The following is a 461373-nucleotide window of genomic DNA, read 5'->3' as shown; positions in this document are numbered from 1 at the left end:
CATGGGTGATTTCGGCGGAGAGTGCTTCGTCACTGAGCGCGTTGAGGTCATCGGCACGCGAAGCTGGCACCATCCAGACGACGGACGAGCAGGGCTTGCCATCAAGATCGGGCATTGGCACAAGGGTCAGCGGCCCGCCGGTGCGGTGAATTTCGGTTGAGATGTTATCGTGCGGTTGGTCGTGGGTGACGACAAAGACCATCGCACTTTGATCATAGGCCCAGCGTTTGTGCGTGATGCCCGCCATGTCACGGAGCGATGAGTTGCGACCGTCCGCAGCGATAACCAATTTGGCCTCGACCGTTTCACCGTCAGACAGTTCAACTACGCCTGCACGCGCGGTGCCGGTAAAGCCGGTGACGGTGGTGGCAAAGCGGAAATCGACGTTTTCAAGGGTGGCGAGCTTTGCCATCAGGGCAACGCGCGCGGCCTTGTTCGAGACGTTCCAGCCAAAGAAACCTTGGGTGGTTTCGGCCCCGTCAAAGTCGGCGGTTTCGCGCGGGGTGCGGGTTTCGCCGCCGGCATCGACAATGCGCATGACGCGAAGCTCCGCCCCGGTTGGTTTGATGGCATCCCAGACGCCGGCCTTTTTCAGGGTTTCGATGCCCGGCTCCAAAAAGGCGGTGGTGCGTAAATCGGATCCTTCGCCGATATCAGCCGGGGCCGGATCGACAATGATGATCGAATGTCCGTCGGCCGCCAGCCGTGCTGCCGCACTCATGCCAGCGATCCCGCCGCCTGCGATCAGAATATCGGTTTTGATCATTGTCGTTTTTCCTCGTCATTTGCCGTGCGTCGGCAAGCTGTCATTTGGGGCAATGTGCCCGTTTGGCCCGATGGACGCAATGGTTTACGTGGTGGAGGTTATACGCGGTGATTTGGGCAATTGGATTGATGCAGATCGTGTTTGGATCGTGTGCGGTGCGGGGGCATGAGCACGGGGATAAACACGGGGATGAACATCGGGCGCGGGCATCATGCCTGTGACGGGCAGTGGCTATGCGGATGCAGGGATTGCGTCATGGGGCCGCATCGGCCATTTTGGGATGGTTCGCCCCGCGATGCGCGTGTTTTTGCGCGCGCACCATCCGCGCCACCATAGGATATTTGTCATGCTCGCCTGGGTTTATCTGTTTATTGCGATTGGTCTTGAGGTGATCGGGACAGTGTCGCTTAAATTCTCCAACGGATTTACCGACTGGCGGTTTTCGGTTCTCACCCTTGGTGTCTATGGTTTGAGCTTCTGGGTGCTGTCGCTGACGCTCCGCGTTATTCCGATTGGCACGGCCTATGCGGTTTGGGCCGGGCTTGGCACCGCGGCGATTGCGGTGATTGGTTTGGTGTTTTTCAAGGAACCCATGACCGTGATGAAGGGTGTTTTCCTTCTGATGATTATTGGCGGGGTTGTTGGGCTTAAGGCGATCAGCAGCGAGAGTTAGGCCCCAGTTTAGCAATGGTTTTTGCATGACGTGCCATGTCGGCGGCAAAATCGGTATGGCGCGGTGACCAGCCAAGGTCGTGCATGGCCTTGGCACTGCTAAGTTGCTGATTATGGGCAAGGCCGCGGGCCCAGTTGCCAAAGCGTGCCATGGCGTCAGCCGTGCTGATGGTGTCAATCTGACAGTTTTCCGATCCGAAATGTGTGGCGATCAGCTCGGCGACCTCACGGGTTGAGACATCATTGATGGCCGATCCGATATAGCTTTCGCCGGGTTTGGCGTGTTCAAGGGCCAGACGGTAAAGGTCTGCGATATCATCGGCATGGACCATGGGTTGATAGATATCATCGCCACCGACAAGGGTGACGCGGTTGTCGGTTTGGGCGGTTTCGATGTCGCGCGCAAGAATTCCGCTTTGGCCCTTATCCCCGGTGTCGTAAACGCAGGACGGGTGAATGACGATGCCCGCAAGATTGGCGGCCGACAGAACCCGTTTGATGCCGGTTAACCCCCATAGAAATTCCGGCAAGGGGTCAAAGGGGGTGATTTCATCAACGGCGTTCGCGACGCCGGGTGAGGTCGGGAGTGCATTGGTTGGGGGATACATCCAGTTGCCGCCGGTATAGATAAACCGCACCGGACCGGAGTGATGTTGTTTTGGACGTGTAAGGGCCGGGATCAAGTGATCCAGAAGCGTTGCATCCATTTGCGCCATGGCATCGGAAAAATCACAGGCGGTGTGAATGGCCGCGTCGATATCGGGTAAATCCGCGCACCATTTTTGGGGCTGGGTGATGTCACCGGGGATTGGGGTTGCCCCGGCCTCGATCAGTTTGTTCTTGCTGACTTCGGACCGGGCGAGGGCGATGATCTGATGATCATGGGCGATCAGGTTTTTAACAATCGCCGATCCGATTAAGCCGGTGCCGCCGGTGATAAAAATGCGCATCGTTGTTTTTCCTTTTTGCGATGTGATGCGCGATTTATCAGACCTCAACCACGGTTGGGGTCAAGCGGGTTTTTGTCGGGGACAAAAAAAGCCGGGCAGGTGCCCGGCTTTGATGTGGAGGTGCTGATCAGGGTCAGTTGGCGACTTCGAAAATCCCGTCGATTTCGACGGCCACACCAAGTGGCAGGGACGCAACACCAACCGCAGAGCGGGCGTGTTTGCCAGCATCGCCAAAGATTTCGACCATGGTGTCGGACGCGCCGTTGACGACTTTGGGCTGATCGGTGAAGGCCGGATCGGAATTGACAAAGGCGTTGAGTTTGACAACGCGGGTGACTTTATCCAGATCACCAATCGCGGATTTGAGCTGTGCGACCAAGTTCAGCGCACAAAGACGCGCGGCTTTTTGGCCGTCTTCGACCTGATAGTCCTTGCCGAGTTTGCCAACGAATTTCAGCTCGCCATTTTCCATGGTGATCTGACCGGAAATATGGACAAGGTTGCCCGCAACAACATAGGGCACGTAATTGGCAACCGGGGCGGTGGCGGCGGGCAGGGTGATGCCAAGGTCGGCAAGATGGGCGTCAATTTTTCCAGCCATGAGGATTAATCCTTATTTACTGTGGGGACGAAGAATGTTGCGGCAAACTTAGCGATCTTGGCGTGTGAACAAAACAGTTTCTTTTGTCCGGTGCGGTGTTTGGCCGATGAGGGGGGGCTGAGCAGGGTTTTCAGATTGTTGAGAAATTTGAATTTGCCATCGATGCCAAAGCCCCCCACAACTGTATGCTGAATATTATGCGTTCCGAATGTCGGTTCTGGCAAAAACACTCACGTAAAAAAGGCGGCATTCATGTCATTTGGGGATCGGTTGAATAATTTGCATGGCGGGTGGTTGGCCCTGTTGGGGGTTTTGATTATTTCCCCGGATGCGATGTTGATCCGGCTGATCAAGGCCGACGACATCACCGCGACATTCTGGCGGCTGGCCTTTTTGACAACGGCGTTACTGTTGATCGCGCTTTGGCGGGGTGCGCGGCGCGGCGATAGTGTCGTTGCGTCGGTGTTGCCGGGCAAGTACGAGCTTTTGACCGGGATGTTTTATGGCGGCACTTGTGCGTTTTTCATCCTGTCGGTGCGCAATACCGATGCGGCCAATACATTGGTGATCATTTCGGCAACCCCGCTTCTGGCCGGGTTGATGGGGGTGTTTGTGTTTAAACGCGCCCAGCCGATGCGCACATGGGTGGCATCGGTGGTGGTGGTCGTCGCCCTGATTGCGATTGTCGGTGCCGGATTTGGCGGGGAGAATGCGCTTGGCGACCTTTTGGCGCTATGTGCGGCCTTCTGCATGGCGGGATTTTTCAATGTCCTCGGGGCACGTCCAGAAATTGATGCGGTCAAGGCGATGCTGTTTGGTGCGTGTATGTCAACCCTTGCCATGGTTCCCGGCGCACATCCGACCGAGGTCTATGGGCTTGACTGGGTGTGGCTTTTGATGCTGGGTTTTTGGGTGTTGCCGGTATCTTTCCTGTTTATTTCGGCAGGGGCGCGCAAAATTCCGGCCGCCGAGGTCGGGCTTATTATGCTCAATGAAGCGATCCTTGGATCGTTTCTGGTGTGGGTGGTGATCCATGAAGTGCCCAGCAGCACGACATTGATCTGTGGGGCCGTGGTGATTGTGACCCTTGTTGTTCATAGCATTCTGGGCATGCGGGCGGGCAGGAGGCTGCGTGCGACGCCTGCCCAATAGGGGCCATCACAGGCAATTCAAACAACAGAATTTATCGAAGTAATGCAAAAGGCGGTGTCAGATGTGACGCCGCCTTTTGGCTTTTTGGGCAGGTTGGTTTGGTGGGGCGGGTTCAGGTTGCTGTCAGGTTGGGGCGATAAAGATTTGCGGTCGGTTCGATGAGCCGATTGCCCCGGGTCCGCTCGTGCGATGTTTGTGACAGCATCAACGGCGTGCGCGGGGCATGTTGTCCGCCAGATTTTGCGAGTATCCATGTCCCGATCCAATGTGCCGTTCGGTTTACCTGTCAGGTCCTCATCCCAAGATAAACGGAATGTATCATCACGGTGGGCAGGTATTGATTACCGGTGGGTGATTGTTGCGATGGCGCTTTATTTTGCGCTGGGCCTGAACTGGAAAGTGCTGGGGCATTTTTACAGCATTCTGGGCGGGCTTGTTGATTATGATCCCGGCTTTGCGATCAGCGCGCCGTTTGTGTTGCTGTTGGGGTCGCTTATTCTTTTCACGCCGTTTTCGTTCAAATATCTGCTCAAGCCGTTTTTTGCACTTTTGTTGATCACGGGTGCACTTTCAAATTATGCCATGGTGAAATACGGCATCGTGTTTGACCGCAGCATGATTGAAAATATTGTTGAAACCAACACCACCGAGGCATTTTCATATCTGAATATGCAGTCGGTCCTGTGGTTTGTGTTAAGCGGTCTTGTGCCGGTTGTGATCCTGATTTTGATGCCGATCCGCTATCCGGCGACGATTGTGCGCGGGGTTGTGCAGCGGGTTACGATGATGCTGATCCCGTTTGTCTTTTTGGGTGGGCTTGCCGGGCTTTATTTCAAGGATTACGCATCGGTCGGGCGCAACAACAAGGTTCTGGGCAAGGAAGTTTCGCCGGTGAATTACTTTACCGGGGCCATTCAATATACCAAGCGGCGGTATATCTCGTCTTCGATGGCGTTTCGCACCGTGGGCGATGATGCCCATCAGGTTGTTAATGTCGCCAATGGCAAGCCGACACTGATGTTTCTGGTGATCGGGGAAACAGCCCGGGCGCAAAGTGTGCAGGCCAATGGGTATGGGCGGCCGACATCGACATTTACCGGCAAAATTCCCGGTGTTCTGGCCTTTCAAAATGTGCGGTCGTGCGGGACGGCAACGGCGGTATCGGTGCCCTGCATGTTTTCGACCATGGGGCATGACAATTACGATGGTGACGTCGCGCGCCATAGTGAAAGCCTGATGGATGTTCTGGCCAAGGCAGGGGTATCAGTGCTGTGGAAGGAAAATGACGAGGGATGCAAGGGGGTATGTGACCGTACCAACCATGTTGACATTAACCCCGATGATTTCCCGGACTATTGTGCCGGTGGCAGTTGCCGTGACGAGGTGATGCTTGAGGGGCTCGATCAGGAAGTTGCCCGTCTTTCGGGCGACCGGTTGGTGGCGTTTCATGTGATGGGCAGCCACGGGCCGACTTATTTCAAACGGTATCCGGATGAGCATCGATTCTTTACGCCCGATTGCCAGCGCAGCGATATCGAGAATTGCACGCAGGAAGAACTGATCAATACCTATGACAATACAATCCGCTATACCGATTTTGTGATTGCGAAACTGATCAAACGGTTGGCCGATTATCAGGATCGGTTCAATACCGTGTTGCTGTATGTGTCAGACCACGGGGAATCATTGGGGGAAAGTGGCATGTATCTGCATGGTGCACCCTATATGTTTGCCCCCGACGAGCAGACGCATGTGCCGATGTTTACATGGATGTCACCGGGATTTGCCGCGGCGCGCAATGTCCAACCCGATTGCCTTGATACAGCAGCCAAAACCGGCAGCTTTTCACATGACAATCTGTTTTCCACCGTGCTGGGTGTGATGGGGGTTCAAAGCAATGTCTATCAGCCAAAGCTTGATATCTTTGACGGTTGTGAAGACAGCATTTATCGCGCGGATCTGGACGCGGAGCTGCAAGCCGATGCTGGCCTCAAGGTGCAATAGCATCGATCCTTGACAGATGTGGGCGATCCCGGTTAGTTGAGTGTACTCAGTGAGTTTGCTCATTTAACCGGGGTGACCGATGAATTTACGAATCAAGCAGCGCGGAGAAACCCGCCAGAAAATTCTTGAGGCGGCGCGGAGCTGTTTTAACCAGCTCGGTTTTGACAAGGCCTCCACCCGCGCCATTGCCGCGCAGGCCGGGGTCGCCGAGGGCACTATTTTCAGCCATTTTCCGAGCAAGGAAGAACTGGTGGTCGCCAGCCTTGGCGAGCATTTGGCCGAGGCGATTGAACGGGGTCTTCATACGATGGAGCCCGATTGGTGCTTTGTTGACAAGCTGATGCATATTGCGTCGTACCGCTTTGCCCAGATTGCCTTTCAGCCGGGGCTTTGGCAGGTGATCTTGCAGCAGGTTGTGTTTACGCCGCGCAAAGGGGCGGTGCAGGACATGATGCAGGGAAGCGGGCTTTTGTGTGCGGTCACAGCCCTGATTGAGGATGCGCAACTTGACGGGGAACTTAACCCCGACATCCCGGTCAATGTGATTCGCAAGACGATCATGGCGCTGTTTTTATTCACCATTCATCAGCATATCAGCCTGCAAAGTTTTGATTGCGAAGACATGTGCGCGACCTTGCGTGAATTGCTGGAGGCACAGGTGGCGGGGCTTTGGATCTGTGAGCCGGTTCTTGCGGCGGAATAACACCAATAGCCGTTGTTATTCGCCGATCAGATGCAGCACGACGTTCCGCCGGTGCGTGGCGCGGCGATGCTCAAACAGGTAAATCCCCTGCCATGTGCCCAGCATGGCAAAGCCATCAGCGACCGGAATGGTCAGCGACACATCGGTCAGGCTTGATTTGATGTGGGCGGGCATGTCGTCGGGCCCTTCGCAGGTATGGCGATAGAGGCTTGGGTTTTCCTGCACCAGTTGGGCAAAAAACGTTTCAAGATCAAGACGCACATCCGGATCGGCGTTTTCCTGTATCGTCAGGCTGGCCGAGGTATGGCGGACAAACACCGTCACCTGACCCGTCCTGATGCCGGTTTGCCCGATCCAGGATTGAACCATATCGGTGATTTCAGTCAGGCCCTGACCATTGGTGCGAATTTCAAGGGTGGTTTGGTCTTGTGACAGCATGGCATCCCGTCCGGTTTGCGCTGCCGGACGGGACTTTGGTTTTGGCGTCCGGTCAGGCCGCGGCTTTGGCGTTGGCTTGATCGTAGAAGCGCAATGCCGTCATGGCAAGGTTGCCAAATTCATAGCTGTCATGGAGCAAATCGGCGGTGTAACCGTCCGTGGCAGCGCCAAGGGCGACGTAAAACGGCATCAGATGATCGTCTTCGGGGTGAGCCTTGATCGCATGCGGCGCCTGTGCACGGTAATCAAGCAGGGCATTGATATCGTGGGTTTTGACCTTATCAACCATCCAGTTGGTGAAGTCCTGTGCCCATGGCTCAATCGGGCCTTCGGCGTGATCAAGCGCGCGAAGATTATGGGTCATTGCGCCACTGCCGATCACAAGAACCCCCAAATCCCGAAGCCCGCGCAGTTTTTGGCCCAGTTCGTAATGATCCGCCGGGCTGCCGTGGGTGTGCATGGATAACTGAAACACTGGAATATCGGCCTCGGGCCGGGCAAGGATCATAGGCATCCACGCCCCGTGATCAAGACCGCGCGCATCATCGGTTTTGGCCCCGATCAGATCGGCGATTTCGCGGGCAAGTGCGGGCGCACCGGATACGTCATAGCGCAGATCATAAAGCGGCTGGGGAAAACCATAAAAGTCGTGAATGGTTTCCTGATGTTTGGCGGTCGAGATGGTGGGGACGTCGGTTTGCCAATGGGCAGAAACCATCAGGATGGCCCGCACTCCGTCAAAATGGTCCGCCAATTCAGCGGCAAAAAAATCAAATGCCGGGGTGTTTTGACGCGCGACCAGCATGGGGGAGCCATGCGAGATAAAGATCGGTGCGAAGCTTTGGGCGGTATTTGGGGAAAGGGATGCGTTGGTCATCGGGCACCTCGGTCTATGACATCATTTGATGTCAATATGATCCGAAGGGACGGCGATGACCAGATGCGGTTCGTCAACAGTCTGTTGCCGATGCTTGTGTGAAGGGGCGCTTTGTTAATATCGCGCGACGCACCGGCAACAGATGTTGAGAAATATTGGTTTAGCGTTTGCGGCCAAACAGCATCAGCAGCACGCCACCGACAACACCGGCAATCCCGGCAATCAGATACCAGATGGTTTCATCGGTATAGCGACCAACCAGTGTTTCGGAAATCTGATCAACAGCACTTTCCGAGGCATTATAACCCGTCACCAGAAGGGCAACGCCGATCACCAGAATGACAACGCCAAGAATACGACCCATGGACATGATGATTGCTCCTGTCTTTTCTGTGTTCTGTTTTTCTAAAAGAATGCTTTTGAACATATTGAACAGAAACGATAACGCGGCTTGATTAAGGTTGTTCCAAGGCAAAGGAAAAACATCTTGTCTGGTCAGGGCCGATTGCGGTCTGGCTGAAACGTCAGAACGGCATCGACATGGTGATTTCAACCGCGCTGCTGTCGGTGTCGTCATTGTCATTGGCGATAGACATCATGTGGCTCAGGGCAAGCTGGCTGGTGAATTGACCGGTATTAAAGCCAAAACCGGTGCGCATGCGCTGATTGCCGTATTCGTTGAGATTGCTGGTGAAAAACGGGGTGAGGATGCCCAGTTCACGCCCCTGATCATCTGAAAGCGCAAAGCCATAGGTGATGGTGCCGCCGATGGTGTATTCGGTGTAATCAGCACGCCCGGCAAGATAGTTGCCTTCAAGAGCGGCATTCAAACCGGTCATGGCATCAGACAACCGCACACCTGCGCCGATATTGAACGCGGTTTTGTCATTGTTGATTTCGTCGGTGAAATCATAGATCAGGCCGGTTTCAAGGAATGGCGTTACGATCAGGCTTTGGGTGGGCGTGAAATCATAGGCGGCTTCGATGGCCGGTTTGATCTGGCGGGTGTTGGACCGGTTGGTGGCATTGTTTGTGCCGTCACTTTCGGTATAGCCATCCACGGTTTTGCGTGCGGCCATGAAGGCCAGCGACGGAGTGAGGGATGCCGCCGACAGGGTTTCAATCGGGCGGACCCGATAAGAGGCGGTCATGGCGGCATACCACATGTCGGATTCTGTGGTGCCCGATACGGCATTGTTATCGCGTGTCACATCAATGTCGCCCATGCCATATCCGGCTTCGCCAGTGATGGTCAGATTGGCAATCGGGCGGTAAATGACATAGGGCGAGGCAGTCCAGCCGGTTTCGCGGTAGCTGCCAGTGTTAAAGGATGTGGTCAGGTCGGTATCATTATAACCCAGCGAGACGCCCGCAATCAGGGCATCGGCAAAACGATAATCCAGCCCGACATTATAGCCCCAGACATCACCGTCATAGCGGCTGTCAGTGGTGCCATTGACATAGTTGTTATCAACCGAGGTAAAGGAGCCATGACCCCACACGGTAAAGGGTGTCGTGGTGGCAAAGGCCGAGCGTCCATCAATGCCGCTGGCGCCGCCCACATCGCCTTGATCGGTCGGGCCAAGGCCCAGCATTTGCATGCCCTGACCGGTGGAACTGTCAAAGCTGCCCATCATCGCCATGCGACGCAGCGCATCATTGCGGTCGGTGATGCTGTTGCTGTTGCGATCATCGTCATCGGCGGTGGTGTCGATCAGGCTGGTACGATGGGGGCTGGCTTCGCGCGCTGAGGTGGTTAGGTCCGGCACATTGTTCGTATTGGAATTATTCGAGCTGCTGATCACGGATGAGACGCGCGCACTGATATTTTGTTGAATGACCGTGGTTTGGGACCGCGAGACTGCACCGATAACGGCGGGCGAAGTGCTGGCCGAAGATGTTGAATTCGCAGCAGGTGGCGATCCGGCAACGCAGCTTGCCGTTATGTTGTAGTTCGCACCGGGGCCATACATGATAAGCTTACCGTTTGTTGTATCGCCCGGAATCTGGATGGTAAGGGTGACAGTATCGCCGATGATGGTGCTGCCCGCCGTGGCGGCGCGGGAATTGGCGGCGTTTATGTTGTCCGTATAGGTATAGGTATAATTGTTTGGCGATGCGCCGCTTGCGTGTGTGAAGGTGACTTTGGCAACCTCCCAAGCGCCAAACGCTTGGTTGCTGGCCACTACGCCGTCGCTGGTGGCTGATACGTTCCAACCAGTACACCCCGCGCTCAGGGCGAAAGCGCTGTTGGCAAAGGGTAGGGATAGCCCGATCAGGGCCAGCGCATAGAGCCCTTTTTTAAAGAAAGATTTGCACGTGGTGACGGGAGAACGATCAGATCGCTCCTGTTTGAAGGTGCTTCTGTTCTTATACATTGTTCGCCATGCCCATATCCTTTTTGATCGGTGCCGACGGATCGATCCCGTTAAAAGAGCCTTAGAGGGCAGACGTGCGAAGAGCTATTCTTAAAGAGGGGGTTATGTCGATTTTTGACCATAAGTGGATAATGGTTGCCGGAAAGTGGATAGGGTGCGCGGTCGTTTGACCGCATCATCGTCATCCGGCCAGAGCGGCAATCACATCCGGGCTTTGAGTCAGGCTGCAATATTCCGAGGCCAGCACGGCAGCATATAGGTCAAACACGGTTTGGGCGTCGAACCGTTTGCCGTTGGCGTCGGTGACATCAATCGCGGTGGTGGCATCGAGTGGCAGGTGGCAGTCAAAGCCAAGGCAATGGGCGGCGCGGATCGATACATCCATCGAATTATGAATGACAACGCCGGTAAAGATCAGGCACGTAATGCCCCGGTTGCGCAGGTGCTGTTCAAGGTCGGTGCCGATAAAGGCGCAATTAACAGATTTGGTGATGATGTTTTCACCCGCCATCGGCAATGCTTCGTCCTTGAACGGTTGGCCGGGGCCGTTTGCATAGAATGTTGAGGCCGGATTGGCTTCTTGGTGGCGGACATGGATGACCGGCAGGTTCTTTGCCCGGAACGCTGCAAGCAGTTTTGCAATCACATCGGCGTAACCGGGATTGTTTTTGCTGTTCCATTTCGGATCGTCGATGGCCTTTTGCACATCAAGGACGATCAGGGCTGTGTCGTTTTCAAACACGGGCAGGGCCATAACGCATTCCTTTTTCGATATCCAAAACAAAACCGGCCGGGAAATTAATCCCGACCGGAGTTTTGTACGATACATCAAGATGATGTACCTTCAAGGTTTGGAACGTTCTCGACGTACACCCTTAAACGGCTTGTCGTCTTTCTTTACGTCCATGATACGACCGTTATCTTTGTCACGTTTTATCCATTTTCCATTTGGATGTTGGAATTGTGACCGGTCGCGTACTGCTCCGTTGCGGTGTCCGTCGCCGGACGGCGGGTTCGTAGCCATGATTTTTGGCTCCTCAAGTAGGTCGCCAAGGTTCCGCTCGACAAACGCAACAGAATCGGAGATGTTCGTGTTTCTGACGTACTAACACGCCAACTCGGTGTGTTGCCCTCACAAGTGCCTTGGCTGGTACTTCGTGAGTAAAGCCGAAGCAGTTTGCTTCGGCTTTTTTCGTATCAGGCAACCAAAGTTAGTCGGATGATGCGAAAACGTAAAAAGCCCCTCTCATTTGAGAGGGGCTTTTGTGTCGGCGTTACGAGCAACCGGTAGTCGCACCACAAGAGTTCGCATTTAAGGCAGGTGCCGTTGCGGACAAGTGTGAAGTTGCCGCAATCAGGGCAACCATCGCCCTCGTAGCCCTTCATGCGGGCTTCGCGGATCTGGTCCATTTTGGCATCAACCTTGGCCGAGACTTCTTCGCCCGCCGTCAGGATCGCGTTGGTTTGCGGTGCTGATGGTGTGGCGGTTGTGGTTGCGGCACTTGCGGTTGTTTCGTGGCTGTGGCTATGGCCGTCCGTGCCGGTCGATTTGACTTCGACAACGCGTTCTTCGGTCTGGGCACCGCCATCGACAACATAAAGGTTGCGACGCACGAAGCCGGAAGACGCGACTTTACGGATGGTTTCAATTGCCTGATCTTCGGATTTCCTGGCGGCTTCGCCAAGATCGCCTTCGGCCACACCTTCGCCAACCGCATCGGGAAGGATGTCGGACGGCTGAACATGGGCGAGGTCATTACGACCAAGATAGGAAATCGCCAGTTCACGGAACATGTAATCAAGGATCGAGGTTGACATCTTGATCGCATCGTTGCCCGACACCATGCCCGACGGCTCAAAGCGGGTGAAGGTGAAGGCTTCGACGTATTCCTCAAGCGGCACGCCATACTGAAGGCCGATGGAAACGGCAATGGCGAAGTTGTTCATCAACGAGCGGAAGGCGGCACCTTCCTTGTGCATGTCGATGAAGATTTCGCCAAGTTTGCCGTCTTCGTATTCACCGGTGCGCAGGTAAACCTTGTGACCGCCAACGGTGGCCTTCTGGGTGTAGCCTTTGCGGCGGCCCGGAAGGGAACGACGGTCGCCACGGATGACGCGTTCGATGATTTTTTCGACAATCTGCTGCGATGCTGCGGTCGCCTTGGTGGCGGTTGGCTGATCAGCGTAATCGTCTTCCTCGACCAGCGCAGAGCTCAGCGGCTGGCTGAGTTTCGAGCCATCACGATAAAGCGCGTTTGCTTTCACCCCAAGACGCCAGGACAGCATGTAAGCGTCTTTGCAATCCTGAATGTTGGCGCTGCTTGGCATGTTGATGGTTTTGGAAATCGCACCGGAGATGAACGGCTGGGCCGCGGCCATCATGCGGATGTGGCTTTCAGCCGACAGATAACGTTTGCCGATACGGCCACACGGATTTGCACAATCAAAGACCGACAGGTCTTCGTCACGCAGATGCGGGGCCTGTTCAAGCGTCATCGCACCACAGACATAGGTGTTGGCCAGTTCGATCTGTTTGCGATCAAAGCCAAGGGCGGCGAGCATGTCAAAGTCCATGCTGTTGATCTGTTTGGCATCGAGGCCGAGCTGATTGATGCAGAAGTCATCGCCAAAGGTGTATTTGTTAAACACGAATTTAACATCAAAGGCGTTTTTAAGCGCACCTTCAACCTTGGCAATGGCGTCGTCGTCAAAGCCCTTGGCCTTGAGGTCATCATGGGTGATGGACGGCGAACCAACCAAGGTGCCATGACCTACCGCGTATTTTTCAATGTCGCGGATCTGGTTTTCGGTATAGCCGAGTGTCGCCAAGGCGACCGGAACGGTGCGGTTGATGATTTTGAAGTACCCGCCACCGGCGAGTTTCTTGAATTTCACCAGTGCGAAGTCCGGCTCGATCCCGGTGGTGTCGCAATCCATGACCAGACCGATGGTGCCGGTTGGGGCAATAACGGTGGTCTGGGCGTTGCGGTAACCATGCTTTTCGCCAAGTTCCAGCGCCTTGTCCCATGCAGCACGTGCGGCAACCGGAAGATCGGCATAGGGGCTGTCGGCGGCGACCAACGGAACCGGATTGATGGCGAGGCCTTCGTATCCGTCCTGTTCGCCGTATGCGGCACGGCGATGGTTGCGCATGACGCGCAGCATTTCGTTGGCGTTGTCGCCATAACCCGGGAAGGCACCCTGTTCACCGGCCATTTCGGCCGAGGTGGCATAGGAAATACCACACATGATCGCGGTCAGGGACGCGCCAATCGCACGGCCTTCGTCGCTGTCATATGAAATGCCCATGCTCATCAGCAGGCCGCCAATGTTGGCATAGCCAAGGCCAAGGGTACGGTAGCGATAGGACAGTTCGGCAATACGATCTGACGGGAATTGTGCCATCAGAACCGAGATTTCCAGAACCACGGTCCACAGACGCACGGCATGTTCGTAAGCCTCGATATCAACGCCGCCATCATCTGAACGGAAGTTCATCAGGTTGAGCGATGCAAGGTTACAGGCGGTATCATCAAGGAACATGTATTCCGAGCACGGGTTGGACGCATTGATGCGACCCGAATTCGGGCAGGTGTGCCATTCGTTGATCGTGCTGTCGTACTGGATCCCCGGATCAGCGCAGGCCCATGCGGCTTCGCCGACTTTGTCCCACAATTCACGTGCGGGCAGGGTCTTGGCTACTTTGCCATCGGTACGACGGATCAGTTCCCAGTCGCCGTTATCAAGAACAGCCTGAAGGAATTCATTGGAAACACGGACAGAGTTGTTCGAGTTCTGACCCGATACGGTCAGGTAAGCCTCGGAGTCCCAATCGGTGTCATAGGTTTTGAAGCTGATCTCGGTGAAGCCCTGACGGGCGAATTCGATGATCTTGTTGATATAGGAATCCGGGATCATGACAGCGCGCGCAGACAGCACAGCTTCTTTGAGCTGCGGGTTTTGACGCGGGGCGAAACGATCATCGGAGTCCGCCGCACCATCCCAGTTGTTGCATGCGGCAAGAACGGCGGTGAGGTGTTTTTCGGCCAGTTTCGAACCGGCAACGAGGGCGGCGACTTTCTGTTCCTCGACGACTTTCCAGTCGATGTATTCTTCGATATCGGGGTGATCAATGTTGACCACGACCATTTTGGCCGCACGGCGTGTGGTGCCACCCGATTTGATCGCACCAGCAGCGCGGTCACCGATTTTAAGGAAGCTCATCAGGCCCGAAGAACGACCGCCGCCCGACAGGCTTTCACCGCCGCCACGCACGTTCGAGAAGTTCGAACCCGTACCTGAGCCAAATTTGAACAGACGTGCTTCACGAGTCCAGAGATCCATGATGCCGCCTTCGTTGACGAGGTCATCGGAAACAGACTGAATGAAGCAGGCGTGCGGTTGGGGATGTTCATAGGCACTGGCCGATTTGGTCAGTTCGCCGGTTTTGAAATCAACATAGGAGTGACCCTGTGCCGGGCCATCAATCCCATAAGCCCAATGCAGACCGGTGTTGAACCACTGCGGAGAGTTCGGTGCGCCCATCTGGTGGGAGAGCTGATAACGCATTTCATCAAAGAAAGCCTGCGCATCGTCTTCGGCGTCAAAGTAACCGCCTTTCCAGCCCCAATAGGTCCAGGTGCCCGCAAGGCGGTCAAAAACCTGGGTTGCGCTGGTTTCGCTGATGTAGCGTTTTTCCGTCGGCATTTTGTCGAGCTTGGCGACATCAGGTGCCTGACGCCACAGCCAGCTTGGAACGTCTTTTTCTTTAACCGGTTTGAGGGCAACCGGAACACCTGCCTTGCGGAAGTATTTCTGTGCCAGAACGTCACTTGCGACCTGTGACCAGGTCGCCGGAACGTCGATGTCTTTCATTTCAAAAACAACCGACCCGTCGGGGTTTTTGATAACGCAGGACGATTTGCGAAAATCGATGTCGGCGTATGGGCTAACGCCTTCCTGTGTGCACTTTCTGGTAATCCGCATGGTCTGCTCCGGTTTTGATCAGACATGAACGCGGCGCTACTCTGGACATGCGCCGGCATTGCCTGATTCTATATAGTTTGCTCAATGGCTAAACGCTGCCCCTTTGGTCCTTTTTTTTGACCTTATCGGGATCAACGGCAATTCTGTATTTGGTGGTGTGGTCCCCCCTTGGAACCATCCGGTCCGTGGGCGGAACTATAAAGCCATAATCTGGCCTCAGTCCACTAAACTTTGTGGTTGACATCAACTTTTATCACAACATGTTGTGGTTCAGTTGCTGTCTCGCTGATTTGATGCTCGGGGGATTCTCGTTAACAATCTCTGAATCAGGCCGGGAGGCCCGGAAAACTGCGCTTTTGGTGGCAGCTGCTTTGTAGGCCGGTCGAAAGACTCGGACTATATGTAGTGGCGAGACGAGATGATCCGCCACAAGCTGAAGCAAACTAACCCTGATTGCGGTGCATTTCCAGTGCGAAGCTGAAAACTTATTGGTTTGCAGTTCAACTTAGCCTGTTTGCAACAGATAACAGTTTGATATGTATATAAAAGTGTTTGTTTTGTTACTGTGAAAAATCTGGTCGTATCCCGAGTGATATGTCAGGGGATAGGCACGATATATTGTGGATAAGCAGGTGGACAAAGCCCCACACCATATGCAGATCAATGAGTCGTCGCCCCACAAGCAGTTGTGGGTTGTTTGCCGTCAACGCATAGTGACATTGGTTCTCGTGCTGATCGGCCCGGATTACGGGCGTTTTGCGGCGTCAAATCGGTTGAATAACGCGATATGAGGCGGCTTGGCCGTGAACCGATAAATGTCAGCGCGGGCGGATGGTGTTTCCGGTTTGGGTTGAGGTGCCGTTATGAGGCGGTGTGATGGGGGGGTGTTGCCTGCCTGAAACATTGACTTTGCCCGAACATCACGACATATAAGAGCCTTGTTGATCGCAGGGCACCCCCGCGTATGTGTCGTGCGCCGCGTTTGGCGGATAAACCAGATCTGGAGAGAGACCCAACATGGCCACCGTCGGTACCCGTATTTATACTGCGCTGTTTGGCAAGCGCGTTGGCGAAGACCGTTTCGGCAATATCTATTATACCGAAAAGAAAGCGGCCAAAGGCCGTCGCACCCGTCGCTGGGTGGTCTATAAAGGTATTGTCGAAGGGTCCAAGGTTCCGGCTGAATGGCATGCATGGCTGCATTACACTGTTGATGCGCCGCTGTCAGACAAGGCCGAGGATCGGTATGACTGGCAGAAAGAACATCTGCCGAACCTGACCGGGACCAAGCATGCCTATCGCCCGGCAGGCCATGAATATCAGGGTGGTCAGCGCGCCAAGGCAACCGGTGATTATCAGGCCTGGTCGCCGGAAGGCTGATCGGCCATAAACTGTTTTTTCAGGCGGGCGCGGGGAAACTCGCGCCCGTTTGTGTTTTATGAGCGTTTTGCGCGGTTGTAATTTGTGCGGACGCAAGACAATATACGTATCAAAGAGATACATAACGGATAGGGCCTATGAGCAATAGACTGGTCGAAAGCCTTGCGGGTGCTGCGGTAATTGCCGTTGCCGTCGGATTTGCAGCCTACTCCTATTCACGTGCCGGAATCGGGACGGTGGAAGGGTATGAAATCTCGGCCAACTTTAGCCGGATTGACGGTTTGAGTGTCGGCAATGATGTGCGTATTTCGGGGGTTAAGGTCGGGACGGTCACCGCGCAGGACCTTAACCCTGATAGCTTTATGGCGGTTGTTAAAATGTCGGTGCGCGCGGACTTGTCCCTGCCACTTGATAGTTCGGCAAAAATTGCGTCTGACGGGTTGTTGGGTGGCAAGTTCGTGGCCCTTGAACCGGGCGGGGACATTGACATGATCGAAGCCGGTGGTGAAATCGAATACACCCAAGGATCGGTCAACCTTGAAGACCTGATTGGTCAGGTGATTTATTCATCGACCAGCAGCGACAAATAACGTCGCCGTCGCAGGTGTTTCTGTCGCAAGGGTCGTAACGGAGCAGGCGGCCATTATTTTGCCGGTTTTTCCAGCAAGGTTGTGATTTGGATTTTTCAGGTAAGGAATTGCGGATTTGGGTCTATTGGCCCATCTGAGGATTTTATCTGAAGGGTTCACGTCAAAATCATCGGAGCGGTTGATGAAGAAGACCGACGCGTTGCAGCATTTTCCAACATGGCAGGCCCCGGATGGGTCGCCACTGTCGTGCGTGGAAAAGATCAAGGTTCTGAATGACAATTTCGGCGAGTTGCGCGAAATCATGCAGGATGCGCTTGAAGATGCGCTTTTGATGGGCTGTGACGAAGAACAGTTTCGCGCCGTGATGCGCGATCTGGTGGCCGAAATGCACAATCCTTATGGGTCCGACAGCGCGCCTGACACTGCCAACGGCAGGGATGCGCGCGATGCCAATGTTCAAAGTGACCAAAGCGATAAACAGGACTGAATGACACGATGAAACGATCTTTTGCGATTGCCGCTGTTTTTTCGACATGTGCACTGATCGGAGCCGCCACCATCACAGTTGCCACTGCGGCACTTGATTATCGCCCCGCCCCGGTTGCCCAGCTTCAGGGGCTTGATAAAATCACCGCGCGCATTTCGACATTTGATGTGCCGGTCGGGCAGATGGCAAAATTTGGCACCTTGCAGATTACGGTTGATGCCTGCTATCGCACGCCGCCCGAAGAGCTTCCTGAAAGTGCCGGATTCTTGAAAATCAGTGACGTGCATGAAGATGGCCGCGAAAGCCGCGACGAGCTGTTTTCCGGCTGGATGTTTGCATCCAGTCCGGGATTGTCGGGGCTTGAGCATCCGGTTTATGACGTCTGGCTGAAAGAATGTCTGAACCCGGAAGATGCGGCGAACCAAACCCCGCAAGCTCAACCGGCACCTGACGGCAATTAGTCGCCCCTAAAATTCCCCGCATTTTATGCGTTTGAACGACAGGACCCTTGATGCGGACAGTGCATCGGGGGTTTGTCATTTGGGCCGATTGTGTCGTGTTTGTGGACCGCCAGAGATGCCCAGCGGCGACACCATAGATGCACTAGACTGAAAACCATTGGGCATTTGTTGACAGAGGACGGAGTATTCCCGCCAAAACACATTTAGAAACAATGGGGTAGGTGTGTTTTCTGTCTGGAATTATGATCTGGAATAGCGTCACATGGTTACATATGACCGTTCGCAATCTGGCAGAAATAAGGCCGGGATATCTTTTATTGTTTCCAAAATAGAATAAGAATGTTGCCGCTGCACTGGCTTGAGGGCCACGCGCGAGGCTGTCACTGTGCACCCACTTAATTCGCGGTGCCGTTCAGGCGCGCCGTGTCATTCACATGAGGGAAGTGACAATGTTTAATTCGATTAAAAAGGCTGGTCTTGCACTGACCATCGCAGCGGGTCTTTCGGGGGCGGCTTTTTCTGCACAGGCTGCAGATACCTATAAAATGGATCCGACCCACACCAGCGTGATCTTTATCGTCAACCATCTTGGTTTTTCCAACTATCAGGGCCGTTTTGGCGGCGCATCGGGTGAACTGACACTTGATCGCGACGATCTTGCGGCATCTTCGGCTGTGATTACGCTTGATCTGACCAAGATCGACAGCGGTGTTGAGGCGCTTGACACCCATATGAAATCGGCTGATTTCTTTGACGTTGAAAACCACCCGACCGCGACCTTCACCAGCACCTCGGTTGAAGTGACTGGCGATAACACCGCGAAAATCACCGGCGACCTGAGCTTCCTTGGGCAGAGCAAGCCGCTTGTTCTTGATGTGACGTTGACCGGCGAAGGCGACCATCCAATGACCGGCGACCAGGTTCTTGGTTTTGCGGCCACCGGGACGGTAACGCGTACGGATTACGGCATGGAATATCTTGTTCCGGCCGTGTCTCCGGAAGTTAACCTTCAGATTTCGTCTGAGTTCCTTAAGCAGAAGTAATTTCAAGATGTTATGGATGGCAGTGCGGCCCTTAGGGTGTCGCCTGCCATCTTTTGTCTGATGGGTGTAAGGACGGTTGCCATGGCGATCAAAAGTCATAAAAACGGATTTGGTTTCGCGACCAAAAGCCTGCATTGGGTTATGGCGCTTTTGATTTTGAGCGTCTTTACCATTGGCTGGTATATGGATTTCCTGCCGCTTGGCATGGCGAAACTTGAATGGATGTCACGGCATAAGTCGTTGGGTGTGACGATCCTGACATTGACGATCTTGCGCATTGTCTGGCGGCTGTGTGAGCCGACACCCCAAGCCTTGAGCCCGCACAAACTTGAACGGGTGGCGGCCAAGCTTGGCCATCTGGGGCTTTATGGTGTGATGATTGCCATGCCGCTGAGTGGCTGGATGATGTCATCGGCGGCAAATTTCCCGGTCAGTGTGTTTGGACTGTTTACCTTGCCGAACCTTGTTGGTCCGGACAAGGAACTGTTTGAGACCTTGAGAACTGTGCATTGGGCGTTGTCATGGACGATTGTGGTTCTGGTCGGAACCCATATTGCCGCAGCCCTGAAACATCATTTTATTGACCGTGACGCGACCTTGCGGCGCATGCTGCCAGCGGGTGCAAAGAATACCGCGACGAAATCAGCGAAGGAACAGAGCAATGTCTGAGAACCTGAAAAATATTCTGAAAGCGGGCGTGTTTGCCAGCGTGATTGGTTTTGCCGGTGTCGCACAGGGTGCTGATGCATGGGTTGTTGCCGATGACAGCGAGATCGAATTTACCGGCACCCAGCTTGGTGCGGAATTCGAAGGCGAATTTAAGACCTTTGATGCGACCATCGTGTTTTCGCCAGATGACCTTGCCGGATCGTCGGTCAGTGTTCTGATTGATATTGCATCGGTCGATACCCAGAACGGAGATCGCGACAGCCAGATTGTTTCACCAGACTGGTTTGATGCCGGGCAATGGCCAACGGCCAAGTTTGTGACAAAGTCGTTTAGTGAAGTTGCCCCAGGCAAATATCAAGCGGTTGCTGATTTGACGATCCGTGATGTGACGCGTGAGGTGACCTTGCCGTTTGATCTTGAGATTACGGGGAACGAGGCCGAGGCCAAAGGCGTTGTTACGATCAAGCGGACTGATTTTGGCGTTGGTCAGGGCCAGTGGACCGATACCGCACAGGTCGGGGATGATGTCACGATTGAAATTGAAATCGAAGCCGACCGCAAATAATCAGAGCCGCCCGGAATTCGCGGGGGGGGGGGCTGACACAGAATAGAGTTCTGACCTTCGTGGGAATGACAGTTAGGGTTCAGAGTGTCAGAAGCGCTTTACCCGCAAAAGCAAAGCCGCCCCGGATTTACGCGGGGCGGCTTTTTGTATGGGATGGTCCCGACAAGACGGGACAGTGATTGCGCTGTTTTAGGTTCTTGCACTTTCGCGCAAATCGGCAAGGAAGGTTTCGACCGCCTCGTCAAGGGATCGGGCCTCATCGACCAGTTTTTCTGCCGACTGGGCCAACTGGTTGGTGCCTGACGATACGCGCCCGGCATTTTCATTGACCGTTTCAATCCGTTCGGACACTTCGCTGGTGCCGTCGGCGGCCTGTTGCACATTGCGCGAGATTTCGCCAATCGCGGCGTGCTGTTCTTCGACCGCAGCCGCAATCGCGGTTGAACTGTCGGCGACCTTGGCGATGGTTTCGGAAATCAGACGGATGGCCTCAACCGCTTCGCCGGTTTCATTTTGCACCGAGAGAATTTGCTGATTGATTTCCTCGGTCGCCTTGGCGGTCTGATTGGCAAGGTTTTTGACCTCAGATGCGACCACGGCAAAGCCCTTGCCTGCATCACCGGCACGGGCGGCCTCAATCGTGGCGTTGAGGGCCAGAAGGTTGGTCTGTTCGGCAATGTCGCCGATCAGTTTTGCCACATCGCCAATTTTCTGTGCCGCATCGGCAAGGCCGGTTACGGTTTGATTGGTGCGGGTTGCCTGTTCATTGGCCTGATTGGCAATATCGGCCGATTGGGCGATCTGATGGGCAATTTCGTCACTTGATGCGGTGAGTTCTTCGGTCGCGGCCGAGACGGTTTGAACATTGGTCGATGTCTGGGTCGTGGCCGAGGCGACCGCTGCTGACAGAGAACTGTTGGTGTTGCTGGCTTCCTGCATGTTTGCGGTTGCCTGCTTCATCTCGTTGATCGATGCAGAAATCGACCGGATCAGACCTTTGACACGCTGTTCAAGGCTGTTGGCCAATTCCAGCACACCAGAACGCCGTTTATCGTCAGCATCCGATTCAAGCTGTTTCTGGCGGCCTTGAAGATCACGGTTTTGCTTGGCCTGCTCGCGGAAGGCAACGACCGTTTTGGCCATGTCACCAACTTCATCGCCGCGTTCCTGACCTTCGATATGTCCGTCAAGATTGCCATCGGCAATTTGGGCCATGCGTTCAGACAGTTTGCGCAAGCCAGTTGTGATATCGCGGCCAATACCAACGCCGACCAAAGCAATGATCACGATAATCAAGGCGCTGATTGCGAGCGATTTTGTCGCGTTTTCCCAGAAGATCGTATCAACATCATCAATATAGATACCGGTACCAATTACAGCCCCCCACGGCAGAAGATGCGAGTAGGACAGTTTTTCGAATGTCACTTCTTTGGGTTCACCGGGTTTGGGCCAGTAATAGGACGAAAAGCCGCCGCCGGGTTTACTGCCGACCGTGATAAGATCGCGGATGAAGTAAGCCCCGTTGGGATCCTGTACGCCGCCCATGTCCTTGCCGACAAGACCGGCATTGGCCCCATGCATGACCATCACGTTGTCTTTGGACAGGGCAAAGAAATAGCCGATCCCACCATCATATTTTCCGCCAGAGACGACTTTATAAAAAGCATCAATCGCGGTTTGCTGATCCATTTCCTTTGAGGTGACCTTGGCCTGATATTCATCGGCCAGAGACACAACAAATTCGGTCGCCGCGCGGATTTTTTCCTTACGATCTTCGAGGAGGGAGCTGCGCAGGCTCATCATGTCAAAGGCCGTAATCGCAATAAGGCCAACCAGAGCAATAAGGGAAATCAGGGTGATCTTGCGACCGATTTTAATTTGTTGCAGCATTCGGACTTTTTCCTCGGCAGAGAGGCGGGGCAGTGGCGGTTCGCGGCCCAGCTCATGATGAAAGCCATACAGAGATTTTACTACGCATTGGTATAGAAGCTATACCAAAGAGGGATATTTAACGCAGGTGGCACCGTAGAATGCAACTTTCAATATGAGTTAGAGAAAATCGATGTGAATTTGATACAAAAAACGCCTGACATCAAAGTGATGCCAAGCGTTTTGGGCAATGCCGCGAGAAGACAGTTGGATGCCGGTTTATGTCCCGGTATCGAAAACCTGTCAGCCGAGATGTGTTTTCAGAAACTTTGACGCAAGCGTGATGCCTTCTTCGTCGATGCCATGTTGCAGGCCTGCGCGTTCATGCAGGGCAACATCAATGCCGTTCGCACTAAGCGTTTCCTTGGCAAGGCGGGATGCTTCGATCGGGACAACCGGATCGGCGGTGCCATGGACCAGCACCATCGGCGGACGCGACTTGATTTCGGCGGCAAAGGCATCTTCGCCCAGAAGTGCGCCGGAAAATCCGATTACACCGGCGATCTGATCTTGGCGACGCGGGGCAGATTGAAACGCCATCATTGTGCCTTGCGAGAAACCAAGCAGGGCAACGCGGTCTGCGCCCAAACCGTGGGTTTCCATCACATGGTCGATAAAGTCATCGACATAGGCGGCACTTTTGGCGGCACCCTGTGCCATGGCCTTAAGCGCGCCGGACATGGTTTCAGGCGCACGGCGCAGAAATTCCGGATCATATTCGGCAAGACTGAACCACTGGCGACCAAACGGCGACATTTCGCACGGGTAGGGCGCGTTTGGCGAATAAAATGTCGTATCGGGAAGCTTGCGGGCCAGATGCGGGGCCAGACCAATCAGGTCATTGCCATCTGCGCCATAGCCATGCAGCAGGATGACGACGCTTTTGGTGGTGCCCGATGCTGCTGGCAACGTCGGACCGGACAATAATGTTTCGGTGCTCATTATGACTTCCCTGAATATTCCTGTGCCCCTGCTTAGCAACCCATGGATTGGACGACCAGTGTTTTTTGCACCGCACGACAGGTAATCGATTTACCGTTGCGGTGCACGATGAAATATATCCCGTCAGCCTGTGGATAAAAGTGTGGATGGATTGGATTACGTAAGACCAATTTTGCAATTGTACGCCGTTTTGACCGGTTGACGTGTGGTTGTCCTATGCCGTGGTATAGTTTTTCAGGGGTGAAATGGACCGCAGTGCAATAAACCCAGAATGCAAATTTATCTTATATAAAACAAAGTATTACAGATATATTCAAGGGGTTAGCTATATTTGGTATTTCAAAAACTGTTCAAAATCCCCCCAAAATGAAATCGAAAATCCTCAACTGAGTAGGCATGAGGGAGACAGAAATTCAACGGTGTGGATTTTTTGAGGTATTCCACGTTTAAAACCTGTCTTTTGCCGCGCGCCGTTCTGTGCCACAAGAAATCGTCCGGTCCCGCCAGACCGCCCCACACGAAGAATAAAATTTAGAGGCCCAGGTTAAATGCAACGTGCTTTAAGCAAGGGGGATCGACGTGTTCTGACGTTGACCTTGCCGATTATCCTGTCCAATGCCACCGTCCCGTTGCTCGGTGCTGTCGATACTGCTGTCGTCGGTCATCTTGATAGCCCGCATTATATCGGGGCAGTTGCGGTTGGGGCGCTGATCTTTTCCTATGTGTTTTGGGGGTTCGGGTTCCTGCGCATGGCGACCACGGGCCTTGCCGCACAGGCCCATGGGCGGCGTGATGCCAATGGGGTGCGTGCGGTTTTTGCCCGTGCGGCCTTTATCGCGGTTGTGGCCGGTCTTGCGGTCATGGTGTTGCAATATCCGATCATTGAACTGGCCATGTCGCTGATCGCACCAAGTCCGGCGGTCGAGGCATCCGCACGCGATTACTTTGCCGTTCGGATCTGGGCATCGCCGGCGACCCTGATGCAATATTGCATGCTGGGCTGGTTGCTTGCGATGCGCGACAGCCGTGCTGTGTTTATCTTTCAGGTGGTCCTGAATTCGATCAACATTATCCTTGATATCCTGTTTGTTCAAGGATTTGGCTGGGATGTGCGCGGGGTGGCCGGGGCAACCGTGATTGCCGATTATTCAGGTGTCGTATTGGGATGGTTTTTGATGCAGCCGCATCTTAAGCGCCTTGGCGGGACATGGCGCGGCATTGGGATTCTGGATCGGGCACAGTTATCGAAACTGATGAAAATCAATGGTGATATTTTTGTCCGCACCCTTGCGCTGACATCGGCCTTTGCGCTGTTTACCAGTTTCAGCGCGCGGTTTGGCGAAGTGACATTGGCCGCGAACGCGGTATTGCAGAACTTTTTGATGTTCGGGTCGTTTGCACTCGATGGGTTTGCCCATGCGGCGGAAACGCTTGTTGGGCAGGCTTACGGTGCGGAACGGCGCAAACAGTTTCTGTGGGCGGTGCGCAAAACAACGATCTGGTCGATCATCTCGGCGGTTGTTATGGCGGCCCTGTTTGCCGCGGCGGGCCCGTGGATCATTGATGGGCTGACCAGCATTCCCGAAGTGCGGGCTGCCTCTTATGAGTATCTGGTCTGGGCGGTGATATTGCCGATTACCGGTGTGCTTGGATTTCAGTTTGACGGCGTGTTTTTAGGCGCCATGCAGACCAAGCAGTGGCGCAACATGATGTTGCTGTCGGTGGCGATTTATGGGCTGTTTGCCTGGTGGGCGGTTGAGACAGGCAGCAATCATATGCTGTGGGCGGCGTTTAACGCGTTCTTCCTGCTGCGCGGGGTGACTTTGGCGCTGCTGTTTCCGACCATCATCCCGGAACGTCGGAAAGCGGTTGGGTAGGGTGGTAACGTACCGCCGTATTGCTCTTGGTTTTGGGCGCGATGGCAGATGTGCTGCAATCAGTCGGTTTCGGCGACCGGAAGCTTTGTGCTGTTTTTGACTTCATGCAGGGTGAAGCTTGATTTCATGTTGGCGACACCGGGCAGCTTCATCATGACTTCGGACAGGAAGCGCTGATAGGACGCCGGGTCGGGCACGATGATGCGCATCATGTAATCCTGATTGCCGACCATGGCATAGCAATCAACAATTTCGTGGTGTTCCTGCACAGCGGTTTCAAACCGGCGTAGAGATGGTTCGTCATGCTGGGTCAAAGAGACCGTGACAAAGACGTTCACACCCAGATGTAAATGCGACGGATCGAGCAGGGCGACATATTTGCGAATGACGCCGCTTTCTTCGAGTTTGCGCAGGCGCCGCAGACATGGGGAGACGGACAGGCCAACCTTATCAGCCAGTTCGACCATCGAAATCCGCCCGTCTTCCTGAATTTCACGAAGAATTTTGCGATCAATTGCGTCGAATCCGTTGCGCGCCATGGCGTGCCACACTCCTTTGGTCGATAAAAGGCGGGGGTAAAAACCGCCCGCACATATCTGGTTTCAGGGGGTAAATCTTGCCAAAATTTAATCCGCCTGTACGTGTTTTCTGCTGCGCGATAAGCCATGACTTCGCGTTTCTGTCAATCGTTGCATGGTAACAGATGTTATTTTTCACCTTGTTAAACTGTGAATATAAGGTGGCGGCCCAACACAGTATGGCACTGCTTTGCGCTTGCACGGGGATGGGAATATCGCTATGTCCTTCAATTGCTTGGAAAGCTTTGCTTTGACGCCGTTTCCTCGCACCCGCAGCGGAACTTATCATTGCCGTAACGCGTTTTGACAGTGTAGTATAATCGTACCAATTTACTTATTTTGAATGCGGTTAATCTCCTGTCGGGGACTGGGAGAGGGTGGTTGATCCAGCCGCGTTATAGAAAGGCACACATGGTGGACGCTGCGCAAAACACACCGGGATATAACCTGGTCACGATTGGCGAGCATAAAATCAATATCCGTCCGGCGGTTCAGGGGGACCTGCCAAATGTTGTTGATCTTGATGATCGGACAACAGGTTTGCGCAAGCCCGAGTATTGGGACGATTTGTTTACCCGTTATGGCAATCGCAAGGATTCCCGATTTTTCCTGATTGCAGAAGAAAACGGTACGTTGCTTGGCTGTATTTTCGGTGAAGTGCGGTCGTGGGAGTTTAATTCGGTGCCATGTGGCTGGGTTGGCACGGTCAGTGTCGAACCGGATTTGCGCATGGGCGGGATCGGGACCATTCTGTATGATGAAATGTGCCGGTGCTTCCGCAAGGCCGGGGTGACCAAAGTGCGCACCATGATCCCGCGCGATGCCACCGATCTTATGTCGTTCTTCCGATCACAGGGCATGATGGCTGGCCCGTTTATCCAGCTTGAAACCGATATGGAAGAGGGGGCTTAAGCCATGATGTCTTTGCAAAAGGCAACCCTGTTTGCCCTGTATGCGGTTCTGGAACTGGCCGAGGATACCGACCGGCAGCTTTCGGCATCGGAAATCGCCGAGCGTTACAACATTTCCACCAACCATCTTGCCAAGGTCCTGCGTGATCTCGGTCGGGCGGGCTTGGTTGAATTGGTACGGGGTGCCGGGGGGGGATATCGTTTCTGTGGCAATGCCAAGCGCACGACCCTTTTGGATGTTGTGCAATTGTTTGAGGAGGTCGGTACCGGTCCGTCGAACAGCATTGTTCAGGAAACCAATGCCGGGGCGGCCTTGTCGCAGGTGATGGATGAGATCGAAGAAATCACCCATGCGACGTTGCTGTCGATTACGCTTGAAACCATGCTGAAACTCATGCGCAAGCGACGCCCGGAAAAACCATCATCCACCGGCTTGTTCCGCGCGGTTTAAACCCCGGACAGACACCAAAATTCAGACAAACAAAAAGGCCGTCGGAATGTTCTGACGGCCTTTTTCGTATTGAGGTAACCCGCGTGGTTTAGCTTTCGCTGCTTTCCGGTGCGGATTGGGTGCCTTCTGTGCTGTCCGGCGCAGCAGCCTTGGGGGCTGGTTTCTTGCGTGGACGGCGCGGGGCGCGTGGTTTCTTGGCTTCGGCTTTTGGCTTCTCTGAAGCGGCCTGATCCTGAGCAGGGGCGTCGGCCTGAGCCGGTTTTGCATCCTGTGCCGGGGTGTCATGTACCGGGGCGTCCGATGCGTTGGACGCAACGGGTGCTGTAGTCGCCGGTGTTGCCGAAGCTGAAGTTTCCTCGGTGCCAGTGTCGTCTGCCTTTTTCCGGGCAGGACGACGCGGGGTTTTTGCCCGGGTGGTTTTGGCCGCACGCGGTGATTTCGCCGCCGGTTTACGGGCCGCAGTTGTTTTTTGCGGTTCGTCGTCGATGTCGTTTTTGCCGCGTGCAAGGCTTGAGGCCGGAACCGGGGTCAGCAGGAAGGCCGGAACATGATCGCCAAGGCCGAGAACCGGTTTGTCATCGCGGTCATCACGATCACGACGGTTGTTGTTACGGTTCTGACGATCGTTGCGATCATTATTACGGTCGTTTCGATCATTGCGTTCGTAACGGTCGTTATTCGGTCTGGCATCCCGCGGTGCAGGTTTACGGGTTTCTGCTTCTTTGGCCTTGGCTGGTGCAGCAGGCTGCGCCTGTGCGGGGGCTGCTGCGGGCTGTGCGGGCTGCGTCTGTGGAGTTGGTGCATCAGACTTGGTGTCTGATTTGCCAGCATTCCCGGCAGATTGCGCATCAGACCGGTTGTCAGAGCGATTGTCCGAACGGTTATCAGGGCGCGCCGAGCGGCCCGGTCGGTTGTCGCGCGACGGTTTATCGTCGCGGCCAGCCGGTTTGCGGCTTTTCTTGTTCCGGCGTTTCTTGCCGGTAAAGTCCAGCTCAAGCGTTTCAATGCCTTCAATCCCGGTCAGTGGAATGTCCAGATTGATGGATTTGTTGATTGCTGCGACCAATTTGCCGTCTTCGGGCACGGCAAGGGTATATGCCTTGCCCGCACGTCCTGCGCGGCCGGTACGACCGGTCCGGTGAACGTAATCTTCGGCGTTGAATGGCACGTCAAAGTTAAATACGTGCGAGACATCGGCAACGTCAATGCCACGTGCGGCAACGTCGGAACAGACCAGAAGCGTGATTTCGCCGGTTTTGAATTTGGCGAGCGTTTCGGTCCGTTCACTTTGTGCCAGATCACCGTGCATGCGCCCGGCATTAAAGCCGTGCTTGGTCAGCGATTTGAACAGGATATCAACGTCTTTTTTGCGGTTACAGAACACAAAAGCGTTTCTGACGTCTTCCTGACGGATCAGGTGGCGCAGGGCTTCGCGCTTGTCCATGTCGTCAAGAACAAGAAGCTTGTGTTCCACCGTGGTCGCCATGGTCGAGGGCGGGGAGACGGTGATTTCCTTTGGATTGGACAGGAATTTGTCCGCAAGGCGTCGGATTTCCTTGGGCATGGTCGCCGAGAAGAAAAGCGTCTGACGCTGTTTTGGCAGCATGTTGACGATTTTTTCGATGTCGGGGATGAAGCCCATGTCGAGCATGCGGTCGGCTTCGTCGATCACGAGAAGTTTGCAATCAGACAGAAGCAGTTTGCCGCGTTCAAACGTATCGATCAGGCGTCCTGGCGTCGCGATGATGACATCTGCGCCTTTTTCCAGGATTTTGCCTTGTTCAGATGCGGATTCACCGCCGATGATCAGGGCCTTCGACAGAGACATGTATTTGCCATAGGTGTCGAAGTTTGCTGCAACCTGGGTCGCAAGTTCGCGGGTCGGTTCGAGAATGATCGACCGTGGCATCCGCATGCGTGCGCGCCCGTGATGCAGAATATCAAGCATCGGCAGGGTGAAGCCTGCTGTCTTACCCGTCCCGGTTTGTGCACAGCCCAGAATGTCACGTGCCATAAGCACCGACGGAATTGCTTGTGCCTGAATGGGGGTCGGGGTGTCGTAGCCGGCGTCTGCGACGGCTTTGAGGATATCTTCGCTCAGACCGAGATCGGCGAAATTCATATGGTTCGTTTTCCCGCAATGATATGCGTTGAAGTTAAGGAAGTGCTATAAAAGCTGTTTGGGTCGTAAAGCGAAGACCGAATTAAGTCAAGAAAAACGCCGCAAAAAACGTGTTGAAAACCGATTTCGGGACTGTCGAGAGGCTTGTTCGCAACAGTTTGGCAGCGTAACCTGACACAACAAAGAATGAACAGGGGAGAAATGCCGTGCTGATGGATGCCACGCGCGCAAGTTTGCTTATCATCGATGTGCAGGAGAAACTCTATCCTGCGTGTCAGGAGCCGGATCAAACGGTGGCAAATTGCTGCTTTCTTGTCAAATGTGCCAACCGGCTTGGCGTTCCCGTACTGGTGACAGAACAATATCCCAAGGGGTTGGGACATACAGCACCCGAAATCCTTGAGCTTGTCGCGCAAAACGGCGATGGGCCTGAGGGCGGGAATGTTATTTCCAAAGTCGCGTTTTCGGCTGTGCCAGCAGATGGTTTTATCGACAAGATCGAAGAAAACACCGGTCGCGATCAGGTGGTCGTGGTGGGGATGGAAACCCACGTATGCGTATTGCAAACCGTGATGGAATTGATTGAGCGCGGGCGTGAGGTTTATCTTGTCGCCGATGCGGTGACGTCACGTAGCATGCACGACAAGATTTTCGCGATTGAACGCATGCGCGATGCCGGGGCCAAGATCGTGACGCGCGAAAGTGTGATGTTTGAATGGCTGCGTGTGGCGGGAACCCCGGAATTCAAGGAACTGAGCGCACTGATTAAATGACCGCCGATACTTTACGTGCCGCAATAGAACTAGACGGGCACGGATCACCTGATCGCGTGCCCGTTGTGTTTTTATCGGGCATGCTGGCCGATCAACGGATGTGGCAACCGACCGTTGATGTGTTGGCCAATGCGTGCGGTGATGCCGGGCATTTGATTGAACCGGTATTTTGCGAACTGTTTGATCAAGACAGCGTGGGCGATATGGCAACGGCCGTCCTTGATCGCGCCCCGGATCGTTTTGCGCTTGTGGGCATGTCGATGGGGGGATATGTCGCGTTTGACATTCTGCGCCGCGCCCCTGAACGGGTCAGCCATCTTATGCTGGTCAATACCCGTGCGACTGAAGACCCGCCTAAAATCCGGCGGCGGCGTATGTTGCTGGCACATCTGGTGGCGGAAAATACCCCGTTTAAGGGGGTGAATGACGCCATGCTGGATGATTTGATCCATCCCGCTAACCGCAAGGATGTCGGTTTGGTCAGGCTTTTGACCGCGATGGCCGATGACTGCGGCCCGGATGTGTTTAAACGCCAAAGCAAGGCCGTGGCCGGGCGACCCGACAGCACGGCGGTTCTGGCCGGTATCAACATCCCGTGCAGTGTGATGGTTGGCGAGGCTGACCGTGTGATCAACCCCGAAAGCCATCGCGACATGGCCAATGCCATCACCGGGGCATCGTTTGCCGTTGTACCGGGGGCAGGGCATTATGTGCCACTTGAGGCGCCCGGGGTGTTTGCCAATGCCTTGATCGCGCTTTTGGCGCGTTAGCTGCTGTTGTTGGTATGATTAGGGGCAGTGATTAGCAGCCCGGAACCCGGCGCGAGCAATTGTCATCATCTTCATCGCGGATATGGCGTGGGAACAGCTGAAAACTAATTGTGCCAGCGCTATTGATCACTTGTTGTTCAAATTTGTCGCGGACCAAGCGCGCCCGTGTTTCCGAGATGATATCGTCACCGGCACAAAATCCGAACCGGACAATTACCCGATCAGAGGTACTATCGCTTTTGGCGGATTGCGGGTCTGTGCACAGCGTGCCACGCATGGTGGTCTGGGTCGGGTTTACCACGACCACAAGACGGTTTTCGGGCTTGATCGTTTGTGTATCGGCAATGCCCGCCGCATCGGTGACGAAATTCAGGCGCGGCGGGTAGCCGTGATTGGAGAGGGCATCTGCCCATGTCTGATTGTCCAGGGTGTCATTGGCATCAACAATATCAAGCATCATGATCTGGCTTGGAGCACCTGCGACCTTGAAGCTTTGGACTTCGCTGACGTTGTAATAAGGGGCCTCAACCAAAGCCGCCCCGCACCCGGTCAGTACCGATAACGCACCCAAAGCCGCGATAGAGGATAATTTGCGCAGTTTTCGTGTGGTCACTTGGGACCTCCTTCTTGGCAGTTTTGCGTATCGTACACGGCAATTGTGGGCAATTTGTTGCAAAATTGACGTGTCGCAGCGATGGAAAATGGGGCCTTAAAAGCGCCGGTTAGGGTGTGATCAGAAAACCGACCGGCCAATGGCGCGGATCAGCATTTCAAGCGCGCGTATGCCTGCTGCTGAATTGCCCCGTCCATCAAGGCGCGGCGACCAGACACAGACGGAAAATTCGCCCGGTACAATTCCGATAATTCCGCCGCCAACCCCGCTTTTGGCGGGGATGCCGACCGTAAAGGCGAAATCACCAACCCCGTCATACATACCACATGTCAGCATCAGGGCATTAATGCGTCTGGTTTCTTCAGGCGCAATGACCGTGAGGCCATCAATGCCCACACCCTTGTTGGCAAGGAAGAAAGACGCCCGCGCCATTTCGCGCGCGGTCATTGCGACCGAGCATTGTTTGAAATAAGCACGCACCACGTCTTCGACCGGGTTGTCGAGTTTGCCAAAACTTTTCATCAGATAGGCAATCGCGCGGTTACGATCACCGTGCTGATCTTCGGACAGATACACAGTGTTATCGACCCGGATATCGGGATTGCCACAGAGTTGACCGAGAAATTCCGCAACCGAGCGATCCGGATTGGCGTAACGCGATGTGATCAGGTCGGCGACCCGAATGGCCCCGGCATTGATGAACGGATTACGCGGAATGCCATTTTCCTGTTCAAGCAGGATCAGGGAGTTGAACGCCGACCCGGATGGTTCGCGGCGCACCGCCTGCCAGAGTTGGTCGCCATGGGCACGCTGTGCCAGCACAAGTGCGAACATTTTTGAAATGCTCTGGATTGAAAACGACTGGTCTGCCTGACCGATGGTAAATTCCTGTCCGTCGGTGCCACAAATCACCATGGCAAAGTGATCGTCAGGAACGTCCGACAGGGCGGGGATGTAATCAGCCTTGCGCGCGTCACCAAAGTCTTCTGTGGCAACATGGTCGGCAATCTGTTCGAGGATGGCGGCATAATCGTGCGACATTATGCGATCCTGTTTGGTTGCGAACGGGGAAAGCGGACAAAAAACCCGGCACACATGGCCGGGTTTTTCATGAACATAAATTTCTGATCAGACGTCGATGTCTTCGACGAAACGGGCGTGTTCCTGAATGAACTGGAAACGCAGTTCCGGTTTTTTGCCCATCAGACGATTGACAAGGTCCTTGGTCTGACCCTGTTCATCGGGAAGGGCCGCATCGGGCAGGGTTACGCGCAGAAGGGTGCGTTTTTTAGGTGCCATCGTGGTTTCACGAAGCTGCTGCGGAGGCATTTCACCCAGACCCTTAAATCGGGAAATCTCGACCTTGGCGGGGTTTTTAAACTCCCCATGCAGGATGACTTCCTTTTCGGCATCATCCATCGCATAGATCGATTTACCCCCCTGTGTCAGGCGATAGAGCGGTGGCATGGCAAGATACAGGTTGCCGTTTTCGATAAGGCCCGGCATTTCCTGATAGAAGAAGGTCATCAGAAGGGATGCGATATGCGCGCCATCGACGTCCGCATCGGTCATGATGATCACGCGCTCATAACGCAGGTCCGCCAAGCGGAAATCCTTCCCTGAACCGCAGCCAAAGGCTTCGATCATGTCCTTGATTTCCTGATTGGCCATCATCTTTTCGTAGGTCGCCGAGGCCACGTTCAGAATCTTACCACGCAGCGGCAAGACAGCCTGCGTTTCACGGTCACGGCCCTGCTTGGCGGAACCACCTGCCGAGTCACCCTCGACCAGGAAGATTTCAGTACCGGCCGCGATAGAACGCGAACAGTCAGAAAGTTTGCCCGGAAGACGCAGACGGCGGGTTGCCGACTGACGTTTGGTTTCCTTTTTTTCCTTGCGGCGCTGACGTTCTTCGGCGCGCAGGATGATGCTTTCAAGCAGACGCTTGGCGTTTTCGGTATCCCCGGTCAGCCAATGGTCGAAATGGTCACGTACCGCGGTTTCAACCAGTTTGGTCGCCCCCTGAGTGCCCAGTTTTTCCTTGGTCTGGCCCTGGAATTGCGGATCAGGCAGGAACACCGACAGCATCACACAGCCACCACCAAAGACGTCTTCGGCGGTAATCGCCGATGCCTTTTTCTGACCGACCATGTCGCCATAGGATTTGATTGCCTTGGTCAGCGCATAGCGGAAGCCAGCTTCGTGCGTGCCACCCAGCGGGGTCGGGACGGTATTACAATAGGAATGGAAATAGCCTTCGCCAGTTTCGGGCCAACCAATGGCCCATTCCACGCGCCCGGCACTGTCAGAAAACTTTGCCTCACCCGCAAACGGACGTTCGGTGACAAGGTCGCGCCCCTTTAGCGTCATCTCAAGATAATCGAGGATGCCGTTGGGGAATTTCAGGACTTCTTGTTGCGGGGTCGGGTCGTCGCTGGTCAGCAATGACGGATCAACCGACCAGCGGATTTCAACACCCTTGTAAAGATAGGCCTTGGAGCGGGCCATGCGGAAAATGGTCGCGGCTTTAAGCTTTAAGCGCGATCCAAAAATTTCCGGATCGGGACGGAAGATGACCGTGGTGCCGCGCCGGTTGCTAACCGCACCGCCGTCCTGCAACGGACCCAGCGGGGTGCCCTTGGAATATTCCTGAAACACCAGTTTGCGGTCACGCGCAACTTCAACCCGGAACATGTCGGTCAGGGCGTTCACCACAGACATACCAACACCGTGCAAACCGCCCGATGTTTCATAGGCCTTGCCCGAGAATTTACCGCCCGAGTGCAGGGTGGTCAGGATGACTTCAAGGGCGGATTTGTCAGGGAACTTCGGATGCGGGTCGGTTGGAATACCACGCCCGTTATCGCGGACGAGAACGGTGTTGTCCGTTCTCAGTTCCAGTTCGATCCAGTCGGCGTGTCCTGCGACGGCCTCATCCATGGAGTTGTCGAGAATCTCGGCCACCAGATGGTGCAAGGCAGCATCATCCGTGCCCCCGATATACATACCGGGGCGGCGTCGAACGGGTTCTAGCCCTTCGAGAACTTCGATGTCTTTGGCGGAATAGGCATTGTCTGTTGACTGGTTTAAGTCTTCAAATAGGTCGGTCATGTCCCCGGAACGCACTTCTTCTTTGTGTTAAAACAAGGCTCAGCAACGCATATCTGTTGATCGATATTCACGAGCCCAAACAAAAATTCCATGGTGGCGCTTTTGGTTGGACTCTAAGGTTGGATACCTCGGCGCTAAACGAGTACCATATGTCGGTAGATCGAACCCATAAAAATGTGTTTTTAAGTCCAATGCAAGCGGTGGTCTTGAGTGGGGACCAAAATTTAGGCGGCATGGCGCAGAAAACCGTGACCGGGAGGTCCAATAAAAAAATTGGTACGCAAGAGCAACGTACCCCTAACAGGAGTTAGCCTGATGGCGACAGAAAACGAGAACACACAAATGCCTGAACACACGATGCCGCGTGGCGATCTGTGTACCCGAACGCTTGCGATGCCCGCCGATACCAACCCCAGCGGGGATATTTTCGGTGGCTGGCTGATGTCGCAGATGGATATCGCCGGCGGTGTTCTGGCCAGTCAGATTGCCGAAGGCCGTATCGCCACGGTGGCCGTGGATGCCATGACTTTCCTGCGTCCGGTGTATGTTGGTGATGTTGTCTGTGTCTATGGTGATATCGAACGGATCGGAACAACATCGGTCGTGCTGCATCTCGAATCCTGGGTGTTGCGCCGCAATCAGCCGCCGCGCATCAAGGTAACAGAAGCCACCTTTACCTTTGTCGCCATTGATGCCGAAGGCCGCCCGCGGCCGGTGCGCAAGGATGAAGCCATCGCATAGGTATTTTAAGTGCTTACTTTAACTCGGAATTTGCAACATGGTTCTGGGGTTTTTCGATGAACGGTTTTAGTAGAAACTCACTCCTTCTTCTCGTGTGCGGCTTTCTTACTGGTGCAGTCTTTGCAGCTGTAGTTGCGACCGACATTCTGGACGCGACTGTGCGCGGGTTAAGTATGCCCAGCTCCATCGATAGTGGATGGGGAGCGCTGATAGGTTCGGTATTGTCAGGGCTGTTTGCTGTGAGTTTGTTCTGGATTCAGCGTCTAGTTGATATTCGAGATAGACGAAGAAGTGAGCTGCGAGAATGTCAGCAGCTGTCTGAAATCTGTTAGGCAAATCATCACTCGAACTTTGCGACACCAAGATAGTCGGCGTTATGATGAGTGGAAGAGAAAGTTTGCGGACAAATCTGCTGACCGATCTTTAAGATTGGATGCTATTGGGTTAATGCTAGCTCACACGAATTCGATGAAACTGGATATGCTCTTGGTTCGGGCCTTAGTCTCTGACTTTAAAGTTGGGGCAACTGTATCTCAAGATGTCATGTCAAACCTAAATGCATTAAGGCAAGGTGTATCAACCTTTGTAGCTACTCTTGAAGAGCATTATGCCCGGGTCAAGGGTTTACTAGATCGGCATGCTGAAGGTGGCGAAGTTTCTGATCGGGAGGTGCACGATTTGGTTGGGTTCACGAAGGGAACGCAACGAAACTTGGAAGCGATTTTTAGCATAGCGTTTTTTCTCAAGTAAGAAGTGAGACAAGAACCACCTGCTAAAAAGGTGAGAGGAAACGGTCGAGTTTACTACGCTTCAATAAATAACAGGAGCCCCGCCATGATGAATTCGAAAAGCATCGTCCTTTGGGCATTTTTCGGTTTGTGTGGTGGGGTTTTTGTTGACCCAGCGTCCAGTCATGCCGGGGAGGCCGATGTGGTTGGCGTTGAAGCCAGCAAAACGAGCGATGCGACATACCGGTTTTTCGTCACGGTGGCGCATGACGATACGGGATGGGATCATTATGCCGATGCGTGGCAGGTGATTGGGCCCGATGGTAAGGTGCTTGGCGAGCGTATTCTGGCTCACCCGCATGTCAATGAGCAGCCCTTTACCCGGTCGTTATCCGGTGTGGCGATCCCCAACGGCATAACATCGGTGATAGTGCGCGCACGTGATTTGGTGCATGGGTTTGGCGGGCAAGAGATTGCCATCAATCTGCCCGAACAGATCGGCGATGCTGCCACTGCACCGTAAGGGGCAACATCGGCTGAACGTGTGCTGCCCCTGTTTGGTAAATGCGGATTACCAGCTGGCCTTCGCCACGCGGATGAAGTTTTCACCCATGATTTTATCGACATCATCGGGCGAATAGCCGGTTGCGATCAGGGCATCGGCGAGGGCCGGGAGTTTGCGCGGATCGAACACCGCAGCCCCGCCTGCACCGGGGCCATAGCCGCTTTGGGCGGGCCAGTAATAGGAACGGTCAATACCGTCAGGGAAATCGTCACATCCAGCAACAGACGGCATGGTATCAAGGCCGATGCCGACATGATCGATGCCGACCAGTTTTACGGCATAGTCGATATGTTTGATCATATCGGGGACTTCGGGTGCATTGGGCGATTTGATAAACCGCTGAAACCCGCAGATGCCGATCAGCCCGCCGGTATCTGCACAGGCTTTGATCTGTTCATCATCAATGCAGCGTTCATGGCCGCCCAGCACCTTGGGATTGGCGTGGCTGAACACGACGGGTTTGGTTGAAACAGCCATGATATCGAGCGAGCTTTGACGCCCGGTGTGCGAACAATCCATGATCATGCCACTGGTATTGACCGATTTGACCATTTCGCGGCCAAGATCGGTCAGCGGCATATCGACATCATGGCAACCGCCCGCGACGGAATTGTTGCGGTTATAGGCAAAGTGGATTTGCTTGACGCCAAGCTTGGCAAAGACCGGCACCATGTCGGGCATGTCTTGCAGCATGACGGACCCTTCAAGGTCGAACCCTACACCCAGAAGGCCTTTGGATTTGGCGATGGCGAGGTCTTCGAACTTTTCGATCTGCATGTATTTGTCGGGATGGGCGGCGATTTTGGCGCGGAAGGCCGCAATCACGCGCAGGATATGGGCAACAGAGTTCATATCCATGCCAACATTGACGCAGACATAATCAATCTTGCCTGCGACATAGGTATCAAGCAGATTGATCGGTGTCTTTTCATCAAGCGGCAGGCAAGCATGCGCATCCCAGGTGAAGGCCGGGATATGCTTGCGCTGGTAATTGGTGAGGTTACTGTCGGAAGTGGCGAAGGGCGTTGCAAAGCTGTTGGCGGTGGCGTTTGTCATGGTATCTCCGTTCAGTCCCAATCAACAAAGGTGTCAACAACCGCACGATCATAGCCGCCAGCCGCCTTATAAAGTTGCTGGGAATAGGGGTGTTCGAGCGTGCCTTCGGCAAGTTGTTCGGCGGTGGCCCGTTCAACAATGCGGCCATGGTTCATGATGGCGATATCGTCACACATATGCGCCACCACGGCGAGATCGTGGCTGACCATGATATAGGTCAGGCCAAGGTCGCGGCGCAACCGGCCCAGAAGATTGAGCACTTCTGCCTGAATAGACACATCCAATGCCGATGTCGGTTCATCCAGCAGCAGGATTTTCGGTTCAAGAATAAGCGCACGCGCAATCGCCACACGCTGACGCTGTCCACCGGAAAGCTGATGGGGGTAGCGGAACCGAAACGCGTTATCGAGCCCGACCTGCGTAAGGGCCTCAACCACGCGGGCATCGGAATTGCCCAGACCGTGAATATTGACCGGTTCGGTCAGAATGCGGTCAATGGTGTGGCGCGGATGCAGGGAGCCGAACGGGTCCTGAAACACCATTTGTGCAAGGCGATAGAAATCCTTGTCGCGTTTGGGGCCAAGTTTCTTACCCTTGACTGTAATGGTGCCTTCCCAGTCATCGACAAGGCCGGTGACGGTGCGAAGGACGGTCGATTTACCCGACCCGGATTCGCCCACCAGACCAAATGATCCGTTTGCGGGGACGCTGATATCGACGTCTTTGAGCACGTGATTGTCATCGAACCAGGCGTTGAGTTTGCTGATTTCAATCATATTGGGGCAGGCTCCTTGAACCTCATCCATTCTGCGCAGTTGAATTTCTTTGTGGTTAGGAACAATACCGCCAGAAACCTGGGGTGGTTTTTTAGGTGTTGTGACGCGGCTACAAAGAAATTCAACCGCGCCCGAAGGGTTTGGCTAGAAGCATCCATCCAAAGTGGCTGATTGCTTGCAGAGGGCGCGAGCCTCTCCTGCGCAATCATCCCCACCGTCTGAACGCTTCTAGTCAAACAGAATTGTATGACGTTCATGGAACCTGCCCCATTTATCCCTCTGCCCAGCTTGCTTCGCGTTCAAGGGTCGGCAGATCGGAATGATCGCCATCCATTTTCGGCAAGCAGTTCAAAAGGCCCTTGGTATAGGGATGTTTGGCATTGTGCAGTTCGGATGCCCGCAATTCTTCGACAACATGGCCCTGATACATCACCAGAACCCGGTCGCAGAAGCTTGAGATCAGTTGCAAATCATGGCTGATGAAAATCAGTGCCATGCCACGGTCGCGCACCAGATCATCCAAAATTGCCATGACCTGAAGCTGTACCGTCACATCAAGGGCCGATGTCGGTTCATCGGCAATGATCAATTCCGGATCGGGGATCAGCATCATGGCAATCATCACGCGTTGTCCCATGCCGCCCGATGTTTCGTGCGGATAGGCATTAAACACCCGTTCCGGGTCACGGATTTTGACGGCTTCGAGCATTTCAAGGGCGCGAAGGCGGGCTTCCTTGGCGTTGACCTTATGGTGTTCGCGGTAGGCCTCGATAATCTGATCGCCAATGGTCATGACAGGATTAAGCGAGTATTTCGGGTCCTGCATGATCATGGAAATGCGCGCACCACGCACCTTGCGCCATTGCTTTGGCGTCAGATTGGCAAGATCGACATCGCGAAACTGCATTTTTTCAGCCGTTATGGCGCCGTTTGCCGCCGTCAGCCCAAGGATGGCGCGTCCGGTCTGGGATTTTCCCGACCCGGATTCGCCAACAATGCCAAGACGCTCACGACCAAGGTCAAACGACACACCGCGTACGGCATGGACTTTGCCCTTTGGCGTGTTGAACGTGACTTTAAGGTTTTTGACGGTCAGAAGGGTTTCGGAACTCATGATCAATCCCCTCCGCGTGGATCAAGAACATCGCGCAGGCCATCACCCAGAAGGTTGAAGCCCAAACTGACAATCAAAATCGCAACACCAGGTAAGGTGGCAACCCACCACTGTTCAAGCAGGAACTGACGCCCATCAGACACCATTGCCCCCCATTCAGGCATGGGCGGTTGTGCGCCAAGACCGAGGAAGCCAAGACCAGCCGCAATCAGGATCATGCCCGCCATATCAAGGGTGACACGCACGACGAGCGAGCTCATGCACATCGGTGTGATGTGACCAATGATTAGGGCAAAGTTCGAGGTGCCCTGAAGACGGGCCGCTTCGATATAGTCTTCTTTGCGCACTGTGATGGTTTCTGCGCGTGCAATACGGGCATAGGGCGGCCACGCGGTAATCGCGATGGCAAGAATCGCGTTTTCAATCCCCGGTCCGAGTGCGGAAACAAAGGCCAGTGCCAAAATCAGTTTCGGGAATGCCAGAAAAACGTCGGTGATGCGCATCAAGACCGCATCAATCCAGCCACCAAAGAAACCGGCAGCGGTGCCGACCAGAAGGCCAAGCGGGGCGGCAGTGATGGCGACCAGACCTACGATGAGCAAGGTATATTGCGCGCCGTAAATTACGCGTGAGAGTATGTCTCGGCCAAGCTGATCTGTGCCAAACCAGTGCTCTGCACCCGGCGGCAAAATGCGCTGGGTCAAATCTGCGGCAAGTGGATCGTAAGGGGCTAAAACAGGGGCAAATATGGTGACAAGGATTAGACCGATGACGATTGACAGACCAATCATAGCCAGCTTGTTCTCAGAGAACTTAAGCCAGCCGAGCCATACACGACCACATTTGGCCTGAAAACGTGACTGCGGGGCATCCACAGTAAGCCATTGTTTCAGCGTCAGTTTTACGGTGGAAGTTTGTGCGTTCATGGGTTATCTCCGGGCTCGTGGATCGAGAAGGCGATAGAGCACGTCAGACAACATGTTCACGCTGATAAAGACGGCCCCCACGACTACAGTTCCACCCAGAACCGCATTCATATCGGCATTGAGCAGTGAATTGGTGATGTACAGGCCAAGACCGGGCCAGGCAAAGATGATTTCGGTCAAAACCGACCCTTCGAGCAGGTTGGCATATGACAGGGCAATCACGGTGACCAGTGGGACCATGACGTTGCCCAGCGCATGGCGCCAGATGATGCGATGTTCGGAGATGCCTTTGACCCGTGCGGTCAGGATGTATTCCTGACTGAGCTGTTCAAGCATGAACGATCGGGTCATGCGGGCAATATAAGCCAGCGAGAAATAGGCAAGGATGGATGCGGGCAGAATAATGTGTGACACCGCATTCCAGAACAGGTCCATGTCACCTTCGATCAGGGTATCAACCAGCATCAGGCCCGTAGTGGGTTCGATAAAATCGACGTAAAATGCATCAAGGCGGCCGGGGCCTGCTACCCAGTCAAGCTTCATGTAAAAGACCAGAAGCCCCATTAAGCCAAGCCAAAAAATAGGGATTGAATGTCCTGCCAAACCGACTACTCGGACGACATGATCAGGCCATTTTCCTTTGTTGATGGCCGCAAAAACACCTGCCGGTATCCCCAGAATGACACCAATGATGGTTGCCAGTGTGGCAAGCTCAAGGGTGGCGGGGAAAACGCGCTTGATGTCGTCAAGGACCGGGTTCGACGTCAAAACAGACGTACCGAAATCGCCTTGAAGGATATTGGAAATATAAATAAAGAATTGCTGCCAAAGTGGCAGGTTAAGGCCCATTTCTTCGCGCACGCGGTCATAGACGGCTTGCGGAGCACGGTCGCCAACGGCGGCCAGAACCGGATCAATTGGCAGAACGCGGCCAATCAGGAATGTGACCAGAAGCAGACCAAAGAATGTAATGGCCAGCGAAAAAACAAGGCGCAGAAGGCTTCCTGCCTTGCCGGAAAAGAGACGGGCGCGTGTGCGCCCGTCCCGGTTTTTGCGTGTAACAGCGGACATTACGACCGTTGTCTCCTTAGTCTTTGGTGACAAAACGATAATAGTTGTTATCGAACGACGGACCGAGGACGAAGTTGTTCACATTCTTGCGCATGGACGCAATTTCAGTTTCCTGGAACATCACAACGAACGGACCGCTTTCGAGAACTTTTTTCTGAAGGTCAACATACATTGCTGCACGTTTCGCATCATCGCGTTCAAGGGTCGCGGCATCGGTTTCAGCCGTAAGGGGACCAGCGTCCCAAGCGTTACGCCATGCCAGCGGTTTGGCAACGGCATCGTCGGAGTTGTCCGGGTTCCATGCAAAGGTCGATGCATTGGTGTGCGGATCCTGATAATCCGGGCCCCAGCGACCGATATAGATATCGTGCTGACGTGCGCGGTATTTGGTCAGGGTCTGTTTGCCATCGCCCGGAATGATTTCCAGATTGATGCCCGCCTGCGCCCAGGTTGCCTGGATCGACTGTGCCATCGCCATGATTGCGGTGGTGTTACGGGTATCCATGGTGACACTGAAGCCATCGGGAAGGCCTGCTTCGGCCAACAGTTCCTTGGCTTTTTCGATGTTCAGGCTATAGGGATTTTCGTTATAGGCCCCAAGGAAACCTTCAGGCAGGAATGCCTGATGGATCTGGGAACGACCTGCGAGGATGGTTTCAGAAATACCCGTGTAATCGACAAGGTATTTCAGGGCTTCGCGGACCTTCGGATTGGACAGATATTCGTTTTTCTGTGACAGGCCAAGATACCAAAGTGCACCTTTACCCTTTGACATCAACTTGATGTCGTCGTCACCCTTGATCGACGCCAACTGATCGGCTTCGAGGTTACGGGCAATATCAATATCGCCTTTTTCCAGAAGGAGCTGCTGGGAAGCGGCTTCTTTGACGTTACGGATGATGACGCGCTTCATTTCAGGTGCGCCATCCCAGTAATCTTCGTTCGCCGTCAGGCTCAGGCTTTGACCAGCGGTCCATTTGTTCAGTTTGAACGGGCCGGAGCCGGCATAGTTGGTTTTCAGCCACTCATGACCAAGATCGCCGTCAACTTCGTGGGCAAGGACTTCTTCCTTATCGATCACTGCACCGACACCTGCGGTCAGGCAATACAGAACGAAGCTTGGCGCATAAGGTTTGTCGAGTTCCATGACCAGCGTCGACTCGTCCGTCGCACGGATTTTTTCTTTGACGTTGTCCGGGGTAAGGCCGAACTGACCAAGAATAAAGGCCGGGGACTGATCGAGCAGGATCACACGTTGCAGCGAGAAGGCGGCATCTTCGGCAGTCAGGTCGTTGCCCGACGCGAATTCAACGCCATCACGCATTTTAAAGGTGAAGGTTTTACCGTCTTCGGAAACGTCCCAGCTTTCAGCCAGAACGCCATAGATTTTTGACACGTCATCATTATCGAACCCGATCAGACGGTCATAGGTGTTACCGGCATATTCGGCACCGGAAAATTCGAAAATCTGTGCCGGATCGAGTGTGATGATGTCATCAATGGCGAAGGCCATGACCAACGCGTTTTTCGGCGTGTCGGCCTGTGCTGCCAATGGCGTCGTTATGAGCGCGGTCCCCATGACCAGCCCTGCAATAAATTTGCGCATGATGCGCCTCCCGTTTTGTTGTTGTGGGACAGCAGGCCTGAGCAATGCGTGTTTCAGACACCAGCATGAAACTGTATCTGAAAAATTCACATCACCTGAAAGTGGGGCGGCCTGCAAGATCGTTGTCTGTTGTCCGCGAAGCTGAGCATAAATTATACGATTAATCAATGACCAGACGGTCAGGATTGCCTAAATTCCACGCAATGGCGGTGTGAATTCAGATGTGTTCGCGTATCGGTTGTGAATTTTGGGCGTTTGGGCCCGTAAAGGACTGACGTAAAAAATGAGGGCCGCCGGGAAGGGGGATTCAGACACAAAAAAAGCCGCTTTTGAAAAGCGACTTTGCACACTCTTGAAAAAGAGTGGCGCGAGTGACGAGACTTGAACTCGCGGCCTCCGGCGTGACAGGCCGGCGCTCTAACCAACTGAGCTACACCCGCGCGGTGCGTGGCGCGGTTTATATAAATACCGCTGTCTGCTGGCAAGTGTTTTCTGGCCGAAATTTCAAAGAAAAACAATGCCGACACTTTTGGTGTGAACCGGCATATGAAATCGGCCAAAAACAAAAAAGCACCAGCGGTAAAAACCGAGGTGCTTTTTTGTTTCATTCCCATTGGGAGGGAATGGCGCGAGTGACGAGACTTGAACTCGCGGCCTCCGGCGTGACAGGCCGGCGCTCTAACCAACTGAGCTACACCCGCATGGTGTGTGGCGCGGTTTATATAAGCGGCAGTGCGCTGTGGCAAGGGCTTTTTTGCAAAAAAATGAACCTTGTAGGTCTTGTTCCGGGGTTTCGTGGAAATATTGCTTTGTTTCAATGTGTTATGGGTCAAACTTGCGTGGCGAATTTTGTATGTTTTTGACGGTCAAATTGCGTGGATTAAGGAAGCTATTGCAGGGGATGAAAGGCCATGATCGACCATATGTGATGTCGTCTTGAACGCGCGCAGGGGGATTTGGTGCGGAAGGTGATCAATGCTGCAAAGAACCGTCGTCAGGCATTGAAAAACAAAAAAGCACCAGCGGTAAAACCGTGGTGCTTTTTTGTTTCATTCCCATTGGGAGGGAATGGCGCGAGTGACGAGACTTGAACTCGCGGCCTCCGGCGTGACAGGCCGGCGCTCTAACCAACTGAGCTACACCCGCATGGTGTGTGGCGCGGTTTATATAAGTGGCTGTGCGCTGTGGCAAGGGCTTTTTGAGTGCGAAAAGTAATTTTCTTTACCGTCTCGCGCAAAAGTTTAACCCGGCCCGTGAAATGCGCCTTTGCCGTTTCTGGTGCGTCAGTCCAGACAATTATTTATAGCGTGCAGTAAGATGATTGATCGCGTGTCAGGGGGGGCAATATGGCTTTGTCCGCCGGATCGTTATTCGCGCGGCAGCTCATAGCGTTCGGCAAGTTTGGTCAGGGCGGCAACGGTGGCTTGTTCCACAGTTGTGCCAAACCCGGTGACGCGGCTTGCCAGAATGACATAGAGAGAATCAATATGAAGCTGCGACACAAGAAGCTGTTTTTCGTTTGCAGTTGTCCTGTCCGCGACGAAGCTTTCCATTGATTTTGCAATCTGGGTCATCAGGGGATACTGGAACGTGCCACCAAGGGCCTTTACCGAATAGGCAAGGTCACCGCAGGCCGCAACAGCCTCCGGGCGCCTGGATTTATCGCCCAGCGCGCCGATGACAATTTTGCGGCAATCCATAAGTTCCTTGCCGACGTCGCGCACAAAGGTTTCTGTGCTGCGCTGAACAACATTTTCGAGTTCTTCGAGCTGTTCGGGGGACAAATTAATGTCGAATCCCTTGACGAAATTTACAGCACGCCGCTTCAGGTCTGTCTGAGCCGGAATGATCTGCACGTTTTTCTTTTTCTTCGGTTCTTCTGGTGTCACGATTGCTCCGCTTCCCCAGTCATAATGTGTCATCCGTTACAGTTCCCTTCGGTCAGGGCCGTCGAATTGTACCTGTTGACGGCGCCGATCGGGACCAAAATACGTTCCGGTATTAATGAAACGTCGTGGTCGCGCGATGACCGAAACCAAGCGACTATACAGTGCCTTGGCATTGAAGGGTTTTGCAAGAAATTCTGTAATTCCAAGATCGCGTGCTGTCGTCACATACTTCATTTCGGAATGTGCGGTCAGCATGATCACGGGGATAAAGCGGTTTGGTGAGTTGGTCGAATTGCGCATGACATCGAGGAATTCCAGTCCGTCCATACCACGTAGCCGCCATTCGCAGACAACAATGTCAATCTGTTCGCGGCGTAGCACGTCAAAGGCGTCATTGGGCTTCTTAACCCGCTGAATATGACTGGCACCAAGATATGCGAGGGTATCATACACAACCTGTGCTGAAATCTTATCCCCGTCTACAATCAGAAAACTGATTTTACTAAAGTCGATTTTTGCGTTCATCCAGCCTTGCTTCCTGAGCATCATCACGAAATGCGTCGGTGTTCAGGGGAACAGCACCAAACCCCTAGTGTGCTGTTGGTCTTAAACCCTTATACCTTTGTCTGGTTTCCAGCAAGCGCAAACAGATCGGAAAACCGAGCTGAATTCTGACAAATACTGACGCGCAGACAGTTGAAGGTATTGAACAAATGACGTTTCAGTTTCTTGTGTTTTTTGCTCGTGCCCAAGAGAGCAGCCCATCATATTGGGCTGTCGTTCCCGGAGTAAAGGGGGAGGCTGTTTTATTTCAGGGGTTCGGTTGCGCCTTCTTCGTCAATGACCTGTACCGCAACCCCCGATTCCTCGAACATTTCGGTCGAAATTTTCATATCCTGTTCCCAACGTTCAAGAAAATCGTCGGTCAATTTGCTTTTGTCGACAAAAACTTCGGCGATGCCCGCCTGAATGATCGCACGTGCGCAGTCACAGCAGGGGAAATGCGTCACATACAGCGCACAGCCATCAAGCGATGTGCCGGTATAACTGGCATTGTAAATGGCGTTGCGTTCGGCATGTTCGGTATAGGCGTATTTTTCCGGGCGTTGATGGCGACGTTCGACTGTGTCATCGACACCGCGCGGAAAACCGTTATAGCCAACAGCCCGAATTTCCTTTTTGGGGCCGATGACAACCGCACCAACCTGCGTGCTGCGATCCTTTGACCAGTCTGCGATATGTGCCGCAAGACCAAGAAAGCGATGGTGCCATTTGCTCATGAAAAGGGGCCCTGTTGCCAAAGGTGTATCAGATTAATCAGCGTGTCACATTTACGCGGCGCTGCGCATGCTATCAGGTCTTTTAAGAAGGTGCTCCTTGTAATTGTCCAGTGAAAAATCACATTTTTGTAAAGGCATTTAGTGAAAAGTCCCTGTTCAAAGCGGGGCTTATTGACTATTAAGGGGATACCCCCAGAAAAGATCAGGACGCCTTGACGCCTCGCCGCAGATGCAGGCCGAAGCGGAAGGGCTCATGTGTAACCCAAGTAACAAGAGGTATTAGCCGATGCGCCGTCAACGTAAGGCGAAAATCATCGCAACCCTGGGGCCAGCGAGCTCTCATCCAGATATGCTGGAGAAGATCGTAAAGTCAGGTGTAGATGTTTTCCGGCTGAATTTTTCGCATGGTGAACATGCAGAACACCAAAAACGTTTCGAAGCTATCCGCGCTGTAGAATCCAAGCTCGGCCGTCCGATCGGGGTTTTGATGGACCTTCAGGGTCCTAAAATTCGCGTCGGGACCTTTGCCGATGAGCAGATCGAGCTTGCGGCTGGTGATACATTCAAATTCGACATGGACAAAAAGCCGGGCGACAAAAAACGCGTTTCCCTGCCGCATCCCGAGGTTTACGCAGCCCTGAAACCGGGCGCAAACCTTTTGCTCGATGATGGCAAGCTGCGCATGCGTGTTGAAAAATGCGACGATAAATCCGCAGAATGTACCGTGATCACCGGTGGGCCGCTGTCCAACCGTAAGGGCGTTAACCTGCCTGACGTCATGTTGCCGATGTCGCCGTTGACCGAAAAAGACCGTATCGATCTTGATTACGGTCTGGAAATGGGCGTTGATTTTGTGGCGCTGTCATTCGTTCAGCGTCCTGAAGATGTTGCCGAAGCCCGCAAAATCATTCAGGGCCGTGCGGCCATCGTTTCCAAACTGGAAAAGCCGCAGGCGATTGAGCACCTTGCCGAGATTGTTGATCTGTCGGACATCATCATGGTCGCCCGTGGCGACCTTGGTGTTGAATGCCCGCCAGAAGACGTGCCGATCTTGCAGAAACGCATCATCAAGGCTTGCCGCGAAGCCGGTAAGCCGGTGATTGTTGCGACCCAGATGCTTGACTCGATGGTGTCAAACCCGACCCCGACCCGTGCCGAAGCCTCCGACGTTGCCACTGCTATTTATGATGGTGCGGATGCGGTGATGCTGTCTGCGGAAAGTGCGGTGGGTAAATATCCGCTTGAGACCGTTTCGATCATGGACCGTATTATGGTCCGGGTCGAAGAGGACGAGCTTTATTATCGTCTGCGCGATGCCAATCGTCCTGACCCGGAACACAATTCCCCTGATGCCATCAGTGCTGCTGCCCGTCAGGTGGCCGGGACCATTGGTGCCAAGGCTGTTGTGACCTATACCACGTCGGGTTCGACGTCGCTTCGTGCCGCGCGTGAGCGCCCGGAAGTTCCAATTCTGGGCCTGACGCCGAAAATCCAGACAGCACGTCGGATGACGTTGTGCTGGGGTGTGCATGCTGTGTTTACCCGTGATGCGACGAACTTCGCAGAAATGGTTGGCATTGCATGTGAAGTTGCCCAGCGCGAAGAATTCGCCAAGGTCGGGGATTCGTTGGTGATCACCGCAGGTGTGCCGTTTGGGACACCCGGTGCAACCAACATCCTGCGCATTGCATGGGTTAGCTAACGGCATCTTTGACGTTTGTTTGCCGATTTACCAAAACGGGTGGCTTTCAGGGCCGCCCGTTTTCTTTGTCTGGCTTTTGGGCGACGAGGACGTGCTGTGGTCTAAAACAGGCCGGAAAGACTGGTCTGGCGTGGCGGGGCGTGTAGTTTTAGGTGGTTCTTCTATAGGCCTCTGTATTGTTAATGTTTTTTTGAGTCTTTCCGTCGATAGTTGATCGGTAATCAGGCATGTATCTGATGATATGTGATGGTTGCAAATGGGGAGCCGAGGATAGACGATCGGTCAGGTTGTGAAGCGCGCCAAGTTCTGTTTAAACTGCGCTGACACAATAATAAAATCAGGGTGTTGACGGTTGTTAACACCGACCTGCCGCAAGGCACGGGACCAGGGGAATTGCTGCGACAATGCTGAGTTGGATGTTCAATCGGCAAAAAAATACGGGTGACGCGGGGCTTGATGATAAAGCCACTGCGAAGCTTCGTGACCTTGCACAAACGGTCCGTACTGTTGCACCTGATGCCTTTGGTGCAGATCAGGCCAACGCACAGGCACGCCGGATTCCCCGAAAACAGTCCACCGACGATGTTCCCAATCTTTCGGCACTTGAACATGCTGCGCGCCTTTCATCGGAAATGGCCGACGCGGAAGACGATGAAGACAGCTCACCGGATTTTGACAGCGACGTTCGCATGGATGTTGCCCGGCGCCTGCGCCGCCATCTTGCCGATGTCAGCCCGTCCGAACGATTGACAATGGTTGATGAGTTCGTGGCGGCCATTGCCAATATGGGCGATTGTTATCGCCCGCAGGTCATTGCGCTGATTGATCAGGAACTTGGCCATACACCTTATATGACCCGTCAGGCCGCAACGCGCCTGCGTCAGGATATTCAGGCGATTGGCCGGGTATCGATTGGTGAATATATCGAACTTCTGAGCGATTCGGATTTCCTTGATATCATGCGCGGTCGCGGTGAGTTTGTTCAGACCGCTTCGGAACGGGCACGTTCCGAGCAGAAAGCCGCCGCAAAGGCGCGCCTGATTGAACAGAAAACCGAAAAAGAGAAGGGCGGTCTTTTGAACCGTCTGTTGTCGTCCGACGAAGCACCGCGCAATGTTGTGGCACTGGCCCCGCATTTCGCCGAGCGTCTTGAAAAGAAACCAGCCGCACCGGCAAACGACTTGTTGGGCGGACAAAACCGTATTTCACGGCAGGCACAACGCCGGATTGCGCATTTTATCATGGCGTCGCTGTTTGACACATTGGTTGAACAGGGGCGTATGCGGACAGAAGTTGCGCGCGCCATGCGCCAATCTGTGCGCCAGCGGATCGAAAAGGCCCGGTTTGAAAACCGCATGCCGGCCCACGACCCGGCCGATGGCATGATGGTCGATATTACCGATGGTCAGATGGAAGACCACAGCGAGGAAGTCGCGTCAAATACCCAGATGACAATTGACCAGTATGTTCTTGATGCGCTGTCGCGCAACGAGGATGCACTGGTTGTGCAGGCGCTTGGGCATTATGCCCAGCTGCCGGTTGTTGTCGTATCCAAAATTCTTGATTCTGGCAGTGCGCGCGCAATCACCGCGCTGGCGTGGCGGTCGGGCATGACGGCACCGTCTGCGGTTGTCTTGCAGCTTAGCAGCGGTATTCCGGAAGCCAGTATCGAAAGCCCGGCTGCGGGTGGGCGCTATGCCCTGGCGACGACGGATATGGATTGGTATATCGATTTCTTTAACGATATGAAGCCATCAGTATCCAAGCCGCGCGTCGAAAAAGAACCAGATGCGGCCGCGCGTGAAGCAAAGCCGCGTGAAAGCGTCGGACAAAGCCGCCGGACCCGCAAGGGAAGTGGCATTGAAGGATTGGTCTCTGATAGTCGGCCCAAGGGTCGTAAGGGAGACTGAATGCCATGAGCAACAATCACGGCATCTCCTATGATGGGCTGAAATACGCGCTTAACATCAAGGAAAGTTATCAAAGCAGAGAGCCGCTTACGGTGATGGGCGCTGCCAAGCAGTTGCGTTTGTTGATGCCTGAACACTTGCTGAGCAATGATCTGGCCTTGATGCAATATGATGATCCGATTGCACTGGCAGTGATTGCGACCCGTGATCCGGAAAGCCCGATGGCACTTGCTGCGGCCATTCGTATGGGGCCGCACGCAAAGTGCAAGGAGCTGATTACCGGCGTGTTTGAAGTGGTTTCTGACGCCACCAAACACGAACTGGTGGCCGATTGCGCCAAGCTTCTGACCAAGAACGCCTTTAGCCCGGAAGCATTTCATCTGGTGCGCACGCGCGCATCCAATCACGTTGTCGAAATTCGAGAATCCTATCGCCGGGCGATGGCAGAAAATCTGCGCGCGCTTTTGGATGGCAAGATGGTTGCGCGTGAATTTGTCGAAGAGTTTATTGAACTGGCATCGAACGGCAATCTGCGCATCGATATATATCGCCGTTTGGTGATGAAATTGATGCGATCCGATGCAGTGCGGCCAAGTGTCAAGTTCATGCTGCTTGAACGTCTTGATCAGTTCCCGCAGATGGTCAAGCTCCAGATTGTTAACGAGGTTAACTCCGCACCTGATACCCCGGAGTACCAAACGTTAAAGCAGGAACTGCGCTGGATTTACGAAGCCAAGCAAAAGCAGCCAGCGTCGCAAGCGCCGATAAATGCAGCGTCACGTCCGATCAAGGATATGGCGGCAGGCACGCAAATTGACTTTGGTGTTGCCGCAGGCCTTCACCGTCGCAACAGCATTATCAAACCCGCAGAACAGACCTTACAGCGCACGGTTAATCCACCGATGATGAGCAGCGGCGGGTTTAGTTCGCGCGAATTGTCGTCCTGGCTGAACTAGAGTCTGTTTTCCAGATAATAGCGTTTATCCAACCAGCCGGGATTCGGCGGCGTTGTTGTGTGGGCCTGCGTGAAGTCCAGCCTGTTTTTCCAGATATACCGTACAGATGACCCGCATCAAGGATGCGAAATTGGGAATGTCGCCGCGTTGGGTGAAGACTTCGTCGTGGATTTTACCCAAAAACTGTGGGGTGCTAAACCCTTCGCCTGCTGCGATTTCATCGAGAATTTGCCAGAAGCGCAATTCAAGGCGCAGGCTGGTGACAACACCATTCATCCGAATAGACCGGCTTACGCATTGGTACAGTTCGGGTTCGGTGCCGGAATATATTTGACACATATTGATGGCCTTTCCTGAAAGTGCTGTCGGATACATCGCACCGACAGCTTTTCTTTTTACAGGGCCATGGTCAGGCAAATGTCGCCCAAGCGCAATCAGCGATTGGGCGACACGCGATCACAATTTGATTTCGGTGCCCAGAACCACAAGGAAGGCTGCCATCCATTTAGGGTGGGCGGGCCATGCCGGGGCGGTCACAAGGTTTCCATCAACACAGGCGTCATCAATGGCGATATCGGCATAGGTGCCACCGGCCATTTTTACTTCGGGTGCACAGGCCGGGTAGGCCGATACACGGCGATCTTTCAGGATGTCAGCCGCGGCAAGAAGTTGCGCGCCATGACAAACAGCGGCAATTGGTTTGTTGGCATCGTTAAAATCACGGACAAGACGAATGACATCTTCGTTCAGGCGCAGATATTCCGGGGCACGTCCACCGGGGATCAGAACTGCGTCATAGTTTTCGGCACGCGCCGCAGAAAAATCTGCATTGAGTGCAAAGTTATGGCCGCGTTTTTCGCTGTAGGTCTGATCGCCTTCAAAATCATGGATGGCAGTGGCGACGGTATCGCCAGCCTTTTTATCCGGGCAGACCGTATCAACGTGATGGCCGACAGCCAGCAGGGTCTGGAACGGAACCATTGTTTCGTAATCCTCGGCATAGTCGCCAACGATCATCAGAATTTTCTTTGCAGACATTTTTTATCCTCCCGCAGGTTTTTGATCTGTGAACTATAGGCTTGTTTGATCGGGGGCGGGTAACAGCGGGATACTACGTTGCCCGGCATTGCCGATGTCGGGCCCCCATGTCTGGTGCCGGGCATAAAGATGGATATAAAAAAAAGAAGCCCGGTTGGGCCTCTTTTCAGTATTAAATTTTAAAGACAGGTCAGCTTTTGGAAGGTGTTGCTTTCGAAGCTGCTGTTTTGCGGGCCGTTGTCGATTTGGCCGCTGTTTTGGTTGCGGTTTTTGCCGTGCTGGCGCTTGAACGCGGTGCCGGTTTTTTCGCAGGAGCCTTCGCCGCAGGCTTGGCTGCGGTTTTTGCCCCACTGGCCGTTTCGGCCGTTTCCTTGATGTGCAAGTCGCGCTGCGGGAACGGAATAGAGAACCCGGCGGCCTCAAGTTCGGTTTTCGACCGGCGGCTAAGATCCCAGAAGGTCGGCCAGAATTCAGACGTTGCGACCCAGCCACGTGCCGTCAGATCAACCGAGCTTTCACCAAGGGTGGCGACGAAGCTCATCGGTTCGGGATCCTTGAGAACGCGTGCATCAGATGCGACAAGGTTTTTGAGGAAATCAAGGGCGGCATCGACGTCATCGTCATAAGAAATACCAACCTTGATGTCGAGGCGGCGGGTCGGGTTGCGTGAATAGTTTTTGATCGCACTATTCCAGATCTGCGAATTCGGGGCCGAGATAAAGACGCCGTCCGGCGTTTTTAGCAAGGTCGTAAACAGCGTGATTTCAACAACGGTTCCCGAAACAGAGCCAGCCTCGACAAACTCATCAACCTTAAGCGGGCGCAGCACAAGGATCATGACGCCAGCGGCGATATTTGATAGTGTCCCTTGCAGGGCCAGACCGATGGCCAGGCCGGCAGCACCGAGTACGGCGATGATGCTTGCGGTTTGCACGCCGAAGTTCGACAAAACGGCGATCAGGACAAAAATTAAAACCGTGTAGCGCGCGATGCTTGCGGCCAATGGTTTTAATGTTGAGTTGACAAATTTGGCGTTCTTGAGTGAGTGGCGGACAAGTGCCGCGGCACGTCCTGCGACCCACCAGCCCGCGATAAGAAGAATGATTGCGCCCAGAATATCCAGGCCGAATCCCAAAGCGAAGGATTTCAGCGCTTCTGTGATCGTTGCAACATCGGTTTCAAGCATATGAACCTCGTCCGCTCCGTGTCATGGTTGTATTGGTTGCTACTCATACGTCTGTATGAGATACTCAACAATACAGGTTTAGTGGCTGTTGAAAAGTAGCCAAGAACACCAAAATGTAACTATCGCTATGGAACAGATCGTGTTTTCGTGCGTTTTACGTCATAATATAACCATCTTTGGTGATATATTGCTAATCTAATAACAACCTAAACGACAGGGGTAAGACATGCAGTTTCGTTCTTCCGTTCTTTTCGCTCTCGGCGGTGTTGCAATGCTGAGCGCGTGTAGCAGTGTCGATAACTCAGGCACTGCGGTTGCCTACGGTGGTAACCCACTGACCTATGGTAACTCTGTTTCCAGCGCGATTTCTGGTCAAGAGCCGTCAACCAGCTTTGGTAAGGCGCTTAAGGCAGAATACATCGCCTATGCGCAGCGTGAAGCTGATGAATGGTATGACTTCTTCGATGCTGATTTCTTTGCCAAGAAAGCAGGCAAAGTTGCAGAAAACGAAACACTTCTTCCAGAAGATCCGGCCAACTGGCGTTTCTCTGATGAAGAGGTCGCCCAGAAACGTGCAGTTCGTGATGAGCTGATCGCGCTTTTGGACGACGGCAAACGTGAAGAAAAACCTGAGACCGCAGCAATCGCGCAGGCGCGCTTTGATTGCTGGATCGAAGAAAGTGAAGAAGGCTGGCAGAACGACCTGATCAGCCAGTGCTGGAAAGATTTCGAAGCAGCGATGGCTGAACTTCGTAAAGAAGAAATGGCAACTCCGGTTGCTGCAGTCGCGCCGAAAGAAAGCCGTCTGTTCACGATCTTCTTCGATTTTGACAGCGTTGCAATCACGCCGGTTTCCGAACGTGTTCTTGATGCCGCTGCTGAGCAGTGGGCACAGAGCATGGGCACCATCAATGTTGTTGGTCACGCCGATTCTTCCGGTGCAGCAGCCTACAACTTGAAACTGTCCGAGCGTCGTGCTTCGGCAGCACTGAGTGAGTTGACCGGTCGCGGCATTAAAGGTGACTCTGTTGACACCGATGCGGTTGGTGAGGGTGAACTCCTTATCCCGACTCCGGATGGTGTTCGTGAGCCGCGTAACCGTCGTGTGACGATCTCCGTCGACTAATCGACGACGTTTACCAAATCTTCGGCAACGAGGTGGCATAGTGCCACCTCGTTGTTTTTGTATGTGGTTTTGGAAAACAAAAACTTTTTGGCGTAATTGCAGTTGAAATTGGCGCTAATCTGCATAATGTCTGCTGTAGATTTATACCAAAGAGCTAAAGGCGGGGACGTATAATGGGGGCCTTGAAGTTGGTCTTTTCTCGACGTGCATGCTGTGCCGTGTTGGGCATGGCGATGATGGCGGTTGTTTCTCCGCGGGTTGCGCAATCTGCTGACGTTACGCCGGTTATGCCCTTTGAGAAATATTTTGCTGATCAGCGCGGTGACGGAAAGTTTCTGCGGTTTAACGCATTTTCTGGCGAAATTCCAGGCAAGCGCATCAAAGCATTGCTGCGATCGGGTCAGGTTATCGGTGATCGCATCTTGCTTTCAGAAGACGTCGCGGTCTATTTCCCCGATGGCTATATCGTTCAGTCACAAACCCGGTTCGGCAAATACATCCCCAAAGTAGGTCTTAAGGCGTCATCGGTTGTCAAACGCGACCATCTGATGGAAAACCCGCGCTATGCACTGGTCGGAAATTTTGATCAGATTCTTGGTAAAGAATGTGCGCGTAGCGAATACGCCAATGGTTTCGCGGCCCTTCGGATCAAGCGTGATGGTGTGATGTCACTGGTTCTTGAGACATCGGGCCTGTATGACCCGCTGGTCGACGAACAGACCACCACCTATACCGTTACAAGTGCTGTTCAGTCTGTGTTTATGGGCAATCAAGGTTTGATGCCTGAATTGCTGCTGAAATGCGGGCGCGGTTAATTCCGACCGACACCGGTAACATCAAAGATACAAGGCACCGGAATTCCCGGTGCCTTTTTGTTTGTCGATTTGCGATTTACGGCAATATGGCTTAGCTGACGTGCCAATCGGCAGTAAACAGGCGGGGTATTTCAATCGCCGGGCAGCGGTTCATGACCGTCACCAGTCCCGCATCAACTGCCTTATCGGCGGCAGGCACATTGATCACACCAAGTTGCATCCAGACCGATTTGGCCCCAATTGCGATGGCCTCGTCGATAACACCGGCCGCGTCATCACTGTTGCGGAAAATATCGACCATATCGACCGGTTCATTGATGTCTGAAAGCTGTGCCACAACCGTCTGCCCGTGAATTTGGTGTCCGGCCTGCCCGGGGTTAACGGGGATAACGTGATATCCGCGATCAAGAAGGAACTTTAAAACCCCGTTGGATGGGCGTTCCGGCTTTGGGCTCGCACCTACAAGGGCGATGGTTTTTGTGTTTGATAGCAGTGTTTTAACACCGCTATCATCCGGATTTGAAAATTCGGTCATCTCTCACATCCGCTGTTTGTTAAATGTATCACTGCTTTGAAGTTATATGATATTTTTCGCTTGGCAACTGGCAGGCATCAACAGGTGTTCGGGACGGTGACGTGATCATGGATCGCGGGGGCCTCGCGGAAAGTTGAAAGCGAGTTTAGGTGACGCGCGCTCTAAAAAGCGGTTGTGTGACATATCAGTTCATTTTGACGGACATCTATTGCATGTATCCTTGGCTTGATCCTTCGGGGCGCTTTTCGTTCTTTAAGCTTACAGTCTTTGTGGCCCTTCTTGTGCCGGGAGTTCTGCTGCTGTGGCCGGTCGTGCTTGAAGGTGGTGCGACCATTCCGGTCAAGGAAGCCATCCTTGAAAGCGGTGACTGGACGATCCGGATACTGTTGATATCCCTATTGATTACACCGCTTCGCCGGATCACACGGTTTTCAAAACTGGTGCAAGTACGCCGTCAGATCGGTGTTGCGGCATTTGTCTATGTGATGGTTCATCTGTTGCTTTATGCGATCAGTCAGAACCTTGATCTTGGCAAAATCGTAAGCGAGATTTTCTTACGGATTTATCTGACCATCGGGTTTGCTGCAGTTGTCGGGCTGTCGGTCCTTGCTGCGACATCGACAAAGGCTGCCATGCGCAAGCTTGGAGCGAACTGGTCGCGCCTGCACAAGGCAAGCTACGGGATCGCCATTTTGGGCGCACTGCATTTCTTTATGCAGTCAAAGATCGACGTCAGCGAAGCGACCCTGATGGCCGGGTTCTTTGTTGCGCTTATGCTTTATCGCTTTGCGCACTGGCGCGGGTGGTCCTTGCGCAGTTTTATGCCGCTTCTTGCCGTGTCCGTAGTGGCCGGATTGGCAACGGCGGGCATTGAATATGCGTGGTACGCGCTTGCAACCGGTGTTCCGGCAGATCGTGTGTTTGCCGCCAATCTTGAATGGATGTGGCCGATGCGCCCAGCCTGGACTGTTTTCCTGACCGGGCTTTTCATGATCGTTGTCTGCCAGTTTGGACGCGATGGTGCTGCGCGCACTGTGATCGCAAATGTGATGGCCAGTGTGCGGCTTAAACCGCAGCACTCGCGCGGCGGGTAAGGGCGGTTAGAAGACCAGCCCCGATCATCACCGCACCACCGGTGCGGGTCAGGCGGCGCATGGCAGCGGGATTGCGAAACCGTTCCCGTAAGGCCGATGCCATCACCGCCCAAATCGTTACATTTACCGCCGCCAGAATGACAAAGGTTGTTGTCATGATTATGAACTGCGGCAAGACCGGGCTGCTTGCGGTGACGAACTGCGGCACAAAGGCGATGAAGAAGACAATGCCCTTTGGGTTGAGTGCGGTCACGATATAGGCCTGTAAAAACATCCGTGATGGGCGGTTGCGCTTGGCGTCGGCGTTGTCTTCAAGCACGCCCGGCTTTTCGCGCCACATCTTTATCCCAAGATAAATCAGATATCCCGCGCCACACAGTTTCAGGACGGTAAAAGCATCGGCCGAGGTTGCAAGCAGCGCACCCGCACCGGCAAGCGATACGGTCATGGCGGTTAAGTCGCCCAGCGCCACACCGGGAACCGTTGCCCATGCCGTCTGGCGTCCTTTGCCCAAGGCATAACTTACCACAAGCATGATGGTCGGGCCGGGAATGGCCAGAACAATGGAGCAGGCCACAACATAGGCAAGCCAGATTTCGATGGGCATTTTAGGTCTCCGTCTGAGAGGGGGCAGCTAGAGTGCCTGAATAGATGATATTTGCAAGAATATCGAGTTGTTGCGAAAGAGTTTGCAATTCATTATTAACAACTGTAGTGATGTGAACATCTTCACTTATCAGGGGGTGGTTGGTGAAAGATGGATGAACTTCAGTATGGTTAGGGCGTATGGGCTATATTCTTTTCGAAGAATTACATCGGCAAGAAGAAGGGCGTTTACAGCGGTTCTTTATGCGTCGGTTACGCAATCAGGATGATGCCCTTGATGCAACGCAGGAAACTTTTGCCCGTATGCTGGGCATTGCACCGCGTTTGCGCATCGAAAATCCACAAGCATATTTGTTTCAGATTGCCAAGTCCGTTGCCTGCCGAAATGGTGCGCGGTTGCAGATTGATCGTCAAATGCTGTCGTCCGATCATGAGATCGACGAGATTGCCGAAGATGCCCCCTGTCAGGAGCGCATCGTTGCTGCCCGGCAGTATTTGAAAATCATGGCACGTGCGATCGAAGGATTGCCTGCGCGCTGCCAGGAAGTTTTCATCTTAAGCCGACTACACGGACTGGCAAATGGCGAGATCGCAAAGTCGCTCGGCATCAGCCGAAACATGGTCGAAAAGCACATCATGCGGGCGCTGATCACCTGCCGGGATGTGCGTATGCGCCTGTCAAACGACGTGTGGGGCAATGGGGCGAATACTGCTTTGGCAGTAGGGGGCTCATGAGTGCATGAGCATGAATGCGCAGAAAGCCAAAGCAGAAATTCCACAAGACCTAATCACGGCGGCGGCAAGGTGGGCCGCACGGTTGCAGTCAAGTGATGCGACGCCGGTTGACCTTGCGCAGTTTCAGGATTGGTTGGATCAGGACCCGCGGCATGTTCGGGCTTATGAAGAGTTCGATCAATTATGGACTGATTTGCAAGATGTACCACTGCCCGCTGGTAAGTTAAGTCGCATTCGTCGGACGCGGACATTGCGACGTGCTGCTGTTGTCGGGGTTGGCATGGTGGCGGTGATGGCGGTTGGAGCCGACCATTTCGGCATCTCGGATCGGATCAGAGCGGACCATTATACGGTCATGGGCGAGACAGAACAGGTCACGTTGCCCGATGGCACGCAGGTTTCGCTGAACAGTGATAGTGCTATCAGGGTCGCGTATTCGCCAAAACAACGTGAAGTGGTGTTGTTGCGCGGTGAGGTTTTCTTTGACGTTCAGCACAACCCAGATAGACCGTTCATTGTTGTCGATGATCAGTTCCGTGCTCGCGCGGTTGGTACGCGCTATGGCGTGCGTGAGCAGTCCGTTGCCGGTGCACCGGATGTGCAGGTCGAGGACGGTGTGGTTGAGGTCGCCACCCGCACCGAACGTGTGGTGCTCAATGCCGGAGAGGGAGGATTCTTGTCTGCTGACGGACAGTTTGCAGTACGCAAGATTGATCTCGGCAACACGACAGCCTGGCGGGATGGAAAGCTGGTCTTTTCCAATCAACCCTTATCGACGGTGTTGGCCACGCTTGAAAAATATCGGTTTGGCAAAATCGTTCTGCTGAACAAAGCAGTCGGTGCAAAAAGGGTCAGCGGTATCTTTGATCTGGATGATACGGATCAGGCGCTTCGGTCCTTGGCGAACGGGTTGCCGATCCGAATTACCCGGGCAACGGACCTGTTGACGATCATTGATGAAAAATAATTTGAAAAAAGTCATCCGCAGACGTCAGGACTTCTCAAATTCCCTGCTCTTACAGGATAGGCGCGACTGAAAAATCGGCGCGTTCCATAGAAATTATCCTGAAGTGGGGAAAAATGTATCGTTATAAGGTGGGAAATGCGGCCCGTTTTGGTTTGGTGGCATTGGCGATTGGGAGTGTTTCGGTATCGGCCTTGCTGGCGTCTGCGCCGATTAATGCGCTAAGGGCGCAAACGCAACAGTCTGAGGTGGTGGCGTTTTCGGTGCCATCGGGATCACTTGAAAACGCGCTTTTGACGTTTGGGCGCCAAGCCAACTTGCGCATTGTCTATCCAACAGTTCTGACCGACAACAAGACATCGGGGGCGTTGAACGGGACATTTTCCGTGGAACAAGGTCTGTCGCGGCTGCTTGCGCAAAGTGGTCTTTCGTATCGGTTTGCTCCGGATGGCTCCGTCAGTGTGTTTGATCCGACCAATGCCGCAAGCGACGGAACGCAAACCGGCCCTGTTGTCGTGGACGGATATGCCGAAGACGCAGACGGTTCGGTTGACGGGTATGTTGCCAAACGAACCTTTGCCGGATCAAAAACAGATACAGCGATTGAAAAAATTCCCCAGTCGATTTCAGTTGTTCCATCCGAACAGATTGAAGATCAGGCAGCACAGTCTGTGGCCGAAGCCCTGCGTTATACGCCGGGTGTGGTCACGGAATATCGCGGCACGTCGAACCAGCATGACGAAATGTATGTGCGCGGGTTTTCCTATGTGCCGAAATATCTTGATGGGTTGAATTACGGCGAAACATCCTTTGGTCAGATCGACCCCGATTTGCTGGAGCGCGTCGAGCTTCTGCGTGGCCCGTCATCCATCCTGTATGGGCAAGCCAATCCCGGCGGGGTGGTCAATATGGCGACCAAGAAAGCCGGTACGAATTCCCCCAACGAAGTTCAGTTTTCAGTCGGGAACAATAACCTTCTGTCAACGATGGGTGATATTTCGGGTGTCGTATCCCAAGACAATGGCATCACATATCGCCTTGTCGCCAAGGGCCTTACCGAGGAAGAAGAAGCAGGCGACATCGAGAAAAACCGCGTTGCCATCATGCCGTCGATCAACTGGACACCAAATACCGATACCAGCCTGACGGTTTCGGCGATCTATCAGAATGACCCGGATGCCGGGACGCGCGGCTTCCTGTCGGCCAGCGGGACGCTTTATCCGACAAGTATTGGCTATTATCCGCGTGATTTTTATGTTGGGGCGTATGACTGGGAAGAATCAACACGCACACAGGCGTCGGTCGGATATGAGTTTGAGCATCGCCTGAATGACACCGTTACGGTGCGTCAGAATACGCGCTACAACCATATCGAGGCCGATTACAAAAGCGTTATTCTTGATAACGCCAACGATGACCAGATTTTGCGCGCGGCGGTGCAATCGGGTGATGAGCTTGACCAGTTTGTCATCGACAATCAGGGACAATTTGATTTTGCCACCGGAGATCTGGAACACACGGTGCTGGTTGGGCTTGATTACAAATACGGGATCAAGAATTCAACGTTTGGCCGCAAAAGCCTTGGTTATGAAGACTGGAATAATCTGACCCGCTATACCGGGTTGTCACAACTTCCGGCGTCGTCAACGAACGAGGAAACAAAATCCTGGCAAACCGGGGTGTATGCGCAGGATCAGGTCCAGTTTGACAAACTTGATGTTACTTTTGGCCTGCGTCATGACTGGGCCGGAAGCAATACCGACGATTATTTGAACAGTACGACCGAAAGTCAGGACGACCACGCGCTTTCGGGGCGTATCGGTGCTGTTTACAGCTTTGACAATGGGATAGCGCCCTTTGCGAGTTACAGCACATCGTTTGAACCGAAAATTGGCACAGACCAGAATGGTGCTCCATATGATCCGGTGACGGGGCAGCAATATGAAGCTGGGGTGCGCTATGCACCGGGCGATGGTCGGTTCATGGTGACTGCGTCGGTTTATCAACTGACCCAGCAAAACATTGTTTCAACAGATCCTGCCGATAGCAGTCTGACCTATCAGACAGGTGAGATCCAAAGCCGCGGCTTTGAAATTGAGGGGCGTGCGGCTGTGACCGAAAACCTTTCGATGGTGGCATCCTATTCACGGATCAATGCCAAAACGATTGAGGATAAAGACCCGGCCAATGTCGGACTGAAAACCTCGAACACGCCACGGGATCAGGCTGCACTTTGGACCAAATATCAATTTGATACAGGTACCTTTGACGGTGTCTCACTTGGGGGTGGTGTTCGCTATACCGGTGTCAGTTATGATCGGAAAAATACCACCAAGGTTCCAGAATACATGCTGTTTGATGCGATGGTTGCCTATGATCTTGGCGTTGTTTCAAACACGCTTGACGGGGCGAGCATCCAGCTCAATGCGGTTAACCTTACTGATGAAACCTATGTTTCGTCCTGTACGGTTGGCGCGTGGGCTTGCTGGTATGGTCCGGGGCGTTCAATTGTCGCAACCCTGAAATACAAATGGTAATAACGCGATGAAAATGGCTGGTTTCGCAAAGCTGTCGGGACTTTTGATTGGAGTGTCGATAATGACGACTGTTGGAGAACCGAATTTGGCACAGGCTCAAACAAGCCCTCAGACAAAAGCACAAGCGGAGGCAGATGCTGGGCGATCAGGCGTCAACGGCACTTTGCGCGGCCAGCTTGACCATATGGGGCACAGCAAGATTGTCCCGCTTGGGCTTGGGGTCGGGGGCTATGTTGGCGGTCATGTTCAGACTGGCGCGGCCCCGGTTCGGCTGGAATTGCTCGATCAGGACGGAAAAACTGTGCGCCTTCTGGCAAAACAGGCATCCGGGCAAACGTGGATACAAGTACTGACGCCAACCGAGAATGCATCCTTGCGCATTACCGCCGAACAGGACGGTATCACCAATTATGATTTTGATTTTCGCTACCTTGTTGAAAAGAAAGACCAGCATCCGCCAGTAGCAGAATATTTAAGTCCGGCCATCACGGAGTTGGCTAAAGATATCGGCAAAGGGAAAGTACATGCGACCGATGCATTTTGGGCAAAGGTGACGCGTGACGGAACGCCGATGGTTGAGCCATCCCACGGGGATGAGGTGATCATGACCTTCCTTGCGCGCGGATTGGAACGCAACGGGCGCATTGTTGGTGCCCCCAGTAATGACCATGAATTTCTACAACGGCTTGGCGAGAGCGATGTCTGGTTCAAAAGCTTTGTTGTGCCCAGATCGACACGGCTTTCGTACAGAATTGCCCGTGATGTGCCTGAATTTGATGCCGATGCGCGGTCGCGCCGGATTGCCCTTTTGGCGACAGCACAGGTTGATCCGCTAAATAAATTCCCATGGCCGGCAGATGCACCAGATGTGTTTAATCAGGAATTTGTTGTTGAACTTCCCGATGCACCCGTTCAACCGGGCATGGCCGAACGTGATGTGCCCAAAGGGACGCTCGACAGTTTTGTCTTTGAAAGTGCAACACTTGGTAATCAACGCGATATTACACTGTACCGGCCATACGGATTTGATCCGGAAAACCCGAAAAACGTTTTGCTTGTGCTGTTTGACTCAGCAGAATATCGCGATGAGGTTCCTACCCCCAAAATCCTTGATAACCTGATTGCAGACGGGGTGTTGCCGCCAGTGTCGGTCGCCTTCATTGCCAATCCTGATAACGCAACCCGCGGGGTTGAATTGCCGGTAAATCAGGTTTTTGCCGATGTGCTTGCCACGGATGTGATGGCGCTTGTCGGTCGTCATCTTGGTGTGGATATCCCGGCCAGCCGAACGGTTCTGGCTGGGTCAAGTTATGGCGGGCTGGCATCGGTTACGGTGGCACTGCGTCACCCGGATGTCTTTGGTAATGTTGTTTCGATGTCCGGGTCGTTCTGGTGGCATCCCAAAGATACGCCCGATGATCAGAACGAATATGTCTCCCATCAGGCGGCATCAACCGATAGCCAGCCGGTCCGTCTGTTTTTAACTGCGGGACTATTTGAAACCGGCCGCATGGGTGTTGCCGGGATTTTGGAAAGCAACCGTCATTTGCGTGATGTGCTCATTGCCAAGGGGTATGACGTTACCTATCGGGAATATGCTGGCGGGCATGATTATCTGGTGTGGCGCGGTGCGCTTGCCGATGGGGTGATCGATTTGTTCGGGCAAAAGTAATCAGATACCAAATACACAGACGACCAAAGGTTGGTCCTGACCCTTGATGATTGAGGGCGGCAAAAGGGAAAAACTTTTGTCGCCCTTATTGTGATGGTTTGAATTTAATCGGTTATTCATGACGCCATGTCGGATGGCGTTTTTCAACAAAGGCGCCGATGCCTTCGCGCGCATCGTGTTTTTGCATGTTGCCGGTCATGACGCTCGATGCATAGGCATAGGCATCCGACAGCGGCATTTCGAGTTGCTTGTAGAACGCCTGCTTGCCAGTTTGAACTGTCATACCCGACCGTGCAGCAATGCCGCGCGCCAGTGTTGTGGTGGCATCGGTAAGATCGTCATCTGCGGCGACGTCTGATACCAACCCCATGGAAAAGGCGGTCTCGGCATTGATTGGATCGCCGGTCAGCAACATGCGCATGGCGTGTTTACGTGAAATGTTGCGGCTAAGGGCGACCATCGGGGTCGAGCAAAACAGCCCGATATTGACCCCCGGTGTGGCGAATTTTGCCGATGTGCCGGCAACCGCAAGGTCGCAACTGGCGACAAGCTGACATCCGGCCGCGGTCGCCATGCCGTGCACCTTGGCAATGACCGGTTGGGGCAGGGTGACGATCCGCATCATCAAATCACTGCATTGGGAAAACAGGGCGGCGTGTTTGTCGCAGTCCGAAATCCCGTTCATTTCCTTTAAGTCATGACCGGCACAAAAGACCGGTCCTTCGGCGGCCAGAATGACGCAGCGGATATCGCGATCTGTGGCGATGGCGTCGAAAATATCGTGCAAGGATTTCATCATCGCGCAGGAAAGCGCGTTTCTGCGTCCCGGGTTGGTCAGGGTTACGGTGGCAACACCGTCTTGATCGTGTCGGGTGGCAAGTGGCGTTTCGATGCGTTCATCAACCATTGGTGTACTCCCTATCAACCGCATTCAAGCGGTAATTCTTATTTTCTTATACATATTGTCGTAGTAGAATTGCACGTAACAGGAAAAAAAATAAAACCCTGCAGGACGCCATTTTGGGGTGGCTTGCTGCCATATCAGGCGAGTGGCTGTGGATGAGCAAAGATCAAATGCGTAAGCCGGGGCGGGCCCCAGGTCGTTTTGTGACGACCAAGACCATTATCGAAACCCGCAGGCCCAAAACGCCGGTGGCCGCAACACCGATCAAGCGTTTTGACCGGAAAGACGCAATGGAGCGCGATCTTGACCGGTATCGCGCCGATGCCCGCGCACGTTTGTTGCGCAACGGATTTGATGTGCCCGCGTACCTTATGCCCAAACCCCCAGTCAGCGAAGACGAAGAGGGGAATATCCCTGAAATTGACCCGGATGAAGTGCGCGACGTTCACAGCCACGTTATGACAGGCCCGAAGCCAGCCCCGTTGGCCAAGGTGAACAACGCACCGCTTGCACCGGCCAAAGCCGCCAGCAATGCATCAACCGCCAAACCATCGCGCCATGTTCATGTGCAGGGTGGTGTGGCGCAAAAGCTTCATCAGGCAGCCCCCGTAAACGGTAGTTCTGCTGGCGATGCGCAGGCGGGGGGCGAAAATGCCGCCTATCAGGATTATGTCGATAGTCTGGATGGTGGCCCGACCTTGCTTGATCACATGCGCGGCGATGATGCCCCGATCAAGGGACGCGTGGATGATCTTAAATCGGCCGAAGAAACAAAATCACGCATTGATCTGCCAGATAATTCGTCCAGTTGGGTGGCGCGTGATGGGGGTAAAAACACACCCGGCATGACCCGGTCAGGTGCAGGGAAATCCAAATCAGGGACACGGCGGTCCAAGCGGAAATCTGCTGGTGGCGTACCGATCAACTGGAACAAGGTCCTGCCAAAGATCGCGGCCTATATGGTTGCGGCTGTTGGTATTGGCTATGTTCTGGTTCTGACGCTTAATCAGTTCTCGGCGATTTTGGCTAAGTAAACACTGCCCATTGCCTGCCGTAATTACCATATACAGTCATAGAATATTAAACCGTTCCGCGCCGAAGCAAGATGTTTGGCATGGGCGGTTGACCCATTGGACAATCAATGTTGTCGATGGGCCGTAACATCAGTGGCAGACGTCAGGCATGTTTTGGGCATGGCCTGATGATCATCTGAAAAGCCTGCCATATAAAAAGACTACGTGCGATCTTGGGACATTATGGGGCGGGGATGTGTGAACATTCGTGATCCGGGCCGCCTAAACAATTTGGCCGGGATGAGGGGGCGAGTTAACCCTTGGTTCGGAGGCAGCGTGTGACGCTGTAAAGTCGCTATGACAAGTGATGTAAAAGGTCAGGAAGACCGCCGTCCGGTATATCTTCCCGAAAACCGCCATCATTGGGCATCCAATGATGAAGTCGATAAACCTGTGGTCGATGTTACGCGTGGACCGATCCGGGCCCGATTTCGGCGTAACCGGAACACCGGACCGTCGATGTCGGTGGGGGAATGGATGCGCGCCAACCTTCCAAAGATTGGGGCAACATCAATTGTTGCGATTGTCATTCTGTGTGTTGTTGCCACGATCTATACTGATATGGCCCGTATTGTGATGGATTAACGCAACGTCGAATGGGTGTTGTGCTTTGGTCGTAGGTTGGGCTATGCGTGCCTGTAAATATTGACGTTAACGTAAACGTTATGTCAGTCTTCCGGTTGATGATGAAAGATGCTGTATCAAACAAGACAGCACAGCAGGGAGACGACCCAATGACCCACACCCAAACCTTTCCGGCAGGTTCCGGTATCACGCCAGCCGATTTCGATGCCATCATGCGTGAAAAGGTGCCGTTTGTCGGGGACATGGGGGTGGTCACTGAACGGTTGACCGATGATAGCGCCACGTTGCGTTTGCCGTTTAACGAACGGTATTTACGACCGGGCAATGTCGTGACCGGCCCGGCGATTTTTGCGTTGGCCGATATTGCGCTTTATGCCGTGGCGTGGCTGGTCGTGCCCAAGGCCGATCTGGCAGTAACGACCGAGGCGACGGTGCATTTCCTGTCCGGGGCCAAGCCCGGCGATTTGATTGCCGAAGCCAAAATCCTTAAGGCGGGCAGGCGGCTTTTGATTGCGGAATGCCATATAAGGTCTGCTGTCGATGACAGCCTGTGTGCGCATGTGATTGGCACCTATGCGATGCCGCCGGCGTAAAAACCGGATAAAATAGTGTGGTAAAATAATACCTCGTTATTTAAGTTATTGATTTTAAACGAAATATTCCTGTTGTTTTCCTGTTGAATACTGGCATAATGCGCCGACTTTCAACGAGGGACCATTCCCTCCGTGGAACCCAGTTTTCGAGTATAGAAATAATGAAAACCTTCTCTGCGACACCGAGCGACATTGAGCGCAAATGGTTCGTGGTCGACGCCCAAGACGTCGTCCTTGGCCGCCTTGCTGCTGTTGTTGCCAATCGTCTTCGTGGTAAGCACAAAGCGATGTTTACTCCGCACATGGATTGTGGCGATCATATCGTCATCGTCAATGCTGAAAAAATCAAACTTACCGGCCGTAAACTTCAGAACAAGAAGTTCTATTGGCACACCGGTTATCCGGGCGGTATCAAAGAACGCACCATGGACAAGCTCCTGAACGGTGAGCATCCGGAACGCGTGATCATCAAAGCTGTTGAGCGTATGATGTCCCGTGGCCCGCTGCGCAGCCAGGTTCTTTCCAAGTTGCACGTCTATGCAGGCACCGAGCATCCGCATGACGCTCAGAAGCCGGAAGTCCTCGACGTTGCGGCTATGAACGAAAAGAATAAGCGGAGTGCTAAGTAATGGCCGAAACTAAAACTCTTGAAGATCTCAAGGATCTGGCACAGGGCGGCGAAACCGTTGCTGCAGCTGCAGAAGGCACCCTGCCGGAACCAAAGATCGACGCACAGGGCCGTTCCTATGCAACTGGCCGTCGTAAGAACGCAATTGCACGTGTCTGGATCAAACCGGGCTCAGGCAAAGTCACCGTCAATGGCCGCGAATTCGAAGATTACTTCGGTCGTCCGGTTCTGCGCATGGTGATCAACCAGCCGTTCACCGTCACCGATCGTAAAGATCAGTTTGACGTTGTTTGCACCGTTAACGGTGGTGGCCTTTCTGGTCAGGCCGGTGCAGTTCGTCACGGTATTTCACGTGCACTGACCTCCTTTGAGCCGGCACTGCGTCCGTCGCTTAAAGCTGGTGGGTTCCTTACCCGTGACTCACGTGCAGTCGAACGTAAAAAATACGGTCGTGCAAAAGCTCGTCGTAGCTTCCAGTTCTCGAAACGTTAATTCGTTTCCGGGCAGCACGCCCAACATTTTATTGGAAAAGCGTCACTTTCGAGTGGCGCTTTTTCTGTTTGTGGGTGTTCAGTCGGGCGTGATTTTGCCTGTCGGCAAAACCTATAAAAAAGCGGCGTCTTTACAGATGAAAGACGCCGCTTTTTTGTTTGATTTTGAGACACGAAACGGTGTCTGCTGCGTTACTGCCAGCGGTCAGAAAAATCGCGCGGGACCATCAGAATGTCGCGATCGACCTTGGTCACGTCAGTATGTCCGCAAAGCGCCATGGAAACTTCAAGTTCCTTATGAATAAGCTCAAGCGATTTGGTGACGCCTTCTTCGCCCATGGCCCCTAGGCCATAGATATATGCCCGGCCGATATAGGTGCCTTTTGCACCCAGGGCCAGGGCTTTCAGAACATCCTGGCCAGAGCGAATGCCACTATCGAGATGGACCTCAATCTTGTCGCCGACCGCATCCATGATGGCGGGCAATGCGCGAATGGAGGATAAGGCGCCATCCAACTGGCGTCCGCCATGGTTGGACACGATGATGGCATCAGCGCCGACATTGAGCGCCTCCAGCGCATCGCGTGGATCAATGATCCCCTTGATGATCAAAGGCCCATCCCACATTTTCCGGAATTCGCGAATGCGGTTCCAGTCAAGGGATTGGTCGAAAGAATTCGGCCGTCCAGGTGCTCAATGATGACGGATCGCCAACACCCTTGGCGTGTCCGACAATATTGCCAAAGAAACGTCGCTTGGTGCCAAGCATGCCCAGGCCCCACTGCACCTTTGTCATCATGTTCGCGACGGATTTCGCGGTCAGTTTGGGCGGGGCTGACAAACCGTTTTTCAAATCCTTGTGTCGCTGGCCCAGCATTTGAAGGTCCACCGTGATGACGGCTGCCGAGCACTGGGCTGCTTTCGCCCGGTCAAACAGGCGCTGCATGAAGTCGTCATCTTTGAGCGTGTAAACCTGCAGCCAGAATGGACTGGATGTATGTTCGGCGACATCTTCGATCGAGCAGATCGACATGGTCAACAAAGTGTAGGGTACACCGAACTTTTCAGCCGCACGGGCGGCCTTTATCTCGCCGTCGGCGCATTGCATTCCAGTCAGTCCGACAGGCGCAAGCGCGACAGGCATAGTGACATCCTGACCGATCATCTGGCTTTGGGTTGACCGTCCGGCCATATTCATTGCCACCCGCTGACGCAGGTGAATATCCTGAAAGTCAGTCGTGTTTTCACGGAATGTCTGCTCGGTCCAGCTTCCGGATTCTGCGTAATCATAGAACATGCGCGGCGTGCGCCGTTTATAGATACGTTTCAGGTCTTCGACGCAGGTAATCACTGGCATGAGGTCAACTCCGAATAAAATGCGCTCGGTAATGGTAATACCAGTTTCAGAGGTTATCGCAAACCGAATTGAAAATCAGCTTCTTGCTGACCGTTTCCACATGCTGGAAGCAGGCCGATGTTCTTGTTGGGAAAGAATTTTAAAAACAAGGATCGGAAATTCTGCAGGTTGTGATAAGAACAAAAGGTCAAAGAGATAATTTCTGAATTTAAGGTGTCATCCAATGGTGGGAAATATGCGACGAATTTTCAAAACATAACTTTTGAACCTCTGTTGGATTTCCCCGTTATTTGTGAAGGGCCGCTAATGGAGCGGTCTTTTTTTTGTGCCAATTTCAAAGGTTGGCAAAGACCTGAACCCCAAAGAAAGGGCCCCCCCCGATATGCAGTACAGAAAGCTGCACGACGCCGATTTTGATGCCGCAAACGCCTTCCTTGCCAACCATGCTGCGACCAGCATGGTTCTGCGCGGGAATTTGCGAACTGCGGGTATCGAACGACGTCGTCATCCGCTTTCTGGAACATACTTCGGGGAAGTTTCCAAAGCGGGACACGTCTCTGCGATCGTTGCGCAGTTTGGTAATGGCAATGTGTTTGTTCAGGCCGGGGATCAGGCACATATCCCGCACGCCTTGACCACGGCATTCCGTGCTGAAATCCCGCATCCGGTGGCGGGTATCTTTGGTGATGCCGATCAGGCCGCCGACATGATTGTTCAGCTTGGCCTTGGCGATGCGAATTTTGCGATTAATGCATCTGATGTGCTCTATACGCTTGATCTGGCTGATCTGATTGTCCCGGTAAATGTCCGGGCTGATGGGTTTCAGATGGTCGATGCGGAAAAACTGGATCGCAGCACTTTGTTGCGCTGGTTGCGCGCTTATGAGATTGAGGCGCTTGGCGCACAGGATACCCCGTTGCTTGACAGTAAGATCGCATCGCGACTGGTGCATGCGCTTGATGCGCGCACCATGTGGGGGCTGATTGTTGATGGAAAACCCGTCAGTCTTTCGGGGTTTAACGCGCAGCTGCCTGAAGTGGTGCAGGTTGGCCCGGTCTGGACGCCGGTCGAGCAGCGATCAAATGGCTATGCCCGTATTCTGGTCGCCAAAACTCTGTTGGCGGCGCGATCCAACGGGGTAAAGCACGCCATTCTGTCAACCGACAGTGAAGCGGCGGCAAAGGCTTATGAGGCGCTTGGATTTGCCAAAATCGGCCGCTATCGCCTGGCGTTGCTTGAGTGCCCTGTTAAAATTGACGGCCAGTTGGAGCCACAGCTCGCCGTTTGATCAAGGTTGGCTGTCACGCCCGTTTTGATATCGGTGCCAATATATTTCGCCCCTGCCAGCATGTGTTATGCTGGCAGGGGCGGTTTTGTTTAAAAATCGATGGTAAGGCTTTCTGATACCTTGCCGTGACCGCCAGCCATCAAGCCAAGGATTTTGCCGTTTTCAACGGTGAGTTCCACTGTAATAAGGCTTGGCGATGCCGGGGCCATAAAGCGGCCTTGCTCAATCACCAGAGTTTCTTTGTTGATGTTTAAATGGTCGTGCAGGACACAGGCGAGCGGTCCTGCGGCCATGCCGGTTGCTGACTCTTCCTCAATGCCATAGCGCGGGGCGAACATCCGGGTTGTGGCATCCTTGTCCGTTGCGTCCCTGTCGGTTGTGAAGACGTAATATCCGACAAGATCGAGTTTCTCACTGATGTCGGAAATAAGGTCAAAATCGGGTTTCAAGTTGCGAAGGGTTGCGCCGTCTTTCACACCTACGACGACAAAATTATTGCCGGTGTTGACAAGAACCGGGCTGACGTTTTGGGCGAGATCGTGTTCCTTAATCCCAAGTGATTTCAAAACGTCGGCAGCAGTGACGTCGTCGCCCACCCAATCACTTGGCATGCGGTAGCTGGGCGCGAGTTGTTCCATATAGGCCGCACCGTTTTTAATGACGATTTTGCGTGGACCATCAACGGTTTCCTTTGATGTTTCGCCCTCGGAAACGCCTCCCAGTTCGGCAAGGTAGGAAAAGGTCGCGATGGTCGCATGACCGCAATGGGCAATGCGGCGATTTGGCGTAAAGAAATCAAGCTTGAATGCCTGTGTCTGTGACGCGGAAACGAATGCCGTTTCAGACAGGCCAACCTTGGCTGCAATTCGCAGCATGTCCGCATCGCTCAGATTGTCGGCATCGAGTACGACCGCCGCCGGGTTGCCACCAACGTTGCCGGTGACAAAGGCGTTGACGACTTGGGCAGTGATTGTTTGTGTGTTTGCGTGAGTTTGTTTCATGTTATTATCCAGAATATCAGAGATAATTTATCCTTGTTGTCTATTTACGGTATGGTTTTGCGGCAGGGTACTCATAAATACATGAGATGAATTCATGAATATGGATCGAAAGCAAGCTATCGCAAAACTCATGCAAGCTGCGCCGATGCTGGCCGCCATTGGCGAGGAGATGAGTTTCACCAAGGCGGCTGCGCGACTGAACGTCAACCAGTCGGCGGTGAGCCATCGGGCAAGGTCGCTTGAGGAGGCGCTTGGTCATACGCTGTTTGATCGCACTACACGCAGTCTGCGGCTCACCGAGATTGGCGGGATCCTTTGTAGGGCGGCACGCGAAAGCGTTGCTGGGTGGGACCGGGCACTTGATAAGCTTGACCGTGTCCAGTCGACCAACCTGATTCATCTTTCCATGCCGTCGTCGCTGGCGATGAAATGGTTCATCCCGATATTGCCGAACGCCCGGGCAATGGGCCTCAATATTTCGGTTGATGTCAATGAGCAGGCCATTGAGTTTCAGGCAAATGAGGCCGACGCCGCGATCCGGTTTGGCCGGGGGCCGTATCCCGGTTTGCATTCATCCCATCTTGCGCAGTGCTGGTTGCAGCCTGTCGCAAGTCCAAAATATCTTGAACATACCCCTGCACCTGAAACGCTTTTAAGTCATCCAGATACAGTCTTTCTTGCCGACCGGCGCGGCGAAGTGGATGGCTCGGAATTTAGTTGGGATTACTATCTATCCAATTGCGGACTGGACCGCGAAAGAATCACGCCGGGCGGCCAATTTGATCGTGCCGATTTGATGCTTCAGGCGGCAATCGGCGGCATGGGAGTCGGGTTGGGAAGGACCCTTTTGATCGAGGGGGATGTTAAGGCGGGGCACCTTAAGGCAATCGGCCCGGCAGTCCGGATGCCGTCGGCATATTGGCTGGTTTGTTCGCCCAGTTTTGCGCAAACAAACCGGTTTGAAACGTTACATCAGTGGATCAAGACTGAAATTCGCTCCATCACGAGTCCGCACTTACCAATCGACTGACGGTTGAAGACGAACAAGTTACCTGCTGCGTTAGAGGCAACGGCTTGGCGTGGCCGGTAAGCCCGGTTAAGCTTGATGATACTTTTGCGCTGAAATTTACTGTTTGATTGAGGGCGTTCTGAAACACCATCTTTTACATTGGTCCCGTCGCGTTTCGTTTCTGCCAACATATGTTTTGGTGCTGGCGGGATCGTTTATGTTTGCGATCTGGCTTATGGGGGCCGGTACAGCGCAGGCGGATAATCTTGATCAGGTATTGTATCGGTTTGAAAACCGCGCCCTGACATTGGGGCGTTATGGGTCGGTATCGGGGTTTCAGCGCAAGCTGTTTGTCGAAGCCGCGCGGTGCAAGGAGGGTCCTGTTGCGGTCTATGGCAAGGCTGATGGTATTGTCGGGGCGAAAACCCGCCAAGCGATTGTTGATCTTCAACCTTGTTTGAATTCCGCGGTGCGGGCCGCTGTTGGCGCAGAGCAGTATGGTGCGATCACGGTCGGGCTTTGGCGGTTGTTGATGCCCGCCGACATATCACCGCCAGGGGCGATTGAGCGCGCCAATCAGCTGACCTTTGCGCTTGAGGGGACGGATTACGACGTCATCCAGTTTAACTTCTGTCAGTCGAAAAACCCGCGCAGCGGCAAGCGGTTCCTTGAAAGCGATCCATATTGTCATACAAATGATCCGCGCGCCTATTTGACCTGGGGACCGCGCGGGGCAACCGCCGGGGCAGGGGCGGAAATACAGCAGATTATCTTTGCCGCCGAACGGGCCAATCCGGGGTTGCTGCGATCCGTATTCGGGCCGCTGACCGAGGACATGCACCGGCTGGCACTGGGCAATAACGATGCGGCCTTTGATATCCTGTGTTCGATCTGGATTGATACTGCGCAACGTGAAGATTTCAAGCGCCGTTTCGCCGACTATGGCGCGCGGCCTGAAGTGCAGCGTGCCTATCGCCAAGTCTATGACGCGGCCAATGCCGATGGCGGCAAAATCGCCCGGTTTTTTAAGCTGTACGGGGCACTCCGCCCGATCATCAAGCGCGATCCAACTGAAATTGATCTGGCGTTTTTCATTGATCGGGCCACACATGGATCAGTACCGCCGGGCGATATCAGCCAGCTTGTTGATCGCATGACAAGCTTTGCCACCCGAACCCGCAACCTTCCCAGTCCGGGGGAACTTCGCAAACAGTTGGCCGCGTGGTTGCCAACTCATCATAAATACAATGACCGGCTGGCGCGCGATGCGATTTTCCTGATTGATGACCCGGACGTTATTTTATCAGACGCCCATCGCCGCATGTGGCAACAACGATCCGGCCTGAAAGCCAGCGATTTTGGCCTTTCCGATCAACGCCAAGTCGCGAGCTACCCGGTTGCTGCCCCGACGGGATACGAGAAAATCGAAAAGTTCTATACCGTGCTGCCCGAAGACAAACGCGCCTGTCCGTCAACGGTGCGGCGTGCACGTAAGCAATAATCTTTTGATGTATAGGAAATCGGAGGTGCCATGAGGAAAAGCTATGATGCAAGATATTTGCAGTTGTTTGAGGCTCTGGTCACCGGTTTTGCTATAAGTGAAATGCACGTTCGAGAGCTTTATTTAAATGTGAACCAACTGAAAGCGGAACCTGTTCGTTTACTAGCGGTTTTGGCTAATGCATGGTCTTTTGTTGACGATGTGTATCGTGTTCGCCAACTGATGCAATCCGTTCCGGGCTTGAGCCAGAAGAGTCCAGAAATGAGGAGATTTTTGCGACAAACAAAAGTTACAGAAGACTTTCGGCATTATATTCAACACCTGAGAGATGAGCTCATCAAGCCAGAGAGCGTAACTACGCCTGTTTGGGGGTCTTTGTCTTGGGTTGATCCTGAGGACAGCTCAAGCTGCCATACTGCTATTCTCGGAACTGCAAGTAAAAACACCCAACATTACAGCTGTGTGTATGATCGACTGGAAGGGGGGTGGGTTAGTAAAATTACTCTCAATATTAAAGGCATATCACTTAATATTGATCCTGTTGCTGAGCAAATGAATATCTCAAAAAAGTTTATTCTGAATTGGTTGATACAAAAATCTTCTCGAGAAATAAGCTTAAGAGTCGAATATCCGATATTAACAGCGCGGATTGATTCTTCGAATTAGCCAGTACCTGAATAAAAGTGCATTTTGCAAAATATCCTGTGCCTAAACGCTTGCATATCGGGGGCTTGTTTGCCAACATCCGCGCCTTATCAAGGCCCCGTGTATGTTCGGGGCACGCCTATAGGAGCAAGATTTGAAATGAGTGACGTTAAGGTCAAAGTCGGAATTCTCGGTGCCAGCGGATATACCGGGGCGGAATTGGTTCGTATTCTTGCGCACCATGAAGCTTCGGTCATCACATTGCTGACCGCAGACCGACGCGCCGGACGTCCGTTTGGGGAAGTTTTCCCCCATCTTGCCCATATCAATCTGCCGACCATGATCAAGATCGAAGATGCCGACTGGTCAACCGTGGACCTTATTTTCTGTGCGCTGCCCCATGGCACGACACAGGAAGTGATCGCCGGATTGCCCGACCACGTCAAAGTTGTCGATCTGTCAGCGGATTTCCGGTTGTTTGATCCGGCGACCTATCAGGAATGGTATGGCGCGGAACATGCCGCACAGGATTTGCAAAAGCAGGTTGTTTACGGCCTGACCGAACTGCACCGTGAAAAGATCAAAAAAGCCCGTGTTGTGGCCAATCCGGGCTGTTATCCAACCCCGGTGCAATTGGCATTAACCCCGCTTTTGGAAAGCAAGTTGGTGCATGCCGATGACATCATCATTGATGCCAAGTCCGGGGTGACGGGGGCGGGTCGTTCGCCCAAGGAAATGACCCTGTTTGCCGAAGTGACCGAAGGCATTCATGCCTATAGCACCGGCGGGCATCGTCATGCGCCCGAGATTGAGCAGGGGCTTGCATGGGCATCGGGAAACGACGTTGTCGTCAACTTTTCCCCGCATCTGATGCCAATGAGCCGCGGTATTTTGGAATCCATCTATGTCAAAATGACCGATGGTACGACCGCCGAGGACATTCAGGCCGCCCTTGCCAAACGCTATGCCGACGAGCCGTTTGTCCGCATCCTGCCATTTGGGGTGACGCCGCAAACCCGTCATGTGCGTGGGTCGAATTACGTTTTGATGGGCGTTGTTAAGGACCGTGTACCGGGCCGTGTGATCATTGTCGCGGTTGAGGATAACCTGGTCAAAGGGGCGTCTGGTCAGGCGGTGCAGAACATGAATGTGATGCTGGGCCTGCCCGAAACCATGGGGCTTGAGATCGAGCCGCTGTTCCCGTAAGGGGCGGGAAAAGGTTTCCTCATACAATTAAAAACAGGCGTGTCCAAACCGGGCGCGCCTGTTTTTTTTATGTTTTAGCCCATGGCGCGTTTGAGGATTTCAAACAGTTTGGGATCGTCGCATTGCGCAATATTAAACCGCATCAGATGATCGGCGGTTTGTGAAATGCTAAAAACATTGCCGGGTGCCAGCACCACACCATCGGCAAGGGCATTTCGTGCGAGCGTCGCGGCATTCATGCCATCGGGCAGTTTGCACCACAAAAAGATCCCCGCATCGGGTGTTGAGACCGGGGTGATCCCCAGCGACTGCAATCGGGACGTCACCCGTGTCATGGCCGTTGCTAGGCGGGTGCGCAAAGCATCCATATGCTTGCGATAGGTGCCGTCCTTTAAAATCGACAAAACCAGTTCCGGGGCAAGGTTGCCACTGGAAAATCCGGTAGCGATTTTAAGGTCGGTCAGCCCGTCGATCCAGTCAGGCGATGCTGCGATATAGCCACAGCGCACCGATGCCGACAGGGTTTTGGAAAAACTGCCAATATGAATAACCCGGTCCAACCCGCCAAGAGCTGTAAGACGCGGAGCGGGCGTGTTTTCAAAATCGGCAAAAATGTCGTCTTCAATCACAATCAGGTCGTGCTGTTCGACGGTTTTGAGAATGCGATGGGCAACCATGGGCGAAAGGGATGCGCCGGTTGGGTTGTGAAGCCCGGAATTGGTGATGTAAAGACGGGGTTTAGTGTCCTTGACGATACGGTCAAAGGCATCAACATCGGGGCCATTCGCGGTAAAGGGAACGCCGACGATATTGGCGCGATGGGCGCGCAAAAGTGCCTGAAAATTGAAATAGCACGGATCATCAATCAGGACAGTATCGCCCGGTTCGATCAGAAACCGGCAGAGCATATCAATTGCCTGTGTCCCAGACTCGGTCAAAAGGATCTGATCGGGGCTGGTATCAATGCCATATGTCGCCATGCGCCGTGACAGTAATTGGCGCAAGGGGGCAAGGCCGAGCGGCGTTCCATACTCGGTCAGGGTTTCGGTGCGGGTGCGCGACAATGTGCGCAACGCACGCCGGATCGATGTTTCGGGCATCCAGCTTGCCGGGAGCCAGCCACAGCCGGGCTTGAGCATGTCGGGCCGGGCATCAAGCGACTGGCGTGAGACCCAGAACGGATCAATGGCCCGATCCAGTTTGGGACCGATCCGGGTGATCGAGAGCGGGGCGGTATGGGCACAAACAAAAAATCCCGATCCGCGCCGTGACTGAATGACACCGTCGGCCACCAACCGGTCGTATGCTTCGACCACGGTGGAGTTTGACACCCCCATTTGATGGGCGCAGGCCCGGATCGACGGCAAACGATCCCCCGACAACAGATTACGCGCGCCAATTCGGCTGCGGATTGTGGCCATGACATGGGCGACAAGTGTGCTGCCATCTGTCGGTATTACTGCGCGATCGCCTGTCACTGTACGGCTCCTGTAATCAATACAGTTTGGTGTAATTGTATTTGATTGTGTCTGGTGATCGGGCGGCAGGCAAGCGAAAGATACGTCTTCGAATTATGTGGAGGCGACGATGGCGATTGCAGTGGAACGGACAACGGGTGGTTGGCTTAGCGGGTTGATCGGGATTCTGATTTTTAGTGGATCACTTCCGGCAACCCGAATTGCGGTGATGGATTTTGATCCGCTTTTCCTGACTGTGGCGCGCGCGACAATCGCCGGGATGATCGCACTTGTGATTTTGATGATGACCCGCACCACCCGGCCACAGAGGTCCGACTGGGGATCGCTTTTGGTGGTGGCATTCGGGGTGGTTGTCGGCTTTCCGTTGTTAACGGCATTGGCGCTTGAGCATATTACATCGGCGCGGTCGATTGTGTTTATCGGGTTGTTGCCGCTGGCGACGGCGATCTTTGGTTTGTTGCGCGGCGGGGAACGACCGCGCGCGGTGTTTTGGCTGTTTTCGGTTCTGGGCAGTGCGCTTGTGGCTGGGTTTGCCGCGATTGGCAGTGATGCCGGTGCGATGCGTGGTGATCTTTACATGCTGGGTGCGATTGTTGTCTGCGGGCTTGGCTATGCCGAGGGTGGGAAGCTATCGCGCCGTCTGGGCGGGTGGCAGGTGATCTGCTGGGCGCTGGTGATTTCGCTGGTTCCCATGGCGATCCTGTGTGCGGTTATGATGCCAGACAGTTTTACCGAGATCAGCATGCCCGCGTGGTTTGGCCTTGGCTATGTCTCGGTCTTTAGCATGCTGATCGGGTTTTTCTTTTGGTATCGTGGACTGGCCGTTGGTGGAATTGCTGCAGTCGGACAATTGCAATTGCTGCAACCGTTTTTCGGTTTGATGCTGGCAGCTCTTATTTTGGCGGAGCCGGTTGGCTGGGCGATGATTGTCGTAACGGTCGGGGTGGTGGCCTGTGTTGCCGGGGCAAAGCGATTTGCGCATTAAGGCGTTAGTTGTCAGAAGCATTTGGTCGCCAGGGCATGGGCGAAGCGTATATTTGCCTATTCACTTGATATCGGCGGTGTGATTGGAAATTCGTCAAGTTGAGGCAGGTCAACCGGGATGACATCCGGCCAATAGAGTTCGTGGATTTTCTGTATGAAGCCTTCCTTGTGCAGATCACGCATAGTTTTCACGATGCGGTCTTGCTGCGCGATCAGGGATGATTTGCGCGAAAGGGACATGTGGATGTCATTGTGAACATCTGATCTGAATGGGGCCTTGATGATGCTGTCTTGCATGTTGTTCTTGCGAATTTGGTAATCGGCGTTGGCATCCGACCCAACGATGGTGTCGATTCGGCCAACTTCGAGCATTCTAAGGATCAGAATTTCCGAACCGGCTTCGTATTTTTCAAGCGATGTGTCGCTATCGAACGGTTCGAAATAGCGCGAATCAACCACCGAACCAATGGCAAGCCGGCGCAAATCAGCATATTGCGTTATCGATGCCGGGCTTTGCTTGTTGACATAGAAGACCGGAGTTACCCGGCTATAGGGCGGATAAATATATTGGGCGAATTTCGCCCGTTCGTCGGAATAGGCAAAGCTTGTCAGGACGTCGATCTCGCCAAGTTCAAGCATCTTGAGGCATCGGCGCCAAGGGCAGGGTTGGGATTTCAGTTCCAGCCCGAGCCGGCGTGCGACTTCGTGCAGTAGCATCAGATCAATGCCCTGACGCCCGCCGTCTTCATCTTCTATTGCAAAAGGTTCCCATACCGAAAAGGCGGCAATTATTGTTCCTGTCGCATGTGATGCAGGTGCCTGATTGTCGTGGTCGGCCAGCGCAGGATGGGAAAACAGCAGGCACACGGCAATGGCGCACGCCCTGCGCAATGTTGTAATCACCGGTTTTCCAGTAATGTGGGATGATGCAGGTTTTGTTTTGACAATGTGCATGCGCTGGATTTTTCAGAGAAAAATTTTCAACTTCACATATTAGAATTTAAACTGGCATATCAAGGTATGTGACGGCAGGGTGGTTGTGATCTAAAGCCGGAACGTCATTGAGAACGAACAGCATTTTAAGAAAGGTCGTGTGACTATGCGTTTATCCTATCGCGGGGTGAAGCCCACCATCGACGAAACCGCCTTCATTGCACCCAATGCGACAATCATTGGTGATGTGGAGATCGGGGCTGAAACCGGTATCTGGTTTGGTTGCGTCATTCGAGGAGACGTGCATGAAATCCGCATTGGATCACGCACCAATATTCAGGACCTGACGATGGTTCATGTCGCCAAGGGAAAATTCGGGACATATATCGGCGATGATGTCACCATCGGACATGCCGCAATCATTCATGCCTGCACGCTTGAAGACAGAAGCTTTGTCGGTATGGGGGCAACCGTGATGGATGGCTGTGTTATTGAGCAGGGTGGGATGCTGGGCGCGAACGCATTGCTGGCGCCGGGAAAACGTATTCCTGCTGGTGAACTTTGGGCTGGTGTTCCTGCCCGTAAGGTGCGCGAACTGACCCAGGAAGAAATTGAGTTCTTTAAGGTGTCGGCTGATCGATATGCCGATCTTGCACAGGAATACCGGGTGTCTATTCCGCTCGACCTTGGGCAAGAGGGCTGAGATGATCGATCCGGCCAGAAAACAACGTCAAAACCGTCCGCGCATAACAAAGTAATACGTCTGCAAAAATGGGGTGTGATTGGCCGTTGTAGGGGAACATGAATGAGAACTGTCTGGCACATTGTGCTTGGCGCATGGTTGTTGGTTGGCGCACAGATCGGTGGTGTGGCGACCGCCCAGACCGCATATCCTGCGCAGGCTGATTCCTGTGGGCAGACGTTAACTGTGCGGGTGGCGGAAACCTATTTTCCATTCAGTGTGAAAAATGACAACGGCGATCCATCTGGTACTGATATCAAATTCATTCGCCAGATTTTATCATCGATGGGTTGTCGGTTCGAGTTTGTCTTCATGCCTTGGAAAAGGGCGCTTCACGGTATTGAAAATGGCGAACTTGATGTTCTGCCGTCTGCATCGATCACCCCGGAACGTGAAGAATTTGCACGGTTTTCGCATCCCTACCGGAACGAGGTTTCCGGAATGGTTATTCGCAAAGGTGATGTCGGGCGGTTTCCGCTACAAACGGTCGATGATATTTTTCTGTATAATATGAAGCTTGGATATGTTCGGGGGGCGTATCGCGGCGCGCTGTTTGCCGCATTTCTGGAAATGCCGGGCGCGGACAAGCAGTTGATTGAGGTCAGCAAAGCCGAACACGGACTTAATCTGCTGTTGAATGGACGTATTGATGGGGTGGTCGGCAGTCCTGCGATAACCCTTGCATATGCGGATCAAGTCGGGTTTGCCGATCAGATAATGGCCCATCCGTTTAAATTCGGCGTAGACCCAATTCATTTGATGTATTCGAAAAAAAGTGTCTCGAAAGAACTTGTTGGTCGCATCGATGTTGCACTTGATGCCGCCGTTAAAACGCAGGCCTATAAAGCGCTTTACGGGATTGATGCGGTGACGGAAATGTCGGGAAACTAGGGGCTGAACTCAATTGCCTCTGATCATGACTGTTCAGGTTTCGTGCGATTGTGGGTGTGATTGGCACGATGTGCTTGCCTGTCGGTTGGTCATACGGTAGCAAGACGGCAACCCTTCATAATAAACTTTACCGTGCGCCACCACGCCCGGTCACAGGAAACGGAACCGGGATATGACACGTTGGCAGGCAAACGCCGTAATTGTCTTTGTCGCCCTGATCTGGGGCACAACCTTTGTTGTTCAGCAAACCGGTATGGAAAACATCGGCCCGCAATATTTTACGGGTGTGCGGTTCCTGTTGGGGGCATTGGCGGTATTGCCGTTTGCGCTACGTGATCTGCGCAAAATCAAACGCAGTGGCGGGGCGCTTTCGCGTCTAGATATGTTTGGATTGGTGGCCACGGGCATCTCGATGTATCTGGCCAGCATCCTGCAGCAAATCGGTATTATTTCGACGACTGTGACCAATGCGGCATTCCTGACGGCGTTTTATGTGCCGATGGTGCCGGTTTTGGCCTTTTTCGTTTTTCGGGCGCGCCCGCACTGGTCGGTTTGGCCGGGGGGGATGATGTGCGTTCTGGGCACCTATATGCTGAGCGGGGGTAACCTTTCGGCATTGGGTTCGGGCGATTTCTGGGTGATGGGCAGTGCGGTGTTCTGGGCGACACAGGTCGTTTTGATCGGCGTGATGGTCAATCGTACCAACGCCCCGGCCTTGGTCGCAGCAACCCAGTTTTTCATTACCGGTATTCTGGGGATGGCGATGGGAGCCATGACCGAAACGTTCAGTTTTGCCGATATCTATAACGCCGGATTTGAAATTCTCTATGCCGGGATTATGTCGGCCGGGATTGCCTTTACCCTGCAGGCGGTGGCCCAGAATTATACTGAGGCTGCCGATGCTGCCATCATCATGAGTGCCGAGGCGGTATTTGCCGCCATTGCGGGCGCGTGGTTCCTTGGTGAACGCTTGGCACCGGCGGAATATGCCGGTTGCGGCGTTATTTTGGCTGCAATCGTTGGTGTGCAGCTGTTGCCAATGATGCGCCGCCGCCCGCGCGTTGCGGTATAAAAGAAATCTGCCTTGATGTCGGGCGCATGTACCTGATGCTATCTTGCCATGGAAAGATGTTGATGCACGCATTGACTTTTATCAAAGCAGGGGGCAAATCTGGGGTGTAAATGAGTATCATTTACGATGCCGATATGCGCCGTTTCGCCCTGTTTCGCAGAAATTAAAAGTGCCCGCCATGCGTGTTTTAAAATGCCGTCGTTTCAAACCTGTCCGTTCCGGTGCAGCCGTCATGGCCGTTGCCATGGTGATGGCTGCAGGAATGGCGGGTGGCGCGCAGGGTTCTGAAACCACGACGCAGCAAGACTTCTTGCGTAAGCTTGTTGGCGATGCACATGGTGTTTCGGCCAACCCGACTGTGCATGAAATTGCCGCAGCCACCGATAGCCTGCAAGACAGCCCGTTTGAAGACCGGGCGGCATTGGGCGAGGCGCTTTATTTCGATACCCGTCTTTCGGCCAACCGCACGCAAGCCTGTGCCACCTGTCATGATCCATCAACGGCGTTTCGCGATCCGCGCTTTGATGTGGCGGACGGCGCGTTTTCACAAGGTGATGACGGCAAAAGCCTTGGTGACCGGAATGCGCCAATGGCGGCCTATGCGAAGTTTTCGCCAACATTCCATGTCCGCGAAGATGGTGTCGCAGTCGGGGGGCAGTTCTGGGATGGGCGTGCGGCTGATTTGGCCGAGCAGGCCGGTGGGCCGCCGCTTAACCCGATTGAAATGGGCATGGCCGATAAGCAAACCCTGATCGCACGGTTACGTGATGATGAAGATTACTTTGCCGGGTTCAAGGCGCTGTTTGGCGATGATGTCTGGTCAGATGATGATGATGCCTATCGTGCAATGACGCAGGCCATTGCCGCATTTGAGGAAACCGATGAATTCGCCCCGTTCGACAGCAAATACGACCGGTTCCTGCGCGGTGAGTACAAAATGACGCCGCAGGAGGAACTTGGCCGGGTGTTGTTCTTCTCGCAGCAGTTTACCAACTGCAATACCTGCCACATGTTGAAAACCAGCCCAACGGCAGAGGGCGAAACCTTCACCAATTACGAATTCCACAACATCGGCGTGCCGCGCAATGTTGCCACGCGCGGCGCCAATGACAAGGATGTCGCCTTTACCGATAACGGGTTGCTGGATAACCCGGCGATTGAGGATGCGGGGTATCGTGGCAAATACAAAACCCCGTCATTGCGCAATGTGGCGGTGACGGGTCCCTATATGCATAACGGCGTGTTTTCCGATCTTTCTACCGTCGTGCGGTTCTACAACAAGTACAACAGCCGCGCGAAAGCCAACCAGACCAACCCCGAAACGGGTAAGCCGTGGGGCGATGCGGAAGTGGTCGATACGATTTCACTGACCGAGCTTGAGCAGGGCGATGCGCTTGATAGTAAACGCATCAATGCGATTGTCGCGTTTTTGAAAACGCTAACCGATGCACGCTATGAACCGCTTCTGGCAGATCAGGAAGAACAAGCTGCAAAGAACTGATTTTAATTGGTTTTAAGCGTCTCAATCACCGCACTTTGCGCCAGATCACCAAATCCGTCTGATGTCGCCTTTGTAAAGACATCCGATGCCGCCCGGCCAACGGGCAGGGACATTCCCATGTCGGTTGCCAGTTGCATGGCATAGCTTGCATCTTTGGCGCGAAGGCCCGTGGTGAAGTGGATGCCTTCGTGATGGTTGCCGCTGACCATGCCGGGAACCGTGATTTTGCCTGACATGCTGGCGTTTGCCCCTTTGGCGAATGTTTCCGCGACCAAATCACCATCCAGACCAGCCTTTTGTGCAACCGCGACCAGTTCGGCGGCCGCAGCGATATGCACCGCGCCAAGAAGGTTGTGCATCAGTTTATACACCGTGCCCGATCCAATCGGGCCGAAATGAACAATCTGTTTACCAACGGCATTCATGAACGGTCGGGCGCGATCAAGAACCGCATTATCCGCCCCGATCAGAAAGACGGTGTTGCCTGCCTGGATATCAGCGGGAACGCCGGTTACGGGCGCGTCGATATAGGCGCAGCCTGCTGCTGTGATCTTTGCGGAAAGTTCCATAACGAAGCCATGCGACAGGGTGGAACATTCAATCGCCAGTGTTTCGGGTTTCATGGCGGAAAGTGCACCATCAACGCCCAGCCAGACGGCCTCTGCACCGCTGTCATCGGCCATAAAGGAGATTACCATATCGGCGTTGCGCACCGCATCGGCCGGTGTGGCGCAGGCTTTGGCCCCCAAGGCAACAAGCGGTTCGGTTTTAGCCGTGCTTCGGTTCCAGACTTGAACAGCATAACCCTGCTTGAGGGAACGGATGATCATTGCCGATGCCATGCGGCCAGTTCCCAGAAATCCGATCGTTTGGGTCATGATGTGGTTTATCCTGTATTCTATATTATGCAATTTGCGCGGTATCTTGCGATTGGCGATGCCACAATTTGCCATGAATGTACCATGCCAAGCCCTTGAATAAAGGCGATTATGATGATGGAAGTCCAAAACAGGGAAATGACGTGACCGGTATCAGAACTTCTTTTTCGATGATTTTCGCGATGGCGGTAACGCTATGGCCATTTGCGGCATCTGCCGATTTTAGGAAAAGCGACTTAAAGGCAGATCCCAGCGGCCAGTTTTATTGCGACGAGACGATGGACTGGTGTTTTGGTCTCGCCCAGAAACCCAGTAATGCCGGCGAGGGGCACACACCGCTTCTTCTTGTCCTGCGCGACGGTAAAGAGGTGACGCGTCAGGAAATTATTCTGGGGAAAAGACGGCATGACGGCAATGGCGGTTGGCGCAAGACCGGCATTTGGCCGCACCGGTTTCATGATCCGCAACGCCGTGGTGCATTTCTTATGGGAATTGTGACGACCACGACGGTTGGATATTCAGGCGGTGGCGCATCTGTTGCGATGCTGTCACTCATTCGGGTGGACCCGATGCCAGGAAATAACCCGACAGGAACGCCGCCCCTACTTGGCATGGTTGCAACGGTGCCACTGGAAGCGTCCAAAATGATCCGGGCCTGCTTTAGCGAACAGGATGTGATCGACCGTCATCAGGTTTGCCATGATGAATATGATTTTGAAGCCAGCATTACGCCGGTATCGGAGGTTGGCGCGCAGGTTGGTGACGATGACGCGGGGCAAGGTAACATGCCGTCGCTTCAGTATGTTGCACGGGCAAGCCGGTTTCCGCCAAACGCTGATCTTGGCACGGACTCAAGTGTCCGACCGCCTTTGAGCAAGCAGGAAATGGTACGTGCGCCTGACCTTGCATGTAGTTTTGATGCGGTTTTCAGGTTTGATCGCAAGGCACAAATATATGAAACGGATCTTCCGATTGAAGGGTGTGAAACCTATTTGATCCCATGAAAAAGATGCGCTGTTATGAGCACAGCGCGTCTTTTTGTGTGCCTGAAAAGGTGTGGGCTTTAAGACAAGCGCACTTTGACGTAATCGCCCGGTGCAGGGCCAAGGACCTTGAGCTTGCCGTCGCCGGGTTTGCGCGCATCGACTTTGCCACCCGATCGACGACTGATCCAGTTTTGCCAGTCGGTCCACCATGATCCGTCGTGCTGGGTGGCTTTGGCGATCCAGTCGTCGGGATTTTCCGGGGTGCGGTTATAGGTCCAATAGCAATATTTCTTGGCCGCAGGTGGGTTCACCACGCCGGCAATATGGCCCGATGCCGACAGCACAAACTTGACCTGACCGGACATAAGCTGCGTTCCGGCATAGGTTGCCTGCCACGGGGCGATATGGTCCTCGCGGGTTGATAGGAAATAGACCGGGATTTTGATATCGCGCAGGTCAATCGGCTCGCCCAGAATTGAAATTCCGCCGGGTTCACGCAGCAAGTTTTTATTGTACATATTGCGCATATAAAAACTGTGCATGGCCTTTGGCATGCGGGTGGAATCGGAATTCCAATACAGCAGATCGAACGGGAAGGGGTCTTTGCCCAACATGTAGTTGTTGACGACAAACGACCAGATCAGGTCATTGGCACGCAACATGTTAAACGACATCGACATGTCCCGCCCATCAAGATAGCCCTCCTTGGACATCTTGTTTTCGAGACTTTTGATCTGTTCATCATCGACAAAGACCGACAGTTCACCCGATTTTTCAAAATCCATCAGGGTGGTAAAGAATGTCGCGGATTTAATCCGGTCATCCCCGGTTTTGGCCATATAGGCAAGCGTGGAGCTTAGCAGCGTCCCACCAAGACAATAGCCAATCGCGTTGACGTCGCTTTCACCTGTTGCTTTTTCAATCATGTCCAAAGCCGCAAGGACGCCGTCCTTGGCATAATCTTCAAAGCTTTTTTCGGCCAGTTCGCTGTCGGGGTTGACCCATGACAGGACAAACACGGTATGTCCCTGATCGACAGCCCATTTGATGAAGGAATTTTCCGGGCGCAGATCAAGAATGTAGTATTTGTTGATCCATGGCGGCACGATCATAAGCGGGCGTTTGGCGACCTTATCGGTGCTTGGCGTGTATTGTTGCAATTCCATCAAGGGCGTTCTGCCGACGACCGATCCTTCGCTGGTGGCGACGTTTTCGCCAATCTTGAATGCATCAAGGTCCGTCATGCGGATTTGCAGTTTGCCCTTGCCACGTTCAAGGTCGCCCAGAAGATTCTGCAGCCCCTTAAGCAAATTCTCGCCGCCACTTTCGATGGTGGTGCGCAGAACTTCCGGGTTGGTCATCAGGAAGTTGGTCGGTGAAATCGCATCGGCAAACTGGCGGGTATAAAACTCGACCTTCTGGGCTGTTTTGTCATCCAGACCGTCGACGTCATGGACAAGATTTTGCATCCATTGCGATGACAGAAGGTAGGACTGTTTGATGTAGTCAAAGACTTCATTATTTTCCCACGCTTCGTCACGGAATTGACGATCCCCGCGCAGCGGTGACGCCACAGGTTCGGATTCTTCGCCCATCATGCGCAGCGTTGTGTTATGCCACAGCATATAATATTGCTGCCACAAATCCATTTGCGCCTCGACCAATTTGGTCGGGTTTTGCATGATCTGGCTGGTTAATTCGACAAAGGCCGAGCCGATATTAAGGGGGTCAGGATCAGAAATTTCAGGGTCTTCAGCCTGTTTTGCGAGGAAGTCTGCGACAAGTCGTTGACTTCTTTCGGCAATTTCTGCCATTGCTTCTGACAGTTTTTCGGGGTCCGGGTGATTGAGTTCAGTTTCTTTGGCCTGTTGATCGCTCATGGGGCATTCCCTTATGATACCGCGATGGATAGGGCGTAACACAAAAACGTGGTAAGCATCTTTGCAATATCGCAAGACTTTTTACGTTTTATGTTCCGGCTATCCATTTGGCGCGCCGGGTTGAAACTCTGCTTGATCACAAGCTAATCATGGTCTTAGCCTAGCTTGCCGGTATGGGGTAGTACAAGAATTATAAGGTGACGTTTTGCAGGCTTATTCAACGCAGGCGTCATCAAACCAAAGTTTGGAGCAGCGAAAACAAATGGGCGTTCTGAAATCGACGACAGGGCAGTGGTCGTGGCAGGAGACTGCAAGGGGGAAGCTGCGGCTATTGCTGCAGACCGGTTCTGCGCTGGCGGTGGTCATGACACTGGGCGCCTGTTCTTCGGTTCCTGATGCGATCAATCCGGTGGAGTGGGGCAAATCCGTTGGTGATATGTTCGACGGCGAAGGCGATGAAACCGCCAAATCCGAAGAAGCCATTCCCGGTGAAGACGGCGAATATCCGAGCCTGTCAGATACGCCGGCCAAGCCCATTGTCACTGGCGATCAAGAGCGCGATGCCCTGATTGCGGGCCTTGCTGCGGATCGCACCAATGCGCAATATACCCAAGGGGGCCGTCGTCAGACGTCCGAGCCGGTCAATGCGTTGCAGTCTGCACCAGAAGTTTCTGCATCTGAACCCGTCATCCAGCCTGCCCCCACCACCCCGGTGAGCAGCAGTGCGATGGCGGATGCGACCAGTGCGACGACCACAAGTGCCACCGAAACAACCGCGGCTGCGACCAGTGGCGTTACATCGGCAAAATCCGGGTCGAAAATCGCCGATGAGTGGTCGGCAAAGTCACCAACCTCCGGCCCGATTCCAACCCCGGAAGCTGCACCTGATCGTCCGGCTGTTGTGGCGGGTGCCGCAGCAGGGGCTGCTGCAGGTGCCGCATCAACCGCCAGTGAGCGTGAGGCCGAGCAGTTGGCCGCCTATGAGGCAGCACAGGCCGCAGAGGCCGGTAATGCAGGCACACCAGAATCATCAAGTGCAGCGGCACCGTCGTCTGGTGATCCGGTGATGGATCAGTATCAGCGCCGCCTTGCCGAAGGTCAGGGCCAGTTTGCCAATGAACCGACCGCATCGTATGCACCGGTTGGTCAGGGTCAGGACTTTGACTATTCGATGTATTCTGACAATGGCGCGGTCACTGTCGATGAAAGCCAGTTTGGCGGTTCCGATCCGGTTTATGGTGGCGACACCATGACAATGGATATGTCGGAAACCAACGACATGCTGGCATCCCGCCTTGGCGTGCGGTCGATCAATCAGGCTGGTCCGTCTGTCAATGGTGTTCAGATTGCACAAATCCAGTTTGGCCATGGTTCATCAAACCTTGCCGGTACGGACGGCAATGTTTTGCAACAGGTTGCCACTACCTGGCAGCAGACTGGCGGCGCCATTCGTGTAATTGGCCATGCGTCAATGCGAACCGCGAACATGAGCCTTGAAGAGCATATGCAGGCAAACCGCCACGTTTCAGAAAAACGTGCGTCGGCAGTTGTGTCACGCCTGTTGTCACTTGGTGTTAATCCAGGCGCGATCTTTGTTGGGGCAGATGGCTCGGCTGATCCGCGGTATTACGAAGGTGTTCCTGCCGGTGAGGCGGGCAACCGTCGCGTGGAAATCTTCCTCGATTACTGATCGCGACTTTAAAATTATCACCTGAGCGAACAGCGGTTCGCAAGGTGGACGAAACGATTATCATCAGCGCGGAAGGGCATGCCTTTCCGCGCTGATGTTGTTTCAGGGGGCTTTACGCGCCCGGTTTTGAATTTAAGCACGGTTCAAGTGCATTAATTCGTTGAGTCATTATCCCAGAAAAGGTAAATCCTTCGAATTGTACGCTGTGAAGCACCTTTTTTTGGTGCCTCCACGCAATATTCGTAAATTCGAGGATGTGCTTTTCGCATAAAATTCGAAAATCGCCAATTTGATGAGGATGTAGGATAATGTCCCAAGACTTCCACCGCATAAAACGTCTCCCGCCCTATGTATTCGCAGAAGTAAATGCGATGAAGGCGGCGGCACGGCGCGCGGGTGAGGACATTATCGATTTCGGCATGGGCAATCCGGACCCGGCCACCCCACAGCATATTGTCGATAAACTGGTCGAAACGGTTCAGAACCCGCGCACCCATGGTTATTCCATGTCACGCGGCATTCCCGGCCTGCGCAAAGCGTTGTCGGCCTATTACGGGCGGCGGTTCGGGGTCGATATCGATCCGGAAACCGAAACAGTTGTCACACTGGGCTCCAAGGAAGGTTTGGCCAACCTGGCGGCTGCGATTACCAGCCCCGGGGATATTTTCCTTGTGCCCAACCCGTCCTATCCGATCCATGCGTTTGGTTTCATCATTGCCGGTGCGGCCTTGCGCCATATCCCGATCGGGCATGATGAACAGGGCACGTTCAATGCAGAAAGCTTTATGGAGCAGCTGCACCGGGCGGTGAAACATTCCGTGCCAAAACCAAGTGCGGTGGTGTTGAATTTCCCAGCCAATCCGACATCGCTTGTGGTGGATCTGGCGTTTTATCAGGAAGTCGTCGATTTCTGCCGTAAGCATGAAATCTATGTGCTGTCTGATATTGCCTATTCCGAGATTTATTTTGATGGCAATCCGCCGCCGTCCATCTTGCAGTGCAAGGGCGCCAAGGACATTGCCGTTGAATTTTATTCCCTGTCGAAAACCTATTCGATGGCGGGCTGGCGCATTGGCTTTGCCACGGGCAATAAAAAGCTGATTAATGCACTGACGCGGATTAAATCATATCTTGATTACGGTGCCTTTACCCCGGTTCAGGTTGCGGCGACCGCCGCGTTGAACGGCCCGCAAGATTGCGTTGAAGAATTCCGCAATCTGTACCGTGAACGGCGCGATATCTTTATCGAAGGCGCGCAAAGTGCTGGTTGGGAAATTCCAAGCCCGGCGGCCACCATGTTTGCCTGGGCCCCAATCCCCGAAGCATTTGCCGAGTTGGGATCGCTTGATTTTTCCAAGCTTCTTTTGCAGGAAGCGGGCGTTGCGGTCGCGCCGGGGCTTGGCTTTGGCGAGTATGGCGATGGGCATGTGCGCATTGCCTTGGTGGAAAATAAACACCGTATTCGACAGGCCAATCGGAACATCAAACAGTTCTTTGCCAAGTGCCCGGATGCAAATTCTGCACGTGAACTGTTGAAGAAATCTGTCTGATATCTCATAAAGCATTCTGTGTTTCGCCTGGGACATGTCCCGGGCGTTACTTTGTCAGGATGCAGCACGCATGAAATGATGCGGTTTGTGTCCCTGCGGATTAAACCACGGGCTTAGGAGTTATCGTGAAAGACGTCGTTAAAATCGGTGTGGCAGGCCTCGGTACGGTCGGTGCCGGAACCGTTAAACTGCTGAGTGAACATCGCGACATTCTGACCGACCGTTCGGGTCGCCAGATTGTTGTTACAGCGGTATCGGCGCGTGATCGAACTCGCGATCGTGGTTTTTCAACTGACGGCCTGACCTGGTATGAAGATGCCCGTGATTTGGCTGCCGACAAGGACGTTGACATTCTGGTCGAGCTGATCGGTGGATCAGACGGCATTGCCTATGACGTGTGCAAGGCCGCCCTTGAAAACGGCAAGCATGTTGTCACCGCCAATAAGGCGCTGATTGCGCTTAAGGGCGCGGAACTGGCCCAGATTGCCGATGCCAACAAAGTCACCATTGCCTATGAAGCAGCGGTTGCGGGGGGTATCCCGGTGGTCAAGGCGCTTCGCGAAGGTTTGGCAGGGAATGCCATTTCGCGTGTCACCGGCATCCTGAACGGAACCTGTAACTTCATCCTGACCACCATGCGTGAGCAGGGCCGCGATTTTGCCGACGTTCTGGCCGAGGCGCAAAAACTTGGCTATGCCGAGTTTGATCCGACCTTTGACGTTGATGGCATTGATGCCGCACATAAGCTGGCCATTCTTGCCAGTTTGGCATTCGGGGTTGAGGTTGATTTCGATGCGGTGGCGGTTGAAGGCATTCGCAGCGTATCGGCCCTTGATATTCAACTGGCCGAAGAACTCGGATACCGCATCAAGCTTCTGGGGATTGCCAAACAGACGCCAGAAGGCATTGAGCAGCGCGTATCGCCCGTGATGGTGGACCGTTCAACACAGATTTCCAAGGTCGAAGGCGTGTTTAATGCCGTTGCGCTTGAAGGCGATTATGTTGGCCCGGTTGTCCTGCAGGGACGCGGGGCGGGTGAGCGCCCGACCGCATCCGCTGTTGTTGCCGATATCGTCGATATCGCGGCGGGTCGTACTGCGCCGGTGTTTGGTGTTCCCGCTGAACGGCTTAAGAAAAACGTGCGTGCGTCGCTCGAAAAGCATGTCGGTGCCTATTACCTGCGTCTGATGGTCTGGGATCGTCCCGGGGTTATGGCAAAGGTGACCGCAACCCTTGCGCAGCACGGCGTTTCGATGGCCTCCATGATCCAGCATGGCCGGGCTGAAACCGAAGGTGGTGTCGTGCCCGTCGTGATTGTTGCGCATGAGACAACCGAAGCGGCCATGTCGGGGGCGGTCGAAGACATCGCAGCGTTTGAAAGCAATTCGCAGCCGCCGGTTCTGATGCGGATTGAAAGTTTCGCATCTTAATAAAACAAACAAGATATAAACGCCTCGCACCTGTCAAGATGCGGGGCGTTGTTGCAGCAGGCCGTTTGACTGGTATGATCACGCGGGTTCGCGTGGCTTGAGGCGACTGTCATAGAAAACCTGTAGAAAGACATATTTCGATCAAGGTTTCGCGCCACTGTAGGATTTTACAGTTAGCCCCCCGGTCAGTGGGGGAATGCGGAAAAGACAAGAACAATAAAGCAAGACAACAACGAGACAGGGCCCCCAGACCCTGCACCACGAAACAAGGAAGACAAAATGGATCGAAATCTCGCGCTTGAAACCGTCCGGGTTACCGAGGCCGCAGCACTGGCGTGCTCTGGCCTGATGGGACGTGGCGATGAAAAGGCTGCTGATCAGGCGGCTGTTGATGCGATGCGTAATGCGCTTAACAGCATGGACATCAGAGGCACGGTCGTCATCGGTGAAGGTGAACGCGACGAAGCCCCGATGCTGTTCATTGGCGAAGAAGTTGGTTCGGGCGAAGGTCCGGAAATCGACATCGCGCTTGATCCGCTTGAGGGCACGACCATCTGTGCGACCGGCGGTCCGAACTCTTTGGCGGTTGTTGCCATGGCGGAAAAGGGCGGCTTTTTGAACGCGCCGGATACCTATATGGAAAAAATCGCCGTTGGCGGTGGTTTGCCAGACGATGTTGTTGATCTTGATGCATCCCCGGCCGAAAACCTGAAAAACCTTGCAGCGGCCAAGGGCTGTGCGGTTGCTGATCTTGTGGTTTGTATTCTGGATCGTCCGCGCCATCAGGACATCATTGCCAAAACCCGCGAAGCAGGTGCACGCATTATGTTGATTGGCGACGGGGATGTAGCCGGTGTGATCGCGACCTCGCAGAAAACATCGGGCATTGATCTTTATGTGGGCACCGGCGGCGCGCCAGAAGGTGTTCTTGCCGCAGCAGCCCTTCGTTGTATCGGCGGTCAGTTCCAGGGCCGTCTTGTTTTCCGCAATGACGATGAAATCGCACGTGCGAAAAAATGGGGTATCGAAGACCTCAATCGCAAATACAAACTTGGCGAACTTGCCAAGGGCAACGTGATGTTTGCCGCCACGGGCGTTACCGATGGCGCGATGTTGCGCGGTGTGCGCCGTTTTGCCAATGGTGCGGAAACCGAAAGCATCGTGATGCGCAGCCAGTCAGGTACCGTGCGCTATGTCCGTGCGGTCCACGATTTCAGCCGGAAAATCTGGTACAAATAAGCGCCGTCTTTTCGGAATGGACAAAAGGGAGTGCGGTGCACTCCCTTTTGTCGTTATACCAGTATTCTAATCGCTTGCAGGGCAGGGCGGTCTGGGTTACATCCTGCGCCCCTTCAAAACATAAAAAACGCCGGAGCCCGCCAGATGTCGGAAATTATTGCGCTTGATTTTGGGACGACCAATTCCGTTTTGGCGGTGGCCGACAGTGCGGGAAATGTGCAATCGGCAAAGTTCGAAGTGGGTGCCAACAGTTTTGATACCTATCGCACCATCCTGTATTTCTGGGAAGAACAGGAGCTGACCGCGCCGGGCGCACCAACCCATATGCAAAGCCGGTCGGGCCCGTTTGCAATTGCCGAGTATCTGCGTGAAAGTCATGATTGCCGACTGATCCAGTCGATGAAGTCATACCTTGCATCCAAGGATTTTGACGGCACCGATATCTTTGGCACGACCTATTCGATCGAAGATTTGATCGCGACGTTCCTCACCCAGATCCATCATTTCGCGCAGCACAGCCTTGGCTGGTTGGGGCAGCGGGTGATTTCCGGGCGTCCGGTGGCCTTTGCCGGGAGTAACCCGGACAATGATTTTGCCGAAATGCGTCTGCGCAGTGCTTATGAACAGGCCGGGTTTGACGTTGAGGCCATGGTGTTTGAACCCTTGGCCGCGTCCTATTATTACGGGCGTGAACTTGAAAAGGCCGAAACCGTTCTCGTTGCCGACTTTGGCGGCGGGACGAGTGACTTTTCGCTGATCCGCTTTACACCCGGTCTTGGCATGCGTGGCGTGCAACCATTGGCCCATACCGGCCTTGGCGTTGCGGGCGACCGGTTTGATTATCGTATCATCCAAAAGGCGGTCTGGCCGCGCCTTGGTTTTGGCTCCGACTATAAATCCATGGGGGCGACGCTGCCGGTGCCGCGCCAGTATTACACGGCATTTTCACGCTGGCACGAACTTGCCATGATGAACCAGCCCAAAACCATCAATGAAATCAAAAGTCTGATCCGCTCGGCGACCAAGCCCGATGATATCGAGGATCTGGTGGCGATCATTGAAGAAGAAATGGGTTTCCATCTCTATCAGACGGTATCGAAGGCCAAGGCTGAGCTGTCTGACAACGACAGCGCCTTACTGCAATTTTCCCACGGTGGGGTGGAAATAGAAGAGCGCCTGACGCGGACTGATTTTGAGACTGCGATTGCGCCGGACATGGCCGAGATTGAGATCGCAGCCAAACACTGCCTTGATCAGGCAGGCTTAAAAGCCGGTGACGTGTCCAAGGTGTTTATGACCGGCGGCTCATCCTATGTCCCGGCAGTACGCAAAATCTTCGAAGACGGCTTTGGCAAGGATCGCATCGAAATCGGCCAGCCTTTCCTGTCGGTCGCCCATGGCTTGGCCCTGATTGCGGCGGATGAGGGGATTGTTTGATCAAAACCCTGCAAGTCGGCAGGCTATTTAAGAGCACGAAAAATTCCCGCCACACTGGATTTGCAAAAGCACGACTGCGGCGAAAAATAGGCCAACTGCCAAGCCGCTTAGAGCATAAAGCCAAATCGATACTGCATGGCGTTTAAACACCCATGGCAGAATACCGCCCATAAGACACAGGGCAGGGAAGGCCAGAAGGCTGTAAAACATCAGTTGGGTAATCGGATTATTTTCCGATCCTGGTGCATCAAACATCATTGGCGACATCATCACCATCGGCAGCGACAGAAGCGCGCCGAGGATGGAGATGATCGTCAAGGTGATCCGAAGGCCTTTTTTATGGGTCATTGCGCGTATCCGTTTAGTGTTTTGATTGTTTTCTTTGTTATTGTTGTCGCACCAGTTTGCATACCTTTTGGCTGTGTGCAATCCGTTGTGGTGTGGGTGATGTTTTCCACCATGCGCAATCGCCCTTTCTTTTCAGATGGTTCAACCACATCTATTTGCAAATGTAACGGACACGGTCGGCAACGGCATGCGAAGGTCCGCGTTTGAGATCAGGGAGAACGACCGATGAGTATGGAAAGTGACACGCATGTCGTTGAACGGCTAACCGGGCAAATTGTGCCCGCACTTCCCTTGCCGGCAACAAACGGGCCGTCGGTTGATTTGTCTGTCCTTTCCGGGCGCACGGTTGTCTATGCCTATCCACGTACTGCTGAGCCCGGAACGCCATCTCCCGCCGGGTGGGACCAAATTCCAGGGGCCAAGGGCTGCACGCCGCAATCCTGCTCGTTCCGCGATCACGCCAAAGAACTGGCTGGCGTTGGTGTCACCAACCTGTTTGGGCTTTCAAGCCAGAGCACGCAATACCAGCAAGAAGCGGGCGAGCGCCTTCATTTGCCGTTTGCGTTGTTGTCGGATGCCGATCATCGGTTCAAGGAAGCCATGGCGATGCCGGACTTTGAAGTCGAAGGTATGCGGCTGTTCAAGCGTCTGACGATGGTTCTGGACGATGGCAAAATTGCCAAGGTGTTCTATCCGGTTTCGGCGCCCGCACAAGATGCCGACAACGTTTTGAAATGGTGTCGGGACAATCCGTCGGCCTGATCTTTGACGCATGGGCGGTTATTATGGTTGTCGGATTTCACCATTGTTTGAGCCGAACTGTACGAGCCGAAAAATTATCCAGTTTAAGCTGACCCAAGATTGCGCTATTTCATGGGCATGACAGATCATGCGTTTGAAAAGACTTTTATGGGGATCGAACGATCCGCGACCGGAAAATGGTGGCGGGAGCGCGATCTGGATGAGCGGCTTGGCATTACCATTGCCCAGCGGTTCGGGGTGCCCGAAATTGTCGGGCGGGTGATGGCATCGCGCGGTATTGGCCTTGATGATGCTGAAAGTTTCCTGACCCCCACATTACGCGATTTGATGCCCGATCCATCCTCGTTAAAGGATATGGACAAGGCCGCATCGCGTATTGCCGATGCGATTGAAGCGGGTGAGAAACTGGCCGTCTTTGGCGATTATGATGTGGATGGTGCAACCAGTACCGCGCTTTTGAAACGGTTTTTCCGTGCCCTTGGTGCGGATGTGCCGGTCCATATTCCCGACCGTATGAAAGAAGGCTATGGCCCGAATGCCCCGGCCTTGCTCGAGCTGCAACGCAACGGTGCCAACCTGATCCTGACCGTTGATTGCGGGGTGACGGCCTATGCCCCGCTGCAAGAAGCCAAGGATGCCGGGATCGAGATTATTGTGGTCGATCACCACGCAGCAGAACCGGAATTGCCGCCTGCGGTCGCGGTGGTGAACCCCAATCGACTGGATGACGAAAGCGGTCTTGGTAATCTGTGTGCGGCAGGTGTGGCGTTTTTACTGTGTGTCGCGATTTTGCGCGAAGTGCGCAGTCGCGGCTGGCTCGAAAAAGCCGGACTGCGTGCGCCGGATTTGCGTAACTGGCTTGATCTGGTGGCGTTGGGCACGGTGTGTGATGTTGTGCCGCTGCGTGGGTTGAACCGTGCCTTTGTCACACAGGGGATCAAGGTCATGCGTCATCGATCCAATGTCGGCATGACGGCATTGGCCGATGTCGCCGGGGTCAATGAAACACCCAGTGCCTATCACCTTGGTTTTGTCCTTGGGCCGCGTGTGAACGCCGGTGGGCGCGTTGGCGAAAGTTTCCTCGGTACAACCCTTCTTTCAGGCGAAAACCCCGCAGAGGCGCAGGATATCGCCCGCAAGCTTGATGAATATAACCGTGAGCGCAAGGCGATTGAGGATATTGTCCTTGATCAAGCAATTAGCGCTGCCGAAGGAAAGTCAAAAGTCGGATCAATGGTTCTGGTCGGCGGCGAAGATTGGCATCCTGGCGTGATTGGCATTGTCGCAAGCAGGCTGAAGGACCGTTATCACGTGCCATCCCTGGTGATGGGGATGGTCGATGGGGTCTATAAGGGATCGGCGCGATCTGTGCGCGGCATTGACCTTGGGGCGGCGATCATTGCTGCACGCCAGTCGGGTCTTCTGATCAATGGTGGCGGGCACGGCATGGCGGCGGGCTTTACCCTTGATCCTGAAAAGCGCGATGCGTTTGAAGCATTCCTAGAAGAACGCTTCGCCAAGATCATTGCCGAAAATGATATTCGCCCGACCATCACGGTCGATGGTGCGCTTCATGCGGCAGGGGCGACGCTTGATCTGGTTGAGGCGCTTGAAAATCTGGGGCCGTTTGGGGCGGGAAATGCCGAACCCCGGTTTGTGTTTGTTGATTGCCGGGTGATCAAGGCTGACGTTGTCGGGGCTGATCATGTGCGCTGTATCCTGACCGGATCGAACGGCAAGGGGCGGCTTAAGGCCATTGCATTTCGGTGCCTTGATAACGATATGGGCCAGACTCTTATCAAGCATGGCGGGCGTCCGTTACATATCCTTGGGCATTTGCGGCGCGATAGCTGGCAGGGGCGCGAAGGTGTTCAGTTGATGATTGATGATGTGTCCCTTCCGGTGTGATGCTTTAACGCCCTGACAGGGCTGACTACTGGTCGGAGCCCGTGATCCAGACCAGTAATTGAGACCGGCAAACAGGTTATGGGCGTGTTTTTGGTGTTGTTGCCGCCGTACGGCGACGATGGCGAGAGATAATCGTTGATATGGCTTCCGACAAAATATAACCATAATCGGTAGAGTGTCGATTTTTTTCGGCTTTTTCAATAATGTCGTCGTATGTTGTTATGATGTCATGTGCGGTCTGAGCGGCATTGTCGATCCCCTCGGCGGCCAGAAAGCCGCTGATCACCGCCACGAGCATATCACGGTGGATGGTGTCGCGTGACGGAGATGATGAACCGGCGACACAGCTTTCGGGCAGTTCTGACAGTTTTGGGGTGCCCTTGCCGGTTGCAATCCAGTTCAGGCAAATCCCCTTGATCAATGCCATTCGCGAGACACCAACAAAGCGTGGTTCCGACTGTGCCTGACACCAGCGATTCAATTGTTCGGGAATAACGCCTGCGATTTCTGCCGCATCCTTTTTGCGATCAAACAGGCTTACAACATGACGGATGCGATCCCCCATTTCCGCGTCCAGAACTGGAAGAGGTGTTGAGGGGCTACGTTTCGTCATGCTGAACGCTGCATATCTGCGGAAAACAGAACGGGGAACCCGTTATGCGGGAATATTCGACTTGTCGAATTTTTTTAGTTGAATAACGAATTTTTTCGTTGTAAATCTTGCTCATGTTCAACTTTAACTGTTCGTGTGCCAATTGCTTTCAAGCATGCCATTCACTTTTTATGGGAATGGCTGGTTGGGCATGTGAATTTAGGAATAACGGAATATGATTATATCCGTATAACCTAAGGGTTTTGGGGCGTCTTTGGTTTTGAATGGGCTTTTGAAGACCCTGACAGGTTGATATTTATGGTTGTATTAGCAGTTTCCTCTCTGGATCAGTTTCCTTTCCATATATGAGTTTAGATATGAATGCGCTCACTGACAATCCAGATGTCTGGTGTTTCTGGTATGTAGAATGTTCGCCTGTTGGTTCTGTTCCGGGCCATTTTCTGGGTGAAATTCTTTATTCATGCAGTTTTCGGCCGGTTGCGGTGTCTGATGGATGACCGTGTGTCACCATGGCGCAGCCCTGTTGTCTGGCGATTATTTTGCCGGGGCTGGTTTTTCTGTTTACTGCCATTTTTGGTTTTGCTGCCATTGTCGGCATTGGCAACGCAGCAGGAACCTTCGGGGTTTGCTGCTGCTCGCAATGTGAAGGTCTATACCGAGGATTTCGCCCCGTTCAATTATATTACGCCCGATGGTCTGTCGGGGGCAGGGGCCGAAATTGTACGGGCGATGGCTGTTCTTGTTGGTCATCCGCTCCGCTTTGAGGTTCTCCCGTGGAAACGTGCGCTGCATATCGTCAAATCTGAACCTGATACGGCTCTGTTTTCAATGGTTCGAACACCCGAACGCGAAAACGAGTTCAAATGGGTCGGGCCGATTTTTATTACTCGGGGATGGTTATATCAAATGGCGAACCGCAACCTCGATGTTACCGGGCTTGCGGATGCCAGAACCGTGAAGTCGATCGGAGTACAGGCAGGTGGAGCGGCCGAACGCAGCCTGCGCGAGATGGGGTTTGATAACCTTGAATTGCTTTATGTCCCAGGAAATGCCTTGCGCATGCTGGCTGAAGGCCGCATCGATCTTTGGGAAGCATCGGACATCGTCATGAATTTTCAGCGCGAGATGCTGGGGCTTGAAAAGGCCGCAGTTGTTCCGACGGTCGAGCTGGGAGAATATGAGATGTATCTTGCCTTTTCAAAAAACACGCCCGATACGACGCTTGTACCATGGCGCAAGGCACTTGAAATCGTTCAGGGGAGTGGGATGGCAGCAGTGATTGCCCGAAAATATGGTTTGGGGGATCAATCTATGAGCATAACAGGCCGGTCGGCAGGTCGATAACAGGTATCTCGTGCATATTTGCCCTGTGCGGCAAAGACTTGCTGTAATCCCGAGATGGGATTATGCCAGACGCATCATGACACAGTACCCCACGACGCCATCCTCATCTTCTCCTCACGGTCTCAAAGCTTTTTTGACGGTTTTGATCCCGATCCTTCTGGCATTTTCACTCAGCCAGTTTTTCAGATCCGCTCAGGCGCTTCTCGCAGAACCGCTTCGCGCGGAGCTTATGGTTTCGCCCGAGCAGCTAGGCCTGATTTCGGGCAGTTTCCATTTTGCCTTTGCCCTGATGCAAATTCCGGTTGGTGTGATGCTGGACCGTTATGGCCCGCGGTTGACCAACGGTTGCCTGATGTTGGCGACGGTGGTTGGCGTTTTGATTTTTGCCAATGCACAAAGCGTTGTCGGATTGATGATCGGGCAGGCGGTGATTGGACTGGGATGCTCGGCGGCATTTATGTCTGCCCTAGTTCTGGCCGCACGTTGGGTGGCACCGGAAAAGTTTGCCGCAACATCGGGTTTGATTGTGTCGTTTAGTTTGCTCGGGGTTCTGGCATCGGCAACACCATTGGCCGCCCTGGTCGAAAGCCATGGCTGGCGCGTGGTTTATTACGGGTTGGCGGGGTTAAGTGTTTTTGCCGTGATCCTTGATTTTCTGTTGGTGCGCGATACGCCGCCGGGCCGAGCAAAGGCCGACCAGAAGGGCGAAACCGTTGTTGAGGCCCTGCGCGGGATGATTTCAGTCTGGAAAAATCGGCAGGTCTGGCTTTTGTGCGGGGTGGCGTTTTTCAGCTATCCGACGATCCTGACGGTGCGTGGGCTTTGGGGCGGCCCTTATTTGCATGATGTGTTTGACCTCGGGCCGGTCGGCGTTGGGAATATCCTGCTGATCATGACGGTGGGCATGATCCTTGGACCGCCGACCTATGGGCAGTTATCACGCAAGTGGGCGGGTAAGACGCATGGCTTGATTGTCTTTGCGGTGCTGGTCGGGGCGGTGACATGTCTGTTACAGGCGTTTGTGGGCCCTGTGGGGGTTGGTGTGGCCGCGTTGTTGCTTTTGCTGCATGGTTTCCTTGGCAGCAGCGCGACGCTTAACTACGCCGCCTCGCGTGAGGCTGTTGCGGAACATCAGATCGGTCGTGCGTTAACCACGATCAATCTCGCGACTTTTGCCGGGCTGTTTGTGCTGCAAGGCATCGCCGGGTTGATCATTGGCCAGTATGAAACCGGATCGCCCGATGGCTATCGCGCGATGTTTGTTTTCCTTGGAGTAGGGCTTGGCGTGGCGGGGATCAGTTTCTGGTTCGGTGCACGGCGCACAAAAGGATAATTTCGAAACGTTCATCCATCCGCCCGGGTTGTCGCAACATGCTTCAATCCTTATGTGGAAGGACGAAACGTGAAATAAACCGTGGGGTTAAACAATGAGGCTTGGTTTTTCCGGGATTTGGCCGGTTATGGCCCTATTTTGGGCGGGGGATTAAAAAAAACGTCACAGGGGCGAAAAAGCCGCTTGACCTTACCCGACCCAATCGCTAAAAACCGGCCTCGTTAACGCGCTGCGTCCCCTTCGTCTAGAGGCCTAGGACACTGCCCTTTCACGGCGGCAACAGGGGTTCGAATCCCCTAGGGGACGCCACTCGTTAACGTAGACTGTTTTTGGTGACCGTGTCCCCTTCGTCTAGAGGCCTAGGACACTGCCCTTTCACGGCGGCAACAGGGGTTCGAATCCCCTAGGGGACGCCACCGAAACACAGTCCACATAAAATCGCTTTGCGATCTGCGTCCCCTTCGTCTAGAGGCCTAGGACACTGCCCTTTCACGGCGGCAACAGGGGTTCGAATCCCCTAGGGGACGCCACTTTTCAGGTCGCAGGATCAATGTGTTACCACCAAATGCTCGTCCGATGGTTCGGCGGGCATTTTTTTTAGTTGTTTGTGCAGCTACGTGTGGAAAAGTGCACTCTCCATTCTGCGTTGACATTTGCCACTAAAATTTGATCTCCGGGAAGATAAGCAATCCTCTCCGATGTGCTTTTTGTGCAGTTCGAAAAGTCATACATTTCATAGTTATAGACAATTATCTCAACAGCACGCCCGAAGTACCTAATTCTCATGAGATCAGAAGCGCCAATTGCCATTGCCAAAATAGAACTGGTGGCGAGGAACGATATAAACCAGTTAATTTTTTTTGTACTCGAATTGTGATCCGTCTTTGGAGTTATATGTCCAATAAAGAGTAACTTTAGCATTTCTGCAATTATGCTAGAGCTTTGCAAAAGCTCATTGAGAAAAAAACGAAGCATCTGAATAATACCGAAAATACAGACCAGCAAGTATGCAGTTAAACTAAATGTGATTGGTGTTATAAAAAATGCGGATATTAGGACGGAGTAACGAAAAGCTGTGGGATCCGATTTCGTTACGTTTCCTACTACTTGGGATGCGTATGCATAGGTTATGGTCATGCTCACTGCGATTAATACAGCAAAAATGACGGATTTCAGATGTGATGATAGTTCTTCAACGAAGTATTTATAAGAAGCATATAAAAATGGGAGGGCGCATAAAATCACACTCATAATCAATACGCAAAATTGGAATACCGAGAGAACAGTGCTGGAAGAAATTTCTTTGATGTAGAAAAAAGAAATTACAGTTGTCGCGAGTGCGAAAATAACTCCTGTCATGAAGCACCTTTCCATCCAATTGCTTTTTGGGTTGGAATAAACAGGAATTCGGTTTATTAAGTTTTTCAAATTTCTCTCCTAAAACCTGAATTGTTGCTGGCGGACGACTTTCTTTTTGTGCAGGCGATATCGCCGCGTCAGGCTTTCACGTAGTTGTTCGGCGGTCGGGCGGGGGAGTTCGATGGTTTTGCGCAGGTAGGGCATTTCATCCTCTGTGGTGGCATTGTCCGTGGCGATGACCGCTGCCGTTTCGGCGAATAAATCTACTGGGTCAGCTTGGTCCGCGGCAAACAGGTCGGTAACGCCCACGCCGAGTAAACGGTACTTCGTACCGTCGATTTCCTTTTTCAGCAACGTTAGCGCGGTATCGAGAATGACGTCTTCGCGTAACGTCGGATAGGTCAGGCGCATGTTGCGGGTGCGGATTTTGAAATCCGATGATTTCAATTTTAACACCACGGTGTGGCCAGCAATTTCCTTACGCGCCAGATCACTGGCAACACGGGCGGTCAAGCGGGTGGCGATCGCGGTCAATTCATCAAGGCCTGCGACATCTTCGTTAAAGGTGGTTTCCGACGACAGGCTTTTGCGTTCGGTACTTTGTTCGACCCGACGATTGTCTTCTCCGCGTGAAAAGTAATAGAGCCGTTTGCCAATGCTGCCGTAACGGCCCTGCAGGGCATGGATATCGCGTTCCTGAAGCTGTCCGATGGTGGTGATGCCATCGTCATGGAGCTTGCGTTCCATCGCCGGTCCAACGCCCCACATCATGCGCACGGGCTTGTCGGCCAGGAAATTAACCGCCTTGGCCGCACCTATTATTGAAAAGCCAAAGGGCTTGTTGAGATCAGATGCGATCTTGGCGAGGAATTTGTTGTAGGAAAGCCCGGCGGAGACCGTGATGCCGATCTCTTGGCGGACGCTTGCCTGAAGTTCGACCAAGCATTCAGCAGGCGATTTGCCGTGCATGTCATGGGCGTTTGACAGGTCCAGAAAGGCCTCGTCAATCGACAGCGGTTCGATGTCCGGGGTCAGGGCGCGCATCATGTCGCGGACCCGGTATCCTTCGCGCTGATATTTCTTCATATCGGGGGGCAGAAACACCGCATCAGGGCACAGTTCACGGGCCTTGAAGGCCGGCATGGCAGACCGGACACCATATTTACGCGCCACATAACAACAGGTTGAGACAACCCCGCGATGGCCGCCACCAATGATCACGGGCTGATCAATTAATTCCGGGCGGTCGCGTTTTTCGATGGAGGCATAAAACGCATCGCAATCAAGGTGACCGATAAAAAGGTCCGGCAGTTCAGCGTGCGCAATGGCGCGTTTGGCACCGCAGGATGAGCAGGCAACATAGGAGCCCGCACCGCCCTTGGGTAGCGGTCGGTCAAGGGGCAGGCGCCATTTATGCTGGCAATCGGTGCAAAGCGCATAGAGCATGCTTGTTTGTACTTCTTTTGTTCCTTTGTTGCCAAGTCCGGAATTGGCCAAGCTGGTTTGAATTGTATGTTTGCTGACAGGTGTTGTCAGCAAGTCGGGCAAAGAAAAAGCCGGGGGTGTGCCCGGCTTTGGTCATTGGTCTTATGGGCACTCGCGCATTTGCTTGGCGACTGATGCTAGCTTGTTGGTTTGCGCTCGGTTGGTTTTGGTGCGGCCGGTTTTGCCGCTGCGGGCTTTTGTCCGGCCTTTGCGGCACGTTTTGCGCGGCGCTGACGGGCGATCATTTGATCAATGTAGCGTCCCTGAAATAGCGTAATGCCAAGCGACTGACCAAACTTGATGGCAGTCGGGCTGTCGCACCGGCACAGGATGACGCGTTCACGCCCGGAATTCTTCACCAGACTGTCCATCTCGCCGTACTTTTTGCGGATGACATTGTCGGTCATTTCTTCGCGCCATGCGACCTTGATGAAATCGGCCTTAAGCCGTTTGCGATCCACAAAGGACAGTGATTTCACGGTCAGGTTATCAATCAGGATGCGATAACCGCGTTCATGAAAATCATCACGCACTTTCAAATATGTTTCCAGATTGGAAAACAGATCCACCTGATTAAGTTCGATGATCACGTTGCCCGGCCATTTGCGCCGTACGGTTTCATCGAACTTGTCAAAATCCTTGGACGTCAGGGTGCCAAGGTTCAAGTTTAACGAGAATGAGCTGGCGTGTGTCTTGAATGTCCGCTTGCACAGGTAATTGAGCATGCGTTTATCAAGAACTTCGGTCATATGCTGAAACAGCCAGCGGTTTGACGCCAGATCAATCTTTGGCATCAAGGCATTGCGCAGATCGGTGATGGAAACAAAGAATTCGTCGAAAACCGGATGGAGTTCCTTGGACCCGCCATGGGCAAATACGCAGACGGGTTGCTGACGGATATGTTCCGAAAGGTCGGCCGAATGAATGGTTTCTTCAAGCTGGGCGAGGTTTTCCGCATCAATCGGCTGCAGGGTTTCATCCTTGTCGCGCTGCTGGGCTGCGCGCATGTTGATGTTTTGTTGCAGCTTTTTGGCGCGTTCATCAAGATGCTGACACAGCAGCAGGAATTCCTGAAACTCGGTATTCAGGTTGTACCAGGTGCAAAAGCCGGTTTCCTCGCTGTCGTCCTGTGACAGTGGATCATCGCGGAACAGATAGCGCAGCGTATCGACCGCGGGCTCCACATCGGCGATTGATTTGTCTTTCCACACGAAAATAAGATCGTTGTTGGTCAGAACAAAAATACGCCCGACATAGAGTTTCACATAGCTTTCAAAGGTATTGGTCGCAACGCGGATGTGATAATCGCGGCGATGAAACGGTTTCATCCGCGACATATGGATATGTACCGCGCGATGCCCGTATTTCCGGGTTTCCAGCCGTTGCACATAATCAAGCAACAGGTATTCCTGTAACGCCTGCTGACCATATTGCTGCGGTTCAATCACGAGCGACCCCTGAAAGAGAAACTAATAGTTTTATATCGTTATGGGCTCATTCCATACAATGGCGAGCAACGCCGGAGCAAATCATATTCTTCTGAAGTTCAGGTTAATACGCCGATCTGCCTGTCTCTTTTATATGAAGTATCTATTGCCAAGGGCAAGTCGGAGCTGAATGACAGTTACGGTTTTTTCTTTAACGAATTCTTGGCAAGCAGAGTGCAAAATCAATGTGATATGGGGTAATCGATACTAATTTTTTGCCAATTGTCAGGTGGGAATGCAGTATGATTTTACGAATTGTCTTTAGATTATAGGGGATTGGCGCCATGCAGGTATCCGCAAAGCGGACCGCAAACTGGCTGAAAATCAGCAAGGGGCTTGCTGTAATCGGCATGGTTTCATGGGTGTCGGCCTGTGCGCCGCTGCTAGATCAGGACTTCTGGGACGAAGCAACATCGTTTGCGGATGAAAATTATACCGCACTTGGTCTGCAGCAACTTGCCAGTGGCGATTATGCCTCGGCCGAGAAGTTGTTTGACGAGGCATTGCGCAAAAATCCGCAAGACGGTCACGCGATGCTGTGGCGGTCGGTTCTTTATCAAAACACCAATCGACCGGACCGTGCGAAGGATGGCTATGACACATTGGTCGCCATGAACCCGCCTGGAACCGTTTTGATGAGTACGGCAAGCGGCACGCAGCCGCGCCCGTTGCGCGATGCGGCGGAATTCAACCTGATGCGTTTGCAGCGCGGATTGCCCGGATCGCTTAGCATTAATGATCAAATTGTCACCGGGCCGTCGGGGCTGTCCAATGTGAACAGTGGCATGGATACACCGGCTGGCATGGGCAACAGCATGCCACAGGCAAAACCGGGCATGACCGCGACACGGACGGCGAACATTCCGGCAGGTGCGGCACTTTCGGCAGGCGATGAAGCCATTGCAAAACGGTTCGGGATTTTGCGCGATCTGCAATCGACCGGCCTGATCACACCCGAAGAATATTCCGCACGGCGCTCAGCAAACCTTGGTGCCTTGTTGCCAATGAGCCAGCAGGTGCCGTCAGCCTTTCTTGATAGCCCGCCACCAGACGGGTCGCAGGTCGAACAACGGTTGAACCAGTTGAACCGCGCCTTGCAAATCGGTGCGATCACAGTTCAGGAACACGTTGCAGAACGCACCGCCATTCTGGATGCGTTGTTGCCCGCCCAGCCACGCCAGCGTGCAACACCGGCACCCGCACCACAAGGCTTGATGGATGCGGCCCGCCAGATTGCCCGGATCGAAGACCTGTCGCAGATGAAGCTTGTGACAGCCGATGAATTCAAACGGGAACGCGACGCCATCGAGGCTGCGATTATCGAGCCAGCGCAGGCAAATGTTATGCGCGTTAATTCCGGTGAGCCGGTACGCCGTGTCGCCACAGGCGAAAGTCGTGCTGTTCAACCGGGCGATGCCGACGCCATGGCCGCAGATGCCGCACCGATGGCAAGTGGTGGGCGTTCAGCCCATCTTGCATCGTACCGCAATGAACAGCAGGCTGAGCGGGGCTGGCAAGTCCTTAAGGGGCGTTATGGTGAGTTGGCATCCTTGCAGCATGGTGTAACACGCGCCGAAATTTCCGGCAAAGGCACATATTATCGCCTGATGGCGACCGGGCTTAGTGACAGTGCGGCAAAATCGCTGTGCACGGACCTTAAACGTCGTGGTCAGTTCTGCGACGTTAAATAACGCTCTCACAGCAGGGGTTTGGGGCAAACGGCCTTAAGCCCAAGATATTGATATAACGCCGGTGGGTTGATCCTTCGTGATCTTGTATCCCGCCGGCGTTATTGTTTGTGCAAGGCTATCCGCAAGTTGTTCCCAAAACGGTGCAAAGTGATGATTTTTATCTTTAGCGATTTTGGCATTAACGGACCCTACAGCGGCAGCATGCGGTCAGTAGTGATGCGCATGGCACCCGCTGTGCCGGTGTGCGATTTGATGGTGGATGCGCCAGATCGTAATCCCAAGGCAGCGAGTTATCTGCTGGCAGCCCTTTGTTGCGAATTCACGCCCGGTGATGTGGTGCTGGCGGTGGTTGATCCCGGCGTTGGCAGTGCGCGAAAAGGGGTGATTGTGCAAAGTGATGGGGTGTCATTTGTCGGGCCGGACAACGGTCTGTTTGAAATCATCATGCGGCGCGGCAAAGACGTTTCCATGCGCACGATTGACTGGATGCCAGATGATCCGTCGGCCAGTTTTCACGGGCGGGATATTTTTGCGCCGGTTGCGGCGATGATTGCGACTAATACGTCGTTTGAAACGCGCCCAATGGCGGCCAAAGATCGAAATATAACGGCGCAAGGCTGGCCAGATGAGCTGGCGGAAGTGATCTATGTCGATGCATATGGCAACCTGATGACCGGACTACTGGCGCAAAAAATGTCAGATCAACTGGTGCTCAACAATCAGGTTATCTCGGGGGCGCGCACATTTTCAGACGTGAACTTGGGAGAAGGATTTCACTATCGCAACTCAATCGGCCTGTGTGAAATCGCGGTTAATTGCGGACGCGCCGATCAGCAGTTTGATGCCGTGATTGGAACGGCGGTTGCAAAACATCGCCTTGATGACAGCAATCTGTGATTGGTTTGTCTGGGAAAAGTGATATCTTTCAAGGGTATTTCATCATTGGTTCGCATCACGCGAACAGAAGTCAGCCGGGGTCCGTTAAATGACGATTGAGGTCAAATTTTGGGGGGTGCGTGGAAGCATTGCGTGCCCGTCACCGGACCATGTTGTGTATGGCGGCAACACCAGTTGCCTTGAAATGCGGATTGGCAATCAGGTTCTGATTTTTGATGCCGGGACCGGCATTCGCAACCTTGGCAAGGACATGATCCGTCGCAAGATCACCCACGCCACAATCTATTTGACCCATACCCATTGGGATCACATCAATGGTTTTCCGTTCTTTGTCCCTGCCTATAACCCGGATGCGTCGTTTAAGGTGATGGCAGGGCATTTGACCAATCAGGGTGGGGTGGAACGGGTGTTTTCCGCCCAGATGGCAGACCCGACATTCCCGGTGCCCTTGTTGACCATGCGATCCAAGCTGACGTTCGAGGATTTCAATGTTGGTGATGAATTGCATCCGGGTGAAGGCATTGTCGTGAAGACGGCACCTTTGCGCCACCCGAATGGGGCGACGGCTTACCGCGTTGAATATGAGGGTAATTCGGTGTGCTATGTCACCGATACCGAACATGATCCCGATACACCTGATCAGGCCATTTTAGACTTTATTCAAAATGCCGATCTGGTGATTTACGACAGCACATATACCGACGAAGAATTCCCCGCCAAGGTGGGTTGGGGGCATTCCACATGGCAGGAAGGTATTCGGTTGTGCCGGGCGGCTAATGCCAAACGATTGGCCCTGTTCCATCATGACCCGGATCATAATGATGCCGCCATGACTGTGATCGAACAAAAAGCCAGATCGACCTGGGCGGATGCCTTTGCCGCGCGTGATGAAATGGTTCTTCGGATCGAATAGGCGAATTTTCCCGGTTTCCTAACACGGTAACGTGTCGTCATGTAGTGACCTAACGTGATGAAACGTCAGGTCACTTTGGGGTGTTTGGTGTTTAGAAAACGCGGGAATATTTCGGGAAGATGCGAATTTCTATGCGGCGATTTGCCTCGCGGTTTTCCTCTATTGGGTTGCCGAAATCATCGCGGTTGGGTAGCTTTGGCTTGGTGTCACCATATGAAATCGCGCGCATGCGTTTTTGATCGGGGTCAACCCCAAGTGCGTGCAAAAATCGCACAACGGCAATGGCGCGACCTCCGGCCAACTCCCAATTTGACGGGAACCGCCGGGTGCTGATGGGGCTGTCATCGGTGTGGCCGGCGACTTCAACCTGAAAACCCAGATAGCGCGGCTGTTTTAGCAGGTCGCCTGTGTCTTTGAGGAACACGACTGCGTCGCGTGTCAGATTGGCCGATCCTGGCTGGAAAAACGCGCCACTGCCAAGCTCCATCAAGATGCCTTCATCGTCGGTGGACACATTGACATCACTGTCCATCGCCATATTGAAAACGACATCTTTCAGGTCGGTTTCAAGCACTTCGGTCGGTCGGATAACCTCACGTTTGCCGATTTGTTCGGCAATGCCGGCCTGCACTTTTTCAAAGATCGGGATTTCGACTTTGGAAAAGCTGACCAGCATGACGAAAAAGGCCATCAAAAGGGTAATGGCATCGGCATAGGTTGCCAGCCAGTCCTCGTTGACTTGTTCTTCCTCTGTGCGTTGCATGCCTTTTCTGCGGCGTGCCATGATGTCTTCCTTTTGTCAGTCGCTCATTTCTTGCAGATCAGTGCGCGTGACGGGCTGTTACTTTGACGACTTGTCGATGTTAAAGTGGATCGCAGGATCAAGGAATGAGTTCATTCTGTCCTGAATGGCGCGTGGGCCTTTGCGATCGGCCAGCATGATCAGGCCTTCGGCAATCAGGTAATTGCGAAACCGCATGATTTCTTCGCGCTGCTGAATTTTACTGGCGGCGGGCATAAAGAAAAACCGGGCGGCAACAATGCCATAGAGCGTTGTGATCAAGGCAATTGCTAAACCGGCACCCAATGACGTCGGATCATCAGCCATTTTATCAAGCATGATGACAAGACCGACCAGTGTGCCGATCATGCCAAAAGCCGGTGCAGCCGCCGCCATGCTTTTAAGGATTGAAACCGGGACCAGATTGCGGCTGAACGCATTTTCAATTGCGTTATGGAGCATATCGGCGGTTTCATCGCCGTCGTAGCCGGTAATGACCACTTCCATTGCCCAGCCAAGAAAAGGTTCGTCCTTGCCAACGCGCTCGGCTTCCTGCTCAAGCGCGTTGATGCCCTTTTTCTGCAGAAGATATCCCCATTTGACAACACGGCCGACTTCGCCGGTCAGTTGCCCACGGCCCATCTGCGGGGCACGAAAAATCTTGAAAATCAGTTTTAAGGCAAGCAGTACATAGCGTGCTTCATAGGCAATAAATGTCGCGGCGAGTGTGCCGCCGATAACCATCAATGCGCTCGAAAGGCTCACAAATACAAGGTAGTTATCGGTCGAAATAAAAATCGATCCGATAAACAGCCCAAGCCCGACCATGATGCCCAAAATTGTCGTAAACGACATGGTTGCTCTCATTCCCCCAGAAAGTACGCATCGGAATTCCCCAACCGATGACTTCGTTCTTTATAAACAGTCTAGATCTTTTACGCTAGCATAGCTGTCCCAATGGTTGCCATTCGGTAAAACTTGGGGCGAGATATTGCCTGATTTGAAGGATGCAGGTGTCTAAGGGGAGCAGGGGTTCCAGGGTATTGAGTATGCCGTCCGGTGATCATCCCTTCCTTTAAGGCACTCGATCAGGTATCGCGTGACGTTTAGATCAGTGGAGGCGCCCATCTGCTCGTAAATTGATACCTTTACTTTTGCCCGCCAATGGGGAAATACAAGGTTTCGCCAGCTTCAGGTTACATAATCAAGGTTCGTGAATGTTCTAAGACGCCCGAATGTCGCTAAGGAACTTGTCAACCTCGGTGCGCAGATCAACCGACAGTCCACCAAGTTCGTCGGCAACGGCCAACACAAGATGGGCAGCCTGATCGGTTTCCGATACAGTGCCACTAACACGTTCGATGTTGGAACTGACTTCCTGTGTGCCGATGGCCGCCTGTTCAACATTTTGCGCAATTTCGTCGGTTGCTTCGGACTGTTGCTGAACCGCATCCGAAATGGTGTTGGTCATATCGGTAATCCGCGTGATTACATCTGCGATATCGCTGATAGAAGTCACCGTTTTACCGGTTTCTTCCTGAATGGCGGCGATCTGTGCTGAAATGTCATCGGTCGCACGCGCAGTCTGATTGGCAAGGTTTTTGACCTCGGCCGCGACAACGGCAAATCCCTTGCCTGCTTCGCCAGCACGGGCGGCCTCAATGGTGGCATTGAGGGCAAGAAGGTTCGTCTGACCGGCAATGTCACTGATCAACTCGACAATTTCACCAATGCGGTTGGCAGCATCCGACAGACCCGCAACTGTGGCGGATGATTGTTCGGCTTCGCGCGATGCTTCCTGCGCAACGCGGCTGGATTGCTGAGCCTGTTGACCGATTTCGGAAATTGATGCGGATAAATGATCGGCGGCGTTCGAGACAGTGCGGACATTAACGGTGGCTTCTTCGGACGCGGCGGCGACGGTTGTTGCACTTTTGCTGGCAAGGTCAGCGGCCTGCACCAAACCACGCGCCGTTGTTTGCATTTCGCCTGCTGAATGCGATACCGCATCGATGATTTTGGCGATCAGACTATCAAAATTCTCAATATGGTGTTCGAGCTTGCCCATGCGTTCTTCGCGGCGTTGGAATGCGGCGTGTTGTTCGGCCTCCATCTTCTTTTTGGCAATGGCGTTGGTGCGAAAGACATCAACCGATTGCGCCATGCGTCCGATTTCATCGCGGCGAGTCAGGGCATTGATTTCAAAATCTGTATTGCCATTGGCAAGGGCTGTCATATCCGCACCCAAATTTGACAGCGGCCCGGTCACGATCCTTGGGAGCAAAACGCGCATACCGATGATGGTGGCAATCGCAATCGCGATCCCGCCGATCAAGATGCCGATCAGGATGCGGTTGGTTTTTGCCTGTTCCGGGGCTACAGACAGGCTGGACGACAGGACTGCGATCACATCGCCTTTTTGGGCGTCCATTGCACCATGGCAGCTAAAACAAACTTCGTGGTCCGCCCCCTTGGTCACACCCAGAACAATCGGCATGGATTTGCGATAGGTGCCATCATCGGTATAGCGACCGATGGTTTTGCCGGTTTGGATGGCTTCGATATCAATGGCGTCCCGTGGGGCTTTGATCGGCTTGTCACCAAATTCCTGCATGTAGGCGACCGTTGTTGGCCCCCACGCAGACCAAAGTTCGCCGGGGTAGTCTTGGTTGCGGCTGTCAAACCAGTTGTTGAAAACGTTAATACCAATATCATCAACATCATCTGGGCGGGCCGCCATAACATTGACGATCAGGGCATGAAGAGACGTCAGTTCATTCTGGCTAAGTTGATCAAGCTTGGCATCCATGGCGCGTTCTTCGACAATGGTCATCATCAAAAGCGCGATGACCACAGTTGTTGTCACACCGAACGCAGACGCCCACATGAAACGTTTGCGGATGCCCATGGCATTGAAGGCAGACAGAATGCGCATATTTCTTCCCCGGGTGGCAGTAACGGACAAACCACGCGGATGCCCCGCACGGATTTCCTGTGGTTCATGGATGAACCGAACATCGTCTGAACGCGGGCTGCGTGCTTTGATGTGCGTCAAGACAAGGTAAAGTCGTGTGGCGCGCGCAGGGTCATCGGCGCATTGATCTGGAAAGACCGGGCGCGGGGACTTGTCAGCCTTACGATCAACAGGCATAACCACGCCAAGAGATACATCCGAAAGACAGGACTGTTTGATGACGCTTTCATATAGCGATACGCGCAAAAAACTCGATCAAATCACCGCTGAAATGGTGGGTTTGATCCGTAAGTATGATCTTGATGCTGCCAGTCCGTTTGACGTGATTGCCGTGGCGCGCGCCAAGATTTCAGATGAGCGCGATTACATCCGTTTCCTTGAACTGTCTCTTGAAGGTCGGATTTACGGTGAATACGGCGAGGCCCTTCAAAAGCAGATTGATCAGGAAGCCAAGCAGGCAGAGGCCGCCAAAAAGCTGAACTGAAAGCCAAACCTGTCAGGCCTGCGTGAGCGCTGCTGAAACCAAACATATCGCGAAAATTTGAAGCGCCTGTTTTCCGTTTGAGAAGACAGGCGTTTTTGGTTTTGCAACTGCTGATACGTGACGGAAATATTATAGTTGTCATTGCCCGAAAAGCTGCGGCTTTTGCGATTAAGGCGGGGTGTCACAAAATATTCCCGATGTTGTCACCGTCCTGACGTTGAGAGACCGCCAAACACCGATTATATCGCTGCTCCAAGGACGCGGCATGAACGCCCCGTCATTGTTTCGCGAAATATCTCGTGAAACGGCACGAGCAACAGGATGGCTGACATGAAAAAGAGTTATGTCCAAACTCTGATGGAAGTCGAAAAAGTATTCGGTCAGATCAATGACCATGACTATCGCCTTTACCGCGCGGTATGGGGCAATCGGCAAGCCGCCGAAACCGGCCTTTCGCGTGGTATACGGGCTGAAATCAGCAAGAAACTTGCCAATGATTTTGTCACGCGACCCAAGGCATCTGTGCCGCGCACGGCAATTGCCCACGCAGCCTGATCACGCGGCAAACATAAACGACCGGATTCAGTAGCGGGCAGGGTGATCGACCTTGCCAAGGCAATCGGTTTGAGGCATCAAGTGATGCTTATGCAGGGTAAGCTGCGACCATGTTCGTCGTTTATCCCAAAAAGCGTTTTATGCCTGATTGCTAAGCGGAGTTTCCCATGTCGATTAAGTCGTTGATCCGTACCATTCCCGATTATCCGAAAAAGGGAATTATGTTCCGCGATATCACGACGCTGTTTTCCGATGCGGACGGATTGCGTGATGTGATCGACGGTTTCGCCGCCGAGTATCAGGATAAAAACATCGACGTGATTGCCGGGATCGAAGCCCGTGGCTTTGTCATTGGTCCGGCAGTTGCCGTTGCGCTTGGCATCGGGTTTGTCACGGTGCGTAAAAAGGGCAAGCTGCCCGCTGAAACCATCAGTGTTGAATATGATCTGGAATATGGTTCGGATGTGATTGAAATCCATAAGGATTCCATTAAACCCGGTCAGCGCGTTTTGATCATGGATGATCTGATTGCCACCGGTGGGACGGCTCTTGGTGCGATTGATCTGGTTGAAAAGGCCGGTGGCGACGTTGCCGGTTGCGCCTTTATCATTGATTTGCCCGACCTTGGCGGCGCGCAGAAAATCCGCGACCGAGGTGTCGATGAATTCCATCTGGTTGAATTTGAAGGCGATTAAAACAGGCCTCATTAGGCCGGTTTGTCGATTTTTCTGCCGTTTTGCCCCGTTTTCGAGTATAATGTTGTAGTTGAATAAAATTTAATGCGTTGCCGGTTACCGGCAGGGAATGGAAAATGGTTGTTGCTGTAAATACACCGCAGGCCGTTACGCAAGTCAGTCAGTACGGGCGACTGATGGCTGCGGGTGCGCGCGGTGTGGCAACAGTTGACCGCAACAGTCAGGTCGAAGAATCTTCCCAGCATTTCGGATATAACCCCGACGATGACGGCATTTTGTTCAATGCCTATGTCGATGGTAAACACAAACGCCAATCGGGGCAGGGGCATTCTAGCGAGCAAAAAGACCAACGCACAGAACAACGCGGCATGTCGGCCGCGCGCCGTTCCAGTGACAAGGACGGCGCGATTGAACCGCAGGGCGACATTGATTTCGCAAGCCTGCTTGATCCCAGCATTCCGTTCGATCTGTCGTCAAACAGCGGCACGTCTTTTTACGCCGTGGTGAATGCGGTGGTACATGGTGCGGGCTATCGTGGGACGCATCTTGATACGTCTGTCTGATCGCTGTTTGGCAGAACAATCTTCATTCAAAATTTTGAAAAATGGGCTGGTGGGTGCTTGTTGGTGTCTGCCATAGGCCGTATGATTACCTGTTGTTAATTCTTAGTTAGACCATCGGGCGCAGCATGAAGAACAAGCCGGTTCTCAATACGGTTTTTGAAGCAGCATTCAGACTTATCGATCATGCGCTGAATGATAACGAATATCTGCAGCCGCAAAAGCTGCACCGGCTTCTGTATCTGGCGCAAGCCTATTACGGGGCAAATTACCACGGCAACATGTTGATGCCCGCCATCTTTGTCGCCGAGGAATTCGGTCCGGTCGAGCCAAACCTGTATGCCGTGATGGAAGAATGCCGCCCCGATGTGCGGCTTAAACCGGTTGATCCGAAAACATCGCATTTCATCGAAAGCATCTGGGCACAATTTGGCCACCACACGGTCGAACATCTCAGCATGACCGTGTGTAACCATCCGCCCTATACCAAGGCCTACAAGGCGGGTACAGGGACGATCATCCCCTATCAGGAACTGGTCGATTTCTATGCGTCGGTGCGCAAATCTGCAACCACACCAGAAGCCAAGGAAGTCGTGCGCCCACGTGTCATGCAGTCGCACAAGGGCAAACCGGTCGCGACAACGGACTGGTTGCCGCGCCGCCTGAAATAGTCGGTGAGATGGTCCTAAAACCTACGGGACGAGGGGAAGTCGATCTTGTGCGTTACTGACCCATTTTAAGGTCATCGCACGGATTGCCGCGCACGATATCATTGGTGAACCACATGAAATCAATCGCATTAGATGCGCCAAACCGCAGTGCGTAATCTTCAATATTGCTGGGATCGTCACTTGGATCATCCGCCTCGATCATACTGACAACTGCGACATCCTGATCGGTCAGGTTCGTATCAAACCGGCTTAGATGCCATGGGGCGGCGATGCCACGGCGGACATGCATCGCACCGGCAATCAGATAGGCACCATCTGTGGTGTCACTGTTTGCGGCATCATACATCGCACGCGCAAGCGATGCATCGCGGGCAAATTGCACGGTTGAAAAGGCAGGTAGCATTGATTTTGGCAACGTGTTGCAATGCCCCTCGGCGATTTCCTGATCAAGCAGAACCTGAATGTCTGCGGGAATATCAGGAAGCGAAAGATCCTTTGCCAAATCATCTGGCAGGGCCGAAACACCATCGGCAATCATCGAGCGTAAAATATCATCTGGCAGGTTGCCCGCCACCACTGCCAGATCATTGTTGCGTGCGGCTTGTGCAATCGGGGCGTAATCCTGCCAGGATGGCCAGCCGCGATCTTCCCAAGTCATGGCCAGACCGAGATCCGCCACAGTCAAATCGTGCCAGTTTTGGTCAAGCGAATCCTGCTGATCGCGGGTGAACATTTCCCAAACGACCGCACGATGGCGATTGCCCGATTTGCTCAGCGCATCAATCAGTTCAGCCTGATGGTGGTGATGGATCGGATTGTCGTGCTTTTCCCCGATCAGGACATATTTGGCGTCGCCAATGCGCCGGACCAGTTCGCCGAGCATGATGTATTCCCCGGCCTGAACATCAAAAATCAACCCCGGTGCAGGCGGAAGGGGACTGACATCTGTAATCACGATGTTAGCGCTAACATCGTTTGTTTTGGCCGGATTATTCGCAAGGGCTTCATCGGCTTTTGCTGGCGGACTAAGCAAGATTGCGGTGGTTACAATTCCAGTGACAACGCCCAATCGGCGTGCGGCAATTGGGCCGCATAAGGATATCAACTTGTATGCTGGTGTTGTCAGTCGCAATGGCGTCACAGGCACATCCCCGATGATGGAACAATAAGGCTTATTTGCTTAAGGTCAGAGCTGTTTCGATGTCGTTAACAAGGTCATCGCCGTTTTCGATGCCAACCGACAACCGCAACAGATCATCAGGTACGGGGCTTGTCGGGCCTTCGACCGATGCGCGGTGTTCAATCAGGCTTTCAACCCCGCCAAGCGATGTGGCGCGTTTAAACAGTTTGCACTGGTTGTGGAATTCAACTGCTCGTTTGCCGCCGCCCTTTACTCGGATCGACAACATGCCACCAAAGCCACCAGTCATCTGCTTTTTCGCGATGTCATGGCCGATGTGGCTTTCAAGGCCGGGATACTGGATCTGTTCGATTTCCGGATGGTTTTCAAAATGTTTGGCAATCGCCATGGCATTGGCAGAGGCCCGTTCGACCCGGATCGACAAGGTGCGCATACCACGCAGCAACAACCACGTTTCAAACACACCCAAAACCGCGCCGCCCGATGCGTGTTGCTTACACACACGTTGCCAGAACTCGCTGTCCTTGGCGGTGGTCAGGCTGCCGGCCAAAACGTCGCTGTGGCCGTTCAGATATTTGGTTGCTGAATGCATGACGATATCCGCACCAAAATCAATCGGGCGGGTCAAAAGCGGGGTGGCCACCGTGTTATCAACCACGACCTGTGCACCCGCCGCATGGGCGGCATCGGCCACGGCGGCAATGTCGGTGATTTGCCAATCGGGATTGGCCGGGGTTTCAAGCCAGACCACTTTGGTTTTTCCAGACTGGATATGTTTTACCCATTCGGCGGTGTCACCATTATCAACAAAATCAAATGTCAGTCCGGCGCGCACACCACTGTCGAGCATAAAGCTGCGCAGCGCCCAATACATGACCTTGGGGGCAACAACATGATCACCGGGATTAAGTGCGTGCAATACTGCAACGGCGGCCGCCATGCCCGATGCAAACAGGCGGGTTTCAGTGCCGCCTTCAAGTGCGTTTAAAACCGCACTTGTTTGATCATATGTCGGGTTATCGGCACGGGTATAGCACCGCCCGTCATGGTAACTCAGGTCCGTATTCCGTTCGAAGGTGGTCGACGGATACAGCGGTGGGGTGACAGATTTAGTGGCGTCATCGACCCAGCCCAAAGCCTGTGCGGTGATGGTTGCCGGGGATTGTTTCTTTGTCTGATCAGACATGATGGCACCTGATTTTGTTGAGATTTGTTGGCGCGCAACATAACTTGGTTCGCGCCACACACCAAACCGAAAACCACATGAAACCTGATTAAGGGCCCACATGACCCATTACCCTGAAATTAACCTGCCCAAAGAATGCGACGTCGTTGTCATTGGTGGCGGTATTCACGGCGCATCGTGCGCGTATTACCTGACCAAGGCCGGGATGAAGGTTGTTCTTTTGGAAAAGGACACGATTGCATCACACCAGTCCGGGCGGGCATGGGGTTTTGTCCGTCAACAGGGGCGCGATCCCGTCGAATTGCCGTTGATGATGGAATGTAACCGCATCTGGCAGGGGCTGGAAAAGGAACTCGACGCCGATCTGGAATGGCGGCAAGGCGGGGTTCTTTTTGTCGCGCGGGATGGTTCTGAAATGGCTGATTACGAACAATGGATAGAAGATACCAAGGGGTTTGGCATCGAAACCCAGGTTCTTGATGCCAAAGGGGTTGAGAAACTGACACCGGGCATCACAACACCGGGGGTCGGCGGGATTTACACCCCATCCGACGGGCAGGCCGAACCGAAAAAGGCCGCCCCGGCGATTGCTAAACGGGCATCTGAGCTGGGGGCGGTGATTGCGCAAGGATGTGGTGCGCTTTCAATTGAAACGGAGGGCGATGCAGTAAGCTCTGTCGTGTCCGAGCGCGGCGAGATCAAATGCAAATACGTCATTTGTGCCGCCGGGGCCGCATCGCATAAATTCGTCGCCAAACTAGGTCGCCGTTTGCCCCAGCAAACCACGCGCGGCACGGTTATCCGCACCACACCGGTCCCGGGTATTTCTGCCGCCGGAACCTTGGCGGCTGGCCTTGCCTTTCGCCAGCGCATAGACGGGTCAATGAACATCGCCGATGAGTTTATGACCGATATTGATCTGACTTTGGGCCGGTTTAAATTCGCGCGCGATTTTGCGCCGGGGCTGTTTGATAACTGGGCAACCTTCAAGTTCCACCTCAATAAGCGGTTCTTTGACGATCTGGTCGATCGCATGCCGGGATCGGACGCCTCGAAACAACCAACCATCGGACGGCGCACCAATCAGGCTGAACCATATAAAGTGCGGGTCAGCAACGCGATGGCCAACCTGCAAAAGGTTTTCCCGCAGATCAAACAGGTCGGCATCGTTGACACATGGGCCGGTGATATTGATGTTACCCCGGACGCCGTGCCGGTGATTGATCAGTTCGACAATCCTAAGCATTTCTTTGTCGCAACCGGCTTTTCCGGGCATGGATTTGCCATGGGGCCGGTGGTGGGCAAAGTACTGGCCGACTGGATCACCACCGGGCAACCATCGATCACACTGGCCGGGATGGAACTTTCACGGTTTGAAGACGGATCGGTCCGGCGGCCACGTTCGCGGGTTTGAGAATTGAGCTTTGGAATAAGACAACCTGCAACCTGATCAATTATGTCCGCCCAAGATACTTCGGCTAAGACCGGCATCGCCTTTTGGTGTTGCCGGTCTTTTCACAGACGGTTGCTGCTTTCGTCATTCAGGTGCAGGTCGCTCCGTGGTCCTGCCCGATGAAGCATGAATGAGGCAGGCAATGGCACTTGATCCCGATCTTCAAAACAGTATTCAGGCTGCATTGCAAAATGTTGACGATGTCAGCAAGACCATTCTGGCGCGTCGGGACTTAAGTGACGTAAAGCCAGGCGATGATGTGGTGACGACCGCTATGGTCTTGGAAAAGGAACTGAATGCGGTCCTTGTGGCAAAGAGCATGACGTCACCTATGGCGGGTAGCATTGAAAAATCCATCGCTGCGATTTCGCCGGGACTGGGACAGCTTCATATCAGTGAAGCGAAAATGAGTGCCAAGACAGGACAGCTCAATACATCGAAAAAAGTCTCAACAGAGGTCAGTACGGCATTCTCTGTTCTGTTGAAGAAAACCCTGACAAGCCTGAATACGGTGGATGCACTTATCAAGCTCCAGTCTCTATCTCCATCCAAGAGTGCTGCTGGGGACTATCGCAAGGCAATCATGGTGGAGCTTGGAACGCTTAAGCAGTCGCAGACGAAAGTCACCCTAAAGTCGCTTACGAGGGCAGGTTAATGGCAAAAGTTTTGATCATCGGGGCTGGTGTTGCCGGATTAAGTGCAGGTATCCAATTAAAGGAAACAGGGCATGATGTGACAATCTATGAAGCAGCCCCGATCCTTGGAGGGCGGACATATAGCACAATGGTTGGCGGTAATGCCTTTGATTGGGGTGCAGAGGCGATTGAGGCAACAACCGATGCTGCCGCGTGGCTCTTTGCCCACGTCGATCCTGATATAGGCCAACAGCCGGTTGATGCGGACTTCAATGCCGGAACTTTTATTCTGCCATTTGACGAAAATGATGCGGTTACGCCATTGCCTGATGATGCAGTAGAACCAACAGCACAAACCACAACAGTTGAAAACAATATTGATGCCGTCAGTAATAATTTCAACGGTACGCAAAACGACGATTATTTTGGGAATGTGGACATGCGATTGGGGCAAGTTACGCCTGATGACGTAACGTTCCGTCAGCAACAATTTGCTAATTGGCAGGTCATTTCCGATGCGGTTGAGGTTAACCCGCCATGGGGATCTATTCACAACCACATCCGATCAGTGCAGCAAAATGCCAATGCCGAAGGCGGCGATTATGCGATTGATCAGACACTTGGATACCGGGTTGTAAAATGGGCGACGGCCGCAGGGATTGCGCAGAATGTTGTCTTAAACGTTAAGGTCAATAGGATCGAAAACACCGACGACAACAAGGTAAAGGTCGCCGCCCTGAACAAAGACCCGGAACTTTATGACGCGGTGCTTGTCACGGTTCCAACTGACAGGGTGAAGTCCGGCGCAGAACAGGCAGGGCAAAACGACCTTGTTATTGCCGATTTATCTCTTCAGAACGTAGCCCCATTCCGCGCCAATCCGCTTGGCTGTTACCTTAAAATGGCAATGACCGGCTTGGCCAATGTTGCGCATCCGGCACCGGGCAAGAAAGTCACGGTTACGTTTGAAACTGGGTATAGCAATTTTATCATCACCCAGAATGGGACGGGCACACAGGTCTATATGCACGCATTTGGCGATACTGCGCGCGTGATGTCAGCCAATCATCAACTTGCCGCAAACGTTTTGCTTGGTGCGGTTAATCGGCTGAACAATGGCGACGATGATCACTATAATCCACCTGGCGCGGTCACAGCCTATGTCCTTGACTGGTGCGATGATGCTCTTATCGGTGGGGCCTATTCGACCACAGCCCCAAGGGCATGGCAAAGTCGCCAAGACCTGCAGAATTTCGAACATGGGCGGATCTATTACGCGGGTGAGGCGGCATCAACGCGTTGGTATGGGCAAGTTGCCGGTGCGATGGAAACTGGTAACTTGGTGGCAACCCGTATCCACACCGCACTTGGCTGATAAAACTGATTAAAGACTTTTGGACAGACGCAGGATAATCGCTCCGCCCAGCGTCATCATGGTGGAGGAAACTTTCACAAGATTGAGTTTCTCGCCCATGAAAAACACGCCGATAAAAAGGGCAAAGACAATCCCGGTTTCGCGTAAGGCGACCACCAGCGGGATTGGTGCTTGCGTAAAGGCCCACATCACCGTGGCGTAGGCGACAAAGGATGCCGTGCCGCCAACAAAGAAGATCCTTTTGCCGCGTTTGGCGATATCAACAAGGATGCGCGGCCGCATAACCGTGGCGATTAGGCCAAAGATCAAAACGTCACCGACGGTCTGATAAGCATAATAGTCAAGTGCACTTCCGGCCAGCCTTGCCCCGGTGCCATCGACCAGCGAATAACTGCTGATAAAGCAGCCCGTTACAATGGCGGCAAGGGCGGCGTTGCGGTTGCGCATGCCATCGGCCTGACGCACGATGCACATGCTTAAAATCCCCAAGCCGATGACAACAATCGCCAGCCATTCACTGACCTGAAGCGTCACACCGAGCACAAGAACCGATACGGCAGCCACGATCAGGGGTGAGGATCCGCGTGCAATCGGATACACCTGACTAAGATCGCCAAGGCGATAGGCCAGGATCAAAAACAGCTGATAGCCGATATGAAGTCCGATCGAGCCAATAAGATAGGGCCAGCTTTCGCGTGCGGGAACGTCCACAAAGGGAAACAGGATCAGAACAATTGGAATATGACCCAGCACAATCGCGGTCATGTTCATCAGTTTGTCCGGGCCACCCTTGACCAATGCATTCCAGACGGCATGCATCAGGGCAGCACCCATAACGGCAAGAAAGACGGTCAAGCTCATGGCAAAGCAACCAGTGTTACGGTTTTGTGACGCATCACTGATGCTTAGCACGGGGACGGAATAACCACTAAACCGATCTGATGGGGGCTGCTATGCCGGGGACGCTGTGGGCTCGACCTTTTGCGATGTTGTCTGTGGGGCGGCGGATTTACCGTCAAAGAACCGGGTGGCACCAATCGGCGGGGCAATAAAGTCACCATGCCCAATGCCCGCATCCGTGCAGGCAGATGCCAGTCGCATGGGCGGTTCGTCAACCGGTTCGGCGGTTAAAACAAACGTGCCCCAATGAATGGCCAACGCCTGCTTAACGCCCATCACTTGCATGATCGAAACGGCTTCTTCGGGGTTGCAGTGCGCATTGCGCATGAAATCACGCGGGTCATAGGCCCCGATTGGGATCAGGCCAAAATCAATACCGCCATATTGTGCACCCAACTCGGTAAAAAGCGCCTCGTTCCAGCCGGTATCACCGACGAAATAAAACCGGTACCCATCGGCAAATTCAAGAATGTAACCACCCCACAGCATTTCCTTGCGGTCCTTGGTCGTGCGGCTCGACCAATGGTTGGACGGAACATGGGTGATGGTCACACCGGGATGGGAAAGCTGATCATCCCAATCAAGTTCATCATAGCGATCAGACGTAACTCCAGCCTTTTCCAGCAAGATGCCGTTTTTAAGCGGCAAGACATAGCGCGGTGTGTTGCCAAGTTTGGCCAAACTATCAAGATCGAAATGGTCGTAGTGATTGTGCGACAGCAACACCAGATCAAGCTTTGGCAACTGATCGATGGTCAGGCCCGGCTGGCTATAACGTTTCGGTCCGACTCGCTTGAACGGCGATGCGCGGTCCGAAAAAACCGGATCGGTCAGGATATTCAACCCGCCATATTGCACCAGAACCGTGGCATGGCCGATCCATGTGACCTGCAAACGCGTCGGATCAGGATTTTGGACGGCGTCATGATTAGGGGGCTCGACCGGGGTTTTGCCGTGCTGATGTTTGGCTTTGGGCCATTCGTCACCACCAAAATAGCGCCGTTTCAAAAACCGCCAGAACGACCGTTTGACCGGATCGGGCAGCGGGTGCCGGTTTTCAAATCCGGTTTCGGTGTGGTGTGCTGGCTTGGTTTTGCTTTGCACTTGGTTGTCCTGACTGTGAGTTGATCCGGCTTGCGGTAGATGTCGCACTTTATGGGGTGACCATAAGGTAACCGTCTGCTGATGCGATGCAAGGTTTCAACGCTTGGCGTCGATGATGCACACATAAAGAAAGGCCGGAACGGGGAAATGTTCCGACCTTTCGGGGTGCCTTCGCATTCACCGGGACAAACAATGCGAAAGCAGGGGGGACTGTTTGGTTAGGCGATCATCACTCAATAACAGTGGCATAGGTTTCAAGGGCCGGGGCATCGGTAATCAGGCCCTGTTTGACCATGTAATCGGCAAAGCGGGCATAGCGCGCTTTATCAAGGGCGGCCGGGCGCAGCGCAAAGCGCGGCAGGGTATCGGCCCATGCCTTGATATTCAGCTCATCATCAAGGTTGGGATAGGCGGCAACAAAGGCATCCCAACTGTCATCGGGATGGTTGATCAGGTACTGAACGCCTTCTTCCAGGGCCGCCAACATCCGGGCAAAGCGCGGATCATCGGTTTTATCATTGCGCACGGTCAGGATCAGCTCGTCATAGGGCGGCACACCTTCTTCCTCGACAAAGAATGCCTTGCCCGGCTTGCCTTCAATTTCCATCTGGTTCAGTTCGAAATTGCGATAGCCGCCAATGATCGCATCGACCTGCCCGGAATAAAGCGACGGCGACAGCGAGAAGTTCACATTGATCAACTCAACATCATCAATCGAAACCCCGTGATTGCCCAACATGGTGCCGAGCAACGCATCCTCAAACCCGGCCAGTGAATAGCCGATTTTCTTGCCCTTTAGATCGGCGATTTCCTTGATCGGGCCGTCTTTCAGAACAATCAGGCTGTTAAGCGGGGTCGCGACCAGCGTCCCGATCCGGGTTAGCGGCAATCCTTGGGCGGCCTGCACATGAAGCTGTGGCTGATAATTCACTGCAACATCGCCCTGACCAGCAGCAACAAGGCGCGGCGGAGCGGATGGATCAGATGGTTCGATCAATTCAACATCAAGATCATGCTTGGCAAAGAAGCCCTTTTCCTTGGCGACAATCAGTGGCGCATGGTCGGGGTTGACGAACCAGTCCAGAAGGATGGTCAGTTTGTCCGCCGCAAAGGCCGGGCTGGATGTGCCCAGAACGGCGGCACTTAATGTTGCGGCAATGGTGGCTGCTTTGATCATGGATTTCAGGCGTGACATGGATGAACCTCTGTTGTGATGGGCCATTACGTATTTGTATGAGTTTTGCTGTCGCGGCCATTTTCAGTCGCGACGGATGGGGTTTATCGAACCGGCGTCAGGCTGTCGGGTTGCCAGGGCAGGGCGGCACGCAACACGCGATCCACAATGAAATATTGCGTGATCGAAAAGGCGCACAGGATCAAAAGACAGGCGAAAACCATATCAATCTGAACCCGCGCATTGGCGTGTAGCATCAAATATCCCAGCCCGTGACTTGATCCCACCCATTCGCCAATCACCGCCCCAATTGGGGCTACGGCGGTGGCAACCCGGAAACCCGATGCAAATGCGGGCAGGGCGGCAGGCAAACGAATATGGGTCAAAAGACGCCATCGGCTGGCCCCCATGGTGCGCGCCAGATCAAGCCAGCCGGGTTCGGTGCGGGCCAAGCCATCAAAAAACGCGACGGTGACCGGGAAGAAAATAATAAGCGCTGCCATGGCGATTTTGGAGGCCAAACCAAATCCCAGCCAAAGAACCAAAAGCGGGGCCAAGGCAAAGAACGGAATGGCTTGGGACACCAGCAAAATCGGCATCAACCAGAACCGGACGGGTGTAAACAGCGCCATCGGAATGGCCGCCAGCGCGCCAAGGGTCGCCCCGGCAAACAGGCCAATCACGGTTTCGGCAATGGTATATCGCGCGTGATCAAACAACACCGCATAGCGCGTGATCAGGGTGTTCCAGACATCAACCGGGGTCGGCAGCATATATTTCGGTGCCCCGGTCAGGGTCACGGTCAGTTGCCATGTCGCAATCAGCGCAACAATAATGATGATCGGGCGGGCGATTTTCAAAAGCCGCCGTTCAGACAGTGGGGTGCGCTTTGCCGGGGTGCTCATTGGGCATTCTCCGACACTGCTGCAGCGGTTTCATTGGCGCCCAGTTGGCGCAGCAATTGGGCCTGCTGGCGCAAGATATCGGCATCGGTGATGTCGCGCGGGCTATGGCCTGCCGGGGTGATGGCATCTTGCAGGCGGGCTGGGCTGCCGCGCAGAACATGGACAAAGTCGCCAAGGCGAAGCGCTTCTAACGGATCATGGGTGACTAGAAGGACGGTTTTACCGCGCAATACCCGTGCGGCGAGCTCTTGCAATCGTAACCGGTTAACCGGATCAAGGGCGGAAAACGGCTCGTCCATTAGAACAACCGGACGGTCTTCCATCAGGGTGCGGGCAAGGGCGGCGCGCTGTTTCATCCCGCCCGATAATTCGGCGGGGCGCAGATGAGCGGCATTGCTGAGCCCGACCTCGGCAATCAGGCGGTCGGCCTTGTCATGGTCGGGGCGTTGCCCGCGAAGGGATGCGCCAAGTTCGACATTTTCGCGCACCGTCCGCCATGGCAACAGCAAGTCCTGCTGCGCCATATAGGCAATGCGACCCTTAAGCGGAACGCCGTCCGAACAGGTGATGTTACCGCTAACATCGCCTTCGACCAGATCGGCGAGAAAGCGCAAAAGCGTGCTTTTGCCCACACCACTTGGCCCGAGCAAGCAGGTGAAACTGCCTGCAGGCAAACCAAGATCAAGGTCATGGAAAATATCAACGCCGCCAAATGCCACGCGGGCAGAACGCAGGTCAATATCGAACTGGGTTGGATTGGGTGCCGCAGTGGGCTTGGGTGTCGTGTCGGTCATACGATCCTTCCTACGCCGGTCTTAACCGGTTCAGGTTCAAAGGGTCGTTTGGCAACACCAAACCTCTCAGCCGATTTACGATCGGCCCCCCCGGAGATGACGGGACTATGCGCAGACATTTTACCCGCGTCAAGTTTTGTAACAATTGATCGCAATGGCTCCAAGCATGTCACGGCGTGAAACTTCGGTTTTCCCCCGTGTTTGGGGTGTCGATGCATTGGTCTGATGATTTGAAAAGGTGACCGGGGTCACAGCCTGTGATTGTTATTTCAGACGGGTTGTCTATTTTTGTTTGGGTGTGGTTGGAAAGGCGCTTGGAACACAAAAATGCAGCATCAGGGATTTACCCTTCAGCCCGGCATTGCCGATAAACATCGCGAGGCGGCCTGTGCCCTATTCTGGGAAGCGTTCCGTCAAAAGCTAGCCCGTGTGATGAACCCCGAAGACAAGGCATTGGCGTTTTTAAAACAAGTGATGGCGTCGAGCCATGCCATCAGTGCGATTGGTCAGGATGGCCATTTATTGGGTGTTGCCGGGTTTAAAACCACGGCAGGCGCCTTCGTCGGGGGTGGATTGTCCGATATTTGTTCTGTGTATGGTGCGTGGGGTGGATTGTGGCGCGGGCTGTTGCTTGATCTGCTTGAACGCGATCTGGCGGCAGATACGCTTTTGATGGATGGTATTTTTGTCGATCCGATTGCGCGTGGGCAGGGGGTTGGAACGGCACTTTTGGCCGCGGTGGCCGACACGGCGCGGGAACGCGGGCTATCACAGGTTCGTCTTGATGTGATTGATATCAATCCGCGTGCACGTGCGCTTTATGAACGATGCGGTTTTCGCGCAACCGGGACACAGGATATCGGGCCGTTGCGGTATCTGTTTGGTTTCAGGGCTGCAACCACCATGCATCGGGATGTCAAATAGCGGACGTTTGATAAACAGTCCTTGTGCAGAGCGATATGTGCAGGCAATGCTAGGGGCTTCTGACACTGCCTGGCTGACTGAACCCACCGTGACGCTTCCTGAAAACTTACCTGATTACCGTACACCGGATACATCGCCGCGCATGATCGCGGCTGAGATTTATCGAGGGTCGAGCTATGGGCCAAAACATCCATTGGCGATCCCGCGTGTATCGTTGGTTGTTGACATGGTGCATGCGCTGGGCTGGGTCGATGACAACAGCTATGTCACCGGGCCGGTGGCGACACCTGCGCAACTCACTCGGTTTCATGATCCTGATTATGTGCGTGCGGTGATGCAGGCCGAACGTGATCAGATTCTCCCCGAAGACATGATGGTTAAATTCGGATTGGGCAAAAACGGCAACCCGATCTACCCGGAAATTTTCCGGCGTCCGGCGACTGCGGCCGGATCATCGATCCTTGCCGCCCAAATGATCGCGAAAGGGGGCATTGTCCATCATCTTGCCGGGGGGACGCATCATGGATTACGCGACCGGGCATCGGGGTTTTGTTACTTCAATGATCCGGTTCTGGGGATTTATGCTTTGCTCGATTCGGGGCTGGATCGTGTGTTGTATGTCGATATTGATGCCCATCATGGCGACGGGGTGCAGATTGCCTTTGCCGAAGACGACCGGGTTCTCACGGTTTCCATGCATCAGGAAGACCTGTGGCCGAAGACCGGGGCGATTGATGACATCGCCGGGGGCATGGCGCGTAACCTTCCGATGCCTGCGGGGATGAACGATGATGAGATGCGCTATGTCCTACATGAATATTTGATTCCTCTTGCATTAAGTTTTGTACCACAAGCCATTGTTTTACAATGTGGGTGTGATACATTAGCAGAAGATCCATTGTCAAAGCAGCTGTTGGGCAATCAGTCGATCTGGGAAGTCGTTGGCACGATGACCAAATTGGCGCCACGGAGCCTTGTCCTTGGCGGCGGAGGATATAGTCCGTATGGGGTGGCGCGCTGTTGGTCCGGGGTGTGGGCAACCATTAACGGGATCGAAATACCTGCTGTGCTACCCATCACAGTGGAAAATATCCTGCGTGTCATAAAATGGACGCATAGCCGTGGAAGACAGCCCGACGAAACGATGTTTACGACACTTTGCGATCCGTGGCGGGGTGGCACGATCCGGGAGGACACCCGTGAGCGTGTTAGAAGACTAAGAGGGTATGGGGTATGAAGTCGCTTTTTCAGATGGCCTTGGTTGTGTGCTTTATCAGTGCCGCAGTTGTTGCGGGACTGAATGCAAAGGCAACCGGGTTTGAACGATCCCGCATTTTGGTGGATGGCGAAGTTTTCAATGTGGAAATGGCCATCACACCTGATGAGCGATCGCGTGGATTGATGTATCGTACCGAAATGGCCAATGACGCGGGCATGTTGTTTGATTTTGGCCGGGCGGCGGATATTTCGATGTGGATGAAAAACACTTTCATCTCGCTCGATATGCTGTTCATTGATGCCAAGGGCACGATTGTCGGTATTGAAAAACGCACCGTGCCACAGTCGGAAGCCATCATTCTGGGTCCAAAGCCGGTGCGCTTTGTGCTGGAGCTTAATGGTGGGGCATCCGACCGGATGGGATTTGAAGTGGGCGAAAAGGTCGAGGGCCTGCCGCGCTAAAGACCGGATTTCGGACGAAATATATCAATCAGCAATAGCAAGCCCGCAGAGGATATCTGCGGGCTTTGGTTTTTTGTACGTTTTTACGATAAAAACGATAATACGGGCTTGCCCACATCAAAGTGTGGTGCTAAACCCTCCCTCGTTCGGGGAGTAGCGCAGCCTGGTAGCGTACCTGCTTTGGGAGCAGGGGGTCGCGAGTTCGAATCTCGCCTTCCCGACCACTTTTCCCCTTTTGTTGTTTTATGAAGTTCCAATGGGATTTCCAATTGGCAGCAAAAGGTGTAAAAGATGGGGTGATAGCAGGGGGTACAGAGCCCCGTTTAACTGCCATCTCCATCTTATCCTGACGGTCAAGACGAGGGTCCCGATGAAGGTCCGTGTTTACAAACCTGCCAAGAACGCCATGCAGTCCGGTCAGGCTGCGACCAAGCACTGGGTTATGGAATTTGAACCGGGTGCGAAAAAAGTCGCGGATCAACTGATGGGATGGATCGGTTCCACCGATACCCGCGGACAGGTCAGAATGTATTTCGAAACGCTTGAAGAAGCGCAGGCCTTCGCCGCCAAGCACAAGCTGATCGCTGATGTCGAACAGCCCAAGCGCCGTAAAATCCAGATCAAAGCCTATGCCGATAACTTCGCGTTTAAACGCGTCGTCTGATTACGGGCGGACTTCTGGGTAACGGAACGTCAAAGACCATTCACCGGGGCGGATTTCCGCCCCGTTTCGTCTGACAGGGGACGTTAAACCCTGAAACGAATGACGGGCAGGCGCCCAATGCCGTGCCCTCAAATACCATCCGGGGCAACAACCACCCCACACCGCGGTCCCTTAGCTCAACTGGATAGAGCAACAGACTTCTAATCTGTAGGTTGCAGGTTCAAGTCCTGCAGGGATCGCCATTTTTCGCTTTTTAGTTATTGTTCCTGCGCCAAAATCGGGTGTCGAAAGAGAAGCTACTAAAGACTAGATTGCGCCATAAGCGTACATTCAGTCATCCTTAAGTAGTGAAGATAAATTTGGAAAACTTTTTTGAGGAGGGGGAGGTGCGTAAACGTTTACGTTTGGCGATGTGTTTGTCTTTTATTGGTGCGATTTTGGGGGTGGTGGCCATTTGTGCGGAAGTTTGGAGTTTAATTTCTTCTGGCAATAAAAACTTTGTTGAAATGGAAGCTTTGGAGGTCGAGGTTGCAAGTACTTTGAAAAAAATCGGGCCAGAAATTGAGAAAATACTTCAGGATACGAAAAGTGTTTCTCAGGCTCGGGAGATTTCAGCTATAAGACACAAAATTGAGATATTGGAAATGGTTACTCCGTATTTCAAGTTAAAGGGAGATGCCAAATTTACTCAGAATGAAGGAAAGATGGTCGTAAGTGATGGTTTGTTTTATGTATCAAACACTGGCAGTTATCCCCTCAGGTTGATGCGCATGGAGTATGAGTACCGCTGTAACGATAAGACTGTTGCTAGTTTGGTTAGTCCAGCTCAAGGACCTGTTTCTGCTGGGGACAGATTTGATCTCCCATCTCCAAATTACACCTTTGAAGAACCTTGCTCAAAATATACGATAACTGGGGTTGCGACAGTCAGGTCAAGTTTATTGAACGAGCGCGTGGTTACCGATAATTATCCCGACCTTGTAGAAAGTTACAAATCATTGATGGAGCGTTGGTATAGGTATTCAGTTATGTTTCCATCGTAACCATTTATCTTATCGCGCAGCCAAATACCGCCCCGGACGGTGGTTTATTGCGATGATCAGGTTCAGCACAACCGCCCCAAGGATCGATAGCAGGACTTTATCAAACGGCAGCGTCAGGAAGGCGATAATCAGGATGATCATGTCGATGGCAAGCTGCACGTAACCGGCCCGAATGCCAAAATGTTCCTGCAGATAAAGCGCGAGGATATTGATCCCGCCAAGGCCCGCCCGATGGCGAAACAGCATCAGAAGGCCAATCCCCATCAGCGCACCGCCTGCAGCCGCTGCATAGATTGGGTTGAGCATGGTGAAATCGACCATCATCGGGGTCAGTTTGGAAAAGATCGATACCAACCCGACCGCGACAAAGGTTTTAAGCGTAAATGCCTTCCCCATGCGTTTATAGGCCAGCCAGTAAAACGGCAGGTTGATGACAAAGAAGATCACCCCGAAGCTAAACCCGGTGGCATGTTCGATTAAAAGGGCCGCGCCGGCGGTACTGCCGGTGACCAGAACGCTTTCGCTATAGAGTGTGACGCCAAGCGAGACCACCATGGTGCCGAGCAGAAGGGCCAAGACGTCCTCATACAGGCGATGGGAAATATCGTCCTTTTTTGGGGTGTCGGAGTTGGTGGTGTGTGCGGTGGGTTTGGTCATGATCTGCGAACTGTCTTTTGTCTGATGAATGGTGATCAGGATACGATGTTCGCAGGTGCGAAACAAGCAGCCGTCGATGGTGCCGTATTCTTCGCCGGTTTCTGATCGGACGTCGCATGTAAACGCAAAAGACCGGCCCAGATCAGGCCGGTCTTGGTAATTTTATGTGTTGGGGGATATATGGTTAGGACGCGTCATCCCATTTAGGCGCAAAGTCTGGATCAATCAGGCGGCCGTCGGGTTTGGCCAGCTCATCGATTTTTGTCATTTCTTCGTCGGTCAGCTCGAAATCAAAGATGTCGAAATTGGCCGCCGCATTTTTGGGCGATCCTGATTTCGGGATTGCCATGACGCCATCCTGTTGCATCAACCAGCGCAATGTGACCTGTACGGCCGACTTGCCGTGTTTGTCGCCGATGTCGGTAAGAACGTCGTCCTTGAGCACAGCACCGCGTGCAATCGGGCAATAGGCCGTCATCAGCATGTCATGCGAATGCGCGTTTTCAAGCACCTTCGTCTGATCGATATAGGGATGATATTCGACCTGATTGACCGTCAGCGGGACGTTGGTCAGGTTGATCGCCTTATCCACCAGCACGGTCGGGAAGTTTGAAATCCCGATCAGGCGCGTCATGCCAAGGTTTTTAACCTCGTTCAAGGCGGGGATGGTTTCGCTAAGAGACACGTCTTCGTTTGGCCAGTGCAGCAGCAACAGGTCAACGTGATCAAGGTCAAGTTTGCGTAAAGACTCAACGACCGAGGTTTGCAAATCGCCGCTTTGGAAGGCGTCAGGCCAGACTTTGGTCGTTAAGAAATAATCGTCGCGCGCAAGGCCTGAGGCCTTAAGACCCTCACCAACACCTTGTTCGTTATGATACATCTGGGCGGTATCAAAATGGCGATAGCCAATTTTGGCGGCTTCGGCGACCATCTTTGCGGCCGCAGCATTATCAAGCTCGTACGTCCCAAATCCGAGGGCCGGAATCTTGTTACCCTGCCAGTTCCGGTAAATCATGTGTGTACCCCCTTGGTTTGATTGTTGTGTTTGTGGGTGCTGTCATTTGTCCTTGAGGTGACAAATATCCCGATATGCGCCTGATTTAGTCCATAACTAGATCATCGCAACCTGTACGATTGGATTAAACGGGCTGTTCTTTCGGGCAAAGACGGCAAGGGGATGGGCTTGTGCCAAAAAAAGAAAGTTCACAAAAAAAAGGGCGACCAACGCACGGCCGCCTGAAGTTCTGAACTTAGGCTCAGGACCTATTAATTTGATTGGAATGGCAGACGTTATATTTGTGAAATCCAAGGAAAAGCCCGCCGTGCGGGCTGGTATCCCGGCCAAGGGGTTTGACGCAGGAGTTTGCAAATATAACGTCTGTCCTTTGGATTGACCGGATTTGCACGGGCTACTTTGTCGCAAAACCTTGAAAGATGTATATCTTCCTGCGGTTTCGCTCCGCGTATCCGCACAAATCCGGTCAACCATTCAAACCAAATTAATAGGTCCTGAGCCTATAGTGAGGCTGTATCAAGCCAGAAATGAGGATGCCTGAACGGACGGTTGATATCCTTGATGTGGCTCAATCGCGGAATTTATGTCCGTTTGGGCAAATCAATCAGGCGCGCCATTTTCCGCCGTTTCGGCGACGGCTGCATTCAAATGATAAAGCGATTCCCGGATGATCTGCGGGCCAAGGTCCTTGGTGATAAAGACGATCTTTGATCGATGATCATCGCTTGGCCATGCGGGCAGGGATGCGGGTGGGTGGAAAATATGCTGCACGGCGTGAATGGCGACGGGTGCGTCTTCACCAACCAGATTTAAAATGCCCTTTACCCGCAGAAGGCTCTCGCCGCGCATCTGGGTAAAGATTTCGGCCCAGGTGACAAAGGCATCCCAGTGGATCGGATCATCAAAGGTGATGCAGAACGACTGAATATGGTCATCATGGCGGTTTACGTCATTGGCGTGGCTATGGCCATGATGCTCGTGGTCATGGTCATGTTTGTGGTCGTGCGTATGGTCATGCACTTCTTCGCCGTGATGATCATAGGCTTCGTCGCGCAGCCATTTCTGCACGTCCATGCTTTTGGTCGTCGGATCATACAGCCCGGCATTAAACAGCTTGTCGGCGGCAATATCGCCGTTGTGAACCGGATAAATTGGTGCGGCGGGATTAAGGGCGCGCAGGCGTGTTGCCAGCGTGTTGCTATGTGTTTCGCCGGCAAGGTCGGCCTTGGTCAAGAGAATACGGTCGGCAACGGCGGCTTGCTTAACACTTTCGGGATGGTGATCAAGTTGATGTGCACCGTTCACCGCATCAACCGTGGTTACCACGCTATCAAGGCGGAACTTGGTGGTCAGCAAGGGGTCGGTCATAAGGGTGTGCAGGATCGGGGCGGGGTCGGCAAGGCCGGTGGTTTCAATGATCACGCGATCAAACAGCGGGATTTCACCGCGCGTGCGTTTGACAAATAAATCACGCAAACCTGAAATCAGATCGCCGCGCACTGAACAGCAAATGCAGCCGGAATTAAGCAAAACAACATCTTCGGAGATTTCGCGCACCAACAAATGGTCCAGCCCGATATCACCAAACTCGTTGATCAGGACGGCGGTTTTATCCATGCCGTCTTGGGTCAGAAATGCATTAAGCAGGGTGGTTTTGCCACTGCCGAGAAAGCCGGTGATAACCGTGGTGGCGACGCGTTCGACTTGTTCTTTGGAAATAGCCATGGGACTGGTTTTGATCACTTCTTGCCATAGAGTTCATCGACAGCGACTTCCGGCTGGGAAATCACGACTTCTGCACCATCGCGCGCGGCAAAATAGAAACAGTTGCGCCGCCCGGTGTGGCAGGCCACGCCAAGCTGATCAACCTGTGCCAGTACCGTGTCCTGATCGCAGTCATAGCGAAAATCAACCAGTGTCTGTATCTGGCCGGAGCTTTCGCCCTTGCGCCACAGCTTGCCGCGCGAGCGTGAGAAATAGCACACCCGACCGGTTGACAGCGTTTCAAGCACCGCATCGCGGTTCATCCATGCCATCATCAGGACTTCGCCTGTATCATGCTGTTGCGCGATTGCCGGGATCAGGCCGTTTTCATTGTATTTCAGTTTATCGGCAATCTGTTCATTGGCGGTGGTCATGAAGGGCTCCGGTCGATGATGGTTGACTTTTGGGGCGTGGCACGGCAGAAAATGATATATTATAACATTTCAACAAATGCCACGGCTTTTTGGCTGCTGCCAATATGACCGAAAGTGGGCCACAGTGGCAATGCTGCGAGAAAACCTAGTATGAGCGATCTTTTCCCGAAAAAGGGCCATGATCACGACAGATGCGTACATAGCGCAATTGCCCAGGCAGAGAAAGTCTGTGACGACGCCAGTGCGCGGTTTACCGACATGCGCCGCAAGGTTTTTACCCTGATCTGGCAATCGCACAAGGCGGTGACGGCCTATGAGTTGCTTGATGCGCTGACGTCCGAAGGACAGCGCGTACAGCCGCCAACCGTATATCGGGCGCTGGAATTTTTAACCGACCTTGGCTTGGTGCATCGGATTGAATCGCTAAATGCCTATTTTGGCTGTGACCGGCCAGATTGCGATCATCTGGGGCAGTATTTCATTTGTACCGACTGCGGCCGTGTGGCCGAGGAAGTCAACGAAGACATGAGCAACGCTGTGCGTAAGGCCGCAGGCAATGTCGGCTTTGCCATTCAGGCGACCACGGTTGAAATCAAAGGGCTTTGCCATGACTGCGCCACTCATTGAGGGTCGGGGACTGACCCTTTCGTTTGGCAGTGAGCGCGTGCTTGATCAGGTGTCGCTGTCCATTCAGGCTGGCGAAATCATGACGTTGATCGGTCCCAATGGGGCGGGTAAATCAACGCTGGTCAAGACGTTGCTGGGCTTGCAAAAGCCTGACAGCGGCGATGTGATCCGCAAAAACGGCCTTCGTATTGGTTACGTGCCGCAAAAGTTGGCGATTGATCAGGTTTTACCCATGACCGTAAAGCGGTTTTTGACCCTGACGCGGGCAGCTGCACGCAGTGCCTGCGAAACGGTGTTGGGGCAGGTCGGTGCCGCGCATGTGATCGATGCGCAGATGAGTAGCCTTTCAGGTGGAGAATCCCAACGCGTCATGCTGGCGCGTGCTTTGTTGTTGCGCCCGGAACTTCTTGTTCTCGATGAGCCGACACAGGGCGTTGATGTTAGCGGGCAGGCGGAACTTTACCGGCTGATTGATGACATCCGTGCGGAGCTGAACTGCGCAGTCCTGATGATTTCCCATGATCTGCATCTGGTGATGGCCAAAACCGACAAGGTGGTGTGTTTCAATCGCCATGTCTGTTGTTCGGGCATACCTGACACGGTGCGCCAGCATCCTGAATACAGGTCGCTTTTTGGCGTGCGCGAGGCCGATGCGATTGGCATCTATACCCACGAACATGATCATGAACATGATTTGTCGGGGCATGTGGTGGGCGACTGTGGCCATGACCATTCGCATGATCACGGGCATTCGCATCATCATCATGGCCATCAGAAGCAAGAGGCAGAAACCACAAAATGATGGATGATTTCCTGTTTCGTGCAGTGACGGGTGGCGTCTTGCTGGCCTGTGTCTGTGGTCCGTTTGGCGCGTTTATCGTTTGGCGACGGATGGCGTTTTTTGGCGATATGCTGGCCCATTCGGCGTTGCTGGGTGTTGCACTTGGTTTGCTGATCGGGGTTGATGTGCGCCTTGGCATGATTGCCACGTGCCTTGCCAGTGCGTTGATCCTTGCCATCGGGCAACGTCAATCACGGATTGGCAGTGATACGGTGCTGGGTATGTTGGCGCACTCGACACTGGCCCTTGGCATGGTGGCACTTGCCTTCGTGCAGGGTGTGGCTGTTGATATTATGGCCTATCTGTTTGGTGACATTCTGGCGGTCAATGTCACCGATATCTGGATTTTGGCAGCGGGCGGAACCTTTGCCATCGCGGTACTGATCTGGATGTGGCGGCCGTTGCTGGCGGTCACGGTCAGCCCGGAAATTGCCGCGGCGGAAAGCATTCCGGTTGAACGGTTGCGCCTGATTTTCATGCTGTTGATGGCGCTTGTCATCGGCATGGCGATCAAGATTGTCGGGGTGCTTTTGATCACAGCCCTTTTGATCGTGCCTGCCGCCAGTGCACGGTTCTTTGCCAGAACGCCCGAACAAATGGCGATTGGCGCGGCGGTGTTTGGCGTGGCGTCTGTGATGGCCGGTATTGCGCTGTCATGGCATGTCGATACACCTGCTGGCCCCAGCATCGTGATTTCAGCAGCCGGTTTGTTTGTACTCAGCTCGATTGTGATGATGGGATTGCGCCGTAACTAGGAGGTTAGGCACTGTTACCAGATGAGCCGTGGCATGATGAACGGGATTACTGTTCAAGTTCTGAAATCATCATATTTGCCTGACGCAGGCGGCTTGCCAGAATGCGATTGAGATTAAGCAACAGGCGCGTGACAATGTCCTGATGGTTCTGTCGCAGGGCTGCGAAATCGGTACCATCAAGTGACAGACACAAAGCATCGGTTGTGGCGACGATAGTGGCTGATCTTGGTGCACCATCAAGCAGTGCGACCTCGCCAAACAAAGTGCCTTCCGTGATGGTGTTGATGCGTTTTTGACGACCCGTTCCCGGCACGTTGATCACAACATCCATACGCCCGTAAATCAGGAAATAGGCGCGATTGCAGGTGTCGTCCTGCTGGAAAACAAGGTCGCCTTTTTTGAAACGCTGACGTTGGGCTTTGTGACCAAGTGTTGTGATTTGATCGCGCGTCATGCCGTTTAACAGCAAACTTTTGGCAAAAACCCTGTGAATGCCGCGATCAGGTTTGTCGCAGAACCGGCGCAACAAAAGTTCTTCGCAATGAGCGAGGGCAGCATCGGTTTCGGCAAAGAAGTTCTCCTTGCCGACCGTTTTGATAACCCCGTTCGCATCAAGATTTAACCAGATCCAGCGTGGCTTTAATCTGTGATCGCGTTGATCGGGGGACGAGCCCGTGGCGGGTTCAGAGCGTTGTTTGTTCGGGGACAATCTGCGTTCCGGCTGAATGGAGCTTAGGAACAGGTGTTTGCCACCGTCGAGACATTGTTGATGAATGGCGCGAAGGGCCTCGGAGCCAGTGCTGTCGATTGACGTGACATGGCGAAAATCAAGGATGAGATAATCGATCCTGGTTTCAAGGTAACGGCTGACGGTGCTGCGTAACCGGGAACATGATCCGAAAAACAGTGCGCCCTGAAGTTCAAGGACGGCAATGCTATGGCCTTCTTTTTCAAGGCATTCAACGATGGCGACTTTACGCTGTCGATGCGCATGAACACGAGATCCAAGATAGGTGCGCCGGACCGGGTTTTTGCTCATGCCCAGAACGAATAAAATCACCGATACCAACACGCCAACGCAGACTGCAGATGCCAGATTAAAAAGAAGTGCAATGGCCACGACAAACAGGCTGATCAGTACATCTCCGACAATGACCCTTGGGTAGGGGAATTTGCCGGTGACAAGTTTCGAGAGCTTGATAAAGGTTGGTTGATCAATTGCCGGAATGGCAATCGCGATCACCATGCCCGCCGTTGCCCAGATCGGCAGGGCCGCGACCAATGGGGCGAAGATCAAGAGGCTGAGTGCGAGTGTGAGGCTGCTTGCCCAATTGGCGGTGCGTGATCTTGCGCCGGCATCCAGAATGGCAACCGATCTGCTGATTGTACCGGAACCGGGCAGGAAGCCGATAAAGCCCATGAGAATGTTCAGAAGGCCGTGGAGGCGTAATTCGGCATTTACGTCACTATGCCCGGCGGTTCTGGCGTCAATTGCCCGGCTTGAGATCACCGTATCAAATGACGACAGCAACCCGATGGTCAGTGCGCTTGTGATGACGATGTCGATGTTTGGGCTCAGCTCATTCCAGACCGGTGTTGTTTTGATCAGGATGGGCATGCGCCAGATTTCTGAAAACTCGATGGCGCCGATCAGAGGGGCATTGGCAAGCGGGAAGATCGAGACACCAATATAATAAATGGCCGTACCTGCGACCAACCCGACAATGGCAGCCGGCACAAACCGAATGGTGCGCGCAGCAATGAACTGGAACGAAATCGTTGTAAGGCTGACGGCAATTGCAAAGAAAAGAATACTGTTGTCGTCAGGTTCGAAAATGGCCGTGATATCGGGTGTCAGACTGCCAAGCGCGGTCGGGAGGGTGTTGAGCAACACCAGAAGGGCCGAGGCATTTACAAAACCTGACAACACGGGGGCCGGAATATAAGACGCCGCATTTCCCAGACGAAGCAGACCTGCGACAAACTGAAATATACCTGCGGCCAAAACGGCGACAAAGGCAATAACGATGGCATCACCGGCTGAGCTGCCACGTGTAATGGCGGTCTGGATTGCAGATGCCAGAACAAGTGCCGTAACGGCACGCGGACCTGATACCAGAAACGGGTTAACGCCAAACATCCCGCTTATGATGCCAAACAGAATGGCACTTCCGATGCTTGCACTAATGCCAAAGGATGCCCACTGAGGTCCGAGCGGGTAAAACGCGATTAAACCATAGGCAACCGCCTGCGGCAGTGTCGCCAGCATCCCGACGCACGCCGCCCCGATATCAAAGCGTGCTGTTTCTAATCGGGTTTGACGTCTGCCTTTGATCATTAAGTGCCTCATCGGAGGGTATCCGCCACGATCTGGTGCCCTATGTCTGCATGAAAACGCGATGCGATACAGGTTGCCAGTCATCCGTATTTTGGACTCGTGAAGAACGTGGCAGTTCTTAACCACCATCCCCTAATTGTTTGATTTGATTGTTTATTGGATAGGCACGTATCAGTGTAAAATTAGATGTGACATTTTTGGGAAATTAAGTCCATCCACGGTTTGGTCAATATTTTAAAACGATAAAGGCGACGCAGCATGATCTGCGTCGCCTTTGTCGTTGGTTTGCCTGTTTGAACTAGGCCGTCTTTAGCCGTTCAAACCCGGCCTCAAGGTCGGTAATCAGATCGTCCGGGTCCTCAAGGCCGATATGCAGGCGGATCAGTTGGCCGTCGTCTTCCCATGTGGTGGCGGTGCGGATTTTGGTTGGGTCGGATGGCAGGATCAGGCTTTCAAACCCGCCCCAGCTAAAGCCCATGCCAAACAGGTCCATATTGTCGACCATATTGGCCAGTTGCTTTTTCTCGACGGGCTGCATGACGAATGAGAACAGGCCACACGCACCACTGAAATCACGTTTCCAGATTTCATGGCCAGGATGATCGGGCAGGGCCGGGTGCAGGACCGTTTTTACTTCGGGTCGGGTTTGCAGCCAGTTGGCAACTTTAAGGCCGCTTGCGTGGTGCTGTTTCATCCTGACAGCAAGGGTGCGCAGGCCGCGCTGTGCGAGATAGCAATCATCTGGTCCAATCGCGTCGCCGGAAATCAGGACCTGCTTTTTAATGGTCAGCAAATCGTCCTCGGTCGCGGTGGTAATCGTGCCCATCATCACATCGGAATGACCGACGATGTATTTGGTGCCAGCCTGAACCGAAACATCGACGCCCAAGTCGAACGGGCGACACAGGATCGGGGACGCCCAGGTGTTATCAAGCATGACTTTGACGCCACGATCATGGGCCGCGGCGGCAATCGCGGGGATATCCTGCATTTCAAAGGTCAGCGACCCCGGGCTTTCACACCAGACAAGAACCGTATTGTCACGGATAAGTCTGGCAATATCGCCGCCAATGGTTGGGTCGTAATATTCGGTTTCAACACCAAAGCGTTTCAGGAAGGTGTTGCACAGATTACGCGTCGGGAAATAGGTGCTGTCGGTGATCAGGATGTGATCGCCCGGTTTGACGAATGCCAAAATCGCATTGGTGATCGCCGAAACTCCCGATGATACACATAGCGTGCCATAGCCGCCTTCAAGTTCGGCAACGGCTTCTTCGAGCAAAAATCGCGTTGGCGTGCCGTGGCGGCCATAGGTGACTTTGCCCGGAGCCGATGCACCGGCCTTTTCAAGCTCGGCAAGGCTGTCAAACAGGATGGTTGAGGCATGTAGCACGGGCGGGTTGACCACGCCGTGATATTGGCTGGACCGGCGACCGGCGTGAACCAGTTTGGTTTCAGTTTTCTGGGGGCGATGACCTGACATCGGTGGTGCTTCTCCTTGGGCGTGGGCCTTATTGTTTATGGATAAGACAAAGCATCTCAAACGCGACCGTTCAAGGCTTTTTCACCGCTTGGTCACGCATCACCATTGTGAAATCAGCCAACTGGGTTATTTCTTAGGCGCGGACCAACCGGTCCTTCGTGCATTTTACCATCCCGTCAGACAAAACCATTCCCGTCAGGAGGCCCCGTGATCGATCTTCAGGATTTCCGTGCCGCGCGTCGCGCCATTTCCAGTCATATGCGCTTGACCCCGGTATTTAAGGCAGACAATTTTGTGTCCAAATCGGTGTTTGATAAAGCCGACCACCTGCCTGACATGTTTCTGAAGCTTGAAAACATGCAGGTCACCGGATCGTTTAAGGCGCGCGGGGCGATGAATGCTGCATTGGCCCTTGATGAAGACAAGCGCGCCAACGGGTTGTGCACGGCATCAGGTGGCAATCACGGCATGGGTGTGATCTATGCGGCGCGAACTTTGGGTGTTCCGGTTAAAATCTTTCTACCGACCAACACGCCCAAGCCAAAAGTCGAAAAGCTGCGTGCGCAGGGCGTTGATGTCGCACTGACCGGGGCGGTCTGGGATGATGCCAACCGGGCGGCAATGGATCACGCACGCCAAAGCAACATGGCCTATATCCATCCCTTTGCCGATCCCAAGGTGATTGCCGGGCAGGGCACCATTGCGCTTGAGATGCTTGAACAGCAACCTGATCTTGATACGCTTGTTGTTGCCATTGGCGGTGGCGGGTTGATTTCAGGTGTTGCAACGGCAGCGCGTTTGCTAAGGCCAGCCATTCGGATCATTGGGGTTGAACCAACCGGTGCGGCAACCCTGTTTGAAAGCTTAAAGGCCGGCGAGGTTGTAACTTTGCCAACGGTCAATACCGCCGCAACCAGTTTGGCGCCGCGTCAATCCTCCGCATTAAACGTCGATTTGATCGGTAAGAATGTTGACCGCATTGCGCTGGTCTCCGATGAGGAAATGCAACAGGCGGCAAGCTGGCTTTGGCGCGAGCTTGGCATTGCGGTTGAGCTTTCCGCGGCGGCCGGGATGGCTGCGATCATGAAAGACCGCTTGGGGGTGGATGATCCGGGCAGGATTGGTGTGATTATTTGCGGGACCGGGAATGACGGGATGAAATAATCCGGTTTGGTGCGCGGGTATTTGACAACAATATGCGGGCGGACAAGGGGCTGTGCCGCCCGTTTTGTTATGGTTTTTAAAGCGTTACCGCCGCACATCTAAATCATCAGACAAATAAAAAGGGATGGAACCGTTGGGCTCCATCCCTTTTTAAACCAGACGCCATCCGAAAAACGGATGGCGCGGAATTTTGTAGCGTCGCAAACCGCCAAAGAGCAAAAGCCCTTTGGAACGGAATTACATCTTAGGCTCGACCACTTGACGACCACGGTACATACCGGTGTTCGGATCAATGTGGTGCGGGCGATGCAGTTCGCCGGTTTCTTTGTCTTCGCGGTACGAGCCCTTGGCGAGCTTGTCATGCGAGCGACGCATGCCCTGTCGGGACTTGGTCACTTTTTTCTTTGGCACTGCCATGGGTCATCATCCTCTGGCTTGGGTAAACTCAGGCGCGCTTGTTACCGTGCGCGCTCGGGAAAGTCAACGATCAAAGTGTCAGAATTTTCATTATCTGCATTTTCTGTGGCACTTCCGCTGTCGGGCGCTTCGCCGTCCTGATTGCCAGCATGATCAACATGGTGATCAATTGGCGGGATCAGCCCGACATCGCGAGGATCGTCAACAATATCTGTTCGCTGGTCGTATACAACAAAGCCAGCCTTTTGGTAAGCCCCCAATGCGCTTGGATGATCCAAAGTGCAGGTATTTACCGTAAGGCGGCGCGGCTTAAGGCCCCAGGCGGTATCAATCGCCCAGTTTAAAAGGTATTTGCCATAGCCCTTGCCGATGAAATCGGGGATCAAACCCATGTAATGCAGGTCGATCACGCCGTTTTCTTCAAGGTCGCCCAGATCAAGTTCGGCAAAGCCCGCCGGAACACCGGCAACATACAAAACATACACATGTGTTTCAGGCAGGGCCAGAATCGGGCCAAGTTCATCGTCGCTCATTAAACGGCGCTGCCACCACAACCACGGTTCGCCAACCGTATCATATAAGTAGCGGTAAAAAGACAGTGTCAGGTTTTCTGCCCGCACGATGGCGACCTTTCCCGGTGGGATGGTGGCGGGTGCGCGTTCGGGTGGTGCGGGCATTTCAAGGAAGCTGACAACAACGTCAAGCTTGCGCGGATTGGATGGGGTCATGGGGTTAACCTCTTGCACATGAGGGTTGTTTGAAAAACGTCATGCGCCTTTATCTGTGGGGCATCAGTAATCGGTTCATAGCCCAGTTTGGCATAAAAGTCAGCAATCTCAGGCGTTTCGATTGTGACCCGAACTTCAGCAAGATTGGACACACGCAGGATGTCTTCGGCCAGCTCCACCAGTTGACGACCAAGGCCAAGGCTCTGGGCGAACGCGGCAATCGCTAGATAATGAATCCAGCCAAATATCTCATCATGGCCAGTCATCATGGTGGCAATGATTTGGCGGTCTGATGGCAGGCGGGCAACGATCAGGCTGCCGTGATTGGCGTTGATGCAATTTTCGATGTCTTTACGGGCATCACGGATTGCCGGGATCAGGGCCGTGGCGATCCAAAGGCGCGTGATGGCCGCAATATCGTCATCCGACGGCGTTTTAAGCTGTTCAAGTAAAATGCCCGCCCCGTCATCTGTGCCCGCCGAGGTGGCCGCATTTACGGCTGGGGTCGGTTTCGGGCGATAAGACGTCGGGTCGGGCATTTTTATTCCAGTCGGTATCTATATCTTTAGAACGATCAATCATGCAGGGTCGATGATTGCGGGACAGTCTAACAGATTGGCATATGCATGCGAAACGGCCCGCAATTCATGTTGTTGCTTTATGGGGCCTTGCTTTGTGACGGGCCGGTTGTGACCGGGCTGTCTTCGGTGGTGGCCCATTGTGCCCATGACCCGTCAAAGACGGCGACTTGCTTGTGACCGGCGATGTAAGCACCCATTGCAAGCACGCAGGCGGTAACGCCTGATCCGCAGGTGGCGACGACAGGGCGATCAAGAACGATACCGGCATCTTTAAATGCAGCACTGATTTCGTCTGCATCTTTAAAGGTGCCGTCTGCGTTCAGCAGCTGATCAAAGGGCAGGTTAAACGCGCCGGGCATATGGCCTGATTTTCCCCAAGGATCTTCGACCTCACCCCGGAAGCGTTCGCCAGCACGGGCATCGACAATCTGTTCGCGCTTGCTGGTGATGTTTGACAGCACCTGATCATATTCGCGCAGCAAGAAACTGTTGGCGCGCGCGGTAAAGTGACGTTCGCGCGGCGGGGTGATCGCATCGGTCACCGGATGACCTTCGGCAAGCCATTTTGGCAGGCCGCCATCCAGAACGACAACGTCCTGATGGCCAAAGTGACGCAGCATCCACCACGCCCGACATGCGGCCATGGCGGCACCGGTCTGAGCATACACCACAATGCGGACCCCATCGCCAAGGCCAAGTTTGCGGACCTTGGCGGAAAACTTGATGGCGTCTGGCATCATGTGGGGTAGGGGGGCGCTGTCGTCAGCGGCGATGTCGTCAATATCAAAGAAAACCGCACCGGGAATGTGCTGCGCATTATAAAGGTCGCGCGCATTTTTGTTCTGGGCGGGCATATAATAACTGGCGTCAACGACGCGCACGTCCGGCGCGTCGATGTGATCCGCAAGCCACTGGGTGGAAACCAGGGCATCGGAAAGTGGGTTGTTCATGGACAAGCTCCGATTGGCAATGGTGGGTATTGCGTGATCCCCGTTGGTCCGGGGATCGATTGTTTTTAAAGTGGTCCTGTAGGTGAATTTGTAACGGGCCCATACCGCGCTGGCAATATCCGGCCTGAAATCGATTGTGTCTTATTCCTCAAAAACAAGATTGATGCGTCGGTTCTGGCGGCCTTTCTTTTCAATTTTTGAAATGGTGACGCGGCCAATTTCCGATGTGTTTTTGACGTGCGTGCCGCCGCAGGGCTGAAAATCAATGCCTTCGATGGTGACTGTGCGAATGGAGTGCCCATCCATCGGCGGCTGAACCGACATGGTGCGGACAAGTTCGGGGTTGGCTTTCAGTTCTGCAATGCTGATTTCGCCGTCATAGACATCGGCGTTGCGCGCGATCAGCTCATTGAGCTTTGCAGTGATGTCGTCTTTATCAAGCACCGCATCCGGCAAGTTGAAATCAAGTCGCGCCTTGTGGGCGGCAATGTTGCCGCCGGTCACATCCCCGTCGATCACCGCACAGAGTAAATGCAGGGATGTATGATAACGCATCAGACGATGTCTGTTGTCCCAGTCAAGTTCAGCTTCGACGCTGTCGCCGATGGCTGGTAGATCATGACCTTCGGCAATGATGTGCAAAAGGGTGCCGGTTTCGCGGTCCTTGACCGTGGTGGCGACCGGAAGGCTTGCGCCTGATGTGGTTTTAAGCGCGCCAATGTCGCCGGCCTGTCCGCCGGACGTTGCGTAAAATACGGTCTGATCAAGGGCGACGCCGCGGTCTGAAATCCCCGTTACGGTCGCGGTGCAGGTTTTGGCATAGGCATCTTCACGAAATAAAAGGCGGGTCATTTTTCGGATGTTCTCCCTTGGGCGTATTGGTGGCGATGGTGGCGTGCTGGGGGTGGGGGCGCGTACTCAGGTCGCGTACTGGGCGATCTTGGATGTGTTCTTTTAGTTGAATTCATCGTGCGGTGGGGTGGGGCAGGTTGTCGAGGGGAAATGTGTCCGGCATCTATTTATTAGGAATGTATAATTATTTACATAAAATGAAAAATGATGTTTGTAGATGTACATAATGTATGATATCCCGGTGGCGTAAATCAGGAGTATCACCAACCTTGGCGGCACTTATTCACGTTAAATTGACGGGCGAAGGGGATTTCGGGCCGGTGGATCTCGAATGTGCGATCCCGCCTGCGCGTTTGCCTGTGGTGATGGCGGCCTTGTTTGGTCAGCCTGTCTCGGCATCGAATGTTTCGGGCGCGACAACTGCGGCGCGCATGGCGCCTGCTGGTCGGCCTTCGCGGTCTGCTGCGCAGACTTCGCTGCCACCGTCAGATTATCCGATCCAGAACTCTGAGGCCCAACCTTCTGGAAGCCTGCCTTTTGAGGGAGGCGCTGATGCCTCTTTGGATATGTCTGGGGCCGATACGCAAATGTCGCGTAACGATGACGCCATTGTTGGCCCAGCTTTAACGGATCAAGTTCCCCATGCATTTGACGGTGGTTCGGCCGCGTGGGATGGGGCGACGGATCCGGGTAGTTTCCTGACCCGTTTTGTCGGATCTCTTGGGGATTTGATCGCACGTCTTCAGCCGCGTGGATATGCAGAAACCATTCTGATTGCGGCGATCTGGCTGCATTACCGTGATGGGCGCAACATGGTGACCCGTGATGACATTCGCCGGGGGCTCCGCAGACAGGATCATCTGCGTATGCCGCGAAACTTCAGCCGTGATTTCCATGCTGCGCTGTCACGTGGGTATCTTGAACCGATTGAAAACGATGATGGATTTGTTGTTTCCAGGGCTGGCTATCAGTGGTTTCGCGCGGAATGTAATTAATAGTACAATTTGTCGAGAAATATGTTGACGAAATGTATGGTTGATGTATCGTTTTTGACAGGGACAATAAAAGCGGGCAGGACCAAAAAATGCGTGAATGGGAAGTTAGAACCAGTTGTCGGGTGTGGCGCGGTCGTTATGTCATCCGGGGGGATGTTGATCGTATTGCCAATGACATTGTCGAGTTGCAGCAAAACCGTTTTCCGGGGCTTGAAACCAGTAAGGTATCGCTTCGGGTTGTGACCATGGCGGTGATGTCGGTCTTGGCCGAGGAATGCTGCGAAGACGGGGTGACTGCCGCCGAGCTTTCCTTCCTTTTGACGACCTGTTTGGGCATGCCGATTTCACCGACCCGGATCGAACAGGAGATGGACGGCCTGTCGGGCCTTGTCTGGACCGGGCAATGGGGGGGTGAAACCCTGTATGTTATGGAAAAGCGCGGGTTGCGGTTCTTTGAAAGTGCGCGTGCAATGGCGTTGTCGGAAAATGGCACTGTTGCGCTTGGTGATGCGGACATCGCGTCGGCGGTTAACGATGCCGGGCTTGATCCGGCGATCATTGCTGATCCGGCCCCCCATGCGCGGTACCGCGTTGTCAGCTGATATCTGCTGATGATTTCATCGTCCGCTTTAAGTGATTTCACCCGTCAGGTTCGCCCGGCGGGTTTTTTCATGCATGTGGCCACAGCATGCCCTGTTACAAAAGACGCTTGACCATCTCTGTTTTCAGCCTTACTAATTTTGGTATGGAAAACGCGATCATTCATTTCAACGCCTATTTTACGTCGTACACATAAGTGCGGCGCGTGTTGATTTGTATCTGATCAAATGAAAACAGGCTGCCACAGGGCAGCCTTTTGTTTTTCATCCCCGGTTTGCCCTAGGTGGTCGCACCACGAAGGAAAACCGAAATGACCCATATCTCCCTTATTGATCGTACCCCGGCACTTGAATTCGCACCCGAAGCCTTAAAGAACGGGATCGAAGTCGTATCCCTTATCCTGATGGCGGGATTTGCCAAAACAAGCACCGAAGCCCAAGACCTTGTCGCGCGCGGGACGGTATGGATAGAAGAAAAGCAAATTACAGATCCCCATCATCATGTGCTTAATTACGCCTTTGATGATGGTGAAATTTTGCGGCTTTCGGTTGGGGCGGGCAAGCACACAACAATTCGGCGGGTGGGTTGAGCATTTTGGGTATGTGCCGGGTGGATGTTGGGGGTGTGGATACGCCTAGAACAACGACATCTGCCCATCCGCACTGGGCCGTTTAAATCCGCTGCAATCAAGATCAAGCGACCGTCCGATCAGGCCGTGTTTCTTGCGCGCGGCCTTAAACCGGGTGGCGATCAAATCGGCAATCGGGCCAGTGCCGCGCATGCGGGTGCCAAATTCGGATTGATAGCGTTCACCGTCGCGCATCTGGCGGATCAGGGACATGACCTTTGCTTTGCGATTGGGGTAGTTGGCTTCGAGCCATTCTTCGAACAGATCGGCAATTTCAAGCGGCAGGCGGATGACGATATGTGATAGCGATGTTGCCCCGGCGTCATGAACGGCGGCGACCAGATTTTCTATTTCCATGTCATTGAGGCCGGGAATAATCGGCGCGCATAGAGCCGTGACCGGAATGCCGGCATCGGACAATTTACGAATGGCATCAAGGCGGCGGTGCGGAGCCGAGGCGCGCGGTTCGAGAAGGTTGGATAATTTGTGATCAAGGCTGGTGACCGATACGGCAACCGACGCCCGGTTTTTAGCGGCCATCGGCGCGATCAGGTCAATGTCGCGGGTGACAAGCGCGTTTTTGGTGATGATCGAAAACGGATGCTGGCAATCGCTTAGCACGCTTATGATGGATCGGGTCAATTGCTTGTCACGGTCAACAGGCTGATAGGGATCGGTGCTGGTGCCAATTACAATCGGGGCGGGGGAATAGCTGCGTGCCGAAAGTTGTTTGCGCAAAAGAGTGGGCGCCTCAGGTTTCCAGAACAGCTTGGTTTCAAAATCCAGTCCCGGCGACAGCCCCAGATAGGCATGTGTTGGTCGCGCAAAGCAATACACACAGCCGTGCTCACACCCCCGATACGGATTAATTGAACGATCAAACGGCACATCGGGGCTTTGGTTGCGGGTAATGACTCTGCGCGCACCATCAATGCCAAGGGTGGTTTTGATGCGTGGCGGTGCGTCGTCAAGGAGCTGATTGATCCACCCGTCATCAACGGCCTGATGGATATGACGTTCAAACCGGCCATCGACATTTGACACCGCGCCACGGCCCTTTTGCGGGCGCGCAGGGAGTAGATCCGGGTCCCAATTCGGGGCCTGCCAGCCTTCGCCGGGAAGGGATTCCGTTATGCTGTCTGATGGCGGTTCGATTGTGTATCTCATATGCTCAAGATATAGAACAAAATAAGAACATTCAAGCAAAATGCACCAATCTCGAACCTGCGAGTACCTTATATCAGGGGCATGTTGTGCCGCTGGTGGTTATTGATCCGGTAACGGTGCTGGTGCCCGCATTCACAAAATAACAGCTGGTAATATTGGATGTATTCCCCGTGCCTGAGAGGTTGTTGACCGTGACACCACCGGCAAAGAAGATATAGTCTTGGCTGGCAGGCGCGGTTGTACCGGTCATTGAAACAGTGTTGTTGTTTACACTTACATTCGAATTGGTGCCGACGAATGCAATGAACTGACCGCCACTGCCATTGGCAACGATGGAAACCGTATTGTTGTCAATGGTGACGTTTTGGCTGTCCTGAACTTGGATGCCGTTTGCGGTTGCACCACTTGTTGTTGTAAAAGTGTTGTCACGGATCGTGACATTCTGTTTGCCATCAATCCTGGCGATGGTTAAGCTGCTTGCTTGGTTGAGGCTGGCTGTTACGCCAATCAGGCTGCTGTTATCGGCCATGTTAAAGAAACGACGGGAACCACCAGCACCACCGTTGCTTCCTTCTCCGGAAATGGAGGCATTCGGGATGCCAATCGTCACAGACCGCCCGGATGGTGTTTTGATATCCAGAGCACCGCCGCCAATGATTGTCTGTCCGTCCTGAACGTCAGTGACGCTGTCGATGTCGGCATAGGCACCACTTAGGACAACCGTTGAATTGGCGCCTGCATTGGCAATAGCGGTTGCAAAATTGGCAGCAGTTGTTGTGTCGCTGTTCAGCAACGTAATCGTTTCGCCGTCGCCCGTTGCCGTGATTTCTTCGGCTGCGGTGAACTGCCCGGCCTGACTGACGATATCGATGTCGCGCATGATTGGATCGGTCATGCGTCGTTCCATCGCGGTCAGGCGTGGTTTTGGGCTATCACCAAAATCTTGCAGCGGAATACGCAACCGGAAACTGGCAAATCCCTGTGTACCGCGCGGATCGTCATGCTGAATTTCAGCGCCGAGTGAAAAGCGTGACCCTTCCCACAGAAACGGGACCTCATCAAAGGTCAGGTCAAGTCGCCCACGCGGGCCTTGCACCGTATCAGCGTTCTTTTCTGTAAATCGATACCCACCGGCATAGGCGCGAAGTTGTTGTCCGGCAGTTGCGTCAAACAGCGGAACGCGCCAGCCGATTTCGGCATCAAACCCGCGAAGGGCGCGTTCTTCGCCCTGGCGGTACATGATCGATGTGCCCGAAAAGTCAACCGTGCTCAGGCTGTCTTCCATATAACTTGTGGTGCCGACCGGCACATAGGCATTAGCGCGAAAGTCCCAGTCAAGCGACAGGGCCTCGGCCCCGACGGTGACTTGATTGAATTTATTGCCATACGGGCTGTGTCGGCGGTCAAAATACCCGTACCCGCCAATGTTCCAGCCACTCTCAAGCATCTGACGGATGCCAAGGCCAAAATTGCCTTCGTGGCTGTTGTTGTCATCCATGCGTGCGCGGATGCTGCCAAAGCTCAGCGTGTCGTCATCTTGCCAAAGCGGGATGAACAGATCGGTCTCGCCAAGGTTGCGATCTGTTCCGGCTTTGCCCTCAAGATCAATATGCGGTCCCCATTTATTGGTGGCGTGCGAGGTTTCAGCATGGGCGCCAGAAGCCGCCAGCATTGCGGAGCCAAACAACAATCCAATCAGGGTGGTCTTTTTTATGTACATCTCAAAATCTGGTCAGCAGGCATCATTGCGCAACGGCAATATGCCGCAGCACCGAGATGCATCAGGAGTATAAATACGTGGGAGTTACAGTGTCCCGCTCATGCATGACTGTTTGTCATGTCTCTGTTTTCTTGCGGTAAAGTTATCGGCAAAGATCGTTGCGAACCACTGGTATTCTTTATCATTTTCGCAAGAGTTATCATTTTCCGCCAACGCGTTTTGGATGTGGCATTTGGCGTTGATGGTAAATGTCATGGTGACAATTACCTGCTTGTTGGTTGGGGAAATAGATTTATAGTTTTGGGAAAGGTGCTTCTTACGGTGCCTGCCAGCCTCAAAGGAGTGCCCCATGGATTGGACACAGTTTTTAAGTTTTGCGCTTGTGACGTCGCTTTTGGTGATGTCGCCCGGCCCGAATGGCGTTTTGATCGCGCGCACGGTGCCGACATCTGGTCGGGCAGCCGGGGTTGCCAATGTGGCTGGTTTTGTTACCGCCTTTTACCTGCATGGTGCGCTGTCGATCCTGGGGATTTCGGTCATTCTGGTGCAATCGGCACAGGCGTTTATGATCGTCAAATTGCTGGGTGCGGCCTATTTGTGCTGGGTCGGGTTTAAGGCATTGCGCGATGCGTGGCGCGGTGTTGCCAAGGTAACGGACATCTCGCCGGCAAAGCGTCGCCGGACCTTGATCACGGCCTATGGCGAGGGTTTTTTGACCAATGCGCTCAACCCGAAAGTGTCGATTTTTTATCTGGCAGCTTTCCCGCAATTCATTCCGGTCGGCGAGGGCGCTATTGGATCGGCCTTCATGCTGGTCTGCGTGCATGCCATGATCAACGCGGTGTGGTTCGGGGCGATGATCATGCTGTTGGCGCGTCTGACCCGTTATGCCGGAAGCGGGCGTTTTCAGCGGGTGTTAAAGGCGACCACCGGGGCGGTTTTCATTGCCTTTGGCGTTAAACTGGCAACGTTCCGGCCCTAAACGCATTTTAATTCGGATAGTCGGTCGCACCCGTCGGGATGATTGCCCGACGGGTTTTTATTTGCGCAGAACAATCAACGCCATGATGACCGCAAACAGCCCAAGCAGAATGTCGGCTGCTGTGGTGTTTTGGGCGATCACCGCTTCAAATGCGGCGACCGGCAGGATCAGGGATGCCAGAAACAAGAATGCCGGATTGAACAGTTTGTTTTTCATGTCAAACACCCCCTGCGTGCATCGAAATCAGCAACATGCCCAGCGCCATCACCCCGCACAGAAAGGTCAGGATAACACCGGTTTTCAAAACAACCGACAAGACCGGGCCTTCCTTGCCCGACAGGCCGACAGTTGAACAACCAACAAGGATTTTGGATGGGGCCAGCATGCTGCCAAGCGATGCGCCCGCCGCCTGTGCGGCCAACACTAATGATGTGGAAATGCCGGCAAGTTCGGCGGTGTGGCGCTGGAACATGCCAAAGACAACGTTGGAATTGTTTGTGCTGCCGGTCATAAACGCACCCAACGCACCGATGGCTGGTGAAATCACCGGATAAGCGACCGAAAAGGCCCCGGAAAATAGGGCTGCACCGCCCTCGGCTAAGGCATAGGTCATGCCTGCATGGTCCATAATGATCGCAAGCCCAATCACTGGCACCATACCGATGCTGGTCGGAAGGCCACTTTTAAGGGTGCGTTGCCAGATACGTTTGCCAATGCCGTCATCATAGTGGCCGCGCATTTTAAAGAAGGCGAAGCTGATGGCAGAGGTATAAAGAAGCAACGCCCCCGGATGGCCGAAAATGGCAATTGCCTTGGCACTTTCCGGGTTGATCAGCCAGCCAAGCGAGGTGCTGGTGGCCGGGAAATCAAGGGTAAAGCGGATGTGGCCAAGGAACGCCTCGACTGCGGGGATAAAGGTCGCACAACCGACCAGTACCATGAAAACAAGGTAGGGTGTCAGCGCTTCAAGAAGCGGCATGTGTTGATGGTCGTCTTCGACTTGTTCGACAATATCATCGGGATGGGGTTTCCAGAACCGGGTGACAAGGATCGACATTGCAAGCCCGGCAATCCCGGCGGTCAAACCGCCCAGCGTCCAGACGCCGTAATTGGCCATAACATATTGTGCAATTCCCATGGTGCCGGAAATGAGTACCAGCGGCACGATCCGGCGGCGAATGGTGCGAAAGCCGCCATCAAGCCACAAAACAGCAGCGCCGCACATCATCCCCGACAGCCCCAAAAGAATGGCGGCGTCATGGGTAAGCTCGGTTCCGGGGATGCCTGTGACACCAATAAGGGCTTCGAACGAGGTCGCCATATTGCCAAACAGCACCGACCAACTGTGCCCGATCATCGGGGCGGCAACAGCCAGAACCGGCGAAAACCCCATGCCGAGCAAAAGCGGTGCGACCACGGCAATTGGCACGCCAAAGCCCGCAACCCCTTGCAGGAAGCTTGCAAACACATAACCAAGGATCAACAATTGCAGTGGGCGGTCATCGGTTAGCGACCGGATCGCACGGCCAATGGTCTTAATCGCGCCTGCTTCGTCGGCGGCGAAATACAGGATCAGGGCAGCCCAAACGATATAAAGGATATAAAGGGCCAGCATCACGCCCTTGGCCTGGGCAATGATCAGCATGTCGGTTGGGGCGCCGAAATAGAAAACGGCAATCAGGGCTGTGACAAACCATGCCGCAGCACCGGCACGTGCTGCCCCCCAATTGGCCTTGATCATTAAAAAAAGGATCGTCGCAATCGGCGTTGCCGCCAGCAGAAACTCAGTCATAGGGAGCGCACCATAACCTTTTGAAACAAGGGTATTGTCGTCACGATAGCGACGGTGCGCGCATAGTGTCCGAGCACGGATGCAAGTGCAAGCTGTGATGAATTGTATTTCGTATGATGAAATGCAAATACCGGGTTCACGGAGCACCCGGTATTTGCATTTTTTGATCGGTTATTTGATGGGTTAGGCGCAGTCTTGTTCGTTTTTTTCTGCGCCGATCTCATTGAACAGGTCAGCGGCAATGCCAAACGATTTCAGGCGGGCTTCCTGATCATAAATATTGGCTGTGACCATGACTTCATCGACATTCGTCATATAAATGAATTCGCGCAGTTTTTTGCGCACGGTGTCACGTCCGCCGATGGCGGCATAGCGCATGGCGTGGTCAACACCGGCTTTTTCGACCCGGTTCCAGATTTCGCTCATATCCTTAACCGGCTTGGGAAGTTGACCCGGTGTACCGCGGCGCAAGTTCAGGAACTGTTGCTGCATGGATGTCGCAAGATATTCACCTTCTTCGTCACTATCCGCGGCAAAGAAACCCATCGCGGCAACCGCATAGGGTTTGTCGAGCTGTTCGCTTGGTTCAAACCGGTGACGATAGAGCGAAAGAGCATCCATCAGCATATCCGGGGCAAAATGCGATGCAAAGGCAAACGGCAGGCCAAGGCGTGCCGCAAGATCGGCTGAAAACAGGCTGCTGCCCAAAAGCCACATCGGGACTTGCGATCCATAACCCGGAACTGCGCGGATCGGCGGGTTGCCTTCAAGCGGGGCCAGAAAAGCCTGAACCTGAAGCACGTCCTGAATGAAGCGGTCTTCGGACCCGTGCATGTCACGGCGTAGGGCCGCGGCGGTCCGTTGGTCGGTTCCCGGTGCGCGTCCAATGCCAAGGTCAATCCGCCCGGGGTGTAATGCGTCAAGCGTGCCGAACTGTTCGGCAATCACAAGCGGCGCATGGTTTGGCAACATTACGCCGCCCGATCCAACGCGAATGGTTTTCGTGCCCGCCGCCACATGGGCGATTACGACCGACGTTGCCGCACTGGCAATGCCGGGCATATTGTGATGTTCGGCCAGCCAGTAGCGGTGATAGCCGAGTTTTTCGGCATGCTGGGCAAGTGTGAGCGTATTGCGCAATGCATCACTGGGATGCTCACCGGCATTGACCGGGCATAGATCAAGGAGAGAGTATTGTACCATTCGACAGACTTTCAGTTTGGCGCAGGCCGTTAGATGCAGGCGCGCCTGATTTCGACGTTGATGTTAATCTAGCCTGAAATCGCAACCTTGCCAGTACCAAGAGACAATGAACATGATGGAACAGAACAAAAGAGATCGGAAATGTTGATCATTCTTGGTGGTTTACCCGGTGTCGGGAAGACGTCTGTGGCGCGAATTGCCGCGCGTGCCCTTGGGGCAATGCATTTGCGGATTGATACAATCGAACAGGCGGTTCTTGATGCCAATGTGCCACCAGATGACGATATAGGTCCGGTTGGATATATGGTGGCAAACCGGCTTGCGACGGATAACTTGCGGCTGGGCCATATGGTGATTGGCGATGCCGTCAATCCGATTGAAATAAGCCGTTCTGAATGGCGGCGTGCTGCTGAACGTGCCGAAGTGCGATATGTTCAAATTGAGTTGATTTGCTCGGACAAGGCGGTCCATGGTCAACGGGTCGAAACACGGATCAGTGACATCGAAAACCATAAGCTGCCAGACTGGGCGAAGGTTTGCGCGCGTGAGTACGAGCCATGGCAACAGGTTGATCTGGTGATTGATACAGCACACATGTCAGTTGAAGAAGCGGCAGGAAAACTTGTTGAATTTGTTCAGGATCAAGATTCAAAATTTTGATTCTAAGTGTTATTTTTAGGTTTCGCTGGGTGTTGTGTCGCGATGAGCGGCCAGGGTGCGGCTGACAAAATTGCGAAGTGCGATTGAGATGTCATTGCCGCGATAGGCCAGCGACAGTTCAGCGATTGGCACATCGCCCTTTATTTCGCGGTAGACAACCCCGTTGGCCTGAAGCTGGGTCATTGGTTTGGGGACAAGCGAAAAGCCAAGTTCAGCGGCAACAAAATTGATCACCGAGCCAAGTTGTGGCGCGGATTGCCCCAGTTGCGGTTCAAACCCGGCCACGCGACAGGCGGTGACGACTTTGTCAAAATGGGTGGGGCCAACCGCGCGCGGCGTCAGGATCAGGGCGTCATCGCGCAGCTCCGTCAAGGCAACCTTGCCGCCCTGGGCTGCAGGATGTCCGGCGGGCAGGACCAACACCATCGGTTCGGCCGAAATCACATGCAGGCGAATGCCGTCACCGGCAACCGCATCCTGACGCAAAAACACCGCATCAAGACGTTCGTCCTTTAACCCGGTGACAAGCTGTGCGGAGTTGGCTTCTTCAAGTGTCATTTCAACACCGGGAAAGGCACGGCGGAAATCGCGAAAAATGCGCGGGACCGATGGGCTGAAGGCCGCAGATGCGGTAAAGCCAACCCGAATGGAACCGACTTCGCCGCGCCCGGCACGTTGGGCCGCACGAATGGCCCGTTCAGCCAGATCGGGGAACTGTACTACGATGTCTAAAAAGGCCGATCCGGCCTCGGTCAGTTCCGCACCATGGGGGACACGGTGAAACAGCGGTGTTCCGATTTCGGTTTCAAGATCACGGATTTGCTGGCTGAGTGGCGGCTGACCAATGCCGATCTTGGCCGCTGCACGGGTGAAGTTTCCTTCGCGGGCGACGGCCAGAAAATAGCGGATATGACGCAGTTCCATGATTGGTATATCCAAAACATATCAAGATTGACTGTATCATATATTGGACGGATGGCGAGCGAAGTGCAACCATAAGAACCGTTCCACGAATAGTTCCAAATGAGGCCGTAAATGCCTGCATATCGGGAAAAATCCCCGGCTGCGCTATCTGATCGCGATGCTGATACCACATCACAGAAAAGCACGTCGCCCCAACGTGTTGATGACCCACTCGCGTCCACCAACGCCCAAACGACCACTGAACCGGTCTGGATTAAACCCGGTTCAGCGGCGTTTCGCCGTATCAGCATCGCACTTTTTCTGGCCGGTTATGCGACATTCTCGCTGATTTACTGTGTACAGCCATTGTTGCCTGAACTTGCGCGCCATTTTGCGGTTGGGCCAGCCGAAAGCTCGCTCGCCCTTTCCTTGACGACTGGTTTTCTGGCCTTTGCCATTTTGCTGGCCGGTGCCGTATCGGAGGCGACAGGGCGCAAGAAACTGATGCTTGTATCGATGTGTGTGGCGTCGGTTTTGAACCTGATTGCGCCATTGCTTTCGGACTGGCATGCCTTTTTGGTGGTGCGCGCTCTTGAAGGATTGATGCTGGGCGGGGTGCCTGCGGTTGCCATGGCCTATCTGGCTGAGGAAATTGATCCCAAGGGCCTTGGCATGGCGATGGGAATTTATATCAGCGGGACGGCGATTGGCGGGCTGAGTGGCCGTGTCGTGATCGGCTTCCTGACCGATCTGTTTGGCTGGCATATTGCATTGGGGGCCATGGGGACGCTTGGCCTTGTCGCGGCCCTTGGGTTTGCGATTTTGTTGCCAGCATCGCGCAACTTTGTCCAGAGACCGGGATTTCAGATCAGATATCATCTGCGGGCTTGGGCTGGGCATTTAACCCATGCGGGATTACCGTTTGTGTTTCTGATCGGCGCGTTTGCCATGGGCTGTTTTGTGACGATCTTTAACTATGTTGGGTTCCGTCTTTCAGATGCGCCATATGGGCTGAGCCAAAGTCAGATCGGCCTGATCTTTGTTGTCTATTTATGCGGTTCGGTGACGTCTTCGATTGCCGGGGCTTTGTCGGACAAGCTTGGTCGGGGGCCTGTGTTGGTTGTGGGGGTTCTTTTGGCCGGTGTTGGTGTGGCGATGACCATGCTGGAAAGCTTGCTTGGTGTGATTGGCGGCATTGTTGTTCTGACCAGTGGATTTTTTGTTGCCCATTCGATTGCCAGCGGTTGGGTCGGACGTCTTGCCGAGACGTCCAAGGGCCACGCATCATCGCTGTACTTGCTGGCCTATTATCTGGGATCAAGTATCATGGGGTCGGTTGGTGGCTGGTTCTGGGCGCATGGCGGCTGGAATGCGGTGGCTGGATTTGCCGGAATGCTTCTGGTTTGTGCGCTGTTATGTGGTCTGTATCTTTGGCGGTTGGCAACGCAGGCCGCCCGACGCGCGCAGGGTAATTTAGTTGAGGCGGCGTAGGCATGGGTGAGGGGGCACATATGTTCCTGAATCTCAGGGCCTAAAACAAAACCCCCGGCCATTTCTGGTCGGGGGTTTTGCTGTTTCGGGTGCTGTTTTCGGCGTGGCCTAGAGCCAGCTTGGGCTCGGCAGACCTTTTTCTTTGAGGAATTCCGGGTTCCAAAGCTTGCTTTGATAGCGCGTGCCAAGGTCACACAGAATGGTGACGATGGTTTTGCCCGGTCCGAGTTCACGGGCAAGACGCACGGCACCTGCAATATTGATCCCGGTGGAACCGCCCATGCACAGACCTTCTTCTTTCAAAAGGTCAAAGACGATTGGCAGCATTTCTTCATCAGAAATCTGGAACGGGTGATCAATCTCAACCCCTTCGAGGTTGGCGGTAATACGCCCCTGACCAATGCCTTCGGAAATGGAGCTTCCTTCGGACTTCAATTCACCGAATTTATAGTGACTGTAAAGGGCGGCCCCCATCGGGTCGGCAAGACCGATCTGGATGTCTTTATTGCGTTCTTTAAGTGCCAGCGACACGCCAGCAAGCGTACCACCGGTGCCAACAGCACATATAAAGCCATCGACTTTGCCGTCGGTCTGTTCCCAGATTTCTGGTGCCGTGGTGTCGATATGACCTTGACGGTTGGCGATATTGTCAAACTGGTTGGCCCAGATCGCGCCATTGGGCTCAGACTGTGCCAGTTCTTCGGCCAGACGGCGCGACACATGAACATAGTTGTTCTGATCGCGGTAAGGCACGGCCGGGACTTGGCGCAAATCCGCACCCAAAAGACGCAGCAGGTCTTTCTTTTCCTGGCTTTGGGTTTCCGGGATCACGATGACGGTGCGATAGCCAAGCGCATTGCCGACAACAGCAAGACCGATACCAGTGTTGCCAGCCGTTCCTTCGACGATGACGCCGCCCGGTTTTAAAAGGCCGCGTGCTTCGGCGTCGCGAATGATGGCAAGGGCGGCGCGATCTTTCACCGATCCGCCTGGATTGGCATATTCTGCCTTGCCCAGAATGGTGCAGCCCGTCAGCTCGGAAACTTTTTTAAGCTTCACAAGTGGGGTGCGGCCAATGGCGTCAATGGTGCCATTGCGAATGTCCATGACAAACTCCCAACGTGGTTAGGTTTAAAATGTGATTGCCTGTTGATTGGGTCTTTTATACACAAAAGTCAAGATGGTTTGAAAATTATCACGTTTATTTTGTGTTAAATGTCAATTGAGCACAAAGTCTATATTATGGGCGCAATGCGCTGGTTTCCTTACGGATGCGGTCACGGTTGAGCATAAGCCACTGTACTGCAATTGTCGCCGTTGCATTGCAGAGTTGCCCGTTTTGCAACATGGCAAAGCATTCCTCGGCCGATACTTTGTAAACGCGGATGTCTTCGCCTTCGTCAACAACGCCGTGAATGCCACCAATGTTCGTGCTGTCCACGCGACCATAATACAGGGTGACGGTTTCGCTTGAGCAGCCCGGTGTGACATAGTAGCGCGATATATATTCCAGATCGCCAATGATGGTGCCGCCGGATTCTTCCAGGGTTTCGCGATGCGCAACGTCTTGCAGTTCTTCACCATCTTCGATGATGCCTGCGACAATTTCATTTAGCCACAGTGGCATGCCGGGATAGGTTTTTTGAACCGATATCGCGCCCGGTCGGAACTGCTCGATCAGAACGACTTCATCACGTACCGGATCATAGGGCAGGACGGCAACCGCATGTCCGCGCTCAAGCACTTCACGATCAAGAATAGCACTTTTGCCACCTTCAAAGGTGTCGTGGCGCAGGCGATACACATCAAGCTTGAAATACCCGTTCCAGCCGCGACTGTGTTCGATAATCTCGTAGTTTTTCGGGGACATGTAATCCGTTTCCATAGTCGTTTCGAGCATGTGCAATGAACATATTTGTAGGGTGTTTGGGAGGCAATACTCAGCCTAAAGTATTTATTATCCATTTGTATGGTAACTCTAAACTCCTGTTTATTCAGGCGATATCACATTAAGGGTGATACAGGCGTTTGAGTGGCAGGCAGGATATCGGGTTGTTTTAATGATCGCTAATATAATGTAGGCTAAGAGGCCAATTAGGCGCAGTGATTGACACATATCGATCCCTGCAGAAAATGGTCCGGATTCCGGGGGATGCAGGACGTTGATGCGGTTCGAACCAACAGAGATCGCACGTCTGTATGGGCGTTCACGCGTAGGGGTTGTTGTCCATAAGGACCTTCAAGCCGTGTACGTCAACGATGCCTATGCCAAGATGCTTGGCCGTCGGGACGTCAAGGATTTCATGGCCGCACCCGACATGCGCCAGTATATCCCGCCCAGTTTTCACCATGAAGCCACCAAACTTTCCGAAAACTATCAAAGCAGCACTGGCTTTCACGGCTGGAAGAAGGTCTATAATATTCGGGCTGACGGGTCGCCTGTGTGGATGGAAATCAGCGATGAAACCGTGGAATGGGAAGATGGGAGTGCTGTTCTGACCACCGCACAGATGATTGATAATGGCACGACTGCCATGCAGGTCGATCACATGCTTGGCCGGTCTTTCATCGGCGTGATGGTTCATCGCAATATGACCGCACTTTATGTGAACGATTCCTTTGCGCACCTTATGGGCGCGAAAAATGCCAGCAGTTTTATGGAACGGCCCAACGTCCTGCGGTTTATCCCTAAGAAACATCAATCCAGAGCCATTAAGCATGTTGCCGATATTCTGAGTGGGGACCGCACGGGTGATCGTCATCGGGTGGAGGATGTTCTTGATGATGGAACATCGGTTTGGCGTGATCTGACAGATGAGCGCATTTTGTGGCATGACGGAAAACCTGCGGTTTTAACAACCGCACATGATGTCCGTGACGAAGTCGAAATGCATGACGAATTGGTGCGTGCGAAGTCCGGACTTGAGGCGGCCGTCACCGAAGTCATCCGCATGGTGCCTTCGGCCGTGGCGATGCTTGATAGCAAGCTTGATGTCATTCATTACAATTATGAATTTTCCCGCCTGTTTGGCGCTGACGGAACGGCAGAAGACGTCGAACCATCATTTGAAATTACGGCGTTGCGCGATTGTTATGAACGTTTAAAGGCCGTTGGGCATGGGCACGCGACGATTGATGAAATGCAAACACCTTCCGGGCGGATGGCCGATATTCGCATGAATATGATGGAGGGCGGTGGTGTGATGGTTTCGGCCACTGACATCACCGATCACAAGCGTAAAGAAGAGTTCCTTGATACGCTGGCATCGACCGATCCGCTTACCCGGGCGCTTAACCGGCGCGGCTTTGAAAGTGCGGTCAGTCGGTTGCGTGAAATCCGTCATCTTAAAGATAAAAGTTGGCTGTTTGGTCTAATTGTTCTCGATCTTGATTACTTCAAACAGACCAACGATACCTATGGCCATTCTGTTGGTGACCGTCTGCTGGAAAAAGTTGCTCAGGTTTTGCGCCAGGCATTGCGTGATGATGACCTTGTCGTGCGCTTGGGGGGCGAAGAATTTGCCGTTCTGTTGCCATCGGCGACAGCTGCGGTCACCAAACGCATTGCAGAACGTTTGGCCAGCATGATCCGAGAAATCGAAGTGGCCGTCGAACAAGGACGGCAGTACGGTCGCAAAAATCACGGCAAGTTTCGGCGCAACCGTTGGCGGTGAAGGACGGCAAAAGTTTGTTGAGCTTGCCGATGCGATGCGGGTTGCGGATCGCGCCATGTATGAAGCCAAAGAAGCCGGTCGTGATCAAATCAAGTTCAAAACGCTTGATGAGATAGACGATTAGGGGCGGCAGTGTTTAATGCCCGGTTGTTAAATTCACAATTCCCGAAAATCGATTTTCTCCTATTCTGTTGCATGCCATAGCCATGTGAAGCAGGAGAGTTGCCAATGAATATTCGCGCCATGACACCCGACGATGGATTCGCCGTTGTTGATGTCTATCACCGCGGATTACAGTCCGGGCATGCGTCGTTTCAGGAAAATGCAGGCACATGGTCTGATTGGGATCAGGGGCATCTTGATGTCTGTCGATTGGTGGCCTGTGATGGGAACGGACATATTTGCGGTTGGGCCGGGCTTTCGGGTGTTTCCGGGCGATGTGTCTATCAAGGGGTTGGCGAAATATCGGTTTATGTTGACCCGGCCAACCAAGGACGGGGCATTGGCAACATGTTGCTGGCGTCCCTGATCGCGCAGAGTGAACAGAATGGATTTTGGTCGTTGGAAGCCGGAATTTTTCCAGAAAACCAAGCCAGCATCGCGCTTCACCAAAAACACGGATTTGATATTGTCGGGCGCAAGCGTGGCTTGGGCCGGATGAATTATGGGCCAATGGCAGGCCAGTGGCGCGATGTTATGGTGTTGCAACGGCGCAGTGAAATCGTTGGTATTGAATAACTTGCGGACTTTACGATGGTGCTAAGCAGGGCAAAATTGCGCAGAAACCCTTACATGCGCTTTAAATTCAGCCGTGAATGAGGTAATCAACTGATCGAACCCGCGAAAACTCACAAACGAAGACTTTAACAGGAGAGCGCCGCCGTGAACGAGATCAGCAAAATTGCCCCGGTCGCGATTTGGGAGAATTTCCAGAAACTTTGCGATACCCCGCGTCCATCGACCAAGGAAGAAGCTGTGTTGCAGCTCTTGGAAAAAATGGCCGATGCCAAAGGGTTCGCACACTTCCGCGATAGCGGCAGCAACCTTGTCATAACGGTTCCCGCCAAGCCGGGCTATGAAGACCGTAAAATGGTCATTTTACAGGCCCATGTCGAACATGGTGACGCAGGCCAATTCCGGTTCGAGCCATAATTTTGATACCGACCCGATCCGTATGGTGATGAACGGCGAATGGATTACCGCCGACAACACCACGCTTGGCGCGGACAATGGTATCGGTGCTGCGGCCATGATGGGCTTTATGACCGAAGATGGTCTGGAGCACGGTCCGCTGGAGCTTCTGTTTACGGTTGACGAGGAACGCGGCCTGACCGGCGCGATGAACCTTGAACCGGGGCGTCTTAAAGGCGACATTCTGCTGAACCTTGATACCGAAGACGAGTATGAGCTGTGTGTCGGCTGTGCTGGCGGCGGCGATCTTGTCGCGACCTTTAATTATGCGCCAGTTGCCGTGAATGCCGGGTTTGTTGCCCGTGATATCGCGCTGACCGGTCTTAAGGGCGGCCATTCGGGCATCGACATTATTCTTGGTCTTGGCAATGCCAACAAACTGATGGCGCGTTTCCTGCGTACCGCAATCCGCGACCTTGGTGCGCAGATTGTCACCATCAATGCCGGAACGGCCCGCAATGCCATTCCACGTGAATCTTTTGCATCGGTTGTTTTGCCAGCTGATCAGGCTTCTGCTTTCAACACCACACTGGCAGCCTTTGGTGCTGCCGTGAAAGACGAGATTGGCGCAATCGAGCCAAACTTCAACATTGCCGCCAAGGATGCTGATCTTCCTTCAACCGCAATGAGCGCGTCTGACTCGCAAAAATTCAACAATGCTTGTGTCGGTGCGCCAAATGGTGTGCAGGCCATGAGCACAAGTGTTGAAGGGGTTGTTGAAACCTCGATCAATCTTGCGATCATTAAACTGGCAAATGGCAAGGCCGATGTGACCCTGTCGGCACGAAGCTCAATCAACTCGGCGCGTGATTCGATCCGCGAAGCCGCAACGGCTGTTTTTGAAAACATTGGTGCGACGGTTTCCTGGGGCGATGCTTATCCCGGCTGGAAACCGGACGCGGATAGCGAAGCTGTTAAAATGATGATGGCGGTTCATCGCGACATGTTTGGCAAAGATCCGGAAATTCGCGTGATCCATGCCGGTCTTGAGTGCGGGGTTCTGGGATCGAAATATCCGCATTGGGATATGGTATCATTCGGGCCAACGATTAAACGCGCGCACAGCCCGGACGAATGTGTGCATGTACCAAGTGTCACCCGTTTCTGGGATTATCTTTTAGCGGCATTGAAGTCGATTCCGACCAAGGCCTAATCGTCTTTGTGACGTGAAAAGACCTGCAGATTAGAAGTCTGATGCTGCGATTGGCTGCCTTTGGTGGTCAGTCGCAGCTGTTTTTGCTGCACCATGTATCGCGTGCATCTGCGCCATTACCCGGAACAAGAGCATCAAGATTGACAAAGCCGGTTTCACCGATTGATGTGTCGATCTCAACCCAGATGCCTTTGCTGTCGCCGGAAATATAAACCGTTTCAAACCGCGCCAGCCGTCGAATGATCGTGTTGGTCACGCCCGCACCGTTGCGCATGTTGAGTAAATCACGGTCAACATAATATGGATCGCGGTCTTCGCCGATCATCTGTTCGACTTGGCGGGTGATTTGACTGCCTTTTTCAGCGACCATGGCAGGCAGATCACGGGTCAGGAACCCTTGGCCGGGGCCAAAGGCGATCAGTAGGGCAAATATCACGACGAAAACCGGACTGAGATGGAGCAGGGCAACCATCATGCCCACCCGTTGCCATTCATCACGCACCCGTCTGGCGGGTTGACCATCTTCGAGGCGGCGAATGCTGGTGCGAATTTGTTCGGCAAGGGCGGATCTGTTCGTGCCGATGAAATCACGCGCCTGAAGCAACACTGCGCGTGCCAGCGGACGGTTGCCAGATTTTTCAAATGCGGTGGCCTGGGTAAACAGCAGTTTGGCATTGCCTTCTGCCGGGAAGGTGCCGCCGCGCATGTTGCCAATGATTGCGCGCCATGCCGGAATAAAACTGCGCCAGCCCCAAAAACCGCGCAGCCATGTCTTAAAGCTTGCTTTTAGCGCCATCCGCCGAGCCCCTTTGGGTGCAAGGTAGGCTGAGGTGACTTCTGTACGGACAGAATTGAAAAAGCCACGCACGATTTTGAATTCGACCAGACGTGGCTGTGCCGATACGACGCCGGTGACGGCGCACTGGATAAATCCCGCTGCGTTGCTGTCGGGTCTTTTGCCTTTGTGGCGGCGTGCGCCGGGGTGAATGTTGCTTTTGCGCGCGCTGGCTTTGGCCTGTTGTTCGCGGTAGGCCTGATTGGCACGGGCGACCTTGTCATCCTTGCCGGGGTTGGCGTGTTGTTCTTTGCGGCCGGATCCGGCAAATCCTTGACGGGTTTTGTTGGCATTGCGTGCGCCTGCAGCATCCGGGCCATAAGCCGAGGAAGTCGATGATTTGGTTTGAGCTCCTGCGGAGCCGTTTTTAGGACTACTGGCCTGCGCGGGAGCCTTGCGTTCACCGGTCAGGATTTCATAGGCCTCGGTAATGTCTTTGAATTTTTCTTCCGAATCCGCGTCAGTGTTGCGATCAGGATGGAATTCAAACGCCAGTTTGCGATAGGCAAGCTTGATTTCCTTCGCACTGGCACCAGGCGCAACGTTTAGGATGCGGTAATATATGCTCAGGCGATCCTGATTCATGGTGAAAGAAAATTCCTGTCCTGCATGGGTTCCCGGCATGGGGAAGTTATTTGATGGCCATTTTGACAATGGCCTTTACGCCACAATCATATGATTGAAATCTTAACACGTTGTCACTTTTGACGAATTGCCATATTTTGCAAGAATCAAGTTTAAACACGTCCGGAACAAGCAGGTAGCAACATTGAAGCTGAAATTTTGGCAACGCAATGTCGATGATGACGACGATTTGTCCGAAGACGACAACGCGTCCGAATTCCAGATGCCACCGGGTCATCACCTTAGCTTTGGTATCCGCATGCGGGCCAAGTGGGAAGGGTATGACGATCCGGTTGAATACTATCTGCTTCAGCTTGAAATAGATGCCTATGCCGATTGGCTGCGCAAAATGCGGGTATTCCTTGCCCGTCCTGTCGAGCCGGAATTGGGCGAACTTGACCTTGATGACGAAATCGGGCGCTGGCCGCCTGAGCGCATCAGGCTGTACGACAAATTGTTTGATCACGGGATCATGATCCCAGGGGGGCATGAATACGCACTTGAACTGGCCAAGCCGCTGGCACTTGATGAGACGTTAAGTTGTCTGGAAATTGGGGCGAAGCTTGGCGGGGTGGCACGTATTCTGGCAGATCGGCTGGGCGTTTGGGTCACGGCGTATGAACAGGACGGCGAATTGGCGCTCCTTGGGATGGAACGCTCAGTTCAGTCAGGTGTTCAGAAAAAAGTTCCCGTTCAGGTGTTTGATCCGCGTGCCCCGGAATTGCGCAAAGCGTATTTCAACGTTGTCTATTCCTATGGGGAGTTGTTCAAAATCCCGGAAAAGGACGCATTTCTTCCTGCGATTGCGGATACCTTGCGTGACCACGGACAGATATTGCTGACCGATTACGTGCTGACCCGTGATCTTGACGAGGCAGAGCTTGGAAAATGGGCCAAGTTGGAAGGCGAAGAGCTGTTTCCATGGACGGCACAGGAATACAAAGAAAAATTAGGCGCACTTAAATTTGACATCCGTATTGCCAAAGATGAGTCGGAAACACATCTGGCTCATATAAAAATGGCGTGGATGACCTTGTTGTCAGACATCCAAAAGAGCGGTTTAGACCCCGATGTGATGGATTATATGGTTTCTGAGATGGAAATGTGGATGAATCGCGTAAAAATGCTTGAAAATGGGTCGCTAGCCTTTTATCGGTTCTACGCAACGATCAGGTGATCGGTAAGGTTTTAGATTGCTGCTGGCGCTTTTATAGGGATTTGTCCCGATTTCTGTCGCCGCAACCTGTTTTAGGTGTTGACAGGGGCAAGTCCTACTTCTATTTTCCGGCTTCCTCGAAGGGGCTAAGTTTCTAAGGTTTAAGATTATGAAGATCCGGAACTCATTGAAATCCGCTAAGCTGCGGGAAAAGGGCTGCCGTATCGTGCGCCGCCGTGGCCGCGTATACGTGATCAATAAAAAGAACCCGCGTTTCAAGGCGCGTCAGGGTTAATTCCCGGCATCTTGACCGCAAAGGTTTTACAAAACGCCGCATTGGAAAACCAATGCGGCGTTTTGTTTTATCTGCTTTCGGGGGATGTGCTGTCTTTCGCCGCGTCATCGATGCCGTCAATCAAAACTTTATAGACGGCTGTTGTTTCGCTTCGGCCACGCAGAAGAACTTCCTTGGCCGGTATGGCCTGTGACGGATCGCTGAGCCTGTTATAGGTGCTCTCGCCGATCAGTATTTTCGTTCCCAGTTCCTTGTTCATCGCTTCAAGGCGGGCCGCACTGTTTACGGTGTCGCCGTTCACCGTGAAGGAAAGCCTGCCCGGTGCACCAATACTGGCGGCAACCAACTCACCAGTATTGACCCCGCAGCGGCACCTTAATGTTGTTTCCTTAAACTGTTTGGTGTGAACCAGCTTTTGTAGTGAAATGGCCGTTTCAACAGCGGCATCGGCATGGTTGGGCAGTTCGCCAACCGCGTTAAACACCGCAAGGATCGCGTCGCCCTGATATTGGATGACGATCCCTTGGTTGGCTTCGATCACTGCCGTAGCATCCGTGAAGTAGGCATTCAGAATATCAACAATATGCTGCGGGTCTGCCTTCTCGCTCATGCTGGTGAAGCCCTGCAAATCAACAAAAAGCGTTGTCGCAATGCATTTATGCGGTGGGATTGTTCCGGCATCGCTTTGTGATGCTAAAAGTTGCTCGGCAATCGCCGGGGGCACGAACTTGCCAAACAGGCGTCCGATCCGTTCGCGGTCATTTAGTGTGATGACCATTTGGTTAAAGGACGTCGCAGCATCGTTGAATTCTGTGATGTAGCTTTCTGGAAGGTGGGGCAGGGATGTTAGATTGCCTTCTTCAAGCTGGCGGGTGGCGGCGGAAAACCGCTTAAGAGGGCGCGAGAAATAGTGGGCAATCACAGCCGCACCGATCAGAGCACCAATCAAGACAACAACACCAATCCACAGCAGAAAATCAAGGCGACGGCTTTCTGCTGCGAAGACAGACGGCGCAAAATGCATTCCAAAGGTGATTGGCGTCGCAGACGACTGTGATGCTTCGCGGGTGACGATAATGTTGTAAGTCGAATTGATGATGACCTGCGATACATCAAGGCGTTGATCCAAAGCGAGCTTAAGGCTGTCACCAAGGTCAAGCGGTTTCCATCGGGCACGCTGGGAAAGGATGGGATCGCCGATTTGATCAAGTTGCGGAAGGACGCTTGTCGCTTCTTCTAGCGTCTCGGGGACAAAGGCTGAATCCTCGGCGCGCATGTTGACCCGTTGCCAGTTTGAAAGACTGGGATGGGCGATGATGTGATTTTCAACCATGATGAAGGCTGTTCGCCCATCGCCTTGCTCTTGCATTGGAAGGTCACGTGACAAACCGGGCAGGGTCAGATACTGGATCAGGACACCAAGATATTCGCCGTTCTGAAAAAGCGGGATAGATTCGCCAATCACGACCTGACGAAGTGCGCTTTGCCAGTAAGGGAAAAGCGTTTGGCTCATGGCTGGACCGGTCTCGGGGAAAAGTTGTGCAATCTGTCTGTCAAACAGATCCGCCTTGGTTCTTAAAAACTTATGCGTTTTTGGATCGTAGCCAAGAAATTCACCATCCGGTGTTGTCATTCCGATGGCGGCGATATCGGTTTCACCGGCAATCAATGACGGGATATTATCGGTCCAGAACGACGGTTTGCGCGGATTGACAAGACCCTCGGCAGTTTGTGTTGCCACCCAGTTATTGCGATCGGCAAGTCGGATCAGGCGTTTTTCGACAGTGCGTTCCGCCTCGGCAAGGTCAGCACTGGTCATGCTGATCCAAAGGTCGCGGGTATTTTCAACCGCAGTCTGCAGCCCAATATAAAGCGATAGACCAACACCAACCACACTGCAAAGCAACAAGCCCCCCAGCAAAACGCCAAAAATGGAAAAGCGTCCGTGACGTTTTGCCAAACTGTTTCCCCCAAGTTTAATGAAAATTCGATGATGCCTGTCCACTTTGAACATGCTCATATTACCATTCAATTCATCAGCTTACGTACTTTTGATGAGCATGGAAAGAGGGCAGTCAACTTTGGGTAGGTGTATGCTGCTCAGTGTGTTTTGACTTATGATAGGCGGAGCAAGTCCGAAGGCACTGTATAAAGCTCGGTCATGCTATGGCGCCCCCGCAGCAGAACTTCACCTGCCTTGATTACTCTGTTTGGGTTCGAAAGCAGGATACGCGTACTTTCTGATATCAAAACATCGGTATGCAGAACCTTGTTCTCCTGTTCCAGACGCGACGCCGTGTTGACTGCATCGCCGTGAACCGTAAATGACAGCCGTGCCTTCGCACCGACATTCCCGGCCACCATATTACCGGTGTTCACCCCGCATCGGCAACGGATCGACAATCCTTCAAATGTTCTGCTATGGACTTCTTTTTGCAGGGAAATTGCGCTGTCGAGGGCGGCATCAGCGTGATTTTCAAGGTCATCAAACACATTATAAACCGCAAGGATAGCATCGCCCTGAAACTGGGTGATGATGCCGCCATGCGATTCGATAATGCTTGTCGCACAATCAAAATAGGCATTGAGCATCGAAATGATCTGATTTGGGTCAAGCGTCTCGCACATCGATGTAAATCCGGCGATGTCGATAAACAGGACCGTTGCTTCTGTTTGTTGTGGCGGCAGTGCCCCGGAATTTGTCCCCGATGCCAGAAGTTTTTTGGCAATGGATTGCGGGACGAACTTACCGAACAGACTGGTGATACGTTCGCGGTCATGAACTGCAATCATCATGTGATTGAAGGATCGGGCAGCATCGTCATATTCGCGAATTCGGCTACCTTCAAGCTGAGGAACATCGGCAGACGCGATTGCGTCGTCTTCGAACGCACGTGCCGCGGCCGCGAACTTTCGGATGGGTTTTGTGAACTGGCGAGACATCACAACCGCGACGAGGATGGCAAGCACCAGAACACCGCCCCCCAGAATGGACGCCAGTACGAGCCGTTCCCATTCATCGTTAAACAGTTCCTCGTCAAAATGCATGCCGATGATGATGGGTGAAATGGCAGCGTTTTCGACCTGTCGTGTAACGATCAGGTTATACTTGCCGTCAAGTTCAAGACCGGAAAGCTGAATGCCTTTACGTTTTTCCCCGTCGTCATCGCGTTCGGTTCTGATCCTTTCAGATTTACCGATATTGGCCAGAACCGGATCACTGATGTCATTTATGGTTGGAAGGGGGATTGGGCTGCGCGCAATGTTCGCGTCATTGATCAGTTTGGATGCCGTGTTTGTGCCCCAGTCACGCAAACCCGGATGTGCCATCACCCGATTGCCGCCAATCAGGATAAAAGGTGTTCCGGGTAAATCTTCGCGCCCTCTAATCAGGCTATCGGACAGGTTCGAAAGCGATAGATATTGTATGAAGGTTCCAAGGTACTGCCCGTCATTAAATAACGGGACCCAGCTGGTTAACACGGTTTTATCGAAATATGGGTCCCAGCGGGGAAAGCCGGTTCTACTGGTCGCAGGTCCGCGTATCTGGGCCAATTCGGAAAACAGCATGTCGTCCATGGGAAGGGTACGTTGGATGATGCTCATATCATCGGGGTTATAACCGATAAACTGCCGTTCACCGGTGACAAGGCCATAGGCCATGACATCCATATTCGCTGCGGCAAGCGCGCGCATTGCATTGTTCCAGCCGTATTGGAAGCTGGGGTCAAGCGCACCTTCGGCAACCTGGTCGGCGACCCAGTTTGATCTTTTGTCAACCTCATCCATGCGTTCCTGCATGGTGCGTTGAACAGATGTCAGATCGACATCTGCAAGCATCACCCAAAGATTGCGGGTGTTCTCATAGGCCGCTCCAAGCCCGACATAAAGGGCCAAACCGACGCCCAGAATGCTGGTGGCGGAAAAACCGGCAAGAAGGACAGAAAGGACGGAATATCTACGTTTTGACGTCACTCGGTGTTTCTTCCTGAAAAGAAGGTTCCCCAACCTTGAGAGCCAGTTTAGCGGCGATCGAATTTAGTTGAAAGGATGATCGAACTCGACGTGCGTTTTATTCCGGCAAGCCCCCCAATCCGGTCAAGTACAGTATCGAGTTCCTCGGATGTATCGGCCGCAATTTCCGCGATCAGATCGAACTCCCCGGCAATCGCAAGGCAGCGAATGCAGTGGGGGATTTTCTGTAATGCGCCAACAACACCCGCAGATTGCTTTTGTTCAAGCTGGATCATGACTTCGGCCAGAAGAACCGGCCGTGCCTGATCACCGAGTTGAACGGTATAGCCCACAATTGTCTGTGATTTTTCAAGCCGTTCAAGACGTTCCTGAACCGCACTACGCGACAAGCCAACATCGCGCGCAAGGGCGGCAATCGGAATACGCGCATTTTCCTGCAATCGGGCAATCAGGCGACGGTCGGTTTCATCAAGTCGGCGTTTCATCGGGTGTGCCCATAAAAATGACGGTCTATTCAATGATTTTAACAGTATCGCCGGGTTGTAAGCATCAGTCCAGCGGCGGACGATAAAAGGGTCATAAACAAAACGTTATCAGAGCAGGTGCGGCATCAAACATGATGATCTTACATGCATTGTCTGTTGATCTGGGAGTGAACGAAAATGAAAAAGATTTTGATCGTTGGGGCTGGTAAAATCGGGCGTATTGCCGCCGTCATGCTGAATGAAAGTAGCGATTATGCAGTGACACTGGCCGATGCCAATGGCGATATGCTGGAATTCTGCGCGCAGGATAATGCAGCAACGCTTGTAAAGGTTGATGTTACAGATGAAACCGCCCTGACCGAGGTTGCACGCGGGCATGATGCCATTTTGTCGACCTGTCCGTTTTATCTGAATGTTGCGATTGCCCGTGTGGCGCGCGCAGTCGGAGCATCCTACTTCGATGTGACCGAGGATGTCGAAACCACCCGTGCCATCCGTGAAATCGCCGAGGGGGCAAGCAGCGCGTTTGTGCCGCAATGTGGTCTTGCACCAGGATTTATTTCAATTGCTGCCCATGACCTGTTTAAGCGGTTTGATAGCGTGCAGAAATTGCGTCTTCGGGTTGGGGCGTTACCGCAAAATCCGACCAACCGTTTGAAATATAACCTGACCTGGTCAACTGACGGACTGATTAACGAGTACCTTAATCCGTGTGAGGTCATCCTCAATGGCAAACGTGTCGAGGTGCTGCCGCTTGAAGGATATGAACGCTTCACGATTGATGGCACAGAATACGAAGCCTTCAATACGTCGGGTGGGGTTGGGGCATTATGTGACATGCTTGAAGGCAAGGTCGCCAATCTTGATTACAAAACGGTGCGTTATCCGGGGCATCAGGAAATCCTGAAAATCCTGATCGACGATCTGCGTTTGGGCGAACGCCCCGATATGATGAAGGAAATTTTTGAAAACGCCCTGCCGATTACCCAGCAGGATGTGATTGTCATTTTTGCTGATGCGGTTGGCATGCGAAATGGGGACCTGTGCGAAGAAAACTTCATTCGCAAAGTGCATGGTACTGAAATTGGTGGTCAAAAATGGTCAGCGATCCAGATTACGACCTCTGCCGGGTTGTGCGCGCTGATCGATATGGTTTTGACCCAACAGCTTCCCGGGGCTGGTTATGTCCGTCAGGAAGAAGTTGGTCTTGATGATTTTCTCGCCAACCGGTTTGGCCGGTATTTCAGTCACGACGGATAGGCCTTAACCTTTCCGGCATTGCTTTATCGATGTCCATAAAATCCCCTGAATGGAAGTTCAGGGGATTTTTTCTGGTTTTTTCGGGGATTACTGTGAATTTCTAAGAGATTGAAAGATGAAATTCACCGTGGCGCAGGATGGTATTGCATCAATGCAACCCTTGGGCATGGCCACGAGCAAGAATTTATGGCAAAGACGTGGTTTGTTAACGCTTGGCCCGTATGGTGACGGGATAAATTGATACTCTAACGGCGAAGGCATCCCTTGTCTGATTTCGGCAACATATTCCGGTCTGCGATGGACCTGTATGAAGCAGGCCAGCTTGCGGAGGCTGAACAAGCCTGTCGCAAGATGACACGCGCATTTCCACAGGCTGCAGAAGCAATGCATCTTGCCGGTCTTGTTGCCATGCGTCAGGGAAATCAGGCCGTTGCAGCCGAACGCATGGGGCGTGCGGCCATTGCCGACGCCAACAGTGCTGAAATCCAGCATGATCACGCACAAGCCTTGAAAGCCGTTGGCAAATTGCGTGATGCAATTGGTGCGTTTAAGCGCGCCATACGGCTGTGTCCGGATGCACCTGCACTTTATTGCAATATCGCCAATACATATCGCCAACTTGATGAACTCGACGCAGCCCGGGAAAACTACCAATATGCGTTGGAACTGGCCCCGGACGTTGCCGAAATTCACGCTAATTATGCTGCCTGCCTTTATGCGTTGGGCGATGTTGGTGGGGCTGAAACGTCTTGTTTGACCGCGCTTAAAATGCGTGATGATATTGTTAATGCGCTGGTTCTGATCGGCCAAATCAGGCTAGATCAGGGACGAACGGTTTCAGCGAGCGAACCGTTACGCCGCGCGCTTGATCTTGAACCCGGTCATCAACGGGCCTTAACGGCCTATGGCGACGCACTTTTCCGTTTGGGACAGTTTGCCGGGGCGCAGCATTGTTTGCGTCAGGTTCTTGCGCTTGATCCCACCGATGCGCCCGCACGCCGGACTTTGGCATTGCTCAATTTGCGGGTCGGGCAGGGAACAGAAGCTATTGGCGCGCTTGAGCCACTTTTACAGGCCAACCCTGAGGATCCTCAACTTTTGCTGATGATGGGCGAGGCGCTTAGCATTGTGGGCCGCCACAGCGAAGCCGTTGAACGGTTTGGCGCGGCAATCGGTGTTGGTGGCGGCGATGACGCGGTATTTCGCCTTGCTGTCGAATTGGCCGAAGAAGGTGATACTGCATCGGCGCAATCGGTCCTGCAAAACGGCATTGATCGCAAGATCGCAGCAGGCGAAAACGCCGCCCTGTTTAGGACGGCCCGCCGGTTGCTGTTTGCCCCGGTACCAACCAACATTGCGGCACAGAATGACGAAGTCGTTCGTGAGTTGCTTGACGACACGATGGATGAAGACTCGCTTGAACCGGGGTTGGAGTACGTCGGTGCAGACCGCATTGATCCTACTATTCTGACACGGTTCCCACCAGTTTGGCGTGCCGCCCTTCGTCCTGAAGGGGACAAGCAACTGCGTGCGGTTGGTCATTATTGGGAACAGCTGGTGTCGGGATATGACGTGCCCGAAGTCAGCAAGGACAAGGTCCATAATGGTGGCAAAATCCGCATCGGGGTCGTTTCCGCCAATATGTGCGAAAATGGTATCGGGCGCTGGATTGTCGGGCTTGTGGATGCGATTGACCGGGATCGGTTCGATGTCACTGTGATCCGCCCGCCAACTGGTGAAGACGATATTACTGCGCGTATTGACGAACATGCCGATCTTGTCGTGCCATTGCCACTTGATCCTTTGCATTCCGCGCGCGTGATTGCCGGACTTGATCTTGATGTTTTGCATTATGTCGATCCGCAGTCGGATGCCTATACAATGCTGCTGGCAAGCTGGCGTTTGGCCCCGATGCAGATTTCCGGTGGCGGTATTGCCGCAACCAGTGGTCTTTCAAATATCGATTATCACTTGATTGCCGAAGACTGGGAAACCGCAGGCGGTGAAAAACGGTTTAGCGAAAAATTGATCCGGTTACCCGGATTGTTTGTCAATGCCACACGGCCAGATGACCTTGGTCTGACAACGACTGATCTGCAACGACACTGGCGCCTGGCGCAAGATAGAAATACCTATTTGTGTCCGCAGCCATTGGATGTTTTGACCGCCGAATTTGATCCGCTGATTGCCGAAATCCTGCGACTTGATGAAACGGCTGAACTTATTTTGATTGCACCGGAACGCGATAGCTGGGACGCGGCATGGGGACGGCGGTTTGCGGTCAATTATGCTGATGTTGCCGGACGTATGCGGTTTGTTTCGGTGCGCAATCGGTCCGATATGCTGTCACTTTTGTGTGCGGTCGATGTGGTGCTTGAAAGTCCGGCATGGAATGATGCTATGCTGGCGTTTGATTGCCTCGGGCTTGGCGTGCCGTTGGTGACCCTGCCCGGTAGTGCGGCCAGGTCACGGCGCAGTCATACCTGTTATCGTCAGATTTCAGTGTTTGATTGTGTGGCGTATCATTCTGCCGACTACGTTGATACCGCCCTTACATTGGCGACGGATAAACGTCGCCGTTCGGTCGTCTCACAGGCTATCCGGAGCCGATCCCACATCCTGTTTGGGCAAAAATCATCCTTTGACGCCTATATGCAGTTTCTTGAGAAAACCATTCAACCGGCCTATGCCTGATCCCGATGTCTGAGGATAGGCGGCCGGTTGATTTGATGTTTCATCAAGGTTTTCAGCAAAAGCTTGCGTCAGCTTAACGCATCAATGTCTGCTTCTGACAGGGCGGCAGGGACGATGGTTAATGGCAAACGCAACTGACCAACCGTGTCGCTTTTGGTCAGGTCAGTGATAAGCGGGCCGGGGCCCTCGGAATTGGTGCCAGCTGCGAGAACAAGAATGGAAATTTGTTCTTCTTCTTCAAGCAACGTCAGCAATTCATCCTTCAGGCGGCCTTCGCGGATAAACAGAAGCGGCATGGCGCCGGTTTGTTCATGGACATAGGCTGCCAGTTCATTGACGCGGGCTTCTGCCTCCTCGCGGGCTTCTTCCTTCATCAGGTCGCCAACAGCGACCCAGTGCTGAAACTCTGCGGGTTCAATAACACTCAATAACGCAACTCGACCGCCTGTATGTTGCGCGCGGCGGCAGGCATAACGAAGTGCCTTGGTCATTTCGTCACTGTCATCGACCACAACAAGAAACGTTCGGTTAGTTGATGTGCGCAGTTCCGCATCGGCATCGTGTGAAGTCATATGTAAGCCCTGATTAGTTTACCTGATCGGCAATCATGGCACTGAGTGTGGGACAGCGTCATTGGCCAGTTCCATAAAGTGTGCCGTAATTCGAGGCCTGTTTCCAAGCTGTTTTTTAGCTCGTCGGGCAAAGAATTATCTATTGCGCAAGTGCGAGATGATTGCTGCGGAAGCACAGTCAGATATTTTGAAAGCAGGCAATAAGGGACGTTAGCCTTATCCGGCGACGGTTTGGGAAATTATCCCTTGCGGAAGACGACGCTTGCGACCCAGCCAGAAATCACGGCAATGATCACGGCAATGATGCCGTAAAGTGCCGAGTAACGGTGGGCAAAGTCATAGACTTCTGCGCTGACCCCGGTTTTAGAAACCACCAGCGGGGTTGTTTTGACACTGGCAATGCGTCCATCGCGGATCAAATAGACATTGATCATGTAGGTGCCGGTCGGTGTGTTGGCCGGAAAATGGATGTCGGTCCGGAACAGCTGGTTTGACAAAAAGCTGATTTTTGCCGGACGCTGGTTAAACAAGCCAACGTTTTGCATGTTGCGCACCAGCGCGTCACGATAGGCCTTCTGGTCAACTTCCGTGATGTCGGTGGCTGCGATAAAACGCTGATGTTCCAAGCCAATACGATAATCTCTGAGCACATTATCGTTGGCAATAATGTCCATCGGCCGGTTTGATGCACTGGCGTAATATGTCGGAACGTTTTTGAAGGTTGCACTTTCGCGGTTCACCCATATTCCGACGGTGCGTTCCTTGCGCCGCACGACCATATCCTGATCGGGGCCGCGCACAGTGACGATAATGTCGCCTTCGTTCTGAACCGCACCAAACAGCAAAACATCGGTGCCGGTAAAGCCGGTTGTGATGGCAACAAGGTGGTTTGACAAATCCACCACCAGCGCATCGGCACGACTGTTCTTAAGCGGCAAGGTCACTGCGATGACGGTAACAGCAGCCATGAATGCGATGCGAAACATGTGCGGGGACAATGACATCACAGGTTACCCGGCATGATCGAATAAAGCTCGCTTGGTTCGATCACCAAATCAAACAACAGTTTGAGACAGACCGACAGCACAAGCAAACCAAGGAGCGCACGAAGGTGTTCAGCCTTCAGGCGCGATCCAAACCGCGCGCCGAACTGTGCGCCAATCACCCCGCCAATCAAAAGCAGGGTCGCAAGGGCGACATCAACCGTTTGAGTCTGGATCGACTGCAGGAATGTGACGTTTGCAGTGACAAAGATGATTTGAAAAAGCGACGTACCAATCACAACACCGGTCGGCATACCAAGAAGGTAAATCATGGCAGGCACCATGACAAAGCCGCCGCCAACCCCCATCAGGGCCGTCAGCATGCCGACGAAGAACCCAATAACAAGGGGCAAAAGCGCACTGATGTAAAGGCCCGAACGGTAAAACCGCATTTTGAACGGCAGGCCATGAATATAACTGTGCTGGTGTTTCTTACGGCGGCGGATGCCGCCACCTTTGCGGCGCGTACGGAAAATAGCGCGTGATGCCTCAAACAGCATCATGCCGCCAATGATGCCAAGGAAGATCACATAGCAAAGCGAAATCACAAGGTCGATCTGCCCGAGTGATCGCAACCAGGCAAAGATCCAGACACCAACCGTTGATCCGACGATGCCGCCGACCAACAAAACCAGCCCCATCTTCAGGTCAACATTACCGCGTCGCCAATGGGCGAAAACACCAGATACTGACGATGCGACGATCTGGTTTGCTGCCGTGGCAACAGATACTGCCGGGGGGATGCCATAAAAAATCAAAAGCGGCGTAATCAAGAAGCCGCCGCCGACGCCAAACAGGCCAGACAAAAAGCCTACCCCGCCGCCCAGTCCCAGAATAAGGAATATATTTACCGATATTTCGGCAATCGGGAGATAGATTTGCATCTTGGGGAGGCTAACAGCGTTTGATTGATTGTTATTATTCAGTCTAACATATTGTGCAAATGCAACAATCGCCAATTGGCGCTTTATCACACAGAAACCGCTTTTTTTATAAGGTCCTTCATGTTGACATCTTCAAGTGATGATTTTGATGTTATTTTGGATGCGCGGGGCTTGATTTGCCCGATGCCCGTGCTCAAGGCGAAAAAAGCCCTCCGGGATGTTCCTGCGGGCGGTGTGCTTAAGGTTCTGGCCACAGACCCGGGATCGGTGGCGGATATGAAAGCATTCTGTGAGATGACCGGAAACCGGTTGCGGTCGTCTGAGCAATCCGATGACGTTTTCATTTATCACATTGAAAAAGTCGCGCTCTGATCCGGGATAGCAAAATACCATCGATGCGAAACATCTGGTTTGCATCTGTCTGACAATGCACAACGCCCCTGAGAAAGACGATTTCCATGCAAGACGCCCCACAAAAACTGACATGGGTTTCCTGTCTTTTTGACGAGATGACCCCGCATCAGGTCTACAGCCTGCTAAAGTTGCGCCAGCAAATCTTTATCATCGAACAGGAATGCATTTTCCCCGAGATTGATGGTCTTGATCCGCTGTGCGATCACATCATTGCGCTTGATGGTGAGACTGTTCTCGCCGCCGTTCGCATCGTCGGACCGGGCATTGATCCTGATCATGTAGAACAAGGCGACCGACCTGCGATTGGCCGTGTCGTGGCAAGTGAAGTTTTGCGCGGGAAGGGGGTGGGGCGTCAATTGATGACCCATGCGATTGACCATTGCGATCAAAAATTTTCCGGCAAGGCGATCTATCTTAATGCGCAGCTGTATCTAAAGAAGTTCTACGAAGACCTTGGCTTTATTCAGTTTGGCGAGGTGTACGAGGAAGACGGCATTCCTCACATTTGTATGGAACGCCCGGCGTAATCTGCTTCCTGATACCTTGATACGGGGGGCGGAATTGCGCTGATTGTGGGGGATCAGCGCAAGCCGGTTGTTGTCATCCCGGTAAAGAATTCCAGCTGCCAGTTCATGTCATCCTCGCTAAGCGGATATTGATTGCCGTTGCGTGGATTAAGCGTCTGACTTGGCGGGACGTGGCCCAATTTGACCTGAATTTTAACGGCAAGGTCGGCAGGCAACCCGGCTTTCCATGTCAGGGCAACAACCCCTTTGGCGGAATGCGTGTTGAGCACCTTTGTCACAGCTTCCGGGGGAATGCCGGCAAGAACGGAAAGGGCCGCACGGGCGAATTTCACATCATTGGCGGCAAGGGCTTTGGCGACTTCCTTATCGGTCAGCTTCTTTTTTGCATGCATGGCAACCGCCTTGTCGTAGGCTGGTTCTTCTTCCTCTTCTCCGGCAGCCGCCGTTGCCGCATCCTTGCCATCGGCTTTGCCTTTGGCCGGTTCAGCGGGTGCACCTTTTTGGGCTTTCTTTTTGGGCTCTTCGGCGGGGGCTTCGCGTTTTTCGAACTCGCCAGATGCAATTCGGCGCTGGACGACTTCGCGCACGGCCTCAAGCTGATCTTTCTTAAGGTCCTTGCGCCGTTCAAGTACGCTGATCAGGTTTTCTGCAACAAACCGGGCAAGTTTACCCGCCGCAGTTGGCGGCAGTTCCGGGCGCTCGACCAAGGGCTGGTGCCATTCCGGATAATCGGGGGCACGATCAATCAGTTGATCAAGGGTTTCTTCGCGGATTTGTGCCGAACGGTTGCCCAAAAGATGCGAAATCGCGTCTTTGTCACTGCTTGCAGCAATGGCGTCGGCCAGTTTTTCGCCGACATTGCGTTGAACGCGAGACAAAGCTCAACGCGCCGCGACCAGAACTCCCCTCGATGATTTCAAGAAGGTCGTCTTCGCTTAGAACCGGCGAATATTGCAAGACCGGGCCACACACGACACTTTCGGCATCACGCGCAAGCTGCTGAATGATCGGCTGCGGGGCGTCGGCGATGTCTTTAAGTGTCTGGGAAATAACCTGACGAACATGGACGGCCTGATCGCGCGCCAGTTTATCAAGTGCCTCATAGGTCATGCGACGGAGTTTGTCGCTTTCGTTTGGCGTCAGGCCAGCCGAAAGATGGGCGATTTTTTCGGCAAGGCTGCCACGAACGCTGTCATCTGTATCGTCGGTTAGAAAGACGTCAGCTTGTACCGGCGTTGCTTCGTTGGCGGCAATATGCCGACGCACCGAAGAATCGGTGTCGTTGGCAAGGAAATACAGGATTTCAGGGCGCGTATCATGGCGCTGGGCAAGCGTTCCGCGCACACCAGCATCGGGACTTGCCGCCATTTCCTTGGCTTCGTCGTAGGTGATGGGGGTTTCGCGTCGCTTGGTAAATACCCGCTGCAAAAATCCCTTCATCGGGCATTCCTCCTAATCTTCGATCTTAGCCGAATTGGTTGTCCCGGGGGCAGATGCAATGCCAAAGCGGCCCTTGCCGAGTTTCTTAACTTGATACATCGTTTGGTCAGCACGCTGTACAAGGAGTTCCAAATCTTCTTTCGAACCGGCTTCATGCACGGCAATCCCCACTGATATGCCCAGCGGATGGTCCTTGTCACCGGAATACTTCGAAAGTATGGCGCTTTCTTTCATCAGTGTCTTGGCACGATTTGAGGCGGCCGCCACATCAGCACCTTCAAGCCATAAGACAAACTCGTCGCCACCCAGCCGCGCAACCAGATCTGATGGGCGGACATTTTCTTCGAGCACCTTGGTTAAGGCCAGAATGGCTTCATCTCCAACCTGATGTCCGTGGATGTCGTTGACCATTTTGAAGTTGTCCATATCGACATACATCAACGATGCTGGCTCAAGGTCGCGTTGCAGGCGGCTATGACGGCGTTTGAGTTCATCAAAGAATGCCCGGCGGTTCAGAAGTCCAGTCATACCATCTGTACGTGACAAGGTCAGAATGCGTTCATGCTGAATTGCCTGTTCGATGGCGATTCCGATTTGATCAGCAACTTCCGTCATGATCGCACGTTCGCCGTCATTGGGGTCCGGATGATTACTATCAAACAGGAAGATGACTGCACCATTGTTACGCTGGTGATAGTGGCAGGGCAGGGCAAAGACATGCCAGGTGTCAATCTGGGCGTCGAAAACTTCGCCCGATTGCTGGAGTTTCGCTAGTGCCTGTCTGGAAATCTCGTTTGCGTCTTTGTTGTCATCACCTGCTGCGATTTCCAGTTCGTTGGTTTCATCATTGCGTTTGAAAATGACACAATTTGCGCAGGCCAGTGCGCGTGTGCTGGCCTCCGATGCGCCCTTAAGAACCATCAACGGATCAATTTCATCACGCATGGTCCGCACGATATAGGTCATCAGTCGATCACGGTTTCGCGCGATAGATACTTCGCTTTCGCGGCGGCGTTGTTCGGTGATGTCATGCGCAAGCCCGCGGGTGCCGATCCATTTTCCTTCGCGTGAATAAACCGGTGTTGACGATACTGCAAGACAGGCATCATTGCCGTTTGACCGGCGCAACCATACCGGAACATCGCGCACGGCCTTCTGGGTGCGGAAAACGTGCTCGGCATCCTGATCAGCGATATCAAGAATGAAATGACGTGGAAAGCGGTCGACGATTTCTTCGGCGCGATAGCCAAGTGCGCCGCGCGGCGAAACAAAGATAAACTTGCCGTTTTCGTCGGTTTCCCAGGCAAATGCGGATGATACTTCGACAATGTCGCGATACCGTTGGCGCGAATCAATCAGGGCTTCGCGCAGGTTGCGGTCCATACTGACATCGCGCGGCAGCAACATCACATGATTGTTGGTCGTCGGAAGCGCTGTTAACTCAAGTGTAGCCGTACCGCGCTGAACTTCAAAGGTCAACATTTCAACCACACCGCCGGGTGTAGTTAACGCGCGGCGGATCAGTTGGTAAATTTCGGGAAACAACCCGTCGCGAATACCATTGGCAAAACCAACCGCATTCTTATTGGCAAACAACGGAACGCCATGCGCGTCCATGACAATCACTGGTGCTTCGGCATCTGCCATCACCTTTGGATCAAGCGCAAAGACTTCTGCGTCGTAACCTGTCAGGTCGTCACTATTATGGTCGATGGGGGCAGGATGACGGGTGTTCATGATCGTCCTCCTGAAACTGTTTGACTGCGATCTGTATTGCTTGAGCCCATTTCAAGGTCGCTGTTGGTTGGAGTACTGCCAATGGTTACCGGCGGGCCAAGGTAATACCCTTGACCATAATCAATCCCAAGCTCGCAGACCATTTCGTAACTGGCTTGATCATGGATCATTTCTGCAATCGTATGAATGCCAAGATCACGGCAAAGAAGGGCCGTTGCCTTAAGGAATGCGCGGCCTTTGGGGTTGGCAAGCGCTGTACGCATTGCACCGCCGTCAAACTTGATGATGTTAACGTCAAGTGCGCTCAGATATTCAAAATTGGCCGCCCCGGCGCCAAAATCATCAAGGCAAATTTCGTGACCGCGTGCGCGCAGTTTCTGCAGGCCATTGTTCACGTCTTTAAGCCCACGAATGCGCGATGTTTCGGTTACTTCAAACAGAACATGTTCCGATCTAATATCATACTGATCGAGAAGGCTGATCAAATCAGGCAAGAAATCAGCTTGTTCAAGCGAATGCCCCGAAAGGTTAACCGCGACCGGATAGGGGATTTTATCAGGGGTGTCACGTACATGGTCGAGAACCTTGCGGCTCATCGCCAGATCAAATTCTGTAATCAGGCCCGTGCCCTCGGCAAAGTGAATGATCTGATCAACAGCAAGCGGGATACTGCCATTGGTGAAGCGTGCCAGGGCTTCGAAATGGTGCATTTCCTGACTGCCCAAATGAACAATCGGTTGCAGGGCGACAGCAAATGAACCGTTTTCAACGATCTCACGAAAGGCGCGAACGGATTTCAACGTTTCCTGAATAAGGTGTGGCAAGCTGGCCGACAGGCGTTCGGCCGATACATCGCTTTGGCTTCGGTGTTGCATACGGTTAAGCGCATAGGCAACCGCGCGCGTCAGGTTGGTTTCACGATCATTGTCGCCACCGACAAAGTTTTCTGTGGCGTCAAACTGATGAAAATTGCGCGCGCTTTCATAGTCACTGCCAAACATATCCTTGTTAGATGATATGGTCTTCTGCTTGCTTGTGAAGGTTTCTGCCATGCCGTTGGTCAGAGACAATAACGCATCTGTCGTTTCACCCGTAGTGGCATCACCCAGATCAACACGCAATGCGCTGGCATAGGCAACGATCCTGCGTTCAAGTTCGATCATCGGTTCATCAACCGGGTGGATCTGGTCTGACGGACTTGTACTGGCCGATGCGAACAAGTTCGATGATTGCATGGTGCGCATGCCAATCAAATGGGCTAATTCGCTGGTTGCGGCTGTTTCGGCCTGTGATCGCGATGCAGCCAGATTTTCAAGCACCACCAGTGCTTCGCTGTGATATTTCGACGATATTTGATCAAGATTTCGAGAAGCCGACAGCGTGTCTGATCCGCGTTTTTGTTCTTGAACCGCACTTTGCAAGATCAAACGATCAATGCCCGAGCGCGCACGCGGTCGGATGGCCCGGTGCCGTGCTGCAATGTAATATCGGCTAGCTGGATTGGCGATCATATAACCGCTCAGTGACAGCGGAACGATATCCTGCACCGGGGTCCCATCTGCATCAAACAGTTGGAAATCAAGATCAAGCTCTTCAAGCCGTTTTAGGCCAGATCCGCTGTGCAGGTAAGCTCGTAACAGTGGGCGTTCCGACTTCACAACAAGCTTTTCAAGCGCTTCGCCAATCAGACAGTCCGGGGTGCAACCCAAAAGACTTTCGGTTGCACCAGCAACAAACAGCACATATCCGTTTTCATCAACTTCCAGCAGCATGTCTGCCCAGCAAAATGCCATGGCAGCCAAAAGGTCCTGGTCATTTATTTCCGCTGAATAGCCAACGCTGTCTGTCATTGAGGACCCATCATCAAAAAACACCTGATAAAACTAGGTGCGATACTACCTGTATATATTAAGTAACTATCCTATAGGGGATATGAAAGATTTGCACATTATTCGCCAAAATATCAGACAAAAACCCAAAATATCAGACGTTGTCATGCTCGATCGTTGCCGCACGGCTTTCTGAACTGGACAACATGACAGATTCTAGCGTGTGATCAGTCAGGTACCGACGTTTGATATGGGGGCTTGAGCAATAGAATACGGTGAGGAGGCGAATATTTTTCTCATGCAGGCAGGGCAACTAAAGCGCGCTTGAAAGGTCAGGCGGCGTTATGGTCCGTTTGGGCGGATTTTTGACTATCGCGGCCCGCGTGCTTGTTTTTATACATGTCTTTATCAGCATCGCTTATCAGGTCGGAAATGTCATTCTTGGTGGTGTAGACCGAAAACCCGAAACTGGCCTGAATGCGAAGTGGTGTACCATGCCAGATCAGCGGGAAGCGGGCGGTTGCCTGTTGAAGCTGTTTAAGGCGTTTTTCTGCGGCATCCGGGTCGCTTCCGGTCATAAGAATGGCAAACTCGTCACCACCAAACCGTGCAACAAAATCATCAGCCCGGGTATGAGTTCGTAGGTTTTGGCCAAAATGACGCAAGACTGCGTCGCCCGCCGCGTGGCCGTGCTCGTCATTTACCTGTTTGAAGCCATCAAGATCAGCGATTACCATAAGACCTTTTTCGCCGCTGCGCGCCGAGCGGGCAAGAGCTTCGCGGGTGCGGCGCATAAAGCCGCGACGGTTATACAGGCCGGTGAGTTCGTCGGTTTCGACCATTAGCTCAAGCTGACGAATGCGGTTTTGCTGCTGGTCCAGCCGGGCTTGCATGTCACGCGCCAGATCAACCAGCGTTGACAGTGCGTCGCTTTGCTCGGATTCCTCCGTCGCGCGATTGTTAATCGCAGTCTGTTGCTGAAATTCTTCAGCAAGTTCTGTCAGAAATTCGATTTGCGACTTTTCCATAACCCGTCTGGTAACCCATGACATCAGATTGCGAAACCCGTAAAAGGATGAATACCTTTTTACAGCTGGCTGCGTTACAAGAACCTTAACGCGACACGAAAGAGTTTGTGACGAAGAACAATCGTTCACACACAGGAGATTGAAGAATGAAGACCGGTTTAATGGCAGGACTTTCAATGAAAATTGCGATTCTCACAGTCGCAGCGGCACTGTCGGCCTGTTCATTTATACAAAAGAATAATTTCACCATTGCCGGTGAAATTACCGATCAGGGTCAAGAATGCGTAATTTTCCGTGCCGATGACGGCACATTGTATGCGTTGGCGAACAAGGCAACGAAATTCCGCCCGGGCGATAAGGTTCGTGTCACGGGACATGAAGCCTTGATGACAACCTGCACCGAGGCGTCAACGCTTATTGTTGATAAGATCGTTCTGCTTGTGCCTGCGAAATAAATCGGGACTTTGTCCCGCCATCGTTTACGGGCGGACGGCGAAACAATCGGTGCCGTCAGCAATAAGCTGGCGGCATTTTTCATCAGCGGTTACCTGATTGGGAAAGCCCCCCAGACGAAGGCGATGAAAAATGCCTTTGCTTCCCAGGTCCGGCGTGGCGATTTCGCGCGGGTGGGATTGAGCCAGATCGGGATAGCGGATACGAAAACTGGCCCAATATGTTTGCGCACTGATGGTGTCGTGAAAGGCGCCAAGTTGTATCTGATACTGGCCCGTTGTCTCACCAAGTGACGCGTTCTCAACGGATGGTGACGGTGTGGCTGCGACTGTCACAGTTTGCATCGGGGCAGGGCGTTTGACTGCCGGTGTTTTTTGGGGCGCCGACGAGACTTTTGGTTTTTTAGGGGCCTGCTTGGTCGCGCGGGGGGCTGTGCCGCTTATTGTTTGATGATATTGCGCTGCTAACGACGGAACTTCTTCAACAAACTCTGCTGAGTCGCTGATTGGGATGGTTCCGGGCAGCAGGCTTACCGGCTGGTTGGGATCGCGCACAGTTGAGGCATGCACAGGAATGTCTGTTGGAATGGCATCAATCCCGCTGATTGGTGCATCATCAGAATTTTGCTGTGCGATGACCGCGTGTTGAGTGGCAATAATCATCACAGAACATGAAATTATGCAGGCTTTGCCGAGGTCGATAAACCCCCGCCATAAAACCACACAAGGATTATGCGAAGCGGGTTTCGCATAATGTGGTCTATGGTGGATGGGTTCTGACATTTTCTTAACGCTCGCCCCGTGGCGGATAGGCATATCTGTCACGCAATATAATGTCATTCTGGCGCAACCGTTCCATGGCCTTACCGTAAACACTTTCGGCCGGATATTGCCCGTCAGCACGATCACCAGATGGCATGCCGCTTAGAAGTTCAATTGCATCATTGATGTGTTCAATGGTCCAGATGTTGAACTTTCCCTGACGGATGGCTTGCACGACTTCCTCGCGCAGAACAACATTTTCGGCGTTTGGTTGGGGGATGATAACGCCCTGATCGCCGGTAAAGCCCTGATCGGCGCAAATGCGATAGAAACCTTCGATCTTATGCGAAATACCGCCAACCGGCTGAGCTTCGCCAAACTGGTTCATCGAGCCAGTTACGCCGATGTTTTGACGCATCGGAATGTTGGCAATCGACGAAATGATCGCACAAAGCTCGGCCATTGATGCCGAATCGCCCTCTATCCCGCCGTAATTTTGCTCAAACGTGACGTTACATGCGAACGAAAGCGGGAATTGCTGAGCAAAGCGTGATTTCAGGAACCCTTCGATTGTCATGACCGACTTTTGCTGAAGCGGACCCGACATATCCACCATGCGTTCAATGTTTAAAACCCCAAGACTTCCGACATAGGACCGTGCCGAAACACGCGCAGGCAATCCAAATGCATGATCGCCGTAATCAAGCACGGTCAATGCATTGACCTGACCTGCGACGGAACCGTAACTGTCAATCAGGATTTCCCTGCGTTGCACCCGTTCATGGGATTTGTCTTCAAGGCGGCTGTTGCGGTGTCGGCGTTCTTCAATGGCGCGGCGCACGTCGGCAGCCCGAATGCTGTCACGGCCATCGGTTTTGGCAAGTGCGCCGGCTTCGGTGCCGACATCTTCCACCCGTTCGATCTGGGCGGTCAGTTTGTCGCGTTCGCCCGCCCAACGGGCGGCCTGACCAAGAAGTTGACGAATGGCCCCGTTATCGACCGGAATGCCGGATCGTGACAGGGCAAACTCGCGCAAGAGTCCGGTATAGATCGATATGTTGCGACCTGCAGCAGGCATATCGGCGTCAATATCGGCCTTGACCCGGAAATGGTTTCGGAAATCCACATCCAGCGAGAAGAAGCTGTAATAGAATTTCGGTGCCCCAACGATCACGACCTTAAGATCAAGCGGGATCGGGCGTGGTTCTGGCGCACCTGCGGTTGGTGGTCCGCCCTTATGGGTTTCTTCAATGCGGATTTCGCGGTCACGAAGGGCTGCCTTGAGGTAGCCCCAGCTGTCTTCATGCTCAAGCAGCAATTCGGCGCGCAAAACCAAAACGCCGCCATTGGCACGATGCAGCGCACCGGGCTTGATCAGGCTGAAATGCGGATGCATCCCGCCCCCCATCGGGCGGTACTGGATTTGCCCGAAAAGGTTGTCATAGCTTGGGCTTGGTTCCAGCACGACATCGGGGTGGGTATCGCGTGAATGATCGATTAAAAGATTAACCGCATAGCGATCATCCACGGTTTCGGGGATCTTGCCATCGCCACTTTCGATGGCAGGCTGATCGCTTTCTTCTTCAAAGGCATCAATATTATCAAGGATGTCTTTTTCAAGTGCTTCAAACCATGCCTTCAGGCCGGGGCTTGTGAATTTGTCGCGGAGTTTCTTGATACGGGGTTTCAAAACCACCTTCGCAGCATCGCGGCGCAGGCTATCAAGGGTGTCAGCGATTTGTTCTTCAAGGTCGCGGGTCGAAAGCAGGGTTTTGCGGGCTTCTTCGGCGACGTCTTCGAACGATTTTTCGGCCTCGCGACGGCGTTCCTTGGGGATTTCGTCAAGCGATACCGGTTCGCCATCCTCGTTCAGGGCGACGATCATGACACCTTTTTCGTTTTCCTGAACATCAAGATCGCGTTCACGGGCGTATTCACGCAGGGCATCAAACTTTTCGCGCACCTGAGCACGGGCTTCTTCTGTTTGTGACTGGGTGTCGGTCAGATGGGCCGGAGCATTGAAGGCGGATGAAAAGGCTTCGCGCAGATGCGAAATCAGCGTTTCCATCGCCGTCATTAATTTGTGGCCGTCACCGGCCGCCATCGCATAGGGGCGGGGCCGGTTGGTACGTGAGAAATTGTTTAGATATACCCAGTCGTCAGGGGCCGCGCGTTCTTCCATGGCCTTGTTCAGGTAATCAAGCGTCGCGGTCATGCGACCAGCCCGATCAAGCCCCAGAACAAAGATGTTGAACCCGGGTTCTTGCATGGAAAGCCCGAATTTCAGGGCCTCTGCGGCACGGTAGTGCGATGAAAAATCAAAAATCTTTGGCGTTTGGTCTTTGTGTGGGCTTCTAATCCGAAAGTGCGGAAAACCGCAATCTTCTGCGTCGAGACGGGAAACTGGCATCTGCTGACTTTCTTCTGCCCAAGGTAATAAATGGCGACGGGCTTTTAGGCCGTGCAGCATATCTTGGAAGCAACGCAATACAGTGGTCAAGCGCTGCTTGGAGAAATTGTTGTTATCACAACAAAAATCATCGCCCCAAAGATCGCGGCGATTAAAAGAAAGACCAAAACAACAAGCTTTAAGTGCGTGATAGCGGGGGCGCGGTGCGCCCGAAGGTTCACGCCACGCAACACCGCATCAGGTCACATTACATGACAACTGAATTGCCAAAATCGCTACTTTTAAGTAGCCGGTCGATTGTTTGAACCCCACGACGAAGCCGCTCAACCGACTTTTCGGCCCCAAAGCACAGGCGAAGCCCACGCGGGACCGGGCCGACAGCAAATTGCTGTGCGGCGGTTAACAACACACCGCTGTTGGCGGCGTTCATAACCAGCTCGCCGGGGTCAATGTGGTCAGGAAGGTCAAGCCAGATGTGATAATTCGTCGGGTGCGACCGGATGTCGTATCCTTTGAGTGTACCAAGGATTATCGCAAGACGTTTGGCCGCTTCTTCACGGTGCCATGCTTCAAATTGTTGCAGGCTGCCATCCATGATCATCCGCGACACCAGTTCAAGGTTGATGGTTGAAACCATCCAGCAGGTTGCGCGGATGGCACTTGCCAGCTTGCCGATGAGTTCGCCGGGTGCATGGATATAACCAACGCGCAATCCGCCACCGATGCTTTTGGATACACCATCCAGGTAGATGCTGCGTTCTGGTGCAAAGCATGAAAGCGGGGGCGGGGCGTTCGGATCAAGGAAGTGGTAAATGCCGTCTTCGATCAAGGTCAGATCGTATTTGCGCAAGATTTCGGCGATATCAATGCGACGTTGCTGGCTCATGGTGCTGCACAACGGATTGTGAAGAGTTGGCATCAGATAGATAGCGCGCGGACTGTGTGTGCGGCACAGGTTTTCCAAAACATCCGGGATGATGCCATCGTCATCCATTGCAACACCGCGCAGACGAAATTGCAGCAAATTGGCAAGGCTGCGCAAGTTCGGATAGGTCATCTCTTCACAGAGAACCAGGTCGCCGGGACGAATGGTTGCCAGCAACGATACGGTCATGCCGTGTTGCACGCCTGCAGTCGGAACAACGCGTTCGGGGTTGTCGTCCAGCCCAAGTCGCCCAGCCGCAGCCGCAAGTGCCTTGCGCTGATGGGCCATGCCATATTCCGACTTGTAGGTAACCATGTCGTCAAGCGGCATGGTTTGGGCAATTTCAAGTAACGTATTGCGCAAGTGATCATTCTGCGGCGGCAGAGGACAATTCATCCGAAAATTGATTGGTCCGGTGTTTTCAACTTCGACTTCCGGCGTGCCATGGCGCATCGGGCCGATGTTGTTGGTAAATGACGGTGGTAGCGGCGCTGTTGCCGCCATGTCGAGTTGGGCCTGAATGTTATCAAGAACATATGTGCCGCGTCCGACTTCCCCGGCAACAAGCCCAATCCTTTCTGCTTCCCGATACGATCGGGTGATGGTCCCGACTGTAACGCCCAGATGATAGGCGAGGTCACGGTGTGTGGGTAAGCGTTCGCCCGGCTTTAACGTGCCGTCATCGACCGCCGTGCGGATGGCCTGTGCGATCTGTCGATAAACAGGACCGCCGGCATCTTTAAGGTTTGGAAACCATATTGTCATGGTGACAATGTTTAAATTGACACAATGACAATGTCAATGACAAAACAATATCGAGACAATTACCCGATAGGAGATGGATATGGTAAATTGTAACGATACAATTCGGATTTCCAATATCGGGGTCGATGATCGCAATGTGATGAACGGCCCCACAACGGTAAAGACCGTAACTTGGCGTTCAGCGATGATTGGCACTGCCATCTCCGTTGTCGAGAAGTTCCGCCATTTACAAGAACGTGCACGTGATCGTAAGGCTTTGCAAAACCTTGATGATCATTTGCTTAAGGACATCGGGATGACGCGTGCCGAACTTGATCGGCAGCTGTCGCAGTCACACTGGACCAATTTCCCCCCGCGCGGTTAGCCACTGCCGCGTTGAACGGAGACACCATGCTCCCGGTGTCTCCGTTTCGGTCCGGTTTCGATGTGCTTTGCGTGCACATGTGTTGATATTCTTCTTGTTATGGATTGAAGGGGTACAATGCCTTTGTTTAATGTGACCGAATTACGTGATGCGGCGGAATTTGTGCATCAGCATGTTGCGCCAACCCCAACGATACGTTGGCCGCTTCTGGATCGTGCAACGGGATTGTCGCTGTATGTGAAGCATGAAAATCACACCAAACTGGGGGCCTTTAAGGTCCGTGGTGGTTTGACATTCTGCCGATATCTGGGGAACTCCGTTGATGTGAACCGCGGGGTGATCAGTGCAACACGTGGCAATCATGGACAAAGCATTGCACACGCTGCCAGCCGGTTTGGCATGGCTGCGACGATTGTTGTCCCGCATGGAAATTCGGTTGAGAAAAATGCCGCCATGCGCGCGTGGGGGGCCGAGGTCATCGAACACGGTGAGGATTTTCAGGAAGCTGCTGAATTTGCCGCCAAGCATGCCACGAACGAAGACCTTGTAATGATCCCACCCTTTCATCGCGAACTTGTTCGCGGTGTGGCGACCTATGGACTTGAACTGTTCGATGCTGTTTCGGGGCTTGATCGCGTTTATGTGCCAGTCGGGATGGGGTCGGGGATTTGTTCGCTGATTACGGCGCGTGATGCCCTTGGCCTTGAGACCGAAATCATCGGTGTTGTCGCCAGCGGCGCGGATGCAATTGCCCAGTCGTTTAAGGCCGGTAAGGTTGTTGAAACGGCGGCTGCGCGTACCTTTGCCGATGGGGTGGCATGTCGCAGTCCGAATCCGACTGCCCTTGATATCATCCTAAAGGGGGCGGCGGATATTGTAACGGTCGATGAAGAACAAATTCGTGACGCCATGCGACTTTATTTCAGTTCGTGTCACACAGTCGCAGAAGGTGCTGGTGCAGTACCGCTGGCCGCGGCCATTGCCGGGCGCGACGACAATATCGGCAAAAAAGTCGCCGTCATTTTGACCGGCGCGAACATTGATCGGGCTGAATATGCCCGAATTCTAGCAGGAGATATCTGATGAACCGCGTCGAAAACCGTGCTGAAAGCAGCCCCACTGCCGATACAGCACGTCATCTGATGTTTGATGACCTTGAAAAGCTTGGCCGTATCCTTGTGCAAACAGGGGACGTCGCGCACAGCTTTGTTCAAGGCGCGGATGACATGGATGCGACATGCCGCGACTTTTCTGCATTTGACCCTTCGCGCCCACTACCGCAGAAAGGTCGCGGCACACTCGATGCGTTGCGCGCAGTGCAGGATGAAATTCTGCCGCTGCTCGCCGCCTCAATTGGTCCAAGATATCTTGGCTTTGTGACCGGCGGTACGACGCCAGCAGCCCTTGTCGGCGATTGGCTTGCCGGGGCCATTGATCAAAATGCCACCGGACCAGAAGGATCAGTAAATGCCGCTGTCGAAGAACAGGTCATCAATTGGTTGTGCGAAATCGCCCACCTGCCAGCAAAGAAATTTGATGGCGTTTTAACAACCGGGGCGACGGTATCAAACCTTTTGGGGTTGGTCGCAGGTCGCCAATGGTGTGGTGAAAAAGTTGGTGTCGATATTGACGCGGACGGTGCGGGTGCTTTGCCCGATTTGGAGATTTTTGCCGCCAGCCCGCACGCCAGCATGGTCAAGGACCTTTCGATTGCTGGGATTGGACGGAACAACTTTACCAAGGTTGCGACCCTTTCCGGAACAGAGCAAACCGACGTTAATGACCTTAAAGCCAAGCTTGCTGCCAGCGGTGCACGCGGTAAAATCGTGATTGCCTCGTCCGGGACGGTTAATGCGACGGACTTTGATGATTTGACTGTCATTGCAGATCTTTGTGCAGCCTATGGCGCATGGCTGCATGTTGATGCCGCATTTGGAATGTTTGCCGCCCTTGATGATCGGAGGTCACACCTTTTGGCGGGCCTTGATCGGGCAGACTCGATTACGTCTGATGGGCATAAATGGTTGAATGTCCCCTATGATTGCGGAATTTTCCTGACCCGTCATATAGGTGTTTTGGAAAAATGCTGCCGGGCGTTTGCGCCGTATCTCGACACCAAGGCCGAAGGCAACATGTATATCAACCGCGGGGTGGAAAATTCGCGTCGGTTCCGAGCCTTGCCGCTTTGGGTGTCGATGCAGGCCTATGGCCGCGAAGGATTTGCCGGGATCATTCGTGCAAACTGTGACCAGGCAGCCGATCTTGCCGCGTGGGTTCGAACCCATGAAAAGCTTGAACTGCTTGCCGAGCCAAAATTGAATGTCACAATGTTTACCAGTCTTGGATCAGATGATGACAATCGTGCCTTGCTTGAACGGATCAATGCAAGTGGCAAACTGTTCCTTACACCAACGGTATATGGCGGGCGGTTTGGGTTCCGCGCAGCATTTAGCAATTGGCGGACGCAGGACCATGATCTTGTCATTATCAAGCAGGCAATTGACGCTGTGTTGTAATGCTGTGGTGTTATAATAGGCTGCTATGTATCGGAAAACATTACTGTTTCAGGAAGTGACGATGACGACCAAGAATTTGCCCATCTATCAGATTGATGCCTTTAGCGACGTTTTGTTTGCCGGTAATCCGGCGGCTGTTGTGCCGCTGTTGACATGGTTGCCTGATGACGTGCTTCAGAAAATCGCAATGGAAAACAATCTGTCGGAAACGGCGTTTTTCGTGCCGGTTACGGCAGGGGGAGCAGATTTTCACATTCGCTGGTTCACTCCGACAGTTGAAGTTCCGCTGTGCGGGCATGCGACCCTTGCGAGCACCTATGTGATTTTTAATCAGCTGGGCTTTGAAGGCGACATTGTCCGCTTTCAAAGCAAAAGCGGCATTCTGACTGCCCGCCGTTATTTAGATGCCATTGTTCTGGACTTCCCAAAACAGCCGATTGTGCCAGAAACAATCGCAGATGATGTGATTGCGGCCCTTGGTGGCGATACGCCGGTGGAAACATTTGGCGTGGCAAGTCGCGATACTGATCTTGTTGCGGTTTATGACGATGCGGCGATTGTTCGTTCGATGACGCCCGATATGTCACTCTTGGCCAAGCTTGCGGATCGTGGGGTTATCGTGACGGCACCGGGGGACAAGACCGGGCTTGATATGATTTCACGCTATTTCGTACCGGCCATTGGCATCAACGAAGACCCGGTGACGGGATACATGCACTGTGTTGTCGCGCCGTATTGGGCAGACAAGCTCGGTCAGGACGATGTTGTCGGTTATCAGGCATCCGCACGTGGTGGTGTCGTTGCCTGCAAGGTGGTTGGTGATCGGGTGCATCTTACGGGGGAGGCTGTGCTGTACCTGAAAGGTGAAATCACCGTTCCAGCCTGATTGGTTGATAATGTCGAATATGAATTTCGCGAAACGGGCATCTGTGAGGGTGCCCGTTTTTTGATGCGGATATCGTGAGGATTTACCTGTATTTTGGTAATCGTGCGACTACCGATTAATCCGCATTGCGCTGGTTTCGGTTTGTTTTTTATTGACCACGGTATGGGGCTTTCGTCTAAGTAATGGGAAAATACGATGATTGCGGCAGGGCCAGACGGGAAAATCCACTGGTCTGAAACCGCATGGGTTTGCAATAGCAGGGGAAGATAGATCGTGATCGAAAGTGTTGTCGCCAGTTCTGCAACACCAATGCAGATGTGGGTGGTTCTGGCACTTGTTGCTGGGTCGCTTGTTCTGTATGGGCTGGAGCGTATTTCGCTCGAGCTGACCAGCATGGCGCTGATCGCGACCCTGTTGTTGTTCTTCAACTTCTTCCCGCTTGCCGATGCCAATGGTGACAACATGATGGGGGCGGCAACCATCATGTCCGGCTTTGCCAATCCGGCATTGTTGACAGTGCTGTCGTTGCTCGTGGTCGGGCAGGGCATGGTTCTGACCGGTGGGGTAAGTTATATCGCCGGTCTCATTACCGAACATGGCGGCAAGCAGCCCGCTGTGGCCATCTTTATCGGCTTGTTCGTTGTGATGTTGATGTCGGCATTCCTGAATAATACCCCGGTTGTCGTTATCTTTATCCCGATCATTCAGGCGCTGTCCGAGCGTATTCAGCGATCGCCAAGTGCGCTTATGATACCGCTATCCTACGCGGCCATCCTTGGCGGGATGACCACCCTGATTGGCTCATCAACCAACCTTTTGGTGTCGAGTTCGTTGATTGAACTGGGCATGCCGCCGCTTGAATTCTTTGAGTTCACCGTCATCGGCAGTGTGTTGGCTCTGGTCGGCTTTGCCTATGTTTTGTTCGTTGCGCCGCGGCTTTTGCCTGCACTGGCCTCCATGAGCAGCAAGCTTGCCAATCCTGATAGCAGCGGCAAACAATTTATTGCCCAAATCACGGTCGGTCCTGCCTCGCAAATGATCGGAACGCGTCCGGTTGCCGGGTTCTTTAAAAACTTGCCCAACATCACCATCCAAATGATTGTGCGCCGCGAACATGCCGACTTGCCACCATTCGAAGATGACATGGAAATTCAGGCAGGTGACGTTCTAGTGGTGGCCGCCACGCGCAAGGCCCTTACAGAAGCGCTGCAAAAGGATCCCGGTTTGCTGCATGCTGATGCCGCAGCGGTCAGTGATAGTGGCGAGGACACACCGCAAAAGTTGACCCAGCTTCTGGCCGAGGTCATGTTGCCGCCTGGTTCGCGCCTGATTGGTTTTAACCTTGAGCAGATCGGTTTCCGGTATCAGTACAAATGCCTTGTTTTGGGCATTCAGCGCCGGTCGCGTATGATCCGCACCCAGATGACAGAAATCCGGCTTGAGGCCGGTGACGTCTTGCTGGTGCAGGGCCGTTCCGAAGATGTCGAAGCACTTCGCACAATCCGTGATGTGGTGTTGCTGGAATGGTCAACACGTGCCTTGCCCCGTCCGTTCCACGCCCGTCGTGCGGCAACGATTTTCCTGACTGTGATTGCCTTGGCGGCGACGGGAATTGTCCCGATCATGATTTCAAGCTTCATCGGAGCGGGATTAATGATTGCGTCAGGCGCGCTTAACCTGCGTCAGGCATCGCGTGCGATTGATCGCAAGATTGTTTTGATGGTTGCCGCCGCCCTTGCGCTTGGCAATGCCTTGCAAATGACCGGTGGTGCGGAATTTGTTGCTGATCAGTTGCTTGCCGCTACGCGTGGTGCACCGGCCCCTGTGATCTTGTCATTGTTCTTCCTGATCGTTGCAGCCTTTACCAATGTGTTGTCAAACAATGCCTGTGCGGTGTTGTTTACCCCGATTGGAATCGGTATGGCACAGCAACTTGGCGTGCCCCCGCATGTGTTTGCGATTGCCGTGGTAATGGCTGCAAACTGTTCGTTTGCATCCCCGGTTGGCTATCAGACCAACCTGCTTGTCATGGGGCCGGGGCATTATCGCTTTATCGACTTCCTTAAGGCCGGGACGCCCTTGATTATACTGCTTTGGGTGACCTTCAGCCTGTTTGCGCCCTGGTACTACGGTATCCCGTTTTGATCTGGGGTTTCACGCAATAGCAATCCCCAATGACTACCCGGGGCAGCCATGCAAATTTGGCTGGCCCGTTTGTGGTGATGGCGTTTGACTTTTGCCTTCGTCTCAATAGGATCAGCCCCGTAATTTGATCTGAATTAATTCATCCAGATCGTTCTTCTTGCTCAGGAATATGCCGATGGCCCAGAATGCTGCGAACGCCAAGCCCGTCCTTCGTCCTGCCAGTCCGAACTTTTCATCGGGTCCGTGTAAAAAGCGTCCCGGTTGGTCCGCAGATGCGCTTGAGACAACCGTGCTCGGTCGTTCACATCGTTCGAAGCTGGGTAAACAACGCATGGAAGAGGTCATTGACCGTTCACGCGCAATCCTGAATCTTCCTGATGATTATTTGCTCGGCGTTGTGCCCGCGTCCGATACCGGGGCGGTGGAAATGGCGCTTTGGTCGATGCTTGGCGCGCGCGATGTGGATATGCTGGCGTGGGAAAGCTTTGGCGCGACATGGGTCACCGATGTGATCAAGCAACTGAAGCTTGAGGATGTCCGAACTCTTGAGGCCGATTACGGCACGTTGCCCGATCTCAATACAGTTGATTTTGACCGCGACGTGGTTTTCACCTGGAACGGAACGACCGCTGGGGTACGTGTGCCCAATGGTGACTGGATTGCCGATGATCGCAAAGGGTTGACCATTTGCGATGCGACGTCAGCGATTTTTGCCATGGAACTGCCGTGGGATAAACTCGATGTTGTGACCTATAGCTGGCAGAAAGTTCTGGGCGGTGAGGGTGGTCATGGTGTGATCATCTTGAGCCCGCGTGCCGTCGCGCGTCTTGAAAGTCATGTGCCAGCCTGGCCAATGCCAAAAGTTTTCCGCATGACCAAGGGCGGGAAACTGATTGATGGCATCTTCCGGGGCGAAACCATCAATACCCCGTCGATGCTTGTGGTCGAAGACGCGATTGATGCCTTGAAATGGGCTGAGGACATTGGTGGACTTGATGGTCTTTTGAAACGGACTCGGGCAAACCGTGCGCATCTTGACGCATGGTTGGCGACCAGCGACTGGGCCGCAGACCTGGCAGCGGACCCGGAAACGGCGTCAAACACGTCAATGTGCATCAAAATCGTCGATCCGTGGGCGTTGTCATTGTCTGATGACCAGCAGGCAGCCTTGCCCAAGCGCATTTCACAGATTTTGGAAGCCGAAGACATCGCAATGGACATCAATGGCTATCGCGATGCGCCCCCGGGCTTGCGAATTTGGGGTGGGGCAACGGTTGAACCCGACGATGTAAAGGCTCTTTTGCCATGGCTTGATTGGGCATATTTGTCTGTAAAAGCTGAAATTCAGACTGGATAAGACCTATTTCGTACGTATTATTTGCGTTTTAGGACTTTTCCCCGTTGCCCTGTCCGGCACAAAGCGGTAGTAACCGCTACCGGATAGTGAGCCATGACCAAGATCAGGCTGCCATCAACTTGAATTTGCGCGCCCAGTCCGGAAAGCACACAAAATGACCGAACTCGCCAGGAAAGCACTTTTGCCCGCCGGCCTGCAGGATGTCCTGCCAGGAACCGCCGCACGGGAAGCTGAAATCCGTGAAAAGCTGATGGCCAGTTTGGCACATGCAGGCTATGACCGGGTTAAAACCCCGTTGGTCGAGTTCGAGGAAAGCCTTCTTGAAGGTGCCGCCCCCGAACTTTCCACCCAGACATTTCGCCTTATGGACCCCCGAATCGCGTCGCATGATGGGTGTTAGGTCCGATATGACCCCGCAGGTTGGTCGAATTGCTGCAACCCGATTGGTTGATGCGCCGCGTCCGCTGCGCCTGTCGTATTCGGGTGATGTTCTGCGGATCAAAGGATCGCATTTGCGTCCGGAACGTCAGTTCGCCCAGGTTGGCGCCGAACTGATTGGCGTATCAAGTGCCGCAGCCGATACCGAGATTGTTCTTTTGGCCCTCGAAGCCCTTGATCGCATCAATGTGCCATTTGTTTCGGTTGACCTCAATTTGCCGACTTTGCCCGTACGTCTGTTTGATGCCTTTGGCGTTAAGGGCGATCAGCGTGAGGCGCTCGTTGAGGCGCTTGAGCGTCGTGATGTCGCCGCCCTTAAGGGGATTGATGGCAAGGTGACAGATGTTCTGGTGGCGTTGCTTGAGGCAGCAGGCCCGGCCAAAACCGCATTGCCAAAACTTAAAAAACTCGAATTGCCGCTTGGTGCATCTGATGAGTTATATCGCCTGATTGATGTTGCCGAACGCGTTTTGGCATCCGGGCTTGATGCCGCGCTTACGATCGATCCGGTTGAAATGGCTGGTTTCCGATATCAGACCGGTGTCAGCTTTACCCTGTTTGCCAAAAACGTTCGCGGTGAGATCGGCCGGGGTGGTCGTTACCGCGCGGGTGGCACGGCGGGCGAAGCCGCAACCGGCATGTCGCTTTATATGGATAGTATTCTGCGTGGCTTGCCGGACGGTGACGCGATATCGCGGGTTTATCTGCCGCTTGGCACGCCGCAGCGCGAAGCACGTCAGCTGCGCCTTGATGGTCATTACACGGTTGCTGCCCTTGAAGGGGCGGCTGAGGCCAAAACAGAAGACGGCGCACGCATTGAAGCGCGCCGCATGGGCTGTGACTTTATTTACCTTGGCGGCCAAGTGATGCCGCTAAGCGCGTAACTTTACGAAATCTCTATCGCACAAGGAGTTTTGCGATGACCAATGTTGCCGTGATCGGATCCCAGTGGGGAGACGAAGGAAAAGGCAAGATCGTCGATTGGCTGTCAGAACGCGCCGACGTTGTTGTTCGTTTCCAGGGTGGTCATAACGCCGGTCATACTTTGGTGATCGACGGGACGACCTATAAGCTGAGCCTTCTGCCGTCTGGCATTGTGCGTCAGAACAAGCTTTCAGTGATTGGCAACGGTGTTGTTGTTGATCCGTGGGCATTACTGACCGAAATTGCGCGCCTGAAAGAACAGGGCGTGGATATTTCGCCGCAAAACCTGCGTGTGGCTGAAAATGCCTGCCTGATCCTGCCTCTGCATGGCAACCTTGATCGTGCCCGCGAAGCTGCGGCTTCGGGTGACAACAAGATCGGCACGACCGGTCGTGGGATCGGCCCGGCATACGAAGACCGCGTTGGTCGCCGTGCGATCCGTGTTGGTGATCTGGCCGATGAAGATCTGCTTGAAGCCAAGGTCGAAAACCTTCTGACCCATCACAATGCGCTTTTGCGCGGTTTGGGTCAGCCGGAAGTCGATGGCGCCGAGTTGCTGGCACAGCTTAAAGAAATCGCACCGAAAATCCTGCCGTTTTCTGACACGGTTTGGAAATCGCTGAACCAGTTCAAGGAAGCTGGGAAGCGTATCCTGTTTGAAGGTGCGCAAGGTACGATGCTTGATATCGATCACGGCACGTATCCGTTTGTGACTTCGTCAAACACTGTTTCCGGGCAGGCGGCGGCGGGTTCAGGCATGGGCCCATCGGGTGTCGGTTATGTTCTTGGAATCACCAAGGCCTACACCACGCGCGTTGGCGAAGGTCCGTTCCCATCCGAGCTGTTTGACGAACACGGTACGCGTCTTGGCGAACGTGGTCATGAGTTCGGTGTTGTGACCGGTCGTAAACGCCGCTGTGGCTGGTTTGATGCCGCACTTGTCCGTCAGTCGGTCAAGGTCAACGGCATTACCGGTATTGCGCTGACCAAGCTTGACGTTCTTGACGGGTTTGAAGAAATCAAGATCTGCACGGGCTATGACATTGATGGCACGATCTATGATCATTTGCCTGCAAACCAGCGTCTGCAGGCCAAAGCCAAACCAGTTTATGAAAGCATCGAAGGCTGGTCAGATACCACGATGGGCGCACGCAGCTGGGCCGACCTTCCGGCAGCGGCGATCAAATATGTCCGTCGTATTGAAGAGCTGATTGAAGCACCGGTTGCGTTGCTTTCGACCAGCCCGGAACGTGACGATACCATTCTGGTGCACGACCCGTTCAGCGGATAATATAAGATTTGTTTCATGCACTGCAAAAGCCACCAGTCTCGCTGGTGGCTTTTTTGCGTTCTAGATGAAAGACTTGCTGGCACGCTTTGCCATACCGACGGCTTATAACCGCTTGCTACGGTGTGATATCAGAAGTATCGTTTTATCAACCTTTTGAGGGTAGCGTATTGATAGTCCTGTCAGGCAGACATTTGGTTAATGCGATCCTGCCACTCAGGGAATGATACAGTCGGTAATGAATATCGGGACCATGGCAGAGCAAGCGGAAGACCAGAAACAGGACGTTTCAAATGACGCTGGGCAAAAACCAGAAATGGACAAGCCCGGCGGTGGTGCGCCTGTGGACGAAACCGCGGATGCCAAAGCCAATCCGGAAGAAGAAATTTCGACTGGCGGTAAAAATCTGGAAATCGGTAACTTCCGTGTCTTTACCGATTTGCGCTTACCGGAATTTGATATGGGCCATTGTAAGGCCTATGCCGCCGACAATCTGCGCCGGAGCGAGGGCAATGCATTTGCGCTTGTGACTGACCCGGTTTTGCCGACACGTTATGATTTGATCAAGTTTTTGTCTGGCGTTCATATGGCGGGCCAGATTGATCTTCTTGATAGTGCTATCGCCCATTGGCCGATTTTCGGGCGTAAAACCATGGTGCTTTTCTTTGAAAAGCCAAAGGGTGGCCACGTTATCGTTTCTTCTGGCAAGCAGCGCTCAATTAATGAACAAGACATCGCCGCATCGGTGGTCGAACCGCTGATGAATGTGCTTCAGGCACTTGGCGAGAAGGGGCTTACACACCGTGCGGTCAGGGCGACCAACCTTTTCTTTGGTGATCCGGAGGGGGGAAAGTCATTCTGGGGGATTGTGCTTCGGGTCCCCCTGGTTATGACCAACCATTGGTCTATGAAACGACTGCCCGCATGGCCGCAGATCCAGCAGGCCGTGGTGTCGGAACCTTGAGCGATGATCTTTATGCGCTGGGTATGACGCTTGCAGAATTGGCAATTGGACGCCGGCCATTGGCAAATATGACCGATCAGGAAATCATGGACATTAAATTGTCCAAGGGATCGTTCCAGGCTATCGCGTCACAAGAAAAACTCCCACTTATCATGATTGAACCGGTCCGTGGATTGCTGTGTGACGATCCCGAAGAACGTTGGGGCTTTGCCGAATTGCACGCATGGCTTGACGGGCGTCGTACCAAGCCGGTTCAGGGCAATACGGAAAAACGCGCTGCGCGATCACAAAATATTTCTGGCAAGGATTACTACACTGTGCGCGCCCTTGCCCAAGGGGTTGCCAAAAACTGGGTAAATGCCCTGACACCTTTGCGCGATGGCACGGTGGAAATCTGGTTGCGCCGGGGGCTTGGTGACAACGATCGGGCAAAGGCCATGGCCGATGCCATGCGCCAATTACAATGGGCCGGTGCGGATAAACGATCAGCCGAGGAAGTTCTTGTTGCCCGGTCGATCCTCATCCTCGATCCGAGCGGTCCTGTTCGTTACAAGGGCTTTTCGGCGATGGTCGATGGGTTTGGTAATATGCTGTCTTATGATGTGCAGCATGGCAGTGGCCCGCAGCGTTTTTCCGATGTTATTGTGCGCGATATTCCTGCTTTCTGGTTTGGCCGCCAGGAAGGTTACAGCCCTGAAGTTCAACGGCTTCAAAGTGCATATAAAAACCTGCGCTACTACATTCAGCAAAAAAGTGCCGGATATGGGTATGAAAGGTGCCTGTATTCGATGGTGCGGAACCAACATTGCCTAAGTCCGATGATCGAACAGGAATATGTTGTTGATATCGCGCAATTGTTGCCTGCGTTGGAAAAGGCTGCTGAAAATGTATCGGACGATGCATGGCCGGTAGACCGTCACATCGCTGCCTTTATCGCAACACGTCTTGAAGATGATGTTGAAGGCCAGTTGATGGCAATGCAAAACCCGTCTGACGAGGTTGAATATAGCCGTGCGATCATCAGTATGTTGGCGGTTGTTCAATGGCGTCACGGGCCGGACAATTTGCAGAACTTGTCGCACTGGGTCGCACGTCTGATGGAGCCTGCTGTGAAGGTCTTCCACAGCAAGGCACGTCGTGAACGTGTTGAAACCGAAATTCCGAAACTGGCGAAGCGCGGCAACCTTGTCGAACTTTACAACCTGATCAACGATGAACAGGAACGTCGTAAGGACCAGTCTGAGTTTGTCGAGGCGGTGGCGGAATATTCCGAAGCCGAAAGCGAGGTCTTTGACCTTAAATCCTCTGGCCCCGCGCGTCTTGAAATGGCCGAAAAAGTCGGGCAGCAGGCAGCTGCATTCGCATCAACCATGATCGCACTTCTGACAGTGTCCGCGCTGTTTTTGATGCATATCTTTTAAGGGACTGACATGGCAGCAAGAGGTAGAAAGCCCAAAGGACGCAGCGCATTTTCCGGCTTGTCGGTTATCGCATCAGCCGTTTTGTTGTTCATGGTTGCGTTACCGACGTTCATTACACTGACGGTGGGGCTATTGCCGTCCTTGGTCGCGTTCATCTTTGACCGCAGCCCGGGGCGCATGATGGCGCGTTGTGTGTTTGGGTTGAACTTTTCTGGTGTGGCACCCTATATTCTTGAGCTTTGGCAAGATGGTGCACAGACTGTCGGCGGGGCAACACAACAGATTTTCCAGCCACTTGCTCTTTCAATTATGTATGGTGCGGCTGGGTTGGGCTGGTTGCTGTATCTTGCGATGCCGCCAATTGTTGCAAATGTTCTGAACCTGTCGGCTCAGCGCAGGGTTGCCGAATTGCGCAAAAACCAACGCGGACTGATCAAAACCTGGGGCGATAGCCTGATCAAGGAAGTAGATCGGTCAGGCTAAAGCGTTTTGCTTTTAATATGGCACATATCCGGCAGCCCTGAAGAAGTTCCAGCATTCAATCTGTTGATAGAGGTCACAGATATTTCCGATTGCAGAGATGAGGTCTCCGTAGGTTCTGGCGCCTATCCGCCGGAGATGAGATTTCAGCTTTGAGAAGGCCAGTTCAATAGGATTGAGGTCGGGACTATAAGGCGGAAGGAAAAGAAACCAACAGCCTTGAGCTTTAAGGGTTGCAGCGGCACGCGGGCTTTTATGAGTACTGAGATTATCGAGAACAACGATGGTTCGCGGTTCGAGCAAGGGAGCAAGTTGAGTTTCAATGTAGGTATCAAATGCTGGACCATTCATCGCACCTTCTATGATCCAGGGCGCAATTAAAGCATCGCTGGTCAAGCCTGCGATAAACGTTTGCGTCCGCCATTTACCGAAGGGAGCCGGGCCATAGAGCCTCTCGCCGACGGGGGATCTGCCGCGCAACCGTGTCAGATTGGTTTTGACCGAGGTTTCGTCAATGAACACCAGTCGGTGCGGTTCATGTCGCATGCGAGGTTGGCGTCCGTTAATCCACAATCGCCTGTCTCTGACAATATCGGCACGTTCGCGCTCAATGGCGATCAGGCCTTTTTTTATATGAATAGTTGGCTCGTTTGAGGGCACGATGGATCGAGGAGAGGTGTACAGAAACGCCTTTATCCTCTCGCAACGCATCTGCCAACTCTTGCAAGGTGATATCTGGTTCGCTCTGAAGCCGCCCTATCATAAACGCCATATGTGCAGCCAGTTTTCCGACTGTACCAGGCATACGACCTTGTGGTTTTGGCCCGATCTTGCCGCCATCTCGAGAAGCAGCAGCAAAACGCACCGCTGTGCTCGGGGACACCCCAAAGACAACCGCCGCCGCCCGTGCCGAATGCCCCTGTTTCACGTAGCTTACAATCCGTTCGCGAAGATCCACTGAATAAGGTTTGCCCATCAAACACCTCCTACTGGAAGTGAATCACATAAAATCAAAAAGGGGAATACCCTCTCTGATTCCTATAAAAGACAAAACGCTTTAATTAAGCCTGCACGCAATCAAATCAACGATCAATCAAATCAACGATGTAACAAAAAAAAGACGGCGGACAATGTCCGCCGTAGTTTTGTTTGATGGAGGGACGCGTATCAGGAACTCAACCCGGGAAGGGTTCAGTGCGGAAGATCAGTGTGAATTGATTTACGGACTTTCTCAAACGCGCGAACTTCGATCTGACGGATGCGTTCGCGTGATATGCCATAAGCAACACTCAGGTTTTCCAGTGTTACCGGGCTTTCCAGCAAGCGGCGTTGTGTCAGAATGTCTCGTTCACGTTCATTGAGATGCGACATCGCACTTTTGAGCATATCCATACGCTGAAGGAACTCTTCGCGCTTGCCATATGTCGTTTCCTGATCTTCTTCGTTGCTTTCGAGCCAATCAAGCCATTCACCATCACCTTCAACACGTACCGGTGCATTTAGCGAATGATCAGGACCGGCAAGGCGACGGTTCATCATGATTACTTCGTCTTCGGTAACGCTCAGTTTGGTGGCGATGAATTCGACCTGCTCTGGCTGCAGATCACCTTCATCAATAGCCTGCATCTGGCTTTTGAGTTTGCGAAGATTGAAGAAGAGTTTTTTCTGAGCAGCAGTGGTGCCCATTTTGACGAGCGACCAGGAATGAAGGATGTATTCCTGAATGGCGGCACGGATCCACCACATCGCATATGTTGCAAGTCGGAAACCCTTATCCGGATCGAACCGTTTGACAGATTGAAGAAGACCGACATTGCCCTCAGAGATCAGCTCGTTGACGGGCAGGCCATATCCGCGATAGCTCATCGCGATTTTGGCCACCAGCCGCAAGTGGCTTGTAATCATGCGCCCTGCGGCGGCATCGTCATCGTGGTCTCGGAAATCACAGGCGTACTGCGTCTCTTGTTCCGGTGTTAGCATCGGGTAACGGCGAATACGCTGTAGATATACAGTCAAACCATCTTGAGAAACTGTTGGAAGTGCATTTCCCTGTTTCATTGAAGCCTCCCGTTATGCTTCGAAATGGTGCGGTTTATCCCCTGGCACCTTCCATCATGCTATACATGGGTATTAGGCTCCGTCAATGGTATTTAGACCATAAAGTCTAGCTCAACCTATCTTAATGGATAGGTTTAGGCTTTCAATAAGGGTTGTGAGGTCGTCGGGGAGCGGGGCTGTCGTCGAAATAAACGTACCTGTGTTTGGGTGCACAAACCCAAGGGTTCTGGCATGTAGGGCTTGTTTATTGAATGCGTTCAAAATTTCTTGCGTTTCGAAGTTGAACTTCTGTGAATGTTTATTTCTGCCGTAAACAGGATCACACACAAGTGAGTGTCCGATATGGCTCATATGAACGCGGATTTGGTGGGTTCTACCGGTCGCGAGGCGGCATTCAACCAGTGATGCCAGCAAGTCGTCGCGTTTTTGCAGTAATTTGTATCTGGTAAGTGCGTATTTCCCCCCAGATTTCAAGACCGTCATTTTCTTGCGGTTGCGCGGACTGCGCCCGATGTTTCCTTCGATTTCGCCGTCGCTTTTGGCCGGAACGCCCCACACAACCGCAAGGTATGCCCGGTCGATATTGTCTTTATCTTCGGAAAACAGGGTCGAAAGCCCACGGTGTGCAGCATCGTTCTTGGCAACCACCATCGCCCCGCTGGTGTCTTTATCAAGTCGATGGACAATCCCCGGGCGTCTAACCCCGCCAATCCCCGACAGACTGTCACCGCAATGCGCGAGCAGGGCATTTACCAGTGTACCGCTTTCATTGCCTGCGGCCGGATGGACGACCATGCCTGCAGGCTTGTTGATCACCAGAAGGTCATCGTCCTCATAAAGGACATCAAGCTTGATATCTTCGGCTTCGGGCAGGGCTGGCTCAGTAGGCGGGATCGTAAGGACGAATTTATCGCCGTCTTTGACCTTTCCCGACATTTTCAGAACGGTTTGATCATTTTGCAAAAGATGCCCGTCTTCAATCAACGACTTGATCCGGGAACGCGATTGTTCCGGCCATGCACCAGCCAGAACCTTGTCAAGGCGTGCACCTTCGTCCGCGGACGTGGCGGTATGTTCAAGGATCTCTGTACTCTGATCGGTTTCGTTCATCTGCCAAATGTGTGTTGTTATGCCATGCAAGGCGACATCGTTATGACGTCAGGGCAGGCGTGATACCTTTGTTTTGCAGGTTTTAGCGCGTCTGACGTGTAATGCAATCAAATGAAATGTGGTGAAAGACTTTTAATCATGCTTGATCCTCATCACAATCACGGATCAATCGCATTTTGGGAACTTGCAATTCGTTGACCATGGCGCTATGGCGTTGACATACGTTTTGCGTGATCGGTTTCACAAGGTCGAAAATGCAGCGATCACACAGTTTTATCGGTTGGAAATACGATGCGTATCGTTAAGGTTTTAGTTCTTTTTATGGGCGTGCTGATTGTTGTCGGCATTGGTCTGGTGGCCTATGGGCTGTCCCTTGACAAGAATGCAGATGATCCAAAAACGACATCGGTTTCCCCCGTAAACCCGTCTGTTCCTTTGGCGGGGGATGTTGTGTCATCAAATGCGGCACCAATTATGCCCTCTGCTTCGCTGTTTGCATTTGGCGATATTGCGGTTGATATAGCCCCCGGTGAGAAACTTATTGGCTATTCACGTCAGGGCAACGATGTGACCCTGCATATCGAGGGGGATCAGGGCAACGCTTCACGCCTTGTCATCGTATCGATTAGCCAGAAAAAGGTTCTGGGTCGTATCCTGCTTGGATCGTCGGCGCAGTAGACCGTCTTACGGGTCAATCAAAAGGAAAATAATGCATGGGGGATCGGGGCAGTGAAAAGAACCGGCAGAACCAGAACCGGGTTTACTTTTCTGCACGCCTGCATGGAGAAATTCGGGATCTTTGCGCCCTACATTGGCCCGAAGAAACTTGTGGCCTTCTGATTGCGTCAAACGCCGTTCCTGATCGCATTCAGCGCGTGGTCGTTGCCCGAAATGTTGCCGATGAACCGCAAAAGACCTTTGAAATTGATCCGCAAACCTTGATTGATACCCACCGGATCGTCAGGGAAACCGGCGAGGAAATTGTCGGCTGTTTCCATTCCCATCCGAACGGCAACGCCTTACCATCCAATACCGACCGGGATCGGGCCGATGAACACGCATTCTTGTGGTTGATCATCGCGACCAACCACACCGGCGCACTGGCCAGTGGCATGTATCGGATCTTGCATCAAAAAATGATCGATGCCGATAGTGGTGAAAACATCCGCTATTTCCAGCGCTGCAAACTGATTGAACAAGATATCTGATCAAGGAAACGCAGGCGATTTGATCGGTGCGCGCATGGGCGGGGGATCGTTCTAGGCTTTCAGCGCGCCAGAATTTTTCGCTTGTTCTGCCGGTTTCCAATGCTGGGTCATCACATGTGCAAGTGCACGAACAAGAGCCCGCTCGACTTTGCCGTCATCGGCCATCTTCATCAGAATGGAGGTGGATTTTTCGATGCTAAAAGGTGGCTTGTAGGACCGGTCTTCGAGTAAGGCGCCCATGATGTCACATATGGTTAAAATGCGCGTTAAATCGGGAATTTCGGGCGCAGACAGGCCATCGGGATAGCCACTGCCATTGAGATATTCATGATGATGCCGCACACCATGCAGGATCAACGGATCAATATTGCCCTGTGAGGACAATTTGTTGTAGCCATCCATCGGGTGACGCTTGACGATGTCAAACTCCTCAGCAGTCAGCTTTCCGGGTTTGTCGAGGATCTCCTCGGGTATCCAAACCTTGCCGATATCATGTAAGAGACCCGCTTGGGTCAGCTTGGCAATGTCTGAATTGCTCATGCCGGTGTTTTGCGCAAATGCACAGGCAATGCCGGTCACCAGCAGGATATGCTGGAATGTGGATTGGTGATAAACCCGGACTGTGCTGAGCCATTCTGAAATGCCGAGATCAGCAATAGAAGCCGCAATGTTCTTACCAGCTTCGCTTATTTTATCGATGTTGACCGGTGTGTCGTCTTTGGCCTCGTCAAAACTGTCCTGAATTGCTTGGGCACCGGCTTGTGCAGCGGTAATGGCTGTTTGCCCGGTCATGCCCAAGGCAACGCGGCGTTCTTCAATATGTTTGGCCAATACCTTTTCGGTGATTGGCTTGGTGATGGTCTTTCTGGCTCCCAACGCGGTTGCCTGTAGTTCGTCTTGCAGATCGTTTTTGCCAATGGCAAAGACCTGATCCGAACCACGTTGCGATACTTTGCGAAATTCGCGCAACCGGGCGACCATTTCAGGATTCCGAAGGTCAACATCTACCATCAAAATCATTGTGCTGCCCGGGATTGGCTTGTGTGGATCAAGCAAACGCACCCCGAACCCCATAAGCGCTGATGGCAACATATGGCGGTGTTCTTCGTCGCAGAGGACATGGATAATGTTCTGTCTGTCGTTCACCGCAGCCCGCTATTTAAAGTGTTATCTTTGTTATTCCTGTCGATTTATACCTGTATGAGTTAAAATTCAACTATAAGCATTTTTTCATGTTATCGAGACAATGCGGAAATAACTTGATCTCGGTCAATCAATCCCACCCGATTGTCATCTCGATCCATTACTGAAATGGTCTGTCCGGTTTTGAGCGATATGCTCACAATATCCTCAAGCCGTGTGTCGTCGCGAATGACAGGCGCATTACTATCATCCTCAGATAGATCTGACCCGGGTGTTAAACGCTGCATGACGCTTCGGGCCCGCAGCACACGCCCCCGGTTCACATCACGGGTAAAGTCTTGCACATAATCATCGGCGGGATGAAGGATGATTTCCTCAGGCCGTCCGACCTGCACCAGTTTACCGTCTTTCAAAATTGCGATCCGGTCGCCGAGTTTAAGTGCCTCATCCAGATCATGGGTAATAAACACAATGGTTTTATGAAGCTCTGCCTGCAGCTTCATCAACTCGTCTTGCATGTCGCTGCGAATAAGCGGATCAAGGGCCGAGAAAGCCTCGTCCATCAAAAGAACTTCCGGGTCGGTCGCAAGCGCGCGGGCAAGGCCGACACGCTGTTGCATGCCCCCTGAAAGCTGATCGGGGAATTTGGCTTCGTATCCGGCAAGTCCAACTCGCTCAATCCATTTTGATGCGGCGGCCTCACGAGATTTACGGTCTGTACCCTGAATTTCGAGGCCATAGGCAACGTTATCCATCACATTGCGATGGGGCAGTAGTCCAAACCGTTGAAACACCATGCCAAGCCGTTTGCGCCGAAACGCATTCAAGGCCGGAATATCCATCGCAAGGATATCTTCACCACCAAAAGAAACGCTTCCTGCCGTTGGGTCAATCAGGCGGTTTAAGTGTCGGATCAGGGTTGATTTCCCCGATCCGGAAAGACCCATGACGACAAAGGTTTCCCCCTGTTCAATCGACAGGGAAACATCATGCAGGCCAACCGTATGTCCTGTTTTGGCAAGGATTTCATCCTTATCAGAACCGGCCCTTGCCAGTTCAAGTGCACCTTTGGGATCAGGGCCAAAGATTTTGAAAATATTGCGGATTTCGATGTAGCTCATCACACGTCCTCCGCATGGCTGCGCTGTGATCGTTTGCCATAAGCCTGTCCGATCCGGTCAAACACAACCGCCAGCAACACAATCGCAATTCCGGCTTCCATGCCGGCCCCAACGTCCAAACGTTGAATGCCCATCAATACCTGCTCACCTAGACCACGCGCGCCAATCATCGATGCGATCACCACCATCGAAATCGACATCATTGTCGTCTGGTTGATGCCGGCCATGATATTGGGAAGGGCAAGCGGTAACTGCACGCCAAACAGGATTTGCTTGCGGCTGGCGCCAAAGGAACGTGATGCTTCGATCACTTCCTGATCAACAAGACGAATACCCAAATCCGTTAGGCGGATGACGGGTGGGGCGGCATAAATAACCGTGGCCAAAATGGCAGGAACCTTACCCAGCCCAAACAGCATCAGGGCAGGGATCAGATAGACAAAACTCGGCATGGTCTGCATTGTATCAAGCACGGGCAACATCACCGCCCGCAATCGGTTGGACATCGCCATCGCAATGCCGACCGGCACGCCAATAATCACCGAAAGCGAAGTGGCAACAATCATCAGGGCCAAGGTCTGCATTGCCTTATCCCACAGGCCAAGCATACCAATGGCAAACATCGCAATCACAAGTCCGGTCGCCAGTTTCCAGTTTTTCGACGCATGCCACGTGATCGCAGCAACCCCGATCAACACCACCCACCATGGTGCGCCGCGTAAGATTTTCTCCAGCGCGACCAAGATTGTCAGCAGACTGTCGGCAAATGCCTCAAACGCAGCCCCATAATTGATCACCAGCCAATCAACAAACTGATTAACCCACTTGCCCAAAGGCACATTCAACTGTTCAGGAAACATGATGGCGCTACGCCCAGTTTGCTCAATAAATCAACGAGCGTATCAGCCTAGCAACATCAATCTTCCCGCGCGACTGTAAATCGAGAATTGACTGACATATGCTGACAGTTTTTTGTAAGCAGGCAGTTCGAGACAAAAACACCTCGCAAGATTTCTCCTGCGAGGTGTTGAGTATCAAGTAATCAGGTTAAGCTCTGACTACAGCATTCGTCTGGATTACTTCGCCGCAGCGCGGGCTTCTTCGAGCCAGCCGTCGAAGGTTGCGCGATGGCCCTTGATCCAGGCATCGGCATGACGTGCGATGTCTTCGGCGGATTTTTCACCGTCGCGCATGGCAAGGTTTTCAGCCGAGATATCATTGGCCGACAGTTCCATGATTGCAAACAGCTTCGCCGCCGCTGGATTTTCATCGGTCCATGCTTTGTTGGCGATGATCTGCTGGTTGTTGACCTGGAAACCATAGTTACTGCCGTCTGGAAGGGCGGTATCGGCATCCTTGTTTTCACCCGGAAGCGATGAGAACGGTACTTGCAACCAGGTCACGTCTTTACCCGGGACCAGAACGCCCGACACCCAATACGGGGTCCATGTGTAATACAGGACCAATTCACCGGCTTTGTAACGGGTGATCGTATCGGCGATGATGGCTGAATAGGAACCCTGATTGTGGATAACGGTGTCGCGCAGGCCATAGGCATCAAGGTGGTTTTCAATCACACCTTCACAGCCCCAACCCGGGTTGCAGCCCGAAAGGTCGGCTTTACCATCGTCGTTGGTATCAAACAATGCCGCGATTTTCGGGTCTTTAAGCTGTTCGACATTGGTGATGTTGTATTCATCAGCCGTTTTTTTATCGATCAGGTAACCCTGAAGCGCACCCGGTGAGTAAACACCTTCGCGATAGATTTTTTCAGCACCGCCAGCGGCCTTGTAGAAATCGGCATGCAGCGGGTTCCAGTGATCGGCCATAAAGGTCGCATCACCATTGCCAATGGCAACATGGCCAGCAGCATATTCGATTTCCTGGATGTCTTTAACGTCGTAACCAAGCTCTTCAAGAGCCTTCATAACCACAACGGTCTGAAAGGTTTCTTCCGCGATGGAGCTTTTAAGCGGCTGAACTTCAACGCCTTCACCCGGCATCATGTTGTCAGCAAACCCAGTACCGGTCATCAGCATCGAGCCGGTAACGGCAATAGCAGCACCCGCAGAAAGTTTCTTCAGGAACGTCATGAACTTCTCCTTGTTGATAGATTGAGGTCTTGTTCGTTGACCCGGTTCTCCAAACAGATGGAACCGCAAAAGGTTCCGTCCGCTGCCTCGTTTAAATGTATTATTTTTTGCCCAGAACTGATCGGACAAGTGCCGCAGGACCAGCGTCATACCAATGCCGCGTGCCTTTGGACCGTTGGTCCTTGCCCAGTGCCTGGGTCATGCGGTCCAGCACGATGGCCAGCAGGACAATGCCAACCCCGCCAATCGTTGCCAGCCCCATATCAAGTCGGCCAATACCGCGCAGAACCATTTGGCCAAGACCGCCAACCGCAATCATCGACGCAATCACAACCATCGAAAGGGCAAGCATCAGGGTTTGGTTGACGCCGGCCATGATGGTCGGCATCGCAAGCGGTAACTGCACACGAAACAGAAGCTGTTTCGGGCTGGCCCCAAATGAACGGGCGGCTTCAACCAGATCGCTTGGGACCTGACGGATGCCAAGGATGGTCAGGCGGATCAGGGGTGGCAGGGCAAAGATAATGGTCACGACAACACCCGGCACATTGCCGATACCAAACAGCATCACAATCGGCACCAGATAAACAAACGCCGGGGTGGTCTGCATTGCATCAAGGATTGGACGGACTGCATTCGATGCACGTTCGTTACGCGCCAGCCAAATGCCAGTCGGAAGACCAATCACAATACAGAAAAATACCGATGTCAGAACAAGCGACAAGGTCACCATTGCTTCGGACCACGCGCCGATCAAGCCGACAACAACCATCGAAATCAATGTGCCGATGGCCAAACGACGCCCGGCAAGTTGCCATGCAATCAAGGCCATGATGATGATGATGATAATGGCCGGTGTTGCCTGTAAACCGGTTTCAACACCGCTCAGAACAGCATCAATTGGCCAGCGGATGGCCTGAAAAACACTACGGAAATGCGTGACAATCCAATCAAGACCATCATTGACCCAGCCATCCAGCGGGATCACAGCATCCTGAAAGGGATGCAGGATATCAAAATGCTTTTCCGGGGCAGGGGCGGCATTGGACAGCCAATCGGTTGATGATGCCGCGTCGCCAGTGCCGCCGCCCGGACCTGATGGGGCCGCGGTGCCAGTAGCGCCGCCCGGGCCAGATGCACCAGTTGATGCAACCCCTGATGCGCTATCGGTACTTTCGGTAGTGGCGTTGGTTTGGCCCCAAGGATTACTGTTATCAGCCATTGGTGCCATCTCCTTCACGGTCGAGTGTTGCCAACAGGTTGGCTTTCTTGATCACGCCCATATATTTGCCGTCATCACCAACAACCGGCACGCCACACGGGGCGTGCGCCACAGTTCCGATCAGTTCGGAAAGCTGTGTGTCATGGGAAACCGGTTCAACGCCGGGTAAAAAGGCGGCTGAAAGTTTATCCGCGCCCGATTTGATGGCGGCATCAAGGGTGTCGATCGAAATCACACCGTGGAAATCAAGCTTGTCGCCAACAATATAGGCGTATTCGCGGTCTTCCTTGTTCAAACGGCTGAGCGCGGTTTTAAGGCCGACACCTTCGCGTTCGATCACGGTCACTTCACGTTTTGACGCAATGTCCTTGGCGCTGAGGATGGTGGAAACATCAACCCCGCGGAAAAACGATTTGACGTAGTCATTGGCCGGATTGTTTAGAATTTCTTCTGGTGTGCCGACCTGAACGACAATGCCGCCTTCCATAATTGCGATACGATCCCCGATCCGCATGGCTTCATCAAGATCGTGCGAGATAAAGATGATCGTGCGTTTATGTTCGCGCTGAAGGATCAGGAGTTCATCCTGCATTTCCGTACGGATCAAAGGATCCAGTGCGGAAAAGGCCTCATCCATCAACATCACAGCCGGATCATTGGCCAACGCACGCGCAAGGCCAACACGTTGCTGCATGCCGCCCGACAGTTCGTCGGGATATGAATTGGCGTGTGCGGGAAGGCCAACTTGCTCAAGTGCGACAAGGGCGCGTTTGTGGCGCTCTTTTTCATCCATACCCGCCAGCTCAAGACCAAACGATGCATTATCGATGACCGAAAGATGCGGCATCAGGGCAAAGGATTGAAACACCATCGCCATGTCGCGGCGGCGCAGATCGCGCAATTCTTCGTCGGACATCGCGGCAATATCAACGCCATCATATAAAACCTGACCCGATGTCGGTTCAATCAGGCGGTTCAATAGTCGTACAAGGGTCGATTTTCCCGAGCCAGACAGCCCCATGACGACAAATATTTCACCTTGTTTGACGGTGAAGTTTGCCCCGCAAACACCAACGGTCTGTCCAGTTTTGTCAAAGATTTCGTCTTTGTCGATCCCGTCATTGATCATTTGCATTGCCTGATCAGGACGGTCGCCAAAGACTTTATAAAGGTCTTTTACAACGATTTTTTCGGTCATGAGTCCTTGTCGATTCTTGGCAACAAACAACGCACATCACGCGGGCAAACAGCCTTTGCGCGGCAAACATCGTTCATCAGTTTGTTTTTATGTCGATGGTGGCATAAGAGGCCAAAAGCCCCGCAGGTTTCCCCAAGCCATGTTTGAATTTGTCGGCAAATGGTTACAGGTCAAAACATTTGATGTCAAATTATAATCACGTTACGCTTCCGACGATTGGGGAACGAGGAGACGTGGTGTTATGGTTGAAAAACAACAAAAAAAGCGGGAATTTCTGGATGTTCTTGTTGCGTTGCGGCAGATTATCCGGGCAACAGACCTTCATTCAAAATATGTTATGAAAGTTTGTGGTCTTACTGTTCCGCAGCTTGTTGTTCTACTTGCGATTGAGGAGCTCGGGGCTGTGACCGTGCGGCAGATTTCCCATCACGTGTCGCTCAGCCAGGCAACAGTAACGACAATCCTGAACCGGCTTGAAACCCGTGATTTCATCAAGCGCACGCGCAATGCCACGGACAAGCGCGTTGTGAACAGTTGTCTGACCGATAAGGGGCGTGAAATTCTTGTGGATACGCCGCCCTTGATGGACGGGCACTTCATGCGCCGCTATCAGATGCTTGATGTTGCCAAGCGCGGCGAAATTCTTGAGACACTTCAACATGTTGCACACCTGATGGCGTCTGATGACGTTGACACCTGCCCATCGGTCAGTGATGATGAACTTGATCCGATATTATCGTCATTCCCAATCCATCTTGAACCCAGCCAAGATCGATGAATGCGCAAATAGTGTGATCAAAAGCTGACAAGGCGCAGATATTTCACCGCGCCTTGTTTGGAAAGTCTATTGGTATCAAAGCCCCTAAAGCGCGCTTTCAACCTTTTGCGCAACACTTTCAGGAACCCATGATTTCCAGATATCAGGTTTCTGTTTCAGGAAATAACGCGCAGCCCCATCTGGCTTTTCATCATTTTCCTGCATGTAGGCCAGCATTTCAGAAACCAGCGCATTGCTTGTTTCATAGTTGGTCAGGAACGTGATCAGATTGGGGGCAGCTTCCTTGAAATCATTATTCACACCCACCGTTACCGTACTTTGCGGATAGGCTGTTGCCTTGGTCGGTGTGGCATCGGTTTTCAGCGCATCAAAGATTTCCTTGTCATACGCCGGTTCTTCAAGACGATAGCTGTCATAAAGACCCATCACCCACGTCGGACCCCAGTAATAATAAAGGGCTGGCTTGCCGCGTTTGTGTGCCGATGCGATGGCTGCTGAAAGTGCCGCCCCGGTACCAGGACGGAAATTGGTGAAGCTGTCATCAAGGCCATAGGCCGCGAGCTTACCCGAATTGACCTTTTCACAGACCCAGCCCGACGGGCAGTTGTAAAAACGTCCTTTTCCGGGTTCTTCGGCATCGGCAAACAGGTCGGTGTATTTGGGCAGATCATCGACCGATTTCAGATCAGGGGCCATCGGTTCGATACCACGTTCGGCATCGCCTTCAATGACATAGCGCGGGACAAACCAGCCTTCAACGGCGTCATCGAAGTTAACCCCGATCTGGCTGACATTGCCGGCGGCCTCTGCCTTTTTCCAGGCGTCAGCAACATTGTCGCGCCAGATTTCCATGACGACATCAACATCGCCCTTGCCAGCCCCGGTCAAGAGCGGGATGACATCGCCGGGCAGGGCATCGGTTTTACAGCCGTAGCCTTTTTCTATGATGAAACGGGCCACGGCATTATGGAACAGGGCGCTGTCATAGTTCAGTCCGGCGAACATCACCGGCCGATCTATTTCACAGGATGCGTCCTGTGCCTGTGCTGTGGTTGCGAATGTGGTAAATGCGAGGCCAGCGGCCATCAACATTGCGGCTCCGGTAGGCAGGGTGTTCATCCTTCTGTCCCTTCGTTGTTGCGGTCCGGAATCGCATCAAATGCAATGTCTTGCAGGTTCGTGCCGTGATCTCGCGGGTTCAAACCAGACCTTGCCCCTGATACAGGTGATGTGAGTTTAACCGTGGGTTCAAAAGTCATGCAACCCTGCGCATTGGTATTTACCGCAAAGAATGCCGGACACGGTTTGAATGATCATCGCAGAAGGCTACTGACATCCATGGCAGGAGCTGTCAGTGGACTGCATTTTTATGTGGCGATAATTCCGTGAATTTAACGGGTTTTATCGCTATGTTGGGCAAAACAAACCTGTGGGGCCTGTCATGATGCATACCAGTCTGTTCGTCTTTGATATCGAAACCGTTCCCGATATCGACGTCTTGCCGCAATTGACAGGTGAAATTGCGCCAGACCCGGAAGCCGGGCGCAAGATGCTTGAAGACTATCATCTTGAAATCACCAATGGACGCAATGGCTTTCCCCGTCAGCCGTTTCACAAGGTTGTCGCCATCAGTTTCCTGCGCGCCACCATCCAGCGCGATGACAATCTTGAAATGTACGAAATCGAAGAACTGCGGTCGGGCGGTGATCTAACGTCCGAGGAAAAGGATTTGGTCAACGGGTTCTTTGCCTATTGCGGCAAGCTTTTCCCGCGTCTTGTCAGTTTCAACGGGCGGGGGTTTGATCTGCCGGTTTTGAAGTATCGCGCGATGAAGCACGGTGTGACGGCACGCTGGTTGCATCAATCGACCAACAAGTGGGAAAACTATACATCGCGTTATGCTCCGAATTGGCATTGTGATCTGGCCGAAGTTCTGTCGGATTACGGCGCATCGGCACGCACCAAAATGAACGAAGTCTGTGCTGCCCTTGATCTGCCGGGGAAAACCGGGGTCGATGGCAGTAAGGTGTCGGGCATGTTCGATAACGGCGAGATTGATGGCATTCGACGCTATTGCGAAACCGATGTACTCAACACCTATCTTTTGTATTTGCGCCATGCGCTGCATACCGGGTTGACCGACCATGACAGCTATAACCATGCGATCAATCTAACGGTGGCGTGGCTTGAAGAACGCGCTGGCGATATTCCTACCTATCAGGAATTCCTTGATGGATGGCGGGACTCAAGTGGCGGGTCGTTTAACGTCCTTTGACCAATCAGTGCCGCGTAACATGATGGTGTATGCATGTTTTAGTGGAAGTGATGCATGTCACATCGACGCGTTGATCCAGACGAAAGCTTATTGAAACAGTAGGGAATAGGGCTTACTTGCTGAATGCATATGCAACTGATTTGCACCTGCATTAGAACCTCAATGGGAAACGTTCAAATGGATATCGGAAAACTCATCAGCGCCGCAGTCTTCGGTGCAACAGCACTGGCCGCAACGGCGGTCTCAGCACAGGAAGTGAATGTCTATTCCTTGCGTCAGGCATTTCTGGTCGAACCCCTGTTTGAAAAATTCACCGAACAGACCGGAGTGAAGGTCAATGTGATCTTTGCTGAAAAAGGGCTGGTTGAACGCATCAAGCAGGAAGGCGCAAACAGCCCGGCCGATATCCTGATGACAGTTGATATCAGCCGTATTCAGCAGGCGGTCGATGCCGGTGTTACCGAAGCTGTTTCGAACGACACCCTTGCTGCCAATATTCCGGCACATCTGCGTGACCCCGAAGGGCACTGGTTCGCCCTGACCCAGCGTGGTCGTGCGATCTACGCATCAAAAGATCGGGTGGCAGAAGGCGAAATCACGTCATACGAAGACCTCGCCGATCCGAAATGGGAGGGCCGTATTTGCACCCGTTCTGGCACGCATGTTTATAACGTTGCTTTGTTTGCCTCGATGATTGCCGTTCACGGTGAAGAAAAAGCCAAGGAATGGCTTGAAGGCCTGAAATCAAATCTTGCACGCAAACCGCAAGGTAATGACCGCGCACAGGTCAAGGCGATCAAGGAAGGCGAATGTGATCTGGCGATTGGTAATACGTATTACTATGGCAAGATGCTTGACAACGAAGAGCAGCGTCCATGGGCTGAAGCGGTCAATATCGTCTTCCCCAATCAGGACGGTCGCGGCATGTCGATGAACATTTCCGGCATGAGTCTGATCAAGGGCGCGCCTAATCAGGAGAATGCGGTCAAGCTGATGGAATTCCTAAGCGATGACGTGGCACAGAAAATCTATGCCGAAGTAAATTACGAATATCCTGTCAAACCGGGTGTCGAATGGGCCGAAAACGTTAAATCATGGGGCACGTTCAAGGCTGATACCGTGTCATTGGCCGAGATTGCCCGTCTGACGCCTGCGGCGATCAAGATGGTCGACGAAATCGGGTACAACGAATAGTCAGACAATTTGAGACAGCATTGTTTGCAAAGGGGATGGTCATATGCCATCCCCTTTCTACGTTCGTGATCACGTTATTTTGACAGAGTTTCGGCACGTGAGCATTGCTCATATGTGGTTTTGGGGCTTGCAAAATGGGGGGCGGGGTCGTTAATTTCGGCCAAAGCAAATACAAATCATTCCTAATTGCTGCAAACCCGCGTGGCACACCCAAGAGAGGCATTCATGATTTCACTGCGCAAAACGGTCTTTGGTCTTGTTGCGGTCGCAATGGGCATATCGTTGAACCAGCCGGCCACTGCAGCAGAAGAAGTGAATGTCTATTCCTTACGCCAGCCATTTTTGATCGAACCGATGTTCAAGCGCTTTACCGAGGAAACCGGTATTCGCGTCAATACGCTGTTTTCACAAAGTGGACTGGTTGAACGGATCAAACACGAAGGGCGCAATAGCCCGGCGGATTTGCTTTTAACCGTTGATATTGGACGTATTCAGGATGCAGTTGATGCCGATATTGCCCAACCCCTTCAAAGCGTTATAATCCGTAGCAACATCCCAGATCAGTTCCGTGACGAGAATAATCTCTGGGTCGGGCTGACAACCCGCGCACGTGTCATTTACACCTCACTTGATCGTGTTGCCCCCGATGAAATCGCCACCTACGAAGACCTTGCGGACCCAAAATGGAAAGGCCGCATTTGTATCCGGTCGGGCATGCATGTTTATAACATTGCGTTGATCGCATCGATGATTGCCAATCATGACGAAGCATATACCAAAAAATGGCTGACAGCCCTTAAGGACAATCTTGCACGCAAGCCTCAGGGGGCCGATATCGACCAGATTGAAGCCGTGTCACAGGGCGTATGTGATATCGCGATTGGTAATTCGTATTATTACGGCAAGATGCTTGATGATCCCAACAAGGCCCCGGCAGCCAAAGACGTGCGTATTGTCTTCCCCAACCAGGGGGATCGCGGCACACACGTCAATATTTCCGGCGTTGCCCTGATGAAGCATTCCCCCAATCAGGAAAACGCCATCAAGCTGGTGGAATTCCTGTCGGGTGATGAAGCACAACACATGTATGCCGATGTCAACTTTGAATATCCCGTCAAACCGGGCGTGGCCTGGTCGGAAATGGTGCGTTCATGGGGCACGTTCAAACACGACGATTTGTCGTTGAATGTCGTTGCCGCAAAACGTGGGGATGCGATCCGCATGATTGATGAAGTCGGATTTAACGAATAGATCCGGCGCATTAATCATATCGTCCGTCGTGTTGGGCGTATGTGTGGTCGAAATGTCGTGCAACGGTGCATTTACCGGGGTGGGTTGCGTCTGAACGTTTGCCTTTAAGCGCCATTGCAGGCTATCACGATGTGGCCAAACAGCTTTTGGATGATGTGGCCTTCGACCAAGAAGACGAGAACGATATTGAACACCGCACACCAAACAAGCCGCAAAATTAAAAGGGACGAAGATATTCGTCCGACCGTCGCCACGGAAACGTTTGATCCGATGCGGACACCAACCGGAAGCGTTGCCATGCGCTGGTTGCCGCGTGGGCAGTCGGCGATATGGTTGTTTGGCGCGTTTGTGATTGCCCTTCTGGTGGCAGCCCCGATTGTCGCGGTGATTTATATCGCGCTCTTTCCGACCGAAAACATCTGGCCGCACTTGGCATCGACGATGCTGCCCCGATACCTCAAAAATACGGGTATCTTGATGCTTGGCGTCGGGGTCGGGGTGACATTGATCGGGGTTTCGACCGCATGGGTTGTCACCATGTGCAAACTGCCGGGTAAGCGGTTCTTTGAATGGGCGATGTTGCTGCCGATGGCGGTTCCGGCCTATATCGTTGCCTATGTTTATACCGATCTTCTGGAATATGCCGGGCCGTTGCAGCGAATGTTGCGTGATGTCTTCGGCTGGCAATCCGCGCGCGATTACTGGTTTCCCGATATTCGTACCAAGGGCGGGGCGATTGTGGTGCTCAGCCTGACGCTTTATCCTTACGTCTATATGCTGGCGCGGGCCGCCTTTTTGGCGCAATCGATCTGTGTGCTCGAAGCTGCCCGCATACTGGGACGCAGTTCTTGGAATTCATTTATCACGGTGGCCTTGCCCTTGGCCCGTCCGGCGATTGTGGTCGGGGTTGTCATTGCATTGATGGAAACGCTCAATGATTTTGGCACGATTGACTTCTTTGCTGTCCACACCCTAACGGCGGGCATTTTCAACGTCTGGCTGGGGATGGGCAACGCCGGTGGGGCAGCACAGATTGCCTTGACGATGCTGGCTGTGGTGATTGCACTGTTGGTGATTGAACGCTATTCACGTCGTCGCCAGCGGTTCCACGATACCACCAACCGGTTTCAGGAATTACCGGGCTATGATCTCGGCCCCATGGGCAAGGTGGGTGCCTTGTCCGTCTGTATCCTGCCGATACTGCTTGGTTTTGTTGTGCCGTCGGCTGTTCTGATCTACTATTCCATCGGCTATTTTGATCAAAGCTGGACGTCAGATTTCTTTGAGTTTGCCGGGAACAGTCTACTGGTATCCGGACTGGCAACGCTGGTCGCGGTTGGATGTGCGATTTTCATGGGCTATGCCCTGCGCCTGTTCCCGCAACCATTGTTGAAATTCTGTGTTCGATTTTCATCGGTGGGCTATGCAGTGCCCGGCGCGGTTCTGGCGATTGGCGTTCTTATCCCGTTTGCCCGTCTTGATAATGCGGTTGATGCGGTCATGCGCGATACATTCGGCATTTCGACCGGTTTGTTGCTGAGTGGAACGGTGTTTGCGCTGGTCTTTGCCTATGCCGTGCGGTTCATGGCGGTATCTTATGGCTCGATCGAGGCGGCATTGGGTAAAGTTCGCCCCAGCATGGATGACGCGGCACGCACTTTGGGCGAAAGCCCTTGGGGAACGCTAAAACGCATTCATTTCCCGATGGTGCGCGGCGGCATTCTGGCGGCATCGGTGCTTGTCTTTGTTGACGGAATGAAAGAACTCCCCGCAACCTTGATCCTGCGGCCGTTCAATTTTGATACACTGGCGACGTATGTCTATCAGTTTGCCAAGGATGAAATGATTGAACAGGCTGCGCTGGGGGCCTTGACCATTGTTGTGGTCGGGGTGATCCCGGTTATTATGCTCAGCCGCGCGATTTCACGTTCACGTCCTGGCCACGGCAAGTGATTTTGTCCTTGCGGTGACATCGCATAAGATTATCTAAGTCAGGTAAATCACAACAGGCTCCCAGTTTTATGCAAACCATCAAACCCGGATTGACGACACTTTCCGATGCGCTTGATATCGCCTTTGCCGAGGTTGGTATTGTGCAGGATGTCGAACAACGTCCGCTTGACGACTGCTTTGGTGCGGTGTTGCGGCGTGATGTGATTGCGAAGGTTGCTGTCCCATCGGTTGATAATTCGGCCATGGATGGCTATGCGCTAAGGTTTGCCGACCTTGCGAATATGACGGGGGCAATTGATGTGATCGGCAGTTCCATGGCCGGCCATCCGTTCGAAGGCACACTTCCCAAGGGGAAAGCTATTCGGATTGCCACTGGTGCCGCCATTCCGAATGGTGCGGATTGCGTGATCATTCAGGAAAACGTTTCCGCCAATGAAAATGAAACCATCATTGAAATTCGCGATGATGTGATTGCACGCACCCAACTTGCGCAGAACATTCGCCGTGCGGGCGAAGATATCAAGCAAGGAACCGTGGTCCTTTCATCGGGCAGGGTCCTTCGACCCCAAGATATTGCGATTGCCGCCGGGCAGGGGCTTGGGACTTTGGCCGTGGCGCGGCCTTTGTCGGTCGCGGTGTTTTCCACCGGCGATGAACTGGCAAAGCCGGGTGACCTGTTGCCGCCTGGCGGGATTTATGATTCCAACCGATTTGCCATGATTGGCATGCTGCGTAATATCGGCTGTAAGGTTACTGATCTTGGTCTGCTGACCGATGATTTCGATGTTTTGCGCGATGCTTTGGATAGTGCGGCCAAGACCCACGATGTGATTATGACGTCGGGTGGAGTATCAGTTGGTCGGGCGGATTTGCTTAAGCCGGTTGTTGATCAACTTGGTGAAATTCACGCATGGAAGCTGGCGATAAAACCCGGAAAACCGTTAATGCGGGGCAAGATTGGGGACTGTCTTGTTCTTGGCCTACCGGGTAATCCGGTTTCGGTGCTGGTTGCCGGGCTGTTATTTGCTATGCCGTTGTTGCGCCATATGATGGGGGCGGATCGTTCGCAAACGGTCCCGGTAAGGATGCCCGTTCGTGCTGGATTTGATTTCAAACGGGGGACTGGACGGCGAGAATGGTTGCGCGCACGACTTGTGCAAAATGAGGATGGCGCGTTTGAAGCAATTGCCTTTAGTTCCACGAGCTCCGGGATGCTGTCATCGATGGTCTGGGCCGACGGTTTGATCGAAATACCGGAAGACTGCGGTCAGGTTGTTGTGGGTGATGAAGTCTTTTACCTTCCGTTACGTGGGCTCCAGTAAAGCAGCCCTGCGTGATCCATGTCATTGTGATGTCGTGATCTTTGCGTGATGGTGATGAGATAATCAGAAACCGATTGAGGATGTCATGACAGTATCAGTAACCTTTTGCGGTGCCGCTGGCGGTGTGACCGGGTCGTGCTATTTCCTGCAAACAGATCAGGGCAACATCCTTGTCGATTGCGGGATGTTTCAGGGCAGCAAAACCGTTCGGGAACTGAATTACGAACCTTTCGCATTTGATGTCAGCTCAATATCGGCGGTCGTTCTGACACATGCTCATATTGATCATTCAGGTTTATTGCCAAAATTGGTCAAAGCGGGATTCGAAGGGCCGGTTTTTGCTACGGAACCGACGTGCGATCTCCTGACATACATGTTGCCGGATTCGGGATATATTCAAGAATCAGAAGTTGAACGCCTTAATCGTCGCAATGCCCGACGCGGTCGTCCGCAGGTCACGCCGATTTATACCCGTCACGATGCCGAAAATACGCTCAGCCAGCTAAGTGTCGTTGAATATCACGTTTGGCAGGATGTTATTTCAGGGGTTAAAGCACGGTTTTGGGATGCAGGCCATTTGCTCGGATCGGCATCAATTGAAATCGAAGTGGCGGCCACGGAACCTGATGATAAGCCGACCCGTTTGCTGTTCTCTGGCGATATTGGAACCGGTGAAGCGGTCTTTAATAATGCACCAGAGGCCCCCACTGATCTCGATTATCTCTTTGTTGAAACCACCTATGGCGATCGAAATCGCGACGATATGACGGACGATGAACGTCGTGCATTGCTCGGTAAGGAGGTTCGTGAGTCTCTAAAGGCGGGAGGAAATCTCGTTATTCCAAGCTTTGCTGTCGCGCGAACCCAAGAGTTACTGGTTGATTTGGCGCATTTGTTTAATCGTGGCGAATTGCCCGAGGCGACTGTCTTTGTTGATAGTCCGCTTGCGCAACGAGCGACCGACGTTTTTGCAAAGCATCTAACCGGCTCGGATGCACGTGCGTTAGCGCATCCAAAGTTTCACATGGTACCGGATGTCGAGGCCAGTAAGCAGCTTGCCTTGGTCAAAAGCGGTGCAATTATTATTTCCGCAAGCGGGATGTGTGATGCCGGGCGTATTCGCTACCATCTGAAAAACAACCTTTGGCGCTCGGAGGCGACAGTTCTGCTTGTCGGGTTCCAGGCCGCGGGGTCTCTTGGGCGGGTGTTGCAGCGTGGTGCAAAACGGGTACGCATTCATGGTGAGGAAATTGAGGTTCATGCGCGTATTCGTACCCTTGATGTCTATTCCGGTCACGCCGATCAGGAAATGCTTTTGCAATGGACACGCGACCGCCTGCCTGTCGGGAGGCGGATCTTTTTGACCCACGGCGAAGAAGGGGCGCGAACCGCCTTTCAGCAAGTATTGCTGGCCGAAGGGATCGATAGTAAAAAGATAGCCTTGCCCATGCTTGACGAGACCGTAATCTTGAGATCCGGGACGGTTGAAACGGCAAAAGTCCGACCGAGATTGTCGGGCGAAGAATTATCGCGGGATGACTGGCATAATCTGTATGCTGGAACGATTACGGCACTTTCGGAAAAACTGCGTTCTGTCGAAAACGATGCGCAACGTCGTGATCTGCTTGAAAAAGTCTTGCGCGATATTGCCTCTGTGTGAGAGCAATAGGGCGAATTAAAAATTACGGTTTAAAAGTGTGTCCAAAACGGATTTACTTACCGATGAGGGATATCTTGCCATCCATATTTATGGTTGAATAGGTATCAGGGACCACTGCGTAAGCGGGCGAATATATGTCAATCGTAGGGAACTCAGGCTATCGGGTTCTAATCTATAGCCACGATACCTTTGGGCTCGGCCACTTGCGCCGGTGCCGGACTATTGCGCATGCGCTGGTCTCTCGCAGGGATGATGTTTCTGTTCTGATTTTGTCGGGATCCCCGATTATCGGCAGTTTCGAGTTCCGTTCGCGAGTTGATTTTGTTCGTATTCCCGGAGTGATCAAACTCTCGAACGGGGAATACACGTCGCTCAATCTCAATATCGATGTTGATCAGATACTTGAGATGCGTGAGTTGATCATCAAACACACCGCAGACGTGTTTAATCCCGATATTTTCATCGTCGATAAAGAGCCCCTTGGCCTGCGCGGTGAGGTTGAGTCCACCTTGCGTATGTTGCGTCATCGCCGCACCCGTCTTGTTATGGGGTTGCGCGATGTGATGGATGATCCGGTTCACTTACGCGAAGAATGGGACCGCAAGCAATGCGTGCCTGCCTTGGCCGAGCTCTATGACGAAATATGGGTTTATGGTCTGCAGGAAATCTGTAACCCGCTTGAAGGGATTGATTTGCCCCCGGGTGTGGAAAACAAAATGGCTTATACGGGGTATCTGCCGCGTACCGCCACCCAGCGTCCAACACCGGAGCACGGGGCCCTTGGTCTTGAAGAACCTTATTATCTGGTGACCACGGGTGGTGGTGGTGATGGGGTTAATTTGGTCGATTGGGTGATCAGTGCCTATGAAGCCGATGAGACCATTGCCGTGCCGTCGCTTGTCGTGCTTGGGCCGTTCATGGCCCCGGTCGAGCAGAAATCCTTCATGGAACGGGCTGAAAAGATCGACAAGCTGTCGGTCATTACATTTGATGCCAATGTCGAAATGCTGATGCATAATTCTGCCGGCGTCATTGCCATGGGCGGCTATAATACGTTCTGCGAAATTCTGTCATTTGATAAGCCCGCCGTCATTGTGCCGCGCACCGTCCCGCGTCTTGAACAATATGTCCGTGCCTCGGCGGCGGAAAAGCTCGGTCTTGTCAAAATGCTAACGGAAGACAACGGTCGGGATCCGCGTCAAATGGCGGATGCGCTTCATGGATTGATTTCGCAGCCCAAGCCGTCGCATGTAACCGTTCCCAACCTGATGGGCGGGCTTGATCGGGTCGGTGATCTTGTTGATCGCTGGCTCCCGCCGCAAATGGCGGCCGAATAAGTAACGCCGGGATGCCCAATTTATGACACGCGACACTCTTGCAATCGTGGTTAAAGGTTATCCGCGATTGTCGGAAACCTTTATTGCGCAGGAAATCCTCGGCATTCAGCAGGCGGGAATTCCCTATCGAATTGTGTCGCTGCGTCATCCCACGGATAAAAAACGTCACCCGATCCATGAAAGGATCACGGGGGATATCGATTATCTTCCCGAATATGTCTATCAGGAACCGCTGCGTGTTGTGCGCAGTTGGTTAAAAGTCCGAAAATTGCGTGGCTATCGCCGCGCGGTCAATATCTGGTGGCAGGATTACCGCCGTGACCGCACACCAAACCGCGCCCGACGGTTTGTGCAGGCCATTGTCATGGCGGCGGAACTTCCCGATGATATCACCCGTATTTACGCCCATTTCCTCCATACACCTGCATCCGTCGCACGCTATTGCGCGATCATGCGGGGAATTCCATGGTCCTGTTCGGCGCACGCCAAGGATATCTACACCAGTGCGGACTGGGACATGCGCGAAAAGCTGCGCGATATGGATTGGCTGGTGACCTGTACCAAGGCCAATGTCGATTACCTGCAGGGGCTGGCTGAAGATCCGTCAAAGGTTCATCTGCTCTATCACGGACTTGATTTTTCACGGTTTCCCGAAAATCTGCCAGATCGTGAAATGCACGATGGCGGTAATGCCGATCAGCCGGTAACGATCTTGTCGGTCGGGCGTTTGGTCGGCAAAAAGGGTTATGACGATTTGCTGCGTGCTTTGGCCAAATTGCCCAAGGACCTTTCGTGGCGTTTTGTGCACATCGGTGGGGGAAGTGGCGATAAATACCGTAAACTTGCCGCTGAGCTTGGCATCTCAGGACGTTGTGAGTGGCAAGGTGCCCGGGATCAGAAAGAAGTCATTGCTGCCTGTCAGTCTGCTGATTTGTTTGTTCTGGCCAGCCGGATACAAAAGGACGGTGACCGTGATGGTCTGCCCAATGTGTTGATGGAAGCACAGCTTTGTGGTCTGGCAGCCGTTTCAACCGCGATTTCCGCAATTCCGGAACTGATCGAAGATGGTGTGAACGGCCTGCTGGTTCCTCAGCGCAATCCCGATGAACTGGCCAAGGCCTTGCTAACCATGATCACAAACCCGACACAGCGCGATGAAATGGGCCGGAAGGGTAATGAAATCGTACGACGCGATTTTTCCTTCTACAGCGGTATGAAGGATCTCGCCCATCGCTTTGGCGTAACGGACGTTAATCCGGAAAATATTTCTTCCAACCGTTCTCAGAAACCCGCAGCAGAGTAGGAGGCTACCATCTTGAGGGTTGCCTTCTATGCTCCGCTAAAGCCTGCTGACCATCCAGTGCCGTCGGGGGACAGGTTGATGGCGCGGATGTTGGTTGCCGCCCTTGAAGGGGCTGACATGCAGGTCGATATTGCAGCGCGTCTGCGCAGCCGGGTTTCAGATGGCAATATCCTAAAACAGGCGCGTCTGGCCGAGTTGGGGACGAAGCTGGCTGGACGACTGTTGCGCCAATATCAAACCGGCTTTCGCCCAAAGCCCGACATTTGGTTTACCTATCATCTATATTACAAGGCACCGGACTGGGTTGGTCCGATTGTCGCCAATGCGTTGGACATCCCCTATGTCGTGGCCGAGGCATCCTTTGCCCCCAAACGCGCAGATGGCCCGTGGCAGCAAAGTCATCAGGCGGTGGAATTGGCTCTGCGTCACGCAGATGCGGTCTTTTCGCTTAATCGTGCGGATATGGAATGCCTAAGACCAATTTGTGACGCTAGGAAATTGCATTATCTCGCACCCTTTACCCAGATTGAAAACTGGCAGGTGACCCAACGGGCCGATATCGATCCTGCCTGCGTAAAACTTGTCACAACGGCAATGATGCGCGATGGCGACAAAATGAAATCCTTTGAGGTCTTGGCAAGCGTGCTGGGCCGCCTTAAACGCGAAAATGTTGAAAACTGGCATTTGACCGTCATTGGTGATGGTCCGGAGCGGACATCAGTCGAAGGTTTGTTTACCGCGCAGGGGATCACGACACAGAACCTTTGTTTCGCAGGGCTGTGTAGTTCAGGTCAAACACGCAAACATCTTGCGTCTGCCGATCTGTTTGTTTGGCCGGCGATTAACGAAGCATACGGTATGGCCTTGCTTGAGGCTCAGGCTTCAGGGTTACCTGTGTTGGCGGGAAATACGGGTGGTGTGCCTGGTGTGGTGTCGGATCAGAAAACAGGTTGGCTTGTCCCGGTTGGGGATGAATATGCTTTTGGTGCGCAGCTAACAAGATGTCTGACAGATCAGATTGATACACTGCGTTCTTTCGGGCGCAATGCGGCTACAAAAGCCAAGCAGGATCACACCATCGGTGCAGCATCAGATGTATTGGGTTCTGAGCTTCGCAAGATCGTTGCAAATGCAACGGTGGGGCGCGCATGAACAAAATACGCTTTGCCCTTTTACGCCATGGGGTGACCGACTGGAACGTTGAAAAACGTATTCAGGGCCGTTCTGACATTTCATTGCGGGCTGATACCATCGCCAAATACCAGACCCGACGTTTGCCAAACGATTGGCGAGCCGTTCCGTGGTTTTGCACGCCACTGTCACGCACACGTGAAACAGCCGATGCCTTGGCGATTTCACCGGTCACACCGCAACCCGATCTGATTGAGATGGATTGGGGCGATTGGGAAGGTCAGCGATTGCCCGATCTTCGTCAGTTGCTTGGGGCTGCCATGGCGCAGAATGAAGATCGTGGCTGGGCGTTTCGCCCGGACGGCGGCGAAAGCCCGCAAGATGTTCTGGTGCGTGTCCAGGGTTTCCTTACCAGACAGATAAGTACGCATGGCGCCGTAAAATTTGGCGCGATCACCCACAAAGGCGTTATTCGTGCTGTTTGTGCTGCGGCACGTGGATGGGACATGATGGGAAAAATCCCCGATAAACTGGATTGGGAATGCCTGCATGTTTTTGACTGGTCTGAGCAAGACGGTTTTGAGGTTGTGAAACTCAACATCGCCTTAATTCCCGCCGGTGGGGGTAATGTATGAGCGACGTCATGGTCTATGTTCAGCATTTGCTTGGTATTGGGCATGTAAGGCGTATGGCCCTGATCAATCAGGCGATGCGCGGGCAGGGACTAACGGTGACTGTTGCCAGTGGTGGCATCCCGGACCCGGCACTTGATTTTGCCGCAGACCAAGTTGTGCAATTACCCGCATGCCGCACAGCCGACAGCAATTTTTCAGGGCTTGTTGATGCCAATGATTGTCAGGTCGATGAGGATTGGAAAAGCCGCCGGACACAGGACTTACTGGCAGCATTCAAAAAGGCATCGCCAAAACTGCTTCTAATTGAAATGTTCCCGTTTGGACGGCGAGCATTTCGGTTCGAATTGATCCCCCTGATGGACGCGGCCAAGAAGGCCGGTATCCCCATTGTCTGTTCGGTGCGCGACCTTTTGGTGCGTAAGAAAGACCCGGTAAAGACCAAGTGGATGCGCGATATCGCCCGTCAGTATTTCGACAAGGTTCTGGTGCACGGCGATTCCGATCTGTTTGGCTTTGACCATAGTTTTCCGTACGCTAATGATATCGCCGACCTGATTACCTATACTGGCTATGTCGCGCCAACCAACGCATCGGAATATTTGACCGGACAGGATGATACACGAAGTGGGGTTCTGGTATCGGCGGGCGGTGGTGCAGTTGGTGCTGAGCTGATCGAAATTGCCATTGCTGCGCGGGAGCATTCAGAGCGGTTTCGAAATGCGCAGTGGGACATCGTTGCCGGGCCGCATTTCGCGCAAGAACGCTTTGGCGCAGTATCGCAAACATTGCCGCCCGGCATGGTTTTGCATCGCTTCCTGCCAGACTTTCGCGCCCGCATGGCCAAGGCTGCTGTGTCTGTTTCGCAAGCCGGGTACAATACGTTGATGGATGTTCTTTCGACAAAGACACCTGCGGTTATGGTGCCGTTTGCCGAAGGTGGCGAAAGTGAACAAAAAGAGCGCGGCGAAATTTTATCAAGTGCCGGTGTCATTTCCCTGCTTGATCTTAGTGGCCTGACTGCGCAATCATTAGCAAAACAAATAGATCGTGCCAATCAACCGCAAAATCTCAGTATTGCGTTGGATGGTGCGCAAAGAACTGCGTCACTTATCGCAGCTTTGATAAAGGGATCGGCATGAGCAGTTGGGATCATTTGCGCGCAGAACTTGATCTGTGGCAGTCCGAAGGACGGATTGCCACGGCTTGGTGGCGCGATGATGATGCTGTAACGGTAACCCCGCAACTCGATACCATTCTGGCATTTGAACAGAAATACAAGGTGCCGCTTGCCTTGGCCGTGATTCCGGCAAATTTGCAAAATAATCTGGTCGAACGGCTGGCAGAAACTCTTGATACCCGTGTATTGCAGCATGGGTGGGCCCACCAGAACCATATGCCAGACGGGCGCAAAAAACAGGAACTTGATGACGTGCGCGATCTTGGTGCTGTCGTTGCCGATTTGCGCACAGGGTTTTCGGTGCTGTCATCACGGTTTGGGAACCGGTTTCTTCCGGTGGTTGTTCCGCCGTGGAACCGGATCGCCGATGATGTGATCGCAACCCTAAATTCCCTCGGTTTCTGTGGTTTAAGCACCTTTAATGCGCGCCAAACTGCCGAGCCGTATAAGGGGCTGTTGCAGGTAAATACCCATGTCGATGTCATTGATTGGCGGGGCAGTCGTGGATTTGTTGGCGAAGACGTGGCGCTTGGGTCTATGATCGCCCATCTTGCCGCCCGTCGTACCGGTGCTGCTGACCCAAAAGAGCCGACTGGTATCCTGACCCATCATCTGGTCCATGACGGGGCAACAACACATTTTCTTGATAATCTTTTTTCGATGGAACATTCAGCACTCAGCTGGCTAAGAATTCCCGGAGTATTTCCATGGCAATAAGTCCGAACAAACATCCGGAGCTCGATGACGCGCCAGTCGTTGACGAAGCGGTTGATCCGGTAAAACCAGCCGGGGTGCATGATCGTGATGTGCAAATGCTGGCCTATCCGACAAAAACAATGGCGCCTGATTTGGCCAAATCAATTGTTGGTTTGCTGATTTGCGGGGTGATTGCCCTGATCCCGGAAATGCTTGCCATCATTCAATGGACCGCAGCCGGGCTGTCCTTGCTGTTCATTTTTTACTTTGTGCGGACTTTGCTGCGGTTCCAGTCGAAAATTTACATTTCCGAATATGGCATTCGTCTTTCAAGCATGCGGGGCGGGACGGCGTTTGCCTGGTCGGAACTTTCGAAGTTCCGCTTGCGTTACTTCAGTACCAAGCGCGATGGCAACAAAGGTTGGTTTGAACTTACACTGCAAGCCGGAGATGCCAAGATTGTAGCTGAATCCACCTTGGTCGGCTTCGACGAACTTCTTGATATTTCTCGTGATTGGGCGAAAGATAACCAACTTCTTGTGGACGACGTTACACGTACCAATCTGATGCGCATGGATGAGGCTGAAACGCTTGTTCGGGCTGTCGCATCAGAAAGGTCAAATGGTGGTGCCTAAGAAATTATGACTGACATTCTGCGTATCAAGGACCTGAAGGTTGAATTTGTTTTGCCCCATATGCGGGTCAAGGCAGTCGAAAACGTCACTTTTCGGATTGGTGCGCAGGAAACAGTCGCTTTGGTCGGCGAATCAGGGGTCGGGCAAAAGCACAATTTCACAGGCCATCATGGGGCTGTTGCCCAAGGCCGCACAGATCACCAACGGTTCGATTATATTTGCAGACCCCGATAAGCCCGGAACGCGTGTCGATATTGCCATGCTTGACCGTTCTGGCGCGCAAATGCGGTCAATCCGCGGTGGCCGGATATCGATGATTTTTCAGGAGCCGATGAGCTCCCTGTCCCCGCTTCATACCATTGGCGATCAGATTTGCGAGGCTGTCCGCCTTCACCGAAAGGTCGGCAACAGCGAGGCCCGCGAACTTGCCAAGGAAATGCTAACGCTTGTCGGGTTTGCCGACCCAAAACGCGCGCTTAAGACATATCCGTTTGAATTGTCTGGTGGCCTGCGTCAGCGTGCGATGATTGCCATGGCCATGGTGTGTCGGCCGGCCCTGCTGGTTGCGGACGAACCAACCACTGCGCTTGATGTTACCATTCAGGCGCAAATACTGCGTTTGATCCGGGAAGTGCAAAGCGAACTTAAAATGTCGGTGCTGCTGATTACCCATGATCTTGGGGTCGTCGCCAATATGGCTGATCGCATGGTGGTTATCTATGATGGCCGGGTTGTTGAGTCGGGCAGGACCGATGACGTGTTTATCAATCCCGGCCATGCCTATACCCAGTCGCTGCTCGCTGCTGTACCGCATTTTGACATGGGGCCCGACGAACGGCTAAAGCCGTTGCGTGAAATCAAACCAAAGACCGGCAGTCTTTTAGCTCTTAACGAAGCTGAAGATGAGCCACGCGAACAAACCGAAGTTCCACCGTCATTGGCCTTACATCCAAGCATGGCGAGCGAACCGGTATTGGCTGTTCGTCATCTCAGCAAAAGCTTTACCCAGCGTAAGGGCAACTGGTTTAAGGCCGAACATCATTCAATCCCGGCAGTATCGGACGTATCGCTTACGGTGAACCGCGGCGAATGCGTTGGTCTGGTTGGCGAAAGTGGTTGTGGCAAGACAACGCTGTCCAAGCTGATTATGCGCGCGATGGACCCGGATGATGGATCGATCCTGTTTCGCGGTGAAAGCGGTCAGATGACCGAACTGACGGGTCTTGATGAAGATCAGCTAAATCCATATCGCAAACGTATCCAGTTTGTTTTTCAGGACCCGTTTGGGTCGCTGAACCCGCGCATGACGGTGCAGGATATCATCACAGAGCCAATGATCATCCATGGGGTCGGCAATAGCGCCTATCACCGTAAGATGGTACTCGAATTGATGGAAGTTGTCGGGCTGGATCCACGCTTCCTGAGCCGCTACCCACATAGTTTTTCCGGTGGCCAACGCCAGCGTATCGGCATTGCCCGTGCGCTTAGCCTTAAGCCGGATCTGTTGATCTTTGACGAACCGACGTCGGCACTTGATGTATCAGTTCAGGCGCAAATACTTAATCTTTTAAAAGATTTACAGCGTGATCTTAATTTGACTTATCTGTTTATCTCGCACAACCTTGCGGTCATAGATTATGTCGCGGATCGCATTGCTGTGATGTGTGCTGGTCGTATTGTTGAGTCTGCACCACGTGAACAGCTATTCCGCAACCCGCTGCATCCATATACGCAGGCGTTGCTCAATGCGGTTCCGTTTGCTGATCTGGACCATCCACTTGATTTCAACAAGATCATGGATGGCAAGGCGTCTGATCCGGCGCGCTGGCCGGCACCCTTTACGATTAACCGCGATAGCGACCCAAAAATGATGCAGTTTGCGGAAGACCATTTTGTACGCGCCGAGCGTGCCGATTTTACGGAGATAGCAATATGACCCGGTGGCCCAATGACAAAGGTTGTGTTTTCCGCCACGCCATCGTGGGGGTTATCTTCGCCGGTGGGCTTTGGTCCGGTGCGGCTGTTCTTTCGACATCAGCGCAGGCAGAGGTACCGTATTTTGAGGATGCCGTTGCCAGTGGCGACTTGCCACCGATGCTTGATCGGTTGCCAGAACATCCCAAAGTGATCGATTTCGAGGCTGAGGATAAAACTGTTGGCAAGTATGGTGGTCAGTTCGTGACCATCATGGGTCGGTCAAAAGACATCCGCATGGCGGTTGTTTACGGCTATGCGCGGTTGATCGGTTATGATGAAAACCTTGATCTGAAGCCTGATATTCTTGAAAGCCTTGATGTGAACGAAGAAGGGAATGTCTTTACCCTTCACCTTCGCAAAGGTCATAAATGGTCCGACGGCGAACCCTTTACCGCTGAAGATTTCCGCTACTACTGGGAAGATATTGTTAACAACGATGAACTTTTCCCGGTCGGCCCGCCGCGGTTCCTGTTTGTTGGCGATGAACCCGCAACCTTTGAAATTATTGACGAATTTACGGTGCGATATAGCTGGTCGCAGCCCAACCCGTTCTTTTTGACCGAACTTGCCGGAACACGGCCTCCATTCATTTATCGTCCGGCAAATTATCTAAAACAGTTCCATGAAAACTACCGCGATGCGGCCGAACTGGATGCCATGGTCAAAGAACGCGGTTTGCGCAGCTGGGCTGTATTGCACACCGATATTGACCGGCCCTACAAGCTTTCAAATATCAACCGTCCGTCGCTTGAACCATGGTTGATCACCACCGAAGAACCGTCTGATCGGTTCGTCTTTGTGCGTAACCCATTTTATCACAGGGTTGATCCGGCCGGGAACCAGCTTCCCTATATCGACAAGATGATCTTTAATATCGCCAACTCCAAATTGGTCCCGGCAAAAGTCGGGGCAGGTGAGGTCGATCTACAAAGCCGCATTCTGTCGCTAAAGGATTACACCTTCCTCAAACAGGCTGAACCACAACAAAACTATAACGTCCGCCTGTGGGATGTCGGGGCCGGTGCCTATGCCGCACTTTATCCAAACCTGACCTGTTCTGATCCGGTGTGGCGTGGTGTATTACGTGATGTTCGCTTCCGCCGGGCATTGTCACTTGCGATCAATCGCACCGAAATCAACCGCGTTATGTTCTTTGGTCTGGCACAGCCAACCAACAATACGGTTTTGCCAAAAAGCCCGTTGTACAAGCCGGAATATCGCGAAAACTATATCCAGTTCGACGTTGATAAGGCCAATGCACTGCTTGACGAGATGGGGCTTGATGAACGCAACGGTGATGGCATCCGGCTTTTGCCTGATGGCCGGCCAATGGAAATCATTGTTGAGACAACAGGCGAGAACCCCGAACACGATGATATGCTTGAGCTGGTTGGTGATAGCTGGCGGCAGGTCGGGATTAAGATGTTTGTCAAAGGGCTACAGCGCGAAGTTTTGCGCAACCGTGCCTATACCGGCGAAACCATCATGTCGATTTTCAATGGCATCGACAACGGTTTGGCAACACCCAATTCCGTACCGTCCGAATTTGTCCCGGTACAGCAAGACACCCTGCAATGGCCGAAATGGGGGCAGTACTATCAAACCGACGGCGAAGCTGGCGAAGCACCGGATATGCCTGCGGCCAAGGAATTGATGGTGCAATATCGCAAATGGCAAACCGGCAATGATGCCGCACGAATGGCGGCATGGCAGTCGATCCTTGATATCAATTCGGAAAACATGTTTTCCATTGGATTGATCGGGAATGTACCGCAGCCGGTTGTCGTTGATAAAGATATGCGCAATGTGCCGGAAAAAGGTATCCATAGTTGGGAGCCGGGTGCCTTCTTTGGCATTTATCGACCAGATACATTCTGGTGGGATCGATAAGACGAACAACTTGATTATTCGACGGTTTGTTCCTGATGTGGGATTGGGAATAAAACGTTTGGGGGAGCGTAACCGCCGATGCTGACCTTTCTGGCTAGACGGCTTTTTGTAATGGTGCCGACACTGATCATGATCAGTGTTCTGGTGTTTGTGATCATTCAGCTGCCCCCCGGGGATTTCCTGAGCACGTATCTCAACGAGCTGCAGTCACAGGGCGAGGCGGTTGATCCGGCAAAAATCGAATTTTTAAAGCACCAATACGGCCTTGATCAGCCGCTTTATGTACAATATTTCGATTGGGCCTGGGGGCTTTTGCATGGCGACCTTGGGTTTTCATTTGAATATAACCTGCCGGTGACCGAAGTCGTCGGCGACCGGCTGTGGTTGTCGCTGGTTCTGAATTTCAGCACCATTTTGTTCATCTATATCGTCAGCTTCCCAATCGGCATTTATTCCGCCACCCGGCAATATAGCTGGGGCGATTATGGCTTTACGCTGCTTGGTTTCCTTGGCCTTGCGATGCCAAACTTTCTGTTTGCTTTGATATTGCTGTATTACGCCAATGTGGTGTTTGGTACCTCAATCGGCGGGCTGATGGATCCGGAATTCATCAATCAGGGTTGGTCGTTTGCCAAGGTTATGTCCGTTGTCGAACATTTATGGGCGCCGGTGCTCGTCATCGGGACATCGGGAACCGCATCCATGATCCGACGCTTGCGCGCCAATTTGCTTGATGAGTTGGGCAAGCAATATGTGGTCACCGCCCATGCCAAGGGTCTGTCACCGCTTAAGGTACTGTTTAAATATCCGCTGCGCATGGCGCTTAACCCGTTTATTGCCGATATTGGTAATATCCTGCCGCAGGTGGTTTCGGGTTCGGTCCTTGTATCGGTTGTCATGTCCTTACCGACAACCGGGCCGATGTTGCTCACCGCTTTGCAAAGTCAGGACATGTACCTTGCTGGTTCGTTCCTGATGTTCCTTGCCCTTCTGACGGTTGTGGGGATGTTTGTTTCCGACGTTTTACTCGCCTGGCTTGATCCACGCATTCGATTGCAGGGAGGGGTCGGCAAATGAGCAGTGATGAAGAAAAACGCAACGCGCATTTTATCGATAAAGCACCCTTTAATCCCTACGAACGCGATGCCCTGACGCCGGAACAGGAAAAATACTATCTCGCATCGCAGTGGCGATTGACGTGGTGGCGGTTAAAACGCCATCGGTTGGCCTATGTTTCGCTGATCATTTTGGCTGTGATGTATGCGTCGGTGTTTATTGTCGAATTCATCGCACCCTATGCGCAGGAAACGCGCAATTCGAATTTCATCCATCATCCGCCGCAATCCATTCACCTGTTTCATGACGGGGAATTTGTTGGGCCATTTACATATGGCACGGATTTCTCTGTCGATATGGAAACGCTTAAACCGAACTACGTGCCAAACATGGGCCGGGTTGATCGGCTTCGGTTCTTTTGCTCTGGCGATGATTACGAATTCTGGGGCCTGATTAAAACCGATTTTCATTTCGTCTGCCCAGCACAAAACGGCACCTTGTTTGTCTTTGGCACCGACCGTCTTGGACGCGATATGTTTTCACGCATCATTTATGGTGCGCGGGTCTCGCTGACCATCGGTCTTGTCGGCATTACCGTCAGTTTCTTCCTTGGGATTGTGATTGGCGGGGCGGCTGGCTATTACGGTGGTTGGGTCGATGCAACCGCACAGCGCGTGATCGAGGTGATCCGTTCCTTGCCCGAAATCCCGCTTTGGATGGCGTTATCCGCAGCCTTGCCGGTCACCTGGAGCCCGATCCTGATCTATTTCGGGATAACGATCATATTGGGGCTGATTGACTGGACCGGTCTTGCACGAGCGGTACGGTCCAAGTTGCTTGCACTTCGCGAAGAAGACTACGCGCTTGCTGCTCGTTTGATGGGGGCATCGCCCAAAAGGATTGTCGCACGTCATCTTCTGCCAAACTTTGCCAGCCACTTGATTGCATCGGTAACCCTGTCGATCCCCAACATGATTTTGGGTGAAACAGCGCTTAGCTTCCTGGGGCTGGGCCTGCGGGCACCGGTGACAAGTTGGGGCGTGTTGCTTAATGATGCGCAAAACATCAATGCGGTTGCGGTGTATCCATGGCTGATGTTGCCGGTGGTGCCGGTCGTGATTGTTGTTCTGGCGTTTAACTTCCTGGGCGACGGCCTGCGCGATGCGGCCGATCCGTATAAAAATTAAGCCAATTCTCTGAGCTTGGCAGAAGGAAAGGCACCTGTTTTTTCTGGTGCCTTTTTTGCAGGCGGTATCTTACTTCTTGCGCAACCACAGGCTGGTTTCAATCGCACCCTTTGGCAGATGAATGCTTTTTGCCGGGGACGCATCAACAAGATCTTGCAGCCGTGTCGTTGCATAGGCACTCGACCACAATATTTCAAAGCCGTTTCCGGCTAAAAGGGACGCGACACCCTGTTGTTCATTATATCCGCGCCACTGCCATTCTGCAGGATAATCACCGGGCAAGGTGATGTCGTGGATATGAATGATTGTGCCGCTTGGCAATGTCGGGATGACTGATGAGAACAGCAAATCAACATCGGTTCCCGGCATCAGGATGTGGCTTGAGTCAATCGACAGGATATCGGCCCCCTTGATGGTCTCAAAAACTGCCGGGTCGGCCTTTTGCACGATGGTTTTCTCAACCGTAATTGGCAGTTCGGCGATATCGGCACGCGGGGCCGGATCAATCGCGTGAAACGCAGTTTCAAGGTCACCATCACGGATCGCACGGTGATAGAACCGGGTGGAATGGCCCGATCCGATTTCAACAATCCGCTTGGGGCGAAATTCACGCGTCATGACATAGGCCATCATGCCATCAAGGCGCGGGAACCAGCTTTGCTGCCAACGCGGTTCGGGCGGCACAGCATCGTTGAGCGTATCAAATATACTTTGGTATTTTTCCGCCTTGGTCAGCCATGCCTTCATCGTTGGCGCAGCCTGATCCATCATGCGTTCAATCGCCGGGTAGGTTGGCTTTCCAACCGCCTTTTCCGTTTCATCGGCATAGCGATACGGGATGAAATAGCCCGCAGGTGAACTGCCAAACAGGGTTTTCAGACCGAATTTCCAGCGGCGTATTCGGCGTGATAACGGCATTGACGTCATGAAGGCTCCCGTTTGACGGATTTGGTTGTGTTTGTTTTCATTAAAACTCTGTCAGTCACAGAATGTCTTGTCCTCGCCGCGCCAGCTTTGCATAAGCCAGAAGGAAAATACCAGCGCAATCCCTGAAAGTCCGGCCATGGCGTAATAGGCCTGTGATCCGAAATGATCATACAGCGGGCCGGATGCCCAGATGCTGCTGCCTAAAAACACCCCCATCGACAAGGTCGCCATCAGGCTTTGTGCCGAGGTCGCCAATTGTTGCGGTATGGCGCGCGCGATAAAGCTGACGGCTGCCAGATGGGTGATGCCAAAGGTCATGGCGTGTAACGGCTGAACAAGAACAATCATCCAGAATGCATCACTGCTGCCAAGTACAATCCAGCGCACAATACCCGCTGTTGCACCAAGGGCAAAAAGGATCCCCGGATGGCGTCCGCGAACAAACTTGCCAGCAACGGCAAACAGCGCAATTTCGGCAATCACTCCGATGGACCAGAATGTGCCGATCATTTCATGGGAATAACCAACCGTTTCCCAATGGACCGAGGCAAAGCTGTAATAGGTTCCGTGCGATCCTTGGGCAAAGCCGATACAGCCAAGATAGATCAGGAAAACCGGCTTGCGCAGCAGATACATAAGAGATGATCCGGACCTCAGAGAACGGTCTGTTTGTGGATCAGGCATGCGGGTGGTGATGGCAAAATTGACAATGCCAGCAACAAATAGCATCCAGACAATCCATGTAGTCGAGGTTCCATCGAGCACCCAACCCGCACCATAAGATGCAAAAATAAACGCAAGCGATCCCCAAAGCCGGACGCGCCCGTAATCAAGGTCGCGGGTTTTGCATTCATGCACGGTAATGGTCGTGCCGAGTGGCAACAGCGGGGAAAACGTAAAGCCAATCACAACGGACAACCCGGCCAGCCACCAGAAGTTACTTGAAACCGGAAACGCCAGAACGGTCAGGACATAAATACCCGCCAGCCACATCATCGGTGTTTTGCGGTTGCCTGTGTGGTCCGCACGCTGGGCAATCAATGGATCGGCAAACACCCGCACCCAGTTTGGCAGCGACAGCAAAATGCCGATTTCACCCGCCGACAATCCTTGCGCCTTTAACCATACCGGCCAATAGGGCAGGAAAACGCCTTGGATTAAGAAAAGCCCGACGAAAAACAGCGCAAGGATCGTCGCTGTTTGCATCCGTTCGGACGATTGCAGTGGGAATTTTCCGCGCATACTCATGCCGTGATCTGCCGCCGTTTCAATCCGCGAATGATGAACCGTGCGGGATGGATCGCATGCATCAGCTGTTTTTCCAATGGCAGGGGCATGGCGCAAATCTCACTGGCAAGAATTTCGGCGGAAAGTGGGGCGGCAATCAACCCGCGCGCCCCAAATCCGGTACAGATATACACGTCCTTGTGGTAGGGCGCATTGAAATATCGCGCGTAATTTTTACCTTTGTCCAGATCGGGATAGGTCGCAAGGAAGGCATCATAATCAGGGGCCGGGCCAACAATGGGCAAATGATCGGTTGTGACAGTACGAAGGGCCGCACGCCCACCAAGATCGCCGGGCGAAAGCACCTTTGCCACATCGGGTAACACATCGGCCAGTTGGGCAATGTTAACCGTATGGTCGCTTTCGCGCAGGTCGGTTTGTGTGTCGTCACGTGCAAATGTTGCCCCGAAGACATGAACACCTTTGCGCGCCGGGGTGATGTATCCCTTATGGCTCAACACACAGCGGATGTTATCTTGACCATGTGCATCGCTGACAATGTTTTGCGAAAATGTGCTGATCTGGCCGCGCACAGGTTGCATATGCGCGCTAAGCCACGCCGTTTGTGAAAGTTGCCCGGTTTCGGTGGCACAGGCAATGATTACTGCATCAAACGGGCCGTGCTGCACCCCATCACGGGATGTCAAAATCTTGCCCGATGTATCATCGGAAATTGTGACGATTTCTGTGGAAAGATGGATGGCAATCCCATCCAACAGGGCGTTGACAAAGGACGGCGGATTAACCCAGCCAGCATTAGGATAAAACAACCCGCCCGCAGGAAGGGGCAAACCAAATGCCGTGCTGGCCGCATCACGGTTAAGGGCTCTGACCAAATCTGGTTTGTCGGGAAGGCGGGCCATAAGGCCATTTTGACGTTCTTGCGTGCGCGGGTCTGTCACCATGGAAAGCACACCACAGAAATCAGCATCAACCAACCCGGCGTCTAACATGCGCTTGATCATGCGATGGCTAAACCGGAACCCGGCTTCGTAAAAACGCCCCATAATGGCGTTATCGACGGTTAAATAGGGTTCCAGCATACCAACCGCATTGCCCGACGCCGCACTGGCGGTATGTGTGTTCTTTTCAAACAGATGAACGTCACACCCGCGTTGTCGCAGCGCCTGTGCACAGGCCGCCCCTGCCATGCCAGCCCCAATGACCGCGACTGATCGGTGCGCGTGGGCTTTGGGCAGGATAAACCATGGATCATCGGAAATCTTTAATCCGGCCGCTGGCGGTGCCTTGGCGGGCAGGGTGGCGATGATCATGTCACGCTTGTGATTAAAGCCCTGGCGTTTACTGACCATGAACCCAGTATCTTTGAGCCCGTCACGCACAATGCGCGCGGAGCTAAAAGTCGCCAGTGTCGCCCCATCATCATGTGACGCAGATGCAAGGGCCGCAAACAGCTTTGGCTGCCACATGTCGGCGTTGCGCGACGGGGTGAAGCCATCAAGGAACCAGTAATCAATCGTACCGTCATAATCATCAAAACAGTCAGCCGCATCACCGATCAGAACTGTCAGACTGATTGCGCCCTCGCCAAGGATGAAACGATGGGCGCCGGGTAACATGGTCTCATTCGGCCAGATATCGACAAGTTGGTGTGAGAAATCCGAAAGCTCCGGCCAACTTTGATGGGCACGGATCATGTCGTCGCGCGAAAGCGGATATTTTTCGACAGTCACGAAATGCAGGCGTTTTGACCGGTTGGGGTCTTGTGCCCAACAGTGCCAAGCCGCCAGAAAATTCAATCCGGTGCCAAATCCGGTTTCACCAATGGTGAAATTATCGCGCGTTTGCCATGCGCTTGGCAGGTTGTTGCCGTCCAGAAAGACATAGCGTGCTTCTGCCAGACCATCTTTGGGGCTGAAATACACATCGCCAAAATGCGGTGAAAACGGCACATTGCCGTCGAGCCAGGTTATGTCACCGGCGACGGGATCGGCGTTTTCACCCGGTGCATCGGCTGTCATGCCGAAAGTACTTCGTCTTGCAGCTCGGGCACCAGGGCAAGTGCTTCACGCACAACCTCTGTCCCGGCCCCTTTGCGGTGTGCATTTTCGCTTAAATACCGGCGCCATTGTTTGGCTCCACGCATCTGTTGAAAAATGCCCAGCATATGACGGGTGACATGGCCAATCGTGCCGTTTTCTTCGCCAAGGTGTTGTTCGATATAGGGCAGCATTGCCTCGACTACGTGATGGCGGGTCAGGGGGGGCGTATCATCACCGTAAAACCGCTGATCGACATCCGACAAAACATACGGGTTTTGATAGGCTTCGCGCCCGATCATTACCCCATCGACATGCTTAAGATGATCTTCGGTCTCATCAAGCGTCTTGATGCCACCATTGATCAGGATTTCCAGTTCGGGAAATTCCTGCTTAAGCTGATAGACCAGCTCATAGCGAAGTGGCGGCACTTCACGGTTTTCCTTGGGCGACAGACCCTTAAGCCACGCCTTACGGGCATGGACGATGAACGTCTTGCACCCGGCATTGGCCACGGTTTCGGTAAACCGTTTGAGCGACGGATAATCTTCCTGATCATCAATGCCAATTCGATTTTTGACTGTGACCGGGGCACCACTGGCCGCAATCATCGACTTAACGCAATTGGCAACGATATCTGGTGTCGCCATCAAACACGCGCCAAACGCCCCATTTTGCACCCGATCCGACGGGCACCCGCAATTAAGGTTGATCTCGTCGTATGCATATCGATTGGCGATATCACACGCACGCGCCAGATCATCGGGATCACTGCCGCCAAGCTGTAAGGCGACCGGATGCTCCGCATCGTTAAAGCGCAGATGCCGATCCACACCGCCATGAATGATCGCACCTGTTGTGACCATTTCGGTATAAAGCAACGTATGCCGACTGATCTGCCGCAAGAAAAAGCGATCATGCCGGTCCGTCCAATCCATCATCGGGGCGACGGAAATACGTCGATTAACAGTCATATCTGTGCCGTTCGTCATCAAATCAGGGTCAATGGGGTTGCCGTCGTCAAGGCGTGGTCTTTATATAGGTTCAATGATTTAGGGTCAAAACCGTTTGTGTCGTGCATGGCTGCATCGCACAGACATCAAAACAGGAATGAACATGGTTACGATTTACGGCATCAAGAATTGCGACACGGTGCGCAAATCCCTGAAATGGTTTGACGCCAAGGGCGTTGAAAACAAACTTCATGATTTCCGTGTCGATGGCATTGATGCCAAAACTATTGCGAGCTGGTTGGATGAAGTCGGTGGCAAGGTGCTGATCAATAAACGCGGGCCAAGCTATCGCAATCTGTCAGACACCGATAAGGCAACGCTTGAGCAGGGCGGACCAGCGGCGGCGGAAATCCTTGCGGCCAATCCAACCGTGATCAAGCGTCCTGTGGTTGATTTTGGAAGTACCCGCACCGTCGCCTATGACGAAGCCCGGTGGGCAGAACTGGCTGGTGTGTAAGGATAATCAAAACATGACCAAACCAGTTGTACACGGTGTAATCTTTGATTGCGATGGTGTTCTTGTTGATACCGAAACTCTTGCATGTCGTGTCTTGACCGAGCAGCTCTGTGGCTATGGTTGCGATATGGATATGCAAAAAACCCATGATCTTTTCATCGGCGGTACACTTGCGATGGTGCCACCCAAAATGAAAGACCTGTTTGGCATTGCCTTGCCAGAAGACTGGCTGTCAGAATGCTATTCGCGGACTTTTACGGCATTTCGCAACGACCTTGAACCCTATGCCGACCTCGGCCCGATCCTTGATCTTCTGGATGCCAAGGGCATCCCTATGGCGGTTGGCAGCAATGGTCCACATGACAAAATGGAAGTGTCATTGGGCAAGGTTGGGCTTAAAGAACGCTTTAACGGCAATATTTGTTCGGCCCACGATGTTGCTAATGCCAAGCCACACCCGGATGTCTATTTGCTGGCAGCTAAAAAGATCGATGTTCCAATTTCAGAATGTGTCGTCGTTGATGACAGTCAGAACGGTGTGCGTGCAGGTGCTGCGTCCGGTGCGACCACCATTGGTTTGGTTGATATCACGCCCGCCGACATGCTGCGCGCAGCGGGGGCCGATTACATCGCAAGCGACCATAAAGAGCTGAATGCCCTTCTTGATGATTGGCTAACTGTCTAACTGGCAGCTAAGCCTGAATGTATGACGTTTCCAATGAAAAACGGGCAGCCACATTATGTGCTGCCCGTTTTGTCTGACCAAGGTGGTTACTCCCCGATCACGATGCCTTCGCGCCGTGGATCGGCGCCACCAATCACCCCATCCTCGGTGATCATGATGGCATGGATACCGGAATTAAGATCCCGAATGCTGGTCTCAAATCCCATGTCCTCAAGGGCCGGGGCAAGGTTCTCGGCCCAGGTACCTGCTTCCAGATCAAAGGTGCCGAACCGGTTGACCAAATGGGGCATGGTGACCGCTGCCTGAGGATGCTGTTGCCAGTCAATCATGGCGATGATCGACTGTGTGACATAGCCAATGATCCGTGACCCGCCGGGCGATCCGGTTGCGATAAATGGTTTATTGTCCTTCATGACGATTGTCGGCGCCATTGAGGAGCGGGGGCGTTTGCCCGGTTCAAGCCGATTGGCAATGGGAACGCCGTCCGTGTGCGTGCGGAAGGAAAAATCAGTTAGTTCGTTGTTGAGCATGAAGCCCCGCACCATCAGGCGTGAGCCAAAACCGTTTTCAATCGTGGTGGTCATCGACGCAACATTGCCGTAGGCATCAACGATAGAAAAATGACTTGTGCTGGGAAATTCGATGGCGTCGTCGTCAGAAAGGTTCATCGCGTGGCTAAAGGCTGGCGTTCCCGGTGCGACATCTTCAAGGGCTGTATCGCGCTTAAGCTGTTCGGACCGGACTGCGAGATAGTCCGCGTCAAGCAACCCGGTTAACGGCATGGGAACGAAATCAACATCGGCCATATAGCGCCCGCGATCAGCAAAGGCCAAGCGGGATGCATCCCCAATCAGGCGCCAGCTTTCTGCTGAATTCGGACCAAGAGATGCAATGTCATAAGGCTCAAGAAGCCCAAGCGTCTGACCAACCGTGAGGGCACCTGACGACGGTGGCCCCATGCCGCAAACATCATATGCACGGTAGGTCGCGCAAACCGCAGCGCGTTCTTTGACGTGATAACGGGCAAGATCGCTAAGCGATAAAACACCGGGGTTCCAGCTTGCACCGGTGACTTTGGCCACGATGTCTCTCGCAATCTGTCCGGTATAGAAGTTCGTTGTACCGTTTTCGGCCAAATCTTTTAGGGTCGTGGCATATTGCGGGTTTTTTAAAACCGTCCCGACTGTCAGTGGCGCACCGTCTTTGTCAAAGAAATAGCTTTTCGCAACCGGATCACGTGAAAGCTTTTCTTGGTCACTGGCGATCAGTTCTGCCAGTCGCGGGGAAACTGAGAAGCCGTTGGTCGCTGTGTTAATTGCCGGGACAAGCAAATTTTCCCATGGGAGTTGCCCCCACTTTTCGTGGGCGGATTTCATCAAGGCCGGAGTCCCCGGTGTTCCGACCGACCGTCCACCAACAACTGCATCATAGAATTCAAGCGGTTCGCCGTTTTCATCTTGAAACAGGGTTGGTGTGGCATTTTCCGGTGCGGTTTCGCGTCCATCCAGCGTTGTAAGCTTTTCTGAGTTTGCATCATAATACACCAGAAAAGCGCCCCCGCCGAGGCCCGAGGACTGCGGTTCTACAAGGCCAAGCATCGTTTGCACGGTGACCATCGCATCAATCGCATTGCCGCCACGGCGCAGGACGTCTGCCCCGGCCTGAACTGCAAGCGGGTTGGCCGCCGCGATCATCCAGTTATCGGATGTGATCGATCTGGCGAGCCCGATGCGTTGTGTGTTGCCGGTTTCTGGCGCGACGGCGTCGGTGGCTTGCTGGGCATGTGCCGAGGGTATGGACATGCTGGTTAAGCAAGCAATCGTAACAAAGGACGCAAAGCGGAAAGATGTATTTTTGCGGGGCATATCAACAACCTTTTATCTGGTGAGACTTTAAATCCAGAGGTTGTTCATGCTTCCAGAATTTCCACAAAATGGAAAGCGCTTGTTTTCGCCGTTGTCATGCAGCGCTTTTGTTGCCTTTGCGACGTTCCTGAGTAACGAGTGTAACTTCAAGCCATTGCAGGATAGTTTCTGCAACCTTTTCCCAGTTTTTATCAAGCATCATGGCATGCGCGATATCATCAATCAGCGCATAGTCGGCGTTATAGCGTCGGGCGGTCCGATGGATCAGTTCGCTTTGGATGATCTCGTCATTGCGTGCGCCAAGAACAAGCATCGACGGTACTTCTGTGGGTGACAGGAAAACAGGATTTGCCCCCATCATGTCCATCAATGCTCGATGACTTTCGGTCTCGAGCCGCCCAAAATAGATCATCCCTTCATCTTCGGCGATGTCAGGCGATAGCATCGCACGCCCAAGACGCTCGCGCAGCAATGTATGGGGCCCGATGGCCTGTAACCAGAACATCTGGAAAAACAGATCAGGCTGGGCCATCGCCATCATCGCGTTGCTTGCCAAAAGTCCTTCTGGCGGGACGGATGCCAAAAGAACTGCCGCCTCGGCGGTATGGCGTTCAAGATATTTCTGAATAACATAGCCGCCCATCGAATGACCGATCAGGATAGGCTTTTTACCCAATGTCTCGACGATTTCTTCCAGATCCTCGACATAGTCGTCAATTGAAGCAAGGCTGCGCAGTGCGCGGCCTCCACTGCCGCCATGGCCACGAAGAGAGAAGGATATTGTTTCAAACCCCTGATCGGCAAACCAGGTGAGGAAATGCTCGTTCCAGCACCACGCACCGGTATAGGCGCCATGGACAAAAACGATTGGGTTTTTGCTTTTGGCTTTGCCAGTCGGGCTGCGGCGAAAGATTTCCAACTCGGGACTCATGGTCGGTCTCCTTGGTAATGGGACGGACGAAAGATGAAGCCTTGACTGAAAACGTCGATCACATGTTCGCACATGCAGCATGGATAAGTCTATCGTGATCTGGTTTCGAACATTTCAATGCGCAATGATTGTCAGTCTACCTTTGTTTGCATATGATCAAACTTGATACTGCAATGGGGTGGGCCTTCCTGTTTAAGACAATGGGCTGTTCTCATAAAAACAACACAAAAGCGAAAAGCACGGACACATGGTTAAATTATCTGTCGTCGGGATTTTGGCGGGTTTGGACGAGGAGGCGCTTACTGATGTGGAGCGCCACATTAACCGGAAAAACTTCTCGGCCGGGGCGCAAATGATCGAACCGGAAGCCGACAGCTCCGATGTTTATCTGATCCTGTCTGGTCGGGTGCGGATCGTGAATTACTCGCTGTCCGGGCGTGAGATCACGCTTGAAGAAATCGGTGCGGGTGGCTGTGTCGGGCAACTTTCAGCCATTGATGGACAGCCAAGGTCGGCCTGTGTGTTTGCCGTGGACGATACGGAAGTCGCCATCCTAAGTCCGGCCAATTTTGAAACGGTTGTCAAAAGCCATCCGTCGGTCGGCTGGAACGTCATTCGCGAACTTGCGCGCATTGTACGCACATCCACACGGCGCATTGTCGATGTCAGCACCCTTGGTGCCAACGAACGGGTGGTTGCCGAAATCATGCGCCGTGCACAGCAAGTCTCAGATGATACAGGCGCCGCAGTATTGTCACCGGTGCCGGTGCATTCCGAAATTGCCGGACGTGTCAGCACATCGCGTGAAACGGTGGCCCGCGTTATGGGCAGTCTTGGCCGCAAGGGACTTGTGAACAAGGTCGATAACGGCCTGCATGTTCCCGATGTGCGCCGACTTGAAGAATTCCTGAGTGAATCCATCCACTAAGCTGTGATCTGTTCTGGCTGGGGGCTTTGAATGAGTGTCTCGGATGGACAGCCATCCTCGAAAATTATTTTCTAATTGTGATGGTTGTCACAGAAATTCGATGATCGCGGGGGTAGTAATAGTCTTGTGACGGACATTTAGATTGTTCGACACATCTCCCCCAAGAGAGTTTACTGGCCGTACATTTTTATGTACGGCCATTTTTTTTGCGTTATCGCATGGCTGTTTTCCCAAACGCCCGGTAATGTCGCGCATGACTTTCATGGCGTAGCCAAGCAGGAGAAAACCCACCATGCGTATGTCTGTTATTCTGGCGGGGCTGAATGGCGCTATCGCGGTCGGACTGGGCGCATTTGCCGCCCACGCGATGACCGGAAGCGACATGGACTATGCGCGCGGTCTTGTTGAAAAGGGCGCACATTATCAATTGATCCATGCCGTGGCCCTTGTTGCAATCGCGGCAGTTGTTCGCCAAGTGCCCGATGAAAAGCTTTTGCGGGCTGCTGCCTATGCCATGCTGGTTGGCATCGTGTTCTTTTGTGGCGCGCTTTACGTGATTGCGTTTACCGGCTTGTCAGTTTTTGGCGCCGTAGCACCCATTGGGGGCATCGCATTTATTGTCGGCTGGTTGTTGCTTGCTGTGGCTGGGTACCGGCAGTTTTCGTCTTAGGCGACGTGCGGGTGTTGGGAGGACGTAATGGTCGTCCTTTAAATGTGGATGCCATTCAGCTCGATCTGGCACAACCTTCCGGGACCAATAAAAAAAGACGTGCCCAGAAGGACACGTCTTTTTTAAAGTCTGAGTGCAATCAAGTTCCGAAGAACCAGATTACTTCATTTTCGCTTCTTTGAACACGACGTGCTTACGCACGACGGGGTCGTACTTGCGAAACTGGAATTTCTCGGTGGTATTCCGCGGGTTCTTCTTAACAACATAGAAGTAACCGGTATCTGCGGTGCTTACCAACTTTACGAGGATCGAAGCGGGCTTCGCCATGTCTCTGCATCCTGTGTTCAGGTGTATCTCAGGCGCCGGAACATAAAGGTTATCGACAGACTGTCAAGCCATTTTGGCAAAAAATAATGCATTTTTACTCGACGTTAAAAATGTCCGCGATTTCCTGTTGTCCAGCAAAGACGAGCGTCCTGTAATAAGGGTGGTTTTTGATCAATTCAAGGGCAACTTCAACGTCAAATCCCGTGCCATGCGTATCGGCCGGGCAGACGTCCCGAAGCTCTCGCCGTGTTGCTTCGTCCTGATAATCAAGACTGCGCCACTTTGTCATGATCTTGGTGATCTGATCGTGATGGGCCAGTGCATTTGTTACTTGATCGGACGCATTGATTTTCTGCGTCGCCGGTGTGCCCGTACAGACCGCCGGGAACAGACCAATTCGATCAAACGTGTAGCCAGAAGGTGCCGTCATGCGTGACCACGTGAACGTCAGCGTACCTTTGTTAGGAAGATCGTTGATGGCCTGAACAGAACCCTTGCCAAAACTGGTCGATCCAATCAGCACGGCGCGATTGCGATCTTGAAGTGCTGCTGCGACCAACTCCGCCGATGATGCCGTGCGCCCATCAATCAGGACCACAAGGGGGACACCAGAACTGACATCACCTGTTTCAGCTTTAAACACATGGCGTGCGGCCATCACGCGAGAAAACGTGTTGCCAATGGGACCGTTTTCCAAAAACAGGTCGGCAACCGCCACACCCTGCTGCAAAAGGCCCCCACGGTTGCCACGAAGGTCAAGGATGACCCCTTTGAGCCCGCCAGGACGTAATTGAGCCGTTAGAAGGCTGTCACCAAGGGCAGAGGCCGTCGCATTGTTAAAACTGCTCAGGCGCGCAATCAGCACATTGTCGCGAAACTCGGTAAAGACTGTCCGGTCAATCACTCGTTCACGCACAATCTCCATTGGGATGATTTGTAGTGAACTGGCGGTATTGACCTCCATGCGCACACTGCTGCCTTCTTCGCCATGCAAAAGGTCTGCTGTGAACTGGCTGGTCTGGCCATACATGTCATCGCCATTGACTGAGATGATCTCATCACCCGGATGCAAACCGGCCAAATCGGCTGGACTATCAGGATGGACCAGTTTGACCACAGGGTATCCTTCCCCGCCAATCACACGGACCCCGATCCCGATATAGCCATCACGACGGTTGCGCGCCGTTTCAGCCTGCTTTGGGCCTTCATAACGGCTGTAGCGATCCAGATTGCGGATCGCTCCGCTGATCAGTGCGGATTGAATGTCGAGTGTCGAACTGGAACGCAAATCCGGCGAATAAGCCCGGTATGTACTCAGTCCCTTGATGGTGATCTCTGACCACACCATCGGGCTGCCGCCACTGTCGGGCGTTTTGGGAAGCTCGATGGTTTGCACCGTTTGCGTGCCATAGTTCAGAACAAGGTCATCAGGGGTAATATTTACCCGAATGTTGTTATCCAGATCAGAAAGGCCATCAAGTGTGTTAACCAGAATCTGTTCACGGCTGATCGGATCAATATAGCGTGTCGCAACCAGTTCAATGGTCTGGTTAAGCAGATCTCGCGTTTGCGGATCATCAACTGATGTTATTGCGGGCTGGTTGGATGTGGCACATGCTGCTTGCCAAAGACAGGCACCAACAAGTACGACCATACGCAAATGTCTTCGCGGACGGCACGTCAAAGAGCAGGTGTCGGTGATTGGCAAAGCAGCTGTAACCAATTAAATGTTCCGGTTCAAATAAAGTGCCAAGAGGACTAATTCTAAAGGAAAATCGCCATCAGGCCAATGGCTATCCTTTGATCCCCATGGCCCACTGCGTGCCCAGAACAGCTCCCTTGACGAAGGGCAGAATGCCAAGGCACAACACAACCGTTGTTGGCAGCCAGACAACCAATTGAAGTGTCATCGATGGGCTCATGGATTGTTCCATGGCAAGGGCGCCTGACACAACAATGTGTCCCACCAGAAAAATGGTGAAATAGGGCGGGGCATCGTCACAGCGGTACTCGCCAATCGGATGTTCGCAGACGTCGCATTCAGATCGAAGTTTAAGATAGCCGCCAAAAGCAAAACCTTGGCCGCAATTGGGGCATTTGCGGCGAAAACCACGGCGCAGACCTGTCATTAGTCGGCTGCCGCGGCTTTGGTGTGGGGCGTGCGCGTCGGTCATGGGGCGAGAACTCCAGTTTCTTTTTTGCCCCCTTGATCCGGGGGCTAAAAAGGGGCATTGAAACGTCAAACCATCATCATGATGTTCAATAGCGTAAGCAAGAGAATTCGTGCCACCCAATTCAGCTCCTGCGCGAACTAAAGATTATTGAACGTTATCAAATACCTGCCAAAGGAGTTGCCCAATGGGAAATGCTGACGATATCGTCGCCAGTCTTAAACAGGACTTCATTGAGGACACCGTGGACCGGGTTGAACCGGATTGAAACCACAATTGATCGTATCGCAGGTGGTATGGATGAAGCCGGACCGGGGATTGCCGAATTGCGCCGCGAAGCCCACACCGTTAAGGGACTTGCGGGATCATTCGGCTTCCCACTGGTTGGGGCAATTGCCCATCGTCTGGAAGACTACATTGCCGAATTGACCGAGATTAATGATCTTGAAGCGGCTTCCCTTGTCGATTTCACCAGTTGGATCCGTGAGATCATTGAAAGCGGGACCAACCCGGCTGCTGATGAAGAAACACGTATTCTGCGCTCTCTGCCAACCCGCAGCGCCAAAGCTGACGAAGAGGGAGCAAAAGATACTGCGGTCACGGCCAATGACAAGGAAGTCCTTTTGGTGACGGCGACGGCTGTACAGGCACGTTTTCTGCAGCGCGAGTTGCGCGAAAAGGGTTTCCGCACCATCACGGCACGCACTGCTGTCGAAGCATTTGAAACCGTTGTGCAATCACATCCTGATGCCGTGATCACAGCCGCCGTTCTTGATGGATTAAGCGGTATTGAATTGATCCGTGCACTGGCTGCGATGAAAACTCTGGCCAATAAAAAACTTGGTTTGCTGACAAGCTTCGATGCCGGTCATCCCGACCTTGAAGGTTTGCCGGGCAATGTTGCGATTATCAGTAACCGTGGCAAACAAACGGCCGACCAACTTGCAAAATTCATCGATACAATGATGTAAGCAATGTTTGTAGGAACTAGACAGATGCGAAAAAGGGCGGCCACCTAAACGGGCCGCCCTTTAAACGTCTTAATAGATGTCTTGGGTCTTATTGCGGTTTGTCACCGCGTTTTGCGTTGCTGCGTGCAACGCGATCGGATGCGACCATTTTACGCTGCTTTTTTGGGGTTGTTTTCTTTTTGCCCCCGGGCTTGGCCGGACCTTTCCCCTTGGACTTTGTCGCTGACGTCCCACCCGGACCAGCGGCATCACGGGGGCCGGATCGGAATCCTGGCTTGCTGCCATGACGGTGGCTGCGATCCCCCGGGCTGCCGCGGCGGTTTTGCTGGCCACGACGGCCAGTGCGTGGGCGTTCTTCCAGATCGCGTGCCGTGATATCGGCATGTTCGGCCAAACGCAGTGCCAGCGATCCTGTGGCGGCGTCTGCATCGGCAATACGTACGACAACCTGATCCCCCAGACGGAACGTCTTGCCACGGTTTTGGCCAACCAATGCGTGGTTGGCGGGGTCGTGAACGTAATAGTCGTCGGGCAGGGTGGAAATCGGTACCAGACCATCCGCGCCGGTTTCCTGTAACGAAATGAACAGACCAAAATGCGTGACGCTGGAAATCTTGCCGGGGAATTCGGCTCCGACCTTGTCGGACATGTAGGCTGCAACATACCGGTCAACCGCGTCGCGTTCTGCCATGGCTGCACGGCGTTCGGTGCCGGAGATGTCTGCACCGATTTGCTCAAACCGTTCCCCTTCTTCAGGCGGCAGGCCACCTTCACCAAGTTTCAGTCCGGCAATCAATGCGCGATGAACCAAAAGATCGGCGTAGCGGCGGATCGGGGATGTGAAATGCCCGTATTTGTTCAGCGCCAACCCAAAGTGCCCGATGTTGTCGGGGCTATACATCGCCTGTGACTGACTGCGCAATACCACGGTATTGATCAGTTCGGCCTCTGGCGTGTCTTTGGCTTTTTCAAGGATCTGGTTGAAATCACGTGGGCGCAAAACGGCTGCCTTATTCAGCGTATAGCCAGCCCCTTCAAGGAATTCACGCAGCGCTTCGAGCTTTTCCTCGCTTGGTGCATCGTGGATACGATACATGCAAGGTTGCTTGATGCGCTCAAGTTCCTCGGCCGCACAAACGTTGGCCGCGATCATGAACTCTTCGATCAGCTTGTGGCTGTCAAATCGGGCACGCGGTGCAATGGCAACGATCTGACCCTGTTCGTTCAGTTCGATCTTGCGCTCGGGAACGTCAAGTTCCAGAACGCCACGGCGCTTGCGGGCCTGTAGGAAGGCATCAAACGCGCCATAAAGCGGTTTGATAACCGTATCAACCAGCAGACCCGTCGTATCGTCTGGCTGCCCATCCACGGCGCGTTGAACCTGATCATAGGTCAGACGGGCCGCGGACCGCATCATTCCGCGATAGAATTTATGCCGAAGCTTATGGCCATTCTTGTCGAGCCACATTTCCACGGCCATACAGCCACGGTCTTCATGGGGAACAAGCGAACACCAACCGTTTGACAGTTCAAACGGTAACATCGGCACCACGCGGTCAGGGAAATAGCAACTGTTGCCGCGTTTTACCGCCTCGCGGTCAAGCGCATCGCCCGGACGCACATACCAGGACACATCGGCAATCGCCACCATAAGGTGCCAGCCGCCTTCGTTTTCCGGGGCGGTGTCGGCTTCGGCCCAAACAGCATCATCAAAGTCACGCGCATCGGCGCCATCAATGGTGACAAGCGGGATGTCGCGCAGATCTGTACGTTTGTCCATCGGCGTTGCCTTGGACTCACGGGCCTGTAATTCGACTTCTGGCGGGAATTCAAATGGAATGCCACGCGCATGGATCGACACAAGGCTGATCGACTTTGGTTCGTTGATGTTGCCAAGAACTTCGGTGATGCGGCCTTTGCGCAATCCGAAATGTTTGCCCGGCAGAATTTCGGTTAAAACCAGCGCACCGGTCTCAAGATCGGGATGATCATCAAGTGGCACCGCGATCTCGCCGCTATCCTTGCGGTCTGTCGGCACAACACGGCCTTCGCGCTCGTTCGGTCGATAAAGACCCAGAACGCGTTGAGGACCGCTGCCCAGAACCTTCATGATGCTGGCTTCGTAGGTTTGCTTGCCGGTATAGCGCAACTTGGCAAGGATTTTGTCACCAACGCCCGGTGCACTTGGTCCACCGCGACGGATCGACTTGACTGTGATCTGTGGCGGTTCGTAGTCGTGCTTCCAGACATTTGGCTTGGCAAGAACTTCGCCGTCATCATCAATGCCGGTGATTTCAAGAACATCGACCGGGGGCAGGCGGTCTGGTTTATCAAACCGTTGACGTCCCTTGACGACGTCACCACCGATATTCAGGTCTTTGAGGACTTTTTTAAGCTCAATTTTGGCCGCACCTTTAATGTTAAAGGCGCGCGCGATCTCGCGCTTACCGACCGGGGTCGGGCTCATGCCGATGAACTCAATGATTTCTTCCCGTGTCGGGAAGTGCTTCTTATCGTCTCTATCGTTCGCCAACTTTGCGGCGTCCTTTCAATCGTGTCGCCCGAAAAAGGAAGGCGGCGATTACGTCGCCGCCGCCTTTTTCGTGGTTGTCTTTTTCGCTGCAGGTTTCTTTGCAGCTTTCTTTTTAGCGGGGGTCTTCTTCGCCGCTGTTTTCTTCGGAGCCGCTTTCTTCGCCGTGGCTTTGGTGGTTTTGCCCGACTTGGCTTCCTTTTCCTTAATCGCCTTGATCGCCATCTCCAGCGTGATGTCGTCACGTTCAACGTCGCGGATGTTGGCGATGGTCTTTTTGTGCTTCACAAACGGACCCCAGCGACCAACGGCAACGAAGATCGGTTCATTGTCGTCAGGATGCTTGCCGATCTCCGTGCCGGCCTTTTCACGTTTGTCCGCAATCAGGGTAATGGCGCGGTTTTCGCCAATCGTCAGGACGTCATCATCGGCCTTAAGCGACGCAAATATGCTGCCTGCCTGAACATAGGGGCCGAAACGACCAACATTGGCTTTCATTTCTTCACCGGTATCAGGATAAATCCCGACCAGACGCGGCAAAGTCAGAAGCTCCTCGGCTTTCGACAGGTCAACGACCGACGGTTCCAGCCCCTTGGGCAAGGATGTCCGTTTTGGTTTGACCTTTTTGGGCTTGCCGTTTTTGCCTTCGACTTCTTCTTCTTCGCCAAGCTGCACGTAAACGCCGTATGGGCCTTTGCGCAGTGTAATTTCCTTGCCGGTTTCCTTGTCAACGCCAAGGACCTTTGGTCCGGCATCAAGTTCGGAATCACTGCCGTTTTCATTGGCAACCAACGGACGGGTGAAATTACATTCCGGATAGTTTGAACAGCCAAGGAAGGCGCCAAACTTACCCAGTTTCAGGCTCAGCTGACCATCTTCGCATTTCGGGCATTTATGTGGATCTTTGCCGTCTTCGCGGGTCGGGAACAGATAGTTTTCCAGCATCACCTGAAGTGCATCAAGTACTTCGGTGATTTTAAGTTCCTTGGCTTCGTCAACGTTGCCTTTGAACGAAGACCAGAAATCTTTCAGAACATCTTTCCAGGCCAGATTGCCCATCGAGACTTCATCAAGCTGGTTTTCAAGGTCGGCTGTGAAGTTGTACTGCACATAACGTTCAAAGAACTTCGACAGGAACGCTGTGACAAGTTCGACCACGGTCCTGCGCGACAAAGCGACGACGTTCGAGCAAGACATAGTTACGGTCCTGCAACACTGAAATGATCGACGCATAGGTTGACGGACGGCCAATGCCGAGTTCTTCCATCTTCTTGACCAGGCTCGCCTCGGTATAGCGGGGCGGGGGCTGGGTAAAGTGTTGATCAATGCTGACTTTGCCAAGATCGGGTTTCTGACCTTCTTTTAACGGCGGCAGACGGCGGTCTTTTTCATCGTCTGAATCATCATCCTTGCCTTCCTGATACAGTTTCAGGAAGCCGTCAAACTTCACGACCGAGCCATTGGCACGCAAAACAACGTGATTGTCATTCGATGACAGATCAACCGCAACCTGATCAAAACGCGCGTCTTCCATCTGACAGGCGACGGTCCGCTTCCAGATCAGGGTATAAAGGTTCAACTGATCTTTATCGAGGTGTCGCGCCACCTGATCGGGGCGGCGGAACAGATCGGTTGGACGGATGGCTTCGTGGGCTTCCTGCGCGTTCTTGGATTTGTTAGCAAAGCTGCGCGCATTTGCGGGCAGATACTGATCACCGTAATCCTTGCCGATCAGGCGACGTGCCGCGGCCAATGCTTCTCCCGACAATATGACGGCATCGGTACGCATATAGGTAATCAGACCAACGGTTTCGCCGCCAATATCAATCCCCTCATACAGGCGCTGGGCAAGCTGCATGGTGCGCTTGGCCCCAAAGCCAAGCTTACGCGATGCTTCCTGCTGCAAGGTTGAGGTGGTGAAAGGCGGCTGCGGACGGCGTTTAACGTCTTTGCGCTCAACCTTGGAAACCGTGTAACTACGCGATTCGACTTTTTCCTGCGCAATCTTGGCGGCGTCTTCGTTGCCAAGGGCAAGTTTGTCGAGTTTTTCACCATTCAAATGGGTGAGGCGGGCCGAAAAATTGCCCTCCGGGATCGTAAACCCAGCTTCGAGCGACCAGTATTCATCGGCGCGAAATGCTTCAATCTCGATTTCGCGTTCGCAAATCAGACGAAGTGCGACCGATTGCACACGGCCAGCCGACCGTGAACCGGGCAGTTTGCGCCACAGAACCGGCGACAGGTTAAACCCGACGAGATAATCCAATGCGCGGCGCGCCAGGTAGGCGTTGACCAGCTCTTTATTAAGCTCACGCGGATTGGCAATTGCCTCGGTAACAGCCTTTTTGGTGATCTCGTGAAACACGACGCGATGGACGTCACGCCCACGGAGCAATTTTTTCTGCTCAAGCACCTCAAGAATGTGCCACGAAATGGCTTCACCTTCGCGATCCGGGTCAGTCGCGAGATAGATGGTGTCGGAGTTCTCGCGCTGCCGAAGCAATTTCACGGATCTGTTTTTCAGATCGACCGTCTGTTTCCCAGATCATCGAAAAGTCGTTGTCGGTATCGACCGAACCGTCTTTGGACGGAAGGTCGCGGATGTGACCGAAAGAGGCCAGCACCTTATAATCATCACCGAGATATTTGTTGATCGTCTTGGCTTTGGCCGGGGATTCGACGATGACAAGATTTATTACGTTTTTCGTGTCCGGTTCTTGCGCCCGAAGGCGATCATTATGTTGTGCTTCGAATAATCCGAATAATCCGAATGAGCGACACATATATAGTGTATCGGGAGTCCAGACCAGATTGCGCAAATTGCAGCAAATCACAACAATATTTGTCACGCCTGATTTCGACGCGACTCTCATTTGGCGATACGCGATACCCTATTTCCGGGGTGACGTTCAACCCTTCCTGCAAGTTCGAGTTCAATCAGAATGCTCGAAATGCTGTTTGCCGGAAGCTCAGACGCTCGAATAAGGTCATCAATCAGAAGCGGTGTGGTCGATAAAAGATCAAGAACTTTGCCACTATGATCCGCATCGGTGTCGGTGGGGGATGAATCCCCCAGTTCGTTATCAATTTCAATGCTTTGTGACGGTTCTTTTGATCCGGAATTTTCCGCATCCTGAACAATCGATTGTTCGATGTCATCATACCGCGCCGGATCGCTATTTGCCTCAGGGCTGCGTGCGTTCGTGTTAAATTGATGAAAATCTTCAAAAAGGTGCGTGTTTTGCGTCGCATCACGCAAAGCATCCAAAATCACATCCGCAGAGTCGCATAATATTGCGCCATCCCGGATCAGGCTATTTGGGCCTGCTGCTCGCGGATCGGTTGGGGAGCCGGGAACGGCAAACACATCGCGTCCCTGTTCACCGGCAAACCTTGCCGTGATCAAGGATCCGGAGTTGCGACCCGCCTCAATCACAACCGTTCCATATGACAGGCCGGAAATAATGCGGTTCCGCCTTGGGAAATGACGCGCCTGTGGCTGTAAACCGGGCGGCATTTCAGAAATAACACAGCCCTGTTCGCACAGTTTGCCATAAAGATCGCGATGTTCGCGTGGATAGATAACATCAACCCCGCCGCCCAGAACGGCAATCGTGCCACCATTCGCTTTTGGATCGGCCTTAAGGGCCGCTTCATGGGCTGCCCCATCAATGCCGCGCGCCATGCCTGACACCACAACATACCCCGCATCACATAGGCTGTGGCTAAGCTTTCGGGCAAATCCGCATCCGTTTGCCGATGCATTGCGTGCCCCGACCAGCCCAATCGCAGGGCGGGCTAAAAGCTCAACACGGCCGATGGCATAAAAATAAGGTGGGGCATCTTCGATCCGGGCCAGAAGGGCTGGATATTCCGGGTCGCCCCAAATAACCGGTTTTGCCCCGCATTTTTGGGCCAGTTCGATTTCCACAACCGTGTCGTTCCTGCTGGCCAGAACGATTTTGCGAAATCCTTTAGTTTTGGCAATGATGTCAGGCAACTGTTCGATCGCATCACGGGCCGTGCCAAATCGATCAAGAAGTTTGCGAAATGTGATCGGGCCAATATTGCTGCTGCGCGCCAGTCGTATGCGCGACAGACGTTCAGATTGCGATAATCGCGAAGGTTGCTCATGATCAAAAAGCATAACGCCCGGATTGTGCTCATCCGGGCGTTAATTCGTCAAGTACTTCAAAAGACTGTCGCTCAGCTCGCTTGGATATCTTCGTCCTTGTCGCCGTCTGCTTGTGCGTCTTTTTTCTTTTGCCCGATTTTGGGTTCTTCACCGCGCAGAAGGCGTCTGATGTTGGCGTGATGCGCAAGCCAGACAATCACCGCCAAAAACACGCCAAGCCATCCAGCACCCGGATCATTGGCAATAAAGAAAGCGGCAAGTGGGGCTGCGATCATCGCAATCAGCGCCGAAAGCGATGAGATGCGGAATATCAGCGCCATCACCAGCCACGTAAGTGCTGCGCAAAGCCCCATGATCCAGTTTACGGCAGCAAGGGTTCCAAGGGTCGTGGCAACACCTTTGCCGCCCTTAAACCGTAGCCAGACCGGGAACATATGGCCAATCACGGCGGCCCCACCGGCAAAGATGCCCTGTTCGACGCCGACAAGGTGGGTGAAAATCAGAACTGCAAACGCACCTTTGCCCGCGTCCCCAATCAGGGTCAGGAAGGCAAGGCCCTTGCGTCCGGTGCGTAAAACGTTGGTTGCACCAATGTTGCCCGAACCGATTTTGCGAATATCACCAAGACCGGCCATGCGGGTGAGGACAAGGCCAAACGGAATGGACCCCAGCAAATAACCGCAAACGGTTGCCACCTGAAGCGACATCAACATTGCTTTGTAGGTTGCATCAAGTTCCATCTCAGGCACCTTCCGTAAAGACTTCGCGGCCATCAATCAGGGTGCGCAAAACGCGGCCCTGCGTCAGACGACCATCAAAGGGCGAGTTTTTTGATTTGGACTGGAATTGGTAAGGATCAATTTTCCACGGACGGTCCGGATCAAAGACCACAAGATCCGCAGGCGTTCCTTCTTCAAGCGTGCCAGCCCCCTTGATACGGACAAGCGCTGCTGGAACACGGGTCAATTTCGTGATGACCTCAAGCAGTGATATATGCCCGTTGTGATAGAGCTCAAGTGCGATGGGCAGCAACGTTTCAAATCCGACACCACCGGCGGCGGCTTGCGCAAAGGGCAGGCGCTTTGAGTCAACATCTTGCGGATTATGGTCCGATGCTATGGCATCAATCGTGCCGTCAGCCAGCCCCGCAACAATCGCCTGACGATCATCTTCGGATCGAAGCGGCGGGGACAGTTTGGCAAATGTGCGGTAATCGGACACCGCATTCTCGTTCAAGGCGAAGTAGAACGGCGCGGTATCACAAGTAATTTTCAGGCCGCGTTTCTTGGCCTTGCGGATGACGTCAACCGATTCACCAGTCGAAATATGGGCAAAATGCAAACGCCCACCCGTCATTTCAACCAAACGCAGGTCACGCTCAATCTGAATAACCTCGGCCAGGGGCGATACACCCGAAAGTCCAAGGCGGGTGGCAAGTTCGCCACTGTTCATCGCCGCCCCCCTGGAAAGTTCCGGTTCCTCGGGATGCTGAACAATCATGCCGTCAAAGAAGGTCGAATAGGCCAGCGCCTGACGCAAAAGGCGTGCGCTGGCAATTGTTTGAATGCCATCGCAAAAGGCAACCGCACCAGCCTGATGCAATAGGCCAAGCTCGGTAATTTCCTTGCCTTCAATGCCTTTGGAGACCGCGCCATAGACAAAAACTTTTGCCAACCCAACCTTGCGCGCGCGCCGTGCGATAAATTCCACACCCGCCACGTCATCAATCACCGGATCGGTATTGGGTAGGGCGATGATGGTTGTAATGCCACCAGTGGCCGCCGATTTTCCAGCGGTTTCAATGGTTTCCTGATGCTCAAACCCCGGTTCGCGCAATTGCGCGCGCATATCCACCAGTCCGGGGGCGAGACATGCTCCGTTCAAATCAGTGACCTGATAACCTTCGGGCACGGTATCGGCCGTAACATCTGCACCGCTTTTAAGGATTTTATCGTCGTTGATCAGAATACCACCAAGGGTATCGGTCTGTTTTGCTGGGTCAATTAGGCGGGCATTTATAAATGCCTTTTGGCCAGCGCCTTTGGCGCGAATGGCGGGGCTCATGCCTGACCTCCCATCGTTCTATGGTTCTGGACAAGCATTTCAAGTGTTGCCATGCGGACGGCAACCCCCATTTCGACCTGTTCGCGAATGACCGACCGTTCAACGTCATCAGCCACTTCACTGTCGATTTCGACACCACGATTTATTGGGCCGGGGTGCATGATCAGCGCATCGGGTTTGGCATTTGCCAGTTTGGCGCGATCAAGCCCATGGAAATGGAAATATTCACGCACAGACGGAATGAAACTGCCTTCCATGCGTTCAAGCTGAAGACGCAACATCATGACGATATCGCAGTCTTTCAGGCCTTCTTCCATGTTATGGAATATTTCAACACCCATCCGGTCGATCTTTGACGGGATCAAGGTCGGTGGGGCCACAAGGCGCACCCGCGATCCCATAGTGTTGAGCAACAAGATATTGGACCGTGCCACGCGTGAATGGGCGATATCACCACAAATAGCAACGTTGAGACGATGCAGGCGACCTTTGTGGCGACGGATGGTCAATGCATCCAGTAACGCCTGTGTCGGATGTTCATGGCGACCATCCCCGGCATTCAAAACCGCGCAATTGACCTTCTCGCTGAGCAATTTGACAGCACCACTGTCGCCATGACGCACGACAAGCGCGTCCGGGTTCATCGCATTGAGTGTCATTGCCGTATCAATCAGGGTTTCACCCTTTTTGACCGAACTTGTTCCAACCGTCATGTTGATGACGTCCGCACCAAGCCGTTTGGCGGCAAGCTCAAAGGATGTCAGGGTACGGGTGGAATTTTCGTAAAACAGATTAACAACCGTGGCACCGGCCAGAATATTGCTGGTCTTGTCAGCAGAGCGGTTCTTTTCCGCGTAATGCTGTGCCCGATCAAGAATAAGGGTGATTTCCCCGGGGGTAAGACCCTCGATGCCGAGGAGGTGTGGGTGCGGATAATGATCCGCCGCTGGTCCCATGACGCTCATGGCGTTGCACATTTCCCTTGGGTGATCCTAGAAGAATTTCGCGCGGAGCATACCCAATTGGCCCGGTCACGAAAAGGTAAATATTGCGCTGTTATACTGCCTGTTTCCTGACTGCATGGTCAAGTTTTCGGGCTGGTTGCGTGGGCAGGGCCTGCGTTAAACCGCATGTACCAGAATGGCAATGATTGGCATGCTGGCGATGGCTACTAATGTGTGGACACTAATAATACTGGCCATCATCGGCGCATCTCCGCCCATCAGGCGCGCCAGCACATAAGCACTGGCCGAACAGGGCAGGGCGGCATATAGAACAACGGCTGCCATGTCGGTCGTGGGCAATCCCAAAGCGATGCAAAGCCCTGCGGCGATTGTCGGGCTGATTGCCAGTTTTCCAATTGTTGAGATACCAACGGGAATGCCTGCCTGCCGGGCTGCTGTCAGATCAAGTCCGGCTCCAACCGCAAGCAAGCCTATCGGAAGGGCTGCCCGGCCAAGAACCTCAAGAAACGGACCAATGACCGGGGGTAAACCAATCCCGATGACGTTCACAAGGCTTCCGAGGACACAGGCCATCAACAGTGGGTTTTTGCCGACATCGCGCAGCAGCGACAACACACCCGGTGTGCGGTCATTGTCGCCCCAATGCGCGCAGGCCAGAACCGAGATAACATTGACGGTCGGCACCACGAGTGCAACGCAAAGGGCGGTCACCGTTAATCCGTGCGTTCCCAGCAAGGCGGCTGCAACGGCAAGGCCGATATAGGTATTGGGCCGAATGGCCCCTTGCACCAGCGATGAAAATGCCGCCGGGCTGACTTTAAGTACCGGTTTGACTGCAAGAATTAAAAGCGTACAGATCGCAATCGTCCCCAGCATCGCCCCGGCAATCCCGAGCAGCGGTAAGCTGCCAAGGTCGGCCTTGGCCGTATTGGAAAACAGCAAGGCCGGGAAGGTCACAAAATAGGTCAGTTTCTCCGCACCCGGCCAGAACGTATCAGGCAGAAAGCGCCGTTGACGTAAAACATACCCCAGAATGATCAGGGCAAATGTCGGCAGCAGGGCGGAAAGAATGGCGATCATCAAATGTCTTTCAACATAGAACTGCGAGGGATGCTTGTCTTTCGATCAGCAGTCTGGAGCTTGATTTACGATTGTAAAGCAACCACTTGCTCTAAGGAACTGGTTTGCAGAATATGATCTGACCGTGAGCCAGTTGTGCTTTGCTGATGATATCAGACTGTGATAGTCAGCACAGGGTTCATAATGCTGACAATGTACACTGATTTCAATTGAAAGCGTTTTCTACGCCACCACCATAAGGGGTTACCAAATGCCGCGCGCGATTGATCATCTTGTTTTGTGTGTAAACGATCTTGATGCCGCAATTGCCGTATATACCGAGCTTGGCTTTACCGTAACCCCGCGTGCGATCCACCCGTTTGGGACCGGCAATGCGCTGATCCAGCTTGATGGTATGTATATCGAATTGCTGTCGGTCATTGAGCCAGCCAAGATTGCCGAAACCGATCTGGCGTCGCCATTTTCCTTTGCCATTTATAATCGTGACTACCTGCGCCATCGCGAAGGCATGTCGATGCTGGCCCTGCAATCACACGATGCGGAAAAAGATCGCGAAGATTTCATTGCCGCCGGGGCCGCCGTGCCGCGCGTCTTTCATTTTGAACGCGATGCCAAAACGCCACAGGGTGATGACGTTGGTGTGGCATTTGCGCTGGCATTCGCCAATCATCCGTTATTGCGAAATGCGATCAGTTTCGTCTGCCAGCACCGCCATCCACCTCAGAATTTCTATTTCCCCGAATATCAGTCACACGAAAATACGGCCTGCACGATTGGCAAGGTCTTCTTGTCGCATTGGGCTGCGGATGCCGTGCGTGAATTCTATCAAGGCATTGATGTCGATGGAGTGATCGAATCCCTGCACGGCGATGAGCTGATCGACAAATACGCCATTGACGATCCAAACTTCCCAACGGACGGGTTCGCCGGGTTTGAGCTGATTGTCGATGACATGTCGCGGATTGCGCATGCGGCCAAATCGCTGGGGGCGATCTATAAAAAGGATCAACTGATCCTGCCGCCCTCGAAATTCTTTGGTGTGATGGTTGTGATCACTGCCAAATAAAAAAGCCGCCTGAAATATCAGGCAGCTTTCAATTTGGTCTTACGTCGCTTGTGCTTGGGGCGGGGGCGTTTATGCCTCGTCGCCCTCATCATCAAAATCGTCTTCTTCTTCATCGGGTACGGCATTTTCGCCCGGATCGGTATGACGGTTAAGGTTATCAAGCGCACCTTGCAGGATATAAGCGGCCGCCGTTTTATCGACGACTTCCGCGCGACGTTTGCGCGTCATATCGACTTCTTGGATCAGGATGCGCTCAACCGCATTGGTAGACAGGCGCTCGTCCCACATCAAAACGGGCAGGTCGATATATTTTTCCATTTCGTCGATGAACGCGTAAACCCGATGGCAAGCTTTCCCAATCGTGCCGTCAAGCTCACGCGGGAAGCCAATGACAATGCCCCCGACATTCTGCTTGGTCACGATTGATGAAAGCTGTGCAACGTCGCGGGTGAATTTCTTCCGCGAGATCAGCTCATAAGGTGATGCAATCTGCAGCCCGACATCTGAAAGGGCCACGCCAATGGTTTTGGTGCCGAGATCAAGCCCCAAAACGCGCGCTGCTGGTGTCAGGCACCGCAGCAATTCCTGTGTATCATTGCAAATCATGGCGACCTTATAGGTTCGTTGGCGATAAAATACCAGCGCAAAGCAATCATGTTGCCCATCCGTGAACGCATAGCAGGCTGCACCCCTGGCAGCAGTCGATAATGCTGCTTTTGGTGTAATCTTTGTGTGGTTATGTCGCAATGCTTCTATATTTGGTGTTTCTTTAGGTTGAACTGAAGCAGCTTGTTTGTTCTAATGTGTGAATTCAAAATTTGAGCAAAACTGAAAACAGCACAAAATTTGTGCGAAAACGAAACTCAAAGTGAATGAAGATAAAACAGGGGGTATTTGGGCTTGACCGACGGTGCATCTAATGACGCGTTTGTTGAATTTGAACGCGTACAGAAAAGCTACGATGGCGAAACGCTTGTCGTGAAAGATCTCAACCTATCGATGCCAAAGGGCGAATTCCTGACGATGCTTGGCCCGTCAGGGTCTGGCAAAACGACATGCCTTATGATGCTCGCAGGTTTTGAGACAGCCACACATGGCGACATTCGCTTGGGCGGTATTTCCATCAATAATATCCCGCCGCACAAGCGCGGTATTGGTATGGTGTTTCAGAACTACGCACTGTTCCCGCATATGACCATTGCCGAGAATCTTGCGTTCCCGCTAGAAGTTCGCAAGCTTGGCAAGGCCGAGCGTGAACAGAAGGTCAAAAGGGCACTCGACATGGTCGAGATGGGCGATTTTGGTGGTCGCCGTCCGGCACAATTGTCGGGTGGACAGCAGCAACGTGTCGCTTTGGCGCGCGCACTGGTGTTTGAGCCGGAACTGGTTCTGATGGATGAACCGCTTGGCGCACTTGACAAGCAGCTGCGTGAAAAAATGCAGTTTGAAATTACCTATCTGGCGCATCAGTTGGGCATCACCACCGTTTACGTGACCCACGATCAGACCGAAGCCCTGACCATGTCAGACCGGGTTGCCGTGTTTGACGATGGCCGTATTCAGCAGCTTGCGCCGCCCGATAAGCTTTATGAAACACCGGAAAACAGCTTTGTCGCCCAGTTCATCGGTGAAAACAACACGCTTGAAGGTGTTGTCAAAGAAATCAAGGGTAATACTTGCGTGATTGAGCTCGATGGCGGCGAAGTCATTGACGCCGTACCGGTCAACGTAAGTAAAGTCGGCGAGCGCACCCGTGTGTCGATCCGCCCAGAACGCGTTGAATATAACCGGGATCGTCTCCACGAAGATGCCCACACACTCAAAGCCGAGGTGCTGGAATTCATCTATATGGGTGATATTTTCCGCACACGTCTGCGTGTGGCCGGGAACGACGAGTTTGTGATCAAAACAAGAAATGCACCAGATCAGGTACGTCTGAAGCGGGGCCAGCAGATCGAAATCGGCTGGCTTGCAGAAGATTGCCGCGCACTAGACGCGTGACGATCAGACTTTAGGCAGAAACAGGATTGGCACGCCCGGGTGCCTTCCGAAGTCAATAGTTCCGGGAAACAATCAGGGAGCATAACTATGCAACTTTTAAAGACCCTTTCAGCGACGACACTGCTTGTCGCAGCCAGTGGTACGGCTTTTGCCGCCGATATGGCTTCGAACATGACGCTGGTAAGCTGGGGTGGCGCGTATCAGGCCAGTCAGGTTGCGGCTTATGCCGAGCCATACAAAGCCATGAACCCAGATGTTACGATCACCTGGGACGAAAGCTCGAACGAGGCCGTTGCCAAACTGCGTGCGATGAATGAAGCCAACAACGTCACTTGGGATTTGGTTGATGTTGTTGCTTCTGACGCGTTGCGCCTTTGCGACGAAGGTCTGGCAATGGAAATTGATGCCAACGAGCTTCTTGCGCCAGCACCTGATGGCACATCGGCCGAGGATGACTTTGGTGATCTTCTGGTCAGCGATTGCTTTATCCCGCAGATTGTGTATTCCACGACCGTTGGTTATCGCACCGACATGGTTCCGGAAGGCACCGCTGCACCGACCGATATCTGTGCAATTTTCGATACCGAAACATACCCGGGCATGCGTTCGCTCGAAAAACGCCCGATCAATAACATGGAATGGGCACTGCTTTGCGACGGTGTTGCCAAGGACGAAGTTTACGACGTTCTCGGTACCCCGGAAGGTCAGCAGCAGGCACTTGATAAGCTCGCAACTATCAAGGACGACGTGATCTGGTGGAGCGCTGGTGCAGATACGCCGCAGCAGCTTGCTGATGGTGAAGTCTTCATGGGGTTGACCTACAACGGTCGTCTGTTCTCCGCGATTGTTGAGCAGGATCAACCGATTGGTATGCTTTGGGATGCACAGGTCTTCGATCTTGACGGTTGGATCATTCCGGCCGGTCTGCCAGAAGATCGTCTTGCCCGCGTGAAGGATTTCGTTCGCTTCGCAACCGACACGCAGCGTTTGGCTGACCAGTCCAAATATATATCTTATGGCCCGGCACGTGCGTCTTCGGCTCCGCTGGTTGGCAAACATGCCACACTGGGTATCGAAATGGCGCCGCATATGCCGACCGATCCGGAAAACAGCAAGAACACGTTCCTGTATAACTACGAGTTCTGGGCTGATTACCGCGATGATATCGATGCCAAGTTCCAGGCTTGGTTAGCTCAGTAAGAGCTAATTGGAAGGGGGCCGCCTGCGGCCCCCTTTTCCCATTAAAGTGTGACCAATCGATATAACAGACCGACAAAACGGCGGGCTGACGGGGGCGTGATGAGTGATACGACACAAGAGTTAGTGCTGGCAGCGGATGGCAGGCCACTAAAACAGAGCTTGCGACGGGCTTTAATGCGGCAAAAGATACGAGCGCTGATGCTGATCGCGCCACTTTTGCTGTTCGTGGTTGTGACCTTTGTCGTTCCTATTTTGTCGATGCTTTTCCGCTCTGTTGAAAACGACATCGTGCCCGACACAATTCCCGGCGTTGTAACCGAACTTGCCGAATGGGATGGTTCCGCCGGGCTGCCGCCGTCCGAAGAAGTTTTCCGCTACCTTTATCTGGACCTGTTCAAGGCATCAGAAGCCAAACAGCACACCAGATTAGGGACGCGCCTGAACTATGAAAAAACCGGACTGTCTTCCTTGTTGCGCACCACCGGGCGTTCGCTCGATGACGTTGGTGAAGAATGGCAGGATCCGCTCGAAGATATCGATGCGAATTTCAAGGACGGTGCGTTCTGGTACAAAATGATGTCTGGCACCGACGGCGAAGATCTGCTTGAGGAGCGCCGCGATCTTTGGGCTGCAATGGTTGGCGAAAGCATGGGCGGGGATGTCGGCTTTGTCCCGTCAGAGCAGGTTGCTCAGATGTTGCCCTGGACCACGCGTGCCTACACAGATTTTGCGATCTGGACCGCGATCGAGGAAGAAGACACCGTTGCCGAGGAAGACCCTTGGGAATTTGTCTATGGTGCCTTGGGGATGGATTTGACCACCCCCGAAACTGTCACCGCGATCCAAAGCTATACCGGGCCGGGGGCTGAGGCCTTAAAAGCAGCGGCGGCTAATGTCGGCCAACTGCCGCAAACCGGCTTCCGCGAAGCCTTCGCAGCTGAGAATGAAGACTGGCTGTCGCCTGATGTCTGGGCCACGATCAAGCTCTATTCATCGAGCATGACGTCAGGCTATTTCCTCAATGCGGTCGATATGCAATTGACCCCGGACGGGATCGAACAGAAACCAGAAAACCAGCAAATCTATACTCAGCTGTTTATGCGAACACTTGTGATGGCACTCATCATTACGGCAAGCTGTGTCGTTCTGGGCTACCCAGTTGCGTGGCTGCTGGCAAACTTGCCAATGCGCACGGCCAGTATTCTGATGATCCTTGTTCTTCTGCCGTTCTGGACATCGCTTCTTGTTCGGACCTCTGCATGGAAAGTCCTTTTGCAACAACAAGGGGTTATCAACGAAATCCTTGTTTGGCTTGGCTTTGTAAATGATGCTGATCGTTTGATCCTGATGAACAATGCGACCGGTACGATCATTGCCATGACGCATATCTTGCTACCGTTCATGATCTTGCCGCTTTATTCGGTGATGAAAACCATTCAGCCGAGCTACCTTCGGGCGGCCAAATCACTTGGTGCGACCAACTGGACCGCATTCTGGCGGGTTTATTTCCCCCAATCGGTGCCGGGTATTGGCGCGGGCTCGATCCTGGTCTTCATCTTGGCGATTGGCTATTACATCACGCCGGAAATTGTTGGTGGCACAAGTGGTGTCTTTATCTCAAACCGGATTGCTTATCACATCTCAAGTTCACTCAACTGGGGCTTGGCGGCAGCATTGGGTTCGATCCTTCTGGTGGTCGTGCTCGGTCTGTACTGGTGCTATGACAGGATTGTCGGCATTGATAACGTGAAGTTGGGGGGCTAAGGGCATGAGTACTGCAATCATTGAAATCAAACGGCCGGACCTTTTGACCTTCACGATGCCAATCGTGGCAGTATTGGGGGCCATGTTCGGCTTTATAACCGGCAACATCTTTGGTGATCCATGGATCGGGTTGATCGGCGGCGCCATTGTTGGTGCGGCATTGGCCGGTATTCTGGCGAAGATCACGTCGGTCAAGCGTTGGAAAAGCATCTGGGGCGTTGCCGTGCTTTTCGGCGTCGTCGCGGCAATTTTCGGCGGTGTTGGCGGTCTGTTTGGCGGATTTCTTGTCGGCCTTTCGATGGGCTGGTTCGCGACATGGGTTGGCACCGGTCAGTATCGCAAACGTGTGCCAATCTATTACACACCGGGGCAGGTGCTTTGGCACAGCACGTTCCTGTTCATCTGTGCTTTTGTCTTCTTCTTCCTGATTGCGCCGTTGGTTCCAGTCATTTGGCTCAGCTTCAATGCTGAAAACTTCTTCACCTTTACGCCTGAAATGCTGAGTTTTAAGGCCGAAGGTTACAGTCTGAAGCATTACCGTGACTTCCTTGGGACGGATGAGTGGATGGTGCCGCTCAAAAACTCGCTGATCATTGCACCGATTGCGACGATCATATCGGTGTCGCTGGGAACGCTGGCGGCCATCGGTCTGAGCCAGTCTCATGTGCCCGGTCGACAGGCAATGATGGCTATCCTGATTTCACCGATGATTGTGCCATTGATCATTTCTGCGACCGGCATGTTCTTTTTCTATGCGCCGCTTGGCAACTGGCTTCAGGTAAATCTCGGCCTTAATCAGGCATTTGTTGGTTATGTGAAGGTGATCCTGGCCCATGCTGTGCTGGGGATTCCCTTCGTTATTATCACTGTCACGGCGACATTGGTGGGCTTTGATAAATCGCTGACGCGTGCAGCGGCGAATATGGGAGCCAACCCGGTAACTACGTTCTTTCGGGTGCAAATGCCACTTATTCTGCCGGGCGTGATTTCGGGCGGTTTGTTTGCTTTCATCACCTCGTTTGATGAAGTGGTTGTTGTGTTGTTCGTCGGCTCAGCCCGTCAGCAAACCCTGCCATGGCAGATGTACACTGGTTTGCGCGAGCAAATTTCTCCGACCATTTTGGCCGCAGCGACAATCCTTGTGTCGGTCTCGATCCTGCTTCTGCTAACGGTTGAGTTGCTCCGTCGTCGTTCCGAGCGTCTGCGTGGCATGAGCCCAGGATAAGCCGAATGCATCAGACCAGAACTGTATCTCGTTAAACAGACCGGGATATATATCTGAGTTAAATCGGGCCGGCGGCATTCAGTGTCGTCGGCCCGTTTGCATGTCGGGCCCTAAAAATCCGCACATTCGTATCTGCATTATGGCGTTTGTTATTGTGTATTGATGTGTGTGGGCGTCGTGCCAATACGATGCCGTAAAATCGTAAAACCAAAACAACCACGATGGCACATGATCATCGGCATTACCGGCCCTTGCGGCGGGGGCGTCGGGGTGCTAGTTTCCGCGCTGTAATTCACGTTCTGGCAGATGGATCATCTGCCGGGTTTTTTGTCATTCCTTAAGAGAGACTTTCATCCATGTCGTCTTTGGATAAGGAAACAGTTCGCCGTATTGCCTATCTTTCACGTATCAACGTGTCCGAAGAAGGCCTGACCGAACTGGCGGGTGATTTGACCCGTATCCTCGATTTTGTCGAGGAACTGCAAGAAGTTGATGTCGAAGGCTGTGAGCCGCTGACGTCGGTTGCCGATCTGACCTTGCCGCTGCGCAAGGATGAAGTCACCGATGGCAACATCCAGCAAAAAGTGCTGTCAAATGCACCGATGACCGATGCTGGCTGTTTTGTTGTGCCCAAGGTGGTTGAATAATGACTGATCTGACAAAGCTGACACTTGCCGAGGCCCGCGACGGTCTGGCAAAGGGTGATTACACTTCGGTCGAATTGACCCAAGCACACCTGAAATCGATGGAAGCGCATCGCAACCTGAACGCTTACATCACCGAAACCCCGGACAAAGCCATCGAGATGGCCAAGGCATCCGATGCCAAGCGCGCCAAAGGTGACGCTGGCAACATGGAAGGCCTGCCGATTGCGGTCAAAGATCTGTTTTGCACCGAAGGTGTTCAGACCACGGCCGCATCGCACATCCTTGAAGGGTTCAAACCCGAATACGAATCAACTGTCACCAGCAAGCTGTTTGATAATGGCGCTGTGATGCTGGGCAAGGCGAACCTTGATGAGTTCGCCATGGGGTCCGCCAACACGTCATCCTACTACGGGAATGTGATTAACCCGTGGAAAGGCAAAGACGGCAAGGACCTTGTGCCCGGCGGTTCGTCGGGTGGTTCGGCTGCTGCCGTTGCCGGTGGCATGGCGCTAGCCGCAACCGGGACAGATACCGGTGGCTCGATCCGTCAACCGGCATCCTATTGCGGTATTGTTGGCTTGAAGCCGACCTATGGTCGTTGCTCACGCTGGGGCGTTGTTGCCTTCGCAAGTTCGCTTGATCAGGCCGGTCCGATGACCAAAACCGTACGTGATGCTGCCATCATGCTTGGTTCAATGGCCGGGCATGATGCCAAGGACAGCACGTCTGCCCCGATGGCGGTGCCTGATTTCGAAGCCGCCCTTACGGGTGATATTCGCGGCATGAAAATCGGTATTCCGAAAGAATACCGTGTTGATGGCATGCCCGAGGAAATCAGCAAGCTTTGGGAAAACGGCGTTGCCATGTTGCGCGATGCCGGTGCGGAAGTGGTCGATGTGACCCTGCCGCACACCAAATACGCGCTGGGCACCTATTATATCGTCGCCCCGGCAGAAGCATCTTCGAACCTGGCACGCTATGACGGTCTGCGTTATGGACAGCGTGTCATGGACGAAGGCGACAGCCTTGATGACATGTATTCCAAATCGCGTGCGGCTGGTTTCGGTAAAGAAGTCCAGCGCCGCATCATGATCGGGACCTATGTGCTGTCGGCTGGTTATTATGACGCCTATTACAACAAGGCGCTTAAAGTCCGTCGTCGCATCTACGAGGATTTCGCCACCGCCTTTGGCACCGTAGATACCATTTTGGCACCAACCGCACCGTCGGCGGCCTTTGCAATTGGCGAAAACGAAGACGATCCGGTCAAAATGTATCTCAATGACGTGTTTACCGTTCCGGCAAGCCTTGCGGGTCTTCCGGGCCTGTCGTTGCCGGCTGGTCTGTCGTCCGAAGGTCTTCCGCTTGGTCTGCAGCTGATCGGTAAACCGTTTGACGAAGAAACCGTTCTGCGTGTCGGTGGCGTACTTGAAAGTACAGCCAACTTCACCGCGAAACCGTTCGGGCAGGAGGGCTGATCTATGACCTATATCATCGAAGGTTCAACCGGCCCGTGGGAAATCGTTGTCGGTCTGGAAGTCCACTGTCAGGTGGTTTCCAATTCCAAGCTGTTTTCTGGTGCCTCGACCAAATTTGGCAATGACGCCAACAGCAATGTCAGCCTTGTTGACGCCGCGATGCCAGGCATGTTGCCGGTGATTAACGCCGAATGCGTGCGTCAGGCGGTAAAAACTGGTCTGGGCCTCAAGGCGCAGATCAACAAGGAAAGCGTCTTTTCGCGCAAGAACTATTTCTATGCCGATTTGCCGCAGGGATATCAGATTTCGCAGTTCGATAAACCGATTGTCGGCAAGGGCACCATCATCCTTGATATGCCCGATGGTACGACCAAATCGGTTGGCATTGAACGCCTGCATCTTGAACAGGATGCCGGGAAGTCGATGCATGATCAGGACCCGAAATATTCACACATCGATTTGAACCGTTCGGGCGTTGCCCTGATGGAAATCGTCTCGGACCCTGACATCCGCCACCCCGAAGAAGCAGGTGCCTATCTGACCAAACTGCGCGCGATTGTGCGTTATCTTGGTACCTGTGATGGCAACATGAACGAAGGCTCCATGCGGTGTGATGCCAACGTATCGGTCCGTCGTCCCGGTGAGCCGTTTGGTACGCGTTGCGAGATCAAGAACGTCAACTCCATCCGTTTCGTGATGCAGGCGATCGAGATCGAAGCAAAACGTCAGGTCGAAGTTCTTGAAGCCGGCGGCGAAATCATTCAGCAGACCCGTCTGTTTGATCAGCGTCTTGGCGAAACCCGCGCGATGCGGTCCAAGGAAATGGCGCATGATTACCGCTATTTCCCGGACCCCGATTTGCTGCCGCTGGTGTTCGATGATGCGTTTGTCGCTGAAATCGAAAAAACCTTGCCGGAACTCCCGGACGAGAAAAAAGCCCGCTTCATCAATGAAAACGGCCTGTCGGCATATGATGCCGGTGTTCTTGTCGCCGAAAAGGAAAAGGCTGATTACTACGAGATCGTTGCCAAGGGCCGTGATGGCAAACTGGCGGCGAACTGGGTAATCACCAACCTGTTTGGCGCGCTGAACAAGGCCGAAGTCGGCATCGCCGATAGCCCGGTCACAGCAGAAAATCTTGGTAAGCTGATCGATCTTATTTCCAATGACACCATTTCTGGCCGTATCGCCAAGGATGTCTTTGAAATCATGATCGAAACCGGCGGTGATCCTGAAAAGATCGTCGAAGAAAAAGGCCTCAAACAGATCACCGATACCGGTGCGATTGAAACAGCGATTGACGAAGTCATTGCGGCCAACCCGGACAAGGTCCAGGAAATCCGTGATGGTAAGGATCGTATGCTTGGTTGGTTCGTCGGGCAGGTGATGAAATCCACGGGTGGTAAAGCCAACCCGGGCATGGTCAACAAAATGCTGCGCGATAAAATCCTCGGCTGATTTTAATCATCAGACGATTTGAAAAAGCCGCCCTTATCAAGTCGATAGGGGCGGCTTTTATCGTTTCAGGCGATGTCGCGTTTCCGATCCGCATCATCAAGTGCCTTGCGCAAATTGCCAAGTGATTGATCAAGCATCCTTGCCGTTTCAGGGTCATTGATGATGTCATCGGCATTGTATTTCTTACCATTCAGCACAATGGTCACACAGGCATCGTCGATGATTGTTGCATCCATCGTACGGATGGTATCGATCAACGCCGCTTGTGCAATGGTCGCCCGGCCCGATGCGTTGATGGCTGCGACCGGCATTTGCATGAACTCGCCACTGGCCACCACCCAATCAAGCGCATTCTTAATCGCCCCGGTCACCCCGTGGGCATATTCCGGACTGGCGATCAAAACCGCGTCGCTTTGTGCAAGCTTGGCCCGAAAATCAAGAACGCTTTTGGGGGGTGTTTCCTCATTATCAGGATTGAAAATCGGTAAATTGCCCAACCCATCACAAAGATGGATCTCTAATCCATGCTCTTGCCCGCATTTCTGTGCGGCCAGTAATAAGGTGCGATTAATTGACTGCGCCCGTAGGCTTCCACAGATTGCAAGAACATGACGGGGCATCGGGATGCTTTCCTGACGGTTGGTGTGTGCTGATGGCGAATTTCGGATGGCAGTGTAGGGGGCTTTACACCGCGATGAAAACCCCCGGTTGGACAAAACAGCATTTATGTATCTGCCGTCCGGTAATCGCGCGGCGATGTGCCAAGAATGCGTTTGAACATATTGCTGAACGCTGCTGGATTGTCATAGCCAAGGTCCAGCGCAATGGTCGTGATGGCTTGCCCCGCGGCCAATCTTGGTAGGGCAGCAAGGATACAGGCCTGTTGCCGCCATTCGACAAAGCTTGATCCGGTCTCCTTGCGAAACAGGCGGGTAAAACTGCGGCGGCTCATGCCCAGATGATCACACCAGTCCTCAATCGTTTCATGCGGGGTCGGGGATGTCAGAAATGCTCTGCATTTTGCCCCAAGGGATGCATGTTCCGGCAATGGAAGCGACAAGGGCAAAACCGGCAACCGCTTGATTTCATGCTCAATCAGTGTCATCAGCGCCCCGTCACGTCCCTCCACATCATATTCAGCCGGAATTGTCACCGCCTCGCTCAGCAAGTGCCGCATCAGCGATGAAATACCGACCACCTTACACTGGCGATCCGGCGTTCCGAGTTGTTCCGGGCGCAGATACAGCGACCGCATTTTAACATCGCCAAACAAGCGGACTTCATGCACAACCCCGGCCGGGATCAACATGCCGCGCTGGGGCGGCATCATCCATGCGCCTTGCGGGGTGGATGCCATCAAAACCCCGGTCAAGCCATACAGCAACTGGTCACGATCATGACGATGGGCGGCAATCACATGACCGTCGGGATAATCGGTGCCCAATGCAATGACCGGGCGGGGAACCTCGCGGAAAGATGACATGGCAATCCCTATGTCGATGAATTGGCCCAATCTCGTAATAAGTTGACCCTAACGCGGTGGTGGGCCGAATGGCAATTTTTATAATAAGGACCGCGCACCGGAAACGGGCACAGTTGCCACTTAACGAGGTCCTCCATGAACGAAGCCGTTCTCAAATCGCCGCAAACAACCCGAACCGTTTTACCGGTTTTGGGTGCCGCCAGTTTTTGTCATTTGCTGAACGATATGATTCAGTCGCTATTTGTAGCGGCCTATCCGGTGTTTAAGGGCGGCTTTGACCTGTCATTTGCTCAGCTTGGGTTGCTGACATTGACCTATCAGGTCACAGCATCGCTGTTACAGCCCTTTATCGGTCATTTTACCGATCGGCGCCCGCAACCCTATTCCTTGCCGTTTGGCATGGGGATGTCGCTTTCTGGTTTGCTGGTGCTGTCCTCGGCCCCAAGCTTTACGGTGTTGTTGATCGGCAGTGCCATGCTGGGTGTGGGGTCGTCGATCTTTCACCCGGAATCCTCGCGTCTGGCACGGTTGGCTTCCGGTGGGGCGCATGGCTTTGCCCAGTCGCTGTTTCAGGTTGGCGGCAATGTCGGCTCGGCCATTGGACCGTTGCTGGTGGTGGCGGTTGTTCTGCCTTACGGGCAGGGCAGTCTGGCGTGGTTTGCCTTTGTCGCCCTTGGTGGGGTGATCATCCTAACGCTGTTGGGGCGCTGGTATAAGCGCAACGGTCATGCCGTGCGGCGTCCACGTGTAATTGTCGCACCAGAAAATCGTCCAGCCCATCGTCAGGTGGTTGGTGGCCTGAGCGTCCTGTTTTGCCTGATGCTGTCAAAATGGTTCTATCTGGCCAGCTTCACCAGCTATTACGTGTTTTATCTCATGGAAAGATTTCCGCTTTCCGAAGGCGATGCCCAGATTTACCTGTTCATCTTTCTGGCCGCGGTTGCGGCCGGAACATTGATCGGCGGGTCAGTCGGGGATCGGATCGGGCGTAAAAAGGTGATCTGGGGATCGATCCTTGGCGCGCTACCCTTTGCGCTTATCTTGCCCTATGTGGGACTGATGGCAACCGTGCTGCTTTCCATTGCGATTGGCCTGATCATGTCCTCGGCGTTTTCAGCCATTGTTGTTTATGCGCAGGAACTTGTGCCCGGGCGCATCGGCATGATTTCGGGCCTGTTTTTTGGTCTTGCCTTTGGGCTTGGCGGGATCGGAGCGGCGATTTTAGGCGTGATGGCCGATGCCGTTGGCTTGGAACTTGTCTATCAGGTCTGTGCCTTTTTGCCCGCCATCGGATTTCTGGCGGTGTTCCTGCCCGATATCGAGCATGGGCACAAAGCCTGATGCGCGTACCGACTAAAAGTGCCGCCCTGAAAACTGTAACGTATTTCAGGGCGGCACCATTGGTGTTTGGGCATCATAAGGTCAGACGACTACTTCCCCAGAAGCTTCATGACCGCATCGGCCATCGCATCGCTTGATCCCGGGTTTTGACCGGTGACGAGCTTGCCATCAGCAACCGTATAGGACGCCCACATCTCACCGCGTTCATAAAGGCCGCCCTGTTTGTTGAACTCGTCTTCAATCGACAGCGGAACGACGTTTTCAAGACCAACGGCCTTTTCTTCGTCATTGGTAAAGCCGGTGACTTTTTTGCCTGCGACCAATGGCTTGCCATCGGTGGTTTTGGCATTCACCAGTGCCGCCGGGCCGTGGCAAACAGCCGCAACCGGTTTGTCTTGGGCAACAAAGGCTTCGATCAATGCGATGGATTTCGTATCGGTTGCCAAGTCCCAAAGTGGTCCGTGACCACCCGGATAGAAAATGGCGTCATAATCATCGGCGTTTAAGCCGTCCAGCGTGACGGTATTGGCAAATGCCTTTTGCGCCACGTCGTCTTTTTCAAACCGGGCTGTCGCATCGGTCAGCGCATCTGGCACTTGGCTGTTGGGATCAAGGGGCGGCTGGCCGCCTTTGGGGGAGGCCAGCGTAATTTCAGCACCGGCATCACGGAAACGGTAATAAGGGGCGGCAAGCTCTTCAAGCCAGATGCCGGTTTTGTGGCCGGTATCGCCCATCTGGTCGTGGGATGTGACAATCATCAGGATACGCATAAGGTCCTCCATGCGTTGATTTGGTTTGAACCGAATATAGTTGGCTGACAAATTTTGCGAAAGATCGTAGATATGAACAGATTGTCAAATTTATTGAGCATATAAAATGTCGGCATTGGATGAAGTTCGGGCCATGATGATCTTTGCCCGCGTGGTTGAAGAAGGTGGGTTTTCCGCCGCTGCGCGTAAAATGGGGTTAAGCCGTGCGGCGATTTCCCATCAGATCAGGCAGCTGGAGGCAAAGCTCGGCGTGCCGTTGCTTCGGCGCAGCACGCGGACATTTAGCCTGACCGATGCCGGAGCCCGCTATTACGACAGTTGCCGCACCATCACGCTTGAAGCCGAAGCCGCGCGCAAACGCGTTGAAGAACTCCGTGATGAGCCGGTGGGCAAAATATCGCTGAGTTGTTCGGTTCACATGGGCAATTTGCGGATCGTCCCTATCTTAAGCCGGTTTCGTCAAACCTATCCCGGCGTTGCGCTTGATGTGCGCCTGACCGACGAGGTTGTCGATCTGATCGGGCAGGGGATTGATATCGCCATTCGATCCGGCCCGTTGCGCAGTTCGGAACTAAAATCCATCCGTCTTTATGAAACCCGCCGTGTCATTGTCGCCAGCCAACAATATGTGGCCGCCTTTGGTATTCCAAACCAGCCCGAGGACCTGACCGATCATAACTGGGTGATGTATAGCCGGGTGCCTGAAACCCTGCGACTGGCACAAGGCGATCAAGAACGCAAAATCCCGGTGTCGGGCAGTGTTCAGGTCGATAGTGCAACCGCACGGCTGCAATTTCTGCGCGATGGTCACGGGATGGCAGTGGTACCCTTTTCGGATGTTGCCGATGATATCGCAAACGGCGACTTGATGCGGATTTTACCTGATTGGAACTTGCCGGATCTTAGTGTTTATGCGGTTTATTCCGGTGATGTCATGCGCAGCAGTAAGGTCAAAACACTGCTTGATTTCCTGCGTGCCCAACTGGCCGATATTGACGAAAGCCGACATTAAGAAAACTTGCGCATTAAGCCATATTGATCAATTGGCACTGATCGGCTATTCCCCATTTACGATCATTCGGGGGACCCATGGCCAATCTGTTCTTTTATTATTCGTCGATGAATGCTGGCAAATCGACGACATTGCTTCAGGCAAGCTTCAATTACCGGGAACGCGGTATGCAGACGCTGTTGCTGACGGTGTCGTTTGATGACCGGTTTGGCGAGGGCAAAATCGCATCGCGTATTGGTCTGGAAGCCCCGGCACTGCTATTCGATGCGAAAACCGACATGACGGCCCTCATTCTTGGCGAATTGGAAAAGGGCAAGGTTGATTGTGTTTTGCTCGATGAAGCGCAGTTCCTGACCAAGGACCAAGTCTGGCAGCTTTCCGACATTGCCGATAAGCATAAGGTTCCCGTGCTGTGCTATGGCATCCGCACCGATTTTCAAGGCGAGCTGTTCGAAGGATCGAAATGGCTTCTGGCCTGGGCCGATAAGCTGAACGAGCTTAAAACCATCTGCCATTGCGGGCGCAAAGCAGGAATGGTTTTACGCGTTGATGAAAACGGTGATCCGGTGCGCGAAGGGGCTCAGGTCGAAATCGGCGGCAATGATCGTTATGTTCCGGTGTGCCGCCGTCATTTCAAGGATGCGATGGGGCAATAACCCCGCATCCTTTTAATTGTATGATGAATTGATTTTAGGCGGTCAGCCGCCAATAAGCGCGGCAATTTCCGGCGCCAGAAGGCTATAGGCCACCAGCCACATGACCGCACAGGTCAGGGCATCAACAATTTTCCATGTGATCGGCCGTGCGACATAGGGTGCGAGCCATGACGCGCCAAGCGCAATGGCAAAGAACCACACGAAACTGGCACTCATCGCGCCGAGCGCAAAGCCAAGCCGCTCATCAACCGGATACTGCCCGCCAATCCCGCCCAGCATCACCACCGTATCAAGATAGACGTGCGGATTAAGCAGGGTGACGGCCAGTGACGTTCAACAGCACGGCTTTCCAGCCGGTCTTGGTGATATGTTCTTCGGCCAGTGTTTCCGTGTCAAACAGGCGGCGGAGTGCCCCAAACCCATACCAGATCAGAAACGCCGCACCGCCCCATGCGGCGATCTTGGTCAAAAGCGGGTAGGCGGCAATTAACGTCCCCAAGCCCGCAACGCCTGCGGCAATCAGGACCGCGTCACACAGCGCACAGACAAATGCCACCATCATCGGATGATTGCGGCGTAATCCTTGGCCAAGGACAAAGGCGTTTTGTGCGCCAATGGCAATAATCAATCCGCCGCCAAGGCCAAATCCGGTTGCATAGCTAAGAAACATGTTCGGGCATTCCTGTGTGTGTTGGAAGCCCAGTCATAGCAATTGGATCAAATAAGAAAATAGAATTATAGTCATGTAGGATTAGAATATTTAATGTGAACGAGTGGGAGTTTGGGATTGGCCATGCTGGATTATAAATTGCTGCAAGCCTGTGCCGAAGTGATCCGTCATGCCAGCTTTGAAAAGGCGGCCCGCGAACTGGGCTTGACGCAATCGGCGATATCGCAACGGGTCAAATTGCTGGAAGACCGTTTGGGCCAACCGCTGATCATTCGGGCCAAACCGATTGTCGCGACGGCGTCTGGTAAGCGCCTGTTGCAGCATTACCAAAGTGTCCGGTTGCTGGAACACGACCTTCAGGATGACTTGCCCGATATCCCGTCTGATGGCGGTTTTGGGCAGGTGGCTCTTGCGGTTAATGCAGACAGTTTGGCAACATGGTTTATTAATGTTCCCAAATGCTTGTTTGATGAATTTGGACTTCTGGTTCATCTGAGTGTCGATGATGAATCGCTTAATCACGAGGCTCTTTTGGATGGCAGGGTGCTTGGCGCCATCAGCCTGCGCCCAACCCCGATGCAAGGCTGTCGAGCACGACCACTTGGTAAGATGCGCTATGTCATGGTGGTGTCACCGGAATTTCAAAAACGCTATTTTTCGGCCGGGGTGACGGCAGATGCATTGCGGTCCTGTCCGGCGGTGAATTTTTCACATCATGATGAATTGCAAAACCAGTACCTTAAAACCCATTTCGGTTTGAACCCCGGCGATTTTCCTGCCCACACGGTGCCAAGTTCACAAGGGTTCGTGACCGTGGCCGAGCAGGGCATTGCCTATGCCGTTGTGGAAATTCATCAGGCCGAAGAAGGCCTGCGTACCGGGCGGTTGGTCCAGCCTTGTGATCATGTGATTGAACGTCCGCTTTATTGGCATCACCGCACCATGAAAAGCAAACTGCTCGATCGGGTCAATGAAACAATCTTGTCTGAAGCGCGCCGTTTTTTACCCGCAATTGATCGCTAACACATTCAGATAACAAGGCGTTTTACCAAAGTTTGGAATGACTCTTTTCTGATCCGGTTTGACTTCAAGGCCAAACTGGCGCTTACTTTGGCGGGTAAAACAAATTCGATAACGGTCTGTTTAAACAGGGAAACCATGGCGCATCGCCTGATTGCTTGTGAACATTGTGACTATGTGCATGTGGAAAACGACATTCCCGCAGGCAGTGTCGCATGCTGTATTCGATGTGGTTCACCGCTTTATGCGGCCGAACAACCACGTTTTGACAAGCCATTGGCACTGGCCTTTACGGCCCTCGTGTTGTTTGTGATCGCCAATATCTATCCGCTTTTGACCTTCTCAATGGACGGCCGTGCCGAGACCAATACCCTGGGCAGTGGCGTTTTGACATTCTGGCAGGAAGGGTTTCCCTTTCTGGCCTTTATGGTCGCACTCACATCGATAGCCGCCCCGATGGTGGTGATCGCTGCCCATATCTATGTCTTGTTACCGCTCTCAATGGGGTGGACTGTGCCGGGGGTTAAACGTGTCTGGCGTGTTCTGGCGATCATTCGTCCGTGGTCGATGCTTGATGTGTTTTTGATCGGGCTTTTGGTCGCGCTGACCAAGCTGACTGATTTCGCCCAGGTGATCGCAGGACCGGCATTCTTTGCGGTCTGTTGTTTGATCCCGACCGTGCTTTTAATGAATATCACGCTTGATCCCCGGACGGTTTGGCGCCGCATTGCGCCTGCGGGTTTGCGATATCTTACCGAAGATGACCTGACAGAAAGCCGTTCCAACGGTTCGGGGCAAAACAACGCCAAAGGATCAGACGCAGGGCTTATGACCTGTCATACCTGTTCGATGGTTGTTGCCGCGCGGAATGTTGACCATGGGCATTGCCCGCGCTGTGGGGCGGTTGTTCATCTGCGTAAAGCCCGCAGTCTGTCGCGGGCTTTTGCCCTGCTGTTGACGGCAGTTGTTCTTTATATCCCGGCGAATGTTTTTCCAATCATGACCGTGACCTATCTGGGCCGGGCGGAGGCCGATACAATTCTGTCTGGTGTGGCGGTACTGGTTCAGGCCGGGGAATGGCCGATTGCCATTGTTGTCTTTACCGCAAGTATCCTTGTACCCATTATCAAGATTGTTTTGCTGGGCTGGATTTACCTTGCAACATGGTTGGGGCTGTCCGGGCCGTTGCGGCAACGCACACGGGTCTATCGGATTACGGAACTGATTGGGCGCTGGTCGATGGTAGATGTGTTTATGGTATCCATCCTTGCGGCCTTGGTGAAACTGGGCAACATCGCATCCATTCAGCCGGGATTTGGCGCGGTTGCCTTTTGTGGCGTGGTCATTTTAACCATGCTGTCGGCGATGGCCTTTGATCCAAGGTTGATCTGGGATCGCGCCGGGATGCGCCGCGAAACACTGCGCAATAAAACCTTACGCAGCAATAGTCTGAAAGAAACACAGGGGAGCCCGTCATGAGCGGCGAGAATATGACGCCACAAGGGCCAAACGAACGACAAGTCGGTCAACCTGACGTCAAAAAAGGCTGGGGCAGATTTTCAATCATCTGGCTGGTTCCGTTGGTGGCGCTTCTGGTCGGAGGGTGGCTTCTGTGGCGCGATGTTGTGTCAAAGGGCCCGGAAATCACCCTTACATTTGAAACGGCTGACGGGCTGGTGGCGGGGAAAACCCCGATACGGTATCGCGATGTTGATGTCGGGCAGGTCACCGAAATCAGCTTGGCGAAGGGCTTTGATCATGTCCGTCTGACCGTGCGGATGAATGCCGATTTCAGTGACTATCTGACGGATAAGACCCAGTTCTGGGTGGTGCGCCCGCGTGTGTCGGGGCGCGGTATTACCGGTCTGGAAACAATTGTTTCTGGTGCATATATCGAAGTTGCTCCTAATGATAGCGGTACTGCGCAAGATACCTTTGTCGGTGCCGAGGAGCCCCAACTCATCACAAGTGACCAAGAAGGGACGCGCTTTATCCTGACGGCGGACAAACTTGGGTCATTGTCGGTTGGTGCGCCGGTGTTGCTGCGCGGGGTTGAGGTTGGCGAAGTTCTTGATACCGAACTTGATGACGATGCCAAGGGGGTTTCCGTCCCCGTCTTTATTCGAAAACCGTTTGATCAGCTGGTGAAGCGCGATACCCGTTTTTGGGATTCAAGCGGCATTGCGGTTGATCTTAATTCCGATGGGCTGTCATTGCGCGCGCAATCGGTTAAATCGGTTCTGGCCGGGGGGATTAATTTTTACACCCCCGATGCCAGTGAACAAAGCGAAAGAGCCCCGTCTGACACGGTTTTCAATCTGTTTAAAACGCTTGAGCAGGCTGAACTTCTGACCGAAGGATACAGCAAGAAATACATTCTTTATTTCGATTCATCCGTACGCGGACTGTCACGCGGCGCACCGGTGGAATTCAACGGTATTCGTGTTGGCACAGTCGAAAGCGTTGATCTGGAATATGTGGTTGATCAGCGCGCCTTCCGGGTCCCTGTCGTTGTCACCCTTGAGCCGGAGCGGGTCAGTGTTGTGGGCGGTGATTCTGCTGAGATTGATCATACGGAAACCATTGGAACCTTGGTCGAGAATGGCCTGCGGGCGCGGCTGAAAACAGGAAGTTTCATCACTGGTCAGCTGTTTGTCGATTTGTCGATGCATACGGTCGCGCCAGCCCGATATCTGGGCAATCAAAAGGGCGATATACCTGAATTGCCAACCCTGCCGCAGAAGCTTGACGAGATTGCCAATTCACTGACCAGTTTGCTTGAAAAGGTTGAAACGTTCCCGATTGAAGAAATCGGTATTCGCTTGCTTGGAACGGTCGAGGGGATGGAAAACATCGTCACATCACCTGCCTTGACCGACGGTATGAGAAGTCTTCAACAGGCGGCAGATGGCGTTAACAAGCTGGTTGAAAACCTTGACAGCAGTGTGCTGCCTGCAACCCAAAGCGCACTTGATGCCGCCCGCGAAGCATTGGGCGGTGTGCGCGATGTGACCGGCCCGACGTCGCCTGTGCGCTATAATCTGGAACAGGCCCTTAAGGAACTGACGGCAACGGCACGTTCGTTGCGCGATCTTGCCGAGTTTCTTGAACAAAACCCAAGTGCTCTGATACTTGGCAAAAAAGGCCCGAGGGAGGACGAATAATGCGTCAGACATTGCCAATGCATATCCGTGCGGGGGTGCTTCTGTTTCTTATCGCACCCTTGATCGCGGCCTGTTCAACACCGGCCCCGGATCGGTACTACCTGCTTTCGGCGACCCTGAACCCGGCGGCACCGGTTGCCGGGCAGGGGACTGTGATCGGAATTGGGCCTGTGACCATCCCAAGTCATCTGGATCGTTCGATGATTGTGTCACGCAGCAGTTCCAACCGGCTGGAAGTCAATGCTGGTCATCGGTGGGCCGAACCGCTCGATGAAAACATCAACCGCATCCTGTTGGAGAATATAGACCACACCGGCAAGGCAGTCCGGTTGGAAACATTCCCATGGACGTCGCGCGATGGTGTCGACTGGCAGATTGTGGTCGACATAGACCGGTTCGAACGTCAGGCGGATGGCAAGGTCCTTTTGGCGGCCCGCTGGAAACTTGTTGCGTTTGAAAGTGGCGATATCACTGCATCAAACCGGTATGAGAAGGTTGTTGATCCCAAAAACACCGATGTTGAAAGCACGGTTTCGGCCATGAGCGACCTTTTGGCCGATATGTCGGTTGATATTGCAAAATACATTCCGTGATACGTGTCGGAGTGCCGGTGTGCCCTGCTTTTTTGCCCAGCCTTGGCCTGTCGCGCGGATCTAGGCTGGGCAGGCTTTTGGGGTGAATGATCAGGCTTGGAAAGGTGTCCGACTTCACATCGAAATCGCTGAAGATTGGAAAAGATCAATATCAACCTATTGTTTTCATCATACGAATGGGCTTATATAGAAGATATAAATATAAAAACTATGGGACACGCGCCTGACTGCAAAAACGGCATGTAGATGCCGCCCAAACAGGAAGTTAGGGAGCCAGAGCGCGTTATGTCGGATACGACATTTGAAGTACGGGTTCAGCGGGGGGATCGCTGGATCATTCATTCGACATTTGATGTCGAAAAAGAAGCGGTAACAGAAGCTGAAAAGCTTTTGAAAACCAAGGTTTCGGCCGTGCGCGTTGTCCGTGATTGGGAACGTGGCGACGGGAAGCATATCGAAAAGGTCCTTCTTGAAAAAGAAGGGGCTGGCGACGAAGAAGAAAAAGACGTGCGTGTCACGTCGATTGACGAAGCGCCGCTGTGCGAAACCGACAATGACCTTCTCCAGAAAGAAAGCCGCGCGACCATCAACCGGTTGTTGCGCAAGTATTTTGAACAGGAAATCCTGACTCCTTGCGAGGTAATGTATAATTACCAGAATCTGCGCAAGTTGATGTTCCATGATACCCTGATGCCGACTGCGGTCGACAAGGTTGCCGGGCTGCATGCCAAGGCAACCGACGGCGATCATATTGAGGCGATGAACAATCTGCACGGCGCGATTGAGCAGCTTGCGGCCCGCGCCCGTGAGGTTGAAAAGGTTGATCTTCCTGAATTTGAAGACGCAACAATTTCAGAAGTGCGCGACGAAATTCGCCGCCTGAATTTGGCCGAAGATACTGATTTCCTGACGATGGTAGCGCTAACACGCGTTATGTCCTCGACGCGCAACTGGGTCGGCAAGCTTGATCTGGCACTTAAGGTCAAAGGCGACGAGAAAGACGAAGCCGCCCGTAAACTGCTTGATGATGTCATCGCAGATATTCTGGGATCCCCGGTTGCGCTTAAAGAATTGCTTGGCAGTTCACGCAGCTTCGGCGAAGCCGTCACGCTGCACATTGATCTGGCACTGGGGCGGGCTAAGGGCAATCGCGGTGCCGCGAATGATATTCTTGAACTGATGAACCCGTTGTTTGGTTCGGGCCTTTTGGCGACCAGTCAGGAAGCGATGTTTGACTACATCGTACGTGAGCTTAAAAGCCCCAATAACCTGACACGCCACGAAAGCGATCCGGACCCGTTAACCGATATTCTGGATCGGTTGGTGACCGAAAATGGCGTTATCTATGGAACGCCAATGACGGCGGCACTGGCGGAGCGTGGTGCGCGGTTGCGCAACGTTGGTGGCCCGCGCGCCATGATCGAAGGGGTCGAGGAAATCTGCGGGCGTCTGATCCCGAACTGGCGCAAGCTGACCTGGCTGATTGCGGTTGCCAACAGCGGTGTCGCCGAAGGTTTCGAAGACGAGCTGTATGGCATGATGACCGATGCGGTCAAAGACATGCGTGCACTGCGGGCGTTTTGTGATGCCGACGCAAAGCCGCGTGACAAGATGGCCAATGTCAAACACATGAACGATATCCTTGAAGCATCGGTTGTGCCCGATGACAAGAAAAAGGAAATCGGTGGCAAGCTTGATGACGGGCTGGCGGATTATCTGGTGCGCGAAAAGGTGATTGAGCGGATCGACAACCCGTCACTGCATTTGCGCAAACGCGCCTATATGCTGGTGCAGTTTTGTTCAAGCGGCGTCCTGATCGAAGGAAAATCGGCCAACATGGCGCGAAAACGGGTGGTCGGGTATCTCAAGCAACCGAACTTCACTGACAAGCTGGTCGATGACATTACCGACATGCCCGCCAAGGAAGGCACCATTCGTGACTTCTATGCGCTTTTGCAGCGAAGCGGGTTCTAGCGACGTTCTTTCTGACAAGCTGGCGAATACACAACACCCCACCAAGCCATAGTGGCAAGATTGGTGGGGTGTTTGTCATTGTTGCCAGTTTTGATTTCCGGCATTGTTGGGGTGCGTTAGGGAGATCACGCTATGTCAGTACAAACACCCGATACCCGGTTGATCGTTTGCTACGCCTATGACGAGGTCATGAGCCTTGATATCGTCGGGCCGTTGCAGGTGTTTGCCACTGCCAACGATGAATTATCATCTCTGGGCCGTGCGCGGACCTATGAGAATATGGTCGTGGCAGATGAAGCAGGCCCGGTCAAAACGTCATGTGGCATTCGGCTTCATGCTGATATGGCGTTGCGTGACCTTGATCTGGCTGGTGTCGATACCCTGCTGGTCCCGGGCGGCAACGGAATGCCCGAGCGCCGCAAGGATAAAGCGTTGCATCAATGGGTCCGGGATGCGGAAAAACGGGTCGTGCGTCTGGGCTCTGTATGTTCCGGTGCCTTGATCCTTGCCGAGGCCGGAGTGCTTGATGGGCGCATGGCAACAACCCACTGGTCGCGGTGCGATGAAATGGCGCGCGATTTTCCAAAAATCAAAATGATGGGCGACCGTCTGCACAGTTATGACCCAACGGGGTTTGACGGGGATTCTCATGTTTTCACATCTGCTGGTGTGACCGCTGGGATTGATTTGGCATTGGCAATCGTCGAGGCCGACTTTGGCCGTAACCTTGCCTTATCCGTTGCCCGCCGGTTGGTGATGTTTTTAAAGCGCCCCGGCGGACAGGCACAGTTCAGTTCCTATCTTATCCCGCAAAAGGGGGCGACCGCGCGTCTTGCCGGTTTGCTGGAATGGTTACCGGGCCATCTTGAACGGGACCTTTCGCTTGACGTCCTGGCGGGTCGGGCAGGGATGGCACCCAGAACATTTTCACGTGTGTTTGCGCGCGATATGGGCATGAGCCCGGCGCGATACATCGAACGGATCCGGGTTGAGGCCGCAAGGGCCTTGCTACAAGACGAAGCCATGACGATTGCAGATGTTGCGACCTTGTGCGGGTTTCGGCACCCTGAAACCCTGCGGCGTACGTTTCAACGTCATTTGGCCGTCAGCCCGCAGGAATATGTTGAACGGTTTGCCCGAAAGTCACTTTCACCCGTTTAGGACCTGATCCTTAACGACCGGAATTACGGGCGAATATTTGTCTTAAAATTGAATGTTTTTTTGGGAGTTGGAAACATGTTGTTGCTGACCAATGGATCATTGCGTCTGCTGTTTGTCGCGCAGGCACTGTATTGGTCCTGTTCACTGATCGGGATTACGCTGACCTCGATTGTTGGCGTGTCGCTTGCGCCAACGGCGGTCTTGGCGACTTTGCCGTTAGGCATTTTGATGCTTGGTAATCTGGCGTCTGTGCATCCGCTGTCGATGATCATGCAGAACTATGGCCGACGCACGGGCCTGTTTCTGGGGGCTTTGTGTGGTGTTGCTGGCGGACTGTTGCTATCGGTGGGGATTTACATCGGTGCATTCTGGCTGGTGGCAGCCGCGCCTTTTTTGATCGGGACTTATCAGGCATCTGCGATGTATTACCGCTACGCCGCCCTTGAAACAGTTGATGCCACCCATAAAGGCCGGGCCGCAGCACTGGTTGTCGGTGGCGGTGTGTTGGCCGCGTTGATCGCACCGGAAATTGCCGCCTCGAGCCGCGATATGCTGCCCGTGCCCTTTGCTGGGGCCTATGTCGCACTGGCGGCGTTGGCGGCTGTGGGCGCGCTTTTGATGCTGATGTTGCCTGATGGCGGTATTCCGGTCAAACCGCACACCAGTCGGGGCATCATGCGGGACCTTTTGCGCCGTCCGGCCATTCGTGGGGCGATCGCGGTTAGTGCCAGCGGTCACGGCATTATGGTGTTGGTGATGACCGCAACGCCGCTTGCAATGAAGTATTGCGGTTTTGATGTCGATGTATCGGCCAATGTTATCCGTTGGCATTTGGTCGGCATGTTTCTTCCGGCTTTTGTTGCCGGGCCGATGATTGATCGGTTCGGTGCGCGCCGTGTCGCGGTTCTGGGCAGTGGGGTGCTGGTGGCCAGTGTGATTGCGGCCTTGTCCGGGGTGACGGTTACGGCCTTTTTGGTCAGCTCGTTTCTGCTTGGGATTGGCTGGAACATGATGCTTCTGGCGGGTACGACCTTGTTGGGTAAAGGGCACACTGAGGCCGAACGTGGTCATGCGCAAAGCCTGATGGAGTTGGGCAACGGTATTACCGCAACCATCGCATCTGTCATATCAGGGGCCCTGATTGCCGGGGCCGGTTGGGATTTGATCAATTACGGCGTGCTGCCGTTCCTGTGTGTGGCGCTGATCATGATGTGGCGCGCACGGCAGGACCAAATTCCGGCCAACGTCTAAGCAAGATAAAAGAAACCGCCGGTCGCGATGACCGGCGGTTGGAGTTGCGAGACGAGCGGGGAGGCTCGCCTCGGCGCGATAAACTGCCCGGCGCAAAAGGTTGTGTGAGGTCCGGGCAATAAAAAACCGGCCATCAGGCCGGTTGTGCGTTCATTGACGGGGCATTGCCCGCGACAAATTCCTTGATCTTCTGCAACACGAACTCTCGCGAGCTGTTTTCACGGGTACGGAAAAGAACCTCGCGGTCCTGAATGACCAGCCCCATATACACCGGATCGGTATAACCTTCCGGGGTCATTTTGAGGGCACGAAGAGTGTGGCCGAAATCATCGGTGCTCTGATAGATGGTACGCATGTTACTCCAACCAGCTTGTAGCGTCTTCTGACGTTGAAAAACCAATCGACTGTCGCTTTATGACAGGTGTTTTTTGCCAACAGATGACAGCTGTGTGATGGTTTGAAGAACTCTTTTGGCTTTCAACCGCAAAATGCCATGAGACGGGGTCTCAAAAAGCTGCTGGTTTTATTTGATGGGCCTGTTAAAAAGAAAACGTCGTAAACGCTGGTTTCGGGCATTGACACACGCCGTGCCGGTGTTTAAGAAAGGCGTCGTTCCGCAGGGAACACCAAGGACATAGAGGGCAAGTGGCCGAGTGGCTGAAGGCGCTCCCCTGCTAAGGGAGTATAGGGTCAAAAGCCCTATCGAGGGTTCGAATCCCTCCTTGCCCGCCAATGTTAAAGGCACCCTAAAAGGGTGCCTTTTTCTTTGCCTAAATGGCAGAAAACTTCCTTCTCAAGCGTTGTCTGGGGATCGGGGGCTCGCATTTTTGCGAAAAGCCCTCATCTGATCATGGATGCGATACCACAATGATTGAGGAAAAAATGCCCAGTAAAACGACAGTTTACGCAGGATGCATGACCAAAGCGGTTGCCGTTGCCTGTGCGATGTTCTCAATACCATCGGTGATGGCGCATGCGTCAAACAGCGCGCATGATCATGGATATGTCGAAATCGCACAAAGCGGCGGTATTTTTTCCGATGAAGAACGCCGCATCATCCGTGATGTTCTCGATGTCGCAACTGGGACCGTTGATGCCGATCAGGGGCACGGCAACGACAAAGGTGGTAAAGGCCTCGGAAACAAAGGCAAGGGCAACAAAGGTCTGCCGCCGGGAATTGCCATGAAGCTTGAGAGGGGTGGTTCGTTGCCACCAGGAATTGCCAAGCGCGACCTTCCGGATGATCTGCGCGCACGCCTGCCAAATCGCACAGATGACGCTATTCGCCAGATTGTCGGCAATGACGTTGTCCTGATCCAGAAGGGCACCGAGCTTATTCTTGATGTGATCTCGGACGTCGTGCGCAATTAGACGAAATGTCTGACGGCACACAAACAAAAAACGCGGCGAAGATTTTCGCCGCGTTTGTCATTTTACGCCCTTGCCTGAGTGATCAGGTGAACGCGTTAAACGTGATGATGGTTTGGGTGTCCTTGATATTGGGCAGCTTGTGGATTTGTTCGTTCACATAGCGCCCGATATCCTGTTCGTCTTCGACATAAACTTTGACCAGAAGTTCGAACGGGCCGGAAATGGAATAGACTTCCGAGACACCTTCGACTTCTTCGACAAGATTGGCGGCGACGTCATAGGCTTTGCCCAATTCGCATTTCACGAAGATGAAAAAGGGGTGCATCGGCAGTGCTCCAGTAGGTTTGAATTTCAGATAAGCTATCGCGACACGGCAGGGCTTGCAATCTTATCGCGCGTGTAACCGGTCAATATAAGACACGCTACCCCGATCCGTGACGGTTAAATCAGTTTTTTAAAGGCATGTTCGGCGCGTGCGTCAACCGCACTCTGTGTCAGGTTCCAAACGGTGGTTCCTTCGGTTTCAGCCGTCAGGCTGGCCATGGCCAAACCTTCGGCGACTGCCTCATCCATCGTCGCGCCCGGTTTGGTAAACCGTGACAGGAACCCGGAATAAAACGCATCACCGGCCCCGTTGACGTCGCAAACCTTTGTTGGCAACGGGTGCCAGAATGCCGTGCTGTCACCAGATGATGACACAACACCTTTTGCCCCCAGCGTAATCACCATGTCACAAACACCTTTGCCGCGCAGAACGTCAATGGCGGTCTTTGCCTGATCAATCTCATTGATTTCAATGCCGGTCAGGACTTTTGCCTCAGCCCGGTTGGCGATCAAAAGGTCAAGCTTGTCAAGAACCGGGGCGAAGCGCGCACCCTTGCTTGGTGAAACGGTTGCAGCACAGAATTTTGAGCTGCCCTTGTTTTTCGTCAGCCAGTCAATGGTGGGGGCGGGCAGGTTGGCATCAATCAGCCACCATGGCCACGCCTGAAGGTTGGCCAGTTGATCCTTCAAAAGATCAATGCTCAGCAGGTCATAGACTTCGGCGTCCATCATGCCCAACGCCAGTTCGCCGGTGTCATCAAGCACGGCGGTATAGCCTGCTGTATGCTTACCGTCGAGCTTGTGCATCCGGCGGGTATCGATCCCCAGTTCAGACAGGGCGGCAATCACCTGTTCGCCGTCACCGTCATCTCCAACCGCGCTCAGCATTGCGACATTGTTGCCAAGCAACCTCAGATGAACCGCAATATTGCGCGCAACACCGCCGGGTTTGCGGTGCAGGGTTCTGACGGGGTTTGAGGCCGCCGGGACAAACTGTTCCGTACATTGCAAGGTGCGGTCAAAATGAGCGGCACCAAAACAAAGAATATTGGCCGAGGGCGTGATCACAGGTTGTTGCTCTTTGTGGTGAGGGTCAGGGAGTGACAGGCAATTTCAAACAAGCGACTTTCTAAGCCGCGACACCGATCAAAGGCAAGAAAAACAACAAAGGGCGACCCACGTGAGCCTGTGTGAAAACAGGATTCCCAAGCGTTGTCTGATTTGAGAAACTGCCCGGAGGATGAATTTCGGGCAGTTTTTTTATGTCAGGCTTTATCGAAGGAACCAGTCGCGAACAGGGAACACTTTTCCCGGACCGGCTTGATGATCTTGTTGCCGATGACAATGGGGTGCGGGTGATTGATGCCTTTGTCTCGGCCCTTGATCTACAGGCACTGGGTTTTGTCCGGGTGCAGCCAAAGGCGACAGGTCGTCCGGGCTATCATCCTTGCGTTCTTCTGAAATTGTATCTGTATGGCTATCTGAACCGTTTGCGTTCGAGCCGGGGGCTGGAACGCGAATGCCACCGCAATATCGAACTTTTGTGGCTGCTGGACCGTTTGGCCCCTGATTTCAAGACGATTGCCGATTTCCGCCGAACGAACCGGGAGGGGATAGGCCGGGTTTGTCGCAGTCTTGTGCTGTTTCTGCGCGGGGAAGGGCTGATCGCGGGTCAGTGCCTGGCCGTGGACGGATCGAAATTCCAGGCAGATACCAGTCCGCAAAAAGTCTGGACGAAATCACAGCTTCAAAAGCGGATCGCCGATATTGACCGGCAAATATCGGACTATCTCGCAGAGATGGACGCCATTGACCATAGCCAGAATGCTACGGATGGCCCGTCGGTACACCCCGTCGGACGTCCCGGGCGGCACAGGAGGTAAAACAGGTGATGTGCGTGCAACCCTTGCAAAGTTGCGCGCGCAGAAAGCCGATCTGGCCCAGTCGGTGCTTCTGATGGACGAGATGGGACAGACACAGGTGGTTATCGGAGATGGGGATGCCCGGATCATGCGATCAGGCAAAGGCCGGATTGTCGGCTACAATCTTCAGTCTGCGGTCGATGATGCCCACGGGCTGATCGCTCATCATGAAGTGACACAGGCGACATCGGACCAGAATGAATTGCATCGGGTCGCCAAAGCAGCAAAGGACGTGCTTGAGCGCACAAAGATAGATATTCTGGCCGATGCGGGCTATGCCGATGCAGAGCAGATCGCGGCCTGTGACGAAGATGGCATCACCGCTTTTGTTCCCCATCCTCGCTCACGTAACACGCATGGTGATTTCTTTGAAAAGTCCGACTTCGACTGGGATGCAGCCAAGCAGCATTATATCTGTCCGGCAGGAAATGTCCTGTCCTTCGAGAATGCCTCGCGCAAGAACCAGAGCGCCAATTACGTGGCCGATCCGAAGGATTGCGCCGCCTGTGCGCACAAATCCCGTTGCACCAAAGTCGACCGGCGACGGGTCAGCCGCCATTTGCTTGAGGGGCCCCTCGAGCAAACGGCCCAACGCATGGCGGACCATCCCGAGGCGATGACACGACGAAAATCCCTTGTCGAACATCCGTTTGGCATTCTCAAACACATGATGGGAACACCGAGGTTCCTGTGCCGGGGCTTGCCTGCGGTCAAGGCAGAAATGGCCTTATCCGTCACAGCTTTCAATCTCAAGCGCGCCATCAACATCCTCGGGGCAAAAAACATCATCGAAAGGCTCTTGCTCGCCCCCGTATGAGGAAAACACACACAGTTTATGAAAAACCCCGCTACAGGAGCAGCGGGGTTTTGACACAGGCTCCACGTGGCCGCCCTTTGATATCTGATGCCATATGTGCGGCACTTATTTCAGCATGATCCGGTCACCCGCCATAGGGGTCACTGGCGACTTCATACCGATATAGTCGGCAACCGCCTGTTCAAGGTTGGGACCAAAGTCATAGACATTGGTCGCATTATCCCGGAACAGGGCATAGCCATCGCCGCCATTGCGCATGAAGTCGTTGGATACAACGCCATAGGTCTTGTTCATATCAATCGGCGCATAACTGTCCCCCTCGGCGACCATGACGTTTGAAACGCGCGATCCAACCGGCTTGGACAGATCAAGATCGAATTTAAGACCGGCGACTTGTGGGAACTGGCCTTTGTCCTCGTCAACTTTCGAAACACCATGTTCAAGCGATGCGACAACATCCTTGCCCGACAGGTTAAACGTTGCCAGCGCGTTCTGGAACGGCAAAACCGTCAGGACTTCGCCCATGGTAACCGTTCCTTCGTCAATGCTGGCACGCACTCCACCACCGTTCTGAATGGCGATCTGATAACCGTCGCCCGCTTTCCACAACATCGCATCGGCGACCAGCGAGCCCATGGAACATTCCATATGACGGCATGTTTCGCGCGATCCGTCGGCCGGTGCGGTAAAGCTACCGACATCGACATTGCGAACCGCGTCGACCTTGCCGCTGGACAAGGCAATAACGTCGAGAACGTCCTGGGCCGGTTTTATGCTGGCATCAAGGGCAATCGGCTCACCTGACCACGCGGTTGCGACACCATCATCATCAAAGGTGACGTTCAGTTCGCCAAGATAGCGGCTATAGGCATACGCCTGCACCACAAGAACAGGTTTACCATCCGGTGCGGTTTCAACAACCGGGTAGGGGTAGTTGGCCTTTTCATTGGTATTGGAAAACAGCTGGTTGTCATGGCCGCCAACAATGACGTCAATGCCACTGACCGTTTTGGCCAGTTCGAAATCCTTGTAGGAGCCCGAATGGCTCATGACGATGATTTTATTGACCCCCTTAAGGCGTAAACGTGCCACAGAATAGCGCAATGCCATCTCGGAATCTGTGATTTCAACCTGATCGCCGGGGCTTGAGATATCCGGGGTTTCTTCCGTCGTGATGCCGATCAGGCCGATTTTTTCACCGCCAAGTTCGATAATGATGTCGGGCTTGATTTCACCATCAAGGCTGGAGGCCGCGGTCGGATTTACATTGGCCGACAGGACCGGAACAGTGCTGGCTTTGATAAAAGCCTCAAGCACTTCGGGGCCATCGTCAAATTCGTGGTTGCCAATTGTCATGGCGTCATAGCCAGCCATGGTCATCAACTGGGCGGTCAATTGGCCTCGATAGGTCGAATAATAAAGGGATCCCTGAAACTGATCGCCACCGTCAAGAGCCAGCACATTGCCGCCTTGGGCCTTGGCATCACGGATGGCGGTCGCAAGACGCGCGTATCCGCCAAAACATTTTCCGTCGGCATCGTCTTCGACCGAGCAGGTATTGTTATACTTGGTGACCGATTCAACGCGATCATGAACGTCATTGGTATGAAGAATACGCAAATCATAATCTGCCAATGCGCTTCCCGCACCAAGGGTCAACATGGTGCATGCCGATAGAAGCCCTGCAATCTTATGTTTCATTATTGATCTCCAGCAATGGGCCAGTTTTGCCGATCCCTCACAGCAAGCTGGCATGATATGACAAAGCCTTAAACGTGCGGAATGCTAACACCAATTAATCGCCGGTGGTACGCCCGGTTGATGACGGTGCGATGAAAAATGCAATTTTCCAACCATGGCCTGCGCGTTGGATGCGTATGGTTTTATGTATCCGGTAAAGAATCGGCAGCACAGAATGACCGTGTTGCGATGGCGAACGTCATAAAACCCGTTTGGTTGATTATTAAGTTTGCCAAGAAAATCTATCGTGCGAAATATCGTCGAACCTGAATGAGGAATGCGCCCTAACCTAAGGGAAACCCCGCAGGAAGGGGACGTGCAACGGCGGAATTGCTGCATGCCTTTTTTGACCAAATGGACAGGTTATGCCGCAGTTTGCGCGGTCTTCTATTTACAGGGTACTATCTTTTGTAGTTACCATAAGCATCTCGCAGTGCAGACATTCCGGTTCAATCCGGTAGAGGGGCCAAATTTTGGTCGCACTGCGGATCAGGTTTTTCGATGAGGGAGTTCCACCGGTTAAGGGCACCGGCGGAAGAATAAACAGAATTCAAGCAAAGAAGGGCATCGGAATGAAAAAGCTTCTGACCTCCGTGGTCGCGGCTGTCGCCTGCTATGCAGGTGTTGCAGCGGCTGCAGAAATCAATCCGGCAGTGGTCTATGACCTTGGCGGCCGTTTTGACCGTTCGTTTAATCAGGGCGCATATAACGGCGCTGAAAAATACAAAGAAGACACCGGTACCGAGTATCGCGACTTCGAAATTCAGAACGATTCCCAGCGTGAACAGGCGATGCGCAACTTTGCACGTCGTGGTATGAACCCGATCGTTGCGATTGGCTTTTCGCAGGCTTCTGCCTTGGAAAAAGTCGCCAAAGAATTCCCGGAAACCAAATTCACCATCATTGATATGGTTGTTGACCTGCCGAACGTTCAGTCCGTGGTCTTTAAAGAACACGAAGGGTCGTTCCTGGTTGGTATTCTGGCCGCAATGGCATCTGAAACCGGTAAAGTCGGCTTTGTCGGTGGCATGGACATTCCGTTGATTCGCAAATTTGAGTGTGGCTATGCACAGGGTGTTAAATACGCCAATAGCGACGCTGAAGTGTTCCAGAACATGACCGGCACGACTGGTGCAGCATGGAATGACCCTGTTAAGGGTGGCGAGTTGGCCAAATCACAGTTCGACCGTGGCGCAGACGTTGTCTATCATGCGGCTGGTGGTACGGGCGTTGGCGTTCTTCAGGCAGCAGCTGATGCAGGCAAACTCGGTATCGGTGTTGACTCCAACCAGAACGCACTGCATCCGGGATCGGTTCTGACCTCGATGCTCAAGCGCGTTGATGTTGCTGTTTACGAAGCATTCGAAGCAGCCGCTGGCGATGACTGGCAGCCGGGCCTGACCATTCTTGGTCTGGCAGAAGGCGGTGTTGACTGGGCTCTTGATGAAAACAACGAGAAGCTCATCACCGACGACATGAAAGCGGCTGTTGCAAAAGCCAAGGAAGACATCGCTTCGGGTTCGCTTGAAGTGCATGATTACATGAGCGATAGCGCCTGCCCGATGTAAGGCAGTGGTGAAGCAAACCGGGGATTTGTAGTGTCGGATACGATGCATCAAATGCACGGCACCGGGGAAACCGGTGCCGTGCAACCCGCTATTGAACTGCGTGGAATAGACAAGCGGTTCGGAGCGGTACATGCCAATAAGGAAATTGACCTTAAGGTCGATAAGGGAACAATCCACGGCATCGTGGGCGAAAATGGCGCAGGTAAATCGACGCTGATGAGCATCCTGTACGGCTTTTATCAGGCCGACGGTGGCACCATCCATGTCGATGGCAAGCTGTGCGATATCAAAGGGTCGGAAGACGCCATTGCCGCCGGTATTGGCATGGTTCATCAGCATTTCATGCTGGTCGAGACCTTTTCTGTTCTGGAAAACGTTATTCTGGGTGTCGAAGGCGGGGCTGTTTTACGCGACGGGGTCGATAAGGCCCGCGTGGAGCTTGAACGGCTTGAACGCGAATATTCGCTCGACATTGACCCGGATGCAATTGTCGGCGACCTGTCGGTTGGCCTGCAACAACGTGTAGAAATTCTAAAAGCACTGTATCGTGGTGCGGAAATCCTGATTTTGGACGAGCCGACCGGTGTTTTGACACCACAGGAAGCGGATCATTTGTTCCGCATTCTGGCAACCCTGAAGGAACAGGGTAAAACGGTCGTTCTGATTACCCATAAATTGCGCGAAATCATGGCTGCGACGGACAACGTGTCTGTCATGCGCCAGGGCGCAATGGTGGCAGATCGCAAAACTGCTCTAACCAGTCCCGAAGAATTGTCCGAACTTATGGTTGGCCGTCGTGTATTGCTCCGTCTGGAAAAAGGCGAAGCCAATCCGGGGGCGACAGTTCTTCAGGTGAACGATCTTTGTGTTGATAACGCCCAAGGTGTTCGCAAGGTCAAAAATGCGAGTTTTACCGTGCGTGCAGGTGAAATCGTCGGCATCGCCGGGGTTTCAGGCAACGGGCAAAGCGAACTTCTCGAAGCCCTTGGCGGTATTCGTTCTGCCAGTGAAGGCAGTGTTTTGCTCAATGATCAGGATGTGACACCGGGCAAGGGCGTTGATGCGGCCGAACTGCGCAAACGCGGTGTCGCCCATGTGCCAGAAGACCGGCATCGCATGGCGATGGTTACTGGCTTTACGGCAAAGGAAGCCGCCATTCTGGGCTACGAGGATGACCCGGCCTATAACAACGGGATCCTTTTGGACTGGCACGCGATTTCCAAGGCCACGGCGAACATGATGTCGGAATTTGACGTACGCCCGGATGATCCCGATTTAAAAGCCGCCAATTTTTCCGGCGGCAACCAGCAAAAACTGGTTCTGGCGCGTGAAATCATGCGGGACCCGGAACTTCTTTTGGTTGGTCAGCCGACCCGTGGTGTTGATATCGGGGCCATCGAATTTATTCACAAACGTATTGTTGCCATGCGGGACGCTGGCAAGGCTGTCCTTCTGGTGTCCGTGGAGCTTGACGAAATCATGTCGCTTGCCGACCGAATTTTGGTGATGTGCGATGGTGTCATCATCGGCGAAGTTTCTGCTGCTGAGGCAAATGAACGTATTCTTGGTCTGATGATGGCCGGGGTTGATCCAAACCAAGCCAAGGCAGCGGAGGGGCAGGCATGAGTAATGTTGTCCAACTGCCGCGCTGGATAGATGTTGGCGCATTGCCACTGTTGAACCTTTTGCTAGCATTGGCAGTATCAGCCCTTGTGGTTCTGGCGATTGGTGAAAACCCGATCGAAGTTGTCGAAATTTTGCTGTATGGCGCGTTCGGCTACGACGAGGCATGGGGATATACGCTTTATTACACCACCAATTTCGTCTTTACCGGGCTTTCCTTTGCCGTCGCATTCCATTGCGGTCTGTTTAACATTGGTGCCGAAGGGCAGGCCTATGTTGGTGGTCTTGGTGTAACCTTGGCGGCCCTTTATCTTGATTTTCTGCCATTTCCGCTGATGCTTGTGGTTGGCATGATGGCTGCGGCAATTTTTGGGGCGGCATGGGCCTATATTCCGGCTTATTTGCAGGCGCGCCGTGGGTCGCACATCGTGATCACGACCATCATGTTCAACTTTATTGCGTCATCCTTGATGGTGTATTTGCTGGTCAATGTCTTGCGCCCGCAAGGCTCAATGACCCCGGAAAGCGAACAGATTGCCGAACATCTTCGGTTGCCGTTCATCCATGACATGGCAGCAGCCTTTGGCATCGACATGGCGTCAAGCCCGCTCAACCTGTCATTTGTCTATGCGATTGCTGCCAGCATCCTTGTCTGGATGTTTATCTGGCATACGCGCTGGGGCTATGCGATCCGCACCGTTGGTGCCAATGCGGTGGCGGCAACTTATGGCGGGATTGATCCGGGGCGCTACATCATCATCGCCATGATGATTTCAGGGGCCTTGGCATCCTTTATGGCGCTGAACGAAGTCATGGGTGTGCAGCACCGGTTGCTGATTGATTTTACCGCTGGCTATGGCTTTGTCGGGATCGCGGTTGCCCTTATGGGCCGTAACCATCCATTTGGCATTTTTCTGGCCGCGTTGCTGTTTGGCATGCTCTATCAGGGCGGGGCGGAGCTTTCATTTGAAATTCCAACCATTTCCAATGACATGGTCGTGGTTATTCAAGGTCTGGTGATCCTGTTTACCGGGGCGATGGAACATATGTTCCGGCCGCGCGTGACCAAGATTTATACCGCGTGGCGCCTGCGCCGTGACCGGATGGAGGCTGCGTGATGGAAAATTTCGAACTGGTCATTCTGCTTCTTGATGCGACACTTCGCACATCGACACCTCTGATCCTTGCGGCCCTTGCAGGCATGTTTTCCGAACGGTCCGGGACGATCAATCTGGCCCTTGAAGGCATGATGCTGGGCGGGGCGTTTGCGGCTGCTGCGGTGGCCTATTACGCCGGTAGCCCATGGGTTGGGTTGCTTGCTGCGATTGTCGCAACGATCGGCTTGTCCTTGCTGCATGGCTTTGCCTGCATCACCCATAAAGGTAATCAGGTCGTGTCGGGCATGGCGATTAACATTCTGATGTCGGGCTTTACCGCATTGGTTGGCATTGCACTCTTTGCCCAAGGTGGGAAAACCCCGGCCCTTGATAAGGCATCGCGTTTTCAGCCGATCACGCTTCCGGGTGCTGAGGCCGTTCGGGATGTGCCTATACTGGGGCCGATTTATTTCGAACTTCTCAGCGGCCATAATATCCTTGTGTATATCGCGTTCCTTGCCGTTCCGGCGGCATGGTGGGTGATGTATCGCACCCGGTTTGGCTTGCGCCTGCGTGCGGTTGGTGAAAACCCCGGTGCCGTTGATACTGCGGGCATCAGTGTTGTTTTGATGCGCTATCGTGCGGTGGTGTGTTCTGGCGTGCTTGTTGGTATGTCGGGTGCATATCTTTCAACAGCCCAAGGTGCGTCGTTCCTGCAGGATATGACGGCGGGTAAGGGCTATATCGCGCTTGCGGCCATGGTCTTTGGAAAGTGGCGTCCGTTCCCGGCATTGTTTGCATGCTTGTTGTTCGGGTTCCTGGATGCGGCGGCGACCCGTTTGCAGGGCGTTATTCTGCCCGGTATCGGCGAAGTTCCCGTTCAGTTGGTGCAGGCATTGCCCTATGTGCTGACCGTGATCCTGCTGGCCGGGTTCATTGGTCGCGCCACACCGCCCAAGGCACTTGGCCGTGCCTATGTGAAGGAACGTTAATCGGGATGCGGTTCGGTTGATGGTCTTAAAGGGACCATGCGCCGGACCGTGAGCCTCCGATTTGTTGCGTTGGAGACATTCATGCAAAGAAAACCGCTTCTTGGCACCATCGCAGTTCTTTCGGCGTTTCTGCCCGGGATCATCGCGACGAGCAGCCCCTCATTTGCAGACGAAACCATCAAACCGGCTGTTGTCTATTCGACGGGTGGCAAGTTCGATGGTGCGTTTAATCAATCTGCATTTACCGGGGCAGAGAAATTCAAAACCGATACCGGCATTGACTACCGCGAATTTGAACTGCGCAATGACACACAAAGCCAGCAAGCCATCAGGACCTTTGCCCGTGATGGGCATGATCCGGTCGTCGTTATTGGTTTTCAGCAAGCGTCGGCCTTGGCCGAAGTCGCACCGGAATTCCCCGAAACCCGGTTTACGATTGTCGATATGGTTGTCGATCAGCCCAATGTGCAGTCGGTTGTTTTTCGCGAACACGAAGGCAGCTTCATTGTCGGCATGCTGGCTGCCATGGCGTCAAACAGCAACACAATCGGTGCCGTCGGGGGGATGGACATTCCGCTTATTCGCCGGATGACATGCGGCTATCAGTTGGGCGCGCACTACGCAAAACCCGATGCAAATGTTCTGGTGAATTTCGTCGGCACAACTGGTGCGGCATGGAACGATCCAATCCGTGGAGGCGAATTAACCAAAACCCAGATCGGTAAGGGGGCGGATGTTGTCCTGCAACTGGCTGGCGGAACGGGGATTGGCGTTTTGCAGGCGGCTTCTGACGCCAAGATTCTTGGCATCGGTTCAGACGCCAACCAGAATGGATTACACCCGGGGCAGGTTCTGACATCCATGGTCAAACATGTTGATGTTGCGGTGTATGAGGCCTTCAAGGCGGCCCGCGACGGGAACTGGCAACCGGGCATCAAAAGCCTTGGCTTGGCCGAGGGCGGCATTGACTGGGCGCTGGATGAAAACAACCGTGATCTGATGACCGACGATATGGAAGTGGCCGCCAAACAGGCAAAGGCCGACATTATCAGCGGTAAAATAACGATCCATGACTACATGACAGATAACACGTGCCCGAATTAGGTTGCACGGATATAGAAAACAGGACGAAAACGATGGGTACGACACAACAGGCACCGCGCGATTTGATTGATGCGGCACTTACCGCACGCGACAAGGCATATGCGCCATATTCGAAATTCCATGTCGGGGCGGCATTGCGGACGGTCAATGGTCAAATTATTGCCGGATGTAACGTGGAAAATGCGGCCTATCCCGAAGGTGTCTGTGCCGAGGCCGGGGCGATTTCGGCCATGGTTTTGTCGGGTGAAACCAAGTTCGATGAGATTGTCGTTGTTGGTCTGGGGGACGTTGCCTGCACGCCGTGCGGCGGGTGTCGTCAGAAAATCCGTGAATTTACCGGACCAGACGCAACCATTTTCATCATCAATGATCAGGGCGAAACGCTGCTGACCTTGACCCGTGAACAACTGATCCCGCATTCCTTTGGGCCGGAGAACTTGAAATGAGCAATGTCAAAGCCGCACTTGAGGTCATCGCATCAAAGGCACCGGGATTTAAGGCCGATGTCGCCATGGTGCTTGGCAGTGGGCTGGGCGGGGTGGTTGATGCGGTCAGTGACCCGATCAAGATCGCCTATGAAGATGTGCCGGGCTTTCCGTTGCCGACCGTGCACGGACATGGCGGGCAGCTTGTCCTTGGGCGGATCGGCGGTGTGTCGGTTGCCGTCATGCAGGGTCGCGCGCATTTTTACGAGCATGGCCGTTCGGATCTGATGGCTGAACCGCTTGAAACCCTGCGTGAACTTGGCGCGGATCGCCTGATCCTGACCAATGCGGCTGGGTCGCTTGTGCCTGACGCGGTGCCGGGAAGCCTGATGTTGATCACCGACCATATCAGCATGTTTGGTCCCAATCCGTTGATTGGCTATCACGGCGATGACCGCTTTGTCGGGATGGATGTGCCTTATGATCCGGAAATCGGGGCGGGCTTGCATCAAACGGCGGCACAGCTGGGCATTAAACTGTTTGAAGGCACCTATTGCTGGTGCACCGGGCCAAGTTTTGAAACGCCGGCTGAAATCAAGATGCTTAAGGTGCTGGGGGCGGATGCGGTTGGTATGTCAACTGTGCCTGAAAACATCCTTGCCAGACGGCTTGGCTTTAAAGTCGCAGCCGTTTCAAACATCACCAACCTTGCCGCGGGCATGAGTGCGACGCCGCTTAGCCACGCGCAAACTCTTGAGATGTCCAAAGAAGGTTCCGCCAATCTTATTCGTATACTATTGCAGTACTTTTCACGTTCTGCATGAACTCGAATTTTCGGGTTTGGACCAAATTAAATTAACGATAAGCCCGCAGGAGACAGCTTATGCTGCCCCAAGAAATCATTCGCCGTAAACGCGAAGGCGACGTTCTTAGCGACGCCGAAATTGCCTTTTTCGTCAAAGGCATTGCCGATGAAACCATCAGCGAAGGGCAGGTTGCTGCCTTCGCGATGGCAGTCTTCTTTAACGGCATGACCATGGATGAACGGGCCGCTTTGACGCGCAACATGCGCGATAGTGGCACGGTTCTCGATTGGAAGGCACTTGGCCTTGACGGGCCTGTTGTCGATAAGCATTCGACCGGCGGGGTTGGCGATAAGGTCAGCCTGATGCTGGGGCCAATTGTCGGCGCGTGCGGAGCCTTTGTGCCGATGATTTCCGGGCGCGGTCTTGGCCATACGGGCGGCACGCTCGACAAATTTGACTCTATTCCGGGCTATCGGACGGCACCGACACTCGAAGAATTTGCCAAGGTTACCCGTGAGGTTGGCTGTGCGATTATTGGCCAAACGGCCGACCTCGCACCCGCGGACAAACGGTTCTATGGCATTCGTGATGTCACCGCGACGGTCGAAAGCATCCCGCTGATCACCGCATCCATTCTGTCCAAGAAACTGGCCGCCGGGCTTGATGCCTTGGTGATGGATGTCAAATTCGGGTCGGGGGCCTTCATGAATGAATATGAACGCGCGCGTGAATTGGCACAAAGCATCACCGAAGTCGCCACCCGCAATGGCGTGCCGACCGTGGCCCTTCTGACCGATATGGAGCAGGTTCTGGGCGATACGGTGGGAAATGCGCTTGAAATGCGCGAAGCGATTGATTTCCTGACCGGAAAGCATCAGGAACAACGGGTCTATGACGTCACCATGGCGCTTGCCGCTGAGATGCTGGCGGTCAGTGGCGTTGCAACCGACGTCGCCGATGGGTTCCAGATGGCCGGTGAGGCCCTTGAAAGCGGCAAGGCCGCCGAAGTGTTTTCCAAAATGGTTTCAAGCCTTGGCGGACCGTCAAATTTCGTTGAGAAACATGACAATTACCTTGAAGCCGCCCCGATGGTGCAGGCGGTCAGTGCGGCCAAAACCGGACGGGTCCTGTCGATGGATGCCCGTAAGGTTGGTTTGGCCCTGGTGGCCCTTAAAGGTGGGCGAACCCGGGCCGATCAAAAGATCGATTTCGCAGTTGGCTTTAGCGACTTTATCAAGGTCGGGCAGCCGGTGTCGGCTGAAACGCCATTGTGCATGGCCCATACCCGCGATCAGGCCCAGCTTGACGAAGTAACTTCCTTGCTGCGCGATGCGATTGAAATCGGCGAGGGTGAGGTGGCCCAAACCGGCGATGCACCTGCCGTTCGCGAACGGATCGTTGCCAGCAAAAAGTCCTAAGACGTTTTTGCAAATGTAAGAAGTCAAAAGCCGGGGATCATCCCCGGCTTTTGCATGTCAGGCGTTGGCTGCAGCCTTGATCATGGCTGCTGCTTTTTCCGCGATCATGATGGTCGGCGAATTTGTGTTACCCGAAGTGATCGTTGGCATGACAGAGGCATCAGCAATTCGCAAACCGGTCAGCCCGCGAAGACGCAGTTCCGGGTCAACCACGGACGCCGGGTCTGCCCCCATTCGGCATGTGCCGACAGGGTGGAAAATGGTCGTGCCAATGTCACCTGCCGCGCGCACCAGGTCATCCTCAGTTTCATAAGAGGGGCCGGGTTTGAATTCTTCGGGCCGATAGGGGGCCAGTGCAGGCTGTTGCGTGATTTTGCGCGTCAAACGAATTGAATCGGCCGCAACCGTTTTATCCGCATCCGCCGAAAGGTAGTTTGGCGCAATGGCAGGCTGTTCGCGGTAATCGGGACTGCTGATATGAATGCTGCCGCGGCTTTGTGGGCGCAGATTACACACACTGGCCGTAAAGGCCGGAAACGGATGTACCGGGTCACCAAACTTTTCCAAGGACAGTGGCTGCACATGGTATTGCAAGTTTGGTGTGTCATATGAGCTGTCTGAGCGCGTAAACACGCCAAGCTGGCTTGGCGCCATCGACATCGGACCAGACTGCTTGAACAGATATTCAAGCGCGATGCTGGCCTTGCCAAACAGGTTGCTGGCTTTTTCATTCAGGGTGCGAATGCCGCTGACCTTATAGGCACAGCGCAGTTGCAAATGGTCTTGCAGGTTCTCACCGACTTGCGGGCGATCAAGGGTTTGTTCGATGCCATACTGTTGCAAAACGTCCCCACGACCGATCCCCGACAGCTCAAGGATCTGTGGCGACCCAACTGATCCCGCACATAAAACGGTTTCGCGCGATGCGGTCACGGTTTCGATCTGACCATCTCGTTCATATTCAACGCCCGTGACGCGGCCATCGGCGATGGTCAGACGACGCACATGGGCGTTGGTGCGGACTTCAAGGTTCTTGCGATTAAGGGCAGGGCGCAGAAACGCCTTTGACGTGTTCCAGCGAATGCCGCGCTTCTGGTTCACATCAAAATACCCGGACCCTTCATTGGTACCGCGGTTAAAGTCCGATACTTTCGGAATGCCTGCCTCGGCTGCGGCCGTTTGAAAGGCATCAAGGATGTCCCAGCGTACGCGCGCCTGTTCAACACGCCATTCACCGCCCGCACCATGCATCTCGTCCGATCCCTTGTAATGGTCTTCGGACTTTTTAAAGAATGGCAAGACATCGTCCCAGCCCCAGCCAGAACAGCCCGCCTGCTGCCATTGATCATAATCATTGGCCTGACCACGCATGTAAATCATACCATTGATTGACGAACATCCGCCCAGAACCTTGCCGCGAGGATAGCCCAATGACCGGCCATTCAGCCCCGGCTCACGCACGGTCTTAAAGCACCAGTTAACATTGGGATTCCCGATGCAATAAAGGTATCCAACCGGGATGTGAATCCACGGGTTGCGATCTTTTCCACCGGCTTCAAGTAGTAAAACTTTCGCATTTTCGATTTCGGAAAGCCGATTGGCCATCGTGCATCCGGCCGAACCGGCACCAATCACAATGTAATCAAAATGATCCATGCGGTCCTCCGACCTTCAAAGCATCGGGGACACATATCAATGTGCGTAAATGGTTGGTCATTGTGGGGCCCTCCCTGATGGGCATATTCTTGTTTTTGATCGAATATTTTATGTTTATCGACGCTACCATTGATCCGATGAACGCGAAATATATTCATTGGGGATATGCTTTCCAGCATGCGGAAAATGATGTTGCCCGCATACGGAACGGCCAAGGGAAAGATCAAAATAACCGCAGTATTCTGATGCGATCGTCGCATCATATGTTCGATTGTAATGATCCCAATTCTTTTGACTTCAAATGCTTCGCAATCAGAAAAGGTTGCATCTTGTGCGGATAGATCGCATTTTGATCGTCAATGAAAATTCGCCGACCAAGGTGAAAATCCGCACAACAGGAGAACGTCATGGGTAAATTGGATCGTCGCCGCCGTGAAATACTTGAACTGGTGGCTTCCAATAGCTTCATGACCATTGATACTCTGGCGGACCATTTTTCAGTCACCCCTCAGACCATTCGCCGTGACATCAACGAAATGGCCGAAGAAGGCCTGATTGCCCGCTATCACGGGGGGGCTGCCAGCGTTTCGACAACGGAAAACACCGCCTATACCGACCGGCAGGTGCTTAATCTTGGCAGCAAGCGTGAAATCGCCCGGCTGGTCGCCGAACATATTCCCGAAGGCGCATCGCTGTTTATCAATATCGGCACCACCAACGAAGAAGTCGCCCATGCCCTGTCGGGCCATACCAGCCTTAAGATCATCACCAACAACCTGCATGTCGCCGAAATTTGTGCGGCCAATCCGGGATTTGAAGTGATCATCGCCGGGGGTGTTGTCCGCCAACGTGACTTTGGTGTGATTGGGGAGGCGACCATCGATTTCATCAACCAGTTCAAGGTTGATTTTGCCATTGTCGGGATTTCCGGTGTCGATGAAGACGGCAGCCTGATGGATTTTGACTACCGTGAAGTCCGCGTTGCACGGGCAATTATTTCCAACGCGCGGCAGACGTTCCTGTGCACCGACGCGTCAAAATTCGGTCGCCGTGCGATGGTGCGTCTTGGGCATCTTTCGGAAATTGATGCGCTGTTTACCGATCGCCATCCGGGGCCGATTTGGTCCGATGTTATCCGGGATGCGGACGTGTCGGTCTATACTGCCAACTAATAGCTGAGCGCCGTCATCAGGCGTAAACGCCATCATCGCGTTTGCCTGCCCGCATCGTAATCGGACCATGTGACGATCCCTTGAGCATCTGGGTCAGATGGTCGTTGTGCGCGTCATCAATGGTGCTGGTCGGGCCAGACCAATAGACCTTGCCATTATGCATCATCATCAGGTTCTGATACCGATGGCGCGCGATCTGCATGTCATTGGTGATTGAGATAACAGTGGTGCCGCGTTGCTCGGCTATTTTGGTAATCATCAATTCGATATGATTGGACAGAACCGGGTCAAGGCCCGCTGTCGGGTTATCAAGCAACAACACAGCCGGATCCGATGAAATGGCGCGCGCGATGCCCACACGTTTCTGCATGCCACCAGACAGGTCGCTGGGTGACAGGGTGGCACTTTCTTCGGCAAGCCCAACATGCCCCAGAAGATCAATCGCGTGCGCCTTTGCTTGGCTGCGGTTCATGGTGCCAAGCTCAATCTGGCGAAAACAAATGTTTTCCCAAACCGTCAGGCTGTCAAACAGGGCATTTTGCTGAAACAGCATGCCGATTTTCGATGCCCATTCCGGGCGTTTGTCCGCATTCGGTTTGCTGACATCATCACCATCAAGAACGATGGTGCCACTATCAGGGCCGTAAATACCCACCAAACATTTCATCAGAACGCTTTTACCCGCCGCCGACGGCCCGATAATCGCAAGCGTCTCACCCTTTGCCAGACGCAGATCAACACCGTCCAGCGCCAACGTGGTGCCAAACCGTTTGGTAAGGCCATCAACCGTGATGAAAGAAGGCGTGATCGGTGCTGTTGATTCGGTCTGTGTCATATGGTTTCCGGGTTTTGCATCGTCTTTGAAAGCGGCTTGGCCGCTGATGGAGGCGAGTTTCGGCAATTGGCAGGCAGGGGGCAAGCGAGAAATTCACAAAAAACAAAGCGGCCCCGTTTGGGGCCGCTTTGCAGATGTGTTTTGGGTCTTGATAAACCGCTTAATGCGACAGGATCTGGCTGAGGAACAGCTTGGTCCGTTCGCTTTTGGGGTTATCAAAGAACTCATGCGGTCCAGCCATTTCGATGATCTGGCCTTCATCCATAAAGATCACGCGATCAGCGACCTCTTTGGCAAAGCCCATTTCATGGGTCACACACAGCATGGTCATACCTTCTTTGGCCAGTTCGACCATGACATCGAGCACTTCCTTGACCATTTCGGGGTCAAGGGCGGACGTCGGCTCATCAAACAGCATGATTTTCGGCTGCATGCAAAGCGAACGGGCAATCGCCACACGCTGCTGCTGGCCACCCGAAAGCTGACCGGGGAACTTATGGGCCTGTTCGGCAATGCGAACACGCTCAAGATAATGCATCGCTAGTTCATTGGCTTCTTTCTTGGGCATCTTGCGAACCCAGATCGGTGCCAATGTCAGGTTTTCCAGCACGGTCATATGCGGGAAAAGGTTGAAGTGCTGGAACACCATGCAAACATCGCGGCGCACAGCTTCGATGTTTTTCACATCGTCGCCCAGCAGGATGTCATTCACGGTGATCTCGCCTTGCTGATAGACTTCAAGACGGTTCAGCGTACGGATCAGCGTTGATTTACCTGAACCCGAAGGTCCGCAAATAACGATACGCTCACCTTTACGAACGGACAGGTCAATATCCTTGAGAACATGGAAATTGCCGTACCATTTGTTCATTTTGGTGACGGTGATGACGTCCTCCGAAGAAGGAGGAGGAACAGCACCGGTTTTGGTTTCAGTTGCTACAGTCATTGTTTTTTCCTCAACGCCTTACCTGCGTTCGCCTTTGCGAAGTTCTTTTTCAAGATAGGCGGAATATTTCGCCATCGAGAAACAGATCAGGAAGAAGATTGCCGCGGCGAAGGTGTAACCTTCGACGTAATACTTGGTCCAGGCCGGGTCGCTGCGCAGTGCCAGCTTTACCGTGCCAAGGAAATCAAACAGGCCGATGATGACGACCAGTGTGGTGTCCTTGAACATGGAAATAAAGCTGTTCACGGTTGGCGGAATAACCAGACGCAACGCTTGCGGCAAGATGATCAGTCGCATGGACTGCCAGTATGAAAGTGCAAGGCTTTCACCTGCTTCAAACTGACCGCGCGGTACCGCCTGCAAGCCACCACGGAATACCTCAGCAAGGTAGGCCGCAGTAAACAGGATGATACCGATCTGCGCACGCAGCAACTTGTCGATGGTCACCCCATCAGGCAAGAACAGCGGGAACATCACGGACGCCATGAACAAAACCGTAATCAGCGGCACGCCACGAATGACTTCGATATAGACGACCGACAGGGTTCTCAGTGCAGGCATGTTTGACTGACGCCCAAGGGCAAGCAACAGGCCAAACGGGAACGCAAAGACGATACCAATCGACGACAAGATCAGGGTCAGCGGAAGGCCACCCCAATAGCTGTTCTGGACATAGGTAAGACCCAGAACACCGCCCCACATCAAAATGGCAATGATCGGAACGCCAATCACCCACATTGGGATGATCCATTTACGAACATTTGGGTATTTAACACCGCCAAGGCTGGCACAAATGATCCCCATCAGCAAGATCATGGCAAGCAATGGACGCCATTGTTCATCATACGGGTAGGTGCCAAACAGGATCAGCCGTAGGTTCGCATTGACAAACCCCCAGCATGCACCTGTTGCCTCGGCACAGCCTTCAATCGTCGGGGTAAGGGTCGCATTGATGATCCCCCACTCGATGATCGGCGGTATCAGCCAAAGCAGGAAGGCAATGGAACCAAGTGTCAGGATGGTGTTGAACCAGCCATCAAACAGGTTCTTCTTTGACCATGTTACAGAACGTTCGACAAAGGTGCCGACCGGCAGCGGAGGTAATTTTGCATTTTCTGACATATTACCTCTCCACCAAAGCCATCTTATTGTTGAACCAGTTCATAAAGAGCGAGGTCAACAAAGACAAACCAAGATAGACAGACATGAAGATCGAGATGGCCTCAATCGCCTGACCTGTCTGGTTCATGGTTGTGTTGGAAACGGACACCAGATCAGGATACCCGACGGCAACAGCCAAAGAACTGTTTTTGGTCAGGTTAAGATACTGGTTGGTCAAAGGTGGGATGGCAACGCGCATGGACTGCGGCAAGATCACCTTGCGAAGTGCCACAGAACGTTTGATGCCAAGGCTGTCGGCCGCTTCCCATTGGCCCGAGGACACCGCCTGAATGCCTGAGCGCACGACTTCTGCAACATAGGTCGAGGTATAGACAGTCAACCCGATCAGAACCGCCATGAATTCCGGCGAAATGTTGTAGCCACCCTGAATGTTAAAGCCCTTGAGGGCTGGGGTGCTGAGCTCGGTCGGCGCACCACCGATAAGATAGGCCAGGAAGACAAGGCCGACAAAAATACCAATGCCTGTTAACAGCATCGGGAAAGGTTGGCCGGTCGCATCCTGCCGTTTTGTTGCCCATTTCTTGATGAAGTAAATGGCCACAAACGCGATGATTGCGGCAATACCCATAAGCGTATAGGCGTTATCAGCCACCGGAACAGGCAAATACATACCGCGCGATGTCAGTAATACGCCCGGCAGCGGTTCCAGTGCATCACGTGGATGCGGGAAGGCTGCAGGTATAAGCGCATACCAGAAGAAAAGTTGAAGCAAAACCGGGATGTTACGGAATGTCTCGACATAAACAGTTGCCAGTTTGCGAACGATCCAGTTCGACGACAGACGGGCAATGCCAAAGATGATGCCAATAATCGTGCAAAGGACGATGCCAAGCACCGAAACTTTCACGGTATTTAGAAGACCGACAATCAGTGCCGACGCGTAATCGCTTTGCGCACTGTAATCGATCATGCTCTCACTGATCTCGAAGGATGCTTCAAGATCGAGGAACCCGTAACCGGTAGAGATGTTCTGTTTTTCAAGATTGTACAGGGTGTTGGACACCAGATACCAGCCAGCCAAAATAACAAGGCCGATTGCGATAATCTGATACAAAACCGCACGTACATTCTCGTCGTTTAAATAGTCAACGAGGCTCTTGGAACGAACATCCCCCGGGGCATTTTGAGGCTTACTCATATGACCCTCAGGTGTAGATTGTATCCAATGAATGGGCACCTAACGAAAAGCTCCGCCCATGCGTCTAGGCAGTGGGGCGGAGCTTCGTAGGTTTAGTTAGCCGTTGCTAAGCGAATTAGCGAACCGGCCAAGCATACTGCAGGCCACCATTGGTCCACAGAGCGTTGATACCACGCTCCAGGCCCAATTTCGCGGTAACGTTTTTCTCATAGCTTTCGCCATAGTTACCAACCTGTTTGATGATGTTGTATGCCCAAGCTTCATCAAGACCAATAGCTTCACCCATGCCCGGTGATACGCCCAGCAGACGCTGGATACCCGGGTTGGTGCTGTTTGCTTTCATGTCGTCAACATTTTCGCTGGTGACGCCGAATTCTTCAGCTTCAACCATTGCGTTGAATACCCAGCGCGCAATGTCTGCCCACTGTTCGTCACCCTGGGCGACAACCGGGCCGAGCGGTTCTTTGGAAATGATTTCCGGAAGGATCATATAGTCATCCGGGTTTTCAGCCATCTGGATACGGATTGAGGCAAGACCCGAAGCATCGGTGGTGTAAACATCGCAACGGCCTGAGAAGAAGGCTGCAGTTGCTTCGTTGATGTTTTCGATCACGACCGGCTCAAAGCTCATGCCTTTTGCGCGGAAGTAATCAGCAAGGTTCAGCTCGGTGGTAGTACCCGGCTCAACACAGACGGTTGCACCGTCAAGCTCGGTCGCGCTCGAAACGCCAAGAGCTTTCGGGATCAGGAAACCCTGACCGTCGTAGTAGTTGATGCCTGCAAAGGTCAGGCCAAGTTTCGCATCACGGGTGATGGTTGCAGTGGTGTTACGCGACAGGATGTCGATTTCACCAGACTGCAGAGCCGTGAAACGCTGTGCTGCGGTCAGCGGGGTGTACTGCACGCTGTTGGCATCGCCAAGTAACGCTGCTGCGATACCACGGCAAATATCAACGTCGATGCCTTCCCACTTGCCTTCAGCGTTGGCAGCAGAGAAACCCGGAAGACCGGTGTTCACGCCACACTGAACGAAACCTTTTGCCTTAATACCGTCCAGTACTGCACCGGCTTGTGCGTTCTGTGCGGCGATGGCTGCAACAGTCATTGCGCCAGCGGCCAGGATCGTTTGAATTTTCATAAGAAAGAGCTCCCTTATTAGCAAAGCATTGTTTTTAGCTTTTGTGCCACCCTGAATATGCGTTTCGGCATATCCATCAGTCCAAAACTTAATCGGACAGCCAAAATAAGAAATTTTAGGCCGCCATGTGTCAAGTATGAAAAGTTTTCTGCCTGCACCCATACTGTCAAATAAGCAGTAAAATCAGCTGTTTTTGACCATTGTCGATGCTTTAAGCAGGGGTGGTTGAGGCGTGTAAATTAGTAGAAAATTGTGTTTTTTCAATCGCTTGATGAATTCATTCATTGAATGTTCGCTAAAGTAGGAAAATGCACGAACTTTTTTTCGTAATGTTAACGGTGGTGATTAAAAATATGCCACATCAGGTTCATGATTAAAAAATAAACACTGTTGCGATGCGGAATCGGAATGCGTGACCGTTCTTTACAATCTTTCTCGGATGGCGGGGGCGTCCGCAGACCAAAAGAAACCCCCGCCGGTTAGGGCGGGGGGGAAATTCAGCTTTTCAGTTCACCAAGATTGGAAAATAATTCCAGTGCCGTCGGGTTTGCTAAGGCTTCCTGATTTTTAACCGGTCTGCCATGAACCACATCACGTACCGCAAGCTCGGTTATCTTGCCCGACTTGGTGCGTGGAATGTCTGCCACGGCAATGACCTTGGCAGGGACATGGCGGGGCGTGCAGTTGGCCCGTATCTGCTTCTTGATCTTGTCGATAAGTGCGGTATCCAACACGTTGTTTTCGCGCAGCACAACGAACAGGATCACCCGAACGTCATTATCCCATTCCTGACCAATGACAATCAATTCCTGAATTTCAGGCAGCATTTCCACCTGCCGATAAATCTCGGCGGTGCCAATTCGAACGCCACCCGGGTTCAGGGTCGCGTCGGATCGGCCGTAAATCACCATGCCGCCCTCATCATCAAGTTCGACATAATCGCCGTGACACCAGATGTTCTCGAATTTATCGAAATAGGCGCTGTGATATCGCGATCCGTCCGGATCATTCCAGAAACCAACCGGCATCGATGGGAACGGTTTGGTGCAGACCAGCTCACCTTTTTCATTGCGAACCGGTTTGCCGTCGTCATCAAAAACATCGACAGCAACGCCAAGGGCACGTGTTTGAATAACCCCGCGCTTAACCGGCAGAACAGGCGAGGCCAGCACAAAGCAGCCAAGTATGTCTGTGCCGCCTGAAATCGACGCCAGATGAATGTCATTTTTAATGTCGCGATAGACATAATCAAAGCTTTCCGGCGCCAATGGTGATCCGGTTGACGTCATCGCACGCACACTTGACAGGACATGGGTTTCACGGGGCTTAAGGTCGGCCTTGGCCAGTGCATCAATATATTTGGCAGAGGTGCCAAACAGCGTCATGCGTTCCGCATCGGCATAGTCAAACAGGATGTTGCCGTTTGGATAGAACGGGGAGCCATCATACAGCAGTAAGGTCGCACCGGCCGCCAGGCCCGCCATCAGCCAGTTCCACATCATCCAGCCACATGTGGTGAAATAAAACACACGGTCACCAGGCGCTACATCACAGTGCAGAACATGTTCGGATACCTGTTTAAGAAGCGTGCCGCCGGTCCCATGCACAATGCATTTCGGCTTTCCGGTCGTGCCGGACGAAAACATCACATACAGCGGATGGTTGAACGCGACCTGTTCGAAAACGATCTTCTCAGTACGAAATGGCGCAACGAAATCATCATAGGAAATGCCGCCGCGGATCCCGGTGGTGTTGGTGCCATCAAATGCATAAGGAACAATGACAACCTTCTTGAGACTATCGATGCGATCCACAACATCGCGGACCTTTTCGCGGATGTCATGCTGCTTACCATTATAATGGTAGCCATCTACCGTGATCATAATCGCCGGTTCGATTTGCCCAAACCGGTCAACGACACCCTGTACGCCAAAGTCAGGGGAGGCCGATGACCACGTCGCACCAATGGTCGCGGTTGCCAGCATCGCGACAACGGTTTCGCTCATGTTGGGCATATAGCCACATACACGGTCGCCTTTGACAACACCTTCTGCGCGCAAAGCTTGCGAGAATTTTGAAACAGCGATGTTAAGCTCGGCCCAGGACATGCGCGATTTGACTTTATCTTCGCCCCAGAACACCAGCGCATCGCTGTCATCATCGCGCACCAGCAGATTTTCAGCAAAATTCAGCCGCGCATCAGGGAAAAACTGTGCGCCGGGCATCTTGTCGCCATCAATCAGGATGCGCTCGCCCCAGCTTTCTGCCTTAAGCCCAGTATATTCAATAATGGCAGGCCAGAATGCTTCGATGTCATCAACCGACCAATCATACAGGGCCGTGAAGCTCTGCAGGTTGAGCCCATGCTTGTCATTCACCCAGCGGCGGAAGCGGGTGACATTCGCATTTTCGATACGGTCTTTCGCAGGTTGCCAAAGCAAGTCGCTCATGATGTGTCCTCTGTTTCCTGCCAATGTCTGGTTTTCGGTGCGGCGCATCGTTCGTCTGGCGCTAAATTGGTATCTCGTTACCGCTTTTTACGGCTAAAAATATTGCACTTCAAGAACAGTGACAAGGAAGTCCATAATTGGTAATACCAATTTCCGGATATTTTTTAAAGTTATCTGTTATCATCGCGTGCGTAGTATTCTGTTTTTAAACATATATTTTATCGATTTATGTGATGCAAAATAGTTTGGTGATTGTGGTCTAAAACCTGACAGATTGATAATAATATAACCGAAATGGGTATGTTTTTGTTTCTTCATGATTCGCCGTCTTGGTGATTTCAGGCCAAATACGCAAAATTTCTTGCGCTTGCGACAGGGCGTACTAGGTTGGCGGGGCACCGAGCAAAAAGGGAGACAGGTCTTGGCTGGGATTGATGAAAGTCGCGCGTTTATATCGATTAATATTGCCGTCCTGACGGTCAGCGACACCCGTACCCAATCAAATGATACATCTGGCGATATTCTTGCCGAACGTATCGTGCAGAAGGGGCATTGCGTCATTGATCGTAAAATCCTGCCCGATGATCAGGACACTCTTGTGGCACAACTCGACGCCTGGTGCGACGCGCCTGATGTTGATGTGATCATCACAACTGGCGGGACCGGCGTGACCGGCCGTGACGTGACGGTCGAAGCGCATCGTCGGCTGTATGAAAAGGAAATCCCCGGGTTTGGCGAATTGTTCCGTTGGCTTTCGTTTAAAACAATCGGGACCTCAACCGTTCAATCGCGCGCAACGGCGGGTGTGTGTCGCGGGACGTATATGTTTGCGCTGCCCGGTTCAACCGGCGCCTGCAAGGATGCGTGGGATGATATTTTGCACTATCAACTCGATATCCGTCATCGCCCGTGTAATTTCGTTGAATTGATGCCGCGCCTGACCGAGGTTTAAGCCGTCGTCCATCCTCAGTGTTGCTATGCCCGTCAGGGTGTTGCATCCCTCCGATCCAAACAGGAAGCCCCATGGAATTCATCACCGACCCGTTCTTTTATGCTGTTGGTATCCCCGCAGTTCTGATTGCAGGCGTATCGAAAAGCGGATTTGGCGGCGGGTTGGGGGTCATGGCCGTTCCCTTGATGGCGCTTGCGGTATCGCCGCAGGCCGCCGCAGCCATCATGTTGCCGATCCTGTGCATGATGGATCTCGCCAATGTCTGGGCCTATCGGAAACGCTGGGATCGTCGTAACATGATGATCCTCGTGCCGGCCGCCCTGGTCGGCATTCTGATCGGGACCTTAACGTTTAGCTATCTGAGCATTGCTGCGGTAAAACTGATCATTGCGGCCATCGCGATCATCTTTACGCTTGATCACTGGCTGCGCGGCAAGAATGCCGGCGATACGCCCAAGTCCGCGACATGGGGCAAGGGCACGGTGCTTGGCGGGTTGGCTGGTTTTACCAGCTTCGTTGCCCATGCAGGCGGGCCACCCGTATCGATGTTTTTATTGCCGCAACGGATGGATAAATCAGTCTTTGTCGGAACGACGGTAATGTTCTTTATCGTTGTGAACTACGTCAAGCTGATCCCATACTGGTTTCTTGGACAGTTTGATGCCTCAAACCTTGGCACGGCGGCCTTGTTGATCCCGGTTGCACTGTTTGGCACATGGCTTGGGCTTTGGGCGCATGACAAGGTCAATGTCGTGGTGTTCTACCGCGTTTGCTATGGCCTGCTTTTTGTGACCGGGCTTAAGCTACTGTGGGATGGGGTGACGCACTTCATTTCGGTTGGCGCGGTTTAATCAAGGCGCCCCATCCGGACGTCTACGGTCGCCCTTGGTCTATTCCGATTTTCAAAGAGAACATGAACACTTCTGCGGTTTGGATCGTTCACCTATCCATACGTCGCATAGGGTGCTGATCTGACAGCGAATATATCGGTTGTTTACGGTTGGTGATAACTGCATTAAGAGTTTTTCTGCTGATAAAATAACCAGAAAAAATGGCTGATTAAAATAAACACAAGCCAAAAGCTGGAGGAGACGGGTGTGCATCGAGGAGCTTGGTTTAAATGCCAGAAAGAATTCTGCAGGTGGCAACGGACATGTCCGGGCAGGCCAACGAAAAAATAACCGAAATCAAGGCTGTTACGCGCGCAACACGAACGCTGGCACTGAACGCCTTGATCGAGGCGGCCCGGGCCGGTGATGTTGGTCGCGGCTTTGGGGTTGTCGCCAATGAGGTCAAGGATATCTCGCAGCGCGTCACCATAATCACCGAAGAGCTTGAGAAAATGTTTCTCGATCTCGCCTTTGATCTTGAGCGGACAGCACAAACCGCGCGCGGGGATCGGTTTGCTGATCTTGCGCGTTATGCGGTCGAACTGATGGATCGCAATCTGTACGAACGATCCTGTGATGTCCGCTGGTGGGCAACGGATGCGGCCGTGGTCGATGTTTGTGAGCATGCGCATGATGATGCGATTGCGGCGCGCGCGTCTGAACGACTGGCGTGATCCTTGATTCCTGTACCGTCTATCTTGATCTTTGGGTTGCCGACCGTGATGGCAATATCATCGCCAACGGACGTCCGAATGAGTATCGCCTCAAAGGTGTAAATATCGCAGATCAGAAATGGTTTCAGGATGCGTTGCGCTGTCGCGACGGCGGGCAATATGCCGTTGCCGACGTGGCGCGCAACAGTCAACTTCGGGATGCCGCAACCCCGACATATGCCACGGCTGTGCGCAAGAATGGTGCCGCACATGGCGAGGTTATTGGTGTTATGGGTGTGTTTTTTGATTGGGAAAGTCAGGCACCCATGATCGTAAAATCATTGAATTTCAATGATGAAGAACGTCAACGCACCCGGGTCTTGTTGATTGATGTTCACAATCGGATCTTGGCCGCCTCCGATGATAAGGGCGTTCTCACGGAGAAATTTGACCTTAAGGTCGATGATCCTGCAATCGGATCATACCTTCTTGAGGATAAATCCCTTGTCGCCTATGCGTTGACCCCCGGCTATGAAACATATCAGGGGCTTGGTTGGCGCGGTGTTATTGTGCAGGCACCCAAATCAGTGAAATAGCATTCAGGGCACTTTATGTGCGACGTTTTAAAACGGGCTCCCTTGTTTGGGGGCCTGTTTTTTTTATGTCCTGGCCCTGCAACGGGAACCACCTGAAATGGTTCATGCTTGTCTAATGCCCGCAAAGGCGATAGCGATATAAGCAGATTATCGATAAATTGTTTTTGATGCGAATGGCGGAGAACTTCGATTGGCGCTGATTTTGGCAAAGCTTGCAGTTTCGATTGGCGTGGTGCTGGGCCTGTCGATGCTGGCGGAACGTGCCGGGCCACGTGTGGCCGGTGTCTTGGCCGGGTATCCGCTGGGAACGGCAATCCTGCTTTATTTCATCGGGATCGAGCAGGGGATCGATTTTGCCAGTAAAAGTGCGGTCTATGCCTTTCCCGGTCTGATCGCGACCTTATCGTTTCTATATGCCTATTTTTTGGCGTCGCGCCGCTGCACGTCGCTTCCTGTCTTGCCGCAAATCTTGCTGTGTTCGCTATGCGCCTTTGCCGCCTTCCTTGGCGTGTCCTGGTTGTTCCAGCTGACCGAAATGTCCTTGACGCAGGCTGCGATCATTCTGCTGGTGGCGATGTTTATTGCCCTCATCCTGTTTCGAAAAATCGAAAATGAAAGCATCCTGAACCGTGTGCGCCTGACAAAAAGCGTTGTGCTGTTGCGCGCTGCTCTGGCGTCACTGATTGTTTTGATCATTAGTGGCCTTGCCGCATGGATCGGCCCGCGTTGGTCGGGGTTACTGTCGGGGTTCCCGGTAACGCTGTATCCGATCATGCTGATCTTGCATTTCACATATGGCACGGGACCGGTTCATACCCTGATCCGTAATTTCCCGCGCGGCATGGGGGCTTTGTGGGTGTATATCCTGACCGTGTCGCTGGGCTATCCTGTTTTGGGGCTTGAGCTTGGGACGTTGGCGGCGTTTGGCATCGCAACTGTTTATCTGGTCAGTTATTCCACTTTCGTCTGGATGCGACGAAAGTCCGTGCAAGCATCGGGCTGATTTCATACCATCACGACCTAAAAGTAAAATAAGGGCCCATACCGACGGCCACGTCAGGGAGATAACGCTGCATGCAGCAGGTACAGTCACTGGTCAGGGCATTAAGCATCCTCAACGCGCTCGCCGAGAGCGACGACGGCATGACGCTGACCGAAATTGCCGGGCAGGTTAAATTGCCCCCATCAACCGCCCATCGATTGCTGACCACGATGCAGTACGAACGCTACGTCGCGTTTGATGGCGAACGGACATTGTGGTTCGTTGGCGTGCAGGCATTCAGTGTTGGCAATTCCTTTACCAAAAACCGCAATCTGAGCCAGATCGCCCGACCCTATATGCGGGCCCTGATGGAAGACAGCGGGGAAACCGTAAATCTTGCCGTCGCCGATGGCGGAGAGGTGATTTTCCTGTCTCAGGTCGAGTGCCGCAAAATGATGCGCGCACTTGTCACACCGGGGCGCCGGGCATTGATGCATTGTTCTGGCGTGGGCAAGGCCTTGCTGGCGTTCCTGCCAGACGAAGAACTCAGTGCGGTGATTGAAAAGCACGGCCTGCCAAAAATCACCGAACGCACACTGGTCACCACAGGTGCCCTTAAAAAGGATCTGGAACGGTCCCGTCAGCTTGGCTACGCGCTTGATGACGAAGAACACGCTGTTGGGTTGCGCTGTGTTGCCGGAGTTGTCCGTGACGAAACCGGCAATCCGATTGCTGCCTTGTCGCTGTCCGGGCCTGCGGCACGCATTCCCAATGACCGTATTGAACAGTTCGGTTTAAAAGTACGGCGCGTCTGTGCCGACCTTAGCCGCGAATATGGCGGGGTTCCGGTTTAACAACCGATTGGCATTGATGGCCTGCTTCCGCCCGCTTTCGGCAAAGCCGGCTGTCGGGCCTAGCTGTTTTCGGACCGCTTGGTGGTGGCGAACCGGAATGTATTGCGCCCGTTTTTCTTGGCCATATACATCGCGCTGTCAGCCGCCGATATAAGCTCGTCAATGGTTTCGGCGTGATCGGGATAAAGTGATATGCCAATGGATGCCGTAACAAGATAGGGCGCTTCGTCCGGACCAAGGTCAACCGGGCTTGAGGTCAGGGCATCTTTCAGTTTGTTGGCGACAATTTCGGCATCCTCGGGGGTTTCTGACCCCGACAGGATGACAGTAAACTCATCGCCGCCAATGCGCGCAACCGTATCAACATCGCGTAACTTCGCACTGAGCCGTGCGGCGACGTCCCGCAGGACTTTGTCGCCAATGATATGGCCGCGCGTGTCATTGAGCGTCTTGAACCCATCCAGATCAATATACATCAGCGCAAAGCATTCCCGACGGCGTTTCGAAAGCTTGATCGCGAATGTCAGCCGATCCATGAACAGATATCTGTTGGGAAGCGACGTCAGCGCATCGTGATTTGCCTGAAACCGGATTTGTTCTTCGGCGGTTCTGCGTTCGGTAATGTCACGGAAACTGGTCAGGCGAAGTGTCTTGCCATCAATAAGCACGTTCCGCCCATTGATCTCGCAGGGGAACTGACTGCCGTCGTGTCGTTTGGCCATCGCCTCATAGGGTTTGTCATAACCCGACTGGATATTGTCCGTCACGGTCGGCAATGTTTCAGATGAAATAATGTCCGCCGCACTAAGGTCCAAAAGTGCGGTGCGCCCATACCCGAACATGCGTTCCGCCGCATTGTTGGCATCAACGCATTTGCCCCTGTCATGAAGAAACAAAGCCTCGTTGGAAAGATTGGCCATGGTTTCCAGACGGGTCTGGCTTTCGCGGCGTAAATTGCGTTCGCGCACCAGTTCGGTAATGTCCCAGACAATACAATCAATCTGACAATCGGACGTATAAGGCGGCAGGGCGCGCATCTGAACCCGCAACCAGCGTTGTTCGTGTTCCTTGGTGGTAAGCGGAAGTTCCGCAACCGTGATGTCGCCTTGGGAGGAAATTGCGTTTTCCCGAAGGTTTATAAGAGATGCATGGTCAAGAATGTGATCGCGAAGATCAGGACGACCGTCTGTCGCAAGATTGGCACCAATCCAGTCCAGACCCTGTTCGGAGGCAAATTCAATCAGGCCATCTTTGTCGATCCGAAAAACCAGACCGGGCAGGCGCGCAAAGAACCTTGCACGGGCGCGGGCATTGCGGCGCACGATAAGATGCAGGCCAATCATGCCAAGTCCGGTCAGTACAAAGAAAACAACGGATGAGGGGAATGCCGAAGAAACCATCAAGGTTTCAGTGGTCCCCAGTACGACATGGGCACCACCGCACAGCCAAATTCCCAGCAAGCACCAGAAAATCAGCAGGGCGACAAAATATCGGTTCTCTAAAAAGGGACCGGGCATAGCGTTTGGTATATTCTTTCACCGTGATGACGGCGAAAGAATATACCTATGGTCGAGTATTACAAGTAGCTAATTGTCGTGTGTGGATCGGTTTGGGGTCTGTGTTCTTACATCCCCGGGCAGGAAACGCCCGTTCCGCTAATCCCGCAATAGCCATCCGGATTCTTGTCCAGATACTGCTGATGGAAGTCTTCTGCGTAATAGAAGGTCTGGCCATCGGCAATCTCGGTCGTAATCTCGGAAAGGCCGGCTTTACCAAGGGCGGCAAGGTACTGTGTGCGCGAACTTTCCGCGGCCTCTGCCTGATCATCATTCATGGTATAGATCACGGAACGGTATTGGGATCCGATGTCATTGCCCTGGCGCATGCCCTGGGTCGGGTTATGGTTTTCCCAAAACACCTTCAAAAGCGACGGATAGGAAACCACCGTCGGATCAAACACGACAAGAACAACTTCGGCGTGGCCGGTCATGCCACTGCAAACTTCGCGGTATGTCGGGTTTTTTGTATAGCCACCGGCATATCCTGCGGCCGTTGTGTAAACGCCGGGAACCTTCCAGAAAAGCCGTTCGGCCCCCCAGAAGCACCCCATGCCAAACACGGCCATTTCAAGACCATCGGGAAACGGGCCTGTCATGGGGTTTCCTGTCACAACATGCCGGTCTGCAACAGGAACTTCCTCGTCGCGCCCGGGCAGGGCCGTATCGGCAGTTGGCATTTTGGCTTTTTCAGACATAAGGCCGGAAAACATCTTCGTCACCTGATCAAATTTGGGTTTCTGATGTGCAATGTAACCCAGAGCACGGCAATAGCAATTCCCCTGTTGGTAAAATGTCTTTGAACGTTCTTTTGGCAAGGGCAAACCGGACGATGATACTGCGCTGTAAACCTGTCGCCCGTCATCGGGCCGGTCATCAGGGAATTGTATGGTTCAGCGCCTAAAGCATTTAAAATCAACGATTTTGATGATCGGCGGTGTCGTCTGTCTTCTCATCGGGGTTGCCTTTTTGCCCTTGCCGCCACCATTTTTCGGTATGGTTTTTATTGCTGCCGGGATTCCGATGCTGGCCGCCGGGTCAAAACGCACCAGACGCTTTATCCAGTTGATGCGATGGCGTCATTATCGCCATAACCAAAAGGTCGAATATCTGGTGTCGCGACTGCCATCTTTCTTGCGAAAACATGGTCATCGTACGCGCCCGGATGTGTTGGTGCGCCTGCGCGGCAAACACAACGCCAAGCAAGGTTAGATATGGCGCCGTTCGCGCGGTGTCTTTGTCAGCGGTGATTTTTTTTGGTTGTTCTTGATCCGTATGCCGCCAACACATCGCATGTGCGGCAGTTTCAACCGGACGAAAAACTAAGGCGTTATCCGCCGGACAAGGCAATCGACACCCTGATTTTTAAGTGCCGTACATGCCTGACTGGCCTGATCGTTGGTGGCGTATTGCCCGGTGATCAGACGGAAAAACAGTCCCTGGCCTTCAATTGCGATGGTGGAAACGTCATGTGTGGCATTGGTCAAAACACCATTTGATCGTGACTGAAAAACCGACCATGAAGATTCCGCGCGCTCACGTGTGCGATACGCTGCAAGCTGCACCGCGTAATAGGGACCCGATGGCGCAACCCCCGATGGCGCAACTAAGGGCTCGTTTTGTGTTGTCGGCTGCTTGGTCGCTACTGGCATCGGTTTTGGCGTTGGCGTGACTTTCGGTGTGGCATCAGGCATATCATTGACCGTCGCTGGTGCCTTGGATGCCATCGGCACTTCGATCATCGAGGTTGCGGGCGCACTATCAGTGATTTCAAGTTCACCCTGTTCAACGGGGCGCGCATTCGTTGCAACCACGGCACCGGTATGGGTTGTTTCCTGTTGATCCCCGGCAATGGTCGGGGCCGACATTGTTTCAACGGCCATCGAACTGCCCGGTTTTGGGGCCGGTTTTGCCGTTTCTTTCAGGACAGGCACCGGGGTAACAACAGCAACAGGTGCCTTTGATGCCGCCTTCGCCGGTGCGGCAGCATTGAGTGTGGCCGACGATGTTCTTGTTGCAGCTGCGGCTGCGGGTGTTTTGCGCTCAACAGATGTCAGGCGTGCCGTGTTTTCGCTGACATTCATTTCCATCTGCGGTGTGGGGGATGCGCGGTCTTCCGGCTCGGCGGTAACGACGCCGCCCGTTGTATAAAAGTCACGGTTGCGTTCGACCTGTGGCGGATTGGGAAGGTCAGGGCCGGGCGCAACGGTGGCGGCGGCGACCACTGTATCGATCTCAGCGGAACGGGCAAATTGCGGTTTGCTACGATCAAGGGCAACAAGGCGACGCTGTGCCAGACTGTTGATGCTGCCCGAAAGGCGGATACCCTGACCGCAATCAAGATCAATCTTCAAATCGGGTGACGACGCGGTAAGCCAGACATAAAGCTTGCGCGCATTGTCGTAACGACCATCAAGATCATAGGATATCGCTTGCAGGAGATTGTCCTGCGGACTGGCATCCAGCGAGATTGGCTGCATGTCGGTTGACGATGCGGTTTCTGTCGCTTGATCACGCACATGATCCTGATCAAAGAACAGCCCGCAGGTCGCCCGATCAAGGGCTGCGCGTTCGCCTGGCGGCGTTTCCATCGGCATGTCAGCCGATGTTGATCTGGCTTGCGGATCGCTTTCAAACCAGAATCCCGACATATCCGATGAACTGCAAGCCGCCAGAATCGGCAGAAGTGCTGCGGCAGTAAACCAAACCCGTTTTCGCGATGCTTTAGAGGTGGTTGTCGCAGACCTGATTTTCACACTTCACCTGATGATCACTGTAATTGCATATGCGCAATGTTTATTGCCCTTTGCAGGGAAATACAACTGTCGCAAGCGCTTCAGACACTGTCAAGCGTCCCGCAATATCAGTGGGATGAAACAATCAGGTGGAAAATGACATGAAATTGGAAGGCGGAGTCAGGGCAGGGTGGGATGATGTCAGCTTTTTTTGATCAGCGCATCGCAAGCGGAACGAGGATACCGCCCAGCAGCACCAGCACAGTGACGGCAATCACGATATAGACGATGCCTTTGGTTGCCTGATTGGCAACTTCGCGCGATACGCCCTGCGAACCTTTGGTATTTCTCCGGGCGGATGATCCGCCAGACCCGTTTGATGCCGGGGTCAGGATTTTGACGATCTGCTTTTTGTCCTTGCGGGTCGCAGAATCGTATTTGTTCTCCACCACGCGGACTTCAGTGTTTTTACTGTTTGTCAGGGCTTCTTTGGCGGAATTCACCGCCGCTGCGTAATCTGAGACCGTTTGGAGTTCCATCGGCTGTCCGGTCGTGCGCACGCACACGACCGTATAGCTTTTGCGCATGATGGTATCAGACATAACTTGATCGTTCTCCAGAGTCCCGTAAACGGCCTTTACATGGCGTCTCTTGAGAAAAATAAAAAGCTATCCTGACGAATAGGGGGCACACATCTTCGCGATCAGGACTTAGGATCAGGACCTGTTCAGTTGGCGATTTTCGCCGACAGTTCCTTGTATTCATCACAAGACATGCCGCAAATCTGTTCAAGCCGCGCAAGGTTTTCGCCTGCCATGTCAGGCTTTCCGGTCTGAAGGAAAAGCTCACCCTGATATTCAAGCGCCCCAACATGTTCCGGATCGATCATCAAAGCCCGCTCATAATTTTGGGCGGCACTATCAAAGTCGCCCAGTTTACGCTGGCTGTAAGCAAGGTAGTTGAAAAGATCGGCATTCTCAGGATCGTCTTTCAACATTTCCTTGATCGTAACGATAGCCTTGTCATACATGCCACCATCGACCAGTTCGGTAACGGCGGAAAGATCGGTGTCTCCTGAACCCCATGAGGTCGAGTTGCCCATTGCGAGCGCGTTGGTTGCCGCCATCGGGCTTGCAAACATCATCGCGAACGCAACAGTCATGATTATTTTTGGGGTTTTACCACTAAGGGTCATCGTCGTACCTTTCATTGGTCATTATAGTTTGTAAATACGTTCGATGGGACGGAACAGATTTGTGATTTATCACAACGGGAAGTTTTGCATAATCACTTGTTGGTGAAAATCGTGACATTAAAAGGGCAAGTTCTTTGGGGGTAATCGAGACACTCGCACTGGGAATGGGTGGTGCCTGGGCCAGTGGTATCAATCTTTATGGCACCGTTGTCGTACTGGGCATGATGGATAATTTCGGCCTTATAACCCTGCCGCCGGATCTTCAAATCCTGACGTCATGGTGGGTCTTGTGCTTTGCCGTTTTGTTCTATCTGATCGAGTTTATCGCCGACAAAATCCCGTTTGTGGACAGCGTTTGGGATGCAATCCACACCTTCATCCGTATCCCGGCCGGTGCACTTCTGGCTGCTGGTGCCATGAGTGGCCTTGACGCTGGTATGGGCGAGGATGTCCAAACGGTGATTGCGTTACTGATTGGCGGTACCGTTGCGGCCGGAAGCCACTTTACCAAGGCCGGAAGCCGGGCTGCGATCAACACATCGCCCGAACCTGTGACAAACACCATTGCATCGGTGACAGAAGACGTCGCTGTGTTTGGCGCGCTCTATACGGTTGCGTTCCATCCGGTTGTCTTCTTTGTCTTGTTCGCAGTGTTTGTCTTGTTGCTGATTTGGCTGGTGCCAAAAATCTGGCGCTTTATAGGTGACGTTTTTGGCAATGCCCGTCATCCGTCCGCAGCCTACAGTCAGGCACGCGCACATCAATCCGCACCCACCATGAACCAGACGGGAAAAATTGATCTGTCAGGGGCGGGCCACAATACGAAACTACCGCCCCAAGACCCAAAGTAACCGGCACATGATCTGGGTCGGCAGTTAATGAAATAGACAAAGAAAAACCCCGCAAGCAATTGGCCCGCGGGGTTTTTTGTTTTCATCTGATCAACTTGAAGGGATCAGAAATCCGCTTCGATGACGCGATCACGAATTTCAGCAGCCATCGCCTCGGCAATCTCATCAATGCCAAAGGTTTTCTGATGCTTGAACCCGATGCGGCGCACGGACGCGGTTTTTTCTTCGGCTTCGCGTTTACCAAGGGCCAGGATCATCGGGATCTTGGCGTGGCTGTGTTCGCGGACCTTGTAATTGATCTTTTCATTGCGGGTGTCGACTTCGACATTCAGCCCCTTGGCCGCAAGGGCCGCCTTGACTTCATGTGCGTAGTCATCTGCTTCATTGGTAATCGTGCAGATCACCGCATGAACCGGTGACAGCCACAAGGGCAGGCGACCGGCATAGTTTTCAATCAGAATACCGATGAAACGTTCCAGCGATCCAAGGATCGCACGGTGCAGCATGACCGGACGGTGTTTTTCACCGTCTTCACCCATGTAGGATGCGTCAAGACGCTCAGGCAGAACAAAGTCAGCCTGAAGCGTGCCACACTGCCAGTCACGGCCAATCGCATCGCGCAGAACAAATTCAAGCTTCGGCCCGTAAAACGCGCCTTCACCTGGATTAATCTCAAGCGCAAGACCTGCTTCTTCTGCGGCTTCCCGAAGGGCGGTTTCCGCCTTGTCCCAGATTTCATCTGAGCCGGCACGCACTTCCGGACGGTCGGAGAATTTGACAAGAATGTCGGTAAAACCGAAATCCTTGTAAACCGATTTCAGAAGGTCACAGAAAATCTTGGTTTCCGAAACGATCTGGTCTTCGGTGCAGAAGATATGCGCATCATCCTGAATGAACTGACGCACACGCATGATGCCATGCAGGCCGCCGGATGGCTCATTGCGGTGACAGCAGCCAAATTCCGCCATACGCAGCGGCAAATCGCGATATGATTTGCTGCCCAGGCGGAAAATCTGAACGTGGCATGGGCAGTTCATTGGCTTCAGCGCCAGAACCTTCTCCGGATCATCTTCATCCGGGGTGGTGGTGAACATGTTCTCGCGGAACTTTTCCCAGTGACCCGATTTTTCCCACAGCACGCGATCAACAAGCTGCGGCGTGCGGACTTCCTGATATCCGGCATCATCAAGACGATCCCGGATATAGGTTTCAACCTTACGATAAAGCTTCAAACCCTTGTCATGCCAGAAAACCGACCCTTGGGCTTCTTCCTGCATATGGAACAGGTCCATCTCGCGGCCAAGGCGACGGTGATCGCGCTTCTCGGCTTCTTCAAGCATATGCAGATAGGCATCAAGGTCTTCTTTGCTTTCCCAGCACGTCCCATAGATGCGCTGAAGCATCGCGTTATCCGAATTGCCACGCCAATAGGCACCGGCCACCTTCATCAGTTTGAAGGATTTACCGATTTTACCCGTGGACGGCGCATGCGGCCCGCGGCAAAGATCAATGAAATCACCTTGGCGGTAACAGGTAATGGTTTCCGTTTCCGGCAGGTCGCGGATGATCTCGGCTTTATAGTTCTCACCCTTATCAAGGAAGAACTTGATCGCCTCGTTGCGGTCCCAGACTTCACGCACGATCGGCTCGTTGCGTTCAACGATCTTGTGCATCTGCTTTTCGATCTTGACCAGATCGTCGGGCGTGAACGGGGTTTCGCGGGCGAAATCGTAATAAAAGCCGTTTTCAATCGACGGGCCAATGGTGACCTGCGTGTCAGGATAAAGCTCCTGCACGGCTTCGGCCATCACATGCGCGCAGTCGTGCCGGATCAGCGGCAGAACCTCGTCATGCCCTTTGGTCACGATTTCGATGGTCGCATTGGTGTCAATCTCACGCGCAAGGTCGCGCACTTCGCCGTTGACGATGATGGCAAAGGATTTCTTTGCCAGTGAAGAACTGATGCTTTTTGCGACATCGAAACCCGAAACGGGACCGTCGAATTCGCGTACGGCGCCATCGGGAAGGGTCAGGGCAATCATGGTTGGCTCAACTCTGTTTTAACTGCGGGCATACAAGTGAAATGCACATTTCGAACCCGCATGTTTACGCGGGCGCAACGCACAAGAAAAGGAATTTCAGGATGAGGTCAAGTTCGCTCTTTGAAAAAAGCGACTTTCGGGGCAGCACAAAACGCCGCGACACCATTGCGGCGCGCAGGGGATGTCTTAAAGATCAACTTTTTGTCGGCATGGCCGGTCATTGATGCTTTCCCGTTTCGTGATCAGCCAATATAACAGGTGAAACGCACACGGCAACATAGAAGGTACCATAGCCTGCGACCTGCAATGTCGATGACAAGCCATTGCCAGTTATGGCCTTTACCCGAATGTTCATGTCTGTGTTACAAAACCAAATAACGGCGCGTCACCACCGCCAGAAGGGAGCCCCACATGTCCAGCCCGGAAGTTCGCCGGAACATTATGTTCTTGAGCTTATGCGTCGCACTGTCTGCCAGTGCGATGTCCCTGATTTTTACGGTTGCCGCCGTCATCGGCTATTCGCTTGCCACCGATAAGTCGCTTTCGACCCTGCCGATTGCCTTCATGATGATTGCCATGATGGCCATGACCGCACCTTCGGCTATGGTGATGGCCAAATTTGGCCGTCGTTTCGGGTTCTGGATGGGCTCAGGCATCGCCATGCTGGGCGCGCTGTCTGGCATGGGGGCAGTGTATTACAGCAACTTCTGGCTTTTGTGTGTGGCTTGCGCCTGCATCGGCGCTGGCAACGCCATTGCCATGCAGTACCGGTTTGCTGCGGCCGAGGCAGCCCCGCCGGAATTTCGTGCCCGCGCCATTTCCTACACCATGCTCGGTGGGTTGGCATCCGCCTTTATCGGCCCCAATCTGGCAAGTTTTGCCCGTGACTGGTTTGAAACCGTACCGTTCCTTGGCACCTTTGTCGCGCTGATCGGATTGCAGGTCTTATTGATCATTGCCATCGGGCAATTGCGTCTTCCTGATGCGCGCGGTGTCAAACATGTCGAACCGGCCCGCGCGCTTAAAACCGTTCTGGGCCAGCCCGCAATCATCATCGCCATTTTTGCCGGTGCGCTGGGCTATGCGGTGATGAGCTTTGTTATGACCGCAACGCCACTTGCGATCCTGGATTGCGATTACGTGTTTGGCGATGCCGCCTTTATCATTCAGTGGCATGTGGTCGGCATGTATGCGCCGGGCTTCTTTACCGGCAATCTGATCAAACGCTTTGGCGCACTTAAAGTCATTCAGGCCGGGGCGATCTTGAATTTCGTCTGTCTGGCGGTTGCTTTGTCCGGTGAGGATCTTCTTGTCAACTTCTGGGTGTCATTGGTGATCCTTGGGGTTGCGTGGAACTTCATGTTTGTCGGGGCCACGACCTTCCTGACCGAAAACTATCGTCCGTCCGAACAGGCCCGGGTGCAGGCCATCAACGAATTTGTTGTCTTTGGCACGGTTGCCATCGGGTCGTTGTCGGCAGGCACGATCTATGCCGCGTCTGGCTGGATTACCTTGCTCTATAGTGCGGCCTTGCCGGTTGGTCTGGTTTTGCTGGTGGTCTCGGTCTATGCGCTGCGCCGTCCCCGACAGATGGCTTAAACCGTAAGAGCACAATCAAACGACAAAGGGCCGCATCAGCGGCCCTTTGTGCGTTCAGAAGGCTGATACGCCCGATCAATGATGCCCGGTCAGAATTTCAAGGGCATGGGACCGGAACTCACGGTTATAAAGCACAAGTGTGACCCACGCGGCACAGACGATAAAGGCCACCGGATGGTAAAACCATGCCAGGGCGGACAGTGCGAAGAAATAGGCGCGAATACCGCGATTGAAATTATGGGCCGACATCATGCTCATGCGTGCTGCCCGGGCGGCGGCGCGCGCGGCATCGGGGTCGCTGGGGTCCGGTGCCGCCCCAATCAGGATCGAACAATAATTCGACAGCCGAAACGCCCATGTGAACTTAAAGAACGCATAGATAAAGATCACCACCAGCAGCACCACCTTGCATTCCCAAACCCCCGCCGTGGTGACCGCAGCAAAGGGCAGGGTGGCGACAGTTTCAATCGCCTTTTGCGTATAGCCAAGCAAGGCGACCAGACCGATCAAAACCAGAATGGTCGTCGATGAGAAAAAGCTGATGCCCGTAATCAGGTTACCGGCAATCGATGTATCGACCATGCGAATGTCGCGTTGGAGCATCTGCTCCATCCAGCGATGACGATTGCGCGCCATATGCGCCGAAATGGAATTGCGCCTGCGCGGGCCCGCATCGGCAAAGATCGTATAGCCAATCCACCAGGCAAATGCCCAGCAAATCGCAACAACATCAAGAACGGTAAATTCGGGCATACTTGTATCCATGCAAAAGGATGTTTGGCGCGTATTACTCTATATCCTACTGACATGTCGGCATTCTTCGCAATCTTCTTTGGCAATGCTGGATCTGAGGGGCATCTCGTCGGGATGTTCCATGTGCATAGCTGATGGTCATATCACCAGTTCGGGTTGAGTTTTGCCGCAATTCAGAGTATCAGCAGCGCAAATTTTCATTGGAGAGTGACATGAGCGAACTCGAGAACGATCTTGGCGAAGACATTGATTTCGATGATTTCGAATCTCATACCGAAAAACTGCTGAAAGACGGACGCACCAAGGACGATCTGTTCGAGTTTGTCGGCTTTATGAACATCAACGAAGTCGGCACCCACATGATTGCCGCTGAAATGGTGCTCGACGAAGACGCCATCAACCAGATGAGCCGCGACTTGCGCAAGCTGGAACTCGATCTGTCCCCACTGGGGGAACTGACCGGCGGGCTTAAAGGCGGCGAAGACGTCAAACGTGCCCTTGGTGCGCTGTTCCTTGAGCTGGTTGAGCTGTGCGACCTTGACGCAGATGACGAAGACGCCGGCGAGCTGTCCGAAGAAGCCCTGCTGTTGCTGAACTTCATCAAACGTTTCAACCCGCAGATGCGCCGTTTGACGGTCGCACTGACTGACACCGACGATGACGATGTGTCGTGCGAATATGAAGTCACCAACTGGTAACCAATGGCTTGCCGTTACGGCGAAATATATGTAGGCAAAAGGCGGGGCTGTAACACCCCGCCTTTTTCTGTTTTGGAGCCACGCGCGTGACCGCCCAAATACCAGTAGATGCGACCAAACGTTTTCAATCCTATCTTGATCGTCATGCAAGCGGCCAGGAAGCCATGCCCGATGCAGAACGCTTGCGCCAATGGATTGTTGATCATGCCGATGATTTTGGCGCGGTGATGGAATGTGATCTGAAAACCTGCCCAAAAATCGTCTATGATTTTTCGAGTGAGGGCGATGTCGTGATTGGCAACACCAGCGACCCGGCCCGCCAAACCGATATCATGTGGCAGCAACTGGCAAACGCCAATGCGCCGGTCGGCATTGGGCGCTACCGCGAAGACCGCGTGTGTTATCAGTCCGATCAATTCAAGACCGACGGCGAAGCCCGTAGCCAGCATCTCGGCATTGATCTGTTCGCCCCGGCGGGGACACCGGTCTTTGCTCCGCTGGATGGCGTGGTCCACAGCTTTGCCGACAACAACCTGCATCTCGATTACGGCCCGACCATCATTTTGGAACATACCCCCGAACCGGGCATTCGGTTCTATACCCTTTATGGTCATCTAAGCGCTGCATCGCTGGATGGCTTGCACAAGGGCAAAGCCTTCAAAAAGGGCGATCTTGTCTGCCGGTTTGGCAATTTCCCGATCAATGGCGACTGGATCCCGCATCTACATTTTCAGATCATCTTTGATATGCTCGGCCGCGAAGGCGATTTCTTTGGCGCGGCCAAACCGTCTGAATGGGATATCTGGGCAAACATCTGTCCGAACCCGAACCTGATGTTGCAGATGCCCGAAAATGTCACCGCCAGCCGGGACGGGATGTAAATGCAACCCCGTTTAAAGGCAGGCCTCTGGGTGCGTGGTCAAATCGCGATTTGCCAATCATCGTCGATCATCGCCATGATCGCCCATATGGGCAACGAAGACGCCGGGGCTGTACTGGTCAAACTCAACCGCTTTGCCAACGGCTGCTTTGTTTATTCGCGCGTAACCACCCTTGATGGCGATATGGGCTGGATGCAGGTCGCCGGCGGCCCGGAGGGGGGCCGCGAAACCGAATTTAACTGTGACGAATACTGGCGCAAACAGGTTGCGTTTGACCGCGATGTCTGGGTTCTGGAGGTCGAAGACCACAAAGGCGAGTACGAACTTGATGCCCCGATTGTCGATTTTTAAGGGCCGCTATCGGTCAAAATAAAAGGCCGGCAACATTGTGCCGACCTTTATAAATGCGTCTCTGTAGGGGCGTCGCCTTAGGCGGTGCGCTGCAACAGGTGGTAACCGAAATCGGTCTCAACCACATCAGAAGTCGCACCAACATCCATGGTGAAGGCCGCCGCATCAAATTCCGGAACCATCATACCACGGCCAAAGAAGCCAAGATCGCCACCCTGCTGACCGGACGGGCAATCGGAATTGGCTTTGGCCAGCTCTGCGAAATCACCACCATTGGCAACCTGATCTTTAAGACCATTGATTTCAGTCAGGGCTTCTTCTTTGGTACGGGTGGCGGTCGAGCGTGCCGAACCGGCATACATCAGAAGAATGTGCGACGCGCGAACTTGTTCACTCATAATGGGTCCTTTCATCCGCCAATGGCTTGCGTTTGGCGGGTTTTATGCAAGATTAGAAATTATGGATAAGGTCCAGGGTCCAAATTCATGTACAGCCGTATACACCTGTACATGAGCTTGAACCCTAGACATTGACCATGCCTTGTGGCTTGTTACGACAAAATGATCAGAGATGAAAGAGAAGAGGCAGATAGATGCTTGCTGTTGTGTCCCCGGCAAAGAAACTGGATTTCGAAACAGATGCGCCAGAAATGGCTGTTTCCCAACCTGTGTTTCTCGATGACACCGAGGAGCTTATTGAAGTTGCTCGCAAAAAAAGCCGTCGCGATTTGATGAAGCTGATGGGGATAAGTGAAAATCTCGCTGATCTCAATTATCAGCGCTTTGCCCATTTCTCACGGCCTTTTGATCGCACCAATGCCAAACCGGCGGTGTTTGCATTTCGCGGTGATACCTATGTCGGGCTTGATGCCGATACCATGAAGGCCAAGGATATTGATTGGGCCGAAGATCATTTTCGCATGCTTTCGGGGCTCTATGGCCTACTGAAACCACGTGATTTGATGCAGCCCTACCGGCTTGAAATGGGTACAAAGCTTGCCAATGCACGCGGCAAAGACCTGTATGCCTTCTGGGGCGATAAAATTGCCCATGAGATTAACCGCCTGACCGATGGCTACAAAGACCGCAGCCTGATCAATCTGGCATCGAACGAATATTTCAAATCGGTCAAGACCAAAACCCTTGAAGGACCGGTCATTACCCCGGTTTTCAAAGAGGTCAAAGCCGGGGTTGCCAAGGTTATTGGGTTTTCGGCAAAGCGTGCACGCGGTATGATGGCGCGCTTTATGATCGATAATCGCCTTGAGACCCCCGAAGGTCTTAAGAAGTTCGCGGTAGATGGCTATGGCTATCAGGATGATCTTTCGACAGAAACCGAGTGGGTCTTTACCCGCGTTCACGACTGATAACAAACAAGACTGGCAACAAATTCGGTGACAGAAATGACCGACGAGCATCTTGAACAGCTCGAGGAAGAAAACCACTTGCCCGAGGCACACCCGTTCTCTGGTTATTTGCGGACTTTCTTCCGCGGGCCGGGCCGCTCACGCAGCCTGACCCGCGAAGAGGCGTTTGACGCCTTTTCAATGATCCTGCGCGATGAGGTCGAACCGATCCAGCTTGGCGCGTTTTTGCTGATGCTGCGCTATCGGGCTGAAACCCCCGACGAGCTGGCCGGGATGATTGAAGCTGTGCGCAAGGCCGCACGCCTTGATACCGACGATGGCCCCGAAGCCGAGGCAGAAGGCCGTCCCATGCTGGATTGGCCGTCCTATGCGGCGGGTCGGTCGCGGGGCTTGCCGTGGTTTGTTCTTTCCGCACTTCTTTTGTCGAAAAACGGCGTGCCGGTCCTGATGCATGGCTATAATTCGCATCTTGTGAATGGTGTCGGCACGGAAACAGCGGTCAAGGCACTTAAATTGCCGGTGGCGATGTCTGCCGAAGAAGCCCGGTCTGACATCGCCTCACAGGGGTTTGCCTATCTTCCGCTGCGTCACATGCATCCGAAGTTACAGGAACTGATTGGTCTGCGGCCGCTGTTGGGGTTGCGCAGTCCGGTCAATACCTTGTTGCGTCTGTTAAACCCGCTGCAAGCACGCGCCGCATTCCTTGGCGTGTTTCACCCGGCATTCCTTGATGTCCATCGTGAAACCGGAAAACTGCTTGATCTGCCGCGTATTGGCGTGATCAAGGGCGGTGGCGGGGAGGCCGAACGCACCCCGTTCAAACATGTCGATTTGCGCATGCTCGATAATGGTGAACTCGGGGATGTGCGCTGGCCGGCCTTGCTGCCCAGAACCGAAAAAGACATCGAAGAACAAAGCCCGGTAACCTTGAAGCACTTTTTCGATGTCTGGCGGGGCGATGTCGATGATGCGCCTGCGATTGCACGGATCAAGGGCAGTGCCGCCATGGGGGCGTTCCTTGCCGGTAAGGCCGATTATATCGATGAGGCCGAAACGCTGATCGATGGCTGGTGGGATGCGCGCGACAAAAATGTCGGGTAGGGCGTTTTGATCTGACCCTTATGTCGTCACGCACGGCACCGACAAGAACTCAAAAAGGGACGATTGCCGTCCCTTTTTTCATGCTCAGAACGAAGAATTCGGTTCTTTAAGAAACGCCAGTTCGTCCTCTGTTGACGTCCGGCCCAGAATATCATTGCGGTGCGGGTAGCGACCAAAACGGTCAATGATCTGCTTATGCTTGATTTCAAATTTCAGGTTGTTTTCAAGGCCGGGCTGATCAAACAGTTCCATCGCAATGTCATGCATTGCCTCGGATTCCGAGTGCATATAGGGCATATACAAGAATGCCCGTTCCTCGGGTTTTACAATCTTCTTGTCTGCCCCTGCGGCAATCGCTTCCTGTGCCAGAACAAGGGCAAGTGTATCGGTGGCAAAGGATGCAGGACTGTCGCGAAACATGTTGCGTGAAAACTGATCAAGCACAATGATTTCCGCCAGACGCCCATGGGCGGTTTTACGCCAGCGATAAAATTCCCCCGCACTGGCCGCCGCATGAAAATCGGCAAACCGTTCGGTAATATGACGGTCAAGCGCAAGGTCCTTGATAAACCATTGTTTCTGTTCGAGTTCCTTGAACCAGAAAACCAGAACTGTTTCAGGTGTCATAACGCATCCGCCCCTTATTCTTGAGATTTTGGGTGTTGAAGTTTGGCTGATCTTAGGGGGGCAGGTGCGTAACGTCGAGTTTTCTGCAGTCGTATGACGAAATATTTAAAAGTATGAATTGTAATGGTTGACACCCCATCACCGCCGATGGATTATGACGATGTCTTGGGTGTCGATCTTTCCGATCGGCTTAAAAGGGAACGTGGTGCGTTTTGGGAAAGTCCCTTAAGCAATGCCACGGCTGCCCCCGCAACTGTAAGCGGTCTTGAGCGTTACACATGCCACTGGTGATGACCGGGAAGGCGTAATGTTCTGAAAACCGCGAGCCAGGAGACCTGCCTTGGACCATCAGCCACACATTGGTTGATGTGAAACTGTTGGACGCCGGGGTGAGCGTCAGGTTGCAGGGAAAATGCGGTTTCTTTATCGATCCGGACATCTGCTTCCAGCCATCCTATCGTTCTTGTCCTAACCCTGTGCGTTGGTATTTGCCTTACGCACATCGTTTTTGGAAGAGACGATACCATGTTGAAAACGCCTTTAAGGCTTGCTGTCGCAGCAGTCTGTACTTTACTGGCTTCTGGCTCTGCGCAGGCGCATTTCCAGTTGGCCTATACGCCGGAAGTAAACATCACCAAAGCCGGTGATCACGCCGTCAAACTGATTTTCTGGCACCCGTTTGAAAACGGCCATGTCATGGATATGGGCGAACCGCTTGAATTCTATGCGGTGCATCGCGGTGAAAAGATTGATTTAAAATCAACGCTTTCCCCGATCACCTTCAAGGGATCTGAAAACAGTGCTGCGGCATATGACGGCACCTTGACGCTTAAACGCAGTGGTGACTACGTCATGGTGGTGGTGCCCGAGCCATACTATGAGGAAAGCGAGGATATCTATATCCAGCAGATCACCAAATCCTACATCAACCGCAATGAAATCCCGACCGACTGGATGGATGCGCAAGGGTTGAAAACCGAAATTCTGCCGCTCAACCGTCCGACCAACATTGTTGCCGGATCGACCTTCACCGGCCGTGTCCTGTCCGAAGGCAAACCCGCCGCCGGGGTCGAGATTGAAATCGAATACATGGCCGCCGAACCTGATATGGCCAACAACCAACCGCAAGAACCAACCGCATCTCCGATGCCGGGCGGTGCGATTGTCGCCATTTCCGATGACAATGGGTATTTCACGTTCGGCGTTCCCAAGGCCGGTTTTTGGGGATTTGCCGCGCTGGGCAGTGGTCCTGATAAAGAATATCAGGATAAAGAACTTTCACAGGATGCAGTCCTGTGGGTTCGCGCCTATGATGTGAAATAGGTGTAGGGAAAAATTAGATGCATATCGTTGACGGGGCACTGGCTCCTGAAGTTTTGATTGGCGGGGGTGTTCTTGCCGTTGCGGGCCTTGGTCTTGGCCTGCGCAAACTGCCGATTGATAAAATTCCGGCAACCGGCGTGCTGTCGGCAACCTTCTTTGTCGCATCCCTTATTCATGTGCCGGTTGGTCCAAGCAGTGTGCATTTGATCATGAGCGGTCTGGCCGGGCTTGTGCTGGGTTGGACCGCGTTCCCCGCCTTGTTTGTTGGCTTGTTGTTACAGGCAGTCTTCTTTGGCTTTGGCGGCTTGACGGTTCTCGGCGTCAATACCGTCAATATTGCACTGCCTGCGGTGCTGATCGGGTTGACGTTTCGTGGTTTGGTCACACGAAGTTCACCGACAACCGCTGCTATTTGGGGCGGGATTGCCGGGGCGTCTTCGATCGCGGTAACGACCGTCTTTGTGGCGATCTCATTGGGGCTTAGTGGCGAGGGTTTCGTACCAGCTGCGAAGCTTGTGTTCTTTGCCCATATCCCGATCATGATCATCGAAGGCCTGATTTCAGCCGCCGCCATTTACCTGATTTGCAAGGTGAAGCCGGAACTGATGGCAACATCTGATCGTTCATATGACCGGGTCTATGATGATGCGCCGTACCCAATGACCACCGGGCAAACTGTACAAGTGACATCGGCGACGAGCGAGGCCAATAATGGCTAAATCTCTATCCGTGCTGGCCGTTACGGTGCTCCTTTTGGTCGCCGCAGCCGGACAGGCACAGGCACATAAGGTGATCGCATCCGTTTTTGCCAGCGGCACCGATATCGAAGGCGAAATCGGCTTTTCCAATGGCGACATGGCCGCCGACACAGTGGTTGAGGTGTTCGACACGCAGGGCAACAAGCTTGGTCAGACCAAAACCGACAGTGACGGCTTTTTCACCTATACGCCGACAAGTCAGGTCAACCATGTCTTTCGCGCCGATCTTGGTGCGGGTCATATTGCCAAGACTGTCTTTGATATTTCCGAAATGTCATCGGTTCTCGCGGGCGATCAGCTTGCGCCAACCACGGGTGTAACGGCTAAGGGCACCGGGGACAGTGCCAATACGACCTCCGGGAATGTCGCAATCACTCAGGAACAGGAAATCTTGATTGCCGCCATCGTGCGCGATGAGTTGCGTCCGCTACGCCGCGAAATCACCGCCTATAAGGAAAAGAATGACTTTCAATCAATTCTTGGCGGGATTGGCTATATATTCGGGTTCTTCGGAATTGCCTATTACATCGCAGCACGCCGTCTGAGAGCCAAAGATAAACAAGCATGAGCCATCTTTTCGGGCATGACCAACCATTGGGCGTACAGGCAAGCGGCGGCACTGCGCCGTCGTTTGTCGGATCATTTGATCCGCGTGTGCGCGTGGTGGCGGCAGGCCTGTTTGCCGTGATGGTGGTGGCCTTACATCAGGTTGAATTTGCCTTTGGCGCATTTCTGGTCGCCCTTGGGACTGTGTTTCTGACCGATCTTCCTCTGCGCCTGACCTTAAAACGTATGGTCGCGATGGACGGCTTTATCATCGTGATGCTGGTGATGTTGCCCTTTACAACACCCGGTACACCGATGTTTTCGCTGTTGGGGGCGGATGCCAGCAAAGAAGGCCTGATGCATGCGGTTTTGATCGGTGTGCGGGCCAATGCGGTTGTCCTGATGATGCTAAGCCTGCTGTCTGGCCTGTCGCCAGTAGCATTGGGGCATACCCTGTATCGCTTGAAATGCCCGGCGGCACTGGTGCATCTGATGATGTTTACGGTGCGCTATATTTCCGTTTTGCATGACGAATATCATCGTTTGCGCATGGCGATGAAGCTGCGCGGGTTTCGGGCGCGCAACACATTCCATACCTATCGCTCGATAGGCTATCTTTTCGGCATGTTGCTTGTCCGCTCCCTTGAACGGGCCGAACGCGTGCTTGAGGCCATGAAATGCCGTGGCTTTAGTGGCCATTTCCCGATGATTGATCATTTGGAATTCAAGGTCCGTGACGGCATGCTGGCCGTTGGTTTTGGCGTCATGATTGGCGCACTTGTCCTGTTGGATCGAATTTATGTCTTCGCTTATTGAACTCAACGATATTTCGTACGGCTATCGGTCCGGGCAAAAGGTGCTGGATCGTGTCAGTCTGACCCTTGATGCCGGGGAACGGCTTTTCATCACCGGTCCGAACGGAGCAGGGAAAAGCACGCTTTTGCGCATTCTGGTTGGCCTGATCAAACCGCATCATGGTCGGATATCGGCATTTGGTGAACCACGTGTTCAGGAATCCGATTTTCATGATCTGCGCTGCCGGGTTGGGTTCATCGTGCAGGACCCTGATGATCAGCTGTTTTGTCCGACTGTGGTCGAAGACATCGCCTTTGGTCCGCTCAACCTTGGCGCCAGCCGCGATGAGGCACTGGCGATTGTTGATGAGGTGCTTGATCAACTGCATCTGCGTCATTTGCGCGAACGCATCACCCATGAATTATCCGGTGGGGAAAAACGGCTGGTGTCGGTGGCGGCTGTTTTGGCCATGCGCCCTGATGTGTTGCTGCTTGATGAGCCAACCAATGCGCTGGACGAAGAAAACCTCGAACGGCTTGAAGAAATCCTGCGCGACCTGCCACAAGCCATGATCCTGATTTCCCATGACCCGCATTTCCGCCGCAAACTGGCCACCCGGACACTTGAACTGCGCAGCGGTAAGCTATCAGATCGTTCTGCCCCAAAATGCAGTGCCGCTGATCGTGGACACGACGCAGTCAACGTCAACGCCAATGCCCGTGCATCCGCCGCTCAGTAAGTTTTGATGAATGGTTTCATCCATGTCGCCATTTTCCGTTTCTGCCTTTCGCCACTTGTTTGGCGCACAGATCACGTCCCTTGTGGGAACGGGGCTGACCACAGTTGCACTGTCGCTTCTGGCATTTGATCTTGCCGGGGAAAACGCCGGGCTTGTTCTGGGCTCTGTTCTGGCGCTTAAAATGGTCGCCTATCTGCTGATTGCGCCGGTCGCGGGCGGTATTGCCCATCGGGTACCGCGCCGGGCGTGGCTGGTCGGTTTGGATGTGCTGCGCGCCGCAATCGTTCTCTGTCTGCCGTTCGTTGATCAAATCTGGCAGATTTTCGTTCTGGTGTTTGTCATCAATGCGGCATCGGCCGGTTTTACGCCGGTGTTTCAGGCCATCATTCCCGAAATACTTGATGACGAAAAAACATATACCAAGGGGCTGTCCTATGCCCGGTTTGCCTATGACCTTGAAAACCTTGCCAGTCCGGCCTTGGCCGCAGGCTTGCTGTTTGTCTGGCAATTTGACAGCCTGTTTATCGTCAATTGCCTGACCTTTGTTGTCTCCGCCATCCTGATTGTTAGCGCTAACATCCCCGCTGCGGCTCAGACCGACCGGGTCGGCGGGTTTTATGAAAACACGCTGTTTGGCTTGGTGGCCTATCTTAAAACACCGCGCCTGCGGGGATTGCTGGCGGTCTATTTTGCTGTGTCATGTGTCGGTGCAATGATCATCGTCAACACCGTTGTTCTGACCCGGTCTGTGCTGGACGGCAGTGAAATCATGACTACGGTGTTTCTTGGCTGTGCCGGGGCAGGGTCGATGTGTGCTGCCTTCCTGATCCCTAGGGTGATTGATCAGCTTGGCGAACGCAGATTGATGTTGTCTGGGATCGTGTTTGCCGCCGGGGCGATGCTGATCGGGGGCATCAATATGATGTTCGGCTTTGAAAGTGCGGTTTTCTATGCCGTTCTGTGGGCCATTGCCGGGGCAGGGACAACATTTGCTCAAACACCGGGCGGCAGGCTGGTGCAACGTTCCGCCGCAGTCGGCGATAAATCGGCGTTCTTTGCGGCAAACTTTGCGCTGTCGCACGGGGGATGGCTGGTGGCCTACGCCATGGTCGGCTGGCTGGGCGGCTTGGTTGATTTATCCGTTGCCTTTCTGGCGTCTGGCAGTATGGCGTTGCTGGGGGTCGGGCTTGCGGTGTCAGTTTGGCCGCGCAAGGATCCGCTGGAAATTCATCACAGCCATCCGGGGTTTTGGCATGACCATCCCCATGACCATCATGATCCGCACCATACGCATGCCCACCCGGGAACGCAAACCCATGCGGCGGATTCCAATGATCATGCTGATGCGCATTCTGACGATGATGAACGCCATCGCCACGAACATTTCCACCCGCCGGTCACGCACAAGCATCGCTTTGTGATCGACAGCCACCACAGCCGCTGGCCGGTCGAAAGTGGCGAACAGGTCTAGTAACGCTTATGCCTTGCTCTGACGGCGCGCAACCACCCAGGCACCGAAACCAAAAATCCCGATGATGATGCCGATCCCGCCCAGAATGTCGGACATGCGGACATCATTGCGATAGGCATTGATCTCGGCGCGCAGTGGCCCGACCTGCCGCGCAACTGCCCGATTGATCAGGGCGGTCAAATCACCCTCAGACAGCCCCTTGATGCCGATATTGCCACTACCTGCAATGGCCTCGGTGCCTTCATCTGTGCTGGTCGGCGCAACCGTGGGGGCGGTATCGGCCAAGGGTGCTGCGTCATGCAGGGCGCTAACCGTGATGGCGTCGCCATCTGTTGCCTCGGGCAGGGTTTCTAAAAACTCGGTTTTGGGCAGTGCAAAACTTGCGATATGGCCATCCCCTGTATCGGCGAAAACGGCATAATCGGCCCGGTGGCTGACGCGCAGGGCAAAATTGCCATCAGTATCGGCCGTGGTCGTCAACAGGGCGGTGTCAGAACCGTCTTTCAACGTGACGGTCGCATTGCGCGCCCGTGTGCCACCGGTGAAATAGACATATCCCTCAATCACTTCGCCGTCGCTGATCGCAAAGACGTTTAAGTTATGCGCCTGTGCCACGCCAACCGGCAGAACAAGCAACAAGGTCAGGAGACTTAAGAATTTGCGATAGGGTGAGGTCATCGGGATTGCCTGTTTTATGGATGTCGCAACGGAAAATGGCGGGCAGGAACCTGCCCGCATTTCACGCCAATCAGTTCATTGCATCGGTTTTCACCCAGATCACACCACCCCGTTCGACAGGAACTTGTTGCTCGCTATTGAGGGCGGCCATCGTGCCGTCTTCGATCAATGCGGCAAACACCCACCAGCCATCCTTTGGCATGGCGTAATGGAAAATGCCGTTGGCATCGGCCTTAATCACCTGTGTGGCAAATGTCGCATTGGGCAAGGTGACACTGCCGTCATTGGCATATTCAACTTCAACCTCGGCAAACGGGACCGGATCGCCGTTGTGGCGCACTATTCCGGAAAACACATTGCCGGTCCAGATGCCATACGGGCGGGTCAGCGGTTCGATCTCAACCGGAAAACCGACCATCTGGTCCCAGTCTTCGCCTGCGTCAAAGGCATCAATGACGGTCTTGGTATATTGAATGATGTATTTGCCTTCTGCCGGCTCAAAATATGGAACCGGCTCAAGGTAAAAGGCATATCCCCCCGGTGCCTTGATGGTCGTCTTGGCGTCAAACGCGCCCTTGCCATCCACCGTCTTGGCGGTCAGCGACGACATAAGGTCGGTTTTTTCCCCATTGTGCTGCACACCAAACTGCAACGGTGTGACCATTTCCATCGCCGGGCCATTGGTCATTGGGTGGGTAAAGGTCAGATCAAACGTCACCTGCGTCCCGCTGTCCTGATCGACCACATTGGCCGATGGGATCATTTTCTGAAAATGCGCCTGTGCTGTGCCAATCACAGCGGTACTCAAGGCCAGAGTAAGGGCAAGTTTGGGTAAAAAGCCGCTGGGCAGGGACATTGTACAATCCTTTGTTATGAAGTCTTTTACGCGAACACTTTCAGTTCGTTCTATGCCCTTTGAAATAAAGTAAATCATACAAAAAAGCAAAAGGTGTGAATCGTTATTTTGCAAGCTAGCCATCATTGAAACGCATCAATCACGCTTTGCATTCGGTGGTTTTACGGTATCGTATTTGCAAAATCACAGGATGTGCCGGCGAAGGGGAATTGTATGAGGATTGTATATGTGTCACCAAACGCGCAGGAATGCTGGGTTGATGCCGCATGGCGTCCGACCAAATCCCTTGATATGGCGGTCAAGGACAGCATGCCGGGCGACCTGATACGGCTTGTTGCAGGGGATTACCCCCTTTCCGAGTCATTGGTCTTCCCGCGCAGCGGTCACGAAGGTGCCCCGATCATCCTGCGCGGGGATACCGGATCGCAACTAAAAGTGAATAATCAGCCAGATTATTCAGTTTCAGCGAATAATCCCGGCCGCGACCGGTTCGCTGCATTTCAGCTGATTGACGTGGCCCATATCCGGATCGAGAACCTGTCGATCATCCGCTCCTGGCCAAGTGCGGTCTATATCGAAAACAGCCATGATCTGTGTTTCACCAGGCTTGATATCACGGCGGGCACCTATGCGGTGTATGCCAACGGTGCGACAACGCAAGCTATTGAAATTACACAATGTCGCTGGACACAGGATGATGAAATCTGGCGCAGCATTCGCTGGGATGACATCCATGACGGGGATATTCATCCTGATGGCAAAGCCCCGTTTCGCTATCTCAATGGCGCATTTTTCGGGGCAGATGACATCACAGGCAACGTCCTGATCGCACGCAATGACATCCGCGATTGTTATAATGGCGTCCGGATGGATGTGTCTGCCGAAAACCTTGCTGCTCCCATCGGCAGTTTTAACCGCGACGTTCGCATTTTTGATAATAATTTCAGTTATATACGCGACAATCCGGTCGAGCCCGAAGCCACCGCAGTTGGCTGGTGGATTGGGCGCAACCGGTTTTACAATTGCCACAAACTGTTTTCACAAGACGGGGTGCGCGGCGGTTTCTGGTACTATTTTGGCAATATATGCTGGTTCGATAGCCGCCCGGGACCCGAAGGCGATGAATATAACGGCGGGGCGGTGTTTAAGCTGGGCAAAGGTGGTTCAGTGCCGCAACCTGACTTCATATCCTCCTGTTTTCACAACAGCTTTTTCCTGCGTCAGAAATACATCAAAAAGGGCACAACCCGTGGTTTGATCAATGCGCGCAATGCGATTGAGCATGCGGACCCATCCACTTTGCCAGCCGACTTCATGCCAGCCGATCAGGCGTTTTTTGACGATGCCGATGGCCTTCAACTGTCTGCATATGGGCCTTTGCCGGTAACATTTTCCGGCGATCTGGCGAACCATGCGACCTATCCGGCCGTTTTTGACAGCTATCCGGGCGTGCTTGCCGATCCAAGAGGTGCGCAAACGCCGCTTTTTGACGATGGTTTGGCCGGGCGATTTGATCTGCGTTGCGTATATCAGACGCCATATGACAGCAACCTTGCGATCCCGATGCCCGATGGAACCGTTTGGACAGGTCATCAGGATCAGTGGCCTGGCGCGATTACAGATGGGAAACGCTACGAGGGACCGCAATTTGTTGCAGTCAACCTTGAATATATTCGCGAAATTTTGAGCACGCAGGATTGAGGCCGCGCCATAGGTGACCAGAACCAAGACGTTGCCGTTAGGGCCGTCATTGGGCGTGTTATGGTGACGTAAGCGTAAATAGGTTGACTGGCCTGTCTTAATGTTGCGATGGTGTCGTATGGTCTTTAACAAACAAGAAAAATCATGAACGATAAGCTTTATAGTATTACCGAGCTGGCCGAAGAGTTTGACATTACGCCGCGCGCAATCCGTTTTTACGAAACCAAGAACCTGCTTGCCCCGCAGCGTGCAGGGGCCACGCGTGTTTACAACTACCGTGACCGGGCACGTTTGATGCTGGTTTTGCGCGGCAAACGGCTTGGCTTTTCGCTTGAGGATATCAAGGAATACATCGATCTTTATGACGCCGAGCGGAGCGGAACCGAGCAACTTGCGCATTTGATGCTGGTCGGGCGTCGCCGTATTTCCGAGCTTGAACAGCAGCTTGATGATGTTCAAACAACGCTGGGTGAACTCCGCAAGATTGAGCGTGAGGCGGCAGATGCACTGACGCAAAAGGGCATCGATCCGGAAAAGGCGCTTTTGGATATCCGGTCTAAATTGGCGATGGAAACCGCATAAACCAGTCCAAGACAAACGCATTTAGCGATCTGTCTGATACGTAAAAAGCCCGGCATCTGAGCCGGGCTTTTGTGTTTGGGCGACAGTTTTTCTATTGCGGCTCACGCTGCAAGGGCAGGGTGACTTCAAAGACTTCTTCGTCGGCCAGATACTTGCGGCTAAAGCCGAGTTTTTCACACAGTGTCAGCATGCGCCGGTTGTTGGGCAGGACCTGACCAATGAAGGTTTCGGTACCCTTACGGCGGCAAAACTCGATCATTTGTTCCATCAATACCCGGCCAAGACCGCGCCCCTTGATGTCGGACCGGACCATGACGGCGTATTCGGCGTGTTCATTGTTCGGATCAATGACAACCTGCACCATACCGTGGATTTGGCCTTGTTCCGGACCATCGGGGACGATGGCCAGAAACGCCATGTCGCGGTCGTAATCAAGCTGTGTCTGGCGCGCCATTTCGGAATGGGGCAATTCACGTACAGACCCGAAGAAGCGGAAATGAATGTCTTCGGGGGTCAGTTTTGACATGAACTCATAGTGGGCCGGTTCGTCTTCGGGTTTGATCGGACGCAGCAAATAGGTTGTGCCGTCATCGAGCACCAGTTCCTTTTTCAGGTGGCGCGGATAGGGATGAATGGCCAGACGCTTGTCATCGCTGATGACTTTTGGTGTGACCTTGATCCGCGCATCAAGGGCGATGACACCGTCCTTATCGGCAAGCAACGGGTTCATATCAAGTTCGAGGACTTCGCCAAGATGCACCACTAGCTGTGACAGCTTGACCAGCGTCATATAGAGGTCTTCAAGGTTGACCGCCGGGACGTCGCGGTAACCTTTCAGAAGGTTATAAATCCGCGTGCCTTCAACAAGTTCGCGGGCAAGCTTCATGTTTAATGGTGGTAAGGCCATCGCGCGGTCACGCACGACTTCGACTTCAACCCCACCATGACCAAACAGGATCACCGGACCGAAAATCGGATCGGTGGTCATGCCAACAATCAATTCGCGCGCACCGGATCGCTTGACCATTTCCTGTACGGTAAAGCCGCGAACCCGCGCGGTCGGGAAGGCCTTTTCAACGGTGCGCAGCATCTTGGTCGCCGCGTTTTTAACCTCGTCACTGCTGTCAAGGTTGAGCGCCACGCCTCCGATATCCGATTTATGGCTGATATCATCTGACAGGATTTTAAGGGCAACCGGATAGCCAATGTCGTCAGCCGTTTTGACAGCGTCTTCGACAGAGGAGGCTGCGAGTGTTTTAACTGTTGGGATGCCGTAGCATTCCAAGACAGCCTTGGCTTCGGGTTCGGTCAGCATGTCGCGCCCGGCATGAACGGCGGCATGAATGATTTGGCGCGCCTTGTCGATTTGCGGGGTAAAGTCGCGCGGCATCGAGGGCGGCGTTTCCATCAGCAGGTCTTGCAGTTTGCGGTAATTGACCATGTGCTGGAAGGCGGCGACGGCATTTTCCGGCGTGCGATATGTTGGAATGCCTGCGGCATAGAACATGTTGCGGGCTTCTGCCACCGTGGCTTCGCCGACCCAGTTGGTCAGAATGTTTTTCTTGCTGGTTTTAATAACGTCAATTACGCCCTGCGCGACTTCCACCGGATCGGTAATCGCGGTTGGGGCATGCATGACCAAAAGGCTGTCGATATTGCGGTCCTGCAACACGCACTCAATTGTTTTGGCATAACGTTCGCCCGGCGCATCGCCGATAATATCGACCGGGTTGGCGTGTGACCATGTGCTGGGCAAGACATCATCAAGCGCGCTGATGGTATCGTCACTCAATTGTGCCAGATGACCATGCCGTTCAATCAGGGCATCGACGGCCAAAACCCCGATCCCGCCACCATTGGTCACAATGCCAAGTTTATCGCCGCGGAATGGACGCATGCGCGACAGTGTCTCGGCGGCTGAGAACATTTCGCTGACGGTGTAAACACGCAAGACACCCGCACGCTTGATCGCAGCATCAAACACATCATCGGCCCCGGCCAGCGCGCCGGTGTGAGACGCGGCAGCAGCCGCACCCTCGGCAAAGCGGCCCGATTTGATGCACAAGATCGGCTTGTTGCGGGATGCGGCACGGGCAGCCGAGATAAAGCTTCGGCGTTCATGAATGGATTCGATATAAAGCATGATCGCACGGGTTTGTGGATCAGACCCGAGATAGTCGATGACATCGCCAAAATCGACATCGTCGCATTCACCCAAAGATATGAAATGCGAAAAGCCAATGCCGCGCGCGGCAGCCCAGTCAAGCACAGCGGTACATAGCGCACCGGACTGTGACACAAAGGCGATTTTACCATTTTCGATGCTTTGGTGGCTGAAACTGGCGTTTAGACCAATGCCCGGAACCATAAGGCCCAGACAGTTCGGGCCAAGAAGACGCATTTTGCGGCTTGCGGCAATATCGAGCATTGCCTGTTTGATGCTGCGCGTCTCATCAAAGGGTTCCGCGCCAAGCCCGGCAGTCAGGACAATCGCGGCAAGGCATCCTTTATCGGCAAGGCATTCCATCGTTGGCACAACGGCCTTTGGCGGCACGCAAATAACCGCAAGTTCCGGTGTCACAGGCAGGCTGTTGACATCAGGGTAGGCCAGAACACCGCCAATCGACTGGCTGTGCGGATTGACCGGCATGATCGGCCCTTTAAACCCACCAGCCAAAAGGTTTCGCATCATGACCTGCCCAACAGAATCGGGGCGGTTTGATGCGCCAATGACGGCAACAGATTTGGGTTTAAACAAATGGTCGAGGTTGATCGTGCTCATGGCCGTGTTCCCGCGTTATGTCTGGGGCCGGTTCAGTGCATCCGCCAATGCGTCTATGGTCGTGGCGGCGTTTTGACCGATGCTATTGTTTCAGCTGCGAGAGGTTATGTCAGGCCAAATTATATTGATTTGCTTTGCATCAATAAAGCACTGAAGTGACAAAGTTTTTATGGAGTTGTCACATATCTGTCCGAGCGGGTCAGGTACGGCGTGTCCTCATCAGTGCATATGACCACGATGGCTGTCGTCGTCATAACGTTCCGATTGCTCGATCCATTGTTCGACTTCATCGGCACTTTGCATCGCCAGTGCGATTTCAAGATCATTTTGAACATGGGCAAGATTGTCAAACATCGGGCACCAGCCAAAGGCTTGAATGCGGGGATCGGTATTGGATGAAATTGTAAACAATTCCCCGTCAATCGGATGAACCATGCCGTGAATGACGTCTTGTTCACCGATAATCAACCAGCCCTGACTGGCACCCGACAGCGTGCCGAGCTTGACTTCACGCAGTTCAATTTTCACTGTTTTCATGGTGATGCGTTCCCGTAAGATCAGACGGCTAAAAACAAAAGGGACCGAACAAAATGTTCGGTCCCTTTTTAATTGGCTCCGGCAGCAGGACTCGAACCTGCGACCCAATGATTAACAGTCATTTGCTCTACCAACTGAGCTATGCCGGATCAGGTACGCACCCCGTTTGAAGCGCGTGGCAGGTGTATAATCAAACGACCCAAACCCCGCAAGACCTTTTTTACGAAAAAAGGGCTAATTCTTTGTCTTCTTGCGAATTTTCACCCCTATGGCGCGCCCGGGTTAATCCGTTGGCGTTTATATGTCGAAATATGGTTGAAACCGATTAAGGAGGAGATGGCGCGACATCACATTACCGATGGCTCTTTCGGCTGTTTTAGCCTGCAGGAAGTACTGTTAAGCGAAAACCCTATAATGCGGAGCCAAAGGCCGAGCATCGGCCCATTGCAGTTAAACTTGATCAAACCTGAATGTATAACTCATGGGGATATGCCGCACACATGCGCACGAACAAAGTCGGGTAGGGTGTCTTTTGAAACAGCAAAGCGCTGCTTTGGTCCAGAATGCAAAAAACCCCGGAACAAAGTTCCAGGGTTTTTTGGCTCCGGCAGCAGGACTCGAACCTGCGACCCAATGATTAACAGTCATTTGCTCTACCAACTGAGCTATGCCGGATCAGTGGAGGCGCGAGCCGGAATCGAACCGGCGTGCAAGGATTTGCAGTCCTCTGCGTAACCACTCCGCCATCGCGCCTTAGCGTTGGCTGGCCGGTGTATAGCCCCATCGAATACGACCCGTCAAGCACCCAATTCCAGATTTTTCGACCAGCGTGTTGATTTCATGCCCAAAACAGAAAAAAGCGCCCGGAAAGCAATCCCGGGCGCCTTGAATGACATCGCTATCGTCTCTGCCGACAACGATTTTATTTTGCTTCGTTGCGATCAAAGTCATGGTCATCAATACAGTCAGAATTTCTCAAATGTTGTCAAAAACACGACATTCCGGCATCGGCTGAATTTTCGAAATTTGATGGGGTTGAATGCACGTTAGGCGCGCCGCAAAGCACTTATATTGTGGTTTTTATTGCCCAATCTCTGCTTTGCCATTGATCGGATGTTGTCAGGTGCTTATGTGCTGACTATAAACAGGGCAATGATCGCAAGCGGCTTTGGGGACGATAAAGACGGTTGCGGTGCTTTTCTCGCGAGAATTTTCAGGTCAGATAAACATGGATTACCAAATCGCGCGCCATAACATGGTGGAAAATCAGGTTCGGACCAACAAGGTCACCGATCCCTTGGTCATTGCTGCGATGGAGGAAGTTCCGCGCGAACTGTTCCTGCCCGAAGCAAAACGCGGCGTTGCTTATGTCAACGAAGATATTGCCGTTGGCGGCGGTCGCTATGCAATGGAGCCGATGGTTATCGCGCGCCTGATGCAGTGTGCCGAAATTGCCGAGACGGATGTCGCCCTTATTATTGGTGCGGGTTACGGGTATGGCGCGGCACTTTTGTCGCGTGTCGCAGAAACGGTTGTCGCTGTTGAAAGCGACAAGGATATGACCGCTTCGGCCGAGGCGACCTTCCAGAGTGCCAACTATGACAATGTCATTGTTGTCGAAGGCGATCTGGCCGCCGGGTATCCCAAGCAGGCACCTTATAACGTGATCGTGTTTGACGGCGCGGTAACGGAAGTTCCGGCAGGCGTTCTTGAGCAGGTTTCAGAAGGCGGTCGTCTTCTGGCGGTTGTGCGTGCCGAAGGAAAAGTCGGGATTGCGCGTCTTTATGAGCGCGAGAACGGTGTTATTGGTCATCGCGATCTGTTTGATGCCAACATCCCGTATCTTCCGGGATTTGAGCCGACCGAGAGTTTTGTGTTCTAAATTTGATATTCGGAATGCCCGGCTTTGGTCGGGCATCTCTTTTTGCGTATGTACAACAGGTTGTCCTAAATGGTCCGAGACATAAGTTGTCGTGAACTTGCTGCCAGCCTTTCGGGTGATCAGCCTTTGGACGTGTTGGATGTACGTGAAGACTGGGAAGTTGAAATTTGCATGATTGACCGTGCCCGGCATATTCCGTTATCGGAGTTGCAGGTCAGGGTCGGGGAGTTGTCGCCAGAAAAACCACTGGCGGTGATTTGTCATCATGGCGTTCGCAGTCGCCATGCGGGGATGCTCCTTGAAGAATGCGGATTTAAAGATGTTTTTAATGTTAGTGGCGGTATAGATATCTGGGCGCTTGAAGTAGAGCCGGATATGACACGCTACGATTGATGGTCGTGACGACGGAAAAAGAGGCAAAATACTTTTTTTGGGTACAAGCGCCTCTTTTGTTGGAAATTTTCCGTTCCGTCGTTACCATACGTGAAACTGCGCCGGGGTCGGGACTTGGTGTTGGATTTTACAAGGGTAGATAAATGATAAAACGGTTCTTGCTGACCTGCAGTATTTTGGCAACCGGGGGACTGGTTGCGCATGGCGCATCTGCAGAAAGCCTCGAGGACGCTCTTATTAAGGCATACCAGAGCAACCCGACACTTGAATCCGGTCGTGCCGCATTGCGCTCGACTGATGAAGAAATTTCGCAGGCGCTGTCAAACTGGCGTCCCAGCGTATCGCTTTCTGGTGATGCCGGTTTTCGTGAAAACGAAACGGAAGTCAACGGGACGGAGACGGATAACAGTCTCACACCTTATACCGTTGGCCTGAATGTGACGCAGCCGCTGTATCGTGGTGGGCGGACGACTGCTGAAACCGACCGTGCAGAATCGCGTATTCAGGCGCAACGTGCGTCGCTTCGCTCGACCGAGCAGGATGTGATGTTGCAGGTCTCAACGGCATATTTCAATGTGCTGCGTGATACTGCTGTTGTTGAACTGAACCAGAACAATACGCGCGTTCTTGATCGTCAGCTTGAGGCGACCCGTGATCGTTTTGAAGTTGGTGAAGTGACACGTACGGACGTATCGCAGGCCGAGGCCCGTCTTGCCGGATCCAAAGCCGATCTGATTTCGGCACAGGGTGCATTGGCAAATACACGTGCGCAGTATGAGCGCCTGGTGGGTAATCCACCGTCCAATCTTGAAATTCCAAACTCGCTTGCGGGCTTGCCGACCAGTGTTGCCGATGTTTTGGCAATCGCGCAGGATCAGCATCCTGATGTGTTGCAGGCCATTTATACCGAAGAAGCGGCAAAATCAGATATCAGTCTGAGCGAAGGTTCGCTGTATCCGGAAGTCAGTCTTTCGGCCGGTGTTGAACGTGCATATGAAGCATCTAACGAGGATATGACGGTCGACAGTGCGGACATCATCGCATCGGTTTCGGTTCCGCTGTATCAGCAGGGGGCTGTTTATTCTTCTGTCCGTGCGGCCAAGCAGACCGCAGGTCAGGCACGTGTGCAGGTGGACGAAGCCCGCCGGGCTGTGATTGAAAATGCGACCAGTGCGTGGGAAACGCTTGTGACTGCGCGTGCCCGGATCGAGTCCCAGCAGGCGCAGGTTTCTTCGGCTGAAGTTGCTCTTGATGGTGTTCAGCGCGAAGCCTCTGTTGGGTCGCGTACGGTTCTTGATGTCCTTGATCAGGAACAGGAACTTTTGCAGGCACGTGTTGATCTTGTTGGATCGCGCCGTGATGCTGCCGTTGCCGAATTCCAGGTTAAGGCAGCCATGGGCGCATTGAATGCGCAGGTGCTTGGCCTGCCTGTGGACGTTTATGACACTGAGTCCAACTATAATAAAGTCAAGGACCAGTGGTGGGGAACAGACTGACCTGTTAGGGCGCCAGGACGGGATGCTTTTGTATCCCGTCCGCACCAGGGGACGGATCGGTCTGGGTAATGACACTAGTGCGGAAGTTTAATTATGAGTGACGGGCAACAAGAACCTTCAATGGAGGACATCCTCCAGTCCATCCGCAAAATTCTTGCCGATGAGGGGGATGAAGAAAAACAGGAAGCCGCTCCTGAACCCGAACCAACGCCAGAGCCGGAACCAGAACCGGAGCCCGAACCCGCGCCAGAACCTGAGCCGGAAGAAGAAATTGACGAGCTCGTTCTTGATGAAGAGCCCGAAGAGCTTGAGTTTGACGAAGAACCCGAAGAACTTGAGCTTGACGAGCCCGAAGAAGAGCTTGAACTTGATGATATGCTCGATTTCGATGAAGACTCCGCTTGATGACGAGCCGGAGACTGATCCCGTCGAAGACGAGTTTGAAGAGCCAGAGCCAGAACCGTCGATCCCGGCTGTCTATGACGACGAAGACGATGATGAGCCGCTTATTTCCAATTTGACGGAATCAACGGCCACCGGGACCATTTCGGAACTGGCGCAAGCTGTTGCAAAGAAACGCGCAGTTGCTCTTGGGCTTAATGCAGGTCACATCACGCTTGAAGATTTGGTGCGCGATATGCTGCGCCCGCTTCTTAAGGAATGGCTTGACGAAAACCTGCCCTATATGATCGAACGCCTTGTGAAAAAAGAAATCGAGCGGATTGTGAACCGCGCCGAAGACTTGTAGGCGAGCCGATATTCGAATTTAAGCGGCGCGCCCAAGGTGCGCCGCTTTTTCTTTGTAAGATTGATGAAAACCCGCAGCGGACAAAAGACCATGTTGGAGAAGACCTACAGCCCGGCCGACGTTGAAGGCAGACTTTACGATAAATGGGAAAAATCGGGGGCGTTTGCCAGCGATTCGGCATCAAAAGCCGATCCCTATGTCATCATGATGCCGCCGCCCAACGTGACCGGCAGCCTCCATATGGGGCATGCGCTGACCTTTACGCTTCAGGACATTCTTGTGCGTTATAACCGTATGAACGGTAGGGACACCCTGTGGCAGCCCGGCACCGACCACGCAGGCATCGCAACCCAGATGGTTGTTGAACGCCAGCTTGGCGAACAGAACGTAACGCGCCATGATCTTGGTCGCGAAAAGTTCATCGAAAAAGTCTGGGAATGGAAAGAACAGTCGGGTGGCACCATCACCAATCAGCTGCGCCGCCTTGGCGCGTCGCCCGATTGGCAGCGTGAACGTTTCACCATGGACGAGGGCCTTTCGGCGGCTGTGCGCAAAGTGTTCGTGACTTTGCACAAACAGGACCTGATTTACCGTGACAAGCGTCTGGTTAACTGGGATCCGAAGCTTCTGACGGCAATTTCCGATCTTGAAGTCGTTCAGAAAGAGGTCAAAGGCCATTACTGGCACTTCAAATACCCGATCGAAGGCCGGGATGGTGAGTTTATCACTGTTGCCACCACGCGTCCGGAAACCATGCTGGGTGATACCGGTGTTGCGGTTCATCCCGATGATGAACGTTATCAGGACCTGATTGGTCAGTATTGCATTCTGCCCATCGTTGGGCGTCGGATTAAAATCGTTGCCGACGAATATGCCGATCCTGAAAAAGGATCCGGTGCGGTTAAAATCACCCCGGCGCACGATTTCAATGACTTTGAAGTTGGTAAACGCTGTGGTCTGGAAAAGATCAACATTCTTGATGACCATGCGCGCATCAACGACGAGGCACCCGAGGAATATCGTGGTCTTGATCGGTTTGAGGCCCGCAAGCTTCTTGTCGCGAAGATGGATGAGCTCGGCTTGCTTGAAAAAATCGAAGACACCGTTCACATGGTGCCCTATGGCGACCGTTCAAACGTTGTCATTGAGCCGTATCTGACCGACCAGTGGTTTGTGAATGCCGAAGTTCTGGCCAAACCGGCGACTGAGGCGGTTGAAGACGGACGTATCCGGTTCGTACCCAAGAACTGGGAAAACACCTATTTTGAATGGATGCGCAACATCCAGCCATGGTGCATTTCACGCCAATTGTGGTGGGGACATCGTATCCCGGCATGGTTTGGCCCGGACGGCGAATTCTTTGTTGAAGAAACCGAAGAAGAAGCGATTGCAGCAGCCAAGGCCCATTACGGCAAAGACGTTGAACTGACTCAGGAAACCGACGTTCTTGATACGTGGTTCTCATCCGCCTTGTGGCCGTATTCGACCCTTGGCTGGCCGGATAAAACCCCGGAGCTTGATAAATATTATCCGGGTGACGTTTTGGTCACCGGGTTTGACATCATCTTCTTCTGGGTTGCCCGCATGATCATGATGGGCATGCATTTCATGGATGGGAAAATCCCGTTCAAGGATATTTATATCCACGCGCTGGTGCGCGACGAAAACGGCCAGAAGATGTCCAAATCCAAGGGCAATGTTATCGACCCGCTGGAACTCATTGACGAATATGGCTGTGATGCGCTGCGCTTTACCCTGACGGCTTTGGCCGCACAGGGGCGTGATATAAAGCTTGCGGCATCGCGGGTTGAGGGTTATCGCAACTTTGCGACCAAGCTTTGGAATGCCGCACGCTTTGCCGAGATGAATGAATGCAAACCGGTGGATGGTTTTGATCCTGCGAACGTGAAATCGACCCTTGGCCGCTGGATCGTTGGTAAAACGGTTGAAGCATCCAAATCTGTTGGTGCAGGTATTGAAGCCTACCGCTTTAACGAGGCGGCAAGCAGTGCCTATCAGTTCGTCTGGGGGGCTTTCTGTGACTGGTATCTGGAACTGGCCAAGCCGGTTCTGATGGGCGATGACGAAGAGGCCAAGGCCGAAATCCGTGCGGTCACCGCATGGGTTCTTGATCAGATCCTTCTGATTTTGCATCCGGTCATGCCCTATATCACCGAAGAACTGTGGGACAAGATTTCTGATAACCGCAGCAGCATGCTGATGTCGGCAAGCTATCCGAAGTTTGACGAGACCCTGATTGATCGTGCGGCCGAGGCCGAAGTTGATCTGTCGATCCGTTTGATCGGTGACATCCGTGGTGTGCGTTCTGAAATGAATGTCCCCCCGGGGGCGGAGGTGCCAATCTATCTGGTTGATGCCACCGATGCGATGAAGGCCGCGGTGAACGCGCAAGAAGCACAGGTTAAGCGTCTGGCGCGTGTTGCCGAAATCGGCTTCAAGGGGCAGGGCGATATCGAAGCCATCGCCAAGGGGGCCATCCAGACCGTGGTTGACGGTGTGACCGTGTTTGTTTCGGTTGCTGATTTCATTGATGTGGCGGCTGAAAAGTCCCGTCTGGAAAAAGAAATCCAGGGCAAAGCCAAATACATCAAGGGTCAGGAAGGCAAACTGTCGAATGAAAACTTCGTCAGCCGCGCGCCGGATCATATTGTGGCAACCGAGAAAGCCAAGCTTGAAGAAGCAAAAGATACGCTTGCCAAGCTGAACGAGGCATATGATCGTATTGCAGCAATGTAATGCGGCTTGAATAACGCGATGAAAAAGGGTCAGCCGCGTGGGGTTGGCCCTTTTTTCTTGGCTTGAATTAGCACCTTGCGCGCTGTGATAAAAATCTTCCCCTGTGCGGTGACGAATCGCATAGATTGTCGACAACGTTATGCAAATGGTCCCGCGTCTTGGCTGATTTTTGGCTTTGGGTGCGGATCGTTGTTCCATCACTCCCGCAAGACTGCCGCGTGCCATGCTGATTGAAGAATGTCCCTTTATTGAACCGGTTGATGCCTATGGGGCTTTTGCGCCCTTTGCCGATAGCCATTTTCTCGATTCCGGGGACAGGGACCGCTATGCCTATATCGCGGTATCACCGTTTCATAAGCTAACAGCCAAGAACGGGCAGGTGACCCTTGATGGTTTTGCTGTGCCGGGCAATCCGTTTGATGTTTTGGGCGATCTCCTTGCACGGTATCGCCAAGAAAAGCAGGAAGACCTGCCACCGTTTCAGGGGGGCGTGGTCGGGTACTTTGGCTATGAACTGGCCCATCAGACCGAAACACTTCCCGTCGCCGATGACGACTGGCTGGAAATGCCCGATATGGCCGTTGGCATTTATGATCTTGTGATTTCATTTGATCTGCACCAGCGCCGCATGTGGTTGATTTCAACGGGGATGCCAGCGCAAGAGAACCAAGCACGCGACCAACGTGCCGCAGAACGCATGACCATGTTGCGCAAATACTTGCGGTTGGCCCGCCCACTTTTTGATGTACCCGATGTGCCGCATCAACCAGATATCACCACATGGGCGTCCAACTTTGATCAGGATGCGTATCAGCATGCAGTGAGTAAGGTGATTGAGTACATCTTTGCCGGGGACATTTTTCAGGCAAATTTGTCGCAAAGTTTTCGGGCGGAATATGCCCAAGGTTCCATTCCGGAACGGTTCGGACTGTATCGCAGGCTATCGAGCATGAGTTCCGCACCGTTTGGGGCCTTCCTGAATTTTGGCGATGTTACGGTTCTGTCGAACTCGCCAGAACGGTTTTTAAAGGTGACGAACGGCGTTGTTGAAACGCGCCCGATCAAGGGAACCCGCGCGCGCGGAGAAACCCCCATTTTAGATGCCGAACTGGCACAGGAATTAATGCTATCTGCAAAAGATCGCGCAGAGAACGTTATGATTGTTGACCTTTTAAGAAATGATATTTCCAAGGTCTGTAAACCACATTCGGTCAAGACGCCGACGATTTGCGCGCTCGAAAGCTATGCCAACGTGCATCATCTGGTATCGACTGTGACTGGCGAACTTGATGAGGATGCAACAGCAATTGATCTTTTGGCCGCCTGTTTTCCCGGTGGCTCCATCACTGGTGCGCCGAAAATACGTGCGATGGAAATTATCACCGAACTTGAACAAACCACACGTGGTGCATACTGCGGGGCGATTGGCTATATCGGGTTTGATGGCAGCATGGATACCAACATCGCCATTCGAACCATTTGCATGAACAAGGGCAGAATGGCATTTAACGTTGGTGGTGGCATTGTCGCGGACAGCCAACCGGACCATGAGTATGCCGAAACCATGGTCAAAGCCGCCAAAATGTTCGAAGCGCTGGGGATCACCCCATGATCCTTTTGATCGACAATTATGACTCGTTTGTTTTCAATCTCGCCCGTTACCTGCGCGAGTTGGATCAGGAAGTGGAGGTCATCCGTAATGATGAAATCACCACCGATATGGTGCGCGAACGCTGTCCGGATGCGCTGGTGTTTTCGCCCGGTCCTTGTGGGCCGGATGAGGCTGGTAACAGCCTTGCGCTGATCCGTGATCTGGCCGGGGAGTTTGCCATGCTGGGCGTGTGTTTGGGGCACCAGTCGATTGCACAGGCCTTTGGCGGAAAGGTCACGCGCGCCAAAAGACCAGTACATGGCATGACATCGGATGTGGACCATGATGGTGATGGCATTTTTAACGGCTTAAAGCAGCCGTTGCGTGTGACGCGCTATCATTCCCTGATTGTCGATTTGCCTATTGATGGCAGTCTGGCGCAAACTGCGACAGGGCCGGACGGTGAGGTGATGGCGTTTGCCCATAGGGCGTTGCCAATTTATGGTGTTCAGTTCCATCCAGAAGCGGTCCTGACCGAACAGGGGCATGACTTGCTGGCCAATTTCCTTAAACTTGCGGCAGATCACAGAGCCACAAAGCGGAGTGCCATATGCAAGTCTGGTTGAATGGCACATATTTAAACGCGCAAGATGCGGTTATTCCTGCAACGGATCGCGGGTTTCTTTTGGGGGATGGTTTTTTTGAAACCATGCGTGCCCATCGCGGCACGGTTGCCTGGCTTCATGCGCACATGGAACGGTTGGCGGCACATGCCGCTGTGATCGGGCTGTCGTCACAGATGTTGCCATCTGGTGAGGATATTGCCGAAATTATTGCCACGCTGTGTCAGGGCAATGGATTGCAAAGTGCGGTTGTTCGCCTGTCTCTGTCGCGCGGAAGTGGTCAACGCGGCTTGTTGCCGCCGGAAAACCCAACGCCAACCATCATAGTAACAACAGCACCCTTTACCCCAGCCTCGTCATCTGACGGGTTGACGTTGATAACGGCGCAAAAAATCCGCCGTAATCCGTGGTCGGTTGCCGGAACAATCAAGAGCCTGAATTATCTTGATAACATCGTTGCCAAACAGGAGGCCCAACAGGCAGGGGCAGATGACGCATTGATCATGTCGGTGGACGGTTCTGTGGCCGAAACCACGATTGCAAACCTGTTTGGGATCAAGGATGGGGCGCTTTGGACCCCGGACGGTACTACTGGCATTCTGTGCGGGCTGGCGCGTAGCTTTGTGATCAATTGTGCCAAGGCAAACGGTATTGAAACCCGTTTTGACCCGAGAACACCACTTGAACTGTCCGAGATGGATATGCTGTTTACAGCCAATGCGTTACAGGGAATGAGGCCGGTCATGGCCCTAGATGGGGCACCGATCGGTAATGCCAAACAGCCCCAAGATATCTTTACCATGCTGACACGAATGGTGGAGGGTAATCTATGCAATGGTATAAGAGTTTAGAGTAAGTTAATAAACGGCTGTCAGTATCGCGTCCTTGCCTTAAGATCAGGATTGCCGATGACCGCCCAAGCTGCCAAACCCGCCGTCCCCCTGAGCCGTTTTGTCGATAGCCTGCGCAAGCATGCCGCAAATGGAAAAAAGCCGCATCTCGGGATTCTTAATATCCCGATGGATTTGCGCTTGGGCACAGAAGATTATCGGGCGATTACCCGTGATGCATTTCACCATTTGCCAGAAAACACGCAGGTCCATCGTCTTGAAAACGGGATGGTTGCCTTTGTGCGTGGCGGGAAATGGGCGGAAGGTGACGATAACTTTGTTGACCATGTTCGCGAGACCCTTTCCGATGTCATTGAACGGCAAGGTCTTGGCCATATACCCGACACGCTTTGGAACCGGTTCCAGTGGCCAATTGACGAGAAACAGGTCTTGGAATTACTGGCGTTGCCAGCCATAGGGCATTTTTCAAACGAGCCATCCCAACGATTTGATATGGCAGAAATGCTGCGTGGTGCCGTGACGGTAGATGCGGTTTTCGATTCCTGTCGTCGCCAAGCCATCGTTGGCGTCCACGACAACAGTCGCGAAATTCTGGGCCACGAACTTTATTGTTCGCTTGATTATTTGCGTCAGCACCACCTTGCAAGTTTTCTGCTTGAAGGTCCCGGAGAGCTTGAAATCCTGTCGCGGGTTCTCGATGAAAAGGTCATGGATGTGACGCAGTCCATCGCGTCATCGATTTTCCCGGACCGGCTGCATTTGAACATGCAAGTGCAAACCGTCTTGAGCGAAACATTCAGTGATTTTATCGGATCGGGGAATGGCAAGCTGATTGAGAATTTGGCGATTGAGTTTTCGATGGAAAATGCGATTGCCAATTGGTGGGAGTTCGAAGATGCCTGCGCGTTTCTTAAATCGGTTGGGATTCGTGTTGGCCTAGATCGCATTACACTTCCGGCACTTGAATTTTTGTCGCCCAGAAAAATGAATGTCGATTTCGTCAAGGTGATCTGGGATCAGAACATTATCGGGTCACGCCGCACAGAAGTTACCGAGCGGCTGCGGGAATTTGCCAATCTGTTTGTTGATCAGAGCCTGATCTTGACGCGGTGTGATAGCCGCACGGCCCTTCGTATGGGGCGCAGTCTTGGCGTTGAAGCGTTTCAGGGAACCTACATTGATGCGGTGCTTGGCCCGTATCTTAAGCAGGAATGCAAAACCCCAAAACGATCATCAGACAAACGCTGCGCGGTTTGCCAATGGGCACCGCGTGAGGCCCGTAAAAACGGATGCGATTTCCATTTCCGGCTGGGGAAGGTTCTCTCAGAAGTCTAAACCGTGCGTTTAGGATGCGTTTGGTCGTGTTTTAACAGGTTTGACAAGCGCGCAGAGCTTTTCTAAAGTGCACGGTACCTGATCAATTTTGATCAGGTTTGTCGTTGAAACACGGCGCTTATTCTCAGGGCAGGGTGCAAGTCCCTACCGGCGGTAAATTCAGGAAACTGAAAAGCCCGCGAGCGCCTGTTGATCCATCTGGGTCAGCAGGGTCAGCAGATCCGGTGTAAATCCGGAGCCGACGGTAATAGTCCGGATGGGAGAGGATAAAGCGTGACAGGCAAGATCACCCGGTTGGGTGTGAATTGCTTTTTGTCTACGACCGGTATCTGGTGCAGTGTACCAATATGCCGGGCCTTTCTTTTGTGCCCTGATTCGTAAGCCGCCATCCGAGGAGGACGGTTATGAATCAGAGTGTTCATCAGGAATCAGGTCTTTCGACCTTTGGGGATCCGCAAGAGCGTTTAGAACGTGCACTTGCTGACATCCGCCAAGGCAAAGGTGTTCTGGTTGTCGATGACGAAGATCGCGAAAACGAAGGCGATCTTATTTTTTCCGCAGAAAATCTGACAAACGAACAGATGGCGATGCTGATCCGCGATTGCAGCGGCATTGTGTGCCTGTGTCTGACAGACGAAAAGGCCACGGCCCTTGATTTGCCGCCGATGGTTGCGGATAACACATCAAGTATGGGGACGGGCTTTACCGTCACGATTGAGGCCAAGGTCGGTGTGACGACCGGGGTGTCGGCGGCGGATCGTGTGACCACCGTCAAAACAGCCATTGCCGATGGTGCAAAGTCATCCGATCTTGCGCGTCCGGGCCATGTGTTTCCGCTGCGTGCGCGGGCAGGTGGTGTTTTGGAACGTCGTGGCCACACCGAAGGTACGGTTGACCTGATGCGTTTGGCCGGGCTTAAGCCGTCTGGCGTGTTGTGTGAGGTCACAAACCCCGATGGGACGATGGCGCGCCTGCCGGAGCTGATTTCCTATGCCAAACAGCATGATATGGTTGTGATCAGCATCGAAGATATCGTTGCCTATCGCACCGCCATGCAAAAGGCCGCAGAATAGATAATACCTGCACGCCAGTCTGGCGATTGGCGAAGATTAAAGACAAAACACAAAGGGCAGCCCGGTTTCGGTGCTGCCCTTTATGATGTTTAACTGTGGTTTTGGCGCGGTATGGTGCCAGCCAAAGACGTTAATCGTCGATCATGCACCAGACCGGGGTGTGATCGGATGCCTTTTCCTTGCCACGTGGGTCACGGTCAATGTCCGACGCACTCAGGCGATCTGCGGCAGCCGGGGTCAGAAGCAGGTGATCAATGCGCAAACCATTGTCCTTGTTCCACGCACCCGCGCGGTAATCCCACCAGCTGTATTGATGGCCCTTCGGGTTGAAGGTTCTGAACGCGTCGGTGTAGCCCATGTTCATCATGGTGCGCAGACGTTTGCGTTCGGTTGTCGAACATAAGACCGCTTCGTGCAGTTTTGCCGGATCATAAACATCCGAATCGTCCGGCGCGATATTGTAATCGCCCCCCATGACCGCAGCTTCGCCCTCTGCGCGAATTTTTTCAAACCGCGTGATCAGGCGATCAAGGAAGTTCAGTTTGTAGTGGAACTTTTCATCGCCAACAGCCGTTCCCATCGGGACATAGATGGATGCCACACGTACCGGATGGGGGGAACTGATCGTCGCTTCGATGTAGCGGGCTTGTTCGTCGTCATCATTGCCAGACAGGCCGCGTTCAACATCCTCGATCGGATATTTCGACAGGATGGCAACCCCGTTATAGGTTTTTTGGCCGTGAATCGCGATGTTGTAGCCAAGATCCTCGATTTCCATCGCCGGAAAACCGTCATCAACCGTCTTGGTTTCCTGTAACAGGACAACATCGGGTTTGGCTTCTTGCAGCCACTCAATAACATTGGGCAGGCGGGCCTTGATTGAATTGACGTTCCAGGTAGCGATTTTCATTCAGGCCTCGATTCCAATGGGATCAGATAAGTTTGGTCAAACAAAACGGGGTTCGCAATAACGAACCCCGTTCTATAAATCGTTTTGTCGGTACGGATCAAATCGAGAAACTCGATCCGCAACCACATGATGACGTGGCGTTTGGATTGTTCACACGAAATGCGGACCCAACCAACTCGCGGACGTAATCAATTTCTGCACCGCCTAGAAGATCGAGCGAGACTTCGTCAATCACCATTTTCGCACCGTGATTTTCGAAAACGCAATCTTCGTCAGTGGTGTCAGCATCCAGTGAGAATTCGTACTGAAAACCACTGCAACCGCCGCCGGAAACCTGCAAGCGGAGCATCGTGTTTGATGCACCTTCGCTTACGATCAGTTCCTGAATACGATTTGCAGCACTTTCGGTCATCTGGACTTGCTGTGAAGCTTCGGTCATTCAATACTCCTTGATCTTCAACCCGCCAGATTTATGGCGGGGGTCGTTACGATCCTTGGCGACATCATAGCACGGTCAGATCATAGTATTTAAGTCACTATTTAGCGTGCATGGCTGAAATGTCAAAACCTGTAGGCATTCGAAAGACCCGTTGCTTGCCTTTTGGTCGGAAATGTCCCAAAACAGCCGCAGTCACATGGTCCGATTGACCACAAACAAAAATATGCAAAGACCAAAGTTATGAATGTTTTCAGCCTGTTGAAAAGCGACATCGAGAAACAGCTTCTCGCCCTTGAGAAAGAGGGTGTTCTTCCTACTGGAAGTGACACCGCGCGCGTGACGGTAGAGCCGCCGCGCGATGCGTCTCATGGGGATGCCGCGACCAATGCCGCCATGCTTCTGTCAAAGGCTGCGGGCATGAAGCCACGCGACCTTGCCGAAAAACTGGCTGAAAAACTTCGATTGCTTGATCACATAGACACGGTCGAAATCGCCGGGCCTGGCTTTATCAACCTGCGCATGGCCGATCAGTTCTGGCTGTCGCAGGTGTCCGAAGTGCTAAAAGTTGGCACCGGATATGGCAGCAGCGATCTGGGCAAGGGTGAAAAAATCAACGTCGAGTATGTTTCAGCCAACCCGACGGGGCCGATGCATGTTGGTCATTGCCGGGGGGCTGTGGTCGGGGACGTTTTGGCCAATCTTCTGGCCAAGGCGGGCTATGCGGTTACCAAGGAATATTACACCAATGATGCCGGCGCGCAGGTTGATGTTCTGGCCCGGTCGCTTCACATGCGCTACCGCGAAGCACTTGGCGAAGACATTGGTGAAATTCCACAAGGCCTCTATCCGGGCGATTATCTGGTTGCACCGGGCAAGAAGCTGGCCGAGCGCGAAGGTGATAAATGGGTCAACGCCGCCGAAGCCGAATGGCTTGAGCAGTTCCGGACCTTTGCCATTGTCGAGATGATGTTGTTGATCAAGGAAGATTTGCGTCTTCTGGGCGTCGCACATGATGTCTTTACGTCCGAAGACGGGCTGGTCAAGGCAGGCAAGGTTCAATCGGCCTTTGAACACCTTGAGAAAAAGGGTGATATCTATGTCGGTGTGCTGGAGCCGCCAAAAGGCAAAACACCCGAAGATTGGGAACCGCGCCCGCAAACCTTGTTCCGCGCCACCGATTTTGGTGACGATGTTGACCGGCCGTTGAAGAAATCCGATGGCAGCTGGACCTATTTTGCATCCGACATTGCGTATCACTTTGACAAGTATGAGCGCGGATTTAACCTGATGATCGACGTGTTTGGCGCCGATCACGGTGGCTACGTCAAACGCATGAAAGCAGCAACCAAAGCCATTACCGGTGGCGAAGGTGATCTGGACGTGAAACTTTGTCAGCTTGTCAGCCTGTTTGATAAGGGTGAGCCGGTTAAGATGTCCAAGCGGGCCGGGACGTTTGTCACGCTGCGCGATGTTGTCGAACGTGTTGGTAAGGACGTTGTCCGGTTCATCATGCTGACGCGTAAAAACGATGCGTCGCTTGAATTTGATTTCGCCAAAGTGACCGAACAGTCCAAAGACAACCCGGTATTTTACGTTCAGTACGCGCATGCACGGGTAAGCTCGGTCTTCCGTCAGGCCAAAGAAGCCTTCCCGGGGCAGGATTTTTCGGTAAAAACGCTTGAGACGGCAGACCTGTCGTTGTTGTCCTCAGACGAGGAAAAGCTTCTTGTGCGCCGGATGGCAGAATGGCCGCGTATTGTCGAGCAGGCCGCAACCGCGCATGAACCCCATCGCATTGCCTTTTTCCTGACAGAAATTGCAGCTGAATTCCATGCATTGTGGAACAAGGGACGCGACAATACCGAACTTCGCTTTATCATCGCCGATGATTTGGCGACGACATTGGCGCGTCTTGCGATGATCCGTGCTGTGGCCACCGTCATCGCATCGGGTCTTGATGTGATTGGTGTCACGCCTGTCGAGGAGATGTAAAATATGAACGAAGAACACGGTAACAACCTTCATGCCGAGCGCGAAGCACACTATGCAGCCGAGCCGGGTGCTGGCAAAAGCAAGTTGAAGGGAATTATGACCGTGTTCTTCGGGGCGGCTGTTGTGATCGGCGGCCTTGGCGGGGCAGGTTACTGGTTTTACAATCAGGGACAACCCATTCAGGATGATGGGAAATTGCCCATCCTTCTGCCTGATCCAGCGCCGATCAAGCTACGGCCCGAAGATCCGGGGGGGATGGAAGTGCCCCACCGAAACACGACGGTCTATGACCAGCTAAGCGACGTTGATCCGGACGCGGATGTCGTGCTTCAGGAACTGCCAGATATGCCGCGCACGCCGGATGTGATGCCAACAGCACCGAAATCTTCGGATACGGTGGCATCGAATGATGGTAATGCCAGTGCCAGTGACAGTGACGTGAAAGTCGAGCCTGAAACCGAAAGCCCTGCTGATGATGCCGCGGATGCGACGGATACGTCTTCGGGCATGGCCGCGCCGGAAATTAAGGCCCCAGATACGATGAGTGACGCCGAAAAGGCGATTGCCGCGGTTGATGCGCGGGCAAAAGAAACACCGCAAGCGACGTCCCCGACAAAGCCGCAAGAGAAAACCACGGCAACCGGAGATTTTCGCATTCAACTGGCCTCACTTCGTGAGGAAGACAAAGCATCGGCGGAATGGAAAAGATTATCGTCGAAAAACAAAGACTTGTTGGGTAACCTTCAGATGTTCGTGCAGCGTACCGAGATTGAAGGCAAAGGGGTTTACTATCGCCTGCAGGCAGGCCCGGTTGCCGATGCCTCGGCGGCAGAAAAGCTGTGTGGTGATTTGAAACAACGCAAAGTGGGGTGCCTGATTGTCCGGCCTTGAAGTTAAAAAGCCGCGCGCCTGTATCCTCGGGATTGGCGGAACGGAACTGAGCAACTGGGAAAAGGGCTTCTTTCGCGAAGCCGATCCTTATGGCTTTATCCTGTTTGCGCGAAATGTCGAAGACCACAATCAGATACGCACCCTGACCGATCAACTGCGTGATGTTGTTGGCAAAAACAACGTCCCGATCCTTGTCGATCAGGAAGGTGGCCGTGTGATGCGGCTTAAGCCACCCCATTGGCGCAAAATCCCGGCGGCCGGTGTGTTTGGCGAACTGGTTGATAAATCCCCCGAAGACGCCCGTGAAGCGGCCTATATCAATGCCCGTTTGATGGCGATGGATTTGCGCGAAGCCGGGTTTAACACCACCTGCGCGCCGGTTCTTGATTTACGTTTTCCGGGCATGAGCGATGTTGTCGGCGACCGGTCTTATGGGGCGGATGTGGCCCGCGTTGTGGTTTTGGCCAGTGCGGTTGCCGCCGGGTTGCTTGATGGTGGGATTGCACCGATCATTAAACATATCCCCGGACATGGCCGCGCTGCGGTTGACAGTCACAAGGACCTGCCGATTGTCAGTGCCACGCGGGCTGAGTTGTCCGAGCTTGATTTCGCACCGTTTCGTCAGATGAAAGACGTTATGGCGGCGATGTCGGCACATTTGCTGTTTACCGCGATTGATGATCAACGGCCCGGCACGGTGTCCGCGACGATTATCAATGATGTTATTCGGGGTGATATCGGCTTTGAGAACCTTTTGATCAGTGATGATTTGTCGATGGAGGCACTGGGTGGTTCGATTGCAAGCCGCACCCATGAATGTTTGAGTGCGGGCTGTGACATTGCGCTTCATTGCAATGGCAAACGCACCGAGATGGAAGAAGTTGTTTCCATGACGCCGTTGTTGAGCGGTGCGGCACTTCTGCGGTCGCAAAACTTTACCAATCAGATTTCCAGTTTCAAAATCGACAAACCATCATCAAGCCAACTGACAGATTGGCGGATGCGTCTTGCCGATCTTCTTGCGCCTGTTTGGCAGGCTGAGGACACCGGCACGTGAGTAACGCGATTGAATTTATTATCTCGGCATCAACGTGGGTTGTGCCGGTGCTGTTTGCTGTGACATTGCATGAAGCAGCCCACGGGTTTGCCGCGAAATTGTTTGGCGATGATACCGCCCAGCGGCTTGGCCGGTTAAGCCTTAATCCCATTCGCCATATCGATCCGGTTGGTACGGTTTTGATCCCGGCATTGTTGTTGATCACCGCAGCGCCGTTTTTGTTTGGCTATGCCAAGCCTGTGCCCGTGGCGTTTCATCGTCTGCATCCCCAACGTCTTGGGGTTATTGGCGTTGCTGTTGCCGGGCCGTTGACCAATGTTTTGTTGGCGATTGTATCGATCCTGCTTCTGGTTGGGTTGCCAAGCTTTTCCCCGGCGGTCAATGACTGGCTTGGTACGATGCTCAACCAGTCGATCTGGCTGAACTGCATTCTTGCCGTATTCAACATGCTGCCGATCCCGCCACTTGATGGCGGGCGGGTTCTTACGGCGATTTCACCGCTTCCGATTGCTCGGGTCTTGGCGCGTATGGAAAAAACCGGCATGATCATTTTGATCGGTCTGGTATTCTTGTTGCCATATGTGACATCAAAGCTTGGCATCTACCTTCCGATTTTTCAGTGGTTGGTGATTGAACCGGCCAATGCGTTGGTCCATTTTCTGGCAGCGATATTTGCCTGATTTCCGCTGTGATACGCGGGTTTTGGCAGGGGGATAGATGGCAGACCAGTTCGAGTTGGAAATTCCAGATGAGGTATTCGACAAGAAACCGGTTGACGATGATGAGCCGAGCCTTGCCGAACGCCTGATACTTGATCTGGACGGGTTTGAAGGCCCGCTTGATGTTCTGCTTGAACTGGCCCGTGATCAGAAGGTCGATATCATCAAGATTTCGATCCTTGATCTGGCCGAGCAATATCTTGAATTCATCAATACGGCAGAAGGGCTTCGGCTTGAACTGGCGGCGGATTATCTGGTGATGGCGGCATGGCTGGCCTATCTGAAATCCAGATTGCTGTTGCCCAAGCAAGACAACGACGAGGACGAGCTCAGCGCCGAAGAAATGGCTGAGCTACTTGCCTTCCAGCTAAAACGTCTTGAAGCGATGAAGGCGGCCGGTGAAAAGTTGCTCGCACAGCCCAATTTGGGGCGCGATTTCTTTGCCCGGGGCGCGCCGGAGGACATTCGCGTGACAACGGCATCTGTCTATGACGCGTCGCTTTATGATCTTTTGAAATCCTATGCCCAGATCATGTTGACGTCAGAAGCCAAGACCCTTGAGATTGAGGCGTTTGACCTTTATGCGATGGATGATGCAATCCGGCGGTTGCGCGATCTGTTCGGGCGGCGTGTTGTGCCGACCTGGACCAAGTTACTTGAGTTTATGCCCCATGGCTTGGGATCCCCTTTAAAAGCCCGGTCGGCCTTGGCGGCCCATTTTGTTGCCAGCCTTGAGATGTGCCGGGATGGGGAGCTGGAAATCTCGCAGGAAGAAACATTTGGTCCGATCATGTTGCGGTCGCCCCAAAAACCGCGCGAGGGCGATTTGCCCCGCAATGATCGACCCTATGATAATTTGATCGAAGAATAAGGGGCAGGGGTAAGTGAATGCCAAATGATGTAACCGGTGACGCGCAGCTTAAAATCGATGGGGTCGAAACCGGCCCGCAAGTCGATTTTCAGCATGTCCGCATTGTCGAGGCTGTGCTGTTTGCATCCGCAGACCCGATCAGCGAACGCGTCATTGCCGCACGTTTGCCCGAAGGAACCAATATTTCAGACGTACTGACGGTTTTGCAGGACACATATGCATCACGCGGCGTCAATCTGAACCGGGTTGGCGATAAATGGGCGTTTCGCACCGCTGTTGATCTTGCCGGTGATCTTCATATCGAGGTCGAAAAAGCCAAGAAAATGACGCGTGCAACGCTCGAGACGCTTGCGATCATTGCCTATCACGAGCCGGTCACCCGTTCCGAGGTTGAAGAAATCCGTGGTGTGGCGCTGTCCAAGGGCACCCTTGATATTCTGCTTGAGGCCAAATGGATACGGCCACGTGGGCGTAAACGTGTGCCGGGGCGGCCGGTTCTTTGGGCGACAACGGATGAATTTCTTGATCACTTTGGTCTTGAAGACCGTGATGATTTGCCAGGGCTTGCGGACCTTAAGGCCGCGGGCCTGCTTGATAGCCGTCCGGGAATGGGCCGGTATGGGGCGAATTCTGATGACGAAGCATTGCCTGACCTTGTTGATGACGGTGAGGTGACCGATTCTGTTGTCGAAGAAGCCCTGACGACGCGCAATCTCGAAGAACTCGACGAGACGATTTATTCCGACAATCCCAATCTTCTTGATGAAAAAGAGGTTTCGGAGACCTGATCGTTTAGGGTCCGGTAACCGAAGTTATTCTGCGCCTTGCAAGAAGGGCGGCGGGCGCTTAAGTTCTGTGAAAGATTTCGCTAATCATTTGCACCTTTGGTGCGTTGACCACGTCCAGATAAAGAGTTTGTTGATGCCCGACGGTTTGAGGATGTCGAATGTCAGTCACGAATTCGGTTCCAACCGGGTTCTGAACGACATTAGTTTCGATGTCGCCCCAGGAGAAATTGTCTGTTTGCTTGGTCCGTCTGGTTGCGGAAAAACAACTGCGCTGCGTCTGGCGGCGGGGCTTGAAAAACTTCAGTTCGGGCAAATTGCCATTGATGATCAGATCGTGGCCCACCCGGGTGACTATGTTGAACCGGAAAAACGCGGCGTTGGTATGGTTTTTCAGGACTATGCACTGTTTCCGCATTTAACGGTTGCCAAGAACATCGGCTTTGGCCTGAAGCATTTTAGCGACGCCCAGCGCCGTGAGGCGGTTGAACGTGCGCTGACACAGGTTGGCATGTCAGAATACCTTGATGCCTATCCGCACGAACTTTCAGGTGGTCAGCAGCAACGGATTGCATTGGCCCGCGCATTGGCGCCAACCCCGCAAATCATGTTGCTTGATGAACCGTTTTCCGGACTGGATGTCGCACGGCGCGCAGATTTGCGCGATACGACCCTTCATGTTTTGAAAAATGCCGGTATTGCAACCATCATGGTGACCCATGATCCTCAGGAAGCGATGTATATGGGGGACCGTATTATCGTGATGAACGAAGGGCAGGTCATGCAGGATGGCACACCGGAATCGCTTTATTTCCAGCCGGAAAACCGTTTTGTCGCCTCGTTCTTTGGCGAAGTGAACCAATTTGCCTCAACCGTGCGCAATGGCATTATTGAAACACCGGTCGGTCAGATCACCACCGATGAATTTGCCGATGGAACCGAGGTTGACGTATTGGTGCGTCCCGAAGGACTTCATGTCGGTAGTTCCGTAAATGGTCACGATATCATGGCCAACGTTGATGCCGTGCGGGCATTGGGTGAAGTCAACCTGATGCATTTGACGCTGGAAAAGGGCGGGCACATTCATGCACGCGTGCCACGGCGCTTTTCGACATTAAATCAGAATTCGGTCGCTATTACGCTTGATCCAGAGATGACCTTCGTGTTTCCTATGTCCTGATACGGCCAACTGTCCCTTGAAATCTAACCGGGACAGAATGCTAAATTACAATTGGATTGCAATCACGGGTATTAACCCATCCGTCGCATTGCACAGTGGGGGGCTTTCTGCCATTATCCGTGCATAACGCCGGAAGGCAGAACGGATCTTTGGAGAAAGAAGTTATGGGTATTGGCGTTTGGCAAATTGTTCTTATTCTGGCGATTGTCCTGATCATCTTTGGCGCAGGTAAACTGCCGAAAGTGATGGGCGACATGGGTAAGGGCATCAAGAGCTTCAAAGCGGGCATTAACGAAAAAGAACAAGATGACGATGCTGGCGCTTCGGCCAAGACCATCGAAAACACGACCTCTGCATCGGTTTCGACCGAGAGCAAAGACAAGGATTCAGTGAAATCCTGATCGTCTGTCGGGTTTCCTTCAGATAGGCGTGTCATATGTTTGATATCGGCTGGACCGAATTGGCTCTTGTGGCCGTCGTGGCATTATTTGTCGTCGGCCCCAAGGAGCTTCCGCATCTTCTGTACAAGTTGGCGGGGTACTGGAAAAAAGTGCGCGGAATGGCGCGCGAATTCCAAAGTGGCATTGATGACATCATCCGCGAAGCGGAACTTGATGATCTGCGCAAGCAGGTGAGCAGTGCCAGTACCAACCCCACCGATTTTATGGAAAAGACGATTGGCGCACCCAAAGCCGACGGCAAAGCCTCAGATGCGAAGGCATCTGAGGCAAAGCCGGCGGATAGTGGTGGCTCGGACGAAAAACCGACTGCCGCCGAAAGCAAGTCGTCAGATACCAAATCGTCAGCTGCTAATAGCAAAAAGAAAGACCACCCGGAGAGCCAGGCGTGAACATGCAATCGCATGACGAGCAGATGCCGATTATGGAGCATCTGATAGAGCTAAGAAATCGCCTGACATGGGCTGTCTTGGCGCTGTTTCTGACCTTTGGGCTCTGCTATTATTTCGTCGAGGATATCTATGGTTTCCTCGTACGACCGCTGGCAGAAATCATGGGGCCGGATCGACGCATGATCTATACGGCTTTGACCGAAGTGTTCTTCACCTATGTCAAAGTATCGTTCTTTGCCGCTTGTTTCGTTTCAACCCCGGTGTTTTTGTCGCAGTTTTGGGCTTTTGTCGCACCGGGCCTGTATAAAAACGAACGATCGGCCTTCATGCCGTTCCTGTTTGCGACACCTGTTCTGTTTTTGGCAGGTGGGGCTTTGGTTTATTACTTCATCATGCCGCTGGCGTGGAAGTTTTTCCTGAGTTTTGAGCAGGTCGGTGATGCATCCAACCTGGCAATTCAGCTTGAAGCCAAAGTCGATGAATATCTGTCTTTGGTGATGAAGCTTATCTTTGCGTTCGGTCTTTGTTTCCAGTTGCCGGTCTTGCTTACGCTGATGGCACGGGCAGGGATCGTGACGGCCGATAGCTTGGCGAAGAAACGCCGATATGCTGTTGTTATTGCCTTTGTTTTTGCCGCCGTTTTGACGCCGCCCGACCTGATTTCGCAGGTTGGGTTGGGGATTCCGATCATTATTCTCTATGAGATTTCCATCATTATGGCCCGGATTTCTGAACGCAAACGCGCCAAGCGTGCTGCGGAAGCCGAGGCAGAAGACGAAGACGATGGTGATGATCCGGAAGATGATCCTTCTGGCGGTAGTTCCGTTGCCAAAACCGATGATACGGTTGATCAACAAGGGGCGGCTGCGGCAGGTGCATCCTATGATGATGGCCAGACATCTCTGACCCGTTCATCCTCATCTGATGATGGTTCTCCGCGCTTGTCGGGACCGTCTCGCGATGATGACGGGGAAGACGATTTCAATAACGCACGTTAATTGAAATCATCGGCCTTCAAACGTCTGATTTGATGGGGTGGACCTTGTGTCCACCCCATCGTATAAAGCCACAAATAATTGACTGACAGGGTGCTGTTCGATGCACGACATTAAATGGATTCGGGACAACCCCGAGGCTTTCGACGCGGCGATGGCCGTACGCAAGCAGGAAATTACTGCGAAACGTCTGATGGATATCGACGTTGAGCGTCGCAAACTGATGACAGAACATCAGGAAATGCTGGCACGCCGCAAAACGATTTCCGGTGAAATCGGCAAGCTTCGTAAAAATGGCGAAGATGCTGACGAGTTGATGGCCGAAATGGGCACGCTCAAGGACAAGATCAAGGATGCGGAAGACGGTCAAGCCAGCCTGAACGAGCAGCTTGATCTTCTGCTGTCATCGTTTGCCAACATTCTTGACCCTGAAGTGCCAGTCGGTGACGACGAGGACGATAATGTCGAGGTCAACCGTTGGGGGGAACCGGCGACGTTCGATTTCACGCCAATCGAACATTTCGAAATCGGCGAAAAGCTTGGCATGATGGACTTTGAAACCGCAGCCAAGCTGTCGGGTTCGCGGTTTGTCATCCTGCGCGGCGGGTTGGCCAAACTTGAACGTGCGTTGTCGCAGTTCATGATTGATTTGCACACCACTGAACATGGGTATGAAGAAACCATCACCCCGATGCTGGTGCGTGATAATGCCATGTTTGGCACGGGGCAATTGCCGAAGTTTGCCGAGGATTCGTTTAAGACCACCAATGATTACTGGCTGATCCCGACGTCCGAGGTCACCCTGACCAATCAGGTTGCCGGCGATATCATTGAGCAGGCAAAGCTTCCGTTGCGCTTTACCGCATTGACGCAGTGTTTCCGGTCAGAAGCCGGTTCGGCCGGGCGCGATACCCGGGGCATGATCCGCCAACACCAGTTTTCCAAAGTGGAAATGGTGTCGGTGGTTGAGGCGGAAAAATCCGACGAGGAACTTACCCGTAAAACACGTTGTGCCGAGACGGTTCTTGAACGTCTTGGTCTACCGTATCGTACGGTTATCCTGTGCACGGGTGATATCGGGTTCTCGGCCTGCAAGACCTATGACATTGAAGTCTGGTTGCCAGGCCAGGGTAAGTACCGCGAGATTTCGTCTTGCTCGAACACCCGTGATTTCCAGGCCCGTCGCATGAATGCGCGGTATCGCGCGGCAGGCGACAAAAAAACCAATTTCGTTCATACCCTGAACGGGTCGGGACTTGCTGTTGGCCGCTGCCTGATCGCGGTCATGGAAAACTATCAGCAGGCAGATGGCTCTATCCGTGTTCCGGATGCGCTGAAACCCTATATGGGCGGACTTGAGGTTATCTCACCGCGCGGTTAAGGCATCACGGTATGATTGATCTATCGAACGCACGTATCCTGATCAGCAATGATGACGGCATTGACGCGCCGGGGATCAAGCTGCTTGAACGCTTGGCGCGTGAATTTTCCGATGATGTGTGGGGTATTGCACCGTTAACGGAACAAAGTGGTGCAGGGCATTCATTGACCCTGCGCCGCCCGCTTCGCATTCACAAACGTGATGAACGCCACTACGCGGTTGATGGCACCCCAACGGACTGCATCCTTTTAGGGTTGCAGCAGGTTATGCGCGATACACCGCCGGACATTATTCTGTCGGGCATTAACCGGGGTGGAAACCTTGGCGAGGATGTGACCTATTCCGGGACGGTTGCTGCTGCGATGGAGGCAACGCTTCTTAATGTGCCCGCAATTGCGTTTTCGCAGTATTTTTCCGGTGACATGATCAATTGGACGGTTGCCGAAAAATACCTTTATGACGTAACAAAAACATTGGTGAAGACAGCCTGGCCAAAGGGTGTTTTGATCAATGTGAACTTCCCCGAGCACGAGGCGGACGGCGGTGCGCGTGTGCGGATTTCCAAGCAGGGGCAGCGTAAAATCGGCGATCACATTGCCGAACGCCATGATCCGCGTGGGGAGCCTTATTACTGGATTGGTGCAATCCTGTCGGAACTTCCCGAAGATCCAAATGCAGACTTGCGGGTGATCGAACAAGGCGATATCTCGGTAACACCGATCAGTCTTGACTTTACCCACTACGAAACGCACGAAAAATTGACGAAAGCATTTCCGTGAACGAGCCGGTCATTACCCGTGAAACAGAAATAGCCAATCTGCTTGAGGCGCTTCGTCATGATGGCATTCATGACGAGACTGTCTTGCGGGCATTGGCCGATGTCCCGCGCGAGACATTTGTTGCTGACCCCTTTGTTGAGCGTGCGTGGGAAAATGTCGCCTTGCCCATCAGTAAGGGACAAACCATTTCCCAGCCCTATATCGTCGCACTCATGACGCAGGCACTTGAGATTAATGATCGTATGAAGGTTCTTGAGGTCGGAACGGGGTCTGGGTATCAGGCGGCGATTTTGGCCAAACTTGCACGCCGGGTTTATACCCTTGAACGGCACAAGCCGCTTTTGCGCGAGGCGGAGGAAAAATTCCGCGAGCTTGGCCTGCATACGATTTCGACTTTGCATGGCGATGGCGGGCTTGGCTGGAAAGCGCAAGCGCCGTTTGACCGGATCATTGTGACCGCAGCAGCACAGGATGTGCCGCCGGTTCTGGTTGATCAGCTTGCGGTTGGCGGGATTATGGTTGTTCCCGTTGGCGAGGTATCGCATACGCAGTTGCTGTTGCGTGTGTTAAGGACGCCAAGCGGTGTTGAGGTTACTGAACTGATGCCAGTCCGTTTTGTGCCGATGTTGCCTGGCACGGAAGAATTCTAGACTTTCTGTCAAAACACACCCCGAATTTACAGTAAAATTTTCCAAATGCGGTCGGTGCTTACTGATTGTTAACCGCTGATCATGGACACTAGGTCCCATGATGGAAAATTGTGTCACACAGGCTGTCCAACGTGGGAAAAGTCTGCTGCTTGTCTGTATGACAACTGCGGCCCTGAGCGGCTGTTTGCTGAACTCTGTTCCTGTGCCGGTCGTGTATGGCGATGGCGCAAGCTATAGCCCGTATAGCATGCCGAAACTCAAAAACGGCGAACGCGTCGTTACCGTTGAACCCGGTGACACGGTTTCGCAGATCGCGGCACGTTACAGCACAGACTTTCGTCGGTTTACGTCGCGCAATGATTTGCGTGAACCCTATGTGATCTACCCGGGGCAGCGCTTGGTGTTGCCGCCGTGGCAATCGGATTATGACAGCATGCCCCCGACCGCTATTGCGTCATCCAAACCCAGTGCGCCAACAAAAACGGTGACCATTGGTGGTAAGCGACAGGTGGTTAATGTTCCGACCAAAAGTACGCCGTCCTCAAGTGCGGCTTCACGGCCAGAAACCGTCGTTGCCCGTGTGGCGCCAACAGGGGGCGGAAGTATCCCGACACCCGGCATAAAACCACGGGACTATGCCGCAGCCGCCGAACAGGAATTCGCCACAACGCGCAGCTGGCAATCAGATCGGAAGTCGACTCCCGAGGCCGGGCAGGGCAGCAATGTTCGCAAAGATGTTGTTCTGGCCGAGCCAACAGGCCGAAAAGGCTTCATCTGGCCGGTTCAGGGCAAAGTTGTTTTGAAATACGGTGCGGGCAATGGCGGCTTGTTTAACGACGGCATCAATATTCAGGCCAACCGCGGGACGCCAATTACAGCAGCGGAAAACGGTGTTGTGACTTATGTCGGCAATGAGTTGCGCGGGTTTGGTAACCTGATCCTGATCAAGCACGCCGATAACTATGTGACGGCCTATGCCCATACGGAAAACCCCATGGTGGCACGTGGTGATGTTGTGACCCGTGGCCAACACATTTCAAGTGTCGGGTCAACCGGGGCTGTGACCTTCCCGCAATTGCACTTTGAAATACGACGTGGACGGGAATCATCTGACCCGATGAAATTTTTACCAAGTGTTATGGTATCACGATAAAAAACACCCGGTGTGAAACCGGGTGTTTTTGTCTGATGATTTGATAAGCGTTTGAAATCAGTCGATTGATTTTCCAAGTTCACCCGCAATTTCCTGAATAAATTGCCATGCGACACGGCCCGACCGGCTGCCGCGCGTGACGGTCCATTCCTTCGCACGGGCATGGAGTTCTTCGGTGGGAATGTCGAGGTTGAATTCCTTGGCGTAGCCTTCGATGATTTCGAAATAGATATCCTGGGAAATATTGTGGAAGCCAAGCCACAGACCAAACCGGTCGGACAGGGAGACCTTTTCTTCGACGGCTTCTGACGGGTTGATTGCGGTTGATCGTTCATTTTCGATCATGTCGCGGGCCATCAAATGGCGACGGTTTGATGTCGCGTAAAAGATGACGTTTTTTGGCCGCCCTTCAACACCGCCTTCGAGTACGGCCTTGAGCGACTTATAGCTTTCATCATGTAAGTCAAACGAAAGGTCGTCACAGAACAGCACGGTTTTGCGACCACTTTCCTGAAGGATATGCAGGAGAATAGGCAGACTCGGGATGTCTTCGCGGTGAATTTCCACCAGTGCCAGCGCACCTGGGCTTTCGGCATTTATTTTGGCGTGCATTGCTTTGACGATGGAGCTTTTACCGGTGCCGCGAGCGCCCCACAAAAGGGCATTATTCGCAGGCAAACCATAGGTGAACCGCTTGGTGTTATTATACAGAATCTCTTTTTGTTGGCCGATGCCTTGCAATAGATCGATATCAATGCGGTTGACGTTGCGAACCGGCTGAAGATAGCTGTTTTCGGCCTGCCAGACGAAGGCATCTGCGGCACTTAAGTCGTTTTGGGTGCGTGCAGGTGGGGCCATGCGTTCAAGTGCGGACGCAATTCGTTCAAGGGTTGGCAATAATTTGTCGAAATCTGTGGTCATTGAGGCCTCTTGGATGTTTCTTGTTCTTGGTGACGGTGGTTTATGGCGCGAAAGCTAGCATACCCGTGGCGTAAAGGAATAGGATGTTGACGCCAGAAAGGCGAGAACGCTGGTGAACAAGACCACATAAATGGTGATTTAACCCGGAAAAATCCGGTTCTTCCTTGCTTTGACGTTTGACACCGTTATATTCCGGCAGTTGATATATTTTGTCCTGAGGGATTAGGAGTTACTAATGTTTATTTCGACTGCTTTTGCGCAGACCGCAGGTGGTTCTGATGGTGCTGGCGCACTTATGCAATTTGCACCGCTGATCCTTATTTTTGTTGTTTTCTATTTCCTGCTTATTCGTCCGCAGCAGAAAAAGCAGAAAGAACATAAAGCAATGCTCGGGGCGATCCGCCGTGGCGATAAAATCGTTACCGCAGGTGGTCTTATTGGCTCCGTTGCAAAAGTTATTGGTGACGACGAGCTGTCGGTTGAGATTGCCGATGGTGTAAAAGTCAAAGTCGCACGCGGCATGGTTTCGACGGTTTTGTCGAAAACTGAACCGGCCAAGGGCGACGCCAAAGAAGAAAAAGACGAAAAAGACGAAGAAGAGACCAAAAAAGACTAATCTCTTCGAGCAAAGCAAGGCGGAGCATCTGGCTCCGCCTTCTTGCATTTTACCGGTGGCCTGAGCGGTACAAAATACCCGTTGTTCCAAGGACCTTGGAACCAGACCAAGGTTGATCCAGACAAATCCGGTCAAAGAACACATGCTTTATTTTACAAAATGGAAAGCAGCACTGGTTCTTTTGGTGTGTGCTTTGGGTGTGGTTTACGCCGCACCGAACTTCTTGCCTAAGGACGTTCTTCCGACAGAGTCGAGCCTTCTGCCGAGCAAACAGGTCAATCTTGGCCTCGATCTGCGCGGCGGGTCACACATGTTGCTGGAGGTTGATACCGACAGCGTTGTGCGTGAACGCTATGATGCATTGGCAGATTCTATTCGATCAGAATTACGTCAGGCACAGATCCGTAACCGTCCGCGCGAAGCGACTTTGCAGGGTGCGGAAGTTACCGTTCTCAAAGCCGAGGATGCCGAGAAGGCCCGCGAGCTGGTGCGTAATATCGAACCCAATACCGTCATGAGCGGCGAGGGGAACAATATCATTGTTTCCTATAACGAAGTTGCGATGAAGGAATTGATCGATCGGGCGCTTAGCCAGTCGGTTGAGGTGGTACGCCGTCGTGTTGACGAACTTGGCACAACCGAGCCGTCCATTCAGCGTCAGGGTGCAAACCGCATCGTGGTGCAGGTTCCCGGCCTTGATGACCCATCGCGTTTGCGTGCGATCCTTGGTCGTACGGCAAAGATGAACTTCCATCTGGTCAATGGCCAGAAAACGGCTGCTGATGCGCGCTCCAGCGGTTTGCCGCCCGGGACCATGATCCTTCCGTCTGCGGACGAAGGGGATAAGGCCGCAGGCATTCGGGAATATCTGATTGATCGCCGTATTGTTGTGTCGGGTGACAACCTTGTTGATTCCCAACCAACCTTTAACGAAGGTCGTCCTGTGGTTTCGTTCCGCTTTGATGCGGCCGGCGGCGCACGGTTTGGTGACGTCACCAGCAAAAGTGCCGGACGCAGCCTTGCGATTGTTCTTGATGGTGAAGTGATTTCAGCCCCGCGGATCAATGAACCGATCCTTGGTGGCAGCGGTATCATTACCGGTCAGTTCAGTGTGCAGGAAGCAAATGACCTGGCACTGCTGCTGCGCGCGGGTGCATTGCCTGCACCGATGCAAATCCTTGAAGAACGCTCGGTTGGTCCGGGGCTTGGTCAGGACTCTGTCGAGGCAGGTGAAATCGCCGCGGTTCTCGGTCTGGTGTTTGTTATCGCGTTTATGGTCATCAGCTATGGCCGGTTTGGCATTTATGCCGATATCGCGCTTATGATGAACCTGATCCTTGTGCTGGCGGTGATGTCTGTGCTTCAGGCGACGTTGACGTTGCCCGGGATTGCGGGGATCGTCTTGACGGTTGGTATGGCGGTTGACGCCAATGTGCTGATCTTTGAGCGTATCCGTGAAGAACGGCGTAACGGGCGGACGATCATTAATGCGATCGATGCCGGGTATCGCAGTGCGATGTCAACCATTTTGGATGCCAACATCACCACGCTGATTGCGGCACTGGTGTTGTTCAGCTTCGGCTCTGGCCCGATCAAGGGCTTTGCCGTAACGCTGGCAATTGGCATCATCACATCCATGTTCTCGGCGATTTGGCTGACCCGACTGCTGATTGCAGTCTGGATCAAGCGTCGTCGTCCGAACGAGCTGGTACTTTGAGGAAGGGAACAGGGAAGATATGAAACCTTTGCATCTTATCCCGGATGACGTGAACGTCCCGTTCCTCAAATTCCGGAAGATCTTTTACATTGTGTCCTTGGTGATGGTACTGGCCTCTGTTGGCCTGTTCTTCACCAAGGGTCTTAACTTCGGCATTGATTTCCGCGGCGGTATTCTTGTGGAAATCAAAACGGACGGTCCGGCAAATATCGGCGCATTGCGTGATAATCTTGGCAGTCTTGGTCTTGGTGATGTGTCTATTCAGGAATTCGGCGAACCCGATGACGTCCTGATTCAGTTGCAGCGTCAGGATGGGGACGAAAAAGCCCAGATGACCGCCTTGGCCCAGGTGACTGACGCCCTTGGCGACAGTGTCACCATTCGCCGAAGCGAACTTGTCGGCCCGAAGGTCGGTGACGAGCTTAAGGAAGCCGGTATTTATTCGGTCGTGATCTCTCTTTTGCTGATCATGGTCTATATCTGGTTCCGGTTCGAATGGCAGTTTGCAGTGGCATCCGTCGTCGCACTTTTGCACGACGTTCTGATCACAATTGGCTTCTTTGTCATTACCGGTGTTCAGTTTGACCTTGCGACTTTGGCCGCCATTCTGACGGTCGCCGGGTATTCGATTAACGATACGGTTGTTGTGTTTGACCGCATTCGTGAATATCTGCGCAAGTTCCGCAAAATGGAACTCACGGACCTTTTGGATCTGTCGATCAATTCGACCCTGTCGCGTACGACAATGACGTCATTTACCACATTGCTGGCCTTGATTGCGTTGTTTGCATTTGGCGGGGAAGCGATACGTGGCTTCACCATGGCGCTGATCTTTGGCATCGTTGTCGGCACATATTCATCGATTTGCGTCGCGTCGCCGTTGCTGGTTGTTTTGCGCCTTAAGCGTAAAATTCCAGAAGGCGAAGAAGGGCAGGAAGCCAACGCCTGATCAACCACAGTTGATCGATAGACGTTTACAGAAAGGCCGGGTTTGTGCGACAACAAACCCGGCCTTTCTTTTGGTCTGTTCCTAACGAGTGTCTTCTAAAGCTCGGTAAAAATCCTTCAAAAACAGGCTGCTGCACATGACGCCCCACGCAGATGCGCGCAACGTTCATCGCGCCAATTTGATCGGTAGCCTTTGGATGATGGCGGCCATGGTGGCGTTTTCCTTTGAAGATGCGTTTGTTAAAGCGGTCTCGGAAACGCATCCGGTTGGGCAGGTTCTTATTGTCTTTGGTCTTGGCGGAACGCTTCTGTTTGCGGTTATCGCGCGGATCCAGAAGAAAAGTCTGCTGAACCCTGACGTTCTGTCCCGCGCCATGGGGATACGCGTCGTGTTTGAAGTTATTGGCCGGTTGTTTTACGTGCTCGCATTGGCACTGACCCCGCTTTCCTCGACCACGGCCATTCTTCAGGCGACACCTATTATCGTAGTTCTTGGTGCAGCTATTCTGTTTGGCGAAAAGGTCGGCTGGCGGAGGTGGGTCGCAATCCTGATTGGTTTGATCGGTGTTTTAATTATTCTGCGTCCGACCACCGACAGCTTTTCGGCTTTGTCGTTACTGGCGGTGATTGGAACAATCGGTTTTGCCGGACGGGATCTGGCAAGCCGTGCTGCCCCAGTATCACTCAGCACATCTCTTCTGGGTTTTTATGGATTCGTTGCCATCATTCTGGCCGGTGTGTTGTTTTCGATTTGGGATGGGAAAGCGTTCACCTGGTTTGATGGGAAAAGTCTTTTCTATTTCCTGGGCGCTGTGCTCATGGGGGCATTTGCCTATAGCGCCTTAATGAAGGCAATGCGCAGCGGCGATGTGTCCGCAGTTACGCCGTTTAGATATACGCGGCTTTTGTTTGGTATTGCTTTGGGGATGACCCTGTTTGGGGAAGAACCCGACATGATGATGATGATCGGATGTGGTATCGTCGTTCTATCGGGATTGTTCATTCTGTGGCGCGGAAAAGTTACGGCGCAACCGGTTGCCCCACACTGATATGTACCTAAATCCAGAGAAAATTTATCGAACGACGAAAAGAGGGCCGGTATGGCTACTGAACTAAATCCGATGGTCGCCGAAGGCAGTAAAATGGTTACCAGTTATGGTGACGGTCTGTTTCGTTTTGGCGAAGATTCTGTTGCCGGATCAATCCTGATGTTTCCTGAAGCGGTCTACTCTTGGAATGTGACATCGGTTGATGACATTACGGTAGACTCGTTTGCCCGCGTTATTGATGCTGCCGATACTGTTGAAATCCTTCTGCTGGGCATGGGGAACCGCTTAACCCGCGTTCCAATGGAATGGCGCCGTGCTCTTAAAGAACATGGCATCGTCATTGAACCGATGGATACCGGTGCTGCGTGCCGGACCTATAATGTTCTTCTGTCTGAAGGACGTCGTGTTGCTGCGGCAATTATCGCCATTTAAACGGTGAAAAATGTTTGTAGTTGACGGCGGACTTGTTTGACGCTGGCAAAAACGGCGGCGGGGCCGGGGGGATATTCGGCGGGAAACGAGTCCCCACATAGAAACAGATTCTTCCACGGGGGCTGCAGCCGAAAGCGCAAAGCCGCCAAGCCGGGTGTGAGTTCGGGAAACGGAGCTTCTGCGTCCACAAAACTGAACTTCGGGCAGCCCCGATTATTGGTGTTTTCCGATCGCGCACTAAGGTCGAGGTTTAAATACTGGTCACAAAGCCAGATGCACCTTTGCCAAATACGGTGGGCAAATTGATCCGCCGTGCCATCAGATGGCAGATGAACATTGCTGCCTAGGCTGACCTGAATATGGCGACGGTTGCAGTAAATCGCCCGAACAAGATCGTCAGACGTAAACAGGCAGCGTGGTTCGGCAAATGGCCGGCGCATTTCAAATGCCATTGTCTGGCGACGGGCCGGAGCCGGGGCAAAGCCGATGTCGGGAACCGTGTCACATAGTTGCTTTGGATGAAGCGCAAGCACGACCGCATCATCAGGTTTGAGAACGATCTGAGTATCTTCGCCAAACAGCAAATCCGTTGCGTATTCCGATGTACTGTCGATGTCGCCAAGTGGCGCCCACGCCGCGACACTACCACCCGCACTGACAAACCGGTCGCGCAGGGTTGGTAGCGCAATGTCATTTAGGATGATCGGGTCAATGGCTGAAAAAACCGGTTCATGATTTTTGGAAAACAGAGATTTTACCCGTGGCAACATAACCCGACCAAGCAGGGCATTCGAGCACCGGTGTGCTGGCATTGAAAACAGAACTTCGGCCAAAACCGCCAAACCGTCCCGGTGGTAAGTACCCGGATTTCGGCGGTCATCGTCGGAATCTACTGCCAGCATGGCCCATGCCTTTGGGTAATTCAACGCGACTGTCTTCACTGGCGTAACGTTTTTGCCAAAGACCAAAAGCCGTGATAGCACGCATCAGTGGGCCGCTCCGCCGGTTGACCAAGGCATGTGCCAGGCCCTCGTCAAGGGTAACGATAGCAGGTTTGCGTCGACCGCGTTTCAGGCCAAGGACACCATGTGCCGGTCTGACAAGTTTTCCCGGAATTTCAGGGAAGCGGGCAAAGAAATCTGCGACGAGCCCTTCGGGATCGTAAAATATTTCCGGTTCAGAAACCTTGTGGCTTTCAGGAGATGTTTGCATGCCGCGCGTCCAGCGGCTTTCAAACGGTTCTGCCTGATCGTAAAGGGTAACGTCAACACCATCTTCTGCCATCAGTGTTGCAAGGGCGGAACCGGCTAAGCCGCCGCCAATCACGTGTAGTCGGCCAGATGTCAATGATGCCATATGCCTGTGCCATTTTAATTGTTATACAAAGGCCTTCTAGGTGCAGGTCGCTGCTTTTGCGCGCAAGGCCTATCGTCAATAAACATTAACAGTAGAACGCTTTAGAAGTCATGGATGAAATTTCGACAGAACTCGACAGCCTGAATACCGAAGTCATTGGCCAACTGAATAATTGGGTCGATATGATTGGTGGCGGTGACATCGGAAGATGGATTGGTGCGCTTGTTGTCCTGATTGTGTTTTTCATCCTCAAACGGGTTTTAGCCGCTGCTATTCTGGGGGGCATGCGCCGATTGGCGCATCAGAACAAGCAAAGCACGGTTGCGAATGTACTTGATGCTTTTGCGTTGCCGCTTCAGGCCCTCGTGATGATTGTCGGCATTTATTTTGCCATTGAGCTGCTTGATCTTTCCTTGAAAATCGAAACGGTGCTGTTTGATGCCACCAGCCTTGCAGCAGGCTTTAGCGTGTTCTGGGCGATGTTTCGCGCGGTCGAGCCGCTTGGACTGTCGTTTAACCGCCTGATTGGCCGGTTTGGTGCCGGGTTGGGCGATGATTTAAGGCAGTTCTTTATCCGTGGCATTAAAACCCTGATTGTCGTAATCGGGATTGTCATTTTGCTCGAAGGGTGGGGCATTGATGTTTCGGCGTTTCTCGGTGGTCTTGGCCTTGCGGGGATGGCTGTTGCATTGGCGGCAAAGGATTCTGTTGCCAACGTTTTCGGTGGCCTGACGATTTTTGCCGATAACCTTTACAAACGGGGTGACTGGGTCGAAACCCCGCATTTTGAAGGCACCATCGAAGTTGTCGGCCTACGTGCCACAAAGGTCCGGACCTTTGCCAAGGCACTTGTCACCATGCCAAATGCGCAAATCGTCGACTCACCGGTGATTAACTGGTCGCGCATGACGCATCGGCGTATCAAGATGTCGATTGGCCTAGAGTACCGGACCACTGCAAAGCAGATGGAAGCCATTGTTGATCAGTTACGTGACTTTCTGAAAAATGATGAAGACGTTGCTCAAACGGCAGTCGCACAGATGGTGCATTTGTCTGATTTTGCGGCAAGTTCGATAAATATTGATCTGTACTATTTCACCACCACGACCGATTGGGTGACGTGGCGTGAAATTCGTAACCGTCATATCATTGCATTCAAGCGGATTGTCGAAGATGCGGGGGCCGGATTTGCATTCCCGTCGCAGTCGCTGTATGTCGAAACCATGCCAGAAAATCCTTCAAACAGCAGCGACGATCAGCGCGAAACGCGTAAGATCGGATGAAGACGATGACAGATACGCCGAAATTGCCTTACTGCGCGGACTATGTTCGGCGCCACGACCGGGATCGCTTTCTATGTGCGCTTTTCGCAAGCCCCGACAAGCGTGACGACCTTTTCACGCTGTATGCGTTTAATCAGGAAGTGTCGAAAACCCGCGAAATGGTTAGCGAAGTGATGCTGGGGCACATTCGCGTGCAATGGTGGCATGATGCCCTTTCTGATCTGGCAGAAGGCACCGTGCGCAAGCATGAGGTGATCGAGCCACTGGCAGAGCTGGTCAAATCTGGTGATTTGTCTGTTGAGGATCTTGGCGCATTGGTGACGGCCCGCGAATTTGATCTTGAAGATCGTCAGCCGGAAAATCAGGTCGAGCTTGATCGCTATATCGATCAGACATCTGGTCACCTTTCTGTGCTTGCTGCCCGTTTGCTCGGTGCCAAAGGGGCAGATGCTGAACATGCCGCCCGGCTGGCCGGAAATGCATATGGTCTTGTCGGTATCATGCGCGCAATTGTTTTTCACGGTCGCGCAAAACGCTTGTATCTACCCAAAGATCAGATGGAACTCCATAACGTTGCCCAAGGAGATATTTTCGAGTTCCGTAAAAAGGATGAGGTCAAAACCTTTATCCGTGCGCTGGCTGGACTTGCGCGTCAACGGATCAAGGATGCCCGTTCTGCCCGCAAAGCATTGCCCAAAAGTGCCCTGGCCGTAGGGCTGCCGGTTGTGCTGGCCGACGGGTATCTTCGCAAGTTGGCACAAGCCGGGTATGATCCGTTTTCTGCGGAGTTCGGGCTAGCTCGTCCGGCAAGTTTGCGCCTGACATTGAACGGAATGCTCAAGCGATACTGAATTAATTTCGCGGTGTTGCTGGATATTGCGAAAATGTCATCTAAATTAAGCAAAAGAATAAGGTAGTTCTGATCTGGCCGTGCTAGCGTTAAAAACGCTTTGATAACAGGGCGCAAAGGCGGCTTGATCCTATTAGGCGAGGACCCGAATGGCACATAAGAACATCGGCAAAAGATATCAGTGGTTTGTTAGTTTGTTGATGCTGAGCTGGCTTTTTTTGCCAATTTCGGCGCAGGCCGCAAGCATTGAGCCGTTTTTGGGTGAGTATCATGGTGAAACCATTGAACACGCCGAAGGGGAATTGCAGGCCCGTGATCTTGATGTCAAAATCGTCAAAGCAGACCGCGGTTTTATCGTCGATTGGACCACAGTAATTCACAAATCTGACGGTCGCGAAAAGACCGCTTCACTGAATATCGAATTCTATGGCACGGATCGACCAGACATCTACGGAAGCGCCATGCGGTCCGGTTTGTTTGGTAAACGGGTTCCCAATGATCCACTTAAGGGGGAACCGTTCTTTTGGGCGCGGATTGTTGATCGTACACTGACGATCCATGCGCTTTATATCACCGATGACGGTGGGTATGAGATGCAGGTCTATGAACGCAAACTTGATGATGATGGCAATATGGAATTGATCTTCAAGCGCTTCCGAAATGGAGAGCCGATCCGCGATGTTACCGGAAAGCTCCTGCGTCAGGAAAAAAAGGGCTATTGATCAAAGGGCTGCGGCCCAATCAAAAAGCCGCTTCGGATGAAGCGGCTTTTGTCGTTTTATCAGGCAGCGGTGATTTCCGATAACCATGCGTCAAACAGCGGGATGGCGCGATCTGAATAAAGCTTTTTACGATCCTGCCCCTTAACGCGCTTGGTCAATTCAAGGTCAGGGAACAGGCCGAAATTGACATTCATGGGTTGGAACGTACTTTCATCCGCACCGCCTGTGATGTGGTTGAGCAATGCACCCATCGCGGTTGCAAGCGGCGGGGTGGGAAGTGTTTTTCCGCTTTTTTCTGCGGCGGTGAACCGACCAACCATCAACCCGACAGCCGCACTTTCAACGTAGCCTTCGCAGCCGGTGATTTGACCGGCAAACCGCACATCAGGACGTGATTTAAGGCGCAGGTTGCCATCCAGAAGACGCGGTGAATTCAGAAACGTGTTGCGGTGAATGCCGCCAAGACGGGCAAATTCAGCCTTTTCCAGCCCCGGAATGGTGCGCAGGACATCGGCCTGTGCGCCATATTTCAGTTTGGTCTGGAAACCAACCATATTGTAAAGCGTACCAAGGGCATTATCCTGACGCAGCTGAACAATGGCGCGTGGCTTGTTGGTTGGATCATGCGGGTTGGTCAGGCCAACCGGCTTCATCGGGCCATGACGCAGGGTTTCGCGGCCACGTTCGGCCATGACCTCAATCGGAAGGCAGCCATCAAAATAGGGTGTGTCTTTTTCCCATTCCTTAAACTCGGTTTTATCACCTTCGATCAGGGCATCGATGAAGGCGTTATATTCGGCCTCATTCATCGGGCAATTAATGTAGTCCTTGCCGTCGCCCTTGTCATAGCGCGACTGGAACCATGCCTTGTCGAAATCAATACTTTCCTTATAGACAATCGGCGCAATCGCATCAAAGAAGGCAAGGCTTTCTTCGCCGGTTTCGGTCCGAATGGCTTCTGCAAGCGGGCCCGAGGTCAGCGGGCCGGTAGCAATGATGGTGTGTTCCCATTCCACGGGCGGCAGGCCATCGATCTCGCCACGTTCCAAGCTGATCAAGGGATGGTTTTCCAGTGCAGCCGTCACTGCGGCAGAAAAACCCTCGCGGTCAACGGCAAGCGCACCACCGGCGGGAACCTTGTGTTCATCGGCACAGCGCATGATGATCGACCCAGCACGGCGCATTTCATCATGGATCAGGCCAACCGCGTTGTATTCCTTGTCATCGGACCGGAACGAGTTCGAACAAACCAGTTCGGCGCATTTGTCCGTATGGTGGGCATCGGTTGGGCGCACCGGGCGCATTTCATGAAGGATGACGGGCACACCAGCCTCGGCCAGTTGCCAGGCGGCTTCACTGCCGGCCAGACCGGCACCAATAATATGAACAGGTTTGACCGTACTCACGTGTGCGAACTCCTCGCGAAGAATGTGTTTTAAAACCTGGCACACACATAGCGGTGCAAAGGGGCAGATTTCAAGTCAATTACGTAACCGTGGTGCCGGTTTCATGCATGTGGATATGAATTTTTCACAATGCCACATCAGGCGCGTCATACAGGACAGAGCCGTTCTATCCCGAAACAGGCGAAAATGGCAGACATATGAGCTACCCGCATCATCCCTATGGATATGAACCGACCCATTGTCCGGTCATCGGTCTGGTGCCCAGTCGCCGTTGGCGTCGTGACCTCGACTGTCCTGACGTCCCAGATAAGAGCACGTCACCTGATGCCAGCCCCAAGCCATTGGTCATCGGCCATCATATCGGATTTCCCTTTGCCAGTTCCGGCGATGGTGCGTTTGCAACAGCAGATATCGACGCCATGATTGAATATATCATCACCACCCGTCAGGGATGGCGTGCGTCGCTGGTTATGCGATCTTTTTTGCGTTGGTGGCGGGAAAATGACGCGTTTGCCGATATTCCCGAAGAACGGAAACTGTCGGATGCCATGATCATGTTGCTGGCCCTTAATCAGGGACGGGAAGGGTTTGTGCAAGGGTATTTGCATGACCTGCAGAGTGATAGCCGTCGTCCTGTACCGAAAGCGCAACCTAATCCGGTCGAAGCAGCTTTTTATCGCAGTCTTCGGATTGCCGCCATCGCATTGGCGCTGTCGCCAATTTTTCTTGTGTTCGCCGTTTTGCTGTTTGTTCAGGTCGATACCCTGATCAGCGGCAGTTCGGGCAAGATATTTGGCTTTAGCTATGACCTGTTGTTCTTTGTTGGCAGTTTTGGCGCGATTGGGGCGCTTACCAGCATGATGATGCGGCTTGGCAAGGATGTGAAATGGAATGAGATGGAACCAGCCTCGGTGTTCTTTAATTTCCTGTTCCGGCCCTGCATGGGGTTCTGCTTTGCGCTTCTGGTTTTGTTGGCACTACGGGCAGGGATATTGCCGATCCCACTTGATCAGTTGCACAATCTTGATGATCTTGACCAGATTGGCAATTCAGCCGCCGCCGGACAGCAAATCTCGATTGTCTTGGTGTTTGCGTTTTTGTCGGGATTTAGCGAGCGGCTCAGCACCGCACTGGTCAAGCGTGTTGAAGACCGGGTTGCCCGTACAGACTGATCACAGCAAAACGGGGCAGTGATATTCTGCCCCGTTTTGGTTCTACTTAAGCCCCAGATGGCGCTTCAAATAATGTCCGGTATAGCTTTTCTTATTGGCCATGATGTCTTCGGGCGTCCCGCATCCGACAAGCTTCCCGCCGCCATCACCACCCTCAGGCCCAATATCAATGATCCAGTCAGCAGTCTTGATGACATCAAGATTATGCTCAATCACAACAACTGTGTTGCCTTGATCGACAATGGTATGGAGCACTTCAAGAAGCTTGCGAATGTCATGGAAATGAAGCCCGGTTGTGGGTTCATCAAGAATGTAAATCGTACGACCCGTCGCACGCTTTGACAGTTCCTTGGCCAGTTTGACACGCTGTGCTTCACCGCCCGACAGGGTGGTCGCCTGTTGACCCAGATGGATGTAGGAAAGACCGACCTGTTTTAAGGTTTCCATCTTGTCGCGGATCGATGGTACGGCCTTAAAGAAATCCGCACCTTCTTCAACGGTCATGTCAAGAACATCAGATATCGACTTGCCTTTAAACGATATATCGAGTGTTTCACGATTATATCGTTTGCCTTTGCACTGATCACATTCGACATAAACGTCGGGGAGGAAGTGCATTTCAATCTTGATAACACCATCGCCCTGACAGGCTTCGCAGCGACCGCCTTTGACGTTAAACGAAAAACGTCCCGGTTTGTAACCGCGCGTTTTGGCTTCGGGCAGTTGGGCAAACCATTCACGGATCGGCGTGAAGGCACCGGTGTAGGTCACCGGGTTGGATCGCGGTGTTCGGCCAATCGGGCTTTGATCGATATCGATGATTTTATCGATATGCTCAATGCCGGTGATGCTGTCATGGGCGCCGGGATGATTGCGCGCATTGTGCATCCGCTTTGCCAGCGCCTTATAGAGCGTCTCAATCACAAGGCTTGATTTGCCACCACCTGAAACACCGGTAACACAGATGAATTTTCCCAATGGGAATTCGGCATCGACACCTTGCAGATTGTTGGCTGTGGCGCCTTTGATCGCAATCGATTTGCCATTGCCTTTGCGGCGTTCCTTTGGCACGGCAATCTGTTCGGTCCCGACGAGGTATTTGCCTGTCAGACTTTCGGGGTTTTGCTGAATTTGTTCAGGAGTGCCTTCGGCAACGATGCGTCCGCCGTGAATACCCGCGCCCGGCCCCATATCGACCACATAGTCCGCCGCACGAATAGCATCTTCGTCATGTTCGACGACCAGAACCGTATTGCCAAGATCCCGCAGGCGTTTAAGCGTTTCAAGCAAACGGTCATTGTCGCGTTGATGAAGGCCGATAGACGGTTCATCAAGCACGTAAAGAACCCCGGTCAGACCCGAACCGATTTGCGATGCCAGTCGGATACGCTGGCTTTCACCGCCCGAAAGGGTGCCCGATGTCCGTGACATCGACAGATAATCCAGACCGACATCACGCAGGAAACGCAGGCGATCATTGATTTCTCGCAAGATTCTGCGCGCAATCTCGGTTTCCTTGGGATTCAGTTTGTCTTCAAGGGCCAGGAACCAATCGGCCGCCTTGGCGATTGAAAGGTCTGTGATGCGCGAGATTTCAGCCCCATCGACCTTAACAGCCAAGGCTTCGGGTTTGAGACGCTGCCCGTTACAGGTCGGGCAGTTTGACACCATCTGGTATTTGGAAAGCTCGTCACGGGCCCACTGGCTGTCGGTTTCGCGCCAACGACGCGACATGTTTGGAATGACGCCTTCAAACGGGCGTGAAACCTTATAGCTGCGCGATCCATCGTCATAGGTCACGGTGACGTCTTCGTCGCCAGAGCCAAACAGGATGGTGTCCTGTGCGGTTTTGGGCAGCTTTTCCCACGCAACGTTGGTTTTAAAACCAAAATGCTTGGCGACAGATTTCAGGGTTTGCAGATAATATTTCGATGTTGAGCTGGCCCACGGTGCAACCGCGCCATCATCAAGCGTTTTGCTTTCATCGGGCACCACCAGCATCGGATCGAATTCCATCTGGGTGCCAAGACCGTCACAGGCCGGGCAGGCGCCAAACGGATTGTTGAATGAGAACAGACGTGGTTCGATTTCCTCGATCGTGAAGCCAGAAACCGGGCAGGCGAACTTGGCGGAGAATACCGTGGTGTCGCCCGTTTTGGCGTCTTCGGCAAGGACAATGCCATCGGTCAGTTCAAGGGCGGTTTCAAAACTGTCGGCAAGGCGCGTTCCGATGCTGTCCTTGACGATCAGACGATCAACAACAACAGAAATATCGTGTTTGAGTTTCTTGTTGAGGTCTGGCGCGTCATCAATGTCATACATTTCACCATCGATTTTGACGCGCTGAAAACCGCGTGACCGTAAATCACGCAGTTCTTTTTTGTATTCACCCTTGCGGCCACGCACGATGGGGGCCAGCAGATACAGACGTGTGCCTTCTTCCATCTCGAGCACGCGGTTGACCATCTGCGATACGGTCTGACTGACAATCGGCAATCCGGTAGCCGGTGAATAGGGGATGCCAACGCGCGCCCAGAGAAGACGCATATAGTCATAAATCTCTGTAACAGTACCAACGGTCGAGCGCGGATTACGCGACGTTGTTTTCTGCTCAATCGAAATCGCCGGTGACAGGCCGTCGATGTATTCGACATCGGGCTTTTGCATCAGTTCAAGAAACTGCCGCGCATAAGCCGACAGGCTTTCGACATAGCGACGCTGGCCTTCGGCATAGATTGTATCGAATGCCAGCGAACTTTTACCCGATCCTGACAGGCCGGTAATCACAACCAAAGCGTCACGGGGCAGTTCTACGTCAATGTTCTGCAGATTGTGTTCTTTCGCACCGCGAACCGAAATTTTCGTCAGCATGTCGGGCCTTTTGTTCCTGAATTGTTCGGAAAGTGTATAGAGGAGGCAACCTGTATACGCAAGCATGCCCCTGACAGTTCCTGTCAGTATTTGTCAGGAGAGATCTTTTTCGCAACCAAGGTCGACATGGATGCATGAAAAAGCCCGCCGAACAAGTCCGGCGGGCTTCACAAATCTTTTGACCGTTTCAGGCGGACTAGCCTTTGGTCACCGAACGACCGATCGCACCAAGATCCTTGAAGGCTTCTTCGAGGCGCGCAGCCATCGAAAGTTCAGCTTCGCGGATCCAGACACGCGGATCATATTGTTTTTTGTAGGGTTTGTCGGTTTCAGGATCGACCTGATATTTAAAGGCGCGATCGTTTGCTTCGACATACTCACCAACCGGACGGGCATAAGCGAACTGAGTGTCGGTATCGATGTTCATTTTGAAAACACCATAGCCAACGGCTTCTTCGATTTTCGCTTTTTCCGAACCCGAACCACCGTGGAACACGAAGTCCAACGGGCTATCGCCAAGACCATGCTTCTCGGCGACGAATTTCTGGCTTTCGAGAAGGATTTCAGGGCGCAGTTTGACGTTGCCCGGCTTGTAGACGCCGTGCACGTTGCCAAATGCTGCTGCGACCGAGAAATGGCCGAGCGGTGACAGGCGACGATAGGCTTCTTCGACTTCTTCGGGACGGGTGTAAAGACGCGGATCAATTTCCTCGATCGAGGTATCGAGTTCATGGCCGATCCCGTCTTCTTCGCCACCCGTGACGCCCAGTTCGATTTCTAGGCTCATTTCGATGGCGGACATACGCTTGAGGAAGGTTTCACAGGTTGAACAGATTGTCTTCGAGTGGTTCTTCGGAAAGATCAAGCATGTGCGAGCTGTAAAGCGCTTTGCCTTCTTCGGCATAGGCCTTTTCGCTCCATTTCAGCATTTCATCGACCCATGGCACGAACTTGCGGTTCGCGTGATCGGTATGCAGGACAACCGCAACACCATAATACTCAGCCAGAAGCTGTGCATGGCGTGCGGCTGAAACGGCGCCCACAACGCGGGCAGCCGCAGCGTCCTTGATGCCCTTGCCGGCAAAGAACTGTGCACCACCATTCGAAAGCTGAATGATAATGTCAGAACCGGCATTTGCAGCGGCCTCAAGGGCGGCATTCATCGTGCTTGACGATGTGATATTGACAGCGGGTAAGGCATAACCATCCTGCTTACAAGCAGCGACAAGGTCACGATAGGCAGCACCGGTAACAACACCGGGTTTAACGGAAGGCATGTGGGTACTCCTCCTGGGGGTCAGAGTAAAACAGGTGCCCCCATCCGAACCGACTGGTCCGCAGCAAGGGCAATCCGCAAAGAGCCCAATGCATCTTCCATATGCTGCGTAAGGTCAAGATTTTCCGTTATAGACTTTAGGAAAAATTGCTGTTCACGCAGACACAGGCCGTCATGATCGGGCTCGTCATCAGTTTTGATGATCTCGTCCAATTGTGTAAATTCTCCGGCACTGTTTGTGGCAGCATGGTGAAGTTTCAGCGCATTTGTCTTGGTGTGGGTATCAATATCGGCTGAACCAGCGCCTTTTTCTTCGACATCGGTGATGGAAACGCTGCCCTTTGGCCCGATCACGTCTTTCACAAAAAAGGCGGTTTCGCTGATCATCGGGCCCCATCCGGCTTCGTACCAGCCGATGGATCCATCATCAAAGCGGACCTGAAGTTGGCCATAGTTATACATGTCTGGTGCGACGTCTTCGGAAAGGCGCACGCCCATGGCATTGACCGACACCGGCTTGGCCGCCGTCATCAGGCACATCATATCAAGGTAATGAACCCCGCAATCGACAATCGGTGACACGCTGTTGAGCAACCGTTTATGGGTTTCCCAAAAGGCACCGCTGCTTTGCTGATTGAGGTTCATGCGCATAACAAGTGGTTTGCCGAGCGTCTTGGCGATTTCAACAAACTTTTCCCAAGACGGGTGATGGCGCAGGATATAGCCAATCACCAGTTTACGATCATGTTTCTTGGCTGCGGCAACAACCCGTTCGGCGTCCCCCACTGTGGCGGCAAGTGGCTTTTCGATAAACACATGCGCACCGGCCTCAAAGGCGGCGACGGCAAAGTCAGCATGGGTTTCTGTATAGGTGTTGATCGACACGGCATCGGGTTTGGTTTGCGCCAATGCGGTATAAAAATCGGTAAACTGCGGGTAAGCGGCAAACCCATCTGGCAGCTTTTCCGCAGGAATGTTTGACCGGGCACAAATGCCAACGATTTCGTATCCATCAAGCGCATGATAGGCCTTCGCGTGCGACAGGCCCATATTGCCAAGACCGATAACCAGAATACGAACGGGCTTCATTTTGTGCCTCCTTAAAACCTGATAATATATTGATTGTTATGATTATTCCGCACCGTTAATCCAGCTGCGCGACACATTGAATGCGTCATCAAACAGGATCATGTCGGCCTGATAGCCCGGCGCAATCCGGCCCATTTTGTCATCGAGTTTCAAAAATTCCGCCGGATAAAGCGATGCCATACGCAGTGCTTCGCCCAGATCAAGCCCGACCATTTCAACGCAGTTCTTAACCGCACTGATCATATCAAGGTCCGACCCGGCCAATGTTCCATCGGCCAACGCACAGCGACCATCAGCTGCAATGATTTCTTCACCGCCAAGGGTAAAACGTTTGTCATCGGCCCCCACAGTTGGCATGGCGTCGGTCACCAGCATGATCTTGCCGGTGGCCTTGGCATGAATGGCAACCTTAAGCACGGCGGGATGAACATGATATCCGTCCGCGATCAGACCGCACCAGGTTGTGTCATCGGCCATTGCCGCCCCAGCCACCCCCGGTTCCCGGTGGGTCATCGGGCTCATGGCGTTAAACAGGTGGGTAAAACCGCGCAGGCCTTCGTCAATGGCACTTTGAATATGAGCGTAATTTCCGGCTGTATGCCCGGCACAAACCAAAACACCTTTGTCCGCAAGGGTCTTGATGGTGCCTTTGGCTGCCTTTTCCGGGGCCATGGTGACCAGAATACGGCCGTTTGGCAGCCGGGTCAGTAGCTCAATCGCGTCATCTTCCATCGGCCGGATGATATCTGCACTGTGAACGCCCTTACGTTCAGGATTGAGATACGGTCCTTCAAGGTGAATGCCGACAATGCCCGGAACACCTTCATCAATCGCATCTGTTACCGCAGCAATGGCGGTTTCCATCTTGCCTCGATGGTCGGTGATCAAGGTTGGCAGCATGGCGGTTGTGCCATATTTGCGATGCGCTTCCATGATGGCGCGCACGCCATCGACCGTGGGCTGATCGTTAAGCAACACGCCGCCACCACCATTGACCTGAACATCAATCAGACCGGGCGCAAGCGTCTGACCGTTACCGTCAATAACGGTAAGGTCAGCGGGCAGGGCGGCCGCATCGACAATCGTATCAATATTGCCATCGCGCACGATGACCGACTTGCCGTCCAGAAAATCTGTGCCGTCAAAGATACGGGCATTGGTAATGGCAAATGCAGACATCAGTGGGTCTCCGTTACTTTCGAAAGATGCGGCGGTGCATCGGGATTGCAGCCACGCGCAAGTGCCACATTTTCCGCCAGCGTATAGAACGTCTGGATCATGGCAATCGGGGCGAGAAGCGGGTGGATATCCTCGACCACCGGAAGGTGCCCCTTGATATCGGCATAGCCGGTTTCGGCTGCAAACAGGTTATCTGTTTTTCCGCGCATTTCAGTCAGGAAATCTTCGACACTGTCACGCGATGCATCCTGCTGTGAAAACACCAGCATCGGAAATGTTTTAGAGACCAAGGCCATTGGGCCATGTTTTACCTCAGCAGCACTGAATGCTTCGGCGTGCAAGCTACTGGTTTCCTTGAATTTCAGGGCAGCCTCCTGCGCAATAGCAAAGGCCGGGCCTCGCCCGATGACATACAGACCATCAGACTTGGCAATGGTATCAGACGCACCGAGCCAATCTTGATCAAGTGCGGACGTTAGCAGGTTCGGAAGTTTGCTTAGGCCGTCGTTAAAGCTGGTGTCTTGCGTCCATGCGCCAACAATCTGGGCAATCGCCGACAGGGTCGCAATATAGGACTTGGTGGCGGCAACACTTGTTTCCGGTCCGGCAAGCAGCGGAATAACGTGATCAACCGTATCGGCCAACGGGGAATCGACAACATTTACCAAGGCCACAGTACGTGCACCGGCATCCCGGGCTGCTTGGGCGTTTTTGACAAGATCCGGGCTTTTGCCAGATTGCGAGACCGCAATGAAAAGTGCGTCCTTGCTGGCAACGGTACGGTTATAGATCGACACAATCGACGGGGCCGCAGAAACAACCGGAATGCCAAGCTGGCTTTCAATCAGGTATTTCGCGTAAAGGGTGGCGTGATCTGAACTACCACGACCGCATGTGACAACGAATTTCGGCGGATTGGCGCGAAGTTCCTGTGCAAGCGTGTCGATTGCAGTCTTGTTGTGGGCGAGTTGTTTGGCAACAACATCCGGGGATTCTGCCAATTCGCGGCCCATCTGCGTTTTCGGGCGCCAGCTTGTTGTCATATCCAGTGTTCCCTCATTTTCTGCAAGGTGCCCGATCTTTTGATCAGCGGGCATCTACCTGCATTTCAGCGATAAAGTCATAACTGTCACCACGGTAGTAGGACCGTGTGAATTCGACCGGTGTCCCATTGGCAAGGAACGAGCGGCGTTCGATATAAAGTGCTGCACTGCCATCCGGCACACCCAGAATTTTTGCGGTTTCACCATCAAAAAGTTCAGCCCGAAGGCGCTGCAGGGCGCGTTCGGGTTTTTTGTTGTATTTTGCCAGCGCGTCATAAAGTGATTTGTCCACTTCATCAGGACTTGGCAAAAATGCGCGCGGAATGACCGCATATTCCAGGGCCATTGGCTTATCGTTGGCGGTACGCAGACGGCGCAAGCGTGTGACTTCGGTGCCGGGGGACAGGTTTAAGGCCATGGCTTCTTCCGGGGATGCGTGACCAACTGTTTTTTCAAGCCAAATCGCCCCAGGATCCATGCCACGTGTGATCATGTCTTCGGTAAAGGATGTCAGGCGTGAAAGCGCCTGTTCAACACGTGGGGCTACGAACGTGCCCGCGCCATGGCGTTGAACCAGAACGCCTTCATCGACCAATGAACGCATGGCGTTACGTACCGTGACACGCGAAATGCCCAGTTCGTTGGCAAGGTCACGCTCGCTTGGCAGCGCATCATCAACTTGCAAAACCCCATCATCAATCACGGCCTTAAGTGCCGATTGAAGGCGGCGATAAAGCGGCCCATTTCCAGTGTTTTCGATGTCGCGCGTGCGCAGGTTCTCAATAATGTCCGGGGTTGTGATCATGCCGCCGTTCTTTCACGCTGTTTGGCCATCAGAATTGCGCCATGCATTGCATCGTGCTTGGCCGAAACCAGTTGATCCGCAATGTCGCGGGGCATGCGGTTGGCCATTTGATCGGCTAGTCCGCCCATAAGAGTGATCTGCGATGCGCCAAACGCCGTCAGTTTGCGCAAAATCTGCAAATTCGCCTTAACCGCGATATCAATGATCGCGCTAGCCGCATCGTCACCCTTTGCTTCGGCGTCAAACACCAGTGGACAGAAGGTGCCGTAATCGGCGGGGCGTGCCGTTTCGGCAAAGGCAACGATATCTTCGGGGTTGTTGTTAAATTTCCCCATGACCTGTTTTGTCAGATCGGTTTGATTAGCCAATCCGTCATGGGCGAGTAAGGCTGTTTCGATCGCGGCACGGCCAATGCGTGCGCCACTTCCGATATCGGAAACCTCAAACCCCCAGCCCGCGACCGACAGCTCCCGGTTGCCAACGATTGCCTGACCACAGGTACCTGTTCCGACAATCAGGATTGCGCCATCTGCACCATCATGGGCGCCAAGGCAGGCCGTATAGGCGTCGGTGGCAAAACATATGCTGGCGAAAGGATGAGGATATGCATGCGCAAGTTTACGTTCACGTTCAAGTGGAAGCCCGGCCAGTCCTAAACCGGCATGAAGATCGCCCAGCCTAGAGTCATCCATTCCTGCTTTTTCAAGCGCAAGGGAGGCGGCCGCGACAATTTCACCAAAGACATGATCTATGCCAAGTCGGGTATTGGCACCACCAGAAACGGCTTCTCCAAGTATATCGCCGGACGCATTTACAATGCGCGCGCGGCAGCGGGTGCCGCCGCCATCAATACCAAGATAAAGCCGTTCGTTTTGCATTGTTTGTGTAACCGTCTTCTAGTTGATGTCCGAACCATACCAGAGTGGTATCTTAAAAATCAATACCAATATAACGCCACTATAGATATGAATGGTCTGTCTTTGGAATCCGTAGATACACGTAGAATATGTAGAGAGAGATTTAAAAATCCTCATAACAAATTGAATTATATTAAATATATGCCTCTATATAGTGTCGTCGCATAAAATATTTACGAAGTGTCTTGCGTCGCTGGTATCACAATGGTATTTAATTTGGAGAGGGAGACGGAAAAATGGCATCACGCACCGAAGAATTTGATTTGCGATTTGCCGGGTTGGATCAATGGTCCGACGCCGATTTCCTTATGGCCTTGTGGGAAGGCCAGATGCGTGCTGTGGCCTCGGTTGGTCCAGTCCTTAAGGATTTGGCGACAGCCGCAAACGGGATAGCGCGTCGCCTGGGGGGCGGCGGGCGTCTCGTTTATGTCGGGGCAGGCACATCTGGTACTGTTGCATGGCAGGACGCCAAGGAACTTGGCGGAACCTTCGGCTGGCCCGAAGAGCATACCATTGTCATGCTGGCAGGCGGGTTGCAAAGCGCGCCGAATGAATTTAACGGTGCGGAAGACGACGTCGATCTTGCCGCGCGCGAAATCCATCAACATGAAATCGGCGAAAACGATGCCGTGATCGCCATCGCTGCCAGTGGATCGACGCCTTATACTGTGCGTGCGATTGAACTGGCGCGTAAACGCGGCGCCTTCACCGTTGCCATTTGCAATAATCCGGATGGCAAATTGATCGACATCGCCGACAGTGGCATTTTCCTTGATAGTGCGCCTGAAGTTGTTGCCGGTTCGACCCGCATGGGGGCAGGGACAGCACAAAAGGCCGCGCTTAATATCCTTTCGACCCTTGTGATGAACAAGCTTGGTCGATTGTTTGATAACCTGATGGTTGGCATGCGCGCAGAAAACATCAAACTGCACGAACGCGCCATCCGCATTGTTGCGCACATCGCATCTTGTGATGGTGCGCGCGCCAAAGACGCGCTGACACAATCAGATTTTGATATTCGCACCGCCGTTCTGGTGGCCAAGGGCCATAGTATCGCGCGGGCAAAAGAAATTCTTGGACTGTCTAATGGAAATCTCCGGGCAGCACTTGAGTATTGGGACTAACATCTTTTGGGTGCTGGTCCGCCGACATTGATCAGAGGAGGCATAAATGTCGAATAAAGTCTTAGCAAAAGGCCTGGCCGGGGCCCTGGCGGCAAGTGTCGCCCTGGTTCCGATGATGGCATCGGCCGGCGAGCTTGTTATCGAAAGCTGGCGTAACGATGATATTGATATCTGGAACGACAAGATCATTCCGGCATTCAATGAGCAACACCCGGACATTAAAGTGTCCTTCACACCGACCCCGCCGACTGAATACAACGCTTCGGTCAATGCCAAGTTGGCCGGTGGTACTGCGGGTGATCTGATTACCTGCCGTCCATTTGATGCGTCGCTTGAGCTTTACAAGCAGGGTAACCTTACTGCTCTTGACGACCTTAAGGGCATGGACAACTTCTCTGACGTTGCCAAATCTGCATGGCAGACAGATGACGGATCAGCGACCTTCTGCTTGCCGATGGCATCGGTTATTCATGGCTTTATCTATAACAAAGAAGCCTTTGAAGAAGTTGGCGTGGAAGTTCCGCAAACCAGCGAAGAATTCTATGCGGCCCTTGATAAAATCAAGGAAGAGGGCAGCTACATTCCGATGGCAATGGGAACGGCCGACCAGTGGGAAGCTGCAACCATGGGCTTCCAGAACATTGGTCCGAACCACTGGAAAGGTGAAGCGGGTCGTAAAGCCCTGATCGACGGCAGTGCGAAATTCACCGACAAGCCATATGTCGATACCTTTACCGAGCTTGCGACCTGGAAGAACTATCTGCCGGATGGCTATGAAGCCATTTCATATCCGGATGCACAGAACCTCTTCACGCTGGGTCGTGCGGCTGTTTATCCGGCAGGTTCGTGGGATATCTCGCTGTTTAACAATCAGGCTGATTTCGCATTCGGCGCATTCCCGCCGCCTGCACCGGCTGGTTCTGATACCTGCTACATCAGTGACCATACCGATATTGCGCTTGGCCTGAATGCCAAGTCCGACAATGCGGCTGAGGCTAAAATCTTCCTTGAGTGGATGACTGGTTCAGAATTTGCCGAACTCTATTCCAACGCGCTTCCGGGTTTCTTCTCGTTGTCGAAGCACAACGTTGAAATCACCGACCCGGTTGCAAACGAGTTTGTGAGCTGGCGTCAGGAATGCGAGTCAACCATTCGTAACTCATATCAGATCCTGTCGCGTGGCGCGCCGAACCTTGAAAACGAGCTGTGGAACCTGTCTGCTCAGGTTATCAACGGTACGATTTCTCCGACCGATGCCGGTGCCGCTGCCGAAGCTGGTCTGGCGAAATGGTACGCTCCGCACCAGTAAGACTGTGATGGGATGGCAGAAACGTCTGGTTTCTGCCATCCTTCTTTGATTGCCCGTCAGACGTATCGGTCTTGTGATCTGCGTTATTCCGGCCGCCGGGCATAAATGAGCGGTCACTAAGTTCCGAAGGCAACAAACAGCCTTCAACCTTTTAATCTTGGAAATACAGGACAGGGTATGGCGCATTCCGGCCCCATGACCGATTGGCGCAAGGCAAGATTGCCTGTGATCGCCTTTCTGGCTCCGGCAACGATCATCTACACATTGTTCATGATCTATCCGCTGGTCGATTCCATCCGCCTTAGCTTCTATGCGACGCCAAGTGGCGGCGAGGCGGCTTTTGTTGGCCTGGACAATTATCGTACCGTTCTGGCTGACCCGGACTGGGCGGCGACCTTTTGGAACAGCTTCTGGAATAATATGAAGTTCTTTGCTGTTCACATGTTGATCCAAAACCCGATCGGGATTGCGCTTGCCGGCATTTTAAGTTTGCCGCGCCTGCGTTTTCGCAACAGCTATCGGACGATGATGATCATGCCAACAATGTTGTCCGTGGTGATTGTCGGGTTTATCTGGCAGTTGATTCTAAGCCCCGTTTGGGGTGTGGGTGCGGACCTGCTTGATATCATCGGGTTGAAATCGCTGTTTGGCCCATGGCTTGGCAAAGAAGGAAGTGCGCTGATTACCCTGTCATTCATTTCAGTCTGGCAGTGGGTCGGTATTCCCTTGATGCTGATTTATGCCGCCTTGCTTGCCATTCCCGATGATTTGGTTGATGCCGCCGTAGTCGATGGCGCGACCCATTTTGAAGTGTTCTGGCACATCAAGTTGCCGCTTGTTTTCCCGACGGTTGCCATGGTTTCGATCCTGACATTTGTTGGTAATTTCAACGCCTTCGACCTGATTTATGCCGTAAAGGGTGCGCTGGCGGGGCCAAACTTTGCAACCGATATCATGGGGACGTTGTTCTATCGCACGTTCTTTGGTTATCAGTTGCAGCTGGGCAATCCGCATCTTGGGGCGACGGTTGCATCGTTGATGTTCCTGATCATTCTGGCGGGTGTTTTGTTCTATTTGTTCGCCGTACAGCGCCGTCTTTCGCGCTATCAGTTGTAATCGGGGGCGATGATGAGTTTCAAAAACATACGCAGAGAAGACGCAAGCCGCGCTGTCATCGTGCATGGTATTCTTCTGACCTACACACTGGTTGCGCTGTACCCGATTTTCCTGGTGGTGATTAACGCTTTTAAAACGCGCAAAGCTATTTTTCGCGATCCGATGGGATTTCCGAATGCGGAAACCTTCAGCCTTGAGGGCTTTACCAAGGTTTTGGCCAAGTCGAATTTCGAGGTGTTTTTCTACAACAGCTTTACAGTAACGATCATCACCATCGCGATTGTCCTGTTGCTTGCCGCGATGGCAGCCTGGGCGTTGTCGGAATACAAGTTCCCGGGCAATACGGTGCTTGCACTGTACCTTGCCATCGGGATCATGGTGCCGATCCGCCTTGGTTCGGTATCGATCCTTAATCTGATCGTTGATTTGGGTTTGATAAATACGCTGACAGCACTTGTGCTGGTGTATGTCGCCCAAGGATTACCCTTGGCGATCTTTATCTTGACCGAGTTCATGCATCAGATCCCGAAGGATTTGAAAGAAGCCGCGCGCTGTGACGGGGTGGGGGAATTCAAGATTTTCTTCGCGGTTATCCTGCCGCTGATCCGTCCGGCTGTGGCGACGGTGGCTGTGTTTACGATGATCCCGATCTGGAACGATCTTTGGTTCCCGCTGATCTTGGCACCGGGTGATGGCAAACAGACCATTACGCTGGGTGTGCAGCAATTCATCGGGCAGTACGTGACGGACTGGAACGCAGTTCTGGCGTCGCTGAGCCTCGCGATCATACCGATCCTGATCCTTTATCTGATTTTCTCCCGACAACTCATTCGCGGCCTTACGTCTGGCGCGGTGAAATAAGTGTTGGCTGACAGGAGCTTTGAATAAATGGCTGACTTGAAACTTGACCAGATCCACAAAAGCTACGGCGCTGTTGACGTGCTTCATGGCATTGATCTGGATGTAAAAGATGGTGAATTCGTTGTCTTTGTCGGGCCTTCGGGCTGCGGTAAATCAACCTTGCTGCGCATTATTGCCGGGCTTGAAGATATCACCAGTGGCGATCTTATGATCGACGGTGATCTGGTAAATGCCAAAAGCCCGCGGGATCGTGGCATTGCCATGGTATTCCAGTCCTATGCGCTGTATCCGCATATGACGGTCTATAAAAACATGGCCTTTGGCCTGAAACTCGACAAACAGGACAAGGCGGCAATTGATGCGCGCGTGCGTGAAGCCGCCCGTATCCTGCAACTTGATCAGTTGCTTGACCGTCGTCCGTCGGAACTCTCGGGTGGGCAGCGTCAGCGCGTTGCGATTGGGCGCGCCATTGTGCGCCAGCCAAAGGTGTTCCTGTTTGACGAGCCGCTTTCAAACCTTGATGCAGCCCTGCGTGTTCAGACACGACTTGAAATCGCCAAGCTGCATCAGGAACTGAAATCAACCATTGTCTATGTCACCCACGATCAGGTCGAAGCCATGACTTTGGCTGACAAGATCGTTGTGATGAATGGTGGTAACGTCGAGCAAGTTGGCTCCCCGATGCAGCTTTATCATCATCCTCAGACCCGCTTTGTCGCAGGCTTCATTGGGTCACCGGCGATGAACTTTACCAATGTCGGGATCGACAAGGTTGAACCCGGCAAGGTAACCGTTTCAATCCCGGGCGGCACCCCGTCCGTTCTGCCGTTTGATGTTGACCAGAATGAGCTTGGTAATCAGGTCGAGCTTGGCATTCGTCCCGAACACCTTTCTCTTGGCGATGATGGTGAGTTGACGGTCCACGGCGAGGTTGATGTTGTCGAAAAGCTGGGCGATTCGACCTATCTTTATCTGAAGCTTGCCAATGGCGATCGTGTCACGGTACGCGCACCGGGCCACAGCCGGGTCAAGATCGGTGAAACCGTCACAGCATCCGCATCCGCAGGGGCTGCGCATCTGTTTAATGGTAACGGCAAGGCCTTTGCCAAGGTCGATTGCCCGGCGGAATATAGCGCGGACGAATAACCGACCGCGTTCTGGTGGTAAGAGCAAGAAGGGGTGTCGCATGCGGCACCCCTTTGCTTTTGGAAGGGCCTTGGAGTGGGCTGAAATGTTGCGTTGCGGCGGAAAAACTGTTGCAGAACTTTAACTTGCCCTTGATGGACTCATGGCGCAAAAATGAATTCGAGGTGTTCAAAGGAAAGAAAAAAGTTCATTTTTCCTTTCGTATCAACAAATGAGTTTGCGATAATGCCCCGCCTGGATGTCGCCAAGCCTAAAAAGGGTGTGCTCCGGGTTCAGGGAAATGCCATCACGTTCATTTAGAGGGTTCAAAATGTCTAAAAAACACGGCGCATTGCGTGGTTCCTTGCTCGGCCTTACGGCAATTGCAGGAATGGTTTCTCTTGTTTCGGCTGCACAGGCTGATGAACTTCGTCTTCTGACCTGGGGTGGCTATGCCCCTGATGAGGTCATCGAGGCATTTGAAAAAGAAACTGGCATCGATGTTGAAGTGACGTTGTCAAACAACGAAGACATGATTTCCAAACTTCGCGCCACGGGTGGCGGGGGCTTTGACCTTGCGCAGCCATCGCAGGACCGTATTGCCGGCGCGCAGCTTGAATACGGCATCTATAAGCCCATGGACCTGTCGAAAGTCGACAGCGCGAAATTCATTCCGTCCATGCTTGCTGCGACCAAGACCAACACAACGGTTGATGGGGAAGTCTACGGCGTGCCACACGTTTGGGGCACCAGCGGTTTGATTGTTGATAAAACCAAGGCTGCAAACGTTGCCGATTACACCGATCTTTGTGCGGATGATCTTGCGGGCAAAGTTTCCTATCGCTTGAAACGTCCAACCTTGATCGGTTTTGCCTATGCGATGGGTCTTGATCCGTTTGCGGCCTATGGCGACGAAGCAAAGTATCAGGAAATCCTCGATGCGGTTGAAGCCAAACTGATCGATTGCAAATCAAACGTCAAAACCTATTGGGAAGGTGGCGATGCGCTGCTGAACCTTGTGCGTTCTGGTGAAGTTGTTGCCGCCATGGCTTGGGATACCGGTGGGTGGAAATTGAACAACGACAATGCCGATATAACCTTTGTCGCCCCGAAATCGGGTGCGCTTGGCTGGATCGATACCTTTGTTCTGCCGAGCAAAACCAAGAACGAAGATGCCGCTTATAAGTGGATCAACTTTGTGATGCAGCCTGAAATTGCCGCGATGATTACGGCGAATGCCGGTAACTTCACCGCGTCCAAGGGTGCAGACGAGTTTGCTGATGACAAGCTCAAAGCTCAGTTCCAGGGCAGCTTCCCGGCAAAAGACCTTGATAACATCAAGTGGTACCCGACCGTTCCGGCGGGTCTGGAAGTGCTTGAAGGCAAAACGCTTGACCGTGTGAAAGCCGCACAGTCGAACTAAGGCCCGACACGACGCCAATATTCTGGTCCCCGGCATGAGTTTATGCCGGGGACATTCTGCTTTTTACGATGGCAATGGCCGTCGTTGTTATTTCATTAAAAAATATAACGTGAACAGGGCTCCCATGGCTGATCAGTTTGACCTTGAATGCCGCAATGTGGTCAAAAAATTTGACGACTTTACTGCTGTGGATGACATCTCGCTTGCCATTCCCAAGGGGTCGTTCTTTTCCATTCTAGGACCAAGTGGCTGTGGGAAAACCACATTACTTCGGATGCTTGCCGGTTTTCAGGCGCCGACTTCGGGCAATATTCTGATTAAGGGGTCATCGGTTTTGGGTGTTCCACCAAACCGTCGCCCGGTGAATATGGTTTTCCAGCATCTGGCACTGTTTCCGATGATGAATGTGGCGGAAAACGTGGCGTACGGTTTAAAGCGTCGCGGCGTAAACAAGGCCACCATCACCCAAAAGGTCAGCGAAACACTGGCACGCGTGGGGTTGCCCGATTCCGGTCCAAAACAGATCAGCCAGCTTTCAGGCGGGCAGAAACAGCGTATTGCGATTGCGCGCTGTCTTGTGCTTGATCCTGCGGTGCTGTTGCTTGATGAACCGCTTGGCGCACTTGATTTAAAGCTTCGTGAACATATGAAGGTTGAGCTCAAGCAATTACAGCACGAGATCGGCACCACCTTTGTCTACATCACCCATGATCAGTCCGAAGCACTTGTGATGTCTGATCAGGTTGCCGTAATGAATGCGGGCGGGTTTGAGCAGGTCGGTGCGCCACAAGATCTTTATTACAATCCGCAAACGGCGTTTGTTGCCGGATTTGTCGGCGAAAGCAACCGATGGCACGGAGTTGTCGGTGGCGGGAATGACCATCAAGTCGAAATCAATCTGGCGGCTGGAGGCATGGTTGTCGCCAAGCGCGACGCGAATGCGGCCCTGAAAGACGGGCAGGCGGTTGACGTCTTTGTTCGCCCTGAGGTGATCGCCATTGACGGCAAAGGGGCGGTTGATAACACTCTGTCGGCCAAGGTTGAGAACGTGCTGTTTAATGGTGCTGCCAGCAGTCTTCAGGTACGCGAAACCACCACAGGTCACGAGATGACCGTCGCATTGCCGCAAACCGGGGCGTTCGCATCGGTCAAGGCTGGCGATAACATCAATCTGTCCTGGAGCTTTGAGCAGACCAGATGCTTTGCCACGTCAGATGGTGGAGCAACGGCATGAGCAATGGTACTTCTGTAAAAGGAGGCGGCACATTTCGCTTTGGGTTGCTTTTATTGGCATTCCCGTTGCTGTTATGGCTGTTCCTGCTGGTGGTTCTGCCGCACATCGACTTGTTTCTGGTGTCGATGCGCGAACGCATTTCGTATGGAAAATACGAGTTCAGCCTGATCAATTATATCGAGTTCTTCTCAGAGCCACTGTATTGGAATACCTACGTTCGCACCGCCGTCATGTCGATCTTTGCGACCCTGCTAACGCTGGTAATCGGCTTTCCAGTATCCTACTACATTGCAAAATTCATGCGCGGAAAGGGCAAGAACGTCTTGTTCCTGATGTGTTTGATCCCGTTCTGGGTGTCAGAACTTGTCCGGACATTCGGTTGGATGATCCTGCTGCGTGAAAGCGGTGTGGTCAGCAACTTCTTGCAGTGGTCCGGAATTGCCGATGGGCCGGTTGAAATGCTGTATAATGATGCGACGATTATGGTCGGTCTGGTTTACACATCCATGCTGTTTATGATCGTGCCGCTGGTATCGGTCCTCGACAGTCTTGACGATAGCCTGATCGAGGCGGGATATGACCTTGGCGGCAATGGCTTTACGGTCACCCGCGACATCGTCATCCCGCATGCAATGCCTGGTATTGCATCGGGGTGTATCGTTGTCTTTATGTTGACGTTGGGCAATTATCTGACACCGAACCTTTTGGGCGGGAAGGACAGTCTGTGGTTCACCGAGCAAATTTACACCCAGTTCATCACGCGCTTTAACTGGGAATTGGGTTCTGCCTTTGGCTTCTTGTTGCTGGTGCTTTCATCGTTGATTGTCTGGGTCGGGTTGAAGCTCAGCAAACAGACACTTTCAGAAACCGTGGGCTAGAGGCGCATCATGATTCCAAGTATTCCGCAGCCCAAATTCTATAAAGGTCTTTATTCGGGCTATATCACCCTATTTTTCATCTATCTCAGTGCACCACTGATTGTTGTTGGCGTCTTTGCGTTCAACGACAGCCTGTTCCCGTCCATGCCGTGGGAAGGTGCCACACTGGCATGGTTCTTTGGAGCCGAAGGGCCGTATATCGGGATTTTCAACGACAGTAAGTTGCTTGAAAGCATTGGTGTCTCTGCCTTTGTGGCCTTTTGGGTGACGGTTCTGTCGGTCACGGTTGGTACATGTAATGCGTTTCTGTTTGAACGCAGCCAGTTTCCGGGCAAGAACCTGCTGTATATTGTTTCGCTGTCACCGCTGGTCATTCCCGGGGTTATTCTAGGCATCTCGATACTCGTCTTTTCCAATGCCATTGCCAATGGCGTAGAGGAGGCTATTGGATGGGATCTTGAATTCCTGCGTCCAGGGCTGTTCCTTGTGATTATTGGCCAGTTTGCCTTTGTCACAACGATCACGACCTTGGTGATCTCAGCTCGCTTGCGTAAATTTGACGTCAGCCTAGAAGAGGCGGCCTTAAATCTTGGCGCGTCCCGGCGTGCAGCCCTTTGGACAGTGACCATTCCGTTCCTGAAACCCGCCTTGGTGGGGGCAGGTATCGTTGCGTTCTTAATGTCGTTTGAGAATTTCAACACGACTTTGATGCTGGTGGGGTCGGATGCCCCTCTGACAATCGCGATGTTTGACCGGTTAAAACAAGGGTCGACGCCGGTGTTGAATGCATTGTCGCTGTTGCTGATGGTGGTGTCTGGCGGGCTTGCGTTGCTATCGGTGTTTGTGCAGCGTGACAAGACGTCATGATCGTTTAACGCACTTAATGTTCACAAATGAAAATATTGGAAGGGCGGCAGATTTGCTGCCCTTCTTTACGTTCAAGTTGTTATTTGCCGTCACTGCGCGTGTTTCTGTAATATGGCAGAGTCATATTGTTTTAACATAAGTGTCAAACATCAAACGATAAAATAACTTCACCCATATTGGTTTCAAGGAAAAGTATTCGTGATTAAGGAAGCCTAAATAGCTCTGATATCTGTTCACTTGAACATTTTAGTTTATGGATATCGTGCACAATGCCCCTGTTAAATAGTCATTATTGCGTATTTATAAGTTCAAAAAGTAAATTTCCGAAAACTGTCACTTGAGGAAATGCGGTTCTCGACAGAAAAAAGACGTGTTGCGCTCAACCGAACAACAGGCGGTTTGACGCAGACGTATTTTTATTTGGGAGCTAACAAATCATGTTTCGCAAAACTCTAATGGCAGCTGCCGCAGTGTTTGCCCTTGGCAGCACCGCACAGGCCGCAACCGAGATCACCTGGTGGCACGCAATGGATGGGGCACTTGGTGGCGTGGTTGACCAGATCACCGCAGACTTCAACGCAAGCCAGGATGAATACCATCTCGTGGCTGTCAACAAGGGCGGTTACGAAGACACCATGACGGCTGGCATCGCAGCGTTCCGCGCGAAAAACCAGCCAAACATCATCCAGATATTTGATGCCGGTGCCGCTACCATCATCAATGCAAAGGGCGCGGTTAAGCCAGTTCAGGATCTGCTTGAAGCCAACAATGTCAAATTTGACATTAACGACTACATCCCGGGTGTGCGTTACTTCTTTGCCGATTCAGACGGCAAAATGATCGGCATGCCGTTCAACAGCTCGACCCCGCTTCTGTATTACAACAAAGATGCGTTGGCCAAAGCGGGCGTAGATGTTCCGAAAACCTGGCAGGAATTCGAAGCGGCGGCACCGAAGCTTAAAGAAGCCGGTTACACCGCCCTTGCGCAGTCGCACAGCCCGTGGATTTTCTTTGAAAACTTCATGTCGCGTCATAACCTGCAGATGGCAACCGCCAACAACGGTTACGATAGCACCGATGCCAAAGTCCTTTACAACAATGACGCGCTCAAAGATCACTGGCAGCACGTCAAAGATTGGAAAGATGCCGGTTACTACGGCTACTACGGTCGTGCTTGGGGTGCGAACCAGGATGCGTTCGTTCAGCAGCAGGTCGCAATGTGGATCGGTTCTTCCGGCTCATTCGGTGGTTTGCGCAAATCCGCACAGTTTGATTTTGGCACTTCGACCCTTCCATACTGGAAAGGTGTGGGTGACGCGCCGAAATCGACCTTTATCGGTGGTGCAGCACTGTTTGCCTTTGCCGGTCATAGTGCTGAACAAGATGCCGGCGTTGCTGAATTCTTTAAATTCCTGACCAAACCGGAAACCCAGTACTACTGGCACAAAGAAACCGGTTACGTTCCGATCACCAACGCTGCTTATGAGTTGGCGAAAAAAGACGGCTACTACACAGAAAGCCCGGATGCAGAAGTCGGCATTCAGCAGCTTTCGGAAGAAGGTGGTGACTGGACCAAAGGCTATCGCCTTGGTTTCTATGTTCAGATCCGTGAAGTTATTTACCGCGAAGTCGATAAGATGATGAACGGTGAAGAAACCATCGATGCAGCCTTTGCAACGATTGAAGAAGAAGCAAACGGTCTTCTGAAGCGTTTCAACGACACCTATTCGAACTAATCTATTTTTCGCAAATGCGGGGCGGCCCTTGTTGGTCGCCCTGTTTTGCATTTTCCGGACTTGCTTGAAGGTGGCGTAGGCGATGAAGCGCGTACAATTTGAACATAGCGCGGTGCCCTATCTTTTTGTTGCACCCCAGATTCTGATTATTTCCATATTCTTCCTGTGGCCTGCGGCCCAGGCTGTGTATCAGTCATTCTTGCTTGAAGACGCGTTTGGCATGTCTTCGCAGTTTGTCTGGTTCAGAAATTTTGAAGACGTCCTGTCGAGCAGCTCATGGACGCGGTCGGCTATTTTTACGGTCGTCTTTTCTGTTCTTGTCTCGGTCTTATCAATCGCAATTTCCTTGTTTTTGGCGGTACGCGCCGACGAAGTCGTGCGCGGTGCCAAATCGTACAAAACCCTTTTGATGTGGGGCTATGCGATTGCGCCACCAGTGGCCGGCTTGCTGGGTAACATGTTGTTTAATCCCCTGATGGGGGACCTTTATATGGCGTTCAACAGCTTTGGCTTTGAATTCAATCATATCGAGAATGCCAATGACGCGGCATTTGTCGTCATTCTGATTGCCGTCTGGAAACAGGTCAGCGTGAACTTCATCTTTTTCCTGTCCGGGCTTCAGGGCATTCCCAAATCTGTGCAGGAAGCAGCCACACTTGATTGCAAAAGCCCGGAACGCCGGTTCTGGACAATTACGTTCCCGTTATTGGCACCAACCACCTTCTTCTTGCTGGTGATCAATCTGACGTACGCCTTCTTTGAAACGTTCGGCATCATTGATGTATCGACCAAAGGATCGCCCGGCGGGGCGACCGCAACGCTTGTCTACAAGGTCTATGTTGACGGGTTCCTTGGTGCGGATTTGGGCGGCAGTTCGGCCCAGTCGGTCTTGCTGATGATCATGGTCAGTGTTTTGACCGTGTTCCAGTTCCGCTTCATCGAACGCAAAGTTCATTACTAGGGGGCCGTCATGTATCAGTCGAAATGGCGTATATTTACCAACCACGCAATTTTGATCCTTGGCGCGCTCTTTATGATCATGCCTGTCTGGATCGCGTTTGCGTCTTCCACCCACACCCGTGAATTCGTTTTTCAAAACGGATTGCAGTTTTGGCCGGGGGAGCACTTTTTTGAAAACTATGGTGCAATCCTGTTTGATCCCTCAGCAACAAAGGGCAGGGTGACCGCCCTTGAAATGCTGTTTAACAGCATGGTGCTTGGCCTTGGCTTTGCCATTGGCAAGGTCATCATCTCGATGATGGCGGCTTATGCCATTGTTTACTTCCGCTTTAAGCTGGCTGTTCCGCTGTTTTGGGTGGTTTTCTCAACCCTTTTATTGCCGCTCGAAGTGCGTATCGTGCCGTCATATGAAGTCGTCGCAAGCCTTGGTTTGCTGAACACCTATACGGGATTGATATTGCCGTTGATTGCGTCAGCAACCGGGACATTTTTCTTCCGGCAATTTTACCGTTCGGTGCCAGATGAGTTACTTGAAGCAGCCCGTCTGGATGGAGCAGGGCCCGTTCGATTTTTCATCGATATTCTTGTGCCGTTATCGGTCACGATGATTGCAGCGATCTTTATCATCATGTTTGTCGTGGGCTGGAACCAGTATCTCTGGCCGCTTTTGATGACCACCGATGATCAGCTCTATACCATCGTGATCGGGATCAAGCAGGTCTATAACTCGCTTTATGAAGGCGGGCAGATACCGCAATTCCCTAAGGCATTCGCACTGACAATCATGGCAACCATTCCGCCGGTTCTGGTGGTGGTGGTCTTTCAACGCATGTTCGTCAAAGGTCTGGTCGAGACAGAAAAATAAGCTCTGTCTCCCTTGATCCGCAGAACTGAAAATAACTTGTCCGCATACAGGATACTACGATGGCAACTGTTACACTTAATCAGGCCGAAAAAACTTACGCGAATGGCTACAAGGCGATCCACGGGATTGATCTTGAGATTCAGCACGGTGAATTTACCGTACTTGTCGGGCCATCAGGATGTGGCAAGTCCACCTTGCTGCGCATGATTGCCGGTCTTGAAAGCATTTCGGACGGCGAGATCAGCATTGATGACAAGGTCGTCAACAAGGTTGCGCCAGCGGATCGCGACATTGCGATGGTTTTCCAGAACTATGCGCTCTATCCGCACATGAGCAATTACAACAACATGGCCTATGGTCTTCGCAACCGCGGCCACAGCAAATCAGAAATCGACAGCAAAGTGCGTGAAGCTGCGCGCATCTTGCAACTTGAAGACCATCTTGATCGCAAACCAAGCCAGCTTTCGGGTGGCCAGCGCCAGCGTGTGGCCATGGGGCGTGCCATTGTCCGGCAACCAAAGGTTTTCCTGTTTGACGAACCATTGTCCAACCTTGATGCCAAATTGCGCGTTGATATGCGCCTTGAAATCAAAAATCTTCAGCAACGCCTTGGGATTACATCGGTTTACGTCACCCACGATCAGGTCGAGGCCATGACACTGGCCGACCGTCTGATCGTCATGAATGGGGGTGTTGCCGAACAGATCGGAAGCCCGATCGATATTTACGAAAAGCCCGAAACCCTGTTTGTTGCGGGCTTCATCGGGTCACCGGCGATGAATTTCCTGCCCGGCAAAGTATCAGATGATCGCACGCATGTTGTTGTCGGGGATAAGGTCAAACTTGACCTTGATCACGATGTCGAGGCCGGACGCAATGTGACGGTTGGCATTCGTCCCGAGCATTTCCGCCTGTGTGGCGATGATGCCGGGCCGGTAAGCGCCTCTGTGCGGATGGTCGAATCGCTTGGTGCGGAAACGCTTGTGTATCTTGATTTTGGCATCGGGAATGAAAACGTGACATTGCGTGTTCAGGGAACGCATCAGTTCGCCAAGGGCACGGTGCTTACGTTGTCCATTACCCCAGACATGATCCATCTGTTTGACTCCGAAACCGGCAAGCGTATTTGAACGTATCTAATTTGTGCCTGACGAACCCCCGGCGATGATCTGTCGTCGGGGGTGCTTTTGTTTTGGGATATGGATCAATTTAACCTTGTCTCAAGCCTGACGAGCGGGTAGTTCGTAGTCTCTCAGAATTCAGGAGACCATCATGCAGGCAGATCAGAAAAAGGCGCTTTATGAAGAAGCGATAAAAGAACTGATTAGCATCACCGAAGGCGAAACAAACGTCACTGCGTTGATGGCAACAGTGTCTTGCATCTTGTCCGAAAAGTTCGACTATTACTTTTGGACGGGATTTTATGTTGTTGATCACAATAAACAAAATGAACTGGTTGTCGGGCCGTATCAAGGCACGCTTGGCTGTTTGCGTATCCCGATTGGGCGTGGTGTCTGCGGGACGGCCGCGTCAACGCGCGAAACGCAATTGGTTGCCGATGTGCATGCCTTTCCGGGACACATCGCGTGCGACAGTCGGTCCAATTCGGAAATCGTCGTGCCGGTTGTTAATGCTGATGGGCAGTTGATTGCTGTGCTCGACGTCGATAGTGTCGAACTCAATTCATTTGATGAAATAGACCGCGTCGAACTTGAAACTTTAATGCAGCGCATTTTTGCGCAATGATAACTCACAAGTCCTGTGCATACAGGGCCACGGACAAACACAAACTTTGGAAGATAACCCATGGCTGGCAGTGTCAATAAAGTCATTCTCGTCGGAAACCTTGGCCGCGACCCTGAAATCCGGTTCACCCAGGCTGGCAAGAAAATCGCCAATTTCAGTATTGCGACCTCCGAACAGTGGCGGGACCGTCAGTCTGGTGAGCGTCGCGAGCGCACCGAATGGCACCGCATTGTTGTGTTCAACGAAGGCCTTGCCGATGTCGTAGAGCGCTTTGTTAAAAAAGGCAGCAAGCTTTACATCGAAGGCGTGCTTCGGACCCGTAAATGGCAGGGGCAGGACGGCAAAGACAATTACACCACTGAAATTGTCCTGGAAGGCTTCAACTCCAACCTGACCATGCTTGATAGTCGTGGCGGTGAAGGCGGCGGAATGGGTGGTGGTTCGTCGTCTGGCGGCGGATATGGCGGCGGCCAGGACAATGGCGGCAACTTCGGTGGCGGCGGTTCTGACGCAGGCTGGGGCAACGGTAGTTCGTCCTCTGGTGGTGGTTCCGCTCCGTCAGGCGCCCCGGACCTTGATGACGAAATTCCGTTCTAAGTCAGGCTCCAAAGTTATTTTTCAGGCACCCCAAAACGCGATCTGTGTTTTGGGGTGTTTTCTTTATGCCGATCCAATGCCATTTTAATGCGATCCAACGTTGGAATAAGCAGATCATATAGTGACGACACCTCAAAAGCTTATGCTTGAAGACATTACAGCACGGGCAGAAGACGAACAGATATCACCCGTCAATTTCAAGCAGGTCAAATTAACCAAGAAATACCTTCTGCCGCGGATCAAGGAATTGCATAACGATATGCTTTTGCTGCGCCAGCAGTATGACCAAAGTTTTGATGTGTCGCTCAACAAGGGCGGAAAATCGTACCCGGAAGGGTTTTGTCAGGAAATCACCCTTGGGGTTAAAAGCCTTCTTGAGCAAAAGGTTGGTGCTGCAACAAGTCCCGGACTAGTTGCACTCCGTGACTTTGTACGCAACGGTGGCTTGGCAAAACGTGTCTGGGGTAATCTGCGAAATCTGTATTTTCAAAACGCTTTTCAGTTTGGCAGTCTATATGTCGATGTCTCAAATGACACAGTTGACATCCGCAAGGATAAAGTGGAAATATTGCCACTTTCCAAAGCCAGAATGTTTCCGATTAACGATTATGATGGTTACGCAGATTTGGCTGCAAAGTATTAGAAAGGTCAGGTTTACCCCAATCGCGTATTGCCGGATCTTGCCGTGATGTTTCCGTTGTTCCTGATTACATCGGACGGAAATATCGGCCTGCATGCGAACTACCAGACAATTTTGTACCGCAACATGCAGCATGATTTTGCATTATCCGAGAAATTCCTGTTCAGGAACAAACGCAAGACGCTTGATCTGCCGACACCATACCATGAAAAACTTGTTGCTGAATGTGGGGCGTGTGTAATCCCGGCAAGCTATGAGGAATTACGTTCGTATTTCAATGATGCACGAGAAACGTCGTTGCGATTTGACGTCACACGTTGCCAAGGAATGCTTGATCGCGCTATTGCGGTATAAAACAATTATACGATCCTGCGCAGCAGGGGTTGCACTCACAGGTCGAAGGCAAGGTTGCCCATTTTGGTCGCTCCGATATTTGGAACCCCGCGCATGGGGCAAAGTTATACGGTTCAGGATTGTGCCTATGCGGTCATCAAGGATGATCAGGGCAGGGTTGCTGTGGCCAAAACACCAAAGGGTGTGGTCCTGATTGGCGGCGGGGTTGAGCCGGGCGAAAGCGAACGTGATGCCCTTCACCGGGAAGCCTATGAAGAATCGGGCTATCGGGTTCGGATCCTGTCCCGGATCGGATTTGCATCCCAGTATATTAATAATCCGGGCAAGGGCCGTTACCGATTAAAGCGGGCCACATTCTTTCAATGTGAAATGGTCGAACGCCTTGGGCCGCCGCTTGAAGATGATCATGAACTGATTTGGCTGTCCTATGACGACGCGCACAGCCAGCTTATCCGGTTATTTCACCAATGGGCACTGGAAGTGGTCGGAAAAGGCTGACGAACCCTCAGTTTCTCAGCCAGTGTATATTTATCCACAGCATTTTTTTAATTTCTTGCCAGATCCACACGGGCAGGGATCATTACGTCCGACCCGATGGGGCGCTGCGCCCGGTTTGATACCATTCGCATTTGGGAAATCGCCATCGACATACACCCATTTACCGGTACGGCGTTCAAAGTTTGACCGTTCATGGAGGTGATGGTGCTGCCCGTTTTCATTAAATCGGGCAATGAATTCGACCTGTCCCGTCTGATCGAGTAATCCACCTGCTTTGCGGTCAATGATCTCAAGCCCGATCCAGTCGGTTTGATCGTGTTCAATGCTTTTTGCATCGAATGCACCGCGGTTTTCAGCGGCGATAGTATCGGACAGATAGACGCCATTTCGCAGAACAAAGGCGCAATAGCGTGATCGCATCAATTCTTCCGCTGTGCTCGGATAATCTGCACCGGACAGAAACCGACCGCAGCAGTGATCAAATCCGCGTGAGCTGCCGCACGGGCAAAGGTCTGTTTCTGAGGAATCGAGCATGGTTTGGCTTCCGGTCTTGATCGTTTGCGGGCACACATAATGGTATCGCGCCATCGTAGTGATTTCCAGCTCGGCGGGAACATTTTCTGTGTCCGGATCGTTGAAAACACTAGTACGTGACTGATGGTGAACTCTGCTGCGCAATTTGGGTCGTTTGCCTTTGTTTTGCCTTATATCGTTTATACCGTGAACTATTGGCGCTTTTAATTCCCGACAGGAAAAGTCGGGTATAGAAATTAAAACGCTGATATCGAGTGATTAATATAACTGAAACGCTGGTCAGAAGTTCTTGACGGATTTGGTCGGGTTTAGATATATTAATTGTGCGGGTGGGGGCCCAAAGGCACCGCCGGATCGAAGTCCGGCCTATTGGCGGACAATGAAATTGTCGATTTGCTTCAAGTAAGGATGAGACACCATGAATACAGACTCTTTTCGCATCAGCTGTCCTCTCCCATAGACCTTTCAATGGGATGAAAATGCGACCGGACGACTTTGACCTTCTTGGTCCTAATCCGGTCATCCACGTGAATAAGTTCACAAACGACAGTGTTCGCGCGTCATCTAAATTCTGACTGGCTCCGTATGCATATACAGGTGTCGACGCGTTAACCTCTCAGGAGGACAGAAAATGAGCGCCATTAAATTACCAGCTGTTTCCCAGGAAGACGGTTTCTCGGGATATCTCCGCGAAGTTTGGAAGTTTCCAATGCTGACCGTGGACGAAGAATACATGCTTGCGCACCGTTATCAGGATCATGACGATACTGCTGCTGCGCACAAGCTTGTCACCAGTCACTTACGCCTTGTTGCCAAAATTGCATTCGGGTATCGCGGCTATGGCCTGCCGATGGCTGATCTTGTGGCAGAGGGCAATACCGGTCTGATGCGTGCGGTTCAGAAATTTGACCCGGAACGTGGTTTCCGCCTGTCGACTTATGCGATGTGGTGGATCCGTGCTGCCGTAACTGAATACGTCCTGCAAAGCTGGTCGATGGTTAAGCTTGGCACGATGGCTGCACAGAAAAAGCTGTTCTTCAGCCTGCGCAAAGCCAAACGTCAGCTTAACATCTATGACAATGGTGAATTGTCGCCAGAACAGGCATCTCAGGTTGCCGAAAGACTTGGCGTTACGGATCGTGAAGCGCTTGATATGAACCGCCGTCTCGCGGCGCGTGATTTCTCGCTCAATACGCCGATGCCCAAAGACGAAGGCATGGAGTATCTCGATACCCTGTCATCGGATGCGCCAAGTCCAGAGGCACTGGTCGGGAACGAAGAAGAACGCGTGCTTAATAATGGTATGCTGAAAAACGCGATGGGTGAACTCCCGGAACGTGAACAGGAAATCATCAAAGCCCGTTTCCTCAGCGACGATCCGATCACGCTTGAGAAACTCGGCGAACGTTTCGGTGTGAGCCGCGAACGTGTCCGTCAGCTTGAGGCCCGTGCCTTTAAGAAAATTCAGGAAAGCGTTCTGAGCCAACACGCCGCAGCGTGATCAGTTCAATCATCCGACAAAATCAGGCGACATCCAATGGGTGTCGCCTTTTTGTATGAGGAATAGAGGCATTGCTGGTATCGGCACAGGTCGCTTTGGTTGGGCGCATTGTGGTCTCATGACGTGAGCCTTTAGCGCGGCTGCGCATTACCGCGCACACGTCTTGCCTTTTCGATCATTTCAATCGTCTTGTTCCAAAGCTTATAGGGGGCAAGTCTGGTTGCATCGACCCATTGCGCATCGGCGGCATCTCCGCCGGCACATAAATCCGCACCAACTGCCTCGGCAGTAAAATCAATCAGGGTATAATGATACTGGATGATGCCATTCGATGCGGGTGAAATCAGGTCCACCGTGTCAACAAGGATCGGGGGGGATATTTCGATGCCAGTTTCTTCAAGAATTTCGCGTCTGACCGCGTGTTCAAGTGTTTCGCCAAGTTCTTGAGCCCCGCCAGGAAGGCTCCAGCTACCAATGTTGGGTTCTTTGCCCCGTTTGATCAGCAAGATCTGATCGTTATGCCAAACCACAGCCCCGACCCCGATGATGGGGCGCGGCAGGAATGTACGAACATCAGGGTCAGACATCGTCTTCGTCGTCTTCAAGATCATCATCGGGGTCAGGGACCTCGTGAACGATTTTCCCGGTCATTTCGCGGGCGCGAATGGTCGGGGCTCCCAAAAACTGTTCTTCTGATTCAGGACGCAACGACATGACAAAATCAATCGCCGGGGCATCTCCAACCGCAAACTGACGCGCCGTGTCATAGTCAGGTGCGCGTACCTTGGATGTTTTGATGCCGACTGACCCGTTGTCGTCGTATATGTATTCGACAATCCAGACCTTCAAAATAACTCCATCGGGCTGCTATTTGATGATTTGCTGTTTGTTTGGTTGCACCGCAATCTTGAATACTGGTATCACTTCAAAATAGGGAGTTATCCCTGATCCAATGTCGCAGTAGTACCATATTCATACTGATAAATGGTGAATGCCAAAAGCTATTCTTACGGTTTGGGTATTCTAATGCGGCTTATCAGTACAGGTGACCAATGAACGCCAAGCGCGATGATAAACATGACGCGGACAAGCACGGCTCCGCACTGCCGAGCCCGGGTTTCTTTGCGCGTGTGCGCGCCTATTTCCTGACCGGTGTTCTGATCAGTACACCGCTTGCGATTACCTTTGGACTGGCTTGGTGGTTTATCGAGTTTGTCGACAGCAAGGTGATGCCGCTGATCCCGGCACATTACAATCCCGAAGCATATCTTCCTGACGGCTACCAAGAATACGGCATTCCGGGATTTGGTCTTCTGGTTATGCTGGTGTTCATCACCATGGTTGGCTGGTTTACCACCAACTTTGCCGGTCGTGCCTTGATTAAGCTGTATGAGCGCATTCTGGGCCGTATTCCGGCAGTGCGCAGTATCTATGGTGCGATCAAACAAATTCTTGAAACGGTTCTGGCCAATCAGTCCAATGCATTCCGCCAGGCGGTGTTGCTTGAGTATCCACGCCGCGGCATGTGGGCGATTGGGTTCATTACTGGTGAAACCAAGGGTGAGGTTCAACACCTTACCGAAGATACGGTCATCAACATCTTTTTGCCGACAACACCAAACCCGACATCGGGTTTCCTGTTGTTTGTGCCGCGTCAGGATGTCGTCATTCTTGATATGTCGGTCGAAGAGGCTATCAAGATGGTGATGTCTGGCGGTATTGTAACCCCACCGGATCGCCGTTCTCCCGAAGAACAGAATCAGCCGCGGGTTTCGTCGAAAACCTACGAAGACCTTGATGTGCTGCGCGAAAAAGAAAACAGCCCCATTTTGGTTTCGCGTGACATAGCCCCCCGTCAAAAGCCCGATAGTACCGAAAATACCGGGAAGGCCGGGCAGGGCGAAGATGACAAACACCGCGAAGACGCCTGATCACTTGGCCGTTGCCGATGATTAATAGTTAAAACAAGGGCGCATGCCAAGCTGGCTGCGCCCTTTGTTGTGTCTGGCTATACGGTTTTTTATCGCGGCGTCTTTTTTACCCGGATCGGAAGTATCGCACGGCTTCATCGCGTTCGAACAGGTACAGCAACAAACGCAACGCTTCGCCACGCGTTTTTTGTAAATCTGGATCTCGATCCACAATCAGACGGGCATCATCGCGGGCAATTGCCAATAAATCGCCGTGCAGTTCCAGATTGGCCAAGCGATATTCCTGAAGCCCGCTTTGACGCGTGCCAAGAACTTCACCCGCACCGCGAAGTTTCAAGTCTTCTTCGGCGATGACAAAGCCGTCCTCTGTTTCGCGCATGATCTTAAGGCGCGCCTTGGAAACCTGTCCCAACGGGCTGCCATAAAGCAGCAGGCAGGTAGACGCCGCATCCCCTCGGCCAATGCGCCCGCGCAACTGATGAAGCTGGGCCAGGCCAAACCGTTCGGAATGCTCAATCACCATGATGGTGGCATCAGGTACATTGACGCCGACTTCAATAACGGTGGTCGCAACAAGGATCGATGTATCGCCATGGGCAAAGCGCTCCATAACTTCATCTTTTTCCTTAGCCTTCATTTTGCCATGCACAAGCCCGGCGCGGGCGTCACCGAACAACTCAACCAAGATGCGATAGCGTTCTTCGGCAGCCTGAAGGTCAAGAATTTCTGAATCTTCGACCAACGGGCAGACCCAATAGATTTTGGTGCCTGTGCGCATTGCGCGCCCAATGCCCGAAATGACGTCATCGACCTTATCAATCGGCAAAACACGGGTATCAACCGGTTTTCGTCCCGGTGGCTTTTCATCAAGCCGCGATACTTCCATATCGCCAAATGCGGTCAAGGTCAGGGTACGCGGGATCGGGGTCGCGGTCATCACCAGAACATCGACAGCTTGACCTTTGCCTGCCAGCATCAAACGTTGATGAACGCCAAATCGGTGCTGTTCATCAACAACGGCAAATGCAAGGTCAGAAAAAACAACATCATCCTGAAACAGCGCGTGAGTACCGACGGCAATCTGCACATCACCATTGGCAAACCCTTCAAGAGTTGCCTTGCGGGCTTTACCCTTGTCGCGCCCGGTTAGGATCGCACATTTAATCCCGATTTGTTCGAGTAATGGACCAATCGTTTCAAAGTGCTGACGGGCCAGAATTTCGGTCGGTGCCATTATAGCTGCTTGGCGGCCGCATTCCACAGCATTGAGCATGGCCATCAACGCAACAACGGTCTTGCCCGAACCAACATCGCCTTGCAAAAGGCGCAACATCCGGCCTTCACTGGCCATATCGTCATAGATATCGGCCAATGCACGTTGTTGTGCGCCTGTCATGGCAAAGGGCAGGTTCGCGGCAAGCTTTTGTCGCAAATCACCCGCACCATTGGTCACGCGCCCACCAAGCTTGCGCATTTTTGCCCGGATCAGCGACAAGGCCAGTTGATTGGCGAGCAATTCGTCATAGGCAAGCCGTTGGCGGGCCGGATGATCAGGCGATAGATCCGAGGCGTCTTCGGGATTATGAATGGTGCGAAGCGCACTGGCGAGATCAGGCCACTTATGGCGCGCAACCAATGCCGGGTCGTGCCATTCCGGAAGGTCTGGAACCAATTGAAGGGCAGCACGCATTGCCTTGGTCAGGGTTTTGCCCGTCACACCGGCAGACATCGGATAGACCGGCTCGACGGTTTGAATTTCCGCGCGTTCGGATTCTGTACCAATCCGATCAGGGTGGGTGATCTGATATTCGTTACGATAATGATCGACCTTGCCCGACACGATGCGCTTTTCCCCGATGGGAAGCACATCATTGAGGTACTTGGCCCGCGCATTAAAAAATGACAGGACCAGAGTGCCGCTGAGCGTTTTGCAGATCACGCGATAGGGGCGGCGCCGGTTTGGGGATGGCTCGTGGCGTTCTACCCAAACATCCATTGTCACAACCGAACCATCGATTGTTTCATCAAGTGGTGGCGAAAAACGACGGTCAATGATCCCCGATGGCAGATGCCAGAGTAAATCGGCAACATGTTCGCCACCGATCAAGCGCACGACCAGTGGCTTTAACCGCGGCCCAATCCCGGGCAGGGTTTCGATTTCGGCAAAAAGCGGGAATAAAATTTCCGGGCGCATGTCGGTTTTCGTTGCAACTTTCGACGAGAACGTTAATAGAACAAATAGGTTTACCGGACGGGTATACAACAAAATTATCGCGCAACAACCATCAAGTCACCCTTTGATGCAAAATCACCTGATCACGGCATGGACCAAAAGCGTATTTTACCGTACAAACCATGCCACAGAATATCATATAGCGCCGTGCAAAAGGCTGCTGTGCAGAATAAGTCAGGAGATCAATTATGACAGATAACATTTCGGAACTTGAAATGCGGCGCAAGAAGCTGCTGTTCCGTGGTGGTCATCGTGGTACCAAGGAAAACGATATCCTGATCGGTCGCTTTATGGACGAGCATCTTGCGACGTTGACCGCAGAACAGCTTGATACGTTTGAAGCCCTGATTGTGGACGTTCCCGATGCAGATTTCTTCAAATGGGCGACGCGTAAGGAAGCAGCACCGGCGGAGTATGATACCGATGTACTGCATATGATTCAGGATTTGAGCAACGCCTGATAAAACATTGAAAAAAATCAAAGAAATCTTATCATCCAAAGGCCGAAAACGCGTCGGCGGTGTCCCCGAAGGTGCGGACGCACTGGTTTTGCGTGAACTGCTTGATGCCAAGGCATCGAACAGCACGATCTTGCATGTTGTCAGCGATGACAAACGCATGGCACAGCTGGCAGAAGCATTACGCTTTTTTGCTGGTGAGGTGGAAGTCCTGACACTGCCGGCGTGGGATTGCCTGCCGTATGACCGTGTCTCGCCGATTTCGGAAGTCACCGCACGTCGCGTAGAAACACTGACCATTTTGGCCGAAGGGGACGCCCCCAAAGCCGGACACGGGCGAATTGTCCTGACAACGGCAGCAGCAATCCTGCAGCGCGTACCGCGCGTTGATGTGATGCGTGCCGGTAAACTGGCCTTTAAGGCAGGGGCTGAGTATCACCGCGCGGAACTGACCGCCTATTTCGAGCGGATGGGTTACAACCGTTCAGAACAGGTGATGGAGCCGGGTGACTATGCCGTGCGTGGCGATATCGTCGATATTTTCGCACCGGGCATGAATGAACCGGTGCGTCTTGATTTCTTTGGCGATGAGATAGAAAGCATCCGGCGTTTTGACGTTGAAAGTCAGCGCACGATTGGCAAGGTCAAGGAAATCGCACTTATGCCGGTTGGTGAAGTGTTTCTCGACCCCGAAAGCATTTCACGGTTTCGCAGCAATTATCGCGAATTGTTTGGCGCGGTTTCGCAAACCGATCCGCTGTATGAATCGATCAGTAACGGCCTGAAATATGGCGGCATGGAACATTGGTTGCCGCTGTTTCATGATGGGCTTGATACGATTTTCGCCTATCTGCCCGGTACTGTCATTAGCCTTGATTACCAATACGGCGAAGTCCTTGAAAACCGTCTTGAGATGATCGATGACTACTATCAGGCGCGCTTGAACATCAAGGGTGGTGGGCTTTCGGGCGACAACGTCTATAAACCGGTGCCAACCGAACGGCTGTATCTGGATCAGGCCGAATTTGATCGGATGCTGTCGGACCGGGTCGTCCTTGAATTTTCCCCATATTACGAGGCCGAATATCCCGAACGCGGGATTTACGACATTGGCGCGCGTGCCGGGCGTGATTTTGGCGATGTGCGCGCACGGGCCGACACCAACCTTTACGAAGCGTTGCGGGACTTCATTACAGAACAACGTGGCAAGGAAAACCAGATCGCCATTGCGGCCTATTCTGATGGATCGCGCGATCGTATGGTTTCGCTTTTGCGTGAACATGGTGTTGGCAAAGTCGTTACCGCAGAATGCTGGGAAGACATTACCGATGATCTGACATTTGAGCAGGTTGCGGTTGTTATCCTTGATATGGAACGTGGTTTTCGCCGCGAAGGTTTTTGGTTCCTCACCGAGCAGGATATCCTTGGCGACCGGATGAGCCGCCCGGGTGGGCGTCGTCGCAAGGCTGATAATTTCCTGCGTGAGGCCTCCGAGATTTCCGAAGGCGATCTTGTGGTTCATCTTGAACATGGGATCGGACGGTATCTGGGCCTAAAGACCGTTACGGCTGGTGGGGCACCGCACGACTGTCTGGAACTGGAATATGACGGCGGTGACAAGCTGTTCGTCCCGGTGGAAAATATCGAAGTCCTGTCGCGCTATGGCTCGGACGAGGGGCTTTCAATCCTTGATAAGCTGGGCGGCGTTGCCTGGCAGGCGCGTAAGGCCAAGCTGCGCGAACGTATTCGCGATATGGCGGCCAAACTGATTAAAGTCGCGGCTGAACGTCATTTGCGCAAAAGTGCTGTACTCAGCGCGCCTGAAGGCAGCTATGACGAATTCTGTGCCGGGTTCCCGTTTGCCGAAACCGAAGATCAGGCACGTGCAATTGTCGATACGCTCGACGACCTTGCAGCAGGAAAGCCGATGGATCGTCTTGTCTGTGGCGATGTTGGCTTTGGCAAGACAGAGGTCGCCATGCGGGCCGCCTTTACGGCCGTGATGTCAGGCAAACAAGTTGCCATCGTCGCCCCGACAACACTGTTGTGTCGCCAACATTACCTAAACTTCAAGGAACGCTTTGACGGGCTCCCTGTGCGTGTTGAGCAACTGTCGCGTCTTGTGACCGGTAAAAATGCCAAGCTGGTCAAGGACAACCTTGAAAGCGGACATGTCGATATCGTTTGCGGCACGCATGCTTTGCTTGGCAATGGTGTTCATTTCAAAGACCTTGGTCTTTTGATCGTCGATGAAGAACAGCACTTTGGTGTTAAGCATAAAGAACGTCTGAAAGAACTTAAATCTGACGTCCATGTTCTGACCCTGACGGCTACACCTATCCCACGCACCCTGCAACTCGCTCTGACCGGGGTTAAGGAACTGTCGATCATTGCGACACCGCCGGTAGACCGTCTTGCCGTGCGGACATACATCACCCCCTACGATCCGGTAGTTGTCCGAGAGGCAATTTTGCGCGAACGCCATCGTGGCGGGCAGGTGTTTTATGTTTGCCCACGGGTCAATGAGCTTTCGCGTGTTGCCAAGGAACTCGAAGCGCTTGTTCCGGAAATCAAGTTTGACGTTGCCCATGGTCAAATGGGGGCACGTGACCTTGAACAGGTGATGACCGACTTTACCGATCGCAAGTTTGATTTGTTGCTGGCGACCAACATTATTGAATCGGGCATTGATGTGCCCAACGCCAACACCATGATCATTCACCGTGCGGATATGTTCGGTCTGGCTCAGCTTTATCAGCTGCGCGGTCGGATTGGGCGGTCAAAACAACGTGCCTATGCCTATCTGACACTGCCGAATGGCAAGAAACTGACGGCAACCGCGCTTAAGCGGCTTGAGGTCATGCAGACCCTTGATAGCTTGGGTGCCGGATTTAACCTTGCCAGCCATGATCTTGATATTCGCGGGGCAGGGAACCTGTTGGGCGAAGAACAATCCGGCCATATCAAAGAAGTCGGGATCGAACTTTATCAGCAAATGATCGAAGAAGCCGTGGCCGAAGCCAAGGGCGAGATCGAGGCATCTGACGAGGCAAGCTTCATCCCACAGATCAATATCGGCATGCCGGTTCTGATCCCGGATCGCTATGTGCCCGATTTGGGCGTGCGTCTAGGGCTGTATCGGCGGATTTCTGAGTTGCGATCACGCGAAGAAGTCGATCAGTTTGCAGCAGAAATGATTGACCGGTTCGGCAAACTCCCCAAAGAGGTCGAGAACCTTCTGGATGTTGTGACCATTAAACAATGGTGTCGCGTTGCCAATATTGAAAAGCTTGATGCTGGGCCAAAAGGGGCATTGATTACCCTGCATAACAATGAATTCCCAAATCCGGGCGGATTGGTCGGCTTTATTCAGCAACAGGTCGGTGTTGCCCGATTGCGTCCCGACCATAAGATCGTCTATACTGCGGGCTGGGATGGACCGACCGATCGGTTGGAAGGTCTGAAACGCTTAATGAAACGGCTTTCGGATATCGCAGAAAAAACATAAAGAAAAGGCGGGTAACAAATTGTTATCCCGCCTTTTTTCTTTATCGATCCACCTTTATGATGCGGGTGTTTCTTCTTGTCGGGCAAGCCGCACCATGCGCTGAAGAATTTCAGGTTCCTGTGCGCCCGACAGTGCATGACGACCGTTAAAGACAAAGCACGGAACACCGGTCACACCCATCTGATGTGCAACCCGGTTTTCCTGTCCAACGAAATCACGGTCCATATCGCCGGCAAGGTAATCCAGGATTTCATTTCGGTCTTCGCCGTGTGTTACGGCAATTTCAGCCAGAATATCAAGGTCGCCGATATTTTGACCTTCAAGGAAATAGGCCACAAACAGGTCCTCGACCAAGGCATTGCCAACGGCAGGGCGTTCTGAGCATACCTTGAAAATTAGGCGATGTGAGTCTGTGGAATCTGGCGTGATTTTGATGTCGTCGAACTTAAATTCAATACCAACAGCCGCCCCGGCCGTTTCGATGGCCTTGTAAACGCGCGTGGCACTTTCAGCCCCGCCAAACTTGGCCGACAGATAAAGTTTCCGGTCAATGCCGCCATTTGGCATGTCAGGATTAAGCAGGAAAGGCCGCCAGTTGATAATCAGGTTATCAAGCTGCTCGCGCGACAATGCCTTTTCAAGGCGCTTTTTACCGATGTAGCACCATGGACAAATCGTATCGACGATTGCCTCGATACGGATCGGCATCAATGATGTTTCGTTTTGTCCCGCATGCCAATTCATAGCGTTATCCGTTTAAAAAAGACGTGCCTGTTGCAAGCGGCGCAATGCCTAAATGATCGGCGACCGTTTGGCCAATATCCGCAAAGGTTTCGCGCATTCCAAACGGGCCGGGCGCAATTGCAGGACCAAAGGCCAGTACCGGCACAAACTCACGCGTGTGATCATTCCCACGCCAGGTCGGATCACACCCATGGTCTGCCGTTACAATCACCAGATCACCCGGTTTGAGGGCATTGCGCAATTCCGGAATACGGACATCGAACTCTTCAAGTGCATTGGCATAGCCCGGAACATCGCGACGGTGGCCGAATTCCATGTCAAAGTTGACAAGGTTGGTAAACACAATGCTGTTATCAGGTGCTTCGGCGATTTCATTCATCATGGCGTCAAACAGGGCCATGTTGCCCGATGCCTTGATCTTTTTCGCAATCCCACGGTGGGCATAGATGTCAGCGATCTTGCCAACCGAAATAACCGTACCGCCCGCATCGCTGAACAGATCAAGCAAAGTGGGTTTGTGCGGCGGGATGGCCAAATCACGACGGTTTGCTGTCCGCTTGAAATCCGCGGGGCTTTCGCCGACGAACGGGCGGGCAATCACGCGGCCAATATTATACGGTTCGACCAGTTTGAAGGCGATTTCGCAGATATCATAAAGCCGATCAAGACCGAAATGTTCTTCGTGTGCGGCAATCTGAAACACGCTATCGGCGGACGTATAGCAAATCGGCATGCCGGTCTTGATATGTTCCTGACCAAGATCGGCAATGATGTTTGTGCCTGATGCGTGACAGTTACCAAGAATACCGGGCAGCTTTGCCTGTTTGATAAACGCATCAGTCAGTTCAGCCGGGAAGGTCGGAACGGTTTGCGGGAAATAGCCCCAATCGAAATCGACGGGTACACCAGAAATTTCCCAATGACCACTTGGGGTGTCTTTGCCGCGTGAAAGTTCCTTGGCATGACCAAAGGCCCCAAGGATCGCACCGCCATGATCAAGCCCCGGTGGAACGCGACCAGTGGCGTCCTTTGCGGCTTCGCCCAGGCCAAGTGCGACCATGTTTGGAATATGCAATGGCCCGCTGCGTTGATTGTTATCAGCAAGGCCTTTTGCACAATGTTCGGCAATATGCCCCAGGGTGTCAGATCCCTGATCACCGAATTTGGCCGCATCCGGTGCGCTGCCAATGCCAAAGCTGTCTGCCACGATGATGATGGCACGTGCCATTAATGTCTTCCTTTAAGCATGTTCTGTCGTCTTATACTGTCTGGCAGATAGTAATTTTTTCTAGTAGTTGCCAGTCGCTGCAGGTGCATTGTTCTGGTCAATGCCGCAGGTTTCCAGCAGGGCGGTTAAAACGCCGCTGGCCCCAAATCGGAAGGTTTGCGGTGTTGCCCAGCCGTCGCCCATGATCTCGTCGGCAATCGCGAGATAAAGGGCGGCGTCAGCTGTGGTTTTCACCCCGCCAGATGCCTTGAAACCCGCAACAGCACCGTCTTCATCACGCGCATCACGAATGGCCGTCAGCATGGCAACGGCTGTTTCCGGCGTAGCACCAACCGGAACTTTCCCGGTTGAGGTTTTGACAAAATTCGCACCGTGTTTGATCGCAAGGCGGGCGGCGTCATAAATCTTTGACAGGTCATCAAATTCACCGGTTTCAAGGATGACTTTCATGGTGGTCATGGGGCCGCAGGCCGTGCGTGTTGCGTCAAGAACATCAACCACACTTGCCAAGTCCCCCGACAGAAACGCCTTATAGGGAAGAACCAGATCAACTTCATCGGCACCCTTGGCAACGCAGTCGGCTGTTTCATCGCCAACGCGCTGGGCATTTGTGCCGCCCTCGGGAAAGTTAACCACTGTCGCGGTTTTAACCCTGCTTTGGCCCAGTGCCCGCCATGACGTTTCAACGAACGGTGCGAACACACAAACCGCAGCTGTATTGCCCATAGGCGTTTGCGCGCGTTTGCACAGGGCCTCAATTACCTCGGGCGTATCGTCATCATTCAAGCTGGTCAGATCCAGAACGGAAATGGCGCGACGCGCGGTTTCGGCGTCAGAAACGGCCTTTTTCGCGGCCATTTTAATAACGTCGGGAACGGTTTTCGGGTCGAGCATCAGGTCATCCTTGCAACGCGTAGAACGCAAATTATTCTGGTGTGCATCACCATTTAACGATGATGACGAAAGACGGTTTCAATCACGGTCTGATCGAGACTGAATACCGGCGACAAAGGTATCCAACCTTGGCCAAGCAATCAATCAATCCGTCCCAAAACACAGTTTCAATCAGAACCAGCCAATGGCCTATCTGATGGATTATTTTGACAGTAAAAGTTGCCCTTCGCGGCCCGGTAATGGTTCTGCGCCAGCGACAGAACACAAATACCCACCCGGAACGATCAGGCGAATGCCAATGCGCGAATAAAGAACGCCGTTGGTCCGGCTTGAAAACGTGGTTCTCTGCCCGGTTTCACAGTCAAGAACATATCCAAGTTCCTGACCTGCTTCGACTTTTTCCCCGGCTTCAACATGAAACACCACCATACCGCCATGCGGCGCCATTACCCGGTCAACACCTGAAAGCGGGGTGGCATCACATTTGGCATCAGGAAGGGGCCCCGGATCACCTTTGATCAGGCCGCGACGCTGCAGGAATTTAAACAGATTGTCCGCATCCTTAATCGCATAGTCATCATACACATCGCGATCGCCGCGAAGCTCAATCGTTGTGGCAAGGGTCGCCATTGGAATGGGGAATTTATCGCCATAGACCCGGCGCAACTCGACCCAGGGACGGCTGAATGTTTCGTCAAACGGATTGTCACCGCTGATCTCTGCAATCAGACTGCATTCTGAACCAATCTGGGCTGAGAGGTCAGCCGCATCTGGCCAGTTATGGTCGCTGATATAAAGATGCATTGGCGCTTCCCAGTCGCAATGCAGGTCCATCACATAGTCTGCATCAACCGCCAGTTCCGCAAGCGTCAGGCGCAAATCAACAAGATCGGTTAGCGGTGTGCTGTCTTTGCGGTGCTGGGCAATCAGGCGGCGCAGTTCAGATCGAATGATTGCAACATTCTGATCCGCATCCTGCGTCAGCTTGGATGCTGCCGCCTCAATCAGGGCCGGGCTTAAATCCGGATAATGCCGGTTAAAGTTTTGACCACTGCGCATTTCAAACCGGCCAAGTGGTTTCATATCGACATACTGGGTAAAGCCGATTGGATTGGCGAACGGAACAATAACGATTTCGCCGGTGATTTCAGCTTTGGCGTCGGCTTCTTTAAGCAACGCTTCAAGGTGATGAAGGGTAATGACACCGGGAAGTTCATCGGCATGCAAGGCGGCCTGAAAATAGGCTTTTGGGCCGCGGCCAACTTTGCCATAGCGGCGCACGGTCAGTGCTCTGGATGTCCCCATTTGCGGACGCACAAGGTTAATGCGGTCTTCTTGCATTTTCTGGTCCTGCGTTGGCAACGATATGACGTGATGAAACGGTATAGTTTTTTGATATTAATACTGCGTTGACGACAACACATATTGATCCAAAACATTCAAATCAGACCCCCATGGGTTTGATTTTACCTGGAAGTTTATCCTTACGTTTTTCGCTTCGCCGCAAATACCGCTCGATCATCTTAAAGCCAAGTGTCAGGACATACACAATGATCAGATAAATCAAACCTGCCGAAATAAATGCCTCATAGGGCAGGGCGGTGCGGGCAACAATCTTGCGGGCGGCACCGGTTAATTCAATCAAGGTCACCGTCGATGCCAGCGATGTGGCTTTAAGGGTGAAAATGACGTCATTGGTATAGGCAGGCCAGATCATCTGCCACATACGCGGGAAAATAATGCGGCGGTAGGTGGTGAACGGAGTCATCCCGCATGCGCGTGCTGCTTCGATTTCACCGCTCGGAACGTTTTGAATGCCGCCGCGCATGATTTCGGCGACGTAGGCCGCGGTATTGAGAACAAATGTCAGAAGACAGTACCAATATGGATCGCGCAGATATGTCCACGTCCAATGGTCCTGAATGCCATCAATGTTGGCAACCAGCTGGCCGACCCCGTAATACATCATGAACAACTGCCCAATCAGGGGGGTGCCGCGGAACATATAGATGAAAGCAAAGGGAACGGCCTGTATCCAGACTTTCTTGGACACACGGGCCACCGCAAGCGGAATGGCCAGAACTGTGCCAAAGGCAACTGAAATCACCAGAAGTTGCGCTGTCAGCAAGAACCCCCGCCACAGCCAGACATCATATTTTGTCAGAACGTAGATAAAATCTTCAAACATTTATCAGGCCCTCGCGATCCCGCGGGCAGCCCGCTTTTCAAGTCGGTTGAAAACGAAAAGAGAAATCGTCGTAAAGGCCAGAAACATCAACATCGCAACAAGATAGAAGGTAAAGGGGGCTTTTTCCGTTCCAGCCCCGATGGCGGCCTTGCGCATGATTTCCTCGACACCGACCACAGAAATAAGGGCCGTATCCTTGATCAAAACCTGAAACAGATTATTCAAACCGGGCAGGGCAAACCGCCATAATTGCGGAAGCTTGATGCGCAGGAATATTTGACGGGGTGTCATGCCACATGCGGTTGCTGCTTCAATCTGGCCGACCGGGATGGATTGCATGGCTGCGCGGAAGACTTCAGACGCAAACGCCCCCTGAACCAGGGCAAGGGCGGCGACACCTGACCAGAATGCTGGAATATCAACGCGGGTTTCTTCGCCCGACAGCCATTCTGCCAAGTTCTGAATGGCAATGGTACCACCGAAATAAATCAACAAAATAACAAGAAGTTCGGGAATTCCGCGAATAATGACAGTGTAACTTTCACCGATAATACGCAGCAGGCGGAACGACGACAATTTCGCCGATGCCCCCAGCAACCCGATAATGATCATAAAAGGCAACACAGACAGGCAAAGCTGGATCGTGACAAATCCTCCCTCAAGCATTTGCCAGCCGCGGCCGTATAAATCAAACATGGTGTCTCCAGCAAACCTTGATGCCCATCGATCTCATTCGTGTGCGATGACCTGAACCAACAGAAACGGAAAGGGGCGGCAACTATGTGCCACCCCGAAATATCCGTTGATCAACGCGAATGCAGGTTGACGGATGTGAAGTATTTTTTGTTGATTTCTTCATAGGTGCCGTCGGCAAGAATATCCGCCAGCGCCTTGTTGAAGATTTCTTTCAAATCCTGATCTTCCTTGCGGATACCAATACCTTCACCGGCACCAAACCATTCTTCCGGCGCAAACGCATCCGATACGAATGCATATCCGGCGGCGTCATCAGACTCGACCCACTTCAAAAGTACGCCGGAATCAGCCAGGGTCACGTCGATACGACCAGCAACCAGATCGAGCAACGCGTTGTCCTGGGTGTCATAAAGACGGATTTCAACGCCCGGGAAGTTATCTTCGAGGAACGAAGAATGCGTGGTCGAACGCTGGACACCAACGACCATGCCGTCGAGTGCATCCTCAACAACTTCACCATCGGCATAGGCATTGACTTCCATGCCTTCCTTACCAACGAAAACGGCAGGGCTGGCACTATAATAGTTGGTGAAATCGATCGAACGTTTCCGTTCTTCGGTGATCGACATCTGGGCGATAATGGCATCGTACTTTTTAGCCAACAGGCCCGGAATCATGCCGTCCCAATCCTGCGTGACAATTTCACAGGTCAAGCCAGCTGATTTACAAAGAGCATTTGCAATATCAACATCAAAACCGATGGCCTTGCCGTTGGCATCAATCTCGTTGAACGGGGGGTACGCACCCTCGGTCGCAATAACAACTTTTTCCCATGCAGCATTTGCCGCAGAAGCACTCATTGCCACGCCAAGCGCAGCAGCGGTTGCAACCTTGATCCAGTTTTTCATTCATAGTCTCCCTTGTTGATTGGAACAGCGCGCAATTCTTACGGCTATTCTTGGACGGCTGCATATCAATGCAGCTGTCACCCCAGATCAGAAATCACGCTGAAGAAATTGTTTCATGCGGTCTGATTTTGGATTCTCGAAAACTTCTTTCGGATCGCCGAACTCTTCGACGCATCCTTGATGCAGATACATCACGTGGCTCGATACCCCTTTGGCAAACCCCATTTCATGGGTCACCACAAGCATTGTGCGGCCTTCTTCTGCCAGATCTGTCATCACACGTAAAACTTCGCCAACCAGTTCCGGGTCGAGTGCAGATGTTGGTTCATCAAACAGAAGAACTTCGGGCTCAATGGCAAGTGCGCGTGCAATGGCCGCGCGCTGTTGCTGTCCACCAGAAACATGGCCCGGATAGTAATCGCGACGTTCGTACATGCCGACTTTATGCAGCAGCGCATCCGCGCGTTCGATGGCTTCCTTTTTCGGAATGCCCAGCACATGTACAGGTGCTTCGATCACGTTTTCCAGAATGGTCAAATGGCTCCAGAGATTAAAGCTCTGAAACACCATCGCCAATTTGGTGCGAATACGTTGGAGTTGCTTTTTGTCGGCTGCATCCTGACTGCCGTCCTTGAGAGTGCGCATGCGGATCAATTCCCCATGAACATGGACGTTCCCTGCGTTCGGGGTCTCAAGAAGGTTGATGCAGCGCAAAAATGTGCTTTTGCCAGAGCCTGAAGAACCAATGATGGAAATTACATCGCCGGTGTTGGCTGTCAAATCAATGCCCTTGAGAACTTCGTGGTCCCCAAAACTTTTGAACATCCCTTCAACCTGCAAGGCGGGTATGTTTTTGCTCATATCGAGTTAAAATTTCCCCTGTTGAAAGTTCTGAAATTCGAATTCGTCTTTAACATCCGCAAACGGATGTCCCCCTACAGTTCACGCAGTAGCGTTCCTTGTGGGGTAAATAATTGCCTGTCGGTCGCAGGTATTTCCACAGGTTTTTGCAGTTTTATGAAGAAATCTACGACTTTGCCTGCTTTATAAGCACTTTGCGCAATCTTCCCGCAAAAATCGTGCATCAGTACGTGTTTTTACGCAATAAAAAACCACTTAAAAATATTGGATTGTTTGACAGGGGGCTAAATGTCACGGGTATTTTCCGTCCTCGAAACGTCCATACCGTGTAATTCCTCTTCGTTATCTCAAACCCGGCACTATATATGAGGTGGGCAGGGCTTGATGAACTCTGACCTGTTATGACTTTAAGCATATCACTGATTGCGACGCACCGATTGCAAGAAGCGAAGGACTTCATCATGCAGTCGATGGGGCTGCTCACGCATTTCTTTTGATGACGGCAATAGGGAATTGGCTTCTTCACTGACCATCGTCGATGCATCCGATGCGGCGGCGACATTTTGCGAGACTTCCTGCGTTCCCGATGCCGCACGCGATACACTACTGGCGATTTCCTGGGGGCGCGGCCCCTTGTTGTTCGACGGGGGCAACAATGCTTTTGAAAATGCCAATTCTTCTTCAGGTTGGGTCGATTACAGGGCTTTGCAAGCCACTAATTGGCTGATTTTAAAGTTACATAAGAAAAATATGCGGTATTCTTGTTCCCTATGAAATACGAGACGTACGACCAAAGTATCAGGGGCGCAGAGATCGACATCACTTTTCAAATGAGGCGTTTTACCTATTGATAGTATAGCGCATTGCCTTCAACCTTTGGTTTCCCCATATGAGGAAATGGCTTTGGGGGCAAAGTCTTAAAAATTACCGTCAATCGGAGGAAATAAATGAAACGCGCATTATTTGCAGGGATGGCTGCCGCGTTCGCGTTCGGGAGCACCGCCGCCGTGGCACAGGATCGTGCAGGTTGGCCTGACAGCTTTACTGTCGGCACCGCTTCTCAGGGCGGAACGTATTTCGCATATGGCTCTGGCTGGGCAAACCTTGTTGCCGAAGAGCTTGATATTTCCGGTGGTGGTGAAGTCACCGGTGGCCCAATGCAGAACATGGCACTGGTTCACACCGGTGAAGCAGCTTTTGGCATGACCACAATGGGCCCAGCGGCAGAATCACTTGCCGGAACCAACCCGATTGCACCGGGCGTTCAGATGACCAACGCATGTGCAATGTTCCCGATGTATCAGACACCGTTCTCAATCACCGCACTTTCGTCTTCGGGGATTAAGTCCGTTGCCGAAATCCCGGATGGTGCAAAAATTGGTTTTGGTCCAGCAGGCTCCACCTCGGACACCTATTTCCCGCGGATGCTGGAAGAACTCGGTGTTAATTTCGAACGTCGTAATGGTGGGTGGTCCGACCTTGGTGGCCAGCTTCAGGATGGTTTGCTTGACGTAATCGCGTTCGCAGCCGGTGTCCCGGTTCCGGCTGTGAGCCAGCTTGAAGTCCAGACCGATGTTAACATCATCGAGTTCACTGCTGATGAACAGCAAAAGATCATGGATGCCTTCCCGGTATCCGAATTTGATATTGCAGCAGACACCTACACCACGCTGACGGCACCGGCACGTTCAGTGTCGATGTGGAACTTCGCGATTGCCAATTGTGATCTTCCGGAAAGCTTTGTCTATGCCGCAACCGACGTTGTGATGTCGGACAATGATCGCATGGTGTCAATTCACCGTGCGGCACGTTCGACTGTTCCTGCCAACTGGGATAAAAACAAAGTCATGAAGTGGCATCCGGGTGCTGCGAAGTGGTTTAACGAAAATGGTGCGAACATTCCCGCAGACATGATCAAATAAATCACGCCTGAGAATGTCGATAAAGCGGGTCGTCCAAGGATGGCGGCCCGCTTTTTTTCAATTGCCGCATAAAGTGGCCAAAAAACAATGAACCAAGAGTGTGGGGAAACCTGATGACCGAAAAAAGCCAGGTTGAAGACGAACCTCTCATCGCTGAAGGCGTGGATGATGAACCGGTTGAAAGCAATCGCCGTCTTTTTGAAGGCAGGGGACTAACCTTCATCACCCTGGCCGCTGCGATCTATGCGGCCTTTCATATGCTTGCCCTGAATGGGGTATCTTTGTCAGGTATGACAGGCGGCTTGGTTGATCTTGCATTCTTGCCCGATTTCCCACTTGAAACGTGGAATTTCCGCATAGTCCATGTGACTGGTGCGTTAGCACTTGGTTTTCTGTGGTATTCGGCAAACAGTTTTGTCGAAGACAACAGCAGCGAGACGCCGCTTTTTGGGTATCTTTCCTACGTCTTGCTCGTACCCGCCTTTGTCGCCGTTGGAACCGCCGTCAGTTTTGCCTTTGAAATTGACAATGGAGTCATGTGGAATGGCATTGATGCAGGCATTAAATTCAATGAAACATGGCTGTTTGGCCTGCCATTGATGGTGGCGACCGTTGGGGGCATTGTCCTTTCATGGTTCCATAAAACCAGTCGCGAAAAATATTCCCCACCAGATTTCGTGCTGACTGTCTGTGGTCTGGCCGTTGCACTCTATTTGATTACGATTTACGGAACCTTGATGCGCAACTCTACCGGCACGCCGTTTGCCCCAATCGGTATTTCGATTGCGGCTGTATCGGGGACGCTTTTGATCATGGAACTCACCCGCCGGGTTGCAGGCCTTGCACTTGTGATCATCGCGACAATCTTTTTGTGCTACGTCTTCATTGGCGAGTTTCTGCCGGGGTTCCTGCAATCACCTGCCGTCACGTGGCAGCGTTTCTTTAGTCAAGTTTACACCGATGCAGGCATTCTTGGTCCAACAACGGCCGTTTCATCGACTTACATCATTCTGTTCATCATCTTTGCAGCCTTCCTTCAAGCGTCAAAGGTTGGCGATTATTTCGTCAACTTTGCCTTCTCGGTTGCGGGGCGGGCACGGGGTGGCCCGGCAAAGGTTGCGATTTTTGCGTCGGGTTTGATGGGAATGATTAATGGCACGTCGGCGGGCAACGTTGTTGCGACCGGGTCGTTGACCATTCCGTTAATGAAAAAGGTGGGTTACCACAAGAAAACAGCTGGTGCGATTGAGGCTGCGGCCTCAACCGGCGGGCAGATCATGCCGCCGATCATGGGGGCAGGTGCTTTCATCATGGCCGAGATCACCGGCATTCCCTATACCGAGATCGCGATTGCCGCAATTATTCCGGCCATCCTTTATTTCGTTTCAATCTATTTCATGGTCGATTTCGAAGCCGCCAAGCTTGGTATGCGCGGCATGAGAGAAGACGAGCTGCCGCGCTTTAACCAAATGATCAAAAAGGTATTTCTTTTCCTTCCGATCATCATCCTGATCATCGCCCTTTTCATGGGCTATTCGGTCATTCGTGCGGGTACTTTGGCCACCGTGGCAGCGGTCGTTGTCAGTTGGCTGACCCCCCACAGGGTTGGCATTAAATCGGTTGCCAAGGCACTCGAACTGGCTGGGGCAATGTCGATCCAGATCATCGCAGTTTGTGCCTGTGCCGGTATCATTGTCGGGGTTATCGCCCTGACAGGTGTTGGCGCGCGGTTCTCCAACCTTCTGCTTGGTTTGGCCGAAGCATCTCAGCTGTTGGCGCTAGTGTTTGCGATGATGATTGCCATTCTTTTAGGGATGGGGATGCCAACAACGGCGGCGTATGCGGTTGCGGCATCTGTGGTTGCGCCAGGGTTAATTGAGCTTGGAATTGAACCGCTTACGGCACATTTTTTCGTGTTTTACTTTGCGGTTGTTTCGGCAATTACACCGCCCGTAGCACTCGCGTCTTATGCGGCGGCCGGTATATCCGGCGCCAATCCGATGGAAACATCAATGGCATCGTTCAAGATCGGCATTGCTGCCTTTATCGTGCCGTTCATGTTCTTCTATAACTCCGCCATTTTGATGGATGGTACTTATCTGCAGATCGGTCAGGCGCTGGTAACGGCCATTGCCGGCGTGTTCTTGTTGTCGTCTGGCGTGCAGGGCTGGTTCCTTGGTCGAACCGCGGTCTGGTTCCTGCGTATTGCATTGGTGGCAGCTGCCCTATTCATGATCGAAGGTGGTATTCTGACCGATCTGATCGGTATCGGGATTGCTATTGCGACCTTCTTTATCCAACGGATCGTTAACCCAAAACCGGGAACGACGTTCCGAACAGGTGGTGCGGACTAACCTCCCGCACACCACCCTGAACGACAAAAGCGCACCAAAATCTGGTGCGCTTTTTCTTTGGCGATCAAGGCTGTAATGATCAAGCAGTGTTATTCCACGACCTTTTTTACAAACTCTGATTTCAGGCCCATTTGCCCAATGCCCGGTATTTTGCAATCGATATCGTGATCGCCATCGACAAGGCGGATACTCTTCACCTTGGTGCCAACTTTGACAACGGACGAAGATCCTTTGACCTTGAGGTCCTTGATCACAGAAACGGTATCGCCATCCGCAAGGGGAGTGCCGTTGGAATCGCGAATGACATTTTCTGATGCCGCATCACCGCTTGCAGACCATTCATGTGCGCATTCTGGACAAATCAACAATTCACCATCTTCATAGGTGTAAGCTGACTGGCATTTAGGGCAGGGTGGTAGTTCGCTCATATCTTGGGCCTTTGTGATGTGGTTTGCGTTACTGCGAACACAGCCCGGCATCTTTCAGGCTGTTTGGCCTGTAAGGCTTTTTAGACATTTGATCTGAGCCGGAAGGAATGGCGGAGAGGGTGGGATTCGAACCCACGGTACCCGTAAAGGCACGACGGTTTTCAAGACCGTTGCATTCAACCGCTCTGCCACCTCTCCGCAAAATCGGTTGGAGCATATCGCTCTGGGCGCTTTCAATAAATTGGCAGTGCCTTACTGTCAATAGGGCAATCGCGTATTGTATCAAAAGCTGGTCAAAAAGCATCGATACAGTATGGAGACCGCAACTCTGGATCGACTTTTATCAGGCTGATTTCGCGTGTTTTATTTTTTATCCAAAACTGTTGGCTATCTGATCAATATTGGATTGGTCCATGGCGTTGTTCTGTTGCTGCTTGTGCTGTTGATATGCCTGAAGCGAACCCGCCGATTTGCCGTTATGTCGTTGATTGGCGTTACCGTCATTACGTTGTTGATCACAATCATCCCCGTTGGGGGATTTCTGTCACATACGCTCGAAACACGGTTTGCCAAACCAGATCTGGATCATACCGAGTTTGCTGGCGTTATTACCTTGTCTGGTATTATTGATCCCGCCAGCTACCTAGATCGAGGCGATGTGCAGTTTTTAAGTGCCCCTGACCGGGTGTTTACGATGTTGCGCCTTGCCCATCGTCATCCTGACAAACCGGTGATTTTTACGGGAAAGGACGGCGTCTTGGTCGATCGTGGGTTTAGTGAAGCGGAAGTCTTGCAGAAATGGCTACGCGATTTGCGCCTGCGAACCCCGAACATGTATTTTGAGACCGAAGCACGTAACACACATGAGAATGCTGTGAATACGCGCACATTGGTCTTTGGCCGTTGGCCGGAAAAATCACAAAAGCCTTGGGTCTTGGTGACTTCAGCGGATCATATGCCACGCGCTGTTGGTGTTTTCCGCCAAGCAGGATGGAAAATTATTGCCTATCCGGTCGGAAGATTCACTTCTGATGACCTTCATTTAGCAAGTCTTAACGTCTCAGGCGGTATCAAATCCCTAAGCCGTGGTCTGCGTGAATGGGCTGGATTGACCGCCTATTACTGGACCGGGCGAACAGATGAATGGTTTCCTGGGCCGATGCCTAAGGAGGCTGGTAACTGATATCTTGGATGAGGCTTTTGATGAAATTCTGGAAACTCCTGACTGCCGCTTCCGCACTTGCCGTAATCACCGCAAGCGCGCCTGCCTTTGCGCAGACTGACGAAAAGCTTCCGGAATTCACCACTGAAGGGTTCGAAGACTGGCTTGTCGCCTTTAAAAAAGAAGCTGCTGCCAAGGGCATTTCAGAACCGACGCTTGAAATCGCGTTCGCCGACACGAAACCGATCCCGAAGGTCATCGAATATGACCGCAGCCAACCTGAATTTAAACTGACGTTCGAGCAATACCTCCAGCGTGTCGTGCCACAATCACGTATTAACGAAGGTCGCGCGAAATATGCAGAGAACCGCGCCATCATTGATGCCGCGGCCAAGAAATATGGCGTGCCTGGTCAATATCTGACGGCGTTCTGGGGAATTGAAACCGGGTTTGGCCGCCATACGGGTGGTTATTCGGTGGTCGATTCACTTGCCACACTGGCGTTCGAAGGTCGGCGTGCGGAATACTTCCGCAAAGAGCTTATGAATGCGCTGACGATCATTGATGCCGGACATATTGCGGCTGAGGACATGACCGGATCATGGGCCGGTGCAATGGGGCAAGCCCAATTCATGCCATCGACTTTCCTTAACTATGCTCGTGATGGGAATGACGACGGAAAGATTGACCTTTGGGGCGCAAAGGAAGATGTCTTTGCATCCGCAGCGAACTATCTTTCAACGGTTGGCTGGAAAGCTGATGACCGTTGGGGGCGTGAAATTACGCTTCCCAAGGATTTCGACAAGGAACTCGAAGGACGCGATATTCGCAAACCGATCAGCGAATGGCAAAAAATTGGCGTGAGAATGCCAAATGGTGGTGATCTTCCCAAAGCAGATATGGATGCATCGATTGTTATCGTAAATGACGGTGAAGGTCCTGCTTATATGGTTTATAACAACTTCCACACCATCATGCATTGGAACCGGTTGACATACTTTGCCATTGCTGTTGGCACCTTGGCCGATGCAATCGCCGGGTACTAAGACCAAGCATACGCTATGTGATATTCAGTGCCGGATATTACAAAGAACAGAGCATCTTTAAGCGGGGACACCTTGATGCCAGATACGAATAACAGTGCGTTTAGACGGATGTTTACCAAAGGACGCATTGGTATCACTGCTGTTGCCTTGGGGGTGCTGCTTTCAGGTTGTGCCGAAACCCAGCTTGCAGTTCACGGGGCAAAACGCCTCGGGGGTGGTCAGTCACAGCCAACCCAGGTTGGGCACTATAAAATTGGCAACCCCTATGAGATTGCAGGGCAGTGGTACTATCCGGCAGTCGATTATGAATATAGCGAGACCGGCATTGCTTCTTGGTATGGGCCAAAATTCCATGGCAAGAAAACGGCGAATGGTGAAACTTTCGACCAGTATGAAATTTCAGCAGCCCACAGAACCTTACCTTTGCCAAGTGTCGTGCGTGTTACCAACCTTGAAAACGGACGTTCGCTAAAAGTGCGTGTTAATGATCGCGGTCCATTTGCTCATAGCCGGATCATCGACATGTCGCGCCGTGCAGCCCAATTGCTCGGGTTTGAGAAAAAAGGCACGGCCAAAGTCCTTGTGGAAGTGGTTGAACTCGACAGTAAACAGATGGCCGCCATTGCAAAAGGCGAAGCCGCGCCAACAGTTGCAGTCTCAGCCGCCGAACAGAAAACTGTCACGGCCGCACCGCGTGATACCGTGGAAACGGTGCGTCTTGATGATGGTCCAATCACGGATAGTGGCGAGCCAGCCACGTCTAAAATTATCCTGACACCACCACCAAGCACGCAGGCCAGTGTTGAACAAAACTCCCTTGAAGGTACAATCGAAGAAGCGGCCGTCATCAGCGTAGAGCCGGTCACGACATCGGCGATCTATGTTCAGGCAGGTGCCTTTTCGATCTATGATAATGCGCTTAATCTGCGCAATCGTCTGTATGACATGGGCCCAAGCAAGATAGAACCGATTGAGGTTAAAGGGACGACATTTTACCGTGTTCGATTAGGTCCGCTTAATACCGTTCCCGAAGCAGACATTTTGCTCGAACGGGTGATTGCGACAGGCCAGAACGGTGCAAAAGTTGTGGTCGAATGTGCAGAAAACGTGGGTGGGGCGCCGAAATCAAGTTCGGTTTGCTAAACATCGTTTATGGTTTTTGATCTGTTTGCGAATGGCACAGGCTCAGAAGTCTATGCGGCAAACAGATTTTTGTTTTATGAGAAAACTCTCAGGCTGTTGCACAATTTTGCCGGATTTGCGACATAAGCAACAGCTTGAAGACGCCGGTCGCCCGGTACAACTGAATTCTAGTTTACAAGGTTAGGACGCTATGACTTTGATGCCGCCAATTCCGTTCAAGAAACGTCTGAACCGAGTAGTGGCAGGTGCCGCGATACTTGGGTCTATCATGGCGATGTCAATGACCAGCGCCCATGCCCTTGAGACCAATGCGCGTGAAGCTTTTATCATGGACTTTGATACCGGCACTGTTCTGTTGGACAAGGAAGGCGATACGCTAACTGAACCGGCCTCCATGACCAAGATGATGACTGTCCATATGCTGTTTAAGCACATCAAGGACGGCAGTGTATCTATGGATGATACGTTCCACGTCAGCGAAAAAGCCTGGCGCAAGGGTGGTTCCAAGATGTTTGTTGAGGTAAACTCCGACGTTTCTGTTTCCGACCTGCTGCACGGGATTATTGTTCAGTCGGGAAATGACGCCGCCATCGTCGTTGCAGAGGGGCTGGCCGGGACAGAGGATGCCTTTGCCACGGAAATGACCGAAGAAGCCCGCAACATCGGAATGACCAAGTCGGTGTTTAAAAATGCGACAGGCTGGCCGGCAGAAGGGCATCTTGTCACCGTTCATGATCTTGCCACACTGGCGCGCGATACAATTCGCGATTTCCCGGAACTCTACAAACTCTATTCAGTTAAAGAATTCACCTATAACGGCATCCGTCAGCCCAACCGTAACCCGCTTTTGGGGACCAGCGCTGGTGTTGACGGGCTTAAGACCGGCCATACTGAAACGGCGGGGTATGGCCTGACGGCGTCAGCTGAGCGCGATGGTCGTCGTTTGATCCTTGTCGTGAATGGCCTTGGGTCGGTGCGTGAACGTCGTACCGAATTACAGAAACTTCTTGATTGGGGTTTCCGTGAGTTTGACAATTACGATCTGTTTGCCAAGGACGAAATAGTTGGTTCGGCCAATGTCTGGCTTGGTGCGGAAACAAAGGTTGACCTTGTTTCGAATAAGGACATTCTTCTGACCTTGCCACGCAGTGCGCGTAATGACATGAAAGTTTCCGTTGTTTACGAGGGACCGATCCCCGCACCGATTACCAAGGGCGCACAAGTCGCGTCGTTGAAAGTCGAAATGGCTGATCAGGAAACCCGTGAATTCCCGCTCTATGCCGCACATGATGTCGGCCGCCTTGGGTTCATTGGCCGCATTGGGGCTGCGATCAAATATCTGTTGTGGGGAGCGAACGGGTGATTGAAAAGCCCGGCCTTTTCATCAGTTTTGAAGGCGGCGAAGGCAGCGGAAAAACCACTCAAATTCGACGTCTTGAAGAATGGTTTCGCCATCAGGGACGCGATGTCGTCGTCACCCGCGAACCGGGTGGATCTCCTGGTGCTGAGGAAATCCGGAACCTGCTGCTCACCGGCGATCCCGGTCGCTGGGATGCCGTGACTGAAGCTTTTTTGATGTTTGCTTCACGCCGTGATCATGTTGAACGCACTATTCGACCGGCCTTGGCCGATGGTAAAGTTGTTCTGTGTGATCGATTTGCCGACTTATCAGTTGCCTATCAGGGCTATGGCCATGGCTTGGGGGCTGAGTACATCCGAAATCTCTGGGCTTTGGCGATTGGCGATTTCAAACCGGACCTTACCTTGATCTTTGATCTGCCAATTGAAGTCGGTCTTGATCGGGCAGAGGCACGGTTTGCCAATGTCAGCGCTGCCGAAGATCGGTTTGAGCGCATGGGCGTCGAATTTCATCAGCGCCTGCGTGACGGGTTCAAGGAAATTTCGCAAACGAATGCGGATCGCTGCCGCATGATTGATGCCAACAGTGACATAGATACTGTCGCCGAACGAATGATTTCCGCGGTGAAAGACGGTCTAACCAGGCAGGGGAGCTAACCTTATGGCCCGTGCTGACGAGACGGAAACCGAAGACGACATTTTCTCCCCACGCAAAAACGATGCCTTTCTGGGCCACGAAGAGGCCGAGAAAACCATTCTGGATGCATGGAACAGCAAGCGCATGCATCATGCGTGGCTGTTGTGTGGCCCGCGTGGGGTTGGCAAAGCGACACTTGCCTACCGAATGGCGCGCTTCATCCTTTCAGGTGGGGGCGAGGACAGTGGTACAGGGTTATTTGGTGACAGCCCAAACGGTCTTTACGTCGATCCGGAAAATCCAGTTTTTCGCCGTATCGCGGGTGGCGGGCACGGCGACCTTAAGGTCATTGAACGCAAATACGATGAAAAGAAAAAGCGTCTACAGGGCGAAATCACGGTTGACAGTGTGCGGACAGTTGGCAATTTTATGTCCAAAACCTTGGCCGAGGGCGGGTGGCGCGTTGTCATTGTCGATGCCGCAGACGAGCTTAACCGAAATGCTGCCAATGCCATCTTGAAGGTTCTGGAGGAACCGCCTACCAACGCCCTGATGATCCTGGTTGCGCATCATCCGGGCCGGTTGTTGCCGACAATCCGGTCGCGCTGTCGCCGTCTTAATCTTGGGGCATTTGAAGAACATCAGGTTGTTGACCTTTTGGGGCGTTATTGCCCGGACATGGATCTTGGCGATCGTGATGCATTGTCTGGTCTGGCCGAAGGCAGTGTCGGCCGCGCCTTACAGCTTCACGAAGTTGGCGGGCTTGAGCTTTATACCGAGTTGGTCACCCTTATTGCCGCACTCCCCAATGCAGATGTCGCCGGACAACACAAGTTTGCCGAACGTTTTTCCGCCGCCGATAAGGATGCATCGTTTGCGACAATCACCGAACTTTTGCATTGGTGGCTGGCACGAATGATCCGGTTTGCCGCGACTGGACACGCTCCGCGTGAGATTATTGACGGTGAATTACCAGCCATGCAGCGTATGGCAGCATCGCAACCGCTTGATCAATGGCTAGAGGTATGGGAAAAGATCAACGAATTGATGGGCGCGACCCGTGGTTTGCATCTTGATCGTAAACAAGCCTTGCTGAATGCATTCTTCATGCTTGAAGAAACCATGCGAAACTGACATCAACGACCAATAATCGAAATTTCGATCATCACGGCCCAATCGGGCCGTTTTGTTTCACGACTTGCGCGAAGGATTTGCGGCCATGACCGGGCACAAACAGCCCTATTACATCACGACACCGATCTATTACGTCAATGACAAGCCACATATTGGCCATGCCTATACCACCTTGGCATGTGACGTATTGGCCCGCTTTAAGCGCCTTGACGGTTTTGATGTGATGTTCCTGACTGGTACGGATGAACACGGTCAGAAAGTCGATAAATCTGCTGCGGCCAAAGGCATTGATCCGCAGACCTTCACCGATCAAGTGTCACAGAACTTTCGCGATCTGGCCGGACACATGAATTTTTCCAATGACGATTTCATCCGCACCACGGAAGAACGTCATAAGAAAGCATGTCAGGCATTGTGGAATACGCTGCTCGAAAAGGGCGAGATTTATCTTGGCTCCTATGACGGCTGGTATTCGGTCCGCGACGAAGCATTCTACGCCGAAAAAGAACTGATCGAAAAAGACGGTGAAAAAATCGCACCAACCGGCGCCCCGGTCGAATGGGTGTCGGAACCGAGCTACTTCTTCAAGCTGTCGGCTTGGGGTGATCGTCTTTTGAAATTCTATGACGACAACCCCGATTTCATCGCACCACCATCACGTCGTAACGAAGTCATCAGCTTTGTTAAGGGCGGGATGCACGACCTTTCGGTATCACGTACAAGCTTTAAATGGGGTGTGCCAGTACCGAATGACGAAGATCACGTCATGTATGTCTGGCTTGATGCGCTGACCAACTATTTGACCGCCATTGGCTATCCAGACGTCGATCCGGCCAAACTTGAAAAATTCTGGCCGGCTGACCTGCACATGGTTGGTAAAGACATCTTGCGTTTCCACGCTGTGTATTGGCCGGCATTCCTGCTTGCAGCAGGCATCGCGCCGCCCAAACGTGTGTTTGCGCACGGCTGGTGGACCAACGAAGGTCAGAAGATTTCGAAATCAATCGGCAACGTCATTGATCCTTATGATCTGACGGAACGCTATGGCCTTGATCAAACCCGTTATTTCCTGCTGCGCGAAGTCCCGTTTGGCAATGATGGTGATTTTGGCCATCGCGCCATGGTCAGCCGGATGAACAGTGAATTGGCCAACGACCTTGGCAATATGTGCCAGCGCGTGTTGTCGATGATCCATAAAAACTGCAATGCAGCGGTTCCGACGCCGGGTGAATTCACAGATGCCGACAAGGATATTCTTGGTAAAGCATACGGGATGCTCGATACCGTGCGGCCGCTGTTTGACGAACAGGCCTTCCACAAGGCACTTGAAGCAATCTGGAGCCTGGTGGGCGATGCCAATCGCTATGTTCGACGAAATGGCACCTTGGGGCCTGAAGAAAACCGATCCGGCACGTATGGAAACGGTTCTTTATGTTCTGGCCGAAGTTATCCGCCATGTCGGGATCCTTGTTCAACCCGTCATGCCAGATTCCGCAGCAAAGATTCTTGATCTTCTGGTTCTTGCCGATGACAAACGCGGCTTTGAAACCCTTGGTCCTGATCACGCATTGTCAGTTGGCACCGAGTTGCCCAAACCCGAAGGCGTCTTCCCACGCTTTGTTGACCCGGAAGCCGAAGGAGAGAAGGCATGAATGTCGCCTTAGTTGACAGCCACTGCCATCTGGACTACCCGCAATTTGCCGATGATTTTGCCGGAACCGTCGCACGTGCGAAAAATGCCGGTGTTGGCATGATGGTCAGCATCGGCGTAAAACTGACAACGTTCGATCAGGTTCGCGCGGTTGCCGCGCAGGCAGACCATATTTACTGCACGATCGGGGTTCATCCGCACGAAGCGGGCGAGGAGGGGATATCAAGCCCCGACGCCCTGATCGAAAAGGCATCTGATCCCAAAATCATTGGTATCGGTGAAAGCGGCCTTGATTATTTCTATGATAATGCCCCGCGCGATGCACAGCAGGAAAGCTTCCGTGCGCATATCGCGGCCTGTCGTGAAACCGGGTTGCCTTTGATCGTTCACACCCGGGACGCGGATGATGACACGATGGATATTCTTGAAGAAGAATATCAAAAGGGGCCGTTTCCCGGTCTTATCCATTGTTTTTCAAGTTCTGCGGCCTTGGCGCAGCGGGCCTTGAAAATCGGATTTTACATTTCGTGTTCGGGCATCATCACGTTTAACTCCGCCAAGGAAATCCGTGCGGCCCTCGAAGATGTACCGCTGGATCGGTTGCTGGTTGAAACGGATGCGCCGTATCTGGCACCTGTACCAAAACGCGGCAAACCCAATGAACCCAGTTATGTTGCCCATACGGCGGCAAAACTGGCGGAAATTAAAGGTGTCAGCGTCGAAGAAATCGCCCGCATCACAACGGATAATTTCTTTAATCTGTTTACCAAGGCCGATCACAATAACCTTCTGGCGCTGGGGGATGGCGCACAGTGACGAAAATAACCATTCTGGGCTGTGGATCATCAAATGGTGTGCCATCTGTTGGCCTGGGATGGGGGCAGTGCGACCCGAAAAACCCGAAAAACCGACGCTTGCGCAGCTCAATCCTGATAGAGGAAGCCGACAAGAAGATCCTGGTAGATGTGACACCTGACTTTCGTCAGCAAGCATTATCTCACGATATCAATCATCTTGACGCAATCCTGTTTACACATGCGCATGCCGACCACGTCCACGGTATTGACGATGTGCGTTGGCTCAATGTTGCAATGGGACAACCGATCGACATTTACGCATCGGCGCAGACAATCTCGGACATTGATCATCGGTTTGCTTATGTCTTTACGCCGCTTCCTGACGGCGTTGAGTTCTTTTTTAAACCGGTACTGGTGCCGCATGTGATCTCTGGACCGTTTAAGGCAGCAGGGGTCCCAATAACAGTTTTCTCGCAGGATCACGGCTACTGCGAGACGTTGGGCTTTAAGATCGGGAAGTTTGCCTATTCGACCGACGTGGTTGATTTCCCCGAGGCGTCTAAACAACACCTCTATGATCTTGATGTCTGGGTCGTCGATTGCCTGCGCCATAAACCGCACAACACACATGCCCATGTTGAAAAGCTGTTGGGCTGGGTTGAGGAATTCAAACCCAAGCAGGTCTATATGACCCACATGAGCATTCAGTTTGATTACGCGAAGGCGATGGCGGATACACCGTACAATGTTGAACCTGCGTATGACGGGCTTGTTATCAGCGTGAATTGATCAGAACGAGCGTTTCTCGGGGCTGGATTGTTAGAGGAAAAAGGGCATCCCATCAATCTCAACGCAACACTCCCGAAACTGCACACCGGTTCTATAATATATATTATGACAAATTATAGAATATCAACTCAAATACGTTGTATATTTAAATTAATACTTTACGCGCCATTCTATAATCCTCTGCGACCATTCGGTCAGCCTTTTAGGCAGATGTATCGCTTACCGCATCCGCTCGTTCGAATTGAACGGTAAAGACACATCCGTTGTGATCATCAGGTTTCGTCAGCTTCACAGTCGTATGGTGACGCAGCGCAATTTCACGGACGATCGATAATCCAAGCCCACACCCGTCCTCTCCGTTCTCGGCTATACGATAAAACCGTTTGAAAACATCCTTATGGTACTTCGATGGAATTCCTGGACCGTTGTCTTCGACCGTCAAGATTACACTGTTGCGCACCACGTCATCTTCCAGTCGGACTGTGACAGCACTTCCTTCCGGGCAATATGTCAGCGCATTGTGCACTAGGTTTTTCAAAAGCTCCTCAATCAACGTAGCATTGCCCATGATCATGGTGGGTTCTGTGATACCTTCATATCCAAGATCAATGCCGCTCTCGATGGCCGTCATGACTTTTGATGCCGTCACGGTTCTGGTGATGTCACACAGATCAATCTTTTCAAACTGTTGACCGGCAAGACCTTCGGGGGCTGCCCGGGCCGATGCCAGCAACTGATTGGCCAAATGCGACGTTTGCTGGGTGGACGTTGCAATCGTTGCCATGATCTGGTGCAGCTTTTCCGGATCATCTTCACGAAGGCCCAGTTCAGACTGCGTGCGCAATGCGGCAAGTGGCGTCCGCAACTGATGGGCGGCATCCGCTGTAAAGCGCTGCATGGTTGCCAAACTGTTTCCAAGGCGTTGAAAAAGATGATTAATTGCGCCGACGAGATGCCGCACTTCATTGGGAACATCATGTTCAATCGGCCTCAAATCGGTTGGTGAACGACGGTTAAGTGCCTCTTCAAGGCGCGTGAGCGGTTTGAGCCCCTGCCCGATACCAAACCAGACAATAACAGCCGCAATCACAATCAGTGCAATCTGACGCGCAGCTGCACTGGCAAGGATGTCTTCGCTCAGACTTGTTCTGGTACCCATGGTTTCAGCAACAAGTACCTGAAAACGTGTTGCTTTTCGAACGCTGGCGACATAGCGCGATAACGCGCCAATGCGAACATTTTCGCCGTTATACACCGCATCATAAAACACCGGATTTTCGCGCAGTGGCAATAACACGTTTGGTACCGGCGGCAGATCTTCGTACCCGGTGATAAATTCACCCTGTATTGTGCCAACTTGATAAAACACGCGGTCTTCGGCCGAACTTGTCAGCATCTCAAGTGCAACATACGGTACATCAACTTCTATCTTGCCCCCGATCAGGACAACACGGTCGGCAATCGCCAATGCAGAACTTAAAAGTGCGCGGTCAAATGCTTGATTTGTCGAGCTAACAGCATTGCTTCGCACTTCAAGAAGCATTAAAGAACTGATCACCAAAAGCGGGATCAGAAGCCAGATAATCAGCCGTCGCCTGAGTGATCCGTTACGCCATTTCATGTCTTTTTCAACAAATAACCAAGTCCGCGTACCGTCTGAATTTTGACCTCAGCCGCTTCAACACGTTTGCGTAAACGACTGATATAAAGCTCTACCGCGTTCGCACTGATATCGTCCTCAAACCCGGCCAACTGATCGGCAATCTGTTCCTTGCTCAGAACATGCCCCAACCGCAACAGCAGAATTTCGAGGATATTAAGCTCGCGGCGTGGAATTTCAATGTCATCGCCATGGATCATGACACGCCGTGCCACCGTATCAAATACCAGTTGACCGCATCTGATCTGGGTGTTGTGCGTGCCGGCATTCCGCCGCATCAATGCCCGTACGCGGGCTTCAAGCTCGACCAGTTCAAACGGCTTTGCCAGATAATCATCCGCGCCAAGATCAAGTCCCTTGACCCGATCTTCGATATCGCCGCGCGCGGTCAGGATCAAAACAGCACTTTCGGCACCGCGATGACGCAGCCGGCGCAGAATTTCAAGCCCGTCAAGCTTTGGCAAATTAAGATCAAGCACGACCAACCCGTATTCCTGAGTGCGCAGGATATCATCGGCTTCTTCACCATCTGCGATCACATCAACGGCATAGCCAGATTGCCGAAGCGATCTGGCTATGCCGTCCGCCAGTGCGGCATGATCTTCGACGACGAGGACTCTCATTGTTTGTCGTACTCTTCCCTGATAAACCGATAATCGGGTTCCGCAGATTTGGTGCATCATGCCAAGTCGCTAGTTCTGGCCGATGAAATCGACAATCGACGCCCGCTTAGGATAGTACACTATGACCTTGGGACGTTCCTGTATTCGTTTATGTGTCATTGCCGTCGCGATGCAAGTATCTTCTGCGTTTGCCGAGGTGTTTCAGTTCCCTGCCCTGCACGCAAGCCAGCCCGCCGACCCAGAACAAGCCCTTCTGACCGATTACAATCAGGTGGCCGTTATATACGGCTCTGCCGACATTGGCGCTTTTAGCCCCGCCATCGAAGCATTTCAGCAGAACAACCCACAGGTTGGCATTGAATATCATCAGCTTCAGACACTTGAAATGTATGACATGACGATCAAGGAACGCGCCAGTGGTGCCGCCAATGCCGATCTGATCATTAGTTCATCCATGGATTTGCAGATGAAGCTGGCAAATGACGGATACGCAATCGCCCACCAAAGTACGCAAACGGATGCCCTGCCCAATTGGGCGCGTTGGCGCAACGAAGCATTCGCCGTGACGCAGGAACCCGCCGTAATTGCCTATAATCGGGAATTTTTCCGCGAAAATGAACTGGAACCACCACGCACACGCGAAGCATTCCTTGAACTGCTGCGTGCGAATGATGATTTACTCAACGAAAAAGTAACAACCTACGATATCGAGCGCAGCGGCGTTGGCTTTCTCTTTCTTGCCCGTGATGAACGATTTTTCCCCGGTATATGGGACTTCATCCGGCAACTAGGTCAATCCAAGGTAAAGCTGTATTCAAACACCTCACCCATGCTGGAAAAAATCGCCGACGGTCAGGTCGTCCTTGGCTATAACCTTCTCGGATCCTATGCGGAAACCTTTAGCCACAGAACACCCAACCTTGGCGTCATCCTTCCCGATGATTTCATTGTCGTTTATTCGCGTATTGCCATTATCCCGCGCGGAGCGCGCAACCCGAACCTCGGCGCACGCTTCCTTGATTACATGCTCTCAATCGAAGGACAAACCGTTCTGCAGGACGCAGGTAATTTTAACCCGGTGCGCGCCGATGTTCCGCAAAGTCCATTTTCCTCATTGATCTTTGACCGCTATGGAGAACGTGTACGCTCCTTTCCGGTTGGTCCCGGCTTGCTGGTCTATCTTGATCAGGCAAAACGTCAGCGGTTTATTCGTCGATGGCAGGATGCACTTTTAAACCGGCGTTAAAATACATCCTGCCAAATATTTGATAATGATCAACCTTCGTGATTTTCAACAGGCACGAGGCGCGGTTCATGCCCGGTATATTTCCAGATCATGCGACGCGGGATCGGGCCTTTGTTGCGGCCACCTTGCTGGGTTTGCTCCCACGCATGGGCAAGAATGCCCACCGACCGTGACAGGCAAAACAACCCACGTGCCAGGGGCGCATCAAATCCCAACTCGGCATAAATAACCGCCGTCGCACCATCTATGTTCATCGGGATTTTTTTGCCTTTACGCGCCTCAAGCGTCTTTTCGACTTCACGGGCAATCATGCCAAAATGCCCGTTGACAATGCCATCGTTGGCCGCATCTTCCACCAGCCCCAACAAGCGCGGCGCACGCGGGTCGGTCGGATGGAAACGATGCCCAAATCCGGGAATATGTTTGCCATGTTCGGAAATCTGGTGATCAAGCCCGTCCGAAACCGCCTGCGCGACGGATACGCCATCATCAATACGTCGTGCAATATCGCGATATAAGGCAACCGCCTGCTCGCCCGCACCACCATGAACGTCGCCCAGCACATTTACGGCACTTGCCATTGCATTGTTAAGTCCAACGCCACAGGTTGCCGCCATGCGGGCAATAGCAATACTTGGAGCTTGTGGGCCATGATCGACAGCAGCCACCAATGCCGCCTCAAGCAGTTTTGCCTGCTTGGGATTGGGCAAGTCACCCCGTGTCATCAACCAGATCATTGCCGGAAAGCTGACATTGCCAATCAAATCTTCGATGGCATAACCTGAATAGCGAATTTCGCCGGGTTTCATATCGATGATCGAGCTTTGCCACCAGTCCGATACTTCGTGTTCGACATCACGTGCTGTTTTCTCGCTCATAATACGCCCTCCGCTTTCAGCGTTTTGATTTCGTCAACCGACAATCCAAGCCCGGCCAAAATGGTTTCATTGTCCTGTCCCAAAACGGGCGGCGGCGCATCAACACTTGGGGCTTCGCCATTAAGCTTCATACCCGTGCGCAAGACGCGAATGTCACGCTCAACACCCGGCACGCTTGCAAAATCGGCGATCATTCCGCGATCGGCGATTTGTGGCAATGAAAGTGCCTGTGGCACGGTTAGAACCGCACCGGCGGGAACACCAACCGCATTAAATGCCAGCACCCAGTCATCGGTACGACCTGTTTGAAGTACCCCCTCAAGCAACCCGGCCAATTCTTTGCGGTTTGAAAGACGATCAGAACGGGTCAGAAAGCGTGGATCGGCTTTAAGCGCGTCTAGTTCAAGCACATCACACACGGCTTCAAACTGTTCCTGCTTATTCGCCGCAATGTTGATTTGACCATCTGCAGTGCGAAACGCTCCGGACGGGGATGACGTAAAGTTATCATTGCCGTTTGCGATCGGTTGCTGCCCGGCAATAAGGAAGTTCGAAACCACCCAGCCCATGGTCGCAACGACCGATTCCAGCATCGAAATATCGATAAAGCTACCCTTGCCCTCATTATTACCAAGCGCCCTGCCCGCGAGTGCTGAACTGATCGCACAAGCTGCCGTCAGGCCCCCAATGGTATCGGCAACCGGATACCCGACCCGATAGGTTTCCTTATCTTCTTCACCAGTGATGGTCATGATACCAGAAAGGCCCTGCACGATTTGATCGTAAGCTGGCAGCTTTTTCATCGGACCACTTTGCCCGAACCCGGATATCGCACAATAAATCAAGGCCGGGTTCACCTTGGACAACACGTCATAGTCAAGCTCAAGCCGATCCATCACGCCGGGTCGAAAATTCTCAACTAATACGTCGGCCTTCTTGACCAGTTTTTTAAGGATATCCTTGCCGCGCGGGTCTTTCAGATTAAGTGTGATCGATTTCTTCCCGGCATTCTGGGCGAGGAACGAAACCCCCATCAGCTTTTCATTCAAACCGGCATCCGCACCCAGTTGGCGGGCCAAATCACCGCGCCCAGGGGCTTCGACCTTAATCACTGTTGCGCCAAGATGTGCCAGTTGATGACAACAAAACGGTCCGGCAAGCACATTGGTCAGGTCCAAAACCGTGACGCCATGAAGCGGTTTGGTATTTTGCATACTATTTCCCAATATTCTGTTTGGTAGAATTATGTTCTATTATATAGAATTTACTATCCTCGCAAAACGGTTCAATCAGTCAGCAATCAGGCTGCCGCCTATAAGAATTTGGAAAGACCATGTCAGAACAGAATGTTAGCGCCGTTGAACGCGCGCTTATGATCCTTGATGTTTTTACCGATCAGGATGCGGATCTGTCGCTTAAGGACCTCGCTGAACGCACTGGAATGTACAAAAGCACCATCTCAAGACTGGCCGGAACATTAGAGTCGAATGGTTTTCTGATGATTTCGGGGCGTGGGCGATATCGATTGGGCCCGGCCTTATGGCGATTGGGGTCCATTTATCGGCGATCATTTAGGATGGATGACGTTGTCCGCCCACATCTAAGCACACTTGTTGATCAAAGCGGTGAAACAGCCTCTTTCTATGTCCCGGAAGGGTCAAACCGCCTGTGCTTGTTTCGCGAAAACTCACCACGCAGCCTGCGCCATCACCTTGAAGAAGGTGCCATCCTGCCCTGTGACCGTGGGGCCGCCGGACATGTTATTCGTGCGTGGGGCAACGGCGTTGATGATCGGGCGTTAGAAGTCCTTGAACACGGTTTTGCGCAAAGCCACGGTGAACGCGACCCTGATATTTCAGCCATCGCTGTTCCGGTTCTTGACCGACACAAACAAATGTTGGGTGTTTTGTCATTGTCGGGTCCGGGCAGCCGGTTCACAGCAGAAAAACGCCAGAGCGTATTGTCTTTATTGAAATCTCATGCCCTTGAATGTGGTCGCTCTCTTTCGGCGTAACGCCTACTTTTCCGCCATATTTGGCACCGTCTATGCCACAGCTTCATAAAACATATGCCTTTTTTTCACCTGATTGTTGGCAATGACAGGTTGGTGACAGGTTTGGCTGTTAACGTCCTGCCACTGCCGATCAGGGGGTAAAACCGCCCAAGGATCAAAAACAAGAATATCGGCAAGGGAGGACTTACTTTCAATTCGACAGTCAGGTTGCGTTTGCACACCTGAAAGGTCGTGATCGTTCTCCGTTGCTGAAGTTCTGTCCTTAATGATCGGCGCGCCACCGTTTTGGTGGCTTGGGAAAATGCTTTAGTGTCTGGAGGAGACCCTGATGAACAAGCTGACGATGTTCTCGCGTCGCGGATTTATGGTTGCAGCAACTGCTGTGGCTGTTTCGACGGCTGCTTTTGCTGTTACGACTGCCAAAGCTGCAGAAATGGATGAAGTTCACTTTATCATTCCGGGCGGCGCAGGTGGCGGCTGGGACGGTACCGCACGTGGTACAGGCGAAGCCCTGACAAAATCCGGTCTGGTTGGCACTGCATCTTATGAAAACATGTCTGGCGGCGGCGGCGGTAAAGCCATTGCTTACATGATCGAAGCTGCTGATCGCCTTGATAACACCTTGATGGTCAACTCCACTCCGATCATCGTGCGTTCGCTGACCGGGGTCTTCCCGCAATCGTTCCGCGACCTGACCCCGATTGCTGCTGTTGTTGCTGAATATGCGGCCTTTGCCGTACCGGCAGACAGCAAGTTCGAAATCTTTCACCGACGTTGTTGCATCTGTCAAATCTGACCCGTCATCGGTCAAATTTGGTGGTGGCTCGGTCCGTGGTGGCATGGATCACATTGTTGCAGCCTACGCTGTGCAGCAGGGTGGCGGCGATGCCAAACAGGTAAAATACATTCCGTATGATGCCGGTGGCAAAGCAATTGCAGGTCTTCTGTCGGGCGAAACCGACGTTCTGTTCGACCGGTCTTGGCGAACTTCTTGAACTCGCCAAAGCAGGTCAGATTCGCATTCTTGCGGTAACTTCGAACGAACGTATCGAAGCAGCTCCGGAAGTTCCGGCTCTCGGCGAACTCGGCATTGATGCAGAATTCGTCAACTGGCGCGGTTACTTCGGCTCACCTTCCCTGTCGGCTGACAAAGCGGATGCGTATGCAGCACTTCTCAAAGACGTGCAGGCGACCCCGGAGTGGGACACCGTGCGCAAACGTAACGGCTGGGAAAAAATCTATAAAGGTCGTGAAGAGTTTTCCACCTTTATGGAAAACCAGGAAAAGGTCGTTGGCGACCTGATGCGCGATCTTGGCTTCCTGAAATAAGCCATTAGAAAACCGATAAAAAGACTTCCGAAGGAAACCACGCCATGTCCATCAATCGTGACAAATTCGGCGCACTGCTTTTTCTATGCCTTGCGCTGATCTACGGGTTTTATGTCGATGATATCCCGTTGCTGTTTGGCGACGAAGATGCGCCGTTTAATGCTCAAACCCTTCCTAATGCGCTTGCGTGGATATTAGGTTTGGTTTCCTTCATCCAACTGGTCATGCCTGCCAATCAAGAGGCAGGCAACCTTTCGGCCGCCTTCCGCGGTTTGAAATGGGGCCGTGTTGTTCAGCTTGGTGTGCTGATGGTCTTTTATGGCTTTACCATTCGCTATCTCGGCTTCCTGATCTCAACCACGATCTTTTTGGTCGGGGGCTTTGCCGTTCTTGGCGAACGCCGGATCAAGGTTTTGCTGGGTGCATCCATCCCTGTTGTTTTCATTTTCTGGTACCTGCTGACCCAACTGATGGGCATCTATCTGGCACCGGGTGACATCTTCGAAATGCTGGGTTAGGGCGAAAGAAATGCTTGAAGGAATTTTCTCCGGTCTTTCGACCGCAGTCATGCCGATCAACCTTCTGATGGTTGCTGTCGGCTGTTTCGCCGGGACATTTATCGGCATGTTGCCGGGGCTCGGTCCGATCACCGCAATTGCGCTAATGATCCCGATCACCTACGGCTTTGATCCTTCTACCGGCCTGATCCTGATGGCCGGTGTCTATTACGGTGCTATCTTTGGCGGTTCGACATCGTCAATCCTGATTAACGCACCCGGCGTTGCCGGTACCGTTGCGACTGCCTTTGACGGTTATCCAATGGCCCAAAAAGGTCAGGCTGGCAAGGCACTGGCAATTGCCGCCTACTCGTCATTTTCCGGCGGCACGATTGCGGCGATCTTCTTGTTGGTTGCGGCCCCTGTTCTTGCTTCTGTTTCGCTATCGTTCCAGTCGGGTGATTATTTCGCCCTGATGGTATTGGGGCTAACGGCGGTATCGGCCTTTGCCGGGAAAGGTCAGGTTCTCAAGGCAATTACCATGACGCTGTTTGGCATCATGCTGTCAACCATCGGCACTGATCCGGCGGCTGGTGTTGCACGCTTTACCTTTGGCAACATGGACCTTATTGACGGCATCAGCTTCCTGCTGCTTGCCATGTCAACCTTTGCGCTCTCCGAAGCCCTTCTGTCGATCCTGCGTCCGACCAAGGACACACGCACTGACGAAGAACGGGCGTTGAAAAACCTTGGCTCAATGAAGCTGTCCAAAGAAGAAGTCAAAACCATGATCCCGGTAATCGGTCGATCCTCGGTGCTTGGCTTCTTTACCGGCGTTCTGCCCGGTGCCGGTGCGACCATTGCATCCTTCCTTGCCTATGGCATGGAACGCAACATTGCATCTGCAAAGGAAAAGCTTCAGTTCGGTAAAGGGTCCATTCGTGGCCTTGCTGCCCCGGAAACCGCCAACAATGCCGCTTGTTCTGGCTCTTTCGTCCCACTTTTGACCCTTGGTATTCCGGGGTCTGGCACGACGGCGGTCATGATGGGGGCTCTGATTTCCTATGGCGTTCAACCAGGCCCGCGTCTGTTTGTTGAGCAGCCGGAAGTCTTCTGGTCGGTTATTATTTCGATGTATATCGGCAACATCGTGCTTCTGGTGTTGAACCTGCCGCTGATCCCTTACATCTCCCGCCTTTTGGCTCTGCCGCAGCAATTGTTGGTCCCGTTCGTGCTGTTCTTCTCGCTGATCGGTGTTTATCTGGTGACCTTTAACGCCTTTGATATTCACATGATGGTCATTGCCGCGGCAATCGCTATTGGTTTGCGTCTTTTGAACTATCCGATGGCACCGATGCTGCTGGGCTTCATTTTGGGCAGCATGATGGAAGAAAACCTGCGCCGTGCACTGATGATCAGTGATGGCTCGCTGGCCTTCCTTTGGGAACGTCCGATCACGCTTGTGATCCTTCTGCTCAGTGCCCTGTTCCTGTCAGCACCTTTGGTCGGCAACCTGCGCCAATGGGTAAAAAACCGCAAAGCGGTGCCAAACGACGGTGAATTCTAAGACCTGAAAAGCTTCCGACGCGAAGGAATTGGATGAATGCGCTTTCTTGATAATTTGGCGATTGGGCCAAAAACTCTTTTGGTCCCGGTCTTTCTGATGGTTGTGATCGTTGCAATGGGTATTGCGACGGTCGCCACACTTGAAAGCGAGAAAAACACCCTCACCAGCCTTCGCGTCGAAGCCTATGAGCGGCGGTCTGACGCACTCACACTCAGTAACGCACTGAACGAGGTGCATGGATCGCTGTTTCGTATCCTAACATGGGATTCCAACGGCATTAATGCTGCGACTGTTCCTGAGTTGCGCGAACAGGTCAGTCATATTTCAGAAGACCTTGCCCCGCTCGCACAACGGCTTGCGGTTGTTGGTGGCGACGAGTTCACCAGCAACTATGAGAAATACATCGAACAGGTTGACCAGTTCCTGGTTGAAAGCGAAATGAACATCTACGGCGCACTCGAAGTCATTGCGCAGGCCGATGAAACATTCCGTGCCCTTCAGGTGCCGCTTAATCAAATTCTGGTACAGACCCACGAACTGGCCCAAACATCCTTTGCCAATGCATCGTCACAGGCAGAAGCCTTGCAACGGGTATTCGTGATTGTTGCCATCCTTGTTGTGTTTATTGCCGGGGTGGTTTCTGTGTTCGTCTCACGGCGCATTTCACGCCCCATGACCGATCTTTCACATCTGATCGAACAAATCGCCAATGGCGATCTGGACATTGATGTTCGTGGCGTTCAACGCCGTGATGAAATCGGCACGGTTGCAAGATCTGTAACTGTTTTGCGCGATCAATCCAAAGAAGCCGAAAGCCTGCGCAAAGAACGCGAACGCGTCCGAACGATCGAAGGCGAACGCCAGCAGGACTTGATCCGCGCTACCGATCATTTCCAACGCACCGTTCAGGATGCCCTTTCCGGGTTTGACCGTGAATTTGGCTCACTGAACGGATCGGCAAGCGACATGGAGCAGATCGCAACCTCGGCAAGCGCACGTTCTGCTGATGCCAATCAACATTCCGAACAAGTTCTCCATCATATCGAAGCCGTATCGCAAACCACGGCAAGCCTGTCCGAAGCCATTGCCGAAATCGGCCATCAGGCACAAAATTCTGCCGAAGTCGCTGGCAAGGCCCGCTCGGAAAGTGAACAGTCCCGCGCCCTGTTTGAACAGTTGACCAACGCGACACAACGCATTGGCGATATTGTCGGTCTGATCGAAGACATCGCAAGCCAGACCAACCTACTGGCCCTGAATGCCACCATCGAAGCAGCCCGTGCCGGGGACGCAGGCAAGGGCTTCGCCGTCGTTGCCGGTGAGGTTAAAAACCTTGCATCGCAGACCGCACGCGCCACCGAGGATATTTCCAATCAGGTCGATGAGATCCGTGGCCTGACAGACAATGTCGTCGGCGCACTGCAAAGTGTTGCAAATGTGATTGGTGAGGTTGATCAATCGGCCGCCGCGATTGCTGCAGCTGTGGAAGAGCAACAGGCATCAACGGCTGGTATTTCCGATAGCATTCATGATGCCAATGGCGGGATGCGCACGGTGGCCGAAGCGGTTGGTGCTCTTGATACCGAAACCGCCCGCGTTCATAACGGTTCGGAAAATGTCACGCGTGCAACCAACACACTTAATACCGAAGCATCGCGACTGCGCGATGCGATTGATGGGTTCCTCGAACAGATCAACAAGAACAAGGCCAGCGCATAATGAGCAGATCACCCGAAGATCCAGCCATGTCCAGTTGGATCAACCGTATTTCGGGTGTAATGACACCACGCTTTTTCAAAAGACTATCTATTGCTCTTGGCATCGGCCTTGTTGGTGGATTGATCGCACATAGCCTAAACATGCCGCTCGCATGGATGATGGGACCGATGCTTGCAACTTTTGTGGCAAGCTTGATGCGCGTTCAGATGGGCATTCCGATGGAGTTTCGCTCGGTCATTCTGGGGGTGATCGGCATTTTTCTTGGCGCGTCCTTTACCCCTGAAACCCTTGATCAGGCCGTCCGCTGGCCAATCAGCATGATTGCGGTGCTGATTTACGTGCCCGTCGTGACGGTTTTTGTGACGTGGTTCTATACCAAAATCGCCCGACTTGATCCGGCAACAGCCCTGTTTTCAGCAACACCGGGTGGTCTGACGCCTATGGTCGTCCTTGGCGCTGCTGCGGGCGGAAATGAACAGGAAATCGCATTAACGCAAGGCTTGCGCGTTCTGTTGCTGGTCATGTCCGCCCCCTTGATCGTTTTAATGATTACGGGTGTCGTTGCCAGCGGTCATGGCGATGGTGATGCGGTCTATATGACACTGTCAGAAGGTCTTTTGACAGGTGGTGCCGCCCTTCTCACTGTCTTGCTGTTTCGCAAGCTTCGCGTCCCGGCTGCCTATATGACAGGTGCAATGCTTGCCAGCATGGTTCTGCACGTTACCGGGATCGTTGAAGGTAATTTACCTGATTGGCTTTTGGCCGGAAGTCTTCTGATCCTTGGCTCCGCCATCGGCAGCCGTTTTGCGGGCGTCAAATTATCATTTCTAGCGCGATTGGCCGGTTATTCGATCTTTGCCACGCTAGTAATTTTGGCCTTTACCGGCGGCGTTGCCTGGATGGTGTCGCAATGGCTTGATCTTGATTTCATTGCTGTGTTGCTGGCGTTTGCGCCGGGGGGCGTTGCTGAGATGTCGCTGATCGCACTGGCACTGAATGTCGAGCCAAGCTTCGTTGCCTTCCACCACATCGTCCGTATATTTGAAATCGTCTTACTTGCGCCGATCATGGCAAAGTGGTTCCAGCGCCATATGCAGCGCAAGAACGCGCAGAATAACACCCCTATCCGGTAAGCGTTCTGCACCGACGGAATTTCCCCGCCTTTAAGTACTAAGGGTTTCCGGGAATCAAAAAGACGGGATGACGCCTAACCGTCAGTTTTTATCGACAATTACATCATGATCAAGCAGTGGCGCGACATCGATGTCGCTTGCATCCATCATGCCGGACACACGTTGCAAGGCAGCGATCAGGAACGTCTGTTCCCATTCTTCAAGATCATTGAAGTTATCTGAAAATCTGTCATGCAGTGCCATGGGAGCCCGATCAAGGATGGATCGTCCTTGATCCGTTAAGCGGACAAACACTTTGCGCTTATCCGTGTCACCACGCGCACGCAAGACAAGCTCCATCGCCTGAAGCTTATCAACCAATGAGGTTGTTGATGCCTGCGCCAGATTCACCTTTGCGGCAATCTGGCCAACCGTCATCTCGCCGTATTCTTCCAGTGATTGCAAAACCAGAAGCTGCGATGTCTTCAACCCGGTGATTTTACCAAGTTTTTTAGCGTGAATATCGCTCGCGCGTAGAATGCGGCGAATGGAGATCAACGCTTCATGCAATTTGTCCATTTGAATTTCCGGGCGTCAATTGTTGTCCTGCTACAAAAGATGTTTTAGCCCCAGAACCGCGAAACCGCAACGGTTTAAGATGACCTTCCATCGATATCCGATATTTTATTTCATCGATTTTCGGTATTTCATGACGAAAATATGTCAGCGACATCGATCCATCAATATCGAAGACCGATTAATTTATGTTTTCTTTCATATCAATAACTTACTAGGTTTCACGTTATTTTCATCGAGAAAGGGTTGATCAATTTGTATCGCTATTCTATACATCTCTCGCGACATGAATGATCGCATATCGAAATAACAGAGCAGGCAGACCGATGAAAATTGCCAACAATCAAGGCAACACCGGCCGCAAAGCCAACCTGATTATCCGAAAACCGAAGGCCACCGACGGCGCAACGGTCAATGCGTTGATCGCCGATTGTAAGCCTTTGGATGAAAATTCGATGTATTGCAACTTGCTGCAGTGCTCGCACTTTGGCGACACATGCGCGATTGCAGAACTCGATGGCGAAGCCGTGGGCTTTGTTTCCGGTTACATCGTCCCAAGTACGCCTGAGCAGCTTTTTATCTGGCAGGTTGCCGTTTCCCCGAAGGCCCGTGGCCTTCGTCTGGCGAAACGTTTGATCCTTGATATTCTGGATCGCCCGGCATGCTACAATGTGTCGCAACTGAACACGACGATCACGTCAACCAATGCACCGTCTCAGGGTGTGTTCCGTTCAGTCGCACGCGAGCTCGGCGCCGACGTCAAACGCAAAGTTCAGTTTGAACGCGAAACGCATTTTGACGGCGCGGCTGCCAGTGAGATCCTGTGGCAGATTGGCCCGTTTGAACGTGAAGACGTCGAACGCGTCGCGGCCTGATCCTCAATAACCATTTTCACCGCTTTCATGCCTCAAAACGGCAAAGCCGTTATTGGGAACATCCGGTTCGCCGGGGCGTTTGACATGACAAGTGGACTTGACTTTTCCCAATCTGAAAGAGGGAACCATGACTGTATTTGATCGCCTTGAATCGGAAGTTCAGAGCTATGCACGCTCCTTCCCCGTTACGTTTGAAAAAGCCGAAGGCGCCTGGCTCACCGATGAGAACGGCAACCGTTATCTTGATTTCCTTGCCGGTGCCGGCAGCCTGAACTATGGCCATAACCATCCTGTTCTGCAGGAAAAGCTGATTGATTACATCAAATCAAACGGCATTACCCATGGCCTGGACATGCACACCAAGGCCAAGGAAGCCTTCCTGACCGCGCTTGAAGACAAAATCCTCAAGCCGCGCGACATGGAATACAAGGTTCAGTTTACCGGTCCAACCGGCACCAATGCTGTTGAAGCCGCATTGAAACTTGCGCGCCGCGTCAAAGGCCGCGAAACGGTGATTTCATTCACCAATGGCTTCCATGGCTGCACCTTGGGTGCGCTTGCCATCACCGGTAACGAGCATCATCGCGGGGCTGCTGGCGTATCGCTTGACAACGCCGTTGCCGTTCCGTTTGACGGCTACATGGGCGACAGTGTTGATACCGTCGACTATCTTGATCGTGTTCTTTCCGACAACTCAAGCGGCGTATCACTTCCTGCTGCTGTGATTGTCGAGGCAGTGCAGGGTGAAGGCGGCTTGAACGCGGCGGACTTTGGCTGGTTGAAAAAGCTCGAACAGACCTGCCGTAAGCATGACATCCTGCTGATCGTTGATGACATTCAGGCAGGCTGCGGTCGTACTGGCACGTTCTTTAGTTTTGAACCCGCTGGTATGAAGCCTGACATGATTACGCTTTCGAAGTCGCTGTCAGCTTATGGCCTGCCGTTTGCGGTTGTTCTGATGAAGCCGGAGTTTGACGTCTGGCATCCGGGCGAGCACAACGGTACCTTCCGTGGTAACAATCATGCGTTTGTCACCGCTACAGCAGCCCTTGATCACTTCTGGTCAGATGATAAGTTTGCATCCGAAGTGTCTGACAAGGCTGAATTCCTTGGCAAGCGTCTCGAAGAAATTGCCGAACGCTATGGCGACGGCAAAATCTATCGCAAAGGACGCGGCCTGATGCAGGGTATCTGCTTTGAAAGCGGTGAACTCGCATCGAAGGTTACCAAGGAATGCTTCAAGCATAACCTGATCATTGAAACCAGCGGCCCGGAAGATGAAGTTGTCAAATGCCTTGTGCCTTTGATCATCTCCAAGCAGGATTTGGGTCACGGCCTTGATATCCTTGAGCTGGCAACTGCCAAAGCCATGGGCAAGGACGTTGTTGCAGCCAAAGCCGCTGCGGAATAATAAGGTTGGGCGATGCTATTGGGTGTCGCCCTTCCCTACCACCTAGATAGCCCCACACCTTAAATAATTCAAAGAGTTAAAAATGATTGTTCGCACCCTGAAAGAATGTGAAGCATCCGGTCGCCGTGTGGTTTCTGATAACTGGGAAAGCACGCGTATGTCGCTTGCTGAAGATGGTATGGGCTTCTCTTTCCATATCACCACCATCTATGCCGGCACCGAAACCGAAATTTGCTATGCCAATCATTTCGAGACCGTCTATTGCATCTCAGGCAACGGTGAAGTCGAAACCATTGCCGATGGCAAAAAGTACAAAATTGAGCCGGGAACGGTTTACATCCTTGATAAGCACGACCGCCATTATCTGCGCGGTGGCACCGAGGATATGGTTGTCGCATGCGCGTTCAACCCGCCACTCAATGGCCGCGAAGTCCATGACGAGAACGGGGTTTACCCGCTCGATGGCGACGCACTCGCCAGCTAAGCTTTTGGTTTGGGGCGGTAGATAAAGCCGCCCCAGACTTTAAGAAATAATAGTTTTCAAGGATACGCCCCCAAAGGAGGCAACATGCTTTCAGCCCAGAAAAAAACGGACGCTGGGCATAGCGTTCACAAGATCGGTGGTACGTCGATGACCCAGGTTGAAGCGGTCATGGACAACATTCTGGTCGGCAATCGTAGCGAAGAAGAACTGTATAATCGGGTCTTTGTCGTTTCAGCTTATGGCGGGTTCACCGACCTTCTGCTGGAAAACAAGAAAACCGGTGAAGCAGGCGTCTATCAGCTTTATGCCGGATCGGAAACCGATTGGGC

At 53.0% G+C, this 461373-nt stretch carries 432 protein-coding genes, 13 tRNA genes, 4 pseudogenes and 3 riboswitches (2 of these 452 only partly in view); of the genes and pseudogenes, 265 read left to right on the top strand and 184 right to left on the bottom strand.

Annotation, left to right across the window (positions count from 1 at the left end; all coding sequences use genetic code 11):
- On the bottom strand, positions 1 to 766 hold the 5' portion of the coding sequence (locus tag AC0VXT_RS11790; protein WP_475545592.1) for an FAD-dependent oxidoreductase. Its footprint begins 425 nt before the window's first position; the window shows 766 of its 1191 coding nt (coding positions 1–766); the start codon lies at positions 764 to 766; its stop codon lies beyond the left edge, outside the window.
- 346 nt (positions 767 to 1112) lie between these two features.
- Between AC0VXT_RS11790 and AC0VXT_RS11785 the strand changes: the two genes are divergently transcribed.
- Complete coding sequence (locus AC0VXT_RS11785; RefSeq protein ID WP_475545591.1) at positions 1113 to 1439, top strand: DMT family transporter; 327 nt, start codon at positions 1113 to 1115, stop codon at positions 1437 to 1439.
- On the opposite strand, the gene AC0VXT_RS11780 is transcribed toward AC0VXT_RS11785, so the two are convergent.
- Positions 1423 to 2388, bottom strand: coding sequence for an NAD-dependent epimerase/dehydratase family protein (locus tag AC0VXT_RS11780; protein ID WP_475545590.1), 966 nt, complete (start codon positions 2386 to 2388; stop codon positions 1423 to 1425). The genes AC0VXT_RS11785 and AC0VXT_RS11780 overlap by 17 nt on opposite strands.
- Before the next feature lie 133 nt (positions 2389 to 2521).
- Positions 2522 to 2989: a RidA family protein gene (locus AC0VXT_RS11775; RefSeq protein WP_475545589.1), complete on the bottom strand. Its 468-nt coding sequence runs from the start codon at positions 2987 to 2989 to the stop codon at positions 2522 to 2524.
- A gap of 252 nt (positions 2990 to 3241) precedes the next feature.
- Between AC0VXT_RS11775 and AC0VXT_RS11770 the strand changes: the two genes are divergently transcribed.
- The 3 genes from AC0VXT_RS11770 to AC0VXT_RS11760 all read left to right on the top strand — a co-directional run bounded on the left by AC0VXT_RS11770 (position 3242) and on the right by AC0VXT_RS11760 (position 6848).
- Positions 3242 to 4141, top strand: coding sequence for a DMT family transporter (locus tag AC0VXT_RS11770; RefSeq protein ID WP_475545588.1), 900 nt, complete (start codon positions 3242 to 3244; stop codon positions 4139 to 4141).
- 363 nt (positions 4142 to 4504) lie between these two features.
- On the top strand, positions 4505 to 6145 hold the full coding sequence (locus tag AC0VXT_RS11765; RefSeq protein ID WP_475545587.1) for a phosphoethanolamine transferase: 1641 nt from the start codon (positions 4505 to 4507) through the stop codon (positions 6143 to 6145).
- Between the two features lie 79 nt (positions 6146 to 6224).
- Entirely contained in the window at positions 6225 to 6848 is a 624-nt protein-coding gene (locus AC0VXT_RS11760; protein ID WP_475545586.1) for a TetR/AcrR family transcriptional regulator, read from the top strand.
- 15 nt (positions 6849 to 6863) lie between these two features.
- Here the strand turns inward: AC0VXT_RS11760 and AC0VXT_RS11755 are convergent, their stop codons facing one another.
- From AC0VXT_RS11755 to AC0VXT_RS11730, 6 genes and pseudogenes are all read right to left on the bottom strand, one after another.
- Complete coding sequence (locus AC0VXT_RS11755; RefSeq protein ID WP_475545585.1) at positions 6864 to 7286, bottom strand: secondary thiamine-phosphate synthase enzyme YjbQ; 423 nt, start codon at positions 7284 to 7286, stop codon at positions 6864 to 6866.
- Between the two features lie 52 nt (positions 7287 to 7338).
- Positions 7339 to 8163: a DODA-type extradiol aromatic ring-opening family dioxygenase gene (locus AC0VXT_RS11750; RefSeq protein ID WP_475545584.1), complete on the bottom strand. Its 825-nt coding sequence runs from the start codon at positions 8161 to 8163 to the stop codon at positions 7339 to 7341.
- 160 nt (positions 8164 to 8323) lie between these two features.
- On the bottom strand, positions 8324 to 8533 hold the full coding sequence (locus AC0VXT_RS11745) for a DUF3185 family protein (RefSeq protein WP_022730435.1): 210 nt from the start codon (positions 8531 to 8533) through the stop codon (positions 8324 to 8326).
- Between the two features lie 154 nt (positions 8534 to 8687).
- Positions 8688 to 10349, bottom strand: a complete 1662-nt coding sequence (locus AC0VXT_RS11740; protein WP_475545583.1) for an autotransporter domain-containing protein — start codon at positions 10347 to 10349, stop codon at positions 8688 to 8690.
- A 373-nt stretch (positions 10350 to 10722) separates the two neighbouring features.
- Positions 10723 to 11295, bottom strand: a complete 573-nt coding sequence (locus AC0VXT_RS11735; RefSeq protein WP_475545582.1) for an isochorismatase family protein — start codon at positions 11293 to 11295, stop codon at positions 10723 to 10725.
- Between the two features lie 520 nt (positions 11296 to 11815).
- Positions 11816 to 15527: pseudogene (locus tag AC0VXT_RS11730) on the bottom strand (vitamin B12-dependent ribonucleotide reductase).
- A 1017-nt stretch (positions 15528 to 16544) separates the two neighbouring features.
- Between AC0VXT_RS11730 and AC0VXT_RS11725 the strand changes: the two are divergent.
- From AC0VXT_RS11725 to AC0VXT_RS11695, 7 genes are all read left to right on the top strand, one after another.
- Positions 16545 to 16907: an NADH:ubiquinone oxidoreductase subunit NDUFA12 gene (locus AC0VXT_RS11725; protein WP_022730440.1), complete on the top strand. Its 363-nt coding sequence runs from the start codon at positions 16545 to 16547 to the stop codon at positions 16905 to 16907.
- A gap of 137 nt (positions 16908 to 17044) precedes the next feature.
- Positions 17045 to 17497, top strand: coding sequence for an outer membrane lipid asymmetry maintenance protein MlaD (mlaD, locus tag AC0VXT_RS11720; RefSeq protein WP_022730441.1), 453 nt, complete (start codon positions 17045 to 17047; stop codon positions 17495 to 17497).
- Positions 17498 to 17678: 181 nt separating this feature from the next.
- Positions 17679 to 17984, top strand: a complete 306-nt coding sequence (locus tag AC0VXT_RS11715; RefSeq protein ID WP_475545581.1) for a hypothetical protein — start codon at positions 17679 to 17681, stop codon at positions 17982 to 17984.
- Between the two features lie 8 nt (positions 17985 to 17992).
- Positions 17993 to 18445: a DUF2155 domain-containing protein gene (locus AC0VXT_RS11710; RefSeq protein ID WP_101304570.1), complete on the top strand. Its 453-nt coding sequence runs from the start codon at positions 17993 to 17995 to the stop codon at positions 18443 to 18445.
- Between the two features lie 449 nt (positions 18446 to 18894).
- Positions 18895 to 19488 carry a YceI family protein gene (locus tag AC0VXT_RS11705; protein WP_101304571.1) on the top strand — a complete coding sequence of 198 codons (594 nt, stop codon included), beginning with the start codon at positions 18895 to 18897 and terminating at the stop codon, positions 19486 to 19488.
- Positions 19489 to 19569: 81 nt separating this feature from the next.
- On the top strand, positions 19570 to 20157 hold the full coding sequence (locus AC0VXT_RS11700; protein ID WP_475545580.1) for a cytochrome b: 588 nt from the start codon (positions 19570 to 19572) through the stop codon (positions 20155 to 20157).
- Complete coding sequence (locus tag AC0VXT_RS11695) at positions 20150 to 20722, top strand: YceI family protein (RefSeq protein WP_475545579.1); 573 nt, start codon at positions 20150 to 20152, stop codon at positions 20720 to 20722. Before AC0VXT_RS11700 ends, AC0VXT_RS11695 begins: the two co-directional genes overlap by 8 nt.
- A gap of 189 nt (positions 20723 to 20911) precedes the next feature.
- On the opposite strand, the gene AC0VXT_RS11690 is transcribed toward AC0VXT_RS11695, so the two are convergent.
- Both AC0VXT_RS11690 and AC0VXT_RS11685 read right to left on the bottom strand, forming a co-directional pair.
- Complete coding sequence (locus tag AC0VXT_RS11690; RefSeq protein ID WP_475545578.1) at positions 20912 to 22612, bottom strand: methyl-accepting chemotaxis protein; 1701 nt, start codon at positions 22610 to 22612, stop codon at positions 20912 to 20914.
- A 282-nt stretch (positions 22613 to 22894) separates the two neighbouring features.
- On the bottom strand, positions 22895 to 23593 hold the full coding sequence (locus tag AC0VXT_RS11685; protein ID WP_475545577.1) for an alpha/beta hydrolase: 699 nt from the start codon (positions 23591 to 23593) through the stop codon (positions 22895 to 22897).
- A gap of 548 nt (positions 23594 to 24141) precedes the next feature.
- On the opposite strand from AC0VXT_RS11685, the gene AC0VXT_RS11680 reads away from it, so the two are divergent.
- Positions 24142 to 25470: an MATE family efflux transporter gene (locus AC0VXT_RS11680; protein WP_475545576.1), complete on the top strand. Its 1329-nt coding sequence runs from the start codon at positions 24142 to 24144 to the stop codon at positions 25468 to 25470.
- Positions 25471 to 25529: 59 nt separating this feature from the next.
- Here AC0VXT_RS11680 and AC0VXT_RS11675 read toward each other — a convergent pair whose 3' ends face one another.
- Positions 25530 to 26009: an Lrp/AsnC family transcriptional regulator gene (locus AC0VXT_RS11675; protein WP_412776549.1), complete on the bottom strand. Its 480-nt coding sequence runs from the start codon at positions 26007 to 26009 to the stop codon at positions 25530 to 25532.
- 450 nt (positions 26010 to 26459) lie between these two features.
- Here AC0VXT_RS11675 and AC0VXT_RS11670 point away from each other — a divergent pair, with 450 nt between their 5' ends.
- Together AC0VXT_RS11670 and AC0VXT_RS11665 are read left to right on the top strand one after the other, a co-directional pair.
- A complete protein-coding gene (locus AC0VXT_RS11670) occupies positions 26460 to 26960 on the top strand; it encodes a GNAT family N-acetyltransferase (protein WP_022730451.1) in 501 nt (166 codons plus the stop codon).
- 3 nt (positions 26961 to 26963) lie between these two features.
- Entirely contained in the window at positions 26964 to 27410 is a 447-nt protein-coding gene (locus AC0VXT_RS11665; RefSeq protein ID WP_475545575.1) for an Rrf2 family transcriptional regulator, read from the top strand.
- 88 nt (positions 27411 to 27498) lie between these two features.
- Here the strand turns inward: AC0VXT_RS11665 and AC0VXT_RS11660 are convergent, their stop codons facing one another.
- Positions 27499 to 29532 (bottom strand): DEAD/DEAH box helicase, encoded by a 2034-nt coding sequence (locus tag AC0VXT_RS11660; protein ID WP_475545574.1) that lies wholly within the window; start codon positions 29530 to 29532, stop codon positions 27499 to 27501.
- Positions 29533 to 29744: 212 nt separating this feature from the next.
- On the opposite strand from AC0VXT_RS11660, the gene AC0VXT_RS11655 reads away from it, so the two are divergent.
- Together AC0VXT_RS11655 and AC0VXT_RS11650 are read left to right on the top strand one after the other, a co-directional pair.
- Complete coding sequence (locus tag AC0VXT_RS11655; protein WP_022730454.1) at positions 29745 to 30305, top strand: hydrolase; 561 nt, start codon at positions 29745 to 29747, stop codon at positions 30303 to 30305.
- Positions 30302 to 31075 (top strand): alpha/beta fold hydrolase, encoded by a 774-nt coding sequence (locus AC0VXT_RS11650; protein WP_475545573.1) that lies wholly within the window; start codon positions 30302 to 30304, stop codon positions 31073 to 31075. The genes AC0VXT_RS11655 and AC0VXT_RS11650 overlap by 4 nt, the downstream gene beginning before the upstream one ends.
- 31 nt (positions 31076 to 31106) lie before the next feature.
- On the opposite strand, the gene AC0VXT_RS11645 is transcribed toward AC0VXT_RS11650, so the two are convergent.
- The 3 genes from AC0VXT_RS11645 to parE all read right to left on the bottom strand — a co-directional run bounded on the left by AC0VXT_RS11645 (position 31107) and on the right by parE (position 34799).
- Entirely contained in the window at positions 31107 to 31688 is a 582-nt protein-coding gene (locus AC0VXT_RS11645) for a hypothetical protein (RefSeq protein ID WP_475545572.1), read from the bottom strand.
- Between the two features lie 120 nt (positions 31689 to 31808).
- Positions 31809 to 32729: a glutaminase gene (locus AC0VXT_RS11640; protein WP_475545571.1), complete on the bottom strand. Its 921-nt coding sequence runs from the start codon at positions 32727 to 32729 to the stop codon at positions 31809 to 31811.
- Positions 32730 to 32816: 87 nt separating this feature from the next.
- Entirely contained in the window at positions 32817 to 34799 is a 1983-nt protein-coding gene (parE, locus tag AC0VXT_RS11635; protein ID WP_475545570.1) for a DNA topoisomerase IV subunit B, read from the bottom strand.
- Positions 34800 to 35114: 315 nt separating this feature from the next.
- On the opposite strand from parE, the gene AC0VXT_RS11630 reads away from it, so the two are divergent.
- Complete coding sequence (locus tag AC0VXT_RS11630) at positions 35115 to 35540, top strand: acyl-CoA thioesterase (RefSeq protein WP_475545569.1); 426 nt, start codon at positions 35115 to 35117, stop codon at positions 35538 to 35540.
- An 834-nt stretch (positions 35541 to 36374) separates the two neighbouring features.
- Positions 36375 to 36791, top strand: a complete 417-nt coding sequence (locus AC0VXT_RS11625; protein WP_475545568.1) for a hypothetical protein — start codon at positions 36375 to 36377, stop codon at positions 36789 to 36791.
- A gap of 48 nt (positions 36792 to 36839) precedes the next feature.
- Here the strand turns inward: AC0VXT_RS11625 and AC0VXT_RS11620 are convergent, their stop codons facing one another.
- The 12 genes from AC0VXT_RS11620 to AC0VXT_RS11565 form a co-directional block, all read right to left on the bottom strand.
- Positions 36840 to 37889 (bottom strand): dipeptidase, encoded by a 1050-nt coding sequence (locus AC0VXT_RS11620; protein ID WP_475545567.1) that lies wholly within the window; start codon positions 37887 to 37889, stop codon positions 36840 to 36842.
- An 11-nt stretch (positions 37890 to 37900) separates the two neighbouring features.
- Positions 37901 to 38665, bottom strand: coding sequence for an ABC transporter ATP-binding protein (locus tag AC0VXT_RS11615; RefSeq protein WP_101304584.1), 765 nt, complete (start codon positions 38663 to 38665; stop codon positions 37901 to 37903).
- 271 nt (positions 38666 to 38936) lie between these two features.
- Positions 38937 to 39779, bottom strand: coding sequence for an ABC transporter ATP-binding protein (locus AC0VXT_RS11610; RefSeq protein ID WP_475545566.1), 843 nt, complete (start codon positions 39777 to 39779; stop codon positions 38937 to 38939).
- 2 nt (positions 39780 to 39781) lie between these two features.
- Positions 39782 to 40705, bottom strand: a complete 924-nt coding sequence (nikC, locus tag AC0VXT_RS11605) for a nickel transporter permease (RefSeq protein ID WP_475545565.1) — start codon at positions 40703 to 40705, stop codon at positions 39782 to 39784.
- 3 nt (positions 40706 to 40708) lie between these two features.
- Positions 40709 to 41776 (bottom strand): ABC transporter permease, encoded by a 1068-nt coding sequence (locus AC0VXT_RS11600; RefSeq protein WP_475545564.1) that lies wholly within the window; start codon positions 41774 to 41776, stop codon positions 40709 to 40711.
- 16 nt (positions 41777 to 41792) lie between these two features.
- Positions 41793 to 43382 carry an ABC transporter substrate-binding protein gene (locus tag AC0VXT_RS11595; RefSeq protein ID WP_475545563.1) on the bottom strand — a complete coding sequence of 530 codons (1590 nt, stop codon included), beginning with the start codon at positions 43380 to 43382 and terminating at the stop codon, positions 41793 to 41795.
- Positions 43383 to 43745: 363 nt separating this feature from the next.
- Positions 43746 to 43822: transfer RNA gene (locus tag AC0VXT_RS11590), tRNA-Asp, on the bottom strand.
- 184 nt (positions 43823 to 44006) lie between these two features.
- A tRNA-Asp gene (locus tag AC0VXT_RS11585) sits at positions 44007 to 44083 on the bottom strand.
- A gap of 368 nt (positions 44084 to 44451) precedes the next feature.
- A tRNA-Asp gene (locus AC0VXT_RS11580) sits at positions 44452 to 44528 on the bottom strand.
- A 221-nt stretch (positions 44529 to 44749) separates the two neighbouring features.
- Entirely contained in the window at positions 44750 to 45304 is a 555-nt protein-coding gene (locus AC0VXT_RS11575) for a transcriptional regulator (protein ID WP_101304588.1), read from the bottom strand.
- A 3-nt stretch (positions 45305 to 45307) separates the two neighbouring features.
- The gene (locus AC0VXT_RS11570; protein ID WP_475545562.1) at positions 45308 to 45796 is read right to left on the bottom strand and encodes a response regulator; all 489 of its coding nucleotides are present in this window, start codon (positions 45794 to 45796) and stop codon (positions 45308 to 45310) included.
- Between the two features lie 281 nt (positions 45797 to 46077).
- The gene (locus tag AC0VXT_RS11565; protein ID WP_022730469.1) at positions 46078 to 46551 is read right to left on the bottom strand and encodes a deoxycytidylate deaminase; all 474 of its coding nucleotides are present in this window, start codon (positions 46549 to 46551) and stop codon (positions 46078 to 46080) included.
- Between the two features lie 286 nt (positions 46552 to 46837).
- Here AC0VXT_RS11565 and pyk point away from each other — a divergent pair, with 286 nt between their 5' ends.
- From pyk to AC0VXT_RS11550, 3 genes are all read left to right on the top strand, one after another.
- A complete protein-coding gene (gene pyk / locus AC0VXT_RS11560) occupies positions 46838 to 48253 on the top strand; it encodes a pyruvate kinase (protein ID WP_022730470.1) in 1416 nt (471 codons plus the stop codon).
- A gap of 404 nt (positions 48254 to 48657) precedes the next feature.
- The gene (locus AC0VXT_RS11555) at positions 48658 to 50163 is read left to right on the top strand and encodes a DUF2336 domain-containing protein (protein ID WP_475545561.1); all 1506 of its coding nucleotides are present in this window, start codon (positions 48658 to 48660) and stop codon (positions 50161 to 50163) included.
- Between the two features lie 5 nt (positions 50164 to 50168).
- A complete protein-coding gene (locus tag AC0VXT_RS11550; protein ID WP_475545560.1) occupies positions 50169 to 51119 on the top strand; it encodes a hypothetical protein in 951 nt (316 codons plus the stop codon).
- A gap of 24 nt (positions 51120 to 51143) precedes the next feature.
- On the opposite strand, the gene AC0VXT_RS11545 is transcribed toward AC0VXT_RS11550, so the two are convergent.
- The 3 genes from AC0VXT_RS11545 to AC0VXT_RS11535 form a co-directional block, all read right to left on the bottom strand.
- Positions 51144 to 51458 (bottom strand): ribbon-helix-helix domain-containing protein, encoded by a 315-nt coding sequence (locus AC0VXT_RS11545; RefSeq protein WP_277278573.1) that lies wholly within the window; start codon positions 51456 to 51458, stop codon positions 51144 to 51146.
- A gap of 117 nt (positions 51459 to 51575) precedes the next feature.
- Complete coding sequence (locus AC0VXT_RS11540; protein WP_475545559.1) at positions 51576 to 52157, bottom strand: DJ-1/PfpI family protein; 582 nt, start codon at positions 52155 to 52157, stop codon at positions 51576 to 51578.
- A 190-nt stretch (positions 52158 to 52347) separates the two neighbouring features.
- On the bottom strand, positions 52348 to 53343 hold the full coding sequence (locus AC0VXT_RS11535) for a mechanosensitive ion channel family protein (protein ID WP_475545558.1): 996 nt from the start codon (positions 53341 to 53343) through the stop codon (positions 52348 to 52350).
- Positions 53344 to 53569: 226 nt separating this feature from the next.
- Between AC0VXT_RS11535 and AC0VXT_RS11530 the strand changes: the two genes are divergently transcribed.
- Together AC0VXT_RS11530 and AC0VXT_RS11525 are read left to right on the top strand one after the other, a co-directional pair.
- Positions 53570 to 54469 (top strand): OmpA family protein, encoded by a 900-nt coding sequence (locus tag AC0VXT_RS11530; RefSeq protein ID WP_022730476.1) that lies wholly within the window; start codon positions 53570 to 53572, stop codon positions 54467 to 54469.
- A gap of 173 nt (positions 54470 to 54642) precedes the next feature.
- Entirely contained in the window at positions 54643 to 55284 is a 642-nt protein-coding gene (locus tag AC0VXT_RS11525) for a hypothetical protein (RefSeq protein WP_475545557.1), read from the top strand.
- Positions 55285 to 55375: 91 nt separating this feature from the next.
- Here the strand turns inward: AC0VXT_RS11525 and AC0VXT_RS11520 are convergent, their stop codons facing one another.
- The gene (locus tag AC0VXT_RS11520) at positions 55376 to 55819 is read right to left on the bottom strand and encodes a CoA-binding protein (protein WP_475545556.1); all 444 of its coding nucleotides are present in this window, start codon (positions 55817 to 55819) and stop codon (positions 55376 to 55378) included.
- 212 nt (positions 55820 to 56031) lie between these two features.
- Here AC0VXT_RS11520 and AC0VXT_RS11515 point away from each other — a divergent pair, with 212 nt between their 5' ends.
- A complete protein-coding gene (locus AC0VXT_RS11515) occupies positions 56032 to 56913 on the top strand; it encodes a protein-methionine-sulfoxide reductase heme-binding subunit MsrQ (RefSeq protein ID WP_475545555.1) in 882 nt (293 codons plus the stop codon).
- Here AC0VXT_RS11515 and AC0VXT_RS11510 read toward each other — a convergent pair.
- On the bottom strand, positions 56885 to 57520 hold the full coding sequence (locus AC0VXT_RS11510) for a LysE family translocator (RefSeq protein ID WP_475545554.1): 636 nt from the start codon (positions 57518 to 57520) through the stop codon (positions 56885 to 56887). The genes AC0VXT_RS11515 and AC0VXT_RS11510 overlap by 29 nt on opposite strands.
- A gap of 179 nt (positions 57521 to 57699) precedes the next feature.
- On the opposite strand from AC0VXT_RS11510, the gene AC0VXT_RS11505 reads away from it, so the two are divergent.
- The 4 genes from AC0VXT_RS11505 (at position 57700) to AC0VXT_RS11490 (ending at position 63427) form a co-directional block, all read left to right on the top strand.
- Complete coding sequence (locus AC0VXT_RS11505) at positions 57700 to 58254, top strand: RNA polymerase sigma factor (RefSeq protein ID WP_475545553.1); 555 nt, start codon at positions 57700 to 57702, stop codon at positions 58252 to 58254.
- A gap of 4 nt (positions 58255 to 58258) precedes the next feature.
- Positions 58259 to 59221 carry a FecR family protein gene (locus AC0VXT_RS11500; RefSeq protein WP_475545552.1) on the top strand — a complete coding sequence of 321 codons (963 nt, stop codon included), beginning with the start codon at positions 58259 to 58261 and terminating at the stop codon, positions 59219 to 59221.
- A gap of 113 nt (positions 59222 to 59334) precedes the next feature.
- Complete coding sequence (locus AC0VXT_RS11495) at positions 59335 to 61755, top strand: TonB-dependent siderophore receptor (RefSeq protein ID WP_475545551.1); 2421 nt, start codon at positions 59335 to 59337, stop codon at positions 61753 to 61755.
- A gap of 61 nt (positions 61756 to 61816) precedes the next feature.
- Positions 61817 to 63427, top strand: coding sequence for an alpha/beta hydrolase-fold protein (locus AC0VXT_RS11490; protein ID WP_475545550.1), 1611 nt, complete (start codon positions 61817 to 61819; stop codon positions 63425 to 63427).
- A gap of 112 nt (positions 63428 to 63539) precedes the next feature.
- Here the strand turns inward: AC0VXT_RS11490 and AC0VXT_RS11485 are convergent, their stop codons facing one another.
- On the bottom strand, positions 63540 to 64334 hold the full coding sequence (locus tag AC0VXT_RS11485) for an enoyl-CoA hydratase (protein ID WP_475545549.1): 795 nt from the start codon (positions 64332 to 64334) through the stop codon (positions 63540 to 63542).
- Positions 64335 to 64486: 152 nt separating this feature from the next.
- Here AC0VXT_RS11485 and AC0VXT_RS11480 point away from each other — a divergent pair, with 152 nt between their 5' ends.
- The 5 genes from AC0VXT_RS11480 to rpsI all read left to right on the top strand — a co-directional run bounded on the left by AC0VXT_RS11480 (position 64487) and on the right by rpsI (position 67702).
- Positions 64487 to 65365: a hypothetical protein gene (locus tag AC0VXT_RS11480; RefSeq protein WP_475545548.1), complete on the top strand. Its 879-nt coding sequence runs from the start codon at positions 64487 to 64489 to the stop codon at positions 65363 to 65365.
- Between the two features lie 336 nt (positions 65366 to 65701).
- On the top strand, positions 65702 to 65989 hold the full coding sequence (locus AC0VXT_RS11475) for a hypothetical protein (protein WP_022730484.1): 288 nt from the start codon (positions 65702 to 65704) through the stop codon (positions 65987 to 65989).
- 149 nt (positions 65990 to 66138) lie between these two features.
- Positions 66139 to 66582 (top strand): PaaI family thioesterase, encoded by a 444-nt coding sequence (locus AC0VXT_RS11470; RefSeq protein ID WP_475545547.1) that lies wholly within the window; start codon positions 66139 to 66141, stop codon positions 66580 to 66582.
- A gap of 161 nt (positions 66583 to 66743) precedes the next feature.
- Entirely contained in the window at positions 66744 to 67211 is a 468-nt protein-coding gene (gene rplM, locus AC0VXT_RS11465; RefSeq protein WP_022730486.1) for a 50S ribosomal protein L13, read from the top strand.
- Positions 67211 to 67702 (top strand): 30S ribosomal protein S9, encoded by a 492-nt coding sequence (rpsI, locus tag AC0VXT_RS11460; RefSeq protein ID WP_475545546.1) that lies wholly within the window; start codon positions 67211 to 67213, stop codon positions 67700 to 67702. Before rplM ends, rpsI begins: the two co-directional genes overlap by 1 nt.
- A gap of 191 nt (positions 67703 to 67893) precedes the next feature.
- Here the strand turns inward: rpsI and AC0VXT_RS11455 are convergent, their stop codons facing one another.
- Positions 67894 to 68328, bottom strand: coding sequence for an alpha-hydroxy acid oxidase (locus tag AC0VXT_RS11455; protein ID WP_475545545.1), 435 nt, complete (start codon positions 68326 to 68328; stop codon positions 67894 to 67896).
- Positions 68329 to 68356: 28 nt separating this feature from the next.
- A complete protein-coding gene (locus AC0VXT_RS11450; protein ID WP_475545544.1) occupies positions 68357 to 69058 on the bottom strand; it encodes an alpha-hydroxy acid oxidase in 702 nt (233 codons plus the stop codon).
- Positions 69059 to 69440: 382 nt separating this feature from the next.
- Between AC0VXT_RS11450 and AC0VXT_RS11445 the strand changes: the two genes are divergently transcribed.
- Positions 69441 to 70346: a GNAT family N-acetyltransferase gene (locus AC0VXT_RS11445; protein WP_475545543.1), complete on the top strand. Its 906-nt coding sequence runs from the start codon at positions 69441 to 69443 to the stop codon at positions 70344 to 70346.
- 89 nt (positions 70347 to 70435) lie between these two features.
- Here the strand turns inward: AC0VXT_RS11445 and AC0VXT_RS11440 are convergent, their stop codons facing one another.
- Positions 70436 to 71347, bottom strand: a complete 912-nt coding sequence (locus AC0VXT_RS11440; RefSeq protein WP_475545542.1) for a PhzF family phenazine biosynthesis protein — start codon at positions 71345 to 71347, stop codon at positions 70436 to 70438.
- A gap of 94 nt (positions 71348 to 71441) precedes the next feature.
- On the opposite strand from AC0VXT_RS11440, the gene AC0VXT_RS11435 reads away from it, so the two are divergent.
- The 4 genes from AC0VXT_RS11435 (at position 71442) to argC (ending at position 75708) form a co-directional block, all read left to right on the top strand.
- Positions 71442 to 72377: a LysR substrate-binding domain-containing protein gene (locus tag AC0VXT_RS11435; protein ID WP_475545541.1), complete on the top strand. Its 936-nt coding sequence runs from the start codon at positions 71442 to 71444 to the stop codon at positions 72375 to 72377.
- Positions 72378 to 72573: 196 nt separating this feature from the next.
- Positions 72574 to 73857, top strand: coding sequence for a hypothetical protein (locus AC0VXT_RS11430; RefSeq protein WP_475545540.1), 1284 nt, complete (start codon positions 72574 to 72576; stop codon positions 73855 to 73857).
- Between the two features lie 30 nt (positions 73858 to 73887).
- Positions 73888 to 74523, top strand: coding sequence for a hypothetical protein (locus AC0VXT_RS11425; protein WP_475545539.1), 636 nt, complete (start codon positions 73888 to 73890; stop codon positions 74521 to 74523).
- Positions 74524 to 74661: 138 nt separating this feature from the next.
- On the top strand, positions 74662 to 75708 hold the full coding sequence (argC, locus tag AC0VXT_RS11420) for an N-acetyl-gamma-glutamyl-phosphate reductase (RefSeq protein WP_475545538.1): 1047 nt from the start codon (positions 74662 to 74664) through the stop codon (positions 75706 to 75708).
- A 74-nt stretch (positions 75709 to 75782) separates the two neighbouring features.
- Here argC and AC0VXT_RS11415 read toward each other — a convergent pair whose 3' ends face one another.
- Positions 75783 to 77186, bottom strand: coding sequence for an aminotransferase-like domain-containing protein (locus AC0VXT_RS11415; protein WP_475545537.1), 1404 nt, complete (start codon positions 77184 to 77186; stop codon positions 75783 to 75785).
- 109 nt (positions 77187 to 77295) lie between these two features.
- Here AC0VXT_RS11415 and AC0VXT_RS11410 point away from each other — a divergent pair, with 109 nt between their 5' ends.
- Positions 77296 to 78171: a DMT family transporter gene (locus tag AC0VXT_RS11410; RefSeq protein ID WP_475545536.1), complete on the top strand. Its 876-nt coding sequence runs from the start codon at positions 77296 to 77298 to the stop codon at positions 78169 to 78171.
- A gap of 56 nt (positions 78172 to 78227) precedes the next feature.
- On the opposite strand, the gene AC0VXT_RS11405 is transcribed toward AC0VXT_RS11410, so the two are convergent.
- Positions 78228 to 79073 (bottom strand): substrate-binding periplasmic protein, encoded by an 846-nt coding sequence (locus AC0VXT_RS11405; protein WP_475545535.1) that lies wholly within the window; start codon positions 79071 to 79073, stop codon positions 78228 to 78230.
- Positions 79074 to 79269: 196 nt separating this feature from the next.
- Here AC0VXT_RS11405 and AC0VXT_RS11400 point away from each other — a divergent pair, with 196 nt between their 5' ends.
- From AC0VXT_RS11400 to AC0VXT_RS11385, 4 genes are all read left to right on the top strand, one after another.
- Entirely contained in the window at positions 79270 to 79806 is a 537-nt protein-coding gene (locus tag AC0VXT_RS11400; protein ID WP_475548579.1) for a gamma carbonic anhydrase family protein, read from the top strand.
- 102 nt (positions 79807 to 79908) lie between these two features.
- Positions 79909 to 80736, top strand: coding sequence for a substrate-binding periplasmic protein (locus AC0VXT_RS11395; RefSeq protein WP_475545534.1), 828 nt, complete (start codon positions 79909 to 79911; stop codon positions 80734 to 80736).
- A 172-nt stretch (positions 80737 to 80908) separates the two neighbouring features.
- On the top strand, positions 80909 to 81808 hold the full coding sequence (locus AC0VXT_RS11390) for a DMT family transporter (protein WP_475545533.1): 900 nt from the start codon (positions 80909 to 80911) through the stop codon (positions 81806 to 81808).
- A gap of 178 nt (positions 81809 to 81986) precedes the next feature.
- Entirely contained in the window at positions 81987 to 83309 is a 1323-nt protein-coding gene (locus AC0VXT_RS11385) for a cytochrome-c peroxidase (RefSeq protein ID WP_475545532.1), read from the top strand.
- Positions 83310 to 83311: 2 nt separating this feature from the next.
- Here the strand turns inward: AC0VXT_RS11385 and AC0VXT_RS11380 are convergent, their stop codons facing one another.
- Positions 83312 to 84187, bottom strand: coding sequence for an NAD(P)-dependent oxidoreductase (locus tag AC0VXT_RS11380; RefSeq protein WP_475545531.1), 876 nt, complete (start codon positions 84185 to 84187; stop codon positions 83312 to 83314).
- A 182-nt stretch (positions 84188 to 84369) separates the two neighbouring features.
- On the opposite strand from AC0VXT_RS11380, the gene AC0VXT_RS11375 reads away from it, so the two are divergent.
- Positions 84370 to 85191, top strand: coding sequence for a hypothetical protein (locus tag AC0VXT_RS11375; RefSeq protein WP_475545530.1), 822 nt, complete (start codon positions 84370 to 84372; stop codon positions 85189 to 85191).
- A 59-nt stretch (positions 85192 to 85250) separates the two neighbouring features.
- Here the strand turns inward: AC0VXT_RS11375 and AC0VXT_RS11370 are convergent, their stop codons facing one another.
- Positions 85251 to 87053 (bottom strand): PHA/PHB synthase family protein, encoded by a 1803-nt coding sequence (locus tag AC0VXT_RS11370; protein ID WP_475545529.1) that lies wholly within the window; start codon positions 87051 to 87053, stop codon positions 85251 to 85253.
- Between the two features lie 331 nt (positions 87054 to 87384).
- Here AC0VXT_RS11370 and AC0VXT_RS11365 point away from each other — a divergent pair, with 331 nt between their 5' ends.
- The 5 genes from AC0VXT_RS11365 (at position 87385) to AC0VXT_RS11345 (ending at position 94399) form a co-directional block, all read left to right on the top strand.
- Positions 87385 to 88743 (top strand): OmpA family protein, encoded by a 1359-nt coding sequence (locus tag AC0VXT_RS11365; RefSeq protein WP_475545528.1) that lies wholly within the window; start codon positions 87385 to 87387, stop codon positions 88741 to 88743.
- A 308-nt stretch (positions 88744 to 89051) separates the two neighbouring features.
- Positions 89052 to 90293 (top strand): LL-diaminopimelate aminotransferase, encoded by a 1242-nt coding sequence (locus tag AC0VXT_RS11360; protein WP_167447477.1) that lies wholly within the window; start codon positions 89052 to 89054, stop codon positions 90291 to 90293.
- Positions 90294 to 90418: 125 nt separating this feature from the next.
- Positions 90419 to 91723, top strand: coding sequence for a homoserine dehydrogenase (locus tag AC0VXT_RS11355; protein ID WP_475545527.1), 1305 nt, complete (start codon positions 90419 to 90421; stop codon positions 91721 to 91723).
- 279 nt (positions 91724 to 92002) lie between these two features.
- Entirely contained in the window at positions 92003 to 92962 is a 960-nt protein-coding gene (gene glpX / locus AC0VXT_RS11350; RefSeq protein WP_475545526.1) for a class II fructose-bisphosphatase, read from the top strand.
- Positions 92963 to 93106: 144 nt separating this feature from the next.
- On the top strand, positions 93107 to 94399 hold the full coding sequence (locus tag AC0VXT_RS11345; protein ID WP_475545525.1) for an Hsp70 family protein: 1293 nt from the start codon (positions 93107 to 93109) through the stop codon (positions 94397 to 94399).
- Between the two features lie 27 nt (positions 94400 to 94426).
- On the opposite strand, the gene AC0VXT_RS11340 is transcribed toward AC0VXT_RS11345, so the two are convergent.
- Positions 94427 to 94747, bottom strand: a complete 321-nt coding sequence (locus AC0VXT_RS11340) for a hypothetical protein (RefSeq protein WP_475545524.1) — start codon at positions 94745 to 94747, stop codon at positions 94427 to 94429.
- A gap of 225 nt (positions 94748 to 94972) precedes the next feature.
- On the opposite strand from AC0VXT_RS11340, the gene AC0VXT_RS11335 reads away from it, so the two are divergent.
- Positions 94973 to 95509: a peroxiredoxin gene (locus tag AC0VXT_RS11335; protein WP_475545523.1), complete on the top strand. Its 537-nt coding sequence runs from the start codon at positions 94973 to 94975 to the stop codon at positions 95507 to 95509.
- A 111-nt stretch (positions 95510 to 95620) separates the two neighbouring features.
- On the top strand, positions 95621 to 97417 hold the full coding sequence (gene recJ, locus AC0VXT_RS11330; RefSeq protein WP_475545522.1) for a single-stranded-DNA-specific exonuclease RecJ: 1797 nt from the start codon (positions 95621 to 95623) through the stop codon (positions 97415 to 97417).
- Between the two features lie 76 nt (positions 97418 to 97493).
- Here the strand turns inward: recJ and AC0VXT_RS11325 are convergent, their stop codons facing one another.
- The gene (locus AC0VXT_RS11325) at positions 97494 to 98030 is read right to left on the bottom strand and encodes a hypothetical protein (RefSeq protein WP_475545521.1); all 537 of its coding nucleotides are present in this window, start codon (positions 98028 to 98030) and stop codon (positions 97494 to 97496) included.
- A 588-nt stretch (positions 98031 to 98618) separates the two neighbouring features.
- Here AC0VXT_RS11325 and AC0VXT_RS11320 point away from each other — a divergent pair.
- The 5 genes from AC0VXT_RS11320 to AC0VXT_RS11300 all read left to right on the top strand — a co-directional run bounded on the left by AC0VXT_RS11320 (position 98619) and on the right by AC0VXT_RS11300 (position 101237).
- A complete protein-coding gene (locus AC0VXT_RS11320) occupies positions 98619 to 99374 on the top strand; it encodes a substrate-binding periplasmic protein (RefSeq protein WP_475545520.1) in 756 nt (251 codons plus the stop codon).
- A gap of 76 nt (positions 99375 to 99450) precedes the next feature.
- Positions 99451 to 100707, top strand: a complete 1257-nt coding sequence (locus AC0VXT_RS11315) for an MFS transporter (protein ID WP_475545519.1) — start codon at positions 99451 to 99453, stop codon at positions 100705 to 100707.
- A 233-nt stretch (positions 100708 to 100940) separates the two neighbouring features.
- Positions 100941 to 101016: transfer RNA gene (locus AC0VXT_RS11310), tRNA-Glu, on the top strand.
- A 31-nt stretch (positions 101017 to 101047) separates the two neighbouring features.
- A tRNA-Glu gene (locus AC0VXT_RS11305) sits at positions 101048 to 101123 on the top strand.
- 38 nt (positions 101124 to 101161) lie between these two features.
- Positions 101162 to 101237: transfer RNA gene (locus AC0VXT_RS11300), tRNA-Glu, on the top strand.
- Positions 101238 to 101304: 67 nt separating this feature from the next.
- Here AC0VXT_RS11300 and AC0VXT_RS11295 read toward each other — a convergent pair.
- The 3 genes from AC0VXT_RS11295 to AC0VXT_RS11285 form a co-directional block, all read right to left on the bottom strand.
- A complete protein-coding gene (locus AC0VXT_RS11295; RefSeq protein WP_475545518.1) occupies positions 101305 to 102066 on the bottom strand; it encodes a hypothetical protein in 762 nt (253 codons plus the stop codon).
- Positions 102067 to 102144: 78 nt separating this feature from the next.
- Positions 102145 to 103512 carry a DNA polymerase IV gene (locus tag AC0VXT_RS11290; RefSeq protein WP_475545517.1) on the bottom strand — a complete coding sequence of 456 codons (1368 nt, stop codon included), beginning with the start codon at positions 103510 to 103512 and terminating at the stop codon, positions 102145 to 102147.
- Between the two features lie 176 nt (positions 103513 to 103688).
- On the bottom strand, positions 103689 to 104999 hold the full coding sequence (locus tag AC0VXT_RS11285) for an EAL domain-containing protein (protein WP_475545516.1): 1311 nt from the start codon (positions 104997 to 104999) through the stop codon (positions 103689 to 103691).
- A 323-nt stretch (positions 105000 to 105322) separates the two neighbouring features.
- Between AC0VXT_RS11285 and AC0VXT_RS11280 the strand changes: the two genes are divergently transcribed.
- The 3 genes from AC0VXT_RS11280 to AC0VXT_RS11270 all read left to right on the top strand — a co-directional run bounded on the left by AC0VXT_RS11280 (position 105323) and on the right by AC0VXT_RS11270 (position 108539).
- On the top strand, positions 105323 to 106729 hold the full coding sequence (locus tag AC0VXT_RS11280; protein ID WP_475545515.1) for an SPOR domain-containing protein: 1407 nt from the start codon (positions 105323 to 105325) through the stop codon (positions 106727 to 106729).
- A 150-nt stretch (positions 106730 to 106879) separates the two neighbouring features.
- Positions 106880 to 107626, top strand: coding sequence for an SAM hydrolase/SAM-dependent halogenase family protein (locus AC0VXT_RS11275; RefSeq protein WP_475545514.1), 747 nt, complete (start codon positions 106880 to 106882; stop codon positions 107624 to 107626).
- Positions 107627 to 107714: 88 nt separating this feature from the next.
- Positions 107715 to 108539: an MBL fold metallo-hydrolase gene (locus AC0VXT_RS11270; RefSeq protein WP_475545513.1), complete on the top strand. Its 825-nt coding sequence runs from the start codon at positions 107715 to 107717 to the stop codon at positions 108537 to 108539.
- A 91-nt stretch (positions 108540 to 108630) separates the two neighbouring features.
- Here AC0VXT_RS11270 and AC0VXT_RS11265 read toward each other — a convergent pair whose 3' ends face one another.
- The 3 genes from AC0VXT_RS11265 to AC0VXT_RS11255 all read right to left on the bottom strand — a co-directional run bounded on the left by AC0VXT_RS11265 (position 108631) and on the right by AC0VXT_RS11255 (position 112471).
- Entirely contained in the window at positions 108631 to 109323 is a 693-nt protein-coding gene (locus AC0VXT_RS11265) for an OmpA/MotB family protein (RefSeq protein ID WP_475545512.1), read from the bottom strand.
- A gap of 57 nt (positions 109324 to 109380) precedes the next feature.
- Positions 109381 to 110175 carry a motility protein A gene (locus AC0VXT_RS11260; RefSeq protein ID WP_475545511.1) on the bottom strand — a complete coding sequence of 265 codons (795 nt, stop codon included), beginning with the start codon at positions 110173 to 110175 and terminating at the stop codon, positions 109381 to 109383.
- Positions 110176 to 110542: 367 nt separating this feature from the next.
- Positions 110543 to 112471 carry a methyl-accepting chemotaxis protein gene (locus tag AC0VXT_RS11255; RefSeq protein WP_475545510.1) on the bottom strand — a complete coding sequence of 643 codons (1929 nt, stop codon included), beginning with the start codon at positions 112469 to 112471 and terminating at the stop codon, positions 110543 to 110545.
- Between the two features lie 40 nt (positions 112472 to 112511).
- Here AC0VXT_RS11255 and AC0VXT_RS11250 point away from each other — a divergent pair, with 40 nt between their 5' ends.
- From AC0VXT_RS11250 to AC0VXT_RS11230, 5 genes are all read left to right on the top strand, one after another.
- Positions 112512 to 112778, top strand: a complete 267-nt coding sequence (locus AC0VXT_RS11250; protein WP_022730525.1) for a hypothetical protein — start codon at positions 112512 to 112514, stop codon at positions 112776 to 112778.
- Positions 112779 to 113108: 330 nt separating this feature from the next.
- Positions 113109 to 113333, top strand: a complete 225-nt coding sequence (locus AC0VXT_RS11245; protein WP_475545509.1) for a hypothetical protein — start codon at positions 113109 to 113111, stop codon at positions 113331 to 113333.
- A 167-nt stretch (positions 113334 to 113500) separates the two neighbouring features.
- Entirely contained in the window at positions 113501 to 114028 is a 528-nt protein-coding gene (locus AC0VXT_RS11240; RefSeq protein WP_022730527.1) for an adenine phosphoribosyltransferase, read from the top strand.
- 116 nt (positions 114029 to 114144) lie between these two features.
- Positions 114145 to 114591 carry a hypothetical protein gene (locus AC0VXT_RS11235; protein ID WP_022730528.1) on the top strand — a complete coding sequence of 149 codons (447 nt, stop codon included), beginning with the start codon at positions 114145 to 114147 and terminating at the stop codon, positions 114589 to 114591.
- 125 nt (positions 114592 to 114716) lie between these two features.
- The gene (locus AC0VXT_RS11230) at positions 114717 to 115259 is read left to right on the top strand and encodes a Panacea domain-containing protein (protein WP_101304633.1); all 543 of its coding nucleotides are present in this window, start codon (positions 114717 to 114719) and stop codon (positions 115257 to 115259) included.
- Positions 115260 to 115311: 52 nt separating this feature from the next.
- Here AC0VXT_RS11230 and AC0VXT_RS11225 read toward each other — a convergent pair whose 3' ends face one another.
- Together AC0VXT_RS11225 and AC0VXT_RS11220 are read right to left on the bottom strand one after the other, a co-directional pair.
- The gene (locus AC0VXT_RS11225; RefSeq protein WP_475545508.1) at positions 115312 to 116400 is read right to left on the bottom strand and encodes a ChaN family lipoprotein; all 1089 of its coding nucleotides are present in this window, start codon (positions 116398 to 116400) and stop codon (positions 115312 to 115314) included.
- A gap of 31 nt (positions 116401 to 116431) precedes the next feature.
- On the bottom strand, positions 116432 to 117586 hold the full coding sequence (locus AC0VXT_RS11220) for a trans-sulfuration enzyme family protein (RefSeq protein ID WP_475545507.1): 1155 nt from the start codon (positions 117584 to 117586) through the stop codon (positions 116432 to 116434).
- 100 nt (positions 117587 to 117686) lie between these two features.
- On the opposite strand from AC0VXT_RS11220, the gene AC0VXT_RS11215 reads away from it, so the two are divergent.
- The 3 genes from AC0VXT_RS11215 to AC0VXT_RS11205 all read left to right on the top strand — a co-directional run bounded on the left by AC0VXT_RS11215 (position 117687) and on the right by AC0VXT_RS11205 (position 121049).
- Positions 117687 to 119000 carry an NAD(P)/FAD-dependent oxidoreductase gene (locus AC0VXT_RS11215; RefSeq protein ID WP_475545506.1) on the top strand — a complete coding sequence of 438 codons (1314 nt, stop codon included), beginning with the start codon at positions 117687 to 117689 and terminating at the stop codon, positions 118998 to 119000.
- 181 nt (positions 119001 to 119181) lie between these two features.
- Positions 119182 to 119694, top strand: a complete 513-nt coding sequence (locus tag AC0VXT_RS11210) for a hypothetical protein (protein ID WP_475545505.1) — start codon at positions 119182 to 119184, stop codon at positions 119692 to 119694.
- Positions 119694 to 121049: an FAD-dependent oxidoreductase gene (locus tag AC0VXT_RS11205; RefSeq protein ID WP_475545504.1), complete on the top strand. Its 1356-nt coding sequence runs from the start codon at positions 119694 to 119696 to the stop codon at positions 121047 to 121049. The genes AC0VXT_RS11210 and AC0VXT_RS11205 overlap by 1 nt, the downstream gene beginning before the upstream one ends.
- Before the next feature lie 9 nt (positions 121050 to 121058).
- On the opposite strand, the gene AC0VXT_RS11200 is transcribed toward AC0VXT_RS11205, so the two are convergent.
- The 5 genes from AC0VXT_RS11200 to AC0VXT_RS11180 all read right to left on the bottom strand — a co-directional run bounded on the left by AC0VXT_RS11200 (position 121059) and on the right by AC0VXT_RS11180 (position 125926).
- Complete coding sequence (locus AC0VXT_RS11200; RefSeq protein WP_475545503.1) at positions 121059 to 121910, bottom strand: EamA family transporter; 852 nt, start codon at positions 121908 to 121910, stop codon at positions 121059 to 121061.
- Positions 121911 to 122000: 90 nt separating this feature from the next.
- The gene (locus AC0VXT_RS11195; protein WP_475545502.1) at positions 122001 to 123053 is read right to left on the bottom strand and encodes an MBL fold metallo-hydrolase; all 1053 of its coding nucleotides are present in this window, start codon (positions 123051 to 123053) and stop codon (positions 122001 to 122003) included.
- Positions 123054 to 123282: 229 nt separating this feature from the next.
- Complete coding sequence (locus AC0VXT_RS11190; protein WP_475545501.1) at positions 123283 to 124248, bottom strand: ABC transporter substrate-binding protein; 966 nt, start codon at positions 124246 to 124248, stop codon at positions 123283 to 123285.
- An 83-nt stretch (positions 124249 to 124331) separates the two neighbouring features.
- Positions 124332 to 125132, bottom strand: a complete 801-nt coding sequence (locus AC0VXT_RS11185; protein WP_475545500.1) for an ABC transporter permease — start codon at positions 125130 to 125132, stop codon at positions 124332 to 124334.
- Positions 125129 to 125926, bottom strand: coding sequence for an ABC transporter ATP-binding protein (locus AC0VXT_RS11180; RefSeq protein WP_475545499.1), 798 nt, complete (start codon positions 125924 to 125926; stop codon positions 125129 to 125131). Before AC0VXT_RS11180 ends, AC0VXT_RS11185 begins: the two co-directional genes overlap by 4 nt.
- Positions 125917 to 126028: riboswitch (TPP riboswitch) on the bottom strand. Its footprint overlaps the gene before it by 10 nt.
- A gap of 225 nt (positions 126029 to 126253) precedes the next feature.
- Between AC0VXT_RS11180 and AC0VXT_RS11175 the strand changes: the two genes are divergently transcribed.
- From AC0VXT_RS11175 to AC0VXT_RS11145, 7 genes are all read left to right on the top strand, one after another.
- On the top strand, positions 126254 to 126850 hold the full coding sequence (locus AC0VXT_RS11175; protein ID WP_475545498.1) for a GNAT family N-acetyltransferase: 597 nt from the start codon (positions 126254 to 126256) through the stop codon (positions 126848 to 126850).
- Between the two features lie 46 nt (positions 126851 to 126896).
- Positions 126897 to 128087 carry an acetoin utilization protein AcuC gene (locus AC0VXT_RS11170; RefSeq protein ID WP_475548578.1) on the top strand — a complete coding sequence of 397 codons (1191 nt, stop codon included), beginning with the start codon at positions 126897 to 126899 and terminating at the stop codon, positions 128085 to 128087.
- Positions 128084 to 128530 carry a DUF192 domain-containing protein gene (locus tag AC0VXT_RS11165; RefSeq protein WP_475545497.1) on the top strand — a complete coding sequence of 149 codons (447 nt, stop codon included), beginning with the start codon at positions 128084 to 128086 and terminating at the stop codon, positions 128528 to 128530. The genes AC0VXT_RS11170 and AC0VXT_RS11165 overlap by 4 nt, the downstream gene beginning before the upstream one ends.
- A gap of 147 nt (positions 128531 to 128677) precedes the next feature.
- Positions 128678 to 128754, top strand: a tRNA-Pro gene (locus AC0VXT_RS11160).
- Between the two features lie 146 nt (positions 128755 to 128900).
- Positions 128901 to 129194: an ETC complex I subunit gene (locus tag AC0VXT_RS11155; RefSeq protein ID WP_022730547.1), complete on the top strand. Its 294-nt coding sequence runs from the start codon at positions 128901 to 128903 to the stop codon at positions 129192 to 129194.
- Between the two features lie 165 nt (positions 129195 to 129359).
- Positions 129360 to 129436: transfer RNA gene (locus tag AC0VXT_RS11150), tRNA-Arg, on the top strand.
- 144 nt (positions 129437 to 129580) lie between these two features.
- The gene (locus tag AC0VXT_RS11145) at positions 129581 to 130237 is read left to right on the top strand and encodes a hypothetical protein (protein WP_417825065.1); all 657 of its coding nucleotides are present in this window, start codon (positions 129581 to 129583) and stop codon (positions 130235 to 130237) included.
- A 9-nt stretch (positions 130238 to 130246) separates the two neighbouring features.
- On the opposite strand, the gene AC0VXT_RS11140 is transcribed toward AC0VXT_RS11145, so the two are convergent.
- From AC0VXT_RS11140 to hisI, 4 genes are all read right to left on the bottom strand, one after another.
- Positions 130247 to 130960 (bottom strand): YitT family protein, encoded by a 714-nt coding sequence (locus AC0VXT_RS11140; RefSeq protein ID WP_475545496.1) that lies wholly within the window; start codon positions 130958 to 130960, stop codon positions 130247 to 130249.
- A gap of 118 nt (positions 130961 to 131078) precedes the next feature.
- The gene (locus AC0VXT_RS11135) at positions 131079 to 131909 is read right to left on the bottom strand and encodes an aldo/keto reductase (RefSeq protein WP_475545495.1); all 831 of its coding nucleotides are present in this window, start codon (positions 131907 to 131909) and stop codon (positions 131079 to 131081) included.
- A 600-nt stretch (positions 131910 to 132509) separates the two neighbouring features.
- Positions 132510 to 133634 (bottom strand): CobW family GTP-binding protein, encoded by a 1125-nt coding sequence (locus AC0VXT_RS11130; RefSeq protein WP_475545494.1) that lies wholly within the window; start codon positions 133632 to 133634, stop codon positions 132510 to 132512.
- A gap of 14 nt (positions 133635 to 133648) precedes the next feature.
- On the bottom strand, positions 133649 to 134047 hold the full coding sequence (gene hisI / locus AC0VXT_RS11125) for a phosphoribosyl-AMP cyclohydrolase (RefSeq protein ID WP_022730553.1): 399 nt from the start codon (positions 134045 to 134047) through the stop codon (positions 133649 to 133651).
- A 150-nt stretch (positions 134048 to 134197) separates the two neighbouring features.
- Between hisI and AC0VXT_RS11120 the strand changes: the two genes are divergently transcribed.
- From AC0VXT_RS11120 to AC0VXT_RS11110, 3 genes are read left to right on the top strand one after another with little or no spacing between them, the layout of a single operon-like run.
- On the top strand, positions 134198 to 134674 hold the full coding sequence (locus AC0VXT_RS11120) for a Fur family transcriptional regulator (RefSeq protein WP_475545493.1): 477 nt from the start codon (positions 134198 to 134200) through the stop codon (positions 134672 to 134674).
- On the top strand, positions 134655 to 135476 hold the full coding sequence (znuC, locus tag AC0VXT_RS11115; RefSeq protein ID WP_475545492.1) for a zinc ABC transporter ATP-binding protein ZnuC: 822 nt from the start codon (positions 134655 to 134657) through the stop codon (positions 135474 to 135476). The genes AC0VXT_RS11120 and znuC overlap by 20 nt, the downstream gene beginning before the upstream one ends.
- Positions 135473 to 136270: a metal ABC transporter permease gene (locus tag AC0VXT_RS11110; protein ID WP_475545491.1), complete on the top strand. Its 798-nt coding sequence runs from the start codon at positions 135473 to 135475 to the stop codon at positions 136268 to 136270. Before znuC ends, AC0VXT_RS11110 begins: the two co-directional genes overlap by 4 nt.
- 46 nt (positions 136271 to 136316) lie before the next feature.
- On the opposite strand, the gene AC0VXT_RS11105 is transcribed toward AC0VXT_RS11110, so the two are convergent.
- Together AC0VXT_RS11105 and metC are read right to left on the bottom strand one after the other, a co-directional pair.
- Positions 136317 to 138608 (bottom strand): SLC26A/SulP transporter family protein, encoded by a 2292-nt coding sequence (locus AC0VXT_RS11105; RefSeq protein WP_475545490.1) that lies wholly within the window; start codon positions 138606 to 138608, stop codon positions 136317 to 136319.
- Positions 138609 to 138906: 298 nt separating this feature from the next.
- Positions 138907 to 140091, bottom strand: coding sequence for a cystathionine beta-lyase (gene metC / locus AC0VXT_RS11100; protein WP_475545489.1), 1185 nt, complete (start codon positions 140089 to 140091; stop codon positions 138907 to 138909).
- Between the two features lie 207 nt (positions 140092 to 140298).
- On the opposite strand from metC, the gene AC0VXT_RS11095 reads away from it, so the two are divergent.
- Positions 140299 to 141255 (top strand): threonine ammonia-lyase, encoded by a 957-nt coding sequence (locus AC0VXT_RS11095; protein ID WP_475545488.1) that lies wholly within the window; start codon positions 140299 to 140301, stop codon positions 141253 to 141255.
- 237 nt (positions 141256 to 141492) lie between these two features.
- Here the strand turns inward: AC0VXT_RS11095 and rpmF are convergent, their stop codons facing one another.
- From rpmF to AC0VXT_RS11070, 5 genes are all read right to left on the bottom strand, one after another.
- Positions 141493 to 141672 (bottom strand): 50S ribosomal protein L32, encoded by a 180-nt coding sequence (gene rpmF, locus AC0VXT_RS11090; protein ID WP_007090029.1) that lies wholly within the window; start codon positions 141670 to 141672, stop codon positions 141493 to 141495.
- A gap of 41 nt (positions 141673 to 141713) precedes the next feature.
- Positions 141714 to 142400, bottom strand: coding sequence for a GNAT family N-acetyltransferase (locus AC0VXT_RS11085; RefSeq protein WP_475545487.1), 687 nt, complete (start codon positions 142398 to 142400; stop codon positions 141714 to 141716).
- Positions 142397 to 142939, bottom strand: coding sequence for a GNAT family N-acetyltransferase (locus AC0VXT_RS11080; RefSeq protein WP_475545486.1), 543 nt, complete (start codon positions 142937 to 142939; stop codon positions 142397 to 142399). The genes AC0VXT_RS11085 and AC0VXT_RS11080 overlap by 4 nt, the downstream gene beginning before the upstream one ends.
- Positions 142940 to 143058: 119 nt before the next feature.
- Positions 143059 to 143931, bottom strand: a complete 873-nt coding sequence (sseA, locus tag AC0VXT_RS11075; protein WP_475545485.1) for a 3-mercaptopyruvate sulfurtransferase — start codon at positions 143929 to 143931, stop codon at positions 143059 to 143061.
- Positions 143932 to 144072: 141 nt separating this feature from the next.
- Entirely contained in the window at positions 144073 to 144783 is a 711-nt protein-coding gene (locus tag AC0VXT_RS11070; RefSeq protein ID WP_101300103.1) for an alanyl-tRNA editing protein, read from the bottom strand.
- 269 nt (positions 144784 to 145052) lie between these two features.
- On the opposite strand from AC0VXT_RS11070, the gene AC0VXT_RS11065 reads away from it, so the two are divergent.
- The 3 genes from AC0VXT_RS11065 to AC0VXT_RS11055 all read left to right on the top strand — a co-directional run bounded on the left by AC0VXT_RS11065 (position 145053) and on the right by AC0VXT_RS11055 (position 146967).
- Positions 145053 to 145778: a DUF4194 domain-containing protein gene (locus AC0VXT_RS11065; RefSeq protein WP_475545484.1), complete on the top strand. Its 726-nt coding sequence runs from the start codon at positions 145053 to 145055 to the stop codon at positions 145776 to 145778.
- Positions 145779 to 145867: 89 nt separating this feature from the next.
- On the top strand, positions 145868 to 146380 hold the full coding sequence (locus AC0VXT_RS11060) for a hypothetical protein (protein WP_412776470.1): 513 nt from the start codon (positions 145868 to 145870) through the stop codon (positions 146378 to 146380).
- A 308-nt stretch (positions 146381 to 146688) separates the two neighbouring features.
- Entirely contained in the window at positions 146689 to 146967 is a 279-nt protein-coding gene (locus tag AC0VXT_RS11055) for a tyrosyl-tRNA synthetase (RefSeq protein WP_101300108.1), read from the top strand.
- Between the two features lie 45 nt (positions 146968 to 147012).
- On the opposite strand, the gene AC0VXT_RS11050 is transcribed toward AC0VXT_RS11055, so the two are convergent.
- Positions 147013 to 148173, bottom strand: a complete 1161-nt coding sequence (locus tag AC0VXT_RS11050; protein WP_475545483.1) for a PA0069 family radical SAM protein — start codon at positions 148171 to 148173, stop codon at positions 147013 to 147015.
- A 73-nt stretch (positions 148174 to 148246) separates the two neighbouring features.
- Complete coding sequence (locus tag AC0VXT_RS11045) at positions 148247 to 149893, bottom strand: inverse autotransporter beta domain-containing protein (RefSeq protein ID WP_475545482.1); 1647 nt, start codon at positions 149891 to 149893, stop codon at positions 148247 to 148249.
- Positions 149894 to 150242: 349 nt separating this feature from the next.
- Between AC0VXT_RS11045 and AC0VXT_RS11040 the strand changes: the two genes are divergently transcribed.
- Positions 150243 to 150875, top strand: a complete 633-nt coding sequence (locus AC0VXT_RS11040; protein ID WP_475545481.1) for a LysE family translocator — start codon at positions 150243 to 150245, stop codon at positions 150873 to 150875.
- A 57-nt stretch (positions 150876 to 150932) separates the two neighbouring features.
- Here the strand turns inward: AC0VXT_RS11040 and AC0VXT_RS11035 are convergent, their stop codons facing one another.
- The 3 genes from AC0VXT_RS11035 to AC0VXT_RS11025 form a co-directional block, all read right to left on the bottom strand.
- A complete protein-coding gene (locus AC0VXT_RS11035; RefSeq protein ID WP_475545480.1) occupies positions 150933 to 151091 on the bottom strand; it encodes a hypothetical protein in 159 nt (52 codons plus the stop codon).
- 1 nt (position 151092) lies between these two features.
- Positions 151093 to 152667: an L-lactate permease gene (locus tag AC0VXT_RS11030; RefSeq protein ID WP_475545479.1), complete on the bottom strand. Its 1575-nt coding sequence runs from the start codon at positions 152665 to 152667 to the stop codon at positions 151093 to 151095.
- Positions 152668 to 152850: 183 nt separating this feature from the next.
- Positions 152851 to 153870 carry an LLM class flavin-dependent oxidoreductase gene (locus AC0VXT_RS11025; RefSeq protein WP_475545478.1) on the bottom strand — a complete coding sequence of 340 codons (1020 nt, stop codon included), beginning with the start codon at positions 153868 to 153870 and terminating at the stop codon, positions 152851 to 152853.
- A 141-nt stretch (positions 153871 to 154011) separates the two neighbouring features.
- Between AC0VXT_RS11025 and AC0VXT_RS11020 the strand changes: the two genes are divergently transcribed.
- Positions 154012 to 154530 (top strand): P-loop nucleotide/nucleoside kinase family protein, encoded by a 519-nt coding sequence (locus AC0VXT_RS11020; RefSeq protein WP_475545477.1) that lies wholly within the window; start codon positions 154012 to 154014, stop codon positions 154528 to 154530.
- Between the two features lie 15 nt (positions 154531 to 154545).
- Here AC0VXT_RS11020 and AC0VXT_RS11015 read toward each other — a convergent pair whose 3' ends face one another.
- Positions 154546 to 155454: a LysR family transcriptional regulator gene (locus AC0VXT_RS11015; protein WP_475545476.1), complete on the bottom strand. Its 909-nt coding sequence runs from the start codon at positions 155452 to 155454 to the stop codon at positions 154546 to 154548.
- 111 nt (positions 155455 to 155565) lie between these two features.
- Here AC0VXT_RS11015 and AC0VXT_RS11010 point away from each other — a divergent pair, with 111 nt between their 5' ends.
- Complete coding sequence (locus AC0VXT_RS11010; RefSeq protein ID WP_475545475.1) at positions 155566 to 156924, top strand: MFS transporter; 1359 nt, start codon at positions 155566 to 155568, stop codon at positions 156922 to 156924.
- Positions 156925 to 157032: 108 nt separating this feature from the next.
- Here the strand turns inward: AC0VXT_RS11010 and AC0VXT_RS11005 are convergent, their stop codons facing one another.
- On the bottom strand, positions 157033 to 158031 hold the full coding sequence (locus AC0VXT_RS11005; protein WP_475545474.1) for a cysteine synthase A: 999 nt from the start codon (positions 158029 to 158031) through the stop codon (positions 157033 to 157035).
- 133 nt (positions 158032 to 158164) lie between these two features.
- Positions 158165 to 158824, bottom strand: a complete 660-nt coding sequence (locus AC0VXT_RS11000) for an NUDIX domain-containing protein (protein WP_475545473.1) — start codon at positions 158822 to 158824, stop codon at positions 158165 to 158167.
- 265 nt (positions 158825 to 159089) lie between these two features.
- Here AC0VXT_RS11000 and AC0VXT_RS10995 point away from each other — a divergent pair, with 265 nt between their 5' ends.
- From AC0VXT_RS10995 to pepD, 4 genes are all read left to right on the top strand, one after another.
- The gene (locus tag AC0VXT_RS10995; RefSeq protein ID WP_475545472.1) at positions 159090 to 160598 is read left to right on the top strand and encodes a diguanylate cyclase; all 1509 of its coding nucleotides are present in this window, start codon (positions 159090 to 159092) and stop codon (positions 160596 to 160598) included.
- A gap of 228 nt (positions 160599 to 160826) precedes the next feature.
- The gene (locus AC0VXT_RS10990) at positions 160827 to 161336 is read left to right on the top strand and encodes an N-acetyltransferase family protein (protein WP_475545471.1); all 510 of its coding nucleotides are present in this window, start codon (positions 160827 to 160829) and stop codon (positions 161334 to 161336) included.
- A gap of 144 nt (positions 161337 to 161480) precedes the next feature.
- On the top strand, positions 161481 to 161750 hold the full coding sequence (locus AC0VXT_RS10985; RefSeq protein ID WP_475545470.1) for a hypothetical protein: 270 nt from the start codon (positions 161481 to 161483) through the stop codon (positions 161748 to 161750).
- Positions 161707 to 162942: a beta-Ala-His dipeptidase gene (gene pepD / locus AC0VXT_RS10980; RefSeq protein ID WP_475545469.1), complete on the top strand. Its 1236-nt coding sequence runs from the start codon at positions 161707 to 161709 to the stop codon at positions 162940 to 162942. Before AC0VXT_RS10985 ends, pepD begins: the two co-directional genes overlap by 44 nt.
- 67 nt (positions 162943 to 163009) lie before the next feature.
- Here the strand turns inward: pepD and AC0VXT_RS10975 are convergent, their stop codons facing one another.
- Complete coding sequence (locus AC0VXT_RS10975; RefSeq protein WP_475545468.1) at positions 163010 to 164362, bottom strand: DnaJ domain-containing protein; 1353 nt, start codon at positions 164360 to 164362, stop codon at positions 163010 to 163012.
- 184 nt (positions 164363 to 164546) lie between these two features.
- Here AC0VXT_RS10975 and AC0VXT_RS10970 point away from each other — a divergent pair, with 184 nt between their 5' ends.
- Together AC0VXT_RS10970 and ykgO are read left to right on the top strand one after the other, a co-directional pair.
- Positions 164547 to 165578 (top strand): class I SAM-dependent methyltransferase, encoded by a 1032-nt coding sequence (locus AC0VXT_RS10970; protein WP_101300135.1) that lies wholly within the window; start codon positions 164547 to 164549, stop codon positions 165576 to 165578.
- 148 nt (positions 165579 to 165726) lie between these two features.
- Positions 165727 to 165852, top strand: coding sequence for a type B 50S ribosomal protein L36 (gene ykgO, locus AC0VXT_RS10965; protein WP_007090004.1), 126 nt, complete (start codon positions 165727 to 165729; stop codon positions 165850 to 165852).
- A gap of 67 nt (positions 165853 to 165919) precedes the next feature.
- Here ykgO and AC0VXT_RS10960 read toward each other — a convergent pair whose 3' ends face one another.
- The 3 genes from AC0VXT_RS10960 to AC0VXT_RS10950 all read right to left on the bottom strand — a co-directional run bounded on the left by AC0VXT_RS10960 (position 165920) and on the right by AC0VXT_RS10950 (position 170312).
- Positions 165920 to 167812 carry an adenylate/guanylate cyclase domain-containing protein gene (locus tag AC0VXT_RS10960; RefSeq protein ID WP_475545467.1) on the bottom strand — a complete coding sequence of 631 codons (1893 nt, stop codon included), beginning with the start codon at positions 167810 to 167812 and terminating at the stop codon, positions 165920 to 165922.
- Between the two features lie 155 nt (positions 167813 to 167967).
- Positions 167968 to 169827 carry an adenylate/guanylate cyclase domain-containing protein gene (locus AC0VXT_RS10955; RefSeq protein WP_475545466.1) on the bottom strand — a complete coding sequence of 620 codons (1860 nt, stop codon included), beginning with the start codon at positions 169825 to 169827 and terminating at the stop codon, positions 167968 to 167970.
- A 47-nt stretch (positions 169828 to 169874) separates the two neighbouring features.
- On the bottom strand, positions 169875 to 170312 hold the full coding sequence (locus AC0VXT_RS10950; protein WP_475545465.1) for an Lrp/AsnC family transcriptional regulator: 438 nt from the start codon (positions 170310 to 170312) through the stop codon (positions 169875 to 169877).
- Positions 170313 to 170489: 177 nt separating this feature from the next.
- Between AC0VXT_RS10950 and AC0VXT_RS10945 the strand changes: the two genes are divergently transcribed.
- Positions 170490 to 171572 carry a saccharopine dehydrogenase family protein gene (locus AC0VXT_RS10945; RefSeq protein ID WP_475545464.1) on the top strand — a complete coding sequence of 361 codons (1083 nt, stop codon included), beginning with the start codon at positions 170490 to 170492 and terminating at the stop codon, positions 171570 to 171572.
- Positions 171573 to 171836: 264 nt separating this feature from the next.
- Entirely contained in the window at positions 171837 to 174266 is a 2430-nt protein-coding gene (locus AC0VXT_RS10940; RefSeq protein WP_475545463.1) for a tetratricopeptide repeat protein, read from the top strand.
- A 68-nt stretch (positions 174267 to 174334) separates the two neighbouring features.
- On the opposite strand, the gene AC0VXT_RS10935 is transcribed toward AC0VXT_RS10940, so the two are convergent.
- From AC0VXT_RS10935 to AC0VXT_RS10925, 3 genes are all read right to left on the bottom strand, one after another.
- Complete coding sequence (locus tag AC0VXT_RS10935) at positions 174335 to 174838, bottom strand: universal stress protein (protein WP_022730588.1); 504 nt, start codon at positions 174836 to 174838, stop codon at positions 174335 to 174337.
- A 239-nt stretch (positions 174839 to 175077) separates the two neighbouring features.
- On the bottom strand, positions 175078 to 175842 hold the full coding sequence (locus tag AC0VXT_RS10930; RefSeq protein WP_475545462.1) for a TIGR02186 family protein: 765 nt from the start codon (positions 175840 to 175842) through the stop codon (positions 175078 to 175080).
- Entirely contained in the window at positions 175842 to 176765 is a 924-nt protein-coding gene (locus tag AC0VXT_RS10925) for a sulfite exporter TauE/SafE family protein (protein ID WP_475545461.1), read from the bottom strand. Before AC0VXT_RS10925 ends, AC0VXT_RS10930 begins: the two co-directional genes overlap by 1 nt.
- A gap of 120 nt (positions 176766 to 176885) precedes the next feature.
- Between AC0VXT_RS10925 and AC0VXT_RS10920 the strand changes: the two genes are divergently transcribed.
- Both AC0VXT_RS10920 and AC0VXT_RS10915 read left to right on the top strand, forming a co-directional pair.
- Positions 176886 to 177137, top strand: coding sequence for a sulfurtransferase TusA family protein (locus tag AC0VXT_RS10920; protein WP_475545460.1), 252 nt, complete (start codon positions 176886 to 176888; stop codon positions 177135 to 177137).
- Between the two features lie 86 nt (positions 177138 to 177223).
- Entirely contained in the window at positions 177224 to 177706 is a 483-nt protein-coding gene (locus AC0VXT_RS10915) for a GNAT family N-acetyltransferase (protein WP_475545459.1), read from the top strand.
- A 53-nt stretch (positions 177707 to 177759) separates the two neighbouring features.
- Here the strand turns inward: AC0VXT_RS10915 and AC0VXT_RS10910 are convergent, their stop codons facing one another.
- From AC0VXT_RS10910 to AC0VXT_RS10890, 5 genes are all read right to left on the bottom strand, one after another.
- On the bottom strand, positions 177760 to 178584 hold the full coding sequence (locus AC0VXT_RS10910) for a DUF2336 domain-containing protein (protein ID WP_475545458.1): 825 nt from the start codon (positions 178582 to 178584) through the stop codon (positions 177760 to 177762).
- Positions 178523 to 179146: a hypothetical protein gene (locus AC0VXT_RS10905; protein ID WP_475545457.1), complete on the bottom strand. Its 624-nt coding sequence runs from the start codon at positions 179144 to 179146 to the stop codon at positions 178523 to 178525. The genes AC0VXT_RS10910 and AC0VXT_RS10905 overlap by 62 nt, the downstream gene beginning before the upstream one ends.
- Positions 179147 to 179158: 12 nt before the next feature.
- On the bottom strand, positions 179159 to 180883 hold the full coding sequence (locus tag AC0VXT_RS10900) for a sensor domain-containing diguanylate cyclase (protein ID WP_022730594.1): 1725 nt from the start codon (positions 180881 to 180883) through the stop codon (positions 179159 to 179161).
- On the bottom strand, positions 180880 to 182733 hold the full coding sequence (locus tag AC0VXT_RS10895) for an EAL domain-containing protein (RefSeq protein WP_475545456.1): 1854 nt from the start codon (positions 182731 to 182733) through the stop codon (positions 180880 to 180882). Before AC0VXT_RS10895 ends, AC0VXT_RS10900 begins: the two co-directional genes overlap by 4 nt.
- A 311-nt stretch (positions 182734 to 183044) precedes the next feature.
- On the bottom strand, positions 183045 to 183740 hold the full coding sequence (locus tag AC0VXT_RS10890) for a GGDEF domain-containing protein (protein ID WP_475545455.1): 696 nt from the start codon (positions 183738 to 183740) through the stop codon (positions 183045 to 183047).
- A gap of 146 nt (positions 183741 to 183886) precedes the next feature.
- Between AC0VXT_RS10890 and AC0VXT_RS10885 the strand changes: the two genes are divergently transcribed.
- Positions 183887 to 184195: a DUF5818 domain-containing protein gene (locus AC0VXT_RS10885; protein ID WP_475545454.1), complete on the top strand. Its 309-nt coding sequence runs from the start codon at positions 183887 to 183889 to the stop codon at positions 184193 to 184195.
- 24 nt (positions 184196 to 184219) lie between these two features.
- On the opposite strand, the gene AC0VXT_RS10880 is transcribed toward AC0VXT_RS10885, so the two are convergent.
- The 3 genes from AC0VXT_RS10880 to AC0VXT_RS10870 form a co-directional block, all read right to left on the bottom strand.
- Positions 184220 to 185032, bottom strand: coding sequence for an SPOR domain-containing protein (locus AC0VXT_RS10880; RefSeq protein ID WP_475545453.1), 813 nt, complete (start codon positions 185030 to 185032; stop codon positions 184220 to 184222).
- Positions 184980 to 187364 (bottom strand): Lon protease family protein, encoded by a 2385-nt coding sequence (locus tag AC0VXT_RS10875; protein ID WP_475545452.1) that lies wholly within the window; start codon positions 187362 to 187364, stop codon positions 184980 to 184982. The genes AC0VXT_RS10880 and AC0VXT_RS10875 overlap by 53 nt, the downstream gene beginning before the upstream one ends.
- 247 nt (positions 187365 to 187611) lie before the next feature.
- The gene (locus tag AC0VXT_RS10870; protein ID WP_475545451.1) at positions 187612 to 189054 is read right to left on the bottom strand and encodes an aminotransferase-like domain-containing protein; all 1443 of its coding nucleotides are present in this window, start codon (positions 189052 to 189054) and stop codon (positions 187612 to 187614) included.
- A 79-nt stretch (positions 189055 to 189133) separates the two neighbouring features.
- Here AC0VXT_RS10870 and AC0VXT_RS10865 point away from each other — a divergent pair, with 79 nt between their 5' ends.
- From AC0VXT_RS10865 to AC0VXT_RS10810, 12 genes are all read left to right on the top strand, one after another.
- On the top strand, positions 189134 to 189418 hold the full coding sequence (locus tag AC0VXT_RS10865; protein WP_417823785.1) for a DUF1127 domain-containing protein: 285 nt from the start codon (positions 189134 to 189136) through the stop codon (positions 189416 to 189418).
- Between the two features lie 117 nt (positions 189419 to 189535).
- Positions 189536 to 190501, top strand: a complete 966-nt coding sequence (locus AC0VXT_RS10860; RefSeq protein ID WP_475545450.1) for a threonine dehydratase — start codon at positions 189536 to 189538, stop codon at positions 190499 to 190501.
- Positions 190501 to 191934 (top strand): pyridoxal phosphate-dependent decarboxylase family protein, encoded by a 1434-nt coding sequence (locus tag AC0VXT_RS10855; RefSeq protein ID WP_475545449.1) that lies wholly within the window; start codon positions 190501 to 190503, stop codon positions 191932 to 191934. The genes AC0VXT_RS10860 and AC0VXT_RS10855 overlap by 1 nt, the downstream gene beginning before the upstream one ends.
- Positions 191935 to 191995: 61 nt before the next feature.
- The gene (locus tag AC0VXT_RS10850; protein WP_475545448.1) at positions 191996 to 192820 is read left to right on the top strand and encodes a PhzF family phenazine biosynthesis protein; all 825 of its coding nucleotides are present in this window, start codon (positions 191996 to 191998) and stop codon (positions 192818 to 192820) included.
- A 273-nt stretch (positions 192821 to 193093) separates the two neighbouring features.
- Positions 193094 to 194965, top strand: a complete 1872-nt coding sequence (locus AC0VXT_RS10845; protein ID WP_475545447.1) for an SLC13 family permease — start codon at positions 193094 to 193096, stop codon at positions 194963 to 194965.
- Positions 194966 to 195140: 175 nt separating this feature from the next.
- Positions 195141 to 196322, top strand: coding sequence for a phosphoserine transaminase (locus tag AC0VXT_RS10840; RefSeq protein WP_475545446.1), 1182 nt, complete (start codon positions 195141 to 195143; stop codon positions 196320 to 196322).
- Positions 196323 to 196476: 154 nt separating this feature from the next.
- Positions 196477 to 196722 (top strand): ATP phosphoribosyltransferase regulatory subunit, encoded by a 246-nt coding sequence (locus AC0VXT_RS10835; RefSeq protein ID WP_475545445.1) that lies wholly within the window; start codon positions 196477 to 196479, stop codon positions 196720 to 196722.
- 7 nt (positions 196723 to 196729) lie between these two features.
- Positions 196730 to 197644 carry an ATP phosphoribosyltransferase regulatory subunit gene (locus tag AC0VXT_RS10830; protein ID WP_475545444.1) on the top strand — a complete coding sequence of 305 codons (915 nt, stop codon included), beginning with the start codon at positions 196730 to 196732 and terminating at the stop codon, positions 197642 to 197644.
- 35 nt (positions 197645 to 197679) lie between these two features.
- Complete coding sequence (locus tag AC0VXT_RS10825) at positions 197680 to 198975, top strand: adenylosuccinate synthase (protein WP_022730609.1); 1296 nt, start codon at positions 197680 to 197682, stop codon at positions 198973 to 198975.
- Between the two features lie 250 nt (positions 198976 to 199225).
- The gene (locus AC0VXT_RS10820) at positions 199226 to 199936 is read left to right on the top strand and encodes a hypothetical protein (protein ID WP_475545443.1); all 711 of its coding nucleotides are present in this window, start codon (positions 199226 to 199228) and stop codon (positions 199934 to 199936) included.
- Positions 199897 to 201357 carry a serine/threonine-protein kinase gene (locus tag AC0VXT_RS10815; protein WP_475545442.1) on the top strand — a complete coding sequence of 487 codons (1461 nt, stop codon included), beginning with the start codon at positions 199897 to 199899 and terminating at the stop codon, positions 201355 to 201357. Before AC0VXT_RS10820 ends, AC0VXT_RS10815 begins: the two co-directional genes overlap by 40 nt.
- Positions 201358 to 201366: 9 nt before the next feature.
- Positions 201367 to 201840, top strand: a complete 474-nt coding sequence (locus AC0VXT_RS10810; protein WP_102785018.1) for a hypothetical protein — start codon at positions 201367 to 201369, stop codon at positions 201838 to 201840.
- A gap of 12 nt (positions 201841 to 201852) precedes the next feature.
- Here the strand turns inward: AC0VXT_RS10810 and AC0VXT_RS10805 are convergent.
- The 3 genes from AC0VXT_RS10805 to AC0VXT_RS10795 all read right to left on the bottom strand — a co-directional run bounded on the left by AC0VXT_RS10805 (position 201853) and on the right by AC0VXT_RS10795 (position 205005).
- A protein-coding gene (locus AC0VXT_RS10805) for an IS630 family transposase (RefSeq protein ID WP_475545441.1) occupies positions 201853 to 202813 on the bottom strand; the annotation gives its coding sequence in 2 pieces (ribosomal slippage) (positions 201853 to 202467 and positions 202469 to 202813; 960 coding nt in all).
- Between the two features lie 215 nt (positions 202814 to 203028).
- On the bottom strand, positions 203029 to 203895 hold the full coding sequence (rpoH, locus tag AC0VXT_RS10800) for an RNA polymerase sigma factor RpoH (RefSeq protein ID WP_101300170.1): 867 nt from the start codon (positions 203893 to 203895) through the stop codon (positions 203029 to 203031).
- A 111-nt stretch (positions 203896 to 204006) separates the two neighbouring features.
- Complete coding sequence (locus AC0VXT_RS10795; protein WP_475545440.1) at positions 204007 to 205005, bottom strand: RluA family pseudouridine synthase; 999 nt, start codon at positions 205003 to 205005, stop codon at positions 204007 to 204009.
- Positions 205006 to 205296: 291 nt separating this feature from the next.
- Between AC0VXT_RS10795 and AC0VXT_RS10790 the strand changes: the two genes are divergently transcribed.
- The gene (locus AC0VXT_RS10790) at positions 205297 to 205683 is read left to right on the top strand and encodes a hypothetical protein (RefSeq protein WP_475545439.1); all 387 of its coding nucleotides are present in this window, start codon (positions 205297 to 205299) and stop codon (positions 205681 to 205683) included.
- A 35-nt stretch (positions 205684 to 205718) separates the two neighbouring features.
- Positions 205719 to 206213, top strand: coding sequence for a M67 family metallopeptidase (locus AC0VXT_RS10785; protein ID WP_475545438.1), 495 nt, complete (start codon positions 205719 to 205721; stop codon positions 206211 to 206213).
- 51 nt (positions 206214 to 206264) lie between these two features.
- Here AC0VXT_RS10785 and AC0VXT_RS10780 read toward each other — a convergent pair whose 3' ends face one another.
- The 6 genes from AC0VXT_RS10780 to proV all read right to left on the bottom strand — a co-directional run bounded on the left by AC0VXT_RS10780 (position 206265) and on the right by proV (position 212990).
- Positions 206265 to 207359 (bottom strand): HD-GYP domain-containing protein, encoded by a 1095-nt coding sequence (locus AC0VXT_RS10780; RefSeq protein WP_475545437.1) that lies wholly within the window; start codon positions 207357 to 207359, stop codon positions 206265 to 206267.
- A gap of 89 nt (positions 207360 to 207448) precedes the next feature.
- Positions 207449 to 208477, bottom strand: a complete 1029-nt coding sequence (locus AC0VXT_RS10775; RefSeq protein WP_475545436.1) for a quaternary amine ABC transporter ATP-binding protein — start codon at positions 208475 to 208477, stop codon at positions 207449 to 207451.
- On the bottom strand, positions 208477 to 209337 hold the full coding sequence (locus AC0VXT_RS10770; RefSeq protein WP_475545435.1) for an ABC transporter permease: 861 nt from the start codon (positions 209335 to 209337) through the stop codon (positions 208477 to 208479). The genes AC0VXT_RS10775 and AC0VXT_RS10770 overlap by 1 nt, the downstream gene beginning before the upstream one ends.
- Before the next feature lie 216 nt (positions 209338 to 209553).
- Entirely contained in the window at positions 209554 to 210570 is a 1017-nt protein-coding gene (gene proX / locus AC0VXT_RS10765) for a glycine betaine/L-proline ABC transporter substrate-binding protein ProX (RefSeq protein ID WP_475545434.1), read from the bottom strand.
- Between the two features lie 100 nt (positions 210571 to 210670).
- The gene (gene proW / locus AC0VXT_RS10760; protein WP_475545433.1) at positions 210671 to 211792 is read right to left on the bottom strand and encodes a glycine betaine/L-proline ABC transporter permease ProW; all 1122 of its coding nucleotides are present in this window, start codon (positions 211790 to 211792) and stop codon (positions 210671 to 210673) included.
- Positions 211785 to 212990, bottom strand: coding sequence for a glycine betaine/L-proline ABC transporter ATP-binding protein ProV (gene proV, locus AC0VXT_RS10755; protein ID WP_430470140.1), 1206 nt, complete (start codon positions 212988 to 212990; stop codon positions 211785 to 211787). Before proV ends, proW begins: the two co-directional genes overlap by 8 nt.
- Before the next feature lie 241 nt (positions 212991 to 213231).
- Here proV and AC0VXT_RS10750 point away from each other — a divergent pair, with 241 nt between their 5' ends.
- Positions 213232 to 213768, top strand: coding sequence for a MarR family winged helix-turn-helix transcriptional regulator (locus AC0VXT_RS10750; RefSeq protein WP_022730624.1), 537 nt, complete (start codon positions 213232 to 213234; stop codon positions 213766 to 213768).
- Positions 213769 to 213852: 84 nt separating this feature from the next.
- On the opposite strand, the gene AC0VXT_RS10745 is transcribed toward AC0VXT_RS10750, so the two are convergent.
- Positions 213853 to 214887, bottom strand: coding sequence for an ABC transporter substrate-binding protein (locus tag AC0VXT_RS10745; protein WP_101300188.1), 1035 nt, complete (start codon positions 214885 to 214887; stop codon positions 213853 to 213855).
- A 322-nt stretch (positions 214888 to 215209) separates the two neighbouring features.
- Here AC0VXT_RS10745 and AC0VXT_RS10740 point away from each other — a divergent pair, with 322 nt between their 5' ends.
- From AC0VXT_RS10740 to AC0VXT_RS10660, 17 genes are all read left to right on the top strand, one after another.
- A complete protein-coding gene (locus AC0VXT_RS10740) occupies positions 215210 to 216043 on the top strand; it encodes a 3'-5' exonuclease (RefSeq protein WP_475545432.1) in 834 nt (277 codons plus the stop codon).
- A gap of 177 nt (positions 216044 to 216220) precedes the next feature.
- On the top strand, positions 216221 to 217237 hold the full coding sequence (locus AC0VXT_RS10735; protein ID WP_475545431.1) for a Fe(3+) ABC transporter substrate-binding protein: 1017 nt from the start codon (positions 216221 to 216223) through the stop codon (positions 217235 to 217237).
- A gap of 225 nt (positions 217238 to 217462) precedes the next feature.
- Positions 217463 to 218488 carry a Fe(3+) ABC transporter substrate-binding protein gene (locus tag AC0VXT_RS10730; protein ID WP_475545430.1) on the top strand — a complete coding sequence of 342 codons (1026 nt, stop codon included), beginning with the start codon at positions 217463 to 217465 and terminating at the stop codon, positions 218486 to 218488.
- Positions 218489 to 218758: 270 nt separating this feature from the next.
- Complete coding sequence (locus AC0VXT_RS10725; RefSeq protein WP_475548577.1) at positions 218759 to 220441, top strand: ABC transporter permease; 1683 nt, start codon at positions 218759 to 218761, stop codon at positions 220439 to 220441.
- A gap of 68 nt (positions 220442 to 220509) precedes the next feature.
- Positions 220510 to 221763 carry a molybdopterin molybdotransferase MoeA gene (locus tag AC0VXT_RS10720; protein ID WP_475545429.1) on the top strand — a complete coding sequence of 418 codons (1254 nt, stop codon included), beginning with the start codon at positions 220510 to 220512 and terminating at the stop codon, positions 221761 to 221763.
- A gap of 85 nt (positions 221764 to 221848) precedes the next feature.
- Positions 221849 to 223423, top strand: a complete 1575-nt coding sequence (locus AC0VXT_RS10715; RefSeq protein ID WP_475545428.1) for an MBL fold metallo-hydrolase — start codon at positions 221849 to 221851, stop codon at positions 223421 to 223423.
- 134 nt (positions 223424 to 223557) lie between these two features.
- A complete protein-coding gene (locus AC0VXT_RS10710; protein ID WP_475545427.1) occupies positions 223558 to 224760 on the top strand; it encodes a glycosyltransferase family protein in 1203 nt (400 codons plus the stop codon).
- Between the two features lie 22 nt (positions 224761 to 224782).
- Entirely contained in the window at positions 224783 to 226063 is a 1281-nt protein-coding gene (locus tag AC0VXT_RS10705; protein WP_475545426.1) for a glycosyltransferase family 4 protein, read from the top strand.
- Between the two features lie 78 nt (positions 226064 to 226141).
- Positions 226142 to 227215, top strand: a complete 1074-nt coding sequence (locus AC0VXT_RS10700) for a glycosyltransferase family 4 protein (RefSeq protein WP_475545425.1) — start codon at positions 226142 to 226144, stop codon at positions 227213 to 227215.
- Complete coding sequence (locus AC0VXT_RS10695; protein ID WP_475545424.1) at positions 227212 to 227829, top strand: histidine phosphatase family protein; 618 nt, start codon at positions 227212 to 227214, stop codon at positions 227827 to 227829. Before AC0VXT_RS10700 ends, AC0VXT_RS10695 begins: the two co-directional genes overlap by 4 nt.
- Complete coding sequence (locus AC0VXT_RS10690; RefSeq protein ID WP_475545423.1) at positions 227826 to 228968, top strand: glycosyltransferase family protein; 1143 nt, start codon at positions 227826 to 227828, stop codon at positions 228966 to 228968. Before AC0VXT_RS10695 ends, AC0VXT_RS10690 begins: the two co-directional genes overlap by 4 nt.
- The gene (locus AC0VXT_RS10685; protein WP_475545422.1) at positions 228965 to 229723 is read left to right on the top strand and encodes a polysaccharide deacetylase family protein; all 759 of its coding nucleotides are present in this window, start codon (positions 228965 to 228967) and stop codon (positions 229721 to 229723) included. Before AC0VXT_RS10690 ends, AC0VXT_RS10685 begins: the two co-directional genes overlap by 4 nt.
- On the top strand, positions 229714 to 230337 hold the full coding sequence (locus AC0VXT_RS10680; protein WP_101300206.1) for a hypothetical protein: 624 nt from the start codon (positions 229714 to 229716) through the stop codon (positions 230335 to 230337). Before AC0VXT_RS10685 ends, AC0VXT_RS10680 begins: the two co-directional genes overlap by 10 nt.
- Before the next feature lie 100 nt (positions 230338 to 230437).
- Entirely contained in the window at positions 230438 to 232273 is a 1836-nt protein-coding gene (locus AC0VXT_RS10675) for a dipeptide ABC transporter ATP-binding protein (RefSeq protein ID WP_475545421.1), read from the top strand.
- The gene (locus tag AC0VXT_RS10670) at positions 232270 to 234204 is read left to right on the top strand and encodes an ABC transporter substrate-binding protein (RefSeq protein WP_475545420.1); all 1935 of its coding nucleotides are present in this window, start codon (positions 232270 to 232272) and stop codon (positions 234202 to 234204) included. Before AC0VXT_RS10675 ends, AC0VXT_RS10670 begins: the two co-directional genes overlap by 4 nt.
- 78 nt (positions 234205 to 234282) lie before the next feature.
- On the top strand, positions 234283 to 235281 hold the full coding sequence (locus tag AC0VXT_RS10665; RefSeq protein ID WP_412776409.1) for an ABC transporter permease: 999 nt from the start codon (positions 234283 to 234285) through the stop codon (positions 235279 to 235281).
- Positions 235278 to 236447 (top strand): ABC transporter permease, encoded by a 1170-nt coding sequence (locus AC0VXT_RS10660; RefSeq protein WP_475545419.1) that lies wholly within the window; start codon positions 235278 to 235280, stop codon positions 236445 to 236447. The genes AC0VXT_RS10665 and AC0VXT_RS10660 overlap by 4 nt, the downstream gene beginning before the upstream one ends.
- Before the next feature lie 69 nt (positions 236448 to 236516).
- Here the strand turns inward: AC0VXT_RS10660 and AC0VXT_RS10655 are convergent, their stop codons facing one another.
- From AC0VXT_RS10655 to dusA, 4 genes are read right to left on the bottom strand one after another with little or no spacing between them, the layout of a single operon-like run.
- Positions 236517 to 237374: a class I SAM-dependent methyltransferase gene (locus tag AC0VXT_RS10655; RefSeq protein ID WP_475545418.1), complete on the bottom strand. Its 858-nt coding sequence runs from the start codon at positions 237372 to 237374 to the stop codon at positions 236517 to 236519.
- Between the two features lie 51 nt (positions 237375 to 237425).
- Positions 237426 to 238622 carry an MFS transporter gene (locus AC0VXT_RS10650; RefSeq protein WP_475545417.1) on the bottom strand — a complete coding sequence of 399 codons (1197 nt, stop codon included), beginning with the start codon at positions 238620 to 238622 and terminating at the stop codon, positions 237426 to 237428.
- Complete coding sequence (gene mnmC / locus AC0VXT_RS10645) at positions 238619 to 240643, bottom strand: bifunctional tRNA (5-methylaminomethyl-2-thiouridine)(34)-methyltransferase MnmC2/FAD-dependent 5-carboxymethylaminomethyl-2-thiouridine(34) oxidoreductase MnmC1 (RefSeq protein WP_475545416.1); 2025 nt, start codon at positions 240641 to 240643, stop codon at positions 238619 to 238621. Before mnmC ends, AC0VXT_RS10650 begins: the two co-directional genes overlap by 4 nt.
- Positions 240640 to 241635: a tRNA dihydrouridine(20/20a) synthase DusA gene (dusA, locus tag AC0VXT_RS10640; protein ID WP_475548576.1), complete on the bottom strand. Its 996-nt coding sequence runs from the start codon at positions 241633 to 241635 to the stop codon at positions 240640 to 240642. Before dusA ends, mnmC begins: the two co-directional genes overlap by 4 nt.
- 142 nt (positions 241636 to 241777) lie before the next feature.
- Here dusA and AC0VXT_RS10635 point away from each other — a divergent pair, with 142 nt between their 5' ends.
- Together AC0VXT_RS10635 and AC0VXT_RS10630 are read left to right on the top strand one after the other, a co-directional pair.
- On the top strand, positions 241778 to 242131 hold the full coding sequence (locus AC0VXT_RS10635; RefSeq protein WP_475545415.1) for an ArsC/Spx/MgsR family protein: 354 nt from the start codon (positions 241778 to 241780) through the stop codon (positions 242129 to 242131).
- 13 nt (positions 242132 to 242144) lie between these two features.
- Entirely contained in the window at positions 242145 to 242816 is a 672-nt protein-coding gene (locus AC0VXT_RS10630) for an HAD family hydrolase (RefSeq protein WP_475545414.1), read from the top strand.
- A gap of 86 nt (positions 242817 to 242902) precedes the next feature.
- Here the strand turns inward: AC0VXT_RS10630 and ggt are convergent, their stop codons facing one another.
- Both ggt and AC0VXT_RS10620 read right to left on the bottom strand, forming a co-directional pair.
- Positions 242903 to 244618 carry a gamma-glutamyltransferase gene (ggt, locus tag AC0VXT_RS10625; RefSeq protein ID WP_475545413.1) on the bottom strand — a complete coding sequence of 572 codons (1716 nt, stop codon included), beginning with the start codon at positions 244616 to 244618 and terminating at the stop codon, positions 242903 to 242905.
- Positions 244619 to 244775: 157 nt separating this feature from the next.
- On the bottom strand, positions 244776 to 245612 hold the full coding sequence (locus AC0VXT_RS10620; protein ID WP_475545412.1) for an alpha/beta hydrolase: 837 nt from the start codon (positions 245610 to 245612) through the stop codon (positions 244776 to 244778).
- Positions 245613 to 245859: 247 nt separating this feature from the next.
- On the opposite strand from AC0VXT_RS10620, the gene AC0VXT_RS10615 reads away from it, so the two are divergent.
- Both AC0VXT_RS10615 and AC0VXT_RS10610 read left to right on the top strand, forming a co-directional pair.
- Positions 245860 to 246540, top strand: coding sequence for a Crp/Fnr family transcriptional regulator (locus AC0VXT_RS10615; protein ID WP_101300221.1), 681 nt, complete (start codon positions 245860 to 245862; stop codon positions 246538 to 246540).
- A 292-nt stretch (positions 246541 to 246832) separates the two neighbouring features.
- Positions 246833 to 247210 carry a DUF423 domain-containing protein gene (locus tag AC0VXT_RS10610; RefSeq protein WP_475545411.1) on the top strand — a complete coding sequence of 126 codons (378 nt, stop codon included), beginning with the start codon at positions 246833 to 246835 and terminating at the stop codon, positions 247208 to 247210.
- 159 nt (positions 247211 to 247369) lie between these two features.
- Here AC0VXT_RS10610 and rpmG read toward each other — a convergent pair whose 3' ends face one another.
- The 3 genes from rpmG to AC0VXT_RS10595 form a co-directional block, all read right to left on the bottom strand.
- Positions 247370 to 247537 carry a 50S ribosomal protein L33 gene (gene rpmG / locus AC0VXT_RS10605; RefSeq protein ID WP_008890790.1) on the bottom strand — a complete coding sequence of 56 codons (168 nt, stop codon included), beginning with the start codon at positions 247535 to 247537 and terminating at the stop codon, positions 247370 to 247372.
- Positions 247538 to 247631: 94 nt separating this feature from the next.
- Entirely contained in the window at positions 247632 to 249191 is a 1560-nt protein-coding gene (locus AC0VXT_RS10600) for a S41 family peptidase (RefSeq protein WP_022730654.1), read from the bottom strand.
- 139 nt (positions 249192 to 249330) lie between these two features.
- Positions 249331 to 249711: a DUF983 domain-containing protein gene (locus tag AC0VXT_RS10595; protein WP_276654608.1), complete on the bottom strand. Its 381-nt coding sequence runs from the start codon at positions 249709 to 249711 to the stop codon at positions 249331 to 249333.
- Between the two features lie 251 nt (positions 249712 to 249962).
- Between AC0VXT_RS10595 and AC0VXT_RS10590 the strand changes: the two genes are divergently transcribed.
- A complete protein-coding gene (locus AC0VXT_RS10590) occupies positions 249963 to 250679 on the top strand; it encodes an Hpt domain-containing protein (RefSeq protein WP_475545410.1) in 717 nt (238 codons plus the stop codon).
- An 88-nt stretch (positions 250680 to 250767) separates the two neighbouring features.
- On the opposite strand, the gene rnr is transcribed toward AC0VXT_RS10590, so the two are convergent.
- The 7 genes and pseudogenes from rnr to AC0VXT_RS10555 all read right to left on the bottom strand — a co-directional run bounded on the left by rnr (position 250768) and on the right by AC0VXT_RS10555 (position 261453).
- Complete coding sequence (gene rnr / locus AC0VXT_RS10585; protein WP_475545409.1) at positions 250768 to 253212, bottom strand: ribonuclease R; 2445 nt, start codon at positions 253210 to 253212, stop codon at positions 250768 to 250770.
- A 48-nt stretch (positions 253213 to 253260) separates the two neighbouring features.
- Positions 253261 to 255905, bottom strand: a pseudogene (gene topA, locus AC0VXT_RS10580) (type I DNA topoisomerase).
- Positions 255906 to 256078: 173 nt separating this feature from the next.
- Positions 256079 to 257356 (bottom strand): DNA-processing protein DprA, encoded by a 1278-nt coding sequence (dprA, locus tag AC0VXT_RS10575; protein ID WP_475545408.1) that lies wholly within the window; start codon positions 257354 to 257356, stop codon positions 256079 to 256081.
- A 59-nt stretch (positions 257357 to 257415) separates the two neighbouring features.
- A complete protein-coding gene (gene plsY, locus AC0VXT_RS10570) occupies positions 257416 to 258084 on the bottom strand; it encodes a glycerol-3-phosphate 1-O-acyltransferase PlsY (RefSeq protein WP_412776396.1) in 669 nt (222 codons plus the stop codon).
- A gap of 1 nt (position 258085) precedes the next feature.
- Positions 258086 to 259408 carry a dihydroorotase gene (pyrC, locus tag AC0VXT_RS10565; RefSeq protein ID WP_475545407.1) on the bottom strand — a complete coding sequence of 441 codons (1323 nt, stop codon included), beginning with the start codon at positions 259406 to 259408 and terminating at the stop codon, positions 258086 to 258088.
- Positions 259405 to 260364 (bottom strand): aspartate carbamoyltransferase catalytic subunit, encoded by a 960-nt coding sequence (locus AC0VXT_RS10560; protein ID WP_475548575.1) that lies wholly within the window; start codon positions 260362 to 260364, stop codon positions 259405 to 259407. Before AC0VXT_RS10560 ends, pyrC begins: the two co-directional genes overlap by 4 nt.
- Before the next feature lie 165 nt (positions 260365 to 260529).
- Positions 260530 to 261453 (bottom strand): AEC family transporter, encoded by a 924-nt coding sequence (locus AC0VXT_RS10555; RefSeq protein ID WP_475545406.1) that lies wholly within the window; start codon positions 261451 to 261453, stop codon positions 260530 to 260532.
- Positions 261454 to 261703: 250 nt separating this feature from the next.
- On the opposite strand from AC0VXT_RS10555, the gene AC0VXT_RS10550 reads away from it, so the two are divergent.
- A complete protein-coding gene (locus tag AC0VXT_RS10550; RefSeq protein ID WP_475545405.1) occupies positions 261704 to 262519 on the top strand; it encodes a VOC family protein in 816 nt (271 codons plus the stop codon).
- A 69-nt stretch (positions 262520 to 262588) separates the two neighbouring features.
- Here the strand turns inward: AC0VXT_RS10550 and ruvX are convergent, their stop codons facing one another.
- Entirely contained in the window at positions 262589 to 263125 is a 537-nt protein-coding gene (ruvX, locus tag AC0VXT_RS10545) for a Holliday junction resolvase RuvX (RefSeq protein WP_022730667.1), read from the bottom strand.
- Between the two features lie 294 nt (positions 263126 to 263419).
- On the opposite strand from ruvX, the gene AC0VXT_RS10540 reads away from it, so the two are divergent.
- The 7 genes from AC0VXT_RS10540 to gatB all read left to right on the top strand — a co-directional run bounded on the left by AC0VXT_RS10540 (position 263420) and on the right by gatB (position 272292).
- On the top strand, positions 263420 to 264520 hold the full coding sequence (locus AC0VXT_RS10540; protein ID WP_276654588.1) for an ABC transporter ATP-binding protein: 1101 nt from the start codon (positions 263420 to 263422) through the stop codon (positions 264518 to 264520).
- 87 nt (positions 264521 to 264607) lie between these two features.
- Entirely contained in the window at positions 264608 to 265720 is a 1113-nt protein-coding gene (locus AC0VXT_RS10535; protein WP_475545404.1) for an extracellular solute-binding protein, read from the top strand.
- Between the two features lie 198 nt (positions 265721 to 265918).
- Positions 265919 to 267484: an ABC transporter permease gene (locus AC0VXT_RS10530; protein WP_475545403.1), complete on the top strand. Its 1566-nt coding sequence runs from the start codon at positions 265919 to 265921 to the stop codon at positions 267482 to 267484.
- 4 nt (positions 267485 to 267488) lie between these two features.
- Entirely contained in the window at positions 267489 to 268709 is a 1221-nt protein-coding gene (locus tag AC0VXT_RS10525) for an ABC transporter permease (protein ID WP_102785061.1), read from the top strand.
- A gap of 356 nt (positions 268710 to 269065) precedes the next feature.
- A complete protein-coding gene (gene gatC / locus AC0VXT_RS10520) occupies positions 269066 to 269356 on the top strand; it encodes an Asp-tRNA(Asn)/Glu-tRNA(Gln) amidotransferase subunit GatC (RefSeq protein ID WP_022730672.1) in 291 nt (96 codons plus the stop codon).
- Positions 269356 to 270834, top strand: a complete 1479-nt coding sequence (gene gatA / locus AC0VXT_RS10515; RefSeq protein WP_475548550.1) for an Asp-tRNA(Asn)/Glu-tRNA(Gln) amidotransferase subunit GatA — start codon at positions 269356 to 269358, stop codon at positions 270832 to 270834. Before gatC ends, gatA begins: the two co-directional genes overlap by 1 nt.
- Before the next feature lie 3 nt (positions 270835 to 270837).
- Complete coding sequence (gatB, locus tag AC0VXT_RS10510) at positions 270838 to 272292, top strand: Asp-tRNA(Asn)/Glu-tRNA(Gln) amidotransferase subunit GatB (protein ID WP_475548549.1); 1455 nt, start codon at positions 270838 to 270840, stop codon at positions 272290 to 272292.
- Positions 272293 to 272357: 65 nt separating this feature from the next.
- On the opposite strand, the gene AC0VXT_RS10505 is transcribed toward gatB, so the two are convergent.
- Both AC0VXT_RS10505 and AC0VXT_RS10500 read right to left on the bottom strand, forming a co-directional pair.
- Positions 272358 to 272912, bottom strand: a complete 555-nt coding sequence (locus tag AC0VXT_RS10505; protein ID WP_475548548.1) for an NADPH-dependent FMN reductase — start codon at positions 272910 to 272912, stop codon at positions 272358 to 272360.
- 104 nt (positions 272913 to 273016) lie between these two features.
- On the bottom strand, positions 273017 to 273775 hold the full coding sequence (locus tag AC0VXT_RS10500) for an AraC family transcriptional regulator (protein ID WP_475548547.1): 759 nt from the start codon (positions 273773 to 273775) through the stop codon (positions 273017 to 273019).
- 135 nt (positions 273776 to 273910) lie between these two features.
- Between AC0VXT_RS10500 and AC0VXT_RS10495 the strand changes: the two genes are divergently transcribed.
- Positions 273911 to 275116, top strand: a complete 1206-nt coding sequence (locus tag AC0VXT_RS10495) for an MFS transporter (protein WP_475548546.1) — start codon at positions 273911 to 273913, stop codon at positions 275114 to 275116.
- Positions 275117 to 275205: 89 nt separating this feature from the next.
- Here AC0VXT_RS10495 and AC0VXT_RS10490 read toward each other — a convergent pair whose 3' ends face one another.
- Complete coding sequence (locus AC0VXT_RS10490) at positions 275206 to 275886, bottom strand: type 1 glutamine amidotransferase domain-containing protein (RefSeq protein WP_475548545.1); 681 nt, start codon at positions 275884 to 275886, stop codon at positions 275206 to 275208.
- 106 nt (positions 275887 to 275992) lie between these two features.
- Between AC0VXT_RS10490 and AC0VXT_RS10485 the strand changes: the two genes are divergently transcribed.
- Together AC0VXT_RS10485 and AC0VXT_RS10480 are read left to right on the top strand one after the other, a co-directional pair.
- Entirely contained in the window at positions 275993 to 276898 is a 906-nt protein-coding gene (locus AC0VXT_RS10485) for a LysR family transcriptional regulator (RefSeq protein WP_475548544.1), read from the top strand.
- A gap of 77 nt (positions 276899 to 276975) precedes the next feature.
- Positions 276976 to 277554: a thymidine kinase gene (locus AC0VXT_RS10480; RefSeq protein WP_417823842.1), complete on the top strand. Its 579-nt coding sequence runs from the start codon at positions 276976 to 276978 to the stop codon at positions 277552 to 277554.
- 42 nt (positions 277555 to 277596) lie between these two features.
- Here the strand turns inward: AC0VXT_RS10480 and AC0VXT_RS10475 are convergent, their stop codons facing one another.
- Positions 277597 to 277833, bottom strand: coding sequence for a LysE family transporter (locus tag AC0VXT_RS10475; protein WP_475548543.1), 237 nt, complete (start codon positions 277831 to 277833; stop codon positions 277597 to 277599).
- A gap of 28 nt (positions 277834 to 277861) precedes the next feature.
- Positions 277862 to 278224 carry a LysE/ArgO family amino acid transporter gene (locus tag AC0VXT_RS10470; protein WP_475548542.1) on the bottom strand — a complete coding sequence of 121 codons (363 nt, stop codon included), beginning with the start codon at positions 278222 to 278224 and terminating at the stop codon, positions 277862 to 277864.
- 123 nt (positions 278225 to 278347) lie between these two features.
- Between AC0VXT_RS10470 and AC0VXT_RS10465 the strand changes: the two genes are divergently transcribed.
- From AC0VXT_RS10465 to AC0VXT_RS10435, 7 genes are all read left to right on the top strand, one after another.
- Positions 278348 to 279247, top strand: a complete 900-nt coding sequence (locus AC0VXT_RS10465) for a LysR family transcriptional regulator ArgP (RefSeq protein WP_475548541.1) — start codon at positions 278348 to 278350, stop codon at positions 279245 to 279247.
- A gap of 135 nt (positions 279248 to 279382) precedes the next feature.
- Positions 279383 to 280723, top strand: a complete 1341-nt coding sequence (locus tag AC0VXT_RS10460) for a paraquat-inducible protein A (protein ID WP_475548540.1) — start codon at positions 279383 to 279385, stop codon at positions 280721 to 280723.
- Positions 280720 to 282408 (top strand): PqiB family protein, encoded by a 1689-nt coding sequence (locus AC0VXT_RS10455; protein WP_475548539.1) that lies wholly within the window; start codon positions 280720 to 280722, stop codon positions 282406 to 282408. Before AC0VXT_RS10460 ends, AC0VXT_RS10455 begins: the two co-directional genes overlap by 4 nt.
- The gene (locus AC0VXT_RS10450) at positions 282408 to 283001 is read left to right on the top strand and encodes a PqiC family protein (protein WP_475548538.1); all 594 of its coding nucleotides are present in this window, start codon (positions 282408 to 282410) and stop codon (positions 282999 to 283001) included. The genes AC0VXT_RS10455 and AC0VXT_RS10450 overlap by 1 nt, the downstream gene beginning before the upstream one ends.
- Before the next feature lie 285 nt (positions 283002 to 283286).
- Entirely contained in the window at positions 283287 to 284975 is a 1689-nt protein-coding gene (locus tag AC0VXT_RS10445) for a hypothetical protein (protein ID WP_022730687.1), read from the top strand.
- 132 nt (positions 284976 to 285107) lie between these two features.
- Positions 285108 to 286136: a GlxA family transcriptional regulator gene (locus tag AC0VXT_RS10440; protein WP_475548537.1), complete on the top strand. Its 1029-nt coding sequence runs from the start codon at positions 285108 to 285110 to the stop codon at positions 286134 to 286136.
- A gap of 75 nt (positions 286137 to 286211) precedes the next feature.
- Positions 286212 to 287387: an MFS transporter gene (locus tag AC0VXT_RS10435; RefSeq protein ID WP_475548536.1), complete on the top strand. Its 1176-nt coding sequence runs from the start codon at positions 286212 to 286214 to the stop codon at positions 287385 to 287387.
- Between the two features lie 133 nt (positions 287388 to 287520).
- Here the strand turns inward: AC0VXT_RS10435 and AC0VXT_RS10430 are convergent, their stop codons facing one another.
- Complete coding sequence (locus AC0VXT_RS10430) at positions 287521 to 287742, bottom strand: hypothetical protein (protein ID WP_022730690.1); 222 nt, start codon at positions 287740 to 287742, stop codon at positions 287521 to 287523.
- Positions 287743 to 288026: 284 nt separating this feature from the next.
- Between AC0VXT_RS10430 and AC0VXT_RS10425 the strand changes: the two genes are divergently transcribed.
- A tRNA-Ser gene (locus AC0VXT_RS10425) sits at positions 288027 to 288119 on the top strand.
- A 183-nt stretch (positions 288120 to 288302) separates the two neighbouring features.
- The gene (locus AC0VXT_RS10420; RefSeq protein ID WP_475548535.1) at positions 288303 to 288758 is read left to right on the top strand and encodes a hypothetical protein; all 456 of its coding nucleotides are present in this window, start codon (positions 288303 to 288305) and stop codon (positions 288756 to 288758) included.
- An 82-nt stretch (positions 288759 to 288840) separates the two neighbouring features.
- On the opposite strand, the gene AC0VXT_RS10415 is transcribed toward AC0VXT_RS10420, so the two are convergent.
- Complete coding sequence (locus AC0VXT_RS10415; RefSeq protein WP_022730692.1) at positions 288841 to 289083, bottom strand: Lrp/AsnC ligand binding domain-containing protein; 243 nt, start codon at positions 289081 to 289083, stop codon at positions 288841 to 288843.
- A 116-nt stretch (positions 289084 to 289199) separates the two neighbouring features.
- Positions 289200 to 290150, bottom strand: a complete 951-nt coding sequence (locus AC0VXT_RS10410; RefSeq protein WP_475548534.1) for a carbohydrate kinase family protein — start codon at positions 290148 to 290150, stop codon at positions 289200 to 289202.
- A 194-nt stretch (positions 290151 to 290344) separates the two neighbouring features.
- Between AC0VXT_RS10410 and AC0VXT_RS10405 the strand changes: the two are divergent.
- Both AC0VXT_RS10405 and AC0VXT_RS10400 read left to right on the top strand, forming a co-directional pair.
- A pseudogene (locus AC0VXT_RS10405) lies at positions 290345 to 290687 on the top strand (transposase); the annotation flags it as partial.
- Between the two features lie 228 nt (positions 290688 to 290915).
- Complete coding sequence (locus tag AC0VXT_RS10400) at positions 290916 to 291821, top strand: transposase (protein WP_475548533.1); 906 nt, start codon at positions 290916 to 290918, stop codon at positions 291819 to 291821.
- A gap of 105 nt (positions 291822 to 291926) precedes the next feature.
- Here the strand turns inward: AC0VXT_RS10400 and AC0VXT_RS10395 are convergent, their stop codons facing one another.
- Positions 291927 to 293522, bottom strand: coding sequence for a bifunctional metallophosphatase/5'-nucleotidase (locus tag AC0VXT_RS10395; RefSeq protein WP_475548532.1), 1596 nt, complete (start codon positions 293520 to 293522; stop codon positions 291927 to 291929).
- Between the two features lie 611 nt (positions 293523 to 294133).
- On the opposite strand from AC0VXT_RS10395, the gene AC0VXT_RS10390 reads away from it, so the two are divergent.
- From AC0VXT_RS10390 to deoA, 8 genes are all read left to right on the top strand, one after another.
- Positions 294134 to 295129, top strand: coding sequence for a BMP family lipoprotein (locus tag AC0VXT_RS10390; protein WP_022730695.1), 996 nt, complete (start codon positions 294134 to 294136; stop codon positions 295127 to 295129).
- Between the two features lie 42 nt (positions 295130 to 295171).
- The gene (locus AC0VXT_RS10385; protein ID WP_417823899.1) at positions 295172 to 296755 is read left to right on the top strand and encodes an ABC transporter ATP-binding protein; all 1584 of its coding nucleotides are present in this window, start codon (positions 295172 to 295174) and stop codon (positions 296753 to 296755) included.
- Complete coding sequence (locus AC0VXT_RS10380; RefSeq protein ID WP_102785078.1) at positions 296752 to 297870, top strand: ABC transporter permease; 1119 nt, start codon at positions 296752 to 296754, stop codon at positions 297868 to 297870. Before AC0VXT_RS10385 ends, AC0VXT_RS10380 begins: the two co-directional genes overlap by 4 nt.
- Positions 297870 to 298841 carry an ABC transporter permease gene (locus tag AC0VXT_RS10375; protein WP_475548531.1) on the top strand — a complete coding sequence of 324 codons (972 nt, stop codon included), beginning with the start codon at positions 297870 to 297872 and terminating at the stop codon, positions 298839 to 298841. The genes AC0VXT_RS10380 and AC0VXT_RS10375 overlap by 1 nt, the downstream gene beginning before the upstream one ends.
- 81 nt (positions 298842 to 298922) lie before the next feature.
- Positions 298923 to 299945, top strand: coding sequence for a BMP family lipoprotein (locus AC0VXT_RS10370; RefSeq protein ID WP_475548530.1), 1023 nt, complete (start codon positions 298923 to 298925; stop codon positions 299943 to 299945).
- A 32-nt stretch (positions 299946 to 299977) separates the two neighbouring features.
- Positions 299978 to 300391 carry a cytidine deaminase gene (cdd, locus tag AC0VXT_RS10365; RefSeq protein ID WP_475548529.1) on the top strand — a complete coding sequence of 138 codons (414 nt, stop codon included), beginning with the start codon at positions 299978 to 299980 and terminating at the stop codon, positions 300389 to 300391.
- A complete protein-coding gene (locus AC0VXT_RS10360; protein ID WP_412776370.1) occupies positions 300388 to 301194 on the top strand; it encodes a purine-nucleoside phosphorylase in 807 nt (268 codons plus the stop codon). Before cdd ends, AC0VXT_RS10360 begins: the two co-directional genes overlap by 4 nt.
- Positions 301195 to 301253: 59 nt before the next feature.
- Positions 301254 to 302594, top strand: a complete 1341-nt coding sequence (gene deoA / locus AC0VXT_RS10355) for a thymidine phosphorylase (protein WP_475548528.1) — start codon at positions 301254 to 301256, stop codon at positions 302592 to 302594.
- 57 nt (positions 302595 to 302651) lie between these two features.
- Here the strand turns inward: deoA and AC0VXT_RS10350 are convergent, their stop codons facing one another.
- Positions 302652 to 304250, bottom strand: coding sequence for a GMC family oxidoreductase (locus tag AC0VXT_RS10350; RefSeq protein WP_475548527.1), 1599 nt, complete (start codon positions 304248 to 304250; stop codon positions 302652 to 302654).
- Between the two features lie 407 nt (positions 304251 to 304657).
- Here AC0VXT_RS10350 and AC0VXT_RS10345 point away from each other — a divergent pair, with 407 nt between their 5' ends.
- Positions 304658 to 305422: a DeoR/GlpR family DNA-binding transcription regulator gene (locus AC0VXT_RS10345; protein ID WP_022730705.1), complete on the top strand. Its 765-nt coding sequence runs from the start codon at positions 304658 to 304660 to the stop codon at positions 305420 to 305422.
- 16 nt (positions 305423 to 305438) lie between these two features.
- On the opposite strand, the gene AC0VXT_RS10340 is transcribed toward AC0VXT_RS10345, so the two are convergent.
- The 6 genes from AC0VXT_RS10340 to AC0VXT_RS10315 all read right to left on the bottom strand — a co-directional run bounded on the left by AC0VXT_RS10340 (position 305439) and on the right by AC0VXT_RS10315 (position 313111).
- A complete protein-coding gene (locus AC0VXT_RS10340; RefSeq protein WP_475548526.1) occupies positions 305439 to 306257 on the bottom strand; it encodes an ABC transporter ATP-binding protein in 819 nt (272 codons plus the stop codon).
- Positions 306258 to 306417: 160 nt separating this feature from the next.
- A complete protein-coding gene (locus AC0VXT_RS10335) occupies positions 306418 to 307128 on the bottom strand; it encodes an amino acid ABC transporter ATP-binding protein (protein WP_475548574.1) in 711 nt (236 codons plus the stop codon).
- A 93-nt stretch (positions 307129 to 307221) separates the two neighbouring features.
- Positions 307222 to 308325, bottom strand: coding sequence for an amino acid ABC transporter permease (locus tag AC0VXT_RS10330; protein WP_276654526.1), 1104 nt, complete (start codon positions 308323 to 308325; stop codon positions 307222 to 307224).
- Position 308326: 1 nt separating this feature from the next.
- Complete coding sequence (locus tag AC0VXT_RS10325; protein WP_475548525.1) at positions 308327 to 309523, bottom strand: amino acid ABC transporter permease; 1197 nt, start codon at positions 309521 to 309523, stop codon at positions 308327 to 308329.
- Between the two features lie 115 nt (positions 309524 to 309638).
- A complete protein-coding gene (locus AC0VXT_RS10320) occupies positions 309639 to 310661 on the bottom strand; it encodes an amino acid ABC transporter substrate-binding protein (RefSeq protein WP_475548524.1) in 1023 nt (340 codons plus the stop codon).
- Between the two features lie 497 nt (positions 310662 to 311158).
- Positions 311159 to 313111, bottom strand: a complete 1953-nt coding sequence (locus AC0VXT_RS10315; protein WP_475548523.1) for an acetoacetate--CoA ligase — start codon at positions 313109 to 313111, stop codon at positions 311159 to 311161.
- A gap of 421 nt (positions 313112 to 313532) precedes the next feature.
- Between AC0VXT_RS10315 and moaB the strand changes: the two genes are divergently transcribed.
- The 6 genes from moaB to AC0VXT_RS10285 all read left to right on the top strand — a co-directional run bounded on the left by moaB (position 313533) and on the right by AC0VXT_RS10285 (position 318038).
- Positions 313533 to 314063 carry a molybdenum cofactor biosynthesis protein B gene (gene moaB / locus AC0VXT_RS10310; RefSeq protein WP_475548522.1) on the top strand — a complete coding sequence of 177 codons (531 nt, stop codon included), beginning with the start codon at positions 313533 to 313535 and terminating at the stop codon, positions 314061 to 314063.
- A 71-nt stretch (positions 314064 to 314134) separates the two neighbouring features.
- On the top strand, positions 314135 to 314914 hold the full coding sequence (locus AC0VXT_RS10305) for a sulfite exporter TauE/SafE family protein (RefSeq protein WP_475548521.1): 780 nt from the start codon (positions 314135 to 314137) through the stop codon (positions 314912 to 314914).
- Between the two features lie 269 nt (positions 314915 to 315183).
- On the top strand, positions 315184 to 315627 hold the full coding sequence (locus tag AC0VXT_RS10300; protein WP_475548520.1) for a methyl-accepting chemotaxis protein: 444 nt from the start codon (positions 315184 to 315186) through the stop codon (positions 315625 to 315627).
- The gene (locus AC0VXT_RS10295) at positions 315624 to 316202 is read left to right on the top strand and encodes a cache domain-containing protein (protein ID WP_475548519.1); all 579 of its coding nucleotides are present in this window, start codon (positions 315624 to 315626) and stop codon (positions 316200 to 316202) included. Before AC0VXT_RS10300 ends, AC0VXT_RS10295 begins: the two co-directional genes overlap by 4 nt.
- 190 nt (positions 316203 to 316392) lie before the next feature.
- Positions 316393 to 317205 (top strand): hypothetical protein, encoded by an 813-nt coding sequence (locus AC0VXT_RS10290; protein WP_475548518.1) that lies wholly within the window; start codon positions 316393 to 316395, stop codon positions 317203 to 317205.
- 71 nt (positions 317206 to 317276) lie between these two features.
- The gene (locus tag AC0VXT_RS10285; protein WP_101300309.1) at positions 317277 to 318038 is read left to right on the top strand and encodes an IclR family transcriptional regulator; all 762 of its coding nucleotides are present in this window, start codon (positions 317277 to 317279) and stop codon (positions 318036 to 318038) included.
- A gap of 59 nt (positions 318039 to 318097) precedes the next feature.
- Here AC0VXT_RS10285 and AC0VXT_RS10280 read toward each other — a convergent pair whose 3' ends face one another.
- Both AC0VXT_RS10280 and msrA read right to left on the bottom strand, forming a co-directional pair.
- Positions 318098 to 319555, bottom strand: coding sequence for a diguanylate cyclase (locus tag AC0VXT_RS10280; protein ID WP_475548517.1), 1458 nt, complete (start codon positions 319553 to 319555; stop codon positions 318098 to 318100).
- A 107-nt stretch (positions 319556 to 319662) separates the two neighbouring features.
- The gene (gene msrA / locus AC0VXT_RS10275; protein ID WP_475548516.1) at positions 319663 to 320307 is read right to left on the bottom strand and encodes a peptide-methionine (S)-S-oxide reductase MsrA; all 645 of its coding nucleotides are present in this window, start codon (positions 320305 to 320307) and stop codon (positions 319663 to 319665) included.
- 175 nt (positions 320308 to 320482) lie between these two features.
- On the opposite strand from msrA, the gene AC0VXT_RS10270 reads away from it, so the two are divergent.
- Positions 320483 to 320806 (top strand): hypothetical protein, encoded by a 324-nt coding sequence (locus AC0VXT_RS10270; protein WP_475548515.1) that lies wholly within the window; start codon positions 320483 to 320485, stop codon positions 320804 to 320806.
- A 110-nt stretch (positions 320807 to 320916) separates the two neighbouring features.
- Here the strand turns inward: AC0VXT_RS10270 and AC0VXT_RS10265 are convergent, their stop codons facing one another.
- The gene (locus AC0VXT_RS10265) at positions 320917 to 322185 is read right to left on the bottom strand and encodes an SPOR domain-containing protein (RefSeq protein ID WP_475548514.1); all 1269 of its coding nucleotides are present in this window, start codon (positions 322183 to 322185) and stop codon (positions 320917 to 320919) included.
- A 4-nt stretch (positions 322186 to 322189) separates the two neighbouring features.
- Between AC0VXT_RS10265 and AC0VXT_RS10260 the strand changes: the two genes are divergently transcribed.
- Positions 322190 to 322489 carry a hypothetical protein gene (locus AC0VXT_RS10260; protein WP_475548513.1) on the top strand — a complete coding sequence of 100 codons (300 nt, stop codon included), beginning with the start codon at positions 322190 to 322192 and terminating at the stop codon, positions 322487 to 322489.
- A gap of 55 nt (positions 322490 to 322544) precedes the next feature.
- Here the strand turns inward: AC0VXT_RS10260 and AC0VXT_RS10255 are convergent, their stop codons facing one another.
- Both AC0VXT_RS10255 and AC0VXT_RS10250 read right to left on the bottom strand, forming a co-directional pair.
- Positions 322545 to 322931: a hypothetical protein gene (locus tag AC0VXT_RS10255; RefSeq protein ID WP_475548512.1), complete on the bottom strand. Its 387-nt coding sequence runs from the start codon at positions 322929 to 322931 to the stop codon at positions 322545 to 322547.
- 125 nt (positions 322932 to 323056) lie between these two features.
- Positions 323057 to 323491, bottom strand: coding sequence for a tetratricopeptide repeat protein (locus AC0VXT_RS10250; protein ID WP_475548511.1), 435 nt, complete (start codon positions 323489 to 323491; stop codon positions 323057 to 323059).
- Positions 323492 to 323658: 167 nt separating this feature from the next.
- On the opposite strand from AC0VXT_RS10250, the gene AC0VXT_RS10245 reads away from it, so the two are divergent.
- Positions 323659 to 324375, top strand: a complete 717-nt coding sequence (locus AC0VXT_RS10245; protein WP_475548510.1) for a DUF4126 domain-containing protein — start codon at positions 323659 to 323661, stop codon at positions 324373 to 324375.
- 104 nt (positions 324376 to 324479) lie between these two features.
- On the opposite strand, the gene thrS is transcribed toward AC0VXT_RS10245, so the two are convergent.
- Positions 324480 to 326417, bottom strand: a complete 1938-nt coding sequence (gene thrS, locus AC0VXT_RS10240; protein ID WP_475548509.1) for a threonine--tRNA ligase — start codon at positions 326415 to 326417, stop codon at positions 324480 to 324482.
- Between the two features lie 411 nt (positions 326418 to 326828).
- On the opposite strand from thrS, the gene AC0VXT_RS10235 reads away from it, so the two are divergent.
- On the top strand, positions 326829 to 328016 hold the full coding sequence (locus tag AC0VXT_RS10235; protein ID WP_475548508.1) for an MFS transporter: 1188 nt from the start codon (positions 326829 to 326831) through the stop codon (positions 328014 to 328016).
- Between the two features lie 75 nt (positions 328017 to 328091).
- Here the strand turns inward: AC0VXT_RS10235 and AC0VXT_RS10230 are convergent, their stop codons facing one another.
- Entirely contained in the window at positions 328092 to 328769 is a 678-nt protein-coding gene (locus AC0VXT_RS10230; RefSeq protein WP_102785099.1) for a DUF599 domain-containing protein, read from the bottom strand.
- 212 nt (positions 328770 to 328981) lie between these two features.
- On the opposite strand from AC0VXT_RS10230, the gene AC0VXT_RS10225 reads away from it, so the two are divergent.
- The 3 genes from AC0VXT_RS10225 to AC0VXT_RS10215 all read left to right on the top strand — a co-directional run bounded on the left by AC0VXT_RS10225 (position 328982) and on the right by AC0VXT_RS10215 (position 330699).
- On the top strand, positions 328982 to 329467 hold the full coding sequence (locus AC0VXT_RS10225) for a hypothetical protein (RefSeq protein ID WP_022730728.1): 486 nt from the start codon (positions 328982 to 328984) through the stop codon (positions 329465 to 329467).
- An 86-nt stretch (positions 329468 to 329553) separates the two neighbouring features.
- The gene (locus AC0VXT_RS10220; protein ID WP_475548507.1) at positions 329554 to 330348 is read left to right on the top strand and encodes a peptidoglycan DD-metalloendopeptidase family protein; all 795 of its coding nucleotides are present in this window, start codon (positions 329554 to 329556) and stop codon (positions 330346 to 330348) included.
- On the top strand, positions 330349 to 330699 hold the full coding sequence (locus AC0VXT_RS10215; protein WP_417823874.1) for a DUF1491 family protein: 351 nt from the start codon (positions 330349 to 330351) through the stop codon (positions 330697 to 330699).
- A gap of 77 nt (positions 330700 to 330776) precedes the next feature.
- Here the strand turns inward: AC0VXT_RS10215 and AC0VXT_RS10210 are convergent, their stop codons facing one another.
- The gene (locus tag AC0VXT_RS10210) at positions 330777 to 331097 is read right to left on the bottom strand and encodes a peptidylprolyl isomerase (protein WP_022730731.1); all 321 of its coding nucleotides are present in this window, start codon (positions 331095 to 331097) and stop codon (positions 330777 to 330779) included.
- A gap of 194 nt (positions 331098 to 331291) precedes the next feature.
- On the opposite strand from AC0VXT_RS10210, the gene yaaA reads away from it, so the two are divergent.
- Both yaaA and AC0VXT_RS10200 read left to right on the top strand, forming a co-directional pair.
- Positions 331292 to 332065, top strand: a complete 774-nt coding sequence (yaaA, locus tag AC0VXT_RS10205) for a peroxide stress protein YaaA (RefSeq protein WP_475548506.1) — start codon at positions 331292 to 331294, stop codon at positions 332063 to 332065.
- 36 nt (positions 332066 to 332101) lie between these two features.
- Positions 332102 to 333166: a glycosyl transferase family protein gene (locus tag AC0VXT_RS10200; protein WP_101300332.1), complete on the top strand. Its 1065-nt coding sequence runs from the start codon at positions 332102 to 332104 to the stop codon at positions 333164 to 333166.
- Positions 333167 to 333250: 84 nt separating this feature from the next.
- Here AC0VXT_RS10200 and AC0VXT_RS10195 read toward each other — a convergent pair whose 3' ends face one another.
- Positions 333251 to 333793: a DUF924 family protein gene (locus AC0VXT_RS10195; protein ID WP_475548505.1), complete on the bottom strand. Its 543-nt coding sequence runs from the start codon at positions 333791 to 333793 to the stop codon at positions 333251 to 333253.
- A gap of 151 nt (positions 333794 to 333944) precedes the next feature.
- Positions 333945 to 334150, top strand: a riboswitch (cobalamin riboswitch).
- Between the two features lie 168 nt (positions 334151 to 334318).
- Between AC0VXT_RS10195 and AC0VXT_RS10190 the strand changes: the two genes are divergently transcribed.
- From AC0VXT_RS10190 to AC0VXT_RS10165, 6 genes are read left to right on the top strand one after another with little or no spacing between them, the layout of a single operon-like run.
- Positions 334319 to 335116, top strand: a complete 798-nt coding sequence (locus AC0VXT_RS10190; protein WP_475548504.1) for a DUF4198 domain-containing protein — start codon at positions 334319 to 334321, stop codon at positions 335114 to 335116.
- Between the two features lie 17 nt (positions 335117 to 335133).
- A complete protein-coding gene (gene cbiM / locus AC0VXT_RS10185; protein WP_475548503.1) occupies positions 335134 to 335835 on the top strand; it encodes a cobalt transporter CbiM in 702 nt (233 codons plus the stop codon).
- Complete coding sequence (locus AC0VXT_RS10180; RefSeq protein ID WP_475548502.1) at positions 335828 to 336442, top strand: cobalt ABC transporter permease; 615 nt, start codon at positions 335828 to 335830, stop codon at positions 336440 to 336442. The genes cbiM and AC0VXT_RS10180 overlap by 8 nt, the downstream gene beginning before the upstream one ends.
- Complete coding sequence (gene cbiQ / locus AC0VXT_RS10175) at positions 336439 to 337236, top strand: cobalt ECF transporter T component CbiQ (protein WP_475548501.1); 798 nt, start codon at positions 336439 to 336441, stop codon at positions 337234 to 337236. Before AC0VXT_RS10180 ends, cbiQ begins: the two co-directional genes overlap by 4 nt.
- The gene (locus tag AC0VXT_RS10170) at positions 337220 to 337954 is read left to right on the top strand and encodes an energy-coupling factor ABC transporter ATP-binding protein (RefSeq protein ID WP_475548500.1); all 735 of its coding nucleotides are present in this window, start codon (positions 337220 to 337222) and stop codon (positions 337952 to 337954) included. The genes cbiQ and AC0VXT_RS10170 overlap by 17 nt, the downstream gene beginning before the upstream one ends.
- A gap of 22 nt (positions 337955 to 337976) precedes the next feature.
- Complete coding sequence (locus AC0VXT_RS10165) at positions 337977 to 339425, top strand: MFS transporter (protein ID WP_475548499.1); 1449 nt, start codon at positions 337977 to 337979, stop codon at positions 339423 to 339425.
- Positions 339426 to 339431: 6 nt separating this feature from the next.
- On the opposite strand, the gene AC0VXT_RS10160 is transcribed toward AC0VXT_RS10165, so the two are convergent.
- Positions 339432 to 340103: a hypothetical protein gene (locus AC0VXT_RS10160; protein WP_475548498.1), complete on the bottom strand. Its 672-nt coding sequence runs from the start codon at positions 340101 to 340103 to the stop codon at positions 339432 to 339434.
- Positions 340104 to 340173: 70 nt separating this feature from the next.
- Positions 340174 to 340959, bottom strand: a complete 786-nt coding sequence (locus tag AC0VXT_RS10155; RefSeq protein ID WP_475548497.1) for a DUF4198 domain-containing protein — start codon at positions 340957 to 340959, stop codon at positions 340174 to 340176.
- Between the two features lie 213 nt (positions 340960 to 341172).
- On the opposite strand from AC0VXT_RS10155, the gene AC0VXT_RS10150 reads away from it, so the two are divergent.
- Positions 341173 to 342660, top strand: coding sequence for a right-handed parallel beta-helix repeat-containing protein (locus tag AC0VXT_RS10150; RefSeq protein WP_475548496.1), 1488 nt, complete (start codon positions 341173 to 341175; stop codon positions 342658 to 342660).
- A gap of 144 nt (positions 342661 to 342804) precedes the next feature.
- Complete coding sequence (locus AC0VXT_RS10145; RefSeq protein ID WP_022730744.1) at positions 342805 to 343242, top strand: MerR family transcriptional regulator; 438 nt, start codon at positions 342805 to 342807, stop codon at positions 343240 to 343242.
- Positions 343243 to 343333: 91 nt separating this feature from the next.
- On the opposite strand, the gene AC0VXT_RS10140 is transcribed toward AC0VXT_RS10145, so the two are convergent.
- From AC0VXT_RS10140 to AC0VXT_RS10115, 6 genes are all read right to left on the bottom strand, one after another.
- Positions 343334 to 346024, bottom strand: a complete 2691-nt coding sequence (locus AC0VXT_RS10140) for a bifunctional acetate--CoA ligase family protein/GNAT family N-acetyltransferase (RefSeq protein WP_475548495.1) — start codon at positions 346022 to 346024, stop codon at positions 343334 to 343336.
- Between the two features lie 219 nt (positions 346025 to 346243).
- On the bottom strand, positions 346244 to 346561 hold the full coding sequence (locus tag AC0VXT_RS10135; RefSeq protein WP_022730746.1) for a hypothetical protein: 318 nt from the start codon (positions 346559 to 346561) through the stop codon (positions 346244 to 346246).
- 73 nt (positions 346562 to 346634) lie between these two features.
- Positions 346635 to 346710 (bottom strand) — tRNA-Asn (locus tag AC0VXT_RS10130).
- A 450-nt stretch (positions 346711 to 347160) separates the two neighbouring features.
- Positions 347161 to 347236 (bottom strand) — tRNA-Asn (locus AC0VXT_RS10125).
- A gap of 4 nt (positions 347237 to 347240) precedes the next feature.
- Positions 347241 to 347314, bottom strand: a tRNA-Cys gene (locus tag AC0VXT_RS10120).
- The gene (locus AC0VXT_RS10115) at positions 347315 to 347518 is read right to left on the bottom strand and encodes a hypothetical protein (RefSeq protein ID WP_475548494.1); all 204 of its coding nucleotides are present in this window, start codon (positions 347516 to 347518) and stop codon (positions 347315 to 347317) included.
- Positions 347519 to 347789: 271 nt separating this feature from the next.
- Here AC0VXT_RS10115 and AC0VXT_RS10110 point away from each other — a divergent pair, with 271 nt between their 5' ends.
- From AC0VXT_RS10110 to ribB, 11 genes are all read left to right on the top strand, one after another.
- Positions 347790 to 348443, top strand: a complete 654-nt coding sequence (locus AC0VXT_RS10110) for a protein-L-isoaspartate O-methyltransferase family protein (protein WP_475548493.1) — start codon at positions 347790 to 347792, stop codon at positions 348441 to 348443.
- A gap of 69 nt (positions 348444 to 348512) precedes the next feature.
- Positions 348513 to 348836, top strand: a complete 324-nt coding sequence (locus AC0VXT_RS10105; protein ID WP_430470224.1) for a rhodanese-like domain-containing protein — start codon at positions 348513 to 348515, stop codon at positions 348834 to 348836.
- A 143-nt stretch (positions 348837 to 348979) separates the two neighbouring features.
- Positions 348980 to 350332 (top strand): TolC family outer membrane protein, encoded by a 1353-nt coding sequence (locus tag AC0VXT_RS10100; protein WP_475548492.1) that lies wholly within the window; start codon positions 348980 to 348982, stop codon positions 350330 to 350332.
- A gap of 93 nt (positions 350333 to 350425) precedes the next feature.
- The gene (locus tag AC0VXT_RS10095) at positions 350426 to 350737 is read left to right on the top strand and encodes a hypothetical protein (RefSeq protein ID WP_475548491.1); all 312 of its coding nucleotides are present in this window, start codon (positions 350426 to 350428) and stop codon (positions 350735 to 350737) included.
- Positions 350721 to 351080 (top strand): DUF2497 domain-containing protein, encoded by a 360-nt coding sequence (locus AC0VXT_RS10090; RefSeq protein ID WP_475548490.1) that lies wholly within the window; start codon positions 350721 to 350723, stop codon positions 351078 to 351080. Before AC0VXT_RS10095 ends, AC0VXT_RS10090 begins: the two co-directional genes overlap by 17 nt.
- Before the next feature lie 90 nt (positions 351081 to 351170).
- Entirely contained in the window at positions 351171 to 353837 is a 2667-nt protein-coding gene (locus AC0VXT_RS10085) for a valine--tRNA ligase (RefSeq protein WP_475548489.1), read from the top strand.
- Positions 353838 to 354060: 223 nt separating this feature from the next.
- The gene (gene pabB, locus AC0VXT_RS10080; protein ID WP_475548488.1) at positions 354061 to 355449 is read left to right on the top strand and encodes an aminodeoxychorismate synthase component I; all 1389 of its coding nucleotides are present in this window, start codon (positions 354061 to 354063) and stop codon (positions 355447 to 355449) included.
- Positions 355446 to 356054, top strand: coding sequence for an anthranilate synthase component II (locus AC0VXT_RS10075; protein ID WP_475548487.1), 609 nt, complete (start codon positions 355446 to 355448; stop codon positions 356052 to 356054). The genes pabB and AC0VXT_RS10075 overlap by 4 nt, the downstream gene beginning before the upstream one ends.
- Positions 356039 to 356902: an aminotransferase class IV gene (locus AC0VXT_RS10070; RefSeq protein WP_475548486.1), complete on the top strand. Its 864-nt coding sequence runs from the start codon at positions 356039 to 356041 to the stop codon at positions 356900 to 356902. Before AC0VXT_RS10075 ends, AC0VXT_RS10070 begins: the two co-directional genes overlap by 16 nt.
- 57 nt (positions 356903 to 356959) lie before the next feature.
- Entirely contained in the window at positions 356960 to 358237 is a 1278-nt protein-coding gene (locus tag AC0VXT_RS10065; protein ID WP_475548485.1) for an EAL domain-containing protein, read from the top strand.
- Between the two features lie 116 nt (positions 358238 to 358353).
- Positions 358354 to 358509: riboswitch (FMN riboswitch) on the top strand.
- Between the two features lie 132 nt (positions 358510 to 358641).
- Entirely contained in the window at positions 358642 to 359310 is a 669-nt protein-coding gene (ribB, locus tag AC0VXT_RS10060; protein ID WP_022730758.1) for a 3,4-dihydroxy-2-butanone-4-phosphate synthase, read from the top strand.
- A gap of 130 nt (positions 359311 to 359440) precedes the next feature.
- Here the strand turns inward: ribB and xth are convergent, their stop codons facing one another.
- Both xth and erpA read right to left on the bottom strand, forming a co-directional pair.
- Complete coding sequence (xth, locus tag AC0VXT_RS10055) at positions 359441 to 360220, bottom strand: exodeoxyribonuclease III (protein WP_475548484.1); 780 nt, start codon at positions 360218 to 360220, stop codon at positions 359441 to 359443.
- 97 nt (positions 360221 to 360317) lie between these two features.
- Positions 360318 to 360659 (bottom strand): iron-sulfur cluster insertion protein ErpA, encoded by a 342-nt coding sequence (gene erpA, locus AC0VXT_RS10050; RefSeq protein ID WP_022730760.1) that lies wholly within the window; start codon positions 360657 to 360659, stop codon positions 360318 to 360320.
- 240 nt (positions 360660 to 360899) lie between these two features.
- On the opposite strand from erpA, the gene argS reads away from it, so the two are divergent.
- From argS to AC0VXT_RS09980, 14 genes are all read left to right on the top strand, one after another.
- The gene (gene argS / locus AC0VXT_RS10045; protein WP_475548483.1) at positions 360900 to 362651 is read left to right on the top strand and encodes an arginine--tRNA ligase; all 1752 of its coding nucleotides are present in this window, start codon (positions 360900 to 360902) and stop codon (positions 362649 to 362651) included.
- A 3-nt stretch (positions 362652 to 362654) separates the two neighbouring features.
- Positions 362655 to 363542 (top strand): SPOR domain-containing protein, encoded by an 888-nt coding sequence (locus AC0VXT_RS10040; protein WP_475548482.1) that lies wholly within the window; start codon positions 362655 to 362657, stop codon positions 363540 to 363542.
- The gene (gene nagZ / locus AC0VXT_RS10035; RefSeq protein ID WP_022730763.1) at positions 363529 to 364599 is read left to right on the top strand and encodes a beta-N-acetylhexosaminidase; all 1071 of its coding nucleotides are present in this window, start codon (positions 363529 to 363531) and stop codon (positions 364597 to 364599) included. The genes AC0VXT_RS10040 and nagZ overlap by 14 nt, the downstream gene beginning before the upstream one ends.
- Positions 364596 to 365279 (top strand): site-2 protease family protein, encoded by a 684-nt coding sequence (locus AC0VXT_RS10030; RefSeq protein WP_475548481.1) that lies wholly within the window; start codon positions 364596 to 364598, stop codon positions 365277 to 365279. Before nagZ ends, AC0VXT_RS10030 begins: the two co-directional genes overlap by 4 nt.
- A 37-nt stretch (positions 365280 to 365316) precedes the next feature.
- Complete coding sequence (locus AC0VXT_RS10025) at positions 365317 to 366189, top strand: segregation and condensation protein A (RefSeq protein ID WP_022730765.1); 873 nt, start codon at positions 365317 to 365319, stop codon at positions 366187 to 366189.
- A gap of 17 nt (positions 366190 to 366206) precedes the next feature.
- On the top strand, positions 366207 to 366977 hold the full coding sequence (gene scpB, locus AC0VXT_RS10020; RefSeq protein WP_475548480.1) for an SMC-Scp complex subunit ScpB: 771 nt from the start codon (positions 366207 to 366209) through the stop codon (positions 366975 to 366977).
- A gap of 133 nt (positions 366978 to 367110) precedes the next feature.
- A complete protein-coding gene (locus tag AC0VXT_RS10015; protein ID WP_475548479.1) occupies positions 367111 to 368154 on the top strand; it encodes an ABC transporter ATP-binding protein in 1044 nt (347 codons plus the stop codon).
- Positions 368155 to 368249: 95 nt separating this feature from the next.
- A complete protein-coding gene (gene tatA / locus AC0VXT_RS10010; RefSeq protein WP_338116400.1) occupies positions 368250 to 368555 on the top strand; it encodes a twin-arginine translocase TatA/TatE family subunit in 306 nt (101 codons plus the stop codon).
- Positions 368556 to 368590: 35 nt separating this feature from the next.
- Positions 368591 to 369004 carry a Sec-independent protein translocase protein TatB gene (tatB, locus tag AC0VXT_RS10005; RefSeq protein ID WP_475548478.1) on the top strand — a complete coding sequence of 138 codons (414 nt, stop codon included), beginning with the start codon at positions 368591 to 368593 and terminating at the stop codon, positions 369002 to 369004.
- Positions 369005 to 369006: 2 nt separating this feature from the next.
- Positions 369007 to 370002, top strand: a complete 996-nt coding sequence (gene tatC, locus AC0VXT_RS10000) for a twin-arginine translocase subunit TatC (RefSeq protein WP_423837128.1) — start codon at positions 369007 to 369009, stop codon at positions 370000 to 370002.
- Positions 370003 to 370102: 100 nt separating this feature from the next.
- Positions 370103 to 371380: a serine--tRNA ligase gene (serS, locus tag AC0VXT_RS09995; RefSeq protein ID WP_475548477.1), complete on the top strand. Its 1278-nt coding sequence runs from the start codon at positions 370103 to 370105 to the stop codon at positions 371378 to 371380.
- An 11-nt stretch (positions 371381 to 371391) separates the two neighbouring features.
- The gene (gene surE, locus AC0VXT_RS09990) at positions 371392 to 372159 is read left to right on the top strand and encodes a 5'/3'-nucleotidase SurE (RefSeq protein ID WP_475548476.1); all 768 of its coding nucleotides are present in this window, start codon (positions 371392 to 371394) and stop codon (positions 372157 to 372159) included.
- Positions 372156 to 372809: a protein-L-isoaspartate(D-aspartate) O-methyltransferase gene (locus AC0VXT_RS09985; RefSeq protein WP_475548475.1), complete on the top strand. Its 654-nt coding sequence runs from the start codon at positions 372156 to 372158 to the stop codon at positions 372807 to 372809. The genes surE and AC0VXT_RS09985 overlap by 4 nt, the downstream gene beginning before the upstream one ends.
- A 97-nt stretch (positions 372810 to 372906) precedes the next feature.
- Complete coding sequence (locus tag AC0VXT_RS09980; protein WP_475548474.1) at positions 372907 to 373962, top strand: peptidoglycan DD-metalloendopeptidase family protein; 1056 nt, start codon at positions 372907 to 372909, stop codon at positions 373960 to 373962.
- A gap of 57 nt (positions 373963 to 374019) precedes the next feature.
- Here the strand turns inward: AC0VXT_RS09980 and AC0VXT_RS09975 are convergent, their stop codons facing one another.
- Positions 374020 to 374883 carry an ATP-binding protein gene (locus AC0VXT_RS09975; protein WP_475548473.1) on the bottom strand — a complete coding sequence of 288 codons (864 nt, stop codon included), beginning with the start codon at positions 374881 to 374883 and terminating at the stop codon, positions 374020 to 374022.
- Between the two features lie 235 nt (positions 374884 to 375118).
- On the opposite strand from AC0VXT_RS09975, the gene yajC reads away from it, so the two are divergent.
- From yajC to AC0VXT_RS09950, 5 genes are all read left to right on the top strand, one after another.
- A complete protein-coding gene (gene yajC / locus AC0VXT_RS09970; protein ID WP_417823742.1) occupies positions 375119 to 375499 on the top strand; it encodes a preprotein translocase subunit YajC in 381 nt (126 codons plus the stop codon).
- A gap of 142 nt (positions 375500 to 375641) precedes the next feature.
- Positions 375642 to 377216 (top strand): protein translocase subunit SecD, encoded by a 1575-nt coding sequence (gene secD, locus AC0VXT_RS09965; protein WP_475548472.1) that lies wholly within the window; start codon positions 375642 to 375644, stop codon positions 377214 to 377216.
- A gap of 19 nt (positions 377217 to 377235) precedes the next feature.
- Positions 377236 to 378165: a protein translocase subunit SecF gene (secF, locus tag AC0VXT_RS09960; RefSeq protein WP_475548471.1), complete on the top strand. Its 930-nt coding sequence runs from the start codon at positions 377236 to 377238 to the stop codon at positions 378163 to 378165.
- 136 nt (positions 378166 to 378301) lie between these two features.
- Positions 378302 to 379213, top strand: coding sequence for a DMT family transporter (locus tag AC0VXT_RS09955; RefSeq protein ID WP_475548470.1), 912 nt, complete (start codon positions 378302 to 378304; stop codon positions 379211 to 379213).
- Positions 379214 to 379264: 51 nt separating this feature from the next.
- Complete coding sequence (locus AC0VXT_RS09950; RefSeq protein ID WP_475548469.1) at positions 379265 to 379645, top strand: Mth938-like domain-containing protein; 381 nt, start codon at positions 379265 to 379267, stop codon at positions 379643 to 379645.
- Here AC0VXT_RS09950 and AC0VXT_RS09945 read toward each other — a convergent pair.
- A complete protein-coding gene (locus AC0VXT_RS09945) occupies positions 379642 to 380547 on the bottom strand; it encodes a hypothetical protein (protein ID WP_475548468.1) in 906 nt (301 codons plus the stop codon). The genes AC0VXT_RS09950 and AC0VXT_RS09945 overlap by 4 nt on opposite strands.
- Entirely contained in the window at positions 380522 to 381001 is a 480-nt protein-coding gene (locus AC0VXT_RS09940) for an NAD(P)-binding protein (RefSeq protein WP_475548467.1), read from the bottom strand. Before AC0VXT_RS09940 ends, AC0VXT_RS09945 begins: the two co-directional genes overlap by 26 nt.
- 110 nt (positions 381002 to 381111) lie before the next feature.
- On the opposite strand from AC0VXT_RS09940, the gene AC0VXT_RS09935 reads away from it, so the two are divergent.
- From AC0VXT_RS09935 to AC0VXT_RS09925, 3 genes are all read left to right on the top strand, one after another.
- Positions 381112 to 382284, top strand: a complete 1173-nt coding sequence (locus tag AC0VXT_RS09935; RefSeq protein ID WP_475548466.1) for a mechanosensitive ion channel family protein — start codon at positions 381112 to 381114, stop codon at positions 382282 to 382284.
- Positions 382285 to 382289: 5 nt separating this feature from the next.
- Entirely contained in the window at positions 382290 to 383135 is an 846-nt protein-coding gene (locus AC0VXT_RS09930) for a phytoene/squalene synthase family protein (RefSeq protein ID WP_475548465.1), read from the top strand.
- A gap of 148 nt (positions 383136 to 383283) precedes the next feature.
- Positions 383284 to 383856 carry a hypothetical protein gene (locus tag AC0VXT_RS09925; protein WP_417823735.1) on the top strand — a complete coding sequence of 191 codons (573 nt, stop codon included), beginning with the start codon at positions 383284 to 383286 and terminating at the stop codon, positions 383854 to 383856.
- Positions 383857 to 383915: 59 nt separating this feature from the next.
- Here the strand turns inward: AC0VXT_RS09925 and trmFO are convergent, their stop codons facing one another.
- Positions 383916 to 385262: a methylenetetrahydrofolate--tRNA-(uracil(54)-C(5))-methyltransferase (FADH(2)-oxidizing) TrmFO gene (trmFO, locus tag AC0VXT_RS09920; protein WP_475548464.1), complete on the bottom strand. Its 1347-nt coding sequence runs from the start codon at positions 385260 to 385262 to the stop codon at positions 383916 to 383918.
- Between the two features lie 197 nt (positions 385263 to 385459).
- On the opposite strand from trmFO, the gene AC0VXT_RS09915 reads away from it, so the two are divergent.
- Positions 385460 to 386434, top strand: a complete 975-nt coding sequence (locus AC0VXT_RS09915) for a hypothetical protein (protein WP_475548463.1) — start codon at positions 385460 to 385462, stop codon at positions 386432 to 386434.
- A gap of 42 nt (positions 386435 to 386476) precedes the next feature.
- Here AC0VXT_RS09915 and uvrA read toward each other — a convergent pair whose 3' ends face one another.
- The 8 genes from uvrA to AC0VXT_RS09875 all read right to left on the bottom strand — a co-directional run bounded on the left by uvrA (position 386477) and on the right by AC0VXT_RS09875 (position 395575).
- On the bottom strand, positions 386477 to 389305 hold the full coding sequence (uvrA, locus tag AC0VXT_RS09910; RefSeq protein ID WP_475548462.1) for an excinuclease ABC subunit UvrA: 2829 nt from the start codon (positions 389303 to 389305) through the stop codon (positions 386477 to 386479).
- Positions 389306 to 389501: 196 nt separating this feature from the next.
- A complete protein-coding gene (locus AC0VXT_RS09905; protein ID WP_475548461.1) occupies positions 389502 to 390092 on the bottom strand; it encodes a class II fructose-bisphosphate aldolase in 591 nt (196 codons plus the stop codon).
- Between the two features lie 31 nt (positions 390093 to 390123).
- Entirely contained in the window at positions 390124 to 390582 is a 459-nt protein-coding gene (locus AC0VXT_RS09900) for a class II fructose-bisphosphate aldolase (RefSeq protein ID WP_475548460.1), read from the bottom strand.
- Positions 390583 to 390602: 20 nt separating this feature from the next.
- Complete coding sequence (locus tag AC0VXT_RS09895) at positions 390603 to 391670, bottom strand: Gfo/Idh/MocA family protein (RefSeq protein ID WP_475548459.1); 1068 nt, start codon at positions 391668 to 391670, stop codon at positions 390603 to 390605.
- Between the two features lie 42 nt (positions 391671 to 391712).
- Positions 391713 to 392849: an N-acetylglucosamine-6-phosphate deacetylase gene (gene nagA, locus AC0VXT_RS09890; RefSeq protein WP_475548458.1), complete on the bottom strand. Its 1137-nt coding sequence runs from the start codon at positions 392847 to 392849 to the stop codon at positions 391713 to 391715.
- On the bottom strand, positions 392849 to 393892 hold the full coding sequence (locus AC0VXT_RS09885) for an SIS domain-containing protein (protein WP_417823730.1): 1044 nt from the start codon (positions 393890 to 393892) through the stop codon (positions 392849 to 392851). The genes nagA and AC0VXT_RS09885 overlap by 1 nt, the downstream gene beginning before the upstream one ends.
- Positions 393893 to 393935: 43 nt before the next feature.
- Positions 393936 to 394697 carry a GntR family transcriptional regulator gene (locus tag AC0VXT_RS09880; protein ID WP_022730789.1) on the bottom strand — a complete coding sequence of 254 codons (762 nt, stop codon included), beginning with the start codon at positions 394695 to 394697 and terminating at the stop codon, positions 393936 to 393938.
- Positions 394694 to 395575, bottom strand: a complete 882-nt coding sequence (locus AC0VXT_RS09875; protein ID WP_475548457.1) for a glucosamine kinase nucleotide-binding domain-containing protein — start codon at positions 395573 to 395575, stop codon at positions 394694 to 394696. The genes AC0VXT_RS09880 and AC0VXT_RS09875 overlap by 4 nt, the downstream gene beginning before the upstream one ends.
- 275 nt (positions 395576 to 395850) lie before the next feature.
- Between AC0VXT_RS09875 and AC0VXT_RS09870 the strand changes: the two genes are divergently transcribed.
- From AC0VXT_RS09870 to AC0VXT_RS09785, 18 genes are all read left to right on the top strand, one after another.
- Entirely contained in the window at positions 395851 to 396738 is an 888-nt protein-coding gene (locus tag AC0VXT_RS09870; RefSeq protein WP_475548456.1) for an N-acetylmuramic acid 6-phosphate etherase, read from the top strand.
- Between the two features lie 46 nt (positions 396739 to 396784).
- Positions 396785 to 398047, top strand: a complete 1263-nt coding sequence (locus AC0VXT_RS09865; protein WP_475548455.1) for an ABC transporter substrate-binding protein — start codon at positions 396785 to 396787, stop codon at positions 398045 to 398047.
- A gap of 177 nt (positions 398048 to 398224) precedes the next feature.
- Entirely contained in the window at positions 398225 to 399163 is a 939-nt protein-coding gene (locus AC0VXT_RS09860) for a carbohydrate ABC transporter permease (protein WP_022730793.1), read from the top strand.
- Positions 399164 to 399175: 12 nt separating this feature from the next.
- Positions 399176 to 400024 (top strand): carbohydrate ABC transporter permease, encoded by an 849-nt coding sequence (locus AC0VXT_RS09855; protein WP_475548454.1) that lies wholly within the window; start codon positions 399176 to 399178, stop codon positions 400022 to 400024.
- Positions 400025 to 400051: 27 nt separating this feature from the next.
- Entirely contained in the window at positions 400052 to 401170 is a 1119-nt protein-coding gene (locus tag AC0VXT_RS09850; protein ID WP_475548453.1) for an ABC transporter ATP-binding protein, read from the top strand.
- A 310-nt stretch (positions 401171 to 401480) separates the two neighbouring features.
- Positions 401481 to 402572 (top strand): extracellular solute-binding protein, encoded by a 1092-nt coding sequence (locus AC0VXT_RS09845; RefSeq protein ID WP_475548452.1) that lies wholly within the window; start codon positions 401481 to 401483, stop codon positions 402570 to 402572.
- Positions 402573 to 402696: 124 nt separating this feature from the next.
- The gene (locus AC0VXT_RS09840) at positions 402697 to 403806 is read left to right on the top strand and encodes an ABC transporter ATP-binding protein (RefSeq protein ID WP_475548451.1); all 1110 of its coding nucleotides are present in this window, start codon (positions 402697 to 402699) and stop codon (positions 403804 to 403806) included.
- Positions 403803 to 404684 carry an ABC transporter permease gene (locus AC0VXT_RS09835; protein WP_475548450.1) on the top strand — a complete coding sequence of 294 codons (882 nt, stop codon included), beginning with the start codon at positions 403803 to 403805 and terminating at the stop codon, positions 404682 to 404684. Before AC0VXT_RS09840 ends, AC0VXT_RS09835 begins: the two co-directional genes overlap by 4 nt.
- Positions 404685 to 404693: 9 nt before the next feature.
- A complete protein-coding gene (locus AC0VXT_RS09830) occupies positions 404694 to 405551 on the top strand; it encodes an ABC transporter permease (RefSeq protein ID WP_475548449.1) in 858 nt (285 codons plus the stop codon).
- 437 nt (positions 405552 to 405988) lie between these two features.
- Positions 405989 to 407287 carry an extracellular solute-binding protein gene (locus AC0VXT_RS09825; RefSeq protein ID WP_417823724.1) on the top strand — a complete coding sequence of 433 codons (1299 nt, stop codon included), beginning with the start codon at positions 405989 to 405991 and terminating at the stop codon, positions 407285 to 407287.
- An 82-nt stretch (positions 407288 to 407369) separates the two neighbouring features.
- Entirely contained in the window at positions 407370 to 408248 is an 879-nt protein-coding gene (locus tag AC0VXT_RS09820; protein WP_101300418.1) for an ABC transporter permease subunit, read from the top strand.
- A gap of 9 nt (positions 408249 to 408257) precedes the next feature.
- Positions 408258 to 409112 (top strand): sn-glycerol-3-phosphate ABC transporter permease UgpE, encoded by an 855-nt coding sequence (gene ugpE / locus AC0VXT_RS09815; RefSeq protein ID WP_475548448.1) that lies wholly within the window; start codon positions 408258 to 408260, stop codon positions 409110 to 409112.
- Between the two features lie 59 nt (positions 409113 to 409171).
- Positions 409172 to 410242: a sn-glycerol-3-phosphate import ATP-binding protein UgpC gene (locus AC0VXT_RS09810; protein ID WP_475548447.1), complete on the top strand. Its 1071-nt coding sequence runs from the start codon at positions 409172 to 409174 to the stop codon at positions 410240 to 410242.
- Positions 410243 to 410384: 142 nt separating this feature from the next.
- Positions 410385 to 410858 carry a GAF domain-containing protein gene (locus AC0VXT_RS09805; RefSeq protein ID WP_475548446.1) on the top strand — a complete coding sequence of 158 codons (474 nt, stop codon included), beginning with the start codon at positions 410385 to 410387 and terminating at the stop codon, positions 410856 to 410858.
- Between the two features lie 60 nt (positions 410859 to 410918).
- On the top strand, positions 410919 to 411455 hold the full coding sequence (ssb, locus tag AC0VXT_RS09800; RefSeq protein ID WP_475548445.1) for a single-stranded DNA-binding protein: 537 nt from the start codon (positions 410919 to 410921) through the stop codon (positions 411453 to 411455).
- Positions 411456 to 411576: 121 nt separating this feature from the next.
- Entirely contained in the window at positions 411577 to 412098 is a 522-nt protein-coding gene (locus AC0VXT_RS09795) for a hypothetical protein (protein ID WP_475548444.1), read from the top strand.
- Positions 412099 to 412140: 42 nt separating this feature from the next.
- Entirely contained in the window at positions 412141 to 412449 is a 309-nt protein-coding gene (locus AC0VXT_RS09790) for a hypothetical protein (protein ID WP_475548443.1), read from the top strand.
- A 93-nt stretch (positions 412450 to 412542) separates the two neighbouring features.
- On the top strand, positions 412543 to 412947 hold the full coding sequence (locus tag AC0VXT_RS09785; protein ID WP_475548442.1) for an NUDIX domain-containing protein: 405 nt from the start codon (positions 412543 to 412545) through the stop codon (positions 412945 to 412947).
- A 30-nt stretch (positions 412948 to 412977) separates the two neighbouring features.
- Here AC0VXT_RS09785 and AC0VXT_RS09780 read toward each other — a convergent pair whose 3' ends face one another.
- Entirely contained in the window at positions 412978 to 413481 is a 504-nt protein-coding gene (locus tag AC0VXT_RS09780; RefSeq protein ID WP_475548441.1) for a YchJ family protein, read from the bottom strand.
- 631 nt (positions 413482 to 414112) lie between these two features.
- Here AC0VXT_RS09780 and rpoH (AC0VXT_RS09775) point away from each other — a divergent pair.
- The gene (gene rpoH / locus AC0VXT_RS09775; protein WP_022730809.1) at positions 414113 to 414982 is read left to right on the top strand and encodes an RNA polymerase sigma factor RpoH; all 870 of its coding nucleotides are present in this window, start codon (positions 414113 to 414115) and stop codon (positions 414980 to 414982) included.
- A gap of 131 nt (positions 414983 to 415113) precedes the next feature.
- Here the strand turns inward: rpoH (AC0VXT_RS09775) and AC0VXT_RS09770 are convergent, their stop codons facing one another.
- A complete protein-coding gene (locus tag AC0VXT_RS09770; protein ID WP_475548440.1) occupies positions 415114 to 415569 on the bottom strand; it encodes an NUDIX hydrolase in 456 nt (151 codons plus the stop codon).
- Positions 415562 to 415831, bottom strand: coding sequence for a hypothetical protein (locus tag AC0VXT_RS09765; protein WP_475548439.1), 270 nt, complete (start codon positions 415829 to 415831; stop codon positions 415562 to 415564). Before AC0VXT_RS09765 ends, AC0VXT_RS09770 begins: the two co-directional genes overlap by 8 nt.
- Positions 415832 to 416034: 203 nt before the next feature.
- Here AC0VXT_RS09765 and AC0VXT_RS09760 point away from each other — a divergent pair, with 203 nt between their 5' ends.
- Positions 416035 to 416913: a DUF502 domain-containing protein gene (locus AC0VXT_RS09760; protein ID WP_101300433.1), complete on the top strand. Its 879-nt coding sequence runs from the start codon at positions 416035 to 416037 to the stop codon at positions 416911 to 416913.
- A gap of 106 nt (positions 416914 to 417019) precedes the next feature.
- On the opposite strand, the gene recG is transcribed toward AC0VXT_RS09760, so the two are convergent.
- Positions 417020 to 419107 carry an ATP-dependent DNA helicase RecG gene (gene recG, locus AC0VXT_RS09755; protein WP_475548438.1) on the bottom strand — a complete coding sequence of 696 codons (2088 nt, stop codon included), beginning with the start codon at positions 419105 to 419107 and terminating at the stop codon, positions 417020 to 417022.
- Positions 419108 to 419334: 227 nt separating this feature from the next.
- Between recG and AC0VXT_RS09750 the strand changes: the two genes are divergently transcribed.
- A complete protein-coding gene (locus AC0VXT_RS09750) occupies positions 419335 to 419607 on the top strand; it encodes an FAD assembly factor SdhE (protein WP_022730814.1) in 273 nt (90 codons plus the stop codon).
- A gap of 7 nt (positions 419608 to 419614) precedes the next feature.
- Positions 419615 to 423112: a transcription-repair coupling factor gene (mfd, locus tag AC0VXT_RS09745; protein WP_475548437.1), complete on the top strand. Its 3498-nt coding sequence runs from the start codon at positions 419615 to 419617 to the stop codon at positions 423110 to 423112.
- Positions 423113 to 423166: 54 nt separating this feature from the next.
- Here the strand turns inward: mfd and AC0VXT_RS09740 are convergent, their stop codons facing one another.
- From AC0VXT_RS09740 to AC0VXT_RS09700, 9 genes are all read right to left on the bottom strand, one after another.
- On the bottom strand, positions 423167 to 423856 hold the full coding sequence (locus AC0VXT_RS09740; RefSeq protein ID WP_475548436.1) for a DsbA family oxidoreductase: 690 nt from the start codon (positions 423854 to 423856) through the stop codon (positions 423167 to 423169).
- A gap of 4 nt (positions 423857 to 423860) precedes the next feature.
- The gene (locus AC0VXT_RS09735) at positions 423861 to 425084 is read right to left on the bottom strand and encodes a phosphopentomutase (RefSeq protein ID WP_475548435.1); all 1224 of its coding nucleotides are present in this window, start codon (positions 425082 to 425084) and stop codon (positions 423861 to 423863) included.
- Positions 425085 to 425144: 60 nt separating this feature from the next.
- Positions 425145 to 425978, bottom strand: coding sequence for a deoxyribose-phosphate aldolase (gene deoC / locus AC0VXT_RS09730; protein WP_475548434.1), 834 nt, complete (start codon positions 425976 to 425978; stop codon positions 425145 to 425147).
- Between the two features lie 201 nt (positions 425979 to 426179).
- Positions 426180 to 427319: a succinylglutamate desuccinylase/aspartoacylase family protein gene (locus tag AC0VXT_RS09725; RefSeq protein ID WP_475548433.1), complete on the bottom strand. Its 1140-nt coding sequence runs from the start codon at positions 427317 to 427319 to the stop codon at positions 426180 to 426182.
- 103 nt (positions 427320 to 427422) lie between these two features.
- A complete protein-coding gene (locus AC0VXT_RS09720) occupies positions 427423 to 428166 on the bottom strand; it encodes an ABC transporter permease (protein WP_102782715.1) in 744 nt (247 codons plus the stop codon).
- Between the two features lie 3 nt (positions 428167 to 428169).
- Positions 428170 to 428862, bottom strand: a complete 693-nt coding sequence (locus AC0VXT_RS09715; RefSeq protein ID WP_417823708.1) for an ABC transporter permease — start codon at positions 428860 to 428862, stop codon at positions 428170 to 428172.
- Between the two features lie 110 nt (positions 428863 to 428972).
- Complete coding sequence (locus AC0VXT_RS09710) at positions 428973 to 429770, bottom strand: lysine/arginine/ornithine ABC transporter substrate-binding protein (protein WP_475548432.1); 798 nt, start codon at positions 429768 to 429770, stop codon at positions 428973 to 428975.
- An 87-nt stretch (positions 429771 to 429857) separates the two neighbouring features.
- A complete protein-coding gene (locus AC0VXT_RS09705) occupies positions 429858 to 430631 on the bottom strand; it encodes an ABC transporter ATP-binding protein (RefSeq protein WP_022730823.1) in 774 nt (257 codons plus the stop codon).
- 416 nt (positions 430632 to 431047) lie between these two features.
- Positions 431048 to 431305, bottom strand: coding sequence for a hypothetical protein (locus AC0VXT_RS09700; RefSeq protein WP_475548431.1), 258 nt, complete (start codon positions 431303 to 431305; stop codon positions 431048 to 431050).
- A gap of 273 nt (positions 431306 to 431578) precedes the next feature.
- On the opposite strand from AC0VXT_RS09700, the gene AC0VXT_RS09695 reads away from it, so the two are divergent.
- On the top strand, positions 431579 to 432553 hold the full coding sequence (locus AC0VXT_RS09695; RefSeq protein WP_475548430.1) for a TAXI family TRAP transporter solute-binding subunit: 975 nt from the start codon (positions 431579 to 431581) through the stop codon (positions 432551 to 432553).
- 113 nt (positions 432554 to 432666) lie between these two features.
- A complete protein-coding gene (locus tag AC0VXT_RS09690) occupies positions 432667 to 434907 on the top strand; it encodes a TRAP transporter permease (RefSeq protein ID WP_475548429.1) in 2241 nt (746 codons plus the stop codon).
- An 89-nt stretch (positions 434908 to 434996) separates the two neighbouring features.
- On the opposite strand, the gene AC0VXT_RS09685 is transcribed toward AC0VXT_RS09690, so the two are convergent.
- Both AC0VXT_RS09685 and AC0VXT_RS09680 read right to left on the bottom strand, forming a co-directional pair.
- Positions 434997 to 435335 carry a zinc ribbon domain-containing protein YjdM gene (locus AC0VXT_RS09685; protein ID WP_475548428.1) on the bottom strand — a complete coding sequence of 113 codons (339 nt, stop codon included), beginning with the start codon at positions 435333 to 435335 and terminating at the stop codon, positions 434997 to 434999.
- Between the two features lie 108 nt (positions 435336 to 435443).
- Positions 435444 to 435533, bottom strand: a tRNA-Ser gene (locus AC0VXT_RS09680).
- Positions 435534 to 435693: 160 nt separating this feature from the next.
- On the opposite strand from AC0VXT_RS09680, the gene AC0VXT_RS09675 reads away from it, so the two are divergent.
- The 9 genes and pseudogenes from AC0VXT_RS09675 (at position 435694) to AC0VXT_RS09635 (ending at position 445053) form a co-directional block, all read left to right on the top strand.
- Positions 435694 to 436518: a YdcF family protein gene (locus AC0VXT_RS09675; protein ID WP_475548427.1), complete on the top strand. Its 825-nt coding sequence runs from the start codon at positions 435694 to 435696 to the stop codon at positions 436516 to 436518.
- 20 nt (positions 436519 to 436538) lie between these two features.
- Positions 436539 to 437543, top strand: a complete 1005-nt coding sequence (locus AC0VXT_RS09670; RefSeq protein WP_475548426.1) for a lytic murein transglycosylase — start codon at positions 436539 to 436541, stop codon at positions 437541 to 437543.
- Positions 437544 to 437618: 75 nt separating this feature from the next.
- Positions 437619 to 438686 carry a septal ring lytic transglycosylase RlpA family protein gene (locus AC0VXT_RS09665; protein WP_475548425.1) on the top strand — a complete coding sequence of 356 codons (1068 nt, stop codon included), beginning with the start codon at positions 437619 to 437621 and terminating at the stop codon, positions 438684 to 438686.
- Between the two features lie 280 nt (positions 438687 to 438966).
- The gene (locus AC0VXT_RS09660; RefSeq protein ID WP_475548424.1) at positions 438967 to 440049 is read left to right on the top strand and encodes a D-alanyl-D-alanine carboxypeptidase family protein; all 1083 of its coding nucleotides are present in this window, start codon (positions 438967 to 438969) and stop codon (positions 440047 to 440049) included.
- A complete protein-coding gene (tmk, locus tag AC0VXT_RS09655; protein ID WP_475548573.1) occupies positions 440049 to 440702 on the top strand; it encodes a dTMP kinase in 654 nt (217 codons plus the stop codon). Before AC0VXT_RS09660 ends, tmk begins: the two co-directional genes overlap by 1 nt.
- 4 nt (positions 440703 to 440706) lie before the next feature.
- Positions 440707 to 441816 (top strand): DNA polymerase III subunit delta', encoded by a 1110-nt coding sequence (locus AC0VXT_RS09650; RefSeq protein ID WP_475548423.1) that lies wholly within the window; start codon positions 440707 to 440709, stop codon positions 441814 to 441816.
- Between the two features lie 85 nt (positions 441817 to 441901).
- Positions 441902 to 443468: pseudogene (metG, locus tag AC0VXT_RS09645) on the top strand (methionine--tRNA ligase).
- Entirely contained in the window at positions 443465 to 444283 is an 819-nt protein-coding gene (locus AC0VXT_RS09640; protein WP_475548422.1) for a TatD family hydrolase, read from the top strand. Before metG ends, AC0VXT_RS09640 begins: the two are co-directional and overlap by 4 nt.
- 98 nt (positions 444284 to 444381) lie before the next feature.
- Positions 444382 to 445053: an MBL fold metallo-hydrolase gene (locus tag AC0VXT_RS09635; RefSeq protein WP_475548421.1), complete on the top strand. Its 672-nt coding sequence runs from the start codon at positions 444382 to 444384 to the stop codon at positions 445051 to 445053.
- 202 nt (positions 445054 to 445255) lie between these two features.
- Here AC0VXT_RS09635 and AC0VXT_RS09630 read toward each other — a convergent pair whose 3' ends face one another.
- Both AC0VXT_RS09630 and AC0VXT_RS09625 read right to left on the bottom strand, forming a co-directional pair.
- On the bottom strand, positions 445256 to 446674 hold the full coding sequence (locus AC0VXT_RS09630) for a sensor histidine kinase (RefSeq protein WP_475548420.1): 1419 nt from the start codon (positions 446672 to 446674) through the stop codon (positions 445256 to 445258).
- A complete protein-coding gene (locus AC0VXT_RS09625; RefSeq protein ID WP_101300482.1) occupies positions 446671 to 447336 on the bottom strand; it encodes a response regulator transcription factor in 666 nt (221 codons plus the stop codon). The genes AC0VXT_RS09630 and AC0VXT_RS09625 overlap by 4 nt, the downstream gene beginning before the upstream one ends.
- 121 nt (positions 447337 to 447457) lie before the next feature.
- Between AC0VXT_RS09625 and AC0VXT_RS09620 the strand changes: the two genes are divergently transcribed.
- Positions 447458 to 448582, top strand: a complete 1125-nt coding sequence (locus tag AC0VXT_RS09620; protein ID WP_475548419.1) for an ABC transporter substrate-binding protein — start codon at positions 447458 to 447460, stop codon at positions 448580 to 448582.
- A 29-nt stretch (positions 448583 to 448611) separates the two neighbouring features.
- Here AC0VXT_RS09620 and AC0VXT_RS09615 read toward each other — a convergent pair whose 3' ends face one another.
- Both AC0VXT_RS09615 and AC0VXT_RS09610 read right to left on the bottom strand, forming a co-directional pair.
- On the bottom strand, positions 448612 to 449460 hold the full coding sequence (locus AC0VXT_RS09615) for a citryl-CoA lyase (protein ID WP_475548418.1): 849 nt from the start codon (positions 449458 to 449460) through the stop codon (positions 448612 to 448614).
- The gene (locus AC0VXT_RS09610) at positions 449457 to 450674 is read right to left on the bottom strand and encodes a CaiB/BaiF CoA transferase family protein (protein WP_475548417.1); all 1218 of its coding nucleotides are present in this window, start codon (positions 450672 to 450674) and stop codon (positions 449457 to 449459) included. The genes AC0VXT_RS09615 and AC0VXT_RS09610 overlap by 4 nt, the downstream gene beginning before the upstream one ends.
- Before the next feature lie 119 nt (positions 450675 to 450793).
- Here AC0VXT_RS09610 and AC0VXT_RS09605 point away from each other — a divergent pair, with 119 nt between their 5' ends.
- The 7 genes from AC0VXT_RS09605 to AC0VXT_RS09575 all read left to right on the top strand — a co-directional run bounded on the left by AC0VXT_RS09605 (position 450794) and on the right by AC0VXT_RS09575 (position 457719).
- The gene (locus tag AC0VXT_RS09605; RefSeq protein ID WP_475548416.1) at positions 450794 to 451474 is read left to right on the top strand and encodes an IclR family transcriptional regulator; all 681 of its coding nucleotides are present in this window, start codon (positions 450794 to 450796) and stop codon (positions 451472 to 451474) included.
- Positions 451475 to 451802: 328 nt separating this feature from the next.
- Positions 451803 to 452270 carry a type 2 periplasmic-binding domain-containing protein gene (locus AC0VXT_RS09600; protein ID WP_475548415.1) on the top strand — a complete coding sequence of 156 codons (468 nt, stop codon included), beginning with the start codon at positions 451803 to 451805 and terminating at the stop codon, positions 452268 to 452270.
- 125 nt (positions 452271 to 452395) lie between these two features.
- Positions 452396 to 452803 (top strand): Bug family tripartite tricarboxylate transporter substrate binding protein, encoded by a 408-nt coding sequence (locus tag AC0VXT_RS09595; protein ID WP_475548414.1) that lies wholly within the window; start codon positions 452396 to 452398, stop codon positions 452801 to 452803.
- A 44-nt stretch (positions 452804 to 452847) separates the two neighbouring features.
- The gene (locus AC0VXT_RS09590; RefSeq protein ID WP_102782735.1) at positions 452848 to 453321 is read left to right on the top strand and encodes a tripartite tricarboxylate transporter TctB family protein; all 474 of its coding nucleotides are present in this window, start codon (positions 452848 to 452850) and stop codon (positions 453319 to 453321) included.
- 10 nt (positions 453322 to 453331) lie between these two features.
- Complete coding sequence (locus AC0VXT_RS09585; protein ID WP_022732239.1) at positions 453332 to 454867, top strand: tripartite tricarboxylate transporter permease; 1536 nt, start codon at positions 453332 to 453334, stop codon at positions 454865 to 454867.
- A 36-nt stretch (positions 454868 to 454903) separates the two neighbouring features.
- Complete coding sequence (locus AC0VXT_RS09580; RefSeq protein WP_475548413.1) at positions 454904 to 456586, top strand: methyl-accepting chemotaxis protein; 1683 nt, start codon at positions 454904 to 454906, stop codon at positions 456584 to 456586.
- A 26-nt stretch (positions 456587 to 456612) separates the two neighbouring features.
- Complete coding sequence (locus AC0VXT_RS09575) at positions 456613 to 457719, top strand: AbrB family transcriptional regulator (protein WP_475548412.1); 1107 nt, start codon at positions 456613 to 456615, stop codon at positions 457717 to 457719.
- Positions 457720 to 457800: 81 nt separating this feature from the next.
- Here AC0VXT_RS09575 and AC0VXT_RS09570 read toward each other — a convergent pair whose 3' ends face one another.
- Positions 457801 to 458277 (bottom strand): MarR family winged helix-turn-helix transcriptional regulator, encoded by a 477-nt coding sequence (locus AC0VXT_RS09570; RefSeq protein WP_022732242.1) that lies wholly within the window; start codon positions 458275 to 458277, stop codon positions 457801 to 457803.
- A 323-nt stretch (positions 458278 to 458600) separates the two neighbouring features.
- On the opposite strand from AC0VXT_RS09570, the gene ectA reads away from it, so the two are divergent.
- The 4 genes from ectA to AC0VXT_RS09550 all read left to right on the top strand — a co-directional run.
- Positions 458601 to 459149 (top strand): diaminobutyrate acetyltransferase, encoded by a 549-nt coding sequence (gene ectA / locus AC0VXT_RS09565; protein WP_022732243.1) that lies wholly within the window; start codon positions 458601 to 458603, stop codon positions 459147 to 459149.
- A gap of 127 nt (positions 459150 to 459276) precedes the next feature.
- The gene (gene ectB, locus AC0VXT_RS09560; protein WP_475548411.1) at positions 459277 to 460560 is read left to right on the top strand and encodes a diaminobutyrate--2-oxoglutarate transaminase; all 1284 of its coding nucleotides are present in this window, start codon (positions 459277 to 459279) and stop codon (positions 460558 to 460560) included.
- 82 nt (positions 460561 to 460642) lie between these two features.
- Complete coding sequence (locus AC0VXT_RS09555) at positions 460643 to 461044, top strand: ectoine synthase (protein WP_022732245.1); 402 nt, start codon at positions 460643 to 460645, stop codon at positions 461042 to 461044.
- A gap of 147 nt (positions 461045 to 461191) precedes the next feature.
- A protein-coding gene (locus AC0VXT_RS09550) for an aspartate kinase (protein WP_475548410.1) crosses the window boundary here: on the top strand, positions 461192 to 461373 show its start. It continues 1261 nt past the right edge of the window; only the first 182 of its 1443 coding nucleotides appear in the window; it begins with the start codon at positions 461192 to 461194; its stop codon lies off the right edge, out of view.

Source organism: Thalassospira sp. Z349TD_5, from assembly GCF_056173045.1.
Note: the sequence above shows the minus strand (reverse complement) of the source record. Positions and strands in the feature narration are given on the sequence as shown.

Coding starts and splice junctions, on each gene's coding strand:
- AC0VXT_RS10315 (WP_475548523.1), bottom strand. CDS start 313,111: ATGAGCGACTTGCTTTGGCAACCTGCGAAAGACCGTATCGAAAATGCG.
- AC0VXT_RS11665 (WP_475545575.1), top strand. CDS start 26,964: ATGATGTCTTTGCAAAAGGCAACCCTGTTTGCCCTGTATGCGGTTCTG.
- AC0VXT_RS10445 (WP_022730687.1), top strand. CDS start 283,287: ATGTCGGATACGACATTTGAAGTACGGGTTCAGCGGGGGGATCGCTGG.
- AC0VXT_RS10690 (WP_475545423.1), top strand. CDS start 227,826: ATGAGCGACGTCATGGTCTATGTTCAGCATTTGCTTGGTATTGGGCAT.
- mlaD (WP_022730441.1), top strand. CDS start 17,045: ATGAGCAATAGACTGGTCGAAAGCCTTGCGGGTGCTGCGGTAATTGCC.
- AC0VXT_RS11030 (WP_475545479.1), bottom strand. CDS start 152,667: ATGACTGAGTTTCTGCTGGCGGCAACGCCGATTGCGACGATCCTTTTT.
- rpoH (WP_101300170.1), bottom strand. CDS start 203,895: ATGAAACAGGGAAATGCACTTCCAACAGTTTCTCAAGATGGTTTGACT.
- AC0VXT_RS09625 (WP_101300482.1), bottom strand. CDS start 447,336: ATGAGAGTCCTCGTCGTCGAAGATCATGCCGCACTGGCGGACGGCATA.
- rpmG (WP_008890790.1), bottom strand. CDS start 247,537: ATGGCGAAGCCCGCTTCGATCCTCGTAAAGTTGGTAAGCACCGCAGAT.
- AC0VXT_RS10525 (WP_102785061.1), top strand. CDS start 267,489: ATGAGTACTGCAATCATTGAAATCAAACGGCCGGACCTTTTGACCTTC.
- thrS (WP_475548509.1), bottom strand. CDS start 326,417: ATGATTGCCCTGACCCTTCCCGATGGCGCCGTACGCGAATTCGACGGT.
- AC0VXT_RS10785 (WP_475545438.1), top strand. CDS start 205,719: ATGGGGGATCGGGGCAGTGAAAAGAACCGGCAGAACCAGAACCGGGTT.
- AC0VXT_RS09570 (WP_022732242.1), bottom strand. CDS start 458,277: ATGGACAAATTGCATGAAGCGTTGATCTCCATTCGCCGCATTCTACGC.
- AC0VXT_RS09850 (WP_475548453.1), top strand. CDS start 400,052: ATGGCTGACTTGAAACTTGACCAGATCCACAAAAGCTACGGCGCTGTT.
- AC0VXT_RS10870 (WP_475545451.1), bottom strand. CDS start 189,054: ATGACAATATGGTTTCCAAACCTTAAAGATGCCGGCGGTCCTGTTTAT.
- AC0VXT_RS11495 (WP_475545551.1), top strand. CDS start 59,335: ATGTATCGTTATAAGGTGGGAAATGCGGCCCGTTTTGGTTTGGTGGCA.
- AC0VXT_RS09940 (WP_475548467.1), bottom strand. CDS start 381,001: ATGGCATCATTGACATCTGGCCGACTACACGTGATTGGCGGCGGCTTA.
- AC0VXT_RS10665 (WP_412776409.1), top strand. CDS start 234,283: ATGCTGACCTTTCTGGCTAGACGGCTTTTTGTAATGGTGCCGACACTG.
- AC0VXT_RS10090 (WP_475548490.1), top strand. CDS start 350,721: ATGAAGACTCCGCTTGATGACGAGCCGGAGACTGATCCCGTCGAAGAC.
- AC0VXT_RS09870 (WP_475548456.1), top strand. CDS start 395,851: ATGGCATCACGCACCGAAGAATTTGATTTGCGATTTGCCGGGTTGGAT.
- AC0VXT_RS10455 (WP_475548539.1), top strand. CDS start 280,720: ATGAGCGGCGAGAATATGACGCCACAAGGGCCAAACGAACGACAAGTC.
- AC0VXT_RS10695 (WP_475545424.1), top strand. CDS start 227,212: ATGAACAAAATACGCTTTGCCCTTTTACGCCATGGGGTGACCGACTGG.
- AC0VXT_RS11400 (WP_475548579.1), top strand. CDS start 79,270: ATGCGTTTATCCTATCGCGGGGTGAAGCCCACCATCGACGAAACCGCC.
- argC (WP_475545538.1), top strand. CDS start 74,662: ATGAGTGACGTTAAGGTCAAAGTCGGAATTCTCGGTGCCAGCGGATAT.
- AC0VXT_RS09925 (WP_417823735.1), top strand. CDS start 383,284: ATGGCACATAAGAACATCGGCAAAAGATATCAGTGGTTTGTTAGTTTG.
- AC0VXT_RS10700 (WP_475545425.1), top strand. CDS start 226,142: ATGGCGCGGATGTTGGTTGCCGCCCTTGAAGGGGCTGACATGCAGGTC.
- xth (WP_475548484.1), bottom strand. CDS start 360,220: ATGAAAATCGCTACCTGGAACGTCAATTCAATCAAGGCCCGCCTGCCC.
- AC0VXT_RS10320 (WP_475548524.1), bottom strand. CDS start 310,661: ATGAAAATTCAAACGATCCTGGCCGCTGGCGCAATGACTGTTGCAGCC.
- AC0VXT_RS10995 (WP_475545472.1), top strand. CDS start 159,090: ATGCGGTTCGAACCAACAGAGATCGCACGTCTGTATGGGCGTTCACGC.
- rplM (WP_022730486.1), top strand. CDS start 66,744: ATGAAAACCTTCTCTGCGACACCGAGCGACATTGAGCGCAAATGGTTC.
- AC0VXT_RS10260 (WP_475548513.1), top strand. CDS start 322,190: ATGTCAGCCGATGTTGATCTGGCTTGCGGATCGCTTTCAAACCAGAAT.
- uvrA (WP_475548462.1), bottom strand. CDS start 389,305: ATGCTGACGAAAATTTCGGTTCGCGGTGCGAAAGAACACAATCTGCAG.
- AC0VXT_RS09760 (WP_101300433.1), top strand. CDS start 416,035: ATGAACGCCAAGCGCGATGATAAACATGACGCGGACAAGCACGGCTCC.
- AC0VXT_RS11785 (WP_475545591.1), top strand. CDS start 1,113: ATGCTCGCCTGGGTTTATCTGTTTATTGCGATTGGTCTTGAGGTGATC.
- AC0VXT_RS09840 (WP_475548451.1), top strand. CDS start 402,697: ATGGCTGATCAGTTTGACCTTGAATGCCGCAATGTGGTCAAAAAATTT.
- AC0VXT_RS10470 (WP_475548542.1), bottom strand. CDS start 278,224: ATGTTTCTTAGCTATGCAACCGGATTTGGCCTTGGCGGCGGATTGATT.
- AC0VXT_RS11780 (WP_475545590.1), bottom strand. CDS start 2,388: ATGCGCATTTTTATCACCGGCGGCACCGGCTTAATCGGATCGGCGATT.
- cbiQ (WP_475548501.1), top strand. CDS start 336,439: ATGAGCCATCTTTTCGGGCATGACCAACCATTGGGCGTACAGGCAAGC.
- AC0VXT_RS11490 (WP_475545550.1), top strand. CDS start 61,817: ATGACGACTGTTGGAGAACCGAATTTGGCACAGGCTCAAACAAGCCCT.
- AC0VXT_RS10555 (WP_475545406.1), bottom strand. CDS start 261,453: ATGATCGCCATTCTTTCCGCCCTGCTGCCGACATTTGCCCTGATCATT.
- AC0VXT_RS11440 (WP_475545542.1), bottom strand. CDS start 71,347: ATGAAACAAACTCACGCAAACACACAAACAATCACTGCCCAAGTCGTC.
- AC0VXT_RS10495 (WP_475548546.1), top strand. CDS start 273,911: ATGAACGAAGCCGTTCTCAAATCGCCGCAAACAACCCGAACCGTTTTA.
- AC0VXT_RS11130 (WP_475545494.1), bottom strand. CDS start 133,634: ATGGCTATTTCCAAAGAACAAGTCGAACGCGTCGCCACCACGGTTATC.
- AC0VXT_RS10400 (WP_475548533.1), top strand. CDS start 290,916: ATGGCCCGTCGGTACACCCCGTCGGACGTCCCGGGCGGCACAGGAGGT.
- ectB (WP_475548411.1), top strand. CDS start 459,277: ATGACTGTATTTGATCGCCTTGAATCGGAAGTTCAGAGCTATGCACGC.
- AC0VXT_RS11735 (WP_475545582.1), bottom strand. CDS start 11,295: ATGGCCCTGCCCGTGTTTGAAAACGACACAGCCCTGATCGTCCTTGAT.
- AC0VXT_RS10825 (WP_022730609.1), top strand. CDS start 197,680: ATGACCAATGTTGCCGTGATCGGATCCCAGTGGGGAGACGAAGGAAAA.
- AC0VXT_RS11135 (WP_475545495.1), bottom strand. CDS start 131,909: ATGATTTACCGGAACTGGCAGGGTAACAAGATTCCGGCCCTCGGATTT.
- AC0VXT_RS11185 (WP_475545500.1), bottom strand. CDS start 125,132: ATGAGCACCCCGGCAAAGCGCACCCCACTGTCTGAACGGCGGCTTTTG.
- AC0VXT_RS09785 (WP_475548442.1), top strand. CDS start 412,543: ATGGGGCAAAGTTATACGGTTCAGGATTGTGCCTATGCGGTCATCAAG.
- AC0VXT_RS11080 (WP_475545486.1), bottom strand. CDS start 142,939: ATGCCCGACCCGACGTCTTATCGCCCGAAACCGACCCCAGCCGTAAAT.
- AC0VXT_RS10335 (WP_475548574.1), bottom strand. CDS start 307,128: ATGAACAAATGGTACGGCAATTTCCATGTTCTCAAGGATATTGACCTG.
- AC0VXT_RS10505 (WP_475548548.1), bottom strand. CDS start 272,912: ATGCCCCGTCATGTTCTTGCAATCTGTGGAAGCCTACGGGCGCAGTCA.
- AC0VXT_RS11455 (WP_475545545.1), bottom strand. CDS start 68,328: ATGTGGGATGGGCCTTTGATCATCAAGGGGATCATTGATCCACGCGAT.
- ykgO (WP_007090004.1), top strand. CDS start 165,727: ATGAAGATCCGGAACTCATTGAAATCCGCTAAGCTGCGGGAAAAGGGC.
- AC0VXT_RS10475 (WP_475548543.1), bottom strand. CDS start 277,833: ATGCTGGGCGGGATTGGCGGGCAGTATCCGGTTGATGAGCGGCTTGGC.
- AC0VXT_RS11715 (WP_475545581.1), top strand. CDS start 17,679: ATGAAGAAGACCGACGCGTTGCAGCATTTTCCAACATGGCAGGCCCCG.
- AC0VXT_RS11265 (WP_475545512.1), bottom strand. CDS start 109,323: ATGGCACGCCGCAGAAAAGGCATGCAACGCACAGAGGAAGAACAAGTC.
- AC0VXT_RS09665 (WP_475548425.1), top strand. CDS start 437,619: ATGCCAGATACGAATAACAGTGCGTTTAGACGGATGTTTACCAAAGGA.
- AC0VXT_RS11070 (WP_101300103.1), bottom strand. CDS start 144,783: ATGACCCGCCTTTTATTTCGTGAAGATGCCTATGCCAAAACCTGCACC.
- AC0VXT_RS11290 (WP_475545517.1), bottom strand. CDS start 103,512: ATGCTCTATGCGCTTTGCACCGATTGCCAGCATAAATGGCGCCTGCCC.
- AC0VXT_RS09705 (WP_022730823.1), bottom strand. CDS start 430,631: ATGAGCAAAAACATACCCGCCTTGCAGGTTGAAGGGATGTTCAAAAGT.
- AC0VXT_RS09900 (WP_475548460.1), bottom strand. CDS start 390,582: ATGCCTTCCGTTAAACCCGGTGTTGTTACCGGTGCTGCCTATCGTGAC.
- AC0VXT_RS09945 (WP_475548468.1), bottom strand. CDS start 380,547: ATGCTGGCAGTAGATTCCGACGATGACCGCCGAAATCCGGGTACTTAC.
- AC0VXT_RS11270 (WP_475545513.1), top strand. CDS start 107,715: ATGACGATTGAGGTCAAATTTTGGGGGGTGCGTGGAAGCATTGCGTGC.
- AC0VXT_RS09670 (WP_475548426.1), top strand. CDS start 436,539: ATGAAATTCTGGAAACTCCTGACTGCCGCTTCCGCACTTGCCGTAATC.
- AC0VXT_RS10500 (WP_475548547.1), bottom strand. CDS start 273,775: ATGTCATCTTTCCGCGAGGTTCCCCGCCCGGTCATTGCATTGGGCACC.
- AC0VXT_RS10775 (WP_475545436.1), bottom strand. CDS start 208,477: ATGAGCTACATCGAAATCCGCAATATTTTCAAAATCTTTGGCCCTGAT.
- AC0VXT_RS09720 (WP_102782715.1), bottom strand. CDS start 428,166: ATGTTTGAAGATTTTATCTACGTTCTGACAAAATATGATGTCTGGCTG.
- AC0VXT_RS10135 (WP_022730746.1), bottom strand. CDS start 346,561: ATGAAAACAGTGAAAATTGAACTGCGTGAAGTCAAGCTCGGCACGCTG.
- AC0VXT_RS11345 (WP_475545525.1), top strand. CDS start 93,107: ATGTCGGAAATTATTGCGCTTGATTTTGGGACGACCAATTCCGTTTTG.
- AC0VXT_RS11575 (WP_101304588.1), bottom strand. CDS start 45,304: ATGACACATTATGACTGGGGAAGCGGAGCAATCGTGACACCAGAAGAA.
- sseA (WP_475545485.1), bottom strand. CDS start 143,931: ATGAACAACCCACTTTCCGATGCCCTGGTTTCCACCCAGTGGCTTGCG.
- AC0VXT_RS10715 (WP_475545428.1), top strand. CDS start 221,849: ATGACAGTATCAGTAACCTTTTGCGGTGCCGCTGGCGGTGTGACCGGG.
- AC0VXT_RS10100 (WP_475548492.1), top strand. CDS start 348,980: ATGATAAAACGGTTCTTGCTGACCTGCAGTATTTTGGCAACCGGGGGA.
- gatA (WP_475548550.1), top strand. CDS start 269,356: ATGACTGATCTGACAAAGCTGACACTTGCCGAGGCCCGCGACGGTCTG.
- AC0VXT_RS11510 (WP_475545554.1), bottom strand. CDS start 57,520: ATGCCCATCGAAATCTGGCTTGCCTATGTTGTGGCCTGCTCCATTGTT.
- AC0VXT_RS09715 (WP_417823708.1), bottom strand. CDS start 428,862: ATGTTTGATTTATACGGCCGCGGCTGGCAAATGCTTGAGGGAGGATTT.
- AC0VXT_RS09690 (WP_475548429.1), top strand. CDS start 432,667: ATGACCGAAAAAAGCCAGGTTGAAGACGAACCTCTCATCGCTGAAGGC.
- AC0VXT_RS10595 (WP_276654608.1), bottom strand. CDS start 249,711: ATGACCGACGCGCACGCCCCACACCAAAGCCGCGGCAGCCGACTAATG.
- AC0VXT_RS10885 (WP_475545454.1), top strand. CDS start 183,887: ATGAAGACCGGTTTAATGGCAGGACTTTCAATGAAAATTGCGATTCTC.
- AC0VXT_RS10485 (WP_475548544.1), top strand. CDS start 275,993: ATGTCGGCATTGGATGAAGTTCGGGCCATGATGATCTTTGCCCGCGTG.
- ribB (WP_022730758.1), top strand. CDS start 358,642: ATGAATCAGAGTGTTCATCAGGAATCAGGTCTTTCGACCTTTGGGGAT.
- AC0VXT_RS11515 (WP_475545555.1), top strand. CDS start 56,032: ATGTATCCTTGGCTTGATCCTTCGGGGCGCTTTTCGTTCTTTAAGCTT.
- serS (WP_475548477.1), top strand. CDS start 370,103: ATGCACGACATTAAATGGATTCGGGACAACCCCGAGGCTTTCGACGCG.
- AC0VXT_RS10450 (WP_475548538.1), top strand. CDS start 282,408: ATGCGTCAGACATTGCCAATGCATATCCGTGCGGGGGTGCTTCTGTTT.
- AC0VXT_RS10075 (WP_475548487.1), top strand. CDS start 355,446: ATGATCCTTTTGATCGACAATTATGACTCGTTTGTTTTCAATCTCGCC.
- proX (WP_475545434.1), bottom strand. CDS start 210,570: ATGACGTTCCTGAAGAAACTTTCTGCGGGTGCTGCTATTGCCGTTACC.
- AC0VXT_RS10710 (WP_475545427.1), top strand. CDS start 223,558: ATGTCAATCGTAGGGAACTCAGGCTATCGGGTTCTAATCTATAGCCAC.
- AC0VXT_RS11640 (WP_475545571.1), bottom strand. CDS start 32,729: ATGTCGCACGATTATGCCGCCATCCTCGAACAGATTGCCGACCATGTT.
- AC0VXT_RS10415 (WP_022730692.1), bottom strand. CDS start 289,083: ATGCACCCCTTTTTCATCTTCGTGAAATGCGAATTGGGCAAAGCCTAT.
- AC0VXT_RS09895 (WP_475548459.1), bottom strand. CDS start 391,670: ATGAAGCCCGTTCGTATTCTGGTTATCGGTCTTGGCAATATGGGCCTG.
- AC0VXT_RS11220 (WP_475545507.1), bottom strand. CDS start 117,586: ATGTCTGATCAGACAAAGAAACAATCCCCGGCAACCATCACCGCACAG.
- AC0VXT_RS10945 (WP_475545464.1), top strand. CDS start 170,490: ATGAAAAAGATTTTGATCGTTGGGGCTGGTAAAATCGGGCGTATTGCC.
- AC0VXT_RS11545 (WP_277278573.1), bottom strand. CDS start 51,458: ATGTGTCAAATATATTCCGGCACCGAACCCGAACTGTACCAATGCGTA.
- AC0VXT_RS11395 (WP_475545534.1), top strand. CDS start 79,909: ATGAGAACTGTCTGGCACATTGTGCTTGGCGCATGGTTGTTGGTTGGC.
- AC0VXT_RS11505 (WP_475545553.1), top strand. CDS start 57,700: ATGGGCTATATTCTTTTCGAAGAATTACATCGGCAAGAAGAAGGGCGT.
- AC0VXT_RS10325 (WP_475548525.1), bottom strand. CDS start 309,523: ATGAGTAAGCCTCAAAATGCCCCGGGGGATGTTCGTTCCAAGAGCCTC.
- AC0VXT_RS11710 (WP_101304570.1), top strand. CDS start 17,993: ATGAAACGATCTTTTGCGATTGCCGCTGTTTTTTCGACATGTGCACTG.
- yajC (WP_417823742.1), top strand. CDS start 375,119: ATGTTTATTTCGACTGCTTTTGCGCAGACCGCAGGTGGTTCTGATGGT.
- AC0VXT_RS09930 (WP_475548465.1), top strand. CDS start 382,290: ATGACAGATACGCCGAAATTGCCTTACTGCGCGGACTATGTTCGGCGC.
- AC0VXT_RS10235 (WP_475548508.1), top strand. CDS start 326,829: ATGTCCAGCCCGGAAGTTCGCCGGAACATTATGTTCTTGAGCTTATGC.
- AC0VXT_RS11650 (WP_475545573.1), top strand. CDS start 30,302: ATGACCGCCGATACTTTACGTGCCGCAATAGAACTAGACGGGCACGGA.
- AC0VXT_RS10015 (WP_475548479.1), top strand. CDS start 367,111: ATGCCCGACGGTTTGAGGATGTCGAATGTCAGTCACGAATTCGGTTCC.
- AC0VXT_RS09685 (WP_475548428.1), bottom strand. CDS start 435,335: ATGAGCGAACTACCACCCTGCCCTAAATGCCAGTCAGCTTACACCTAT.
- AC0VXT_RS10215 (WP_417823874.1), top strand. CDS start 330,349: ATGCAACCCCGTTTAAAGGCAGGCCTCTGGGTGCGTGGTCAAATCGCG.
- gatB (WP_475548549.1), top strand. CDS start 270,838: ATGACCTATATCATCGAAGGTTCAACCGGCCCGTGGGAAATCGTTGTC.
- recJ (WP_475545522.1), top strand. CDS start 95,621: ATGGGCATGACAGATCATGCGTTTGAAAAGACTTTTATGGGGATCGAA.
- AC0VXT_RS11745 (WP_022730435.1), bottom strand. CDS start 8,533: ATGTCCATGGGTCGTATTCTTGGCGTTGTCATTCTGGTGATCGGCGTT.
- AC0VXT_RS11020 (WP_475545477.1), top strand. CDS start 154,012: ATGTTGATCATTCTTGGTGGTTTACCCGGTGTCGGGAAGACGTCTGTG.
- AC0VXT_RS10770 (WP_475545435.1), bottom strand. CDS start 209,337: ATGTTTCCTGAACAGTTGAATGTGCCTTTGGGCAAGTGGGTTAATCAG.
- nikC (WP_475545565.1), bottom strand. CDS start 40,705: ATGAACGCACAAACTTCCACCGTAAAACTGACGCTGAAACAATGGCTT.
- AC0VXT_RS09575 (WP_475548412.1), top strand. CDS start 456,613: ATGTCCAGTTGGATCAACCGTATTTCGGGTGTAATGACACCACGCTTT.
- AC0VXT_RS10380 (WP_102785078.1), top strand. CDS start 296,752: ATGAGTAATGTTGTCCAACTGCCGCGCTGGATAGATGTTGGCGCATTG.
- AC0VXT_RS11610 (WP_475545566.1), bottom strand. CDS start 39,779: ATGAGTTCCGAAACCCTTCTGACCGTCAAAAACCTTAAAGTCACGTTC.
- parE (WP_475545570.1), bottom strand. CDS start 34,799: ATGACCGACCTATTTGAAGACTTAAACCAGTCAACAGACAATGCCTAT.
- AC0VXT_RS11685 (WP_475545577.1), bottom strand. CDS start 23,593: ATGAGCACCGAAACATTATTGTCCGGTCCGACGTTGCCAGCAGCATCG.
- AC0VXT_RS10990 (WP_475545471.1), top strand. CDS start 160,827: ATGAATATTCGCGCCATGACACCCGACGATGGATTCGCCGTTGTTGAT.
- AC0VXT_RS09855 (WP_475548454.1), top strand. CDS start 399,176: ATGAGTTTCAAAAACATACGCAGAGAAGACGCAAGCCGCGCTGTCATC.
- AC0VXT_RS10345 (WP_022730705.1), top strand. CDS start 304,658: ATGGGTAAATTGGATCGTCGCCGCCGTGAAATACTTGAACTGGTGGCT.
- deoA (WP_475548528.1), top strand. CDS start 301,254: ATGCTGCCCCAAGAAATCATTCGCCGTAAACGCGAAGGCGACGTTCTT.
- AC0VXT_RS11615 (WP_101304584.1), bottom strand. CDS start 38,665: ATGATTGAAATCAGCAAACTCAACGCCTGGTTCGATGACAATCACGTG.
- glpX (WP_475545526.1), top strand. CDS start 92,003: ATGGATCGAAATCTCGCGCTTGAAACCGTCCGGGTTACCGAGGCCGCA.
- pyrC (WP_475545407.1), bottom strand. CDS start 259,408: ATGAGCCCCGCCATTCGCGCCAAAGGCGCTGGCCAAAAGGCATTTATA.
- AC0VXT_RS11010 (WP_475545475.1), top strand. CDS start 155,566: ATGCCTGCATATCGGGAAAAATCCCCGGCTGCGCTATCTGATCGCGAT.
- AC0VXT_RS11770 (WP_475545588.1), top strand. CDS start 3,242: ATGTCATTTGGGGATCGGTTGAATAATTTGCATGGCGGGTGGTTGGCC.
- AC0VXT_RS10190 (WP_475548504.1), top strand. CDS start 334,319: ATGTTGAAAACGCCTTTAAGGCTTGCTGTCGCAGCAGTCTGTACTTTA.
- AC0VXT_RS11230 (WP_101304633.1), top strand. CDS start 114,717: ATGAAGAACAAGCCGGTTCTCAATACGGTTTTTGAAGCAGCATTCAGA.
- msrA (WP_475548516.1), bottom strand. CDS start 320,307: ATGTTTTCCGGCCTTATGTCTGAAAAAGCCAAAATGCCAACTGCCGAT.
- AC0VXT_RS10650 (WP_475545417.1), bottom strand. CDS start 238,622: ATGAGTATGCGCGGAAAATTCCCACTGCAATCGTCCGAACGGATGCAA.
- proW (WP_475545433.1), bottom strand. CDS start 211,792: ATGGCTGATAACAGTAATCCTTGGGGCCAAACCAACGCCACTACCGAA.
- AC0VXT_RS10360 (WP_412776370.1), top strand. CDS start 300,388: ATGAGCAATGTCAAAGCCGCACTTGAGGTCATCGCATCAAAGGCACCG.
- AC0VXT_RS10635 (WP_475545415.1), top strand. CDS start 241,778: ATGGTTACGATTTACGGCATCAAGAATTGCGACACGGTGCGCAAATCC.
- AC0VXT_RS11315 (WP_475545519.1), top strand. CDS start 99,451: ATGACACAGTACCCCACGACGCCATCCTCATCTTCTCCTCACGGTCTC.
- AC0VXT_RS09975 (WP_475548473.1), bottom strand. CDS start 374,883: ATGACCACAGATTTCGACAAATTATTGCCAACCCTTGAACGAATTGCG.
- AC0VXT_RS10860 (WP_475545450.1), top strand. CDS start 189,536: ATGCCTTTGTTTAATGTGACCGAATTACGTGATGCGGCGGAATTTGTG.
- AC0VXT_RS11260 (WP_475545511.1), bottom strand. CDS start 110,175: ATGTCGTTTACGACAATTTTGGGCATCATGGTCGGGCTTGGGCTGTTT.
- AC0VXT_RS11520 (WP_475545556.1), bottom strand. CDS start 55,819: ATGACCGAATTTTCAAATCCGGATGATAGCGGTGTTAAAACACTGCTA.
- AC0VXT_RS10230 (WP_102785099.1), bottom strand. CDS start 328,769: ATGCCCGAATTTACCGTTCTTGATGTTGTTGCGATTTGCTGGGCATTT.
- AC0VXT_RS10735 (WP_475545431.1), top strand. CDS start 216,221: ATGGATATCGGAAAACTCATCAGCGCCGCAGTCTTCGGTGCAACAGCA.
- AC0VXT_RS10165 (WP_475548499.1), top strand. CDS start 337,977: ATGTCGCCATTTTCCGTTTCTGCCTTTCGCCACTTGTTTGGCGCACAG.
- AC0VXT_RS09585 (WP_022732239.1), top strand. CDS start 453,332: ATGCTTGAAGGAATTTTCTCCGGTCTTTCGACCGCAGTCATGCCGATC.
- AC0VXT_RS11000 (WP_475545473.1), bottom strand. CDS start 158,824: ATGCTCGAAACGACTATGGAAACGGATTACATGTCCCCGAAAAACTAC.
- AC0VXT_RS11375 (WP_475545530.1), top strand. CDS start 84,370: ATGGCGGTAACGCTATGGCCATTTGCGGCATCTGCCGATTTTAGGAAA.
- AC0VXT_RS11655 (WP_022730454.1), top strand. CDS start 29,745: ATGGATGCCACGCGCGCAAGTTTGCTTATCATCGATGTGCAGGAGAAA.
- AC0VXT_RS10085 (WP_475548489.1), top strand. CDS start 351,171: ATGTTGGAGAAGACCTACAGCCCGGCCGACGTTGAAGGCAGACTTTAC.
- AC0VXT_RS11210 (WP_475545505.1), top strand. CDS start 119,182: ATGGCACTTGATCCCGATCTTCAAAACAGTATTCAGGCTGCATTGCAA.
- AC0VXT_RS11725 (WP_022730440.1), top strand. CDS start 16,545: ATGGCCACCGTCGGTACCCGTATTTATACTGCGCTGTTTGGCAAGCGC.
- AC0VXT_RS10265 (WP_475548514.1), bottom strand. CDS start 322,185: ATGGAAACGCCGCCAGGCGAACGCGCAGCCCTTGATCGGGCGACCTGC.
- AC0VXT_RS11360 (WP_167447477.1), top strand. CDS start 89,052: ATGTCCCAAGACTTCCACCGCATAAAACGTCTCCCGCCCTATGTATTC.
- AC0VXT_RS10385 (WP_417823899.1), top strand. CDS start 295,172: ATGCATCAAATGCACGGCACCGGGGAAACCGGTGCCGTGCAACCCGCT.
- AC0VXT_RS10685 (WP_475545422.1), top strand. CDS start 228,965: ATGAGCAGTTGGGATCATTTGCGCGCAGAACTTGATCTGTGGCAGTCC.
- AC0VXT_RS10930 (WP_475545462.1), bottom strand. CDS start 175,842: ATGTCATTGTCCCCGCACATGTTTCGCATCGCATTCATGGCTGCTGTT.
- AC0VXT_RS10705 (WP_475545426.1), top strand. CDS start 224,783: ATGACACGCGACACTCTTGCAATCGTGGTTAAAGGTTATCCGCGATTG.
- AC0VXT_RS10875 (WP_475545452.1), bottom strand. CDS start 187,364: ATGCCAGTTTCCCGTCTCGACGCAGAAGATTGCGGTTTTCCGCACTTT.
- AC0VXT_RS11085 (WP_475545487.1), bottom strand. CDS start 142,400: ATGACCCCATCCAATCCGCGCAAGCTTGACGTTGTTGTCAGCTTCCTT.
- AC0VXT_RS11015 (WP_475545476.1), bottom strand. CDS start 155,454: ATGGAACTGCGTCATATCCGCTATTTTCTGGCCGTCGCCCGCGAAGGA.
- AC0VXT_RS10720 (WP_475545429.1), top strand. CDS start 220,510: ATGCAAACCATCAAACCCGGATTGACGACACTTTCCGATGCGCTTGAT.
- AC0VXT_RS10890 (WP_475545455.1), bottom strand. CDS start 183,740: ATGGAAAAGTCGCAAATCGAATTTCTGACAGAACTTGCTGAAGAATTT.
- AC0VXT_RS09770 (WP_475548440.1), bottom strand. CDS start 415,569: ATGTCTGACCCTGATGTTCGTACATTCCTGCCGCGCCCCATCATCGGG.
- AC0VXT_RS10115 (WP_475548494.1), bottom strand. CDS start 347,518: ATGACCATGACTTTGATCGCAACGAAGCAAAATAAAATCGTTGTCGGC.
- AC0VXT_RS11625 (WP_475545568.1), top strand. CDS start 36,375: ATGATGAATTCGAAAAGCATCGTCCTTTGGGCATTTTTCGGTTTGTGT.
- AC0VXT_RS10195 (WP_475548505.1), bottom strand. CDS start 333,793: ATGACACCTGAAACAGTTCTGGTTTTCTGGTTCAAGGAACTCGAACAG.
- AC0VXT_RS09835 (WP_475548450.1), top strand. CDS start 403,803: ATGAGCAATGGTACTTCTGTAAAAGGAGGCGGCACATTTCGCTTTGGG.
- AC0VXT_RS10225 (WP_022730728.1), top strand. CDS start 328,982: ATGAGCGAACTCGAGAACGATCTTGGCGAAGACATTGATTTCGATGAT.
- AC0VXT_RS09845 (WP_475548452.1), top strand. CDS start 401,481: ATGTCTAAAAAACACGGCGCATTGCGTGGTTCCTTGCTCGGCCTTACG.
- AC0VXT_RS09660 (WP_475548424.1), top strand. CDS start 438,967: ATGACCAGCGCCCATGCCCTTGAGACCAATGCGCGTGAAGCTTTTATC.
- AC0VXT_RS11705 (WP_101304571.1), top strand. CDS start 18,895: ATGTTTAATTCGATTAAAAAGGCTGGTCTTGCACTGACCATCGCAGCG.
- AC0VXT_RS10815 (WP_475545442.1), top strand. CDS start 199,897: ATGGCCGCAGATCCAGCAGGCCGTGGTGTCGGAACCTTGAGCGATGAT.
- AC0VXT_RS11390 (WP_475545533.1), top strand. CDS start 80,909: ATGACACGTTGGCAGGCAAACGCCGTAATTGTCTTTGTCGCCCTGATC.
- AC0VXT_RS09600 (WP_475548415.1), top strand. CDS start 451,803: ATGAACAAGCTGACGATGTTCTCGCGTCGCGGATTTATGGTTGCAGCA.
- AC0VXT_RS10465 (WP_475548541.1), top strand. CDS start 278,348: ATGCTGGATTATAAATTGCTGCAAGCCTGTGCCGAAGTGATCCGTCAT.
- AC0VXT_RS10040 (WP_475548482.1), top strand. CDS start 362,655: ATGAACGAAGAACACGGTAACAACCTTCATGCCGAGCGCGAAGCACAC.
- AC0VXT_RS09825 (WP_417823724.1), top strand. CDS start 405,989: ATGTTTCGCAAAACTCTAATGGCAGCTGCCGCAGTGTTTGCCCTTGGC.
- AC0VXT_RS10855 (WP_475545449.1), top strand. CDS start 190,501: ATGAACCGCGTCGAAAACCGTGCTGAAAGCAGCCCCACTGCCGATACA.
- AC0VXT_RS09590 (WP_102782735.1), top strand. CDS start 452,848: ATGTCCATCAATCGTGACAAATTCGGCGCACTGCTTTTTCTATGCCTT.
- AC0VXT_RS11430 (WP_475545540.1), top strand. CDS start 72,574: ATGTTTGCGATCTGGCTTATGGGGGCCGGTACAGCGCAGGCGGATAAT.
- AC0VXT_RS09740 (WP_475548436.1), bottom strand. CDS start 423,856: ATGAATTGGCATGCGGGACAAAACGAAACATCATTGATGCCGATCCGT.
- yaaA (WP_475548506.1), top strand. CDS start 331,292: ATGCTTGCTGTTGTGTCCCCGGCAAAGAAACTGGATTTCGAAACAGAT.
- AC0VXT_RS09955 (WP_475548470.1), top strand. CDS start 378,302: ATGACGCCCCACGCAGATGCGCGCAACGTTCATCGCGCCAATTTGATC.
- AC0VXT_RS11525 (WP_475545557.1), top strand. CDS start 54,643: ATGGGGGCCTTGAAGTTGGTCTTTTCTCGACGTGCATGCTGTGCCGTG.
- AC0VXT_RS10680 (WP_101300206.1), top strand. CDS start 229,714: ATGGCAATAAGTCCGAACAAACATCCGGAGCTCGATGACGCGCCAGTC.
- rpsI (WP_475545546.1), top strand. CDS start 67,211: ATGGCCGAAACTAAAACTCTTGAAGATCTCAAGGATCTGGCACAGGGC.
- argS (WP_475548483.1), top strand. CDS start 360,900: ATGAATGTTTTCAGCCTGTTGAAAAGCGACATCGAGAAACAGCTTCTC.
- ectA (WP_022732243.1), top strand. CDS start 458,601: ATGAAAATTGCCAACAATCAAGGCAACACCGGCCGCAAAGCCAACCTG.
- AC0VXT_RS09710 (WP_475548432.1), bottom strand. CDS start 429,770: ATGAAAAACTGGATCAAGGTTGCAACCGCTGCTGCGCTTGGCGTGGCA.
- AC0VXT_RS10950 (WP_475545465.1), bottom strand. CDS start 170,312: ATGAAACGCCGACTTGATGAAACCGACCGTCGCCTGATTGCCCGATTG.
- AC0VXT_RS11340 (WP_475545524.1), bottom strand. CDS start 94,747: ATGACCCATAAAAAAGGCCTTCGGATCACCTTGACGATCATCTCCATC.
- AC0VXT_RS11695 (WP_475545579.1), top strand. CDS start 20,150: ATGTCTGAGAACCTGAAAAATATTCTGAAAGCGGGCGTGTTTGCCAGC.
- AC0VXT_RS09750 (WP_022730814.1), top strand. CDS start 419,335: ATGACAGATAACATTTCGGAACTTGAAATGCGGCGCAAGAAGCTGCTG.
- AC0VXT_RS10490 (WP_475548545.1), bottom strand. CDS start 275,886: ATGCGTATCCTGATGATTGTCACATCCCACGACCAGATGGGCGATACC.
- AC0VXT_RS10255 (WP_475548512.1), bottom strand. CDS start 322,931: ATGTCTGATACCATCATGCGCAAAAGCTATACGGTCGTGTGCGTGCGC.
- AC0VXT_RS10880 (WP_475545453.1), bottom strand. CDS start 185,032: ATGACATTATATTGCGTGACAGATATGCCTATCCGCCACGGGGCGAGC.
- AC0VXT_RS10430 (WP_022730690.1), bottom strand. CDS start 287,742: ATGCGTACCATCTATCAGAGCACCGATGATTTCGGCCACACTCTTCGT.
- AC0VXT_RS09935 (WP_475548466.1), top strand. CDS start 381,112: ATGGATGAAATTTCGACAGAACTCGACAGCCTGAATACCGAAGTCATT.
- tatC (WP_423837128.1), top strand. CDS start 369,007: ATGCAATCGCATGACGAGCAGATGCCGATTATGGAGCATCTGATAGAG.
- AC0VXT_RS11620 (WP_475545567.1), bottom strand. CDS start 37,889: ATGACAAACGCCACCGCCAACAGCTTTGCAACGCCCTTCGCCACTTCC.
- AC0VXT_RS10895 (WP_475545456.1), bottom strand. CDS start 182,733: ATGACAGACAGCGTTGGCTATTCAGCGGAAATAAATGACCAGGACCTT.
- mnmC (WP_475545416.1), bottom strand. CDS start 240,643: ATGACAGCCGATGCACCGGGTGAAAACGCCGATCCCGTCGCCGGTGAC.
- plsY (WP_412776396.1), bottom strand. CDS start 258,084: ATGGAACTTGATGCAACCTACAAAGCAATGTTGATGTCGCTTCAGGTG.
- AC0VXT_RS10620 (WP_475545412.1), bottom strand. CDS start 245,612: ATGAGTCCCGAGTTGGAAATCTTTCGCCGCAGCCCGACTGGCAAAGCC.
- AC0VXT_RS10810 (WP_102785018.1), top strand. CDS start 201,367: ATGGCAGCAAGAGGTAGAAAGCCCAAAGGACGCAGCGCATTTTCCGGC.
- AC0VXT_RS09630 (WP_475548420.1), bottom strand. CDS start 446,674: ATGAAATGGCGTAACGGATCACTCAGGCGACGGCTGATTATCTGGCTT.
- AC0VXT_RS10170 (WP_475548500.1), top strand. CDS start 337,220: ATGTCTTCGCTTATTGAACTCAACGATATTTCGTACGGCTATCGGTCC.
- AC0VXT_RS10330 (WP_276654526.1), bottom strand. CDS start 308,325: ATGTCAGAAAATGCAAAATTACCTCCGCTGCCGGTCGGCACCTTTGTC.
- erpA (WP_022730760.1), bottom strand. CDS start 360,659: ATGACCGAAGCTTCACAGCAAGTCCAGATGACCGAAAGTGCTGCAAAT.
- AC0VXT_RS10145 (WP_022730744.1), top strand. CDS start 342,805: ATGAACGATAAGCTTTATAGTATTACCGAGCTGGCCGAAGAGTTTGAC.
- AC0VXT_RS11025 (WP_475545478.1), bottom strand. CDS start 153,870: ATGGTACAATACTCTCTCCTTGATCTATGCCCGGTCAATGCCGGTGAG.
- AC0VXT_RS09950 (WP_475548469.1), top strand. CDS start 379,265: ATGGCTACTGAACTAAATCCGATGGTCGCCGAAGGCAGTAAAATGGTT.
- AC0VXT_RS11450 (WP_475545544.1), bottom strand. CDS start 69,058: ATGCCAGTGATTACCTGCGTCGAAGACCTGAAACGTATCTATAAACGG.
- AC0VXT_RS11045 (WP_475545482.1), bottom strand. CDS start 149,893: ATGTACATAAAAAAGACCACCCTGATTGGATTGTTGTTTGGCTCCGCA.
- AC0VXT_RS10280 (WP_475548517.1), bottom strand. CDS start 319,555: ATGCCCGGTCCCTTTTTAGAGAACCGATATTTTGTCGCCCTGCTGATT.
- AC0VXT_RS10615 (WP_101300221.1), top strand. CDS start 245,860: ATGGTTAAATTATCTGTCGTCGGGATTTTGGCGGGTTTGGACGAGGAG.
- AC0VXT_RS11765 (WP_475545587.1), top strand. CDS start 4,505: ATGGCGCTTTATTTTGCGCTGGGCCTGAACTGGAAAGTGCTGGGGCAT.
- AC0VXT_RS10745 (WP_101300188.1), bottom strand. CDS start 214,887: ATGAACACCCTGCCTACCGGAGCCGCAATGTTGATGGCCGCTGGCCTC.
- AC0VXT_RS10435 (WP_475548536.1), top strand. CDS start 286,212: ATGTTGTTGCTGACCAATGGATCATTGCGTCTGCTGTTTGTCGCGCAG.
- AC0VXT_RS10370 (WP_475548530.1), top strand. CDS start 298,923: ATGCAAAGAAAACCGCTTCTTGGCACCATCGCAGTTCTTTCGGCGTTT.
- proV (WP_430470140.1), bottom strand. CDS start 212,990: ATGACCGAAAAAATCGTTGTAAAAGACCTTTATAAAGTCTTTGGCGAC.
- AC0VXT_RS09735 (WP_475548435.1), bottom strand. CDS start 425,084: ATGGCACGTGCCATCATCATCGTGGCAGACAGCTTTGGCATTGGCAGC.
- AC0VXT_RS10150 (WP_475548496.1), top strand. CDS start 341,173: ATGAGGATTGTATATGTGTCACCAAACGCGCAGGAATGCTGGGTTGAT.
- AC0VXT_RS11175 (WP_475545498.1), top strand. CDS start 126,254: ATGCAGCATCAGGGATTTACCCTTCAGCCCGGCATTGCCGATAAACAT.
- AC0VXT_RS10210 (WP_022730731.1), bottom strand. CDS start 331,097: ATGAGTGAACAAGTTCGCGCGTCGCACATTCTTCTGATGTATGCCGGT.
- AC0VXT_RS09885 (WP_417823730.1), bottom strand. CDS start 393,892: ATGACAACAAGCTGGCGCCCGAAAACGCAGATGGGCCGCGAATTGGCA.
- AC0VXT_RS10655 (WP_475545418.1), bottom strand. CDS start 237,374: ATGACGTCAATGCCGTTATCACGCCGAATACGCCGCTGGAAATTCGGT.
- AC0VXT_RS11470 (WP_475545547.1), top strand. CDS start 66,139: ATGACCCACACCCAAACCTTTCCGGCAGGTTCCGGTATCACGCCAGCC.
- AC0VXT_RS09810 (WP_475548447.1), top strand. CDS start 409,172: ATGGCAACTGTTACACTTAATCAGGCCGAAAAAACTTACGCGAATGGC.
- AC0VXT_RS09805 (WP_475548446.1), top strand. CDS start 410,385: ATGCAGGCAGATCAGAAAAAGGCGCTTTATGAAGAAGCGATAAAAGAA.
- znuC (WP_475545492.1), top strand. CDS start 134,655: ATGACTGCGCCACTCATTGAGGGTCGGGGACTGACCCTTTCGTTTGGC.
- AC0VXT_RS09615 (WP_475548418.1), bottom strand. CDS start 449,460: ATGAGCGAGAAAACAGCACGTGATGTCGAACACGAAGTATCGGACTGG.
- AC0VXT_RS10975 (WP_475545468.1), bottom strand. CDS start 164,362: ATGAATCAGGATCGCCTGAGCATATATTACCGCATCCTAAACGTTGCG.
- AC0VXT_RS09880 (WP_022730789.1), bottom strand. CDS start 394,697: ATGATCACAACCCCGGACATTATTGAGAACCTGCGCACGCGCGACATC.
- AC0VXT_RS10550 (WP_475545405.1), top strand. CDS start 261,704: ATGCCGCGCGCGATTGATCATCTTGTTTTGTGTGTAAACGATCTTGAT.
- AC0VXT_RS11435 (WP_475545541.1), top strand. CDS start 71,442: ATGAATATGGATCGAAAGCAAGCTATCGCAAAACTCATGCAAGCTGCG.
- AC0VXT_RS09695 (WP_475548430.1), top strand. CDS start 431,579: ATGAAACGCGCATTATTTGCAGGGATGGCTGCCGCGTTCGCGTTCGGG.
- AC0VXT_RS11295 (WP_475545518.1), bottom strand. CDS start 102,066: ATGACAGGAGTTATTTTCGCACTCGCGACAACTGTAATTTCTTTTTTC.
- AC0VXT_RS11255 (WP_475545510.1), bottom strand. CDS start 112,471: ATGCCTGTTGATCGTAAGGCTGACAAGTCCCCGCGCCCGGTCTTTCCA.
- AC0VXT_RS10160 (WP_475548498.1), bottom strand. CDS start 340,103: ATGACCTCACCCTATCGCAAATTCTTAAGTCTCCTGACCTTGTTGCTT.
- AC0VXT_RS11250 (WP_022730525.1), top strand. CDS start 112,512: ATGACGCTTTCATATAGCGATACGCGCAAAAAACTCGATCAAATCACC.
- ssb (WP_475548445.1), top strand. CDS start 410,919: ATGGCTGGCAGTGTCAATAAAGTCATTCTCGTCGGAAACCTTGGCCGC.
- AC0VXT_RS11240 (WP_022730527.1), top strand. CDS start 113,501: ATGTCGATTAAGTCGTTGATCCGTACCATTCCCGATTATCCGAAAAAG.
- deoC (WP_475548434.1), bottom strand. CDS start 425,978: ATGCTCGACCCGAAAACCGTTCCCGACGTTATTAAAATGGCCGCGAAA.
- AC0VXT_RS09580 (WP_475548413.1), top strand. CDS start 454,904: ATGCGCTTTCTTGATAATTTGGCGATTGGGCCAAAAACTCTTTTGGTC.
- AC0VXT_RS10395 (WP_475548532.1), bottom strand. CDS start 293,522: ATGAAACATAAGATTGCAGGGCTTCTATCGGCATGCACCATGTTGACC.
- AC0VXT_RS10915 (WP_475545459.1), top strand. CDS start 177,224: ATGCAAGACGCCCCACAAAAACTGACATGGGTTTCCTGTCTTTTTGAC.
- AC0VXT_RS11380 (WP_475545531.1), bottom strand. CDS start 84,187: ATGACCCAAACGATCGGATTTCTGGGAACTGGCCGCATGGCATCGGCA.
- AC0VXT_RS11475 (WP_022730484.1), top strand. CDS start 65,702: ATGACAAGTGATGTAAAAGGTCAGGAAGACCGCCGTCCGGTATATCTT.
- scpB (WP_475548480.1), top strand. CDS start 366,207: ATGCCAAATGATGTAACCGGTGACGCGCAGCTTAAAATCGATGGGGTC.
- AC0VXT_RS10155 (WP_475548497.1), bottom strand. CDS start 340,959: ATGTCCCTGCCCAGCGGCTTTTTACCCAAACTTGCCCTTACTCTGGCC.
- AC0VXT_RS10270 (WP_475548515.1), top strand. CDS start 320,483: ATGGTTCAGCGCCTAAAGCATTTAAAATCAACGATTTTGATGATCGGC.
- AC0VXT_RS09865 (WP_475548455.1), top strand. CDS start 396,785: ATGTCGAATAAAGTCTTAGCAAAAGGCCTGGCCGGGGCCCTGGCGGCA.
- AC0VXT_RS09905 (WP_475548461.1), bottom strand. CDS start 390,092: ATGAGCCTAGAAATCGAACTGGGCGTCACGGGTGGCGAAGAAGACGGG.
- AC0VXT_RS11555 (WP_475545561.1), top strand. CDS start 48,658: ATGCTGAGTTGGATGTTCAATCGGCAAAAAAATACGGGTGACGCGGGG.
- gatC (WP_022730672.1), top strand. CDS start 269,066: ATGTCGTCTTTGGATAAGGAAACAGTTCGCCGTATTGCCTATCTTTCA.
- AC0VXT_RS09555 (WP_022732245.1), top strand. CDS start 460,643: ATGATTGTTCGCACCCTGAAAGAATGTGAAGCATCCGGTCGCCGTGTG.
- AC0VXT_RS10340 (WP_475548526.1), bottom strand. CDS start 306,257: ATGACACAGACCGAATCAACAGCACCGATCACGCCTTCTTTCATCACG.
- AC0VXT_RS10535 (WP_475545404.1), top strand. CDS start 264,608: ATGCAACTTTTAAAGACCCTTTCAGCGACGACACTGCTTGTCGCAGCC.
- AC0VXT_RS11215 (WP_475545506.1), top strand. CDS start 117,687: ATGACCCATTACCCTGAAATTAACCTGCCCAAAGAATGCGACGTCGTT.
- AC0VXT_RS10285 (WP_101300309.1), top strand. CDS start 317,277: ATGCAGCAGGTACAGTCACTGGTCAGGGCATTAAGCATCCTCAACGCG.
- AC0VXT_RS11540 (WP_475545559.1), bottom strand. CDS start 52,157: ATGTCTGCAAAGAAAATTCTGATGATCGTTGGCGACTATGCCGAGGAT.
- AC0VXT_RS10790 (WP_475545439.1), top strand. CDS start 205,297: ATGCGTATCGTTAAGGTTTTAGTTCTTTTTATGGGCGTGCTGATTGTT.
- AC0VXT_RS09605 (WP_475548416.1), top strand. CDS start 450,794: ATGTCAGAACAGAATGTTAGCGCCGTTGAACGCGCGCTTATGATCCTT.
- AC0VXT_RS09820 (WP_101300418.1), top strand. CDS start 407,370: ATGAAGCGCGTACAATTTGAACATAGCGCGGTGCCCTATCTTTTTGTT.
- secF (WP_475548471.1), top strand. CDS start 377,236: ATGAAACCTTTGCATCTTATCCCGGATGACGTGAACGTCCCGTTCCTC.
- AC0VXT_RS09650 (WP_475548423.1), top strand. CDS start 440,707: ATGGCCCGTGCTGACGAGACGGAAACCGAAGACGACATTTTCTCCCCA.
- AC0VXT_RS10180 (WP_475548502.1), top strand. CDS start 335,828: ATGGCTAAATCTCTATCCGTGCTGGCCGTTACGGTGCTCCTTTTGGTC.
- AC0VXT_RS10460 (WP_475548540.1), top strand. CDS start 279,383: ATGGCGCATCGCCTGATTGCTTGTGAACATTGTGACTATGTGCATGTG.
- AC0VXT_RS11325 (WP_475545521.1), bottom strand. CDS start 98,030: ATGACGAAACGTAGCCCCTCAACACCTCTTCCAGTTCTGGACGCGGAA.
- AC0VXT_RS11680 (WP_475545576.1), top strand. CDS start 24,142: ATGCAACGTGCTTTAAGCAAGGGGGATCGACGTGTTCTGACGTTGACC.
- AC0VXT_RS09610 (WP_475548417.1), bottom strand. CDS start 450,674: ATGCAAAATACCAAACCGCTTCATGGCGTCACGGTTTTGGACCTGACC.
- AC0VXT_RS11760 (WP_475545586.1), top strand. CDS start 6,225: ATGAATTTACGAATCAAGCAGCGCGGAGAAACCCGCCAGAAAATTCTT.
- AC0VXT_RS10560 (WP_475548575.1), bottom strand. CDS start 260,364: ATGGGACCAGCGGCGGATCATTATCCGCACCCACACCTCCTCGGCATC.
- AC0VXT_RS09725 (WP_475548433.1), bottom strand. CDS start 427,319: ATGCAAGAAGACCGCATTAACCTTGTGCGTCCGCAAATGGGGACATCC.
- AC0VXT_RS11335 (WP_475545523.1), top strand. CDS start 94,973: ATGAGTATGGAAAGTGACACGCATGTCGTTGAACGGCTAACCGGGCAA.
- AC0VXT_RS10660 (WP_475545419.1), top strand. CDS start 235,278: ATGAGCAGTGATGAAGAAAAACGCAACGCGCATTTTATCGATAAAGCA.
- AC0VXT_RS10920 (WP_475545460.1), top strand. CDS start 176,886: ATGTTGACATCTTCAAGTGATGATTTTGATGTTATTTTGGATGCGCGG.
- AC0VXT_RS10065 (WP_475548485.1), top strand. CDS start 356,960: ATGACCGCCCAAGCTGCCAAACCCGCCGTCCCCCTGAGCCGTTTTGTC.
- AC0VXT_RS11060 (WP_412776470.1), top strand. CDS start 145,868: ATGCGTGAATGGGAAGTTAGAACCAGTTGTCGGGTGTGGCGCGGTCGT.
- AC0VXT_RS11385 (WP_475545532.1), top strand. CDS start 81,987: ATGCGTGTTTTAAAATGCCGTCGTTTCAAACCTGTCCGTTCCGGTGCA.
- AC0VXT_RS11775 (WP_475545589.1), bottom strand. CDS start 2,989: ATGGCTGGAAAAATTGACGCCCATCTTGCCGACCTTGGCATCACCCTG.
- cdd (WP_475548529.1), top strand. CDS start 299,978: ATGGGTACGACACAACAGGCACCGCGCGATTTGATTGATGCGGCACTT.
- AC0VXT_RS11245 (WP_475545509.1), top strand. CDS start 113,109: ATGAAAAAGAGTTATGTCCAAACTCTGATGGAAGTCGAAAAAGTATTC.
- ugpE (WP_475548448.1), top strand. CDS start 408,258: ATGTATCAGTCGAAATGGCGTATATTTACCAACCACGCAATTTTGATC.
- AC0VXT_RS10830 (WP_475545444.1), top strand. CDS start 196,730: ATGACCCCGCAGGTTGGTCGAATTGCTGCAACCCGATTGGTTGATGCG.
- AC0VXT_RS09915 (WP_475548463.1), top strand. CDS start 385,460: ATGAGCTACCCGCATCATCCCTATGGATATGAACCGACCCATTGTCCG.
- AC0VXT_RS10795 (WP_475545440.1), bottom strand. CDS start 205,005: ATGAACGAAACCGATCAGAGTACAGAGATCCTTGAACATACCGCCACG.
- AC0VXT_RS11180 (WP_475545499.1), bottom strand. CDS start 125,926: ATGACCGACACGACACCCAAGCCCACTGCGGCACCCAATCCAACCCAG.
- AC0VXT_RS11040 (WP_475545481.1), top strand. CDS start 150,243: ATGGATTGGACACAGTTTTTAAGTTTTGCGCTTGTGACGTCGCTTTTG.
- AC0VXT_RS11700 (WP_475545580.1), top strand. CDS start 19,570: ATGGCGATCAAAAGTCATAAAAACGGATTTGGTTTCGCGACCAAAAGC.
- AC0VXT_RS11205 (WP_475545504.1), top strand. CDS start 119,694: ATGGCAAAAGTTTTGATCATCGGGGCTGGTGTTGCCGGATTAAGTGCA.
- AC0VXT_RS11280 (WP_475545515.1), top strand. CDS start 105,323: ATGCAGGTATCCGCAAAGCGGACCGCAAACTGGCTGAAAATCAGCAAG.
- surE (WP_475548476.1), top strand. CDS start 371,392: ATGATTGATCTATCGAACGCACGTATCCTGATCAGCAATGATGACGGC.
- AC0VXT_RS11425 (WP_475545539.1), top strand. CDS start 73,888: ATGAGGAAAAGCTATGATGCAAGATATTTGCAGTTGTTTGAGGCTCTG.
- AC0VXT_RS10530 (WP_475545403.1), top strand. CDS start 265,919: ATGCTGATCGCGCCACTTTTGCTGTTCGTGGTTGTGACCTTTGTCGTT.
- AC0VXT_RS10070 (WP_475548486.1), top strand. CDS start 356,039: ATGCAAGTCTGGTTGAATGGCACATATTTAAACGCGCAAGATGCGGTT.
- AC0VXT_RS10095 (WP_475548491.1), top strand. CDS start 350,426: ATGAGTGACGGGCAACAAGAACCTTCAATGGAGGACATCCTCCAGTCC.
- rpmF (WP_007090029.1), bottom strand. CDS start 141,672: ATGGCAGTGCCAAAGAAAAAAGTGACCAAGTCCCGACAGGGCATGCGT.
- secD (WP_475548472.1), top strand. CDS start 375,642: ATGCTTTATTTTACAAAATGGAAAGCAGCACTGGTTCTTTTGGTGTGT.
- AC0VXT_RS10670 (WP_475545420.1), top strand. CDS start 232,270: ATGACCCGGTGGCCCAATGACAAAGGTTGTGTTTTCCGCCACGCCATC.
- AC0VXT_RS11500 (WP_475545552.1), top strand. CDS start 58,259: ATGAGCATGAATGCGCAGAAAGCCAAAGCAGAAATTCCACAAGACCTA.
- AC0VXT_RS10350 (WP_475548527.1), bottom strand. CDS start 304,250: ATGGATCATTTTGATTACATTGTGATTGGTGCCGGTTCGGCCGGATGC.
- hisI (WP_022730553.1), bottom strand. CDS start 134,047: ATGACCACCGCCAATGAACAGATTGCCGATAAACTGAAATACAATGAA.
- AC0VXT_RS11110 (WP_475545491.1), top strand. CDS start 135,473: ATGATGGATGATTTCCTGTTTCGTGCAGTGACGGGTGGCGTCTTGCTG.
- AC0VXT_RS11005 (WP_475545474.1), bottom strand. CDS start 158,031: ATGGACATTCGCAATGGCACCATTGACGCCATTGGCCGCACCCCACTT.
- cbiM (WP_475548503.1), top strand. CDS start 335,134: ATGCATATCGTTGACGGGGCACTGGCTCCTGAAGTTTTGATTGGCGGG.
- ggt (WP_475545413.1), bottom strand. CDS start 244,618: ATGTCCATACCCTCGGCACATGCCCAGCAAGCCACCGACGCCGTCGCG.
- AC0VXT_RS11410 (WP_475545536.1), top strand. CDS start 77,296: ATGGCGATTGCAGTGGAACGGACAACGGGTGGTTGGCTTAGCGGGTTG.
- AC0VXT_RS10140 (WP_475548495.1), bottom strand. CDS start 346,024: ATGAGCACGATCAACCTCGACCATTTGTTTAAACCCAAATCTGTTGCC.
- AC0VXT_RS11750 (WP_475545584.1), bottom strand. CDS start 8,163: ATGACCAACGCATCCCTTTCCCCAAATACCGCCCAAAGCTTCGCACCG.
- AC0VXT_RS10630 (WP_475545414.1), top strand. CDS start 242,145: ATGACCAAACCAGTTGTACACGGTGTAATCTTTGATTGCGATGGTGTT.
- AC0VXT_RS11660 (WP_475545574.1), bottom strand. CDS start 29,532: ATGAATTTCGCCGATCTCGGTCTGAGCGAAGATATCCTCAAAGCCGTC.
- AC0VXT_RS11690 (WP_475545578.1), bottom strand. CDS start 22,612: ATGCTGCAACAAATTAAAATCGGTCGCAAGATCACCCTGATTTCCCTT.
- AC0VXT_RS09620 (WP_475548419.1), top strand. CDS start 447,458: ATGACCTTGGGACGTTCCTGTATTCGTTTATGTGTCATTGCCGTCGCG.
- AC0VXT_RS10110 (WP_475548493.1), top strand. CDS start 347,790: ATGGATTACCAAATCGCGCGCCATAACATGGTGGAAAATCAGGTTCGG.
- AC0VXT_RS10900 (WP_022730594.1), bottom strand. CDS start 180,883: ATGAACACCCGTCATCCTGCCCCCATCGACCATAATAGTGACGACCTG.
- AC0VXT_RS10740 (WP_475545432.1), top strand. CDS start 215,210: ATGATGCATACCAGTCTGTTCGTCTTTGATATCGAAACCGTTCCCGAT.
- AC0VXT_RS11235 (WP_022730528.1), top strand. CDS start 114,145: ATGGTTGTTGCTGTAAATACACCGCAGGCCGTTACGCAAGTCAGTCAG.
- dprA (WP_475545408.1), bottom strand. CDS start 257,356: ATGCTTTTTGATCATGAGCAACCTTCGCGATTATCGCAATCTGAACGT.
- rpoH (WP_022730809.1), top strand. CDS start 414,113: ATGAGCGCCATTAAATTACCAGCTGTTTCCCAGGAAGACGGTTTCTCG.
- AC0VXT_RS10305 (WP_475548521.1), top strand. CDS start 314,135: ATGGAATTCATCACCGACCCGTTCTTTTATGCTGTTGGTATCCCCGCA.
- AC0VXT_RS11570 (WP_475545562.1), bottom strand. CDS start 45,796: ATGAACGCAAAAATCGACTTTAGTAAAATCAGTTTTCTGATTGTAGAC.
- AC0VXT_RS10935 (WP_022730588.1), bottom strand. CDS start 174,838: ATGACTTCACACGATGCCGATGCGGAACTGCGCACATCAACTAACCGA.
- AC0VXT_RS11155 (WP_022730547.1), top strand. CDS start 128,901: ATGAAGGTCCGTGTTTACAAACCTGCCAAGAACGCCATGCAGTCCGGT.
- AC0VXT_RS11630 (WP_475545569.1), top strand. CDS start 35,115: ATGGCGACAGAAAACGAGAACACACAAATGCCTGAACACACGATGCCG.
- dusA (WP_475548576.1), bottom strand. CDS start 241,635: ATGACTGTTAATCGACGTATTTCCGTCGCCCCGATGATGGATTGGACG.
- pabB (WP_475548488.1), top strand. CDS start 354,061: ATGCTGATTGAAGAATGTCCCTTTATTGAACCGGTTGATGCCTATGGG.
- AC0VXT_RS11675 (WP_412776549.1), bottom strand. CDS start 26,009: ATGGCGCGCAACGGATTCGACGCAATTGATCGCAAAATTCTTCGTGAA.
- AC0VXT_RS10925 (WP_475545461.1), bottom strand. CDS start 176,765: ATGCAAATCTATCTCCCGATTGCCGAAATATCGGTAAATATATTCCTT.
- AC0VXT_RS11370 (WP_475545529.1), bottom strand. CDS start 87,053: ATGAGCGATCAACAGGCCAAAGAAACTGAACTCAATCACCCGGACCCC.
- AC0VXT_RS11530 (WP_022730476.1), top strand. CDS start 53,570: ATGCAGTTTCGTTCTTCCGTTCTTTTCGCTCTCGGCGGTGTTGCAATG.
- AC0VXT_RS09830 (WP_475548449.1), top strand. CDS start 404,694: ATGATTCCAAGTATTCCGCAGCCCAAATTCTATAAAGGTCTTTATTCG.
- AC0VXT_RS09640 (WP_475548422.1), top strand. CDS start 443,465: ATGAATGTCGCCTTAGTTGACAGCCACTGCCATCTGGACTACCCGCAA.
- AC0VXT_RS10835 (WP_475545445.1), top strand. CDS start 196,477: ATGACCGAACTCGCCAGGAAAGCACTTTTGCCCGCCGGCCTGCAGGAT.
- AC0VXT_RS11445 (WP_475545543.1), top strand. CDS start 69,441: ATGCAGTACAGAAAGCTGCACGACGCCGATTTTGATGCCGCAAACGCC.
- AC0VXT_RS11170 (WP_475548578.1), top strand. CDS start 126,897: ATGCTAGGGGCTTCTGACACTGCCTGGCTGACTGAACCCACCGTGACG.
- AC0VXT_RS10440 (WP_475548537.1), top strand. CDS start 285,108: ATGTCAGTACAAACACCCGATACCCGGTTGATCGTTTGCTACGCCTAT.
- AC0VXT_RS11565 (WP_022730469.1), bottom strand. CDS start 46,551: ATGAGCAAATGGCACCATCGCTTTCTTGGTCTTGCGGCACATATCGCA.
- AC0VXT_RS11105 (WP_475545490.1), bottom strand. CDS start 138,608: ATGATCAAAGGCAGACGTCAAACCCGATTAGAAACAGCACGCTTTGAT.
- AC0VXT_RS10420 (WP_475548535.1), top strand. CDS start 288,303: ATGACCAAAGCGGTTGCCGTTGCCTGTGCGATGTTCTCAATACCATCG.
- pepD (WP_475545469.1), top strand. CDS start 161,707: ATGTCGAACATGGTGACGCAGGCCAATTCCGGTTCGAGCCATAATTTT.
- nagA (WP_475548458.1), bottom strand. CDS start 392,849: ATGTCTGCATTTGCCATTACCAATGCCCGTATCTTTGACGGCACAGAT.
- AC0VXT_RS11600 (WP_475545564.1), bottom strand. CDS start 41,776: ATGTCCGCTGTTACACGCAAAAACCGGGACGGGCGCACACGCGCCCGT.
- metC (WP_475545489.1), bottom strand. CDS start 140,091: ATGTCAGGTCATCGCCCCCAGAAAACTGAAACCAAACTGGTTCACGCC.
- tatB (WP_475548478.1), top strand. CDS start 368,591: ATGTTTGATATCGGCTGGACCGAATTGGCTCTTGTGGCCGTCGTGGCA.
- AC0VXT_RS11050 (WP_475545483.1), bottom strand. CDS start 148,173: ATGAGATACACAATCGAACCGCCATCAGACAGCATAACGGAATCCCTT.
- AC0VXT_RS11275 (WP_475545514.1), top strand. CDS start 106,880: ATGATTTTTATCTTTAGCGATTTTGGCATTAACGGACCCTACAGCGGC.
- AC0VXT_RS10725 (WP_475548577.1), top strand. CDS start 218,759: ATGCGGACACCAACCGGAAGCGTTGCCATGCGCTGGTTGCCGCGTGGG.
- recG (WP_475548438.1), bottom strand. CDS start 419,107: ATGCGCCCGGAAATTTTATTCCCGCTTTTTGCCGAAATCGAAACCCTG.
- AC0VXT_RS10105 (WP_430470224.1), top strand. CDS start 348,513: ATGGTCCGAGACATAAGTTGTCGTGAACTTGCTGCCAGCCTTTCGGGT.
- AC0VXT_RS10390 (WP_022730695.1), top strand. CDS start 294,134: ATGAAAAAGCTTCTGACCTCCGTGGTCGCGGCTGTCGCCTGCTATGCA.
- AC0VXT_RS10610 (WP_475545411.1), top strand. CDS start 246,833: ATGCGTATGTCTGTTATTCTGGCGGGGCTGAATGGCGCTATCGCGGTC.
- AC0VXT_RS10730 (WP_475545430.1), top strand. CDS start 217,463: ATGATTTCACTGCGCAAAACGGTCTTTGGTCTTGTTGCGGTCGCAATG.
- AC0VXT_RS10840 (WP_475545446.1), top strand. CDS start 195,141: ATGGCCCAGAATGCTGCGAACGCCAAGCCCGTCCTTCGTCCTGCCAGT.
- AC0VXT_RS10200 (WP_101300332.1), top strand. CDS start 332,102: ATGACCGACGAGCATCTTGAACAGCTCGAGGAAGAAAACCACTTGCCC.
- AC0VXT_RS11165 (WP_475545497.1), top strand. CDS start 128,084: ATGAAGTCGCTTTTTCAGATGGCCTTGGTTGTGTGCTTTATCAGTGCC.
- AC0VXT_RS11550 (WP_475545560.1), top strand. CDS start 50,169: ATGAGCAACAATCACGGCATCTCCTATGATGGGCTGAAATACGCGCTT.
- AC0VXT_RS11670 (WP_022730451.1), top strand. CDS start 26,460: ATGGTGGACGCTGCGCAAAACACACCGGGATATAACCTGGTCACGATT.
- AC0VXT_RS10025 (WP_022730765.1), top strand. CDS start 365,317: ATGGCAGACCAGTTCGAGTTGGAAATTCCAGATGAGGTATTCGACAAG.
- AC0VXT_RS11485 (WP_475545549.1), bottom strand. CDS start 64,334: ATGGTTGATGAACGCATCGAAACGCCACTTGCCACCCGACACGATCAA.
- AC0VXT_RS11055 (WP_101300108.1), top strand. CDS start 146,689: ATGACCCATATCTCCCTTATTGATCGTACCCCGGCACTTGAATTCGCA.
- AC0VXT_RS10375 (WP_475548531.1), top strand. CDS start 297,870: ATGGAAAATTTCGAACTGGTCATTCTGCTTCTTGATGCGACACTTCGC.
- AC0VXT_RS11200 (WP_475545503.1), bottom strand. CDS start 121,910: ATGAGCTTGACCGTCTTTCTTGCCGTTATGGGTGCTGCCCTGATGCAT.
- AC0VXT_RS11480 (WP_475545548.1), top strand. CDS start 64,487: ATGAGCAAAGATCAAATGCGTAAGCCGGGGCGGGCCCCAGGTCGTTTT.
- AC0VXT_RS09875 (WP_475548457.1), bottom strand. CDS start 395,575: ATGCAAAACGAACGGCTTTATCTTGGTATTGATGGCGGCGGCACCCGC.
- AC0VXT_RS11190 (WP_475545501.1), bottom strand. CDS start 124,248: ATGTCACGCCTGAAATCCATGATCAAAGCAGCCACCATTGCCGCAACA.
- pyk (WP_022730470.1), top strand. CDS start 46,838: ATGCGCCGTCAACGTAAGGCGAAAATCATCGCAACCCTGGGGCCAGCG.
- AC0VXT_RS10850 (WP_475545448.1), top strand. CDS start 191,996: ATGACGACCAAGAATTTGCCCATCTATCAGATTGATGCCTTTAGCGAC.
- AC0VXT_RS11120 (WP_475545493.1), top strand. CDS start 134,198: ATGAGCGATCTTTTCCCGAAAAAGGGCCATGATCACGACAGATGCGTA.
- AC0VXT_RS10600 (WP_022730654.1), bottom strand. CDS start 249,191: ATGGTCGTACTTGTTGGTGCCTGTCTTTGGCAAGCAGCATGTGCCACA.
- AC0VXT_RS10300 (WP_475548520.1), top strand. CDS start 315,184: ATGCCAGAAAGAATTCTGCAGGTGGCAACGGACATGTCCGGGCAGGCC.
- AC0VXT_RS09980 (WP_475548474.1), top strand. CDS start 372,907: ATGATGGAAAATTGTGTCACACAGGCTGTCCAACGTGGGAAAAGTCTG.
- AC0VXT_RS11595 (WP_475545563.1), bottom strand. CDS start 43,382: ATGCGCAAATTTATTGCAGGGCTGGTCATGGGGACCGCGCTCATAACG.
- AC0VXT_RS10820 (WP_475545443.1), top strand. CDS start 199,226: ATGGCAGAGCAAGCGGAAGACCAGAAACAGGACGTTTCAAATGACGCT.
- AC0VXT_RS11535 (WP_475545558.1), bottom strand. CDS start 53,343: ATGCTTGAAACCGATGTTGCAACGATCACAGAAGCGCTGAAATCCTTC.
- AC0VXT_RS11755 (WP_475545585.1), bottom strand. CDS start 7,286: ATGCTGTCACAAGACCAAACCACCCTTGAAATTCGCACCAATGGTCAG.
- AC0VXT_RS09780 (WP_475548441.1), bottom strand. CDS start 413,481: ATGCTCGATTCCTCAGAAACAGACCTTTGCCCGTGCGGCAGCTCACGC.
- AC0VXT_RS10750 (WP_022730624.1), top strand. CDS start 213,232: ATGGTTGAAAAACAACAAAAAAAGCGGGAATTTCTGGATGTTCTTGTT.
- AC0VXT_RS10905 (WP_475545457.1), bottom strand. CDS start 179,146: ATGAAGGGATTTTTGCAGCGGGTATTTACCAAGCGACGCGAAACCCCC.
- ruvX (WP_022730667.1), bottom strand. CDS start 263,125: ATGATTTGCAATGATACACAGGAATTGCTGCGGTGCCTGACACCAGCA.
- AC0VXT_RS10480 (WP_417823842.1), top strand. CDS start 276,976: ATGGCCAATCTGTTCTTTTATTATTCGTCGATGAATGCTGGCAAATCG.
- AC0VXT_RS09860 (WP_022730793.1), top strand. CDS start 398,225: ATGGCGCATTCCGGCCCCATGACCGATTGGCGCAAGGCAAGATTGCCT.
- AC0VXT_RS10250 (WP_475548511.1), bottom strand. CDS start 323,491: ATGACTGTTGCGTTCGCGATGATGTTTGCAAGCCCGATGGCGGCAACC.
- AC0VXT_RS11035 (WP_475545480.1), bottom strand. CDS start 151,091: ATGAAAAACAAACTGTTCAATCCGGCATTCTTGTTTCTGGCATCCCTG.
- AC0VXT_RS10865 (WP_417823785.1), top strand. CDS start 189,134: ATGGTAAATTGTAACGATACAATTCGGATTTCCAATATCGGGGTCGAT.